Source organism: Cellulosimicrobium sp. So1_17 (genome assembly GCF_055181235.1).
In genome coordinates, this window is sequence record NZ_CM143702.1 from 228,364 (window position 1) to 688,546 (window position 460,183).

The window sequence follows — 460,183 nt, forward strand, 5'->3', positions numbered from 1 at the left end:
GCGGGCGTGCTTGAGCTTGAGCCACTGCTGCGAGCGCCGGCCGACGACGTACGTGCTGTCCCGCCGCTTCGCGACGACGCCCTCGAGCCCGAGCTGCTTCGACGTCCCCATCGCGGCGTCGAGGTCGCCGTCGAACGCGGGCGGCACGTGCACCGGCGCACGTGCCCCCGCCAGCAGCTCCTCGAGGATCTCCCGGCGCTCGTCGTAGGGCCGCTTCGCGTGCGACCGTCCGCCCGACTCGAGGACGTCGAACACCATGACGTCGACCTTCACCTTGCGCCGCGCGACGGCGACGTCCGCCGGCTTCGCGATGTTCGCGCGCTGCTGCAGCCGCCGGAAGCTCGGGCGCCCCTGGGCGTCGAGCGCGACGATCTCGCCGTCGAGCACCACGGGCAGCGCCTCCGCCGGGACCTGCTCGGCGAGCGCCTGCAGCTCGGGGTACGTGACCGTCATGTCCTTGCCCGACCGGCTGATCAGCCGCACCGACCCCGCGAAGACCTCGGCGAGCGTGCGGAACCCGTCCCACTTCATCTCGAACGCCCACGCGCCGGCGCCGTCGGCGAAGTCGGACGGGATCCCGGCAGTAGCGAGCATGGGTCGCCAGTCCGTGCGGGCTCGCGACGGTTCGGTGACCGACGACGAAGCGGAGGACGGGGAGGGGGCGCCGGGTCGTGGCGGGTCTGGCGGGAGCGGCGAGGGACGAGCCGCGGATGGTAGACCCGGCGCCCCCTCCCCGTCCGCCGCGCCCCCACCACGACCCGGCGCGCCCTTCGGGGCCATGAGGTGGATGAGCCAGTTGTTCTCCTCGTCCTTGCCGCCGCGGCCGCGCGTGTGGATGAGGGCGAGGCGGCGGGTGCCGTGCTGCTCGCCGTGGAGGGTGACGATGACCTCCTCGCCGTCGCGCCACTTCTCGAGCTCGTAGGTCCCCGCGTCCCAGATGGTCACCTCGCCCGCGCCGTACTCGCCCTTCGGGATCGATCCCTCGAACGCTCCGTACGCGAGGGGGTGGTCCTCCGTCTGGACGGCGAGGTGGTTCTTCTTCGGGTCGGTCGGCTCGCCGCGCGGCAGCGCCCAGCTGACGAGGACGCCGTCGTGCTCGAGCCGGAAGTCCCAGTGCAGACGGCGCGCGTGGTGCTCCTGGATGACGAAGCTCATGCCGTCGCTCGTCGGGGGAGCGTCGGCGGGGACCGGCTCGGGGGTCTTGGCGGCGTCGCGCATCGACCGGTAGGGCGCCAACCTGTCGGCCCGGGCGGGTGTGCTCCCGCTGCCCGACGCCGGGGCACCCTTGCGCTCGAACGTCGCCATGCGCTCGGGCGTGGGCTCGAGGGCCGAGAGGTGGCCGGCCGTGAGGGCGGCGAGCGGGTCGCCGATCGTGCGCACGCGCTCGACGACCTCGTCCGCGTCGAGGTGTCGCAGGTCGGGGTCGTCGAGCTCGTCCCACGTGCGGGGCGCGGCGACCGTGGGGTGCTCGCGCCCGCGCAGCGAGTAGGGGGCGATGGTCGTCTTGTTGCCGTTGTTCTGGCTCCAGTCGACGAGCACCTTGCCGCCGCGCAGCGACTTCTTCATGTCGCTGACGACGAGGTCGGGGTGCTCGGCCTCGAGGTAGCGCGCGAGCTCGTGCGCGACGGCGGAGACGGCCGCGGCGTCCTGCTTGCCGTCGAGCGCGGCGTAGAGGTGGATGCCCTTGGAGCCGCTCGTCACCGGGTGGGGGTCCAGGCCCATGCCCTGGAGGATCTGCCGCGCGAGGCGGGCTACCTCCGCGCACTCGGGCAGCCCGGCGCCGGGACCGGGGTCGAGGTCGAGCACGAGGCGGTCCGGGTCGAGGTGGACGCCGGTGCGTCCGAACTGCCACTGCGGCACGTGCAGCTCGAGGGAACCGGTCTGCCCGAGCCACGTGAGCGTCGCGAGGTCGTTGACGAGCACGTAGTCGTTGACGCTGTGCTTGTGCTCGATGCGCCGCGTGCGCACCCACGAGGGGACGCCCTGACCGGCGTTCTTCTGGAAGAACACCTGGCCGTCGACGCCGTCGGGCCAGCGCTTGCGCGTCGCGGCGCGGTTCGCGCAGTGGGGGAGCATGACGTCGGCGACGGACGCGAGGTAGGCGAGGACGTCGGCCTTCGTCGTCCCGGTCGCGGGGTAGAGGACCTTGTCGAGGTTCGTCACCTTGAGCCGGTGGCCGTCGACGGTCACGGTCTGACCGGAGGAGCCGCTCGAGGAGGCGGACCGTGCGGGGGACATGAGGTCATCGTGGCGCGCGAGCCGGGCCCCCGCGCGTCGGGCCGTGGGCACGCGGGTCCGCGGAGGTCCGCGCGGGATGCGGGGGAGCCGCGAAGAGGTCGCGGACGGACTCCGCACGGTGGTCCCCGACGGGAACCGACGGCGCTCTGCGGTCGTGGGACAGTGGGAGAGGCGCGCCGCCGACGCGCCCGCGGGCGCAGCCCGCACCGGCGAGAGGACGCACGTGACGCACGAGACGACGGTCGACCGGCCCCTGCCCGCGGACCTGGCTCCGCGCGTGCAGGAGCTCCGGCGCCTCATGATGACCTACAAGTTCGGCATCGACGAGGTGATGACGAAGATCACCGTGCTGCGCGACGAGTTCCGCCACATCCACGACTACAACCCCATCGAGCACGTGGGGTCGCGGCTCAAGTCGATCGACTCGATCCTGGCGAAGGCCCGGCGCAAGGGCATCCCCCTCACGCCCGAGGGCGTGCGCGAGAGCATGCTCGACGTCGCGGGTGTCCGCGTGACGTGCAGCTTCGTCTCGGACATCTACCGGGTGCGGGACATGCTCGCCGGGCAGGGCGACATGACCGTCCTCGAGGAGCGCGACTACATCGCCCACCCGAAGGGCAACGGGTACAAGAGCCTGCACCTCATCGTCCAGGTGCCCGTGTACCTCTCGGACCGGGTCGAGGACGTGGTCGTCGAGATCCAGCTGCGCACGATCGCCATGGACTTCTGGGCGAGTCTCGAGCACAAGATCTACTACAAGTACCAGCGCGAGGTCCCGAGCCACCTCACGGACGCCCTCAAGCTCGCCGCGGACGTCGCCGCGACGCTCGACACGACGATGGAGCGCATCCACGAGGAGGTCCGCGAGCTCGACGGCGTGCCGGAGCCGTCGGAGACGACCGACGCGCTCGTCTCGCCGCGCGAGATGCTCGAGTCGATCATGCGGACGGCGCAGGTCGCGGACGAGGCGTTCCACGAGCGACGTCGCGACGGCTGAGCACCACTGACCCGACCGGCCCGCCTGCGCCAGGCGGGCCGACCGGACACGTCGGGGCGTCGGCGGTCAGCCGCCGTGGTGCCCGTTCCCGGCGTCGTCCAGGCCGGCGCCCGGCACCCGACGAGGACCGCTCCCGGGCTCCGGGACGGCGTCGTCGTGCGCCGCGCTCACGCGGGACGCCCCCTCGTGCGCAAGCCCCTCGAGCGCCGGGATCTCGCCCGCCGACCCGCCCGGCTCGACGACGACGAGCTGGCCCATCATGCCCTCGTCCTCGTGCCGCAGCATGTGGCAGTGGTACATGTACGGCACGTCGGGGTCGGTGTAGTCGTCGAAGCGCAGGAGCAGGCGGTAGGTCCGGCTCGGCTCCAGGTAGATCGTGTCCTTGGGGCCCGTCAGCACCGCCGGCGGCGGTTCGCCGTCGACGTCGAGGACGCGGAACTGCACGTCGTGCACGTGGAAGCTGTGCGGCACCGGGTGCGCGTTGCGCACCGTCCAGACCTCGGTGTCGCCCACGGTGACGGTCTCGTCGATACGGCCCATGTCCATCCGGCGGCCGTTGATCTCGCGGTCCGCGAGCTCGAAGGAGCGCTCGACCGCGGCGTCCTCGGCATGCAGGGCATCGGTCGCGGCGTGGCTCGAGGGCTCCCACGCCGGCTCGGGTGACGGCGCGAGCACGTTCGCGGCCCGCAGCTCGAGCACGTCGAACGCCTCCTTGCCGCCCATCGCGAACGACGCGGCGACGCCCCCGAGGTCGGCGGGGGACGAGTGCAGGCGCGTGGTCTCGCCCGGCGCCATCGTGACGACCACCTCCGCGCGCTCGCCCGGCGCGAGCCGCACCTGGTCGAGCCGGACGCGCGCGTCGAGCAGCCCGCCGTCCGTCGCGACGAGGTCCATCGCCCGGTCGGCGAACCCGAGCTGGTACGTGCGTGCGGTCGAGCCGTTGAGCAGGCGCAGCCGCACGCGCTCCGTCGTCACGCCGTGGTACGCGCCCACCGTCCCGTTCGTCAGGACGACGTCGCCCAGGATCCCCGGTTCGCCGGCGCCGTCGAGGTCCAGCCGTCCGTCGTCGTCGAGCGCCTTGTCCTGCACGACGACCGGGACGTCGTCCACCCCGTACTCCGACGGCAGCGACGCCGTGGCCGACGCGTCGTCGTCGAGGAGGAACAACCCCGCGAGCCCGCGGTAGACGTGCTCCTCCGTCGCACCGTGCGGGTGCGGGTGGTACCAGAGCGTCGCGGCGGGCTGGTCGATCGTCCACGTCGGTCGCCACGTCTCGCCGGGCGCGACCTCCTGGTGCGGTCCGCCGTCCATCGCGGCGGGCAGGTGCATGCCGTGCCAGTGGACGCTCGTCGGCTCGTCGAGGTCGTTCGTCACCTCGACCGCGACGCGCTCGCCCCGGGCGGCCCGCAGCGTCGGACCGAGGTAGGAGCCGTCGAACCCCCAGGTCGGGGTCTCGACGCCGGGCAGGAACGACGTCGTGCCCTCCTGGGCGGTCAGGGAGAACACGCGCGTGCCGTCGACGACGCGCGACGGCGCGAGCGGCGGGATCGCGAGCGCGGTCGTGAACTCCTGCTCCTGGACGGGATGGACCGACGGCGCGAGGGCGCACCCGGCGAGCAGGCCCGACGCGGCGACCACGGCCGCGGTCGCGAGCGCCGCCCTCGGGCGACCGCCGCGGCGGCGCGAAGGCCTCACCGGGTCACCCCGGCTCGCGCGCGCTGCACGGCCGCCGCGAGCGCGCCGGCCGCGAAGCCCCAGAACGTGTCCAGGGCGAGCGCGGGCACGAGCGTCCAGGCCGCCCGGTCGCCGTCGAGCCCGACGAGCGCGGACACGACCGCCGCGACGACGCCGAACGTGAGCCCGGCGAGCGTGAGGGTGAGGACCGGGCGCGCGACGCGGCCGAGGCCGACGACGGCGACCCACACGAGCGCCGTCAGACCGAGGATGGTCAGCGCGCGCGGCGCGCCGCTGCCGAGGCCGAGCAGGCCGGTGAGCGGCCACAGGAGGGCCATCGAGCCGAGGCCGAGCACGGTGGGCCACGAGAGCCGATCGGTCGGAGGGGTGTCGTCGTCGGGGTGTGCGGGGTGGGCAGCAGGGCTCGGAGATGTCATGGTCCCGACGATGCCGGGGGCGCCCGACCCGTCACATCGGGCCCCGGTCGGCTGTTTCCGCCGCGGCCCGTCGCAGTCCGGCGACGACCGGTGTCGCCCGGGGGCGACACCACCCTGAGACCGGGGGCTGATGCCTCGGGGTGCCCGGCTCCGTACGCTGGCGGCATGAGTGCGCCACAGCCCGCCTCGGTGCGCAGCCGGGCGGTCACCGCCGCGGGTGCGCGTCCCGGCGTCGACCCGCGCCTCACGGACGGCGTGCTCGCGGTCGCGATGACGCTCGCGATCGCCGTCGTCATCGCGGCGGACTTCGACGGACCGGGGGAGTCGGGGCCCCTCGCGTACGTCTTCGCGGTCGGCTTCGGGGCGCTCGTCGCGATCCGGCGTCTGGCCCCGCGCACGATGCTCGTGCTCACGGTGCTGGGGATCTTCGCCTACTACGCGCTCGGGCTGCCCGTGATCGGGATGGCCCTGCCGGCGGTGGCCGCGCTCTACTCGGCGGCGGAGCTCGGGCGGACGTGGTGGGCCGTCGGCTCCGGGGCGGTGCTCGTGGCCGTCGCCGCGTACTTCCGGGTGGCGGAGGGCCAGCCCGTCACCTACCTGTACGGGTACGAGCTCGTGACGAACGTCGCGCTCGTCGCGGCGGCGATCGCGCTCGGCGTCGCGGTCCGGCTCACGCGGGCCGCGCGCGAGCAGTCCGAACGGGTGCGCCTCCTCACCGCGGCGGAGCAGGCGCAGGCCGCCGACCGTCGGCTCGAGGCCGAGCGCGTGCGCATCGCGCGGGACCTGCACGACGTCCTCGGCCACCACCTCGCGGTCGTCGCGCTGCACGCGAACGTCGCGGGCGAGGCGGTGGGGAGGGACGACGACGCGGCACGGTCCGCGCTCGGCCAGGTCGGGGACGCGGCGTCGGCGGCGTTGCGCGAGCTGCGCACGACCGTCAAGGTCCTGCGCGGTCCGCTGCCCGACGCCGTCCCGCGCGGCTCCACGTCGCTCGCAGGGCTCGACGTGCTCGTCCGGCCCGCGCGCGCCACGGGCCTCGACGTGGAGCTCGACGTCGACGTCCCGGCCGGCGCGCTCGACGGCGCGATCGACGCCGCGGCGTTCCGGATCGTCCAGGAGTCCCTGACGAACGTCCTGCGGCACGCCGACGCGCGACGTGCGGCGGTGAGCGCGCACGTCGTCGACGGGCGCCTGCTCCTGCGCGTCGCCGACGACGGCGTCGGGCACCGCGCCCGCGGTGACGACCGGACCCGTGCCACCGGGCCGACGGAGACGGGGAGGGTGCCCGCAGCGACCGACGTCGGTGCGGGTCAGGGCATCGCGGGGATGGTCGAGCGTGCCGCTCTCCTGGGGGGCCGGCTCGAGGCGGGGCACGGGGCGCGGGGCGGGTTCGTGGTGAGCGCCGACCTCCCGGCGAGGCTGGCGCCGTGATCCGCGTCGTGATCGTCGACGACCAGGAGCTCGTGCGCGCAGGGCTGCGGGCACTCGCCGTGCACGACGGCGACGTCGAGGTCGTCGCCGAGGCCGGCACGGGTCGCGAGGGCGTGGCGAGGGTCCGGGAGCACCGTCCCGACGTGGTGCTCATGGACATCCGCATGCCCGGGACGGACGGCCTCGAGGCGACGCGGGCGATCGTCGCCGACCCTGCGCTCGACGCGGTGCGGGTGCTCGTCCTCACGACGTTCGACGAGGACGAGCACGTCGTCGAGGCGATCCGGTCGGGCGCCGTCGGGTACCTGCTCAAGGACGTCTCGCCGGGGGACCTGCGGTCGGCGATCCGCGTCGTCGCCGACGGCGGCTCGCTCCTGTCCCCGGCGATCACGGCGTCGGTCATGCGCGCCGCGGCCGAGGGCACCCCGCGCGCTCTCGACGCCGGGCGCCTGGAGTCCCTCACGGCACGCGAGCGCGAGGTGCTGGAGCACGTCGGCCGGGGTCTGACCAACGACGAGATCGCCCGTGCCCTGTTCGTCAGTCCCGCGACCGCGCGGACCTACGTGAGCCGCCTCCTCACCAAGCTCGACGCGCGCGACCGCGCCGCGCTCGTCGTCCTCGCATACGAGACGGGCCTCGTGCGCCCGGGGGACTGACGCCTCCCCCGACCGACGCCCCGGGCGCACGGTGGGGTCGGATCACGTCCAGCGGAAGAAGCGGGCCGCGACGAGCGAGCACACGACGACCGTCCCCCCGAGGGCGACGAGGTGCGACGCCTCCACCGGCTGTCCTGCCCACGCGTCGCCGAGCGCCTGGACCGACGCCCCGAACGGGAGCGCCTCCCCGACGCGGGCCACGGGCTCGGGCAGGTTGGACACCTCGCCGAACATGCCGCCCGTCGCGCCGAAGGCGAAGAACACGACGAGGCCGATCGCGAGCGCCGCGTTGGGCGTCGGCGAGACCGCGGCGACGAGCATCCCGACGGCGTACATCGCCGTCGCGCACAGCGCGAGGACGCCCAGCGCGGCCGTGGGGGAGGCCGGCATCGTGGCGTCGAACGCCGCCGTCGCGACGACGAGCGCCAGCGCGACGCCGAGCGCGGTCTGGGCGGCGCTCACCACGACCTGCGCGACGAGCACCATCGCGGGGGACGCCGGGGTCACGGACAGGCGCTTGAGGACCCCGGTGCGACGGTAGGAGGCGAGGAAGCTCGGCATGTTGATCACGCCGATGATCCCGACGACGATCGCGAGCACGACCGGCACGACGAAGACGTCGAACGCGGTGCGTCCGCCGGAGTCCGGGACGACGATCCGCGTCGCGTCGCTGATCCCGTACATGACGAGGATGAGGACGGGCATGCCGAAGGGCATGACGAGGCCGGCCGTGTCGCGGACGACCATCTTGGCCTCCGCGACGACGAGCGCGGCCCACGCACGCGGGCCGGGCCGGGCCGTGGGACGCCCGCGCAACCCTGTGGTCGCGGTGGCCGTCGTGGTGCGGACGGTGGTCATCAGGCAGCCTCCTCGATCGCGACGGCGGTGGGGTCGGCGTCCAGCGGGCGACCGGTGAGCGCGAGGAACGCGTCGTCGAGCGTCGCGCGCTCGAGCCGCGTCTCCGTCGCGACGACGCCGGCGCGCACGAGCGCGGTGCTCACCTCCTGGAGCAGCTCGCCGCGCCCGGTCACGACGACCTGCTCGCCGCGCACCTCTACGCCGTCGACCCCGGGCGCGGCGTCCAGGAGCCCGGATGGGAGCGGTGCGGTGACGCGGAAGCGCACGCGCTGGTCCAGCCCGGCGCCCGCGACGAGACCGGCGGGCGTGTCGTGCGCGACGACGCGGCCGGCGTCGAGCAGGGTCACCCGGTCGCACAGGCGCTCGACCTCCTCCATGAGGTGGGAGACCAGGAGGACCGTGACCCCGTCGTCACGCAGTCGCTCGACGACGCCCCACACCTGGCGGCGTGCCTGCGGGTCCAGGCCCGTGGTCAGCTCGTCGAGGATCACGACGCGCGGGTCGCCGACGAGCGCGAGGACGATCGCGACCCGCTGCTGCTGGCCGCCCGAGAGCTTCTCGTAGCGCACGTCGCGCTGCTCGCCGAGGCCGAGGGTCTCGATCAGCCCGTCCGGGTCGCGCCCCGACCCGTAGAACGAGCGGTACAGGTGCGCGAGCTCGCGCACCGTGAGCGCCCCGTGCAGGTAGCCGGACTGGAGCTGGACGCCCAGCACCTGCCGCACCGCCGCGCGGTCGGTGAAGGGGTCGAGGCCGGCGACGCGCACCGAGCCGCCGTCGGGTCGGCGGACCCCGGCGACCATCTCGACGGTCGTGGTCTTTCCCGCTCCGTTGGGCCCGAGGATCCCGAGGACCTCGCCCTCTGCGGCGACGAGGCTCACGCCGTCGACCGCCACCGTCGTCCCGTGCTTGCGGCGGTAGCGTTTCGTCAGGTCTCGTGCGTCGACGGCGCTCATCGCTGCCCACGTCCTTCCCGTCGGTGGTCCGTCCGTTCTCCCGCGGCCGGTCCGCGAGCGGTTCCTCGACGCTACGGAGCGCCAGGGGCGTCGCGCGCGTGCCGGTCGTCACGGCCGTCGACCATGACTTCCGGCACGTGGCGGCACGCCGGTCGGTCCGTAGGGTGAGGGGATGCGACGCATCGACCCGGAGGTGTGGGCCGGCATCGCGATGCTCGTCGTGGTGCTCGGGATCGGCGCCCTCGTCCCGATCGCCGCACCCGGGGCGGTGCTGGTGCCCGTCGGCGCCTGGCTCGCGGTGTTCGCGGCGTTCGTGGTCGTCACCGGGTGGCTCGTGCTCGGCGCGGGGTTCGGCACGGTGCGCGCCTACCTGCTGCTCGCCACACAGGTCGTGCTCGTCGGCGCGCTCGTCCTCGGCGCACCGGGCGCCGGGTGGTTGCCGATCCTGCTCGTCGCCGTCGCGGCCGTGAGCGTGTACGTCGTCCCGATGCGCGTGACGGCCGTGGTCGTGGTCGTGAACGTGGTGGTCGTGGCCGTCGCCGTCGGGGTGCGCGGGTCGTTCACCGACGCCGTGCTCAGCGGGATCATCTACCTGCTCATCCAGGTCGCCAGCGTCGGGTCGACGTTCGCGCTCCAGCGCGAGAGGCGGATGCGCGAGCAGCTCGCCGCCGCGCACGTCGAGCTGCGTGCGGCCGCCGTCCTGCGCGACGTGTCGACCCGGTCCGACGAGCGCCTGCGCATCGCGCGCGAGCTGCACGACGTGCTGGGCCACCAGCTCACGGTGCTCGCGCTCGAGCTCGAGACGGCGAGCCACCAGGAGGGCGAGCGTGCGCGGGAGCACGTGCTGCGCGCCAAGACGGTCGCGCGCGAGCTCCTGGGCGACGTGCGCGCCACCGTGGGCGAGCTGCGGCGTCGCGCACCGAGCCTGCGGGACGCGATCGAGTCGCTGGTCGAGCGCGTGCTCGCGCCGCGCGTGCGCGTGCTCGTGGCCGACGACGTCGTGGTCGACGAGGAGCAGACCGTCGTGCTCGTGCGTGCCGCGCAGGAGATCGTGACGAACACGATCCGTCACGCCGAGGCGACCGTGCTCACCATCGAGGTCGTCGCCGACGACGGCCGGGTCCGTCTCGTCGCCCAGGACGACGGCCGCGGTGCCCGGCGCGTCGAGCCGGGGAACGGCCTGCGGGGGATCACCGAGCGCGTCGAGGCCCTCGGCGGGACCGTGCGCGTCGACGGCGCGTCGGGCTTCCGCGTCGAGGTCGCGCTCGCCGGGGTCCGCGAGGGCGTGCTTCCGCGCGAGGCCGTGCGGTGATCCGCGTCCTGCTCGTCGACGACCAGACGCTCGTGCGCCAGGGCATCCGCAGCCTCCTGGAGATCGCTCCCGACGTGGAGGTCGTCGCGGAGGCCGAGGACGGCATGACGGCGCTCGCGGCGGTGCGCGAGCACGCCCCCGACGTCGTGCTGCTCGACCTGCGCATGCCGCGCCACGACGGGATCTGGGCGCTCGAGGCGATGCGCGAGAGCGGGATCGACACCCCGGCGCTCGTGCTCACGACGTTCGACGACGACGACCTCGTGCTGCGCGCCCTGCGCGCCGGCGCTCGCGGCTACCTCCTCAAGGACGTCACGCTCGAGCAGCTCACGGGAGCGGTCCGCACGCTCGCCGACGGTGGCACCCTCGTCCAGCCGTCGATCACCGACCAGCTCCTGCGCGCCGTGCGGTCGGGCGCCGCGGAACCGGAGGAGGACGACCGCGTCCCCGTCCAGGACCTCACCGAGCGCGAGCTCGAGGTCCTGCGGCTCGTGGCGGCCGGGTACTCCAACCGCGAGATCGCCCACGGCATGTTCCTCGCCGAGGGGACGGTGAAGAACCACGTGTCGACCGTGCTGCTCAAGCTCGGGACCCGGGACCGCACGCGCGCCGTGCTGCGAGCGCTCCACCTCGGCATCCTCGGCTGAGACCGTTCAGAGGAGGGTCTCGACGCCGATCCGGACGACGTCGCCCACGTCCACCTGCTCCGCGCGGCGCACGGCGGCCTTGACCGGCAGCACGTAGGTCTTGCGTCCCGCGTCCGGGAAGACGGACGTCGACCAGCGCGAGGCGCCGATCGTCACCTCGACCTTGACCGAACCGAAGCCGGCGGGCGGGAGGGGCAGCTCGGCGATCTCGTCGCTCACGTCCTCCGGCAGCGCGGCGAAGACCCAGCTGTCCGTGCGCGCCTCCCAGCGCCACAGCTCGGCCTCGAACTCGAAGCGGGTCCCGCCGCCGGCGCCTGTCCCAGCCATCTGTCGTCCCCCGGTCGTCGTCGCCACCGTTCCATCCTTCCGCGGGCCACCCACACGCGGCCCGGGCGCGGCGCACGAGGGAAGCGTGGACTCGCGAGACAGAACCTGCGGTCGCGAGATAGAGCCCCCGGAGCCCTATGTCGCGACCGCACGTTCTCTCTCGCGGGCCGCAGGTGCCGGGTCGCGTCGCACCGGACGTCCACGACGGGCAAGCCCCGAGGGGTCGCGTCCGGGCGCGTCGCACGCCACCATGGACGGATGAGGGCCATCTGGAAGGGCGCCATCACGTTCGGACTCGTCAACGTCCCCGTCAAGGTGTACTCCGCGACGGAGGACCACGACGTGCCGCTGCACCAGGTGCACGACAAGGACGGCGGTCGGATCCGCTATCGGCGGGTGTGCGAGATCGACGGCGAGGTCGTGCCCTACGAGAACATCGCGAAGGCGTACACCGACGGCGAGCAGACCGTCGTGCTCACGGGCGACGACCTCGACGCCCTGCCCGCCGAGCGCAGCCGCGAGATCGAGGTCGTCGAGTTCGTCCCGAGCGACCAGATCGACCCGCTGCTGCTCGACCGCAGCTACTACCTCGAGCCCGACTCGAAGTCCAACAAGGCGTACGTGCTCATGCGGCGGACCCTCGAGGAGACCGACCGGACCGCGATCGTGAAGTTCGCGCTGCGCCAGCGCACGCGCCTCGCCGCGCTGCGCGTGCGCGACGACGTGCTCGTCATCCAGACGCTCCTGTGGGCCGACGAGGTGCGCGACGCCGCCTTCCCCTCGCTCGACGACGAGGCGAAGGTCACCGAGAAGGAGCTCGCGATGTCGTCGCAGCTCGTCGCGAGCTTCGAGGCCGACTTCGCCCCCGAGGAGTACGAGGACGACTACCAGGTCCAGCTCCGCCAGCTCATCGACGCGAAGCTCGAGAAGGGTGACGCGCTCGACGCCGCCGAGACGTTCGGGGAGCAGGCGGAGGAGGGAGAGGGCGCCGAGGTCATCGACCTCATGGAGGCGCTCCGCAAGTCCGTCGCGTCGTCGAAGAGCAGCAAGGGCTCGTCGGGCTCGTCCGGGTCGTCGTCCCGGTCGTCCGGTGGATCGGGCACGACGGCGAAGGGCGGCTCCTCCGGGAAGGGCACGTCCCGCTCGGCGTCGTCCTCGTCCACGTCCTCGTCGTCGAGGAAGAGCGCGTCGTCCGGGTCGAAGACGACGGCGAAGTCGGGCACGAAGAGCGCGTCGGGCACCAAGAGCGCGTCCGGGACGAAGAGCTCGGGCTCGACGACCAAGAAGGCGCCCACCAGCACGCGCAAGAAGGCCTCCGCCTGATCAGGTCGTGCCGCTCCGCTCCGTTCCGCTCCGTGCCGCGCGGGGCGCTGCGTACCGTCCGGCGATGAGTTCGAGGGCCGGGCGTGGTCCTACCTCGTGACGGCCCGGGCGGGTCGTGCCCGACACGAGGAGGCACCATGCGAGCGATCGTCCCGAGCCTGTGGTTCGACATGAACCTCGAGGAAGCCGTGGAGTTCTACACGAGCACGTTTCCTGACGCGAAGGTGGGCGAGATGTTCCGGCAGCCCGACGGGACGGTCGTGTCGGCCGACTTCGAGCTCGCCGGGCACCGGTTCAGCGCCATCAACGGCGGTCCGCAGTTCCGCTTCACCGAGGCGGTGTCGTTCGTCGTCGAGTGCGACTCGCAGGACGAGGTCGACCGGTACTGGGACGTGCTCACCGCGAACGGCGGGCAGGAGTCCCAGTGCGGGTGGCTCAAGGACCGGTTCGGGCTCTCCTGGCAGATCGTGCCCGTCGAGTTCCTGGAGATGCTGCAGGACCCGGACGGCGCGAAGGTCCAGCGCGTCGTCGACGTCATGATGACGCAGGCCAAGCTCGACCTCGGGCCGCTGCGCGCCGCGTACGCGGGCTGACCTCGCCGGGCGGTCGGTGAGCACCGGTCCGGGTCGCGGAACCTGGACCGGTGCGAGGTATGTCCAGAGCGTCCGGCGTCTGGTTGAATGCGCGGGTCAGCCCCACGACGGCCCGCGCCGTCCTCTCGTGAAGGACCACGAACCGAGTGAAGAAGCTCATCGCCAGCACCGTCGGGACGGTGCTGGCCCTCGCGGGGCTGGGCGTCGCCACCGCGGCCCCCGCCTCCGCCGCGACGCACGACGTCCAGCCCTCCTGCTCATTCCTGTACATCGCTCTCGACGACTACCCCGACGGGACGACGGTCGTCGTGGAGGTGGACGGTGAGACCGTCCACAGCACCACGTTCGGTGGCTCGTCCGGTTTCTCGCACGACTACGAGTGGTCGACGCCGCACGAGTGGAGCGTCGAGGTCGACGCGCCCGACGGCGTCGACGGGGACTTCTCGGACGGCGGCACGACGACGCCGTGCGACACCGACCCCCACAGGTACGCCGACGCCACTGCCTCGTGCGGCGAGGTCACCGTCAACGTCTCGTCGTACCCGGTGGGCACGCGCGTCGTCGTCTCGCTCGACGGGGAGACCGTCGCGGACGACCCGGTCGACGGCAACTACTGGAACGTCTGGCCGCTCGACTGGACCGTCGCGCACACCTGGTCCGTCACGCTGGACGCTTCGGACGACGCGCTGGACCTCTCCTGGGAGGGCGTGACCGAGCCCTGCGACGTCGACCCGAACCTGCGGGTGGACGTGTCGGCGTACTGCGACCAGCTCTCGGTGAACGTGGACGGCTACCCGGCCGGCACGGCGGTCGTGGTGACCGTCGCCGGTGAGACCGTCGGGGAGGGGAGCGTCGACGAGTGGGGCTACTTCTGGGGTTGGTGGCCGCTCGACGACAGCACCACGCACGACTGGACGGTGACGCTCGACGCCGCCGACGACGCGTTCGACCGCGTCGAGTCCGGGACCTCTCTCGAGTGCTGGACGGAGCCCGGCACGGTGGTGCCCGAGACACCGGCGACGCTCACCGCGTGCGACGCGACGCCCGACGACGTGCTCCTGCCTACGGACACGGAGGCGATCTCGTACACGCGCACGCCCGAGGGGATCGTGGCGACCGCCGCGCCCGGCCACGTCTTCCCGTCCCTGCAGGAGCTCGAGCAGTGGCGACTGGTCGTGGACGGGCAGGTCGTGATCGAGAACCAGGTCCTGCTGGACTGGTTCGTGGTCGTCCGACCCCGTTGCGACCTCGACGTCGTCTCCGTGACCCCGGTCTGCGACGACGGAGTGCCGTCCGTCGACGTCGTCGTGACACCTCCGCCCGGTGCCGGCGAGGACTCGCTCATGATGGACTGGGTCGGCCCGGATGGCGGCTATGACGTCGTGTACGGGAGCGCCGGCTTCGGACAGCCCTTCGAGAGCCGCCAGCCGTGGCCCGCGTGGATCTCGAACGAGGACGGGACGGTCTCGCCCCACCACACGCCCGACTGGCGGCTCGACGACGTGGACCTGGCGTTCGGGGTGTCGGTGTGGGTGGACGGCTGGACCTACTCCCGCTATCACCGCGCCGTCTGGGAGGGCGCCCCGACCGCCGACCCGTGCGCCGACGACCCGGGGCCGCACTTCAGCGTGGATGCCCGTGAGCGTCGGGTCGCCGGGAAGACCTACCTCGCCGTGCGCGTGCTCAACGAGGACGACACCGCGGCAGAGGTGACGGTGACGACGCCCTTCGGCACCCGAACCTTCCGGGACGTCGCACCCGGAACGAGCGCGTACCAGTCGTTCGCGGTCCGGTCGCCGGAGTCCCAAGGCGTCCCGGTCGCGGTCGGCTTCGCCACCGAGGTGGATGGCCAGGTCGTGACGAGGGAGCGCGTCGTCACCGCGTGGGTCGGGGGCTGAGGGGTCGAAGACCACCGAGCTCCGGCGCGCTCCCACGGTGGGGCGCGCCGGGTTGTCAGCGACGCATCGCGACGATCTGGGTGACGAGCGCGAGCAGGTCGTCCACGTCGTCGCCCCGGCGCGGCGCGCGGAAGGCGAGTCCTTCCACGTCGCCGCCCGACGTCGGGGGGCCCGGTGCTGACCCGCCCGGTACCGGGACGTCCGGTGCCGGGCTGCCCGGCGAGGGGTCGTCGTCGGGCGCGCCGGGGTCCAGGACGGCGCCGTCGAAGGCCGCGTGCGCGTAGAGGCCGTCGCTGATGAGCACGATCGCGCGTGCGACGACCGGGTCGCCGACCTCATCGAGGACGGCGCGCGTCCAGGCGTCGTGGGCGCCGTCCAGCGCTTCGCGGGCGCGCGGGTAGGCGCCCTGCGCGAGCCGTGAGACGGCGAGGTACACGAGCTCGAACTCCCCGTCGACGACGGTCGACGTGCGCAGCAGGTAGTCGACCGGTCCGGCGGGTGCAGCGCGCATCACCGCGACGTCGGCGTCCGTGAGCTCGCGCAGGTGGTCGACCAGACCGTCGACGAGCGCGTCCTTCGACCCGAAGTGGTAAAGCAGGCCGCCCTTGGAGACCCCGGCGCGCTCGGCCACGGCCTCGAGCGTCGCGGCGCGCTCGCCGTGCTCGACGAGGAGTGCGGCGAACGCTCGCAGGACCTTGGGGCGGGCGGCGGGAGGCGGCGGCATGTCGTCGAGGGTAGTCGCGGCCGGGCGCCGGCAGCGTTGCCGAGCGGGTGGGCGTCGCCGAGCATGCGACGGCGCCGAGCGTGTGGCGTCACTTAGCGCGTGGTGCGGAGCGTCACAGCGCGTACGGGATGACCGGCTCGGTCCGTTCGCGTTACTGTACCGTCTGGACGGTTCGGAAGTTCGGCGCCACCGCGTCGCCCCGGCCGTCCGCTGTCGTGGAAGGACCTCGTCGTGACGGCGACCCAGCTCAACCGCCCCGCGATCCGCCCGGACGCCCCCGCCGCCCCCGCGCCCGGCGCGGCACGCCGGTGGCTCGCGCTCGCGGTGCTCATGCTCCCCGTGCTGCTCGTGTCGATCGACAACACGGTGCTCAGCTTCGCGCTGCCCCAGATCTCCGAGGCGCTGCGCCCCACGGGGACGCAGCTGCTGTGGATCATCGACATCTACCCGCTCGTGCTTGCCGGTCTGCTCGTGCCGATGGGCTCGTTCGCCGACCGCATCGGTCGACGTCGTCTCCTGCTCGCCGGTGCGGTGGGCTTCGCCGCGGTGTCCGTCGTCGCGGCCTATGCGCCGAGCGCGGAGGCGCTCGTCGCGACACGTGCCGGGCTCGGGTTCTTCGGCGCGATGCTCATGCCGTCGACGCTCTCGCTCCTGCGCAACGTCTTCACCGACCGTGAGGAGCGCCGCCTCGCCATCGCGATCTGGGCGGCGGGCTTCGCCGCGGGCTCGGCGCTGGGCCCGATCGTCGGCGGATTCCTCCTCGAGCACTTCTGGTGGGGCTCGGTCTTCCTCCTGGCCGTCCCGGTGCTCGTCCTGCTGCTCGTCCTCGCGCCGCTCTTCGTGCCCGAGTCGCGCGACCCCGCGCCGGGCCGCGTGGACGTGTGGTCGATCCTCCTCGTCATGACGACGATGACCCCGGTCGTCTACGGGATCAAGACGCTCGCGAAGTCCGGGGTGAGCACGCTCGCCCTGGCGAGCGTCGCCGTCGGGCTCGTGGCCGGCGCGCTGTTCGTGCGACGCCAGCTGCGCCGCCCCGACCCGATGCTCGACGTCCGGCTCTTCACGCGGGCGGCCTTCAGCGGTGCGGTGCTGGTCAACCTCCTCTCGGTGTTCTCGCTCGTCGGGTTCCTGTTCTTCGTGTCGCAGGACGTGCAGCTCGTCCTCGGGCTGTCGCCCATGCAGGCGGGGATCGCGCTCCTGCCGGGGCTCGTGCTCATGGTCGTCGCCGGGCTCGGCGTGGTGAAGGTCGTACGGCGCGTGCGCCCGGCCCGGGTCGTCGCCGTCGCGCTGCTGTTCTCCGCGGCGGGCTACGCGATCGTCGCCGCGGGGGCGGGGGAGAGCACGCTCGCGCTGCTCGTCGTCGCGTTCGTCGTGCTGTCCTTCGGCGTCGGCGCGGCCGAGACCGTGTCCAACGACCTCATCGTGTCCTCGGTGCCCGCCGAGAAGGCGGGCGCGGCGTCCGCGATCTCCGAGACGGCCTACGAGGTCGGGGCCGTGCTGGGCACGGCGGTGCTCGGCAGCATCCTCACCGCGTCGTACCACGCGAACGTCGTCGTCCCCGCGGGAGTGCCCGCGGCGGACGCCACCGCGGCGGCGGAGACGCTCGGGGGAGCGACCCAGGTCGCCGGGACGCTGCCCGCCGCGCAGGCGCAGGCGCTGCTCGACTCGGCGCACGCCGCGTTCGGCAGCGGCGTCGGCGTGACCTCGCTCATCGGGGTCGTGCTCATGCTCGTCGCGTCCGGCGTGGCGCTCGTCACCTTGCGCGGCGCGCGCGCCTGATCCGGCAGGACGCGTTGGCGAGGCGGCGACGGATCCGGGAGGCTGGGCGGTGATGAGCACCCCGCACCGCACCCCGCCCCGCTGGGTCCGCTGGACCCTGGGCATCCTCGCCGCCCTCGTGCCGTGCGTCGTGTGGGGGGTCACGACGGCGACCGCCGAGCGCAGCCTCGGCCCCCACGAGGCGACGTACGAGGTCACGACCGACGGCCTCGTCGTCGTCGACCTCGGGCCGCTGGGGACGCTGCAGATCGAGTCGCCGCTGCCGCTCGGCCTCGGCGCCGACGTGACGGTCCAGGAGATCCCGGCGGACCTCACCGCCGTCGGGCAGGCCGACACGCTCGAAGGGCTGTCGCAGGACCTCGAGGACTACCTGCGGTTCTTCGGCGGGCCCCAGGAGACGATCGGCTCGGTCGCGCGAGCGCTCGTCGTGGACGCCCTGCGCCGCACCGGCTTCGCGATCCTCGTCGTGGCCGCGGGCGGCGCGGGACTGTACGCGCTGCTCGGCGCGGCGCGGCGTCGGGAGCTCACGGCGGTCACCGCGCCGCGCACGTTCGAGATCACGGCGAGCGCCGTGCTCGTGGGGCTCGTCGCGGCGTCCCTCTCGTCGAGCGACCCCGCGTCGTCGCGCAGAGAGGGGCAGCCCGCCTCCGCCGTGTTCGCGGGCACGCCGCTCGAGGGTGCGCGCATCACCGGTCGCCTCGCCGGCGTGGTCGACACCTACGGCTCGCTCGTCCTCGACTTCTACCGCGAGAACGAGGACTTCTACGCCGAGGCGAACGACAACCTCGTCACCGCCTGGGACCGGCGCCAGTCCATCCAGCGGCTCAACGCCGCCGCGGCCGAGCGCAGCGCGCGGGCGGACGACGAGAGGGCCGCCTCGACGCTCGCGCCGGACGACGAGCCGACCGACGGAGAGCCGACCGACGGCGGGACCGGCGCGACGTCCGACCCGGACGGCGAGGAGGGTGCGTCGTCCGACGCCGGGTCGTCCGGGCCGGAGGACGGCGCCGCCCCGGCCGACGACGCCGCGCCCGACGACGCCACGGCCGACGACGCGCCGTCGGAGGGGACCACGACGTCGCCGGAGCCGGCGGCCGAGGAGGACCTCGTCACCCTCGTCGTCATCGCCGACCTGCACTGCAACGTCGGGATGGCGCCGCTGATCCGCACGGTCGTCGAGGGCTCGGGTGCGAGCGTCGTGCTCAACGCCGGGGACACGACGATGAACGGGACCGCGGTGGAGTCGTTCTGCGTCGACGCCTTCGCGGGCGCGATCCCGGACGGCGTGACGACGGTCGTCGCGGACGGCAACCACGACAGCGTCGAGACGTCCGCGCAGGAGCGCGGCCACGGTCAGGTCGTGCTCGACGGCGAGGTCGTCGAGGTCGAGGGCATCCGCATCCTCGGGGACCGCGACCCGCTCGAGACCCGGCTCGCCGCCGCGGCGCAGCCCGCGCGCGAGGAGACACCCGAGGAGTACGCGGCACGGCTCGCGGAGACGGCGTGCGCCGAGCAGGAGGACGGCGACGGCATCGACCTGCTCATGATCCACACGCCGCGCATGGGCAACGACGCGATCGAGTCGGGCTGCGTGCCGAACCAGGTCTCCGGGCACATGCACACGCGGTCCGGGCCGGAGCGGATGGGCGGCGGGGTGCGGTACGTGAGCGGGAGCACCGCCGGCGCGGTGAAGGACCAGCTGCGCGTCGGGCCGCTCAAGGGCACCGCGGAGATGACGGTGCTCCGGTTCGACCCGCAGCAGCGCCGGATCCTCGACTGGCAGCTCGTGCAGGTCGGCACGGACGCGTCGGCGACGGTCTGGCCTCGCCTCGCGTGGCCCGCCCCTGCGGACCCGGCCACGACCGAGGAGGAGTGAGACCGGACGTGCGCGTCGCTGGCGTCGGGCCCGTGCGAGGCGCGGCAGGATGGGGCTCATGAGCAGGTCCACGCGCTGGGTCGTCGTCGGTGTCGTCCTCGCGCTCGTCGTGCTCCTGCTCGCCCCGTTCGTCTACAGCGAGCTCACCGAGGGCCGCACGCCGCCGCCGCTCGGCCTCCAGACGCCGGGGGAGACCTCGCCCGCCGTCGAGTCGCCCGCCCCGGGGCCGTTCGACGTCGACGGGCGCTGGGTGGTGGGCCCTGGCTCGGCGGCCGGGTTCCGTGCGGAGCGTCTCGGCGTCCCGCGGGACGAGGCGACGGTCGTGGGCAGCACCCAGGACGTGACGGGGTTCGTGGAGGTCCTGTCGGGCGAGGCGACGACGTCGCGCGTCGAGGTCGCGACCGCGACGATCACGACCGGGGACACCGTCGAGGACGCGCTCCTGCGGCGCGTGCTCGAGGTCGACGTCTACCCGACGTCGGTGTTCGCCCTCACGACGCCCCTCGACGTCGCCGCGATGGAGGAGGCGACCGGGCCCGTGCTCCTCGAGGCGAGCGGCACCCTGACCCTGCGGGACGTCACCGAGCCGGTGACCGTGGCTCTCGAGGTCCAGCGCTCGGGCGAGGGACTGCAGGTCGACGGCGCGATCGCCGTCCGGTTCTCCGACTACGGGATCGGCGCCCCGCAGCTCGCGCCGGTCGAGGTGCGCGACGAGGGCACCGTCGAGGTCCGGCTCCTCCTGTCCCGCACGCCGGGCTGACCGCTGCCGGTCGCCGTGGCCTAGGGTGGTCGCGTGGACCGCCCCGACGACCTCACGCCCGTGGCCCAGGACTACCTCAAGGTCGTCTGGTCCGCGCAGGAGTGGTCGGACGAGCGCGTGACCACCAAGCTGCTCGCCGAGCGCATGGGCGTCGGGGCGTCGACCGTCTCGGAGACCGTGCGACGGCTCAGCGCCCAGGGGCTGCTGGAGCACGCGCCGTACGGGGCGATCGCGCTCACCGAGCGTGGCCGCCTGCTGGCCCTCGCGATGGTGCGTCGGCACCGGCTCCTCGAGACGTACCTCGTCTCCGAGCTCGGGTACGGGTGGGACGAGGTCCACGACGAGGCCGAGGTGCTTGAGCACGCCGTCTCGGACCTCCTGGTCGAGCGCATCGACGCCCGCCTCGGCCGGCCCACGCGGGACCCGCACGGCGACCCGATCCCCAGCGCCGACGGCGTGGTCGTGCGCCCGCCCGCCGTCCCGCTCGCGGAGCTGGTCGTGGGCGACGAGGGCGTCGTGGTGCGGATCTCCGACGCCGACCCGGACGTCCTGCGCTACCTCGCCGAGCTGGGCGTCGGGCTGGACACGCGCGTCGCCGTCACCGAGCGGCGCGAGTACGCGGGGACCCTGACGGTCGCCTGGTCGGGCGCAGGGAACGGGACGACGGCGCCGTCCCAGCTCGGTCTGCGCGCGGCCGAGCACGTGTGGGTCGTGCACGACGCAGCGGTCTCCGCCTAGACTGACGCCCACACCCTCCTTCTCGTCGCCGACGTCGCCGACCGAGGTCGAATCGATTCGACCGCACCGTGACCACCTCGACGACCCCAGGAGAACCATGACCGCACCGCGGACCGGGCCCGCGCTCCTCGCGCTCGCCCTCGGCGGCTTCACCATCGGCACCACCGAGTTCGCCACGATGGGCCTGCTCTCGGACATCGCGACCGACCTCGACGTGTCGATCCCCACGGCCGGGCACGCGATCACGGCCTACGCCGTCGGCGTCGTCGTCGGGGCACCCTCGCTCACGGTCCTCGCGGCCCGCATGCCCCGCAAGACCCTGCTCCTGGCGCTCATGGGCTTCTACGCGGTCGCCAACGTGCTGTCGGCGACGGCGGGGAGCATCGAGACGCTCGTCGCCGGACGGTTCCTCGCCGGGTTGCCGCACGGCGCGTTCTTCGGCGTGGGTGCGGCCGTCGGGGCGGCGGTCGTGGGTCCGGGCCGACGCGGCCACGCGGTGGCGATGATGATGACGGGACTCACGGTCGCGAACGTCGTCGGCGTGCCGCTGTCGACGTACGTCGGCCAGCAGCTCGGGTGGCGCGCCGCGTTCGTGCTGGTCGGGGCGCTCGGCCTGGCCACGCTCGTCGCCCTCTGGCGGCTCGTCCCCGCCGGCGCGGGTCACGAGGCGTCGAGCGCGCGCCGCGAGCTCGCGGCGCTGCGCAACGGGCCGTTGTGGATCGGCTTCGTCGCCGCGTCGATCGGGTTCGGCGGCATGTTCGCCGTCTACTCGTACGTCGAGCCGACGATCACCCGGGTGACGGGTCTCGCGACGGGCGCGGTCCCGATCGTCCTCGCGGTCTTCGGCGTCGGGATGACCGTCGGGACGCTGCTCGGCGGTCGCCTCGCCGACCGTTCGGTGATGCGCACGGTGTACCTCGGGTTCGTGTCGACGGCGGCCGCGCTCGTGCTCTTCGCGCTCACCGGAGAGCACCCCGTCCCCGCCGTCCTCGCGCTCTTCCTGCTGGGCGTCACCTCCCAGGTGCTCGGGCTCTCGCTCCAGACGCGGCTCATGGACCTCTCGCCGTCCGCCCCGTCGCTCGGCGCGGCGCTGTGCCACTCGGCGCTCAACGTCGGCAACGCCAACGGCGCGTTCCTCGGCGGCCTCGTCATCGCGGCAGGCTGGGGCTATCTCGCCCCCGCGTGGACGGGTGTGGCGCTCACGCTCGCCGGTCTCGCGATCATCCTGCTCGTCGGGAGGCGCCCCGCCGGCGTCGTCGTCGCCACCCTGCCCGACGCCGTCCGCTCGCCCGAGGCCACCGCCTCGCCGAGGTAGTACCCGGGTCGCCGAGGTAGTACCCGGGTGGCCGAGGTGGTACCCGGGTGGCCGAGGTGGTACCCGGTCGACCGGTGGCTCCGGCCGGACCGGACGGCGACGTCGTCGCACCGCTCACAGCCGCGTCCCAGCGAGTCGCGATAGGTTGTGGCCCCACCGCGCCGTCGGCGCGACCACGACGGTCCGGCGCGAGCCGGCGACCCACGAGGAGAGTCCCCGTGAGCAAGAGCGCCCCTGTCGACGCGACGGACGAGTCCGGTCCCGACGAGCTCGACCAGCCGCTCCCCGGCGGACCGCGGCCGATGAGCGCGCGGACCCTGGGTTGGTTGCTCGTCGTCCTCGGCGCGATCGGCCTCCTCGCGTCGGCAGATCTGACCGTCGAGCGCTACCTGACGCTGGTCGACCCCGACCACGCCCTGTCGTGCACGCTCAGCGTGTTCGTCGACTGCGGTCCGGCGATGGGGTCGTGGCAGGGGTCGTTGCTCGGCTTCCCGAACCCGTTGCTCGGCATCGCGGGCTTCTCGGTCGTCGTCACGACGGGCGTCGTCGTCCTCACGGGGGCACGGCTCCCGCGCTGGTACTGGCTGTCGCTGCTCGCCGTCACGACGCTCGCCCTCGCGCTCGTCGTCTTCCTCGTCTGGACGAGCCTGTACGCGCTCGTGCGCCTGTGCCCGTGGTGCATGGTCGTGTGGGCGGTGGTCCTGCCGCTGTTCTGGTACCAGGTGGTCCACGCGGTGCAGGAGGGCTTCCTGCCCGCGAGCGACGGCGTGCGGCGGACCGTCGTGGGCAACCGGCATCTTTTCCTCGCGATCGGCTACGTCGCGCTGATCGCGTGGGTCTTCCTGGTCATGGGCCAGTACATCCTCACGAGCTTCTGAAGCCGTCGGGCGCGCGCGGCCGGACGGCGGGCGGTCGTGCCCGACGCCGGACCGTGGGTCGTCAGCGCCAGGCCGGCTGGTCCGGGGCGCTGTCCTGCGGCCCGCCCTGGCTGCCGTACGCGGGGGCCGGCGCGGTCGACGCCTGGTGGGCGGACTGCGACGTCGCGCCAGGCTGGCCCGCCGGGATCGGCGAGACGACGACGGCGGTCCCGTACGCGCACACCTCGGAGAACGACTGGGCGATCTCGCCCGTGTCGAACCGCATCCCGACGACGGCGTTCGCGCCCCGCCGCTGCGCCTCCTGGACCATGCGGTGCATGACCTCCTGGCGCGACTCGTACACGAGCTGCGTGTACTCCTTGACCTCCCCGCCGCCGATGGCGCGGAACCCCGCGACGAAGTTGGCGCCGATGTTGGCGCTGCGCACGGTCATGCCCATCACCTCGCCGAGGACGGCGTCGATGCGGTACCCGGGGACCTCGTTGGTCGTCACCACGATCACGCGCACATCCTGCCACGGTGCAGCCGGCCGGGGGGCCGCCGTCGGGCCTGCGGACGGTCGGTAGAATCGGCCGCGTGACCACCCCTGACACCACCGAGATCACGCACGCCTCCGGCCAGCCCGCCTTCCGGTACACCCCGGCGCTCGCGGAGCAGATCGAGCTCAAGTGGCAGGAGCTGTGGGAGCAGCGCGGGACGTTCTTCGCCGCGAACCCGACGGGTGGGCTCACCGACGGCGAGGGGGAGGGCCCCGACGGCGCGAGCCCGTACTTCATCATGGACATGTTCCCGTACCCGTCGGGCGCGGGCCTGCACGTCGGGCACCCGCTCGGGTACATCGCGACCGACGTCGTCGGGCGCTTCCGGCGCATGTGCGGCGACAACGTACTACACGCGCTGGGCTACGACGCGTTCGGCCTGCCCGCGGAGCAGTACGCCGTGCAGACGGGTCACCACCCCCGCACGACGACCGAGGCGAACATCGTCAACATGCGCCGCCAGCTGCGGCGCCTGGGCCTCGCGCACGACTCGCGCCGCTCGTTCGCGACGATCGACCCCGAGTACGTGCGCTGGACGCAGTGGATCTTCCTGCAGATCTTCGACTCCTGGTACGACCCCGAGGCGGAGCGTCCCGACGGAGGTCGTGGGCGCGCGCGTCGCATCGCCGAGCTGGAGGCGCAGTACGCCGACGGGTCGCGGCGCGTGCCCGGCGGGATCGACGGCGTCGAGGAGGGGGCGGACTGGTCGGCGCTGTCGGACGTGCAGCGCCGCGCGGTGATCGACCCGCAGCGCCTCGCGTACGTCGACGAGTCGCCCGTGAACTGGGCGCCGGGCCTCGGGACCGTCCTCGCGAACGAGGAGGTCACGGCCGACGGGCGTTCGGAGCGCGGCAACTTCCCGGTCTTCCAGCGCAGCCTGCGCCAGTGGAAGATGCGCATCACCGCGTACGCGGACCGCCTGGCCGACGACCTCGACCTCATCGACTGGCCCGAGAAGGTCACGGCGATGCAGCGCAACTGGATCGGCCGCAGCGAGGGCGCGCTGGTGCGCTTCACCGTGCTCGGCAGCGCGGACGGCGCCAACGACGCCGCGGCGGAGTCGGGCTCGCAGGTCGAGGTCTTCACGACCCGCCCGGACACCCTGTTCGGCGCGACGTTCATGGTCGTCTCGCCCGAGCACCCGCTGCTCGACGAGGTGCCCGCGCACTGGCCCGACGGGACGTCGTCGGCGTGGACGGGCGGGCACCGCTCGCCGGTCGAGGCCGTCGCCGCGTACCGGCGCGAGGCCGCCGCGAAGACCGCGGTCGAGCGTCAGGCCGACGCCGGGAAGAAGACCGGCGTGTTCACCGGTCACCTCGCGGTCAACCCGGTGAACGGTGCGACGATCCCCGTCTTCACCGCGGACTACGTCCTCATGGGCTACGGCACCGGGGCGATCATGGCGGTCCCCGGCGGCGACGAGCGGGACTTCGCGTTCGCGGAGGCGTTCGGGCTCCCGGTCGTGCACACCGTCCGGCCCGCCGGTGGGTTCCCCGAGGGCTTCGCGGGCGCGTGGACGGGCGACGGCGAGATCGTGGCGTCGTCCAACGACGAGGTGTCGCTCGACGGCCTCGACGTGCCTGCCGCCAAGCGGACGATCACCGGGTGGCTCGTCGCGAAGGGCCTCGGCGAGGGCACCACGACCTACCGCCTGCGCGACTGGCTGTTCAGCCGCCAGCGGTACTGGGGCGAGCCGTTCCCGATCGTGTGGGACGCCAACGACCAGCCGGTCGCGATCCCGGACGCGATGCTGCCCGTCGACCTGCCCGACGTGCCGGACTACGCGCCGCGCACGTTCGAGCCGGACGACGCGGACTCCTCGCCCGAGGCGCCGCTCGGCCGCAACGACGACTGGGTGAACGTCACGCTCGACCTCGGGGACGGGCCGCAGCAGTACCGCCGCGACACGAACACCATGCCCAACTGGGCGGGGTCGTGCTGGTACTACCTGCGCTACCTCGACCCGACGTGGTCGGGAGCGTCGTCCGACGAGCCGGCGGGGGCACCGGGCGGCGACGTGACCGTGGTCGACCCCGAGCTCGAGCGCTACTGGATGGGGCCCGAGCACAACGCGTCCGCGGGTCGTGCGGGCGGCGTCGACCTGTACGTCGGCGGCGTCGAGCACGCCGTGCTGCACCTGCTCTACGCGCGCTTCTGGCACAAGGTCCTCTACGACCTGGGGCACGTGTCGAGCGTCGAGCCGTTCCACCAGCTCTTCAACCAGGGCTACGTGCAGGCGTACGCGTTCACCGACGCGCGCGGCCAGTACGTCCCGGCGGGCGAGGTCGTCGAGGAGCCCGCGGCGGACGGCTCGGGCGAGGTCGTGTACCGCTGGAACGGCGAAATCGTGCAGCGCGAGTACGGCAAGATGGGCAAGTCGCTCAAGAACGTCGTCACGCCCGACGACATGTACGCCGAGTACGGCGCCGACACGTTCCGCGTCTACGAGATGTCGATGGGTCCGCTCGACCTGTCGCGCCCGTGGGAGACGCGCGCCGTCGTCGGGTCGCAGCGCTTCCTGCAGCGGCTGTGGCGCAACGTCGTGTCCGAGGAGACGGGCGAGGTGACGGTGACTGACGAACCTGCCGAGCCCGCCACTCTGCGCGCCGTGCACCGCGCGATCGCGGACGTGCGTGTCGAGATGGAGCACATGCGCCCCAACACGGCGATCGCGAAGCTCATCACGCTCAACAACCACCTCACGTCGCTCGACCGCGTGCCGCGCGAGGCCGTCGAGCCGCTCGTGCTCATGACGGCGCCCGTCGCGCCGCACCTCGCGGAGGAGCTCTGGGAGCGCCTCGGCCACGACAGCTCGCTCGCGCACGCGCCGTTCCCGACGGCCGACCCGCAGTACCTCGTCGAGGACACCGTCACGTGCGTCGTGCAGGTCAAGGGCAAGGTCCGCGGCCGGCTCGAGGTCCCGCCGTCGATCTCCGACGAGGACCTGCAGGCCGCCGCGCTCGCCGAGCCGAACGTCGTGCGCGCGATCGACGGCGCCGAGGTCCGCAAGGTCATCGTCCGCGCCCCGAAGCTGGTCAACATCGTCGTCTGACGCCGAGTGCTGGGTATGTGTCGTCAGAAGGCGACCGGAACGACACACACCCAGCACTCAGTGGTGCGGCGCGTCAGCGACGGCGGGTCCCGAAGATGGTCCGGGTGAGCTCGCGACCTAACTGGGTTCCGGCGGACCGCAGGAAGGAGTCGAGCGGGCTCGTCGACCGCGAGCCGCCCGCGCGGGACCGTGTCGTCGTCCCTCCCGTGCGGGCCCTCTCGGCGTCGCGCTCGAGCTTCGCGCGCATCTTCTCGAGCTCCGCCTGCTCCTTCCGCGCGGTGCGCTCGGCCTCCGTGGCCGCCTGCTTCGCGGCCCTCTCCTGCGTCGCAGCCTCCGCCTCGGCGGCCTCCGCGGCGGCGCGCGCAGCCGCCTGCTCCTGGACGCGCACCTGCAGCAGCTCGAACGCGGACTCGGCGTCGACCGACGTCCCGTAGCGCGCCTGCGCCGGCGACGCGGCGACGATCGCCTCGAGCACGTCCGGGGGTGCCGGGTCCATCGACGACTGCGGCGCCCGGACGCGGGTCCACGCGACCGGCGTCGGCGCGCCGTCCTCGCTGAGCACCGTGACCACGGCCTCGCCGGTGCCGAGCGACTGCAGGAGGCGCTCGAGGTCGTACGGCGAGCGGGGGAAGGTCCGCGCGGCGGCGCGGAGGGCGGAGGCGTCGTCGGGCGTGAACGCGCGCAGCGCGTGCTGCACGCGGTTGCCGAGCTGTGCGAGCACGTCGGCGGGCACGTCCTTCGGGCTCTGCGTCACGAAGAACACGCCGACGCCCTTGGACCGGATCAGCCGGACGGTCTGCACGACCTGCTGGAGGAACTCCTTCGACGCACCCGTGAACAGCAGGTGGGCCTCGTCGAAGAAGAACACGAGCCGCGGCCTGTCGACGTCGCCGACCTCCGGCAGCTCCTGGAACAGGTCGGCGAGGAGCCACATGAGGAACGTCGAGAACAGCGTCGGCCGGTCCTGCACGGCGGGGAGCTCGAGCACCGAGACCACGCCCCGACCGTCGGGTGCGGTGCGCAGCAGGTCCGACGTCGCGAACGCCGGCTCGCCGAAGAACACGTCGGCGCCCTGCGCCTGGAGCGCGACGATCTCCCGCAGGATCACCCCGGCGGTCGCAGCGGAGACGCCGCCGATGCCCTTGAGCTCGGCCTTGCCCTCGTCCGACGTGAGGTACGCGATGGTGGACTGCAGGTCCTTGAGGTCGAGCAGCGCGAGCCCTTGCTGGTCGGCCCAGTGGAACACGAGCCCGAGGCTGGACTCCTGGGTCTCGTTGAGCCCGAGGACCTTCGACAGCAGGAGCGGCCCGAAGTCCGTGACCGTCGTGCGGATCGGCACTCCCGTCCCCAGTCCGCCGAGCGTGTACAGCTCGAGGGGGAACGCTGTGGGCGACCAGTCCTGCCCGATCGAGCGTGACCGCTCGACGATCTTCTCGTTCGACGCCCCGGGCTGCGTGAGGCCGGACAGGTCGCCCTTGACGTCCGCGAGGAACACCGGGACGCCCGCCGCGGAGAGCCCTTCGGCCATCCCCTGGAGGGTCTTCGTCTTGCCGGTGCCGGTCGCGCCCGCGACGAGCCCGTGCCGGTTGAGCATCCCGAGCGCGAACCCGACCTGGACGTCCGCGCGCGGCACCGGGTCGCCGCCGGGCTCGCCGTCGAGCAGCGCCCCGAGCGGCAGCGTGCCGCCCTCGTAGGCGTACCCTGCGGCCACCTCTGCGGCGTAGCCGCCGAGCGTGCTCGGGCCCGACGTCGCGGCCTCCTCGTTCCCGGTCGTCGCCGACGCACGTCCTTGCGTCCCGGCGCTCGTTGTCGGCGACGCCGGTGTCGGCGCGTCGCCGGTCGTCGGGACCCCGGGACCGGCCGTCCGGCCGGCAGCGGCCTCGGCCGCCTCCAGCGCGGCCTGGGCCGCGGCGGCACGCGCCTCGGCGGCCTCGGCGGCAGCCTGTGCGGCGGCCGCGCGCAGGGCGGCGAGCTCCTGGTCGGTCCTGGCGGCGTCGTCGGGCATGCTCGGATCGTAGGTTCGGCAGCGGCGTGCCGCAGCCGGGCCGAGGATGCGTGGGCCCCGCCCGACGCCGTAGGGTGGCGCGGCCATGACCCACGACCACCACGTCCACGTCGTCACCGACTCGACGGCGTCCCTGCCGAGCGACGGCTCGCCGCGCCTGCACTCGGTGCCGCTGCACGTCGTGGTCGACGACGAGTCGTCCCTCGAGGGCGTGGACATCACCGCCGACGACGTCGCCGCCCACCTCGCCGCGGGACGCCGGGTCACGACGTCGCAGCCCTCGCCGCGCGCGTTCGCCGTCGCCTACGCGGCGGCGGTCGACGCCGGTGCACGCGCGGTCGTGTCCGTCCACCTGTCGGGCGAGCTGTCGGGGACCGTCCACGCCGCGGCGATCGCGGCGGCCGACGCTCCGGTCCCCGTGCGGGTCGTCGACTCGCGCACGGTGGCGATGGGGCTCGGCTTCGCCGCGACGGCGGCGGCGGAGGTGGCGCTCGAGGGCGCAGACGTGGACACCGTCGCCCGCCGGGCCCTCGCGGTCGCGGACACGAGTCGCGCCGTCTTCCTCGTCGACTCGCTCGACCACCTGCGGCGTGGGGGCCGGCTGAGCGCGGCGTCGGCGGCGCTCGGCACGGTCCTCGGGGTCCGACCGCTGCTCGCCGTGCGGGACGGACGGATCGAGGTCGTCCAGAAGGTCCGGACGAAGGCGGCAGCCGTCGAACGTCTGACGACCGTCGCCGTGGAGTCGGCAGGCCGCCGGCACGCGCCGGTGCTCGCCGTGCACCACGTGGGCGACGACGACGGCGCGCGGCGCCTCGCGTCCGAGCTCACGGCGCGGACGGGCCTCGACGTCACGGTGACGCCGGTGAGCGCGGTCCTCGGCGCCCACGTGGGCCCGGGCGTCCTGGCGGTCGTCGTCGCGGACCTCGCGCGGTAGATCCCGGCCGGGCGTCCTGGCCGTGCACAGGCCCGACGACGCGCGGTCCCGTCCACAGGCGTGCCCCGACGAGCCGCGCGGTCCGGAGGAAGACTCCTAGCGTGCGGCCATGACGCCGCCTCGCCACGCTCCGCAGCCTCCCCCGTCCCGGTCGCCGGTCGCCCGGGCGTCGCGCCGCAGCGACGTGGTCGTGCGACAGCGGCTGCGTGCGGTGGCCGGCGGAGCCCGGCCGGCGCTCGCCTGGCACCCGGCCACCGAGGCCGTCGAGGTGGTCCGGGGAGAGGTGCCGGAGCGACCCCGTGTCGCGACCGAGCCGGGGCCGAACGGGTGGCTCCCGGCTCGGCCTGATGCTCTGGCCGGGACCGGGGCCGGGGACGGGGACGCGAGCCGGGCCGAGAGGCAGGACGACCCGCTGCCCGACCTCGCCGGGGAGGGCGATGACCGATCTGCGGCCGACGCGCTCGGGCTGCGGGCCCGGAGGCGGGCCGCGACGACCGTCGCGCACGCGTACGCCGCGGCGCACGGACACCCGACGACGCACTCGGGGTTCGCCGCGCTCGACACGTCCGACGAGGCCGTGGAGCCCGGCGTCCGACGGCTGCGCACCGGTGTCGCGGTCCGTGTCGCCGTCGCCGGCTCCCTGCTCGTCCTCGTGCTCGGCGGGGTGACGGCAGCGCTCACCCTGCGACCCGAGCCGGTGGCGGCGCTCGCCCAGGTCGATGAGGGTCCGACGCCGGAGGTCGATGAGCACTCGGGCGAGGCGGGCACCGGGTCGACGACGGACGCCGCGGTCGGCGCGCACGGCGACATCGCGGGGGCCGCGCACGGCGGCACCACGGATGCGGGACCGGGTACGTCGTCGGCCGCGGACCCGTCGTCCGCGAGCGCGGCGGCCGTCGTCGTGCACGTCGTCGGTCAGGTCGCGGCGCCCGGCCTCGTGAGCGTGCCTGTGGGCGCTCGCGTCGCGGATGCGCTCACGGCGGCGGGCGGGGCGTCGCCGGACGCCGACCTCACCGCGCTCAACCTCGCACGGACCGTCGTCGACGGCGAGCAGATCGTCGTGCCGCGCCCGGGCGAGGCGGTCGCCGTCGCGCCGTCCGCCCCGGGGACGGCCGCAGGGACGACGGCGCCAGGGTCGGCCACCGGGACGGCGGCAGGACCCGTCGACCTCAACGCCGCCGATGCGGCGACCCTCGACGGACTTCCGGGTATCGGTCCGGTGCTCGCGGAGCGCATCGTGGCATGGCGCGACGCCAACGGCCGCTTCATGTCGGTCGACGAGCTCGGGGAGGTCAGCGGGATCGGGCCCGCGACCCTCACCGACCTGCGCGACCTCGTCCGCGTGTGACGGACCTGCGGCTCGCCCCGGCGGCCCTCGCGGCGTGGACGGCGGCCGTGGTCGGCGTCGGGGGCGCGCCGGGTGCCGTCCTGGGCGCGGCGGTCCTCGGTGCGGCGGGCCTCGGTCTGACGTGCCTCGCCGTCGTCGGCGGCGCCGTCGTCACCCGGAGGACGACGTCGCCGTCGGAGGGCACGCGCCGTGTCGGCACCGCGACCGAGCGACGATCGACGAGACCGGGCGGGCGCACGTGCGGACCGGTGCGTCGCGCCGGGGTCGTGGGGCAGGTGGTGCTCGTCCTCGCCTGCGTGACGGCGGTGCTGCTCTCGTGCGGTGCCCAGCTGGTCGAGCGGGCCGGTTCGGGCCTCGCAGACCTCGCGCAGGACGGAGCCACGGCGCGCGTCACGGCGACCGTGCGCTCGGCGGTCGTCCCGCGGACGAACCCGTGGACGGGGGAGGAGGACCGCCGCGAGGTCCGGGTCGAGGCGGTCCGGCTCACGGCACGAGGCGTCACGACCCCCGCGTCGGGCCCTCTCGTGGTCGCGGGAGGCGGCAGCTCGTGGGACGACCTCGCCTACGGGGCCACGGTCGAGGCCGTCGGCACGCTGTCCGTCGACGGCGACCGCACGTTCCTCCGCGTCGACGAGGCCCCGCACGTGCTGGAACCGGCCTCGGCGCCGCTGCGTGCGGTGCACTCGATGCGGCAGGGCCTTCTCGACGCCACCGCCGGGCTCTCCCCGCAGGCACGCGGCCTGGTTCCCGGCGTCGCGGTCGGCGACACGTCGCGCCTCGACCCGGAGCTCGACGAGGCGATGCGCACGACGTCCCTCACGCACGTCACCGCGGTCTCGGGCGGCCACTTCGCGATCATCGTCGCGTGCGTCGCCGCGCTCTGCGTCGCGCTGCGTGTCTCGCGCACGGTGCGCGTCCTCGTGACGGGCGCCGCCATGGCCGGGTTCGTCGTGCTCGTCCACCCGGAGCCGAGCGTGCTGCGCGCGGCCGGCATGGGTGTCGTCGGCCTGACCGGCGTCCTGCTGGGTCGCCCGTCGCGGGCGGTCGCGGCGCTCGGGGCCGCCGTCGTGGTGCTGCTCGTGCTCGACCCGTGGCTCGCGCGGTCCTACGGCTTCGTGCTCTCGGTGGCGGCGACCGCCGGCCTCGCGCTCGGTACGACGCCCCTCGCTCGCACGATCGCGCCGTGGTGCGGGCGCACGGCGGCGCACGTCGTCGCCGTCCCGGTCGCCGCCCAGGTCGCCTGCGCCCCGATCCTCGTGCTGCTGGAGCCGTCGGTGAGCGTGTACTCCGTGCCGGCGAACCTCGTCGCCGCGCCGGCGCTCGGTCCGGCGACGGTGCTCGGTGTCGTCGCGACGCTCCTGGCACCGGTCTGGCCGGCGGCGGCGACCGCCGTCGCCTCCCTCGCGGGGAACTTCACGGGCTGGATCGCGGGCGTGGCGGAGGTCTTCGCCGGTCTCCCGGGGGCACGCCTGTCGTGGCCCGGCGGTGTCGGCGGGCTGCTGCTGCTCGCCGCCCTCACGGCGATCGGCCTCGCGGCGGTCCTGCGTTCCCGCGCCCTGCGACGGCTCGGTGAGCGGCGCGAGCTGCTCCGCGACCGCCGCCGACCGTGGCGCAGCCGGCTGCGCGGACACCTGCGTGCCGTGCGCAGGGCTTCTCGCCCGGTCCTGATCACGGCGCTGGCCGGGATCGCCGCGGTGGTCCTCGTCGTCGTCCTCGTGGGGCGTCAGCTCGCGGTCGTCGACGACGGGGTCCCGGACGACTGGGTCGTCGTGGCCTGCGACGTCGGCCAGGGCGACGCGCTCGTGCTGCGCTCCGGGCCGTCGTCGGCGGTGGTCGTCGACGTCGGCCCGGCCGGCGCCGCAGCCGACCGGTGCCTCGACGGTCTCGGGGTCGACCGCGTCGACCTGCTCGTCCTCAGTCACTTCCACGCGGACCACGTCGGTGGGCTCGACGCGGTCCTCCGAGGCCGGGTGGTCGAGCGTGCCCTCGTCACGGGGACGCGCGACCCCGTCGCCCAGGCGGACAGCGCTCTGGGAGCGCTCGAGGACGCGGGCGTGCCCGTCGAGGTCGCGCACCCGGGGGACACCGCTCGCGCGGGCGGGCAGGACGGGGTGCGGTGGGAGGTGCTCCAGGCCGGTGCGGGGACCGGCGGTGAAGGCGTCGGTGGCGAGGCCTCGGTCGGCGCGTCGGACGGCGGGGCGAGCGGTGCCGAGGAGGCGGGCGTGGAGGCGGAGGGGGGTGCGAACGATGCGAGCGTCGTCCTCCTCGCCGAGGTGCACGGGGTGGAGGTCATCGCGCTGGGCGACCTGGAGGACGCGGGCCAGGAGTCGCTCGCGAGAGTGCTCGAGCACCGGGACGACGCCGCGGTCGACGTCGTGAAGATGGCCCACCACGGCTCCCGGACGCAGTCGGAGCGGCTCGCCGCGCGACTCTCCCCGGCGGTCGCGCTCGTCAGCTCGGGGGAGAACACCTACGGGCACCCGACCGACCGTGCGCTGGACCTCTACCGCGGCACCGGGGCCGCAGTCCTGCGCACCGACACGTGCGGCACGTTCGCCCTCGTCGTGCGCGACGGCGTGCTCGGTGCGGCGGGCTGCGGCTGAGCCGGCTCGGTGCCGGTCGGGTGCCGGCGCCGGCGCCGGTGCCGCGCTCCGTGCGGTCGCCGGTGCGGGTAGCAGGCGTCAGGTACGAGCTGGAGCTGCGAGGTCCGGGTTGCCGGTGCGAGGCTCTCGCGGCTTCGAGCCTGCTCGCCGGGTGGGTGGGTCGTGGCAGGCTTGGCGCATGCCCGCGCCGTCCCGGTCCTCCGCCCGCCCGTCCGCCGCGACCGTGGGGGACGACGTGCGGCTCGCGCCGGTCGTGCTGGTGCAGGGGCCGGAGTCGTTGCTCGCGGAGCGGGCCGTGGACGCGGTGCTCGACCTCGCGCGCGAGCGGGACCCCGAGGTGGAGAAGGTCGAGCTCGAGGCGGCGACGTACCAGCCGGGGATGCTCACGGTCGCGGCGAGCCCGTCGCTGTTCGGCGAGGCGAAGGTCGTCGTCGTGCGCGGGGCGGAGGGCGCGACCGACGCGCTGGTCACCGACGTCGTCGCGTACGTCCCGGTCGCCGACCCGGCGACGACGGTCGTCGTCGTGCACGGTGGTGGTGTGCGCGGCAAGCGCATGCTCGACGCGATCCGCGCGAGCGGCGCTCCCGTCGTCGTCGTCGAGGCGATCAAGAAGGACGCGGACAAGGCCGCGTTCGTCACCGCGGAGTTCCGTCGTGCTTGTCGTCGCATCGACGGCACGGGGGTCCGTGCCCTGGTCGAGGCGCTCGGCAACGACCTGCGCGAGCTCGCGGCGGCGTGCGCCCAGCTCGTCACCGACACCGACGGCACCGTCACGGAGCAGGTCGTCGACCGCTACTACGGCGGGCGCGTCGAGGCGACGGGCTTCCGCGTGGCCGACGCCGCCGTCGCCGGCAACGCGGGAGAGGCCGTCGCGCTGCTCCGGCACGCGCTCGCGACGGGCGCGGACCCGGTGCCGCTCGTGGCCGCGCTCGCGATGAAGCTCCGCGCGCTCGCGAAGGTCGGCGCGATGCGGGGCCGGGGCGGCGCGTCCGCGAAGGACCTGGGCATGGCGCCCTGGCAGGTCGACCGCGCGAAGCGCGAGCTCACCGGGTGGTCTCCGGAAGGGCTCGCGACGGCGATCAGCGCCGTCGCGCAGGCCGATGCCGAGGTCAAGGGCGCGGGACGGGACCCGGTGTTCGCGGTCGAGCGCGCGGTCCTGACGATCGCCGGGTCACGCGGGCGCTGAGCCGTCGACCGGGCATGCGCGAGGGGCGCCGACCCGGACGGGTCGGCGCCCCTCGCGGAGAGCCGGTGGTCGCCTCAGGGGCGACGCGTCGTTCAGAGCGCGTTGACCGACTTCGCGATGGCCGACTTGCGGTTCGCGGCCTGGTTCGCGTGGATGACGCCCTTCGAGACGGCCTTGTCGAGCTTGCGCGAGGCAGCCTGGAGCGCGGTGCTCGCCGCGTCCTTGTCGCCCGCGGCGACGGCCTCGCGCACGCGGCGCACGTACGTCTTGAGCTCGGACTTGACCGCCTTGTTGCGCAGGCGAGCCTTCTCGTTCGTGCGGATGCGCTTGATCTGGGACTTGATGTTGGCCACGTGTGAGCTTTCTGGTGTGTTCGCCGAAGCGAGCGGATAGGTCGTAGAGGGCGGCTCCAGCTCCGGGACTGGGGTGGGGAACCCGTGGAGAGGTGCTGGAGCGGTGCCCGCCGACCTGGGCGGACACGCGACCAACGAGACTACCAGTCCGGACCCCTCTCGATCCAGTCGGCCCGTGGCGTCGGGGTGGCCGGTCAGCGATGTGCCGCGACGCCCGCGACGACGCGGTCGAAGACGGCACGTCCGACGACCGCGCCCTCGCGGCGGACCGCACCCGGGTCGACGCGCAGCACGCGGTCGAGCCGCACCTCGCTGTCACGCCCCTTCGCGTCCCAGGGCCCGGAGCCGATGTCGAGCCAGTGCCGGCCCCACCGTGCCTCGTCGCGCGCGTCGCGCGAGTGGTCCTTGCTCGTGAGCATCACACCGAGCAGCCACGGTCCGTCGGTTCCCACGAGCAGCACCGGGCGGTCCTTGCCCTGGGCGTGGTCCTCCTCGAACGGGACCCAGGTCCACACGATCTCGCCGGGGTCCGGCGCGCCGTCGAGCCGGGGCGCGTACCGCGCGCGGACGGCTCCCGCGTAGTCGCCGGGGTAGGCGCCGCCCGGACGGGACGACGGACCGGAGGCGCCCCGCGGCGTCGGGCCCGACGAGCGCGGGGGTGCCGGGCGAGGCCCTCGGGTCCCCGGGGGAGCGGACCGTCCCGTGGTGCCCGACCTCCCGGACGGACGCGAGATCCCGCGCACGACGGCGCGCGCCGCGTCGCCGAGCAGTCCCAGCCATCGGTTGCGTGCCACGCGCGGCACCCTACACGCGCGGACGGGCCGAACCGGGCGACCTCCCGCAACACCCGTCCGGGCGCCGTTACCCGGCCGACACGTGCGCGTGACGTGCCGGCATCCCGGCGCGCCTACCGTGCGGGCATGGCGGACCTGTTCGACGACTACCCGGTGTCGCGGGCCTGGGACGAGATGCTCGACCACGACGGCGCGCTGCGCCCTCGCTACGAGCGCGTGCACGCGACGATGACGCGGCTCACCGCCGGCGAGGTGGCGTCGCGCGCCGACTCGCTCGCCCGTGCGTACCTCGCCCAGGGCGTGACGTTCGACTTCGCGGGAGAGGAACGGCCCTTCCCGCTCGACGTCGTGCCGCGGGTCGTCGAGCCGGACGAGTGGGACGTCGTGACGCGGGGCGTCGCGCAGCGCGTGCGGGCGCTCGAGGCGTTCCTCGCGGACGTCTACGGCCCGCAGCGCGCCGTGGCCGACGGCGTCGTGCCGCAGCGGCTCATCCTGTCGTCGTCGGAGTTCCACCGGCAGGCGTGGGGCATCGAGCCGCCGAACGGCGTGCGCGTGCACGTGGCGGGCGTCGACCTCATCAGGGACGAGGCCGGCGGGTTCCGCGTCCTCGAGGACAACGTGCGCGTGCCCAGCGGCGTGAGCTACGTCATCTCGAACCGGCGCGCGATGGTCCGGACGTTCCCCGAGCTGTTCTCGAGCCTGCGGGTGCGGCCCGTCGTCGACTACCCGCAGCGCCTCCTCACGGCGCTCCTCGCGGCGGCGCCCGACGGCGTCCCCGACCCGACGGTCGTCGTGCTCACGCCGGGCGTGTACAACTCGGCGTACTTCGAGCACTCGCTCCTCGCGCGGCTGATGGGCGTCGAGCTCGTCGAGGGGCGCGACCTGTTCTGCGCCGGGGGCCGCGTGTACATGCGCACGACGGAGGGCCGGCGGCGCGTCGACGTCGTGTACCGGCGCGTGGACGACGAGTTCCTCGACCCCGTGCAGTTCCGCGCCGACTCGGTGCTCGGCGTGCCGGGTCTGCTCGCGTGCGCCCGGCTCGGCACCGTCACGATCGCCAACGCGGTCGGCAACGGGGTCGCCGACGACAAGCTGGTCTACACGTACGTCCCGGACCTCGTGCGGTACTACCTCGGCGAGGAGCCCGTCCTGCCCAACGTCGACACGTGGCGGCTGCAGGAGCCCGCAGCCCTCGCCGAGGTGCTCGACCGGCTCGACGAGCTCGTGGTCAAGCCCGTCGACGGCTCGGGTGGGAAGGGCATCGTCGTGGGCCCGGCGGCGAGCCGCGCCGAGCTCGACGTGCTGCGGTCGCGCCTGCAGGCCGACCCCCGAGGATGGATCGCCCAGCCGGTGGTGCAGCTCTCGACGGTGCCCACGTTCGTCGAAGGGGCCTTCCGCCCGCGGCACGTCGACCTGAGGCCGTTCGCCGTGCACGACGGCCGCGACGTGTGGGTCCTGCCGGGCGGCCTGACCCGCGTCGCTCTGCCCGAGGGGCAGCTCGTCGTCAACAGCTCGCAGGGCGGGGGCTCGAAGGACACCTGGGTGCTCGCGCGCGAGGAGCGCCGGCCGGAGGCTCCTGCCGGTCCGGCCGACCCCGCGGACGTGCGGGCCGTGCGGACCGTGCCGGCCGGTCCCGCGGCCGACGGGGACGCCCCGACGGCGCCCGGCGTCCCGCTCGTGACCAACCCGGCGGACGACCCGGGCCGCGCCGGCCGGACCGCCCAGCAGCAGCAGCAACAGCAACAGCAGCAGCAGCAACCGGTGCGACCGCACCGGGTACAGCAGCAGTCGCGGGACGGCCTGCCGTCGTCCGCGCCCGAGGAGGTGGGCACGTGCTGAGCCGGATCGCGGAGTCCTTGTTCTGGATCGGGCGGTACGTCGAGCGCGCGGACGACACGGCTCGCCTGCTCGACGTCCACGTGCAGCTCCTCTCCGAGGACCCGTGGGCGGAGGAGGACCTCGCGTGCCGCGCGCTCCTCGCGGTGATGGACCACCCGGTGCCGGACGACGGCACGCTGGTCGACCGGGAGCACGTGCTGCGCCTCCTGGCGCACGACCAGATCGACCCGTCGTCGGTCGCGGGCTCGCTCGTCGCGGCGCGCGAGAACGCGCGCCGGGCGCGCGAGATCGTCTCGACCGAGCTCTGGGAGTGCCTCAACACGACGCGCAACCAGGTCTTCGGGGCGATCCGGACCGCGCCGCCGCACGAGTACTTCTCGTGGGCCCGCGAGCGCGCCGCGATCGTCGCCGGTCTCATGGACTCGGCGACGAGCCGCGACGCGACGTGGCACTTCATGATCCTGGGCCGGTCGATCGAGCGCGCCGACATGACGGCGCGGCTCGTGACGACGCAGGCCCGGCTCGGCCCGGCAGGCCCGGGCTGGACGACGCTCCTGCGCTCGTGCGGCGCGCACGAATCCTACCTGCGGGCGAACCGCGGTCTGGCGTCGGACGAGCGCGCGGCGGGGTTCCTCCTCCTCGACCGGCTCTTCCCGCGCTCGATCGTGCACGCGCTCGAGACCGCGGAGAGCTGCCTGCGCGAGCTCGGCCCGCTCGAGGGCCGGCACGGCGTCGCCGACGAGGCGCGCCGGGAGCTCGGGATCGTGCGCACGAGCCTCGAGTACGCGCGCCTGTCGGACCTGCTCGCGTCACTGCCCGACGCCATGGAACGGGTGCAGCGCGCGTGCTCGCGGGCCTCCGACGCGGTGCGGGCGCGCTACTTCCCGTCCGGAGCGGTGACGACCTGGGTGGGTGAGGCCCTGTGAGCAGCGTCCTGCGGGTCGTGCACACGACCGCGTTCGAGTACGCCGAGCCGATCACGGCGTCCTACAACGAGGCGCGCATGACACCCGTGACCGGCGGGCTCCAGGTGGTCGAGCAGGCGAGCGTCCGGGTGCACCCCACGACGTGGTCGCACGACTACACCGACTACTGGGGGACGACCGTCACGGTGTTCGAGGTGCTCGAGCCGCACGTGCGGCTCGTCCTGCGGGCCCACAGCACGGTCGAGGTGCGGGAGCAGACGGCGCCCGGGGCGCCGCCGTCGTGGACGGACCTCGGCGACGAGCGCACCCTGGACGCGCACGCGGCGTTCCTCGCGGACACCCCGACGACCGCGGTGCCCGACGACGTCGCCGCCCTCGCGCTCGACGTCTCCGCGGGTCTCGAGCCGCACGCCGCCGCCGAGGCGGTGTGCCTCGCGGTGCGCGACCACCTCGACTACGTCCCCGGCGTCACGACGGCGCACACCCCGGCGCGCGAGGCGTGGGACGCGCGTCAGGGCGTCTGCCAGGACATGGCGCACCTGTGCGCGGGCGCGCTGCGCAGCGTCGGCATCCCCACGCGCTACGTCTCGGGCTATCTGCACCCGCGCCCGGACGCGGCCTTCGGCGAGCCCGTGGCGGGGGAGTCCCACGCGTGGGTCGAGTGGTGGGCGGGGGGTTGGTACGGGTTCGACCCGACGAACCGCCGACCCGTCGGGCACGACCACGTGGTCCTCGGGCGTGGGCGCGAGTACCGCGACGTCGCGCCGCTCACCGGGGTCTACGCGGGCGCCGGCGCGAGCGAGCTGGACGTCACCGTGGAGATCACGCGCCTGCGCTGAGGCGTGCGTCGCGAGCGGCGCTCACGGCGTGATGCGCTCGGCGAGCGCGGCGTCGAGCGCGGTCCGGTCGCCGTCGAGCGTCAGACCGGCGGCGACCGCGGGGTCGGGCGGGACGCGCCGCCACAGGACGAGGGCGAGCTCCCGTGCGGGCGCCGCGAGGCGCACCTCGGCCGGCGTGCCGTCGGCGGCGCCGAGCACCCAGGTGCGAGGCGTGTCGGTGGCGGCCAGCGTCACGGGCCGCTCGAGCGGGGCCATGCGCCCCAGGCGGACCTGGCGCGGCTGCACGACGGTCACGACCTCGTCGACCGTGTCGGCCCACACGTCCGGCGCGACGTCGTCCACGACCCGGCCCGTCGCGGCGCGCAGGTCGTGCAGGTGGACGAGCGTCTCGTGGACCTGACGACGGTGCCAGAACCGTACGGTCGAGCCGGGGTCGTCGGTCTCGAGGAGCGTCCAGGCGCGGGCGTCGGGGTCGAGCGACGCGAGCGTCTCGCGCAGCTCGGCGGCCTGCTCGGCGTAGAACGGCGCGAGGTCGAACGGCCCCCTGCCGAGCGGCGTCTCCTGCCGGCGCCGTGCCTGCGCCGCGGCCCAGTGGTGGATGCGCCCGACGTGCTCGACGAGGTTCCGCACGCGCCACCGTCCGCACGCCGGCACGGGCGCCCGCGGGTCGGCGCCTGGCACGTCCGTGAGGAACGCGTCCTGCAGCCGACCGAGGAGAGCGAGCCGGTCGTCCATGGAGGGAGTATGCACCGCGCCACGGACACGGCGACGGGCGCGGCCCGCGCCCACGCGCCGTCAGGCCGCGAGCACCGCGTCCACCTCGCGCAGGAACGCGTCGAGGTCGTCGGGGTTGCGCGAGGTCACGAGCGTGTAGCCGCCCTCGTCGTCGCGCACGACCTCGCGGTCCACCCACGCCCCGCCCGCGTTGAGGACGTCGGTCTCGAGCGAGGGGTAGCTCGTGAGGGTCTTGCCCTCGACGGCCGCCGTCTCGACGAGGGCCCACGGGCCGTGGCAGATCGCCGCGACGGGCTTGCCGCCCGTGGTGAAGGTCCGCACGATCTCCATCGCGGCGTCGTCGAGGCGCAAGGAATCGGCGTTGAGCGTCCCGCCGGGGACCAGCAGGAGGTCGTAGGAGGCGGCGTCGACGTCCCCGAAGGTGAGCTCCGGCGTCACGGCGCGGCCGGGGTCCTTGTCGCCCACGAGCGTCTGGACGTCGTCCGTGGAGACGGCGGCGACGTCCACGCGGACGCCCTCGCCGCGCAGGTGGTCGAGCGGGACGACGAGCTCGTCCTGCTCGACGCCGTAGTTGGTGACGATCGCCAGCACGCGGCGGCCGGTCAGGTCCGTTGCGGGCACGGTGGTCTCCTCTCGTGGGGGTTCCCTCTCCACGCTAGGTCGGCACCCGCGGCTTCGCAGGACGAGGCGGCCCGTCCCGGGGGCCGGGGGGCGCGTGGGACAATGGACGTCCGTGTCGGCTCGCCGGACCACCGGCGTGACCGCCGACCGAGATTCGGGCCCACATCTGCCCGAGCCCACGCCTTCGCCGACGTCACAGGAGCGCACCCGCGTTGTCCCCGATCCCCAGCGCCGAGCTGAGCACCCGGATCCAGCCGGCGGCCACGCCGCCCGAGCTGATCCGCAACTTCTGCATCATCGCGCACATCGACCACGGCAAGTCGACGCTCGCCGACCGCATGCTGCAGCTCACGGGCGTCGTCGAGCCGCGCGCCATGCGCGCGCAGTACCTCGACCGCATGGACATCGAGCGCGAGCGCGGCATCACGATCAAGTCGCAGGCGGTGCGCATGCCGTGGGGGCGGCCCGACCCGTCGGGAGCCGACCAGGCCTACGCGCTCAACATGATCGACACGCCGGGCCACGTCGACTTCACGTACGAGGTCTCGCGGTCGCTCGCGGCGTGCGAGGGCGCGGTGCTGCTCGTCGACGCGGCGCAGGGCATCGAGGCGCAGACGCTCGCGAACCTCTACCTCGCGATGGAGAACGAGCTCGAGATCATCCCGGTCCTCAACAAGATCGACCTCCCGGCGGCGCAGCCGGAGAAGTACGCGGAGGAGATCGCCGGGCTCGTCGGGGGCGACCCGGACGACGTGCTGCGGGTCTCCGGCAAGACCGGCGCGGGCGTGGAGGTCCTGCTCGACCGGATCGTCGAGCGCGTCCCGGCCCCGGTCGGCGACGCGGACGCCCCGGCACGCGCGATGATCTTCGACTCGGTGTACGACACCTACCGCGGCGTCGTGACGTACGTGCGCGTCATCGACGGCAACCTCAACCCGCGCGAGCGCATCGTCATGATGTCGACGCGCGCGACGCACGAGCTCCTGGAGATCGGCGTCATCTCGCCCGAGCCGATCATCACGAAGGGTCTCGGCGTCGGGGAGGTCGGCTACCTCATCACGGGCGTGAAGGACGTGCGCCAGTCGAAGGTCGGCGACACGGTGACGAACGCGGCGAAGCCGGCGAGCGAGGCCCTCGGCGGGTACTCGGACCCGAAGCCGATGGTCTTCTCCGGGCTCTACCCGGTCGACGGCTCCGACTACCCGACGCTGCGCGACGCCCTGGACAAGCTCAAGCTCAACGACGCCGCGCTGAACTACGAGCCCGAGACGTCCGTCGCGCTCGGCTTCGGCTTCCGCGTCGGGTTCCTCGGCCTGCTGCACCTGGAGATCGTGCGCGAGCGCCTCGAGCGCGAGTTCGACCTCGACCTCATCTCGACCGCGCCCAACGTCGTCTACGACGTCACGCTCGAGGACGGCACGGTCGTCAAGGTGACCAACCCGTCGGAGTTCCCGGGCGGCAAGATCAAGGAGGTCGTCGAGCCGGTCGTGCGCGCGACCATCCTCGCGCCGAGCGAGTTCGTCGGCACGGTCATGGGGCTGTGCAACGACCGTCGTGGGCAGATGCTCGGCATGGACTACCTGTCGGAGGACCGGGTCGAGCTGCGCTTCACGCTGCCGCTCGCCGAGATCGTCTTCGACTTCTTCGACCACCTCAAGTCCCGCACGCGCGGCTACGCGTCGCTCGACTACGAGCCCTCGGGCGACCAGGCCGCCGACCTCGTCAAGGTCGACATCCTGCTCCAGGGCGACCAGGTGGACGCGTTCAGCGCGATCGTGCACAAGGACAAGGCGTACGACTACGGCGTGATGATGACCGCCAAGCTCAAGGAGATCATCCCGCGCCAGCAGTTCGAGGTGCCGATCCAGGCGGCCGTCGGCGCCCGGGTCATCGCGCGCGAGACGGTGCGGGCCATGCGCAAGGACGTCCTCGCCAAGTGCTACGGCGGAGACATCAGCCGCAAGCGCAAGCTGCTCGAGAAGCAGAAGGAGGGCAAGAAGCGCATGAAGAACATCGGGTCCGTCGAGGTCCCGAAGGACGCCTTCATCGCCGCGCTCTCCTCGGACGGCGCGGGCGGCAAGGAGACGAAGGACAAGTCCAAGAAGTGAGCCCGGTGTGAGTCCGTCGTTGCCGGACGGCGAGCCCGTGCCCGACGACGGTGCCCTCCCCGCGTGGGTCGGTCGCCCCGGTCCCGGCGACCCGGCGCCCGCCGGGGACGTTGCGTCGGGGCGAGCGTTCGGCGTCTACCTGCACGTCCCGTTCTGCTCGGTGCGCTGCGGGTACTGCGACTTCAACACCTACACCGCGTCCGAGCTGGGCGGCGGCGCGAGCCAGTCGTCCTACGCGACGACGGCGCTGCGCGAGATCGACCTCGCGGCGCGCGTCCTGCGCGACGCGCGCCTTCCCGAGCGGCAGGTCTCGACGGTCTTCGTCGGCGGCGGGACCCCGACCCTGCTCCCGGCGGGCGACCTCGGTCGTCTCGTCGCGGGCGTGCGCGACGCGTGGGGGCTGGCGCCCGGTGCCGAGGTCACGACCGAGGCGAACCCGGACTCGGTCACGCCCGCGTCGCTCGCCGAGCTCGCCGCCGCGGGGTTCACGCGCGTGTCGTTCGGCATGCAGTCCGCCGTGCCGCACGTGCTCGCGACCCTCGAGCGCACGCACGACCCGCGGCGCATCCCCGACGTCGTGCGGTGGGCGACCGAGGCGGGGCTCAAGGTCTCGCTCGACCTCATCTACGGCACGCCGGGGGAGAGCGTCGACGACTGGCGGACGAGCCTGGCGACGGCGCTCGCGACCGGCGTGGACCACGTGTCGGCGTACGCGCTCGTCGTCGAACCCGGCACGAAGATGGCCGCCCAGGTCCGGCGCGGGGAGCTCACGCTCCCGAGCGAGGACGACCAGGCGACGAAGTACGAGCTCGCGGACGAGCTGCTCACGGCTGCCGGCCTCGGGTGGTACGAGGTGAGCAACTGGGCACGCACGGACGATGACCGCTGCCGGCACAACCTGGCCTACTGGCGCGGCGACGACTGGTGGGGGATCGGCCCCGGCGCGCACTCGTACATCGCGGCTGCCCCGTCCGGTACGACGACGCACCCGGCGGGCGCGCCGCCGCGGGACGGCCGGACCGGCGTGCGATGGTGGAACGTGAAGCACCCGCGTCGGTACGCGGCGCTGCTCGAGGCGGGGTCCAGCCCTGCGGCGGGGCGCGAGCTCCTGACGCGCGGCGAGGCGCACCTCGAGCGGGTCATGCTGCAGGTGCGGCTGCGCGAGGGACTGGACCTGTCGGTGCTCTCGACGGCGGGACGTCACGCCGTCGCCGGGCTCGTCGCGAACGGGCTCCTCGACGGTCGGGCCGCGGTCGCGGGCCGAGGGGTGCTCACCCTGCGGGGACGGTTGCTGGCGGACACGGTGGTGCGGGAGATCTCGGACGAGTGACGACGACCCAGGACGCGACGCGCACGTCTCCGCGTGCGCCCGCGTCCGGGTCCACGCCCGAGCCGCGCCGCGTCGTCGGGCACGTGCGGTCGCCGGTCGCTTCCCGCCGACCGGGACGCCCGACGGTCCGCTACCGCCGCATGGCCGGCCTGGACGGCCTGCGCGCGCTCGCGGTCGCCGCCGTCGTCGCGTTCCACCTGGCACCCGGCGCGGTGCCCGGCGGGTTCCTCGGCGTCGACGTCTTCCTGGTCCTCTCCGGCTTCCTCATCACGACCCTCCTCGTGCGCGACCAGCGCGACCGCCGTCGGATCGGGCTGCGCTCCTTCTGGGCTCGCCGCGCCCGCAGGCTGCTCCCCGCCCTCGTCCTCGTGGTGGTCGTCTGCACGGCGGCCGCCGCGGTCGTCGGGGGCGACGTGCTCGTCGGGATCGGCCCGCAGCTCGTGGGCGCGGCGACCTTCACGAGCAACTGGGTCGACGTCGCGAACGGGGCCACGTACTCGGGTGCGCTCCTGCCGCAGCTCTTCGGCAACCTGTGGTCGCTCGCGGTCGAGGAGCAGTTCTACCTCCTGTGGCCCGTGCTCGTGGTCGTGCTCTGCTCGGTCCGCCCGCTGCGCCGCGCGACGCCGTGGGTCGCGGGCGCGATGGCGCTCGCCTCGGCCGCGCTCATGGTGGTGCTGTACGAGCCGGGGACGGACCCGACGCGCGTCTACGTCGGCACCGACACCCACCTGTTCGCGCTCATGACGGGGGCGGCGCTGGCGTTCTGGCACGTGCGACCCGTCGACCGGAGCGCCTCGGCGGGCACCGACGGGGGCGCTCCGCCCGTCGTGGCCGGGACACGCACCTCCCTCCTCCCGGGCGGGCCGCGCGTACGCACCGACCGGGGGCGGCTCGGGGTCCTCCTCGGCGGGGTCGCCGGCCTGGCCGTCCTCGTGGTCGCGGTCGCGACGCTCCGCTGGGACGCGGAGCTCACCTACCGCGGCGGTCTGGTCGTGTGCGCGGTGGCGGCCGCCGCGCTGCTCAACGCGATCGTCTGCCTGCCAGGGCTGGGAGCGCTGCTCGACAAGGGTCCCCTCGGCTGGGTCGGACGACGGTCGTACGGGCTGTACCTGTGGCACTGGCCGGTGCTGGTCCTCGTCGGCGCGGTGGCCGGTCCCCGCCCGCCCGGCGACGTCGACCCCGTGGTGGTCGCAGTCACCCTCACGGTGACCGTGGTGGCGGCCGCAGCCTCGTACCGGTACGTGGAACGCCCCGTGCTCACCTCCGGCCTGCGCGGCGCGGCGCACCGCCTCGCCCGCACGGCGCGTCCCCGCGCGGGCGAGCAGGGCGCGCTCTCGAGCGCGGGCTGGGCGCTGGCCGCGGCCTGCACCGTCGTCCTCGGGCTGGCCGTCACGGGGGTCGTCGTGGCGCCCGCGACGTCGAGCGTCGAGCAGCAGATCGCCGCAGGGGAGCGGGCCGCGCGCGAGACCCGCGAGGCCGGCTCCGCCGCGTCGGCACCGCAGTCCCTCGCTCCCGTGGCCCCCGCGACCGGGGCCCCGGCAGCCGAGGACTCCGTGCCCGAGGACCCTGCCGGTCAGGACACCGCTGCTCCGGGGCCGCCGGACCCGAGCGTCCCCACGGAGGCAGGCGCTCCCGAGGACCAGGCGCCCCCCGTGCCGCCCGCGGGCGACCAGGTGTCCGTGGTCGGGGACTCCGTGACGCTCGCGAGCACCCCCGCGCTGTCCGCCGCGCTGCCGGGCGTCTACGTCGACGGCGCGGTCTCCCGGCAGATCCAGGACGCCCCGGCGATCCTGGCGGCGCTGCGGGACGCCGGCACCCTGCGTCCCTTCGTCGTCGTCGCGCTCGGGACCAACAGCACCGCGAGCGCCGCGACCCTCGATGCGGTCCTCGCCGCCGTGGGTCCGGAGCGCCGCGTCGTCCTCGTGACGGGCTACGCGGACCGGCCATGGGTGGCACCGACCAACGGCCAGATGGTCGCCGCGGCGAGCAGGCACCCCGGGGTCGTGGTCGCCGACTGGTCGGCGACGGCCACGGCCGACCCCTCCCTCCTCGGCCCGGACGGGGTGCACCCGACGCAGGCAGGGTCGGGTGCCTACGCCTCGGTCGTCCTCGACGGTCTGACGCGGGCCGCCGCCCTCGGGTGACCGTGACGGCGCGGGTGAACCGGGGCCCGGGTCGGCGTTTCGTCTAGCGCCCGCCGGTGTTTGCCGACATCGTGTACCCGACCGCGAAATGTGCGAATGGCACGAGTCCTCCACACCGGGGGACGTCGGTGCGCGCCGGCGGTCGTCGTACCGAACGAGGAGACGCGATGAGCGACACGAGCGCCGGCGGCCCGCCGCGCGACGAGAACGACCCGAGCGTGCCGCAGGAGCCGGGGGCACCCGACCTGCCCGGTGCGGCGCAGCCCGAGCCCGCAGCGCAGCCCGAGCCCGCAGCGCGGCCCGAGCCGGCTGCACCGCTGGACCCGTACACGACCGCCGGCGCGCCCCCGGCCGAGCCGACCTCGTCGGCTCCCGGCGAGCCGACACCGTCGGCGGCTCCTGCCGAGCCCCCGGTCTCGCCCTACGGCGGACCGGACCCTGCCCCGTCTCCCGGGAGCGAGCCGCCCGCCCAGCCCTACGGGTCGCCGCCCGCGGGGCAGCCCTCGTACGGGCAGGGGCCGCCGCCGGGACAGCCCTACGGCCAGCAGCCGGCACCCGGTCAGCCGTACGGCCAGCCCGGCTACCCGCCGCCGGGTCAGCCGTTCGGCCAGCCGGGCTACCCGCCGCCGGGTCAGCCGTTCGGCCAGCCGGGCTACCCGCCGCCGGGTCAGCCGTACGGCCAGCCCGGCTACCCGCCGCCGGGGACGCCCTACGGCCAGGTCGGCCAGCCGGTGCAGATCGGCGAGGCGTTCACGTACGGCTGGAACAAGTTCACGCAGAACGCGGGCGTGATCATCGGCGGCGTGCTCACGTACGTCGCCGCCCTGGCCGTGCTGAGCATCGTGTTCTACGCCCTGCTGATCGGTACCGCCGCGACCAGCATCGACCCCGTGACGAACGAGATCAGCACCTCGGGCGGCCTCGTCTTCGGGTTCGGCCTCTTCGCGTTCATCGCCGTCATGGCCGTGCTCGGGTTCCTCGTGCAGGGCGTGGTCGTCAACGTCTCGCTGCTGGTCACGCGCGGCAAGAAGCTCGAGTACGCCGACTTCTTCCGCCTGCCGAACGTCGGCAACGTCATCCTCACCGCGCTGCTCATGGGGCTGGCGATCGGCATCCTGAGCATCACGATCGTCGGGGGCATCGTCTTCGCGTTCTTCGCCCTCTTCACGATCTTCTACGTCATCGACAAGAACCTCGGGGTGTTCGACGCGTTCAAGGCGAGCTTCACGGTCGTGAGCAGGAACCTCGCGACCGTCCTGCTGCTGTTCCTCGCGGTCTACGCCGCGCAGATCGTCGGCTCGCTGCTCTGCTACGTCGGCCTGCTGGTCGCGCTGCCCGTCGCCCAGATCGCCACCGCGTACGTCTACCGACGCCTCAACCAGGAGCAGCCCGTCTGACGGTCCTGCGCACGACGAGAGGGAGGTGCCGCCCGGCGCCTCCCTCTTCTCGTGCCGGCCGGTCTCTCGAGGCCGCTCGGCGCGCCGGCGAGCGGTGGCCGGCAGGAGCGGTCATCGTAGGAGCCAGGACGCCGTCCCGAGAAGGAGCGAGGTGGACCCATGACGCAGGATCCCGCCAACCCCGGCGACGAACCACGCCGCGACAGCCCCGAGGGGGCCGGAGGCGCCGACCAGGACGCGTCGCAGGCCTCGTCGCCGGCTGGGCCTCCGCCGGCAGAGCCCGCGCCGGCAGAGCCCGCGCCGGCGGAGCCGTCGCCGGAGGAAGGCCCGCCCTCGTACGGGACCTCGGGGGACACGGGAACGCCACCGGACGTCGGCTACCCGCCGCCCGTCGCGGGTGCGCAGGCCGGCTACCCGCCACCAGGCGCCGGATACCCCCCGCCGACCTCCGGCCCGGGAGGCGGCTACCCGCCGGGCGCCACGCCCGGATACCCGCCGCCCGGGGCACCGGCGAGCGGGTACACGGGTCCCGCCTTCGCCGTGGGCGAGGCGATCTCGTACGCCTGGCGCAAGGTCACGTCGAACCTCGGTCCGTGGATCCTGGTCGCGCTGATCCTCATCGCCGTGAACGTCGCGTGGAACCTCATCACGGGCAGCTTCGACCGGTTCACGGACTCCTACGACTTCGGCGACACGAACTTCGCGGCAGTCAGCGGGATCACGGTCACGAGCGTCCTGCTCTCGGTCCTCGGCGCGATCATCAGCTATCTCATCACGGCGTTCCTCACGCGGGGTGCGCTCGACGAGTCGGCGGGGCGGCGGCCGGACGTCGCAGCCTTCTTCCGGATCGGGAACGTCGTCAACGTCGTCCTGGCCGCCTTCCTCGTCACGATCCTCACCACGATCGGCCTGTTCCTGTGCGTCCTGCCGGGCATCGCCGTCGTGATCTTCTCCGCGTTCGTCTACTACTTCACGCTCGACCAGGGCCAGGACGCGATCAGTGCGATCCGGTCGAGCTGGTCGGTCGTCGCGAAGAACTTCGGGTCGGTGTTCCTGCTCCTGCTCGCGCTGCTCGGCATCAACATCCTCGGCGCGATCCCGTGCGGGCTCGGTCTGTTCGTGACGATCCCGCTGAGCTACGTCGCCGTCGCGTTCGCCTACCGCCGCCTCGTCGGCCAGGTGCCCGCCTGACCGTCGTCCACCGAACCGGCCGGCGCCCTGCGGGGTGCCGGCCGGTCGAGTGCGGCGCCGTCACCGAGGGTCAGGGCGCCGTCACGAAGTCGATGAGCTCCTCGACCCGCCCGAGCAGCGACGGCTCGAGGTCCGCGTAGTTCCGGACCGTGCCGAGGATGCGCTGCCACGCGCGCGCGACGTCGGCCTGGGACGACGCCGGCCAGCCGAGCTCGCGCAGGATGCCGCGCTTCCACTCCGTGCCGCGCTCGATCACCGGCCACCGCTCGAGGCCGACCCGCCCCGGCTTCACGGCCTGCCAGACGTCGACGTACGGGTGGCCCAGCACGAGGACCGTCCCCCGCGGGACCGTGCGCAGGGCCGCGTCGGCGAGGCGCTGCTCCTTGCTGCCCGGCACGAGGTGGTCGACGAGCACCCCGACCCGCTGCTGCGGCGTCGGGCCGAAGTCCGCGAGCGCGTCGGCGAGGTTGTCGACGCCGTCGAGCAGCTCGACGACGACCCCCTCGACGCGCAGGTCGTCGCCCCAGACCTTCTCGACGAGCTCGGCGTCGTGCTTGCCCTCGACCCAGATGCGGCTGCCGCGCGCGACGCGGGCCCGCTGACCGGCGACCGCCCGCGACCCGGACGCGGTCCGTGCGGGTGCGGCGGGCGCCCGCGAGGTCACGGGCGCCGTCAGCTCGACGGGCGCGCCGTCGACCCAGAACCCCGGGCCGAGCGGGAACGTCCGCGTGCGGCCCGCACGGTCCTCGAGGACGACGACGTGCATGCCGCCGGACTTCTCGACCCGCACGACCGCCCCCACCCAGCCCGTCTGCACCTCCTCGACGACGAGGCCGCGCTCGGCCGCCTGGGGGCGCGAGACGCGGCGCGCGCGGTGGTGGGGCGTCGCGGGGCCCCCGAGGACGTCGGATCCGTAGCGGTCTGCAGGCACGCAGCCACCCTAGGTTCGGGTGTCGCGCCGCGCGGCGCTGCGACACGCCCCGCACGTCTCGCCGCACCGTCCCTCCGGACGGGCGGACCGGCGTGCCGGGTGGTACGACGGTGCGGTGACCGAGACCCCGGAGCGCGACCGGCAGCGCTGGCGCGTCCTGGCCGTGTGCCTCTCCGTCGGGTTCGTCACGACGCTCGACGTGTCGATCGTCAACGTCGCCCTGCCCTCGATCGAGGAGTCGCTCGACGCCGGCCCGAGCCAGCTGCAGCTCATCGTCGCCGGGTACACGCTCGCGTTCGGCCTGGCACTCGTCCCCGCGGGCAGGCTCGGGGACGCGGGCGGGCGCCGTCGCCTGTTCATCTCCGGGCTGGTCGGGTTCGCGGTGTTCAGCCTCGCGTCCGGGCTCGCCCCGACCGACGACCTGCTCGGCGTCGCGCGCCTGCTCCAGGGTGTGAGCGCCGGACTGCTGAACCCCCAGGTGGTGGGCCTGATCCAGCAGCTCTTCGCCGGTGCGGAGCGCGGGCGGGCGTTCGGCCTGTTCGGCGCCACCATCGGCGTCTCGACGGCGATCGGCCCGCTGCTGGGCGGCGTCATCCTCGCGGTCGCCGGCTCCGCCGACGGCTGGCGGTGGATCTTCCTCGTCAACATCCCCGTGATCGCCGTGCTGCTGCCCTTCGCGTGGCGGCTCGTCCCCGCGCCCACGCCCGCGCGGGGGCGCGGGCCGCGCCGGCTCGACCTCGTCGGGCTCGCCCTGCTCGCCGCGGTGACGGTCGCCGTCATGCTGCCGTTCGTCACGACGACGGGTCGTGACGACGACCCGTCGCGCTGGTGGTGGCTCGCCCTGGGTCTCGCGGTGGGGGTCGTGGCGGTGGCCTGGGAGCGTCGCTACCAGCGGCGGACCGGGGCCGCCGTGCTCGACCCGCAGGTCCTCGGGCTCTCGTCGTTCCGCAACGGTGCGCTGCTCGGCATGGCGTACTTCGCCGGCTTCACGGGGATCTTCCTCGTCGTCACGCTCTACCTGCAGGACGAGGTCGGCTACACGCCGCTCCAGTCGGGGCTCGTCGGGATGCCGTTCGCGGCGGCCTCCGGGGTCTCCGCCTGGCTCGCCGGTCGCGCCGTCGCGCGGCTCGGTCGCCGCCTGGTCGTCGCCGGTCTGGTGCTCGTGCTGGCGGGGATGGTGACCGCGGACGTGGTCGTCCGGACGCTCGGGGACGAGCCCGCCGTCGTCGGGTGGGCGCTCGCGGCGGCTCTGCTGGTCGCCGGGTCGGGCAGCGGCATGGTCATCGCGCCCAACCAGACGCTCGCCCTCGCCGAGGTGCCCGTCGCCAGCGGCGGGGTGGCCGGGAGCATGATCCAGGTGGGTCAGCGCATCGGGTCCGCGGTGGGCATCTCGGTGATCCTCTCGGTGTACTACGGCGGCCTCGCCGCCGGGGCCGACGGCGCGCGGGCGACGGGACGCGCGATGCTCGTGACCATCGGTCTCGTGGCCGTCGCGCTGGTCGTCGGTCTGGTCGACCTGCGTTCGCGCGGAGCGGAGGCAGCCTCGACCCGGGCACCGGCCGCGTAGAGTTGGCACTCGACGGGCGAGAGTGCCGATGCCCCGGGTGCGTGCAGCGCCGGGTGGCGGTACGCGGGGACGCAGGAGGTGGACGTGAGCGAGGAACGCCGGCTGGAGGTCTTGCGGGCGATCGTCGAGGACTACGTCCTCACGCGCGAGCCCGTGGGGTCGCGCGTGCTCACGGAGCGCCACGGCCTCGGCGTCTCGCCGGCCACGATCCGCAACGACATGGCCGCGCTCGAGGACGCCGGGTACATCGCGCAGCCCCACACGTCGGCGGGCCGCATCCCGACGGACAAGGGCTACCGGCTCTTCGTCGACCGGCTCTCGGGCGTGAAGCCGCTCTCCGCGCCGGAGAAGCGCGCGATCGAGACGTTCCTGTCCGAGGGCGTCGACCTCGACGACGTCATCGCGCGCGCCGGACGGCTGCTCGCGCAGCTCACCGGCCAGGTCGCCGTCGTGCAGTACCCGTCGTTGCGCCGCTCGGGGCTGCGCCACCTCGAGCTCGTCCCCGTCGGGCAGGAGCGCCTCCTCGTCGTCATCATCACCGACACGGGGCGCGTCGAGCAGCGCACGCTCGAGGTCGCCAGCGTCCCGGACGAGGGCACGCTCGCCGAGGCCCGCGCCCGGCTCAACGCCGCCGCCGCAGGCAAGCGGCTCGCGGACCTCACCCCGGGGCTCGCCGAGGTCGCGGAGACGTTCCACCCCGACGACGCCCCGCTCGTGCGGGCGGTCGGCGAGCTCGTCGCGCAGACGCTCGCGGAGGAGAGCGAGGAACGCCTCGTGCTCGCCGGGACGGCGAACCTCGCGCGTGCCGGCATGCGCTTCGAGCACGCGCTGCGCCCCGTCCTCGAGGCGCTCGAGGAGCAGGTCGTGCTCCTGGGGCTCCTCACGGAGATGGCCGCCGAGTCCGGCGTCAACATCCGGATCGGTCACGAGAACCGGCTCGAAGGGCTCGTGGAGACGTCTGTCGTCACGACGGGCTACGGTAACGACGGGGACACGGTCGCCCTGGTCGGCTCCATCGGCCCCACGCGCATGGACTACCCCGGGACGATCGCCGCCGTCCGCGCGGTCGCCCGCTACCTGTCGCGGGCGCTCGGCACGTGACCGGCCGCGCAGCGACGACCACCGACGACCGATCGACGACCATCGACCCCGTCGGGCCCGATCCCCGGCGCCCGGCACCAGCAGAGAGTGACGTGTGAGCGACTACTACGAGATCCTCGGCGTGGCCCGCGACGCCAGCCCGGACCAGATCAAGAAGGCCTACCGCAAGCTCGCCCGCGAGCTGCACCCCGACGTCGCGGGGGAGGAGTCGGGCGACCGGTTCAAGGACGTCGCGCGCGCCTACGAGGTGCTGTCCAACCCGGAGAAGCGTCAGCAGTACGACCTCGGCGTGGACCCGACCGCCCCGGGCGGCGGGGCCGGCGGCCCGATGGGCGGCGGCTTCGGCTTCCAGGACATCTTCGAGACCTTCTTCGGCGGCGGCCAGGCGCAGCAGGGCCCGATCCCGCGGGCGCGCCGCGGCCAGGACGCCCTCGTGCGCCTCGACATCGACCTCGCGGAGGCGACGTTCGGCGCCAAGCGCGAGCTCCAGGTCGACACCGCGGTCGTGTGCGGCACGTGCGGCGGCTCGTGCTGCCGCCCCGGGACCTCGCCGCGCACGTGCGAGGTGTGCCACGGCCGCGGCACGGTCCAGCGCGTCGCGCGCTCGTTCCTCGGCCAGGTCATGACGAGCGCCCCGTGCGCCGCGTGCCAGGGCTTCGGCACCGTCATCCCGGAGCCGTGCGCGGAGTGCTCGGGCGAGGGCCGGGTCCGCAGCCGTCGCACGATCAGCATCAACGTGCCCGCGGGCGTCGACACCGGGACGCGCATCAAGCTCACGTCCCAGGGCGAGGTCGGCCCGGCCGGCGGTCCGGCCGGCGACCTGTACGTCGAGATCCGTGAGCGCAACCACGACACGTTCGTGCGCCGCGGCGACGACCTGCACTGCACGCTCCAGGTGCCCATGACGGCGGCCGCGCTCGGCACCGTCCTGGAGCTCGAGACCCTCGACGGCGCGCAGGAGATCGACCTGCGCCCCGGCACGCAGCCGGGTCAGATCGTCACGCTGAAGAACCTGGGAGTCGGGCACCTCCACGGCGCGGGTCGCGGCGACCTCAACGTGCACATCGAGGTCCAGGTCCCCACGGCGCTCGACGAGGAGCAGGAGCAGCTCCTGCGCTCGCTCGCGACGCTGCGGGGCGAGGAGCGTCCCGACCCGCGTCTGTCCGCCGCGCACCCGGGCGTGTTCTCGCGCCTGCGCGACAAGCTCTCCGGACGCTGAGGGATGCCCGTGAGCGAGCCGCGCCCGTGAGCGCCCCCGTCTTCCTGGCCGAGACCGGCATCGACCGCGTCGCCCCCGGCGACCGGTACGTCCTCGACGGTGCCGAGGGGCGCCACGCGGGGGTCGTGCAGCGCAAGGCGCGCGGCGAGCGGGTCGACGTCGTCGACGGCGACGGCGTGCGCCTGCGCTGCGTCGTCGAGGACGCCGACGCGGGCACGGTGACGCTGCTCGTCCAGGAGGTGGACCGCGAGCCGGCGCCGGACGTCGTCGTGACGCTCGTGCAGGCGCTCGCGAAGGGCGACCGCGACGAGATGGCCATCGAGGCGGCGACCGAGGTCGGCGTCGACGCCGTCGTCCCGTGGCAGGCGGAGCGCTCCGTCGTGGTGTGGCGCGGCGAGCGCGCGGCGAGGTCGCGGGCCCGCTGGCTCGCGACCGTGCGCACCGCGACGAAGCAGGCCCGGCGGGCGCGACTCCCGCTCGTCGCCGAGCCCGTCGACTCGCGCGGTCTCGCGGTGCGCGCGGCGGAGGCGCTCGCCGCGGGAGGCCTCGTGCTCGTCCTCCACGAGGAGGCGACGACGGCGCTCGCCGACGTCCCGCTGCCCGCGCCCGCGGCGGACGGCGCCCCGGCCCCGGAGGTGCTCGTCGTCGTCGGGCCGGAGGGCGGGATCTCCGAGCGCGAGCTCGAGACGCTGACCGCCGCGGGGGCGGTCGCCGCCCGGCTGGGGCCGCACGTCCTGCGGACGTCCACGGCGGGACCCGTGGCCATCGCGCTCCTCGCGCAGCGGCTCGGGCGCTGGGGCGTCGACCGCGCCTGACGACGGGCGGCCGACCGGGTGCCGGCCCGGGCGGGGACCGGGGTCGTGGACTAGCCTCGGCCGCATGACGAGCACCGAGACCGACTGCCTCTTCTGCCGGATCGTCGCGGGCGAGGTCCCTGCGGACGTCGTCGCGACGAGCGAGCGCTCGATCGCGTTCCGGGACATCGACCCGCAGGCGCCCGTGCACGTCCTCGTCGTCCCGCGCGACCACCACGGGGACATCGCGCAGCTCGCCGCGGCCGACCCGGAGCTGCTGAGCGACGTCGTCGCGCTCGCGGACGAGGTGGCGGGCGACCTCGCGGACGGGCAGTTCCGCCTGATCTTCAACTCCGGGCCGCGCGCCGGGCAGAGCGTGTTCCACGTGCACGGGCACGTCGTCGCCGGGGCCGAGCTGGGCTGGTCGCCGGCCTGACCGTCGCCCGACGAAAGGGCGTGTGCGCCCACCGCGTGCTCGGTACGATGGAGGCGTGCCCCGGGGCACGTGTCCCACCCGTCCCACCCGTAGCACGTGTCCCACCCGTACCACTGCCCGAACGAAGGAGCGAAGCGGCGCAAGCCGGCTCATGACATCCCTGCCACGAGACACCGCGCCCGGCTCGCCGGACGGAGGACCCTCCGAGCACCGGGTCGAGCACCGCATCGTCATCCCGGGCCACGTCCCGATGGTCGCGCTCCTCGGCAGCGGCGACTCCGTGCTCCGCGCGGTCGAGGACGGTTTCCCCGCCGTGGACGTGCACGTGCGCGGCAACGAGATCGCCGTCACCGGCCAGGCAGGGGACGTCGCGCTCGCGTCCCGCCTGCTCGACGAGCTCGTCGAGGTCGTCGAGGCGGGCACCCAGCTCACCGCCGACGTCGTCCGGCGGTCGATCCGCATGCTCACCGCGGCGACGGCGTCGCGACCTGCCGAGGTGCTGACGTTCAACATCCTGTCCAGCCGCGGGCGCACGATCCGCCCGAAGACCGTCGGCCAGAAGCGGTACGTCGACGCGATCGACGCGAACACCATCACCTTCGGCATCGGTCCTGCGGGTACGGGCAAGACGTACCTCGCCATGGCCAAGGCCGTGCAGGCGCTGCAGTCGAAGCAGGTCAACCGGATCATCCTCACGCGACCCGCCGTCGAGGCGGGCGAGCGCCTGGGCTTCCTCCCCGGCTCGCTCACGGAGAAGATCGATCCCTACCTGCGACCGCTCTACGACGCGCTCCACGACATGATGGACCCGGACGCGATCCCCAAGCTCATCGACGCCGGCACGATCGAGGTCGCGCCGCTCGCGTTCATGCGGGGCAGGAGCCTGAACGACTCGTTCATCATCCTCGACGAGGCCCAGAACACGACCTCCGAGCAGATGAAGATGTTCCTCACGCGCCTCGGGTTCGGCTCGCGCATGGTCATCACGGGGGACGCGACGCAGGTCGACCTCCCGGGCGGCACGGCATCGGGCCTGCGGGTGATCGAGGACGTCCTCACCGGCGTGGACGACGTCGAGTTCTGCCGGCTGACGTCGTCCGACGTCGTGCGCCACCGGCTCGTGAGCGACATCATCGACGCGTACGCCCGCTGGGACGTCGCGACGGCGCCGGCACGGGACCGCGAGGCACCGCGGGGTGGCCGACGGGCGGACCACCAGCGGAACGACGGACGGGCAGGCGGACGATGAGCATCGAGGTCAACAACGAGACCGAGGCGCAGGTCGACGAGGCGGAGTTCGCCGCGCTCGCGCGGTACGTGCTCGACGCGATGCGCGTGCACCCGCAGAGCGAGCTGTCGATCCTCTTCGTCGACACCGACGTCATGACCGAGCTGCACGTGCGGTGGATGGACGAGCCGGGGCCCACGGACGTCCTGTCGTTCCCCATGGACGAGCTGCGGCCCGGTCGCGACGGCGAGGTCTCGGGCCCGGGGCAGCTCGGCGACGTCGTGCTGTGCCCCGACGTCGCGGCCCAGCAGGCGCGCGCGGCCGGGCACTCGACCGCGGAGGAGATGCTCCTCCTCACCACGCACGGCATCCTCCACCTGCTCGGCTACGACCACGTGGAGCCCGAGGAGGAGAAGGAGATGTTCGCGCTGCAGCGCAAGCTCCTCCTGACGTTCCTCGCGGGCCGGTGAGCGGAGAACCCGTCGCGCTCCTCGCGACGCTGACCGTCGTCGCGGTCCTGCTCGCCGCCGCGCTGAGCGCGGCCGAGGCCGCGGTCCCACGGGTGACGCGCGCCGCGGTCGTGGACGGGGGCGAGCCCGGCGCCGCGTCCCCGCGAGCCCGTCGTGCGCTCGCGCTGCTCGCCGACCCGGCCGCGACGGCCCGGTCCGTCGGGTTCGCGCGCGTCGTCGTCGAGATGGTCGCCGTCACGTGCCTCACCCTCCTCGTCGCGGCGTGGCTCGAGCCGTGGTGGCAGGTCCTGCTCGTCGCGCTCGCGGCGAGCGTCGTCGTCGGCCTCGTCGTGGTGCGGGTGAGCCCGCGCTCGCTCGGGCGGCGTCACGCCGTGCGGGTGCTGGTCGCGCTGTCGGGGCTGCTGACGGCGGTCACGGCCGCGACCCGCTGGCTCACCCGGCTCGCGCCGGCCCCGGACGCGGGGGCGCACGAGCGTGAGCTGCAGGACATGGTGGACCGTGTCAACGAGTCCGAGGTGATCGAGGACGAGGAGCGCGAGCTCATCCGGTCCGTCTTCGAGCTCGGCAGCACGCTCACGCGCGAGGTCATGGTGCCGCGCACGGACATGGTCACGACGTCCCGCGACACCCCCCTGCGCAAGGCGCTGTCGCTCTTCCTGCGCTCGGGCTTCTCGCGCGTCCCGGTCACGGGGACGTCGGCCGACGACCTCGTGGGCGTCGCCTACTTCAAGGACGTCGTGCGTGTCCTGGAGACCTCACCGGGCGACGCCTCGCGACCGGTCGGAGAGGTCGCGCGCCCTGCGATCTTCGTCCCCGAGTCCAAGCCTGCGGACGACCTCCTGCGCGAGATGCAGGCCTCGTCGTCGCACATGGCGATGGTCGTCGACGAGTACGGCGGCATCGCCGGTCTCGTGACGATCGAGGACGCGCTCGAGGAGATCGTCGGCGAGCTCACGGACGAGCACGACCGCCCCGAGCCCGAGGTCGAGGACCTCGGCGAGGGTCGGCTCCGTGTGCCGGCGCGTCTCGGCGTCGAGGAGCTCGGCGAGCTGTTCGACCTCGACCTCGACGACGACGACGTCGACACCGCGGGCGGTCTGCTCGCCAAGGCGCTCGGCAAGGTCCCGCTGCCCGGTTCCTCCGCCGACGTGCACGGCCTGCACCTCGAGGCGGACCGGGTGCAGGGCCGCCGCAAGCAGCTCGCGACGCTCGTCGCCTCCCGCTCCGACTCCCACGTCGCCTCCCGCTCCGACTCCCACGCCGGCTCCCGTGCCGCCTCTCTCGACCACGCACCCCCCACCGCGAAGGACACCCCATGAGCACCCCCCTGCCCGAGCACCGTTCCGGGTTCGCCTGCCTCGTGGGTCGCCCCAACGCCGGCAAGTCGACGCTGACGAACGCGCTCGTCGGCCAGAAGGTCGCCATCACCTCCGGTCGGCCGCAGACGACACGGCACACGATCCGTGGGATCGTGCACCGCCCCGACGCCCAGCTCGTCCTCGTCGACACCCCGGGGCTGCACCGGCCGCGCACCCTGCTGGGCGAGCGGCTCAACGACCTGGTGCGCGGCACGCTCACCGAGGTCGACGTCATCGCGTTCTGCCTGCCCGCGGACCAGAAGATCGGCCCCGGCGACCGGTTCATCGCGAACGAGCTCGCCGAGGTGCGGCGCGGTCGCCACCGCACGCCGGTGGTCGCCGTCGTGACGAAGGCCGACCTGGTGGACCGGGGGACGCTCGCCGCGCACCTGCTCGCGGTCGACCGCCTCGGTGAGCAGGCGGGCGGCTGGGTCGACATCGTCCCGGTCTCCGCGCAGGACGGGTACCAGGTCGACGTCCTCACGGACGTGCTCGTCACCCACCTGCCCGAGGGCCCCGAGCTCTACCCGGGGGGCGAGCTCACCGACGAGCCCGAGGCCGTCATGGTCGCCGAGCTCGTGCGCGAGGCGGCGCTCGAGGGCGTGCGCGACGAGCTCCCGCACTCGCTTGCCGTCCAGGTCGAGGAGATCGTGCCCCGCGAGGGTTCGGGTGACGAGGCATCGGGCAAGCCGCCGCTGCTCGACGTGCGCGTCAACCTCTTCGTCGAGCGCGACAGCCAGAAGGCGATCGTCATCGGCCGCGGCGGCTCGCGCCTGCGCGACGTCGGCACCCGTGCGCGTCACGGCATCGAGGCGCTGCTGGGCACGCGGGTCTACCTCGACCTGCACGTCAAGGTCGCGAAGGACTGGCAGCGCGACCCCAAGCAGCTGCACCGGCTGGGCTTCTGACGGCGTGCCGTCCACGCAGGGGCGGGGGACGTCCCCCGCTCGACCGAGGGGTCGGCACCAGGGATCCGGGCGTACGCCGCGGCGTACGATCCTTCGGTGATCTTCCGGACCGCGGCGACGACAGCCGCCCTCGCGATCGTGCTCGCGGTCCTCGGCGCGGTCACCGGGCCGCAGTGGGACCCGGTGCCGGTGTCCGAGCACCTCGAGCCGGAGACGTCGGACACGACGATCGGCGGCCAGCCCCCGGGCGGCGCCGACGCGGTCGGCACGTACGACGTGCGTGAGACCGACGTGACGGTGCGCCTCGACGGCACCTCGGTCGGTGGCGTCCTGCGCGAGCCCGTCGACGCGCCGGGGGACCGGTCGGGCGTCGTGTTCGTCCACGGCGCGGGCACCGGTCTCGCCACCGAGGCGTTCGTCGACGTCGCCACCGACCTCGCGAGCGCCGGTGTGGTGACGCTCGTGCCGGACAAGCGTCTCGACACCTACACGACGCGCCACCGCGACTACGAGGCCATGGCGCGCGACTACGCGCACTCCGTCGACCTCCTGCGCGCGCGGCCCGGCGTGGACCCCGACGCCGTCGGGCTGTACGGCGAGTCCGAGGGCACGTGGATCGTGCCCGTCATGGCCGCGGACGACCCCGGTGTCGCCTTCTCGGTGCTCGTCTCGGCCCCCGTCGTCCCGCCGCGGCAGCAGGCCGCGTTCGCGGTCGACAGCTACCTGCGCAACACCGACGTCCCGCACGGCGTCTTCCGGGCCATCCCCCGCGCCGTCGGCATGGCGATCCCCGGCGGTGGGTTCGAGTACGCGGACTTCGACGTCGAGCCCTTCCTCGAACGTCTGACGCAGCCCGTGCTCGTCGTCTACGGGACCGCCGACCCGTCGATGCCCGTCGAGCAGGGTGCGCAGCAGATCCTCGACGCGACCGCGGACCAGCCCGGGGCCGGCACGACGGTCCGCTTCTACGACGGCGCGAACCACGGGATCAAGATCGGCGACGTCCTGGTGCCCGACTTCCCGCGTGACGTCGCCGCCTGGACCGAGTCCCTGCCGGGCAGCGCCGACGCGCCGCCGCAGGTCGCCGGTGCCCGGCCGAACCAGCAGTACCTCGCCGGGCCCGTCCCCACGCCGCGCTGGTTCGGCAACGGCGACCTGTTCGTCGCGCTCGTCCTCGTGGCCGTCGGCCTGATCGTCGTCGGGCCCGTGATCCGGCTCGTCACGAGCCTCGTCTCCCGGCTCCGGCGGGTCGTCGGGCGCCGCCCGCGTCCGTCGGGGCTCGCCCCGGGCTTCCGCGGTCCGCTGACCGGGCTCGGTGTCGGCGCGCTCGCGACGATCGTCGGGCTCGTCGTCTACCTCGTGGCGGTCGCACGGCTCGCGCTCGACTACGAGAAGGACGCGTGGGTCGTGCAGGGCGGCTGGGTCGTGGTGCGGCTCGCGGGGCTCGCCACCCTCGTGGCGGCCGCCCTGCTGATCAACCGGTGGGCCGAGGTGCGTTCCGCGCGCGAGGGCTTCGCCGGCAGCCTGCCCGCCGAGGGGCCGCGCGAGCGCGGCGCCGCGGTGCGCGTCGCGGAGGGCGTCACGACGCACCTGATGCTGTGGAGCGTGCTCACCGGGGCGACGATCCTCCTCGTCGTCCTCGCGTACTGGGGCGTGTACCAGCTCGGGATCTGAGCGGGCGTCTGAGCAAACATCTGAGCAAGCATCTGGGCGGGCGTCCGAGCGGCACCTGAGCGGCGGCGTCGGGCCGGCGAGCCTACCGTGGACGGGTGAGGCCTCGTCGGCGTGGCCACGACGGAGCGGGGCACGTCCGAGGGCGGGCGGGCCGTCCGCCGGACGCCGCTGCGGCCGACGAGCACGCGCCGCTGCGGTTCGAGCTCGTCGCGGACGACGACGACCCTGCGGACGACGATCTCCCCGAGCCGCGCGCGCCCGCCGTCGTCCCGGCGCCGGGTGGGGACGCCCGGGGCCCGCGGCGGCGCTGGTACGCGCACCCCGTCCCGTGGGTCGCGGCGGCGACCGCCCTCGCGCTCGGCGGGTCGTTCCTGGCGACGCGCGTCATCGAGGCGGCCCAGCGCGTCGAGGTCGCGGCGCTCGACGGCGGCCTCCGGCCCATCGAGGCACCCCTGGAGGTGAGCTGGTCGGTGCCGCTCGACCCCGGAGGGGCGGTGATCGCCGGGCCGGGCGTCGTCGTCACGCACGGCGACGGGCTGACGGCGTACGCGGTGGACGACGGCACGCCCGTGTGGCGCTCCGAGGCGGTGGGCGAGCTCGCGACGTGCGTCCCCCGTGCGGACCGGTCCCCGACCGAGGTCGTCGTGTGCCTGACGCCCCGGGACGGCCCGGGGGTCCTGCTCACCGTCGTCCAGGCCGCGTCGGGCCGGACCCTCGGCGAGCGCGTCGTCGAGGTGGTGGGGCAGGCGGTCGTGCCCGTGGGCGACGCCGACGTCGTCCGCGCGCGGTGGGACGAGGGCGACGTCGTCCTCGTGCGGGAGGAGGCCGCCACGGGCGTCGTGCGGTGGGAGCGGCGCGTCGAGCGCGAACGGTCGGGCAGCATGCAGCTCGCGGTGCGCTCGGCGGGGAGCGGGATCGTGCTGGACGTCGACCGCGGGGTCGTGACGCTCATGGCCCCGGGCGTCGTCGCGACCCTCACCGAGGACGGGACGGTGCTGAAGGAGGGCGACGTCTGGACCGTCGTGCGCCTGCCCGACGGGCGGTACGTCGGCAACGAGTACGGGAGCGGTACGACGACCGTGTTCACCGCGGCCGGCGAACCCCGCGTCGAGGTCCGGGGGAGAGCGGTCGAGGCCCCGCTCAGCGACGGGTCCGTCCCGGGTGTCCTCCTCATGAACACGTTCCGTGGGGTCGCCGGCGTCGACGCCGTCACCGGCGCCCCGCTCTGGACGCTCGCGACCACCGGCTCCCGTCCCGTCGTGCGCGTCGACGGCCTGGTCGTGCTGCGGACGGAGACGACCCTGCACGGGGTGGACGTGGCGTCGGGTGCGGTGCGGTGGGAGTCGCCCCTCACGGACGGGGCGACGTGGCCGGCGCTCACCGACGGTCGCTCGCTGCTCGTGGCCGAGGGGGAGGGCGGGCGACGCCAGCACCTGGTCTCGATCGCGCTCGCGGACGGTACCGTCGAGTGGCGGTGGCCGATCCCGGAACGCACGTACCACGCCTTCACGTCCGAGGGACGGCTCTTCCTGCTCGGTACCGACCGACTGTCGGCGGTGTCCTGACCGGCGCCGCGTGGCAGGTTGAGCGTGGCGTGAGGAAACGGTAGAAACGGTCGGGGCCCTTCCGGGTCCCGGCGGGGTGCGACCTGCACCGCGCGACAGCGTAGGGAGCCACGATGACCAACGAGAGCCCAGCGGTCGGCGAGCCGCAGACCGACGAGCCGGGGCCCGTGACCGGGGAGACGCCGGGGACGTCCCGCGACGAGGCGGCGACCGCCGAGCCCCGTCCTGGGGACGTCGGTGCGGGCGAGCAGGCCGCCGAGGCGTCGGGGGCCGGGGGGCTCTCGCCCTTCGCCGGCATCCCGGTGAGCGACTTCGTGCGCGACGGCGTGGCCGCGGTCCTGCTGCTCGTGTCCTTCGCGCTGCCGTGGGACGTCTCCCACCGCGCCTCGGACAAGGTCGAGGTCGTCCTGCTGACGATCCTGTCCCTGCTGTCGCTCGCCCTGCCCTACCTCGCTCGCACGGGCGTGCTCCCGGCGAGCTGGACGGTCCACACGACCCGTCAGGTGCGGCTGCTCGCGAACGCGCCGTACGTGCTGCTGGTCGCGGTCTACCTCGTCGTGGACGTCGTGGGCGGGGGTGACCTGTCCGACGGGTGGGGCGGCGTCGGGTCGGCCGCCGCGCTCGGTCTCGCGGGAGCGCTGCTCGCGGCGCAGCCGCGCCAGAGCGAGCTCGGTCCGGAGGACCTCGACCGCGCCGTGACCGACCAGTGGCTGCGCGTCCTGCTCGTCCTGTCCGCGGTCCTGGGTGTCTCGGCTGTGCTCACCGTGATCCTCACGATCGTCGGCGCGACGGGGATCGGCGCGATCGGCGTGCTGGTCGTCCTGCTCAACGCGGTGTTCGTCGTCGCCCTCGCCGGGCTCCCGGCCCTCGGTACCTGGCGTCGCTCCGAGGCCGCCCGCCTCACGCTCGTCGGCCTCGGCGTCATCCTCGCGTCGGCGTTCGTCCTCGGCTCGGGCGACAACGGCATCCTCACGATCGAGGGCACGCACCTCGGCCGCTTCGGCCTCGTCCTGGTGCCGGCGCTCGCGGCGGTGGCGTCGTCCCCGGCGGTGCGCCGCGCCATGGCTCCGGTCCCCGAGGCCCGGGCCTGGGTGGGCGTCGCGCTCCGCGGGCTCGACCTCGTGGTGGTCGTCGGCGCATACCTCGCCGTCCGCGGCGTCCTCGAGCTGGCCGACGGCAGGCGCGGCGTGCCCGTCGTCCTCGGGGTCGTCATCGGGCTGCTCGTCGCGGGCGTCGCGCTCGTCGCGCGCCGCTCGCTGGCCCGCGACGCGGCGACGGGCCGTCCGCTCGCGCTCGGCGCCGCGGGCGTCGTGGCGCTGCTCGGCATCGTGCTGCTCGTCGTCACGGCGAACCGCGTGGCGAACGGCGGCGGTGTCGAGCACCTTCTCCTCGCGTTCGGCCTCCCGCTCCTCGTCGTGTACGCGCTGACGGTCCCCCAGGAGGTCCGGGCCTACTTCGCCGAGCACCGGCCCGACCCGGCCGCGGCCGGTTCCGCCGCGACCGCCGCCTACGTGTGGCAGCCCGCTGCGCCCAGGCCGCCGCGCCCGGCGAAGGCAGCTCCCGCGCCCGTCGCCGGGCCTCCGGCGACCGCGGGCCACCAGGGACAGACCGCGTGGTCGGGCGCGGCGGACGGGACCGAGGTCCTGCCGGTCCAGACGGTGCAGCCCGAGCGCAGCGGGTACGCCGCACGCCCGGGCCTCACGCCGGTGGACTCCCAGACGACCGCGGTGATGCCGGCGGTCACCGACGGCTCGCGCGACGTCCCGGGCCAGACGGCGCAGCAGGGCTACGCGACGTCTCAGCAGGGCGGTGACCCGCAGCACCAGGCCGCGCCCGGGCAGACGGCGCAGCAGGGCTACGGCCAGCAGGCACAGCCGGGCTACGCCCAGCAGCAGGGGTACGGCCAGCAGACGCCGCAGGGCTACGCCCAGCAGGGCTACGGCCAGCAGGGCTACGGCCAGCAGGGCCAGCAGGCGTTCGCGCCCCAGCCGGGCTTCACGCCCCAGCAGGCCCTCGACCCGTCGACCCCGCTCGAGGTGCTCGCCCAGATCGTGCAGGACGCCCCCCACCTGCGTCCGCAGGTCGCGGCGAACCCGTCGACCTATCCCGCCCTGCTCGAGTGGCTCGGCAACCTCGGCGACCCCGCGGTGGACGCCGCGCTCCGCTCGCGCCGGGGCTGACCGCTCCGGCCTGCCCCCGCGACGCGTGCGGGTGGCCGGGACCGGACGTCCCGGCCGCCCGCACGCGCTCGGGGTACAGTGACAGCGTGCACCTGATGCGGCGGCTCCTCCTTCGTTGCCGCGGCGAGGCCCTCTAGCCGGTCCCTCGTCGCGGTGGTTGGTGTGCCGGCTGACACCGATCAGGACGACCCGAAGGACCCATGATGAACGCCTCAGCCCACACCTCCAGCACCTCCACCGACGCCGGCGCGCAGGCCAACCCGCAGCAGCCGTCGGGCATGCCGATCCACAAGTACCTGCCGTTCCACCGCCAGTTCGACGTCACGGTCCCGGACCGGACGTGGCCCGACCGGCGGATCACGCAGGCGCCCCGCTGGTGCGCCGTCGACCTGCGGGACGGCAACCAGGCCCTCATCGAGCCGATGAACCCCGAGCGCAAGCTGCGCATGTTCGAGCTGCTCGTCGAGATGGGCTACAAGGAGATCGAGGTCGGCTTCCCCTCGGCCTCGCAGACCGACTTCGACTTCGTGCGGATGCTCATCGAGGAGGACCGCATCCCGGACGACGTCGTCATCCAGGTGCTCACCCAGTCCCGCGAGCACCTCATCGCGCGGACCTACGACGCGATCAGGGGTGCGAAGCAGGCGATCGTGCACCTGTACAACTCGACCTCGGTCCTGCAGCGCGAGGTGGTGTTCCGCTCCGACCCCGACGGCATCGTGGGCATCGCCGTGGACGGCGCGAAGCTGTGCAGGAAGTTCGAGGAGACCGTCCCGGGGACGACCGTCTACTACGAGTACTCGCCCGAGTCCTACACGGGCACCGAGCTCGAGTTCGCCGCCCGCATCTGCAACGAGGTGCTCGAGGTCTTCGAGCCCACGCCCGACCGCAAGGTCATCATCAACCTCCCGGCGACGGTCGAGATGGCGACGCCGAACGTCTACGCCGACTCCATCGAGTGGATGAACCGGCACCTGAACCACCGCGAGAACGTCGTGCTGTCGCTGCACCCGCACAACGACCGCGGCACGGCGGTGGCCGCCGCCGAGCTGGGCTACCAGGCCGGCGCCGACCGCATCGAGGGCTGCCTGTTCGGCAACGGCGAGCGCACGGGCAACGTCTGCCTGGTCACGCTCGGCATGAACCTGTTCAGCCAGGGCATCGACCCGCAGATCGACTTCTCCGACATCGACCACGTGCGCCGCACCGTCGAGCACTGCAACCAGCTCGGCGTCCCCGAGCGGCACCCGTACGCGGGCGACCTCGTCTTCACGGCGTTCTCCGGCTCGCACCAGGACGCGATCAAGAAGGGCTTCGACGCCATGGCGGTCCACGCCGAGGCGGAGGGCACGACCGTCGACGACCTCGTGTGGGCGGTGCCGTACCTGCCGATCGACCCGAAGGACGTCGGTCGCTCGTACGAGGCCGTGATCCGGGTCAACTCGCAGTCGGGCAAGGGCGGCATCGCGTACCTGCTGAAGACCGAGCGCCACCTCGACCTGCCCCGCCGGCTGCAGATCGAGTTCTCGAAGTCGGTCCAGACGCACACCGACGAGCACGGCTCGGAGGTCACGGGCGAGGACATCTGGCGGATCTTCTCCGACGAGTACCTGCCCGTCGAGCCGGGCTCCGGGCTGGAGCCGTGGGGACGCCTCAAGCTGCGTGCGACGCGTGCGTCCTCGAGCGAGACCGGCCCGGACACGCTGAGCGTCGACGTCGTCGACCGGGGCGAGGAGCTGACGCTCGAGGGCACCGGCAACGGGCCGGTGGCCGCGTTCGTCGACGCGGTCGCCCAGGTCGGCGTCGACGTGCGCGTCCTGGACTACGCGGAGCACGCGCTGTCCGAGGGCGGCGACGCGACGGCGGCGGCCTACGTCGAGTGCCAGGTGGGCGACGACGTCCTGTGGGGCGTCGGCATCGACCCCTCGATCACGACCGCGTCGCTCAAGGCGATCGTGTCGGCGGTCAACCGCGCGGAGCGCACCGCGGGCTGAGCGTCCGGACGGTCCAGGACCTCGGGGCCGCGGTGCTCACACCCCGGTGGGTGCCGCGGCCCGGTCGTGCGCCGTCACGCGTTCGAGCAGGACCTGCAGCTGCGCGAGGTCCTCGTCGTCGAGGCGTTCCAGGGGCGACTCGGCGCTCAGCCGGTCGAGCATCGCCCGGCGGACCTCCTGCCCCCGTGGCGTGAGCGCGACGAGCTTGGAGCGACGGTCGGTCGGGTGCGGCCGCCGCTCGGCGTAGCCGAGCGACACGAGCCGGGAGACGACGAACGTCACGTTGGACGGCTCGCACTCGAGGAGCACGGCGAGCTGGCTGGGCGGGAGCGGGTCGACCAGGTCACGGACGGCGCACGCCTGCGTGCACGTGAGCCCGTAGGGCTCGTACATCCCCCTGATCGCCCGCTCCGACTGTTCCGCTACCGCATCGAGCAGGATGCGTACATCCCTCGTGCGGTCGTCGCGGTCATGGGAACGGACCATGACGGCATGGTAGTCCTACGACCTGCGAGCGTGTGTGGGTGAAAGGTGGTCAGTTCGTGCAGTGGCAGCGCTAGACTGCGAGACCTGACGTGCCGACCGGCACGACGCCCGCCCGGAGGAGCCGCATGAGCACCGCTGCGTCGATCGACGACCTGCTGGGTCCGGCCTCGGCGCGATTCTTCGGGTCCGGGTACCGCGCGGTGCGTCACGAGGTCCGCGACCTCGTGCACGAGAGCGGCCAGACGGGCTCGTCCCAGGTGCACGGTTCCGCCTCTCTCAGCTACCCGCCGTCCTGGTCCAGGAAGGGTGGGCGCGCGCTCGTCCCGCACGTCTCCTCGATCGACGCGTTCGTCCTCGCCGCCCAGCTCGCCGAGGTCCTGCTCGCCCTGTCGCTCGGTCTCCGCGACGAGGAGCGCACGCGCGCGTGGGTCCGCTCGGTGGACCTGCGGTCGGGCACGCAGCCGCAGGAGGACCTGGAGGCCATACCGCTGAGCGCTCGGGTCGTCGCCACCTCGACCGGTCCCCACGGGCCGGCCTCGACGGTCGAGGCGAGGGTGGGCACGCTCACGACCGTCCTGGTCGTGGCGCACCCGCCCGGCGTCCGCGGCCGCCCGGTGCACGGACCGGTGGTCCTCGACGACCTCCTCGGGCCGGCGCGGGAGAGGTACCACGCGGGCGGGTACACCGCGTCGTCGCAGGAGATCGTCGACGTCGAGCTGGACGACGCGCGCGGCGTCCGGGCCGCCGTCGTCCCGTCGGCTGACCGCACCGCACGGCCCTGGCGCGACCTCGGCGGGTCGTACCGGCCGAGCGTGACGTTCATCGACGCGATCGTCGGTCTCGCCCAGGTCTCCGAGGTGCTGCTGTACGCGCTCGACGCGGTCGACCGCGCCCGCTCCCACACGATGTGGATGCGCAGGGTCCGGCTCGAGACACCGGTCCCGGACGTGCCACGCGAGCCGTTCCGCACCCGTGCCGACCTCCGGACCGCGCGTCTCGTCCCCCTGCACGGTGCCACGTGGCGTGCGGTGGAGATGTCGGCCACCTACCACGCCTACTCCGCCCGCTACGCGCTCGCCCACGAGCTGCCGTCGGACGGCGACCGGACCGTCGTGCGCCCACCCGTCGCGCCGGGCGAGGCCGCCTGATGCGCATCGCGGTCTCGGGGACCTACTCCGCCGGGAAGACCACGACGTCGCTCGCCCTGAGCCACCTCACGGGACTGCCGCGCACGCACGCTCGCTCGATGCGCGAGATCCTGCCCGAGGTCCTGCCGGGGCGCCGGCTGGAGGAGTGCACCGCGGTCGAGCTGCTCGAGCTGGGGATCGTCCGCTACACGGAGCGCGCGGTGCACGAGAGCCACGCCGGGGACGCCTTCCTGTCGGACGGGTCGTCCCTGCACGAGTGGGTGTACGGGGCGGTCCGCGCGGAGACGGGCATCGTCCCGAGCGACCACCGGCAGGACGACGCACGGACCGCGGAGCGGGAGTTCCTCGCCTCCGCGATGGCCGCGTTCGGGGGAGTCGTCCGACGGCACGCGCTGCGGTCGTACGACCTCTTCGTCCACCTGCCGGTCGAGTTCCCGCTCGTCGCGGACGGGCACCGGCCGGTGTCGGAGCGGTTCCGCGAACGGTCCGACACCATGCTGCGCACGACGCTCGGCACGCTCGGCATCCCGTGCATCGTCGTCGGGGGGACCCTCGAGCACCGGCTCGAGCGGATCGTCGACGAGCTCGGCCTGCCCCGCACCACCTCGGTCGCCGCCGCGGCGGCGAGAGCGTACGCGGACATCGCCACGATGGACGTGCGCGTGGAGACGGCTCGCCTCTGAGCCGTCGGGTCGTGGGCGGTCGCGCAGGGGGAGGCCGCCCACGACCCCTGGTCCGCTGCTGCTGGTGGCGTCACGGCGGTGCACGACGTGCGGCGCGTGCGTCGTCCTCGTCCCCGACGTGGGCGGCGTGCGGGAGAATGGGCGCGTGGTCCTCTACCGAGACGACGCGATCGTCCTGCGCACCCAGAAGCTGGGCGAGGCGGACCGTATCGTCACCCTGCTGACGCGCGAGCACGGGAAGGTGCGCGCTGTCGGCAAGGGGGTGCGGCGCACGTCGTCGCGGTTCGGTGCACGCCTCGAGCCGTTCATGGTCGTCGACGTCCAGCTCCACGCCGGGCGGTCGCTCGACACCGTGACCCAGGCGGAGACGGTGGGACCGTACGCCAGGCGGATCTGCGAGGACTACGCGCTCTACACCGCCGGGACGGTCATGCTCGAGACCGCCGAACGGCTCGTCGCCGACGAGCGCGAGCCGGCGGTGCAGCAGTACTGGCTGCTCGCCGGGGCCCTGCGCGCGCTCTCGGAGCGTGCCCACGCGCCGAACCTCGTGCTCGACTCCTACCTGCTGCGGGCGCTCGCGGTCGCCGGCTGGGCGCCGTCGTTCACGGACTGCGCCCGGTGCGGGGAGCCCGGGCCGCACCACGCGTTCGCCGTCGCGCAGGGCGGGGCGGTGTGCGGCAGGTGCCGCCCGCCGGGCTCGACGTCGCCCGCCCCCGAGACCTTCGCCCTCCTCGCCGCGCTGCTCGCGGGAGAGTGGGAGACCGCCGACGCCTCCACGGCGCGGCACCGCAAGGAGGCGAGCGGCCTCGTCGCCGCCTACGGCCAATATCACCTGGAGAGAACGTTGCGATCACTGCGCATGGTGGAGCGGGACGCCTGATGGCGCGCCGCACGCGTCCCGTCGTCCCGCCGTTCGCCCACCCCTCGGGCGCACGCCCCCCGGCGATCCCGCAGCAGTTCGTGCCGAACCACGTCGCCGTCGTCATGGACGGCAACGGCCGGTGGGCGAACGCGCGCGGTCTGCCGCGCACCGCGGGCCACGAGGCAGGAGAGGCGGCGCTGCTCGACGTCGTCGCGGGCGCCGTCGAGATCGGCGTGAAGCACGTCTCGGCGTACGCGTTCTCCACCGAGAACTGGAAGCGCTCGCCCGACGAGGTGCGCTTCCTCATGGGCTTCAACCGCGACGTCATCCGACGCCGTCGCGACGAGATGGACTCGTGGGGCGTGCGCGTGCGGTGGGCGGGTCGCCGGCCACGGCTGTGGACGTCCGTGGTCAAGGAGCTCGAGATCGCGGAGGAGCAGACGCGGGACAACGACGTCTGCACGCTCACGATGTGCGTCAACTACGGTGGGCGCGCCGAGATCGCGGACGCCGCCGCGGCGATCGCCCGCGAGGCGGCGGCCGGGAGGCTCGACCCGTCGAAGGTCACGGAGCGCACCGTGCAGAAGTACCTCGACGAGCCCGACCTGCCCGACGTGGACCTGTTCCTGCGCAGCTCCGGCGAGCAGCGCACGTCGAACTTCATGCTGTGGCAGGCCGCGTACGCGGAGCTCGTGTTCCTCCCGGAGCCGTGGCCGGACGTCGACCGGCGCCACCTGTGGCGGGCGGTCGAGGAGTACGCGCGACGCGACCGCCGGTACGGGGGAGCGGTCGACGCGGTCGGCACGGCCTGACGGCACGCTCGGCTCAGGCGGTGGCCGCCCGGGCGGCGAGCTCCTCCAGCCGGTCCGCCAGCTCCGCCGGACGGCTCAGGGCGACGAGGTGACCACCGGGCATCTCCTCGACGTCGAGCCCGAGCCGGCCCCGGGCCACCTCGCGCTGGAACGCGAGCGGGAAGAGGCGGTCGTCGCGGCCCTGCAGGACGACGGTCGGCACGTCGGGCCAGGAGGATGCCGGCCACGGCTCCGCGAACGACCGTGACGAGGGTGCGCGGTCCTCGCCGGCCAGGACGCGGGCGGTGACGTCGGCGGGGACGTCGTGGAAGAAGTCTTCGACCTCGTCGAAGGGGCCGAGCCCGGCCACGGCGCGTGCCGCCTCGTACCCGGTCACCGCCCACCAGTCGCCCGCCGTCTCCCCCGGGTCCGGGATCATCGGGTTGAGCAGGACGAGCAGGCCGACGGGGACGCGCTGCGCGACGAGTCCTCCGACGTAGGCGCCCATCGACTGCGCGACGACGACGAGCGCGTCGCCGGACCGTGCGTCGCTCGGCGGCGCTTCGTCGTGAGGAGAGGCGTGGAGCGCCGCGAGCGCCACGTCCGTGAGAGCCTCCCAGCCGTAGCCCTCGTCGTGCTGGGGGAGGTCGACGGGGACGGCTCGGTGGCCGCGCGCGCCGAGCTCGGGAACGAGCCGCTGCCAGTACCCCGGGTGGCCACCGGCGCCGGGCAGGAGGAGGAAGGTGGTCATGGGGGGAGGACCGCCGGCCGGTCCGGGACTCATCGGGCTCAGCGGTTCATCCGGCTCAGCGGTTCATCCGGCTTCAGCGCTGCGGGCTCGTCCCGTCCTCGACCGCGGCGTGCGGCACGTGGGCGGTGGACCGCGCCGCGCGCCGTCGGACCGTGACGACGACCACGGCGACCGCGCCCGCCACGAGGAGGAGCAGCGCGGCGGCACCCCAGGGCGACCCCGCGGCGAGCGCGACGGCGGCGGACCATGCGGCCCAGCCGACGGTCGCGTAGATCGTCGCGTGCAGGGCGCAGCCCAGCAGCATGGCGGGGAGGTAGCGGCCGAACGGCATGCGGACGACGCCGGCTGCGGCGTTGACCACCGTCTTGGTCCCCGTCGCGAGGAACGACGCCGGGACGGCGACGAGTCCCCAGCGGCGCAGGACCTCGACGCCGCGCGCGGTCGAGCTCCCCGACAGCCAGGCATGGACCCGCGCGACCCAGGGCCGCACGGGCCGCGTCCGGTCGAGCGTCCAGACGGTGACGAGCCGCGCGACCCAGTACGTCGCCTGCGTGCGCACGAGGACGACGGCGAAGAAGAAGGCGAACAGCGCGGCGAACGGTGCTCCGTCCAGCGCCTCCGGCACGGCTCAGCCCTGCTCGGACCCGCGGGCCGCGCAGCTCTCGCACGTGCCGAAGAGCTCGATCGTGTGCTGGATCTCGCTGAAGCCGTGCGTCGCGCCGACCTGCGTCGCCCAGGCCTCGACGGTGGGGCCGTCGATCTCGACCGTCCGGCCGCAGCCGCGGCACACGAGGTGGTGGTGGTGCTCGCGCCGCTCGCACCGGCGGTAGAGGTTCTCGCCCTCCTCGGTGCGCAGGACGTCGACCTCGCCGCCGCCGGCGAGGCTCTGCAGGGTGCGGTAGACGGTCGCGAGCCCGACGGAGTCGCCGCGCGAGCGCAGGATCTCGTGGAGCTGCTGGGCGCTGCGGAAGTCCTCGACGTCCTCGAGCGCGTCGGACACCGCGGCCCGCTGGCGGGTCATGCGCTGCACGTGTCACCTCCGGTAGCGGGATGGTCGGCGCCGACTGAGCCGCGACCGCCGGCGGGGACGAGGCGGGCCTCGGGGAGGTCGACGTCGTCCGGGATGTCGGGGTGCGGGTCGTGCGCGACGCGCGGCCGACGGTGCGCCCACAGGGGGCGCAGCAGGGCCACGACGAGGTAGGTCGCGATCGCCAGGACGACGATGGTCGCACCCGGCGACAGGAAGTTCCAGTACGTGATCGACAGCCCGACGACGCACACGACGACGCCGACGACGCACGCGACGAGCATCGTCCGGCGGAAGGACCGCGTGACGAGCTGGGCGACCGCGACGGGCACGATCATGAGCGCGCTGACGAGCAGCAGCCCGACGACGCGCATCGACACCGTGACCGTGAGGGCGGCGACGACGGCGACCGCGATGTTGAGCGCGCGCACGGGCAGGCCGGAGGCGCGCGCGAACTCCTCGTCGTGGCTCACGGAGAACAGCGCGGCGCGCAGCCCGAGGCCGACGAGCAGGATCACGGCGCTCAGGACGACCGTGAGGACGAGGTCGGACGACGTCACGGTGGAGATCGAGCCGAACAGGTACTGCATGAGGCTGCCCGCGGAGCCCCCCGCCAGGCCGATGAGGAGCACCCCGCCGGCGATGCCGCCGTAGAAGAGCAGGGCGAGCGCGAGGTCGCCGCTCGTGCGGCCGCGCTCTCGCACGAGCTCGATGGCGACGGACCCGATCACCGCGGCCACCACGGCCCCGGGGATCGCGAGGGCGTCGTTCGGGACGAGACCCATCGCGGACCCGACGAGCCAGCCGAGCGCGACGCCCGTGAGCGCGACGTGACCGATGCCGTCGCCGAGGAGCGAGAGCTTGCGCTGCACGAGGTACGTGCCGACGACGGGCGCGCTGAGGCCCACGAGGAGGGCAGCGACGAGGGCGCGCTGCATGAGCGGGTCGGTGAGCATCGCGGCGAGCTCGGAGGTGATCGACCCGGTCATGACGCCGTCCTCGGTGCGTGACCCGCGGCCGGGTCGGGGTACAGGGTGTCGACGAGCCCGGTCGTCGGGCCGGCGGGTGCGCCGTCGGGCGCCGGCTCGTGGGGGTGCTGGTGCTGGTGCGTCGCGCCCGCGTGCAGGGAGGCCGGGCGGGGCGGAGCGCCGTCGTGCACCACGCGCCCGTGCCGCAGGACGACCGCTCGGCGGACGAGCGGCGCCAGCGCGCCGAGCTCGTGCAGGACGACGAGGACGGTGAGGCCGTCGCCGACGAGCCGCGTCATCGTCGCGGCGAACGACTCCTGGCTGGACTTGTCGACGCCGGCGACCGGCTCGTCGAGGACCAGCAGGTCGGGTCGGCGGACGAGGGCGCGCGCGATGAGGACGCGCTGCTGCTGGCCGCCCGAGAGCTCGGCCATCGAGTCCGCGGCACGGTCGGCGAGCCCCACCTGGTCGAGCGCGGCGACCGCGCGGGTGCGCCAGTCGCGCGGCAGCCACAGGCGCCCGCCGCCCAGGAGGCCGGAAGCGACGACCTCTGCCGCGGTCGACGGCATGCCCGACGGCGCGGCGACGCGCTGCGGGACGTAGCCGAGCCGCCGCCACGGGACGCGTGGGCCGAGCGGCGCACCGAACAGCTCGACGGTCCCCGCCGAGAGCGGGACGATGCCGACGAGGGACCGCACGAGCGTCGACTTCCCGGAGCCGTTGGCACCGAGGAGCGCGACGACGTCGCCCTGCGGGATCGCGAGGTCGATGCCGCGCAGGATCTCGCTGCCGCCGAGGTTCACGTGCACGCCGCGCGCGGCGACGAGCGGGGCGGCGGATGTCACGAGCAGACCAGCCCGGACGTCAGCGCCTCGAGGTTGGACTCCATGACCCCACGGTAGTCCGTGGCGTCGTCGCTCAGGCCCTCGAGGGGGTCGAGCACCGCGGTCCCCACACCGAGGTCGTCGGCGAGGGTCTCGGTCACCTTCGGGCTGGTGAGGGTCTCGAAGAAGAGGGTGGTCACGCCGTTGTCGCGCACGACCTCACCCACCTCGCGCAGCCGAGCGGGCGACGGCTCGGCCTCGGGGTCGATGCCCGAGATGCCGACCTGCACGAGGTCGTAGCGCTCCGCGAGGTACCCGAACGCCTCGTGGGACGTGACGAGCGTCGCGCCGGCGCACGCGGCGAGGGCGTCGGCGTACTCGGCGTCGAGCGCGTCGAGGTCGGCCGTCAGCGCTGCGGCGTTGGCCTCGTACTCGTCGGCGTGCTCCGGGTCGATCGCCGACAGCTCGGCCGCGACCTGGTCGCCGACGGCCGCGAGGCGCGTCGGGTCGAGCCAGAAGTGCGGGTCGAGGGAGCCGTGGCCGTGCCCGTCGTCGGCGGCCTCGTCGGGGTCGTCGTCCGCGTGCTCGGCGTGCTCCTCGGCGCTCTCGCCCGCGTGGGAGTCCGCCGACCCGGGGTGCTCCTCGAGGTGCGCCGCCTCCGTCGCGTCGACGACGTGCTCCGGGTCGCGCTGCTCGACGCCCTCGTCGACCGCGGCCTGGAAGCCCGACTGGTAGACGACGAGGTCCGCGTCGCCGATCGCGCGCACCTGCGCGGGCGCGAGCTCGAGGTCGTGCGGCTCGGCGGCCGGCGGCGTGAGGTTGGCGACCGACACGAGGTCCCCGCCGACCTGCTCGGCGACGTACTGGAGCGGGTAGAAGGACGCGAGGACCTGGACGCGCCCGTCCTGCGACGCGCCGTCGACCCCGCCCGCGCCCGACGAGCAGGCGGCGACGAGCGCCGTGGCGGCGAGGGCTGCGGTGGCGGTGAGCGCGCGGCGGCGCAGGCGGGGGGAGGGGCGCATGTCTCCAGTGTCCTCCTTAGTGAAAATGGATGTCAAAACCGTTCACGGTGAGCCGAGTCACCCGGGGTACGCTGGTCGGTCGGCGCCCCGACGGGCGCCCGCCCACCCGTCCAGCCCCCACGAGCCACGTGCGGGGCCGATCCTCAGGAGTGATGACCGTGGCCGCTGCGCCCTCACCGACCGCCCGCCTCGACGCCGTCGTGTCCCTCGCCAAGCGGCGCGGGTTCGTCTTCCCGTCCGGTGAGATCTACGGAGGTACGCGCTCCGCGTGGGACTACGGGCCGCTCGGCACCGAGCTCAAGGAGAACATCAAGAAGCAGTGGTGGCGCTCCACGGTCACGAGCCGTGACGACGTCGTGGGGCTCGACTCGTCCGTCATCCTCCCGCGCCAGGTGTGGGTCGCCTCCGGGCACGTCGGCGTCTTCACCGACCCCCTGACCGAGTGCCTCTCGTGCCACAAGCGGTTCCGTGAGGACCAGATGATCGAGGAGTTCGAGGAGAAGAAGGGTCGTGCGCCCGAGGGCGGCCTCGCCGAGATCGCGTGCCCCAACTGCGGCACGCGCGGGCAGTGGACCGAGCCGCGCGACTTCAACATGATGCTCAAGACGTACCTCGGCCCGGTCGAGGACGAGTCCGGGCTGCACTACCTGCGCCCCGAGACGGCGCAGGGCATCTTCGTGAACTTCGCCAACGTCATGGGCGCCAGCCGCAAGAAGCCCCCGTTCGGCATCGGCCAGATCGGCAAGTCGTTCCGCAACGAGATCACGCCGGGCAACTTCATCTTCCGCACGCGCGAGTTCGAGCAGATGGAGATGGAGTTCTTCGTCGAGCCCGGGACGGACGCCGAGTGGCACCAGTACTGGATCGACGCGCGCACCGACTGGTACGTGGACCTCGGCATCTCGCGCGACAACCTGCGCCTGTACGAGCACCCGCAGGAGAAGCTGTCGCACTACTCGACCCGCACGGTCGACATCGAGTACCGCTTCGGCTTCTCCGGCTCGGAGTGGGGCGAGCTCGAGGGCATCGCGAACCGCACGGACTTCGACCTGAGGACCCACGCGGAGCACTCCGGCAAGGACCTGTCGTACTTCGACCAGACGAAGAACGAGCGCTGGGTCCCGTACGTCATCGAGCCCGCGGCGGGCCTGACGCGCTCGCTCATGGCGTTCCTCGTCGAGGCGTACACGGAGGACGAGGCGCCCAACGCGAAGGGCGGCGTCGACAAGCGCACCGTGCTCCGCCTGGACCACCGCCTGGCCCCGGTCAAGGCCGCCGTGCTCCCGCTGAGCCGCAACGAGCAGCTCTCGCCCAAGGCGAAGGACCTCGCGACCGAGCTGCGGAAGTACTGGAACGTCGACTTCGACGACGCCGGCGCGATCGGCCGTCGCTACCGCCGTCAGGACGAGATCGGCACGCCGTTCTGCATCACGGTCGACTTCGACACGCTCGACGACCAGGCCGTCACCATCCGCCACCGCGACTCGATGGCGCAGGAGCGCGTCGCGCTCGACAAGGTGACCGAGTACCTGGGCGGGCACCTGCTCGGCGCCTGACCCGGCGGCAGCCGACGGCAGACGACGACGGGGCGGGACCGCGAAGGTCCCGCCCCGTCGTCGTGCGCCTGGGCGGCGCACCCGCCCCCTGCCGTCGAGCTAGATCTTCTTCGCCGCGCCCTTGCCCCTGTTCAGCACCGCGAGCACCAGGCTCACGACGAGGATCGCGACACCGATCCAGAGCAGCACCTTCGCGGCCTCGATGGCGACGCCCAGGATGAGCAGCACGGCGCCGACGATGACGAGGATCAGCCAGAGAGGCATGGAGTTCCTTTCGTCCTGTTGTCGGCCGAAATGCCGACCTGGGAACCCTCCCACACCTCCGAAGTCCTCGCGCGGTGAGGACGGTGGACCGGAGCCGGTCCTCGCCTCTCAGCGCACACCGAGCCCGGCCGCGCACACCCGGGGGCACGCGGTCGCGGACGGGTGGGACAATGGAGCGCGTGAGTGCTCCGACCCTCGACACGACGAACACGGCCCGCGCGGCCGCACCCGTGCTGCCGCCGCTGCAGATCGGCCCGATCCGGGTGGACACGCCCGTCGTGCTCGCGCCCATGGCCGGCGTGACGAACAAGGCCTTCCGCACGCTCTGCCGCGAGGCGGGCGCGAGCGTCGGCGAGGACCCCGGCCTGTACGTGGCGGAGATGGTCACGAGCCGCGCCCTCGTGGAACGCAACACCGAGGCGCTGCGCATCGTGACCTTCGGCGCGGACGAGTCGCCACGCTCGGCCCAGGTGTACGGCGTCGACCCGGCGACGGTGCGCGAGGCCGTGCGCATCATCGTCGCGGAGGACCGGGCCGACCACGTCGACCTGAACTTCGGCTGCCCCGTCCCCAAGGTGACGCGCAGGGGCGGCGGCGCCGCGCTGCCGTGGAAGCGCGACCTGTTCACCGCGATCGTCCGCGGGGCCGTGGAGGCCGCGCGGCCGTACGGCGTGCCCGTGACCGTGAAGATGCGCAAGGGCATCGACGACGACCACCTGACCTACCTCGAGGCGGGGCGCATCGCGGAGGGCCTCGGCGTCGCGGCGGTCGCGCTGCACGCGCGCACGGCCGCCCAGCACTACTCGGGCACCGCGGACTGGTCCGCGATCGCGCGCCTGAAGGAGACCGTGACGAGCGTCCCCGTGCTCGGCAACGGCGACATCTGGTCCGCCGAGGACGCGCTGCGCATGGTGGACGAGACGGGCTGCGACGGCGTCGTCGTCGGGCGCGGCTGCCAGGGTCGCCCCTGGCTCTTCGCCGACCTCGCCGCCGCGTTCGCCGGCCGTCCCGAGCGCGTGCGTCCCGGTCTGCGCGACGTCGCGGAGACGGTCTTCCGGCACGGCGAGCTGATGATCGACTACTTCGACGGTGACGAGGGCAAGGGCATGCGCGACCTGCGCAAGCACATGGCCTGGTACCTCAAGGGCTACGCGGTCGGCGGGGACTCGCGGCGCGCGCTCGCGATGGTCTCGACGCTCGCCGAGCTGCGCACCCTGCTCGACGCGCTCGACCTCGACGCGCCCTACCCGGGTGAGGCGGCCGAGGGGCAGCGAGGACGCGCGGGGTCGCCCAAGACGCCGCACCTGCCGTACGGGTGGCTCGACTCGCGCGAGCTCGACGCGGAGCACTCCGAGCGGCTGCGCGAGGCCGAGCTGAGCGTCTCCGGCGGCTGACCTCCCGTGACCCCCGCGAGGGGGCGTCCCCGGGCACGACGACGGCCGGGCACCTCGCGGAGGTGCCCGGCCGTCGTGGGTCGCGTCAGAGCGCGCGCAGCCAGACCGTCGTGTCGGACGGCACGCGCACCTGCGGGTCGGCCGAGCGGTCGGTGCGGACCGGGCCGGACGCGACGAGCACCTCGACGCCGCGCGGCAGGACCACGGGGTCGCTCCCGAGGTTGGTCAGCACGACGACGTCGCGGTTGCGCAGCGCGATGACGTCGTCGGAGCCGGCATACTCCTCGACCCACGCGAGCGTGCCCGTGCCGAGACGCTCGGCGCGACGGGTCGCGAGAGCGGCGCGGTACGTCTCGTACGTCGAGCCGGCGACGCCGCGCTGGACGTCGGCGGCGTAGCGCGCGTAGGACTCGGGCTGGGGGAGCCAGGTCCTGCCGGTCGGTCCGAACCCGTGCCCGGGGGCCTCGGCGTGCCACGGCAGCGGGACGCGGCAGCCGTCGCGGCCGGCCTCGGCGCCCTGCGTGCGGAAGAACGCGGGGTCCTCGCGGACGTCGTCGGGGAGCGCGGTGTGCTCGGGCAGGCCGAGCTCCTCGCCCTGGTAGAGGTACGACGACCCCGGCAGGCCGAGCATGAGCAGGGACGCCGCGCGGGCGCGGCGCAGGCCGAGCTCCTCGTCCGGCTGCGCCTCGTGGGCGAAGATCCCGTTCGGGCGCAGCCCCGGGTCGGCGAGGCCGAGGCGCGACGCGTGGCGCACGACGTCGTGGTTCGACAGGACCCACGTCGTGGGGGCGCCGACCTCGTCGTTCGCGCGCAGGGAGGCGGCGATCACGGTGCGCAGCGGGGCGGCGGACCACGGTGTCGTGAGGAACGAGAAGTTGAACGCCTGGTGCATCTCGTCGGGGCGCACGTACCGCGCGAGGCGGGACAGCGGCTCGACCCAGGCCTCGGCGACGAGCGCGCGGTCGCCGTCGTACTCGGCGAGCACCCGGTGCCAGGCGCGGTAGATCTCGTGCACGCCGTCCTGGTCGAACATCGGGCCGGAGTTGCCGGCGCCGGTCGAGCCGTCCTCCGGGGCACCCGGGTCCACGGCCTCGTCGGACGTGCCGCCGCCCTCGGTGCCCTCGACCATCGAGACGGAGCCGTCCCAGTCGGGCAGGCCCGGGGCCTTGACCATGCCGTGCGCGACGTCGATGCGGAAGCCGTCCACGCCCTTGTCGAGCCAGAAGCGCAGGACGTCCTCGAACTCCGAGCGGACCTCGGGGTTTTCCCAGTCGAGGTCCGGCTGGGAGGAGTCGAAGAGGTGCAGGTACCACTGGCCCGGCACCTCGTCGGCGGCACCGGTCACGGGGCGAGCGCCCGCGCCCGCCGTCACGCGGGTCCACGCCGGGCCGCCGAAGATCGACTGCCAGTTGTTCGGCGGGAGCTCGCCGTGCTCGCCCTCGCCCTCGCGGAAGACGTACCGGCCGCGCTCGGCCGAGCCCTCGGGCGACGCGAGCGCCGCCTGGAACCACGCGTGCTGGTCGGACGTGTGGTTGGGCACGAGGTCGACGATCACGCGGATGCCGCGCGCGTGCGCCTGGGCGAGGAGCTCGTCGAAGTCGGCGAGGGTGCCGAACAGCGGGTCGACGTCGCGGTAGTCCGCGACGTCGTACCCGGCGTCCTTCTGGGGCGAGCGGTAGAACGGGCTCAGCCACACGGCGTCGACGCCCAGCTCGGCGAGGTGGTCGAGCTTCGACGTGATGCCCGGCAGGTCGCCGATCCCGTCGCCGTCGCCGTCGGCGAAGGAGCGCGGGTAGACCTGGTAGATCACCGCGTCGCGCCACCACTCGGGTGCCTCGCCGGCGCCCGCGTGCACGAGCGCGCCCGCGGCGAGCGGCTGCAGGGTGGCGGTGGTGGGCGGCGTCGTCGAATCGATACGAGTCATCGAGCTGTGGATCCTCACGTGAGTGGTCGTGCGTCGGGGTCGTGGTGCGTCGAGGGGCGTAGAGGCGTGGTCGCGCCGACCCGCCATCGAGTGTAAGCGCTTGCGGTCCGGGCGCGCCGAGGTGCGACGGCGCGAGGCCGGGTCAGGCGGTCGGGTCCCCCGAGGGAGGTGCGCTGTCGGGGGCCGTGCGCGACGGTGCGGCGCCCGTGGAGTCGCGCACGATGAGCTCGGGCTGGAACAGCAGCTCCGAGCGGGGCGCCCGCTCGCCCGCGATCTCGGTGAGCAGCGCGCTGATCGCCGCGTGGGCCATGGCCGCGACGGGCTGGCGCACGGTCGTGAGCGGCGGGTCGGTGAACGCGATGAGCGGCGAGTCGTCGTACCCGACGACCGACACGTCGTCGGGCACGCGCAGGCCCCGTGACCGTGCCGCCCGGATCGCGCCGAGCGCCATGAGGTCGGAGCCGCACACGATCGCGGTGTGCCCGGCGTCGATGAGCTCGCCCGCGGCGGCCTGCCCGCCCTCGACCGTGTAGAGCGTCACCACGACGTGGGCCGGGACGTCGGACGGGTCGGCGACGAGCTCGTGCCGGACCAGGGCGTCCGTGAAGGCCGCGAGCTTGCGCTGCGCCGGGACGAAGCGGTCGGGCCCGATGGCGAGGCCGATGCTCCGGTGCCCGAGGGAGACGAGGTGGCGCACCGACAGGTCGACGCTCGAGACGTCGTCGGGCGAGACGAACGGTGCGTCGATGCCCTCCGCGTAGCCGTTGACGAGGACGATCGGGATGCCGCGGCTGCGCAGGCGCTCGTACCGCTCGTGGCTCGCCTGGGTGTCGGCGTGCAGCCCGGAGACGAAGACGATGCCGTCGACCGCGTGGTCCATGAGCATGTCGACGTAGTCGTCCTCCGTCGTGCCGCCCGGCGACTGGGTGCACAGCAGCGGCGTGTAGCCGTGCTCCGCGAGCAGCGACTCGATCGTCTGGGCGAACGCGGGGAAGACGGGGTTCGTCAGCTCGGGGACGACGAGGCCGACGAGACCTGCCGAGCGGGTGCGCAGGGTCGACGGACGTTCGTAGCCCAGCACGTCGAGCGCGGCGAGCACGGACTGGCGCGTCTCGCTCGCGACACCGGCCTTCCCGTTGAGCACGCGCGAGACCGTCGCCGTGGAGACGCCGGCCTGGGCGGCGAGATCGCTGAGACGGGTGCGCACGTGGGGAAGCGTAGGGGACACCGGACCTCCTCGTCCTGGTCGTCCGGCCGGTGAGTCGCGAGCCGGTGGTTCGAGGCGCGCGCAGATCGCCTGCCGGAGGAGGCGGGCGGGCGCCGTCCGGCGCCCTGAAAAGCGTTGCATGAAAGTTACCGCAACAACTTGCACAGGCGCCACCCGCCGATCTACGGTCTGTCGCATCAGGGTCCGGCACCGGCGCCAGCCGGGCGGGCCACCACCACACACGCTTGGAGTGCCCCTGATGCGACGGAGCATCCTTCTCGCCGCCGCGCTGACCACGACGCTCGCCCTCGCGGCCTGCTCGTCCGGCGAGAGCGGCGACGAGACCACCACGGAGCCCGAGGAGACCGCCTCCTCCACCGGCTCGCTCACCGTCTGGGTCGACGAGACCCGGCAGGACGCCGTCACCGCCGCCGCGACCTCCTTCGAGGAGGAGACCGGGACGAGCGTCGAGGTCGTCCTGAAGAACTTCGAGGACATCCGTGCGGACTTCCTCGCGCAGGTGCCGACGGGCGAGGGCCCGGACATCACGGTGGGTGCGCACGACTGGCTCGGCGAGCTCACGACGAACGGCGTCGTCGCCCCGCTCGAGCTCGGGGACAAGGCGTCGGAGTTCGAGACGGTCTCGCTCCAGGCCTTCACCCAGGACGGCCAGGTCTACGGCCTGCCCTACGCGATCGAGAACATCGCCCTCATCCGCAACACGCAGCTCGCGCCCGAGGCCCCGGCCACGTGGGACGACGCCGTCGCGGCGGGCCAGGCGGCCGGGACGACGTTCCCGATCCTCGTGCAGTCGGACAACGACAAGGGCGACCCCTACACGCACTACCCGTTCCAGACGTCGTTCGGCGCCCCGGTCTTCACGCAGAACGAGGACGGCAGCTACTCGTCCGAGCTCGCGATGGGCGGCCCCGAGGGACAGGCCTACGCCACGTGGCTGGGCGAGCAGGGCGCCGCGGGCGTGCTGAGCCAGGACACGACCTACGACATCGCCGTCGAGGCGTTCAAGAACGGCGAGTCGCCGTTCATCGTCGGCGGGCCGTGGATGATCGAGTCCTTCGAGGGCATGGACCTGTCGATCGACCCGATCCCCGCCGCGGGCGACCAGCCCGCGCAGCCGTTCGTGGGCGTGCAGGGCTTCTACCTCAGCGCCGAGAGCGAGAACGCGATCGTGGCGAACGACTTCCTCGTGAACTTCCTCTCGACCGAGGAGGCGCAGCTCGCGCTGTACCAGGCGGGCAACCGTCCGCCGGCGCTCACCGCAGCGGCCGACTCCGCCGCGTCCTCCGACCCGATCGTCGCGGGCTTCCGTGCCGTCGGCGCCGAGGCCGTGCCGATGCCGTCCATCCCCGAGATGGCTTCCGTGTGGAGCTTCTGGGGCGTGACCGAGGCCGCGATCGTCAGCGGTGCGGACCCCGTCGCGACGTGGGACAAGATGATCGCCGACATCGAGGGCGCCATCGGTTCCTGACCGGACCCCGACCGGTACCGGCCGCCGTCGGGCCGTGGGAGACCACCTCCTGCGGCCCGGCGGCTGCCTGCCGGTCCGCCGCCCACCCCGGGGCGGCCCACGACCTGTGACGCGGTGCCGCCGCCGCGTCGGACCACCTCGGAGGCACCACGATGTCCGCCCCTCAGACCACGACCGACGATCTCGTCGGCACCCCACCGGCCGACGGCCCGGGAGCACGTCGCCGCGCGCTGCGGCCACGCGACGGCTCGCACGCGCGGGACTACGGGCCGGGCTTCTTCGTCAAGCTCGCGCTCATGGCCGTCGTCGACGCGCTCGGGGTCTACGTGGTGTGGTCGGCGTGGCAGGCCGGCTCGTACGGCGTCCTCGCCGCGAGCCTGGCGCTGCTCGTCGCCGCGAACTGGGTGTACTTCTCGCGCCGTGCCCTGCCGCTGAAGTACATCCTCCCGGGGCTCGCGTTCCTCCTGGTCTTCCAGATCTTCGTCGTGGCCTACACGGGCTACGTCGCGTTCACCAACTACGGCACCGGGCACAACGGGACGAAGGAGCAGGCGGTCTCCGCGCTCCTCGTGCAGAACGAGCGGCGCGTCGAGGGCTCGCCCTCCGTCCCGCTCACCGTGGTCGCCGACGGCGACGACCTCGGCTTCGCGGTCCTCACCGAGGACGGCGACGTCGAGGTCGGCAGCGCCGAACAGCCGCTCGCGGCCGCTGACGGCGCGACCGTCGAGGACGACCGCGTCACCGAGGTGCCGGGCTGGGCCGTCCTCCCGCGCGACCAGGTCCTGCAGCGCCAGGGCGAGGTCACCGAGCTGCGCGTCCCGGTCTCCGAGGACCCCGAGGACGGGTCGATCCGCACGACCGACGCCCGCACCGGCTACGTCTACACCTCGTCCCTTGAGTGGGACGAGGCGGCCGACACGATGACGGACACGACGACGGGGACCGTCTACACCCCGAACGACGAGGGTCAGTTCGAGGCCGCGGACGGCTCGACGCTCGCCGTCGGGTGGCGCGTCCCCGTCGGCCTCGACAACTTCGCCACGGCGTTCACCGACAGCCGGTACGCGGAGCCGTTCGTCAAGATCCTCGCGTGGACCTTCGTCTTCGCCATCGGCTCCGTCGCGACGACCTTCCTGCTCGGCCTGTTCCTCGCGATCACGTTCAACGACACGCGCATGCGCGGCCGCAAGATCTACCGGACGCTCATGATCCTGCCGTACGCGATCCCGGGCTTCCTCGCCGCGCTCCTGTGGTCCGGCCTGCTCAACACCCGGTTCGGCTACATCAACACGGTGCTGCTCGGCGGGGCGGAGATCCCGTGGCTCACGGACCCGTGGCTCGCGAAGCTCGCGGTCCTCGGCGTCAACCTCTGGCTCGGCTTCCCCTACATGTTCCTCATCTGCACGGGCGCGCTCCAGTCGCTGCCGTCGGACGTCATGGAGGCCGCCAAGATCGACGGCGCCGGACGCTGGCGCACCTGGAAGTCGATCACCCTGCCGCTCCTCCTCATCGCGACGGCGCCGCTGCTCATCTCGTCGTTCGCCTTCAACTTCAACAACTTCACGCTCATCTACATGCTCACGGGCGGCGGTCCACGGTTCGCCGACGCGTCCGTCCCGCTCGGGCACACGGACATCCTCATCTCGATGGTCTACTCGATCTCGGGCGTCGACGGCTCCGCCGCGAAGGACTTCGGTCTCGCGAGCGCCCTGTCGATCGTCATCTTCCTGATCGTCGGGACCATCTCCGCCCTGGCGTTCCGGACCACGCGCAAGTTCGAGGAGCTCAGCTGACATGGCGACCACCCACGCCGCGCCCGTCGTCGACGGCGCCACCCAGCCCGCCCCGGAGCGCCGCATGAAGCCCGCTCGCTGGTTCACCGAGCTCGGCTGGCGCCACGTCGTCGGCGTCGTCGCGGTCGTCTACGCCGCGTTCCCGCTCGTGTACGTGCTCTCCGCGTCGCTCTCGGAGAACGGCACGCTGACCGGCTCGAACTCCCTGTTCTCCGACGTCAGCACGGCGAACTACGCCCAGCTCGGCACCACGATGTTCTGGACGTGGATGACGAACACGCTCGTCATCGCCGTCGTGACCTCGGTCGGCACCGTGCTCATGGGGGCCGCGGCCGCCTACGCCTTCTCGCGCTTCCGGTTCTCCGGGCGGCGCGTGGGGCTGACCTCGTTGCTCATCATCCAGATGTTCCCGCAGATGCTGGCGTTCGTGGCGATCTTCCTGCTGCTGCTCGGTCTCGGCGACGTGGTGCCGGCGCTCGGCCTCAACAGCAAGATCGCGCTCGTCGCGGTCTACCTCGGCGGCGCGCTCGGCGTGAACACGTTCCTCATGTACGGGTTCTTCAACACGGTCCCGCGCGAGCTCGACGAGGCGGCGAAGATCGACGGCGCCACGCACACGCAGATCTACTGGACGATCATCCTGCGCCTCGTCGCCCCGATCCTCGCGGTCGTCGCGCTGCTCTCCTTCATCAGCACGTTCGGCGAGTTCATCATCGCGCGCATCGTCCTGTCGTCGGAGAGCAACTGGACGCTCGCCGTCGGCCTCTACGGGTGGGTGTCCTCGCTCCGTGAGGCCAACTGGGGGCTGTTCACGGCCGGCGCCGTGATCTCGGCGCTGCCCGTGCTGGCGTTGTTCCTGTACCTGCAGAAGTACATCGTCGGCGGCCTGACCGCCGGCTCCGTGAAGGGCTGAGCCGCGTGGAGCCGTCCTCGTCCCGCAGCGTCGGCCCGGCGACCGCGCCGACCTCGGCACCGACCGCCCACCACGACGGCTCCGCGCTGTACGTCCCCGAGGGCACCCCGTCGCTCGGCGACACGGTCCCGGTCCGCGTGCGCGTACCGCGCGCGGCGGGCGTCCGGGACGTGTGGCTGCGCTCGGTCCGCGACGGCGAGCCGCGGCTGTCGCCTGCCCGCCTCGACCGCTCGGACGAGCACGAGGACTGGTACGTCGCCGACGTGCTCGTGCACAACCCGGAGACGGGGTACCGGTTCTTCCTCGACGCCCCCGGCGCCGACGGGAGCAGCGGCTACCGCTGGCTCAACGGGCGCGGCACGTGGGAGCGCGACGTGCCCGACGCCGCGGACTTCCGCCTCACGGTCCACGACCCGGCGCCGTCGTGGATGGCCGACGGCGTCGTGTACCAGGTCTTCCCCGACCGGTTCGCGCGGTCCTCCTCGGCGGCCGGCCAGGACCTCCCGGCCTGGGCCGTGCCCGCCGCGTGGGGCGACGAGCCCCACGGCTCGGGGCCCGACGTCGGCACGCAGTACTACGGGGGCGACCTCGCCGGGATCGAGGAGCGCCTCGACCACCTCGTCCGGCTCGGCGTCGCCACGCTCTACACGACGCCCGTGTTCCCGGGACGCTCGAACCACCGCTACGACGCGAGCACGTTCGACCACGTCGACCCGCTCCTCGGGGGCGACGAGGCCTACGCGTCGCTGGTCCGGGCCGCGCACGCGCGAGGGCTGCGCGTCATGGGCGACCTCACGACGAACCACACCGGCGTCGGTCACGAGTGGTTCTCGCGCGCGCTCGCCGACCCCGGGGCGCCCGAGCGGGACTTCTACTACTGGACCGAGGGCGACCCCGGTTATGTCGGCTGGCTCGAGCACGCGTCGCTGCCGAAGCTCTCCTACGGCTCGGCCGAGCTCGCGGCGCGCATGATCGACGGGCCGGGCTCCGTCGTCGGGCGCTACCTGCGCGAGCCGTTCGGCATCGACGGGTGGCGCATCGACGTCGCGAACATGACCGGTCGCTACGGCGCCGAGGACCGCACGCTCGACGTCGCGCGGACGCTGCGGGCCACGATGGCCGCGGTCAACCCCGACGCCGCGCTCGTCGCCGAGCACTTCCACGACGCCACGGGCGACCTCGCGGGCGACGGCTGGCACGCGAACATGAACTACTCGGCGTTCACGCGGCCGGTGTGGACGTGGCTGTCGCCGGCCGGGTCGTCGGTGCCGTACCTCGGCCTGCCGGTGCGCACGCCGCGCCGCGGCGGCCGGTCGGTCGTCGAGACGATGCGGGACTTCGACGCCGTGCACCCGTGGCGTGTGACCGCGTCGCAGTGGAACATGCTCGGCTCGCACGACACGCCGCGCCTGCGCTCGATCGTCGGCTCGCGCGAGCTCGTCGAGGTCGCGGCGACGCTCCTGCTCACCTACCCGGGCACGCCCGTGGTGTTCGCGGGCGACGAGGTCGGACTCACGGGCCTCAACGGCGAGCACGCGCGCGCGACCATGCCGTGGGACGAGCCCGACCGCTGGGACGCCGCGACGTTCGAGCTCTACCGCTCCCTGATCGGGGTGCGCCGCGCGTCGCCCGCGCTGCGGTCCGGCGGGCTGCGGTGGGTCCACGTCGACGACGACGCGCTCGTCTACCTGCGCGAGACCCCGGACGAGCGCGTCCTCGTCGCCGTCGCGCGCGACGCGTGGCCGGGGGTGCGGCTGCACCCCGCGGTCGTGGGGACGGCGAGCGCGGCCGAGCGGCTCCACGGCGATCTCGACCTGCCCGTGCACGACGGCGCGTGGCGGCTCGCGGGCGACGGTCCGGCCGTGGGGGTCTGGCGGCTGCACTGAGGGTCCTCCGGGACGACGTCGCCCACCCGGACGCGACGGCCTCACGCGAACAGGTGCGCGACCCGGTCCACGGCGTCGTCGTACTGCGCGCGGTCGAACGCGAAGGGCCCGAGCCGGCCGTAGTCCCAGCGCGGCTGGTGCGGCTGGGAGAAGCCGGACCACGTGACCGTGTGCTCCTCGACGGCGATCGTCGCCTCGAGCGGCCAGCAGCCTGCCTCGTGGCAGTCGCACGCCAGGATCCACGCGTGCCCCGGGGCGGGGACGCGCCCCCGCCCGTACCAGAGCTGCGCCGCCGGCCCGTACCGGAAGTGCTCGGGGACGAGCCCGCCGTACGCGCCGGCGGGGGAGTAGCCGGCGGCCGACTCGACGTCGCGCGCCATCTCGACGAGCGAGCGACCGTCGACGTAGGGCACGACCTCGACCACGCCGTCGACGGTGACGACCCGGAGCTCGAGCGCGTGCGCTGCACCCATACGGCCGAGGCTACCGCCCGCGCGCCGCCCAGTCCCTGTCGAGACGAGAGCGTCCGTCCCCGGCCTGCCCGGACCCGGGGCGGAAGGTCCCTTCTCGGCGCCGCGACCTCCGTGGCAGGATCGCGGCGTGCCTGTCGAACGCCTCGCCGTCGTCTCGGACGTCCACGGGAACCTCTCCGCGCTCGAGGCGGTGCTCGCCGACGCCGCGTCGCGCGGCGTGACGCGCATCGTCAACCTCGGCGACGACGTCGGCAAGGGCCCGCGCGGGAGCGCGGTGGAGGACCGGTGCCACGAGGTGTGCGAGGTCAACGTCCGCGGGAACTGGGACGACTTCCTGCCGCGCTGGGCCGACGAGTCGGCGCCCGAGATGGTGTGGTGGCGCGACGAGCTGCGCCCCGACCAGCGCGAGCGCCTCGCCGCCCGCCCCCTGTGCCACGACCTGCTGCTCAGCGGGCGGCGCGTGCGCCTGTTCCACGCGTCCGCGAGGAGCCTGTACACCAAGGTGCACTTCCACCACACGCCCGAGGAGTTCGCGAGCATGTTCGCCGCGACCGACCTCACCGGGCCGGGGCCGGAGCCCACGGTCGTCGGGTACGGCGACGTGCACGACGCCTACCTCGAGATCGACCGTGGCCGGACGCTCTTCAACACCGGCAGCGTCGGCAACCCGCTCGACGAGCCGACGCCGGTCTACGCGATCCTCGAGGGCGTCGTCGACTCGCCCGACCCCGCCCCGTTCGCGCTGCAGCACGTCCGCGTCCCCTACGACGTCGAAGCCGAGATCGCGGTCGCGTACGAGCTGGGGATGCCGCAGGCCGACCAGTGGGCTCGCGAGCTGCGTACCGCGGTCTACCGGGGGCTGCACGAGCAGTCGGACTGACCGGCCGCGCCCGGGCGGTCCGGCCGGTCGACACGCAGGGATCGCTACGCTGAGCCGGTGCAGACCTTCGAGCAGGGCGCGTTCGACCCCACGGTCGTCGGGTCCTTCCCCCGCCCGGCCTCCGGCGAGGAGGGGACGGCGTCGTACACGGACGCCGACACGGAGCGCTGGTCCGTCGAGTCGCCGAAGTCCCGGGCCCGCACCCCGTTCGAGCGGGACCGCGCGCGCATCGTCCACTCCTCGGCCCTGCGGCGTCTCGGCGCGAAGACGCAGGTGCTCGGCCCGGGCAGCGACGACTTCGTCCGCACCCGGCTCACCCACACGCTCGAGGTCGCGCAGGTGGGCCGCGAGATCGGCAAGGCGCTCGGCTGCGACCCCGACATCGTCGACACCGCGTGCCTCGCGCACGACCTCGGGCACCCGCCGTTCGGGCACAACGGTGAGCGGGCGCTCGCGGACATCGCCGTCGACATCGGCGGGTTCGAGGGCAACGCCCAGACGCTGCGCCTCCTCACGCGCCTCGAGCCGAAGGCGGTCACCGACGACGGCCGGCCCGTCGGCCTCAACCTCACGCGCGCGAGCCTCGACGCGAGCGTCAAGTACCCGTGGGGAGCCGGCGAGGGGCCACCCCGGGCCGACGGGCGCGCGACCCACAAGTTCGGCGTGTACGAGGACGACCGCCCCGTGTTCGACTGGCTGCGCGCCGGTGCGCCGAGCCAGGTGAAGTGCCTCGAGGCGCAGGTCATGGACCTCGCCGACGACGTCTCCTACTCCGTGCACGACGTCGAGGACGCCGTCGTCGGGGGCCGCATCGAGCTCGCGGTGCTCGAGGACGCCGAGGAGCGCGACCGTGTCGTGCGCGCGGTGCACGCCTGGTACGGCACCGCGCAGGACGCGGCCGAGCTCGAGGCCGCGATCGGTCGCCTGCAGAAGACGGGGCACCTCGTCACCGGGTTCGACGGCTCGCGGCGTGCCCTCGCCGCGCTCAAGGACGCGACGAGCCAGCTCATCGGCCGGTTCACGGGCGCCGCCCAGGAGGCCACGCGCGCCGTCTTCGGCGACGGGCCCCTGACGCGCTACGCGGCGCGACTGGTCGTGCCCGACGAGACCGTCGCCGAGATCCTCGTGCTCAAGGGGATCGCCGTCGCCTACGTCATGGCGCCCCGCGAGCAGGAGCCGCTCTACCAGCGGCAGCGCGAGGTGATCGCGGACCTCGTCGAGGTGCTCGCCGACCGGGCGCCGGTAGCGCTCGAGCCGTCGTTCGCCGCCGACTGGGCGGAGGCGGCCGACGACGCCGCGCGCCTGCGCGTCGTCGTCGACCAGGTCGCGTCGCTCACCGACGTGTCGGCGATGCAGCTGCACGCGCGGCTCGTGCGTCCGCACGGCTGACGCGCCCGACGCACCGCCTCAGTCGTCGCCGCGCTGGGTGATCCACGCGTCGCTCGCACGCTGCACGTCCTCCGCGGTCACCGACTCCGCGACGGTGACGAAGTACCAGCGGTGGCCGAACGGGTCGCGCACCGCGGCCTGCCGGAACCCCTCGAACCAGTCCGCCGGCTCGGCGAGGCTCGACGCCCCCGCCGCGACGGCGCGGGCGTGCGCCGCGTCGGTGTCCTCGACCGGCACGGTGAAGGACGCGTGCGTCGGTGCGCCGGGCTCCGGCGCGGCCGAGTCGGGCGGGAACGCCTCCGCGACCGTAAAGGTCGAGACGCCCGCCGCCGACCGGAGCCGCAGGTCCGAGTGGATCACCGCGTCGCCGGCCGTGACCACGTCGACCACCTCGGCGCCGAGCGCCGCCTCGTAGAACGCGATGGCCTCCCGCGCGCCGCTCACCGTCACGTTCGGGTGCAGTGCCGACATCTCCATGGTGTCCTCCTTCGACAGGCGCCCCCGTGCGGAGCGCGTCCGTGCCCGTCGCGTGCTCGTCCCGTGCTCGTCCCGTGCTTGTCCCGAGCTCGTCCCGGGACCACCATGCTCGTGTCGGTCCGTCGTGCCAGTCTTGGAGGAATGCGACAGGTGTTCGAACGCGAGCCTCCCGTCGGGGCACGTCCTCCGACGACGTCCCTGCGCGGGCTCGTCGACCCCGCCGCCGCACGTCGCGGCTTCGAGCTCGTGCGGATCGACCCGGCGCCCGACGTCGCCGACCTCGTCGAGCGGCACTGGGTCGTGCGCTGGGACCTGCCACCGGGGGAGTCGTTCACGCAGGTCGTCGTGCCGCATCCCGTCGCCAACGTCGTCGCGGAGGAGTCCGGCTACGCCGCGCACGGGATCCCGCCCGGCCTGTTCGAGCGCACTCTCATGGGGAGCGGTGCGGTCGTGGGGACGAAGCTGCGACCGGGCGCCTTCCGCGTCCTGCTCGGGTCCGCCGACGCCGTGCGACCCGGCGCGCTCGTCCCCGCCGCGTCGTTCCTGGGCCCGACGGCGGACGCGGCCTCCCGCTCGGCCGTCACCCTGGCCGTCCGTGGACGTCCCGAGGACGCGGTGGCCGAGGTCGAGCCGCTCGTGCGCGCTCGCGCGCGCGCCGTCCGCTCCGCCCGGACCGTGAGGGACCTCGAGCGGGTCCGGACCGTGATGGCCACGCTCGTGGCCGGCGGCCTCGGGCCGGGAGCCGGCGTGCACGACCTCGCGGACGTCGTCGGGACCACGCCGCGCACGCTGCAGCGCCTGTTCGCCCGGTATGTCGGTGTGAGCCCCAAGTGGGTGCTGCAGCGGCACCGCGTCCACGTCGCCGCCGACCTGCTCGCCGCCGACCCCGGGCAGGACCTCGCGACCCTTGCGACCGCCGTCGGCTACTACGACCAGGCGCACCTCGGGACCGACTTCGCCCGCGTGACCGGGACCACCCCGGCGGCGTACGCGCGCCGGTGCGCCGCGTCGCGGGCGGCGCTCGCCGAGGCCGTCGGCGCGGGAGCCGGCACCGGCGCCGGAGCGGCCTCCACGGCCGCCCCGGACGCATAGACTCGGGTCGTGGCAGGCCTGATCCGACGCGAGGACGTGGACGCCGTCCGCGACCGCGCACGGATCGACGAGATCGTCTCCGCGCACGTCACGCTCAAGTCCGCCGGCGTCGGCTCGCTCAAGGGACTGTGCCCGTTCCACGACGAGCGCTCGCCGTCGTTCCACGTGCGGCCCGGGGTCGGGCGCTGGCACTGCTTCGGCTGCGGCGAGGGCGGCGACGTCATCTCGTTCGTGCAGAAGATCGACGGGCTGACGTTCACCGAGGCGGTGGAGTACCTCGCCGACCGCGTCGGGATCCAGCTCCGGTACGAGGAGAGCGGGCACGGCGGGGGAGCACCCCGCCCGCGCGAGGAGCCCGGCAGGCGCCAGCGCCTGCTCGAGGCCCACCGCGTCGCGGCGCAGTACTTCACGGAGCAGCTCGTCGGCCCGGGGGCGGGCGCCGCGCGCGCGTTCCTCGCCGAGCGCAGCTTCGACCGGTCCGACGCCGAGCACTTCGGGGTCGGCTACGCACCGACCGGCTGGGACAGCCTGCAGCGGCATCTCCAGGGTCGTGGGTTCACCCAGGCCGAGCTGGTCGCGTCGGGTCTCATGAGCCAGGGTCAGCGCGGGATCTACGACCGCTTCCGCGGCCGGCTCGTGTGGCCGATCCGCGACGTCACGGGGGAGATCGTCGGGTTCGGCGCGCGCCGCCTGTACGACGAGGACCAGGGCCCCAAGTACCTCAACACCCCCGAGACGTCGCTCTACAAGAAGTCGAACGTGCTGTACGGCATCGACCTGGCGAAGCGCGAGATCGCGAAGCAGAAGCGCGTCGTCGTCGTCGAGGGCTACACCGACGTCATGGCCGCGCACCTGTCCGGCGTGACCACCGCCGTCGCGACGTGCGGCACCGCGTTCGGCACCGAGCACGCGCGCATCGTGCGCCGCCTCCTGGGCGACACGACGGCGGGCGGCGGCATGCAGCTCGCGTCCGGGACGTCCGTCGGCGGCGAGGTGATCTTCACGTTCGACGGCGACGCCGCCGGGCAGAAGGCCGCCGTCAGAGCGTTCGGCGAGGACCAGCGGTTCTACGCGCAGACGTTCGTCTCCGTCGAGCGCAGCGGCATGGACCCGTGCGAGCTCCGGATGGCGCGCGGACCGGACGCGGTGCGTGCGCTCGTCGACGGGCGTCAGCCGCTGTTCGAGTTCGTCATCCGCACGACGCTCGCCGGGTTCGACCTCGACACCGCCGAGGGACGCGTCGGCGCGCTGCGCGCCGCGGCACCGATCGTCGCGGGCATCCGCGACGCCGCGCTGCGTCCCGAGTACGCGCGCCTGCTCGCGGGGTGGATCGGCATGGACGCGGACCGCGTGCGGCGCGAGGTCGCGTCGGCGAGCCGTCGGACCACGCCCGGCCCCGTGCGCACGTCGCGTCCCGACGACGCCCGCCAGGGCGCGGCCGACGACGCCCCGGTCGAGCCCGCGATGCCCGCACCGGACCCACGCGACCCCGTCGCGCGTCGCGAGCGGCTCGCCCTCGTCGCGGTGCTGCAGTACCCGCAGCACGTGCCGCCCGTGTTCGACACCCTCGACGAGGACGCCTTCTCGGTCCCGGCCTGGCGTGCCGTGCACGCCGCGGTCCGTGCGGCCGGCGGTGCCCGCGAGGGCGCGGTGCTCGGCGCGGGCCGCTGGGTGGAGGCCGTCGTCGAGCAGGCCGCGGAGCCGGTCCGAGGCCTCGTCACCGAGCTCGCCGTCGCCCCGCTCCCGGAGGACCGCGAGAGCGTCGTCGGGGGGTATGTCGCAGGCGTCGTGCGCGGGCTCGTGGACCTCGGGCTGACCCGCCGGATCGCCGACGCGAAGAGCAGGCTCCAGCGCCTCGACCCGTCGGCCGACGTCGCCGCGTACCAGGAGGCCTTCGCCCGGCTCCTCGCGGTCGAGGCCGAGCGGCGCACGCTGCGCGAGGGCGAGATCGCCTGACGGTCTGCGCGGCGCATCGCGCCGGAGGCACGACGAGTGCGAGCGAGCCGCGGCCGCTGCCCGAGAGACGTGCGTCGGGACGAGAAAGGGGCGCCGACCTGTGTCGACGCCCCTTCCGAAGGCTCCCGCGGTAGGACTTGAACCTACGACCGTCCGATTAACAGTCGGATGCTCTGCCAGCTGAGCTACGCGGGATCGGCCACGGCTTCACCGTGGTGACCGGGGAAAACTCTAGCAGGCTCAGAGGGGTAGTCCGGACGCCGACCGGACGCGGGACTCGGCGGCGTCGACCCGTGCGGCGACCTCCGGGTCGTCGAGATCGACCCCCGGTTCCGTGACGACCTGGGAGAACAGGCCGCCGTCGGGATGACGCCGCACCGCGACCCGCGCGGTGCGTCCTGCGGCGAACGTCACGGTCTCGGACAGGACGACGGACGACTGGACCCGTTCGCGCAGCGTCTGGACGAGGGCGGTGCGTCGCGGGTCGGCGAGGCGGAGGTCCGCCGGGGGGCTCCCGTCGACCCAGGAGACGGAGATGGTCGACGACTCGGGCGAGTACGACGCGCGGTCGACGTCGGACCAAGGGCGCCTCGACGCCACCGCGCCGGACGCGTCGCTCGTCACGAGCGTGCTGCGCGTCGCGACGGCCCACGCGCCGTCCACGAGCTCCGCCGACGCGAGCACGCGGTCCCCGGCGGGGATGTCGAGGGCGCGGCGGACCGGGTCGGGGAGCGAGTGGCGGCGGAACCAGGACACGGACCTACGGTAGCCGCTGAGCGATGGGGGAGGGCGACGTCGCGAACGGCAGGGAGGCTCCGGCCGACGGCCGGGCGTCGCGGTGATGACTGGTGCCCCGTGCAGGACTTGAACCCGCGACCGAGAGATTCCGGGGCCACGTGTTCGGTCACGTTCCCGGTGGGTCGTGATCGGTGCTCGTGTGCAGGCCAGAGGGTCTTTCCCGGCAACCGTTCGATGCCGCCAACCACCCCTGCGTGCCGTCCATTCCGTTGGGTAAGCGCTGGACGAAGCCCCTGTGGGATGCCCGGTGGGCGCTACGGTCGCAGCGTGAGAGATGACGAATTCGGGGCGTGGCTGACGACGTCGGAGGCGGCCGCGGCGGCGCGACGGCATGCGGTCACCGTGCGGTCCGCGCGAGAGGCGGGCGAGCTGCACGGCGTGCAGAGGATAAAGCGTGGCCGGTGGCTCGTGCGTGAGGGCTGCCTCGAGGCATGGATGAGCGGGGCGCCGTGCCCGCATGAGCTCGACGCGAGGAAGGTCGTCCCGTTCCGGCGGCGGAGCTGACGGAAACGGTGGACTCGCAGCGCTACTGTCCCGGCATGGCACCACGCAGCGAGGACCCGGAGAGCGCCCAGGCCCTGCTCGGCGCGCTCGAGGCGCTGAAGGCGGCGATCTTGCGCCACGACAAGGCGCGTGGCTCGTCGTCTCGCGAGACGGAGGCGTTCGGGTCGCTCGTCGAAGCGACCTGGTGGGTCGCCTCGCTCGACGAGCACCTGACCGACGAGGGGAAGGGCAGCTACAAAGCGCTCAGGGCGCAGCACGACGACGGCGATGCGGTGCTCGCGATGCTGTGGGCCCGGGACCGCCACTATCACCAGCTGCCCTATTCGGTGGAAGACGATCCGCGAGCCCCCGTGTGGCCCATGGCCTTGGGAGAGCCGTGGCTGAGTGCTGGGCTCGTTTGGAAGTCGCGCGAGGAGCTCTCGCGGTTCGGAGGCTGGACAAGGGTCCATGGGTCCGATGAGGCGTTCGACCGTGCTGCTTCCGGAACGCGAACGACGACGCCCCTGATCCGCTCGTTGCGGTTCTTCTGCTGGCTCGGAGAGCCGGAGCAAGGGCTCTTGCCGGAGTTCCGTCCTTGGCGCTGGTGACGACCATCGCGCTGGTCGTGGAGGCGCTACCGTCCGGGCATGGATTGGCTCTCGTTCGTCATGGGCGGCATCGTCGGCCCGCTCGTAGTCGCTGGCGTGCAGGCTGTTGCGGGGTGGTCTCGGCGGCCACGGGGGCGTTTCGAGGTCCGTCGCACGCCGCTGCCACATGGAGGGGCGCTGGTACGCGCGGTATGGACAGGAGCGGGCGAGGCATGGGACGTCCTGATCGTCCCACGCCACGGGATCGCCCAGGGCCCTCGCAAGCTCGAGGACGGGCGTCTCGCGGAGGGAGTCGGCGAGGTGTCGCTCACGCTGTTCCCCGACAGTGCGGGCCGGGCTGAGGTGCAAGTGATGTACCGCGCCCGGCCCGGGGGAAGCGCGTTGTCCATCGCGGTCGACGTCGTGCGCGGTAGGACGCGAAAGGTCAGCCGGCGCGAGCTGCGCGCGGCGTCCCGCCAGCGCCGTCGGGCGGTCGCAGTGTGAGGCCTCTGCGCGGCGAGGTGTGAGGACCGCCCGGAGGCGTTCTGAGCCGGGCAGGAGCGGCCGAAATCGGTCGGGGGGTCGAAAATCAGCGCGCTCTGTGTGTGAAGACCTTGGTGGTCGAAGGGTGAGGAAGGGTGGGGTCCGCCCGTGCGGAACCCCACCCCCCGGGTCGCGGGCCGCGCCGGTCAGCTCGGCAGCTCGCGGAGGAACTCCTTGTCGCAGTCGCGGCAGCGGAAGCGGCCGGCGGGCTCCCCGACGTGCGGGGACTGCACCGGGTGGTCGCTGGCGCCGCTGCGCAGCTCGTGGATGCTGCGGGCGGGTTCGATGTGGTGGACGAGCTCGACGTCGGCGGACTGGCAGCGGATGCAGTGAAGCGGGTTCGCGGTCATGACGGTCTCCGTTCGGTGTGAGGCTCCGGCTCTCGGAGTCGGGGCGGACCGTGCCACACCGCGCCGGCTTCCGTCGCGCGCTGCGGATGAGTGGTCGTGGATCACGCCGCGGACGTTCCGCAAGACGGTCGCGACGGTGGTACAGCAGACGGCCGGCCTCGCGGCGGCCGCGGAGCAGCTCGCGCATAGCAGCGTGACGATCACGGCGAAGCACTACGTGCAGCGGCCGGAGGCGGCGACGGACCGAAGCAGCGTGCTCGAGGCGTTCGGCCGATAGCGCTGGGTTACCGCTGGGTCGGGTACCCCTACCGGGGATCCGGGAAGGTGTTCGTGCAGGTCAGAAGTGCCCCGTGCAGGACTTGAACCCGCGACCGAGAGATTATGAGTCTCCTGCTCTGACCAGCTGAGCTAACGGGGCGCGCGGCGATCTTAGCGCTCACCGGGTGCGCCCCGGTCGCTGCGACGCTCTCATGGAGTCATGACCATCCGGGTGCGGCGCGTCCACGACGAGCCGTCCGACGACGACGGGTTCCGCGTCCTCGTCGACCGGCTGTGGCCCCGTGGGGTCAGCAAGGAGAACGCACGGGCCGATCTGTGGCTCAAGGACGTCGCGCCGTCGGACGCGTTGCGCCGCTGGTTCCACCACGAGGAGCCTCGCTTCGAGGAGTTCGCGCGGCGCTACCGCTCCGAGCTCGACGCCAACGCCGCGGTCGCCGACCTCCGGGACGTGATCGCGTCCCGTCCGGTCGTCACGCTCCTGTACGGCGCGAAGGACAGGGAGCACAACCAGGCGGTGGTCCTGCGCGACTACCTGGAGGCCGGGACGCCCGCCGCCTCGACCTGAGCGGCCGGTGAGCGAGTCTCCGGGCGCGCCTCCTGCGGCCCGCTCTCGCGCCGCAGGTCCCGGTCGAGCGCCCTCCTCAGTCGCGGCCCGAACGGTCGTTCGACGAGCCGGTGGATGGCCAGCGCGAGGAGAAGGCACGTCGCGGTGGCGAGCGCGAGGGTGGCCCAGCCGGGCAGGGCCGGGTGCGCCGTCTCGATGACCCACCGGCCCCACGAGGAGTGGACGAGGTAGAGCGGGTACGTCAGGGCACCGAGCGTCGTCGGCCACCTCCAGGAGAGCCGCGTGAGCGGCGTCATGGTCGCGGCGGCGACGACCACGAAGCACAGGACGATCGCGGTCCAGTACGTCGCCGGGCCGAGGACGAGGTCGGTGCTGTTCTCGATCCGTACCGCCTGGATGCGCCCCGAGTGCGCGGCCGCGAGCGCGACGTCGAGCCCCAGCGCGAGCCACAGGACCGGTGAGCGAGGCTCGCGCGTGAGCAGGAACAGCACCATGCCGCCGGCGAACAGCGGGGCGTCGGCCGCGACCAGGACGGTCGCCAGGAGGTCGGAACCGGTCTGCGTCGCGATCGCCCCGGCGACCGGCCAGAGCGTGACGAACGCGATCAGCCGACCGCGCGTCAGGCCGAGCGCCAGGAGGACCCCGACGAGCACGTAGAACCGCAGCTCGGACCAGAGCGTCCAGTAGACGGCCTCGACGTCCTCGATGCCGAACGCCCGCTGCACCATCGTGAGGTTCACCACGGCCTGCGGCAGGTCCACGTCTCGCCGTCCCGGGGCCACGAGCACGAGCAGCACGAGCGTCACGAGGACCGATGCCCAGTATGCGGGGAACAGGCGCCCCGCGCGTGACGCGACGAAGCCGCGGACGTCGCGCCCCCAGGCGGTCATGAGGATGACGAAACCGCTGATGACGAAGAAGAGCTGCACCCCGAACGAGCCGAACGCCGCGACCTGCTGGACGCCGGGCATCACCTCGCTCGTGCGGTCGCCCCAGGCGTGGTGGTTGACGGCGACGAAGTGGTACGCCAGGACGGCCGCTGCGGCGGCGAATCGGAGCCCGTCGAGCGCGACGAGACGAGGGGGCGTCGTGGACATCCGAGGCACGTTACCAAACCGTGATGTGTGGCTGCCGGGCTCCGACGTCCGAAATGCGTGGAAGGGCTCGGGCTGCCAGAGTGTCGGGGCCGGAGATCCCGGCGGCGCGAGGGGCGGCGTCCTGACGTGAAGGAGAATCCGTGGCACCGAGCATGAGCTCAGGAGGGAAGTCGGCCGCTCGCAGCGCTCAGGGGAGCAAGACGCTGGAGCTGCTGGCCCGCGCGGGGTACGCGATGAGCGGGGTGCTCCACCTCGTCATCGGGGTGCTGGCCGTCCAGGTCGCGACGGGCGGGGCGTCGAGCGAGGAGGCGAGCCAGACCGGCGCGCTCGCCGCGGTCGCCGAGACACCGGGCGGCACGGCGCTCCTCTGGTTCGCGGTGGTGGCGTTCGCCGCCCTCGGCCTGTGGCAGGTGACGGTCGCCCTGAGCGGGGCGCTCGAGACGTCCGACCGGCTCAAGGCCGCCGGCAAGGCGGTCGTCTACGTCGCGCTCGGCGTGCTGGCCGTGCAGGTCGTGTCGGGGGCGTCGAGCGGCTCGGGGCAGGAGGAGAGCTTCACGGCGCGACTCATGCAGAGCCCGGGCGGCGCGCTGCTGGTCGGTGCCGTCGGGTTCGGGATCGTCGTGGTCGGCGTCTACCACGTGGTCAAGGGCTGGAAGAAGAAGTTCCTCGAGGACCTGCGGGGCGGCACGAGCGGCCACGTCGGCCGCGCGGTCGTCCGGCTCGGGCAGGTGGGCTACATCGCGAAGGGCATCGCCCTCGGCGTCCTCGGCGGGCTCTTCGTCGTGGCCGCGGTGCAGAACGACCCGGAGCAGGCCGGCGGTCTCGACGCCGCGTTCGCGACGATCGTGGCGCAGCCGTTCGGCGCGGTGCTCCTGGTGGCCATCGGTCTCGGGTTCGCCGCGTACGGCCTGTACTCGTTCGCCCGGGCGCGCTACGCCCGGATGTGACCTGCGTCCCGGGCGGGCGTCACACGGGGAGACCGCCCGCCCGGGAGGCCGTTGCGCGACGTCCTCGTGGAAGAATGCGGGCATGGCGATGAGAGAGATCCGCACCATCCCCGACCCCGTGCTCCGCACCCCGTGCGACGAGATCACCACGATCGACGACCGCGTGCGGTCCCTGGTCGCCGACCTCGTCGAGACCGTGGACCACGACGGCCGGGCGGGTCTCGCCGCGAACCAGATCGGCGTCAACCTCCGCGCGTTCTCCTGGAACATCGACGACGAGATCGGCTACGTCCTCAACCCCCGGATCGTCGAGCTCTCCGACGACTTCCAGGACGGCGACGAGGGGTGCCTCTCCGTCCCGGAGCTCTGGTTCCCCACCCGGCGCGCCTGGTACGCGCGCGTCGTCGGCACGGACCTCGACGGCAACGAGGTCGTCGTGGAGGGCACGGAGCTCATGGCCCGCTGCCTGCAGCACGAGTGCGACCACCTCGACGGCATGCTCTACCTCGACCGGCTCGACCGCTCGGTCCGCAAGAAGGCGATGCGGGAGCTGCGCGCCCAGCTCTGAGGGCAGCGCGGCGCTCGCGGTGTCGGGGGCGCAGTCAGGGCGCGCCCCGCGAATCTCTCGCGCATCCGTGCGCCGTCGTGCAAGATAGGCACGAGACACGCCGTGACGGTTGTGCGACGTGCCGTGGATCCACCCTGGTGAGGACGTTGGGGAAGACGAAACCTCGACCTAGGGAGGCAGACATGGCCGGTGCCATCACCCGCGGTGTTCTTTACGTGCACTCAGCACCCCGTGCTCTGTGCCCGCACATGGAGTGGGCCGCCGGGAACGTCCTCGGCGTGCGCGTCTCCCTGGACTGGACCGAGCAGCCCGCGGCGCGCGGGCTGTATCGCGGCGAGTACTCCTGGCAGGGCGCGCAGGGCACGGGGGCGAAGCTCGCGTCCGCGCTGCGCGGCTGGTCCCACCTGCGGTACGAGGTGACCGAGGAGCCCAGCCACGGCGTCGACGGTGGGCGCTGGTCCCACACGCCCGACCTGGGGATCTTCTACGCCGCGACCGACGTGCACGGCAACATCGTGGTGCCCGAGGACCGCGTGCGCGCCGCGCTCGAGCAGGCCAACGATCCCTGGGCCATGCGCGAGGCGCTGCACCTCGCGCTCGGCAAGGCCTGGGACGACGAGCTCGAGCCGTTCCGCTACGCCGGGGCGGGCGCTCCCGTCCGCTGGCTGCACCGCGTGGGCTGACCGTGGGCTGACGGGACGCCTGCACGGCGGGACACCCTCACGACGACGCGAGGCCGCCTCCCGGCTGGGAGGCGGCCTCGCGTGCGTGGCGGTCCGTCAGGCGCTCGTCACCGCGAGCGCGACGTTGTGGCCGCCGAAGCCGAACGAGTTGTTGAGCGCCACGACGTCGCCCGCGGGCAGCGCCGACGGCGTGTCGCGGACGAGCGGCACCTGGAGCTCCGGGTCGGGGTTCGCGACGTTGATCGTCGGAGGCGCGAGGCGCTCCGCGACGGCCTTGATCGTGAAGATCGACTCGAGCGCGCCGGCACCCCCGAGGAGGTGCCCCGTCATCGACTTGGTCGCGGAGAGCTGGACGTGGTCCGCGTCCCCGCCGAGCAGCGTGCGGATCGAGCGCGTCTCGGTGAGGTCGCCGACCTTGGTCGAGGTCGCGTGCGCGTTGACGTGCACGACGTCGCGGCCGGTGACCCCGGCCTCCTCGAGCGCCCGGCGCATCGCGGCGACCTGACCGCGGCCCTCGGGGTCGGGGGACGTGATGTGGTAGGCGTCGGACGACAGGCCGACGCCCGCGAGCCGGGCGTACACGCGCGCACCGCGCGCTGCGGCGTGCTCGGCGCTCTCCAGCACGACGACGCCCGCGCCCTCGCCGATGACGAACCCGTCGCGGTCGACGTCGTAGGGGCGGGAGGCGCCCTGCGGGTCGTCGTTGCGCAGCGAGAGCGTGCGCGACGCCGCGAAGGCGGCGATCGGCATGGGGTGGATGGTGGCCTCGGTCCCGCCCGCGACGACGACGTCCGCGCGGCCTGCGCGGATCATGTCGACGCCGTAGCCGATGGCCTCGGCGCCGGACGCGCACGCGGAGACGAGCGCGTGGGCGCCGGCGCGGGCGCCGAGCTCGAGCGAGACGTACGCGGTGGGGGAGTTCGGCATGAGCATCGGGACGGTCATGGGCAGCATGCGGCGGGTGCCGCGCTCGCGCAGCGTGTCCCAGCCGTCGAGCGTGGTCCAGATGCCGCCGATGCCGGACGACACGACGGTGCCGAGCCGGTCTCCGTCGACGTCGGGGCTGCCCGCGTCGGCCCAGGCCTCGCGCGCCGCGACGATCGCGTACTGGGTGGAGGGGTCCATGCGCTTCATCTCGGGGCGCGCGAGGACCTCCTCGGGCTTGACCTTGATCGTCGCTGCGAACGTGACGGGGATCTCGTAGCGCTCGGACCAGTCGTTGTCGAGCGTTCGCGCCCCGGACTCGCCGGCGAGCGCGGCCGCCCAGGTCGTGGGCACGTCCCCGCCGAGCGGCGTGGTGGCGCCGAGGCCGGTGACGACGACTTCACGGACGGCAGACATGGGAGCTCCTCGAGGGTGTTCGGTCGACGGGTGGGCGGACGGGCCGGCGGGGTGGTGCCGGCCCGTCCGCACGGCCTGCCGGGCAGGCCGGGTGCTCAGGCGGCCTGGGCGCCCGTGATGTACGAGACGGCGTCGCCGACCGTGGTGAGGTTCTTGACCTCCTCGTCGGGGATGCGGACCCCGAACTTGTCCTCGGCGTGCGTGACGATCGTCATCATCGAGAGGGAGTCGATGTCGAGGTCGTCGGTGAAGGACTTCTCGAGCGCGACGGCGTCCGTCGGCAGACCCGTCTCCTCGGCGACGATCTCCGCGAGGCCGGCGAGGACTTCCTGCTCGGTGTAAGCCATGGTTTCTCCTTGTCGTGGGACCGGTGGACCGGTCCCGGTGGCGGTGCTCGGGCGGGCCCGAACGGTGGTGCGGTACTTGGTTGCGGCGTGGTCCGTCGGTCGACGACGAACCGCCCAGGGTGATTCTTCCCTACGGGAGGACGACGACCTGCGCTGCGTAGACGAGCCCGGCCCCGAAGCCGATCTGGAGGGCGAGATCGCCGGAGCGGACCTGCCCCTCGGCGAGGAGCCGCTCGGTCGCGAGCGGGATCGACGCGGCCGACGTGTTGCCGGTCTCCACGATGTCCCGCGCGACCGCCACGGTGTCGGGCAGGCCGAGCTGCTTGACGAGCTGGTCCGTGATCCGCAGGTTGGCCTGGTGCGGGATGAAGGCCCGGATGTCGTGGGGGCCGACGCCGGCCTCGGCCATCGCCTTCGCGGCGACGGGGGCCATCTGGAAGCTCGCCCACTTGAAGACGGTCTGCCCGTCCTGGCGCATCGTCGCGAAGCCGGCCTCGGGCTCCGAGCGCAGGTCGGTCCAGGCGTGCGTCTGCCGGATCGCGCTCGCCCGGCTCCCGTCCGAGCCCCAGACGGTGGGACCGATGCCGGGCACGTCGGACGGACCGACGAGCGCGGCGCCCGCACCGTCGCCCAGCAGGAACGAGATGGTGCGGTCCGTCGGGTCCACGAAGTCGCTGAGCTTCTCGGCCCCGACGACGAGGACGTGCCGCGCGGTCCCGGACCGGACCAGGGCGTCCGCCTGCGCGATGCCGTAGGCGTACCCGGCGCAGGCCGCGGACACGTCGAAGGCCGCGGCGGGGGTCGCACCCAGCCGGTCGGCGAGCACGGCGGCCGCGGACGGCGTCTGGCGGAACCAGGTGATGGTCGCGACGATCACGGCGTCGACGTCGGTGCCGGTCAGGCCCGCGGCGTCGAGCGCGCGTCGTGCTGCGGCCTCCGCGAGGTCGACGACGTCGACGTCGGACCCGGCGCGGCGCCGGGTGGCGATGCCCGTGCGCTGGCGGATCCACTCGTCGGACGACTCGATGGGGCCGGCGAGGTCGTCGTTCGTCACGACGTCCTCACCCCGCGCGGCACCGATCGCGAGGATCCGCGAGTGGGCGGGCCCGGTGGCCTGCCGCAGCGTCGGGATGGTCACGCCCCCGCCCCCGCGGCGACGGAGTGCCGTGCGACGAGGTCGCGCGCCGCCGAGACGTCGGCGGGCGACTTCACCGCGACGGTCTCGACGCCGCGCAGCGTGCGTCGGGCGAGCCCGGTGAGCACGCCGCCCGGGGCGAGCTCGAGGATCGCGGTGACGCCGAGCTCGGCGAGCGTCTCCTGGCACAGGTCCCACCGGACGGGCGCGGCGATCTGCGCGGTGAGGCGACGGACGACGTCGCGGGCCTTGCCGTGGCTGCTGCCCTCGAGGTCGATGCGGCCGTAGGGCTCGCCGTCCGCGTTCGACAGGAACGGCAGGCGCGGGTCGCTCACGTCCCAGGCCGCGGCAACGGGCTCGAAGGCCTCCCGCGCCGACTGCATGAACGGCGTGTGGAACGCCCCGGCGACCTGGAGGGGGATGACGCGCGCCTTGGCCGGCGGCTTCTCGGCGAGCGTGAGCAGGTGCTCGAGCGCGCCGGCGGCGACGACCTGGCCGCCCCCGTTGACGTTGGCGGGCCACAGCCCCGCCGCCTCGATCGCCGTGAGTACCTCCTCCGGGTCCCCGCCCACGACGGCGCTCATCCCGCTCGGGTTCGCGGCCGCGGCCTCGGCCATGAACCGCGCGCGGTGCGAGACGAGCCCGACGGCACCCGCGTCGTCGAGCACGCCCGCGACGGCCGCCGCGGCGAGCTCGCCGACGGAGTGGCCGGCCGTGACGTCGACGACGTCGGCGGCGTCACGGCCGTCGAGGATCTCGCGCAGCGCGACGAGCGACGACGCGACGATCAGCGGCTGCGCGACGGCGGTGTCCCGGATCGTCTCCGCGTCCGACGTCGTGCCGTGGGCGACGAGGTCGGTCTCGGCGGCCTCGCCGAACGCGGAGAGGCGGTCGGCGACGCCGGGCAGCTCGAGCCAGGGCGCGAGCATTCCGGGGGACTGGGAGCCCTGTCCAGGGCACAAGACGGCGAGCACCTGTCAACTGTGCCAACGCGGTGTCGACGGACCACGTCACGACCCGCACCAACCTTGGGGGAGGCGTTTGTGCGGAACCTCCAAGGACGGCGCGAGGGCCTCAGCGCGGGACCGCCGCGAGCTGGCCGAGCGCGAGCGCGACCTGGAGCACGAACGACTCGCGGGCGTCGAGCGGGTCCCACCCGGTGATCTCCGAGACCTTGCGCAGGCGGTACCGCACGGTGTTGGGGTGCACGTACAGCGTGCGCGCGGCGGCCTCGAGCGAGCGACCCGTCCCGAGGTACGCCGAGAGCGTCTCGAGCACGGAGCCCGTCGCCTCGGCGAGCGGGCGGTACGCCTGCGTCACGAGCGTCCGCCGGGCGGTCGTGTCTCCCGTCAGGACGCGCTCGGGCAGCAGGTCGTCGGCGAGGACCGGTCGCGGTGCCTGGGGCCATGCGGGCGCGGCGCGCAGGCCTGCGAGGGCGGCCTGCGCGGAGCGGCCGGCCTCCTCGAGACCGGCGACGGTGGGTCCGATGACGACGGGACCGGGGCCGAAGCGTGGGAGCAGGGAGGCCGCGGCGGCCTGGAGGTCGCCCTCGCCGCCGAGGACGAGGACCAGCCGGTCGCCGTGGATGCCGACGAGCGCGTCGCCCGCGGCGCGGCGCGTGGCCCGGCGGAGCTCGGCCGTGCGCACCTCGTCGAGCGACGCGGTCGTCGTGCCCGCGATGACCAGGGTCGAGCCGCGCCCGCCCCAGCCCAGCGCGGACACGCGCGAGCGCAGCGAGTCGTCGCCGTCGCCGCGCACGAGCGCGTCGACGACGAGCGCCTCGAGGCGCGCGTCCCAGGCGCCGCGCACCTCGGCCGCGCGGGCGTAGACCTCGGCGGCCGAGAAGGCGACCTCGCGCGAGTAGCGCAGCACCGCCTCGCGCAGGTCGCGCTCGCCGCCGGGGGCCGCGAGCTGGTCCGAGTGCGCCTCGACCACCTCGACGACGATCCGCACGAGCTGGAGCGTGTTCTGCAGCGAGATCGAGCGCGTGAGCTCGGGCGGCGCCGCGGCGAAGATCTCGCTCACGCCGTGCGGCGGGGCCAGGGGGTCGGCGTACCAGGTGACGAAGGCGGTGATGCCCGACTGGGCGACGAGCCCGACGTACGACCGGTCCTCGGCGGGCAGCTCGCGGTACCAGGGCACCTCCTCGTCGAGGCGCCGCAGCGCGGCCGCCATGAGCAGCCCGCTCCCGTCGCGCAGCCCCTGGAGGTTGTCCGCGTTGCCGGCGGCTCCGGTGGCGCGGGAACGGCCGGAGGCTGTCGGGGAGGTGGCCGTCACGCGCCGAGCATACGGGCCGGTGTTGTGGACAGTCCACAAACCGTCGGTCGCGAGGACCCGCGGGAGGTCTGGTGCCGGGGCGGTCGGGTGAGCGTCCGGGGGAGCCGCTAGGGTCGGGGGCATGGCCCTGATGCCCCGCCTGCGCCAGCTCATGCGACGCCCGACGTCCGCGTCGACGGTCGGCGCGCGCCGACCCCGGTCGGGCGAGAAGCGCGGCGACACCGTCCACGAGGACGCCCTGCGCGCGATGCTGGGCGACGACCCGAACGACGAGCGCGCGTTCCGTGCCCTCGCCGAGCTCGTGCGACGGCGTGCTGCCGAGGGGACCCACTTGGACGACCCGCTGGCCGCGCCGGCCGACGAGTCCGAGAAGCAGCGCGCCGCCGACCTGGCGGTGTGGGCGCTCGCCGAGGAGCTCGCGGGCCACCCCAAGGGATGGTTCCCCCTCATCGAGCTCGGCCGCCTCTCGCTCGACGACGACCAGGAGTCCGCGCTGCGCCGCTTCGCCACCGCGGCCGAGCGCGACCACACCGGGCGCGCCCTCGCCCAGTCGATGGAGGTGCTCCGCGACGCCGGTCTCCCCGGCGAGGCGCTCGGGCTCGGTGTGGGCCACTGGCGCGCTCGCGAGCACGACCCCGAGGTCGGGCGACAGCTCGTCCTCGCCGCGATCGAGGCGGACCGAGCGGTCGAGGCGCGGCACCACCTCGAGTCGCTCACGTCCTACGGCGACCCGGAGGCGGTCGCCCGCGTGCGCACCGAGCTCGAGCGCGCCGTCGCGCAGGCCGAGCAGCACCGCGCGGGCACGTAGGCGACCACGGCCGCGCCGCACGACGAGCGCTGCACGAGCGGCTGCACGACGACGGCCGGTCACCTCCCGCTGGGAGGTGACCGGCCGTCGTCGTGCAGCGGTCAGAGCGTGCGGACCGTCAGGAGTCGCCGCCCGCGTTGCCGGACGTCCCGGCGGTGACGTCCATGAGGCGGTACTTCTCGATCGCCTTCGCCGACGCGTCGGCGGGCACCTTGCCCTGCTTGGCGAGCGCCTGCAGGGTTCGCACCACGACGGACGGACCGTCGATCTTGAAGTGGCGGCGGGCCGCGGCGCGCGTGTCGGAGAAGCCGAAGCCGTCCGCCCCGAGCACCTCGTAGTCGCCGGGGACCCACTTGCGGATCTGGTCGGGGACCAGGTGGTCGTAGTCGCTCGTCGCGACGAACGGACCCTCGGCACCCGCGAGCTTCGCGGTGACGTACGGCGTGCGGACCTCGGCGGCAGGGTCGAGGAACGCGGCCTGGTCCGCGGCGAGGCCGTCGCGGCGCAGCTCGTTCCAGCTCGTCACGCTCCACACGTCGGCCGACACGCCCCAGTCCTCCTTGAGGAGCTGCTGCGCCTCGAGCGCCCACGGCACGCCGACTCCGGAGGCGAGGAGCTGGGCCTTCGGACCCTCGGACTCGGAGACCGAGACGCGGTGGATGCCGCGCAGGATGCCCTCGACGTCGACGTCCTCCGGCTCTGCCGGCTGGACCATCGGCTCGTTGTACACCGTGAGGTAGTACATGACGTTCTGGTCGCGGCCGTCGGAGCCGTCCCCGAACATGCGCTCGATGCCGTCGCGCACGATGTGCCGGATCTCGTAGCCGTACACCGGGTCGTACTGGACCATCGCGGTGTTCGTGCCCGCGAGGAGCGGGGAGTGCCCGTCGGCGTGCTGGAGGCCCTCGCCCGTGAGCGTCGTGCGGCCCGCGGTGGCGCCGACGATGAAGCCGCGCGTGAGCTGGTCGCCCGCCGCCCAGAACTGGTCGCCGGTGCGCTGGAAGCCGAACATCGAGTAGAAGATGTAGACCGGCACCATGATCTCGCCCTGCGTGGCGTAGGACGTGCCGACGGCCTGGAACGCGGCGGCGGAGCCGGCCTCGTTGATGCCGGTGTGCATGATCTGCCCGGCCTCGGACTCCTTGTAGCTCAGCATGAGCTCGCGGTCCACGGCGAGGTAGTGCTGGCCCTGGGTGTTGAAGATCTTCGCCGACGGGAAGATCGAGTCCAGGCCGAACGTGCGTGCCTCGTCCGGGATGATCGGCACGATGCGCTTGCCGATCTCCTTGTCCTTGATGAGGTCCTTGAGCAGGCGCACGAAGGCCATGGTGGAGGCGATCTCCTGCTGGCCCGAGCCCTTCTTGAGGATCTCGTACGTCTTCTCGCCCGGGAGCGTGACCGGCGTCGGCTTCGAGCGGCGCTCCGGCACGAACCCGCCGAGCTGGCGGCGGCGGTCCAGCAGGTACTGGATCTCCGGCGCGTCGCCACCCGGGTGGTAGTAGGGCGGCTCGTACGGGTTGGCGTCGAGCTCCTCGTCGGTGATCGGGATCCGCAGCGAGTCGCGCAGGGTCTTGAGGTCGGCGAGGTTGACCTTCTTCATCTGGTGCGTCGAGTTGCGGCCGGCGAAGGTCGACCCGAGGCCGTAGCCCTTGACGGTGTGCGCGAGGATCACGGTCGGCTGGCCCGTGTGGGCGCGGGCCGCCGCGTACGCCGCGTAGAGCTTGCGGTAGTCGTGCCCGCCGCGCTTGAGGTTCCAGATGTCGTCGTCGGTCATGTTCTCGACGAGCTGCTTGGTGCGCGGGTCGCGCCCGAAGAAGTGCTCGCGGATGAACGCGCCGTTCTCCGCCCGGTACGTCTGGTAGTCGCCGTCGGGCGTGGCGTTCATGAGGTTGACCAGCGCGCGGTCCTTGTCCGCGTTGAGCAGGACGTCCCACTCGCGGCCCCAGATCACCTTGATGACGTTCCAGCCCGCGCCGCGGAACTGCGCCTCGAGCTCCTGGATGATCTTGCCGTTGCCGCGCACCGGGCCGTCGAGACGCTGCAGGTTGCAGTTCACGACGAACGTCAGGTTGTCGAGCTGCTGCTGCGCCGCGAGCTGGAGCATGCCGCGCGACTCGGGCTCGTCCATCTCGCCGTCGCCGAGGAACGCCCAGACGTCCTGCTGGCTCGTGTCCTTGATCCCGCGGTTGTGCAGGTAGCGGTCGGTCCACGCCTGGTAGATGGCGCTCGCCGGGCCGAGGCCCATGGAGACCGTCGGGTACTCCCAGAAGTCCGGCATGAGCCGCGGGTGCGGGTACGACGGCAGACCGCCGCCCGCGTGCGACTTCTCCTGGCGGAACCCGTCGAGCTGGTCCGCGGACAGGCGGCCCTCGAGGAACGCCCGCGCGTACACGCCGGGGGAGGCGTGGCCCTGGAAGTAGACCTGGTCGCCACCGCCCGGGTGGTCCTTGCCGCGGAAGAAGTGGTTCAGGCCCACCTCGTACAGCGTCGCGACGGACGCGTAGGAGGAGATGTGCCCGCCGACACCGATGCCCGGGCGCTGCGCGCGCGTCACCATGACGGCGGCGTTCCAGCGGATCCAGGACCGGTAGCGGCGCTCGAGCGCCTCGTCGCCGGGGAAGTAGGGCTCCTCGTGCACGCCGATCGTGTTCACGTAGGGCGTGGCGAAGGAGGACGGGATGGCGACGTTGCGCTCCCGTGCCCTCTTGAGCAGGTTCAGCAGGACGTAGCGGGCGCGCGGGCCCCCGCGGTCGTCGATCAGGCCGTCGAGGGACTCGACCCACTCGCCGGTCTCGGCGGGGTCGATGTCCGGTACCTGGCTGAGCAGACCATTGATCAGCGGTCCGGTCTCGTCGTACGAAGCCACCAGCAACCTCATATCTCGTCGGATGCCGGACGCCGGTCGCGCGGTACACGCCCGGTCGTCCGTCTCGGAGCCACACCGGGCGTGCGGCCGCGGCCGCTGGTGGCGACCGCGCCTCTTCACGAGACCAGGGTGGTCTTCCCATTGTGTTCTCATCCGGGCCCGAAGTCACACCAACGGGTGGTCAAGGAGCAGTGATTTCCGTGACACGCGCGCGAGGCGGGATGCTCGCGGACGATGCGCCGAGGGGCCGTGTCCACGGGGTACGCCTTGCCAAGCAGGGCACCGTACGGTGGGCTACCTTTGCCAGACACGGCACACGGTGGTCCGCCACCGGCCGTCCGGACCCGCGGGTGCGGGTCGGCGCAGGCCGGTGAGGACAGAGACGGACGAGGAAAGGAACGGCACGACTGTGACGGACACCGCAGGATCCGGCGGTATCGACCGCCTGGGGTTCGCGCCCGGGAACGTGGTCCAGGAGTTCGGGTGGTCGGAGGACGTCGACGACGACCTGCGCGCCGACCTCGAGGAGCTCGTCGGTGGAGAGCTGGTCGACGAGGACTACGACGACGTCACCGACGGTGTGATCGTGTGGTGGCGCGAGGGCGACGGGGACCTCACGGACATGCTCGTGGACGTCCAGACCGTCCTCGACGACGGGGGCCTCATCTGGATCCTCACGCTCAAGCCGGGCCGGCCCGGCCACGTGGGCCACAACGACATCCAGGAGGCCGCCACCACCGCGGGCCTGCACGCGACGAGCACGTTCTCGATCGCCCAGGACTGGTCCGCGACGCGCCTCGGGACGCGGGGTCGTGGTCGCTGAGCCGACGACGCCGTCGGGCATCGCCAGCGTCCTGAGCGTCGCGCCGCCCGGGCCGGGCGACCCGGCACCGGACTTCACGCTGCCCGACACGCACGGCACGCCGGTCCACCTCGCCGACCTGCGCGGCGGTCCGGTGCTGCTGGTGTTCTACCCGTTCGCGTTCTCCGGGATCTGCACGGGCGAGCTGTGCGAGCTGCGGGACCACCTCGACGAGTTCGAGACGTCCGGCGTGACGCTGCTCGGGATCTCGTGCGACTCGGTCTTCGCGCAGAAGGCGTGGGCGGAGCAGGAGGGGTTCGAGTTCGACCTCCTCGCGGACTTCTGGCCCCACGGAGAGGTCGCCCGGGCCTACGGCGTGCTCGACGAGGAGAACGGGCTCGCGCTGCGCGGGTCGTTCCTCGTCGACGCCGACGGGATCGTCCGCTGGTCCGTCGTGAACCCGCGCGGGCAGCGCCGCGACCTCGACGGCTACCGGCGCGCGCTCGAGCAGCTCTGACACGGGGACGGACCACCCGGGACCGGACGGCGCAGGCGAACCGGTAGGCTGTGCACCGCTCGTTCCGGGGCCTGTAGCTCAGCTGGTCAGAGCGCCACGCTTACACCGTGGATGTCGGGGGTTCGAGTCCCTCCGGGCCCACCACGACGTCCGTCGACGTCGCACCCTCGCACTCGTGCCGTCCCCGACAGGGGCGTCGCGCCGACCACGCCGTCCGAGGGAGACGCACGTGCTCGTCCTGGTGGCGTCCCTCGCCCTCGTCGTCGCGGTGCTCGCCCGTCGCGTGCCCGCCGTGCGCGCGACGACGTCGACCGCCACGTCGACGGTCCTGGTCCTCGTGGGTGCCGGTACCGCCGTCGGCCTCGGGACCGTCCTCCTCGACCCCTCCATGACGCGGACCGTGGTGGTGACGGCTGCGACCGCCGTCCTCGGCCCGGCCGTCGTCGCGGTCGGGAGCTGGACGTCCGGGCACGTGGTCCGGCCCGCCCTGGCCCGCCGTGCGGCCCGAGCCGCGACCTCGCCCGGCCTGCGGGACCGGCTCCTGGCGCGAGCGGCTCGCACGCCGCTGCGGGTGCGCGGGGTGCCCGCGGCGGAGGTCGCGCTCCGCGCCGCGTACCGCTCGGCCGACGTCCGCGTGACGGGCCTCGCCGCGGAGATGTCGTACTACGGGCTCATCTCCCTCGTCCCGCTCACGACGGCGCTCGGCGCGAGCCTCGGGTTCCTGCGCCCGCTCCTCGGGGACACCCGCGTCGACCAGATCCGCACCACGGTCGTCGACGGGTTCGCGGACGTGTTCGCGGAGCAGGTCGCGAGCGACGTCCTCGCCCCGCTCGTCGACGGTCTCCTCGCGGAAGGGCGCGCCGGGTTCGCGCTGGGCGCGTTCGTCGTGGCCCTCTGGCTCGCGAGCCGCGTCTTCCGCGCCGCGGTGCGCGCGCTCGACGACGCCTACCAGGTGGAGAACCGTCGCAGTCTCGTCGGCCAGTACGTGCTGGGCCTCTCGCTCGCGCTGGGCGCGGTCGCGACCGTCGTCGCCGTGCTGGGCATGGTCGTCGTCGGGCCGCTCCTGGGCGACGGCGCGGCGCTCGCGGACCGGTTCGGTCTCGGGGACGAGTTCCAGGTCGCGTGGGACGTCCTGCGCTGGCCGCTCGTCGTCGCGGTGAGCGCCGCGTACCTCACGCTGCTCTACCGGTACGCCCCGAACGTCGACACGGTGTGGACCCGGTGCGTGCCCGGCGCGGTGGTCGGGACGCTGGGAGTGCTGGTGGTCTCGTCGGGGTTCGGGCTCTACCTCGCCCTCGCCGTGCCGTCCACGCCCGGCGTGGACGGCACGGCGATCGCCCTGGTGCGGGTGGCCGGGCAGATGCTCGGTCTGGTGCTCGCGGGCGTGCTGTGGCTGTGGCTCACGAGCATCGCCGTGCTCGCGGGCGGTGTCCTCACGGCCGAGCTCGAGCTCGAGCGCACCGGCGGGGTGGCGCCGGAGCCCGCGCCGCCACCGCCGGACGTCGGCGACGACCCGGCCTCGCACGGCTGACGGCCTGGCGCTCCGGTCCGAGCCGCGGCAGCAGCCTGCCGGTGTGGGTGCCGGGAGGCACACTGCGTCCGTGTACCTGGCCCTGACGCGTCGTGCCGGCGCCGGCCGAGGCGCCGTCGTCGAGGTTCGGCGTGCCGACGCGTCCGGTCGTCCCACGGGAGGCCCGGTGAGCGAGTCGGGGGCCGAGGTCGCGGCAGCCGTCGCCTCGGGGGAGCGCGCCGTGTGGGACGACACGAACCGCTGGTACTCCGCGCTGCTCGCTGCGGGCGCCCGGGTGGAGCGGTCGCACGACCTGCGGCTCGCGCGCGCGATCCTGCGCCGGTCCGCGCTCACCGCGGGGACTCCGTACGCCCGGAGGGAGCCCGGGCCCTGGGACGCCCTGACCGCCGCACCCGCCGGGCCCGACCCGACGCTCCCGCTCCGCCCCGACTCGCTCTTCGACCTGGGGGCGGACGCGCCGGGGACCCCCGCTGCGCCGTCGGGCCTGGACCCGCTGCCCGAGCTCGCCGACCAGCTCGCCACGGTCGCGGCGGCGGACGGCCCGGACGCACCGGGCCGGCTGCGCCTCCTCCTCGCGGGCGAGTCGGCCGGGGCGCTCGTCGCCGCGGAGATGCACCATGCCGGGCTGCCGTGGCGCGCCGACGTGCACGACGAGATCCTCGAGGGGGTCCTCGGACCGCGACCGCGTCCGGGCGAGCGGCCGGTGCGCATGGAGGAGCTCGCCCGCACGATCCGCGACGCGCTCGACGCCCCGCCGACGCTCAACCCCGACTCGCACCCGGACCTGCTCAAGGCGCTCCAGTACGCGGGCGTCGGCGCCCGGTCGCTGCGCAAGTGGGAGCTCGAGAAGATCGAGCACCCCGTGATCGAGCCGCTGCTGGAGTACAAGACGCTGCAGCGGCTGCTCACGGCGAACGGGTGGACGTGGCTCGACACGTGGGTGCGCGACGGCCGGTTCCGGACCGAGTACGTGGTCGGAGGAGTCGTCACGGGGCGCTGGTCGTCGAGCGGCGGGGGTGCGCTCCAGCTCCCGCGCCAGGTGCGCCGGGCGGTGGTCGCGGACCCGGGCTGGCGGCTCGTCGTCGCCGACGCGGCCCAGCTCGAGCCGCGCGTGCTCGCAGGGCTCGCGCACGACGAGCGCATGGCGGACGCCGGCCGGGGCGTCGACCTCTACGCCGGGATCGTCGCGTCGGGGGCCGTGGCGAGCCGCGAGCACGCGAAGGTCGGCATGCTCGGGGCGATGTACGGCGGGACGACGGGGGACAGCGCCCTGGTCCTGCCGCGGCTCGCGAAGGCGTTCCCCGACGCGATCGACCTCGTCGAGCGTGCGGCCCGCGCGGGGGAGCGGGGCGAGGTCGTCACGACGCGGCTCGGGCGCAGCTCCCCGGAGCCCGGCGCCGCCTGGCAGGAGGCGCAGTCCGGCGCGTACGCGGCCGACGACGCGGCCGACGGCGCGGGGGGAGGAGCGGGCGGCGGTGCGGACGCCCAGTCGCGAGCACGCTCGCAGACGCGGGCCTGGGGTCGCTTCACGCGCAACTTCGTCGTCCAGGGCACGGCCGCGGAGTGGGCGCTGTGCTGGCTCGCGTCGATCCGACGCCGACTGTGGGCCCTGCCCGTGAGCGAGAGCCCGGGTGCGGTCCGCGCACCGTTCCAGGGCCGGGCGCACCTCGTGTTCTTCCTCCACGACGAGGTGGTCGTGCACGCGCCCGCGGAGCTCGTCGAGGTGGTGGAGCGCGAGGTCCGGGAGGCCGCCGTCGAGGCGGGGCGACTGCTGTTCGGCGACTTCCCGGTCGACTTCCCGCTGACGGTCGCCGCCGTCGAGCACTACGCGCAAGCGAAGTGACGACCGCGTCCGGCGCGGTCGGGCGGGATAGCCTGCCGCCATGACCCTCGACGCCGCCGCGGAGCACGCCGACGAGCCCGGTGCAGGGCTCGCGCCCCCGACCCTCGGCCAGGTCGTGCGCACGCTCGACGAGCTCTACCCGCCGGCCACGGCGGAGGACTGGGACGCCGTCGGACTGGTCGCCGGCGACCCGGGCGCGCCCGTCCGCAAGGTGCTGCTCGCCGTCGACCCGGTCGAGGAGGTCGCGGACGAGGCGCTGGACTGGGGCGCGGACCTCCTCGTCACGCACCACCCCTTGTTCCTGCGCCCCGTGCACTCGGTTGCCGCGACGACGTTCAAGGGCTCGCTCGTGCACCGGCTCATCCGGGGAGGGTGCGGCCTGTACGTCGCGCACACGAACGCGGATGCCGCCGAGCGTGGCGTCGCGGACGCGCTGGCGGACGCGCTCGACCTGCTCCACCGGGTGCCGCTCGTGCCGCACGCGGCCGGTCGCGGCGACGCGCCGGCCACGCACGGGACCGTCACCACCGGCACGGGACGGGTCGGGCGGCTGGCCGGGCCGACGACGCTGCGGGCGTTCGCGGAGCGCGTCGCCGAGGTCCTGCCCGCGACGGTCCAGGGCGTCCGCGTCGCGGGCGACCTGGACGCGACGGTCGAGTCCGTCGCGGTCGTCGGCGGCTCGGGCGACTCGCTGTTCGACGCGGTGCGCACGAGCGGTGCCGACGTCTACCTGACGTCCGACCTGCGCCACCACCCGGTGTCCGAGCTGCGCGAGCGGGCGCAGCTCGAGGGCGGGCCGTCGGCGACGCCGTTCCTCGTCGACGTCCCGCACTTCGCGTCGGAGTGGCCGTGGCTCCGCTACGCTGCCGAGGACCTCGCGCGAGCGCTCGCCGCGCGCGGCGAGCAGGTGGAGACGCGGGTCAGCACGACCGTCACCGACCCCTGGACGGCCCGCATCCCGTCCGCGTCGGCGCCCGGGGCGCCGGGCTGACCCCTGTGACGCCGTCGCCCGCGCGCGACCTACCGCGACCGACCGCGGCGCTCCGCGCCCCTCACCCGCCCGACCCGACCGCGTCCCACGACCCGACCGGTCCCACGAAAGGAACTACCACGTGGCCACCGCCCCGCCCGCAGACCAGCTCCGGCTCCTCGACGTCCAGGAGCTCGACACGCGTCTCCAGCAGCTCGCCCACCAGCGCAAGAACCTGCCCGAGCTGGCCCGCATCGCCGAGCTCGACGCGCAGGTGCAGGACCTGGCGACGTCGCTCGTCGAGTCCCGCACGGCGGCGTCCGACCTGCGGCGCGAGCTGAAGAAGGCGGAGGCCGACGTCGAGCAGGTGCGCACGCGCGCCGCGCGCGACCGGTCGCGCCTCGACTCCGGCCAGGTCGGGGCGAAGGACGCGCAGGCGCTCGTCGGCGAGCTCGAGTCGCTCGCCCGCCGGCAGGGCGTGCTCGAGGAGGTCGAGCTCGACGTCATGGAGCGGCTCGAGGCGCACGAGGAGGCGCTCGGTCGTCTCGAGTCCGCGAACGCCGAGCTCGAGGCCGCCCGCGCAGAGGTCGTCGCCGCGCGCGACGCCCGCTTCGCCGAGCTCGACGACGACGCCGCGCAGGTCGCCGAGCGCCGCCGTGCGGCCGCCGACGGGATCGACGCGACGCTGCTCGCGCTCTACGAGCGCGTGCGCGACCAGAACGGCGGGCGCGGCGTCGTCGCGATGCGCGGGCGCCGGCTCGAGGGGCTCAACGTGGACCTGAGCCCGGCCGAGCTCGCGGCGGTGACGTCCGCGGCGCCTGACCAGGTCGTCCGGCTCGAGGACTACGGCCACATCGTCGTGCGTCCGGAGGCCGCGGGCGCGTGAGCGCGGACGCACGCCCCGACGCCGCCCCGACCGGCCCGGACGGCTCCTCGGGTCGACGCCACCTCGTGGTCGAGGCCGACGGCGGCTCCCGCGGGAACCCCGGGCCGGCCGGCTTCGGCGCCCTCGTGCGCGACGGCGCGAGCGGCCGCGTCCTCGCAGAGCGTGCGGCGTTCCTCGGCACGACGACCAACAACGTCGCCGAGTACTCCGGTCTCGTCTCCGGTCTGCGGGCGGCGGCCGCGATCGACCCGGACGCACGGGTGACGGTCCGGATGGACTCGCGCCTCGTCGTCGAGCAGATGTCGGGGCGCTGGCAGATCAAGCACGCGGACATGCGTCGGCTGGCCGCGGAGGCCGCGACCGTCCTTCCCGCGGGCCAGGTGACCTACGAGTGGATCCCGCGCGCGCAGAACGCGGATGCCGACCGGCTCGCCAACGAGGCGATGGACACCGGCGGCACGATCGCCCGGGACTACGGAACGGATGCCACGGCCGCCACCGCTGATGACGCTGCCGCCGATCTCGCTCCCGCCGATCCCGGTCGCGCCGCTGACGGCCGGGACGGGGCTCCGCTCGAGCAGGCACCCGGGGAGGGGCGGGCCGAGGCGGGCACGTCGGCCGGTCCGGCCGCGCGGCCGTCCGGGGCCACGATCCGCTTCGACGACGCCCCGGCGCTGACGGTCGTCCTCGTGCGCCACGGGCAGACACCGCTCACGGTCGCGGGCGCGTTCAGCGGCTCGTCGGTCCCCGGGCCGTCGCTCACGCCGCACGGGCGCACGCAGGCGGCGCGCGCCGCCGACCTCGTGTTCCGCGTCGGCCGGTCGACCTGGACCGACCTGCCGCGGCCGTCCGTGATCGTCGCCTCCCCGATGGTGCGCACCCAGGAGACGGCCCGCGCGGTGGGCCGACGCCTCGGCCTGCCCGTGACGACCGACGCGCGCTTCGCCGAGGTGGACTTCGGCGCCTGGGAAGGGCTCACCGCCGACCGGATCGACGAGCGGTGGCCCGGGCTGCGCCGCGACTGGTACGCCACGGGCACCGTCGCCGCGCCGGGCGGCGAGTCCGTCGCCGACGTCGGGGTGCGCGTGCGCGCGGGGCTCCGCGAGCTCGTCGCCACGCAGCTCCAGGACGCGCCCGCGTCGGGGCGCACGGTCGTCGTGGTGGGCCACGCGGTGCAGGTGCGCGCCGCGATCGGCGTCGCGGTCCAGGCGCCCCCCGACCAGTGGTCGAGGTTCCGTGTGCCGCCCGCGTCCGTGAGCATCCTCAGGCTGTGGGCCGACGGGACGAGCGAGCTCGTCGCACAGGGCGTCCCGAGCGACCTCTGACTCAGGCCACGACGAGCTCGAGCGTGAACCGCCCGCGGCCGTCGTCGCGGAGGCTCGCGTCGAGCAGGTCGGTGCCGACGAGCTCGTCGGCGGCCTTCGCGAGGTCGTCCGCGGACGCCACGACGCCTGCCCGGCGCACGAGGTGGGCCGTGAGCACGCCGCGCGTGTGCTTGGCGTTGTGCGACACGACCGAGCGCTTCCCGTCCGCGTCGCGCAGCACCCGCACGGCCACCCACTGGGCGGCGTCGGCGCCGGTCGTGCGGGGCCGCCACGCCGCGGCGTACGTCGCCGACCGGCAGTCCACGACGACGTCCCCCGCCGCGCGGTCGTCGAGCGCCGCGCCCAGGTGGGGTCGCCAGGCCGTCGCGAGCCGCCCGAGACCGGGGAGCGCGACGCCCATCGACAGGCGGTACGCGGGGACACGGTCGGCGGGGGACAGGACGCCCCAGAGCCCGGACACGATGCGGACGTCCTCGGTGGCGCGTCGCGCGGCCTCCTCGCCACCGGCGAGCGCGCCACCCAGGTCCGCCGCGCCGTAGAGGACGCCCGTGTACACCTGCGCGGCGGGTGCGGCCGGTGCGGTGCGCAGCCCCGTATTGCGGCGCACCTCGTCCGCCAGGCCGGGGCTCACGCCGAGCACCTCGACGGCGTCGGCGCGGGCGCTCGCGGACACGAGCGCGTCGAGCACGCGCTCGCGCCGGGCGGTCAGGACGGGAGAGGTGAGCGTCGCGAGGTCGACCGGAGGGGCGCCGTCGGGCGCGGGGGTCTTGCCCTCGGACGGGGGGAGGAGCACGAGCACCCGGTCACTCTACGGTCGCGTCCGAGGCGTGCCCCGCGCGGGCGGGCGGACCGGGCGCGTGGGGTGCGTCACGCCGTCAGGCCCGGGCGCTACGCTGCCGGCGTGGCCCAGGTGAAGATCTACGGACGGCGCAGCGTGTGGGGCGAGCGGCGGGCGGAGGTGTCCGACGCGCTGCACTCCGCGCTCGTGCGCGCGTGGCAGCTCCCGGACGACAAGCGGTTCCACCGCTTCCTGCTCCTGGACGACGACGACCTCGTCGCCCCGCGCTCGGACGCGTACCTCGTGGTCGAGATCGTGTGCTTCACGGGGCGCACGCGCGAGGCGAAGCGAGCCCTCGTGGCGGCCCTGTACGACGACGTCGCGCCCGCCCTCGGGCTCGGCCCGGACGACGTCGAGCTCGTGATCCTCGAGGCGCCGCGCGAGAGCTGGGGGATCCGGGGCGTGAGCGGCGACGAGCTCGCGCTGTCGTACCGCGTCGACGTCTGACCGGGCTGACGTCTGACCGGGCCGACGACGCCCGGCGCGGCGGGGCGCCGTGGGGCAGTATCCTTGCCGGTGCGGACGAGTCGGTCGGGCGGTCGCGTCGGGGCAGGTCGCAAGACCTCCTCGCCGAGGAACGTCCGGGCTCCGCAGGGCAAGGTGGTGGGTAACGCCCACCCGGGGTGACCCGCGGGACAGTGCCACAGAGAACAGACCGCCGCACGGGACGAGGCTCCGGCCCCGGCCTGCGCGGTAAGGGTGAAACGGTGGTGTAAGAGACCACCAGCGGGCCGGGTGACCGGTCCGGCTCGGTAAACCCCACCTGGAGCAAGGTCAGACAGACTGTGTTTGAGGGCGGCCCGCCCGATTCTCTGGTGAGAAGCACAGTCGGGTAGACCGCTGGAGGCGTACGGCAACGTACGTCGTAGATGGATGACCGTCGCCCGCGCGGGGGCAACCGCGCGCGGGAACAGAACCCGGCGTACAGACCGGCTCGTCCGCACCTTCGCGCCCTCGCACGGCGGGCGCGGAGCGACCCGACACACCGTGCCGCACGACGCCGAGGAGTCCCCGATGAGCCAGCAGACCCAGCAGCCCCCCGTCGCCTATGTCATCGCCGGCTCGGAGGCGACCGGCGGGGCCGGCATCCAGGCCGACCTCAAGACGTTCCAGCAGCTCGGCGCGTACGGCGTGGGGACGCTCACGTGCATCGTGTCGTTCGACCCGAAGAACGACTGGGGGCACCGCTTCGTCCCGGTGGACGCGCAGGTCATCGCCGACCAGTTCGAGGCCGCGGTCGCCACGCACGCGCCGTCGGTCGTGAAGGTCGGCATGCTCGGCACGCCCGCGACGATCGACGTCGTCGCGGCGTCGCTGCGCTCGCGGTCGTGGGAGCACGTCGTGCTCGACCCCGTCCTCATCTGCAAGGGCCAGGAGCCGGGCGCCGCGCTCGACACCGACACCGCGCTGCGCGAGCAGGTGCTGCCGCTCGCGACCGTCGTGACGCCCAACCTCTTCGAGACGCGCACGCTCGCGGGCGTCGAGTCGATCGGGACCGTCGACGAGCTCGTCGACGCCGCGCGCCGCATCCGCGACCTGGGCCCGGACGTCGTCGTCGCGAAGGGCGGCGTGGAGCTCGCAGGTCCCGACGCCGTGGACGTCCTCGTGGACGGCGACGGCGTCGTCGTGCTGTCGCGGCCCAAGGTCGGCGAGGAGCGCGTCTCGGGTGCGGGCTGCACGTTCGCCGCGGCGATCACGGCCGAGCTCGCGAAGGGCTCCGACGTCCGCGCGGCCGTCGAGGTCGCGAAGGAGGTCGTCACGCAGGGCATCGCCGCGCGCGTCCCGGCGGCGACGCCGTTCGACACGGTCTGGCAGGGCGCGTACCGCCCCTGAGCACCGTCCGGTGACCCCGGTCCGCCGGCCCACCTCACGCCCCGTCAGGGATCACCCACCGGACGCGTGCGCGTCGGGCGTCGGTCAAGGAATACCCTCGTCCCCGTGAACGACCTCTCCCCACCGGAACTGACCCCCGGCAGCGGCGACCCCGCCCGGCTCGGCACCGCCGTCCCCGGGGCCGCGGACGAGAAGGACCGCGGCCTCGCGCGCCACGACGTCCCCGCCCCGCTGCGCGACGACGTCCGCCTCCTCGGCGGGCTGCTCGGCACCGTGCTGCGCGAGACGGGCGGGCAGGGCCTGCTCGACGACGTCGAGCGCCTGCGCGAGCTCGCGATCGCCGCCTACGACGACACGACGGGCGCGGTGCTCGCCGACGCCGAGGCGCTCGTCGAGGGCCTGACGATCGAGCGCGCGGAGCAGGTCGCCCGCGCCTTCACGTGCTACTTCCACCTCGCGAACCTCGCCGAGGAGTACCACCGCGTGCGCGTCCTGCGCGAGCGCGAGGCCGAGTTCGCGACCCGCGCGGTCACGCACGACGACTCGCTGCCCGAGGCGTTCGAGCAGCTCGTCGCCGAGGTGGGCCGCGAGGAGGCGCTGCGCCGGCTGCGCCGTCTCGAGTTCCGCCCCGTCCTCACGGCCCACCCCACGGAGGCGCGCCGCCGCGCCGTCTCGGGCGCGGTGCGCCGCATCGCCACGCTGCTCGACGAGCGCGACGCCCAGCCCCTCGGCGGGACGTCGCTCGCGGAGAACGAGCGGCGCCTGCTCGCCGAGATCGACACCATGTGGCGCACCGCGCCGATCCGTGAGCACAAGCCGTCCGTGCTCGACGAGGTGAAGACGGCGCTCGGGGTGTTCGACGCGACGATGTTCGACACGTTCCCGACGGTCTACCGGCGCCTCGACGACTGGCTGCTCGGCGACGAGGCGGGCCGCGAGGAGCCGCTCGTGCGCCCCTTCGTGAGCCTCGGCACGTGGATCGGCGGTGACCGCGACGGCAACCCCAACGTCACCGCGGAGGTCACACGGCAGGCGGCGGCGATCGCCTCCGAGCACGCGCTCGTCGCGCTCGAGGAGCAGACGCGGCGCGTCGGTCGCAAGCTCACGCTCGACGAGGACGGAACGCCGCCGTCGGACGGGCTGCGTGCCCTGTGGCAGCGTCAGCGCCAGCTCTCGGAGGCCGTCACGGCCGCCGCCGCGGCAGCGTCTCCCCGCGAGCCGCACCGCGCGGTGCTGCTCGTCGTGGCCGAACGGGTCGCGGCGACTCGCGCGCGCAACGCCGACCTCGCCTACGCCGACCCCGAGCAGCTCGAGTCGGACCTGCGGGTCGTGCAGGAGTCCCTCGTCGCCGCCGGGGCGCCTCGCGCCGCGTACGGCGACCTGCAGCAGCTCGTGTGGCAGGTCGAGACCTTCGGGTTCCACCTCGCCGAGCTCGAGGTGCGCCAGCACTCGCAGGTGCACGCCGCGGCGCTCGCGGAGATCGCCGAGAAGGGCGTGCACGGCGACCTGTCCGACCGCACGCGCGAGGTCCTCGACACGTTCCGCGCGCTCGGCTCCGTCCAGCAGCGCTACGGCCTGCGCGCCGCGCGGCGCTACATCGTCTCGTTCACGCAGGCGCCCGAGCACCTCGCGGCCGTCTACGAGCTGGCCGAGCACGCGTTCGCCGGTGCCGACGACAAGCCGGTCGTGGACGCGATCCCTCTGTTCGAGACGTTCGCGGACCTCGAGGCGAGCGTCGACATCCTCGAGTCGATGCTCACACTGCCGCAGGTGCAGAAGCGGCTCGCCGAGAACGGCCGCCGCGTCGAGGTCATGCTCGGCTACTCGGACTCCTCCAAGGACGTCGGGCCCGTCTCGGCGACCCTCGCACTGCACGACGCGCAGCGCCGCATCGCGCTGTGGGCCGAGCGGCACGACATCACGCTGACGCTGTTCCACGGTCGCGGCGGTGCGCTCGGCCGCGGGGGCGGCCCTGCCAACCGGGCCGTGCTCGCCCAGCCGCCGGGCTCGGTGGACGGTCGCTTCAAGCTCACCGAGCAGGGCGAGGTCATCCTCGCCCGGTACGGCGACCCGACGATCGCGTCGCGCCACATCGAGCAGGTGGCGGCCGCGACCCTGCTCGCGTCCGCGCCGTCGACCGAGAAGCGCAACGCCGAGGCGACCGACCGCTACCGGGAGCTGGCCGTGGCGCTCGACGCCTCGTCGCGCCGCCGCTTCCACGAGCTCGTGCGCGCGGACGGCTTCCCGCAGTGGTTCGCGCAGGTCACGCCGCTCGAGGAGGTCGGCCTGCTGCCGATCGGTTCTCGGCCCGCGCGACGCGGGCTGTCCGTGTCCTCGCTCGACGACCTGCGGGCGATCCCGTGGGTGTTCTCCTGGTCGCAGGCCCGCATCAACCTCGCGGGCTGGTACGGCCTCGGCACGGCGCTCGCGGAGTTCGGCGACCTGGAGCTCCTGCGCGAGGCGCACCGCGAGTGGCCGCTCTTCGCGACGCTGCTCGACAACGTCGAGATGTCGCTCGCGAAGACCGACGCGCGCATCGCCGAGCGCTACCTCGCGCTCGGGGACCGCGACGACCTCGCGGGCGCCGTGCTCGAGGAGCTCCGCCTGACGCGCGAGCGCGTCCTCGCGGTGACGGGCAACGCGTGGCCGCTCTCGGGCCGTCGCGTCCTCGGACGGGCGGTCCAGCTGCGCAGCCCGTACGTCGACGCGCTGTCCCTGCTGCAGGTCCGCGCGCTGCGTGGGCTGCGGGCGGGCGCGGAGGGTCCGGCGAAGGACGAGCTGCAGCACCTCCTGCTCCTCACGGTCAACGGCGTGGCCGCCGGTCTGCAGAACACCGGCTGACCGGGCTGCCGATCGCACGGCCGTCCCCGGAGCCGATGCACCAGGGGCGGCCGTCGCCGTTGGACACCCGTCCAACTGGTGAATGAATCGTCAACTATCTGGCCCTGACAACGCTGTCTCGGCCAGCCAGGTAAAGTTCTTGCCAGAGGGCTCCCATTCCGTGGCATTTTTGGGCTACCCTGGCCACGATCGACCGTGCATCCCTGCCGCGCCCGACGACGTGCAGAGCGGGGCCGGACGGTCGGTGGGCGTCAAGCAGGTGGCGCCGACCCGTCGGGGCGGGCGGGGCAGGCAGCAGGAAGGCGGGGCGATGACGGTGCAGCAGGCAGAGACGAAGGGCGCGGCGGTCGAGACGGGCGGGATCCGCCTGCTCGAGGAGCCGGGCGCCAGCGTGGTCGCCATGTGGGGGGAGATCGACGTCGCGCTGCGCAGCGAGGCGAGCGCCGCGCTCGCGAACGCGCTCGAGCGGGACGTCCCGGTCGTCATCGACACGTCCCGGGTGACGTTCATGGACTCGACCGGGATCGCGTTCCTCGTGCAGTTCTACACGATCGGGTCCGAGGAAGGGCTCTCGGTGACCCTGCGCAACCCGCCGAGCGTCGTGACCGACGTCCTCGAGATGCTCGGCGTCATCGAGATCTTCGGGAGCGAGCGGCACGACGTCACGACGTCCTGAGGCCGCCGGCCGGCCCGATCGTCGGCCGGAGGCCAGGTCCCGCTGGTCGGGCGCCGGACCGAGGCGTCAGGCAGACCGTGCGGTACGACGCGCGTCCTCGGCGGCGAGCGACGCGGCACCCACGATCCCGGCGGCGTTGCGCAGCTGGGCCGGCACGATGGGGGCGCGCAGGTGCAGGTGCGGCAGGAAGTGCTCGTGCTTCTTGCTCACTCCGCCGCCGACGACGATGAGGTCGGGCGAGAACAGGTCCTCGACCACGCCGAAGTAGCGCTGGAGCCGCTCGGCCCACTGCTCCCAGCTCAGGTCCTCACGGTCGCGGGCCGCGTCCGACGCCTTCGTCTCTGCGTCGTGCCCGTCGATCTCGAGGTGGCCCAGCTCGGTGTTGGGCAGCAGGTGGCCCTCGACGACGATCGCGCTGCCGATCCCGGTGCCCAGCGTGGCGACGAGCACCACGCCGTCGGCGTCGCGCGCCGCGCCGTACCGCACCTCGCCGATGCCTGCGGCGTCGGCGTCGTTGACCGCGACGACGTGGCGCCCCGTCTCGCGGTGCAGCAGCGCGGGCAGGTCCACGCCCGTCCACGACTTGTCGAGGTTGGCGATGAACCGGACGATCCCGTGCTGCAGCGGCGCGGGGAAGGCGACACCGACGGGGACCTCGGCCGGGAGGTCGTACTCGTCGACGAGCCGGGCGATCACCTCGGCGACGGCCTGCGGCGTGGAGGGCTGCGGCGTCGGGATGCGGTGGCGCTCCTGGGCGAACTCGCCCGTGGCGAGGTCGACGGGCGCGCCCTTGATGCCGCTGCCGCCGACGTCGATGCCGAAGGCGAGCCCGGTCGGGCCGGAGGGGTGGGAGGACGTGTGCGCGTTCATGGGAGTGTCAGGATCTCCGCTCCGTCGTCGGTCACCAGCAGCGTGTGCTCGAACTGAGCCGTGCGCGAGGTGTCTGCGGTGACTACCGTCCACCCGTCGTCCCACATCCGCCACTCGGACGTGCCGAGCGTGAGCATCGGCTCGACGGTGAACACCATCCCGGGTTCGATCACGGTGTCGTGCAGGGGAGCGGCGTCGTAGTGGGGGATCACGAGGCCCGAGTGGAACGCGCGACCCACGCCGTGACCCGTGTACTCGCGCACGACCCCGTACCCGAACCGGGCCGCGTACCGCTCGATGACACGGCCGACCACGTTGACCGCGCGACCGGGTGCGACGGCCTTGATCCCGCGCGCGAGCGCCTCGCGCGTGCGCTCGACGAGCAGCGTGGACTCCTCGTCGACCGTCCCGACGCCGAACGTCGCGTTCGTGTCTCCGTGCACGCCGCCGAGGAACGCCGTGACGTCGACGTTGACGATGTCGCCGTCGACGAGCTCGGTCGAGTCGGGGATGCCGTGGCACACGACCTCGTTGACCGACGTGCACAGCGACTTCGGGAAGCCGCGGTAGCCGAGCGTCGACGGGTAGGCCCCGTGGTCGAGGAGGAACTCGTGCCCCACGCGGTCGAGCTCGTCCGTCGTGATGCCGGGCGCGACGTGGCGCCCCACCTCGGCCAGCGCCTGCGCCGCGACGCGCGACGCGACCCGGATGCGCTCGATCGTCTCCGGGTCGTTGACCTCGCTGCCGGTGAAGGGCTGCGGGCCGGGGCGGCCGACGTACTCGGGGCGCGGGATCGAGGTCGGGACGGCGCGTCGTGCACCGATCCTCCCGGGGGCGAGGGGACCGCGCCGCACGGGCGCCGCGACCGGTGGTGCGGTGCCCGCGTCGGAGGAGGGTGTGGTCGAGGGCATGACCGCAGTCTACGAAGTCGGCGGGCGGGTGCGCCGCGCCCCGGACCTGGGGGAGGATCGGGGGATGAGCACCGGACCTGTCGCCGACGACGGCGAGACCCCCACGACCGAGGACCAGTACTACTACGACACCGGGACCGGCGAGGTCCAGCGGGGCCGCGGCAGCTCGTGGTCGCACCGCATGGGCCCGTACCCGACGCGTGAGGCGGCGCAGAAGGCTCTGGAGACCGCACGGCAGCGGTCGGAGGCCTGGGACGAGGAAGACCGCCGCGAGCACGGCGAGTGACGCACGCCCCTCCGCCGGGACCGTGGCGCGCCCGGTGGGGCAGCCTCGGCCTGCTCCTCGCGGGCCTGGCCGTCGGGGCGCTGACGCTTCTCGTCGCGCTGCAGGTCCGTGCCGGTCCTGGGGGCGGTCCGACGACGCTCGCGCCGTCGGGCGCCGCGCTCGCCGCCTCGCCGTCCCCGGACGCGACGACCGCGACCCCGGAGCCGACGGTCACGGCCGAGACCGCGCCTCCGCCGCCGCTCGCCGGGCTCACGGTCGCCGTCGACCCCGGGCACAACGGCGGGAACGGTGCGAACCCGCTGACGGTCAACGCGCCCGTCGACGACGGACGCGGCGGCACCAAGGCGTGCAACACCGTCGGCGCGTCGACCGACGCCGGCTACCCCGAGCACGCGTTCACATGGGACGTGAGCGGCCGGCTCGCGGCGCGTCTCACCGAGCTCGGCGCGATCGTGGTCCTCACCCGGTCGGACGACGCGGGGGTCGGGCCGTGCGTCGACGCCCGCGGGCGGTTCCCGCAGGAGCACGACGCCGACGTGCTCGTGTCGGTGCACGCCAACGGCACGGAGGACCGCAGCGCGCACGGGTTCTTCGCGATCGTGTCGGAACCCCCGGTGCACGACGCGCAGGGTGCACCGAGCGTCGCGCTCGCGCGCGAGCTGGTGGCGGCTCTCGGGGCGGCCGGGTTCGCGCCGTCGTCGTCGGTCGCGGGCGACGACGGCCCGATCCAGCGGCGCGACGACCTCGCGACCCTCAACCACGCCGAGCGTCCCGCGGTGATGCTGGAGCTCGGCGAGATGCGCAACGCGGAGGAGGCCGCCGTGATGGCCTCGGAGGACGGTCGCCAGCGCTACGCAGACGCCCTCGCGACGGGGCTCGAGGCGTGGGCGGCGGACCGCACGGCCGACGACGGGTAGGAGGCCTCCCGGCTCGCGACGGCCGCCCGGCCGCCGTCAGGGCGGGCGGGCGGCGGCGAACGGGCGTCAGCGGGCGAAGCTGTGGGCGTCGTCGGGGAACGTCCCGCCGCGCACGTCGGCGGCGTAGTCGGCGGCGGCCTGGCCGAGCGCCGCGCCGATCTCCGCGTACCGCTTCGCGAACCGCGGCGACCAGTCGGTCATGCCCGCCATGTCCGTCCACACCAGGACCTGGCCGTCGCACGCGGCGCCGGCGCCGATGCCGATCGTCGGGATGCGCAGGATCTCGGTGATGCGCGCGGCGACCTCGACGGGGACCATCTCGAGCACGATCGCGACCGCCCCGGCCTCGGCGACGGCGAGCGCGTCCTCGCTGAGCCGCTCGGCGGCGTCGTCCCCGCGACCCTGCACCCGCGGCCCGCCGAGCAGGTTCTCCGACTGGGGCGTGTAGCCGAGATGGCCCACGACGGGCATCCCCGCGTCGGTGAGCGCACGGATCTGGGCCGCGATGCGGCGACCGCCCTCGAGCTTGACCGCGCTCACGCCCGCCTCCTTGAAGAAGCGCACACCCGTCGCGAGCGCCTGCTCCGGGCCGGCCTCGTACGACCCGAACGGCAGGTCGACGACGGTGAACGCGCGCCGCGCGGCGCCCGCGACGGCGCGCGCGGGCGGGATCAGGTCGTCGACGGTGACGGGCAGCGTCGTGGCGTGCCCGTGCATCGTGTTGCCGATCGAGTCGCCGACGAGCAGCACGTCGATCCCCGCGTCGTCGAAGATCCGCGCGGTCACGGCGTCGTACGCGGTGAGCATCGTGATCCTCTCGCCGCGCGACTTCGCCTCGGCGAGGTGGTGCACGCGGACGCGACGCGGCCCCGTCCCGCCGGTCGCGGCGGGGTCGGGGGTGGTGTGAGCGGACATGGACGACCTTCCTCAGACGGGTTCTGGCAGGCGACCGGCGGGGATGCCGCGACGGTCAGTCGAGCGGCTCGCGCCAGCGGTTGGTGATGGGCAGACGGCGGTCGCGGCCGAACGCGAGGGCCGTCACCTTCGGGCCCGGCGGGTACTGCCGGCGCTTCCACTCGGCGCGGTCGACGAGCGTGACGACCTTGTCGACGACCTCCGGGTCGAAGCCGCGCGCGAGCAGCTCGGCACGGCCCTCGGCGTGCTCGATGTACGCGTCGAGCACCTCGTCGAGCAGGTCGTACGGCGGCAGGGAGTCCTGGTCGGTCTGCCCGGGCCGCAGCTCGGCCGAGGGCGGCTTGGTGATCGACGACTCAGGGATGGGCGGGATCTCACCCGCGTCGAGCGCGGCGTCGTTCCGCCAGCGCGCGAGCCGCCACACGCGCGACTTGTCGACGTCCTTGAGGGGCGCGAAGCCACCGATGCTGCCCGCGTCGTAGATCGTCGCGTAGCCGGTCGCGAGCTCGGACTTGTTGCCGGGCGCGATGACGAGGTGCCCCTCGCGGTTGGAGATCGCCATGAGGACCACCCCGCGCACGCGGGCCTGGAGGTTCTCCTCGGCGACGCCCTCGAGCTCGAGCTCGCCCTGGAACGCCTCGACCATGGGCGCGATGGGCTGGACGCGGTAGTCGGCGCCGAGCCGCTTGGCGAGGTCGGCGGCGTCGTCCTTGCTGTGCTCGGACGAGTAGCGCGACGGCAGGGACACCCCGACGACGTTCTCCCCGCCGATCGCGTCCGCCGCGATCGTCGCCGTGAGCGCGGAGTCGATGCCGCCCGAGACGCCGAGGACCACGGACCGGAAGCCGTTCTTGCGCACGTAGCCCGCGAGGCCCGTGACGCAGGCGCGGTAGACCTCCTCGTCGGGGTGCAACTCCGGGGCGCTCGGTCCTCGGGGGGCGCCGCCGCCGTCGGGCAGGTCCCACACGAGCAGGTCCTCGACGAACTGCGGCGAGCGCGCGACGACGGCGCCCGTCGCGTCGGTGACGAACGACCCGCCGTCGAACACGAGGTCGTCCTGCCCGCCGACGAGGTTGACGTAGGCGACCGGCGCGGTCACCTCGCGCGCGCGGCGCGCGGCGAGGTCGGTGCGCACGTGACCCTTGCCCTCCTCGAACGGGGAGCCGTTGAGCACGAGGAGGAGGTCGAGGCCGTTCCCCGCCTCGTCGAGAACCGCCATCTCGGCGACCGGGCCGCCGTCCTGCCAGATGTCCTCGCAGATCGCGACGCCCACGCGGCGGCCCTCGACCTCGACGACCGTCGTCGTGCGGCCCGGGGCGAAGATGCGGAACTCGTCGAACACGCCGTAGTTCGGGAGGTGGTGCTTGTCGTACGCGGCCTGCACGACGCCGTCGCGCAGCACGACGGCGCGGTTGGTCGGCAGGTCCGCGGGGCTGCCCGACGCCTCGCGCTCGGCGGCGCCGGCACCCCGGGGGCTGCCCGAGGTGCCCACGGTCCCCAGGACGACCGTGGTCGCGCCGAGCCCCTCGGCGGCGAGCCGTGCCGCGATGTCGGCCGCGGCCTCCCAGGCCGCGCGCCGGAACGACGCGCGCAGCGCGAGGTCCTCGATCGGGTAGCCGGTGAGGGTCATCTCGGGGAACGCCACGAGGGCGGCGCCGGCGGCCGCGGCCTCGCGGGTGCGCTCGAGGACCAGGGCGGCGTTGCCGTCGAGGTCCCCCACGCACGTGTCGACCTGTGCCAGCGCGACGCGCAGATCAGCCATGCGGCCAGCGTAGACGAGCGCGGCGCGCGCCTCGTCCGCGGCTGCCGGACGGCGTGCGGGGCACGCCACAGGTCCGCCACGCGGTCGTGTCACCCGTTCGTCACACGGATCAGGCAGGATGTACCGCATGGACAGGCAGCAGGAGTTCGTGCTCCGCACGGTCGAGGAGCGCGACATCCGCTTCATCCGGCTCTGGTTCACCGACGTGCTCGGCATGCTCAAGTCGGTGGCCGTGGCCCCGGCGGAGCTCGAGTCCGCGTTCGCCGAGGGCATCGGGTTCGACGGCAGCTCGATCGAGGGCCTCACGCGCGTGTACGAGGCCGACATGATCGCCAGGCCGGACCCGACGACGTTCCAGGTCCTCCCGTGGCGCGGCGAGCGGCACGGGACGGCGCGCATGTTCTGCGACATCCTCACGCCCGACGGCGAGCCGTCCCTCGCGGACAGCCGGAACGTCCTCAAGCGGGCGCTCGCGAGGGCGAGCGACAAGGGCTTCACGTTCTACACGCACCCCGAGGTCGAGTTCTACCTCTTCAACCAGCCGGCCGACGCCGAGTCGCCGCTCGTCCCGGTCGACCAGGGCGGCTACTTCGACCACCTCGCGCGGGGGTCGACGCACGACTTCCGCCGCGCCGCGATCACGATGCTCGAGTCCATGGGCATCTCGGTGGAGTTCTCCCACCACGAGGCCGGCCCGGGCCAGAACGAGATCGACCTGCGCTACGCCGACGCCCTGACCACCGCGGACAACCTCATGACGTTCCGCACGGTCGTCAAGGAGGTGGCGCTCGAGCAGGGCGTGTTCGCGTCGTTCATGCCGAAGCCGATGGCCGATCAGCCCGGGTCGGGCATGCACACGCACCTGTCGCTCTTCGAGGGCGACCGCAACGCGTTCCACGAGCCCGGCGCCCAGTTCGAGCTGTCCAAGACGGCGCGCCAGTTCATCGCGGGCCTGCTCGTGCACGCCGCGGAGATCACCGCGATCACCAACCAGTACGTCAACTCGTACAAGCGCCTGTGGGGCGGTGCCGAGGCGCCGAGCTACGTGTGCTGGGGCCACAACAACCGGTCCGCGCTCGTGCGCGTCCCCATGTACAAGCCCGGCAAGGGCAACTCGAGCCGCGTGGAGTACCGCGCGCTCGACTCGGCCACGAACCCGTACCTCGCGTTCGCCGTCATGCTCGCCGCCGGGCTCAAGGGCATCGAGGAGGGCTACGACCTGCCCGAGGCCACCGAGGACGACGTGTGGGAGCTCACGGACGCCGAGCGTCGCGCGCTCGGCATCAAGCCGCTGCCGCAGTCGCTCGACGCCGCGATCCAGATCATGGAGAGCTCCGAGCTGGTCGCCGAGACCCTGGGCGAGCACGTCTTCGACTTCGTGCTGCGCAACAAGCGCCAGGAGTGGGACGCGTACCGCGCGCAGGTCACGCCGTTCGAGCTGAAGCGGTTCCTCCAGGTCCTGTGAGCAGCCCCACGACGGGGTCGGGCGGGTCGCGCCGGCCGACGCTCACCGGTCGCCTGGCTCGCGTCGGGTTCGCCGACATCACGCGGTCGGCGAGCCTGCTCGCCGACCCGGACCTCGCGCTCCTGCTCGACGGCGGCGTGCGGCACGCCGGCGACGCCTCGCCGTCGGGTGCCGGACGCGTCGACGGACCGGGTGACGGACCGGGTGACGACGTCCTCGCGGCGTTCGGGGAGTCCGCCGACCCGGATCTCGCGCTGCTGCAGGTCGTACGGCTCGCCGGGGCGCTGGGCCCCGAGGTCGAGCGGCGGGGGCCGCTCGCGGACCTCGCGCGTCGGTGTCTCGAGCCCGGCGAGGCGCGGGACCGCCTGCTCGCCGTGCTCGGCGCCTCGGTCGCGCTCGGGGACGACGTCGTGCGTCGCCCCGCGCTGCTCGAGGTCGTCGCGGACCCGAACCCCGGGACGGGCGTCGACGCGCGGGAGGTGCGCGCGGAGCTCCTGCGCGCCGTCGGCGCGGACCCGGACGCCGCGGTACCCGTCGCCGACGAGCGCGGGCCGGCGTGTGTCGACGCGCTGCGCCGTGCGTACCGCGCGCGGCTCCTGCGGATCGCGGCGACGGACCTGACCGTGCCCGACCCGCTCACCCGCATGCCCGCCGTCGGCGCGGCGCTCGCGGACCTCGCGGCCGCGGCGCTCGACGGCGCGCTCGCGATCGCCCGCGCGGAGCTCGACGACCGCGGCGCCGGCGTACGCCTCGCGGTGATCGGCATGGGCAAGTGCGGCGCGCGCGAGCTCAACTACATCTCCGACGTGGACGTGATCTACGTCGTCGAGCCCACCGACGGGCACGACGAGGCCTACGCCACGAGCGTCGGGGCGCGGCTCGCGACGGGCCTGGCACGCGTGTGCTGGGGGACGTCCGGCGAGCCGCCCCTGTGGCAGGTCGACGCCGCGCTGCGCCCCGAGGGCAAGCAGGGGCCGCTCGTGCGCACCCTCGCGAGCCACGTCGCGTACTACGAGCGCTGGGCGAAGACGTGGGAGTTCCAGGCGCTCCTCAAGGCCCGCACGGTCGCGGGGGACCGGGACCTGGGTCGTGCGTACGAGGAGGCGATCTCGCCGTTCGTGTGGTCGGCCGCGGGTCGCGAGAACTTCGTCGAGGACTCCCAGGCGATGCGCCGCCGCGTCGAGGACCACGTGCCCGCGGCGGAGGCCGACCGCCAGCTCAAGCTCGGCAAGGGCGGCCTGCGCGACGTCGAGTTCACCGTCCAGCTCCTCCAGCTCGTGCACGGGCGCGCCGACGAGGCGATCCACAGCCGGTCGACGCTCACCGCTCTCGCCGAGCTCGCCGCGGGCGGGTACGTGGGTCGCGACCACGCGGCCCGGCTCGGCGTCTGCTACCGGTTCCTGCGCGCCCTCGAGCACCGCATCCAGCTGTTCCGGCTCAAGCGGACGCACCTCGTCCCGACGTCGGCCGACGAGCTGCGCCGGCTCGCGCGCTCGCTCGGCCTGCGCGGAGAGGGCGCCGACGGGCTCACGGAGCGCTGGCGCTCGACGCGCCGCGAGGTGCGCTCGCTGCACGAGGAGCTCTTCTACCGCCCGCTGCTCCCGGCGACCGCGCAGCTCTCGCCGGACGAGGTGAGCCTCGCCCCGGAGGCCGCCAAGGCCCGCTTCGCGGCGATCGGCTACCGCGACCCCGTCGGCGCGATGCGCCACGTGCTCGCGCTCACCGAGGGCGTGAGCCGGCGCGCGGCGATCCAGCGCCAACTGCTGCCCGTGATGCTCGGCTGGTTCGCCGAGGGCGCCGACCCGGACGCCGGTCTGCTCGCGTTCCGGACCCTCTCGGAGACGCTCGGCACGACCCACTGGTACCTCAAGCTCCTGCGCGACTCCGGCTCGGCGGCCCGACGGCTCGCCCACCTGCTCTCCAGCTCGCGGTACCTGGCCGACGCGCTCGCGCGCTCGCCCGAGTCGGTGCGCTGGCTCGCCGCCGACGCCGACCTCACCCCGCGGGGCGCCGGACGGCTCGCCGCGGAGACCGACGCGATCCTCACGCGCGCGGACGAGGTCGAGCCGGCGACGGTGAGCCTGCGGGCCGTGCGTCGGCGCGAGCTCTCGCGCACCGGGGCGGCGGAGCTGCTCGGCCTCGTGGACCCCGTGCACGCGGCGCGGAGCATCTCGGACGCTGCCGACGTCGTGCTGGTCGGGGCGCTGCGGGTCGCGGAGTTCGTCGCGCGCGACGAGCTCGGCCACGACGCCCAGGACCCGGGTTCGGCCCCCGCCCGCGTGCTCGTCGTGGCGATGGGTCGCCTGGGCGGTCGTGAGATGGGCTACGGCTCGGACGCGGACGTCATGTTCGTGCACGACCCGGTGCCGGGCGCCGAGGAGCGCGACGCCCAGGCGTACGCGCTCGCCGTGGCGACGCGCCTGCGCCAGCTCCTGTCCGCCGTCGGGCCGGAACCGGCCCTGCCCGTCGACGCGGACCTGCGCCCCGAGGGGCGCAACGGCCCGCTCGTGCGCTCTCTCGCGTCGTACGCGGAGTACTACGAGCGGTGGTCGAGCGTGTGGGAGGCGCAGGCGCTCCTGCGCGCGCGACCCGTCGCGGGCGACGTCGCCGGGCTCGGCGCGGAGTTCGTGGGCGTCGTCGACCGCCGTCGCTACCCGGCGGGCGGTCTCGACCCGGCCGAGGTGCGCGAGGTCCGGCGGATCAAGGCGCGCGTCGAGTCGGAACGGCTGCCGCGCGGGGTCGAGGCGTCACGCCACCTCAAGCTCGGGCGCGGGGGAGTGGCCGACGTCGAGTGGACCGTCCAGCTCCTGCAGCTCCAGCACGCGCACGACGTCCCCGGACTGCGGACGACGTCGACCGTCGACGCGCTCGACGCGGCCGTGGAGGCCGGGCTCGTCGACGCCGACGACGCCGCCGTGCTCGGCGAGGCGTGGCACCTCGCGTCGCGCCTGCGCAGCGCGCTCGTGCTGTGGTCCGGCCGCACGACCGGGACGACCGTCGACGTGCTGCCGCACGACCGCTTCGCCCTCACGGGCCTCGCGCGCGTGCTCGACCTCCCGGACGTCGGCACCGGCGCGGAGCTCGAGGAGCACTACCTGCGCACCGCACGGCGCGCGCGGTCGGTCATGGAACGCGTCTTCTACGGCGAGGACTGACCGTGGCCCGGCGCGACGAGCCGCCCGTCCCGGGTCTGCTCGACCGGCGCGAGCCCCGGGTGCTCGGCGATTCTTGCGACCGCCGCGCGGCGCCCGAGCGCGGCCGCCGGCCGGCCGGGTCGTTCTACGGCTCGCGCCTGCGCTGGGCAGGGTGGATCGCCTGGGCGCTCGCAGCGTTCGCGGTCGTGCTGACCGTCGCGTGGCAGCGCCCCGAGCCCCTCGCCGCCGCGGTGCTGTGGGGCCTGTGCGGCGTCGGCTGCCGACGGTCAGCGCGCCTTGTGGAGGGTCCGCTCGGACCGGCCCGCGCGTTCGCGCTCCTCGGCCTCGTGGTCGCGCTCCTCGTGCTGCTGATCGTGGGCGCGGGCCTCGTCGCCCGGGGCGAGCGCGTGTGAGGCACCCGCCCCGGGACGGGCACGTCAGAGGGTGCGGGGCGCGCGGTCGAGGTTCGCGCGCAGCTCGTCGGCGTCCTGGCGTGCGACGTACGCCGGACGGTCGCGCTCGACGCGCCACGACTCCACGAGCGGGCTCGTGTCGACGGCATCGAACCCCAGCTCGTCGTAGAACCGCACGACCCAGGCGGCGGCCTCGGGGAAGTCGCTCGCGGTCGCCAGCGCGCGGCGTCCCGGGGTGCCCGCGGGGGTCCCGTCGGTCGTGATGTCCGTCGACCGGATGTGGTTGAACGCCTTGGCCACCTTCGACCCGGCCAGGTGCTCCTGGAGCAGGCCCGACGACGTGACCTCACCCCGGTCGAGGGCCTCGACGTGCCCGTCGCGCTCCCAGTAGTAGTTGTTCGTGTCGAGGACGATCTTGCCGTCGAGCGGCTCGGCGGGGACGTCGCGGTACGCCCCGAAGGGCACCGCTACGACGGCGACGTCCGCGGCGCGCGCCGCCTCCTCGGCGGTCGCCGCCCGTGCTCGCGGACCCAGCTCGGCGACGAGGCCGTCGAGCGTCCGGGGGTCCCGCGAGTTCGCGATGACCACGTCGTAGCCGTGGGCGATCGCCGCCCGGGCGACCTGTGAGCCGATGTTGCCTGCGCCGATGATGCCGAGAGTCGTCATGGTCATCGACAACGCACCGGCGCGCCCGCTATTCCGGCGACCTCCCGGGCGGGGCGCCGTGTGGCATCCTGGCGTCCCAGGGGGGTGCCCATGATCGATCCGCTGGTCGCGACGTTCGTCATCCTGGCGCTCGCGGTCGTGGGCTTCATGACCAACCGGGTGCCGCTCGTCGTCGTCGCGCTGTTCGTCCCCGTGGCGCTGTGGGCGACGGGGGTGCTCCCGCTCGACGCGGTGCTGGCGGGCTTCAGTGACCCGATCGTGCTGTTCATCGCGTCGCTGTTCGTGCTCAGCGAGGCGCTGGACGCCACGGGGATCACCGCGTGGATCGGGCAGTGGCTCGAACGGCGCGCGTCCCTCGGCCGTGCCGGGCTGCTCGCGCTGATGGTCGGGGTCGCGGCGCTCCTCGCCGCGGTCATCAGCATCAACGGCGCGGTCGCGGCACTCCTCCCGGTCGCGGTCGTCGCGGCGGCGCGGGCCGGCATCGTCCCGTCGCGCATGCTCGTCCCGCTCGCGTTCGCCGCCGGCGCGGGATCGTTGCTGACGCTGACCGGCACGCCCGTGAACATCATCGTCTCCGAGGCGGCGGCCGAGGCGGGCGGCCGGGAGTTCGGCTACTTCGAATTCGCCCTGGTGGGGATCCCTCTCGTGCTCGCCACGGCCGTGCTCGTCGTGACGCTCGGGGACCGGCTGCTCCCCGAGCGCGTCCCCGAGCACCTCGCCGACACGGCGACCGACCCGCGCGAGCGGGTGCGCTCGTGGCGGGAGAGCTACACCGCCGACCTGGAGACGGGGCGGCTGTTCACCGGCGGCACGGGGGTCGTCGAGGTGCTCATCGCGCCGCGCTCGACCCTGGTCGGGCGGACCGTCAGCCCCGGCATGACGACGCGGGACGAAGGCCTCGTCGTCGTCGCGCTCCGCCGCGGCGAGGGCCGGTCGACGGGCCCGGACACCGACACCCCCTCGGGAGCCATGACCCTCGAGCCCGGCGACGCCGTGCTCGTCCGCGGTCCCTGGGACGCCCTGCACCGCTACACGCAGTCGCCCGACGTCATCGCCGTCGACTCGTCCCGCAGCCTGCAGCGGGGAGTCCCTCTGGGTCGCGGCTGGCGCCGCTGCCTCGCGGTGCTCGTCGTGACGATCGTGCTGCTGGCGACCGGCGTCGTCCCGCCGGTGATCGCCGGCCTGCTCGCGGCGATGGCCCTGGTGCTCACCAAGGTCGTCACCGTCCCCCAAGGATTTCGAGCGATCTCGTGGGACACCGTCGTCCTGATCGCGGCGCTCATCCCGCTGTCGGCGGCCTTCGTCTCCTCGGGGGCGGCCGATGCGATCGCCGGGCTCGTGCTCGGACTCCTCGGAGACGGCTCCCCGCGCCTCGCGCTCCTCGTGGTGTGCGTCCTCACGATCGTGCTCGGTCAGTTCATCTCGAACGTCGCGACGGTGCTCGTGATGGCCCCTGTCGCGGTGTCGTTCGCGCAGACGCTCGGCGTGAGCCCGCAGCCGTTCATGATGGCGCTCACCGTCGCCGGGGCGGCGGCGTTCCTCACCCCGATCGCCACGCCGGTCAACCTCATGGTCCTGCAACCGGGTGGCTACCGGTTCGGCGACTACTGGCGTCTCGGCCTGCCCCTCGCGCTGGTGTTCCTCGCCGCCGCGGTCCTGTACGTCCCGCTCGTCTGGCCGTTCTGACCGCGGCAGTCGCCGGGGAGGGTGGATTCACCCTGGCACGGCGACCGCGCACGTGGGACGGTGTACCGCGTCGCCCGTGCTCCTGCCCGCGGCGCCCTGCCAGACCGGACACGGGGAGTCGTTCATGCAGACCACGGGCGGTGACGGCGAGACGTACGACGTCCTCGTGATCGGGGCGGGCTACTCGGGGCTGGCGATGCTCCACCACCTGCGGGAGATCGGGTTCTCGGTCCTCGTGGTGGACGGTGCCGAGGGGATCGGCGGCACGTGGTGGGCGAACCGCTACCCGGGCGTGCGCACCGACTCGGAGTACGACTCCTACGCGTTCTCGTTCTCCACCGCGGTGCGCGACGAGTGGGAGTGGACCGAGCGGTACCCGCGGGGCGAGGAGATCCGCGCCTACCTCGAGTTCGTCGCCGACCGGCTCGACCTGCGCCGGGACGTCCGGCTGAGCACCTGGGTCGAGCGTGCGGAGCACTCCGACACGACCAACCTGTGGACGCTGACGCTCGCGGACGGCTCCCGGCTGCGGGCGACCTACCTCGTGTCGGCGACCGGCCTTCTCTCGCGCCCGGTGCTCCCGGCCGTCCCCGGGCTGGAGACGTTCGCCGGGCCGGCGCACCACACCGCTCGCTGGCCGCACGACGGCGTGGACCTGAACGGCAAGCGCGTGGGGATGATCGGCGTCGGGGCGTCCGGCATCCAGATGCTGCCGGAGCTCGCCGCACAGGCCGCGCACGTCACGGTCTTCCAGCGCACCCCCAACTACGTCCTCGAGTCGACGAGCCCCGCTGTCACGCCGGAAGAGCTCACCTGGCTGCGCGAGAACTACGACACGGTCTTCGAGCGTGCTGCCCGGCACCCGTTCGGGGTGCCGATGGACTTCCCGCCGCACTCCGCGCTGGAGGTGGACGACGACGAGCGGCGGCGTGTGTTCGAGTCCAAGTGGCAGGCGGGGGGCTTCCACTTCGCGATGGAGTGCTTCACGGACCTCATGACGAGCCCGGAGGCCAGCGCGCTCGCGTCCGAGTTCATCCGCGGCAAGATCCGGGAGATCGTCATCGACCCGCGCACGGCGGCGGTGCTGAGTCCCACGACGTACACCTTCATGGGCAAGCGACCGCCCACGGGCCACGGCTACTACGACGCGTACAACCGCGAGAACGTCGAGCTCGTCGACGTGCTCGCGTCGCCGATCACGCAGGTCACGCCGCGCGGCGTGGTCGTCGACGGTGTCGAGCACGAGGTCGACGTGCTCGTGCTCGCGACCGGTTTCGACGCCATGACCGGGGCGCTGACGGCGATCGACGTCGTCGGGCGCGAGGGGATCACGCTGCGGGAGCGGTGGGAGCGCGACGGGCTGCGGACCTACCTCGGGATCGCCGTCCACGGGTTCCCGAACTTCTTCATGTCGGTCGGCCCGCAGACCCCCCTGTCCAACCTGCCGGTCCCGGTCCAGCTCGGGGCGCAGTGGCTGCAGCGCGCGCTGTCGTTCGCGCGGGAGAACGGGGTGGACCGGCTCGAGGCGACGCGCGCGGCGGAGGACTGGTGGCGCGTGGAGACCGAGCGCGCCGGGCACGCGACGGTGATGTACGCGGAGGGCCGCAAGGCGGGCGCGTGGTTCCTCGGGGGCAACGTGCCCGGGAAGCGTGAGGAGATGGCCGTGTACCTCGGCGGCGGGCAGGTCTACCAGGACCTGTGCGCCGAGGTCGAGGCGGAGGGCTACGCAGGCCTGCGCCCGGGTGCGGGCCTGCCCTCGGCCCACACGCCGGCCGGTGAGTCGCCGCAGGTCGCCTGACGCGCGCTGCACCTCCCTGACCACCCGGTGTCCAGGCTGCGACGGCGCCCGGACGCGGGAGAGCCCCGGAGTCCGAGGGACTCCGGGGCTCTCGCGACGAACGACGACGACTCAGATGTCGTAGTAGAGCTCGAACTCGTGCGGGTGCGGGCGCAGACGGATCGGGTCGATCTCGTTGGTGCGCTTGTAGTCGATCCACGTCTGGATGAGGTCCGGCGTGAACACGTCGCCCTGCGTGAGGAACTCGTGGTCGGCCTCGAGGTTGTCCAGCGCCTCGGCGAGCGAGCCGGGGACCTGCGCGATCTGCGCGTGCTCCTCGGGCGGCAGCTCGTAGAGGTCCTTGTCGATCGGCTCCGGCGGCTCGATGCGGTTCTTGATGCCGTCGATGCCGGCGAGCAGCTGGGCGGCGAACGCGAGGTACGGGTTGGCCGACGGGTCCGGCACGCGGAACTCGACGCGCTTCGCGCCGGCCGACGAGCCGGTGACCGGGATGCGGATGCACGCGGAGCGGTTGCGGGCCGAGTAGACCAGGTTGACGGGCGCCTCGTAGCCCGGGACCAGGCGGTGGTAGGAGTTCACCGACGGGTTCGTGAACGCGAGGAGCGACGGCGCGTGCTTGAGCAGGCCGCCGATGTACCAGCGCGCGATGTCCGACAGGCCGCCGTAGCCCTTCTCGTCGAAGAACAGCGGCTTGCCGTCCTTCCACAGGGACTGGTGCGAGTGCATGCCCGAGCCGTTGTCGCCGAAGATCGGCTTCGGCATGAAGGTGACGGACTTGCCGGCCTCGAAGCCCACGTTGCGGATGACGTACTTGAACTTCATCAGGTCGTCGGCCGCGTGGAGCAGCGTGTTGAAGCGGTAGTTGATCTCCTGCTGGCCGGCGGTGCCGACCTCGTGGTGCGCGCGCTCGACCTCGAGGCCCACGCCCTCCAGCGAGGCGACCATGTCGTCGCGCAGGTCGGCGAAGCGGTCCGACGGGGAGACGGGGAAGTAGCCGCCCTTGTAGCGCGTCTTGTACGCGAGGTTGCCACCCTCCTCCTCGCGGCCCGTGTTCCACGCCGCCTCGATCGAGTCGAGGTAGTAGAAGCTCGAGTGCTGGTTCGTCGCGAAGCGGGCCTCGTCGAAGACGTAGAACTCGGCCTCGGGGGCGAAGAACGCGGTGTCGGCGATGCCGGTGGAGCGCAGGTACGCCTCCGCCTTCGCCGCGATGTTGCGCGGGTCGCGGGAGTACGGCTCACCCGTGAACGGGTCGACGATGGAGAAGTTCACGACGAGCGTCTTGCGCTTGCGGAACGGGTCCACGAACGCGGTCTTGACGTCCGGCACGAGCTTCATGTCCGACTCGTGGATCGCCTGGAAGCCGCGGATCGAGGATCCGTCGAACATCAGGCCGTCCTCGAACGCCGCCTCGTCGAACTGCGAGACGGGGATGTTGAAGTGCTGCATGATGCCGGGCAGGTCGCAGAACCGGACGTCGACGAACTCGACGCCCTCGTTCCGCGTGAAGGCGATTGCCTCCTCCGCGTTGTTGAACATCCGTTGCTCCTTGATCGGTGGTGCCGTCGGGCCGCGCGGCAGAGCCGCTGACGTGGCGCCCACGAACCTAGGCCGCGGCGGTTTCCCCGCCGTGTACCCATTGTTTCGGGCGTGTTACGTCCTGCGTCCCTGTGTGACGGTCGTGCTACACGAGGGCGCGAACGACCCGTGCGGGTCGCGCGCCGTGACGCACAGTACCGTCGTGCGCCGGACGGATGTCGTGGGTGTCCACGACCGGGCACGTACCCTGGAGCCGTGGTTTCACGCGAGGACATGGGTTCGTGGCTCGAGGGCACCCCCGGGGGCCGGGAGGAAGGGCGTGGTGCCCGGCTCGGGCTCCCTCCCGAGGGCCCGGGCTCGCTCGCGACGGTCGGACGGCGCGTCGTCGCGCTCGTGATCGACTGGACGCTCGCGACCCTCGTCGCCTACCTGTTCTTCCGGCCGACAGCGCCCGGGTTCCTCGAGGGGATCTCCGCCCTGCCCGTGTGGTCGCAGCCGCTCGTGTTCGCCATCGAGAACGTGCTGCTCGTCAGCACGCTCGGCTTCACCGTCGGTCACCGGCTCCTCGGCATGCGCGTGCACCGGCTCGCGGCCCCCACGCGCATGGTCGGCGTGGGGCGCGCGCTCCTGCGCACCGCGCTCCTGCTGCTCGTCATCCCCGCGGTCGTCTGGGACTCCGACGGGCGGGGTCTGCACGACCGTGCCGCCGGCACGGTGCTCGTCCGCACCTGAGGACCGGGGTACTACCTCGCGCGACCGGGGTACTACCTCGCGTGATCGGAGTACTGCCTCGCGCGGCCGGGCGGGACGACGACGCCCGGCCGGTGAGGAGGTGCTCCTCGCCTGCCGGGCGTCGTCGTGCAGCTGTGGAGGGACAGTCAGCGGCCCTTCATGCCCTTGCGGTCGGGCCGGGCCCGCGTCGGGTCGATGCCCTTCGGGATCGGCAGCCTGGCGGCGCCGAGGGCACGCAGGCGCTTGGAGACCTGCGCCGTCTCGGGCTTGGTGAGGGTCGGCTTGAGCTTCTGCACGGTGCGGGGGAGCTTCTGCAGAGCGACCTGGCCCTCGTCGTCGCCGACCTGGATCGTCGTCACCGGGACGTTCGGCAGGACGCGCGCCACGCGCTTGCGCTCGCTCTCGAGGAGCCGGGTCGCGCGGTGCGCCGGACCCTCGCTGACGAGCACGACGCCCGCGCGCCCGACGCCGCGGAACACGAGGTCCTGCGTGCGGGGGTCGATCGTGACGGGCTCCTCGTCGAAGGTCCAGCCGCGGCGGATCGTGCCGAGCGCAGCGCGCGCCGCGCCCGGCTGGCCCTCGATCTGGCTGTAGGCGGCGCGCTCCGCGCGCCGGGTGAGCACGAACATCGCCCCGAGCAGCCCGAACGGGATGCCGACGATGAGCGTGTAGACCCACTGGCCCCACCACAGGCCGATGCCGACGGCGACCGCCAGGACGCCGACGAACACGCCGAGCATGATCCACGTGACCGCGGGGTCCTGCTTGCGCGTCATCTGGTACGCGGCCCACACCTGGTGGTACCAGCGCTGCTTCTTGGGCTTCTTCTGCTTGCCGACCTGCTCGCCGGCCGCGGGCGCGCCGGTGGCGTCGGAGTTCTTGCGGGCCATGGTCCCTCAGTCTAGTGCTGTGCGCGGGCGAGGAGGCTCGCGGCCTCCTGGCGCGACGTGGTGGGCTCGGCGAGGTGCGCGAGCGCCGTCGGGATCTCCATGCCGCGCCGCGTCATGGCCTGCCCCCACAGGCGCCCCGCGCGGTACGACGAGCGCACGAGCGGCCCCGACATGACGCCGAGGAACCCGATCTCCTCGGCCGCGTCGGAGAGCTCGACGAACTCCTCGGGCTTGACCCACCGGTCGACCGGGTGGTGGCGCAGCGACGGGCGCAGGTACTGCGTGATGGTGACGAGGTCGCACCCCGCGTCGTGCAGGTCCTGCAGGGCGTCCTTCGCCTCGTCGATCGTCTCGCCCATGCCGAGGATGATGTTGGACTTCGTCACGAGTCCGGCCTCGCGCGCTCGTGTCAGCACCGAGAGCGATCGCTCGTACCGGAAGCCGGGCCGGATCTGCTTGAAGATGCGCGGCACGGTCTCGAGGTTGTGGGCCAGCACCTCGGGACGGGAGCCGTTGACCTCGTCGAGCAGCTCGGGGATCGCGTTGAAGTCCGGGATGAGTAGCTCGACGCCCGTGCCCGGGTTGAGGGCGTGGATCTGGCGGACGGTCTCCGCGTAGAGCCAGGCGCCGCCGTCGGGCAGGTCGTCGCGGGCCACACCCGTGATGGTGGAGTAGCGCAGGCCCATCGCCTGCACGGACTCCGCGACGCGGCGCGGCTCGTCGGCGTCGAAGTCCGCGGGCTTGCCCGTGTCGATCTGGCAGAAGTCGCAGCGTCGCGTGCACTGGTCGCCACCGATGAGGAACGTCGCCTCGCGGTCCTCCCAGCACTCGAAGATGTTGGGACAGCCCGCCTCTTCGCAGACCGTGTGCAGCCCTTCGCGCTTGACCAGTCCCTTGAGCTCGGAGTACTCGGGGCCCATCGTCGCGCGGGTCTTGATCCACTCGGGCTTCTTCTCGATCGGCGTCGCGGCGTTGCGGGCCTCGACCCGCAGCATGCGCCGGCCTTCTGGTGCGATCGTCACGGGTGTCTCCCGGTCGTCGTGGCGGGTGAGCGCCGGCGTCCGACCGCGAGCGGTCAGGAGGGCGCCTCGCCGGTGGGCGCGACGCCCGGTACGACGCCGGACTCAGGTCAGCGTACGGCAGCCGCCCTGCCCGCTCCCGTCCGGCGACCAGCACGTGGACGTGACGTCAGCGACATCCCGGACGCGAGCAGGAGCGTCGCCGCGACGACGGGGACGGCGAACGCCGCGGTCGTCGACGCCTGCTCCGCCAGCAGGCCCGCGCTCGTCGCTCCGACAGCCACCCCGACGACGTTCGCGCTCGCGACGAGCGTCATCGCCGCCGCGGTCCGGCCGGCGGGCGCACGCCGCCCGGCGACCGTGAAGACCGTGACCATGACGGGGCCGACGAACAGGCCGGCGACCGCGACCGCCGCGACGACGAGGGGGAGCGAGCCCGTGGACGCCGCCCCGAGGAGGGCGACGGCGCTGACCAGGAGCCCGCCCGAGAACGCGGTCCACCGCCCGGCCTGCGACCACCGGTCGGGGAGCGCGACGACCGAGAGCGCCGTGACGGCGGACCCGACGCCCAGCACCGCGTAGACGAGCCCGGCGAGGTCCGGCGAGCCCACGTCGCGCGTGAGGGCCGTGAGCGCCGCCTGCGTGCCGCCGAACACCAGCCCCATCGCGACCATGCCGACGACGGCGACCGCCTCGCGCCGTACGAGGCTCAGCGCCGCACGGGGCCCGGTCGGGCTCGAGCGGGTGGCCCGAGGTCGGTCGGCCTCGAGCGGGTCCGCGCTCGGTGCGTCCGGCGGGGCTGCGGCCGTGCGGCCGTGCGCCCCGGAGCCGGCGCGCGCCGTCGGGTGCAGCGCGAACGCCGTGCCGGCGGCGACGACGAGCGCGGCGGCGGCGAGCATCGCCGTCTGCGGCGAGCCGAGCGCCGCGAGCACGCCGACGAGCGCGGGGCCGAGCACGAAGCTCACCTCGTCGGCGGTGCTCTCGTAGCTCATCGCCGCCGACAGGGTGCGGGGCTCGTCGGGAGCCAGGGCGATCCAGCGCACGCGGGCGAGAGGACCGACCTGCGGCACCGACGCCCCGACGAGCGCCGCGGCGGCGAGGACGATCCCCACCGTGCCGGACGACCCGGCGCTCGCGGTGAGCAGGCCGAGCACGGCGAGGCCCGCGAGGGGCGCGCAGACCAGGACGACGCGGCGTTGCCCGACACGGTCGGCGAGCGCGCCCTGGGTGGGCCCGCCGACGGCGGTGCCGAGCGCCGTCGCGGCCGACGCGAGGCCGCCCTGGCCGACGGAGCCGGTGGTCTGCGTGACGAGCAGCAGCGTGCCGATCGTCAGCATGGAGAACGGCAGGCGCGCGAGGAAGGCGACGGGGAGGAACCAGGGGCCCGCGAGGCGCGGCAGGCGGGCGTAGGCGCCGGCCCGCGCGCGGGCGGAAGGCTGCTCGTCAGGCAGCGACGGCGCGGCTGCCGGAACGTGGGTGGGAGGGACGGGGGGTGCGGAGCGTGACATGCGGTGTCCAGGGTCGACGTGTCGCGCGCCGACCCACCCGAACTCCGGAGCGCAAGACTTCCCTGAGCGTCCAGGATAGCGCGGGGGCGAGCGCTACCCGCGGGTGAGCGCAGCGGCCCGCGTCGTGGTCGCGGCCGCGACCGGACCGGCGGCACCGGCCGTGGCAGCGCGCAGCGGGGCGAGCGCGGTCTCGAGCGCGAGGACGAGCGCGGGTGCGACGTCGGCGAGGGTGACGGTCCGGCCGAGCTCCGTGGTGAGCGAGGTCACGTCGGCGTCCTCGATGCCGCACGGCACGATCCGGTCGAAGCGTGCCAGGTCCGGGTCGCAGTTGAGCGCGAGGCCGTGCATCGTGACGCCGCGCGCGACCCGCACGCCGATCGCGCAGACCTTGCGCTCGCGCCGGGACGTGTCCGCGGCGAACCACACCCCGCTGCGGCCCTCGACGCGCAGGGTGGTGAGCCCCAGGTCCGTGCACACGGCCATGACGGCGTCCTCGAGCGCGCGGACGTACGCGACGACGTCGACCGGCTCGGCGAGCCGGACGACCGGGTAGACGACCTGCTGCCCGGGGCCGTGCCACGTGATCTTCCCGCCCCGGTCGACGTCCACGACGGGCGTCCCGTCGTCGGGCCGGTCGGTGCGGTTCGTGCGGCGACCGGCCGTGTACACGTCCGGGTGCTCCACGAGGATCAGGGTGTCCGCGCGCGCACCGGACGCCACGGCGTCGTGCACGGAACGCTGGAGCTCCCACGCCTCGTGGTAGTCCGTCCGGCCGGGCAGGGTGAGCACGTCCATCGGGCCAGGCTAGCCCTCGTCGCGCGGTGCGCGGGGAGCTGTGGGCAAGGTCTCCAGCATCGTCAGCAGCAGCTCCCGCAGCGCGGCGACCTGGTCGTCGTCGAGGCCGCGGGTCGCGAGGTCCTCGGCGGGGCGCCGACGCGCGGCCGTGAGACCGGCGGCACGACCGGTGTCCGTGATCGCGACGGCCCGACGGCGTCGGTCCTCCGGGTCGCCGGTCCGCGTGACGTAGCCCGAGCGTTCGAGGCGCGCGACGATGCGGCTCATCGTCTGCTCCGTCACGCCGGAGTCGGCGGCGAGCTCCCGCTGCGAGCGCGGGCCGCCCAGCAGGTGCATGAGCACGGGGAATCCGGCGTGGTTGAGGCCCCACTGCCCGAGGTGGGCGTTCCACGACCGCTCGATGCGTCGGGCCACGGCGAACAGGATCCGTCCCGTGGGCCAACCGGTCGGGTCGGAGGAGGCGGGATCGGCCTCGGCACCGGCGAACGAGGCGTCTGCGGACGTGGGGTCGACGAAGGCCGGATCGGCGTCCGACCCGTCGGCACGGCGCACGGCCGGTCTCTCCACGTGCATTCCTCCCTCCGCCATGGCACCATTCCTCAGCATGCTGAGCAACAGGACGAGCGGGATCCTCCGCGGGCTGATCATTGTCGCAGTCATCGGTGTGTGGATGGTGATCGGCGCGCTCGGTGGACAGGCGCAGGGACAGCTCAGCACCGTCCAGACCAACGACGCCGCCGCGTTCCTCCCCGCGAGCGCGGAGTCCACGCAGGCCGCGGAGCTCGCGGACGACTTCGTGGACACGGAGTCGCTCCCCGCCCTCGTCGTCGCCTCGACGGGGGACGGGTCGGCCCTGGACGGCGACGACCTCGCCGCGCTCGAGGCGTACGCCGCGGCGGTGCCCGACGCCGAGCTGGAGGGCACCACGGGCGACGAGCCGCGCACCGTCGCCGACGTGTCCACGGCGGACCCGGTCGTCGTCCCGTCCGAGGACGGCGAGGCCGCGCTCGTCGTGGTCTCGCTCGACGCCGCCGTCGCGTCCGACCGCGTCGGCGCGGACGAGGACAGCGTGAGCGAGCTCGCCGTCGGAGCGCTGCGCGACCTCGCCGCCGCCGACGCCGCGGAGGGCGGTCTCGCCGGCACCGACCTCGACGTCTACGTCACCGGACCGGCCGGGTTCGTCGCCGACCTCGTGACCGCGTTCGGCGGTATCGACACGGTCCTGCTGCTCGTCGCGCTCGGTGCCGTCCTGATCATCCTGGCGATCGTCTACCGCTCGCCCGTCCTGCCGTTCCTCGTGATCCTCACCGCGGTCCTCGCGCTGACGCTCGCGGGCCTCGTCGTCTACCACCTCGCCGCAGCGGACGTCCTCACGCTCAACGGGCAGTCCCAGGGGATCCTCTCGATCCTCGTCGTCGGCGCCGCGGTCGACTACTCGCTGCTCGTCGTGGCGCGGTACCGCGAGGAGCTGCGGCACGTGCGCTCGACCGTCACGGCGCTGCGCCGCGCGGTGCGCGCGTCGGTCGAGCCGATCGCCGCGAGCGCCGGCACCGTGATCGCCGGCCTGCTGTGCCTCCTGCTCTCCGACCTCGCCTCCAACCGCAGCCTCGGGCCCGTCGCGGCCATCGGCATCGCGGCGGCGTTCGTCGCCGCGCTCACCCTGCTGCCCGCGCTCCTCCTCGTCGCGGGCCAGCGCTCGCGCGGTCTGTTCTGGCCCCGCATGCCCCGCTTCGCCGGGGAGCACGCGCTGCCCGACGCAGCCGTCCCCGGGTCGGGCGAGGACGGCGCCCCGGCCGCGACGTCGTCCGAGGACGCCGTGAGCGTCGAGGGCCACGGGGTGTGGTCGCGCGTCGCGAGCTTCGTCGGGCGTCACGACCGGCCGGTCTGGATCGTGACCGCGCTCGTCCTCGCTGCGTGCGCCGCGTTCGTCCCCACGCTCGACGCGAGCGGGACCGGCGACTCCGAGGTGTTCCTCACGCAGGTGGACTCGGTCGACGGCGAGGAGGTGCTCACCGACCACTTCGAGGGGGTCTCCGCGCAGCCCGCGATCGTCGTCGCCCCCGAGGGCGACGTGCAGGCGGTCGTGGACGCCGCCGAGGCGACCGACGGCGTCGCCTCGGCGACCCCCGTGACCGACCAGCCCGCGCCCGCGCCGGGCGCGCCCGCCCAGGGCGACCCGCTCGTCGTCGACGGGCAGGTCCGGGTCGACGTGACGACGGACGCGCCGTCGGACAGCCAGGAGGCCGTCGAGACGGTGTCCGCGCTGCGTGACGCGGTGCACGACGTCGCGCCCGACGCCCTCGTCGGGGGAGCAGCGGCGGAGCGGCTCGACACGCAGCTCGCCGGGCAGCGCGACCTGCGCATCATCGTCCCCGTCGTGCTCGTCGTGATCCTGCTCATCCTCATCCTGCTCCTGCGCTCGGTCCTCGCTCCCGTGCTGCTCATGGCGGCGAACGTGCTGTCGTTCGGCGCCGCGCTCGGCGTCGCGGCCCTCGTGTTCAACCACGTGCTCGACTTCCCCGGGGCCGACCCGGCCGTGCCGCTCTACGCGTTCTGCTTCCTCGTCGCCCTCGGCGTGGACTACTCGATCTTCCTCATGACGCGCGTTCGCGAGGAGAGCCTCCGGGTCGGGACCCGGCGCGGAGTGCTGCGCGCGCTGGCGGTCACGGGGTCCGTCATCACCTCGGCCGGTGTGGTGCTCGCGACCACCTTCGCGGCGCTCGGGATCATCCCGCTGCTGTTCCTCGCCCAGCTCGCCTTCATCGTGGCGTTCGGCGTGCTCGTGGACACGCTGATCGTGCGCAGCCTGCTGGTGCCGGCGCTCGTGCACGACGTGGGGCGTCGCTCGTGGTGGCCGAGCGCGCTCGGACGGACCGACGGTGGCCCGCGCACGCCGGACGAGCCGGCCTCGTCGGTGGCGCCGGCGGGGAGCGCCGCGGGCTGAGAGCGGGCCCGGCTAGCCCGCGGGGACGGGCTCGGCGGGGCAGTCCGCGAGGACGCGCTCCATCGCCTCGGCCTCGGACGGCGTGACGGACAGCCCGTACTCCGCCTTCACGGCGATCTGCCGCGCCACGTACGGGCAGCGGAACGCGTGGTTCGGGGGGAGCCACGCGGAGGCGTCGCGTGCACCCTTCGACTGGTTCGACGGTCCGTCCGCGGCCAGGAGGTTGAGCGGGTCGTTCGCGAACCGCGTGCGCGTCTGCGCGTCCCAGGAGCGCGCGCCCTTGCGCCACGCGTCGAGCAGCGGCACGACGTGGTCGATCTGGACGGCCGCGCTCGTCGCGTTGCCGCGCCGGAAGTCGATCGTCTCCCCGGTGTACGGGTCGAGGAACGTGCCCGTGCGGACCTCGCACGGCTCGCCCCGGGTGGAGAACGTGAGGTCCGTGAGGTCGCGCGCGAGGACGTCGTTGCGCGTGTCGCACCCGTTGTCGTCGACGTCGACCCACGCGCTGCCGAACTCCGACCGCTCGTAGCCGGTGTCGGGCCCCGGGCCCTTGACCTCGAGGCGGGCGAGCACGGCGAGCGCCGTGCCGTCCGCCGGCACGGGCTCCGGCCCGTCGACCGCGGCCGACCGCTCGCCGAGCACGTTCGCGAGGACGATGAGGAGGGCGAGCGCGACGAGCACGTAGCGCAGGGCGGTGCGTCGAGGAACCCGACGGCTCGTGGTGCTCACAGGACGACCTTCCCGAATCCGATCCTCGACCCGTGTGCGCAGGAGCCGCACGCAGTACACCAATCCGGACCAACGCGCACATTCTGCCAGGTCCGGACGGATGCTCCGACCCCGTCTCGATGCACAGGGGCCGCCGGTTAGATTGGTGCGCATGGTCAGCGCAGCGCGTCCGCTCAGGGTCGGGATCGTCGGGTACGGGGGAGCGGGACGGGGGATCCACGCGCGGCTCGTGCGCGAGGCGGGCCACGCCGTCACCGCGGTGGTCGTCCGCTCGCCCGAGCGGCGCGCGGCCGCGACCGAGGACTGGCCCGGCGTGCACCTGCACGACGACCTCGACGCCCTCGTGGCCGACCGTGACGCCTACGACGTGGTCGTCGTGGCGAGCCCGACGTCCCTGCACGCCGAGCACGCGACGGCGCTCGCGCGAGCTGGCGTCCCGGTGGTCGTCGACAAGCCGCTGGCCCTCGACACCGCGTCGGCGCGCGGCGTCGTCGAGGCGGCGGAGGCCGCCGGCACGCCCCTGACCGTGTTCCAGAACCGGCGCTGGGACCCCGAGCAGCTCACGCTGCGGCACGTGCTCGAACGGGGCGACCTCGGGGTCGTGCACACGTTCGAGCGGCGCTGGGAGCGGTGGCGGCCCGTGCCCCAGCAGCGCTGGAAGGAGAACGACCCCGTCGGCGGCGGCCTCCTGCTCGACCTCGGGCCTCACCTCGTCGACTCGGCGACGCAGCTCTTCGGGCCCGTGACGTCGGTGTGGGCCGAGCTCCGGTCCCTCACGACGCCCACCGAGGACGACGTCTTCCTCGTGCTCCACCACGCGCCCGACGCAGCGGGCGACGCGGTCGTCAGCCGGCTCTGGGCCGGTTCCGTCGTCGGCGCGCCCGGTCCGCGCACGCGCGTCCTCGGGTCGGCGGGGGCGTACGTCGTGACGACGTTCGAGAACGACGCGTCGCCGTTCGAGGTCTTCGACGACGCGGCGCCGGCCGGCTCGGAGGGCTGGCTCACCCACGGTCGCGAGCGCGCCGCCGTGGAGCGTGCCCCGGGCGGCCACGCGGACTTCTACCGCGCCGTGGCGGCGTGGCTGCTCGACGGAGGCCCCGTCCCCGTCGACCCGCGCGACGCCGTCCGCACCGCCGAGGTGCTCGACGCCGCCCGGCGCAGCGCCGCCGACGGGCGCCGGATCGACGTCTGACCGGACGGCACGAGCCGATCGCGGGTCGTTCGGCCTGTGGACAACCCGTTCCTGCGACGCCCGGCACGGTGAGATGGGCCCATGCCTGTCTCGCCGTCGCACGCCACCGACCGTCCGGCCGTCGGCGAGCAGACCGTCGAGGCGCTCACCGCGGCGGGCTGGGAGGTGCGGCCGCGCCCCGGCGCACCCGGGGGCCTCGTCGCGCGGGACGCGGGCGGCGACGACTGCACGATCGAGGTCGTCGCCGTGCCCGACGACCCGGGCGCCCGTGCCGCGCTCGTCGAGCACCTGCACGGGCTGCGCGGTGGTGACGAGCATCTCGTCGCGGTGCGCGCCGCCGTCGAGACGGGTGACGGCCGCCTCGCCGTCCTGAGCCAGCACGTGGAGGGTCTGCGCCTCGACGAGCTCACCGCGGCCCGTGGCCCGTTCACGGCGGGCGAGGCCGTGACCGTGGCCGTCCCCGTCGCGCAGGCGCTCGCGGCGCTCCACCGCGCCGGCCGGCTGCACGGGGCGCTCGACGCCCGCGCGGTCGTGCTGTCCTCGGACGGCCGGGCAGTCGTCCGGCCGCCGCTCACCCCGAGCGCCGGTTCCGCGGCGGACGACGTGCGCGACCTGGCGCGACTCCTCCTCGGGCTCGTCCCGCCACCGGCGTCGAGCCATCCTGCGTCCGGCGGGACGCCGGCGGACCCGGACGAGGCGCGGGACCTGGCGGCCCTGCACGGCGAGCTCGTCAGGGCGTTGCGCGAGGACCCGGAGGCCCGTCCGGCGGCAGGGACGTTCGCCGCACGCTGCTACGACGCGGTCGAGCCCAGCCCCGTGGTCATGCCCGACCCGGCGCGGCTCGTCGCCGCCGCCCTCGGTGGGCGGCGCGAGACGGCCGCCGTCGTCGCCGGCACGACCGCCGAGGCGGGTCCGGCACCCACCCGGGCGGCGTCCCGCGCAGGTCGGGGCGCCCTCCGCGCCCGCCGGGTCCGCCCTCACGCGGCCCGCGCACGTCCGGTCCGCTCGGCCCGCGCGCGGACGCCCGGGGCTCCGGGGCGCGGTGGCGTCGCGCGGGGGGTGCTCACGGCCGTCGGGATCCTCGCGAGGTGCGTCGCGCTCGTCGCCGTCCTGCTCCAGCTCGGCGGGACGCCGGAGGACGCCGGGATGCCCGAGGACGCAGGGGTGGCGGGGCCCGGTGCGGCCACGGGTCCCGGGACGGGCTCGACGTCGGACCTGACGGCGGACCGGGACGACCCGCTCGGCGCCGCCCGCGAGCTCACCGTCCGGCACCTGGCGCTCGTCACGGGCGGCGACGGCGACCTCGCGGCGGTGGTCGTCCCCGGGTCGCCCGCGGCGACGAGCGAGCAGGCGTTCCTGGCGGAGCTCGAGGGCACGGAAGTGCTCGACGCGCAGGTGGAGGTCTTCGACGCCCGACAGGCGTCCGGGTCACCGTCACCGACGCCTGCCACCGCGTCCGAGCCCTCCTCCGAGCCCTCCTCCGAGCCCTCGTCCGCACCCGCGGACGAGGCGCACGTCGAGGTCGACTACGCCGTGAGCGCCCACCGCCAGCGAACCGCTGACGGCGAGGTCCAGGTCCCCGCGACCCCGCGCACGACCGTCGCCCTGGTCCTGCGCTGGACCGACGCGGGATGGCGCGTCGCAGAGGTGCGGCTCTGAGGCCGCCCGGGACGTCTCAGCCGTCGACGACCGACCGCGCGGCGGCGTCGAGCTCGGGGTCGGTGAACCGGAAGCCGCTCGCCTCCAGCACCGTCGGCAGCGCCCGCTGGGAACCGAGGATGTCGGACGCGAGCTCACCGAGCGCGATCTTCAGCGCGAACGACGGCACCGCGACGACCGCGGGGCGGTGCAGCGCGCGGGCGAGCGCGGCCGTGACCTCGGCGTTGGTCGCGGGCAGCGGGGCGCAGAGGTTCACCGGGCCGTGCACCGGCGTGGTGAGGAGGTGGCGCAGGGCGGCGACCTCGTCGCGCAGGGTGATCCAGCTCCAGTACTGCCGGCCCGACCCGAGGCGGCCGCCGACCCCCAGCCGCAGGAGCGGCAGGAGGCGGCCCAGCGCCCCGCCGTCGGACGACAGGACGATCCCCGTGCGCGCGTGCACGACGCGCACCCCGGCGTCCTGCGCGGGTGCGGTCGCCGCCTCCCACTCCCGCACGAGGCGCGCGAGGAACCCGTCGCCCGACGCGGACGTCTCGGTGAGGACCTGCGCGCCGCGGTCGCCGTAGTAGCCGATCGCCGACCCCTGGACCCACACCGGGACCGGGCGGTCGAGACCGGCGAGCGTCCGTGCGAGGAGGCCGGTCGTCCGCGTGCGGGACGTGACGAGCGTCCGCTTGTACTCCGTCGTCCAGCGGTGGTCCCCGACCCCTGCGCCCGCGAGGTTGACGACGGCGTCCGCGCCCTCGAGCGCCGCGGGATCGAGGATGCCGGCGTCCGGGTCCCACTCGTGCTCGTCGCTCGTCTGCGGCGGTCGTCGCACGAGCCGACGCACGTGGTGACCGTCCTCGCGCAGCCGTTCGAGCAGCTCGCCGCCGATGAGTCCGTGCGAACCGGCCACCACGATGTCCATGGGTCCACCGTACGGGGGCGGAGCGGGTCGCGTGCACCGGCGCCGCGGACGCGCCGAGGGCCCCCGACCGGTGCGGTCGGAGGCCCTCGGTGGTCCGCGGTGTCAGCGCACGAGCGTGCCGGTCAGAGACCGACCTCGGACTCGAACGCGCCCTCCTCGATCCGGTTCTTGATCGAGGTGAGGAAGCGCGCAGCGTCCCCGCCGTCGACCAGGCGGTGGTCGTAGGACAGGAAGATGAAGCACGTCGAGCGGATGCCGATCGTGTCGTTCCCGTCGGCGTCCGTCACCACGGCCGGGCGCTTCGTGATCGTGCCCGTGCCGAGGATCGCGACCTGACCGACCGGGACGATCGGCGTGTCGAAGACCGCGCCGCCCGAGCCCGTGTTCGTGATCGTGAACGTCGCACCGGCGAGCTCGTCCGGGCCGACCTTGTTCGCCCGGGTGCGGGCGCCGAGGTCGGCGATCTTGCGCGCGATGCCGGCGAGGTTGAGGTCGCCCGCGTCCTTGATCACCGGGACGACGAGGCCACGCTCGGTGTCGACCGCGATGCCCACGTTCTCCTGGGCGTGGTAGGTGATCTCGTCCTCGCCGAAGGTCGCGTTGATCTTCGGGTAGGCCTTGAGCGCCTCGACCGCCGCGAGAGCGAAGAACGGCAGGAACGTGAGGTTCGCACCCTCGCGCGCCTTGAAGTCCGCCTTCGCGCGGTTGCGGAGAGCGGCGACGCGCGTGACGTCCACCTCGACCGCCGTCGTGAGCTGGGCCTGCGTGCTGAGCGCCTCGACCATGCGGCTCGCGACGAGCTTGCGCAGCCGGCTCGTCTTCTCCGTGGTGCCGCGCAGCGGCGACACGGCGGGGACGGACGGCTTCTTCGGCGCGGCGGGAGCCGACGCCGCGGCAGCGGGGGCCGCAGCGGACGCCTTGGCCTCCTCGGCCTTGCGCGCCGCCTCGAGGACGTCCTCCTTGCGGACACGGCCACCGACACCCGTGCCCGTCAGGGTCGACAGGTCCACGCCCTTGTCGGCCGCGAGCTTGCGCACGAGCGGCGTGAGGTACGTGCCACCGGCCTTCGCGGCGGGTGCCGGGGTCGCCCCCGGTGCCGAGGGAGCCTCCTGCGCGGGCTCGGACGGCTGCGCGGGAGCGCTCGTCGCGGGCGCCTCCTCCTGGGCCGCCTGCGCCGGGACGTCCGCCTCGCTGGCCGGGGTCTGCGCCTCGGTCGGCGCCGACGGCGCCTCCTGCTCGGGCGTCTCCTGCGGCTGCGCCGCCTCGGGGGCCTCCTGCTTCGGAGCCTCCTGCGCCGCGGCCGGGGCAGCGCCCGAGCCGACGATCGCGAGGACCGCGCCGACCTCGACCGTCTCGTCCTCCTGGACGAGGATCTGCTGGACGGTGCCCGCGACGGGCGACGGGACCTCGGTGTCGACCTTGTCGGTCGAGACCTCGAGCAGCGGCTCGTCGACCTCGACGCTGTCGCCGACGGCCTTGAGCCAGCGCGTGACGGTGCCCTCGGTGACGGACTCGCCGAGCGCGGGGAGCTTGATCTCCTCGCCACCCGAACCGCCCGCGGGCTGCTCGGACTGCGCGGGGGCCTCCTGCGCGGGAGCCTCCTGGGCAGCGGGCGCGGGGTCCTCGGCCTGCGGGGCCGGCTCCTCGGCCGGCTTCTCCTCGGCCGCGGGCTCCTCGGCCTGCGCGGGAGCGGCGGAGCCGCCGCCCTCGCCGGACCCGATGACGGCCAGGTTCGCGCCGACCTCGACGGTCTCGTCCTCCTGGACGAGGATCTGCTCGAGGACGCCTGCGACGGGGGAGGGGATCTCGGTGTCGACCTTGTCGGTGGACACCTCGAGCAAGGGCTCGTCGACCTCGACGGTGTCGCCGACGGACTTGAGCCAACGGGTGACGGTGCCCTCGGTGACGGACTCGCCGAGTGCCGGCATCTGCACGTTCTCAGACATGACCTGCCTGGTCTCCTTCGATCGTTGGGGGTCAGTTGTGGGCGTGCAGAGGCTTGCCGGCGAGTGCCAGGTGCGCCTCTCCGAGTGCCTCGTTCTGGGTGGGATGGGCGTGGACCAGGGCGGCGACGTCTTCCGGGTACGCCTCCCAGCCCACGATGAGCTGGCCCTCGCCCACGAGCTCGCCGACGCGCGCACCGATCATGTGCACGCCGACGACGGGCCCGTCCTTGCGGCGGACGAGCTTCACGAAGCCGCTCGTCCCGAGGATCTTGCTCTTGCCGTTGCCCGCGAGGTTGTACTCGAGGGTCTCGACGGCGTCGTCCCCGAAGGTCGTCCTGGCGTCGGCCTCGGTGAGCCCGACGGACGCGACCTCGGGCTCGCAGTAGGTCACGCGGGGGATCGACGACTCGACGAGCGGCGTCGGCTCGAGGCCGGCGATCTGCTCGGCGAGGAAGATGCCCTGCGCGAAGCCGCGGTGCGCGAGCTGCAGGCCGGGGACGATGTCGCCCGCGGCCCAGATGTTGCCGACGCCGGTGTGGAGGCGCTCGTCGACCACGACGAAACCGCGGTCGAGCGTGACGCCCTGCTCCTCGTACCCGAGGTCGGCCGTGCGGGGCCCGCGACCGACGGCGACGAGCAGCAGCTCCGCGTCGAAGGTCGTGCCGGACTCGAGCGTGACCGTGACCCCGGAGTCGGTCTCCTTGACGCCCGCGAACCGGTCGCCGAGCGAGAACTGGATGCCGCGCTTGCGGAACGCGCGCTCGAGCGACTTCGACAGCGCCACGTCCTCGTTCGGGACCAGGTGCGGCAGGGCCTCGACGATCTGGACGTCGGCGCCGAAGGACCTCCACACGCTCGCGAACTCGACGCCGATGACGCCGCCGCCGAGCACGACCACCGAGGACGGGACCCGGTCGAGACCGAGCGCCTGGTCGGACGTGACGACGCGGCCGCCGATCTCGAGACCGGGCAGCGTCCGGGAGTACGAGCCGGTGGCGAGGACGACGTGGCGGCCGGTGTACCGGGTGCCGTCGACCTCGACGGTGTCCGGCCCGACGAGGCGGCCGTGCCCCTCGACGTAGGTGATGCCGCGCGACGCGACGAGTCCCTGCAGGCCCTTGTAGAGCCCTGCGACCACGCCGTCCTTGTAGCTGTTCACCCCGGCCATGTCGACGCCGTCGAAGGTGCTGCGGACACCGAACCGGGCGCCCTCTCGCGCGCCGTCGGCGAGCTCGGCCGCGTGCAGCAGGGCCTTCGTCGGGATGCACCCGTTGTGCAGGCACGTCCCGCCCAGCTTGCCCGACTCGACGAGCACGACGTCGAGGCCGAGCTGCGCGGCCCGCAGCGCCGTCGCGTAGCCGGCGCTGCCTCCGCCCAGGACGACGACGTCCGACGGGGTGCCGGATGGTGTGGCGGGTTCGGCCACGTGCGACTCCTTCAGGGAGGGGAGAGCGGTGTCGGACGTCCACGGCACGACGACGGGCCGACGGGACCGGTGGGTCCCGGCCCACGGTACGTGAACGTTCTCCGGAGCCATCTTGGCACCTCGGGCACCGCCTCCCCAATCGAGGACGGCCCTGACGGCTGTGACGATGGAGACAGGAACGTGGCAGGGGACCGGGCGGACCGGCACGCCGATGTGGCCGCGCGCCCGCCCGGGAACCGTCCAGCACCGCGCTGTACCCTGCCGGTGTGTCCCGGCTCTCACGACTGTTCTCCCGTCGTCCGACCAGGAGCTCGGCCGCGGCCTCGTCCCCGGCAGCCTCGTCGGACGCCCGCAGGGCGACCCTCGCGCACCTGCAGGACTTCGTCCGCACGCGCGTGGGCGTCGAGGCGTACGTCGAGCCGCCGACGCCTGACACGGGAGCGACGCTCCTGCTCATCGCGACCACCGGCGAGTGGACGCGACGGCGCGTGCCGGACGAGCGGACGGCCTTCGACGTCGCGGGCTCGCTCGGCGTCCCCGTCTACAACGTGCGGTTCACGGGGTACCCGCAGCGCATGCGGGACTGGAACTCGCGCCAGCGTCGGCACTGACGCCGGCGCGAGTCCTCCGCGCTCAGCGTGCGGCGCGTCCCTCGACGAGCGAGAGCAGCGTGCGCACGGCGACGCCGGTACCGCCCACGGGCGTGTAGCCGTGCGCCGACCCCTCGTTGAACGCGGGGCCCGCGATGTCGAGGTGCGCCCACGGCGTCGACCCGACGAACTCCTGGAGGAACAGCCCGGCGACGAGCATGCCGCCGAACCGGTCCCCGATGTTGGCGAGGTCCGCGACCTTCGACTTGAGCGACGCGCCGAGCTCCTCGGGCAGGGGCATCGGCCAGAACTGCTCGCCCGCGGACTGCGCCGACGCGACGACCTCGGCCCGCACGTCGTCGGCACCCATGACCGCCGACACCCGGTTGCCCAGCGCGACCATCTGCGCGCCGGTGAGCGTCGCGACGTCGAGCACGACGTCCGGCTTCTCCTCGACCGCCGCGACGAGCCCGTCGGCCATCACGAGGCGGCCCTCGGCGTCCGTGTTGAGCACCTCGACCGTCTTGCCGCCGCGGATCGTGATGACGTCCGACGGGCGCTGGGCGGTGCCCGACGGCATGTTCTCCGCGAGGCACAGCCAGCCGGTGACGGCGACGGGCAGGCCCAGGCGGGCGGCCGCCACGACCGTGCTCAGGACGGCCGCGGCGCCGGCCATGTCGGACTTCATGGCCTCCATGCCCTTCGCGGGCTTGATGGAGATGCCGCCCGAGTCGAACGTGATGCCCTTGCCGACGAGCGCGACCTTGGCGGCCGGACGCGAGGGGGAGTAGGCAACCTTGACGAGGCGCGGCCCGCGCGTCGAGCCCTGGCCCACCCCGACGAGGCCGCCGTAGCCGCCCGCGACGAGCGCCTTGTCGTCGAGGACGGTGACCTTGATGCCCTTGGCCGCGGAGTCCTTCACGGCCTGCTTCGCCGCGTCGGCGAACGCGGCGGGGAAGAGGTCGTTCGGCGCCGCGTTGACGAGGTCGCGCGTCGCGTTGACGGCGTCCGCGACGACGCGCGCACGCTCGACGGCGGTCTTCACGGCCGCGCTGCGGGCGTTCCCCGCGAGCACCTCGACGGTCGCCACCGGCTGCGCCGACGCGGCGCGCGCGGCCTCGCCCGTGCGGTACCGCGTGAAGGTGTACGCGCCGAGCAGCGCGCCCTCGGCGACGGCGGCGACGTCGGCGGCGTCCTCGACGGGCAGCGCCACCGCGACGGAGGCCGTGCCCGCGAGCGCTCGCACCGCGGCGCCCGCGGCACGGCGCAGCGCCTCGGTGCCGAACGTGCCGTCGGCACGGCGGGCTCCCAGCCCGACCAGCACGAGCACGTCGGCCGCGAGGTCGGCGCCCGCGGGGACCTTGCGCACCTCGTCGGCGGCACCGGTGATGCCGAGCGCGGGAGCGAGGTCCTCGAGGCCGGCGACGACCGCGCGGGGCAGGTCGCCCCCGACGATCGCCACGCCGTCCGACGACGTGTGGGTGCCGACGACGAGCACGTCGACCTTGGCACCGGCGGGATTCTTGCTGGAGACGGTCAGTTCAGCCACACCGGCGATGCTAACCCCGCGGCCGGGCGGATTCCGCCCGGGCGCGCGACCGCCGGTACGCTCGGCGGCGTGGTCCTTCCCCTCGTGCTCGCCGTCGTCGCGGCGTGCGTGGCGCTCGCAGGCTGGGCGGTGGTCTTCGTGGTCCGGGACCGGGCGGTGGTCCTGCGCCAGCTCTGGGGCGCCAGCGTCGTCGAGGGCCTGATCCTCGTCCAGTGCGTCGTCCTCGGGATCCTCGGTGCGACCGGGACGGCCCCGACCGACCCCGTGCTCCTGTGGGGCTACCTCGTGACCGCGCTGTTCGTCCTGCCCGTCGCCGCGCTGTGGGCGTTCGCCGAGCGCACGCGCTGGAGCTCGGTGGTGCTCGCCGTCGCCGCGCTCACCGTGGCCTTCCTCGAGTGGCGGGTCTGGCAGATCTGGAACACGTGACCCGGAGGTCTCGATGAGCGCACCCCGCTCGACCGGCAGCGGGTTCGGCCGCGTCCTGGTCGTCGTCTACGGCATCTTCGCCGTCGCCGCCACGGCACGTGCCGGCGTGCAGCTGCTGCGCGACTGGCACGAGGCGCCGCTCGCGTACGGCCTGTCGGCGTTCGCGGCGGTCGTCTACGTCGTCGCGACCGTCGCGCTGGCTCGTGGCGGCCCGGTGGCCCGGCGGGTCGCCTGGTGCGCGGTGGGCGTCGAGCTCGTCGGCGTGCTGGCCGTCGGGACGCTCTCGCTCGTCGACGCCGCGGCCTTCCCGCGCGCGACCGTGTGGTCCGGCTTCGGTCAGGGCTACGGCTACGTGCCGCTCGTCCTGCCGTTCGTCGGCCTGTGGTGGCTGTGGCGCACGCGCGCCCGGCCCGACGAGCGTCCCGACGGCCCGCCGAGCAGCATGCCCGACGACGCGACCCCCGCGAGCGGGACCGCCCGCCCGTCCGCCCACGACACCCCGGAGGACGTCGCATGAGCCGCCGCCCCGTCCTGTACTCGCTGCTGTTCGACACCGTCTTCACGCGCATGGACCCCGAGCGGGCCCACGAGGTCGCGTTCACCCTCATCTCCGCCGCCGGACGGGTGCCCGTGCTGCGCGACGTCGTGCAGGGCGCGCTCGCGCCCTACCTCGGCCGCGGGGCCGGGGGGCGCGGCAGCGTCGAGGTGCTCGGGCGCGTGTTCCCGGCACCCTTCGGCCTCGCGGGCGGGTTCGACAAGAACGCGCGCGCGATCCGTGGTCTGACGATGCTGGGCTTCGCGTTCGTCGAGGTCGGGACCGTGACGGCGCACGCCCAGCCGGGCAACGAGAAGCCGCGCCTGTGGCGCGAGCTCGACGTGCGCGGGGTGCGCAACCGCATGGGGTTCAACAACGAGGGCGCGGCGGCGGCGGCCCGGAGGCTCGAGGCGCTGCGCGCCACGCCCGCCGGCCGCGCGGTGATCGTCGGGGCGAACATCGGGAAGACGAAGGTCACGCCCGCGGCGGAGGCGCCGGGCGACTACGCCACGAGCGCGAGCCTGCTCGCACCGTTCGCGGACTACCTGGTGGTCAACGTGTCGTCGCCCAACACGCCCGGCCTGCGCGACCTGCAGGAGGTGGAGTCGCTGCGCCCGATCCTCGTGGCCGTGCGCGAGGCCGCGGACGCCTCGACCGGCGCCGCGGGCGTCGGCCGCGTCCCGCTCCTCGTGAAGATCGCGCCCGACCTGGCCGACGACGACGTCGACGCGGTCGCGGACCTCGTCGACGAGCTGGACCTCGACGGGGTGGTAGCCGTGAACACGACGATCGGCCACGACCGCGGGCCGGGCGGGCTGTCCGGCCCGCCGGTGCTCGCCCGCGGGCGAGCGGTCGTCGCGCGGCTGCGCGAGCGGCTCGGCGACGGGCGCGCGATCATCGGCGTGGGCGGCATCACGACCCCCCACGACGCGCGGGACTACCTGCACGCGGGCGCCGACCTCGTCCAGGGGTACACCGGCTTCCTCTACCAGGGGCCGCTGTGGGCTGCCCGCATCAACCGCTCGCTCGTGCGCCACCCGGAGCCGGGCGCGAACGTCCGGGGCACGGGGACGGGCACGGGGACGGACACGGAGGAGGCACGATGATCCGGCCGCAGTGGGTCTGGGAGCTCGACGACGCCGACGGGCGCCCGATCGGCTCGCCGGTGAGCCCGGTCTTCACGACGCAGTTCGACGCCGAGCAGTGGCTCGGGGAGTCGTGGCGCTCGCTCGCGGCAGGGGGCGCGGTCGTCGCGCGGCTCCTGCACGACGGCGCCCAGGCGACGGCACCCGTGGAGCTCCGGGCGGGCTGAGTCCCGCGCATGCGTCGTCGCACGCGGACGCGATCGCGCGTCGGCTCAGGCCCGGACGCGGTCCCACGCGGCCACGAGGCGAGGAACGGCCCGTCGGAGGTCCTCGGCCGGGCGCGAGAACGTCAGGCGCAGCCGGTCGGTCGAGCTGCCGTCCGGGGTGAACGTCGGTCCGGCGTTGACGAGCACGCCCTCGGCGGCGGCCGCCGCCGCGAACGCGTGCGCGAGCGGCGCACCCACCTCCGCCCACAGGGACAGCCCGCCGGGGGGCACCGGGACGTGCCACTCCGGCAGGGCCTCGGCGAGCAGCCCGCAGACGAGGTCGCGCTGCTCGCGCAGCACGACGCGGCGCTCGGCGAGGAGCGCCGTCCGGTCCTCGAGGAGCTCGACGACCGCGAGCTGCTCGAGCACCGCGGTCGCGATGTCCGCCGACTGGCGCGTGCGGGCGAGCCGAGCGACGAGGTCGGGGTGCGCGCGCACCCACCCCACGCGCAGGCCGCCCCAGAAGGACTTCGACGCCGAGCCGACCGTCACGACGTACGGCGACGTGCCGTCCCCGGCGAGAGGCGGCGCGACGTCGCCCTCGTCGTCGGGGTCCGTGTCCAGGGACAGGTCCGTGAGGGTCTCGTCGCCCACGACGGTCACGCGGTGGCGCGCCGCCGCCTCGCGGACGCCCGCGCGCTCGTCGGGCGTGAGCGTGTAGCCCGTCGGGTTGTGGAAGTCGGGCACCAGGTAGACGAGCCTCGGCGACACCTGCCGCAGGGTGGACTCGAAGAGGCCGACGTCGAAGCCGGGCGCCGCTCCCGGTCCACCGCGGCCGACGGGCAGCGCGACGAGACGTGCCCCGGCCCTGCGCAGCGCCTCCATCGCGTGGTAGTACGTCGGCGACTGGACGACGGCCCGGTCGCCGCTGCCGAGGAGCGTCGCCGCGAGCGTCGTGATGGCGTGCTGGGCACCCGTGGTGACGAGGACCTGGTCGGGGTCGGTCGGCGTGCCGCGCGCCGTGAAGCGCGCCGCGACCGCCTCGCGCAGCGACGCGACGCCGTACGGCTCGTACCCGCCTCCGGCCAGGTGCTCGGGCAGCCGCTCGAGCGCGCGCCCGTAGGCGGCGTGCAGCCCCGACGGGGCCGCGGACGTCGCCTGCGACAGGTCGGCGAGATCGACGGCGGACCCGGTGCCCGGCAGGCCGGCGGGTGCCGGGGCGTCGCCGCCGGCGGGTCGCGCCGCGGACCGGCGTCGGCCGCCGTGCGGGAGCACGACGACGGTGCCGGCGCCCGTGCGCGACTGCGCGAAGCCGAGCTCGCGCAGCCGCCGGAAGGCGGCGGCCGTCGTCGTGCGGGAGACGCCGAGCGCCGTCGCGAGGTCGCGTTCCGAGGGCAGCCTCGTGTGCGGCGCGAGGGTGCCGGCGAGCACGGCGGCGCGCAGGGCGTCCGCGAGCGCGACGTAGGCGGGCCCGCCCGCGTGCCAGCGTCCGAGGAGCCGGACGGTCGCCGCGGGGGAGAGGTGGCGGTGCACGTCGAGCCCGGCGCTCGCGGCGGCCGGCCGGCTGGCCGGCCGCACCTCGTCACGAGTCGTTCGCGCGACGCTCATCAGGCCACTTCCTCTGTATTGGCTATAGAAGGTGATGCCAATGAGACCACAGGATGGTGGCCATGTCACCGTTCCGTCGCACCGTCCAGCTCTTCCTCGGCCTGCTCGGCTATGCGCTGTCCATGGCGATGCTCCTGCACGCCGGCCAGGGCGGGATGCCGTGGGACGTGCTCCACCAGGGCATCGTGGAGCGGACCGGGCTCCCGTTCGGCGTCGTCGTCGTGGCCCTGAGCGCGCTCGCGCTCCTGGCGTGGATCCCGCTGCGGCAGCGGCCGGGGATCGGGACGCTCGCGAACGTCGTGGTCATCGGCGTGAGCATCGACCCGGCGATCGCCCTCGTCGAGCGGGTCGTGCCGTCGCCGGGCACCGGCGCGGGCATCGCCCTCGCGCTCGGCGGCGTCGTGCTCAACGGCGTGGCGACGTCGGCCTACCTCGGCGTGCGTCTCGGGCCCGGGCCGCGCGACGGCCTCATGACCGGTCTCGTCGCCCGGACGGGCCGGTCCGTGCGGCTCGTGCGCACGCTCATCGAGATCGTCGTGGTGTCGATCGGCTGGGCGCTGGGCGGGACGCTCGGCTGGGCGACGCTGGCCTACGCCGTCGGGGTCGGGCCGATCGTCCAGACCACGTCGCGCTGGTTCGCGCCGCGCGGCCTGGCGGCTGCGGGTCGTCCGCGCCGGGCGACGGTGGACGGGACGACGGGGGACGAGGCGACGGGGGACGAGGCGACGACCCATGGGGCGCCGTCGTGCGACGTGCCGGCGGACGGGGTGCCGGTCCCGCGTGCGGAGGCGACCGCGCCGGCGCGGTGAGACTCCGGTCCGGGCGAGGGAGGCATGCCCGACGCCCGGGCCGGTGGGACGACGACGCGCGGGGCACCCGGCCGGGCGCCCCGCGCGTCGTGCGGTACGTCGTGCGGTCCTGCGTCAGGACGGACGCTTCTGCGGAGTACCCTCCGTCGTCTTGCCCGGGTCGCGCTCGACGACGTCGCCGAGCACCTCGTCGATGCGCGCCATGAGCTCGGCCGGGATCGTGACACCGGCGGCCTTGACGTTCTCCGCGACCTGCTCGGGGCGCGAGGCGCCGACGAGTGCCGCCGCGACGTTGTCGTTCTGCAGGACCCACGCGACGGCGAGCTGAGCCATGGAGAGGTCGAGCTCGTCCGCGACCGGCTTGAGGCCCTGCACGCGGGACAGGACGTCGTCGGTCATGAAGCGCTGGATCATGCGCGCGCCGCCCTTGTCGTCCGTGGCGCGCGAGCCCTCGGGCAGCGGCTGGCCGGGGACGTACTTGCCGGACAGCACACCCTGGGCCATCGGGGACCAGACGATCTGCGACACGCCGAGCTCGCGCGAGGTCGGCACGACCTCGTCCTCGATGACGCGCCACAGCATCGAGTACTGGGGCTGCGACGAGATGAGCTGGAAGCCGAGGTCCTTCGCGAGGGCGTGGCCCGCGCGGATCTGGTCGGCGGTCCACTCCGAGACGCCGATGTACAGCGCCTTGCCCTGGCGGACGATGTCGGCGAACGCCTGCATCGTCTCCTCGAGCGGGGTCTCGGTGTCGAACCGGTGCGCCTGGTAGAGGTCGACGTAGTCCGTACCGAGACGCGTCAGCGAGCCGTTGATCGACTCCATGACGTGCTTGCGCGACAGGCCGGAGTCGTTGGGGCCGGCGGGGCCGGTCGGCCAGTAGACCTTGGTGAAGATCTCGAGCGACTCGCGGCGCTGGCCCTTGAGGGCGTCGCCGAGGACCTGCTCGGCCTTCGTGTTCGCGTAGACGTCCGCGGTGTCGAACGACGTGATGCCGGCGTCGAGCGCGGCGTGGACGCACGCGGTGGCGGTGTCGTTCTCGACCTGCGAGCCGTGGGTGAGCCAGTTGCCGTAGGTGATCTCGGAGATCTTGAGACCCGAGTTGCCGAGGTAGCGGTAGTTGGGCATGGCCCTAACCTATCGGCCGAGACGGTTGCCCGAGGAACCGGCGGACGGCCGCCCGACGGTTCCGGCCGTCACTCCGGGTAGACGCCGTGCTTCTTGTGCACCGGCTTCGGCAGGCGCGCCCGGCGCAGCTGGAACGCGCGCATCACGGCGTACATGACGGTGCCCTTCGGCACCTCGCCGAACTTCCGGACCAGCCGCTTGCGCAGCCCGCGCCACATGATGAACGCGTCGACGATCGTCAGCAGGACGATGACGTAGAGCGCCATGACCGTGACGAACGCGAGGCCCTGGTTCTGGGCCGTGAGCAGCGACATGACGATGAAGACGAGGGCGATCGGGAGGAAGAACTCGCCGAGGTTCCAGCGGGCGTCCACGTGGTCGCGCACGTAACGGCGGACGGGGCCCTTGTCGCGCGGCGGGAGGTAGCGCTCGTCGCCGGTCTGCATCGCCTGGTACTGGCGGTCGCGCATCTCGCGCTGCTTCTCCCGGGCCGACTTCGCCGCCGCGCGGCGGTCGTTCGGCACGAGGGGCCGCTTGTTCGCGGCCTCGGAGACCTTGCGCTTGGGCGTCGGGCGGCCCTTGCTGGCTGCCGTGGGGCCACCGGCCCGCTCGATCTCCGCCGCCGCGTCGACGGGGTCGGGGGCAGGCGGCGTGGCGCCGGACTTGTTGCGGGAGAACACGGGTCCAGCGTAGTCGAGAGCGAGCACCCTCCTCACCCGCCTCCGGCGTGCTGCCCGGGGAACCGGACCGGACGGCGCAGAGCCTGCCGGCGCTCGGGCGCGTGACGTACGGTGCTCGTCGTGACGAACTCACCCGACTCCACCGACCCGGCCTTCGCGACCACGCTGCGCGAGACGGTCGCCGGCCTGTTCCCCGCCCTGCGTGCGGACCTCGAGGCGCTCGTGCGCATCCCGAGCGTCTCGAACGCCGCGTTCGACCCCGCCCACGTCGCGGCGAGCGCCGACGCCGTCGCCGCGCTGCTGCGCGACTCCGGGCTCCCGGAGGTCCAGGTGCTGCGCGCGACCACCGAGGACGGGCGCGAGGGCGCACCCGCCGTCGTCGCGCGCCGTCCCGCGCCCGACGGCGCGCCGACCGTCCTGCTCTACGCCCACCACGACGTGCAGCCCCCCGGTGACGACGCCGCGTGGGACACCGCGCCGTTCGTCCCGACCGAGCGCGACGGCCGTCTGTACGGGCGCGGCGCGGCCGACGACAAGGCGGGCGTCGTCGCCCACCTCGGCGCGCTACGCACCCTCGCGACGCTCGGGGACCTCCCGGTGGGCGTCACCGTGTTCGTCGAGGGCGAGGAGGAGGTCGGCTCCCCGACGTTCCTGCCGTTCCTCACGCAGCACCGCGACCTGCTCGCGGCGGACGTCATCGTCGTGGCCGACTCGGCGAACTGGAAGATCGGCGTGCCTGCGCTCACGACGTCGCTCCGGGGCCTCGTCGACTGCGAGGTCGAGGTCGCCGTTCTCGATCACGCCGTGCACTCGGGCATGTTCGGCGGTCCCGTGCTCGACGCCGTCACGCTGCTCGCCCGCCTGATCGCCACGCTGCACGACGACGCGGGCGACGTCGCGGTGGACGGGCTCGTCGTCGGGGCCGAGCCCACGGTCGACTACGCGGAGGCCGACTTCCGCGCGGACTCGTCGCTCCTCGACGGCACGGTCCTCGCCGGCCGGGGGAGCATCGCCGGGCGCCTGTGGACCAAGCCGGCGATCGCCGTCATCGGCCTCGACGCGCCGAGCGTCGCGCACGCCTCGAACACGCTGACGCCGCGCGCCACCGCGAAGCTGTCCGTGCGCCTCGCGCCGGGACAGGACCCGGCGGCCGCGATGGCGGCGCTGCGCGCGCACCTCGAGGCGAACGCGCCGTTCGGCGCGCGCGTCTCCGTGCGCGACGGCGAGCAGGGCAAGCCCTTCCTCGCGCCCGCCGACTCCGCGGCGATGCAGGCCGCGCGCTGGGCGTTCGCCACCTCGTGGGGCACCGACCCGGTCGACATCGGCATCGGCGGCTCGATCCCCTTCATCGCGGACCTGCTCGACGTCTTCCCCGACGCCGCGATCCTCGTCACGGGCGTCGAGGACCCCGACTCGCGCGCCCACGGCGCGAACGAGTCGGTGCACCTGGGCGAGCTCGAGAAGGTCGTGCTCGCCGAGGCGCTGCTCCTCGCGCGGCTCGGCGGCGTCGTCGGCTGACGCGCCCGCGGAGGGGCCGGGCTCAGGCCTCGAGGCTCGCGCGGAGCTCGGCGGCGTCCTCGAGCTCCGTGCCGACGGCCTGGCGGTCGGCCTCGTCGAGCGTCGGGACGAGCGCCGCGAGGGCGTGCAGGTGCTCCCGGGCCGCGTCGGGGTCGTCCGTGCGCACGGCGAGCTCCGCGAGGTAGGCGAGCGCGCGCACGTGGTCGACGGGGTCGGTGTCGTCGCCCGCACGCCGCAGCGCGCCCGCGAGGATCCGGCGGCCCTGCACGGCGTCGCCGTGGGAGTCGGCCTGCACGACGGCGTCGTCGATCGCCCGCGCGACCCTGCCCGCGGGCCGTTCGGCGTAGGCCTTGCGGGCCGAGTCGTCCTCGGTGCCGGACCCCTGACCGGGCTGGCCGGGCTGGCCGTGCTGGCCGTGCTGGCCGGGCTGGCCCTGCCGGTCCTCGGGGACGCCGTCCCCTTCGGGGCTCCCGGCACCTGGGGGTGCACCACGCATGACGCGTACCCAGTTGCCTGCCGGGTCGACGACGCTGAACCCGGTCGTGCCGCCCACGTTGGCGCGGCGGCGTGGGCGCGTGATGCGCGGGACGCCGGTCAGGGGCAGCCGACCGTACCGGGCGCGCAGACCGGCGGCGAAGGTCTCGAACACCGGCGCGGTGTCGTCGACGAGCGCGATGCACGTGCTGTACGAGTCCTCGGGGGCGACGCCGTCGAGCCCGAAGTAGTGGATCTCGAACCCCCCGCGCCGCACCACGAGGTACGGGTTCGGGCGGAGCTGGCGGTAGGTGACGACGAGCCCGAGGTCCACCCAGAAGTCGCGCACCGCGTCGATGTCGGGGCAGGGGAGCGCGGGCACCATCGTGGCGTCGAACGGATCGGTTCCCATCCGCCCATCGAACCACCAGCGGGGAGCTCCGGGCTCAGAAGGTGCGGTGGGCGACGTCGAGCGCGCGGGCCCAGGCCGCGACGTCGTCGGGGAGCTCGGGCGAGACCACGTCACCGCCGAGCAGCCCGACGACGTCGGGTGCCGGCACTCGGTCCCCGGAGCCGCGGGCGAGGAACCGGCCCGCGACGAGGCCCCGCGCGCACAGGTCGCCGCGGCGCGTGAACACCTGCTCGAGGTAGACGACGCGCTCGTCCCAGCCGACCACGCGCGTCGTGATCTCGAACCGGTCCCACAGCTGCAGCGAGCGGCGGTACTTCACCGTCGACGCCGCGACCACCGGGTACCACCCCTTGCCCTTGAGGAGCGAGAAGCCGCCGAGGTCGGCGATGTAGTTGCTGCGCGCGACGTCCATCATCTGCAGGTACACGCCGTTGTTCACGTGCAGGTAGAAGTCGAGGTCGCCGGGGTGGACACGGAGGTGCGTCACCGACGGGTCGAGAGGGTCCCGGCCGGGGACTGCTCTGCGGGGCATCCTGCTGGCGACGAGGAGCTGGAGCTGGCGGGTCACGGTCGCAGGCTACTATCCCGGACCACCGGTATCAGGTACCGACGGGAGTGTGCGAGGATGCGCGGCGTGACGACGACGAGCACCGCACCTCGCCCCACCGCCACCCCCGACCCGGCACGGCACCCGTGGGTCGTGCGCGCGTTCCGCGCCGTCGCGATCGCCGAGGCGTTCTCCTGGGCGGGCCTGCTCGTCGGGATGTACCTCAAGTGGGTCGCCGGGACGACCGAGCGAGGGGTCGAGATCTTCGGACCGGTCCACGGCGGGCTCGTGCTGGTCTACGTCGCGCTCGCCGCAGCCGTCGCGGTGCGCGTGCGCTGGTCGCTCTGGACCACGTTCCTCGCGCTCGCGGCGACCGTCCCGCCGTTCTGCACGGTGGCGTTCGACGTCTGGGCGCACCGCTCCGGCCGCTACCGCTCGCGACGCTCCGCGTCCTCCACCGCGGGCTGAGCTCTCGTCGGCTCGCTGCTAGACCGGCGGGGACGGGTCGTACTGGATCGCGCGCCGCACGGCGCGGGCCACGTCCGGGCTCTCGAGCCGGGCCACGAGGTGCAGCGCCATGTCGATGCCCGCCGAGACGCCCGCCGACGTCACGACGTCGCCGTCGTCGACGTAGCGCGCCTCGGTGTCGAGCACGACGCTCGGGTCGATCTCGGCGAGGTCGTCGTAGTGGGCCCAGTGCGTCGTCGCCGGACGCCCTGCGAGCAGGCCGGCGGCCGCGAGCACGAGCGAGCCCGTGCACACGCTCGCGATGAGGGGCGTCTGCGCGCGCATCGCGTGCAGCCACTCGAGGTGCGCGCCGTCGGCGAGGAGCGTGCGCGTGCCCCAGCCGCCGGGGTGCACGAGCACGTGCAGCGGCCCGACGTCGTCGGCCGACCGGTCCGGGACGAGCCGCAGACCCTTCGCGAGGCGTACGCCGCCACCGTCCCAGGAGAACGTCGAGACGTGCGGCTTGATGGCGGAGTGCTCCGCCCACGCGGTGAGGACCTCGAACGGGCCCGCGACGTCGAGCTCCTCCGCCTCGTCGAACACGAAGATGCCGACGTTCATCCCGTTGCCGGTGCTCATGCACCCACCTCCGCGTGCCGCCGGTGTCTCGACGGCCTCGTCGCGCCGGGCCGCTAGATCCCCGGCAGGGCCAGCATCTGGTCGAGCGCGACGCGCGCCCAGTGCGCGTCGTCGGCGTCCACGACGATCCGGTTGACCACGCGGCCCGCGGCGAGCGACTCCATCGCCCACACGAGGTGCGGCAGGTCGATCCGGTTCATCGTCGAGCAGAAGCACACCGTCGAGTCGAGGTAGTGCACCTGCTTGTCCGGGTGGGCGCGGGCGACGCGCCGCACGAGGTTGAGCTCCGTGCCGATCGCCCAGGACGACCCCGGCTCCGCGGCGTCGAGCGTCTGGATGATGAACTCGGTCGAGCCCACCAGGTCCGCCGCGGTGACCACCTCGTTCTTGCACTCCGGGTGCACGAGCACGTTGACGTCGGGCACCGCGGCCCGGATGTCGCTCACGTTCTTCGCGGAGAACCGTCCGTGCACCGAGCAGTGACCGCGCCACAGGATCATGCGCGCGTCGCGCAGCTCGGCGTCGGTCAGGCCGCCGTTCGGCTTGCGCGGGTCGAACACGACGCAGTCGTCGAGCGACATCGCGAGCTTGAGCACCGCCGTGTTGCGGCCCAGGTGCTGGTCGGGCAGGAAGAGCACCTTGCCCGTGCCGTCGACGCCACCCACCTGCTCGAACGCCCAGCGCAGCGCGACCTCCGCGTTGGACGACGTGCACACCGTGCCGCCGTGCCGACCCGTGAACGCCTTGATCGCCGCGGACGAGTTCATGTACGTCACGGGGATCGTCGAGTCGGCGATCCCCGCCTCCTCCAGCACGTCCCACGCGTCCTCGACCTGGTCGATCGCCGCCATGTCGGCCATCGAGCAGCCCGCGGCGAGGTCCGGCAGGACGACCTGCTGCGCGTCGGACGTGAGGATGTCCGCGCTCTCCGCCATGAAGTGCACGCCGCAGAAGAGGATGAACTCCGCCTCGGGCCGTGCGGCGGCCTCGCGCGCGAGCTTGAACGAGTCGCCCGTGACGTCGGCGAAGTCGATCACCTCGTCGCGCTGGTAGTGGTGGCCGAGGACGAACGCGCGCTCGCCCAGCGCCGCGCGCGCCGCGCGCGCACGCTCCACGAGGTCCGGGTCGCTCGGCGCGGGCAGGTCACCGACGCACTCGACGCCGCGCTCGGACGCGAGGTCGCGGCCCTGCCCGAGCAGCAGGAGGGCGGAGGAAGCGGGCTCGGCGAAGCCGGAGCCGTTCCCGCGAGAAGCCGCGTCGGGACCGGTCAGGCCGGAGTCCAGCAAGGTGCTACCAGTGCTCACGGGACCATCGTCGCACAGCGCGTCGTCGTCATGTCCTCGCCCGGCCCGGGCCGTCGTGCGGCCTTCTCGTCCGCCCGCGGGCTGGCACAATCCCCGCATGCGCGTCCTCGTCACCGGGTCGACCGGTCCCTCCGTGCCCGACGGCGCGTGGCCGGACGAGGCGGGCGACCCGGCGCCCGCGTGGCCGGGCGGGGACGGCGAGCCGGCGTCCGCGCGGTCGGTGCCGGCTCCTCGCGACGTCGCGCGCTGGTGGGCGGAGACGGCAGAGGCCACCGCCGGACGCCCTCGGGACGGGGTGCGGGTCCAGCACGCCGGGCTCGCGAGCTCAGGACCGGCCTTCCTCGACGCCGTCGCCCTCGTCGCGCCCGAGCTGCTCGCCGGCGTGGTCCCCGGCCCGGGCGGCCGGGACGTGCCGGTCGCGGTCCGCCGGGACGTCCGCACCGGCACGGTCTACGCGGACGCCTCCCAGGTACCCGCCACCGACGACCTCGGGACCCTCGACGACACGTCCGACCGCCGCCCGCCCGGCGGTCTCGCGCGCAGCCTTGCCGCCTCGACGGCCCCTCGGGCGTCCGACGCCCTCGGCCACCTGCTCGCGCTCGGCGCGGACGCCGCGCGGACCGTCGACGGGCGCCCTGGACGCGTCGTGCTCGGGACCGGGGGAGCCCGTAGCCATGACGCCGGTGCCGGACTGCTCCGCGCGCTGGCCGGCACGGGGGACGCCCCGGTGGCAGACCAGCTGCGAGCGGCCCGGGACGCCCTGCGCGGAGCCCACCTCGTCGCGGCGGTCGCCACGGACTCGCCGCTCCTCGGGCTGCACGGGGCCAGCGCGGCGCTCGCGGCACGAGGGGTCGACGACGCGGCCGCCCAGGACCTGGAGCGCGCGCTCGGTGCGTTCGCGCACGACGTGGCCGCGGCTGTCGAGGTGCTCGACCGGGACGGCGGCGGGCCGCTCGGGCGCGACCTGCTCGCCGCGTCGGGCCCGCGTCGGCTCGCCGGCGTCCCGGGTGCGGGCAGCGGCGGCGGTGCGGCCTTCGCCGTCGCGGCGCTGGGGGGTCGGCTCGTGCCGGCGCTGCGCGTCGTCGCCGGTGCCGTCGGCCTCGACGAGCGCCTCGCCGACGCCGACCTCGTGGTCGTCGTCGCGGACGATCTCGGGGCGCACGAGCTGGGCGACGGCGTCGTGCACGAGGTCGCGCACCGTGCGGCGCGGCACGCCGTGCCGGTGGTGGTCGTCGCCCGGTCGGTCGTCGCCGGGCGGCGAGAGCAGGCCGCCGCCGGCCTCAGCGGCGTCTACGCGTGGGGCGAGGACCCGCCGCGCTCCCTCGTCGAGCGCGTCGCACGCACCTGGTCGCGCACCTGACACCGAGCCCGGCGCCGTCTACCGTGCGCCGGGAAGGCGTCCGCGGGCTGCGAACCGCGTCAGCCGAGGTCGACGCTCCCGTCGGGAAGCACCCGCCACGCCGGGTTGTGGGCGATCTCCCAGACGAGACCGTTCGGGTCGGCGACGTGCGCGTGGAAGACGCCGCCGAACTCACCCTGCTGGGGCGCCTTGCGGAGCTCGGCGCCCGCGGCGAGCATGCGCTCGACGAGCGCGACGACCTCGGCGGGCGAGCCGACGTTGTGGGAGAGCGTGAGACCGGTCACCGCCGGCGTCCCCTCCACCACTCCCTGGTCGCGCACGAACTTCGACTCCTCGAAGAAGCCGAGGAGCTGGCCGCCGGCGGAGCGGTAGAACACGATCTCGCCGGGGACGTCGAGCTGCGCGCTCCAGCCCAGGGCGCCGTAGAAACGGCGTGTCGCATCGAGGTCACGCGTCGCGATCGTCAGGAGGTGCAGCGCCTGGTCCATGGCCGTCTCGGTCCTCTGGGGTCGTGGGAGGTGGTGCGGGTCGTCGCGCGTCGGCGGGACCGCCGTTCGACCGTACGCCCCGGACGCGTCGTAGACTCGGGAACACGACCGGCACGTGTGGTGTTGTGGACCTGACGGGATCTCTCGGGGGACCAGCTCGAGAGGCCACGGATAGCCGGCCACCACCGGGGCACCACGTGCCCCCGACAGCGCGGAGACGAGATGAGCGAGACCACCGAGATTGCCACCCACGGCGTCGACCTGACCGATGTGGCCGCGGACAAGGTCCGCACCCTCCTCGAGCAGGAGGGCCGCGACGACCTGCGTCTGCGCGTCGCGGTGCAGCCCGGCGGCTGTTCCGGCCTGATCTACCAGCTCTACTTCGACGAGCGTCTTCTCGAGGGCGATGCCCTGCGCGACTACGACGGCGTCGAGGTCGTGGTCGACAAGATGAGCGTCCCGTACCTCGAGGGGGCGACGATCGACTTCGCCGACACGATCGAGAAGCAGGGCTTCACCATCGACAACCCCAACGCGGGCAGCGCCTGCGCGTGCGGCGGCTCCTTCAGCTGACGCGCCGCCCCGGCGGACTCCACGAGAGCCCGGTCCCCTCGGGGGCCGGGCTCTCGTCGTCCCCTCAGGGACCGAGCTCGACCGTGATCGCCCACGCCGCCGGTGCGCCGGCCAGCTCGCGCTCCACGACGACGCGGTGGCCGCGCATACGTGCCCAGGCCGGCACGTCGAGACGAGCGGCCGGGTCCGTCGACCAGACGGTGAGCAGGTCGCCGGTCCCATGGTCGCGCGCCGCCGCGGCGAGGCGGATCACGGGGAGCGGGCAGCGCAGCCCGCGGGCGTCCACCACGTCCGGCCCCGGGGCCCCGCCCGCTGCGGCGGGCACGTCGTCGGTGCTCACAGGCCCTCGACCCCGAGCGCGGAGCGCACGCGGGCGACGGCGCCCGGCAGCACCCCGAGGAGGCGCTCGACGTCCTCCTCGGTCGTCGAGCGGTCGATCGCGATCCGGACGTTCCCGTGGGTGAGGACGCCCATCGCCGCGAGCACGTGGGACGGCTCGAGCGCGCTGGACGTGCACGCCGAGCCCGAGCCGACCGCGATCCCGTCCCGGTCGAGCTCGGTGAGCAGCGCCTCCCCGTCGACGTAGAGGAACGAGAACGTCACGACGTGGGGGAGCCGGTCGACGGCGTCGCCCACCACCTCGACGTCGGGGATCGTGGCGACGCGCGTGCGGACGCGGTCGACGAGCGCGCGTCGGCGCTCGTCCTGCGCCTCGCGGTCCGCGAGGACGGCCTGGAGGCCCACGGCGGCCGAGAACGCGGCGGGGACGCTGACGCCGCCGGGCGCGAAGGGGTCCGGGTCCTCCGGGAACGGGCTGCGCCGTCGGACGCGCGAGCGCAGGGCGAGCACCGCCACGCCGGGCGCAGCACCCCAGTCGCCCGGGTCCGCGGCGAGCGCGTCCCACGACTCCTCGACGGAGGCGTGCCCGAGGCTGGCGCCCGCGTCGACGAGCACGGGGACGCCCGCCGCGCGCGCGGCCTCGTGGACCTCGGCGAGCGGCTGGAGAGTCCCCACCTCGCCGTTGGCGTGCTGCAGCGCGGCGAGGGCGGTCCCCGGCCGGGCCACGGCGTCGCACATCTCGCCGGACCGCACGCGTCCGGAGCCGTCCACGGGGACGACGACCCGGTCGAGCCCGCCGTGCTCGGCGGCGTGCAGCACCGCGGCACGCTCGACCGCGCCCACGACGACGCGCGAGCCGACGCGTCGTCGTCCCGCGGCGAGCGCCGCGACGGCCGTGTGGAGCGACGCGGTGTGCGACGGCGTGAAGACGACCTCCTCGGTCCTCACCCCGAGCGCGGAGGCCACGGCCTCCCGCGCGCCGTCGAGCAGCGCCGCGGCACGGCGACCTTCCGCGTGGAGGCGGCGCGGGTCCGCCCAGCCGTCGTCCAGCGCCTGCTCGAAGGCCTCGCGCGCGAGCGGGTGCCAGGGCGCTCGCCCTCCGTTGTCGAGGCGGACGCGGGCTGCGCGGGTGGTGTGCGTCACAAGGTCTCCAGCATCGCGTGGGGAGCGGTCGGCCGGGGGGCCGCACGTGCCGGCCCGGGTCGCCGACCGCGGGCGACCCGGCAGGATCGTTGCGCTCGCGCGGTCTCCCAGGGTCTCGTGCGCGAGACACGAGCACGGTACCGCCGAACGCCCCCGCGGCGGTGCGGGCGAGGGATCTGACAGAGTCGCCCGGCGTGTTCCGAACCAGGCCTGACCGGCCCGGACGTGTCGGGGATCTCCCCTCCGTGCACGGCGTTCCGGGGCACGAGCGGCGGAATCCCGCGCTAGGCTTCGTGTGTCGAGGACGAAGGTCCTGTGCTGGGCTCGTGGAGACGGGTTCGGGCAGGACGTGACGTGAAAGGCCCCCCTTGCACTCGCAACCCCCTAGCCGCACACGGCGCACCATCCTGCGGGCGACGGCACTCGCCGTCGCCGTCGCGGCGGTGGCGTCCGGCTGTGCCAGCGACACGGTCCAGCGTGGGTTCCTGCCCGGATACGACGACGGGGAGGTGACCAACCAGACCGCACGCATCACCTCGTTGTGGAACGGCTCCTGGATCGCCGCCCTCATCGTCGGCATCATCACGTGGGGCCTGATGCTGTGGTGCGTCGCCGCCTACCGCAAGCGCAAGGACGACCACGTCCTGCCGGTCCAGACGCGCTACCACCTGCCGCTCGAGATCATGTACACGGCTGTGCCGATTCTCATGGTCCTCGTCCTGTTCTTCTACACGGACCGCGACATGAGCGCGATCCAGGACAAGGACGTCGAGTCCGACATGACCGTCCAGGTCATCGGCAAGCAGTGGAGCTGGGACTTCAACTACGTCGACGAGGACGTCTACGAGACCGGTCAGCACCTGGCGAACGTCGGTGAGACGCTGACCGAGGACGCCGCGATCGACGGTGCGCCCGGCACGGGAGAGGTGCTGCCGACGCTGTACCTGCCCGCCGGCGAGAGCATCCGGTTCGTGCTCGACTCGCGCGACGTCATCCACTCGTTCTGGATCCCCGCGTTCCTCTACAAGCAGGACATGATCCCGCACCGCACGAACGAGTTCGTCGTGACCCCGGAGCGCGAGGGCGTCTACGCCGGGAAGTGCGCCGAGCTCTGCGGCGAGCACCACTCGGGCATGCTGTTCAACGTCGAGGTCGTCGACCGCGCCGAGTTCGACGCGCAGATGGAGGCGCTCCGCGACAAGGGCCAGGAGGGCCAGATCCCCGTCGACGGCTTCAGCCGCCTCCAGGACCCGAACCCCGTCGCCGCTACCACGGAGGGTGAGCACTGATGGTCGCGCAGGCCGAAGTCATCCCCGGTCTCGCGCCCCGGCGCCAGACCTTGGGACGGACCGTGATCAAGTGGGTCACGTCCACCGACCACAAGACGATCGGGTACCTGTACCTGATCTCGTCGTTCATCTTCTTCTGCATCGGTGGCCTCATGGCCCTCGTGATCCGGGCGGAGCTCTTCGAGCCCGGGATCCAGCTCGTGCAGAGCAAGGAGCAGTACAACCAGCTCTTCACGATGCACGGCACGATCATGCTGCTGCTGTTCGCCACCCCGCTCTTCGCGGGCTTCGCGAACGTCATCATGCCGCTGCAGATCGGTGCCCCGGACGTCGCGTTCCCGCGGCTGAACATGTTCGCGTACTGGCTCTACCTCTTCGGGGGCCTCATCGCGTCGGCGGGCTTCTTCACGCCCCAGGGCGCCGCGTCGTTCGGGTGGTTCGCCTACGCGCCGCTGTCGAACACCACGTTCAGTCCAGGGCTCGGGGGAGACCTCTGGGTGTTCGGGCTCGCCCTCGCCGGCTTCGGCACGATCCTCGGCGCCGTCAACTTCATCACCACGATCATCACGATGCGCGCGCCCGGCATGACGATGTTCCGGATGCCGATCTTCACCTGGAACACCCTCGTCACGAGCCTGCTCGTGCTCATGGCGTTCCCGCCCCTGGCCTCCGCGCTCTTCGCGCTCGGTGCGGACCGCCGGCTCGGGGCTCAGATCTTCAACCCCGAGAACGGGGGCGCGATCCTCTGGCAGCACCTGTTCTGGTTCTTCGGGCACCCCGAGGTCTACATCATCGCGCTGCCGTTCTTCGGCATCGTCACCGAGATCCTGCCGGTGTTCAGCCGCAAGCCGATCTTCGGCTACAAGGGTCTGGTGTACGCGACCATCGCGATCGCAGCGCTCTCGGTGACGGTCTGGGCGCACCACATGTACGTGACAGGTGCGGTCCTGCTGCCCTTCTTCGCCTTCATGACGATGCTCATCGCCGTCCCGACCGGCGTGAAGTTCTTCAACTGGATCGGCACGATGTGGCGCGGCAAGCTCACGTTCGAGACGCCGATGCTCTGGTCGATCGGCTTCCTCGTCACGTTCCTCTTCGGCGGGCTCACGGGCATCATCCTCTCGAGCCCGGCGCTGGACTTCTCCCTCTCCGACTCGTACTTCGTCGTGGCGCACTTCCACTACGTCGTGTTCGGGACCGTCGTCTTCGCGATGTTCGCCGGCTTCTACTTCTGGTGGCCCAAGTTCACGGGCCGGATGCTCAACGAGCGCCTCGGCAAGATCCACTTCTGGCTGCTGTTCATCGGCTTCCACACCACGTTCCTCATCCAGCACTGGCTGGGTGTCGAGGGCATGCCCCGCCGGTACGCGGACTACGCTCCGTCGGACGGCTTCACCTGGGAGAACCAGGTGTCGACCGTGGGTGCGTTCATCCTCGCGGCGTCGACGCTGCCCTTCCTCTGGAACGTCTACACGACGTGGCGCAACGCGCCCAAGGTGCAGGTGGACGACCCGTGGGGCTACGGCCGCTCGCTCGAGTGGGCCACGTCCTGCCCGCCGCCCCGGCACAACTTCACGTCGCTGCCGCGCATCCGCTCCGAGTCGCCGGCCTTCGACCTGCACCACCCCGAGGTCGCGGCGATGGACCACGCCGAGCCGAACCCGAACATCCTCGAGCAGGTGTACGGCGAGGCCGACCGTCGCGGCGAGAAGAGCGTGGCGCTCGACCGCCTGAGCGGCAGCGACGAGGCGAGCAGGTCCTCGACGACGACGATCATCGACGAGCCCGGCACCACGGGCACCACGGACGAGGAGACGGGCAAGTGAGGGTCGAGTACAAGCTGTTCCTCTACGGGACGCCGTTCTTCGTGCTGGCAGGAGTCGTCTACGGGTTCATGAGCGGCTGGGAGCCGGTCGGCTCCGTGGCCATCCTCCTCACGGCGGGCCTCGTCGCGATGATCGGCGCCTACCTGTGGCTGACGGGCAAGCGGATCGACGACCGCCCCGAGGACGACCCGGACGGGCTCGTCGAGCAGGGTGCCGGCGACCAGGGCGTGTACGCGCCGTGGAGCTGGTGGCCGCTCGCGATCGCGTCCGCCGGTGCCATCACGTTCCTCGGCCTCGCCGTCGGCTGGTGGCTGGTCTACGTCGGCGTCGCGGTCGGCGCGATCGCGCTGGTGGGCTGGGTCTTCGAGTTCTCGCGCGGGCAGCACGCCCACTGATATACCCTTCCCGCCCTTGGCGGACGAACGTCGGGCCCGGCCCTCCTCGCGGAGGCCCGGGCCCGACGTCGTGGAGAGCTGAGTCGTGGAGAGGTGACTGCGGTGTCGCAGCAAGCACGGTGACGCGCCGAACCACGGCAGGGCACGGTGCCGAGAACGTCCTGGGGGCCGTTATCCGATGGATAACGGCCCCCAGGGCGTTCTCGGCGTTGTCGGGGGGTGGTGCCCGGCAGGGTTCGTCAGGCTGTGTCGTCAGGCGGTGTCGTCAGGCGGGGACGATGAGTCCGGCGGTCTGGGTCTTGGCGCGCTGGAGGCGGGCTTCGGCGTCGGACCAGTTGACGAGGTTCCACCAGGCGGTGACGTAGTCGGCGCGTACGTTCTGGTAGTCGAGGTAGTAGGCGTGCTCCCAGACGTCGAGCAGGACGATGGGGGTCAGGCCGAGGGCGATGTTGCCCTGCTGGTCGTAGAGCTGGACGGTGATGAGCTTCTGGCCGATGGAGTCCCAGGCGAGGATGGCCCAGCCGGAGCCCTGGACGCCCGCGGCGACGGCGGCGAACTGCTTCTTGAAGGCGTCGAAGGAGCCGAAGTTCTCGTCGATCGCGGCGCCGATCTCGCCGGTGGGCTCGCCGCCGCCCTCGGGGGAGAGGTTGGTCCAGAAGGCGGAGTGGTTGACGTGGCCGCCGAGGTTGAACGCGAGGTTCTTCTCGTGGAGGTTGATCGCGGCGAAGTCGCCGGACTCGCGGGCGTCGGCGAGCTTCTCCAGGGCGGTGTTGGCGCCGGTGACGTAGGCCTGGTGGTGCTTGGAGTGGTGCAGCTCCATGATCCGCCCGGAGATGTGCGGCTCCAGCGCACCGTAGTCGTAGGACAGCTCGGGCAGCGTGTAGACAGGCATCCGGAATTCCTCCTGGTTCGGGCCACCGCAGGCCTGGTGCCGGCACGGCGGCTGGTCGACGGGCGATCGGGGGAGCGGCGACGGAGTGGAGCGGTCACCGGCTCCCGGAGACGCCGATGACCCGCGACCGGCCCTCGGAAGTCCGAGAGGTCGTGTCGCGGGTCATCGTCCTACTGTGCAGGAACGTCAGGGTCGACGCTCGTCGGCACCGCCCTCGGGCTCGACGAGGTCGCGGCCACCACCGACGGCGGCACCGGTCTCGAGCTCGGCGTGGGAGCCGCCCTCGATCGCGTCGTGCTCCCCGTGCGAGTGCGCAGCGGCGAGCTCGACGGGCGTCACCGGCTCCACACGGTCCTCGTAGAAGAACCGGGAGAGGCGCTGCATGCGCTTGTCGCTCTTGTAGCCCTTGCGCCGGACGCCGCGCGAGTCGGTCGCCGGCTCGATCTCGAGCGGGGCGTGCGCCTGGTAGTTCACGCGGAGCCAACGCTCCTGCTCGTCCAGCGGGCGGTGGACCTCGATGTACTCGCCGTGCGCGAAGCGGACGATACGTCCGGTCTCGTGCCCGTGGAGCACGAGCTCGCGGTCCTTGCGCTGGAGACCCAGGCAGATGCGCTTCGTGATCCAGTACGCGAACCACGGACCGACGAAGAACAGGATCCGGAACACCCAGGTGATCGTGTTGATCGACATCGAGAAGTGCGTCGCGATGAGGTCGTTCGACCCGGCGAGCGCCAGGATGATGAACGCCGTGAGGAACGCGACGCCCAGCCCGGTGCGGACGGGCACGTTGCGGGGACGGTCGAGGACGTGGTGCTCGCGCTTGTCCTTCGTCACGGCCGCCTCGAGGAACGGGTAGACGAAGAGGAACGTGAACAGCAGGCCGGGGATCACCACGGCGGGGATGAGGACGTTGAGCGACAGCGTGTAGCCGCCGATGACGAACTCCGTCTGCCCCGGCATGAGTCGTAGCGACCCTTCGAGGAACAGCATGTACCAGTCGGGTTGAGCTCCCGCGGAGACGGGCGACGGGTCGTACGGTCCGTAGTTCCACACGTTGTTGATCGCCATCGTGCCGCCCATCAGGGCGAGGATGCCGAACACCACGAAGAAGAAGCCACCGGCCTTGGCGACGTACACCGGGAACAGCGGGAAGCCGACCACGTTCTTGTCGGTGCGGCCGCCGCCCGGGTACTGCGTGTGCTTGTGCAGCACGACGAAGAACAGGTGCAGGGCGACGAGCGCCAGGATCAGCCCGGGCACGAGCAGGATGTGCACGGTGAACAGTCTCGGGATGATGTGCTCGCCGGGGAACTCGCCACCGAAGATGAAGTACGACAGGTACGAGCCGATGAGCGGGATCGCCTTGACGACGCCGTCGGTGATGCGCAGGCCGTTGCCGGACAGGACGTCGTCGGGCAGCGAGTAGCCGGAGAAGCCGGCGGCGAGCCCCATGATCATGAGGAGCATGCCGACGATCCAGTTGACCTCGCGCGGCTTGCGGAACGCGCCGGTGAAGAAGACGCGCATCATGTGCGTCACGATCGCGGCCATGAAGATCAGCGCGGCCCAGTGGTGGATCTGCCGCATGAGCAGACCGCCGCGCACCTCGAACGACATGGTGAGCGTCGACGCGAACGCGTCCGACATGAGCTGGCCGTCCATGGTCGCCGGCTCGCCGTGGTAGGTGACGAGCGACATGCTCGGCACGAAGAACATCGTCAGGAAGACGCCCGTGATGATGAGCACGATGAACGAGTAGAGCGCGATCTCGCCGAGCAGGAACGACCAGTGGTCGGGGAAGACCTTGCGCGCGAACTCGCGGACCGCGCCGCCGATGCTCGTGCGCTGGTCGAGGTAGTCCGCGGCCTTGCCCGCGCGAGACGTGGGTGCGGCACCGCCGGCGCGGGCGGTCGGTGCGGCGTTGCCGGTGCTGGTGGTCACTTCAGACGCTCCCAGAAGCTCGGACCGATGGGCTCGTGGAAGTCGCTCTGCGCGACCAGGTAGCCCTCGTCATCAACGGTGATCGGCAGCTGCGGCAACGGCCGCTTGGCGGGGCCGAAGACCACCTTCGCGCCGTCGGCCACGTCGAACGTCGACTGGTGGCAGGGGCACAGCAGGTGGTGCGTCTGCTGCTCGTAGAGCGCAACGGGGCAGCCGACGTGCGTGCAGATCTTGGAGAACGCGACGATCCCGTCGTAGGACCAGGTCTCACCCTCGGGTGACTGGTCGGCGTGCAGGTCGCGCGGGTCGAGACGGACCAGGAGGACGACGGCCTTGGCCTTCTCCGTGATCCACTCGTGGGACTGACGCTCCTCCTCGGAGACGTCCGGGATGATGTGCACGACGGAGCCGATGGTCACGTCCGCCGCCTTGATGGGGCGGCCCGACGGGTCGATCGCGAGCCGCGTCCCCTGCTTCCACATCGTGTGCTTGAGCTTGGAGACGTTCCAGTCGCCGCCGACGCTGCTCACGAGCGGCACGGCGATGGTCAGCGGGAAGAGCGCGAGGGCCGAGATCACGGCGCCCTTGAGGACCCCGCGGCGGGCGATGCCCGAGTCCTTCACGCCGGCCTCGAGCTCGGCGATCGCCGCGACGCGGGTCTCCTCGTCGCTCGCGATCGCGTGGCGCTCGTCGACCTTCTCGTGGTCGGACATCAGGGTCTTGGCCCAGTGCACGGCACCGAGGCCGATGCCGAGCAGCGCGAACGCGATCGCCACGCCGAGCGAGAGCGTCGAGAGACGGACGCCGGCCGTGGTGCCGTCCGGCGGCAGCGCGAAGTAGACGACCATCGAGGCGATGGTGCCGATGACGGAGATCCCGAACAGCGTCGCGGTCTGACGTTCTGCACGCTTCGCGGCCCGCGGGTCGCGGTCGGCCTGACGGCTCTTGTGCTCCGGCAGACCGGGGTCCGGGAACGTCTCGAGGGTGCCGTGCTCGTCGCGGTGCCCGACCTCGCGGTGCGAGGACTCGGGCGAGCGCGGGTTCTGGTAGTCGCTCACGAGGACTTCGCTCCGATCCACACTGCGGCCCCGATGAGGAGACCCATGCCCACGATCCAGGCCCAGACGCCCTCGCTGACAGGACCGAGCGAGCCGAGGCTCAGGCCGCCGGCCGAGCCCTCGCGCTGGTCGACGAGGAAGGCGATGACGTCGCGCTTCTCCTCGGGCGTCACGGTCGCGTCGTTGAACACGGGCATCGACTGCGGCCCGGTGAGCATCGCCTGGTAGATGTTGCGCTCGGAGACGTCCCACAGCGGGGGCGCGAACTTGCCCTCCGACAGCGCGCCACCCGCGCCGACCGCGTTGTGGCACATGGCGCAGTTCGTCCTGAAGATCGCGGCGCCGTTGGCGATGTTGCCGAGCTCGGCGTCGACCTGCTCGTCCGTCGGGATCGCGGGACCGGCTCCGAGCGACGCGACGTAGGCGGCGAGCTGCGCCGTCTGCTCCTCGTCGAACTGGCGGGGCTTCTGGAGCGCCTGCGGTCCGTCCATCTGCATGGGCATGCGGCCGGTGGACACCTGGAAGTCGACCGATGCCGCGCCGACGCCGACGAGCGACGGAGCGGACTCGGTGCCCTCCGCGTTCGGCCCGTGGCACGTGGCGCAGTTGGCCTGGAACAGCTTCTGGCCGGTCTCGATGTCCTCGGTGCTGGCGGTCTCGGCGTTCGCCGGGGTCGGTGCAAGGGCGGCGTAGACGCCACCGGTGACCAGCAGCGCCAGCAGCAGCAGCACGACCGGCGCGAAGCGGTGGTGTCTGCGGGCGGCGAGTGCCTTCACGAAATGATCCTCGTCTCGCAGGTGGGGGAGCAGGGGCGGGAGATGCTGAGGGAGAGGGCCGGGGCGGCCCCGGACCCCGTCAGCGCAGGATGTAGATCACGAAGAACAGCGCGATCCACACGACGTCGACGAAGTGCCAGTAGTAGGACGTCACGATGCCCGTCGTGGCCTCGTGGTGCCCGAAGTTCTTGGCCGAGAACGAGCGGCCCAGAAGGAAGAGGAAGGCGATGAGTCCGCCCACCACGTGCAGGCCGTGGAAGCCCGTCGTGATGTAGAAGACCGAGCCGTACGGCGTCGACGAGATCGAGACGCCGTGCTCGACGAGCTCCGCGTACTCGAAGACCTGGCCGCCGATGAAGAAGGCGCCCATGAGGAACGTCAGCGTGATCCACTCGTTCATGCCCCAGCGGTTGACCTGCCAGATCGAGCCGGTGCGCACGGGCTGGAACCGCTCCGCGGCCCACACGCCCATCTGGCACGTCACCGACGACAGCACCAGCACGGTCGTGTTGATCGCCGCGAAGGTGAGGTTGAGCTTGTCCGCCTCGGCCGCCCACTCGTCGGCGGGCATCACCGAGCGGACGGTGAAGTACATGGCGAACAGGCCGGCGAAGAACATGAGCTCGCTGGCCAGCCACACGATCGTCCCGACCGACACGGGGTTCGGTCGGTTGACGCTCACGTGCTGATGGGCGTGGGGGGCAGCCGTTGCGGTCGACACACCAGCCATTATGGCCGACGTCAGGGTGCTTCGCGGCACCGGGCATGCCACCCGGAGGCGGTGAATCTCACAAAGTCTCCAGATCTCCCCACGCAGTCCTGCACTTGGTGACGGATCATCGTGAAGTGCCATGAAATCGGTGGTGGGTCGGCGTTCGGTCCGCAGGGCGGTTCACCCCTCACGGACAGGCCCTGCGGGGTGCTGCCGGGCCTCCGGACGTGCCAAGATGCCAGCGTGAGCCGGGCTCCATCGCCCGCCCGCTCCGACTGCCGAGGACGAAGGTGACGGTGACGACGATGACGACGACCGTGACGACCACGCACGGGGACGCCGCGGCGCCCCAGGCGCGTGCGCCGCGCATCCTGCTGTACAGCGACGACGTCAGCGTGCGCGAGCAGGTGCGTCTCGCCGTCGGGCGCAGGCTGCGGGCAGGCAGCCCTGACATCGAGTGGCACGAGGTCGCGACCGCCGACGCCGTCGTCACCGCCGCCGACACCCAGGGCTGGGACCTCCTCGTCCTCGACGGGGAGGCCGACAAGGCCGGCGGCATGGGGCTGTGCCGCCAGCTGAAGAACGAGATCTACCGCTGCCCGCCGGTCCTGGTCCTCACCGGCAGGCCGCAGGACGGTTGGCTAGCATCGTGGTCGCTCGCCGACGACGCGGTGCCGCGCCCGTTCGACGCGGTGGAGCTGCAGCGCGCCGTCGCCGACCTGCTGGGTGCCGCCGGCGCCCCGTGACCGACCAGCCGAAGGGCAGGACCTCGTGACCGCCACCTCCCATCCCGCCAGCACGACACCGGGTACGACGGGAGCGACGCGGTCCTGGCCGGCCCTGCTCGCCGACCTCGTCGCAGGGCGCGACCTGACGGTCGACGACGCAGCGTGGGCGATGGACCAGGTGATGTCCGGCGAGGTGTCCCCGGTACGCCTCGCGAGCTTCCTCGTCGCACTGCGGGCCAAGGGGGAGACGGTCGCGGAGCTGACCGGTCTCGCCGACGCGATGCTCGAGCACGCCAGCAGGTTCACCGTCGACGGACCCTCGGTGGACATCGTCGGCACGGGCGGCGACCAGGCGCACACCGTCAACGTGTCGACCATGGCGTCGCTCGTCGTCGCCGGTGCCGGGCCGCGCGTGGTCAAGCACGGCAACCGGGCCGCGACGTCCTCCTCGGGTGCGGCGGACGTGCTCGAGGCCCTCGGGATCCGGCTCGACCACGGTCCGGAGAGGGTCGCGCGGATCGCGGACGAGGCGGGCATCACCTTCTGCTTCGCGATGGTCTTCCACCCCTCCATGCGTCACGCCGGTGTCGCCCGCAAGGAGCTGGGCATCCCCACCGCGTTCAACGTGCTCGGCCCGCTGACCAACCCCGCGCAGCCGCCCGCTGCGGCGATCGGCGTCGCCGACCGGCGCATGGCGCCGCTCATCGCCGGGGTGCTCGCCGCCCGAGGGACGTCGGCGCTCGTCTTCCGCGGCGACGACGGCCTGGACGAGCTCGCCGCGACCGGGACGGCGACGGTCTGGGAGGTGCGCGACGGCGTGGTCGTCGAGCACGGGCTCGACCCCGTCGCCGACCTCGGGCTCGAGCCGATCACGATCGGGGACCTGCGGGGCGGGGACGCCGCTCGCAACGCGGAGGTCGCGCGACGGTTCCTGGACGGCGAGCCCGGGCCAGTGCGCGAGACCGTGCTCCTCAACGCGGCGGCTGCGCTCGTCGCGGACGCCACCCTTCCGGGCACCACGGACGGATCGCTCGTCGACAGGCTGCGTGCCGCCTACGCCCTCGCTGCCGCGAGCGTCGACTCGGGCGCGGCGCGTGACGTGCTCGCGCGCTGGGCCGAGGCGGCCGCCCGGGACTGACCGTCAGTCGTCGAGCCCCAGGGCGAACGCCTGCTCGAGGTCGACGTTCGAGTACGCGCGGAACGCGATGAAGGTCTCGGTGCGGACGACGCCTGCCACCTTGCTGATGCGGTCCGCGATGACGTCGGCGAGCTGGTCGTGCTCCTGCACACGGACCATCGCCACGAGGTCCGCCTTGCCGGTGACCGAGTAGACCTCGCTGACGCCCTTGAGGTCGGCGACCTCCGAGGCGACCTCCGGGATGCGCGCGGGGTCGGTGTCGATCAGGACGATGGCGGTGAGCATGGTTCCTCCGGGGACGGGTCGTCGTCGTGCGCCCACTCTACGGCCGGGTCCGCGGCGTCCGCTGGCACGCCGTGCCGGGCCACCTCGCGGGCCGTGACGGCGGGATCGGCGTGGGACCGGGCGGAACGCACCGGGCAGGTCCACGTGCCGGTCACGTCCACGAGGCGGACCCCGGGCTGCTCGAGCCACGCGAGCACGATCTCGGCCTCGTGCGGGTGGCACGCCGGGGCGGGCGGCACCGGCGCGGGGACGGCCTCCGCCGTCGCGACGAGGGCCCGCACGAGCGGCCAGGGGTCCTCTCCCGGAGGGCTCACGCCGGTCGCGGCGAGGCGGGCGTGGCGGACGACGACGAGCTCCCACCCACCGTCGTCCGTCTCGCGCGCGGCGACGAGCTGCTCGCACGACGACAGCGGGGCGAGCCGCTGCGCCCTTCCCGCGCCGGCGAGGAACGCCCGCAGCCGGTGCGTGACCTCTCCTGCCTGCTCGTACCGCTCGTCGTGGGCGAGCGCCGCGATGCGCCGGCCGAGCTCGGCGACGACCTGCGACGGGTCCCCCTCGAGCGCACCCCGGACCGCCTCGGCGACCGCGGCGTAGCCCGTGTCCGGCGTCGTCGCGGTGCAGGGCGCCGAGCAGCGTCCCATCTCGGCGAGGACGCACGCGCTCGCGCCGGTGCTCGCGACGAGGGGCAGCCGCCGGGTGCACTGCCGGATCGGGAAGGCGTCGTGGAGCGCGTCGACCGCGGCCTGGGCCTGCTTGCCCGACGAGAAGGGGCCGATGTGCGCGGCGGGCGCCCGCACGTCGCGCACGACCGACAGGCGCGGGTAGGCCTCGTGGGTCAGTCGCACCCACGCCATGCGCTCGGGGTGGCGCGAGCGCCGGTTGTACCGCGGCGCGTGCTCGGCGATGAGGCGCAGCTCGCGCACCTGGGCCTCGAGCGGCGTCGCGCACACGACCGGGGTGACGGCGTGCGCGATGCGGACCATCTCGGTGATGCGCCCACGCTTCTCGGAGCGGGTGAAGTACGAGCGCACGCGGCGCCGGATGGAGGTCGACGTCCCGACGTACAGGACCTCGTCGCCCGGACCGCGGAAGAGGTACACGCCCGGCGCGTCCGGCAGACCGTCCGCGAGGTGGCGCTTGCGCCGGACGTCCTGAGGCACGGGGTCGGTCGCGGTGGCGAGGTCCTCGAGGTGGGTCACGCCGAGCGGGCCGAGGCGGCCGAGCAGGGCGTGCAGCACGTCCACCGTGGCGCGCGCGTCGGCGAGCGCGCGGTGCTCGGGCGTGACGGTCGCCCGGAAGAGCGCGGCGAGCGTCGAGAGCTTGTGGTTCGGCGCCTCGTCCCGCGTGACGACGCGTCGCGCGAGCGGCACGGTGTCGAGCACCTGGTTGCCGGGCCACTCGTACCCGGCCGCGGCGCACGCGGCCTTGAGGAACGACACGTCGAACGGCGCGTTGTGGGCCACGAGGACCGCGTCGCGCGCGAACTCGAGGAAGCTCGGCAGGACCGCCTCGATCCGCGGCGCGGTGGCCACCATCGCCGACGTGATCCCCGTCAGCCGCGCCACGAAGGCCGGGACCGGTCTCCCCGGGTCGACGAGCGTCTGGAACTCGCCCAGCACCTCGCCGCCGCGGACCTTGACGGCCCCGATCTCCGTGATGCCCTCGGCCGCAGGCGACCCGCCCGTCGTCTCGAGGTCGACGACGACGAACGTCACGTCGCTCAGCGGCGTCCCCAGGTCCTCGAACGACGCCTGGACCGCCGCGCCGGTCGTCGCCGCTGCCACCGCCGTACCGGTCCGGGGAGGTGACAGCAGCGGGCTCGGCGACATGGCGGGAAGGCTAGCGACGACGTCCGACAACGACGCCTCCGACGACGACGGCCCTCCCGGGTCGTGCCGGGAGGGCCGTCGTCAGGTGTCGGGACGAGTCAGCGCACGGGGGCGGTGCCGTCGGCGTAGATCGCGTCGACGTCGGCCGCGAAGGCCTTGAGCACCTCGGACCGCTTCACCTTGAGGGACGGCGTGAGGTAGCCGTTCTCGACCGTGAAGTCCGTGGTCAGGACGGTGAACTTGCGGATGGACTCGGCCCGCGAGACGGCCTGGTTCGCGCGCGTCACGGCCGCGTCGAGCGCTGCGAGGACGTCGGCGTCCTTCGCCGCCTCCTCGACGGTCAGCTCGCCCTTGCCGTGCATGGCGGCCCAGCCGGGCAGGCCCTCCGGGTCGAGGGTGACGAGCGCCCCGATGAACGGCTTCTGGTCGCCGACCACGACGCACTGCGACACGAGCGCGTGCGCCCGGATCCGGTCCTCGAGCATCGCGGGCGCCACGTTCTTCCCGCCCGCCGTGACGATGATCTCCTTCTTGCGGCCCGTGATCCGCAGGAACCCGTCCTCGTCGAGCGAGCCGAGGTCCCCGGTGCGGAACCAGCCGTCGACGAACGCGTCCTGCGTCGCCTGGTCGTTGCCGTGGTAGCCGCGGAACACGTGGTGCCCCTTGAGGAGGATCTCGCCGTCCTCCGCGATGCGCGCGGCGCACCCGGGGAGCTGGGTGCCGACCGTCCCGATCCGGGTGGCCGACGGGCGGTTGACCGCCGTGGGCGCCGTCGTCTCCGTGAGGCCGTAGCCCTCGAGGATGCGGACCCCGATGCCGCGGTAGAAGTGGCCGAGCCGCTCGCCGAGCGGCGCTCCGCCGGAGACGGCGTACTTCGCGTGCCCACCCAGCGCGTGGCGGAGCTTCTTGAACACGAGCGCGTCGGCGACCTTGTGCTGGACCGTGAGGCCGATGCCCGGGCCCTTGGGGTCGTCGAGCGCGCGCGAGTAGGCGATCGCCGTGGCCGCGGCCCAGTGGAAGATCTTCAGCTTGCCGCCTGCGGCCGCCTTCTGCTCCGAGGAGTTGTAGACCTTCTCGAACACGCGCGGCACCGACAGGATGTAGGTCGGCTTGAACGTGGCGAGGTCCGCGAGCAGCGTCTTCGTGTCCGGGGTGTGGCCGAGCACCGTCCCGCCCGCCACGACCAGGACGCCGATGAAGCGCGCGAACACGTGCGCGAGCGGCATGAACAGCAGGGTGCGCGCGCCGGGCTGCTTGAAGACCTCGGGCACGGCCTCGACCGCGTTGACGGTGAGCGAGTAGAAGTTCTCGTGGGTCAGCTCCGCGCCCTTCGGGCGGCCCGTCGTCCCGGACGTGTAGATGATGGTGGCGACGTCGGCGAGGTCGGCGAGGCCACGACGTCGCACGATCTCCGCGTCGTCGACGTCCGCGCCGTCCGCGACGAGGGTCGCGACCGCCCCGCTGTCGATCGCGAGGACGTCACCGAGCGACGGGGTGCTCTGCCGGACCTCCTCGACGGTCGCGGCATGGGCCTCCGTCTCGACGACGAGGAGCCGCACGTCCGCGTCGGACAGGATCCACTGCACCTGCTCCGGGCTCGAGGTCTCGTACAGCGGCACGGGGACGGCACCCGCCGCCCAGGTCGCCCAGTCGAGGAGCGTCCACTCGTACCGCGTCCGCGACATGATGCCCACGTGGTCGCCGGGCTGGACGCCCCGCGCCACGAACCCCTTCGCGACGGCGACGACCTCGGCGTCGAACTCGCGCGCGCTGAGCGCCTCCCACGACCCGCCCGGCCCCGTCGGGCGTTCCACCATGGGCGCCGTCGGGTCGGCCGCGACACGGCTCGCGAGGAGGTCGTTGAGGTTCTTCGACGGATCGACTTCGACGATCCGTGGGGCGCTGATCTCGTCCATGCTGGCTCCAGTGGCAGTAGTCGACGGTGGGAGAACCCTACCCAGTGGCGGTGCGTGCCGGGGACCACCGGAAGTCGGTAGGCTTCAGTCGCTGTGCGCTGCTTGCGCAACGTTTCGCGCGTGCGTGGAGTTCCGGCCCGACGCGTCCTCGCGTGCCCGGCCGCGGGCGCCCGGCATCGGCTCGGTCAGCGACTTCTAGCGAGTGAGGACGGGACATGCACGCCATCGGTGTGGACATCGGCGGGACGAAGATCGCGGCCGGCGTCGTCGACGAGAAGGGTGAGATCCTCGCCCAGACGCGTCGCGACACCGAGCCCGACGACGTCGCGAGCATCGATCGCGCGATCGCCGAGGTGTACGCCGAGCTGACCACCGACCACGAGGTCGGCGCCGTCGGGCTCGCGGCCGCCGGGTTCGTCAGCCCCGACCGCACCTCGGTGCTCTTCGCACCCAACATCGCCTGGCGCGAGTACCCCCTGGCGCGCAACGTGCGCGACCTGATCGGGGACGACGACGTGAGCATCGTCGTCGAGAACGACGCGAACGCGGCCGGCTGGGCCGAGTTCCAGTTCGGCGTCGCTCGCGACGCGAGCGACATGCTCATGCTGACCGTCGGCACGGGGCTCGGCGGCGCGATCGTCGTCGACCGCCGGCTCGTGCGCGGGAAGTGGGGGGTGGCGGCCGAGGTGGGTCACATGCGCGTCGTGCCCGGTGGTCACTACTGCGGGTGCGGGCACGAGGGCTGCTGGGAGCAGTACGCGTCCGGCACGGCGCTCGTGCGCGACGGCCAGGGCGCGCTCATCGCGCAGCCCGACCGCGCGCGCCGCCTCCTCGAGCTGTGCGGCGGGGACGCCGACAAGCTCACGGGCCCCCAGATCACGCAGGCCGCGCAGGAGGGCGACGACCTCGCCGTCGAGCTCCTCGCGAACCTCGGCCGGTGGATCGGCGAGGGCGCGGCGTCCGTGACCGCGCTGCTCGACCCGGAGCTCATCGTCATCGGCGGCGGCGTCGGCGCCGCGGGGGACCTGCTCCTGCAGCCGGTCCGCCGCGCGTTCGCCGACCAGCTCTCCGCCCGCGGTCACCGGCCCGAGGCGAAGATCGAGCTCGCCGAGCACGGCAACGAGGCCGGCATCGTCGGCGCGGCCGATCTCGCGCGTCGCTGACGTGCCCGCGGGCGGGGCGGTCGTCGGACCGTCCCGCCCGCGGCACGCTCAGACGACGGCGCCCGGCCCAGGGTCGTCGTCGTCGCGCCGGTGGGGCATGCGCCAGAGCAGCACGGCCAGTCCCGCGAGGAAGGCGAGCCCGCCGACCTGCGCCACGACGACCGGGAACGGCCGCGCGACGACGAGCAGCACGAGCAGGACCACGGGCACGCCGACGACGAGCGACCACGCCATCGTCAGCAGCGGGTCGCGACCGAGGACGAGCGGCGGGTCCGGAGGCACGAAGTGGCTCTCGGCCTCCTCGAGCGCCTCCACCTCGGGCGTCGCGGGCCAGTCGCGCGGCCCCGGGGGCTGGACCCAGGGGGCGACCGGTACGGACCCGATCACGTCGCGCCCGCGCGGAGCCTCACCGGTGCCCGGCGCCGTCCCGCGGCCGGGCGCCTCGGCGTCGCCCGGAGCGGGGCGCACCGGGCCGGGGTCGAGGTCGGACAGGTCGCCGAGCTCGGCGACGATGCCGGCCCAGCGCGCGTCCACGTCGAGCCGCGCCTCGGGGTCCGCGTCGGCGGCCCGCGCGTCGTCGCGGCCGGGCCGGGCGTCGTCGGGGTCGGTGTCCGCGGGCGCGGCGCCGTCGGGGTCGGTGTCCTCGGTATCGGGTCGATCGGTGCCGGAGGGTTCGGGCGTCCCGCTCGGAGAGGGCTCGGGGACGTCGTCGGGGGGTCCGGCGTCCGGCTGGGCATTCGGTGCGGCCATGACAATCACTCTAGAGTCGGATGCACGTCCCGCGCCGGGACCCCGCGAGGAGGAACGTTGTTCTACTGGTTCATGAAGCAGGTGATGGTCGGGCCGCTGCTCCGGGTGCTCTACCGTCCCTGGACGCGGGGCGTGGAGAACGTGCCGGACTCCGGCGGGGCGATCCTCGCGAGCAACCACCTCGCCGTCATCGACTCGTTCATCCTCCCGCTGGTCCTGGGCCGCAAGGTGCAGTTCCTCGGGAAGTCCGACTACTTCACGGGGACCGGGGTCAAGGGTCGCCTGACGGCGGGCTTCATGCGCGGTGTCGGCACCATCCCGGTCGACCGCGCGGGAGGCAAGGCGAGCGAGGCAGCGCTCAACACCGGTCTGCGCGTCCTGCGCGACGGCGACCTCTTCGGCATCTACCCGGAGGGCACGCGCAGCCCCGACGGCAGGCTGTACCGCGGCAAGACCGGCGTCGCGCGCCTCGCGCTCGAGTCCGGCGCGCCCGTGGTCCCCGTCGCGATGATCGGGACGAACATCGCCCAGCCCATCGGCAAGGTCATCCCGAAGCCCATGCGCATCGGCATCGTGGTCGGCGAGCCGCTCGACTTCTCGCGCTACCGCGGCATGGAGAACGACCGCTTCATCCTGCGCTCCGTGGCCGACGAGATCATGTACGCGATCATGCGCCTGTCCGGGCAGGAGTACGTCGACATCTACGCCGCGACCGCCAAGGCCCGGATCGCCGCCGGTCACCAGGAGGTCGAGCACGGCGGGGGCGCCCCCGGAGGGCGTCCCGTCCCCGACGTCCAGGTGCCGGAACCGCCGTCGGATCCCGGCCCCGCATCAGTAGACTGAGCCGGGCGGACGGGACCGTGACCACCGGTCCGTCGCCGGCCCTCAGGGCGCCCACCTCCGCCGTCGGCCGCACGAGCACGACGGACCGGGCGCCCGCAGATCCCGTCCCACGGATCCCGTCCCACGAGAGGTTCTGAGTTCACATGTCGGTTCGTCGCGTCGCCCTCCTCACCGCGGGCGGCTTCGCCCCGTGCCTGTCCTCCGCCGTCGGCGGGCTCATCGAGCGGTACACGGAGCTCGACCCGGAGATCGAGATCATCGCCTACCAGTACGGCTACCACGGCCTGCTCACGGGCACGAAGATCGTCGTGGACGACGAGGGCCGCAAGCAGGCCGGCCTCCTGCACCGCTTCGGCGGCTCGCCGATCGGCAACTCGCGCGTCAAGCTGACGAACGCGAAGGACTGCGTCAAGCGCGGGCTCGTCCAGGAGGGCGAGGACCCCCTGCAGGTCGCGGCCGAGCAGCTCAAGACGGACGGCGTGGACGTGCTCCACACCATCGGCGGCGACGACACGAACACGACCGCGGCCGACCTCGCGGCCTACCTGCACGACAACGGGTACGAGCTCACGGTCGTGGGCCTGCCCAAGACGATCGACAACGACGTGATCCCGATCCGTCAGTCGCTCGGCGCGTGGACCGCGGCCGAGGAGGCCGCCGGCTTCGCCGCGAACGTCATCGGCGAGCACCGCTCGGGCCCGCGCATGCTCATCGTGCACGAGGTCATGGGCCGGCACTGCGGGTGGCTCACCGCGGCGTCGGCGGCCGAGTACCGCAAGTGGCTCGACGCGCAGGAGTGGGCCCCGGCGCTCGGCCTGACGCGTGAGCGCTGGGACGTGCACGCGGTCTTCCTGCCCGAGCTCGCGCTCGACATCGATGCCGAGGCGGAGCGCCTCAAGGGCATCATGGACTCTCAGGGCAACGTCAACATCTTCCTGTCCGAGGGCGCGGGCATGCACGAGATCGTCGCGCAGCTCGAGGCTGCGGGGGAGACCGTCGAGCGCGACCCGTTCGGCCACGTCAAGCTCGACACGGTCAACCCGGGGCAGTGGTTCGCGAAGCAGTTCGCCGAGAAGCTGGGCGCCGAGAAGGTCATGGTCCAGAAGTCCGGCTACTTCTCGCGCGCCGCGGCCGCGAACGCCGAGGACCTGCGCCTCATCAAGTCGATGACCGACCTCGCGGTCGAGTGCGCGCTGCGCGGCGAGTCCGGCGTCATCGGCCACGACGAGGAGCAGGGCGACCGCCTGCGCGCGATCGAGTTCCCCCGCATCGCGGGCGGCAAGGCGTTCGACGTCACGCAGGCGTGGTTCGGCGAGCTCCTCGACGGCATCGGTCAGCCGCTCGTCGCGGCCGCCCCGGCCGCGCACTGACGCCGGCGGCACCACGATGACCACCACGAGCGAGCCGGAGGTCGGCACCGACCTCGACCACTTCCGTTCCCTCGTCGCGCTCCAGCAGCCGACCTGGCCGGACGAGGCGGCGCTCGCCGACGTGCGCGGGCGCCTGTCGGCCTCCGCGCCGCTCGTGGTGCCCGCCGCCGCGGACACCCTGCGCTCCCGGCTCGCCGCGGCGAGCCGGGGCGAGGCGTTCCTCCTGCAGGGCGGCGACTGCGCCGAGACGTTCGCCGAGGCGAACGCCGACCGCATCCGCAACAAGATCCGGACCATCCTCCAGATGGCCGTCATCCTCACGCACGGCGCGAGCACGCCCGTCGTGAAGATGGGGCGCATGGCCGGGCAGTACGCCAAGCCGCGCAGCTCCGACAGCGAGACGCGCGACGGCGTCACGCTCCCCGCGTACCGCGGCGACATGATCAACGGCCACGCGTTCACCGAGGCCTCGCGCGTCCCCGACCCCGAGCGTCTCGTCGAGGCCTACCAGATCTCGAGCGCGACGTGGAACGTCGTGCGGGCGTTCACCTCGGGCGGCTTCGCGGACCTGCGCCAGGTCCACGAGTGGAACCGCGGCTTCATGCGCAACCCCGCGTACGCGCGCTACGAGCAGACGGCGTCGGAGATCGACCGCGCGATCCGCTTCATGGACGCGTGCGGCGCGGACTTCGACGCGCTGCGCACGGTCGAGTTCTTCGTCAGCCACGAGGCCCTCGTCCTCGACTACGAGCGCGCGCTCACGCGGTTCGACGCGCGGACGGGCGACGCGTACGACACGTCGGCGCACTTCCTGTGGATCGGGGAGCGCACGCGCCAGCTCGACGGCGCGCACGTCGAGTTCCTGTCGCGCGTGGCCAACCCGATCGGCGTGAAGCTCGGCCCCACGACCTCGCCCGACGACGCGCTCGCGCTCGCCGAGAAGCTCAACCCGGGTCGCGTCCCCGGACGGCTGACGTTCATCGCGCGCATGGGAGCGGGCCGGGTCCGGGAGGCGCTGCCCCCGCTCGTCGAGGCCGTCGCCCGCGAGGAGGTCCCCGTCACCTGGGTGACCGACCCGATGCACGGCAACACCATCACGTCCGCGAGCGGTTACAAGACGCGCCGGTTCGACGACGTGCTCGACGAGGTGCGCGGCTTCTTCGAGGTGCACCGCGCCGCGGGGACGGTCCCCGGCGGACTGCACGTCGAGCTCACCGGCGACGACGTCACCGAGGTGCTCGGCGGGTCCGAGGAGATCGACGACGCCGGTCTGGCCCTGCGGTACGAGACGCTCGTCGACCCGCGGCTCAACCACCAGCAGTCGCTCGAGATGGCGTTCCAGGTCGCGGAGATGCTGCGGCGCTGAGGGCCGTCTCGGCTCCCCGGTCGCGGGGCGCCTCGAGCGACGGCCTCAGAAGACGTTGAGGACGATCGTCGAGCCCTTCGGGGCCGTCCTGCCGTCGCCGCCCGGCGGGTCCTGGGCGTAGACGATGTTGAGCGGGTGGATGCCCTGCGGGTAGCGGATCTCGACCTCGAAGCCGGCGTCCGTCAGGAGCTTCTCGGCGTCGGCGACGTTGCGGGTGTTGGTGTTCGGCACCTCGACGAGCGGCGGGCCGAGCGAGACGACGATCGACACCGTGTCGGTGCGGACGGCGTCGGTGCCCTGTTCCGGTGACTGCCGGACGACGAGACCGGCGGCCACCGACTCCGAGTACTCCTCGGTGACGTCGACGACGAGACCTGCGTCCTCCAGGGTGCGCACCGCGGTGTCCCTCTCGGACCCGGTGACCTGCGGGACGACGACCGGCGCCGGTCCGGCGGAGACGGTGAGGACGACGGGGACGTCGTGCCGGATCGTGGCTCCCTCCTCGATCGCCGCGCCGTCGGGGTCGGTGACGGCCATGACCTGACCGGCCGGGACCTCGTCGTGGTGCTGCGACACCGGCTCGCCGAGGGTCAGGTCGGCGCCCTCCACGGCCGCCGAGGCCTCGACCTGCGTCGAGCCGACCAGTCCGGTCGGCACCGTGAGCATCCGCACACCCTGGGACACCACGAGCTGGACGCTGCCGTCCTTGCGCACCGCGTCGCCCGACGGCGGGTCGGTCGAGACGATCGCGCCCGCGGGCACCGTGTCGTCGTAGCGCTCGTCGACGGTCGCGCCGAGACCTGCGTCGTCGAGGACGGCGCTCGCCTCCGCCTGGGAGACCCCGGTGAGACCGTCCGGGACGGTCGTGTACGCGCCGGGCCCGGACGTGAACCACCAGGCCGCCCCGCCGCCACCGAGGGCGACGACGAGGAGGACGACGAGCGTCCAGACGAGGGCTCGAGCGGCCCGCCCGCGTCTCGGACCGCCCGACCGCGGCGGGTTCGGCGGGCCGGGCTGCGTCGTCGGGACCATGAGGTGCCCGACGGCGAGCGGTTCCGTGAGGCCCGCGGCCTCGCGGTCGTGGAGGCTGAGCGTGGCGAGCGACGCGGTGGGGGCGTGCCCGGCGTCGTCGGCCTCGTCGGGGGCGCCGAGGGGGACGGGCCCGGTCGCGGGCGCCGGGGCCGGGACCGCGCCGTCGGACGCGACGGGCGGGTCCACGCGCCGTCCCAGGTCTGCGGGGTCGAGCGCCGCGCGGACGGAACGGACGAGGGCGAGCGCCGCGCCGGCGTCGGCGGGCCGGTCCGCCGGGTCGCGCGCGGCGAGCGCGCACAGGAGGTCGTCCAGCTCCGGCGGGAGCCAGGGGGCGGTGTCCGACGGCGGCGGGACGTCGTTGTTGACGTGCTGGAACGCGACCTGGATGGGTGTGGACCCGACGTAGGGCACCGTGCCGAGGATCATCTCGTACGCGAGGATCCCGACGGCGTACACGTCCGTCCGGGCGTCGCACGCGCCGGTCGCGATGAGCTCGGGGGAGAGGTACGCGATCGTGCCGAGGATCGTGCCCGTCGTCGTGGAGGTGACCTCGTTGACGGCGCGCGCGAGCCCGAAGTCCGTCACCTTGAGACGGCCCTCCGCGTCGAGCAGGACGTTCTCCGGCTTGATGTCGCGGTGGACGAGGCCCGCGCGGTGCGCGGTGGCGAGAGCGTCCAGGATCTCGCCGAGCACGTCCAGCGCGCGGCCCAGGGTGAGGGTTCCCTCGGTGAGCATCACGCGGCGGAGGTTGGTCCCCGCGACGTACTCCATGGTCAGGTAGCTCGTGTCCCCGTCGAGACCCTGGTCGTAGACCGCGACGAGACCGGGGTGCGTGAGCCGGGCGGCGGCGCGCGCCTCGCGGCGGAAGCGTGAGACGAAGTCGGCGCCTGTCGCGCCCTCGGCGAGGTGCGGGTGCATGACCTTGAGCGCGACGTCGCGGTCGAGCCGGCGGTCGACCGCGAGGTACACCGTGGCCATGCCGCCGCGGGCGATGCGCGACACGACCTCGTAGCGCCCGTCGACCAGGCGGCCTACGAGGGGATCGGTCGTCACGGTGGCCACGGTGGCAGTCTAGGTGGCGACCGGCCCCGTTCCGGTGAGCCTGGGCGGTCGGGTCGTGGGCGTCGTGCGCAGGCGCCGTAGGCTTGCCCCGTGACCGATCACGACGCGACCGCCGACCCCTCCACCGATCCCTCCGCCGAGATCGACGCCCTCGTGGGGGAGTGGCTCACCCTGCCTGACCTCGCCGAGGCCCTCGGGACGGACGTCGGCAAGGCACGACGCATCCTCCAGGACCGCCGCGTCGTCGGCATGCGTCGCGGCGAGCGTGCCACGTTCCAGGTGCCCGCCCGCTTCCTGGTCCCGCTGCACCTCATCGAGCCCGCGAACGCCAGGCAGCCGTCCGGAGACGGGCGGCTCGGGGTCCTCATGAGCCTGCAGGGCACGATCGCGGTCCTGACCGACGCCGGGTTCCGCGACGACGAGATCATCGGCTGGCTGTTCCGCCCCGACGCGGAGCTGGGGGAGTCGCCGATCGACGCGCTCGCCGCGGGGCGCAAGTCGCACGTGCGACGCATCGCCCAGTCGCTGGCCTGAGCGTCCGTCGTCAGGCCGAGCGCTCGACGGCGGCGCGCGACAGCGCGGCGAGCATCTCCGCCCCCGGTTCACGGAGGTCGACGGCGCCGAGCGCCGCGAACGCCTGGTGGGTGAGCTCGTCGATGAGCGCCTCGACGGATGCCAGGGCCCCGGTGGCGACGAGGACGTCCCGCAGGCGCCCGACCGACTCGGCGTCGAGCTCGGGGTCCCCGAGGCGACCGAGCAGCAGGTCGCGCTGCGCGGGCGAGGCCGCGGCGAGGGCGCGGATCACGAGGACGGTCCGCTTGCCCTCGCGCAGGTCGTCCCCGGCGGGCTTGCCCGTCACCCGGGCGTCGCCGAACACGCCGAGCACGTCGTCGCGGAGCTGGAACGCCTCGCCGACGGGCAGCCCGAACGCGCTGGTCGCCGCGACCTGGGCGTCGTCGGCGCCCGCGAGCGCGGCCCCGAGCGCGATCGGGTGCTCGACGGAGTAGCGCGCCGACTTCGACCGGACGACGGCGCGGGCGCGCTCCTCGTCCGCGGCCGGGTCCTCGCCCCAGGGCAGGACCTGCGCGTGGATGTCCAGGTACTGGCCGACCGTCACTTCGGTCTGCATGCGCCCGAACACGCCGCGGCTGCGCGCGGCGACGTCGCCCGGGAGGGTCGCCAGCGCGTCGCCCAGCTCGCGGTGGCTGCCGATGAGCGCCAGGTCGCCGAGCAGGATCGCCGTGCTCTCGCCGTACCGGTCCCCGTCCCCGTGCCATCCGGACGCCCGGTGGTGCGCGGCGAACGCCCGGTGCGCGGTCGGCCGGCCGCGTCGCGTGTCGGACGCGTCCATGACGTCGTCGTGGAAGAGCGCCGCGGCCTGGAACAGCTCGAGCGCCGCGCCGGCGCGCAGCACGACGTCGCGCCGCGGGTCCTCGGGGTCGCCCCCGTGCGCGCGCCATGACCAGTAGCAGAACGCCGCCCGGAGCCGCTTGCCGCCCGCGAGGAGCTCCTCGGTGGCGCGCACGAGCGGTGCGGCGTCGGGATGCGTCGTGGCGAGCTCGTCGGCGAGCCCGGCGCACGCCCTGCTCAGCGCCGCGTCGACGCCGGCGCGCACGCCCTCGCGGTCGACGAGGCTCGCCGGGGTGGCCAGCTCGTCCTCGGACGGACCGGCGTGAGGGGCGGAGGCGCTGGGGGTCCCGTTCGGCACGGGGGCAGCCTATGCGACGGCGGTCAGCCGCCGACCACCTGCCCGCTGATCGTCACGAGGCGCTCGGCCTCGTCGTCGAAGATCCCCACCGCCACCGACTCCGCGGGTGCGTCCGCCGCCGGGGCGCGCACGAACGTGGTGAGCGACGTGAGAGCGCTCGGCACGCCCGAGGGCGAGACCGTGAAGCCGGCGGCCCCCAGCGTCTCCGCGTAGTAGGCGGTGAGCGCGTCGACGGTGTCCTCCGAGCGCAGGTTGAGCGTGATCACGGTGAGGGACCCGTCGTCGGACGGGCGGGCCGAGCTCGCGAGGACCTGCGAGCCGGGGGCCACGGGCACGAGCTCGGCGGGAAACCCCTGGACGAGGTCGCCGACTGCCGAGGCGACGTCGTACTCGGGCAGCGGGGTGCCCGGCGCCGCGGCGGGTGCGTCGCCGGAGGGGTCCGCCTCTGCAGGGTCGTCCGCGGGCTGTCCGCGCCCGGTGGCCTCGGCGTCGGGCTCGTCGCCGCTGCCCGCCGGGCCGCACGCGGCGAGCCCGACGACGAGAAGGGCGGCGAGGACGAGGGCCGGGACCGCGCGGACGTCGGAGGCGCGAGGCGGTCGAAGGGGCACGCGCACACCGTAGTCATCGCGGCGTGAACGGGCCAGCAGCTGGGAGGACGGTCGCCCACAACCTCCCGGCGCGTCCACAGCCCTTCGGCGTGCCCTCGCTCGGCGGTCCCGGACGGGTGGGATGTTCCCATGTCGACCCTGATCCGGGCCCGCGGCCCGCGCGAGCTGCTCGCCTACGTCCCCTACCGCCTCGGCTACCGGCCGCACGAGAGCGTCGTGCTCGTGGGGCTGCGCGGCCCGCGCGGCCGCGTCGGCCTCGTCGCGCGCGTCGACATCGCCGACGTCGCGGACCTCGAGCACGGACCGCAGGTCGCGCGCACTGTGCTCGCGCACCTCGCCGCCGACGGCGCGTCCCGAGCCGTCGTCGTCGTGTACACCGAGGCTCCGCTGCGCGCCGGCGGCCCGGAGGCCGCCCGTGAACGGGCCGCCGTCGAGCACTGCCGCGAGACGGTCGAGGCCAGGTTCGGACCGACCGACGTGTGGGTCGTCACGACGACGGGCTGGGGCTGCCTCGACTGCGACGACCCGGCCTGCTGCCCGGCCGGCGGGCGTCCTCCGAGCGAGCTCGAGTCGAGCGAGGTCGGCGCTCACATGGTGCTGTCGGGCGCGAGCGTCGCCGACTCGCGCGAGGACGCGTTCCGGATCCAGCCGGCGGCCCCGGACGCCCGTCGGAGCGCCGCACGGGCGTCGCGCCGTGCGAGGGAGAGGTCGTCCGAGCGGTCGACGTCGGACGCGGTCGACCGGAGACAGGAGGGGCTCGTCGCCTGGCGGCGCGCGGTGGCGCTCGCCGCGGGTGCACGGACCGGGAGGTCCCCTGACCTGCCGCCCGCCCTGCTCGGCCGTGTCGAGGCGGCCCTCGACGCCGTCCCCGTCCGGGACGCCGTGCTCCTGTCGCTCGTCCCGGGCGTCGGCGACCTGCCGGAGCGGACGGTGCGCGGCGGGGGCGACGTCGACGCAGGGACGGGCGAGGCGATCGGGAGGATCGTCGACCCGGCCGTCGCGGTCGCCCCGGTCCCGGGGGAGACCGAGCCTGCGCGCGTCGTGCTCGAGGCCGTCGTGGCTCATGCCGCCCGGCGGCGCGCGGCCCCGGCGCTGACCCTGCTCGCCCTGATCGCCTGGTGGCACGGCGACGGCGGTCGAGCGTCCGAGCGCGTGCGCGAGGCACTGGCCCAGGACGGGTCGTACCGTCTCGCGCTCCTGCTCTCGAGCGCCCTCGACGCCGGTGTGCCGCCGGGGTGGGTCCGCGCCCAGGGGTGAGGGCGCCGGTCGTCCGGGCACGGCCGGCTTCGGGTACGGTCGGCACGGTGGCGCCGCCACCGCCCGTTCCGACGAGCCGCCCCGCGGAGGACACATGACCGTCGTCGTCGCCCACCTGAGCACACCCGAGGGCCGTGAGGCGCTCGACACCGCCGCGACGGAGGCGGTCCGCCGCGGGACGGAGCTCGTCGTCGTGGTCGGCGAGTCCGTGGTGTCCCCGGAGGCCGGGACGGTGCGGGGAGACGACCTGCGTCGGGTCGAGGAGCGCCTCCAGGGCGCGGGCGCGACGCTGCGCGTCGAGACCGGCAAGGCCGACCTCGCGGAGGACCTCGTGGCGGTCGCGGAACGGACGTCCGCGGACCTGATCGTCATCGGGCTGCGACGACGCAGCCCGGTCGGCAAGCTCATCCTCGGCTCCAACGCGCAGCGCATCCTCCTCGACGCGCCGTGCCCGGTGCTCGCGGTCAAGCCGGAGCGTGCCCCGGCCCGTTGAGCCCCTCGCGGGTCGGGAATCTTCGGGGCGCCGCGGTCGTTGGACCCCACAAGGCCCCGGCGCGCAAGCGCCCTGCGACACAGCACTGAGCACGAGAAGCCGCCGACGACGAGCGCGTGCAGCCACGTGTCGCGACGCTCCGCGCGCGGATCGCCGGTACAATAGAGATGTCCACCCGAGCCCGACGACTCGCCGTGAGAGTCAGTGTGAGCCCGTGAGAGTTCCCGAGTCAGCACCCTGATCACGGTCCATGTCCCCCGCTCTGGTGGCCCTACCGCCCCCCAAGTGATGCCGAAAGGTCGGTTTGTGGCGCCCTCCACACAGATCCCCGCACTCCCGCGCGAGTTCGAGCACCCCGCACTGCAGGAGCTCCTGCGCCGTGGGAGTGCCAACGGTCGCGTCGACGCCGAGAGCTTTCGCACCGCGTGCGAGCAGGCGGCAGTCAACGACGCCAAGCGGCTGAAGGCGGTGTTCCGCGCGCTCGCGGGTGCAGGCGTCGAGGTCGAGATCCCGACCGCGACCGCGGTCGCGGCCGCGGCGAGCCCGCGCAGCACGACGACGGCCCGCGCCCCGAAGGCCACGGCGAAGGCCCCGACGTCGCGCACCACGAAGGCCGCGACGGACGCGTCGGCCGACGAGACCGACGCTGCGCCGTCGGCCACGCCGGCACGCACGACGAAGACGGCCGCGACGAAGAGCGCCGGCGCCAAGACGACGCGTGCGCCGCGGTCCACCGCCACGAAGTCGACGGCCGCGGCCAAGGCGGGCGCCGCGAAGGATGCCGGCACGGACGACGCGGTCGACGTCGAGGACCTCGAGATCGACGTGACGGACGATGCCGTGGAAGGCGACGCGGCGGCGACCGCCGGCGCGAAGACCGGCGCAGCCTCCACCGAGGGCGCCGAGGAGGCGCGTGGCTTCGTCGTGTCCGACGCGGACGAGGACGACGCCCCCGTGCAGCAGGTCGTCACCGCGGGTGCGACCGCCGACCCGGTGAAGGACTACCTCAAGCAGATCGGCAAGGTCGCGCTGCTGAACGCCGAGCAGGAGGTCGAGCTCGCCAAGCGCATCGAGGCCGGCCTGTTCGCGGAGGAGAAGCTCGCGGCCGACGGTGACGACATCGAGCGCAAGCTCAAGCGCGAGCTGCAGTGGATCGCGCACGACGGCAAGCGCGCCAAGAACCACCTGCTCGAGGCGAACCTGCGCCTGGTCGTGTCCCTGGCCAAGCGGTACACGGGCCGCGGGATGCTGTTCCTGGACCTGATCCAGGAGGGCAACCTCGGTCTGATCCGTGCGGTCGAGAAGTTCGACTACACCAAGGGCTACAAGTTCTCGACGTACGCGACGTGGTGGATCCGCCAGGCGATCACGCGTGCGATGGCGGACCAGGCGCGCACCATCCGCATCCCGGTGCACATGGTCGAGGTCATCAACAAGCTCGCCCGCGTGCAGCGGCAGATGCTGCAGGACCTGGGCCGTGAGCCCACGCCCGAGGAGCTCGCCAAGGAGCTCGACATGACCCCGGAGAAGGTCGTCGAGGTCCAGAAGTACGGCCGCGAGCCCATCTCGCTGCACACCCCCCTCGGCGAGGACGGCGACTCCGAGTTCGGCGACCTCATCGAGGACTCCGAGGCCATCGTCCCGGCGGACGCGGTGAGCTTCACGCTCCTGCAGGAGCAGCTGCACCAGGTGCTCGACACGCTCTCGGAGCGCGAGGCCGGCGTCGTGTCGATGCGTTTCGGCCTGTCCGACGGGCAGCCCAAGACGCTCGACGAGATCGGCAAGGTCTACGGCGTGACGCGCGAGCGCATCCGTCAGATCGAGTCCAAGACGATGTCGAAGCTGCGCCACCCGAGCCGGTCGCAGGTCCTGCGCGACTACCTCGACTGACGGGTCGCGCCACGCGGCACGAAGGGCCCGGGAGGACGGTCGTCCTCCCGGGCCCTTCGTCGTCTCCCCGACCTCCGCCGACGTCCGACGGACGTCGCCCGTACCCCACGTCTACCGCACGTCGCCGGTCCGGGTACGACGACGCCCCTCCCGGTGGGTGGTCACCGGAAGGGGCGTCGCAGGGGTAGGGGTGGACTCAGCGCATCGCGCCGGCGCCGTGCTCGGCGTGCAGGCGGTCCGTCTCGTCCTGGATCTGGGTCGCGACGCCCGAGTAGGCCTCGGCGTGCGCCCGCGCGTGGTGGCCGCAGAACAGCAGCTCGCCGCTCGGCAGGACCACGCGGACGTACGCCTGGGCCCCGCAACGGTCGCAGCGGTCGGCCGCGGTCAGGGGTTCGGTGGTGGTCGTCGTAGCAGTCACACGACCATGAAACCATCTTCTGCCCACCCGACCGTGCTCCCGGCGCCCTGGTTCGCTACCCGCGTAGCCCTCGCCCGACGGGAATACGGCGGCACGGCGGTCGAACGGCATGGCAGCCCCGGAGCGTGGGACGCCTCGACTACGCTGTCCGCCGTGACGACCACCTCCGCTGAGTCCAGCTACACCGCTCGGCACCTGTCCGTGCTCGAGGGCCTCGAGGCCGTGCGCAAGCGGCCGGGCATGTACATCGGCTCGACCGACTCCCGCGGCCTCATGCACTGCCTGTGGGAGATCATCGACAACTCCGTCGACGAGGCGCTCGCGGGCAACTGCACGAAGATCCGCATCGTCCTGCACGCCGACACGTCGGTCACCGTCGAGGACGACGGGCGCGGCATCCCCGTCGACATCGAGCCGAAGACCGGGCTGTCGGGCGTCGAGGTCGTCTTCACCAAGCTCCACGCCGGCGGCAAGTTCGGCGGCGGCTCGTACACCGCGTCCGGCGGTCTCCACGGCGTCGGCGCGTCCGTCGTCAACGCCCTGTCGGCCCGTCTCGACGTCGAGGTCGACCGTGGCGGCAAGACGCACCGCATGACGTTCCACCGCGGCGAGCCGGGGACCTTCGCGGACCCGAAGGCGGGACCCACGCCGGACGCGCCGTTCGAGCCGTTCGTGAGCCGGTCCGAGCTCGCCGTGGTCGGCAAGACCCGCCGGGGCGTCACGGGCACGCGCGTCCGCTACTGGGCGGACCGCCAGGTCTTCCCGAAGAACGCCGTGTTCTCCTACGACGAGCTCGTCACGCGCGTGCGCCAGACGACGTTCCTCGTGCCGGGTCTCGAGGTGACGGTCCGCGACGAGCGCGGCCTGCCCGGCACGCCCGCCCAGGACGGGCCGCACGAGGAGACGTTCGTCCACCACGGCGGCTCGGTGGACTTCGTCGAGTTCCTCGCGCCCGACTCGCCCGTCACCGCGACGTGGCACCTCACCGGCAGCGGCACGTTCACCGAGACCGTCCCGGTCCTCGATGACCGCGGGCACATGTCGCCGCAGGCGGTCACGCGCGAGTGCGAGGTCGACGTCGCCCTGCGCTGGGGCACGGGGTACGAGACCGAGGTGCGCAGCTTCGTCAACATCATCGCCACGCCCAAGGGCGGTTCCCACCTCGGCGGGTTCGAGGCCGGTCTGCTCAAGGTACTGCGCAAGGCCGTCGAGACGAACGCGCGCCGCCTCAAGGTCTCGACGCGGGACGCGTCGGAACGCATCGAGAAGGACGACGTCCTCGCCGGCCTCACCGCGGTCGTCACCGTGCGCCTCGCCGAGCCGCAGTTCGAGGGCCAGACGAAGGAGGTCCTCGGCACCGCGCCGGTGCGCGCGATCGTCACCCGCGTCGTCGAGAAGGAGCTCACCGCCCTGCTCACGTCGACCAAGCGCGACGAGAAGACGCAGGCTGCGCTGCTGCTCGACAAGGTCGTCGCGGAGATGCGCGCGCGCATCACCGCGCGCAAGCAGAAGGAGATCTCGCGGCGCAAGAACGCGCTCGAGACCTCGTCGCTGCCGGCCAAGCTGGTCGACTGCCGCAGCGACGACGTCGGGCGCAGCGAGCTGTTCATCGTCGAGGGCGACAGCGCGCTCGGCACGGCGCGCCTCGCCCGCAGCTCGGACTTCCAGGCGCTCCTGCCGATCCGCGGCAAGATCCTCAACGTGCAGAAGGCGTCCGTGAGCGACATGCTCCGCAACGCCGAGTGCACCGCGATCATCCAGGTCATCGGTGCGGGATCGGGCCGGTCGTTCGACCTCGAGGCGGCACGCTACGGGAAGATCGTGCTCATGACGGACGCCGACGTCGACGGCGCCCACATCCGCACCCTGCTCCTCACGCTCTTCTACCGGTACATGAAGCCCATGGTCGAGGCGGGCCGCGTGTTCGCCGCGGTGCCCCCGCTGCACCGGATCGAGGTCATCGGCTCGGGGCGTCGCAAGAACGAGTACATCTACACGTACTCCGAGGCGGAGCTCACGGCGACGCTCAAGAAGCTCGACAAGGCCGGACGCCGCTACAAGGACGACATCCAGCGGTACAAGGGCCTGGGGGAGATGGACGCCGACCAGCTCGCCGAGACGACGATGGACCCGCGCCACCGCACCCTGCGCCGCGTCACGGCCGAGCACGCGGAGGCTGCGGAGCGCGTGTTCGAGCTGCTCATGGGCAGCGACGTCGCGCCGCGCAAGGACTTCATCGTCGCCGGCGCGGCCGAGCTCGACCGGGCCCGCATCGACGTATGACGCCGTGCACACCGCGGAACGCCTCCGTCGCTCGCGGGACCGACACCCGTCCGCCAGTCGGGCGGCCGGGTATGACCGGGTCGATGCTGCGTAGGCTGTGCGGGTGACCCTCCGGAACCTTCGCGAGACGCCCGCGCGCTCGCTGACCGCCCTCACCTCCCTCCTGCTCGCCGCAGGCCTCCTCGCCGGCTGCTCGTCGGCGGACGACTCCGGTGACGCGGCCGAGACCACCACGCCGACCGCGACCGAGAGCAGCGCGACCGAGGAGTCGAGCGACCCGGCCGAGGAGTCGTCCGAGGAAGCACCCGAGCTCTCGTACGAGGGCGAGGAGGGCAGCATGGCGCTCGACCTGCTCCTCGAGGCGGACCCGTCCGCGCAGGTGACCGGAGAGGGCGAGAACGCGTTCGTCACCGCGATCGACGGCATCACGGCCGACCCGGACAGCGAGTTCTGGGCTCTCTACGTCAACGGTGAGATGGCTACGGTGGGGGCGGGGACCCTCGAGACGAAGGACGGTGACGAGATCACGTGGAAGCTCGAGACGTTCACCTCCTGACGCGCTGGTGGCGCCCGGCGCTCGTCGTCGCGCTCGCGGCGCTCGCCGTCGTGTGGCGCCTCGTCCGGGCCGACCTCGGCGCGCCGCCGAACCTCGAGCTCGTCACCGCTGCCACGTTCGCCGCGACGATCCTGCTGCGCTCGCGGTGGGCCTTCGTCGTGCCGCTGGCCGTGACGGTCGTCTCCGACGTCGTGCTCGGCAACACGTCCATCGCGCTGTTCACGTGGAGCGCGTGGCTCGTCGTGGGCCTCGGGTCGCTGCTCGCGCGCAACACGACGGGATGGCGGCGTATCGGCGCCGGTGCGGCGTTCGGCGTCGCCGGCTCGCTCTGGTTCTTCCTCTGGACGAACTTCGGTGTGTGGCTCCAGGGTCGAGGCACGTGGTACCCGGCGGGCGTCGACGGGCTCGTCGCGAGCTACGTCGCGGGCCTGCCCTTCCTGCGCACGATGCTGCTGGGCAACCTCGTGCTCGTCCCGCTCGTCGCGGCCGGCACGTTGCTCGTCGACCGGCTGGAGACGTCGCACGGTCTGGCCGCCGCCGTCGCGCGCCCGGCCTGACCGCCGCGCGAGACACGACCCGACGGCGCGGAGGACGGATCGACCGCCAGTAGGGTCGACGGCATGCAGATCTCTGCGGAGCGCGGTGACATCACCCGCGTGGCGACGGACGTCGTCGTCAACGCGGCGAACTCGAACCTCCTGGGCGGGGGAGGGGTCGACGGCGCGATCCACGCGGCCGCCGGGCCGCGCCTCCTCGAGGGGTGCCGGCGACTGCGCAAGACCACCCACCGCGACGGCCTGCCCGTGGGTGACGCCGTCGCCACCGACGCGTTCGACCTGCCCGCGCGGTGGGTCGTCCACACGGTCGGGCCGAACCGGCACCGCGGCCAGACCGACCCCGCGCTGCTCGCGTCGTGCTTCACGCGCTCGCTCGACGTCGCCGCGGACCTGGGCGCGCGATCCGTGGCGTTCCCTGCCGTGAGCGCCGGGGTCTACGGGTGGGACCCGGACGTCGTCGCGACCGTCGCGGTCGACGCCGTGCGGGGCTGGCGGCCGCAGGATCAGGGCAGCGTGGAGGAGGTGCGGTTCGTGCTGTTCAGCGACACCCTGCTCGACGCCTTCCGGACGGCGCTCGCCGGGCGGTGAGGAGAGCTCACCCGACCTGCTCGGCGAGCCCGACGATGATGCCGCTCGGCCCGCGCAGGTAGCAGAGCAGGTACGCGTCGTACCGCACGATCTCGCCGAGCAGCTCGGCACCGTGGCCGCGCAGTCGCTGCACCGTGCCGTCGATGTCGTCGACGGCGAACATCACGCGGTGCAGGCCGAGCGTGTTCGGCGGTGCGTCGCGCAGACCCCGGTCCACCAGCACCGGTGAGTGGTAGGTGGTGAGCTCGAGGCGACCGGCGCCGTCGGGCACGCGCATCATCGCGATCTCGGAGCGCATCCCGTCGAGCCCGACGACGCGCTCCGCGCGCCGGTCCTCGATCGGCATCCTGCCCTCGAGCTCCATCCCGAGCTCGGTGAAGAACTCGACCGCCGCGTCGAGGTCGTCGACGACGACGGCGACGTTGTCCAACCTCTGGATCGTCATCCTGCGAGCCTAGGATCCGTACGGCCGCGCGGCGACCGGCCGGCTCTCAGGTCCCAGGACGAGCACCGAACGGTCCGTGGTCGATCCGGTCCTGGACGAACCGGTCGAGGTCGACCATGCGCGACGTCGAGGGTGCGAGACTGTCACGAGGGCGGCCGCGCGGGCGGCACGGCACCGCGCAGCCCCACGCACGAGCACGGAGGAACACCGATGGCGCACCCGCGCATCTTCGCGATGAGCTTTGCCAGTATCTACCCGCTCTACGTGACCAAGGTGGAACGCAAGGGAAGGTCCAGGGACGAGCTGGACCAGGTCATCACGTGGCTCACGGGCTACGACGAGGCGGGCCTGCAGAAGGTGATCGCCGACGAGATCGACCTCGAGACGTTCTTCGAGCAGGCACCCGCGATGAACCCGAACGCGCCGCTCATCACCGGCGTGATCTGCGGCTACCGCGTCGAGGACATCGAGGACCCGCTCATGCAGAAGATCCGCTGGATGGACAAGCTCGTCGACGAGGTCGCGCGCGGCAAGAAGATGACGTCGATCCTCCGAGGCGAGCCGGCCCCGGCACCGTAGGGCAGGCCGTGCGGCGGTCGGGACCGTCGGTCCCGTTCCCGGCGGTCCGCTCGACGGCTCAGACGCCGCGGCCGGGCTTGCTCATGTCGCCCGTCCCGGGCGTCCCGTCGGCGAGCCCGTACCGCATGAGCACCGTGCCCGTCGGGCTGGACGCCGCGGGCTCGAGGAGCGTGAGGTTCGTGGGGACGGCTCCGCCGTCGAACACGGTCTTCCCGACGCCGAGGACGATCGGGTGCACCCACAGGTCGAGGCGGTCGAACAGCTTCTCGCGCAGGAGGGACTGCACCAGGTTCAGGCTGCCGACGACCTTGACGTGCTCGTGCCGGTCGCGGACCTCGCGCACCGCCGTCGCCAGGTCGGGTCCGAGCTGCGTCGACCCGGCCCAGGGCAGGTCGGGCGTTCCGCGCGAGGCGACGTACTTGGGGATGCGGTTGAAGAGCGTCGCGAAGCCGCCGTCCGGGCCGTCCTCCTGGTGCGGCCAGTAGGACGCGAAGATGTCGTACGTCCGCCGGCCGAGCAGCAGCGCGTCCGTGCCCTCGTACGCGGCGTCGATCTGCGCACCGGCGACGTCGTCGAGCAGCGGCGCCTGCCAGCCGCCGAAGGGGAACGCGTTCTCGGGGTCCTCCTCCGGCCCGCCGGGCGCCTGCCCGACGAGGTCGAGGGTCGTGAACAGCTCGATCTCGATGAGTCCCATGGTCGTCTCCAGGTCGCTCGCCGTCTCGGTCCCCGGGGTAGACCGCGCGGCGCCGGGGAAGTCATCGATCACGAGGAGCGGGCCACGCCCCTCTGCGAGCCGCCGTGCCGACGTGGCGCATCCCACAGCGCCCGGTTGGAACGGCGGGAAACCGCCGAGCGTCCTACGCTCGGGGACGCGGGAGTGGACGGCACCAGCCGTCGGCCCCCGCCCGGCGCGGTCGCGCTGCCGCACCGGCGGTCAGGCGCCCCCCGGTCGTCTCGTCGCTGAGCCGGGCGCTCGTGCGTCCGGCCGTCTGGAGCTCGTGTGTCAGGTAACGCCACCGCCAGGTTCACCAACGTCGCGCTGCTGTCCGTCACCAGCCGGCTTCCCGCCGGCGTGCGGACGTCCGCCGAGGTGCAGGAGCGTCTCGCCCCCGCGCTGCGGCGGCTGCGTCTGCCGTCCACGCTGCTGCAACGCGTGGCAGGCGTGCGCGAGCGGCGCACCTGGACCGCCGAGGAGGACGTCGACGACGCGACGGTCGCCGCGGGGCAGGAGGCGCTCCGCGCCGCCGGGGTGGACCCGAGCGACGTCGGGCTCCTGATCAACACGTCGGTCACGCGCAAGCATCTCGAGCCGTCGGTCGCGGTGCGGCTGCACCACGGGCTCGACCTGCCGTCGTCCGCCACCAACTTCGACGTCGCCAACGCGTGCCTCGGCTTCATCAACGGCATGAGCCTCGCCGCGGGCATGATCGAGTCCGGGCAGATCCGCTACGCGGTCGTCGTGGACGGCGAGGACGCGGACGTCATCCACGACCGCACGATCGAGCGGCTGCTGCGCGAGGACCGCGACCGCGACGACTTCATGCAGGAGTTCGCCTCGCTCACGCTCGGATCCGGCTCGGCCGCCGCCGTGCTGGGCCGCGCGGACGAGCACCCGCGTGCCCACCGCGTGCGCGGCGGCGTCACCCGCGCGGCCACCCGGTTCCACGACCTGTGCGTGGGCAGCACCGACGGCATGTTCACCGATGCCCAGGCGCTGCTCGAGGGCGGCCTCGAGCTCGTCGTGGACGCCTGGAAGGACGCCGTCGCCGACTGGGACTGGTCCTCCATGGACCGGTACATCACGCACCAGGTCTCGCGCGTGCACACCGACGCGATCGTCGAGGCGGTGGGCCTGGACCGCTCCCGCGTGCCCACCACCTACGAGCGGCTCGGCAACGTGGGGCCGGCGTCCGTGCCGATCACGCTCGCCGAGGAGCAGGGCACGCTCAGCGCCGGCGACCGCGTGCTGCTCATGGGCGTGGGCTCCGGCATCAACACGGCGATGCTGGAGCTGGCCTGGTGACAGGGCCCGCCTCCACGCCCGCGGCCGACCCCCTTCTCCGCCCCGCTCGCACCGTCCCGCCCGGGCTGCCCGGCCTGGACCCGCGGTACAGCCACGTGCTGCGCGACGCCCGGGGCGCGACCTGGCACTACCTCGACACGGGCCCCGAGCTCGAGCGGAGCGGTCTCGCGCCCGTCGGCACGGTGCTCGCCGTGCACGGCAACCCCACGTGGTCCTACCTGTGGCGGCGGCTCGTGACCGGCTCCGTCGCCGCCGCCCGGGGCGGCGGTGCAGCGTGGCGCGTCGTCGCCGTCGACCAGCTCGAGATGGGGTTCTCCGCCCGCACCGGCGAGCACCGCCCGCTCGCCCGGCGCGTCGCCGACCTGGGTGCCTTCACGGACGCCCTCGGCCTCGCCGGGCCCGTCGTCACCCTCGGCCACGACTGGGGCGGCGTCGTCTCCCTCGGCTGGGCCGTCGACCACCCCGACCTCCTCGCCGGCGTCGCGCTGCTCAACACGGCCGTGCACCAGCCCGACGGCGCGGCGCTGCCCGCGCCGCTGCGCCTCGCGCTCGCCGGGCCCGTGCACCGGCTCGGCACCCGCACGACGACCGCCTTCCTCGACACGACGCTCGCCCTGGCGCGCCCGCCCCTGCCTGCCGACGTCGCGGGCGCCTACCGGCTGCCCTACCGCGCCGCGCACGACCGCGACGGGATCGAGGGCTTCGTCGCCGACATCCCCGTGGACGCCGCGCACCCCAGCGCGCCCGAGCTCGACCGCGTCGCCGCCGGCGTCGCGAGGCTCCGCGTGCCCGCCGTGCTGCTGTGGGGACCGCACGACCCGGTGTTCTCCGACCGCTACCTCGACGACCTCGTGCGCCGGCTGCCGCACGCGCACGTGCACCGGTTCGCGGACGCCGGCCATCTCGTCGCCGAGGACGCGGACTGGACGCCTGCTGTTCTCGGGTGGCTCGGGGGCGAGGTGCTGTCCGAGGCCGCTGCCGGGACCACCGGCGCCGACGGGGGAGCAGCCTCGCCGTTCGTGCCGCTGTGGGCGGGGCTGGACGCGAGGGCGGGGGACGACGCGCCCGCGGTGCTGGACATGGCGGTGACCGATGCCGGCGGGTCCGCCCGGGCCGTGAGCTGGCGGGCGCTGCACCGGCAGGTGCAGCGGGTGGCCGCGGGGCTGCACGCGATCGGGGTGCGCCAGGGCGACCGGGTGTCGCTGCTGGTGGAACCGGGGCCCACGCTGACCGCGCTGGTCTACGCGTGCTTGCGGATCGGGGCGGTCGTGGTGGTCGCCGACGCCGGTCTGGGCGTCCGCGGGCTCACGCGCGCCCAGCGCGGGGCGTGGCCGCGGTTCGTCGTCGCGCAGACCAAGGGTCTGGCCGCGGCGCGCGCGCTCGGCTGGCCCGGCGTGCGGATCTCGGCCGACCCGCTCGCGCCCGCGGTCCGGCGGGCGCTGGGCGTGGCGCACGAGCTCGTCGACGTCGCGCGCGCCGGGGAGGGCATCGCGCTGCCGTCCGAGCCCCGCCCCGACGACGAGGCCGCCGTGCTGTTCACGTCCGGGTCCACGGGCCCGGCCAAGGGCGTCGTGTACTCGCACGCCCGCCTCTCCGCGTTGCGGGACACGCTCGCCGAGCACTTCGACGTCGGCCCGGACACCGGGCTCGTCACGGGCTTCGCCCCGTTCGCGCTGCTCGGGCCGGCGCTCGGCACCCGGTCGGTGACGCCGCGCATGGACGTCTCCTCGCCGCGCACGCTCACCGCCCGGGCCGTCGCCGACGCCGTGCGCGCGTCGGACGCGCGCATCGTGTTCCTCTCGCCCGCCGCGATCCTCAACGTGGTCGCGACCGCCGACGCGCTCGACACCGCCGACCGCGCCGCCCTCGTGCGCGTGCGCACGTTCCTCTCCACGGGCGCGCCGATCTCGGCCGAGCTGCTCGGCTCGGCCGCCGGGCTCATGCCCGCGGCCACCGCGCACACCCCGTACGGGATGACGGAGTGCCTGCTGGTCACGGACGTCACGCTCGACGGCATCCGTGACGCTGCCGCGGCCCCCGACGCGGGCGTGTGCGTCGGCCTCCCCTTGCCCGGGGCGGAGGTGCTCGTCAGCGCGCTCGACGACGACGGCGCCGCGACCGGCGCGCCGTCGGCGGCACCCGGCGTGCTCGGCGAGGTCCTCGTGCGGGCCGGGCACCTCAAGGAGCGCTACGACCGGCTGTGGCTCACCGACCTGGCCGCCGAGCGCGACACCCCGCGCGGGCGCTGGCACCGCACGGGCGACGTCGGACACCTCGACGCGCAGGGCCGCCTGTGGATCGAGGGGCGGCTCGGGCACGTGCTCCGCACCTCCGACGGCCCGCTGGCGCCCGTGGGGCCGGAGCAGCACGTCGAGCGGGTGGCGCAGGTGCGGCGGGCCGCCGTCGTCGGCGTCGGGCCCGCGGGCCTGCAGCAGGCGGTCGCCGTGGTCGAGACCGTGCCCGGCGCCCGGCGCCCCGGGCTGGCGCCCGGGGCGCTGACCGCCGCCGTGCGCGCCGTGTCGCCCGTGCCGCTCGCGGCCGTGCTCGTGGTGCCGCGCATGCCCACCGACGTGCGGCACAACTCCAAGATCGACCGGACGCGCCTCGCCGCCTGGGCGGACCGCGTCCTCGCCGGCGGGCGGGTGGGGCGCCCGTGACCGTGCTCGTGACCGGGGCGTCGGGGCTTCTCGGAGGCGCCGTCGCCCGCGCGCTCGTGGCCCGCGGCGACGAGGTCCGTACGCTCCAGCGCCGCTCCTCCGGTGTGCCGGGCGTCCAGGACGTCCAGGGGTCCGTGACCGACCCGGCGGCAGTCGCGCGCGCCGTCGAGGGCGCCGACGCGGTCGTGCACCTCGCGGCCAAGGTGTCGCTCGCAGGCGATCCCGCGGAGTTCCACGCCGTGAACGTCGAGGGCACCCGCGCGCTCCTCGACGCGGCCGAGCGCGCCGGGGTCGAGCGGTTCGTGCAGGTGTCCTCGCCGTCCGTGGCCCACCTGGGCTCGTCCCTGGTCGGGGCGGGCACGACGCCGGCCGACCCCCGGCACGCGCGTGGCGAGTACGCGCGCACCAAGGCGGCGGCCGAGGTGCTCGCCCTGGGCCGCGACCGCCGTCGGCAGCCGGACGGGTCGGGCGGGACCGGGCCGAGCGTCGTCGCCGTGCGCCCGCACATCGTGTGGGGGCCGGGCGACACCCAGCTGGTCGAGCGGGTGCTCGAGCGGGCGGCGGGCGGGCGCCTGCCGCTGCTGGGTCACGGCGCGGCGCTCATCGACACGCTCTACGTGGACAACGCCGCGGACGGCATCCTCGCGGCGCTCGACCGCGCCCACGACGTGCACGGGCGCGCATACGTGCTGACCAACGGCGAGCCGCGCACCGTCGCCGACCTGCTCGCGGGCATCTGCCGCGCGGGTGGCGTCGAGCCACCGCGGTGGCGCGTGCCGGCCGGGGTCGCGCGGGCCGCGGGCAGCCTCGTCGAGGCCGTCTGGCGCGTGCGCCCGGGCACCGACGAGCCGCCGATGACGCGCTTCCTCGCCGAGCAGCTGTCGACCGCGCACTGGTTCGACCAGCGCGCCACGCGCCGCGACCTGCGCTGGCGCCCCGCCGTGGGCGTCGACGAAGGGCTGCGGCGCCTGGCCGCGCACTACGGCGGCACGACCTCCTGACGCCGGTCCGTGGTGCCCGTCGCCCGGTTGCTCACACGGAGTAGTACTTGGCCTCGGGGTGGTGCAGGACGAAAGCGTCGGTGGACTGCTCGGGGTGGAGCTGGAGCTCCGCCGACAGCTCGACGCCGACGCGCTCGGGGCGCAGAAGCTCGACGACCTTCGTGCGGTCCTCCATGTCCGGGCACGCGGGGTACCCGAGCGAGAAGCGCGCGCCGCGGTACTCGAGCTTGAACATGTCCTCGACCGCGCTCGGGTCCTCGTCGGCGAAGCCCAGCTCCGACCGCACCCGCGCGTGCCACATCTCGGCGAGCGCCTCGGTGAGCTGCACCGACAGCCCGTGCAGCTCCATGTACTCGCGGTAGTGGTTGCCGGCGAAGAGCGTGGCGGTGTGCTGGTCGACCGACGCGCCCATCGTCACGAGCTGCACGGGCAGCACGTCGTACCGGCCGGTCTCCTCGACCCACGACCGCGGCTTGACGAAGTCGGCGAGGCACAGGTGCCGGTCGCGCCGCTGCCGGGGGAACGTGAAGCGCAGGCGCTCGGTCCCCGGCTCGCCGCCTGACCCGCCGTCCGGCGCGCCGATCCCCGCGAGCCCGGCGCCGTGGTGCGCCACGACGACGTCGTCGCCCTCCGACCACACGGGGAAGTACCCGTAGACGACCGCCGGGTCGACCATGCCCTCGGTGCGGATCCGGTCGAGCCACGCGTTGAGCCGCGGCCGGCCCTCGGTCTCGACGAGCTCCTCGTACGACGCGCCGTCGTCCCCACGACCGGGCTTGAGGCCCCACTGGCCCATGAACGTCGCGCGCTCGTCGAGGAACGCCGCGTAGTCCGCGAGGCGCACGCCCTTGACCAGGCGCGTGCCCCAGAAGGGAGGGGTCGGGACCGGGTTGTCCGCCGCGACGTCGGACCGCGCGGGCAGGTCCTCGGGCGCGGTCTCGGTCACGGTGACCACGGCGTGCCGGCGCTTCTTCAGCGCGGGCAGGCCCACGGTGTCGGGCGACTCGCCGCGCGCGACGCGCACGAGCGGCTCCATGAGCCGCAGCCCCTCGAACGCGTCGCGCGCGTACCGCACGACGCCGGGGAACTGGCCCGCGAGGTCGTCCTCGACGTACGTCCGCGTGAGTGCCGCGCCGCCGAGCAGCACCGGCCACCGCTCCGCGAGCCCGCGCGACGCGAGCTCCGCGAGGTTCTCCTTCATGACGACCGTCGACTTCACGAGGAGCCCCGACATGCCGATGACGTCGGCGTCGTGCTGCTCGGCCGCCTCGATCATCGCCGAGATCGGCTGCTTGATGCCGATGTTGACGACCGTGTAGCCGTTGTTCGTGAGGATGATGTCGACGAGGTTCTTGCCGATGTCGTGCACGTCGCCGCGCACGGTCGCGAGCACGATCGTGCCCTTGCTCCCCGTGTCGCCCTCGACGCGCTCCATGTGCGGCTCGAGGTGCGCGACGGCCGTCTTCATCACCTCGGCCGACTGCAGCACGAACGGGAGCTGCATCTCGCCGCGCCCGAACAGGTCGCCGACGACCTTCATGCCCTCGAGCAGGTGGTCGTTGACGATCTCGAGCGCCTTCATGCCGTCGGCCAGGGCGGTGTCGAGGTCGTCCTCGAGGCCCTTGCGCGCGCCGTCGACGATGCGCCGCTCGAGGCGCTCGCCGACGGGCAGCGCGGCGAGCTCGGCCGCACGCTGGTCCTTGAGCGCGGCCGAGTCCACGCCCTCGAAGAGGTCGAGCAGCACGGCCAGCGGGTCGTGCACGAGGTTGCCCTCGTCGTCGTACCGGCGCCGGTCCCACACGAGGTCGAGTGCGGCCTCGCGCTGCTCGTCAGGGATCTGCGCGAGCGGGAGGATCTTCGCCGCGTGCACGATCGCGGAGTCCAGGCCCGCCTCGACGGCCTCGTGGAGGAACACCGAGTTGAGCACGGTGCGCGCGGCCGGGTTGAGCCCGAACGACACGTTCGACACCCCGAGCGTCGTGTGGATGCCGGGGAAGCGGCGCGTGATCTCCCGGATCGCCTCGATCGTCTCGATCGCGTCGCGTCGTGTCTCCTCCTGCCCGGTCGCGATGGGGAACGTCAGGGCGTCGACGATGATGTCGTCGACGCGCAGGCCCCAGTCGCGCGTGAGCGTCTCCACGAGGCGCGTCGCGATCGCGACCTTCGTCTCGGTGGTCCGCGCCTGGCCCTCCTCGTCGATCGTCAGCGCGACGACCGCCGCGCCGTGCTCCACGACGTGCGGCATGACCCGCGCGAACCGCGACGTCGGGCCGTCGCCGTCCTCGAAGTTCACCGAGTTCACGACGGCGCGCCCGCCGACGAGCTCGAGTCCGGCCGCGATGACCTCCGGCTCGGTCGAGTCGACGACGAGCGGCAGCGTCGACGCGCTCGCGAGGCGCGAGACCACCTCGCGCACGTCCGCGACGCCGTCACGGCCCACGTAGTCGATGCACACGTCGAGCAGGTGGGCGCCGTCACGCGTCTGCGCGCGCGCGATCTCGACGCACTCCTCCCAGTTCTCCGCGAGCATCGCCTCGCGGAACGCCTTGGAGCCGTTCGCGTTCGTCCGCTCGCCGATCGCGAGGAACGACGCGTCCTGGTGCAGGTCCGTGTGCGAGTACAGGCTCGCGACGCCGTTCTCGCGCTGCGGGTGCCGCTCGGCCACCGGTCGCGCCCGCACGGCCTCGACCACGCGGCGCAGGTGCTCGGGCGTCGTCCCGCAGCAGCCGCCGACGAGCCCGAGCCCGAACTCCTGCACGAACTGCGTGTGCGCGGCGGCGAGCTCGTCGGGCGTCAGCGGGTACGACGCGCCGTCGGGCCCGAGCACCGGAAGGCCCGCGTTGGGCATGCACGTGACGGGGATCTCCGCGTGGCGCGACAGGTGGCGCAGGTGCTCGCTCATCTCCGCGGGACCGGTGGCGCAGTTGAGCCCGATCGCGTCGACCTTCAGGGCCTGCAGCGTGGTGAGCGCCGCGCCGATCTCCGAGCCCATGAGCATGGTGCCCGTGGTCTCCACCGTCACCTGGGCGATGACCGGGACCGATCGCCCCACGTCGCGCATTGCGGCCCGCGACCCGTTCACGGCGGCCTTGGTCTGCAGCAGGTCCTGGCTCGTCTCGACCAAGATGGCATCCGCGCCACCCTCCAGCAGCCCCGCGGCCTGCTCCGCGAACGTGTCGCGCAGGTGCGCGTACGTGGTGTGGCCGAGGCTGGGGAGCTTGGTCCCGGGGCCCATCGAGCCGAGCACCCAGCGCGGGTGGTCGGGGGTCGTGAAGGCGTCGGCGCGCTCGCGCGCGATGCGCGCACCCGCGGCCGCGAGCTCGCGGATGCGGTGGTCGATGTCGTAGTCCGAGAGGTTGGACCAGTTCGCGCCGAACGTGTTGGTCTCGATCGCGTCGACGCCGACCTCGAGGTACGCGTCGTGCACGGAGCCGATGATGTCGGGTCGCGACACGTTGAGGATCTCGTTGCAGCCCTCGAGCCCCTCGTAGTCCTCGAGGCTCGGGTCCTGCGCCTGGATCATCGTGCCCATCGCGCCGTCGGCGACGACGACGCGTGTGCGCAGCGCCTCGGCAAAGGCCTGGGAGCGGGCGTCGGCGATCTCCTGGACGGCTGCAGTCGGCATGGGGGAAGCCTAGACGCCGGTGGCGACGGCCCGGAGGGACGTCTCACTCGTGATGCTCGGCGGCGCGGACGCCCGAGAAATACGCGTGCCCGACGGCGACCGCTCGCATAGCGTGGTCCGCATGCCCTCCAGCCCGGTCACGACCGCGACGACCGCCGCGCCGCTCGCTCCCATCGCGCAGCGCGCCGCGGCGCCCGAGACCCTCCCGCCCGTGACCGCGGGCGACCTGACGTGGCGCCCCGCCGTCGCGGCCGACGCCCCCGCCCTGCTCACGCTGAAGAACGAGATCGCCACGACCGACGCCGAGCCGTTCCGCGAGACGCTCGCCGAGGTCGAGGAGCTGTTCACCGCGCCGTGGCGCGCGTTCGAGACGGACTCGCTCGTCGGTGTCGACGCCGACGGCACGCTGCGCGCGTACGCCCTCGTCGACACCCACCCCGGCGACACGAACACCCTGCGTGCCTTCCTGTGGGGCGGCGTCCACGCGTCCCACCGGGGCCGCGGCGTCGGGCGTGAGGTGCTCGCCTGGTCGGTCGCGCGAGCGCGTCAGGTGCTCGCGGCGAGCGGCAAGGAGATCCCGGCCCGCCTCGCGCTCTACGGGGAGGACACCGACCCGCCGTCGAAGGCGCGTCTCTACGAGCGGTTCGGCTTCGAGGCCCGCCGCTTCTACTCGGACCTGCGCCGTGATCTCGTCGCACCGGTCCCGGGGGTCCCTCTCGACGGCGCGCTGCGCGTCGTGCCCTGGTCCGAGGAGCTCGACGAGGCGACGCGCCTCGCGCACAACGACGCCTTCCGCGACCACTGGGGGAGCGAGCCGCGCACGCCCGAGGCCTGGACGCACGGCCGCAGCGAGTTCGCGCCGCAGTGGTCCTTCCTCGTGGTCGACGACGCCCCGGACGTCGACGCTCTCCTGGCCGACCCGCACACGGACCCGGAGACCGCGGCGACGCTGCGGGCCGGCGAGCCGCTCGTCGTCGGCTACGAGATGGCCGGGCGCTACGACGAGGACTTCCCGGTCCGCGGCTACACGTTCGGCTACACCGAGCTCCTCGGGGTGCGCCGCGCGTACCGCGGGCGCAAGGTCGCCGTCGCGGCGCTCGCGGCCGCGATGCGGGCGATGGCGGCGGACGGGATGCAGTACGCGAGCCTCGACGTCGACACCGAGAACCCGTCCGGCGCCCACGGGCTGTACGCGAGCCTCGGCTACGAGAAGGTCAGCGGCTCGCGGATGTACTCGATCGAGCTCTGATCTCGCTGCGGAGCGTCAGAGCGACGGGGCGTCGAGCGCGTTGCAGTCCTGGAGCGTGCCGCCGTCGTAGCCGATCGTGAACCAGCGCTGGCGCTGCTCGCTCGACCCGTGCGTCCACGCCTCCGGGTTCACCTGGCCGGTCGCGGACTCCTGGATGCGGTCGTCGCCGACGGCGGACGCGGCGGACAGCGCGTCGCGCAGCTGCTGCTCCGTGACGGGCTCGAGGAACGTCACGCCGGTGTCCGGGTCGACCGTCGTCGCGGCGTGCCCGGCCCACATGCCCGCGAGGCAGTCGGCCATGAGCTCGATCCGCACCGCGTCGGACTCCGGGCCGGTGCCGCTGCGGTCGGCCGCCTCCATCGCCCCGATCTGCTGCTCGATGTGGTGCCCGAACTCGTGGGCGACGACGTACATGCGCGCGAGGCCGCCGTCGTTCGCGCCGAAGCGCGACGTGAGGTCGTCGTAGAAGCCCACGTCGATGTACACCGTGCGGTCGCTCGGGCAGTAGAACGGCCCGACGGCGCTCGTCGCGGCGCCGCAGCCGGTCGACACCTGGCCGGTGAAGCTCACGACCTCGGGGAGCTCGTACCGGACGCCGGACTGGGCGGGGAGCGCCTCGTCCCAGTACGCGTCGAGCGCCTGCGCGGTCGCGCTGAGCTCGCACTCGAGGTCGGTGTTGGCCTGCTCGGCGGTGCAGTCGCCGACGGCCTGCGCCTGCCCCTCGCCGAGCGCGTCCGACCCGCTGCCGTCCTCGCCGGTCAAGCCGCTGAGGTCGATGCCCGTCTGGCCGCTGAAGAACGCGACGGCGAGCGCGACGAGCACGGCACCGATCCCGCCGCCCGCGATCATCGGTCCGCGACCCCGGCCACCGCCCTTGCGCACGCGGCCACCCTCGAACGAGCCACCCTCCTGGAACGTCACGAGCACAAGGTACCTCCGAGCCGGTCACCAGGCCCCCGGGCGGGCGGTCCGGTGAACGGGCCGTCCGGCCCGTAGAATCGACCCGGCCCTCCGCGGGCCGGTCCCGCCTGCGACGGCCCTGCGACAGCCCTGGGCCCGTCCGAGGCCGAGGCGACCGGCCGCCGTCGGGCACCACGAACCACCCGAGAGGACCCTCCCGTGATCACCGCCCACGGCGTCGAGCTGCGTGTCGGCGCCCGTGTCCTGCTGCACGAGGCCACGTTCCAGATCGCCTCCGGCGACCGGATCGGCCTCGTCGGTCGCAACGGCGCCGGCAAGACCACCCTGACCAAGACCCTCGCGGGAGAGACCCAGCCGACGGCGGGGAAGATCACGCGCGGCGGCGACATCGGCTACCTCCCGCAGGACCCGCGCACGGGCGACCTCGCCGTCGTCGCGCTGGACCGCGTGCTCTCGGCCCGCAACCTCGACTCGATCGTCCGTCAGATGCGCGAGACGGAGGGCGCCATGGCGAGCGCCGACGTCGAGACGCACGAGGCGGCGATGGAGCGCTACCCGCGGCTCGAGGCGCGCTTCCAGGCCGCGGGCGGTTACGCCGCGGAGAGCGAGGCGCACCGGATCACGAGCAACCTCGGTCTCGACGACCGCGTGCTCGCCCAGCCGCTCAACACGCTCTCGGGTGGCCAGCGCCGCCGCATCGAGCTCGCGCGCATCCTGTTCTCCGGGGTCGAGACCCTGCTCCTCGACGAGCCGACGAACCACCTCGACGCCGACTCGATCATCTGGCTGCGCGACTACCTCAAGGGGTACTCCGGCGGCTTCGTCGTGATCTCCCACGACACCGAGCTGCTGCGTGCGACCGTGAACAAGGTGTTCCACCTGGACGCCAACCGCGGCGAGCTCGACCAGTACAACCTCGGCTGGGACGCGTACCTCGCGCAGCGCGAGTCGGACGAGCGCCGCCGTCGCCGGGAGCGGCAGAACGCCGAGAAGAAGGCTGGGGTGCTGCAGGCCCAGGGCGAGAAGATGCGCGCCAAGGCGAGCAAGGCCGTCGCGGCGCAGAACATGATGCGGCGGGCGGAGAAGCTGCTGGCCGGCATCGAGGGCGAGCGCCAGTCGGACAAGGTCGCGAAGCTCCGCTTCCCGAAGCCGGCCCCGTGCGGGCGCACGCCCCTCACCGCGTCCGGCCTGTCCAAGGCGTACGGGTCGCAGGAGGTCTTCGCGGGCGTCGACCTCGCGATCGACCGGGGCAGCCGCGTCGTCGTGCTCGGGCTCAACGGCGCCGGCAAGACGACGCTCCTGCGGATCCTCGGCGGCGTCGAGAAGCCGGACACGGGGGAGGTGCACCCCGGCCACGGCCTGAAGATCGGCTACTACGCCCAGGAGCACGACACGCTCGACATGGACGTGACCGTCGTGGAGAACCTTCGCCATGCCGCGCCGGACCTCTCCGACACCGAGGTGCGCTCGACGCTCGGGTCGTTCCTGTTCTCGGGCGACGACGCGGACAAGCCGACCAACGTGCTCTCCGGCGGCGAGAAGACGCGCCTCGCGCTCGCGACGCTCGTCGTGTCCTCGGCGAACGTCCTGCTGCTCGACGAGCCGACGAACAACCTCGACCCCGCGTCGCGCGCCGAGATCCTCGGCGCCCTGAAGACCTACGAGGGCGCGGTCGTCATGGTGACGCACGACGACGGCGCGGTCGAGGCCCTCGAGCCCGAGCGCGTGCTCCTGCTGCCCGACGGCGACGAGGACCTCTGGAACGACGGCTACGCGGAGCTGGTCTCGCTCGCCTGACGCGCGGCGTCGAGCTGTGCGTCGACGAGCGCGTCCTCCTCGTCCTCCGCGGTGGGGCGTCGGGTGCGGGCGTCGCGGCGGGCGCGCGCGGCGCCGGGGTCGTCGGCGGCGAGGAGGTCGCCCGCGGTGAGCGTGGTGTCCTCGCCGCGCGCGTCGCGCCGGTCCCGGCGCACGAGCAGCCAGAACCCGGCGACGGCACCGAGCGCGAACACGGCCCACTGGAACGCGTAGGACAGGTGCGACCCGGGGTCGGTGTCGGGCTTCGGCAGGGTCTCGAGCGGGTCGGCGGCCGCCGGTTCCTCGGACCGCAGCTGCCCGTAGGCGCCGACGGTCCGGCCGTCGGCCCACGCGGCGCCGTCCGGTCCGGCGGCGAGCACCTGGTCGGTGGAGATCGCCTGCACCTGGGCGTCGGGCGCGTCCCGGCCCGACGGCGGCTCGTCGGCCCGCAGCGTGACGGTCGCCTCGACCTCGCCCTCCGGCGGGGCGGGCAGGTCGCCGGGGGTCACGGCGTCGGTGCCGAGCGGCACGAAGCCGCGGTCCACGACGACGACGAGCCCGTCGGGCGCGCCCGGGCCCGGCGCGGTGACGAACGGCACGAGGACGTGGAAGCCCGGGCTCCCGCCGACGGGGCGGTTGCGCAGGAGCACGGTCGCGTCGGCCTCGTACCGGCCCTCGAGCGTCACGGGCCGCCACACGTCGGCGCCGTCGAGCACGGCACCCGGCGACGGCAGGACGTCGGCCACGGGGACGGGGTCCGAGACGTAGTTCGCCTCGATCTGCTGGATCTCTGCGTCGCGCGCGACGTACCGGTTCCACTGCCAGCGCCCTGCGACGAGGCACAGCGCGACGAGCACGACCACACCGACGGCGAGGGTCACCCACTGACGCGGCGTGCGGGGCTGGTGCGCGTTCGCGGTGGCGCGCTGCGGCGTCGGGCCCAGGGCGGTCGAGGGAGCGCCCGGCCCGGGAGGTGCTGCCGTCACGGTGCCGACCGGCGCTCGAGGTCGTCGACGGGCACGGTCGACCGCCAGAACGAGCGCGCGCCGAGGAACGTCTCGAGGTGCTCACGGTGGGCGTCGCACGCGAGCCAGACCTTGCGCCGCTCGGGCGTGTGGATCTTGGGGTTGTTCCACAGGAGGCCCCACGCAGCGCCCTCGCGGCAGCCCTTCGCGCTGCACACCAGCTCCTCGTCGCCGACCGGGTCGGCGAGGCCCAGGACGTCCGTCATCGAGGGCCTCCGGACGTCGGTCCGGGGCCGAGGCCGTGACCGCCGGGCACGTCGCCGGGCGGCAGGGCGCGGTGCTCCATCGGGGAGGTGTCGTAGTGCACCTGGTCGCGCCCAGCGTTCGCACCGAGAACCGCCACGTACGGCAGCACGACGGCCGCGACCGCGAGGATCAGGGTGAGCCACGGCAGCGTGTTCCACACGGCGATCGCCGCGACGAAGCACACGATGCGGATCCCCATCTGCACGAGGTACCGGCGCGTGCGGCGCGCCTGGTCCTCGGCCAGCGGCTGAGGGGCGGCCGTGATGCTGGGGACGGGCTCCGAGGGCCGCCCGCCCGCACGTCGTGTGCTCACCCCACCAGTCTACGTTTGTGCGGACCCCACAAAGCGCGCGGCGGCGACGTATGACGGTCCGCGCGCGCACCCGCTCCGGCTCACGGGGTAGGTTCGGTGCGGTGCCGAGCGCCTGCCGACGCGGGCGCGCACCTCCCCGCCGTCGCCACCGAGGAGACCCACGTGTCCGAAGTCACCAACCCCGCCCCGCGCACCGTCGTCGTCACCGGCGCCGCGCGCGGGATCGGCCGTGCCATCGCCGAGCGGTTCGTGGCCGACGGCGACCGGGTCGCCACCGTGTACCGCGGCGGGGACCTGCCGGAGGGCGTCTTCGGCGCGGTCGCCGACATCACCGACACGGCCGCGGTCGACGCCGCCTTCACCGAGATCGAGAACGAGCTCGGGCCCGTCGAGGTGCTCGTCGCCAACGCCGGCGTGACGCGCGACCAGCTCCTGCTGCGCATGACGGACGAGGACTTCGAGTCCGTCGTCGACGTCAACCTCACCGGGACCTTCCGCTGCGTGCGGCGCGTGACGAAGGGCATGATCAGGCAGCGCCGCGGGCGCATCGTCCTCGTGTCGTCCGTCATCGGGCTCTACGGCGGCGCGGGCCAGGTCAACTACGCGGCGTCGAAGTCTGCGCTCGTCGGCATGGCGCGCTCCATCACGCGCGAGCTCGGGTCGCGCGGCATCACGGCGAACGTCGTCGCGCCGGGCTTCATCGACACCGCGATGACCGCCGAGCTGCCGGAGGAGCGCCAGGCCGCCTACAAGGCGGCGATCCCGGCAGGCCGGTTCGCGCAGCCCGAGGAGGTCGCGGGCGTCGTCCGGTTCCTCGCGTCCGCCGACGCCGCGTACGTCTCCGGGGCCGTGATCCCCGTGGACGGCGGCCTTGGCATGGGCCACTGACGCCTCGCACCTCCGCACCCCCGGGCGTCCCACGCCGCCCGGATCCCGCTCTCTTTCAGTACGCTCGCCCCAGCGCGCCCGTCCACCGGGCGCACGACGGAAGGAAACCGATGGGTCTGCTCGACGGCAAGAAGCTCCTGGTGACGGGGGTCCTCACGGACTCCTCGATCGCGTTCCACGCGGCGCGGCTCGCCCAGGAGGAGGGAGCAGAGGTCGTGCTCTCCTCGTTCGGCCGCCAGATGAAGCTCACGCAGGCGTTCGCCAAGCGGCTCCCCGCCGAGGCACCCGTCGTCCAGCTCGACGTCACCGACCAGTCCGACCTCGACGGCCTCGCCGACGCGGTCCGCGAGCACGTGGAGGTGCTCGACGGCGTCGTGCACTCGATCGGCTTCGCCCCCCAGTCCGTCATGGGCGGCAACTTCCTCTCGGCCTCCTGGGAGGACGTCGCGACCGCGCTGCAGGTCTCCACGTTCTCCTACAAGTCGCTCGCGACGGCTGCCAAGCCGCTCATGACGAACGGCGGGGCGCTCGTCGGCCTCACGTTCGACGCGCAGTTCGCCTGGCCGGTCTACGACTGGATGGGCGTCGCGAAGGCCGGGCTGGAGTCCGCCAACCGCTACCTCGCGCGCGACCTCGGCCCCGACGGCATCCGCGCGAACCTCGTGTCCGCGGGCCCGATCCGCACGACGGCCGCCAAGTCGATCCCCGGCTTCGCGACGATGGAGGACGCCTGGCCGACGCGTGCCCCTCTCGGCTGGGACCAGACCACCGCCGAGCCGGCTGCGCGTGCCGTCGTCGCCCTCCTCTCCGACTGGTTCCCGGCGACGACCGGTGAGATCGTGCACGTCGACGGCGGCGTGCACGCCATGGGTCAGTGAGGCAGGTGGCGCAGGTGGCCGAGGAGATCGGGACGGGCGGCGCACGGCGCCTCGTCCTCCTGCGCCACGCGAAGGCCGAGCGGGCAGGAGCCGTCGACGACGTCCTGCGACCGCTCCGGCTCGACGGTCGCCGTCAGGCGGGACGGGTCGGCGTCGCCCTGCGCGAGAGCGACCTCGTGCCCGACCGCGTCCTGTGCTCGTCGGCGCTCCGCACGCGCCAGACGTGGGACCTCCTCGCGTCGCACCTCGGCGACGTCGAGCCGGACGTGACGATCACCGACACGCTGTACGCGGCAGACGTCGCGGACGTCCTCAACCTCCTCGGGCAGACCGACGCGCGCGTGCGGACGCTGCTCGTCGTCGGCCACGAACCGACGATGGCCGCCACGGCCACGCACCTCGCGGATCCTGCGTCGGACGGCGGAGCGCTCGCCCAGGTGCGCGTCGGCGTGCCGACCGCGACCTACAGCGTCCTCGAGTCCGACGCCGCGTGGGAGGACTGGGGACCGCGCGGGGCGCTCCTCACCTACGTGGGTCGACCCACGGCCTGAACGTCGCGGCGGGCCGGTACCGGGACCCGGTGCCGGCCCGCCGCCGTTCCTGCGCGACCTGCGCGACGGCTCAGCGGCGTCCGGCCGCCGCGTCCGCGCGGTCGACGACGTCCAGCACGGCGTCGAGCCGGGGTCCGTCCACGCTGAAGGGCGCCTGCTCGCGCACGACGGGCTTGGCCGCGAACGCGATCCCGACACCGGCCGCCGCGATCATGTCCAGGTCGTTCGCGCCGTCCCCGACGGCGATCGTGTCCGCGACCGGGACGCCGGTGCGCGCCGCGAGGTCGAGCAGCGTCGCGGCCTTCGCGGCCCGGTCGATGACGGGCCCCACCGTGCGGCCGGTCAGCCGGCCGTCCGCGACCTCGAGCCGGTTGGCGCGGAACAGCGTGATGCCGAGCTCCGCGGCGAGGTGCGCCACGATCTCCTCGAACCCGCCGGACACCAGCCCGACCTCCCACCCGCGGCGGCGTGCCTCGGCCACCAGCTCCGCGGCGCCCGGCGTGAGGGTGGCGCGTCCCCGCACGTCCGCGAACGCCTCGACAGGGACGCCCTCGAGCGTCGCGACGCGCTCGCGCAGCGAGGCGGCGAAGTCGATCTCGCCGCGCATGGCGCGCTCGGTGACTGCCGCGACCTGCTCCCGGGTCCCGGCGTGGTCCGCGAGGAGCTCGATGACCTCCTGCTCGATGAGCGTCGAGTCGACGTCCATCACGAGCAGCCGGGCGGGGCGGGTGCTCGTCACGGCGCGTCCGTCCTGGTGCTGGGGCTGATCCAGTGCGGTAGGTGCGGTCACTCGACGACCGTCCCCTTGGGGACCACGGTGATGCCGGACTCCGTGACCGTGAAGCCGCGCGCGCGGTCCTGCTCCGGGTCGAGCCCGATGCGTGCCTGCTCCTGGATCACGACGTTCTTGTCGATGATGGCGCGGTGCACCTGCGCGTGACGGTGCACCTGGACGCCGTCCATGAGGACCGAGTCCGAGACCGACGACCACGAGTGCAGGTACGTGCCGGGCGACAGGACCGAGCCGACCGCCGTCGCGCCCGAGATGATGACACCGGGGGAGACGAGCGAGTCCGCCGCGTGGCCGAGGCGACCCCGACCGGCGTGCACGAACTTCGCGGGCGGCAGGCCGACGTAGCCCGTGTGCAGGGGCCACTCCTCGTTGTACAGGTTGAAGACCGGTGTGACCGCGATGAGGTCCTTGTTCGCGTCGTAGTACGAGTCGATGGTCCCCACGTCGCGCCAGTAGTCGCGGTCCCGGTCGGTCGAGCCGGGGACGTCGTTGCGGATGAAGTCGTAGACCGCCGCCGTCCCCTTCTCCACGAACGCCGGGACGATGTCGCCGCCCATGTCGTGCCGCGAGCCTGCGTTCGCGGCGTCGGACGTCACCGACTCGACGAGCGCGTCCGTGTCGATGACGTAGTTGCCCATCGACGCGAGGATCTCCTGGGGGGAGTCCGGCAGCCCGACCGGGTCCGTCGGCTTCTCCCGGAAGGCCGCGATCTTCGTCGGGTCCTTCGCGTCCGTCTCGATGACGCCGAACTGGTCGGCCATGCCGATCGGCTGCCGGATGCCGGCGACCGTGAGCTGGGCGCCCGAGGCGACGTGCGCGTCGACCATCTGGGAGAAGTCCATGCGGTAGACGTGGTCGGCGCCGACCACGACCACGATGTCGGGGCGCTCGTCGTCGATGATGTTGAGGCACTGGTAGATCGCGTCCGCGCTGCCGAGGTACCAGTGCTTGCCGACACGCTGCTGCGCGGGGACCGGGGCCACGTAGTTGCCCAGCAGGGCCGACATGCGCCACGTCTTCGTGATGTGCCGGTCCAGGCTGTGCGACTTGTACTGCGTGAGCACGACGATCTTCAGGTAGTGCGAGTTCACGAGGTTCGACAGGGCGAAGTCCACCAGCCGGTAGATGCCGCCGAACGGCACGGCAGGCTTGGCCCGGGACTCCGTGAGGGGCATGAGGCGCTTGCCCTCGCCCCCGGCGAGGACGATGGCGAGAACTCGGGGTGCGGCGGCCATGCCCAGACCGTAGTCCCTCGGGACGGGGCCTCGCAGCCGGGAGCCGGATCCTGGTCCCGGTCCGGCCGTGGGCGTCCCGTGGCGCCCGCGGCGTCGTGCACTAGCGTGTGGCGCGTGAGAGTCGACCTGCTGACCCGCGAGTACCCGCCGCACGTGTACGGCGGTGCCGGCGTGCACGTCGCCGAGCTGTCCGCCGTCCTGCGCCGCCACGTCGACGTGCGCGTGCGCTGCTTCGACGGGCCGCGCTCCGAGGAGGACGTCACGGGCTACTCCGTGCCGGGCGTCCTGTCCGGGGCCAACCCGGCGCTCGGCACGTTCGGCGTCGACCTCGCGATGGCGGGTGACGTCGCCGGCGCCGACCTCGTGCACTCGCACACCTGGTACGCCAACCTCGCCGGGCACCTCGCGGGGCTCCTGCACGGCGTGCCGCACGTGCTGTCCGCGCACTCGCTCGAACCGCTGCGCCCGTGGAAGGCCGAGCAGCTCGGCGGCGGGTACGCGCTGTCGTCGTGGGCGGAGCGCACGGCCTACGAGGGCGCCGCCGGGGTGATCGCGGTCTCGGCCGGCATGCGGGACGACATCCTGCGGGTGTACCCGCAGGTCGATCCCGCGAAGGTCCACGTCGTCCACAACGGCATCGACCTCGAGGGGTGGCGCCGGCCCGAGGGCGACGCCGCCCGCGTGGTCGCGGACCGCGTCGTGCGGGACCTGGGCATCGACCCGGACCGGCCTGCCGTCGTCTTCGTCGGGCGGATCACGCGGCAGAAGGGCTTGCCGTACCTGCTCCGCGCGGCGCGCGAGCTGCCCCCCGAGGTCCAGCTCGTGCTGTGCGCGGGCGCCCCCGACACCCCGGAGATCGCCGCCGAGGTCAGCGGCGCCGTCGAGGTGCTGCAGGCCGAGCGCACGGGCGTCGTGTGGATCGAGCAGATGCTGCCGCGCGCAGAGCTCGTCGCCGTCCTCGCCGCGTCGACGGTCTTCGTCTGCCCGTCGGTCTACGAGCCCCTGGGCATCGTCAACCTCGAGGCGATGGCGGTCGGCCTCCCTGTGGTGGGGACGGCGACCGGCGGCATCCCCGAGGTCGTCGACGACGGCGTGACGGGCCTCCTCGTCCCGATCGACCAGTCGGACGACGGTACCGGCACCCCGCTCGACCCCGACCGCTTCGTCGCCGACCTCGCCGACGCCCTCACGCAGCTCGCCACCGGCCCCGCGCGCGCCGCCGAGATGGGCCGCGCCGCGCGCACGCGCGTCGAGGAGCACTTCGCGTGGGACGCGATCGGCGAGCGCACGCTCGAGGTCTACCGGACGGTGCTGGGTCAGTCCTGACGCGCGCGTCTCCCGCGGGTGCGTGGGGCGGGGTCGGGCTGGGTGGCCGGGGCGGGTCACGTGCTCGGGCTGCCGCGCCGTCACCTCGGCCCGTCGGCTCGCCTTCTGGGAGCGCGGCTCTGACGCCCTTCGCACGTCACCCGCCCCGGCCGCCGTGGTCTCGCCTCGGCCGGTTCTCGCCAGAGTCGCGCGCATCGGCGTGCCGAACCGGCTGACGCGCCGACAAGCGGCCACGTCCTCGCCTGGGCGGACCGCGACGGGACGGTGACGGTCAGGACGAGCGGTGGGGTGGGACCGTGTGCGAAGGGCGTAGAAGCGCGCGCGAGAACGTGACCTCGCAGGTCGAGGTGACGGCGCGCCAGCCCGAGCGCACGGTCTCACCCCACCGCGGCCGTGACCGCCACGTGACCAGCCGGACGCGCCGCGCCGAGACCGGACGGGCTCAGGGGTGGGGCTGGCCGGTCGTGTCGTCGCCGACCCAGAGCGTCGCGGCGCCGATCGCGCGGCGGGACGCGCGGTCGACCTCACGGAGCGCCGTCGAGCGCTGGTCCGCCTGCCAGAGGTTGACCGCGCCGCCGTCGTCGGCCGCCGCGAGGTCGACGATCGCGCGCAGCCGCACGGCCTGCTCGAGGACGCGTACCGCGCGAGCGTCGAGGGCTGCCGGGAGCTGCCACGAGGGGGCGCCGCCGGAGCGCAGGCCGGCGATGGCGTCGGCCGCGTCCTCGCGCCAGCGCGCGACGTCGAGCGCGTCGAGCGCCTGCGTCGCGACGAGGAGGGCCGTCCGCAGCTCGTGCTCGGCCTCGCCCAGCGTCCCGGTGGCGCCGAGCACGCGGGTGGTCCACGGCGCGACGGCCGTCACCTGCCACGTCACGAGGTGGCCGGGTTCGAGGTCGCTGCCGAACTCGCTGACCTCCGGCGCGAGCGCCCACGACCCCGCGGACGTCGTGACGAGGACGCACTCGCCGGCGTCGGTGGCCGCGGCGGCGACCTCGGGCGGGACGCCCGTCACGTCCCCCGGGACGGGCGCGAGCGCGACGACGGCGCTCGCGCCGCCCGACCACGCGCCGACGAGGTCGGCCAGCCGGACGTCGCCCAGCGCGCCGGAGGCGACGTGCGGCTCGTCGTCCCGCTCGACGGCGTGCACGGCGCGCGCGAGGGCCTCGTCGTCGGCGGGAGCGCGGTGCGCGGCCCGCAGCCACAGCGCGAGCAGTGCGCTGCGGGGCAGCGCGCCGGGCGCGGACGCCGAGGCCGCCCCGGGCCTGCTGGACGAATGGGAATCCACGTCGGCCAACCTATAGGGTCGGTGACCATGAGCGCGGTTCTCGACCTGCAGGGCGTCACGGTCCGACGTGGCACCACGACCATCCTCGACGCGGTGGACTGGCAGGTGAACGAGGGCGAGCGCTGGGTGATCCTGGGCCGCAACGGCGCCGGCAAGACGACCATGCTGCAGATCGCCTCGGCGCGCATGCACCCCACGTCGGGGTCGGCGGAGGTGCTGGGGGAGCGCCTGGGGCGCGTGGACGTGTTCGAGCTGCGTCCGCGCATCGGGCTGGCCTCGGCGGCGCTCGCCGAGCGCATCCCCGGCGACGAGACGGTGCGCGACGTCGTGCTCACCGCCGCGTACGGAGTGACCGGGCGGTGGCGCGAGAGCTACGAGGACTTCGACACCGAGCGCGCGGACGACCTGCTGCGCGCGTTCGGGGTGGACGGCCTGGCGGACCGCACGTTCGGGACGTTGTCGGAGGGCGAGCGCAAGCGGACGCAGATCGCCCGCGCGCTCATGACCGACCCCGAGATCCTCCTGCTCGACGAGCCCGCCGCCGGTCTGGACCTCGGCGGTCGTGAGGAGCTGGTCGGGGCGCTCTCGGAGCTGGCCGGGGACCCGGCGTCGCCCGTCCTCGTGCTGGTCACGCACCACGTCGAGGAGATCCCGCCGGGCTTCACGCACCTCATGCTGCTGCGCGACGGCGCGGTCCACCGGGCAGGACCGATCGGTGAGGTCCTCACGGCCGAGAACCTCAGCGAGGCCTTCGGGATCCCGCTGGTCGTGGCGCACGGCGGCGGGCGCTGGATGGCGCGCGCGGCTCGGCCCTGACCAGGTCGGACGGGCGCGGGGCAGCGACTCGCCTCCGCCCGACGACGCGTGCATCCAGCCCGATAGTTCGGTAAAGTACTCGTAAAGACCGCACGGACGATCGGGGGTCGAGATGGACTGGCTGTGGTGGGTCGGGGGCGCGCTCGTGTTCGCGCTGATCGAGATCATCTCGCTCGACCTGGTGCTCATCATGTTCGCCGGCGGCGCGCTCGCCGCGGCCGGCGTGAACGCGGCGGGCGGACCGCTGTGGCTCCAGATCCTCACGTTCGCCGTCGTGAGCGTGATCCTCCTCCTCACGCTGCGGCCGTGGCTGCTGCGCGGCCTGCGGGACCGCGTTCCCCTCGCCGAGACGAACGTCGCCGCGCACGTCGGGCGGGCCGCGCTCGTCGTCGACCAGGTCACCGAGGTCGGCGGCCGGGTCAAGCTCGTCGGCGAGGTGTGGACCGCGCGCACGGAGCCCGACGCCGCGGCGATCCCCGCGGGAACCGACGTGCGCGTCCTGCGCATCGACGGCGCGACCGCCGTCGTCGCACCGCTGCCGGCGGAGCACCCTCGAGGAGCCTGATCAGACCGAGACGTCCCCACGGCACACCACCCAGGCCCGGCCGGGCCGGGGCAGACGACCAGGAGGCAGCCGATGACCGACCCCAGCCCCGGAACGATCCTCGCGTACATCGTCCTCGCGCTCGTCCTGATCTTCGTGATCGTCGCGCTCGCCAAGGCGGTGCGCATCGTCCCGCAGGCCGTCGCGCTCATCGTCGAGCGGCTCGGGCGCTACTCGCGCACCCTCGAGCCCGGCCTGCACCTGCTCGTCCCGTTCGTCGACAGGGTCCGCGCGTCCGTCGACCTGCGCGAGCAGGTCGTGTCGTTCCCGCCGCAGCCGGTCATCACGTCGGACAACCTCGTGGTGAGCATCGACACCGTCATCTACTTCCAGGTCACGGACCCGAAGTCCGCGGTGTACGAGATCGCGAACTACATCACGGCGATCGAACAGCTCACCGTCACCACGCTGCGCAACGTCATCGGGTCGATGGACCTCGAGCAGACGCTCACGAGCCGTGACCAGATCAACGGCCAGCTGCGCGGCGTGCTCGACGACGCCACCGGGCGGTGGGGCATCCGCGTGAACCGCGTCGAGCTGAAGTCGATCGACCCGCCGGCGAGCGTGCAGGGGTCGATGGAGCAGCAGATGCGGGCCGAGCGCGACCGTCGTGCCGCGATCCTCACGGCGGAGGGCTTCAAGCAGTCCCAGATCCTCACGGCCGAGGGCGAGAAGCAGGCCGCGATCCTGCGCGCCGAGGGTGACGCGCAGGCGAAGATCCTCACAGCGGAGGGCGAGGCGCGCGCGATCCTCCAGGTGTTCGACGCGATCCACGAGGGCGACGCCGACCCCAAGCTCCTCGCGTACCAGTACCTGCAGATGCTGCCGCAGATCGCCAACGGCACGGCGAGCAAGCTGTGGGTCGTGCCGACCGAGTTCACGGCGGCGCTCGGCTCGATCGCCAAGGGCTTCGGCGGCGTGCCCGGCATCGACGGCGGGGGAGTGCCGGGCCCGACGCCCGCGGAGGACGCGGAGGCGGCGGAGGCCAGCGCCGAGGCGCGGCGCGAGCGCGACCGCGACCGCGTGAGGTTCGGGACGCCGTCGCTCACCGATCCCGCGGAGGCGCTCGCCGAGGCACGTCGCCAGGCGGAGGCCGCGACGGCCGACGCCACGAGCTCGGGCACGCGGTCCGGGCTGCCCTTCGACCCGATGACGGAGCGCGGGCAGCATCCCGGGGGAATGCACCGAGGGACGCCGTCCGAGCCGGGTTCCGCGGCCCCTCGGCCCCTCGGTGGTGCCGCACCCTACGCCCCGCCGCCTCCGCCGTCCGTCGAGGACGAGCCGCCGGCCGACGAGCCGCCCACGGCCGGCCCGCCGCCGTCGTACCCGCCGACCCGCTGAGCCCGGACGCGCCCAGGAGGCCCCGCACCCGACCGGGTGCGGGGCCTCGTGCGTCCGGGTTCGCCGAGGGCGGACGGACCTTGCGAGTGAGTGCTCACTCAGTTATCGTCCTCCCGTGACCCAGACGTCCGACACCCCGGCACGGGCGGGGAGCTCGCCCGAGCGCAAGCGGGCGCGCCCCCTGTCGCGCGAGGAGCGCCGTGCCGCGATCGCCGCCGCGACGATCCCGCTCCTCGTCCAGCACGGTGCCGGGGTCACGACGCGCCAGATCGCCGACGCGGCCGGCGTGGCCGAGGGCACGCTGTTCCGGGCGTTCGCCGACAAGGACGAGATCCTGCGCGCCGCCGTGGTCCGCTCGCTCGACCCTGCACCGGCGGTCGGGATGATCGACGCGCTGCCCGACGACGACCTGCGGCCTCTCGTGACGAGCCTGGTCGAGCTCCTGCTCGAGGCGCAGCGCATCGGCATGCGCGTGTTCGCGGCAGCCCACCAGGTGCTCGACCCGACCCGCCGCCCGGGCTCGGCCGCTCCCCGGGACGAGGCCGGGCGGGGACCGGACCGCGGTTCCGCGACGGGCCGCGTCCGCGGGCTGCACGGCGCGCACGGGGCGGGTGTGGACGCACGCGAACGCTCGGCGACGGCGATGGTCGAGGCGATCGAGCGCCGTCTCGAGCCGCACCGCGACGAGCTGCGCGTCGAGCCGTCGGTCGCGGCGCGCGCGCTGTTCTCCCTGGTCTTCGGAAACGCCTTGCCGCACGCGGCGGGCGGTGCCAGGCTCGACGCCGCACAGCTCGCCGACCTGGTCCTGGGCGGAGTCGGCGCGGCCGTCGCGACCGACCCCTCACCCTGACCCCGGTCGCCGGCACCCGCCGACGCCCGTGCGGCCGCCGCTCGCCCGGCGACCTCTCGCCGCCGTCCCGCCCGCGCGGGCCGCGGCACCGCCGTCCCCGTCCCGCAGCCCCCACCCGGACAGGAAACCCATGCTCGTCAGCCTCCTGCGGACGCGGTTGCGTCCCTACCGGACGCCGATCGTCGTCCTCCTCGTGCTCCAGCTCCTCGCGACGCTCGCGTCGCTGTACCTGCCGAGCCTCAACGCCGACATCATCGACCAGGGCGTGACGCAGGGCGACACCGCCTACATCGTGCGCACCGGCGGCCTCATGCTCCTCGTGAGCCTCGGCCAGGTCGTGTGCGCGGTCGCCGCGGTGTACTTCGGCGCGCGCGTCGCGATGTCGTTCGGACGTGACGTGCGCGCAGGGCTGTTCACCAACGTGCAGCGCTTCTCCGCGCAGGAGATGGGCCAGTTCGGCGCCCCCTCCCTCATCACCCGGACCACCAACGACGTGCAGCAGGTCCAGATGCTCGTCCTGCTGTCCCTGACGATCATGGTCATGGCACCGATCATGCTCGTGGGCGGCGTCGTCATGGCGCTGCAGGAGAACGTCGAGCTCTCCGGCCTCCTGCTCGTGATCGTGCCGGTCCTCGGCGTGAGCGTCGGGCTGATCATCTGGCGGATGGTCCCGTACTTCCGCACGATGCAGCAGCGGATCGACGCGATCAACGCCGTGCTGCGCGAGCAGATCACCGGTATCCGCGTCATCCGCGCGTTCGTCCGCGAGCGGCGCGAGGCGGAGCGGTTCGACGTCGCGAACGACGCCCTGTTCGACGTCTCGCTCAAGGCCGGCAAGCTCATGGCGCTCATGTTCCCGACGGTCATGCTCGTCATGAACGCGTCGAGCGTCGCGGTGCTGTGGTTCGGCGGCAGGCAGATCGACGAGGGCGCCATGGAGGTCGGCGCGCTGACGGCGTTCCTGTCCTACCTCATGTACATCCTCATGGCCGTGATGATGTCGACGATGATGTTCATGATGGTGCCGCGCGCGGCGGTCTCCGCCGAGCGCATCACCGCCGTCCTGAGCACGCAGGCCACCGTCGTCGAGCCCGAGCAGCCGGCCGTCCTCACGCGACGCACGGGTCGCGTGGAGGTCGAGGGCGTGGAGTTCCGCTACCCCGGTGCCGAGGACCCGGTCCTGCACGACGTCTCGTTCGTCGCGGAGCCCGGCATGACGACCGCGATCATCGGCTCGACGGGTGCGGGCAAGACGACGCTCCTCAACCTCGTGCCGCGGCTGTTCGACGTCACGGCAGGCGCCGTGCGCATCGACGGCACCGACGTGCGCGACCTCACCGGCGCCGACCTCGGCTCGCTCCTCGGCCTCGTGCCGCAGAAGGCGTACCTGTTCTCCGGGACGATCGCCGACAACCTGCGCTACGGCAAGCCCGACGCGACGGAGGAGGAGATGTTGGCCGCGCTCGACGTCGCGCAGGCCCGCGACTTCGTCGAGGCGCTCGACGCCGGGCTCGACACCCCGGTCGCGCAGGGCGGCACGAACTTCTCGGGCGGACAGCGCCAACGGCTCGCGATCGCCCGCGCGATCGTCCGCGACCCCGCGGTGTACCTCTTCGACGACTCGTTCTCCGCGCTCGACTACGCGACCGACGCGCGGCTGCGCGCGGCCCTCGCGCCGCGCACCCGGCACGCCACGGTCATCGTGGTCGCGCAGCGTGTCGCGACCATCCGCGGCGCCGACCAGATCCTCGTGCTCGACCACGGCCGCATCGTCGGCCGCGGCACGCACACCGAGCTCCTCGAGTCCGACGAGACCTACCAGGAGATCGTCTACTCCCAGCTCTCCATGGAGGAGGCAGCATGAGCCGCGAGCAGGACTCCTCGCGCACGCCCGCGTCGTCGGGCACGGACCCGTCCGGCGCAGCACCCGCGAACGGCGCCGCGACCACGCCCGCGAAGGGCGCGCGTCTCGAGGGCCGCCCCCGCGGCGGCGGGCCCGGACCCATGGGCAGCATGGGCATGCCCGCGGAGAAGGCGCTGGACTTCAAGGCGTCGCTGCGCCGGTTCGCGGCGTCCCTGCGGCCCGAGCGCGTGCCGATCGTCGCGGTCGTGATCCTCGGCGTCGTGTCCGTGGCGCTCGCGGTCGCCGGACCCAAGCTCCTGGGCAACGCCACGAACATCATCTTCGCGGGCGTCGTCGGGTCCCAGCTCCCTGCCGGCACGACGCAGGCGCAGGCCGTCGAGGCGTTGCGGTCGCAGGGGCAGGACCAGGTCGCGGACCTCGTCTCCGGCGTCCCGGGCCTCGTGCCCGGCGAGGGGATCGACTTCACGGCGCTCGCGACCGTGCTCGGCTGGGTGCTCGCGGTGTACGTGGGGTCGTTCCTGTTCGGCTGGCTGCAGGGGCGCATCACGGCGATCGTCGTGCAGCGCACGGTCTACCGGCTGCGCGTCGAGGTGCAGGCCAAGCTCGCGCGCCTGCCGCTGTCGTACTTCGACCGCAACCAGCGCGGCGAGATCCTCTCGCGCGTGACGAACGACATCGACAACATCTCGCAGACGCTCACGCAGACGCTGTCCCAGCTCGTCACGTCGGTGCTCACGGTGGTCGGCGTGCTCGGCGCGATGTTCTGGATCTCGCCGCTGCTCGCGGTCGTCGCGCTCGTGACCGTCCCGCTGTCGGTCGTCGTCACCGCCCAGATCGCCAAGCGCTCGCAGCCGCAGTTCATCCAGCAGTGGGCCGCGACCGGGCGTCTCAACGCCCACATCGAGGAGATGTACACCGGGCACACCCTGGTGAAGGTCTACGGCCACCAGCAGACGGCGATCGACGACTTCGAGCGCGAGAACGCGGCGATGTACGACGCGAGCTTCAAGGCGCAGTTCATCTCCGGCACCATCCAGCCGGCGATGGGCTTCATCGCGAACCTCAACTACGTCATCGTCGCGGTGGTCGGTGGCCTGCGGGTCGCGTCCGGCACCATGACGCTCGGTGACGTGCAGGCGTTCATCCAGTACTCGCGCCAGTTCACGCAGCCGATCACGCAGATCGCGTCGATGATGAACCTGCTCCAGTCCGGCGTGGCGTCGGCCGAGCGGGTCTACGACCTGCTCGACGCGCAGGAGCAGACGCCGGATCCGTCGCCCGCCGCGAGGGTCGGCACGGTCCGGGGCCGGGTCGCGTTCGAGGACGTGTCGTTCTCCTACGACCCCGAGGTCCCGCTCATCGAGCACCTCGACCTGACGGTGGAGCCCGGCCGGACGATCGCAATCGTCGGGCCGACGGGCGCGGGCAAGACCACGCTCGTCAACCTCCTCATGCGCTTCTACGACGTCGACTCGGGTCGCATCACCCTCGACGGCGTGGACACCCGGGACATGACGCGCGACGACCTGCGCTCCGACATCGGCATGGTCCTGCAGGACACCTGGCTGTTCAAGGGCACGATCGAGGAGAACCTGCGGTACGGCGTGCGCGACGGCCGGGACGTCGACGAGGAGGCCTTCCTCGCCGCGACGCGGGCGACGCACGTCGACCCGTTCGTGCGCACGCTGCCCGACGGGTACGCGACGGTGATCGACGACGAGGGCTCGAGCGTGAGCGCGGGGGAGAAGCAGCTCCTCACGATCGCGCGCGCGTTCCTCGCCGACCCGGCGATCCTCGTGCTCGACGAGGCGACGAGCTCGGTGGACACGCGGACGGAGGTGCTCGTGCAGCAGGCGATGAACGCGCTGCGCGCAGGGCGCACGTCGTTCGTCATCGCGCACCGCCTGTCGACCATCCGGGACGCCGACACGATCCTCGTCATGGAGCACGGCGACATCGTCGAGCAGGGGTCCCACGACGAGCTCCTCGCCGCGGGCGGTGCCTACTCGCGCCTCTACGAGAGCCAGTTCGCCGCCCCGCTCGGGGCAGAGGCCGAGGACGACGCCGAGCCGCCCGCCGTCTCCGCCGACCGGGTGCCGGCCCCGCCGTCGGCCGGCTGAGCCCGGGCGCCGGGCGCCGGGCGCGGGGCGCTCGCCCGCCCCGTCGCCGTCGTGGTCGTCGAGCACGACGACCTCGACGGCGACGGGGCGGTACGGACGGTGCTTCGCGGGTGCGTGCAGGGCCGCCGAGTCGTCCAGGGGTCCGAGGCCGCGGCGGCCGGCGTCAGCCGGCCGATCCCGGCCCGGTGGCGCACCGCCCGCTCACGCCCGGACCGCCTGCGCGGGGACGTGGTCGCGCGCCAGCCAGCGCCGGTCGACCCACTTCGTGACCTCGACGAGGAGGAACACCACGACCGAGAGCCCGAGCGTCTTGCCCCACTCCGCGGCGTCGATGGGTGCGGACTCGAACCACGTGTGCATGAAGGGCGCGTAGACGAAGACCGCCTGGAGGACGAGCAGCGTGGCGGCCGAGATCCAGACCACCCGGTTGCCGCGCAGGACGTCGAGCGTGAGGCTCGACCGGTCGAGGAACCGGCAGTTGAAGAGGTAGGCGAGCTGGCCGAGGGCGAGCATCGTCACGGCCGTCGTCTGCGCCTCCGCGAGCGGTACGCCCTGCGCGCGCTCGACGTAGAACAGCAGGATCGTCGCCCCGCCGATGAGGAGCGACACGAGCAGGACGCGGCGCAGGTACGCGCCGTCCAGGATCGACGCGCCGGGGTCGCGCGGCGCGCGGCGCATGACGTCGGGCTCGGCCCTCTCGTACGCGAGCGCGAGGGAGAGCGTGACCGCGGTGATCATGTTGATCCAGAGCACCTGGACGGGCTGGAGCGGGAGCGTGAGCCCGAACAGGACTGCGACGAGGATGACGAGCGACTGCGCGCCGTTGGTCGGCAGGAGGAAGAGCACCGACTTGCGGATGTTGTCGTAGATCCGCCGCCCCTCCTTCACGGCGCGCTCGATCGTCGCGAAGTTGTCGTCCGCGAGGACGACCTCCGCGGCCTCCTTCGTCGCCTCGGTGCCCTTGATGCCCATCGCGACGCCGACGTCCGCCTGCGTGAGGGCCGGTGCGTCGTTCACGCCGTCGCCCGTCATCGCGACGACCTCGCCGTGGGACTGCAGCGCGGAGACGATCCGGATCTTGTGCTCGGGGCTCGTGCGCGCGTAGACGTCGACGTCGCGCACGACGGCGCGCAGCTTCTCCGTCGACATCGCCTCGAGCTCGGGGCCGGTGAGGACCGCGGGGGCGGAGTGCTCGTCGCCGCCGTCGGGGGAGCCGTCCACGATGCCCATCTCCCGACCGATCGCGACGGCCGTCCCGGCGTGGTCGCCGGTGATCATCTTCACGCGGATGCCCGCGTCGCGGCACTCGGCGATCGCTGCGACCGCCTCGGGTCGCGGCGGGTCGACGATCCCGACGAGACCGCAGAGCTCGAGCCCTGTCGCGACGTCGTCCGCGTCGAGCGTCGACGTGCCCTCGGCCGCCGTCGTGCGGGCGGCGGCGAGGACGCGCAGCCCGCGCGCGCCGAGCGCGTCGATCTGCTGCTCCCACAGGTCCCGGTCGAGCGGCTCCGGGTTCCCGTCCGTGCCGGTCTGCGTCGAGCAGCGGTCGAGCACGCGGTCGGGGGCACCCTTGACGTGCACGTGCAGCGCGCCGTCGGGATCGGCGTCGAGCGTCGCCATGAACTTGTTCTCGGACTCGAACGGCACGACGGCGACGCGCCGCCACCCCGTCGGGTCGACGCCGGCCTTCATGCCGAGCGTGCGCAGCGCTCCCTCGGTGGGCTCGCCGACCAGGCGCCACCCGTCGGCGTCGGCGTCGTCGGGCACGATGCGCGCGTCGTTGCACAGCATCATGGCCGTCGCCACGGCGGCGAGGTCGTGGTCCTCGGCGAGGTCGGCGTGCCGGCGTGGTGCGTCGGTCCCCGCACCGACCGGCCCCGCCCCGTCGGACCCGACCGTGACCTCGCCCACCGGCGCGTACCCGGCGCCCGCGACCGCGAACGACCGGGCGGACGCGCGCACCGTGCGCGCGGTCATCTCGTTCTTCGTGAGCGTCCCCGTCTTGTCCGAGCAGATCGTCGTCACCGATCCCAGGGTCTCGACCGCGGGGAGCTTGCGCGTGATCGCGCGCCGCCGCGCCATCTGCTGGACGCCGAGCGCGAGCGTGATGGTCACGAGCGCGGGCAGCCCTTCCGGGACCGCCGCGACGGCGAACCCGATGGACGCCGAGATCAGCTCGGGCACGGAGAAGTCGTGGACGACGCGCCCGATGATCACCATGACGACGGCCATCGCGAGGATGAGGACGGCGAGGATCTTGCCGAAGCGGTCGAGCTGGCGCGTGAGCGGCGTCTCGAGGTTGCGGACCTCGGAGATCATCGTCTGGATGCGGCCGATCTCGGTCGCCTGGCCGGTCGCCGTGACGACGCCCACGCCCTGCCCGGCGGCGACGATCGTGCCGGAGAACAGCATGCTCGTCCGGTCGCCGACACCCGCGTCCGGCTCGACGGCCGCGACCTTCTTCGACGACGCCACCGACTCGCCCGTGAGCGCCGACTCCTCGACGCGCAGGTTCGTCGCCTGCAGCAGGCGCACGTCGGCGGGCACCTTGTCGCCCGAGCGCACGCGCACGACGTCGCCCGGCACGACGTCGTCGGCGTCGATGCTCGCCCACGCCCCGTCGCGCCGGACCTGCGCGGTGACCGAGAGCATGTTGCGGATGCCGTCGAGCGCGCTCTCGGCCCGGCCCTCCTGGACGAATCCGATCGCCGCGTTGATGACGGCGACCGCGAGGATCACGGTGAAGTCGACCCAGTCGCCGAGGATCGCCTTGAGCACCGCGGACACGAGCAGGATGTAGATGAGGATGTCGTCGAAGTGGACCAGGATGCGCTTCCACAGCGGGTCGCGCTGCGGCGGCGCGAGGCGGTTCGGGCCCACCTCCGCGAGGCGCGCGGCGGCGTCGTCACCGGCGAGGCCGCCGTCCGCGGACCGCAGCGCGACGACGACGTCGGCGGGCGGCCGGGACCACGGCGCGGCGAGCGCGGGGTCGTCGGCGAGGGTCGTGGTGGAGGTCGGCACGGCGTCCGGCGCGGGTCCCATGTGCCCATTCGACCGCTCGCGGGCGCATCGCGCGAGAGGGCGAACGTCCCTCAGCGCCCGGTCGGGTCGGTGAACGGGTCGACGACGGGGACGCCCGTGTCACGGAAGTCCCGGGCGTTGCGGGTCGCGACCGTGAGGCCGTGCACGAGCGCGGTCGCCGCGAGCAGCGAGTCCACAGCCGGGAGCGTCCGCGTCGCGTGCAGCGTCGACCACCGCGCGGCGACGTCGAGGGTCACGGGCAGAAGGCGGTCGGCGTAGCCGTCCTCCAGCCCACGGACCCACGCGTCGAGGGCGTTCGCCCGTCGCGGGTCGCGTGGCGCCAGTCGTTCGACGCCGGCGCGGATCTCCCCGACTGTCAGCACGGAGAGATGGAGCTGGTCCGTGCGCAGCCCGCGGAGCCACGACACGACGTGCGCTTGGGGGCGCGACCTGACCAGCTCGGAGACGACGTTCGTGTCCAGCAGATACCTCACGAACCGGTCCCCAGGTCGACCTCGCGCGGGGTGGACCGGTCGCGCACCACCTCGAGGTCCTCGGCCTCGGGCGCCTGCAGGAGGTAGTCGACGAGCTCGAGTCGGACGCCCGTCAGCTCGTGATAGAGGTCGATCCCCACGACCACGGCGACGTCCTTGCCGTGCCGGGTGATCACCTGGGGTGTGCCGTCGGCCGCCTGTCGCAGCACCTCGCTGAGACGCTGCTTCGCGTCCTGAACCTGCCAGCTGGTCATCGTCGCCACCTCCCGCTGGCCAGTCTAGACCGTCTGGACAGAATTCCTGGCGCCGTCCCGTGGCAGGTTCGCGCCGCTCGACCCTCCCTACGTCGTGGGCAGCGTCGCGCGACGGCCGCACGACGTGCACGTCGGAGGTGGGCAGGATGCCTGAGGAGCGCACGACCGAGCGGACCGTCCTCGAGCTGCGGATCCACGGCGTGGCGAACACGCCGCCGCACGGCATGCTCGACCTCCCGCCGGGCGAGGTCGAGCAGTGCGACGGGGACGGCCTGGGCAGCTTCTGGGTCGCGAACGCCGAGGCCGACGCGCGGGATCGCGTGCCGGGGTCCGCGGAGCACCCGGTCGCGCCGGGCGACCTCCACGCGGTCCGCGCGGACGTGCGGCGCGAGGCCTACTCGTGGGGCGCGATGGCGCGGCTCGGGGCCTTTCCCCTGTCCGGGGCCGTCGGCGCCGTCGGCCGCGGGCTGACGCGCGCGCTGTGGGCGCTCAACGTGCCGTTCGGTCTCGCGAACGTCGCGTACTGGGCCCGGCGCGTGCCCGAGGCCGAGGACGACGAGGTCGCCCGCGCCCCGGTTCGCCGCTCCGACGAGACCGTCGAGCGCGCGCGGCCCGAGGCGACGGCGGCGGCCGTCCGCGTCTTCGGTCTCGCCCTCACGCTCCTCCTCACCGCGGCGGTCACGACCGTCACGGTCCTCGTCGTCGGCACGCGGTGCATGGGCGTCGTGGCGCCGGACGCGACGACCGTCGACGTGTGCGCGCGCGTCCCGTCGCTGCTCGACGGACTCGCGCGCACCGACCACGGCGACCGGGTGGTGCTGCTCTCGCTCGTGCCGATCGCCGTCGTCCTCCTGCTCGTCGCCGTCGCCCGTGCGGGCCAGGTCCGGTTCGACGAGCGCGTCTCCCTCGCGCGGGCGGGGCAGGTGCGTGTCGGCGCGGGCACGGGGCCGCTGCTCTACCGGGCCGGGTTCTGGAGCCGGCGCGTCGCCGGCCCTTCGGCTCTCCTCGCGCACCTCGCGGGCGCGGTGGCGCTCGTCGCGGTCCTGCTCGCGTGGACCGACGACCGGTCGGGGACGGGCACGGCCCTCCTCGTCGCCGGGGCGGTCGTCCTCGCCCTGTGCGGGGTGGTCGTCGCGCTGCGCAACGACGACGACGGGATCCAGGTGACGCCGCCCCGCTGGAAGGGCGCCCTCGCCGTCGCCGCACTCGTCCTCGCCGTGGCCCTCTGGGTCGCCTCCGCGGTGCTCAGCTCCCGCCGGGCCCCGGGGGTCGAGCTGCCGTCGTACGTCGGGATCGACGTCGCGCCCACGATGCTGGGTGCGGCCCTGACCGGCATCGCCGCGGCCGCGCTGCTGTGGCGCAGACGCGTCCCGACGCTCGTCTGGGCGACGGTCCCGCTGGTCGTCACGGGGTGCCTCGCGGTCGTCGCCGTGGCGCGGGTGGTGGACGACGGCGGCGCCGTCGCCGCGTACGGGGAGACCACCAACGCGCTCCTCGTCTGGGGCGCCGTCGCGGCGCTCGCGGTGCCGCTCGGCGTCGCGCTCGTCCCGGCGCTCTCGCCGGTCCGTCGGCAGGGCCCCGAGCGCTGGTCGGGCTGGTCGGGCGCCGGTCCCGGGGTGTTCCTGCTGACCGCCACCGCGACGGCGGCCGTGCTCACGAGCCTGCTGGTCCTGGGGACCCAGGTCTACCTGGCGGGCGGCCGGGACACGCGCCCGGACGCCGAGGGCCAGCTCAGCGTCGCGATCGTCCGGACCGTTCCGGGCGTGCAGGACGTGCCCGTGCCGTCGGCGTACACCGAGTTCGGCATCAGCGCCCTCGTGCTCTGCGCGACGGCGCTCCTCGGGCTGCTCGCGCTCGCCGCGCCGGGGCTGCACGACCTCACCCGACCGTGGACGACGTGGATCGGACGTGCGGCCGGGACGGAGTCCGACACGACCGGGCCGACGGCGTGGGCGGCGTCGAGCATCGCCGAGGCCGAGCGGCAGCGGACCGAGGGCACGCGGCAGCGGGTCGCCGACATCCCCGTCGCGGCACGTCGAGCCGTCCGCGCCCGACAGGTGGCGGGCGTCACCCACCGGGCCGAGAACGCCGTCGGGGTCCTCGCCCTCGCGTCCTGGTGCACGCTCGTGGTGACGATCCTGCTGGGGCGGGCCGGGGAGTCGGTGGCGGGGGTCTGGGATCTCGGCTGGGACCAGCTGGCCGCCGTCGCGGTGCCCGCGGTCGGGGCGCTCGCCGTCGCGCTCGTGGCGAGCTTCGTCGCCGCAGGGGCGGAGGGGGTCTCCCGGCCCTGGGGCCTGCTGTGGGACCTCATGTGCTTCCTGCCCCGCAGCGCGCACCCGTTCGGCCCGCCGTGCTACGCCGAGCGCACCGTCCCCGAGGTCGCGGCGCGCGTGGAGGCGTGGCTCGACGCCGAGGACCTTCCGGCCGCCCGACGGCCGGGCGTGGCACCACGGCGTCGCGTCGTGCTCTCGGCGCACTCGCTCGGGGCCGTCATGGCGGTCGCCGTCGTGCTGGGCCGCGCGGGGAACCCGGCACCGCGCACCGGCGACGTCGCGCCCGCGCTCCGGACGGACGGCGACGGCAGGCTCGGGCTCCTCACGTACGGGGTCCAGCTCCGTCCGTACTTCGGCCGGTTCTTCCCGTCCCTGCTTGGTCCGCAGGTGCTCGGGACTCCGCCGTGCGGCGGGCCGGCGTGGCGCGGGGACCCGTGGCGTCGGCAGACCACGAACCCCCGGGTCGCGCTGCGCGACGCCGCTCTGCTCCAGGCCCCCGGGGCACGGGCCGGCAGCGCGGCGGGGAGCGCGCTCGCCGCGCACGACGCGCTGCGCAGGAAGGCGGTGGAACGTGACGCCGAGCTGCGGCAGGCCGAGCGCCGCCTGCGGAGCGCGACGGCGCGCCGGATGCCCGAGGACCGCGTCGAGCGGCTGCGGGCCGACGTCGCCGCGGCGAGGAAGGCGCTCGAGGCCGCCCGGGTGCCGCTCGAGGTGGCGGAGGACGCCGTGACGGGAGCCGTCGTGGCGGGGCGTCGCGCGCTCGGGGACGACGCCGACGCGGCGGAGCGCGCCTACCGGACGGCGCGCCTCCACGGGGAGGACGCGACGGCCGAGCGCCGCGCCGCCGACGCCGCGTGGTCGCGCGCGTGCGCCGGGCCCGGCACCGCACCGCTCGACCCGGCGACGCCCACGCTCGTCCGGCTCCTGCGGCACCACGAGCGACAGCCCGCGTGGGTCAACCTGTGGCGTCGTACGGACTTCCTCGGGTTCCCCGTCGTGTCCTACGGCACGAACCCCGTGGACCACGGCGCGGACGAGGTCGACCGCGGCGCGTACCTCCTCACCGTGGCCGCGCACAGCGCCTACCCCCGAGCGTGGGCGTACCACCTGGCCCTCGACACGGTGCTCGGGAGGCTCGGCACGCCGCGGCCCGGCGCGAGCACCCACCGGGCGACCCCGCCCCCGGTGCTCGGCGTTCCCGCCGCGGTCGGCTGATCGGGGAGAATCGACGGCGTGATCCCCGAGAGCCTGCACGTCGTCCGCGTCACCGACCCCGCCGACGAGCGGCTCGCCGACTACACGAGCCTGACCGACGTGGCGCTGCGCGCGAAGCACGAGCCGGAGAAGGGGCTCTACATCGCGGAGAGCTCGACCGTCATCCGGCGCGCGCTCGCCGCGGGGCACCGGCCCCGGTCGTTCCTCATGGCGGAGCGCTGGCTCGCGGACCTGGCCGAGGACATCGCCGGGCTCGCCGCGAGGTTCCCCGTCGACGACGCGCCGGGCGGCACGGGCGAGCCCGTGCCGGTGTTCGTCGGCGAGCCCGACGTGCTCGAGGCGATCACCGGGTTCCACCTGCACCGCGGGGCGCTCGCGGCCATGCACCGCCCGCCGCTGCCCAGCGTGCACGCGCTCGTGACGGGCGCCCGTGGCGGGGCGGGCGCCCGACGCGTGGCGGTGATCGAGGACGTCGTGGACCACACGAACGTGGGCGCGATCTTCCGTTCTGCGGCCGCTCTCGGCGTGGACGCCGTGCTCGTCTCGCCACGGTGCGCCGACCCGCTGTACCGCCGGTCGGTGCGCGTGAGCATGGGCACGGTGTTCCAGGTGCCGTGGACGCGGTTCGAGAGCTGGCCCGGCGGGCTCGCGGCGCTGCAGGAGGACGGCTTCACGGTCGCGGCGCTCGCGCTGTCCGACGACGCGGTGACCCTGGACGACCTCGTCGCCGACGCGCCGGAGCGCCTCGCGCTCGTCCTCGGGACCGAGGGCGACGGGCTGTCGCGCGGCGCGGTCGAGGCGGCCGACCGGGTCGTGACGATCCCGATGGCCGGGGGAGTGGACTCGCTCAACGTCGCCGCGGCGTCGGCGGTGGCGTTCTGGGCGACGCGCGTCGCCTGAGACGTCTCGCCCCGACTACGGCTCGGGGCGCGGCGCGACGGCTGCCGCGAGGCGCTCGACCTCGCGCACGACGACCTCGACGAGGCGCGGGTCGCCGAGCGGCCTGAAGTGGCCGGACAGCGGCAGCTCGATGTTCGTCGCGCCGGGCAGCGCGCCGGTCTCGGGGATGTGCGGGTCGAACCGCGGGTAGACGGCGGTGATGCGCGCGTCGACGGCCCGCTCCGCCACGAGCGCGAGGAGCTCGGTGTCGGTGGGGGAGAAGGCGCGCAGCGTACGGCCCACGAGGTAGCGGGCCCACCGCGAGCCGCGGAACGGCGTCGCGACCGCGACCATCCCGGCGACACGACCGCCGGCGGGGGAGAGCATGACGCGCTTGCCGATCAGACCGCCCTTGCTGTGCGCGACGAGGACGGCGCCGCGCAGGTCGGCCTCCTCGAGGTACGCCGCGGCGAGCCCGGCGCCCGCCGCGACGGGCGCGCGGTTGTACCGCAGGTCCGGCACGACGTGCACCGGGTGGCCCGCCGCCGCGAGCGGCCGGGCCACGGGCAGCAGGAACTGCCACGTCTCGTACACGCCGGGCAGGAGCAGGACCGGGGCGCGGTCGCCCGCGCCGGAGGGCACCGCTCGTCGGGCGCGCAGGCCGTGCTCGACCTGTCGGGTGCCCGCGTAGACGTAGTCCGCGGCCCAGTCGGCCAGGTGCCGGGCGCGGGTGGAGATGCTTGCGCTCACGGCACCTCCTTCGCCGCGTGGACGACCGCGTCGACGATCGCGCCCGGGTCGGAGTCCATCGCGTGGTGACGTCCGACGACCTCGCGCAGCTCGCCGTGCGGCGCGGCGTCCGCGAGCTCGCGGGCCCAGCGGTGCGGCGCGACCGGGTCGGCCCTGCCGCGCAGCACGACGAGGCGTCCCGGCACGCGCGGCACGACCTCCTCGAGGTGGTGGGCGAGCATGCGTCGCGTCTGGCGCGCGTAGTACGCCAGGGTGCAGCGCAGCACGTAGTCGACGGCGAGCGTCCCGAGCGCTCGGGGCCGCTCGCCGAACGCGTCGCGCAGGAGGCGTAGGGCGTGGTGCGGCGCGGTGCGGGCGTGGCGGTCCGCGGTCGGTCCGACGAGCACCCCGGCGGGGGCCTCGCGGGGGTGGTCGACCATCGCCTGGCCGACGACCTGGCCACCCATCGAGTGGCCCACGAGCACGACCGGGGGCGGAGAGACGCCGTCGGGCGACGCAGCCAGGACGTGGTCGCGGACGTACGTGGCGACGAGCGCCGCGTGCTCCTCGAGCGGGACGTCGCGTCCTGTGCGCGGCGAGGCGCCGTACCCGGGGAGGTCGATGGCATGGACGGCCGCGCGGAGGTCGTCGCGGCGTGCGAGCTCGTCGACGACCGGACGGAAGGCGCGGGCGGAGGAACCCAGTCCGTGCACGAGGACGACGACGAGCGCTGGGGAGACGGCACCGCTGACGTGCGCGACGGCCGTGAGGTCGCCGACGGTGAACCGCACGTCGGTCTCGTCCTCCACCGGGATCCAGGACGACGTGCGAGCGGGCATGGGCCTCAGCATGGGACACGCGGAGCCGGTGCGCACGGCCGCCGGAGGCCGCCGGCGCGACGGAGCAGGCCCGGGGAGGCCCCGGACCCGCTCCGTCGTGGTTCTTTCAACCGTCAGCTGACGTCGCCGCGCCAGGCGCCCGTCTCGACGCCGCGCGACTCGATGAACTCCTTGAACCGCGCGAGGTCGCCCTTGACGCGGCGCTCGTCGAGCTGCAGCAGGTCGCCGGCCTTCTCCACGACGCCCTCGGGCGACCAGTCGAGCTGGACCGTCACGCGCGTCTCGGCGTCGCTCAGGCGGTGGAACGTCACGACGCCCGCGTGGTCCGGACCGGACGTGCTGTTCCACGCGACGCGCTCGTCGGGGTGCTGCTCCGTGATCTCGGCGTCGAACTCGCGCTCCACGCCGCCGATCTTCGTCCTCCAGTGCGTGTGCGTCGGGTCGAGCTGCCGGATCTCCTCCACGCCCTCCATGAAGCGGGGGAACTCCTCGAACTGCGTCCACTGGTCGTAGGCGGTGCGGACGGGACGCTGACGTCGACGGACTGGGTGACCGTGCTCATCGAGATACCTCCTGGTGTCGGGGGCGGTACCCCTCCACCCTGAGCACGATCGCGTCCGCTCGCGCGCCGAGCGCCGCCGTCACTCCACGTGGCTCGACGGGTCTCCCGAGGCGGGGCCGGACGCCGCGCCGCGCTCCGCGGCGGGGTCGCGCATCTCCGCCTTGTCGACGACGCCCAGCTCGTCGAGGAGGAACAGGAACGCGCGGGCGTAGGGGTTGTCGTCGACCCGCTCGCGCACCTCGGGCCAGGCGATCTGCTCGCGCATCGCACGGGCGACGGGGAGCAGGCGCGAGAAGTCGCAGAAGTGCTCGCCGATCACGCGCAGCTTCGACGCCATGATCTCCGTCGCCGACAGCACGGGCATGCGCACCGCGAGGACCTCGAGCTCGTCGGTCCGGGCGAGGAGGTCGTCGTCGATCGGCTCGCCGACCATGCGGTAGAGCACGTCGACGAGCTCGCCGTGGTGGTACGCCTTGAACAGCCAGTTCTCCGTCGGCTCCGTGATCTCGAGGCCCGCCTCGGCCAGCACCTCGCGCGCCCGGTCCACGTCGACCTCGCGGATCGCGAAGTCGGCGTCGTGGCTCGGCTCGGGTGCGCCGCGCGCCCACGCGGCGTACCCGCCGACGAGCGCGTGCGGGATCCCGGCCTCGGCGAGCGCCGCCGCGGTCATGCGCAGGCCGTCGTGCAGGGCCTCTCTGTCGTCCACCATGCCCCAGGGTCTACACCACGCGCCGTCCACCGGCACGTCGCGCGCCCGTCGCACGCCGGTCGAGCGCACGCGTGCCGCGCCGGACGGACCGTGCGGGGTGCGGCGTGACGCCGGCGCACCCAGAATCGAGACGATGCGCCTCGCGACGTTCAACATCCTCCACGGGCGGTCGACGGTCGACGACAGGGTCGACCTCGACCGCTTCGCGGGCGCCGTCCGCGCGCTCGACGCCGACGTCCTCGCGCTCCAGGAGGTCGACCGCGACCAGCCCCGGTCCCACGGCGCCGACCTCACGGCCGTCGCGGCAGAGGCCGCGGGGGCGGTCGACCACCGGTTCGTCGCGACCCTCGTCGGCGAGCCGGGCGTGTGGTCCGCGCCCACCGGGGAGCAGCAGCCCGGCCAGGCGGCGTACGGGATCGCCGTCGTGAGCAGGTTCCCCGTCCGGGCCTGGCGGACCGTCGTCATGCCGCCGCCGCGCACACGGGTGCCCGTGCGCTTCCCCGGCAGCCGCGTGCCCACGCTCGTGCGCGACGAGCCGCGCGCCGCGCTCGTGGCGAGCCTCGACGCCCCCGCAGGGCCGCTCACCGTCGTGTGCGCGCACCTGACCTTCGTGCCCGGGCGCAACCTCACCCAGCTCGTCCGGCTCACGCGCTCGCTCGCCGAGGACGCCGTAGAGCCCGTCGTGCTCATGGGCGACCTCAACATCGACGCACCGCAGGCGGCCCGCACGAGCGGGTGGCAGCCGCTGGCGAGCGCCGCGACGTTCCCCGTCGGGGCACCGGCGCGCCAGCTCGACCACGTGCTCGCGCACGGGGCGGTCCGCGCCACCGCGCCGGCGCTCGCGGTCGACACGGGACTGTCCGACCACCGCGCCCTCGTCGTGCCCGTCGCGCTCGGCGGTGAGCACGTCGCGTCACCCACGCGGGCCCACGCCGCGGACGAGGACCGCGCGCCGTCGGCCCACCAGCACGAGCCCGGTACCCGACGGGCGTGACGTCCGTCGCACCCGCAGCCCCTGGATCAGCACGCCGTGCATAGATTAGCCTCACCTATGTGAGTGGAACCTCAGTCGTGCCCGACACGTCCCGCCGGCTCGGTGCCGCGGCCCTGTCCGGGCACGACCTGCACCTGTCGTACGACGCCCGCACCGTGGTGCACGGCGCCGGCCTCGACCTCGTCCCCGGCGAGGTCACGGCACTCATCGGCCCCAACGGGTCCGGCAAGTCCACGCTCCTGCGCTCGCTCGCGCGCCTGCACCGCCCCGACGCCGGGACGGTCAGGCTCGACGACGACGCCGACGCGCTCGCGCTGCACCCCCGGGACTTCGCGCGCCGCGTCACCCTGCTGTCGCAGAGCCGGCCCACCCCGAGCGGGGTGAGCGTGCGCGACGTCGTCGCGTACGGGCGCCACCCGTACCGGGGACGCTTCCGCTCGAACGACGCCGACGGGCCGCGCGCCGTCGCCCACGCGATGGAGGTCACGGGCATCACGCCGATGGCCGAGCGCGGCGTGGACGAGCTCTCGGGCGGGGAGCTGCAGCGCGTGTGGCTCGCCACGTGCCTCGCGCAGGACACGGGCGTGCTCCTGCTCGACGAGCCCACCACCTACCTCGACCTGCGGTACCAGGTGGAGCTGCTCGACCTCGTCCGCGACCTCGCGACCGAGCACGGCGTCGCCGTCGGGGTCGTGCTGCACGACCTCAACCAGGCGGCGTCCGTCGCGGACCACGTCGTGCTCCTGCAGATGGGCGTGGTGCGCGCGTCGGGCAGCGCCGAGGACGTGCTCACGTCGGACCTGCTCACCGAGGTGTACGGCATCCACGTGGACGTCTACACGCACCCGCTCACAGGACGCACCTGCTGCGAGCCGCTCGGGCGCCACGCGTCCCGCGCCGGCGCCGCCCTGCACGTCTGACCGCTCCACCCTTCCGCACCTCCGCCCGCGCCGCGGGCACCCCACCGAACCGAAGGACACCCATGCGCTCCTCCCGATCCCGCTCGCTCGCCGTGGGCGCCCTCGCGCTCGCCACGACGTTCGCGCTCGCCGCGTGCGGCACGACCGAGGACCCGGCCACGGACGCGACCGAGGACGCCGCGGCCGGCGACTCGGCCGGCCCCGTCACCTACACCGACGAGCGGGGCGAGCACACGCTCGACGCCCCGGCCGCGGACGTCGTCTCGCTCGAGTGGGGCCTCACCGAGAACCTCGTCGCGCTGGGCGTCGACCCGGCGGGCCAGGCCGACGTCGAGGGCTACAACACGTGGAACACCGTCGCGCCGATCGACGAGGGCACGCCCGACGTCGGCACGCGCGGCGAGCCGAGCCTCGACGCGATCTCCGCGCTCGAGCCCGACCTCGTGGTCACGACGACAGACATTCCCGAGAACGTCATCGCCCAGATCGAGGAGATCGCGCCGGTCCTGGCGCTGCGCGGCTCCGACGGCGAGGACCCCCTCGGCTACATGCGCTCCACGGTCGAGACGCTCGCGCAGGTCACGGGCACCGAGGACGAGGCGGCGACCGTGCTCGAGGAGTTCGACGCGACGGTCGAGGCCGGCACGACGGCGATCGAGGAGGCCGGGCTCGCGGGCGGCGAGTTCGCCATGGCGGACGGCTGGATCACCAACGACACGGTGGCGATCCGCATGTACACGCCCGGGTCGTACTTCGGCGCGCTCGGCGAGGAGGTCGGCCTGGTCAACGCGTGGACCGAGGGCGGCGACCCGGACTACGGGCTCGCGCAGACCGACGTCGAGGGCCTCACGCAGCTCGGTGACGTGCAGTTCGTCTACTCCGCGAACGACGCCGACGGCGGCGACCCGTTCGTCGACGGCCTCGCGGGCAACGCGGTGTGGGAGCAGCTCCCGTTCGTCACCGCCGGCGACGTGCACCGCCTCCCGGACGGCATCTGGATGTTCGGCGGCCCGCTCTCCGGCGCGGCCTACGTCGACGCCCTCGTCGCCGCCGTGACGGCCTGACCACCCCTTCGGGCGACGAGAGGCACGACGCACCGCGATGACGACGCGTGACCGCACGACGGCGGAGCCGGACGCCCTCCTGCTGGAGGAGCCGGCTCCGGCCGTCGTGACCGAGGAGCCGGGGCCGGGCACGCCGGTCCCGGCCGAGCGCCCCGTGCGGTCGTCCCGGCTCGGGATCGTCACCGCCTTCGGCCTCGCCCTCCTGCTCGCGGCCGTCCTCGCCGCGGTGCACCTCTCGCAGGGCACCGCGGCGGTCGGCCCGCTCGACCTGCTGCGCCTCCTCACCGGCGACGGCGCGGACCAGACGGTCGCCGTGCTCGTCGCGTCCCGCGTGCCGCGGCTGCTCGCGGGGCTGCTCCTCGGGGTCGCGCTCGGCGTCGCGGGCGCGGTGCTGCAGTCGGTCGCGCGCAACCCGCTCGCGTCCCCGGACACGCTCGCCGTCAACGCCGGCGCCTACCTCACGGTGGTCGCCGTCGCGGCGTTCGGCCTGAGCGTGCCGTTCTACCTCCAGGGCGGTCTCGCGTTCCTCGGTGGGCTCGCCGCGGCGTGCCTCGTCCTCGTCCTGTCCCGCGGCGGGGCCGACGGGCCGACGCGCCTCGTCCTCGCCGGGTCGGCGATCATGCTCGCCCTGCACGCCCTGACGACGGTCCTCCTCGTGCTCTTCGAGCAGGAGACCCTCGGGCTGTTCGCGTGGGGGAGCGGCTCGATCGTCCAGTCGGGCACGCGCACGGTGACCCTCGCGACGCCGGTCGTCGTCGTGGGCGTGCTCGGCGCCCTCCTGCTCGCACGCCGGCTGGACCTGCTCGGGCTCGGCGACGACGCCGCGACGGTGCTGGGCGTCGACGTGCGGCGCACGCGCGTCGTGGCGGTCCTCGTCGCGGTGCTGCTCGCCGCGATCGCGGTGACCGTCGCCGGACCGGTCGGGTTCGTCGGCCTCGCGGCACCCGTCATCGCGCGGCTCGTCGCACGGCGCGTCCCGGGTCTCGGGCGGCACGCCCTGCTCCTGCCCTTCGCGGCGGTCGTCGGCGTCGTCGTCATCCTCGGGGCCGACGTGCTGCTCCGCGTGCTCCTGCCCGGCACGACGTCCATCGCGGTCCCCACGGGCGTCGTCACGACGGTCCTCGGTGCCGGCCTGCTCATCTGGCTCGCGCGCCGGCTGCGTGACGCCGGACCGGGCGCGCAGTCGACCCACGGCGCGCTCGGTCGCCCGCGCACGCGCACGACCGTCCTCGTCGTCGTCGGCCTGCTCGGCCTGCTCGTCGTCGCGGCGACCGTCGCCGGCCTCCTGCTCGGCGACCGGGTCGTGCTCCTCGGCGACGTCGCGAACTGGTGGGACGGCGTGGCCGGCAGACAGGTCGACTTCGTCCTCGACCAGCGCCTCCCGCGCGTGCTCGCGGCCCTGCTCGCCGGTGCCGCGCTCGCGCTCGCCGGCACGATCGTCCAGGCCGTGTGCCGCAACCCGCTCGCCGAGCCGGGCCTGCTCGGCGTGACGTCGGGCGCGGGCCTCGGCGCCGTGACGATGATCCTGCTCGTCCCCGGCGTCGGGATCTGGCCGATGTCCGCCGCGGCGGCGGTGGGGGCCTTCGCGGTCTTCGGCCTCGTCTACGGGCTGTCGTACCGCGGTGGTCTCAGCTCGGACCGGCTCGTGCTCATCGGCATCGGGGCGCAGGCCGGCGTCATGGCGCTCATCACCCTGATCATCGTGGTCGTCGCGCCCTGGGACGTGAACCTCGCGCTCACGTGGCTGTCCGGCTCGACGTACGGTCGCACGCTGAGCCAGGTGATCCCCGTGGCGCTCGCGCTCCTCGTGGTCACGCCGCTGGCGGCCGTGCACCGTCGTGACCTCGACGTCCTCGCGCTCGACGAGGACACCCCGCGCGTGCTCGGCATCTCCCTCGACCGCACGCGCCTGCTGCTGCTCGGCGCGGCGGCGTTCCTCACCGCGGCCGCGGTGTGCGCGGTGGGTGTGATGGCGTTCGTGGGGCTCGTCGCCCCGCACGCGGCCCGGGCGCTCGTCGGGTCGCGGCACTCCCGCGTGGTGCCCGTCGCGATGCTGCTGGGTGCGCTGCTCGTGTCGGTCGCGGACACCCTCGGCCGGTTCGTCATCGCACCCGACCAGATCCCCGCCGGTCTCGGGACCGCGCTCCTCGGCGCGCCGTACTTCGTCTACCTCCTGTGGCGCAGCCGCGGCCGGAGCGCGTGACGCGGATCACCGCCGGTCCTGGCCGTTCCGGACGTGGACGGGTTGACCACGGTGGTGTCGCGTAGGTTAGCCTCACCTGTGTGAGTCAGACCGTCGAGATGCCCCGGACCGCCACCCGTCGGACCGCCGCCCGCGCCGCAGCGCGGCGCGCGAACCCGTGGCAGTTCTTCGACGTCGAGGTCGCGCGGATCGAGCAGCTCACGCCGAGCTTCCGCCGCTTCACGTTCACCGGACCGGAGCTCGAGCACTTCGCCGACCCGGGCCGCGACGTCCGCATCAAGTTCGTCCTGCCCCTCGCGGACGGCGGCTACGAGCACCTCGTGCGCTCCGACGACTGGTACGCGGCCTGGCGCGCCCAGCCCGAGGAGCGTCGGAACCCGTTCCGCACCTACACGACCGTCGCCGTGCGTCCCGAGGTGCGGGAGGTCGACGTCGACGTCGTGCTCCACGGGGACGCCGGTCCCGCGTCGCGCTGGGCGCTCGGGGCCGAGGTCGGCACGCCGCTCGTCCTGCTCGGGCCGGACGCGCGTTCCGACGGCCCCACGGGCGGCATCGAGTTCCACCCGCCGGCGCGCGCCCACGCGCTCCTGCTCGCGGGCGACGAGACCGCGCTGCCCGCGATCGCCGCGATCTGCGAGGACCTTCCCGGTGACGCGTGGGGCGAGGTCTTCGTCGAGGTGCCGCACGCCGACGACGCGCGCGAGCTCGTCGCCCCGGCCGGCGTGCGGGTGACGTTCCTCGCGCGCGACGAGGTCGACGGCCACGCCGAGGGTGCGGAGCACGGCGCGCTGCTCGTGCCCGCCGTCAAGGAGGCCGCCGAGCGGATCCTCGGCGCGGGGGTGCTGGGCACCGACCCGCCGGTGCAGTGCGTCACCGCCGACTCGCTCGAGGACGTCGACGTCGACGCGTCCATCCTGTGGGAGGTCCCGGCCCTGCTCGAGGACGAGACCGTCCTCTACGCGTGGCTCGCGGGCGAGGCGAGCGCCATCAAGACGCTGCGCCGTCACCTCGTCGCCGAGCTCGGCGTCGACCGCCGCGCCGTCGCGTTCATGGGCTACTGGCGCGAGGGCCGCGCCGAGAGCTGACGACGTCCTGACGTGCGAGGGCCCCGCCGGATCGTCCGGCGGGGCCCTCGGCGTCCGTGCGGACGGGTCAGCCCACCGGGACGGCGAGGTCGTCGACCACCTCGACGCCGGGCAGGCGTCCCAGCAGCGCGCCCGGCAGGAGCAGCTTCGAGCGGCGCACCCCGCTGCCGATCAGCGCGAGCTCGCCGTCGGTCACGACGCGCGCGTCGACGAGGACGCGCCATCCCTCGGGCAGCCCGACCGGTGTGATCCCGCCGTACTCCATGCCGGACCCGGCTGTCGCGCGGTCGGTCGGCAGGAACGACGCCTTGCGCACGTCGAGGAGCTTGCGGATGCGCGTGTTGACGTCGGCGCGCGTGTGCGCGCGCACCACGGCGGCGGCGACCCGCTCGTCGCCCGCGCGCGAGCCGCCCACGACGACGCAGTTCGCCGACGCCTCGACGGGCAGCGCGAACGTCTCGTTGAGGGTCGCGGTGTCCGCGAGGCCGGGGTCGATCTCGGTGACGGCCACCAGGGCGGCGACGTCGGGGTCGACGTCGGCCCAGCGGCGCAGCGCGTCCGCCGTCACGGGGGCGACGAGGTCGAGGTGGTCGAGCGCGGGTTCCCAGAGCAGGGAGCCGAGCGTGGGCAGGGCCGGTGCGTCCATGGGTCCTTCCGGTGGTTCGGCGACGGTACGTCGAGCGTGCCCGCCGACCGGTCCCGACCAGGACCGGGCGGTCAGCCCTGCGCCTGGTACGTCACGGTGAGGGTCGCGCGCCCGAGCGTGTGGAACAGCGCGTTGAACGCTACCGCGGTCGGCGTGGCGTCGGGGCCGAGGCCCGCGATGTCCGCGAGCGAGTCGACGTCGAGCGCGTGCACGGCGAACACGTAGCGGTGCGGGCGATCGCCCGCGGGCGGCGCGGCGCCCGTGTAGCCGGGCTCTCCGCCGTCGTTGCGGACCTGGAACGCGCCGCCGGGCAGCCCGGCGCCGTCCGGGGCCCCGGCACCGGTCTCGAGGGACGTCACGGTGGTGGGGACGTCGGCGACGGTCCAGTGCCAGAAGCCGGCGGGGGTCGGGGCGTCCGGGTCGAAGCACGACACGACGAACGAGCGGGTGCCCTCCGGGGCGCCGGACCACGCGAGGGCAGGGGAGCGGTCGCCGTCCGCGGCGACGTGCGCGGCCGGCATGGGCTCGCCCTCGGTGAGGTCCGTGCTCGTGAGCGCGAAGGACGGGACCGCGGGCAGGCGGTCGTAGGGGTCGGGTGCGGTGGGGCGCGAGTCGAGGTCCACAGTGGTCATGGCCACATCGTGCCGAACCGGGCGCCCGCAGGCATCTCACGGCACCCGGTGCGGGGTAAGGCTCAGGGAGAGGTCGAGGGTTCGCCGACGGCGGGGGCGACGTTCGACCGATGGTCGAGGGTTTCGCAGGAGCATTCGGACGAAGCCGACGACCTGCCCGTCCGGAGTTGACACGGTCGCCAGCGCGGTCGAACACTGGAGGTGTTCGAACGTCTGTTCGAAAGCGCCCCTCCCTCATCGCGGCGGGCGCACGGCACGAGCAGGACCTGGAGGCGAGATGACCGTTCTCGCCGACCCGGGCGAGCAGCCGACGGCGCAGGCCGCAGGCACGACCGACCGGGCCGATCGCGCCGCCCTGGCCCGTGCCGCCCTGCGCCGGGCGGAGGAGCGGGCCGGAGTCCGCCACCACGACCGCCGCCACCCGCTCGTGACGCCGCTCGCTCCGGTCGCGCGCGCCGACCTCGCTCCCGTCGCGAGCCCTGAGCCGGCGCCCGTCGTCCGCCCTGTCGCACGTCCCGGCGGGCAGCCGGCGCCCGTCGCGCCGCGCGGGCCGTCGCGGACGACGACGACGACGCCCGACGAGCGGTCGTGGCCCGTGCACGACGCGCTCGCCCCCCTGCTCCCCACCGGGGCGCTCCGGCGCGGCACGGTGCTCGCCGTGCGCGGCTCGACGAGCCTGCTGCTCGCCCTCGTCGCGGGCGCGTCGGCGGCGGGGGCGTGGACGACGGCGGTCGGTCTGCCCGACGTCGGGCTGCTCGCCGCCGCGGACGCCGGTGTCGACCTCGGCCGGCTCGCGCTCGTGCCCCGCCCGGGGCCGGACGCCGCGGTCGCCCTCGCGGCGCTCGTCGACGGGATGGACGTCGTGGTCGTCGGCCCGGCGGCCGCCCTCACCGACGCCGACAGGCGCCGCGTCGTGGCGCGCGCGAGGGAGCGCGGCACGGTCCTGCTCGCCGCGACGACGTGGCCGGGGGCGCACGTCGCGCTCACCGTGACGGGCGGGGCCTGGTCGGGTGCCCACCACGGCGCGGGCTGGCTCCGCCGCCGCACGCTGCGCGTCGAGCGGGCGGGACGTGCGGGCGCGGCGCGGCCCGCCCGCCTCGAGGTCGAGCTGCCGCTCGGCCGCCGGGACTGGCCCGCGTACCTCGTCGAGCGCGACGGCACGACGGCAGGGCACCACGCGGACCCGCGGGTGGCCGACGGTACGCTCCCCGCCCCGGCGCAGCGCACGACGGACCGGCTGAGGCTCGTGGGATGACCGACCGCCCGACCCGTGGACCGCGCCCCGCCTCCGGGAAGGCAGGGCAGCCCGTGACCGACGTGGGCAGGCTGTCGACGCGCACCGCCGCCCTGTGGGTCCCGGACTGGCCCGTTCTCGCCGCGATGGCCGTCCGCGAGATCCCCTCGCACGTGCCCGCCGCGACGCACGACGGCCGCCGCGTCGTCGCCGTCTCGGCCACCGCGCGGGCCGCCGGGGTGCGCCGGGGGATGCGGCGCCGTCGGGCCCGCGAGTGCTGCCCCGAGCTCGAGCTGCTCGACGTCGACGACGCGCGCGACGCCCGCGAGTTCGAGCCCGTGGCGCTCGCGGCGGAGTCCGTCGTGGCCGGGCTCGAGATCACCCGGCCCGGCCTGCTGCTCCTGCCCGCCGCGGGCGCGAGCCGCTACCACGGCTCCGACGCCGCGCTCGCGGAGGCGCTCGTGGCGCGCGTCGTCGAGCGCACGGGCCACGAGGCCCAGGTGGGTGTCGCCGACGGCATCCTCGCGGCGGTGCTCGCCGCGCGCTCCTCCGTGGTGGTGCCGCGGGGCGAGGCCGCGGCGTTCCTCGCGTCGCGGCCCGCGTCCGACCTCGTCCACGTCGCCACCCGGCCCGACGTCGCGGTCGCGGTCGCCGAGCTCGTCCAGCTCCTCGACCGGCTCGGCGTCCGCACGCTCGGCGCGCTCGCCGCCCTGCCCGCCACGACCGTCGAGGGACGCTTCGGCGAGACCGGCGCGTGGGCGCACCGCCTCGCGCGCGGCGAGGACCTGCGCCCGCCCGCCCGGCGGCGCGTCGAGCCGGACGTCGCCGTCGCCGCCGAGCTCGACCCGCCCGCCGAGCGCGTCGACGTCGCGACGTTCGCCGCGCGCCGGCTCGCGGAGGACCTGCACGACCAGCTCGTCACCCGGTCCCTCGTCGCGGGGAGGCTGCGCATCACCGCGCGCACCACCGAGGGCGACGACCTCGAGCGCACGTGGCGCCTCGACGGCCCCACGGGCGTGCTGAGCCCTGCCCGCATCACGGACCGGGTGCGCTGGCAGCTCGAGGGCTGGCTCACCGCGTCCTCGCTGCGGGCCGCCGGGCGCAGGTCGGGCGGTACCGCCGACGTGCCCGACGGCGCGCCCCTCGCCCGTCTCGCCCTCACCGCCGAGGAGGTCGTCCCCGCGGGCGCCGAGCAACCGCGCCTGTGGGGCGCGTCGAGCGGCGAGGACCAGCGCGCGCACCGCGCGCTCGGCCGCGTCCAGGGCCTGCTCGGCGGCGACGCCGTGCTGCGCGCGCGCGTCCAGGGCGGCCGCGACGCGACCGACCGCGTCCACCTCGCCCCGTTCGGCGAGGACGTCGCGCTCCCGCGGGACCCCGCCCGCCCCTGGCCCGGCGCGCTGCCCAGCCCGGCGCCCGCCGTCGTGCCCACCGCTCCTCAGGACGTCGTCGTGCTCGACGACGCCGCGCGTCCCGTCGTGATCGACGCGCGCCTCGCGATGAGCGGCGAGCCGGCGACCGTGCGGTGCCCCGCGGACGAGGCGACCGGGACGGGCCGCCGGGCGCCGGAGGGGGTGGGCGAGGAGAACGCGGGCGAGGAGAGCGCCGTCGTGGACTGGGCCGGGCCCTGGCCCGTGGCCGAGCGGTGGTGGACGCCCTCGCCGCGCCGGCGTGTCCACCTCCAGGTGCTGCTCGACGACGGTCGTGGGCTGCTCCTCGCGAGCACGCGCGGTCGCTGGACCGTCGAGGGGGTGTACGACTGATGGCCTCCCGCACCCCCCGGTACGCCGAGCTGCACGCCCACTCCGCGTTCAGCTTCCTCGACGGCGCGTCCCACCCCGAGGAGCTCGCCGCCGAGGGCGCGCGCCTCGGGCTGTCCGCGCTCGCGATCACCGACCACGACGGTCTCTACGGCGTCGTCCGGTTCTCCCAGGCCGCCGCGAAGGTGTCGCTGCCCACCGTCTTCGGTGCGGAGCTGCACCTGCCGGTCCCCGCCGGCCCTGGCGCGGCGGACCCGGCCGGACGCGGGGCCGTGCGGGGACGGCGCGCGCCGTCGGGCGCACCCGTGCTCGACCCGCCCACCGGCGTCCCCGACCCGCGCGCCACCCACCTGCTCGCCCTCGCGCGCGGCCCCCAGGGCTACCGGAACCTCTCGCGCGCGATCGCCACCGCGCACCTCGCGACCGGGACCAAGGGCGCCGCCGACTACCGGCTCGAGGAGCTCGGGCACGAGGCCGACGGGCAGTGGCTCGTCCTCACCGGGTGCCGCAAGGGCGCCGTCCGACGGGCGCTCGTCACCGAGGGGCGCACCGCCGCGCGCCGCGAGCTCGACCGGCTCGTCGCCGTCTTCGGCGCCGGGAACGTCGCCGTCGAGATCACCGCGACCGACGACCCGCGCACCGCCGACCTGCACGACGCGCTCGCCGACCTCGCCGCCGACGCACGGCTCCCGCTCGTCGCGACGACCGCCGCGCACTACGCCCGGCCCCGCGACGCCGACCTCGCGGGGGCGCTCGCGGCAGTACGCGCCCGGTCGTCGCTCGACGACATGGACGGGTGGCTGCCCGGTGCCCCCACCGCGCACCTGCGCTCCGCGGCCGAGATGCTGACGCGCCACCGCCGGTACCCGGAGGCGGTCACGACCGCCGCGGCGCTCGGCGACGAGTGCGCGTTCGACCTGAGCCTCGTCGCGCCGCGGCTCCCGCCCTACCCCGTGCCCGACGGGCACACCGAGGCCACGTGGCTGCGCGAGCTCGTGCGCCGCGGGGCCGAGGAGCGGTACGGACCCCGTCCACGACCGGGCGAGAGCGAGCGCGTGCCCGGCGCGTGGCGGCAGATCGACCACGAGCTGACGGTCATCGAGGACCTCGAGTTCCCCGGGTACTTCCTCGTCGTCTACGACCTCGTCGAGTTCTGCCGGGTCCACGGCATCCTCGCGCAGGGGCGCGGGTCGGCCGCGAACTCCGCCGTCTGCTACGCGCTCGGCATCACCGCCGTCGACGCCGTGCGCCACGGCCTGCTGTTCGAGCGCTTCCTCGCGCCCGAGCGCGACGGCCCGCCCGACATCGACGTCGACATCGAGTCCGAGCGGCGCGAGGAGGTCATCCAGCACGTCTACGGGAAGTTCGGACGCACGCACGCCGCGCAGGTCGCGAACGTCATCTCCTACCGTCCCAAGTCCGCCGTGCGCGACGCCGCGCGGGCGCTCGGGTACGACGTCGGGCAGGCCGACGCCTGGAGCAAGTCCATCGAGCGCTGGGGTTCCCTGCGCGGACCGGACCCGTCGTCGCCGGCGGCGGACCGAGCGGCCAAGGAGCGGGACATCGCGACGAAGACCGCCGAGAAGGACGCGCGCGTCGCGGCGCTCTGGGGGCCGTCCGGCGGAGCGTCGTGGTCGGGTCCGGCGGAGGGGGGCGGGGACCGCGCTCGGGCCTACCATCCGGACCCTCGTTCCTCGGGTCCTCCCGCCAGGCCCGACCACGGCCCTCGGCGGTCCCCGCCCCCCTCCGCCTCGTCGATCAGCTCACCTCCGGCCGCGCGCGCCACCCCCACCTCCCCGCGCACCGGCACCTCCCGGGACGGCGCCTCGCGCGACGACGGGGCCACCTCGGCGTCGGGCGTCGCCACCGTGGCCACGCCCGGTGGCCGCGGTGAGCGGCCGCACGTCGGGCACCGGGGCGACTGGTCGCCCGACCTGACGGGTCGGGCGGTGCGGCCACGCGTCGTCGACCCGCTCGCCGAGGACCAGGGCGACGGGCACGGCAGAGGGCGGGGGGTGGGGACCGCCGAGGACCAGGGTGACGGACGTGCCGAGGGAGGGAGGGGAGACGGCGCCGGGTCGTGGTGGGTCTGGCAGGCCGGAGCGAGGGACGAGCGGAGGCGGGTAGACCCGGCGCCGTCTCCCCGGACTCCCGTGGGCGACCACAGCCGCGTGGGCGACCACAGCCGCGTGGGCGACCCCAGGATCGAGGGCGCGCTGCGCGCGGACGACACGCACGACGTCGTGCCCGAGCAGCGGCCGCCGTCCGCCGCGGAGGACGGCGAGATCCCCGACGAGGTGCTGGACCTCGCGGACCGGATGCTGCGCCTGCCGCGGCACCTCGGGATCCACTCGGGCGGCATGGTCATGTGCGACCGTCCGGTCATCGAGGTGTGCCCCGTCGAGTGGGCGCGCATGGAGGGGCGCACGGTCCTGCAGTGGGACAAGGAGGACTGCGCCGACGCGGGGCTCGTGAAGTTCGACCTGCTGGGGCTCGGGATGCTCACGGCGCTGCGCATCGGGTTCGGCCTGGTCGAGCAGCACGAGGGGTCGCACCTGGAGCTGCACACGCTGCCGGAGGACGACCCGGCGGTGTACGACCTGCTGTGCGCGGCGGACACCGTGGGGGTGTTCCAGGTGGAGTCGCGCGCGCAGATGGCGACGCTGCCGCGCCTGCGTCCCCGGCGGTTCTACGACATCGTCATCGAGGTCGCGCTCATCCGGCCGGGACCGATCCAGGGCGGCTCCGTGCACCCGTACATCAACCGCGCGCGGGGACGGGAGCCGGTGACGTTTCTCCACCCGCTGCTGGAGAACTCGCTCGGCAAGACGCTCGGGGTCCCGCTGTTCCAGGAGCAGCTCATGCAGATGGCGATCGACGTCGCGGGCTTCTCGCCCGCGGAGTCGGACCAGCTGCGGCGGGCGATGGGGTCGAAGCGCTCGGTCGAGCGCATGGAGGCGCTGCACGGCCGGCTCCTCGAGGGCATGGCGAGGAACGGCGTCCCGCCGGACGTGGGCGAGCAGATCTACGACAAGCTCAAGGCGTTCGCCGACTTCGGGTTCCCGGAGTCGCACGCGTACTCGTTCGCGTTCCTCGTCTACGCGAGCTCGTGGCTCAAGGTGCACCATCCCGCGGCGTTCTACGCGGGGCTGCTCGCGGCGCAGCCCATGGGGTTCTACTCGCCGCAGTCGCTCGTGGCCGACGCGCGGCGGCACGGCGTGACGGTGCTGCGCCCGGACGTCAACGCGTCGGGCGTCGAGGCGACGGTCGAGCGACTCCCGGCGCCCGCGGCGGGGGGTGGCGCGGACCGTGCCCCGGCGAGCAGCGAGGTGACGATCGACCCGGCGTTCGGGCCCGAGCCGGACCTCGGGCTCGCGGTGCGGCTCGGGCTCGCGAGCGTGCGCGGGCTCGGCAAGCAGGCCGCCGAGCGGATCGTCACTGCCCGGGACGGGGACGGGGAGGGTGCTGAGACACTTCCGGCCGGCCGGGCGTCGTCGTGGGTCGACGACGGGCCTCGCCCGTTCGCCGACCTGCGCGACCTCGTGCGGCGCGTCGACCTCACGACCGCCCAGCTCGAAGGGCTGGCGACCGCGGGCGCGACGGAGTCGCTCGGGACGTCACGGCGCGAGGCGCTGTGGGCCGCGGGCGCCCTGTCGCAGGAAGGGCCGGGCACGCTGCCGGGCGTGAGCGTCGGCGTCGAGGCGCCGCCGCTGCCCGGCATGACCGACGTCGAGGCCGCCGTCGCCGACGTGTGGGCTACCGGCGTGTCGACCGACTCCTACCCGACGCAGTACGTGCGCGACGGTCTTGCCGCCGCCGGGGTGCTCACCGTCGCGGGCGCGGTGCGCGCGGCCGAGGAGATCGAGCACGCCGACGAGGCCGAACGCGCGGCGGGGGAACCGCCCGGTACCCGTCCGCGACCGGGGTCGCGCGTCGCCGTCGGAGGCGTCGTGACCCACCGACAGCGCCCCGGCACGGCGAGGGGAGTGACGTTCCTGTCCCTCGAGGACGAGACGGGCATCCTCAACGTCGTCTGCTCGGCCGGGCTCTGGCGCCGGTTCCGCAAGGTCGCGCGGGCCTCTGCGGCGATGGTCGTGCGGGGCCGGCTCGAGCGGGCCGACGGCGCGACGAACCTCGTCGCGGAGCACCTCGCCCCGCTCTCGCTCCAGGTGGCGACCACGTCCCGCGACTTCCGCTGAGCCCGGGGACGTCCGGTATCACGCCTTCCGAGCGGCTGCTCCCTCCACGTAGGAGGACCACGGGAAGGACCGGGCCATGTCGACGGAGACAGGACAGGGCGGACGACGCCGGTCCCCGCGTCGCGTCACCGCTGTGCTGCTGACGGCCGGGGTCGTGTGCGCGGTCGCGGCGTGCAGCTGGGACGGCGAGCAGCCCGCACCGGACGCCGGGACGGCGACCGACGGCGCAGCGCCCCCGGCGCAGGGCGGAGCCTCCGGCGGCTCGCCCGTCAGGATGGGGACCGCCGCGCAGCAGATCGGCATCGACTTCGCCGAGGTGCGTGCGACGTTCCTCGACGAGATGACGGCGAGCTGTGGCGGGGAGCTGTGCGTGACCGTCGTCTCGGACCCCTCCGACGCCGGGCCCGGCTGCCTCTACGACGGCTCCGACCCGGCGTGGCGCGAGGACCTCACGGTCGAGCGGTGGTCGACCGTCGTCCTCCTGGCCGACTGCAGCGCGACCACCACGGACCCCGGCAGCACGGAGCCCGGCAGCACGGAGCCCGGCGCCACGGACCCCGGTACGACGAGCACGACGACCGGCACCGGCGGCGACCCGAGCGGTACCGACGCCGGGGGCGGCGCGACGGGCGACGGGCCGTGACCGAGGGTCCTCCGGCACCCCGCGGTGCTGACCGCCCGGCCGACGCCCGGCCACCGGAGGACGCCGACCCGAGCACCGACGTGCCGCGCCTCGCGCGGATCGCCACGGAGGTCGTGGCCCCTGCGGGACTGCTCACCGCGCTGCTCTACTTCTTCGGCCGACAGCGCGCCATGTTCTTCTACCAGTACTTCGGTGTCGACGTCACGTCCCTCCAGCTCACGTCGACGGACTACATGGTGCTCGCCCAGGACGGCTTCCTCCTGCCCCTCGCGGTGGTGGCGGTCGTCGTCCTCGTCGCGCTCTGGGTGCGCGGCGGCTCGGTCCGCGCGGGCGAGCGGCGCCCGCACCCGCGCGTGCTCCTCGGCGTCGGCATTGTCGGAGCGGTCCTCGTCGGGTTCGGGCTCTTCCAGGCCGTCTGGCCGGGACGAGGGCTCGCCGACGGCGTCCCGTCCTGGGTCGCGCCGCTCTGCCTCGCGCTCGGTCTGCTGGTGCTGGTCGCCGTCGTCCGGAGGTGGCGCGACGAGCTCCGTCGTTCCCGCCCGGAGTGGCGTCCACCGTCCGTCGCCGCACGCCTCACCGAGTGGGCGGCGGTGTTCACCCTCGTGGCCGTCTCGCTCTTCTGGGCGGTCGCGAACTACTCGGCGGACATCGGGGAGAGCCGCGGCCGTCAGTTCGAGGCGGAGCTGGCCGGGTACCCCGGCGTCGTGGTGCGCAGCACGACGGACCTGCGGCTCGTGGCACCCGGCGTGGAACCGCTGGTCTGCGCTCCGGAGGGTGCCGCCTTCCGGTACCGGTACGACGGGCTCGTCCTCGTGCAGCAGGCGGGCGGGACCTACTTCCTCGTCCCCCGCGACTGGTCGCGCGCGGCCGGCGACTCCGCGGTGCTCGCCGTGCCGGTCACGGCCGGGGTGCGCCTGGACTACCTCCCGCCGGACCCGCAGGGCGGGGCGCCGCGGCAGGGGCCGGTCGCGCCCGACGGCGGCTGCTGAGAGCCGCGGCTCACGCGCCGTCGGGCGCCTCCGGGACGACGACGCACACCTCGAACCCGTCCCGGGCCCGGCGCAGCAGGTAGCGCACGGTGCGCGACTCCTTCTCGTTCGCGTTCTCGTCCCGGTAGCTCCAGCGCACGCGCGCCCACAGGAGCGCGTCGCCGACCTCCTCGACGTCGTCGAGGTACGGGGCGGCGGCCACCAGCCCGCGCTCGCGGTGACCGCGCGCGGCGTCCTGGGCGGCGTCCCGCACCGTGTCGGGGTCGGGGACGATCTCGGACGAGCCCGCCCGCACGGTGAGCGCGGGGAAGGCGTACGCCTCCGCGATCGCGTCGAGGTCGCCCGTGCTCACCGCCACCCCGAACGTGGTGAGGAACGCCTGGACGTCGTCGCTGTCGTAGGACTCCATGTCCTCGTTTCTACCCTGCGCGCGGCCGCACGGCGCGGGCGCGCGCGGGAGTCACCACGCCTGGGCGAGGAGGTCGGCGAACAGCTCGTCCGCGTCGGCGTCGAGACCACGGGAGCGGAACCAGGCGGTCATGGTCCGGCAGTCGCGCAGGAGGAGCTCGGTGCCGAACGGGTTCGCGACGAGGTCCACGACCTGCGGGAGGTCGATGAGGACCAGGCGGTCGTCGTCGGCGAGCACGTTGTAGGGGGACAGGTCGCCGTGCGCGTAGCCGAGGCGCGCCATGACGGCCATCGCGTCGCGCAGCTGGTCCCACCACGAGACGAGCACGTCGGCGTCCGGCCGCGTGCGGGCGAGCCGCGGCGCGGCCTCGTGCGCGTCGCCGTCGCTCGTCCCGACGAACTCCATGAGGATCTCGTTCCCGTCGATCTGCACCGGGTAGGGGACAGGCACGCCGGCAGTCCACAGCTCGACCAGCGCCGCGAACTCGGCCGCAGCCCACTGGCCCGCCGCGACCTGGCGCCCGTAGGAGGACTTGCGGTCGAGTGCGCGTCGGTCTCGGGTGCGCCGCACGCTCCGGTCCTCGGTGTACAGGGTGTCGCGCCGGAAGGCCCGGTGGTCGAGGTCGCGGTAGCGCTTCGCGGCGAGCAGCGACCGCCGGGCCGGGTCGCCGGGGACGGCGCGCTCGACGAGGTAGACGTCCGCCTCCTTGCCGGTCTTGAGGACGCCGAGGTCCGTGTCGACGGCGGCGTCGGCCGTCACGAGCCACGGCGGGTACGGCTCGGGGCCGCGCTGGCCCTTCTCCACGGCGTGCCACGTCGACCATCGCTGATCGGGGTCGAGCGCGGCGTCCAGCACGCCAAGGGACTCGCCGGCATCGTCAGGGCGGTCCGTGCGGCGCAGGCGCCGCGGCGGGGGAGTGCGCGGGTCGCGCGCGAACGTCGGGGGCAGGTACGGGTACGGGTCGGACAGGTCGTGCTCGGGCACGGTGGCTCCTTCGGGCGAGGAGCGCTCGGTGCCGGCCCGGCGCCGGTACGGCGCGGGCGGACGGCGGCCGGCTCAGCGGCGCGCGGCGCTCCCGGGGGTGGTGGACACGCGGGACTGGCTCGTCCAGCTCATGGCGTACCTCCGTCCTCCGGTGCCCGACGACGCGGGCGGCTGGTCAGACCGTGCCATCGCCGGGTGGGGTGCGGCAACGTCTTTTCCCGCCGTCGACGTGTCGTTCACCTGCCGCCGCCTGCCGCCGCCTGCCGTCAGAAGGCGACGGCCACCGCGCTGCCGATCACCGTGACGAGCCGCTCCCACGTCCCGAGCGTGTCGAAGCCCATCTGGTCGAGCGCCGACCACGTGAACCCGACCACGGCGTAGAGCCCGACCGCCGTCGCGAGCAGCCATTCGCGCACGGAGCCCGTGTCGCCGAGGAGCGGGACGGCGAAGCTGCCCCCGGGCCGCCAGACGTCGTCCACGAGGAGCGAGCGCCGCACCCAGCGCGGCGAGCGCAGCTTCACGGGCCACAGCAGCGGGGCGCCGTTCGTCGTGAGCACGTCGCCGAGGATGTGCACGGTCACGCCGAGGCCGACGGCGACGGGGAGCCAGTTCCACTCCTCGGGGGAGAAGAGGGCGACGAGCGCGGCGACGGTGAGCGACGTGAGCCACGGCGCGAGCTTGCCGCGGCGCGTGAGCTTGAGGGCCTTGAGGGCCAGAGCGACGAGCAGGACGGCGAGGACGCCACCACCGACGTACACGGTGCCGAACGACTCGGTCTCGACCGTCAGGAGCCCTGCAGCCCAGGCGAGCGCCGTGAACACCGCGATGCCGAGGAACGAGTGCGTGCCCTGCCGATGCCCTCCGGAGACGGCCTCGACGGCGTCGGAGACCCACTCGCTGACGGGCGGCAGGGAGTGGGCGAAGGTGCCGTTGTGGTGGTCCGCGTCCGGCAGGAGCGCGGCTCCGGCGCACACCACCGCGCCGGTCATGACCCCCACCGACGACACCGGGTGCAGGCCGAGGGCGAACGGGGCCGTCGACGTCACGGCGATCCAGGCTGCGGCTCCCGTGGCGGCATGGTTGGCACCCATCATGGTGAGGCGGTCTCCTCGTGGTCGGTCCCGCCCCGTCCGTCGGCGTCGGGAGGTCTGTCCGGAACGTCCGAACCCTACCGGCGGTCCCTGACACCGGCGCTGCCTGATCCGAGAGCGCGAGAAAAGTGTGCCAAGCACGGATCGGCGACGCTGCTGGCACACGGCGAGACCTCGCCGAGCACCTGGGCCACGCCCGCCGTAGCCTCGACCGGTGCGCCCTCGAACCCTCTCCGCCGTCGGCCTCGCCACCCTCCTCGGGTCGTCGGGCGTGCTGCACCTCGTCCGACCGCAGGTCTTCGAGCCGCTGATCCCGGAGGGTCTCGGCTCCCCGAGGGCGTGGGTCGTGGGGAGCGGTGCGGCCGAGCTCGCGTGCGCCGTCGCGCTCGCGCTGCCGTCGACGCGCCGGCTCGGGGGAGCGGCGAGCGCCGCCCTCCTCGTGGGGGTGTTCCCGGGCAACGTGAAGATGGCGCTCGACTCGCGCCGCGGCGCGCGCGCGTGGGCTCGGCGACCGGCCGTGGCGTGGGGTCGGCTCCCGCTCCAGGTCCCGCTCGTCGCCTGGGCGGTCTCCGTCGCGCGGGACCAGGGTCCCGGCCCTGTCGGGTAGACGGCGGCCCTCGCCGCGAGGCGTGGGCCGCGCGCCGGACGGGACCGGCTGGACGGTCCGTCAGGCGCCGGGCTTGAGCAGCACCTTGGTCCAGCCGTCCTCGCGCGCGTCGAAGCGCGCGTAGCCGTCCGCCGCCTCGTCGAGTCCCAGCTCGTGCGACACGATGAACGACGGCCGTGCCCGGCCCGCCACGACGAGGTCGCGCAGCTGGCGGTTGTACCGCATGACCGGCGCCTGGCCGGTGCCCATGTGCTGGCCCTTGGTGAAGAACGTGCCGTAGTCCCACCCGATGCGGCCCTGCTTCGCGCCCTCGTCCTGCGCGCCCGGGTCCTGGGGCACGTAGACGCCCACGACGCCGATGCCCCCGGTCGCGCGCACGACCTGCACGAGGTTGTCGAGCACGAGCTCGGGGTGCTCCTCACCGGACGGGTCGTGGGCCTGGTAGCCCACGGCCTCGACGCCGCTGTCGACGCCGCGCCCGAGCGTGGCGTCCATGATCTGCTCGACGGGGTCGCCGCGGGAGAAGTCGACGCCCTGGGCGCCGATCGACTCGGCGAGCCGCAGGCGGTCGGGCTCCTTGTCGACGACGAACACGCGCGCGGCCCCGCGGATCAGCGCGCTGTGCGCGGCCATGAGCCCGACCGGGCCTCCGCCGAAGACCGCGACGTCGTCGCCGGGCGACACCCCCGCGAGCTCGGTGCCGTGCCACCCCGTCGGGAAGATGTCGGAGAGCATCGTGAAGTCGTTCTCGTGGTCCGTGCCCTCGGGGAGCTCGAGCAGGTTGAAGTCGGCGTACGGCACGCGCAGCACCTCGGCCTGGCCGCCGTCGTAGGGGCCCATGTTGGCGTAGCCGTAGGCGGCGCCGTCCATGCCCTCCGTGGGGTTGGTGCGGAGGCAGAACGAGGTCCAGCCGGCGATGCAGTTGCGGCACGTGCCGCACGCGATGTTGAACGGGACCGAGACGCGGTCGCCCACCCGGACCCGGTCGACGGCGTCGCCCACCTCCTCGACGATCCCCATGTTCTCGTGGCCCAGGACCTTGCCCTCCTCGACGGCGGTCCGGCCCTCGTACATGTGCAGGTCGGAACCGCAGATGTTGGTGGTCGTGATCCGGACGAGGGCGTCCGTCGGCTTCTCGATCCTGGCGTCGGGGACCTCGGTGACCTCGACCTGCTTCGGCCCGCGGTAGACGACTGCGCGCATGGCGACCTCCTGGCTGTCAGGCGTGCGGACCCGTGTGCTCGAGCCCGGCACCGCCATCGTGTGCAGGCGAGAGGGTGCTCGCACGTGGGGCGGCGCCGACCGGCACGCTGACGCGAGCGCGGGTACGCGAATTGCGCTCCCGACATCTTTCCGACCACCTTCCACAAATGGGTTGTGCTGTCCCGGTCAATGCCGTACGGTATTCCTCGGTCCACCCGGAGCCGTGCCTTCGGGTGCGGAGATCGACGAGAGAGGAGCAGCACCGTGCGAGCATTCCACCGGTACGACTCGCGTCGTCCCGTGCTGCGGGACGAGCGCGAGCTCGGCCTGTCGAGCGCGCCGCGAAAGCGCTGTTCCACGGATGTTCTCGAGCCCTCCGGCGGCTCCGTCGTCTGACCCTCGCGTCGACACGACGGGCCGCTCCGGAGAATCTCCCGGGGTGGCCTTTTTCATGCGCCGACCATCGGTCGGTGCTGCATTCCCGCGACCATTCATCGTCATTCTTGCCGGCGCCGTGCGTGCATCGTCCGCGCGGCCGTGGTGAATGCATGACGGTGGGCGGTGCGCTTCTTCGTGGTCCTTTCGTCACGACGTCTGCCCGACGTAAAGGGCACCAGCGCACGTAGCTCAGCGGAAGAGCGCCGGCCCCTCGCGGGTCGGGCGTCGAGGGTTCGATCCCCTCCGCGCGCACCCCGTCCCGCCACCCGGCGGGCACCATGGGAAGAAGACCCGAGGAGGTCGTCACCGTGAGCACCGAGGCCCACGCGTTCCCCGTCCCGCTGTCCGGCGCGAAGGCGCCCACCCTGATGTGGGCGCACGAGCACGAGGTCGAGAGCGCCGCGCTCCAGCAGCTGCGCAACATCGCCGCGCTGCCCTGGGTCGAGGGCGTGCGCGTCATGCCCGACGTCCACCTCGGGAAGGGTGCGACCGTCGGCTCCGTCATCGCGATGCGCGATGCGGTCTCGCCCAACGCGGTCGGCGTCGACATCGGCTGCGGCATGATCGGCGTGCGCACCTCGCTCACCGTGGAGGACCTGCCGGACGACCTGCGCGCGGTCCGCTCGCGCATCGAGGCGGCCGTCCCCGTCGGGTTCGACGCGCACGACCAGCCGATCGACCCCCGACGGTTGCGGTCCATCTCCGGGAGCGGTCCCGCCGAGGTCGCGCGCGGCGCCGAGGCGTTCTGGTCGCGGTTCGGCCGCCTCCACGGCAGGGTCTCCGACCTGGAGACCCGGGCCCGTCGTCAGCTCGGAACGCTTGGCTCAGGCAACCACTTTGCCGAGCTGTGCTCGGACACCGAGGGGCGTGTCTGGCTCCAGCTCCACTCGGGCTCCCGCAACATCGGCAAGACGCTCGCCGAGCAGCACGTGGCGATCGCCAAGCGGCTCGAGCACAACCAGGGACTGGTCGACCGCGAGCTCGCGGTCTTCCTCGGCGGCACGCCCGAGATGGACGCGTACCTCGCCGACCTCTGGTGGGCCCAGGAGTACGCGGCGCGGTCTCGCGCGGTGATGATGACGCTCGTCGTCGACGCGGTCCGTGCCTCGTTCCCCGACCGGGACGTGACGTTCGAGGAAGCGGTCAACGTCCACCACAACTACGTCGCGGTCGAGCACGTCGACGGCCAGGAGCTCGTCGTCACCCGCAAGGGCGCCATCCGTGCAGGCGCGGGTGACCTCGGGCTCATCCCGGGGTCGATGGGCACCGGCTCGTACATCGTGCGCGGCCTCGGGAACCCGGAGTCGTACTGGTCGGCGTCGCACGGCGCCGGTCGCCGGATGTCGCGGACGAAGGCGAAGAAGACCTTCACGCTCGACGACCTCGCGGTGCAGACAGCGGGCGTGGAGTGCCGCAAGGACTCCGGGGTGCTCGACGAGATCCCCGGCGCGTACAAGGACCTCGACGCGGTCATCGCGGCGCAGTCCGACCTCGTCGAGGTCGTCGCGCGACTCACGACGCTGCTCTGCGTCAAGGGCTGACTCGGGGGTCACCACGCGGACGCCGTCGGCATCGGGACCTCCCGGCGCCGACGGCGTCCGTCGTGCCGTCGCCGCTGTGCTTCTCGCTCCTCGCCACCTCGGCCGTACCGGGTCGTGGCCTCAGGACGACACGTCCGCCGTCGTGAAGCGGCTCCAGGCGAGCGCGCCGAAGACCGCCGCCCACGCCGCCTGGACGGCGAGGCCCCCGCCGAGCACGCCGACGTCGATCTCCGCGCGCAGCAGCTCGCCGACGTCCAGCCAGTGATGGGTGAGGAGCGCGCCGTGCACGGCGGACAGCTGCGGGAGGGCGTCGAGGACGCCGGACACGATCGCGACGACGACGGTCGCGGCCATCGCCGCGACCGGGACCTCGGTCAGCGTCGAGAAGAACAGCCCCACCGCGACCAGTCCGGTGAGCGACAGCCCGACGTACGCGACGATGCCCGCGGTGCGCGCCACGCCCTCGGCGGTGGAGACCGTGTCGCCCGACAGCAGCGTCACGTCGCCGACCCCGAAGTACGCCGCGCCGGTGACGAGCCCGGAGAGGGCGATCGCGACGACCGTGCACGCCGCGAAGACGAGCACGGCGAGCGCCTTCGCGGCGAGGAGCCTGGTGCGGGGCACGGGGACCAGCAGGAGGTAGCGCAGCGTGCCGGCCTGCGCCTCGCCGGCGACGGCGTCACCCGCGACGATGCCCACGACCAGCGGCAGCAGCAGGGGCAGGCACGCGACGAGCGCGGTGAGCACGAGGAACAGGCCGTTGCCGGTCACCCGGTCGAGGAACGGCGGTCCTCCGGCACCCACCGCGGTGTCCTGGGTCACGAACACCACGGTGCCGATCAGCACGGGCACGAGGGCGAGCCCGACGAGCAGGACGACGTTGCGACGCCGGCCCAGGACCAGGCGGATCTCGCTGCCCAGCAGCCTCGTGAAGGCGCCGCGGGTGCGGGTGGGCGGGGTCGCCGGCCCTGCGCCGGTCTCCAGCTCAGCGAGCGACATCGAAGCCCTCCCCGGTCAGCTCGACGAACAGGTTCTCCAGGCTCGGCCGGCGGACCTCGAGCCCGACGAGGTCGAGCCCGGCGCCGACCATCGCGGCCGAGATCTTCTCCGGCGCGACCATGCCCAGGCGTGCGGACAACGCGGTCCCCTCGGCCTGCACGTCGACCAGGCCGAGGTCGCCGAGGAGCCGTGACGCGCCCTCGACGCAGGCACGCGTGGTGGTGACGACGACCGTCGCCTCGCCGTCGGCGGCGAGCTCCTGGGGCGGTCCCTGCACGAGGAGCCGCCCGCGGCTCATGACGCCCACGTGCGTGCACACCTGCTCGACCTCTCCCAGGAGGTGCGACGACACGAGGACCGTCGTGCCGGCGTCGGCCAGATCGCGCAGGAGGTGCCGCACCTCGCGCGTGCCCTGCGGGTCCAAACCGTTCGTCGGCTCGTCGAGGACGAGCAGCTCGCGCGGTCGCAGCAGGGCCGCGGCCAGCCCGAGACGCTGCTTCATCCCGAGGGAGTACTGGCGGAACGGCTTGCGGGCCGCCGCCGTGAGCCCCACCCGGTCGAGTGCGGCACCGGCCCGGCGGTCCCGGGTCCGGGGGTCGGCGGTCGCGTCCACGGCGTCGAGCCGGTCGAGGTTCGCGCGCCCGGACAGGTAGGGGTGGAACCCGGGCCCCTCGACGAGCGCGCCGACCCGGGGCAGGACGCGCGGCCCCGCGGCGGGCATCGGCTCCCCGAGGAGCGTGGCCGTGCCCGAGGTCGGCGCGACCAGCCCCAGCACCATGCGCAACGTCGTCGTCTTCCCGGAGCCGTTCGGCCCGAGGAAGCCGTAGACGGCGCCGCGCGGCACCTCGAGGTCGACCCCGTCCACCGCGACCTGACCGGAGCGGAAGCGCTTGGTCAGGCCGCGGGTGCGCACGGCGGGGTGCTGCGTGCCGGCAGCGCTCGTCGTGCTCGTCGTGCTCGTCATGCGAGGTCGCGCAGCACCTCGGCGGGCACGGCCCCGACGAGGACGCGGCCGTCGTCGGTCACGAGCACGGAAAGCAGCGCCGAGGAGATCAGCCGGCCCTCGGGGACCTCCTCGGTCAGCTGCTCGTAGAGCGCTGCGGCGTCGATCTCCGGCAGGCCGGGGGCGGTCCCGTCCTCCCCGACGAGCTCGCCGTAGAGGTCCTCGGCACCGGCGGAGCCGAAGCTGCGCTCGACCCCGGGGAGCGCAGCCGCCGAGGCGGGGCCCCCGGCGAGCAGGCCGGCGACGTCGACGCCGTCCACCGACACGACCGTCTCCCAGCCCGTGCCGCTCACCGAGACGCCCTCGGGCGCCGCCGTGAGCGCCTCGGGCCCCGGCGTCGCGTGGTCGGCCGGGTCGGGCAGCGGGACCTCGACCTCGCTCGTGGACGCCCCGGCGGGCGCCGCGAAGTCGAAGACGGCCTCGTCCGGGGTCGTGAAGGACACGTCGGTGAAGCCGATCTCCAGCGCGGGTGTCTGCGTGTCCTGCGTGCTCCAGACCTGGACCCGCAGCGGTGTGGACGTCTCCGCGTCGACCGCGACGAGGACCCGCTCCACGAGGGTGCCGTCGGTGCGCGGCACGAGGCCGAGCTGGTAGGCGTCGCGTCCCGCGACCTGGGTGGCCGTGCCGACCGTCACGTCGGTCGAGAGCGCCGCGTAGGCGACCAGCGCGTCCGCCGCCTGCGCCGGGGTCGGCAGATCGCCTGCGACGTCGGGTGCGGTGCCCGTGCGGGCGGCCTCGTCGAGCTCTTCGTACGCCGCGAGGTCGTCCGGCGCGACCGTGTAGTGCACGACCTCGTCGTCGCGGCTCGAGTACGTCCAGGCCTCCGGACCGTCCCGCACCACGGAGAACTCGGACAGGTCGCCGAGCAGCGCGGCGCGCGAGCGACCCTCGCCGTCGGACCACAGCCGCACGGTCGAGCTGCCGCCCAGCAGGTCGAGCGGGCTCGCGCCCTGCAGCTCCTCGAGCGGCAGGTCGGGCAGCCCCAGCCGTGCGGTGTGGACCACCGTCCCGGACAGCGGGACCGGCTCCGCCTCCGCGACCTTCGCCAGCAGCTCGGCCGGGGTGAGCTCGGGGAGGTCGGAGTCGGCGGAGGCCACGAGCGCGGGTGCCGCGAACGCGCCGGCGACGACCGCGGCGACCACGACCGGTACCGCCCAACGTGCGCGGCGCGACGGTCCGCGGACGGACTCGGGCGGGGACGAGGAGACGGGTTCGGCAGCCATGACGACACCGTCGCACACGGCACCTGAGGCCACGCTGAGAAGGGGCCGCCCCCGCTGCCCCCCGGCGCGCGGGAGCCGCGCCACGGGTGCCATGCTGTCGACGTGCGGGTACTGGTGGTCGAGGACGAGCGGGGTGTCGCCCGGGCGCTGCGACGCGGCCTGCTGGCCGAGGGGTTCGCCGTGGACGTCGCGCTCGACGGGCGGCGAGGGCTCGAGCTCGCCGCCTCCGGCGAGTTCGACGCCGTCCTCGTCGACATCATGCTGCCCGGCCTGAACGGGTACGACGTGGTCGCCCGGCTCCGCGAGCTGCAGGTCTGGACGCCCGTGCTGATCCTCAGCGCCAAGGACGGCGAGTACGACATCGCCGACGGCCTGGACCTCGGCGCGGACGACTACCTCACGAAGCCGTTCTCCTTCGTCGAGCTCGTCGCGCGGGTGCGGGCCCTCGTGCGGCGTGGACCTGCGCCGCGGCCGGCCGTGCTCACGGTCGGCGAGCTCTCCCTGGACCCGGCGACGCGCGTCGTGACCCAGCGCGGCTACGAGGTCGTGACCACGGCGCGCGAGTTCGCGCTCCTCGAGTACTTCATGCGCCGGCCGGGACAGGTCCTGAGCAAGGGCGAGCTGCGCGACCACGTCTGGGACGCGGCCGGGGACGGGCTCAACGTCGTCGAGGTCTACGTCGGCTACCTGCGGCGCAAGTTCGGTCAGGCGGCCATCGAGACGGTGCGCGGCGCCGGCTACCGCCTGGTGGCGGTCGGCACGACCGCCGGACCCGGTCCCGTCGCGCCGTGACCGGTCCCGGGGACCGGTGACGGCCGTGCGGACCACGTGGTCGTTGCGCGCCCGGCTCACCGTCCTGGCGTCGGTGCTCCTCGCGGCCGCGCTCGTGGTCGGCGCGCTCGCCCTCTCCTCGGTGGTGTCGGGAGGCCGCGTCGCCGCTCTGGACGACATCGCACGCGAGCGCGCGCTCCTGGTCGCCCGGCTCGCGGCGAGCGACCAGGTCCCGGACGTCCTGCCGGTCTCCGAGCCGGGAGAGGTCGTGCAGCTCCTCGGGCCGTCGGGCGACGTCCTGGCGTCCTCGGCGTCGGCGAGCCGGACGCTCCCCGTCCTGCCGGCCGACGAGGTCGCGGGACTGCGTGCCGAGGCCGAGGCCGCGGACGACGTGCGCGTGGTCGGCACGGACCGCAGCGCCTACGACGCCGCGGCGCGGGTCGCGGTGGCACCCGTCGCGGGGTCGGAGGGGACCACCGCCGTGGCGAGCATGCCGCTGCGGGAGGTGGAGGGGGTGGTCCGGGCGCTGCGCGTGTCGCTCGCCGTCGTCGTCCCGCTGCTCACGCTCGTGGCGGCGGGGGTCATCTGGACGGTGCTCGGGCGGGCGCTGTCTCCCGTGGAGGAGCTGCGCCGGGGCGCCGACGCCATCGCCCGGTCCGGGGGACCGGGCGTGCTGCCCGTGCCGCGGGCCGACGACGAGCTCGGCGCGCTCGCCCGCACGCTGAACGCGATGCTCGACAGCCTCCAGGCGGCCGCCGCACGGCAGCGGTCGTTCGTCGCCGACGCGGCGCACGAGCTGCGCTCGCCCGTGGCGGCGCTGCGCGCGAGCATCGAGGTCGCGCGGCTGCACCCCGCGGCATACCCCGGGAACGAGCTCGCGGTCGAGCTCGAGGACGAGGTGCGTCGGCTGCAGGCGCTCGTCGACGACCTCCTCGCCCTCGCGCGGCTCGGCGCGCTGCCCGTCGTCGACGAGGACATCGACCTCGGGGCGCTCGCGCGCGAGGTCGTCGCCGTCTCGGGGGAGCGGCCGCCGGGGGAGCGTCGGCGCCCTCCCGTCGCGGTGACGGTCGTCGTGCAGGGCGCGGCCGTCGCCCGGGGCGACCGGGCCGCCGCCGCCCGGATCCTGCGCAACCTGGTCGACAACGCCGTCCGGCACGCCACGTCGAGAGTCCGGGTGACGGCGGCGCCGGGCAGCCTCGTCGTCGACGACGACGGACCGGGCATCGACGCGGCGGACCGCGAACGCGTCTTCGAGCGCTTCACCCGGCTCGACGAGGCGCGCGAGCGCGACGCGGGCGGCACCGGCCTCGGGCTGGCGATCGCGCGCGAGACCGCCCGCGAGCACGGTGACGACGTGGTGCTGGGAGAGTCCCCGCTCGGTGGCCTGCGCGCCGAGGTGAGGATGTCACGGGCCTGATCCCGGCGCGACGCGTGCGGGGTCCGGAGCCCGCCGACGCCGACGGCGCGTCAGTACCGCTGCCGGGACCGGGGCAGGCGCACCGCGAGCGTCGTGCCCGCCGAGCCCGGTTCGTCGGCGGTGCTCGACGTGACGGTGATCGTCCCGCCGTGCGCCGCGACGATCGCGTCGACGATCGCGAGCCCGAGGCCCGTCGACCCGCCGGTGCGGTCGCGCGCGTCGTCGCCGCGCGCGAAGCGGCGGAAGAGCACGGGCCGCAGCTCGGGCGCGATGCCCGGGCCGGCGTCGGCGACCTCGACGACGACGGCGTCGCCCTCGTCGCGCACGCGCACGTCGACCCGGGTGCCCGGCGGCGTGTGCGTGCGGGCGTTGGCGAGCAGGTTCGCGAGCACCTGCCGCAGGCTCGCCTCGTCGCCCGTCACGACGAGGTCGACGTCCGCCTCGTCGCCGCCGTCGTCGGTCCCCGGCAGCTCGAGCCCCCAGTCGTGACCCGGCCCGGCCGCGTGGGCGTCGGTGACGGCGTCGACGGCGAGCGCCGCCAGGTCGACCGGCTCGCGGTCGAGCGGGCGCCCGGCGTCGAGCCGCGCGAGGAGGAGCAGGTCCTCGACGAGACCGGTCATGCGCACGGCCTCGGACTCGATGCGGTCGAGCGCGCGGGACGTGTCCGGGGGCACGACGTCGGGGGAGCGGCGCACGAGCTCGGCGTAGCCGCGGATGGACGCGAGGGGCGTCCGCAGCTCGTGGCTCGCGTCGGCGACGAACCGGCGCACCTGCGTCTCCGACTCGTGCCGCGCGACGAGCGACGTCTCGACGTTCTCCAGCATGCGGTTGAGGGCGGCGCCGACCTGCCCGACCTCGGTGCGCTCGTCGGTGAGGTCGCCGGGAACCCGCGGGATCGCGTCGATCTCGCCGCTCGCGAGCTCGAGCTCGGAGACGCGGCCCGCGGCGGCGGCGACGTCGTCGAGCGGTCGCAACGACCGGCGCACGAGCCAGGTCCCGAGCGCCGCCGCGCCGACGAGCCCGACGGCACCGAGCGCCACCTCGACGAGGACGTACTGCTGCACGGTGGCGTCGACGTCGGCGGTGCTCTGCGCGACGACGCTGCCGACCCCGTCCTCCCGCGTGGTCGCGACGGCGCGGTACCCGCCGAGGTCGGGGACGTCGACGTCGTGCGGCTCCCCGTCGACGGGGACGGAGGTGAGCGCTGCGACCTGCGCCTCGTCGAGCTGGACGAACGACCCGGTCGTGGTGACGTAGCCGGCCAGAGCGACGGTGCCGCCGTCGGTACGCACGACGACGGTCCCCGGCCCGACGCCGAACGGGAACCGGGCGGGGTCGTCGCCGGAGCCGGGGTCGTCCGGGAGATCGGCCGGCACGTCCGCGCCGGGGGGACGGTCCGCACGCGGCGGCTCCGCCTCGCGCCGGCTCGCCTCGACGAGCGACTGGTCGAGCTCGTCGACGAGCTGACCGCGCAGCGCGAGCGCCGACGCCGTGGCGAGCGCCGCCGTGACCAGCAGCAGCACGCCCAGGAGCACCACGACGAGCCGTCGCCGCAGCGTCGTCGCCCGGGGCCGGGTCGCCGGGGACGCGGTCCCGGCCTCACCCACGCGCGTCGTCCGTCGTCGCGGCCGGCTTGAGCACGTAGCCGACGCCACGCAGCGTGTGGATCATGGGGTCGCGGCCCTTGTCGATCTTGCGCCGCAGGTAGGAGACGTAGAGCTCGACGATGTTCGCCTGCCCGCCGAAGTCGTAGTTCCAGACACGGTCGAGGATCTGCGCCTTGGACAGCACGCGCCGCGGGTTGCGCATGAGGAACCGCAGGAGCTCGAACTCGGTCGCCGTCAGGCGGACCTCCTCGCCCGCGCGCCGCACCTCGTGGGCGTCCTCGTCGAGCTCGAGGTCGCCCACGACGAGGACCGCGTCCTCGCGCTGCGCGGACGCGCCGCCCCGGCGCAGGAGCCCGCGCAGCCGGGCGACGACCTCCTCGAGGCTGAACGGCTTCGTCACGTAGTCGTCGCCGCCCGCGGTGAGCCCCGCGACCCGGTCCTCGACGGCGTCGCGCGCGGTGAGGAACAGGACGGGCACGTCGGCGTCGCGCTCGCGCAGGCGCCGCAGCACGGTGAGGCCGTCCATGTCCGGGAGCATGACGTCGAGCACGACGACGTCGGGCCCGGTCTCCCGTGCCGTGCGGACCGCGGTGTGGCCGTCGAGCGCCGTCGAGACGTCCCAGCCCTCGTACCGCAGCGCGGAGGTGAGGAGCTCGGCGAGGTTGGGCTCGTCGTCGACCACGAGGACGCGCACGGGCGAGCCGTCCGGCCGGGTCAGGCGGGGACGGTCGGCGGGCTGGCTCGTGAGCGGTGCGGCGGGCATGGTTCCAGCGTCCCGCGGTCGGCCACGGACCGCCTGTGGCGCGACTGTGCGCTCGCTGTGCGTGACGCGACGCGGGACGGATCAGGCCGGGACGAGTGCGGGCTCCGGTGCGCGGTCGACGTGCGGCTCCGGCTCGGGTGCACGCCCGGCGTCCGGCTCGGCTGCACGTCCGGCTCCCGGCTCAGGCGCACGTCCGGCTGCGGGACGCTCCGCGGTCGTGCGCCGGGACCGGCGCAGCCGCCGGTGCAGCGCACCTGCGCCGACCACGCCGACGACGACGAGCCCGCCGGCCACCAGCGCACCGCGTGCCCCCAAGATCTCTATGAGCAGCCCGAGCAGCGGAGGTCCGGCGAGGCCCCACGTGGTGCTGGCGGTGCGCCAGACCCCGAGCACCCGCCCCCGCAGGTGCGACGGCGGGTCGGTCTGCAGGACGGTGGTCCCGGCGGTGTCCGAGATCGACTCGACCACGGCCATCGGCCCGACCACGAGCAGGAGGACCGTCAGGGTCGGGGCGAGGCCGGCGACGACCTGGAGGAGCGCGCCCACGGCGGCGAGCAGGGCGACCAGGTGCACCGTCGGTCGACGGAGCCGTCCGGCGAGCACGGCTCCGAGGATCCCGCCGACGGCGAGCACGGTGGACACCGTGCCGAACTCCTGCGCGCCGCCCGCGAGCGCCCCCGTGACGAGGACGGCGAGCGTGAGGGTGTAGTTGCGGCCGAGGACGGCGCTCACGGCCGTGACGACCAGGAGCGCCACGAGCCGGGGTCGGCCGAAGAAGTAGGGCACGGCCCCGCGGTCCTCGTCGCCGGGCGCCGAGCGCACGACCGGAGCCGGTCCGACGACCGGTCCGACGACCGGTCCTGCGGTCGGCACGTCCACCTCGGCAGGCGCCGACGTGCCGGCCCGCCCGGCGTCGGGGTGCAGGACGAGGAACGGCACGACGAGCGCCACGCCGAGAAGGGCCGTGCCGTTCGCGAGGTAGGCGACGGCCGGTCCGGCGAGCGCGACGGCGCCGCCCGCGAGCGCGACGCCGACGAGCCGGCCGGCGCTGTGCACCACCGAGCCGATCCCGATGGCCGACGGGACGTCCTCGACGGGGACGAGGTCGTTGCCGAGGAGGGCGGTGGCGGGCCCGTCGACGGTCGCGACGAGGCCGGTGACGGCGGCGAGGGTGAGGAGGACGGGCAGGGTAAGCAGGTCGAGCGCGACGAGCCCTGCCGTCGTCAGCGCGACGACACCGAGCACCGCCTGGCTGAGGGCGGCTGTCAGCTTGCGCGGCCACCGGTCGACGACGGCGCCGCCCGCGACACCGAGGAGCAGCGCGGGGGCGGCCTGGACGGCGAGCGAGAGGCCGGTGACGGCCGCCGACCCGGTGATCTGCAGGACGAGCAGGTTCTGGACGGTGAGCTGCATCCAGGCGCCCGCGTTCGACACGAGGTTCGCGCCGGACCACCAGCGCATCGACCGGTGACGCAGCGCGCGCCAGGGAGACCGGTCGGGGGTCGTCGGTGACGGTGGTCGATCGAGAGCGGGACGGGGCAGCTTCAGGGCAGGGTGAGGCACAGCACGCAATCAGGGAGAGGTGGGCGCCCGTCAGGACCGGGGGCGCGAGCGTCCGGAGCGGGCACCCCGCGCGGACGGTCGAACATTCAAGCAAGCGTCTCGGGAAGCGCTCCACCTCCGGACCCCGATCGTGACCAAGGTCGCAGCGCGCGAGCGCGCCGCCTCCCTGCCTACGGTGAGCGGAACCTGTCGACGGACGACGAGGAGGGGCCGTGCTGACCGAGGTCGCGGACCGTGTGCACCGGCTGGAGCACGCCTACGTCAACGTCTATCTCGTCGCCGACGACGACGGCCGGGTCCTCGTCGTGGACACGGGCCTCCCGGCGACGTGGGACCTGCTCGGGCACGCGCTGCGAGAGCTGGGGCACCGCCCGTCCGACGTGGCGGGCGTCGTCCTCACGCACGCCCACTTTGACCACACCGGCTCGGCCGCGAGGGCGCGGTCGAGGCTCGGTGTGCCGATCTGGCTCCACGAGGACGACGCCGAGATCGCCGCCCACCCGTACCGGTACGCGCACGAGAACGTCCGCGCGCTCTACCCGCTGCGCTACCCGGCGGCCGTGCGCATCCTCGCGTCCATGGCGGCGGCAGGTGCCCTCCGGGTGCCCGGCGTGCGGGGACTGCGGCACGCGGAGCCCGGCGCGACGCTTCCGGTGCCGGGCTCGCCCCGCGTCGTCTTCAGCCCTGGCCACACGGCCGGGCACTGCGCGCTGCACCTGCCCGAGCGCGACGTCCTCCTCACGGGCGACGCGCTCGTCACGCTCGACCCCTACACCGGCACGCGGGGGCCGCAGATCATCGCCGGTGCGGCGACGGCCGACAGCGCCCAGGCGCTCGCGTCCCTGGACCGCCTCGTCGAGACCGGCGCGACGACGCTCCTGCCGGGTCACGGGAATCCGTGGACCGAGGGGGTCGGGACCGCCGTCGAGCGGGCACGGGAGGTCGGGGCGCACTGAGCGAGAGCGCCGTCGGCGGGCAGCTCGCTGGCCGACGGCGGAACGACGAAGCGGGCCCAGGTTTCCCTGGACCCGCTCCGTCGTCGCTGTCTCAACGAGTGTCCGGAGGGGGACTTGAACCCCCACGCCCGATAAAGGGCACTAGCACCTCAAGCTAGCGCGTCTGCCATTCCGCCACCCGGACGAGTGGACCTTCCCGGCGTTCCCGCCGTTCCGGTGCGGGGAAAAACATAGCACGGCTGGCGGGTGGATCCCGCATCGCGTCCGCCCGCCGACCCGCATCGCGTCCGCCCGCCGACCTGCACCGGGAGAGCGCGACGGCGGTGCGCGGGCGCCTGCTCCGGACCGGTGTGCCGTACCCGGCGTCGGGGGACGACCTGGGGCACACTGGGCGGATGACGGCGACCTCCGGACAGGACCAGGCGTGACGGACGAGCAGCGGCCCGTGAGCGGGCCCACGCCCACGCCACGTCCCGGTTCCGGCTCGGAGCGCTCGGCGGCGTCGGTCAAGCACCTCGCCGGGGCGTCGCGCGAGGCGCGCAAGGTGGCGGGTGCACGCCGGAACCCGTCGGTCGTCGGGTACGACGAGACGGTGCCCGCGTGGCTGCGGACGACGGCGGGCTGGTCCTGGCGGCTGCTCATGGTCGTGGCCGCGGTCGCCCTGATCTTCTACGCGACAGCGCAGGTCCAGCTCGTGTTCGTCGCGGTCTTCCTGGCGCTCGTCATCACGTCGGTGCTGCGGCCCGTGACGGACTTCTACGCGCGGATCATGCCGCGCGGGCTCGCGACCGCTCTCGCGATCCTCTCCGCGCTGCTCTTCTTCGCGGGTCTGCTGACGTACATCATCACGTCGGTCGCGGGGCAGTGGGAGGAGCTCGCGGGCGAGTTCAGCGACGGCATCGACCAGATCCTCGACTTCCTGGAGAACGGTCCGCTCCCGGTCTCGATCACGGGCGACGACGTCAACGAGTGGATCGAGAACGGGCGGCAGTGGCTCACCGAGCACGGCGGCGACATCGCGAGCCAGGCGGCCGCGAGCGCCGGGTCGGTGTTCGAGGCGTTCGCCGCGATCGCCCTCGCCATCTTCTGCACCGTGTTCTTCCTCGCACGGGGCAAGGACCTGTGGACGTGGTTCCTCAACCAGCTCCCGGCGCGCTCGCGCGAGAGCTGGAAGATCGCCGGGGGAGCGGGCTGGTACACGTTCTCGGGCTACGCGCGCGGCACCGTGCTCATCGCGCTCGCCGACGGCGCCCTCGCCTTCATCCTCCTCGCGATCCTCGGCGTCCCGCTCGCCGCGCCGCTCGCGGTGCTCGTGTTCATCGGTGCCTTCATCCCGATCATCGGGGCGCCGCTCGCCATGATCATCGCCGCGGTCGTGGCGCTCGCCGCGGACGGCTTCGTCACGGCGCTCATCGTCACGGTCGGGATCGCCCTCATCGGGCAGTTCGAGGGCCACATCCTGCAGCCGCTCATCATGGGCGCCCAGGTCTCGCTGCACCCCGTGGTCGTCGCGCTCGCCGTCACCGGCGGGACCCTGCTGGCCGGGATCCTCGGCGCCGTGGTGTCCGTGCCGCTCGTCGCCGTCGCCTGGGCGGTGTTCTCGAAGCTGCGGCACAAGGACCCGCCGATGGAGGACGAGATCCCCACGGCCAAGGAGATCGCCCTCTCGGAGGGGCCGTCGCCGACGTCGCCGACACGCGACGCGGGCTGAGTCCCCGGAGGGGCCGTGCCCCGCCGCTCCCCGTGCTGTGGCCAGGGCCCCTCGTCAGCGCGGGACGGCGGAGACCCCCGCCGCGAGGCGGAGGGTGACGTGGACCTGGTCGCCCACGCCCTTGCCGAGCCGGTCCCGGATCGCCCGGAGGACGGCGAGCAGGTGAGGACCGCCGTAGGCGACGAGGGACGCGTGGTAGGCGACGTCGTCGACCTCGACCCGCACGGGCACGCGCCCGCGCGTGCCGAACAGGTCCGTGGTGTCGACGGGCACCTCGACGAACACGCCCGACGCGGTGCCGGAGTCGACGAGGACGGCGTCGAACTCCACCTCGCCGGGGTCCGTCCACGTGGGCATGGCCCGACCGTAGTCGACGGGCCGGGCCCACGGAACCCTCGCCGCCCGCTGTGGCGCAGAGCGGTCGTCGTGCGCGCCGGGGCGACGCGCGACGACACTGGACCATGAGGATCGGGATACCCACCGAGGTCAAGAACCACGAGGACCGCGTCGCGCTCACCCCCGCCGGCGCCCACCACCTCGTGCGGGCCGGGCACGACGTGCTCGTCCAGTCCGGGGCCGGCGCCGGCTCCCACCTGCCCGACGAGGAGTTCGAGCGCGCGGGCGCGCGCGTCGTCGCCACCGCCGAGGAGGTGTGGGGCGAGGCCGAGCTCGTGTGCAAGGTCAAGGAGCCGGTCGCGAGCGAGTACGGCCACCTGCGCGAGGACCTGCTGCTGTTCGCCTACCTGCACCTCGCCGCCGACGCCGCGGGCACGCGTGCGCTGCTCGACGCCGGGACGACGTCCGTCGCGTACGAGACCGCGCAGGCCCCGGACGGGAGCCTGCCCCTGCTCGCACCGATGAGCGAGGTCGCGGGGCGCATGGCGACCCAGGTGGGCGCATGGCTCCTGCAGCGCCCGGCCGGCGGCCGCGGCGTCCTGCTGGGCGGCGTGCCCGGGACGCCGCCGGGGCGGGTCGTCGTCCTGGGGGGTGGTACGGCGGGGCGCAACGCGGCGCAGGTCGCGGTGGGGATGCGCGCCGAGGTGACCGTCCTCGACCTGTCGCTGCCCGTGCTGCGCGGCCTCGACGTCGAGTTCTCCGGGCACGCGCGGACGGTCGCGTCGAGCCTGTACGCCGTCGAGCGGGCGGTGCTCGAGGCCGACCTCGTGGTCGGGGCCGTCCTCGTCGCCGGAGCCCGCGCGCCGCGGCTCGTGAGCGACGACCTCGTCGCCCGCATGCGCCCCGGAGCGGTGCTCGTCGACATCGCCGTCGACCAGGGCGGGTGCTTCGAGGGCTCGCACCCCACGACCCACGACGACCCGACGTTCGCCGTCCACGGCACGACCTTCTACTGCGTCGCCAACATGCCCGGCGCCGTCCCGGTCACGAGCACGCAGGCGCTGACGAGCGCGACGCTGCCGTACCTCGCGGCGCTCGCGGACGGAGGGCTCGACGCCCTCCGCGACGACCCGCTCCTGGCGTCCGGCGCGTCGACGCACCGCGGCGTGCTGCTCAACGAGGCCGTCGCGGCGGCGCACGGTCTCGGGTGGTCGCCCCTCGTCGAGGTGCTCGCGGGCTGAGCGCGGGTCTCGCCGGTCCGGCGCGTCGCCGAACCCGTCCGAAAGGACGTGCGCCCTCGCGGCGGGTCGTGACAGGTTGGGTCCCGTGCAGCCCTTCGCCCTGGACGACGGCGTCGTCCACCTCGCCTCCCCGACCCTCGACGACGTCGACGCGATCACCGTCGCGTGCCAGGACCCCGACGTCGCCGCCTGGACCGTCGTCCCGTCGCCGTACACGCGCGACGACGCGCTGGGCTTCGTGCAGGGCTACGTGGCACCGGGCTGGGAGCGCGGGAACGTCTTCACCTGGGCGGTGCGCGAGTCGGTCGGGCCGGCGGGCGTGCCCGGGCCGGAGGGCGCCGGACCGTTGCTCGGGATGTTCGGGCTGGGCCTCGACGACGGCCCGGACGGGCAGCGCTCCGCCGAGCTCGGCTACTGGATGTCGCCCGCCGGCCGCGGCCGCGGTCTCGCGACGGCCGCCGGTCGCCTCGTCGTCGACTGGGCGTTCGACCCGGAGGGACTCGGCCTCGCGCGCCTGTCCTGGGAGGCGTACGTCGGGAACTGGCCGTCGCGTCGCCTCGCGTGGCGGCTCGGCTTCCGTGTCGAGGGGACCGTGCGCGGTCACTCCCTGCAGCGGGGCGTCCGCCGCGACGCGTGGGTGGCGACGCTCCTGCCGGACGACCCGCGCGAGCCGGTCGAGCCGTGGCCCGACGCCGCACCCCGCCTCGCGACGACCTCCTGAGGTCCGTCGCGCCGCCCGGGTGGATTCCGTTTCACCCGGGCGGCGCCGCGGGGCGAGGATGGGGGCCATGACGTCCCAGCCGCTCGCGCCCACCGGCGCAGACCTCGACCTCGATCCCGCCAACCCGTTCGCCGCCCCGTCGCGGCTGCCGTACGAGCTGCCCGACTACACCGCGGTGCGCGAGGAGCACTACGTGCCCGCGCTGCGCGCGGCGATGGCTGCGCAGCGTGCCGCCGTCGAGGCGATCGCCACCGACCCGGAGGCCCCCTCGGTGGCCAACACGCTCGAGGCTCTCGAGCGCTCCGGCCGCAGCCTGTCACGGGTCGCGCACGCGTTCTACAACCAGCTCAGCGCCGACGCGACGCCGGGGCTGGAGGACATCGAGGAGGAGCTCGCACCCGAGTACGCGGCCCACCACGACGCGATCTACATGGACGCGCGCCTGTACGCGCGGGCGCGGGCGCTCCAGGATGCCGTCGACGCCGGCGACGAGACGCTGGAGCCCGACGCCGCGTGGCTGCTGCACACGCTGCTCACCGACTTCCGCCGTTCGGGCGTCGAGCTCGACGCGGCGGAGCAGGAGCGCCTGCGCGAGATCAACGGCCGTCTGACGAGCCTCGAGGCGGCGTTCGGGCGCAAGCTCCTCGCCGGGGCCAACGCGGCGAGCGTGCTCGTGACGGACCGGGCCGAGCTCGCCGGCCTCGCGGACGACGCGGTCGCCGGTGCGGCCGAGGCCGCCGCGGCGCGCGGTCATGAGGGCGCGTGGCTGCTCGAGATGCAGCTCCCGACCCAGCAGGGCGTGCTCGCGTCCCTCACGGACCGCGACGTGCGCGAGCGCGTGCAGCGCGCGTCCGAGGGCCGCGGCGCGACGGGCGACGACCACGACACGCGCGAGATCGTCCTCGAGACCGTGCGCCTGCGCGCCGAGCGCGCGCGCCTCCTCGGCTACGAGCACCACGCCGCGTACGTCGCCGAGGACGCGACGGCGAAGACGACCGACGCCGTGAACGCGATGCTGTCCCGGCTCGCGCCGGCCGCCGTCGCGAACGCGCGCCGCGAGGCCGCGGACCTGGAGGCGGCCCTGCAGGCGGACCACGCCGGCGCGAGCCTGCGGGCCTCCGACTGGTCCTTCTACGCCGAGCGCGTGCGCAAGGACCGCTACGCGCTCGACGACGCGCTCCTGCGTCCGTACCTCGAGCTCGAGCGCGTCGTGCACGACGGCGTCTTCCGTGCCGCGAACCGGCTGTTCGGGATCTCGTTCACCGAGCGCGCGGACCTCGTCGGGTACCACCCGGACGTGCGCGTGTTCGAGGTGTTCGACGCCGAGACCCCGGGCCAGCCGGGCGAGGGGATGGGCCTGTTCCTCGCCGACTGGTACACGCGCGAGTCGAAGCGCGGCGGCGCCTGGATGAACAACCTCGTCGACCAGAACCACCTGCTCGACCAGAAGCCGGTCGTCGTGAACAACCTCAACATCGTCAAGCCGCCGGCCGGACAGCCGACGCTGCTCGTGTGGGACGAGGTCATCACGCTGTTCCACGAGTTCGGGCACGCGCTGCACGGGCTCTTCTCCGACGTGCGGTTCCCGTCGCAGTCGGGCACCGACGTGCCGCGCGACTTCGTCGAGTACCCCTCGCAGGTCAACGAGATGTGGGCCTGGGAGCCGGAGATCCTGCGCGCCTACGCCGTGCACCACGAGACCGGGGAGCCCATGCCGGCGGAGTGGGTCGACACGATGCTCGCGTCGCGCCAGTTCAACGAGGGCTTCGGCACGACCGAGTACCTCGCGGCGGCGCTGCTCGACCAGGCCTGGCACCAGCTCTCGGCCGACGCCGTGCCGACGTCGGTGGAGGACGTGCTGCCCTTCGAGGCCGCCGCGCTCGACGGCGCGGGCGTGGCGTTCGCGCCGGTCCCGTCGCGGTACCGCACCACGTACTACAACCACGTGTTCGGCGGCGGGTACTCGGCCGGGTACTACTCGTACATCTGGTCGGAGGTGCTCGACGCCGACACGGTCGAGTGGTACCGCGAGAACGGCGGCCTGACGCGCGAGAACGGCGAGCGGTTCCGTCGCGCGCTCCTCGCGCGCGGTGGCTCGCAGGACCCGCTGCAGTCCTTCCGCGAGCTGCGCGGTCGCGACGCGGACATCGCGCCGTTGCTCGCCCGCCGCGGCCTCGACGCCTGACGCGCCGCCGCGCCGGAAGACCAGGACCCGCGAGGTAGTACCCCGGTTCACTGAGGTCGTACCCCGGTTCCGCGAGGTAGTACCGCTGTCACGACAGCGGTACTACCTCGCGCGACCGGGGTACGACGTCGTCCGACCGGGGTACTACCTCGCTGTCTCGCTCCGGCCGGTTCCGCCCGGCGAGCGGCCGACGGCGGTGCGACGTGCCGCCGTCGTGCCCGGGTAGCGTGGGGCGCATGACGAGCGTTCGCCCCGAGTCCTCCGCCGTGCCCGTCCCGACCGCGCAGGACGAGGTGGTGCGCATCTGCCAGGACCTGCTGCGCATCGACACGTCCAACTTCGGCGACGGGTCGGGACCCGGTGAGCGCGCCGCGGCCGAGCACGTCATGGCCCTGCTGCACGAGGTGGGCCTCGAGCCCGAGCTGTTCGAGTCCGCGCCGGGGCGCGCGAGCGTCGTCGTGCGGCTCGAGGGCGCGGACCCGACCCGTCCCGCGCTCGTGCTGCACGGGCACCTCGACGTCGTGCCCGCGCAGGCGTCCGACTGGTCCGTCGACCCCTTCGCCGGGGAGGAGCGCGACGGGCTGCTGTGGGGACGCGGCGCCGTCGACATGAAGGACATGGACGCGATGATCCTCGCGGTCGTGCGCCAGATGGTGCGTGAGGGGCGCAAGCCCGCGCGCGACGTGGTCGTCGCCTTCTTCGCCGACGAGGAGGCGGGCGGGACCTACGGGGCGCGCTACGCCGTCGACCACCGCCCCGAGCTCTTCGAGGGCGCGACCGAGGCGATCAGCGAGGTGGGCGGCTTCTCCGTCGAGGTCGGCGGCCGGCGCGCCTACCTGCTCCAGACTGCGGAGAAGGGCATCGCGTGGCTGCGGCTCGTCGCCGACGGCCGCGCCGGTCACGGCTCGCAGGTCAACCACGACAACGCGGTGACGCGTCTTGCCGAGGCCGTCGCGCGCATCGGTACCCACCACTGGCCGAACACGCTCACGCCGACGGTCGACGCGCTCCTGCGGGGAGTCGCCGACCTCACCGGCCTGCGCTACGACCCCGAGGACCCGCGCAGCATCGACGCGCTGGTCGCGGCGCTCGGGCCGGCCTCGCGCTTCGTCGGGGCGACCGTGCGCCACACGTCGAACCCCACCCAGCTCGCCGCCGGGTACAAGGCCAACGTCATCCCGGGGCGGGCCGAGGCCACGATCGACGCGCGACTGCTCCCCGGGCACGAGGAGGACGGCTTCGAGCGTCTCCGCGAGCTCGCGGGCGAGCACGTCCGGATCGAGGCGATCCACCGGGACATCGCGCTCGAGGTGCCGTTCACGGGAGACCTCGTCGACTCGATGGTCGACGCGCTCGTCGCCGAGGACCCCGAGGCGACCGTCCTGCCGTACACGCTCTCGGGCGGGACGGACAACAAGTCGCTCGCGCGGCTCGGCATCACGGGGTACGGGTTCGCCCCGCTGCGCCTGCCCGGCGACCTCGACTTCTCGGGGATGTTCCACGGCGTCGACGAGCGCGTGCCCGTCGACTCGCTGCGGTTCGGGGTCCGCGTGCTCGACCGTCTCCTGCGCACCTGCTGAGACCGACGACGTGCTCCCTGCCGGCCGTCAGCGGTCGTCGAGGAGCGCCGCGACCGTCGAGCGCAGCTGCGTGCGGTAGCCCCCGCCGAACAGCACCGCGTGCACCGCGACCGGGTACACCTGGTGCAGCGCGACCCGGTGCCGCCACCCCCGTGCCAACGGGTGCACCTCCTGGTAGCCCGCGACGATCTCGTCGAGGTGCGGTGCGCCGAACAGCGCGAGCATCGCGAGGTCGGCCTCGCGGTGCCCGCCGTGGGCCGCGGGGTCGATGAGCACCGCCTCCACGGCGGGGGCGGCCTCGCCGGCCCCGGACGTCACCGGCGCGGCCCACAGGACGTTGCCCGACCACAGGTCGCCGTGCAGGCGCGCGGGGGAGTCGTCGAGCGCGGGCCGGGCGAGGTCCGGGAGACGTCCGGCCAGGCGCCCCAGGAGCGCCGCGTCGTCGGGCTCCAGGGCACCGCGCTGACGACCCTGCTCCGCGACGGGCGCGAGGCGGGCCTCGGCGTAGAACGACGGCCAGTCCGCCCAGGCGCCCGTCGGCAGGGGCAGCGGGTCGTCGAGCGGACCGAAGAACCCGTCCGCCTCCCACCCGGCGGGGGGTGCGCCCCAGGCGGGCGCGCCGGCGTCGTGCACGACGGCGAGGCGTCGCCCGAGGGCGCGGGCGGCCGACGGCGTCGGGCGGGCGGGCTGCAACCGCTCGAGGTCGAGGTGCGTGCGGCCGACGCCGCGGACCTCGACGACGCGCGGGCCGTCCGGCACGCGCAGCCACGCGAGCCCGGCGGCCTCGCACGCGAAGAAGCCCTCCGGCGCGTCGGCCCGGGACTTGGTGAACAGGTCGCTCACGCGTCCCACGGGGCCCGCGTCACAGCGTCGAGCGCACCCGGATGATCTTGCGCCGCAGCCACACGCGGCGCTCGCCCCCGACGTACAGGCGCGTGCGGGCCAGCTCCCACCGGCCGTACTCGGCCTCGTCCGTCAGCAGCCTGGTCGCGTCGGACCGGCTCGTCGAGCGGTCGATCGTCAGGACGCGGTACTCGTACTGCCCACCCTGCGCGACCCTCTCGGGCCGCCGGCGTGACGTTGACCTGCTCTCCACGTGTCACCGTCCTCGTTCCGCTGGTCCGTCGGCGGCCGGACGTGGTCGGCCACCGGCGTCTTTCGAGTGCCATTGTGCCCCGCTCAGGGCTACCGTCAGGGTATGACCGCTGACCCGCGTGCCGCGCTCGACCGGTTCATCGCCGCGCTCGAGGCCCACTTCAACGCCGTCGCCGCCCGTCGGGGAGACGACGACCCGTCCGTGGACGACGCCTACTACGTGCTCGCGGACGCCTTCGAGGTCTACGACGAGGCGCTCGGGCAGGTGCACGGGGAGGCGACGCCGTTCTACCTCGCCGAGGAGGACGACGAGGACGACGACGAGGACGCGGACGACGACGAGGACGCGGACGACGAGGACGACGCGCTCGACACGATCGACGACGACGAGCTCGCGGGCGAGCTCGAGACGGACGGGGCGCGCTGACCCGCGGTCACCACCGCTCGGGGTAGCCGACCTCGATCTCGCTCACGTCGTCGAGCGCCGCGCGCACGGCGCGCGGCAGGACGAGGTCCGTCGCGTCGAGCGACGCGCGCAGCTGTGCGGGCGTGCGGGCCCCGACGACGGCGCTCGCCACGGTGGGCCGACCCAGCAGCCAGGACAGGGCGACGTCGAGCGGCGCTCGCCCGAGGCCCTCGGCAGCGGTCACGACGGCCTCGACCACGCCCGAGGACCCGTTGTCGAGGTAGGGCTCGACGAAGGCCGAGAGGTGCGGCGACGCGCCGCGGGAGTCGGCGGGCAACGACCGGCGGTACTTGCCCGTGAGCACCCCACGGCCGAGCGGTGACCACGCGAGCAGGCCGAGTCCCAGGGCGTCGGCGGCGGGCACGACCTCGCGCTCGGCACCGCGCTGCAGGAGCGAGTACTCGACCTCGACCGCCGCGAGCCCCACGTCGTCGGTCCCACCGAGGAGCGCCGCGGCCTGCGCCGTCGCCCACCCGGGATGGTTGGAGAGCCCCACGTACCGCGCGCGGCCCGACGTCACCGCGTGGCGCAGCGCGGAGAGCGTCTCCGTGAACGGCGTGCCGGCGTCGGGGGCGTGGACGAGGAACAGGTCGACGTGGTCCGTGCCCAGCCTGCCGAGCGAGTCGTCGAGCGAGTCGAGGAGCGCGCCGCGCGACGCGTCCACGACCGGTCCCGTCGGGGTGTGCCGCACGCCCGCCTTGGTGCACAGCAGGACGTCCCGGCGGGACACCTTGTTCCCCAGCAGGGACCCGAGCAGGGTCTCGGCGTCGCCGTCCGCGTACGACGCCGCGGTGTCGACGAGCGTCCCGCCCGCGTCCACGAAGTCGCGCAGCTGCTCGCCGGCGTCGAGCTCGTCGGTGTCGCGGGCCCACGTCATCGTCCCGAGGCCGAGGACGGACACGCGCAGGCCGGTGCGGCCGAGCTGGCGGAGTTCCATGGGAGCCGAGGGTACCGGCGCGCACACGCTCGCGCGGGTCGGGCGCGCGCCGTCGGACGCGGACCACGACAGGTTCACCCGGTGGTCCGCGCGGCACCCTGCGGCCGGTATCGTGGCCGCTCGTGAACGCGTGGGAAGCCGTCCTCCTCGGCCTCGTCCAGGGCCTGACCGAGTTCCTCCCGATCTCCTCGAGCGCCCACCTGCGCATCGTCGGGGAGCTCATCGGGTCCCAGGACCCGGGTGCGGCCTTCACGGCCATCACCCAGATCGGGACCGAGACCGCCGTCCTGCTCTACTTCCGCCGGGACATCGCGCGCATCTGCGTCGCCTGGTGGCGGTCGCTGCGCGGCGACCACGGCACGGACTGGCGTTCCCGCATGGGCCGCGGGGACCACGACGCCCTCATGGCGTGGTACATCGCCCTGGGCTCGGTCCCCATCGTGGTGCTCGGCCTGCTGTTCCAGGACGCCATCGAGAACACGTTCCGCAACCTCTACCTCACGGCCCTCATGCTCGCCGTGTTCGCGCTCCTGCTCGGCTGGGCGGACCGCGTCGGCGCCAAGCGTCGCGCGCTGCGCGAGCTGACGCCGGGGCAGGCGGTCGCGTTCGGGTTCGCGCAGGCGCTCGCGCTCGTGCCGGGCGTCTCGCGCTCGGGCGGGACGATCACGGCCGGGCTCCTCATGGGCTTCACGCGCGAGGCGGCGGCCCGCTACTCGTTCCTCCTGGCGATCCCCGCGGTGCTCGGCTCCGGCTTCTACCAGCTCGTCAAGTCCGCGGGGGAGCCCGTGCCGGGCGCCCCGGGCGCCGGGGCGACGCTCATCGCCACGCTCGTCGCCTTCGTCGTGGGCTACTTCGTCATCATCGCGTTCCTCAAGATCGTGTCGACGTTCAGCTACACGCCGTTCGTCGTCTACCGCCTCGTGCTCGCCGCGCTCCTCGTGCTGCTCCTGCTCACGGGCGTGCTCGAGCCCGGCGGCACCACGGCCCCGACGCCCTGACCACCGTCCGCGGGACGGCGGCTCAGAGCCAGCCCGCGCGCCGGAAGACCCGGTAGAGCACGACGCACCCGACCGCCATGAGCGCGAGGGCCATCGGGTAGCCGAGCGTCCACCCCAGCTCGGGCATGTGGGCGAAGTTCATCCCGTACACGCCGGCGACGATCGTCGGGTAGACGAGGATCGCCGCCCACGCGGAGATCTTGCGCATGTCCTCGTTCTGCCGGACCGAGACCTGCGACATGTGGACCTGCAGCATGTCCGAGAGCAGGTCGTCGTGGGCGTCGAGGTGCCGGTCGATGCGCTCGACGGTGGAGACCAGGCGCTCGAGCACGCGGCGGTCCACCCCGAGGTGGTCCGGCACGTCCGGGTCGAGGAGCTCGGGCAGCTCGGCGGTGACGGGCAGCAGCGCACGCCGCGCCTCGGTGATCTCGCGCTTGAGGTCGTAGATGCGCTGGACCGGGTCGGCGCGCCGCTGCTCGAAGACGAGGCGTTCGGTGCTCGCCACCGCGTCGCCGAGCTCGAGCTCGACGGCCGACGCCGCGGAGACGACGGCCGTGACGGCCGCCGCCGTGACGCGCCGGACCGCCCCGCCGCGGGGCGCGCCCGGACCGCGCAGGCGCTCGAGCATCGCGTCGTGCGTCCCGGCACCACCGTCCTCGGCCGTGAGCACGACGCCGGGCCCCACGAGCGTCGCGAACGCGCCCGTGTGCACCTGGCGGTCGTCGGGCGTGTACCAGGCCGTCGGAGTCATGATGAGGAGTCAGTCGTCCGCGACGCGCTTGACCAGGGCGAGCGGGTGCCGCGCGCGCAGGTCGTCCGGCCTCGGGCTGCCCGCGACCGCGCCCGCGTCGGGGCCGAGCCCCGCCGCGGCGTCGTGCAGGGTCTCGACGTCCGCCAGGCGCACCCACGTCGCCCGGTCCTCGGCGGCCGCGGCGGCGTGCCCGCGCAGCAGGTCCGCGACCGGGTCGACGGAGGCGGGGTCGAGCGGCCGGGCTTCGCCGCCGCCCGCGTCGACGTGCCATGCGGCGACCGGCCGCGGCGCGGCCCCCTCTCCACCCGTCGCGTGCGGGCCGGGGGGCGTGGGGTTCGTCACGTCCGCATTGTCGCGCGCCACCTGGGCCCGCGCCCGTGCGGGACACCGGCGCGTGGCGTGCGACCGGGCCGTTATGGTGGTCGCGTGCACAGCTGGCCCGCCCCGCAGATCCCCGAGCTCCCCGGCCGTGGCCGCCCCGTCCGGGTGCACGACTCGACCACCGGCGAGCTCGTCGTCGCCGCCCAGGGCGACACCGCGACGCTCTACGCGTGCGGCATCACCCCGTACGACGCGACGCACATCGGCCACGCGAACACCTACGTCGCGTTCGACCTCCTCGTGCGCGCCTGGCGCGACGCCGGGTACCAGGTCACGTACGCGTCGAACGTCACGGACGTGGACGACCCGCTGCTCGAGCGCGCCGCGGCCACGGGCGTCGACTGGCGCGCGCTCGCGACGCAGCAGATCGCGCTCTTCGCCGAGGACATGACCGCGCTCGGCGTCGTGCCGCCCGACGTCTGGGACGGCGCGGTCGAGAAGATCCCTGCCGTCGTCGACGCGGTCTCCGCGATGCTCGCGGACGGGACGGCGTACCGCGTCCCGGTCGAGCCCGGCGCGGGAGGGACCGACGCCGGCCTCGGGGACGTCTACGCCGACCTGTCGGCCGACACGGCGTTCGGCTCCGTCTCGCGCCTCGGGCGCGACATGATGGAGCGGCTCTTCGCCGAGCGCGGGGGAGACCCCGACCGGGACGGCAAGAAGGACCCGCTCGACCCGCTGCTGTGGCGGCGCGAGCGACCGGGCGAGCCGGCGTGGGACGGTGGCGTGCTCGGCACGGGCCGCCCGGGCTGGCACATCGAGTGCTCGGTCATCGGACGCGACGGGCTGGGGCTGCCGTTCGACGTCCAGGGCGGCGGGGCGGACCTCCTGTTCCCGCACCACGAGATGTCGTCGTCGCACGACCGCGTGCTCTCCGACGGCGCCGCGCCGCGCGTGCACGTGCACGCCGGGCTGGTCGCGTACGAGGGCCGGAAGATGAGCAAGTCGCTCGGCAACCTCGTGCTCGTGTCGAACCTGCGCGCGACCGGCGTCGACCCGATGGCGATCCGCCTCGCGCTCCTGGACCACCACTACCGCACCGAGTGGGAGTGGACCGACGACGACCTGCCGGCCGCCGCCGCGCGGCTCGAGACCTGGCGCGACGCCGTCTCGGGCAACGGCGGCCCCGACGCGACGGCCATGCTCGACGCCGTGCGGGCCGCGCTCGCGACGGACCTGGACGCGCCCGCGGCACTCGCCGCGGTCGACGCGTGGGCCGCGGAGTCGCTGCGACCCGGCCGCGACACGACGGCGGACGACGAGGGCGCGCCCGGCGTCGTCGCCCGGGCGGTCAACGCCCTGCTGGGCGTGCGGCTCTGACCGCTCGGTAGCCGGCGGCGGTCCTAGACGGTGGGGCCCTTGCCCCGCTCGCCGGAGCTGCCCGGGTCGCGCCGCCGCAGGTAGCGCTCGAACTCGCGCGCGATCGCCTCGCCGCTCGCCTCGGGGAGCTCGGCCGTGTCCTTGGCCTCCTCGAGCTGCTGCACGTACTCGGCGATCTCGGTGTCCTCGGCCGCGAGCTCGTCGACGCCGTGCTGCCACGCCTGCGCGTCCTCCGGCAGCTCACCGAGCGGGATCGCCTCCGACACGAGCTCCTCGACGCGCGCGAGGATCGCCAGGGTCGCCTTGGGGGACGGCGGGTGCGCGACGTAGTGCGGGACGGCCGCCCACAGCGAGACCGACTGCATGCCGCGCTCCGCCGCTGCGTGCTGCAGGACCCCGACGATGCCCGTCGGCCCCTCGTACGTGCTCGGCTCGACGTCGAGCACGGCCTGCAGGCCGACGCTCTCGGACGTCGCGGTCATGGGGATCGGGCGGGTGTGCGGCACGTCGGCGAGGAGCGCGCCGAGCGTCACGACCGTGCGGACGTCGTGCTCGACCGCGATGTCGAGGAGCTCCCGGCAGTAGCTGCGCCACCGCATCGACGGCTCGATGCCGTGCACGAGGACCACGCGACGACCGCTGGGCGCGATCGTCGCGGTCGCGATCGTCGTGGTCGGCCACGTGATCTCGCGCCGGCCGTCCTCGTCGGTCGTGACGACCGGGCGGTTCACCTGGAAGTCGTGGTACTCCTCCGGGTCGAGCTCGTCCACGTCCTCGGCCCCCCAGACCTCGTGCAGGTGCGCCAGCGCGGACGTCGCGGCGCTCCCCGCGTCGTTCCAGCCCTCGAACGCCGCGATCATCACGGTCTGGCGGGCGCCGTCGTGCGCGTTCTCGCTCATCGCCCCAGCCTATGCGGACCGGCCCGACGTCGGCGGGAGGGGTTCGCCCGTGGCGTACCTGCCCGCCGCGTAGGGTGGGAGCCGGCCGGCGCCGCGGCGCGGCCTGCGCACCGACCCCCCACCCCTGGAGCACGAGTTGACCTCGCCCCGTCCTGCCCCCGCGCCCGTGTCCCGCGACGAGCTGCCCGCCGCCGTCCTGTGGGACATGGACGGCACGCTCGTCGACACCGAGCCGTACTGGATCGCTGCGGAGCACGAGCTCGTGGACGCGCACGGCGGCACCTGGACCCACGAGGACGCGATGTCCCTCGTCGGCAACCCGCTGCTCACCTCCGCGCAGATCATCCGCGACCGCGGAGGTGTCGACCTGCCCGTCGAGGAGATCGTGCAGTTCCTCATCGGCCGCGTGATCGACCAGGTCCGCGTCGAGGTGCCGTGGCAGCCGGGCGCGCGCGAGCTGCTGGGGTCGCTGCGCGAGGCGGGCGTCCCGTGCGCTCTCGTGACGATGTCCTACCGCGAGCTCGCGGAACCCGTCGCGGCGCTCGCGCCGGCGGACGCGTTCCAGGTGCTCGTGTGCGGGGACGAGGTCGAGCGCGGCAAGCCCGACCCGGAGCCGTACCTGCTCGCGGCAGAGCGTCTGGGCGTCGACATCGCGCGCTGCGTCGCGATCGAGGACTCGCCGGCGGGGATCGCGTCCGCGCTCGCCTCGGGCGCCGCGACGCTCGGCGTCGAGGCCGTGGTCCCGGTCCACCCGGCGCCCGGCCTCAGCCGCACCCCTTCGCTGGAGCACGTCGACCTCGACCTGCTCGCACGACTCGTCGCCGGCGAGGTCGTGGACCTCATGCCCGTCAGCCGCTGACCGGCCTCACCCGCCCGGCGTCGCGCCGGTACATGGCCGCATGCTCGTGCAGCTCTGGGCGGCCCGTCGCGAGCGCGTGCTCGTCGGTCCAGCCGGCGAGGTCCAGGAGGCGACGGCGCATGGTCGTCAGGACGTCGTCGGGAGCCGGCGCGAGGTCGCGACCGTAGCCGTCGAGCAGCACGGTCAAGCGGCCCCGTGGTGCGATCTCGGGTGCGGGCGGGCCGGGGACGGGCATGTCCTCGCACCACCCGCACATCCGGTACGCGAGGTACGCCAGGTCCCAGACCCGCGGGCCGGGGGACGCCATGTCGACGTCGATGAACCCGACGAGACCGTCGTCGGCGTGGACCATGTTGTAGGGCGCGGCGTCGTTGAGGCACACGACCTCCGCCGGCTCGCGCACGGGGGATCGCCACACCGCGCCCACGGGGGCGAAGCCGACCGTGGCGTCGTGCCACTCCCGCAGCATCGCGCCGGCCGCGCGCAGGGTGCCCGGGTCCCAGACCCAGTCCGGGACCGGCCAGCCGCCGACCTCGCCCTCCGTCCACGTCAGGACCTCGCGCCCCTGCGGGTCCAGGCCCAGAGGCGCCGGCACCGACGCCACCCCGTGCGCCCGCACCCACGCGAGCAGGGCGTGGACGGTCGGCGTCCACGGACCGGCGGTCCGGTGGACGGTGTCCCCGACGCGCACGACGTCGTTCACGTTCCCACCCGGCAGGGGGCTCTCCGTGGTGCTCGCGTCAGCGGCGTCGTCGGTACGCACGGGGCGATGGTCGCACGAGGCGTCCGCCCGCGGCGAGGTCGTGGGTCACAGGTCGGGCGGCTCAGAGCAGCTCGGCGAGCATCGCGGCGGCGCGGGCGGCACCGTCGGTCTCGACCGGCAGGGTGCGCCGGTCGCGGCCGCCCGACAGCTCGGCCACCATCGCCGCGGCGAGCGCGTCCGGGTCGGACGCCTCGGCGTACTCCACGCACCGGCCCGCGCCGTAGCGCTCGAGCCGGTGCCGCACGTGGACGTTCTGCTCGAAGTGGTGCCGCAGCGGGACGTAGAGGAACGGCGTGCCCGCGGCGGCGAGCTCCATGCACGTCGTGAGGCCGCCCTGCACGACGGCGAGGTCGGACGCGGCCAGGTGCCGGTACAGCTCCGGGACGTAGCCGCGGTACGTGACGCCGGCCCGACGCGGCAGGCTCGCGGGGTCGATCCGGGGTCCGGTCACGACGAGGAGGTGCAGCCCGTCGACCAGCCGTCGGGCGGACGGGACGGCCTCGAGCACGCGCCGCAGCAGCGAGGTCCCCACACCGGATCCGCCGACGGTGACGACGCACAGCACGTCGTCGGGGCCGTAGCCCAGACGGTGCCGCAGGTCCTCGCGCTCCGCCACGGTCGGTGCGACGAACCCCGTGACGTAGCCGGCGAAGTCGAAGTTGTCCTCGGTCCACTCCCGGATCCCGGGGAGGCCGGGACCGAGCGGGAGGTCGACGACGTCCGCCGGGTCGCCGACGAAGACCGAGCGGTCCCGCACCCGCCGGTAGCGCGCCCTCTGCTCGACCATCTCCGCGTTGTAGTCCGCGGTGAGCGCCGCCTCGCGGGCGCCGCCGTCCGGCATCGGGACCCAGCCGACGAAGTCGGTCATCCAGGCGAACGAGAACCGCTTGAGCTCGGGGTTCTCGTGGAGGAAGTGGTCGACGTCCCACGCCTCGTCCCCGACGACGAGGTCGTAGTCGCCGTCCGCCACGACGTCGGCGAACACCATGAAGTTGTTGACCATGATCTCGTCCATCCGGCGGATCGCCTCGAACGCGTGCAGGTCGTGGTCGGCGGACTCGTCCTCGACGTGGGCCGACTCGTTGGCGAGCCACGCCGAGGCCGGGTGCACCCGCTCGCCGGCGTCGGCGAGCACGCGGGTCACCGGGTGCTGGGTCAACCAGTCGACCTCGAGGTCCGGGTGGTGCTCGCGCAGCCCGCGCGCGACGGCGAGGTCGCGCCGGGCGTGGCCGAGGCCGATCGGGGAGGACAGGTACAGGGCCCGGCGGCGCCGGCGCTGCGCACGCGTCCAGGTCCGACGGCGGGGCGGCGGCCGGGTCTCCGTGGCCGCGATCCGCTCGACGAACTCCCGGACGAGCAGGTTGGTCCGGACCGGGTCGCGTGCCGGCAGCCCGTGCCCGCCGCCGTCGACCAGGACGAGCTCGCCCCCGGTGAGTGCGGCGAGCCGCTCCCCGATGGCGGCGGGACGGACGGCGTCCTGGGTGCCGTGCACGACGAGCACCGGGCAGCGCACCTGCTCGCACAGGGGGTCGAGCGGCGTCCGGGTGGCGCCCTCGAGCCCGAGCCGCCCGGCCGTGGTGTCGGCGAGCGTCTGCGGGCTGACCTCGTGGGCCCACGCGACGACGTCCTCGACCTGCTTGGTGGAGTGGGGCTCGGTGAACATCTTCCGGGCGAAGAAGTCGACGTAGTCGTCGTAGCCGCCGCCGAGCCAGTACTCCTTGCTGTACTTGGCCCAGCCCTCCGTGGTGTCGTGGTGGCCGTCCCACGCGTACCGCTCGCGCTCCGGCATCGAGACGGCCAGCCCGCACGAGGGGGCGATGGCGACGATCCCCAGCACGCGTGCCGGGTGGGCCACGGCCAGGTGGACCGCCCAGGCCGCCCCGCAGGAGTACCCCACGACGACGGCCCGGTCGGTCCCGGTGGCGTCGAGGACCGCGGCGGCGTCCGCGGCGTACTGCTCGTCGGTGTAGGCCGCGGCACCCTCGGGCCGGCCGGCGTCCCCGCTGCCGCGGCCGTCGAAGGTGACGACCCGCGACGACCGGGAGAGGTAGGGCACCTGGGCCTTCCAGAACCGGGACCGCACGAGGGACCAGGTGGGCAGCAGGACCACCGTGGGCGCCCCGCTGCCGTGGACGGCCCAGGGGAGCCGCACGCCGTCCCGGACGGTGACTCCGGTCCGGTCCGGCGGGCGTGCGGGCCGCGGCTCCCTCGGTTCCATGCTCATTCCTACTCCTCCCGGCCCCCGAGCGTCAGGCCCGGATCTCCAGGACGCGGTTGAACGGCGTCTCGGCGACGGACGCGAACCGGCCGAAGCCCGCCGCGGTCGCGACGTCCCGGATGCGGGCCGGCCCGGCCTGCGTGCCGAGCGCGAGCCCGACGTCCTGCGACAGCGACGCCGGCGTGCACAGCAGCGTGGAGAAGCCGTAGTAGGCGCGACCGACGGGGTTGAGGTTGTCCTCCACGTGGTCCCCGGCCATCGGCTCGACGACCATCCAGGTGCCGTCCGGGGCCAGCGCGCGCCGGACCTGCTCGGCCGCCCCGACGGGGTCGCCCATGTCGTGCAGGCAGTCGAACATCGTCACGAGATCGAAGCCCGTCCCCGGGAGCTCCTGGGCCGAGGCGACCTCGAACCGGATACGGTCGGAGACGCCCGCGTCCGCCGCCCGCTGCCGTGCGGTGGCGATCGACTCGGGGTGGTAGTCGGAGCCCACGAACCGCGACTCCGGGAACGCCTGGGCCATGAGCACGGTCGACGCACCGTGCCCGCAGCCCACGTCCGCGACGAGGGCGCCCGCCTGCAGCTTCTCGACGACCCCGTCCAGCGCGGGGAGCCACTCGTCGACGAGGTGCGCGTGGTAGCTGGGACGGAAGAACCGCTCGCAGCCGACGTGGACGTCGGTGACGTGCTCGTGCCACCCGTACCCCCCGCCGCTCCGGGCGGCGTCGAGCACGTGGTCGACGTCGTGCACCGTGCCCAGGGCGAGCTGGAAGAAGCCGGGCAGGAACGCCGGGCTGTCCTCGACCGTGAGCGCGACCGCCTGCTCGGGCGGGAGCGTGTAGCGGCCCGACGGCGGGTCGTACGTCAGGTAGTCGCCCGCGGCCTGGGCGTTGAGCCACTCCCGGGCGTACGGCTCGGCCGTCCCGGTGCGCTCGGCCAGCTCCGCCGGCGTCGTCGGCCCGTGGGCCGCGAGGTCCCGGTAGTAGCCGAGCTTGTCGCCGAGGACGACGAGCGCCGCGTTGAGGGTCGCGCCGACCTCGTCGACGGCGCGGAAGACGAACGCCATGAGGGCGTCCATGTCGAGGGCCGGGGGCGCCTCGGTCGGGGTGCTCATCGGATGCTCCTGTCGTGTCGGTGTCCCGGCGGGTGCCGGTACCGCGAACGTAGGCGTCTGCCCGCACCGCCCGCGTCAGGTGGCCCCCCTGGTCGTCCGGCGCCAGGGGCCTCGTCCCGCCGGGCCCGCGGGCGGCTCCCTAGACTTGTGGACGTGGTGCTCCTCGGCAGGGCCGCCGAGCAGGAGACGGTCTCCCGCCTCCTCGCCTCCGCGCGTCTCGGCCGCGGTGGCGCGCTGGTCGTCACGGGGGAGCCGGGGATCGGCAAGACCGCGCTCCTGGCCGACGCCGTCGCGACCTCCGTCGGCGGCGACGGGGTCACGCGGGTGCTCGAGGTGACGCCTGCGGAGGTGGAGCGGGACCTGCCGTTCGCGGCGCTCCACGCGCTGCTGCTGCCCGCCCTGCCGCTGCTCGACGACATCCCCGGCCCGCAGGCCGTCGAGCTGGGGGCAGCGCTCAGCCTCCGTCCCGGCGACGGGAGGGACCGGTTCGCCATCGGCGCAGCGACCCTGAGCCTGCTCAGCCGGTATGCCGAGGACGGCCCGGTCGTCGTCGTCCTGGACGACGTGCACTGGGCGGACCGGCCGTCGGTCGACGCGCTGGCCTTCGCCGCGCGCCGCGTGCGCGACGACCCCGTCGCGGTGCTCGTCGCGGGACGCAGCGGCGAGCTCCCCGAGCCCGTGCGCGACCTGCCCGCGCTCGACCTCGCCGGCATCGCACCGGACGCCGCCGCGCGGCTGCTCTCCGCGGCGTTCCCGTCCGGGCCGTCGCGCGCGCTCGACGAGCTCTACCGGGAGACCGGCGGGAACCCCCTCGCCCTGCTCGAGCTCGCGGCCGAACCGCTGGACGACCCGACCGCGGGCGACGCCGCGGCGGGGTTCCCGCACACCCTCCCCGAGCGGCTCCAGAGGTCCTTCGCGCGGCGGCTGGACGCCCTGTCGACGGCCGACCGGACCGTCGCGCTCGTGGCGGCGCTCGCCGGGGGCGACCTCCGGCTCACCCGGGCCGCGTGCCGTCGGCTCGACCTCGACCCCACCGGTCTGGACGGTGCCGCGAGGGCGGGCCTGCTCACGGTCGAGGGCGAGCGCATCACGTTCCGCCACCCGCTGCTGCGCTCGGTGGTCTACGGGGCCGCCGACCAGGAGGTGCGCCGCCGGGTGCACGGCAGCCTCGCCGCCGAGCTCGCGTCCGTGGACGCCGACCGGCACGCGTGGCACCTGGCCGCCGCCACGACCCGGCTCGACGAGGACGTCGCGACCCTCCTCGAGGAGCTCGGCGACAGGGCGGCGGCACGGACGGCGTTCACCGTCGCGTCGACCGCCCTCGAGCGCGCCGCCCGGCTGAGCCCGACGACCGGTGCGGCGCGGACGCGGCTCGTCGCGTCCGCACGCGCTGCCGCGTCAGGGGGCCTTCCCGACCGGGCGCTGGCGCTCCTGGACGAGGCCGAACCGCCGAGCGGTCCTCTCACCGCGCACGGAGCGGAGCTGCGCGCCACCCTCGCGATGCGCTCGGGCTCGGCGCGCGTCGGCCTCGACCTGCTCGAGCGGGCGGCCGACCTCGCCACCGTCGACGACCGAGTCCTGCTCCTCGCGGAGGCGAGCCGGGCGTGCATGTACCTCGTCGACACGGTCGCCCTGCGTCGCGTCGAGGCACGGCTGGTCGCGTCCCTGCCCGACACGACGGATCCCGTGGCCCGGGCCGTCGGGCTGGCGTCGTCCGGGGCGTCGGGCGTCCTCCTCGGTCGGGACAGCACGTCGCGACTCCGTGCCGCCGTCGCGCTGCTGGCCGAGCACGTCGACCCCCTCGCGCACCCCGCCGCGCTGCCCTGGCTCATGCTGGCGCCGCTGTTCCTGCGCGACGCCGTCGACGGCGCGCCGCTGCGCGCCCTGGTGGACCAGGTCCGCACGCGCGTGGGCGTGGGCGTGCTGCCCGACGTGCTCTTCCACGTGGCCCGGGACCAGGCGACGTCGAACGCGTGGGAGCGGGCGGCGGCCAACTACGACGAGGCCGCACGACTGGCCCGGGAGACCGGCCAGGGCGGGGAGCTCGCCATGGCGCTCGCAGGACTCACCTGGCTCGAGTCGCGCGCCGGGCGGAGCGCGGCGTGCCGGCAGCACGCGGCGGACGCGTCGGCGCTCTGCCGTGAGCGGTCGATGCTCTTCGGCGAGATCTGGTGCGAGCTCGCGCTCGGCGACCTCGCGCTGTCGGAGGGCAGGCCGGACGAGGCGGCGGACCGGCTCACGGTGCTCGCCGCGCGGCTCGAGGAGCTGGGTGTGGGCGACCCCGACCTGCACCCCGGGCCGGAGCTGGTCGACGCCCTGGGACGGACGGGTAGGACCGCGGCGGCCCGGGCTGTCGCCGCACGGTTCGCGGCCTCCGCCACGGCCAGCGGGCGACCCTGGACGCGCGCTCGCGCCGACCGGGCGCTCGGGCTCGTCGCCGCCGAGGACGAGTTCGAGGCGCACTTCGCGTCGGCCCTCGCCCGTAACGCGCGGACCCGGGACGTCTTCGAGCGCGCCCGGACGCAGCTCGCCTACGGGATGCGGCTGCGCCGGGCCGGGCGTCGCGTCGACGCCCGGCCGCTCCTGCGGGACGCGCTGGGCACGTTCGACGCCCTCGGGGCGGTCGTCTGGGCGGCCAGCACGCGGGTCGAGCTCGAGGCGACCGGCGAGAGGGTCGCCGCACGGGAGGGGGTGGGACCCGGGGCACTCACCCCCCAGGAGCTGCAGGTCTGCCTGCTCCTCACGGAGGGACGGACGACGCGCGAGGCGGCGGCGGCCCTGTTCCTCAGCCCCAAGACGATCGAGTACCACCTGCGCAAGGTGTACACGCGGCTCGGCATCCACTCCCGGGAGGAGCTCGCCGACGTGCTCCGGGGAGCGGACCCGCCGACCGCATAGTCTGTGCCGGTGGACGGACCAGAGCCCCGAGCCCCCCGCAGGCCCGCACGCCAGGACGCGCCCGGGCGCACCAAGGGCTGGGTGATCGGTCGCGTCTCGGGCGCCCCCGTCATCCTCACGCCGTCGTGGTTCCTGGCCGCCGCGATCCTCACCGTGCTGTTCGCGCCGACGGTCGAGAACCTCGCGCCCCACCTCGGCGGCGAGCGGTTCCTCGTGTCCTTCGCGTTCGTCCTGCTGCTGTTCGGGTCGGTCTTCCTGCACGAGGTCGCGCACGCGCTCGTCGCCCGCGCCCGGGGCCAGCACGTGACCGAGCTCGCGGTGACGCTGTGGGGCGGGCACACCGCGTACTCCGGGACGTCGGCCCGTCCGCTCGACGGGTTCCTCATCTCGGTCGTCGGACCGCTGACGAACCTCGCGCTCGCGGTCGTGTTCTGGCTCACCTTCCAGGCGATGGACGTCTTCTCCGTCCCCGCCCTGCTGCTGTACGCGGGCGCGTTCTCCAACGCGTTCGTCGGGTTCTTCAACCTCCTGCCCGGGCTCCCGCTCGACGGCGGGCAGATCCTGGAGTCCGCCGTGTGGGCGGCGACCGGCTCGCGGACCACGGGCACCGTCGCCGCGGGCTGGGTCGGCCGCGCCGTCGCCGTGGGCGTCGTCGCGTGGGCGCTGCTGTGGCCGCTGTCGGTCGGCCGGCAGCCCTCCCTCTGGACCGTCGCGTGGGCGGCCCTCATCGGCGCCTTCCTCTGGTCCGGCGCGGGGCAGGCGATCGCGGCCGGGCGGACGCGCGAGGCGGTCTCGGGCCTGTCGGTGCGGGGCCTCGCGCGGCCTGCCGTCCCGGTGGGCTCGACCGCCTCGGTCGCGGCGGCCGGTCGTGCCGTGGCGCTCGCGGGCGGCCCGCACGTGCTGGCCGTCCTCGTCGACGACGGTGGCCGGTCCGTCGGGTACGTCGACCCGGCCGCGGCCGCCGCGGTCCCGCCCGACGCCGCCGAGACGACGCCCGTCGGCGCGGTCGCCGTGCCGCTGCCGCCCGGCGCCGCCGTCGACGCCGGCCTCGCCGGGCAGGAGATGCTCGCCGCGCTCGCCCGCGCGGGGCGGCAGGCGGCCGTCGTCCCCGTGACCGACGGCGGCCGCGTCGTCGGGGTGCTCGAGGTCGCCCGGGTCGTCGCCGCGCTGCGCGACGCACGACGCCGCTAACCTGTCCGCCACGGTTCGTGCGGCTCGCGCAGGGCCGAGCTCGCCGGGCCGCGCAGGCGGCCCCGTAGGATGGTCGCCCGTGACCGACGAGCCCACCGCAACCCCGCCCGGCCAGCCCTCCGCCCCCGAGACCGCGGACGGCCCAGCGCGCCCCGGCACGACGGGTGCCGACCAGCGGCGTGGCCCGCTGCGCGTGGGGGACAAGGTGCAGCTCACGGACCCCCGGGGCCGTCTGCACACGATCACGCTCGCGCCGGGAGCCACGTTCCACACGCACAAGGGCTACCTCCGGCACGACGACCTCATCGGAGCCCCTGAGGGCTCTGTCGTCCGCAACACCGCGGAGATCGAGTACCTCGCGCTGCGCCCGCTGCTGTCCGACTACGTGCTCTCCATGCCGCGCGGCGCCGCGGTGGTCTACCCCAAGGACGCCGGGCAGATCGTCGCGATGGCCGACGTCTTCCCCGGTGCGCGCGTGATCGAGGCGGGCGTGGGCTCCGGCGCGCTGACCATGTCGCTCCTGCGCGCCGTCGGCGACGCGGGCGACCTCCACTCGATCGAGCGCCGCGAGGACTTCGCGGCGATCGCGCGCGGCAACGTCGAGAACTTCTTCGGTGGCGAGCACCCCGCGTGGACGCTCTCCGTGGGTGACCTCGCCGACGTCCTGCCGACCGTCGCCCCCGACGGCACGGTGGACCGCGTGGTGCTCGACATGCTCGCCCCGTGGGAGAACCTCGACGTCGTGGCGCGCGCCCTCGTGCCCGGCGGCGTGCTCGTCTGCTACGTCGCGACCACCACGCAGCTGTCCCGGCTCGCCGAGGACCTGCGTTCCGACGGCCGCTACGCCGAGCCGGTCGCGTGGGAGTCGATGGTCCGGGGCTGGCACCTCGAAGGGCTCGCGGTGCGCCCGCAGCACCGCATGATCGGGCACACCGGCTTCCTCCTCACCGCGCGGCGTCTCGCCGACGGCGTCGCGCCGCCGGAGCGCAGGCGCCGGCCCGCGAAGGGCGCGTACCCGACCGACGCGGAGCAGTGGTCGCCCGAGGAGCTCGGTGAGCGACCCGTGTCGGAGAAGAAGATCCGCCGGGTGCGGCGCGACGTCGGGCAGGCACCCGGGGCGGACGCCTCGGAGGCCGCCACGGAGACCACGTCGGGGGCCGTGTCGGAGGCCGCGACGGGCGTCGTCCGGGAGGCCCCGGACGACGTGTCGGGCGCGTGACGTTCCGGTAACGATCGGCACCGCGTCGTCTCACGGTGGGTGTCGTCCGTGTACGCGGACCAGAATTGTGCCTAAGGTCTAGAACCCGATCGCCGGTGGTGGCCGACCACGGCAGGTCGCGGCTCACGCCGCGGGCCTCCCGGCCGCCGTGCGGCGACCGGGGGAGCCGCCGGCGAGAGGGGAACACCCGATGAGCGAGACATTCGGCCGCAGCGACGAGAGCGCGCCCAGCGGCGCGCGAGAGCTCGCACTGCTCTCCGCGAAGAACGAGAGGCTCGCCGAGGCGTTGCGCGCCGCGCGGGACCAGATCCTCGACCTCAAGCGCCAGATCGACGACCTGGCCAAGCCCCCGGGCACCTACGCCGTGTTCCTCGCGGCGCACGCGGACGGCTCCGTCGACGTGTCCGCGTCCGGTCGCAAGATGCACGTGGGCGCGAGCCCGAGCCTCGACGTCGAACGCCTGCGCCCCGGCCAGGAGGTCAAGCTCAACGAGGCCATGACGGTCGTCGCCGCCGGCGGCTACGAGCGCACCGGTGAGATCGTCACGGTCAAGGAGATCCTCGACGCCGACCGCGCGCTCGTCGTCGGGCGTGCCGACGAGGAACGCGTCGTGCGCCTCGCGGGGTCCGTCGCGCACACGGCGCTGCGTGTCGGCGACTCCCTGACGATCGACACGCGCTCGGGCTTCGTGTTCGAGGTCATCCCGAAGTCCGAGGTCGAGGAGCTCGTGCTGGAGGAGGTGCCGGACATCCGGTACGAGGACATCGGAGGCCTCGGGCCGCAGATCGAGCAGATCCGCGACGCCGTCGAGCTGCCGTTCACGCACCCCGACCTGTTCCGCGAGCACGGTCTGCGCCCGCCGAAGGGCGTCCTGCTCTACGGTCCGCCCGGCTGCGGCAAGACGCTCATCGCCAAGGCCGTCGCGAACTCGCTCGCCCACACCGTCGCGCGCTCACGCGGCGAGGACGTCGAGCCCGGCACGGCGAAGAGCTTCTTCCTCAACGTCAAGGGACCCGAGCTCCTCAACAAGTACGTCGGCGAGACCGAGCGGCACATCCGGCTGATCTTCGCCCGGGCGCGCGAGAAGGCGTCCCAGGGCACACCCGTGGTCGTGTTCTTCGACGAGATGGAGTCGCTCTTCCGCACGCGCGGCACGGGCCTCTCGTCGGACGTCGAGACGACGATCGTGCCCCAGCTCCTGTCCGAGATCGACGGCGTCGAGCGCCTCGACAACGTCATCGTCATCGGCGCCTCGAACCGCGAGGACATGATCGACCCGGCGATCCTGCGGCCCGGACGCCTCGACGTGAAGATCAAGATCGAGCGGCCCGACGCCGAGGGCGCGAAGGAGATCTTCGCGAAGTACCTCACCGACGACCTGCCGATCCACGCGGCGGACCTCGCCGAGCACGGCGGTGACGAGCGCGAGGTGCTCGACGCGATGATCCGCTCCGTCGTCGAGCGCATGTACTCCGAGGACGAGGAGAACCAGTTCCTCGAGGTCACCTACGCGAGCGGCGACAAGGAGATCCTCTACTTCAAGGACTTCAACTCCGGCGCGATGATCCAGAACGTCGTCGACCGCGCGAAGAAGTCCGCGATCAAGGACCTCCTCGCGACCGGGCAGCGCGGCATCCGCGTCGACCACCTCCTCTCGGCGTGCGTCGACGAGTTCAAGGAGAACGAGGACCTGCCGAACACCACGAACCCCGACGACTGGGCGCGCATCAGCGGCAAGAAGGGCGAGCGCATCGTCTTCATCCGCACGATCGTCCAGAAGAAGGGCGAGGGCGGCTCCCCGCGCACCATCGACACCGTCACGAACACCGGCCAGTACCTGTAGGACGTCGCGGGTTCGCGGTTCGCGGGGTGCGCCGGGACGTGGCACTCCGGGGCGGCCGTGCCGGGTCTACCATCCGCGGTGCTCGTTCCTCGCACCGCTCCCGCCAGACCCACCACGACCCGGCACGGCCGCCCCTCCGGCCACGCCCCGGCGCCGTCGCGTACCGACGTCACCACGCGCGGTGGTGACCGGCCGGCTGGCACGGGGCCGGTCGACTGCGGCGCGCCGTCGGACGAGCGGGCGGCGGCGTCTGGCGAGGCCCGCCCTGGTGAGCCGACGGACGAGCGGGTGGGGCGACGTCGGATGCGAAGGGCGTCAAGGCCGCGCTCCCAAGACGGACAGCCGGACGACCGTGGTGACGGCGCGGCCAGCCCGAGCACCGACGGCGCCCCACCCGCGGACCCGGGCGCCACGATGGCCGCGACCAGGCCGAGCACCGGCGACGCGCCACCCCCGGACCCGGGCGCCACGATGCGCGGCCGGCCCGAGCACCGACGGCGCGCCACCCATGGACACGGGCGACGCGTCGTCGCAGGTGCGGCTTAGGGTGGGCGCGTGAGCGTTCGACGGGTCATGGGGATCGAGACCGAGTACGGCGTGCTGCAGCCGGGCCAGCCCCTGGCGAACCCGATGCTCATGTCGAGCCAGGTCGTCACGACGTACCGGGCGCTCGCCGCGCGCAGCGACGGCGCGCGGGGCCGGGCGCGGTGGGACTACGACGACGAGGACCCGCTGCAGGACGCGCGGGGGTTCCACGTGCCGCGCGCGTCGGCGCACCCGTCCTTGCTCACGGACGACCCGGCCGCGCCGGCGCCGTCGGGGCCGGTCGCGGGGGACGGGGTCGACGAGACGGACGCCTCGTTCCAGGAGGTCGCGCGGCCCACGACGGAGGAGTACGACGACCCGAGCGCGGCGAACGTCATCCTGACGAACGGCGCGCGGCTGTACGTGGACCACGCGCACCCGGAGTACTCGTCGCCCGAGGTCACGGTGCCGCACGACGTGGTCTGCTGGGACGTCGCGGGGGAGCGCGTGATGCTGGCGGCGTCGCGCGAGCTGGCGAACGCGCCGGGTGCCCCGGTCGTGCTCTACAAGAACAACGTCGACGGCAAGGGCGCGAGCTACGGCACGCACGAGAACTACCTCGTGGACCGCGCGGTGCCGTTCGGCGTGATCGTCGAGGTCCTCACGCCGTTCCTCGTCACGCGACAGGTGTTCGCCGGGTCGGGGCGGGTGGGGCTCGGTCCCACGGGCGACGGGGACGGGTTCCAGGTCTCGCAGCGCGCGGACTACGTCGAGGCCGAGGTGGGGCTGGAGACGACGCTGCGGCGCCCGATCGTCAACACGCGCGACGAGCCGCACGCGGACCGGCAGCGGTGGCGGCGGCTGCACCTCATCGTCGGCGACGCGAACCTCTTCGAGACGGCGACGTACCTCAAGACGGGCACGACGTCGCTCGTCCTGTTCGTCGTCGAGCATCTCGAGGAGCTCGGCACCGCGGTGCGTTCCCGCCTCGCGGGCCTGCGGCTCGCCGACCCGGTGGGCGACGTGCAGCGTGTGAGCCGCGACCTCGACCTGACGCAGGGGCTGCGGCTCGCGGACGGCCGGACGCTCACCGCGCTGGAGATCCAGCGCGAGTACCTCGAGGTCGCCGCGGAGGCTTCGCGCCGGTTCGCGGGCGAGCGCGGCCTCGACGACCCGACGAGCGACGTCCTGGAGCGCTGGGGGTCCGTCCTGACGCGCCTCGCGACCGACCGGGAGTCGTGCGCGCGCGACGTCGAGTGGGTCGCGAAGCTCCGTCTGCTCGACCGGCTGCGCGAGCGCGACGGTCTCGACTGGGGCCACTCGCGGCTCGCGGCGCTGGACCTGCAGTGGTCCGACGTGCGGCCGGAGCGCGGGATCTACCACCGGCTGCTCGCGGCCGGTGCGGTCGACCGGGTCGTCACGGAGCGCGAGGTGGGAGCGGCGGTGCACCACGCGCCGGAGGACACGCGCGCGTACTTCCGCGGCGAGGTCATGGCGCGGTTCGGGGACCAGGTGTCGGCGGCGAGCTGGGACTCGGTGATCTTCGACGTTCCGGGTTCGCCGTCGCTGCAGCGCGTCCCGATGATGGATCCGCTGCGGGGGAGCCGCGCCCACATCGGCGCGCTGCTCGACGCGAGCCCCGACGCGGCGTCCCTCCTGGCGGGTCTCGCGGCACCGGGGTGACGGTCAGGAACTAGGCTGGACGCACGACGGCGCCCCGCACGGGGCGTCGCGTGCGAGCAGGAACCGTCCGCGGCCGAGGTCGCGGACGGGTCGGACGACGAGCGCCGGTCACGACCGGCGGACGAGGAGGCCACCATGGCGGGTACGGAGCGCACCCACGCGTCGCACGAGGAGCGTCGTCCGGACGACGAGCCGGACGCCCCGGAGGTCCCCACCGCGCCGCAGGCGCAGTCGCGCGACGCCGAGGTGGACGCCCTCCTGGAGGAGATCGACGAGGTCCTGGAGACGAACGCGGAGTCCTTCGTCCGGGGCTTCGTGCAGAAGGGCGGCGAGTAGGAAGGGTGGCCGACCGCTGATGAGCACCCACCGGTCCGACCGCCTGCCCGGGCGGCTCCCCGACACGTTCACGACCCCCGGGTCGTCGTCGTTCCTCGACTTCCTCTCCGGTCACGCCCCGGACCTGCTGCCGTCGCACCGCGCGGCGTCGCACGCGGGTTCCGGCGCGGCACCCGCGGCGCCGCACGCCACGACGATCGTGGCGTGCACGTTCGGGGCCGACGGCGCGGGCGGCGTCGTGATGGCCGGTGACCGGCGCGCGACGATGGGCTCGATGATCGCGCACCGAGAGATCGAGAAGGTCTTCCCGGCGGACGAGTTCTCCGCCGTCGGCATCGCCGGCACGGCGGGCCTCGCGGTCGAGCTCGTGCGCCTGTTCCAGCTCGAGCTCGAGCACTACGAGAAGATCGAGGGCACGCTGCTGTCGCTCGACGGCAAGGCGAACCGGCTCTCGACGATGATCCGGCAGAACCTCGGCATGGCGATGCAGGGCCTCGCCGTGGTGCCGCTGTTCGCGGGCTTCGACCTCGACCGCGGGCAGGGCCGGATCTTCTCCTACGACGTCACGGGCGGGCGCTACGAGGAGCGCGACCACCACAGCGTCGGCTCCGGATCGGTGTTCGCGCGCGGCGCGCTCAAGAAGCTGTGGCGGCCGGGCCTGGACCGGGACGCGGTCGTGCGCGTCGCCGTCGAGTCGCTGTACGACGCCGCGGACGACGACTCCGCGACGGGCGGCCCCGACACGGTCCGGCGGATCTGGCCGGTCGTCGCCGTGGTGACGGGGGCCGGCTACGCGCGGGTCCCGGAGACCGAGCTCGAGGCTGTCGTCGAGGAGATCGTGGCCGAGCGTCGCGGGCTCGCCGGTGGCGGTCGTGGCGCGGCCGAGCAGGGAGGTGACCTCGCATGACGATGCCGTTCTACGTCTCGCCCGAGCAGCTCATGAAGGACCGGGCGGACTTCGCGCGCAAGGGCATCGCCCGGGGTCGCTCCGTCGTCGTGCTCGCGTACGAGGACGGGATCGCGTTCGCGACGGAGAACCCGTCGCGCGCGCTGCACAAGATCTCGGAGATCTACGACCGGATCGCGTTCGCGGCGGTCGGCAAGTACAACGAGTTCGAGAACCTGCGGGTCGCGGGTGTGCGGTACGCCGACCTGCGCGGCTACTCCTACGACCGGACGGACGTCAACGCGCGGGGTCTGGCGAACGCGTACGCCCAGACGCTCGGCACGGTGTTCACCACGGAGTCCAAGCCGCTCGAGGTCGAGCTCGTCGTCGCGGAGGTGGGGCCGACGTCCGCGCAGGACCAGATCTACCGCCTCTCGTACGACGGCTCCGTGGCCGACGAGCAGGGTCACGTCGTCATGGGCGGGCAGTCGGAGCAGCTGGGTCGCATCCTCGACGACGCGTGGCAGCCCGGGCTGTCGCTCGGCGAGGTGCTGCGGCTCGCGGTGCGGGCCCTGGGCTCGGGCGGCGAGGGCGAGCCGGTGCGCGAGATCGCGGCGAACCAGCTCGAGGTCGCGGTGCTCGACCGCACCCGACCGCGCCGCGCGTTCCGCCGCCTGTCCGGGACGGTGCTCGACGGCCTGCTGCAGGCGCCGCCCGGCGAGCCCCCGGCGACGGGCGACGACGCCGAACCCGCGCCCGGCGCGACGAGCGAGGGGTAGGACGGCATGGACCGCAGGATCTTCGGGCTCGAGACCGAGTACGGCGTGACGTGCGCGTCGGACGACGGTCGCGGGCTGTCCGCCGACGAGGTCGCGCGCTACCTGTTCCGCAAGGTCGTGGCGTGGGGGCGCTCGTCGAACGTGTTCCTGCGCAACGGCTCGCGCCTGTACCTCGACGTGGGCAGCCACCCGGAGTACGCGACCGCGGAGTGCGACGACGTGCGCCAGCTCGTCGCCTACGACCGCGGCGGGGAGCGGATCCTCGAGGGCCTCGTCGCCGACGCGCAGCAGCGCCTCGAGCACGAGGGGCTGCCCGGTCGCATCCACCTGTTCAAGAACAACACGGACTCGGCGGGCAACTCCTACGGGTGCCACGAGAACTACCTCGTGCGCCGCCAGGGCGACTTCGCGCGGCTGTCGGACGTGCTCGTGCCGTTCCTCATCACGCGGCAGGTGCTCACCGGGGCCGGCAAGGTGCTCTCCACCCCGCGGGGCGCGGTCTACTGCCTGTCGCAGCGCGCCGACCACATCTGGGAGGCCGTGTCGAGCGCGACCACGCGCTCGCGGCCCATCATCAACACGCGCGACGAGCCGCATGCCGACGCGGAGAGCTACCGACGGCTGCACGTCATCGTGGGCGACTCGTCCATGGCGGAGACGACGACCATGCTCAAGGTCGGCACGACCGACCTCATCCTGCGCATGATCGAGGCCGGCGTGCCGATGCGGGACCTCGCGCTGGAGAACCCGATCCGCGCGATCCGCGAGATCAGCCACGACATGACGGGCAAGCAGCCCGTCCAGCTCGCGAGCGGGCGCACGGTCACGGCGATCGACCTGCAGGGCGAGTACCTGCAGCGCGTCAAGGAGTTCGTCGAGGCGGGAGTCTCCCCGACGCCGGTCGTCAAGCAGGTCCTCGACCTGTGGGAGCGCGGGCTGCGCGCGCTCGAGTCGGGCGACCTCTCGCTCGTCGACCGCGAGCTCGACTGGGTGATCAAGTACCGGCTCATCCAGCGCTACCAGGCCAAGCACGGCCTCGAGCTCGACGACCCGCGCATCGCCCGCCTCGACCTGGCCTACCACGACATCTCGCGCACCGAGGGCCTGTACAACCTCCTCGCGGCGCGCGGCATGGTCGAGCGCATCACGACCGACCTCGAGGTCTTCGAGTCGACCGCGGTCCCGCCGCAGACGACCCGCGCCAAGCTGCGCGGCGACTTCGTGCGCGCCGCACAGGAGGCCCGCCGCGACTACACGGTCGACTGGGTGCACCTCAAGCTCAACGACCAGGCGCAGCGCACGGTGCTGTGCAAGGACCCCTTCCGCAGCGTCGACGAGCGCGTGGAACGACTCATCGAGTCGATGTGACGTGCGGGGCGTGATGTGAGGACGGTGGTTCCGGCGGTCGTGCGGCCCTTCGCGGGGACGGCACGGCCGGTACGACGGCGCGTGCGCGGAGCGTTCGTGACCGGGCTGGTGGTCGCCGCCACCCTCCTGCTGGGGGCGTGCGAGGAGCCCGGGGACACGCCGTCGACGCCGGCGAACACCGCGCTCGAGGTGACCGGCTCCGCGGGGTCGCCCCCCACCCTCGAGTACACGCCCCCGCTCGACGTGCCGGAGGTGCGTTCCGAGGTGGTGTGGCCGGGGACCGGACGCGAGCTCGTGGACGGCGACCCGGTGCTCCTCAACCTCTACGCGCAGGACGCGCGGGACGCGACGGTGCTGCAGAACACCTACGCCGACGCGCCGCAGTGGCTCACGCTCGACGACTCCTCCGTGGGCAGCGAGCTGGCCGACGAGCTGCGCGGGCAGCGCGTCGGGGCGCGCCTGCTGCACGTCGAGGAGGACGACGGCGTCCCCGTCGTCCTCGTGGTCGACGTGCTGCCGACCCGGGCGGACGGGGAGGCCGTCGCGCCCGCGGCCGCCGAGGGCGTACCGACGGTGACGCTCGGCGAGGACGGTGCCCCGACGATCACGATCCCGCCGGACGCCGCCCCGCCGGGCGACCTCGGGATCCGGCCGCTGATCCGCGGCGACGGACGTCAGGTCGAGGCGGGCCAGGTCGTCACGGTCCGCTTCACGGGGGTGCGCTGGTCGGACGGCGAGGTGTTCGACACCTCGTGGGCGCCGGACGCGGCCCCGTCGTCCGTGATGATCGGCCTCGGCGAGGTGATCGAGGGCTGGGAGCAGGGGCTGCTCGAGCAGTCCGTGGGCAGCCAGGTCATGCTCGTCGTCCCGCCGGAGCTCGGCTACGAGGGCACCGCGAGCCCGCTCGCGGGCGAGACGCTCGTGTACGTCGTCGACATCCTCGACGCGCACTTCCCCGTGACTGCGGAGGAGGCGGCGGGCGGGGCCGATCCTGCCGCGCCCGACCAGACCGGCGAGGCGCCGACCGACCAAGGAGAGACCTCATGACCGTCGCGATCCGCGTGATCCCGTGCCTCGACGTCGACGCGGGACGCGTCGTCAAGGGCGTGAACTTCGAGAACCTGCGCGACGCGGGCGACCCCGTCGAGCTCGCGTCCCGCTACGACCGCGAGGGCGCGGACGAGGTGACGTTCCTCGACGTCTCGGCGTCCTCCGGCAACCGCGAGACGACGTACGACGTCGTGCGTCGCACCGCCGAGCAGGTGTTCGTGCCGCTCACCGTGGGCGGCGGCGTGCGTGCGGTCGACGACGTCGACCGGCTCCTGCGCGCGGGGGCCGACAAGGTCGGGGTGAACACGGCCGCGATCGCGCGCCCCGAGCTCATCGCCGAGATCGCCGACCGGTTCGGCAGCCAGGTGCTCGTGCTGTCGGTCGACGCGCGCCGCACCACCGGGGACGCGCGCACGGACTCGGGGTACGAGGTGACGACCCACGGCGGGCGACGCGGCACGGGCATCGACGCGGTCGGCTGGGCCGCGCGCGCGGCCGAGCTCGGGGCGGGCGAGATCCTGCTCAACTCGATGGACGCGGACGGGACGACGTCGGGCTTCGACCTCGAGATGTTCGCCGCGGTGCGGCGCGAGGTCCGCGTACCGCTCATCGCGAGCGGGGGAGCCGGTACCACCGAGCACTTCGCCGAGGCGGCGCGGGCGGGGGCGGACGCGGTCCTCGCCGCGAGCGTCTTCCACTTCGGCGCGCTCACCGTCGGGCAGGTGAAGGACGCGCTGCGCGACGCAGGCATCGAGGTGCGCTGAGCCGGGCACGCGCCGGATGACGGCGGGGTGCGGGCGTGCCGGAAGCGGCCGGACCGGCGCACCGGGCTCGGGCAGGACCGATTCCTCGTGAGAGGATCGTCGGATCCCGAACGAAAGACGAGGTACGTCCCGTGCCCGGCAGCACGACGCGCCCGAACGGTGCCGACGCCCAGCCCTCCGTCCCTGACTCCCTCCCCGCGGAACCGCGGGTCCGTCGCCCCCACGGCCTCACCGGGTCGCGCGTGCGCCGCTCGCTCGCCCTCATGGGCCGTGGCCTGCGCGACGAGCCGCGCACGTACGTCCTCGCGATCGGCTCGTCCGCGGTCTTCGGCGCGCTGACGGTCGGCGTGAGCGCCGCGATCGGCACCGTCACCGACGAGGTCGTCGTGCCGGCGCTCGCGGGTGACGAGGCCGCGCGGGACCGCATCTGGATCGCGGGCCTCGTGCTCGCGGGCATCGCCGTCTCCCTCGCGGCGAGCGTCGCCGCGCGGCGTATCTTCGCCGGGAACGGTTACGCGGCGCTCCAGGCCCGCCACCGCACGGCCGTGACGCGGCAGTACCTGCGGCTGCCCATGTCGTGGCACCGCGCGCACCCGGCCGGGCAGCTCCTGTCGAACGCGAGCTCCGACGTCGAGGCCGCGACCGGGGTCTTCAACCCGCTGCCCTTCGCGCTCGGCGTCGTCGTGATGATCGGGGTCGCCGCGGTCATGCTGTTCCGCGTCGACGTGTGGCTGGCGTGCGCCGCGCTCGTCGTCATCCCGGTGGCCGTCGCCGTCAACGTCGTCTTCCAGCGCTACATGTCGCCCGCGATCACCCGCGCCCAGCAGCTGCGCGCGGAAGTGGCCGACGTCGCGCACGAGAGCTTCGAGGCGGCCCTGCTCGTCACGTCGCTCGGCACCGCGGACCGGGAGGAGCGCCGCTTCGCGGAGCGCACCGACGCCCTGCGCGGCGCGAACGTCCGCGTGGGCGTCGTGCGGGCCTTCTTCGACCCGGTCATCGAGCTGCTGCCGTCCCTCGGCACGCTCCTCGTGCTCGGGGTGGGCACCGTGCGCCTCGCGGCGGGCGGCGTCCAGGCGGGCGAGATCGTCACGGCGGCGTACCTCCTGACCATCATGGCCGTCCCGGTGCGCGCCTTCGGCTGGGTCCTCGGCGAGCTGCCGCGCGGCCTCGTCGGGTACGAGCGCATCAGCCGCGTCGTCGACGCCGGGACGGGGCTCGTCCCGGGCGCGCGGACCCTCGCCGGCGCGGGCGGTGTCCGGGTGCGGTTCGAGGACGTGGGCGTCGACGTCCGCCCCGGCGGCCGTCCGGTCACGCTGCTCGACGGGATCGACCTCGACCTCGCGCCCGGCAGCACGGTCGCGGTCGTGGGCTCGACGGGCGCGGGCAAGACGACCCTCGTGTCCCTCCTCGCGCGCCTGTCCGACCCCACGCGGGGCCGGGTCACGCTCGACGGCACCGACGTGCGCGAGGTCCGGCAGTCCGACCTCACCGCGCAGGTCGCGCTCGTCGCGCAGCAGGCGTTCGTGTTCGAGGACACCGTGCGCTCGAACGTCACCCTCGCCGACGAGGGCACCGGTCCCGACGACGACCAGGTCTGGGACGCGCTGCGGCTCGCGCGCGTCGACGACGTGATCGAGCGGCTGCCCGGCGGGCTCGACGCCCCCCTCGGCGAGCGGGGCGCGAACCTCTCCGGCGGACAGCGCCAGCGGCTCGCCATCGCCCGCGCCCTCGTCCGGCGCCCGCGTCTGCTCGTGCTCGACGACGCCACGTCAGCCGTCGACCCGCGCGTCGAGCAGCAGATCCTCGCCGGGCTGCGGGACGAGGGCCGGGACCGGCCGACGGTCGTCATGGTCGCGTACCGCATGGCGAGCGTGGCGCTCGCGGACGTCGTCGTGCACGTCGGGTCGGGTCGCGTGGTCGACGTCGGGACGCACGAGGAGCTGCTCGCGCGCGACCCCGGGTACCGCGAGCTCGCGACCGCCTACGCGCGCGAGGCGGAACGGCGCGCCGCGGACGAGCAGGACGCCGCGGACGACGAGATCCGTCGGCACGAGGAGCAGGCCGCCGACGAGACGGCCGAGCCCTCGACGGGGGACCCGGACCGGCGCGAGGGCTGGCGTGAGGACGAGGCGGACGACGTCGTGCGTCGGACCGAGGCAGGGGCGCTGGAGGAATGACGACCACGACGGCCCAGGACCCGGGCACGACCACGCGCGCGACCGCCGACTCGCGCATCGCCTCGGCGAGCTCGCTCGGCGTGCTCGCGACGCTGCGCCGCGGCGTCCAGGTCTCGCCGCAGATCCTCGACGGGCTCTGGATCACCCTCGGCCTCGCGGTCGCGGCGGCGCTCGGCCGCGTCGTCGTGCCCGTGACCGTCCAGCAGACGATCGACACCGGGATCCTCGCCGACGGCGGGCCCGACACGGCACGCGTCGGGATGCTCGTCGGCGCGGCCGCGGCGGTGCTCGTGGTCGCGGGCCTGTGCTCGGCGCTCGTCAACGTCCGGCTCTTCCGGTCGACGGAGGCAGGGCTCGCGCACCTGCGCGTGCGCGCCTTCCGCCACGTCCACGACCTGTCGGTCCTCACGCAGAACACCGAGCGCCGCGGTTCGCTCGTCTCCCGCGTGACGAGCGACGTCGACACCATCTCGCTGTTCGTGCAGTGGGGCGGCATCATGCTGCTCGTCTCCGTGCTGCAGATCGGCGTCGCGACGGTGCTCATGGCGATCTACTCGTGGCAGCTCACGCTCGTCGTGTGGGCCTGCTTCGTGCCCCTCTTCCTCGTGCTGCGTCCCGCGCAGCGGCGCGTCAACGACGCCTACACGACCGTGCGGGCGCGCGTCGGCGCGATGCTCGGCGCGATCTCCGAGTCCGTGGTCGGCGCCGAGACCATCCGGGCCTACGGCGCGGGCGCGCGCACCGCGCGGCGGATCGACTCCGCCGTCGACGGCACGCGCCGGGCGATGGTCCGCGCGCAGAAGCTCGTCGCGGTGGTCTTCTCCAGCGGCGTCCTCGTCGCGAACCTCGTCCTGGCCGTCGTCGTGGTCGTCGGGTCGCTCCTGGGCGTCGCGGGCGACATCTCCGTGGGCCGGCTCCTCGCGTTCCTCTTCCTCGTCCAGCTCTTCACGGGGCCGGTCCAGATGGCGACCGAGATCCTCAACGAGCTGCAGAACGCCGTGGCGGGCTGGCGGCGCGTGCTCGCGGTCCTGGAGACCCCGGTCGAGGTCGTCGACCCGGGCGAGGACGGCGTCACGAGTCCGCGCGGACCGGCGCACGTGCGTCTCGAGGGCGTGCGGTTCGCGTACCCCGACGGCCCGGAGGTGCTGCACGGGGTCGACCTCGACCTGCCGGCCCGCGCCTCGGTCGCGGTGGTCGGCGCGACCGGGTCGGGCAAGACGACGATCGCGAAGCTCGTCACGCGGCTCATGGACCCCACCGCCGGCCGGGTGCTGCTCGACGGGGTCGACCTGCGCGAGCTCCGCACCGCGAGCCTCCGCGAGCGCGTCGTGCTCGTCCCGCAGGAGGGCTTCCTCTTCGACGGCACGCTCGCCGACAACGTGGCCTACGGCCTGCGGGGCGACGTGGGCGACCCCGCGGCGGGCACGCCGGAGCGCGGACAGATCGAGGCGGCGGTCGAACGGCTCGGTCTCGCCGACTGGGTCGCGGACCTGCCCGACGGCCTCGACACCGAGGTCGGCCAGCGCGGGGAGTCGTTGTCGGCGGGGGAGCGTCAGCTCGTCGCGCTCCTGCGCGCGTACCTCGCGGAGGCCGACCTGCTCGTCCTCGACGAGGCGACGTCCGCCGTCGACCCGGCGACCGAGGTGCGGATCGCGCGCGCCCTCGCGTCGCTCACGGCGGGGCGGTCGACGCTCACGATCGCGCACCGCCTGTCCACGGCCGAGGCCGCCGACCTCGTCGTCGTGGTCGACGCCGGGCACGTCGTCGAGCTCGGGCACCACGACGAGCTCGTGCGCGCCGGCGGCGTCTACGCGCACATGCACGACGCGTGGGTCTCGCAGACGCGGTGACCGGTCCCACGTCCGTCCGGGGCGAGACACGCGGCCCGGCGAGGCGCGGCGTCTGGCAGGATTCTCGGGTGCCCGACGACACGCGCCCGCCCGCGCCGACCACCTCCCTCGACCCCGACGTCGCGGCGCGCCTCAAGCGCGACGACGCCGGCCTGGTCGCCGCGATCGTCCAGCAGCACGACACCGGCGAGGTGCTCATGCTCGGCTGGATGGACGACGAGGCGCTGCACCGCACGCTCACGAGCGGACGCGTGACGTTCTGGAGCCGATCGCGGCAGGAGTACTGGCGCAAGGGCGACACGTCCGGGCACGTGCAGGTCGTGCGCTCCGTCGCGCTCGACTGCGACGGCGACGCGCTGCTCGTGCGGGTCCACCAGGTCGGCGCCGCGTGCCACACGGGCACCCGCACGTGCTTCGAGGCCGGGGGAGACCTCGGCGCGGTCGTCGGGGAGCTCCCCGACGCGGTCGCCGGGACCGCCCCCGCCGCTGCAGGACGCACGACCGACCCCGCGACCGATCCCGAGGAGGAGAACCAGTGAACGCGACCGCGCAGGCCGAGCCCACCACCGTCCCAGCAGGCGGACCGGCGTGGGGCGAGACCTGGCCGGTCGCCGCAGGTTTCCGCGCCCTCGCGTCGACGCGCCGCGTCGTGCCGGTGGTCCGCCGCCTCCTGGCCGACGACGTCACTCCCGTCGGGCTGTACCGCACCCTCGCGCAGGGCCGACCGGGCACGTTCGTGCTCGAGTCCGCCGAGTCCGACGGCACGTGGGGGCGCTGGTCGTTCGTCGGCGCCGCGTCGCGCGCGACCCTGACGTCGCGCGACGGCCGCGCCGTGTGGTCCGGGGACGTGCCTGTCGGCATCCCGACCGAGGGCGACGTCGTCGAGGTCCTCGACGCGACGCTCGAGGCGCTGCGCACGCCGCCCGTCGACGGCCTCCCGCCGCTCACCGGGGGCCTCGCGGGCGCAATCGGCTGGGACGTCATCCGGCACTGGGAGCCCACGCTGCCCGCCGCGGCGCCCGACGAGCTCGGGGTGCCCGAGCTGACGCTGTGCCTCGCGACGGACGTCGCCGCGGTCGACCACCGCGAGGGCAGCGTGTGGCTCGTCGCGAACGCGATCAACTTCGACGACACCGACGAGCGCGTCGACGAGGCCTACGCGGACGCCGTCGCGCGGCTCGACGCGATGCAGGCGCGGCTCGTCGCCGGCGGCTCGCACGTCGTGTCGGTCGGTGCCGACGTGCCCGAGCCCCAGCTCGAGTTCCGCTCGACGCGCGAGGAGTTCGAGGCGTCGGTCGTCGCGGGCAAGGACGCGATCCGGGAGGGCGAGGTCTTCCAGGTCGTGCTCTCCCAGCGCCTCGACCTCGACTGCCCCGCGGAGCCGCTCGACGTGTACCGCGCGCTGCGGACCATCAACCCCAGCCCGTACATGTACTACTTCCAGCTCACCGACCCCGACGGGCGGGAGTTCGCCGTCGTCGGGTCGAGCCCGGAGACGCTCGTCAAGGTGACCGCCGGCCGGGTCGTGACGTTCCCCATCGCGGGGTCGCGACCCCGGGGCGCAACGCCCGAGGAGGACGTGGCGCTCGGCGAGGAGCTCCTCGAGGACCCGAAGGAGCGCGCCGAGCACATCATGCTCGTCGACCTGTCGCGCAACGACCTCGTCAAGGTGTGCGAGCCGACGTCCGTCGAGGTCGTGGAGTTCATGGCGACCAAGCGGTTCAGCCACATCATGCACCTGTGCTCGACCGTCGTGGGCACCCTGCGCGACGGCGCGACGGCGCTCGACGCGTTCCGCGCGACGTTCCCGGCCGGCACGCTCTCGGGCGCGCCCAAGCCGCGCGCGATCGCGCTGATCGACGAGCTCGAGCCCGCGCGCCGCGGGATCTACGGCGGCACGGCCGGCTACTTCGACTTCGCGGGCGACATGGACATGGCGATCGCGATCCGTACCGCGCTCATCCGCGACGGGCGCGCGAGCGTCCAGGCCGGCGGCGGGATCGTGGCCGACTCGGTCCCGGCGCTGGAGTACGCGGAGTCGCGGAACAAGGCCGCGGCCGCCGTCCGGGCCGTCCAGGTCGCCGCACGGCTGCGGGGCCTGCGATGAGTACTGACGCCACGTCGGGCGCGCGGAGGCCGTCGCGTCGTGCGGCGATCTGGCTGCTCCTGCTGCTCGGGGGCGCGACGCTCGCCGCGTCCGCCGTCACGTGGTCGACCACGACGGGGGCGACCGCGCTCGACCCCGTCGTGGAGGTCTCGGTGAGCGGGACCACCGCGGCCCCCGGCGTCGGCGCCGCCGCGCTCGTCCTCGTGGCCGCCGGGCTCGCGCTCGGGCTGGTCGGCCGCGTCGGGCGGTGGGTCGTGCTCGCCGTCGCGGCGGCCAGCGGCGCGGTCACCACCGCCGCGGCGCTCGGCGTCGCGCTCGACCCCGAGCCGAGCGCGCGCTCCGCCGTCGCCGAGGCGACCGGGGTCACCGAGCTCACGTCGGCCGTCTCGCTCACACCGGCGCCGTGGGTCGCGGCCGCGCTCGGCGTGCTGACCGTCCTGGCGGTGGCGTGGGTCGCCATCGGCTCGCGCGGTTGGCAGCAGGCCTCGACGCGGCACGAGCGCGACGCCTCCGCGACCGGCGGCCCGGCGCGAGACGACGCCGGGGGCGCGACCGTGGGCCCGACGGCGGCGCGCCCGGGCACGGGCACCCACGACCCGGCGCGGACCCCGCGGGACGACCTCACCGACCACGACGCCTGGGACGCGCTGTCCCGGGGCGAGGACCCCACCGACCGCTGACCCCCAGAACCCGTCCCCACGACCCGGCCGAGGGCCCGCCGCACCGCGCGGCGCCGAGGACGGGTCCGATAGTCTGGCTGCACATCATGACGAAAGGCACGACCCCCATGGCCGAGAACCAGAAGACGACCGAGATCGCCTACCTCCCGCCCGCGGCACCGCCCACCAACCACGGGCACACCGTCGCCGCGTGGACCACGATGATCGGCATCATGACCGGTGCGCTCGTCGCCGCGGTCGGCGTCGTGCTCCCTGCGGTCTCGGACGTCTCCTCCGCCGTCTGGCTCTTCTGGGTCGGCATGGGCGTCGTCGCGCTGAGCCTCGTGGCCGGTGTCGTGCTCCGGAACATGGGCTACGGGCAGAAGTCCGTCTCGCGGTGACCCAGCCGCCGGTCAGCGGACAGCCGGAGGGCGAGAGCGCTCCGGCGACGCCGTACGCCGGCGCTGCGCCGTACCCGGGCGCTGGTCCGTACTCCGCCAGCGGCCCGTACCCCGCGGCTGCTCCGTACCCCGGACCCGGCCCGTACCCGCCGGCCCTCCCGCAGAACGGTCTCGCGGTGTGGTCGCTCGTCCTCGGCATCGCGTCGTTCGTCCTGAGCTGCGGGCTGCTGACGGGCATCCCTGCGATCATCCTCGGCACGCAGGCGAGGCGTGCGGTCGCGAACGGCCAGGCTGACAACGGCGGCCTGGCCACTGCGGGCATCGTGCTCGGCTGGGTCGCCGTCGGGCTCTCCGTCGTCGCGATCGCCCTGGCCGCGGTCCTTTTCCCCGCGCTGCTCGCCTGGGTCGGGTCGATCCCGGACCAGCAGTGAGCGAGCCGTCGTCCCGGAGCGGGACGCTCCCGAGCGGCGTGCCGGTCGGCGGACCGCCCGAGCCGGAGCCCGAGCACCGCGTTCGCGGGCCGCGGGGTGCGGCGGCGCCGCTGGCGACCGGCGCCGCGGTCGCGGCGGGCGTCGCGTACGTCGGGCTCGTCGACCCGAACCGGCCCGGCCACTTCCTCACGTGCCCCCTGCTCGCGCTGACGGGCCTCGCGTGCCCGGGGTGCGGAGGGCTCCGCGCGACGCACGACCTGGTCCACCTCGACGTCGCCGGCGCCTGGTCGATGAACCCGCTCTGGGTGCTCGTCGCACCGCTGCTCGTGGGCCTGTGGTCGGTGTGGCTCGTCCGTGCGTGGAAGGGCCGACCGGGTCCGAGCCTGCCGCCCTCCGTGGCGTGGACGGGCCTCGTCGTGCTCGTCGCGTTCGGCGTCCTGCGCAACGTCCCGGGGCTCGCCGAGTGGCTCGGGCCCAGCCCCTCCTGAGGGCTCCGGCGCACGTCTCGCGGGGTGGGCCGTGGTCATCGTCACTCGGGCACGGCTCTACGATGGCAGATACCTCCGTGTCAACGGGCTGACTCGTACCTGTGGACGAGCCCGTTCGGGTCGACCGACGACGGAGGCCGAGGGGACGAGCACGGGGAGTGATGGGGCGATGACGGTACTCGACGACATCGTCGCCGGGGTGCGCGAGGATCTCGCGGCACGCCAGGCGACGACCTCGCTGGACGACCTCAAGGAGCGTGCGTCACGCGTGCCGGGCGCGCTCGAGTGCGTGAGCCGCCTGAAGGCGGACCACGCCGTCGCGATCATCGCCGAGGTGAAGCGCTCGAGCCCGAGCAAGGGCGTGCTCGCCTCGATCGCCGACCCCGCCGAGCTCGCCGGCGAGTACGAGAAGGGCGGCGCGTCCGCGATCTCCGTGCTCACCGAGCAGCGTCGGTTCAACGGCAGCCTCGCAGACCTGGACGCCGTCCGCGCGCGCGTCGACGTGCCCGTGCTGCGCAAGGACTTCGTCGTGACGCCCTACCAGGTGTGGGAGGCGCGCGCCCACGGCGCGGACATCGTGCTCCTCATCGTCGCCGCGCTCGAGCAGACGGTGCTCACGTCGCTCGTGGAGCGGGTGCACTCGCTCGGCATGACAGCTCTCGTCGAGGTCCACACCCTCGACGAGGTGGGGCGCGCGCTCGACGCCGGCGCCCGCGTCGTCGGCGTGAACTCGCGCGACCTCAAGACGCTCGACGTCGACCGCACCACCTTCGCGCGCCTCGCGCCCGCCATCCCCGACGAGGTCGTGCGCGTCGCCGAGTCGGGTGTGCGCGGACCGCACGACGTCATGGACTACGCGCGGTCCGGGGCCCACGCCGTGCTCGTCGGGGAGGCGCTCGTCACGGACGACGCCCCGCGCGCGTCCGTCGCGGACCTCGTGGCGGCCGGTGCGCACCCGTCCCTGTGGTCCGTGCGGCCCTGAGGCGTCGACCGTCCCCGACCGTCACGCAGCAGGTGCCGCGCCCCGGCCCCCACCCCGTCTCCCGCAGGAGGTCCGGCCCCGTGCCCGACTCGACACCCACCACCCCTGAGACTGCCGACACCGCCTCGGTGCGCGCCGAGCTCACCCGCTCGCTCGCGAACCAGGAAGGCCCGTACTTCGGTGCCTTCGGCGGACGCTTCGTCCCCGAGGCGCTCATCGCCGCCCTCGACGAGCTCGAGACCGAGTACCGCAAGGCGCTCGACGACCCGGCGTTCGTCAACGAGCTCGCGCGCCTGCAGCGCGAGTACACCGGTCGGCCCAGCCCGCTCACGGAGGTCGCTCGCTTCGCCGAGCACGTCGGCGGTGCCCCGGGCGCCGTCCGGATGTTCCTCAAGCGCGAGGACCTCAACCACACCGGCTCGCACAAGATCAACAACGTGCTCGGCCAGGCGCTCCTCGTGAAGCGCATGGGCAAGACGCGCGTCATCGCCGAGACCGGGGCGGGCCAGCACGGCGTCGCGACGGCGACGGCCGCGGCGCTGCTCGACCTCGAGTGCGTCGTCTACATGGGCGAGGAGGACACGCGGCGCCAGGCGCTCAACGTCGCCCGCATGCGGCTCCTGGGCGCCGAGGTCGTCCCCGTGACGATCGGGCAGCGCACCCTGAAGGACGCGATCAACGAGGCGCTGCGCGACTGGGTCGCGAACGTCGAGTCCACGCACTACCTCCTGGGCACCGTGACCGGGCCCCACCCCTTCCCCGAGATGGTGCGCGAGTTCCACCGCGTCATCGGCGAGGAGGCGCGCACCCAGGTCCTCGACCGGATCGGCCGCCTCCCGGACGCCGTCGCGGCGTGCGTCGGCGGAGGTTCCAACGCGCTCGGCATCTTCAACGCGTTCCTCGACGACGACGGCGTCGAGCTGTTCGGGTTCGAGGCGGGCGGCGAGGGCGTCGAGACCGGCCGGCACGCCGCCCGGTTCAGCGGCGGCGTCCCCGGCGTGCTGCACGGCGCTCGCTCCTACCTCCTCCAGGACGAGGACGGGCAGACGCTGCCCAGCCACTCGGTCTCCGCCGGGCTCGACTACCCGAGCGTCGGTCCCGCGCACGCGTGGCTGCACGACCTCGGGCGGGCGACCTACCAGCCCGTGACGGACGCCGAGGCGATGGAGGCGTTCCGCCTGCTGTGCCGCACGGAGGGCATCATCCCGGCGATCGAGTCGGCGCACGCCCTCGCCGGCGCGCTGCGCATCGGCCGCGACGCCGTCGCGGCAGGTCGCGAGGACTACGTGGTCCTCGTCAACCTCTCGGGCCGGGGGGACAAGGACGTGGCGACCGCCGCACGGTGGTTCGACCTCGTGGACGACGACGCGATCGCCGAGACGGCAACGGGTACGGAGGGACAGCTGTGAACGGCGTGCAGGAGGCCCGTGGCACTGCGGTGCCGGGCGAGCCGGGCGTGATCACCTCGCCCACCGCCGACCGCCTCGCCGCGCTGCGGGGCGAAGGACGGGCGGCGCTCGTGGGCTACCTCCCGGTCGGGTTCCCGACCGTGGACCGGTCGATCGAGGCCGCGCTCGCGCTCGTCGACGCGGGCGTCGACGTCCTCGAGCTGGGCGTCCCGTACACCGACCCGGTGATGGACGGCCCCGTGATCCAGGCTGCGGCGCAGACCGCGCTGGACGCGGGGAGCCGCGTCGCGGACGTGTTCCGCGTCGTCGAGGCCGTGTCCTCGCGCACGGGCGGCACGGTGCCCGTCCTCGTCATGACCTACTGGAACCCGGTCCTGCGCTACGGCGTCGACGCGTTCGCGCGCGACCTCGCGGCGGCCGGCGGCGCGGGGCTCATCACGCCGGACCTCATCCCCGACGAGGGGCGGGAGTGGATCGAGGCCGCGGACCGCCACGGTCTCGACCGCGTGTTCCTCGTCGCGCCGAGCTCGACGCCCGAGCGGCTGCGCCTGACGGTGCGCGCGACGCGCGGCTTCGTCTACGCGGCCTCGACCATGGGCGTCACGGGGGAGCGGACGCAGGTCGGACCGCGCGCCGAGCAGCTCGTCGCCGACACGCGCGCAGCCGGAGCGCCGTTCGTGTGCGTCGGCCTCGGGGTCTCGACCGGCGCGCAGGCCGCGGAGGTCGCGCGCTTCGCCGACGGCGTCATCGTGGGCTCGGCGTTCGTCCGCCCGCTGCTCACGGACGCGCCCTGGGAGGAGCGTCTCGCCGCGCTGCGCGCGGTCGCGTCGTCGCTCGTCGACGGCGTCCGCGGGGCTCGTCCACCGGCCGCCGACGACGAGGCCGCTGCGACGGCGGGGGCCGCGCGCACGGGCGAGGTGGTCGCATGAGCGCCGCGCTCGCCGTCGCGCAGGTCGTCGAGGCCGCGGGCGCGCTGCCCGCGGCGATCCCCAGCCCGCCGCAGCACACGTGGTACCTCGGGCCGTTCCCGATCCGCGCGTACGCGCTCGCGATCCTCGCGGGCATCGTCGTCGCGCTGTGGCTCACCCGGCGTCGCTGGGTCGAGCGCGGCGGCGAGGCGGACGACGTGCTGGAGATCGCCTTCTGGGCCGTGCCGTTCGGCATCATCGGCGGCCGGATCTACCACGTGTTCTCGACGCCCGACCCGTACTGGGGTCCCGGCGGCGACCCGGTCCGCGCGCTGTACGTGTGGGAGGGCGGCCTGGGGATCTGGGGTGCCGTCGCGCTCGGCGCCGTGGGCGCGTACATCGGCTGCCGCCGGCAGAAGGTCAGCTTCCCCGCGTTCGCCGACGCGCTCGCGCCCGGCCTCCTGCTCGCCCAGGCGGTCGGGCGGCTCGGAAACTGGTTCAACCAGGAGCTGTTCGGGTCGCCGACGACGCTCCCGTGGGGCCTGCGGGTCGACGACTCGGTCGCCGCGGCCGCCGGGTTCCCGCCCGGGACGCTGTTCCACCCGACGTTCCTGTACGAGATGGTCTGGAACATCGGCGCTGCCCTGCTCCTGATCTACGTGGACCGTCGGTTCCGGCTCGGTCATGGTCGGGTATTCTGGCTGTACGTCTTCGTCTACACGCTGGGTCGGGTGTGGATCGAGATGTTGCGCATCGACGAGGCCGAGCTCGTCTGGGGTCTTCGGCTGAACGTCTGGACCTCGATCGTGGTCGGTGTCGGTGCGTTGGTAGCGTTTATCGTTGTCGGGCGTCGCCACCCCGGGCGCGAGGAGACGGTCTCTCTGGAGACGTCCTCCGAGGGATCGCCCGAGGAGACGACCGCCACGGCGTCGGAGGAGCCGGTCGAGCAGTCGACCGGTGACGAGGACGCCGAGCAGACCGAGGACTCCGACGACTCGGAGGAGTCCGAGCAGGCAGGTGCCGCGCGACCAGACCCAGGTCGCTGAGCTCCCGTCATTCATCGGCGAATCCGCCGGGCGACCGCCCGGTGGGTTCTGTCATGTCCGTAGGGCCGAAGACGTCCCGAATCCCCCCAGCTGGAACCAGCCCGGCCGTCATGGCCGGGCGCCTGTGAGGACGGTGTTGATGACCACGCCGCAGCATCGGGACGCGTACAGGGCACCTGCCCTGTCCGTGGCTCCCACGGCTCTCGGTCTGTACGACCCCGCCGCCGAGCACGACGCGTGCGGTGTCGCCTTCGTGGCGACGCTGCGCGGTACGCCCGGACGCGACATCGTTGACGCAGGGCTCACCGCCCTGCTCAACCTCGACCACCGCGGCGCCGTCGGCGCCGAGGAGAACAGCGGCGACGGCGCCGGGATCCTCACGCAGATCCCCGACGCCTTCGTGCGCGACGTCGTCGACGCCGAGCTCCCGCCCCCGGGGCACTACGCGATCGGCATGGCGTTCCTCCCGCAGGACGACGAGGCCGCAGCGGCCGCCGTCCGCGGGGTCGAGGCGATCGCGGCCGAGGAGAAGCTCGACGTCCTCGCCTGGCGCGACGTGCCGGTCACGGCCGACCTCGTCGGCCCGTCGGCCCGCGCCTCCATGCCCACGTTCCGCCAGGTCGTCGTCGCCGACCCGGCGCGCGAGCTCTCGGGCGTCGCGCTCGACCGCCGCACGTTCCGGCTGCGCAAGCGTGCCGAGAACGAGCTGGGCCTGTTCTTCGCGTCGCTGTCCGCACGGACGCTCACGTACAAGGGCATGCTCACGACGGCCCAGCTCGAGCCGTTCTTCCCGGACCTGTCCGACCCGCGCTACGCGAGCGAGATCGCGCTCGTGCACTCGCGCTTCTCGACGAACACGTTCCCGTCGTGGCCGCTCGCGCAGCCGTTCCGCATGATCGCGCACAACGGCGAGATCAACACGGTGCGCGGCAACCGCAACTGGATGGCCGCGCGCGAGGGCACGCTGGAGAGCGAGGCGCTCGGCGACCTCGCGCCGCTGCTGCCCGTGTGCTCCGACGGCTCGAGCGACTCCGCGAGCTTCGACGAGGTGCTCGAGCTCCTGCACCTGTCGGGGCGTCCGCTGCCGCACGCGGTCCTCATGATGATCCCGGAGGCGTGGGAGAACCACGCCGACATGGACCCGGACCTGCGCGCGTTCTACGAGTACCACGCGGCCCTCATGGAGCCGTGGGACGGCCCGGCCTGCCTGAACTTCACGGACGGCACCCTCATCGGCGCCGTGCTCGACCGCAACGGCCTGCGCCCCGGGCGCTACTGGGTGACCGAGGACGGGCTCGTCGTGCTGGCGAGCGAGGCGGGCGTGCTCGACCTCGACCCCGCGACGATCGTCCGCAAGGGCCGCCTGGAGCCCGGCCGCATGTTCCTCGTCGACACCGGCCAGGGCCGGATCGTCGAGGACGAGGAGATCAAGTCCCAGCTCGCCGCGCAGCGCCCCTACGCGCAGTGGGTCGCCGACAACTCGGTCTACCTCGACCAGCTCCCCGAGCGCGAGCACGTCGCGCACAGCCCTGCGTCGGTGCAGCGCCGCCAGCGTGCCTTCGGCTACACGGAGGAGGAGCTCAAGGTCATCCTCACGCCGATGGGCAACACGGGGGCCGAGCCGCTCGGCGCCATGGGCACCGACACGCCCGTCGCGGTGCTCTCCGAGCGCCCGCGACTGCTGTTCGACTACTTCACGCAGATGTTCGCCCAGGTGACGAACCCGCCGCTCGACGCGATCCGCGAGGAGCTCGTGACGTCGATCGGCGGGGCGATCGGCCCCGAGCCGAACCTCCTCGTCGACACGCCGGAGCACGCGCGCAAGCTCGTGCTGCCGTTCCCCGTGCTCGACAACGACCAGCTCGCCAAGATCATCCGCGTCGACAAGGACCCGAGCCTCGCCGGGATCTTCCGCGCGGTCACCGTCCGCGGCCTGTACCGCGTCGCGGGCGGGGGAGAGGCGCTGCTCGAGCGGCTCGAGGAGATCTTCGCGGAGGTCGACGCGCACGTGGAGGCCGGCGCGAGCTTCATCGTGCTGTCCGACCGCGACTCCGACTCCGACCTCGCGCCGATCCCGTCGCTCCTGCTCTCGAGCGCCGTGCACCACCACCTCCTGCGCCGGCACACCCGTACCCAGGTGTCGCTCGTCGTCGAGGCGGGGGACGTGCGCGAGACGCACCACGTCGCACTCCTCATCGGGTACGGCGCGGCCGCGGTCAACCCGTACCTCGCGATGGAGACGGTCGAGGACCTCGCGCGTCGCGGCTACCTCGCGGTGGACCCCGAGAAGGCCGTCGCGAACCTCATCAAGGCGCTCGGCAAGGGCGTGCTCAAGGTCATGAGCAAGATGGGCATCTCGACCATCTCCTCGTACCGCGGCGCCCAGGTCTTCGAGGCCGTCGGGCTCTCGCACGACCTCGTGCGCGACTACTTCGCGGGCACGACCTCGCGGCTCGGCGGCATCGGTCTCGACGTGGTCGCGGCCGAGGTCGCGGCACGGCACGCCGAGGCGTACCCCGCCTCGGGCAACCACCAGGCGCACGTGCGCCTCACCACCGGCGGCGAGTACCAGTGGCGCCGGGACGGCGAGGAGCACCTCTTCGACCCCGAGACGGTGTTCCGCCTGCAGCACTCGACGCGCGAGCGTCGGTTCGACGTCTTCCGCGACTACACGCACCGGGTCGACGAGCAGTCGTCGCGGCTCATGACGCTGCGCGGCCTGCTCGCGCTGCGCGAGGGGGACCGTCCCGCGGTGCCGCTCGACGAGGTCGAGCCGGTGAGCGAGATCGTCAAGCGGTTCAACACCGGCGCGATGTCCTACGGCTCGATCTCGGCCGAGGCGCACGAGACGCTCGCCATCGCCATGAACCGCCTCGGCGGCCGCTCGAACACGGGCGAGGGCGGCGAGGACTCCGAGCGCCTCTACGACCCGGAGCGTCGCTCGAAGGTCAAGCAGATCGCGTCGGGACGCTTCGGCGTCACGAGCGAGTACCTGACCAACGCCGACGACATCCAGATCAAGCTCGCGCAGGGCGCCAAGCCCGGCGAGGGCGGTCAGCTCCCGGGGCACAAGGTGTACCCGTGGGTCGCGAAGACCCGGCACTCGACGCCGGGCGTCGGCCTCATCTCGCCGCCGCCGCACCACGACATCTACTCGATCGAGGACCTCGCGCAGCTGATCCACGACGCGAAGAACGCGAACCCCGCGGCACGCATCCACGTCAAGCTCGTGTCCGAGTTCGGCGTGGGCACGGTCGCGACGGGCGTGTCCAAGGCGCACGCGGACGTCGTGCTCATCTCCGGGCACGACGGCGGCACGGGCGCGAGCCCGCTCACGTCGCTCAAGCACGCCGGGACGCCGTGGGAGATCGGCCTCGCCGAGACCCAGCAGACGCTCGTGCTCAACAACCTGCGCGACCGCATCGTCGTGCAGGTGGACGGGCAGATGAAGACCGGTCGCGACGTCGTCGTGGCGGCGCTGCTCGGAGCCGAGGAGTTCGGCTTCGCGACCGCACCGATGGTCGTCTCCGGCTGCGTCATGATGCGCGTCTGCCACCTCGACACGTGCCCGGTGGGCGTCGCGACGCAGAACCCCGAGCTGCGCTCGCGGTTCACGGGCAAGCCCGAGTTCGTCGTGAACTTCTTCGAGTTCATCGCCGAGGAGGTGCGCGAGTACCTCGCGCGGCTGGGCTTCCGCAGCATCGAGGAGGCCGTCGGCCGCGTCGAGCTGCTCGACACGCGCAAGGCCGTCGACCACTGGAAGGCGCAGGGCCTGGACCTCGGTCCCGTGCTCGAGCGGCCGGTCCCGGTGGAGGGCTCCTCGCTGCGGAACACCACGACGCAGGACCACGGCCTGGACAAGGCGCTCGACAACCAGCTCATCTCGCTCGCGGCCGACGCGCTCGAGCGGCAGGAGCCGGTCCGGATCTCCCTGTCGGTGCGCAACGTCAACCGCACCGTCGGGACGATGCTCGGTCACGAGGTCACCAAGCGCTACCGCGGCGAGGGCCTGCCCGACGACACGATCGACGTCACCCTCACCGGGTCCGCCGGCCAGTCGTTCGGCGCGTTCGTGCCGCGCGGTGTCACGCTGCGCCTGTTCGGCGACGCGAACGACTACGTCGGCAAGGGACTGTCGGGCGGGCGCATCGTGGTGCGGCCCGACCGCAACGCCGTGCTCACGGGATCGAGCAACGTCGTCGCGGGCAACGTCATCGGCTACGGCGCGACGTCCGGCGAGATCTTCCTGCGTGGGCGCGTCGGCGAGCGCTTCGGCGTGCGCAACTCGGGCGCGACGCTCGTCGTCGAGGGTGTGGGCGACCACGGCTGCGAGTACATGACGGGCGGAACCGTGCTCGTGCTCGGGCCGACCGGGCGCAACTTCGGCGCCGGCATGTCCGGTGGCACGGCGTACGTCCTCGACCTGCGCGAGGCGTCGGTCAACACGAGCGCGCTCGCCACCGGGGAGCTGGGCCTCGGCCCGCTCGAGGACGCCGAGGTCGAGCTCGTGGAGCAGCTCGTGCGGCGGCACCACGAGGAGACCGGGTCGTTGCTCGCGGCCGAGCTCCTCGACGACTTCCCCGCGGCGGTCCGGCGGTTCACCCGCGTGCTGCCGACCGACTTCGCGCGCATGCGCTCCGCGCTGGAGAAGGCCGAGTCCTCGGGTCTCGACCCTGCGGCACCGGGCGTGTGGGACCAGATTCTGGAGGTGGCCCGTGGCTGACCCCCGTGGCTTTCTGAAGGTGCGGGAGCGCGAGCTCCCGCCGAACCGGCCCGTCGCCGTGCGCCTGCGGGACTGGCAGGACGTGCACGCCCACCTCGAGGAGGGGCAGGTCTTCCTCAAGGAGCAGGCGGGCCGCTGCATGGACTGCGGCATCCCGTTCTGCCACCAGGGCTGCCCGCTCGGGAACCTCATCCCGGAGTGGAACGACCTCGTCTACCGCGAGCAGTGGGCCGACGCGATCGACCGCCTCCACGAGACGAACAACTTCCCGGAGTTCACGGGTCGCGTGTGCCCGGCGCCGTGCGAGTCGAGCTGCGTGCTCGGCATCAACCAGCCGGCGGTGACGATCAAGAACGTCGAGGTCTCGATCATCGACGAGGCGTTCGCCCGGGGCTACGTCACGCCGCAGGTGCCTCAGCGCCTCACCGGCTCGACGGTCGCCGTCGTCGGGTCCGGCCCGGCCGGGCTCGCCGCCGCGCAGCAGCTCACGCGCGCCGGCCACACGGTCGCCGTGTACGAGCGGGACGACGCGATCGGCGGGCTGCTGCGCTACGGCATCCCCGACTTCAAGCTCGAGAAGGTCCACATCGACCGCCGCATCGCGCAGATGGAGGCCGAGGGCACGCGGTTCCGCCCCGGCGTCGAGATCGGCGTCGACATCACGTGGGACGAGCTGCGCGCCCGCTTCGACGCGGTCGTCGTCGCGACGGGCGCCACGGTGCCGCGCGACCTCACGATCCCCGGCCGCGAGCTCGACGGCGTCCACTTCGCGATGGAGTTCCTCCACCAGGCGAACGAGGTCGTCGCAGGTCACGAGGTCCCCGGGCAGATCACGGCGACGGGCAAGCACGTCATCGTCATCGGCGGCGGCGACACCGGCTCCGACTGCCTCGGCACGTCGCTGCGCCAGGGCGCGGCGAGCGTCACGACCCTCGCCATCGGCAAGCAGCCCCCGCTCGAGCGGGCCGCGAGCCAGCCCTGGCCGACCGACCCCATCGTCTTCGAGGTGTCGTCCTCGCACGAGGAGGGCGGCGAGCGCGAGTACCTCGCCTCGACCGTCGAGCTCCTCGGTGACGAGGCGGGAAGGGTCACGGCGCTGCGCGTCGCGGAGACCGAGTACCTGCCCGACGGCCGCCGCGTGCCGAAGGCGGGCACCGAGCGCGAGATCCCCGCAGACCTCGTGCTCGTCGCGATGGGCTTCACCGGTCCCGAGACGCACACCCTCACGGGGCAGTCGGAGGCCGGGCTGACGGACCGCGGGCTCGTGGCCCGTGACGACGACTTCGCGTCGACGCTCCCCGGCGTCTTCGTGGCGGGGGACGCCGGGCGCGGTCAGTCGCTGATCGTGTGGGCGATCGCCGAGGGTCGGGCGGCGGCGGCCTCCGTCGACGCCTACCTTCAGGGAGGGACGGAGCTGCCCGCGCCGGTACGCGCGAGCACCGTGTCCTTGCGCGCTTGACGTGCACCCCGGCGCCGGGTGTCCGGCGCCGGGACGATGAGCGGGGCATCCTGGGAGGGGCACCCCGCGACGACCGGCTCGCGGCCGGTCGGAGAACCAGAGGCTGGAGATATGCGCAGAGCAAAGATCGTCTGCACCATCGGACCCGCGACCGAGTCGAAGGAGCAGCTCAAGGCGCTCGTCGACGCCGGGATGGACGTGGCCCGGATCAACCGGAGCCACGGCAGCGCCGCGGAGCACGAGGCCGTCTACCACGGCGTCCGTGAGGCCGCAGCGGCCTCGGGCCGCTCCGTCGCCGTCCTCGTCGACCTCCAGGGGCCGAAGATCCGCCTCGGGCGTTTCGGCGGCGACGAGAAGCACTGGCTCGACGAGGGTGACACGTTCACCATCACGACCGAGGACGTCGTCGGCACCAAGGAGCTCGTCTCGACGACCCACAAGGGCCTGCCGGGCGACGCACGCGTCGGGGACCCGCTGCTCATCGACGACGGCAAGGTGCTCGTCCGGGTCACGGCGGTCGAGGGACCGCGCGTGGTCACCCGCGTCGAGGTCGCCGGCCCGGTGTCCAACAACAAGGGCATCAACCTGCCCGGGGTCGCCGTCTCCGTCCCGGCGCTGTCCGAGAAGGACCGCGACGACCTCCGGTGGGCGCTGCGCCTCGGCGCCGACATCATCGCGCTGTCGTTCGTTCGCTCCGCGGCCGACTTCGACGACGTCAAGGCGATCATGGACGAGGAGGGCCGCACGGTCCCGGTCGTCGCGAAGATCGAGAAGCCGCAGGCGATCGACAACCTCGCCGAGATCGTCGACGCCTTCGACGGCGTCATGGTCGCGCGCGGCGACCTCGCGGTCGAGCTCCCGCTCGAGCAGGTCCCGCTCGTGCAGAAGCGCATCGTCGAGCTCGCGCGCCGCAACGCGAAGCCCGTCATCGTGGCCACGCAGGTGCTCGAGTCCATGACGAACTCGCCGCGCCCCACGCGCGCCGAGGCGTCGGACTGCGCCAACGCCGTGCTCGACGGCGCGGACGCGGTCATGCTGTCCGGCGAGACGAGCGTCGGGGAGTACCCGATCCTCACCGTCCAGACGATGGCCCGCATCATCGAGGCGACGGAGGAGGCCGGACGCGAGCGCATCGCCCCGCTCGGCTCGACGCCGCACACCCGCGGTGGCGCGATCACCCGTGCCGCTGCGGAGATCGGCGAGATCCTCGGCGTCAAGTACCTCGTGACGTTCACGCAGTCGGGCGACTCGGCGCGTCGCATGTCGCGCCTGCGCTCGTCGATCCCGCTGCTCGCCTTCACGCCGCGCGAGCACGTGCGCAACGTCCTGTCGCTCACGTGGGGCACGCAGACGTACCAGGTCCCCGAGGTGGAGAACACGGACGCGATGGTCGGCCAGGTCGACACGACCCTGCAGGCCAACGGTCTCGCCGAGGTCGGCGACCTCGTCGTCGTGGTGTCCGGCGCGCCGGTCGGCCAGCCCGGCACGACGAACTCGATCCTCGTGCACAAGATCGGCGACCACTCCGACACCCGGAAGTGACGCCGTCGCACCCGTGAGGGTGCGCACGACCTGACGCCCGGGTGGGCGCGCCGCACGGCGCACCCACCCGGGCGTCGTCGTACCGCACTCTCGAGATGGCGGCGTGAGCGGTCGAGCGGGACGGAAACGGAGCGACAGCGACCCGGCGACGCCCCTACCATCTCGGGATGCGCGCCGTGCCCGACTCCCTGGACCCCGAGGTCGTGCGTCGGGTCGACGCGCGGCTCGACGCCGTGGTGCGGGACGAGCGGGTCGCGATCCCGCTCGCCGTGGAGAGCGGGAGCCGGGCCTGGGGTTTCCCGTCGCCGGACTCCGACTACGACTGCCGCTTCCTGTACGTGCGGTCGCGCGCGGACTACCTCGACCCCTGGCCGGCGCGCGACGTCGTCGAGACGCCGCTCGACGCCGTGCTCGACGTCAACGGCTGGGACCTGCTCAAGGCCGTGCGCCTGATGGTGCGCGGGAACGCGACCGTGACGGAGTGGTTGCGGTCGCCGATCGTCTATCGCGGGGACGACGGGTTCCGGGCCGAGATGCTGCGGCTCGCGGAGCAGGTCGTGGAGCGCGACGCCCTGCGACGGCACTACCTGCACGTCGCGCTCGCCCAGGGGCGACGGCACGGGGCGGGCGACGACGGCGCTCTGGTCGCCGGTACCGGCGCCGCCGGGCCGCGCCTCAAGACGTTCTTCTACGTCCTGCGTCCCGCCGCGGCCCTGCGCTGGCTGCGCGTGCACGACGGCGCGGTGGCGCCGCCGATCGACCTGCTGCGGCTTCTCGAGGAGTCCGCTGCGCCGGGCGTCGTCGTGCGCGCGGCGGCGGACCTCGTGGCGCGCAAGGCGGTCACGCGCGAGGCCGGCACGGGCACGGTCCCGGGCGTTCTCGCGAGGTTCGTCGAGGACGAGCTGGACCGTGCGCGGACGGCCGTCGGGACGGCGAGCAACGGCGTGGCGGCCGACGGTGTCGCGGGGAAGCGTGCGGCGGCGCGCGAGACGGCCGCCGAGGCGTTCCGCGGTCTCGTGGACCGGTACGCCCCGGACGTCACACGGCGGCCGGCTCCCACGGTGTGAGCCATGCCGGAGCGTCGGGGCTGAGCGCGAGCGCTCGCAGCATGCCGTCGAGCACGGTGGCACGGTCGAACTGCAGCGCGTGGGCGCGCGCGGCCTCTCGCGCGCGCGCCCGCGCCGCCGGGTCGGCCGCCAGGATCTCGTCGAGGGCGCGGGCGATCGCCGCCGGGTCGGCGACCGGGACGATCGTCGCGTGGTCACCGACGGCCTCGCCGATGCCTCCGGTGTCGGTCGTCACGACGGGCCCGCCGCCCGCGAGCATCGACTCGGTGAGGGCGATGCCGAACGTCTCGACGAACTCGGGTCGCGGCTTGCTCGGGAGCACGAACGCGGCGCTCGCCGCCATGAGGTGCGGCTTCTCCGCGTCGTCGACGTCGTCCAGGAACGTGATGCGGTCGGCGACCGTGCTCGCGGCGGCCTGCGCGCGCAGCTCCGCCTCCTGCGGGCCACGGCCCGCGACGACGAGCCGGTGCGTCGCGGCCGCACCGGAGCATGCGAACCCGTCGATCAGGTCGTCGACGCCCTTCGCGGCGGCGAGCCGGGAGAGGTAGAGCACGTAGCCCTCCGCGACGAGGCCCCGGCGCTCGAGGACGGCGGCCGTCGTCGCCGGGTCGAGCTCCGTGTACGCGCTCGTGTCGATCGCCGGGTACGAGACCCGCACCCGTTCGCGGCACTGCGGCGCGAAGAAGGTGCCGTGCCGGTCGTCGATCTCCTGGGCGCACGCGACGATGAGGTCGCGCGTGTAGCGGGACACGGCGACGCACAGGTCGTTGGACAGGTAGTCGGCGAGCACGTGCGCGGCGGCGCCGAACCGCCCGGCCTCGACGCACGAGCGCACGACGTTCGTCACGTCCGAGCCGACGGCCTCGGCGACGGTCGCGACGTCGACCGGCAGACCGGTGCTGCGCGCGACGCGCACCGCGTCGGAGACCGCGGTCGTGTGCGGGCTGAGGTAGAGCGAGAGGCAGACCGTCGGGACGCCGTCGGTGAAGAGCTCGACGAGCCGACCCGTGAGCCCGGCGAGGTACCGGCCGTCGGGGACCTTGTAGTCGCCGACGGGCTCCGGCCGCTCGACGGTGATGCCCGGGCTGTAGGGCAGGACGGTGTCGAGCGGCTTGAGCGGCAGCCCGGCCTCGCGCAGCCGGTCGACCGGCCACGTGACGATCCGGACGTCGGTGAACCCTCGGTGGAGCGCGGCCTCCGCGAGGTTGCGCGCCTCTCCGGAGTGGCCGCAGATCACGGGGTCGGCGCGGACGACGATCACGAGTCGGCGGTCGCGGGTGGCGTCGGTGCGGTTCATGGCGTCTCCCGGGAGGGTGGGGTGGGTGTGGTGAGGTACCGGGGTGGTGGGAAGGACGGAGGCCTGTCGGCGAGGGCGGTGCCCCACGCGGCCGGCTCCGACCCGAGCTCGAGGAGGAGTCGCCCGCCGCCACGGACGGTGCTCGCGGGGACCCAGGTCCGGGTGAGCGGGCGCCCGTCGAGCCAGGCGGCGCGGACGTACTGCGGCGGCGTCGACCGGCCCGGCGGCGTGAACCCGGTGGTCTCGATCGTGAGGACCCCGCCAGGGACCTTCAGACGGGACTCGGAGAAGGCCGGGGCGCTGACGAGGAAGAGCGCCTGCCCGGCGACGGGGAACAGCCCGAGCGACGCCCACACGTACCAGGAGCTCAGCCCGCCGGAGTCGTCGTTGCCGGGCAGCCCACCGGGACCGGGGCCGAACCGCTGGTGCACGGCCGCGTGCACGACCTCGGCCGTGCGGTCGGGCCGGCCCGCGTAGTGGTAGGTCCACGGGGCCTCCATGTCGGGCTCGTTGTTCAGCCCCTCGAACCGGTCGAGCGCGTAGCCCGCGGCCATCTCCGCGACGCCTGGCCGCTCGCCCGGCTGGACGACCGGCTCTGCGCCGTACCCGAAGAACCGGTCGAGCAGCGCGACGAACGCGTCGTCACCTCCCGCGAGCGCGATCCGTGCCGCCATGTCGTGCACGAGGCGGAACGAGTAGTTCCAGCGCCCGCCCTCGTAGAAGGTCGAGTCGTGCAGCAGCCCGGTGGACGGGTCGAACGCGTTGGCCCACCCGGTGGCGAGCCGGGCGAGCTCGTCGGCGAGCGCGACGTCGCCGACGCGACGCGCGACCCGCTCGGTGCACCAGTACCCGAACGCGAGGTCGAGCGTGTGGCTGATCGGGTGCGCGACGCCGTGCAGGAGGTAGTCCTCGCCGTACGTGCGGCGCAGGTCGTTGTGCATGTGGACCAGGGCCCAGTCCCAGTCCATCCCCGGGACCTCGAGCGCGCACAGGTCGGCGAGGAACGTCTGGACGAGAGCGCTGGCCTGCCGCGAGAACCGGTCCGCGCCGCGCGCCATCCGGTAGCCGATGGGGAAGTTGCCCTCCTCCTCGCAGATGTGCAGCAGCGCCGTCGCGAGCTCGACGGCGCGCTCCGGGAAGAACGTCGTGAGCAGGGGAAGCTGCGTGCGGTAGATGTCCCACATCGTCGAGACGTCGTACGCGAACGGCCCGTCGGTCGGCCAGAACGGGCTCTCGTCGGGGGCGAGGCAGGGCTTGAGGAGCGAGTGGTAGAGCGCCGTCGCGAAGACCGAGCGGCGCTCGTCGTCCGCGCCGTCGACCTCGACGCGACCGAGGTGCTCGCGCCACGTGGCCGTCGTGACCGTGCGCCGTTCCGCGAACGACGCCGGTCCCGGTCCGCAGTCCGTGACGAGGTTGTCGCGGGCCCGCTCGGGCCCGCGCAGGGAGAACCCGACGCGCAGCTCGACGACCTGGCCCGCGCTCGTCGGTCCCGCCCACATGAGGCCGAACGGGCGCAGGGTCGTCGGCCGGATGTCGCCGAACTCCAGGCGCGTGCTGCCGGGCATGAGGCGCCGGTCGTACCAGAGCATCTGGCGCCAGCGCGGGGCGTCGCACTCGAGGTGCGCGGCCAGCGGTGCGCCCTCGACGACGATCTCGCCGTAGGCGGACCCCGGCCCGAGGGTCCCGAGGTGGGCGCGCAGCGGGACGGTCGCGCCGTACGGGATGGCCAGGCCACCGAGCGAGAGGTCCACGACGATCCGGGCGTCAGGGTGCTCGGGGAACGTGAAGCGGTGCACGGCGCTCTTGGGCCCCACCGTCACCTCGCAGCGCACGCCGCTCGCGAGCGTCGCCGCGTAGTAGCCGGGCGAGGCGACCTCGTCGTGCAGCGCCCACGTGCGCCCCAGCGCGTCGAGGGGCTCGAGCATCGGCGTCACCCGGAGGTAGTTGTAGTACTTGCGGATCGCCCCGGTGCCGGACTGCTGGAAGTGCGTGACGCCCGACGCGAGCTGGTCGTCGGCGAGCGACGTCGGCAGCCCCTCCGTGCTGATGTCGTAGCGCCCGTAGCCGGTGGGGTACGCGCCCGAGTACGCGCACGCGGACACCATGCCGAGCGGATGGCACGCGCCCGGGTGGGTGTTCCCGACCTGAGGCTTCGGCGCCCACCAGGTCGCCGCGAGACCCGTCGCAGGAGGCAGGGCGGTGGCCTCCGTGCCGACGAAGGGGTCGACGAGGTCGAGCAGGCTGTCGGTCATGGACCCCCCCTCCGCGGTCACCGGCCACGTGCGGCGCCGCGTCCCGTGCGTGCGTCGTGCTGCGACGGTACGACCGCGGTGTGTCCGGGGAGTTTCCGTCAGGTGACGCGGGCCCGGCGGCCGCCGACGCGCCGTCGCAGCCGCCGCGCACAGCTCCGAGCACCGCCGGGGCACCGTCCACCGACACCGTCCGTTCGCCCGGCGTGCACCTGGCCCGTCTACCCTTCGCCCAGGACCATCCACCAGCCCTGGAGCAGTGTGCAGCCCGTCACCACCTCGCCCGACCCTCTCCTCGCGGCCGACCGCGCGCCCGCTCCGAGGACGCTCCTCGACGTCCTCGCCTCGACGGCGGCCGCCCACCCGGAGGCCCCGGCGATCGACGACGGCCGGCCGCTGACCTACGCGCAGCTCCTCACCGAGGTCGGTGCGCGGGCGGCCCGGCTCGTCGAGCAGGGGGTCGGGCCGGGGGACCGGGTCGGCGTCCGGGCGACGTCCGGACGCGCCGACCTGTACCTCTCGATCCTCGCGATCCTCACCGCCGGAGCGGCCTACGTCCCCGTCGACAAGGACGACCCGGAGGAGCGGGCGGAGCTCGTCTTCACCGAGGCGCGGGTCCGTGCGGTCGTGGGTGACGACGGGCATCTCGCCGTTCCGCCGGACGTCGGACCCAGCCCGCGCACGGGGGAGCGTCCCGGTCCGGAGGACGACGCCTGGATCATCTTCACGTCGGGGTCGACGGGCACGCCCAAGGGCGTGGCCGTGACGCACCGCAGCGCGGCGGCGTTCGTCGACGCCGAGGCGCGGCTCTTCCTGCAGGACGCCCCGCTCGGGCCGAGGGACAGGGTCCTGGCCGGGCTGTCCGTCGCGTTCGACGCCTCGTGCGAGGAGATGTGGCTCGCGTGGCGTCACGGCGCGTGCCTCGTCCCCGCCCCCCGGTCGCTCGTGCGGACGGGCGCCGACCTCGGTCCGTGGGTCGCGGAGCAGGGGATCACCGTCGTCTCGACCGTCCCGACGCTCGCGGGCCTCCTGCCGCCGGAGACGCTGAGCTCCGTGCGCCTGCTGATCTTCGGCGGCGAGGCGTGCCCGCCCGATCTCGTCGACCGGCTCGCTGTGCCGGGCCGCGAGGTGTGGAACACCTACGGGCCGACCGAGGCCACCGTCGTGGCGTGCGCCGCGCTGCTCGGGGGCCCCGGTCCCGTGCGCATCGGGCTGCCGCTCGACGGCTGGGACCTCGCGGTCGTCGGCCCCGACGGCGCGCCGGTCGCGCCCGGTGCGACGGGCGAGCTGGTGATCGGCGGCGTCGGGCTCGCGCGCTACCTCGACCCGGCCAAGGACGCCGAGAAGTACGCCCCGCACCCCGGCCTCGGGTGGGACCGCGCCTACCGGTCGGGCGACCTCGTCGTGCGCGACGACGCAGGGCTGCTCTTCGTCGGGCGCGCCGACGACCAGGTGAAGGTCGGCGGCCGGCGGATCGAGCTCGGCGAGATCGACTCCGCGCTGCTCGGGCTCGACGGCGTGAGCGCCGCCGCGAGCGCCGTCCGCCGCTCGGAGGCGGGGAACCAGGTGCTCGTCGGGTACCTGGTGCCGGACCCGGGTCGAGGAGAGGAGCTCGACGCGCGGGCGTGCGTCGAGGCGCTGCGCCACACGCTCCCCGCCGCGCTCGTCCCCCTCCTCGCGGTCGTCGACGAGATCCCCACCCGGACGTCGGGCAAGGTCGACCGCGACGCGCTCCCGTGGCCGCTGCCGGAGGGCGCGCGGCTCGCCGCGGAGTCCCGCGTGCCGGACGACGCCCAGCCGCTCACCCCCGGCGAGGAATGGGTCGCGGGCATCTGGCGGACGGTGCTCGGCGCCGCGCCGCAGGTCGCGGACGACGACTTCTTCGAGCTGGGCGGCGGGAGCCTCACGGCGGCCCAGGTGGTCTCGGCGCTGCGCGAACGCCTGCCGAGCACCACGGTGGCCGACCTCTACGACAACCCGTCGGTGGGGGAGCTCGCCGCGTTCGTCGAGCGCGGCGCCGGGGCCCGTGCCACGGCCACGGACGGCACCGCACCGGGTGGCGGGCCCACGGCCCGGCCGACGAGCCCGGCCGCCCCGGTGGGGTGGCGGACGCAGGCGGTGCAGCTGCTCGTCGTGCTCGCGCTGCGCACGATCGCCGGGCTGCGCTGGCTGGTCTGGGTGGCTGCCCTCGGCAACGTGCTCGCCGCCACGACGTCGCTCCCGTTCGTCCGCCCGGTCTCGTGGTGGTGGGTGGTCGCCGGCTGGCTCCTGCTGGTGAGCCCGCCGGGCCGCCTGCTCGTCGCGGCCGTCGGCGCGCGCCTGCTCCTGCGCGGCGTGCGGCCGGGGAGCTATCCCCGTGGCGGGAACGTCCACCTGCGGCTCTGGGCGGCGGAGGGCCTGGTCGGTGCGAGCGGTGGCGTGACGGTGGCCGGTGCGCCGCTCGTCGGCCTGTACGCGCGCCTGCTCGGCGCGAAGGTGGGTCGCGACGCCGAGCTGCACGCGCTGCCCCCCGTGACCGGGATGCTCGTCCTGGGCAAGGGGAGCGCGGTCGAGCCCGAGGTCGACCTGTCCGGGCACTGGCTCGACGGCGACACGCTCCACCTCGGCAGGGTGCGGGTCGGAGCCGGCGCGACGATCGGCGCCCGCTCGACCCTCCTCCCCGGTGCACGGGTCGGCAAGGGCGCGGACGTGGCCGCGGGGTCGTGCGTCGCGGGACGCGTGGGCGCGAGCGAGTACTGGGCGGGGTCGCCCGCCGTGCGGGTCCGCACCGAGGTGAAGCACCCCTGGCCCGACGAGCGGCCCCCGCGGCGACGCCGGTGGGAGGTCGCGTACGGGCTGAGCGGGCTCGCACTGAGCCTGCTCCCGGTGCTCGCCGTCGCGTCGGGGCTCCTCGTGCTGCTCGCGGGCGTGCCGCTGACCGGCGTCCCGCGGGACGTCGGGGCGCTGCTCGGACCGCTCGCGGCGTGGGTCCCCGCCGCGGCGCTCGCGGCAGCGGCGACGTACGCCGCGCTCGTGCTCGCCAGCGTCCGGCTCCTCGCCGTCGGCCTCGGCGAGGGCTACCACGCCGCGCACAGCCGGCAGGGCTGGCAGGCGTGGGTCACGCAGCGGCTCATGGACTCGGCGCGCACCGCGCTGTTCCCGCTGTACTCGAGCGTCTTCACGCCCGGGTGGCTGCGCCTGCTCGGCGCGCGCGTGGGGCGCGACGTCGAGGCCTCGACCGTGGTCGGCCTCCCGTCGATGATGGAGGTCGCGCGGGGCGCGTTCCTCGCCGACGACACGATGGTGGCTCCCTACGAGCTCGGCGGCGGCTGGGTCCGGGTCGCCCGGGCGCGCGTCGGCAAGCGCGCGTTCCTCGGCAACTCGGGGATCACCGCGCCGGGTCGCTCCGTGCCGAAGAACGGCCTCGTCGCCGTGCTCTCCGCCGCACCGGCGAAGGCGAAGGCCGGGTCGTCGTGGCTCGGCAGCCCGCCGACCCGGCTGCGTCGCGTCGCGCAGGGCGAGACCGACGAGTCCCGGACGTTCTCGCCGCCGGCCCGGCTGCTCGTCGCGCGGGGCGCGTTCGAGGTGCTGCGCTGGGCGGCCGTCGTGTGCTCGGCGTACCTGGCCGTCGCGGTGGTCGTCGTGCTCCTGACCGTCGTCGACACCCGGGGTCTGGGCACGGCCGCGCTCGTGTCCGGGGTGGTCCTGCTCGCCGCGGGGGCGACGGGAGCGCTCCTGACGACGGCGGCCAAGTGGGTGCTGGTCGGCCGGTTCCGCGCGGGTGACCATCCCCTGTGGAGCACGTTCGTCTGGCGCAACGAGCTCCAGGACACGTTCGTCGAGGTGGTCGCCGCGCCGTGGTTCGCCGTGCACGTGTACGGCACCCCGCTGCTCACCGCCTGGCTGCGCACGCTCGGCGCGCGCGTCGGCCGCGGCGTGTGGTGCGAGACGTACTGGCTCCCCGAGGCCGACCTGGTGCACCTGGACGACGGCGCGACCGTCGGCCGGGGGTGCGTCCTGCAGACCCACCTGTTCCACGATCGCGTGATGAGCCTCGACACGGTGCGCGTGGCGCCGGGCGCCTCGATCGGCCCGCACGGGGTGATCCTGCCCGCCGCCGTCGTCGCGGACGGCGCCCGCGTCGGTCCCGCCTCCCTCGTGATGCGCGGCGAGCTCGTGCCGCCGGGGTCGCTCTGGCACGGCAACCCGATCGTCCCGTGGACGAGCGAGCTGCCCGCGCCCGTTCGACCGAGGAGCGGGCCGGTGGGCGCGCGGTGAGCGGGCCCGTCCTCACGTACGATGCGGCGGACCCGACCCTGGAGGACGCCCGACCGTGGCTCACCGTCGATCGCTGAACGGCCCCGACCCCTACGCCCCGCACCGCGGCACGTCCGACCACCACGTGAACCGCTACGGGCTCGAGCTGGCGTACCGCGTGCGTCCCAACCGTCTCGACGGCGTCGCGATCCTGGACGTCGTCCTGGACGCCGACGTGGACGTCGTCGAGCTCGACCTCGTCCACCTCAAGGCGACGCGCGTGACCGTCGACGGCGCCCCGGCGCGGTTCGGGCACGCCGGCGGGAGACTGACGGTCCGGCTGGGGCGCGTCGCCGTGCGGGGCACCGCGCTGCGCGTCGAGGTCGTCTACGGCGGGCGGCCCCGGCCGTGGATCGGGCCGTGGGGCGACGTCGGCTGGGAGGAGCTCACGGAGGGCTCGCTGGTCGCGGGCCAGCCCGACGGCGCGCCCACCTGGTTCCCGTGCAACGACACGCCCGCGCACAAGGCGACGTTCGAGATCACGGTGACGACCGACGCGGGGTACGCGGTGGCGGCCAACGGTCCGCTGCTCGGCGTGTCCCGCAGGGCGTCGACGCGGACGTGGCGCTTCGGCCCGACCGCACCCATGTGCACGTACCTCGCGACCGTGGTCGTCGGCCGGTTCGACGACCTCGACGTCGGCCGCAGGTCCGGCCTCTCCGGCCTCCTGGACGCCGTCCGGCCCCCCGTCGCCCAGACCGCCCTCGCGCACGCGTCGCAGCGGGACGCCGTGCGTCACGACCTGGCGCGGCACGCCGAGACGATGAGCGCGTTCGAGGCGATGTTCGGGCCGTACCCGTTCGCCGAGGGCTACCGGCTCGTCGTCACGGAGGACGACCTCGAGATCCCGCTCGAGGCGCAGGGACTGTCGATCTTCGGCGCCAACCACCTCGACGGGGACGGGACCTGGGACCGGCTCGTCGCGCACGAGCTCGCCCACCAGTGGTTCGGCAACAGCGTGTCCGTCGCCCGCTGGCAGGACATCTGGCTGAACGAGGGCTTCGCGTGCTACGCCGAGTGGCTGTGGTCGGAGAAGGCGGGCCGCGAGAGCGCCGACGCGCACGCGCGGGGTGCTCGCGCGCGGCTCGCGTCGTTGCCGCAGGACCTCGTGCTGGCCGACCCCGGGCCGGACCTCATGTTCGACGACCGTCTGTACAAGCGTGGGGCCCTGACGCTGCACGCCCTGCGTCTGACGCTCGGCGACGGCGACTTCTTCGCGTTCCTGCAGCGCTGGACGTCGACCTACCGGCACGGCTCGGTGACGACCGCTGACCTCCGGGGGACGCTGCGCGAGGGCGGGGCAGACGTGGACCGGCTCCTCGACGCCTGGCTGCTCGATGCGCACCTGCCGGAGCTGCCCGCCGCACGGACGTCGTGACGGCGCCGCGGGGAGCGGTGCTGAGGTGCCCCGGGTGGGATTCGAACCCACACTGGATCGGGTTTGAGCCGAACGCCTCTGCCGGTTGGGCTACCGGGGCATCGCGCCGCCGTCGTGCCGGCGGCGCGCGGCTCCATCGAACCACACGGCCCAGGTGGAGCGAGAATCACACTGCGCCGGGGGTGAAACCCGGGGGCGGCACGGGGTGGGGCGCACTACGATGAGCAGCGTGAGTGACCAGACAGCGCAGCCCGCGGACAAGCAGCCGCTCGACCTGCCCCCCATGCTCGAGCCCCAGCCCGTCGAGACGACGCCGCCGTCGACGGGTCGTCCCGCACGGCGCGCAGTCGTCGCCGAGGACGAGGCGCTCATCCGCCTCGACGTCGTGGAGACGCTGCGCGAGGCCGGCTTCGACGTCGTCGGCGAGGCCGGTGACGGCGCGACCGCCGTGAAGCTCGCGCTCGAGCTCAAGCCGGACGTCGTCGTCATGGACGTGAAGATGCCCGAGCTCGACGGCATCTCCGCGGCGGAGCAGATCGGCAAGGCCCACGCGGCGCCGGTCGTGCTGCTGACGGCGTTCTCGCAGGCCGAGCTCGTCGAGCGCGCCCGGGACGCGGGGGCCATGGCGTACGTCGTCAAGCCCTTCACCCCGGCGGACCTGCTCCCGGCCGTGGAGATCGCGATCTCGCGCTACTCGCAGATCTCGGCGCTCGAGTCCGAGGTCGCCGACCTCGCGGAGCGGTTCGAGACGCGCAAGCGCGTCGACCGTGCCAAGGGTCTGCTCATGACGAAGATGGGTCTGTCGGAGCCCGAGTCGTTCCGCTGGATCCAGAAGACGTCGATGGACCGGCGTCTCACGATGCGCGAGGTCGCGGACGCCGTCATCGAGCAGGTCGGCGGCGCCTGACCCTTCTCGGGTGACCGCGGTATCAGAGGTCGCTGATCTGGGCCTTTGTCACACCCAGGTAACAGGGCTATCGTCTTGGACTGGCGTCCAGTTGTTTCCGGGGCGGTGAACGCGGTCGCCACGTAGTGCTCGGTCGGCAGCCATCGGCAGCTGTCGTCTCGTACCAGAGCGACGTGGACCTTCTCACGCCCCACGTCCTCCCTGTGCCGTCGGACCACGGTGAGAACGAGGAGGAGCGCGGTGCGCCAAGCAGTCGAGGTCAGACCAGCGGTCGGTGACGACCTGCCGGGTGTCGCCGCGCTGTGCGCGGAGGCCCGTTCCGAGTCGGCGTCGGGCGCGCAGATCTGCGCACCCGACATGGACCGGCTCGTCCGCCACCTCTCGGTGCTCCTCGCGCTCCCCGGGGGGAACGTGCTCGTCGCGCTGCAGGACGGCCGTCCCGTCGGGTTCGTCCTCGCCCGGGTGCTCGAGCCCCACCTCTTCGCCGACGAGCCGAGCCTGTACGTCGAGGCCGTGTACGTCGGCGAGGACGCCCGACGCCGCGGCGTCGGCCACGCCCTGCTCAGCGCGACCGCCGAGCTCGCCGCGTCGTCCGGTGCGTCGCACGTCTACTCGGTGCCCATCCCGGGCTCGCGCGGGGTGCAGCGCTTCCTCTCCCGGCTCGGCTTCGGTCCCGTCGCCGGCCACCGCGTGGTGCAGACCGCGGTGCTCCAGCGCCGGCTCGCCGCCGACCTCGCGCCCGCCCGGCGGGGCACGCGGTCTCTCGAGGACCTCATCGCGCGCCGACGTCGCGCGCGCACCGAGGGCATGAGCGGCCCGGTGGACCTGCGCGACTTCCAGGCGGAGTACCGCCGTCGCGCGGACCTCGCGCCGCCGTCCGCCGATCACGGCACCCTGACCGGCTGATCCTCCCGATCGGACCTGCCGGGCTCAGGGCAGGTCGAGGATCATGCACGTGAGCCGAGCCGTGCACACACGTCGACCCGCGTCGTCCGACACCACGATCTCGTAGCTCGCGGTCGTGCGGCCCCGGTGCACCGCGACCGCCTCGCCGTGCACCCACCCGTCCCGTGCGGACCGGTGGTGCGTCGCGTTGACCTCGATGCCGACCGCGGCCCTGCCGGGCCCGGCGTGCAGCTGCGCGGCGACCGACCCGAGCGTCTCGGCGAGCGCGACCGAGGCTCCGCCGTGGAGCAGACCGGCCGGCTGCGTGTTCCCGGCGACGGGCATCCGAGCGGTCACCCGGTCGATCGCGACGTCCTCCAGCTCGATGCCCAGACGCTCGATCAGCGTCCCCTCCGTCCGCAGCCCGAGGGCCTCGTAGGCGTGCCGCGGGGCGTCCGGAGCGGCGGGGGCTGGGCGGGCGCCGTCGGCACCGTGCGTGTCGGTCATGGACGATAGGTTGGCACCCGTGACGACCTCCGCGCGACCCCGCCTGCTGCTCATCGACGGACACTCCATGGCCTACCGCGCGTTCTTCGCGCTCCCCGCCGAGAACTTCTCGACGACCACGGGCCAGCACACGAACGCCGTCTACGGGTTCACGTCGATGCTCATCAACCTGCTGCGGGACGAGGAGCCCACCCACGTCGCGGTGGCGTTCGACGCCGGTCGTCAGTCGTTCCGCACCGAGGTCCTGCCGAGCTACAAGGGCACGCGGGAGTCGACCCCCGAGCCCTTCAAGGGACAGGTCCCGCTCATCAAGGAGATCCTCGAGACCCTGCGGATCCCGACGCTCGAGCGCGAGGGCTACGAGGCCGACGACATCTTCGCGACGCTCGCCACGCAGGGCGCCGCCGCGGGCATGGAGGTCCTCGTCTGCTCCGGCGACCGCGACTCGTTCCAGCTCATCGGGCCGGACGTCACGGTGCTGTACCCGAAGCGGGGCGTCTCCGAGCTCGCGCGCATGGACTCCGCGGCCGTCGTCGAGAAGTACGGCGTGCCGCCCGAGCGGTACCCCGACCTCGCGGCGCTCGTGGGGGAGACGTCGGACAACCTGCCCGGCATCCCCGGCGTCGGGCCGAAGACCGCCGCGAAGTGGATCACGACCTACGGCGACCTCGAGGCGCTGCTCGAGCGCGCCGACGAGATCAAGGGCAAGGCGGGCGAGAACCTGCGCGCCGCCGTCGAGCAGGTTCGGCTCAACCGTCGCCTCAACGCGCTCCTGTGCGACCTCGAGCTGCCCGTCGGGCCGGACGACCTCGCGGCGCGGCCGTGGGACCGGGAGGCCGTGCACCAGGTGCTCGACGCGCTCGAGTTCCGCGCGCTGCGCGACCGGCTGTTCGCCATCGCACCCGAGGGCGAGGTCGAGACCGAGGAAGGGTTCGACGTCGACGTGGCGGACGTGGTCCCCGGCGGTCTGGGCGCATGGCTCGCGGAGCACGGGGCGCGCCGCCTCGGCGTCGAGGTCTCCGGGAAGGCCGTGCCCGCGGGCGGCGACGCCTGGGCGCTCGCCCTGTCCGACGACGCGGGGTCGGCCGTCGCGTTCGACCTCGCCGACCTCGCCCCGGCGGACGAGCAGGCGCTCGCGGCGTGGCTCGCGGACGTGGACCGCCCCAAGGTCGTGCACGGGTCGAAGTCCGCCTGGCACGAGCTCGCCGCGCGCGGCCTCGACCTGCGCGGCGTCACGTTCGACACCGAGCTCGCCGCGTACCTGTGCCATCCCGACCAGCGGGGCTACGACCTCGGGGACCTCGTCGTGCGCCACCTGCACCGCGAGCTGCGTCCGGACACCGCGGCGGGCGACGAGGCGCAGGGCGCGCTCGACCTCTCGCTCGACGGGAACGGCGAGCAGGAGCGCGACGCGGTGCGGGCGCTCGCCGTCGCCCAGCTCGCGGACGTCCTCACCGGCGAGCTCGACGACCGCGGGGCCGGGCACCTCCTGACCGACCTGGAGCTGCCGCTGACCGGCGTGCTCGCGCGCATGGAGCGGACCGGGATCGCCGCCGACGTGGAGTACCTCACCGAGCTCGAGAGGCACTTCGGCGACCTCGTCGTGACGGCCGCGACCGAGGCCTACGCGGTCATCGGGCGGGAGGTGAACCTCGGGTCGCCCAAGCAGCTCCAGGAGGTGCTGTTCGACCAGCTCGGCATGCCCAAGACGAAGAAGATCAAGACGGGGTACACGACCGACGCGTCGGCGCTCGCGGACCTCTTCGTCAAGACCCAGCACCCGTTCCTCGAGCACCTGCTCGCGCACCGCGACGCGTCACGCCTGCGCCAGACCGTCGAGGGCCTGCTCAAGTCCGTCGCGGACGACGGCCGCATCCACACGACGTTCCAGCAGACGATCGCCGCGACCGGCCGGCTCAGCTCGACCGAGCCGAACCTGCAGAACATCCCCATCCGGACCGAGGCGGGCCGCCGCATCCGGCGCGCGTTCGTCGTCGGGGAGGGGTACGAGACGCTCCTCACCGCGGACTACAGCCAGATCGAGATGCGGATCATGGCGCACCTGTCGGGGGACGAGGGCCTCATCGAGGCGTTCCGCTCGGGCGAGGACCTCCACAGCTACGTCGGCTCGCGCGTCTTCGAGGTGCCCGCCGCCGAGGTGACGCCCGCGATGCGGTCCAAGATCAAGGCGATGTCCTACGGGCTCGCCTACGGGCTCTCGGCGTTCGGCCTCTCGCAGCAGCTGACGATCGAGGTCGGCGAGGCGCAGAAGCTCATGGACGACTACTTCGAGCGCTTCGGCGGGGTGCGGGACTACCTCACGGGCGTCGTCGACGAGGCGCGCGCGACGGGGTACACCGCGACCATCCTCGGTCGTCGGCGCTACCTGCCGGACCTGACGAGCGACAACCGCCAGCGTCGGCAGATGGCCGAGCGCATGGCGCTCAACGCGCCCATCCAGGGCAGCGCCGCCGACCTCATCAAGGTCGCGATGCTCGGCGTCCAGCGTGCGCTGGACGAGCGCGGGCTGCGCTCGCGCCTCCTGCTCCAGGTGCACGACGAGCTCGTGGTCGAGGTGGCGCCGGGGGAGCGGGACGAGGTCGAGCAGCTGCTGCGCACGGAGATGGGCGCCGCGGCAGAGCTCGACGTGCCGCTCGACGTGTCCGTCGGCGCAGGGTCGACCTGGCACGACGCCGGTCACTGACGGGCTCAGCCGGGTCGACGCGTGCGGAAGATCGCCGTCCCGGGGAGGTACGCACCGCGCACGGGCCCCCACCCGCCCCACACCTCGGGGTTGTCGTCCGGCCACTCCGGCTCGACGACGTCGGTCACGACCAGCCCCGCTGCGACCACGTCGCGCACGTGGTCCCCGAGGGTCCGGTGGTACTCCGCGTACACGACCCGTCCCGCGTCGTCGGACTCCACGTACGGGCGGCGGTCGAAGTAGGACCGGTTCGCCGTGAGGCCGTGCTCGCCGGGGTCGTCGGGGAACGCCCAGCGGAACGGGTGCGTGACGGAGAACGTCCACGTCCCCCCGGGTCGCAGGACGCGCGCGACCTCGCGGTGGACGGCGTCGGCGTCGGGCACGAAGGGGATCGCGCCGAACGACGTGAACGCGACGTCGAACGTCCCGTCGGCGAACGGCAGGCGGCGCGCGTCGGACTGGACGAGGGGGACGTGCACCCCGCTCCGCTGGTCGAGCTCGGCGCCGGCGGCGAGCATCCCGCCCGACACGTCGGTCGCCACGACGAGGGCTCCCTGGGCCGCGAGCCAGCGCGAGCACTGCGCGGCTCCTGCGCCGACCTCCAGGACCCGGCGTCCGGCGACGGCGCCGAGCAGGTGGACGTCCTCCTCGCGCAGCCCTTCGGGGCACCAGCGGAAGTCGGTCGCGCCGAGGAAGTCGCCGTGCTCGTCGAGGTACTCGGCGGCGTTCGCGTCCCACCAGGACCGGCCGGCGCCGCCGCCGTCGGCGTCGGAGACGTCGCGGTAGCCGACGTGCGCGACGGGACCGGGTGCGGCCGGTGCCGCGGGTCGGTGCTGGTCGTGACCTGCAGGGTGCGAGGGCATGCGGCCATTCTCGCCCGCCGGCGAGACGGCGACCGGAAGGACGTCGTCCCGTCGCGCCCGGGACCTTGGTCTCCGCCGCGCCCGGATGGCAGGACGCGCCACGGGTGGGGTCGCCCACGTGACTAGGGTGGTGGCGGACGCGGCGCCGCGGGGGCAGCGCCTCCGTCTCGCCGAGCAGGGTGCGCCGAGGGTGCACCGACGACGAGACGGAGGACCAGGTGCGGATCGGACTTCTCACGGGCGGCGGCGACTGCCCCGGGCTCAACGCGGCGATCCGTGCCGTGGTGAAGCAGGGGACGGGGGAGTACGGGCACACGATCATCGGCTTCCGCAACGGATGGCGGGGCGTCGTCGACGGCGACGTCCACCCGCTCGGGCGGCAGGACATCCGCAACGTGCTGCCGGTGGGCGGGACGCTGCTCGGCACCGCCCGGTTCCACCCGAGCGCCGAGGACGGGAGCATGGACGCGGTGCTCGCGACCGTCGAGGCCGAGCGGCTCGACGCGATGATCTGCATCGGCGGTGACGGGACGCTGCACGCCGCGAGCCGCGTCGGTGAGGCCGGGGTGCCGATCGTCGCGATCCCGAAGACGATCGACAACGACGTCGAGGGCACGGACCTGTCGATCGGCTTCCACACCGCGGTGAACATCGCGACCGAGGCGCTCGACCGCGTGCACACGACGGCGGAGAGCCACAACCGCGTGATGGTGGTCGAGGTCATGGGTCGTCACGCCGGCTGGCTCGCGGTGAACGCGGGCATCGCCGGCGGTGCCGAGGTCGTCCTCGCTCCCGAGGAGCCGTTCGACATCGACCAGGTCGTGAAGTTCCTGCGCCACCGGCACCGCGCCCACGCCAACTTCTCGATCGTCGTCGTGGCCGAGGGCGCGGTGCCGCGCGAGGGGTCGTCGATGGAGTTCACGCAGCAGCTCGGGCGGTTCGGCGAGATCGTCGCCGGGTCCGTGGGCGAGCGCGTGAGCGCGGAGATCTCGGCGCGCACCGGCTTCGACACCCGCCTCACGGTGCTGGGCCACGTGCAGCGCGGCGGCGAGCCGACGCCGACGGACCGCATCCTCGGGAGCCGGTTCGGGGTCGCGGCGGTCGACGCCGTGAGCGCCGGGACGACGGGTGTCATGACGGCGCTGCGCGGCGAGCGCGTCGAGCTCGTCCCGCTCGCGGAGGTCGCCGGGCGGCCCAAGCGCGTCCCCGCGGAGCTCCTGCGCGTGGCGCGCGTCCTCGCCTGATGTCCGCCCGGAGGCGGCCTCGGGACGGGCTCCCGGGCAGCCACCGGGCCCGCGTTGACCCTCGTGACCCGCCGCGCGTAGGATGGACGGCGGTGCCTTGCGCCTGTCGTCAGGCCTCACGCCACCACAACCGTGCACGTCGTCCGCGTCAGGGCGGCTGCACACTCCCTATCCGCTCGACTTCCCTGTCCGCATCGGAGCATCGAACTCAATGACCATCTCTACCCCCGCGAAGTCCGCACCCCAGGTTGCCGTCAACGACATCGGCACCGAGGAGGACTTCCTCGCCGCCGTTGACGCGACTATCAAGTACTTCAACGACGGTGACATCGTCGAAGGCACGATCGTCAAGGTGGACCGCGACGAGGTCCTTCTCGACATCGGCTACAAGACCGAGGGCGTCATCCCCTCCCGCGAGCTGTCCATCAAGCACGACGTGGACCCCGGTGAGGTCGTCAACGTCGGCGACGCGGTCGAGGCCCTCGTCCTCCAGAAGGAGGACAAGGAAGGCCGTCTGATCCTGTCCAAGAAGCGTGCGCAGTACGAGCGCGCCTGGGGCACGATCGAGAAGATCAAGGAAGAGGACGGCGTCGTCACCGGCACCGTCATCGAGGTCGTCAAGGGCGGCCTCATCCTCGACATCGGTCTGCGTGGCTTCCTGCCCGCGTCCCTCGTGGAGATGCGTCGTGTCCGCGACCTCCAGCCGTACGTCGGCAAGGAGATCGAGGCGAAGATCATCGAGCTCGACAAGAACCGCAACAACGTCGTGCTCTCGCGCCGTGCGTGGCTCGAGCAGACGCAGTCCGAGGTCCGCTCCACCTTCCTGCAGACGCTGCAGAAGGGCCAGGTGCGCCCCGGTGTCGTCTCCTCGATCGTCAACTTCGGTGCGTTCGTGGACCTCGGCGGCGTCGACGGTCTCGTGCACGTGTCCGAGCTCTCCTGGAAGCACATCGACCACCCCTCCGAGGTCGTCGAGGTCGGCCAGGAGGTCACGGTCGAGGTCCTGGACGTCGACTTCGACCGCGAGCGCGTCTCGCTGTCGCTCAAGGCGACGCAGGAGGACCCGTGGCAGACGTTCGCCCGGACCCACGCGATCGGTCAGGTCGTCCCGGGCAAGGTCACCAAGCTCGTCCCCTTCGGTGCGTTCGTGCGCGTCGAGGACGGCATCGAGGGCCTCGTGCACATCTCCGAGCTCGCCGTGCGTCACGTCGAGCTGCCGGAGCAGGTCGTCAACGTCGGTGACGACGTCTTCGTCAAGGTCATCGACATCGACCTCGAGCGTCGCCGCATCTCGCTGTCGCTCAAGCAGGCCAACGAGGGCGTGGACCCGGAGTCGGACGACTTCGACCCCGCGCTCTACGGCATGGCCGCCGAGTACGACGACCAGGGGAACTACAAGTACCCCGAGGGCTTCGACCCGGAGACCAACGAGTGGCTCGAGGGCTTCGAGACCCAGCGCGAGGCGTGGGAGGCGGAGTACGCCAAGGCCCACGAGCGCTGGGAGGCGCACCGCAAGCAGGTCGCCGAGGCGCTCAAGGCCGACTACGAGACCCCGTCGGGCTCCGACTCGTCCTCGTCGTCCTCCTCGTCGTCGTCCGCGGGCAGCGGCTCCTCGTACTCGTCGGCCCCGGCCGCCGAGGCGACGGGCACGCTCGCCTCGGACGAGGCGCTCGCCGCTCTGCGCGAGAAGCTCACCGGCAACTGATCCGTCCGCGGCCCGTCGGGTCGCGACGCGGACAGCACGAAGGCCCGTCACCCCTCGGCGTGGCGGGCCTTCGCCGTGTCTCGGCGGTCGTCGGGGCGTGCTCGACGGCCGGTGGCGCGTCACGCCACGGCGACCGCGGAGTCCGCGAACTGCGTGCGGTAGAGCTCGGCGTACCGACCCTGCCGCGCGAGGAGCTCGGCGTGCGTGCCCGTCTCGACGACGCGGCCCGCGTCGAGCACGACGATGAGGTCGGCCTCGCGCACGGTGGACAGGCGGTGGGCGATGACGAGCGACGTGCGTCCACGCAGCGCCTCGGCGAGCGCGGCCTGGACCGCTGCCTCGGACCCCGAGTCGAGGTGCGCCGTCGCCTCGTCGAGCACGACGACGTCCGGCGCCTTGAGGAAGACGCGCGCGATCGCGAGGCGCTGACGCTCCCCGCCGGACATGCGGTAGCCGCGGTCGCCGACGACCGTCTCGATGCCGGACGGCAGCGCGGCGACGACGTCCCACACGTGGGCGCGGCGCAGCGCCGCCTCGATCTCGGCGTCGGTCGCGTCCTGCTTGGCGTAGCGCAGGTTCTCGGCGATCGTGTCGTGGAAGAGGTGCGCCTCCTGCGTGACGACGCCGACGGCGTCGTGCAGGCTCTCCTGCGTGACGTCGCGCAGGTCGCGGCCGGCGATCCGGACGGCACCGCTCGTCGGGTCGTACATGCGCGTGACGAGCTGCGACACGGTGGTCTTGCCCGCGCCGGACGCGCCGACGAGCGCCACCATCGCACCGGCCGGGACGGAGAACGAGACGTCGGTCAGCGTGTCGGTCGTGGCGTCCACGCCGTCGAGCGCGACCGACTCGAGCGACGCGAGCGAGACCTCGGAGGCCGACGGGTAGCGGAACCGCACGCCGTCGAGCTCGAGGCTCGCGCCGCGGCGCGCGACGTCGGCGGAGAGGTCGTCGGCGTCGGGCGCGTCGACGACCGTGGGCTCGAGGTCGAGGACCTCGAGGACGCGCTCGAAGCTGACGAGCGCGGTCATCACGTCGACCTGGACGTTCGACATCGCCGTCAGGGGCCCGTAGAGCCGGCCGAGGTAGGCGGTGAGCGCGACGACGGTACCCACGGTGAGGGAGCCGCCGATCGCCATGACGCCGCCGAGCCCGTAGACGATGGCGACGGCCACGGACGCGACGACGGTCAGACCGACGCGGAACACCGTCCCGTACATCGCCTGCTTGACGCCGATGTCGCGCACCCGACCGGCCTGGGTCGCGAAGCGCTCGGACTCGCGCTCGGGGTCGCCGAACACCTTGACGAGGTGCGCGCCGGCGACGTTGAACCGCTCGTTCATCGTCTGGGCGGCCTCGGCGTTGAGCTCGTAGCTCTCCCGCGTGATCGCGGCGAGACGCCTGCCCACCCAGCGGGCGGGCAGGACGAACGCGGGCAGCAGCGTGAGCGCGAGGAGCGTGAGCTGCCACGACATCGAGAGCATCGCGGCGAGCACGAAGACGACCGTCAGGAGGTTGGAGAACACGTTCGACAGCGTCGACGTGAACGCCTGCTGCGCGCCGAGGACGTCGCCGTTGAGGCGCTGCACGAGCGCGCCGGTCCGTGTGCGGGCGAAGAAGGCGAGCGGCATGCGCTGGACGTGGTCGAAAACGGCGGTCCGGAGGTCGACGATGAGGCCCTCGCCGATGCGCGAGGAGAACCAGCGCTGGACGACGCCCAGGCCGCCCGAGAGGACGGCGAGCCCGGCGGCGACGAGGGCGAACCTCACGACGACGTCGACGCGTCCCTCGACGATCCCGTCGTCGATGATCCGCTGGAAGAGGAGGGGAGTGACGGCGCCCGCGGCGGCGTCGAGGGAGATCAGCGCGAGGAACACGGCGAGCTGTCGCCGGTACGGGCGCGCGAAGGTGAGGACGCGGCGCACGGTGCCGCGGTGCAGCCGCTTGTGGGCGACGGCGGAGTCCTGGCGGAACGAGCGCATGCCGCGCCCGCCGCCGGAGCCGGGTCCGGAGAAGGAAGTGGGGTACGTCATCTGGCCTCCCGTGGGGTAGGGAGCGCTGGTCGTCCGCGGCGGCGTGGGTCGCCGGTCTGCGGGCGCGGGCACCTCGTGGGGGCGGGGCCTCTCGCGCGAATGATGCTGAGTCTAACTCACTATGAGGGGATGACACAAGAGGCCGCGGCGCGGGTACGCTCGGCTCGTGACCCATCACGACGTCGAGCACCCCGCGCGAGGCGCCTCCTCGCACGGTGACGCCGGCGAGGACGAGGCGGGGGAGTTCCTGTCGCTGCTGCACGCCGCCCTGCGCACCGTACGGCGCGAGGCGAGCGAGCGTCTCGAGCCGGCAGGGACCACGCCCGGCCAGTTCCGGATGCTGCGCCACCTCGCCCGCTGCGACGGTCCGTGCCGGCTGGGCGCGGTCGCGGCCGCGCTCGACGTCGCGCCGCGGTCGGTGACCTCGAAGGTCGACGACGCCGAGGCCGCCGGGCTCGTGCGCCGCACGCCCGACCCGCTCGACCGCCGCGCGACCCTCGTCGAGCTCACCCCGCTCGGCCGGGACGTCGTCCGGCAGGTGGGGGCGGAACGCTCGTCCAGCGCGGGAACGCTGCTCGCCCGCCTCGACGCCGAGGACCGGCGCGAGCTCCTGCGGCTGCTGCGGGCCGTCGCCGGCGAGGGGACCGCCTGACGCCTCGCGCAGGTGACGTGCCGACCCGGCTGGCAGGATGGGCGCATGTTCCGCATCGGGTTGACCGGAGGCATCGCGGCAGGCAAGTCCGTCGCCCTCGCACGCTTCGCCGAGCTGGGCGCCGTGGTGATCGACTACGACGTCCTCTCCCGGGAGGCGGTCGCGCCGGGGTCGGTCGGCCTCGACGAGGTCGTCGAGGCCTTCGGCCCCCAGGTCCTCGCCGCCGACGGGACGCTCGACCGCCCGGCGCTCGGCCGGATCGTCTTCGCCGACGACGCGGCGCGAGAGCGCCTCAACGCGGTGGTGCACCCGGAGGTGCGCCGCCTGGCCGCGGAGCACGAGGCCGCGGCCGCCGCGGCCGACCCCCGGGCCGTCGTCGTGCACGACATCCCGCTGCTCGTCGAGACCGGCGACCCCTCGCACTTCCACCTCGTGGTCGTCGTGCGCGCGCCGTCCGACCTGCGGGCCGACCGGCTCGCGACGCGCGGTCTCGATCCCGTCGAGGCCGCCGCCCGGATCGGGGCCCAGGCCGACGACGCCGCACGGCTCGCGGTCGCCGACGTCACGCTCGACGGGGGCGGGCCGCCGGACGCGCTCCGTGCGCAGGTCGACGACCTCTGGGCCAAGGTCTGCACGGAGCTCGACGAGGAGAGCGAGGCCGACGCGTGACCGTCCTGGTCAGCGGTTTCGAACCGTTCGGCGGGGACGACACCAACCCGTCGTGGGAGACCGCACGGGCGCTCGCGGCCCGCGGGCGCGAGCTCGTCGGCGACGACGTCGTCGCGGCCCGCCTGCCGTGCACGTTCGACGGCGCGTGGCCGGTCCTCGAGGACGCGATCCGGGAGCACGCGCCGTCCGTCGTGCTCGCGCTCGGCCTGGCGGGCGGGTCGCAGGCCGTCCGGCTGGAGCGCGTCGCGATCGACGTGGTCGACGCGCGGATCCCCGACAACGCGGGTGCCGCACCGGTCGACGAGCCGGTCGTCGCGGGCGGCCCAGCGGCCTACTGGTCTGGTCTGCCGCTCAAGGGCGCGCTCGCCGCGCTGCGGGCGGAAGGGCTGCCCGCCGAGGTCTCGAACACCGCCGGCACGTACGTCTGCAACGCCACCTTCTACCGGCTCATGCACCACGCGGCCGGTGCGCCCGACCTGCGCGCCGGCTTCGTCCACGTGCCCTCCGCGCAGGTCCTGGCGATCGACGACCAGGTGCGCGCGGTGACGGTCGTGGCGCGGGCTGCGCTCGCCGGCGCGCGCGAGCCGGTCCTCGCGGCGGGCGCGGAGTCCTGATCCGTCGCTGACCCTTCAGCCCTCGGCTGACGCCGCGTGTGGGTGTGGGTGGCGGGCCGTACGGTGGGTTCCATGCGCCCCGTGACCGACCTGCAGCGAACCGCCGCGCCCTTCGAGGTGATCTCGGAGTTCCAGCCCTCGGGGGACCAGCCCACGGCCATCGCGGACCTCGCCGGTCGCGTCCGTGCGGGGGAGAAGGACGTCGTCCTGCTCGGCGCGACCGGTACCGGCAAGTCGGCGACGACGGCGTGGCTCGTCGAGGAGCTGCAGCGCCCGACGCTCGTCATGGCGCCCAACAAGACGCTCGCCGCGCAGCTCGCCACGGAGTTCCGCGAGCTGCTCCCGAACAACGCCGTCGAGTACTTCGTCTCGTACTACGACTACTACCAGCCCGAGGCGTACATCGCGCAGACGGACACCTACATCGAGAAGGACTCGTCCATCAACGACGAGGTCGAGCGCCTGAGGCACTCGGCGACGAGCTCGCTCCTCACGCGGCGCGACGTCGTGGTCGTCGCCTCCGTGTCCTGCATCTACGGCCTGGGCACGCCCCAGGAGTACGTGGACCGCATGGTGCGGCTCGACGTCGGCATGCAGGTCGAGCGCGACGACCTCCTGCGCCAGTTCGTCACCATGCAGTACACGCGCAACGACCTGGCGTTCACGCGCGGCACGTTCCGCGTCCGCGGCGACACGGTCGAGATCATCCCGGTGTACGAGGAGCTGGCGATCCGGATCGAGTTCTTCGGCGACGAGATCGAGTCGATCCAGACGCTGCACCCGCTGACGGGCGACGTCGTCCGGTCCGAGCCGTCGATCCACGTGTTCCCCGCGACGCACTACGTCGCCGGGCCGGAGCGCATGGAGCGGGCGATCACGTCGATCGAGGCGGAGCTCACGGAACGCCTCGCGGAGCTCGAGCAGCAGAACAAGCTGCTCGAGGCGCAGCGCCTGCGCATGCGCACCACCTACGACATCGAGATGATGCGGCAGATCGGCACGTGCTCCGGCATCGAGAACTACTCGCGCCACATCGACGGCCGCGTGCAGGGCACGCCGCCGAACACGCTGCTCGACTACTTCCCCGAGGACTTCCTCCTCGTCATCGACGAGTCGCACGTGACCGTCCCGCAGATCGGCGCGATGTTCGAGGGTGACATGTCGCGCAAGCGCAGCCTCGTCGACCACGGTTTCCGGCTCCCCAGCGCGATGGACAACCGGCCGTTGCGGTGGGAGGAGTTCGTCGAGCGGATCGGCCAGACGGTCTACCTGTCCGCGACGCCGGGCTCGTACGAGCTGTCGATGTCCGACGGCGTGGTCGAGCAGATCATCCGACCGACCGGCCTGGTGGACCCGGAGGTCGTGGTCAAGCCCACGACGGGTCAGATCGACGACCTCCTGCACGAGATCCGCGAGCGCGCGGACCGCAACGAGCGTGTGCTCGTCACGACCCTCACCAAGAAGATGGCCGAGGACCTGACGGACTACCTGCTCGAGAAGGACGTGCGGGTGCGGTACCTGCACTCCGAGGTCGACACGCTGCGTCGCGTCGAGCTGCTGCGCGAGCTGCGGCTCGGCCAGTACGACGTGCTCGTCGGCATCAACCTGCTGCGCGAGGGCCTCGACCTGCCGGAGGTGTCGCTCGTCGCGATCCTCGACGCCGACAAGGAGGGCTTCCTGCGCTCCCCGACGTCGCTCATCCAGACCATCGGCCGCGCAGCCCGCAACGTCTCGGGCCAGGTGCACATGTACGCGGACAGGATCACGGCCGCGATGGAGGCGGCGATCGAGGAGACCGACCGACGGCGCGAGAAGCAGGTCGCGTACAACCTCGAGCACGGCATCGACCCGACGCCGCTGCGCAAGCGCATCTCCGACGTCACCGACATGCTCGCGCGCGAGGACGTGGACACCGCCGAGCTGCTCGCGGGCGGCTTCCGCCAGCCGGGCAAGGGCGCCAAGGGCAGGGCCCCGGTGCCGGGTGGGCCGAAGGAGGGGGCGACGACGGGCAACCGCCTCGCGGGCGCCGCGGCGAGCGACCTGGCCGAGCTGATCCAGGAGCTCAGCGACCAGATGCACGCCGCGGCCGGAGAGCTCCAGTTCGAGCTCGCGGCGCGCCTGCGCGACGAGATCTCGGGGCTCAAGAAGGAGCTGCGGCAGATGCAGGCGGCCACGGCCTGACCACGCGGGCGGGATGGTCTCGCTCTCCGGCGACGTTGTGTCCTGGGGAGCCCGCATGGCCTATGCTGGCTCCTCGTTGAAGGGGAGTATTCCTCCGCGGTGATGTCGTCATCACGACCGGCGCAGTCGTCGGTCCGGTGTCACCGGTCCCGCAGCCTCCGTTCCGTCCTCGACGGTCGTGCGCTGCGTGGCGGAAGAGACCTTCGGTACTCAGTGCTACGTACCGGAGGTTACCTGCATGGACGTCCCCGTCTGGGTCTGGATCGTCACCGTCGGCGTCATCCTCGCGATGCTCGCCGTCGACTACGTCGGCCACGTCCGAACACCCCACGCCCCCAGCCTGCGCGAGGCCACGCGGTGGTCCATCGCCTACGTCGCCGTCGCCCTCGTGTTCGGCGTGATCGTCTGGGTGGTCTGGGGCGGCACGTACGGCGGCGAGTACTTCGCCGGGTACATCACCGAGAAGAGCCTGTCGGTCGACAACCTCTTCGTGTTCGTCCTCATCATGACCAGCTTCAGGGTCCCGAGGCTCTACCAGCAGAAGGTCCTGCTCATCGGGATCACCATCGCGCTGGTCCTGCGCACGATCTTCATCCTCCTGGGTGCCGCCGTCATCGAGAACTGGGCCTGGGTCTTCTACATCTTCGGCGCCTTCCTCATCTGGACCGCGATCGCGCAGGCGCGCTCCGGGACCGAGCACGAGGAGGAGTTCAAGGAGAACGCGGTCCTGCGCCTCACGCGGCGCCTGTTCCCGACGACGGACACGTACGTCGAGGACCACATGACCACGAAGATCGACGGCAAGCGGTTCATCACGCCGATGCTCATCGTCATGATCGCGATCGGCAGCGCCGACCTGCTCTTCGCCGTCGACTCGATCCCGGCGATCTTCGGCCTGACCCAGGAGACCTACCTCGTCTTCGCGGCGAACGCGTTCTCGCTGCTCGGCCTCCGCCAGCTCTACTTCCTCATCGACGGGCTGCTCGACCGCCTGGTCTACCTCAACTACGGCCTCGCGGCGATCCTCGGGTTCATCGGCATCAAGCTCGTCATCCACGCGCTGCACACCAACGAGGTGCCCTTCATCAACGGTGGCGAGCACATCACGGCGATCCCCGAGATCTCCACGGCCGTCTCCCTGGGCTTCATCCTCGTCGTCCTGACGATCACCACCGTCGCGAGCCTGGCCCGGTCGAACGCCGACCGTCGTCGTGAGGACGCGCGCATCGAAGAAGGTTCTTGATGGTCCACGAGCTCCCGCTCTGGTTCGAGTGGGCGTCGCTGTCGGCGCTCGGCGTCCTCCTCCTCGTCGACCTGTTCGTCGTCGGGCGGCGCCCGCACGTCCCGTCGATGCGCGAGAGCGCGCTGTGGGTCGGGTTCTACGTCGCGCTCGCGCTCGCCTTCGGGGCGATCGTCGGTGCCGTCGGGGGAGCAGCGCCCGCGGGGGAGTTCTACGCAGGCTGGCTCACGGAGTACAGCCTGTCGGTCGACAACCTCTTCGTCTTCGTCATCATCATGGCGAGGTTCGCGGTGCCCAAGGAGCAGCAGCAGCGCGTGCTCATGGTGGGGATCATCGTCGCCCTGGTGCTCCGCGGGGCGTTCATCCTCGCGGGTGCGGCGGTGCTCGAGCAGTTCGTCTGGGTGTTCTACCTGTTCGGCGCGTTCCTCGTGTACACCGCGATCAAGCTCGTCACCGGTGGTGACGACGCCGAGGAGTACCAGGAGAACCGGGCGGTCCGTCTGCTGCGCCGCGTGCTGCCGATCGGCACGCGGTACGACGGCGGACGCCTGCGCACCGTGGAGGACGGCCGGAAGGTCTTCACGCCGCTCGTCGTCGTCTTCCTCGCGATCGGCAGCACCGACCTGCTCTTCGCGTTCGACTCGATCCCGGCCATCTTCGGGCTGACCCAGGACCCGTTCATCGTCTTCACGACGAACGTGTTCGCCCTCATGGGCCTGCGCCAGCTGTACTTCCTGCTCGGCGGACTGCTCGAGCGGCTGGTCTACCTGCCGATCGGTCTCGCGGTGATCCTCGGGTTCATCGGGGTCAAGCTCGTGCTCGAGGCCCTGCACGAGAACACCGTGCCGTTCATCAACGGCGGCGAGCACCTTGAGTCCGTCCCGACCGTCCCGATCTGGCTCTCGCTCGTCGTCATCGTCGGCGCTCTTCTCGTGACGACCGTCGCGAGCCTGCTGCGCACGCGGGCCCAGGGCGCGGTGGCGTCGCGGGACGTGGCCGCCGATGCGGTGGAGGGCGCCTCCACGGTCGAGGGGCGGACCACCGCGGAGGCCGAGCCGGTCGACGCGACGGCCGTCGGGGACGCCCCGGCGACGCGCGACGCGCCGTAGCCCGTCAGGCGCGGTGAGCCCAGTCCCCGATCACGGGCGACCACGGGCGCACCGTGCGCTCGGCCACCAGGCCGGCGCGCGCGAACGGGTCGGCGTCGAGGATCTCGGCCGCGGCGACGGGGGACCCGGCGTCGAGCACGAGGAGCGCACCGGCGGCTGCGTCGTCCGTCGCGGGCAGAGGCCCCGACGCGAGGAGCGTCCCCTGCTCGTGCAGCCCGCGGAGGAAGGCCCGGTGCTCGGCACGGACCGCGTCGAGCTCGGCGGGGCGGGCGGGGTAGACGTAGGTCACGGCGTGGATCGGCATGGCGCCATTGAAGCAGGGCTCCGGGCGGGCGCGGAGGCCCGTCCGTCGGCAGCCGTGCGGAGGTCGTCCCCGACCCCGTGCCGGAATGACGTGGCGGCCACGGCGCAGGGCACCTAGGGTCGCGGCGCATGAGCGACCTCACGATCCTCGCCACGTCCGGCGGGTACGCGCCCGGGCACCGGACCCGCCTTGCGCTCGGGCCGATCGTCCGACACGCTACCGAGCTCGCCGGCGTCGCCGGCACACCGCGCGTGTGCCACGTGGGCACAGCCGGCGGCGACCAGTCGTGGTTCCACGCGGAGCTCGACGAGGCCGCGCGCGTCGCCGGGGTGCGGATGTCCCACCTGTCGCTGTTCAGCATGCCGAACGTGGACGACGTGGAGGCCTTCCTGCGCGAGCACGACGTCGTGTGGGTCGGAGGCGGGTCGGTCGTCAACCTCCTCGCGGTCTGGCGGGCGCACGGCCTGCCCGAGATCCTGCACGCGGTGGGGGAGAGCGGCGTCGTGCTCGCGGGCATCAGCGCCGGGTCGCTGTGCTGGCACGTCGGCGGCCCGACGGACTCGTTCGGACCGGAGCTGCGGCCGGGAACGGACGGTCTCGCGTTCGTGCCGTACGGCAACGGCGTCCACTACGACGCGGAGCCCGGCCGCCGGCCGCTCCTGCAGCGTCTCGTGGCGGAGGGGACGCTGCCCACCTCGTACGCGACGGACGACGGCGTGGGACTCGTCTACCGGGGCGGGCACCTCGTGGAGGCGGTCACCGAGGTCCGCGGCGCTGGCGCGTGGGAGGTGCGCCGCGAGGTGGACGCCGACGGCTCGTCCAGAGCCGTCGAGGGGCGGATCGAGCCGCGCGAGCTGAGCGGCGCGCGCTGACGCCCCCGCGCCCTCGTCACCAGCCGCGGGCGCGCCACGCCTCGAGGTGGGGGCGCTCCGCGCCGAGCGTCGTGTCGGCACCGTGACCCGGGTAGACCCACGTGTCGTCGTCGAACCGCTCGAAGACCCGCTCGGTGACGTCGTCGAGGAGCTGGGCGAACCGCTGGGGGTCGTGGTCGGTGTTCCCCACGCCGCCGGGGAACAGCGAGTCGCCGGTGAACAGGTGCACCCGTCGGGCCACGGCGTCGGGGGCGCGCGCGGGCGAGGGCTCGCGGTAGGCGAGCGCGACCGACCCCGGGGTGTGGCCGCGCAGCGCGACGACCTCGAGGAGCGACCGCCCGACGGCGACCGTGTCCCCGTGGTGCAGCCTCCGGCCGACGGGGACCCCGGTCTCCGCCGTGACCGCGTCGGCGTCGGCGTCCCCGACCGCGAGGACGGCCCCGGTCGCGGCGACCACGTCGGCCAGCGCCCCGACGTGGTCGTGGTGGCGGTGGGTCGTGACGACGGTCGTCAGGCGACCCGCCGGGTCGCCGCCGGACGACGTGGGGCTCCGCCGCGCGTCGGCGGGTTCGGCGGGTTCGGCGGGTTCGGCGAGGAGGGCGAGCAGCCGGCGCGGCTCGGCCGCGGCGTCGACGAGGACCTGGTCGCCGGTGCGCCGGCACGTGAGGAGGTACGCGTCGTTCGCCATCCGGCCGACCGCCACCTTGCGGATCTCCAGCTCGTCGAGCCGGCGGACGTCCGCCGGACCTCCCACCACGACCGTGCCCGTGTACGTCATGCGCACAGTCTGCCGGTCGCGCCGACGCGACGGGCGTGGACCTGCGGGGACCGGGACGTGCGGATCCGGGGGAGACGCGTCGAACATCTGTGCGAGTGTCGGTGGTCGGTCGTACCATTCTTCGGTGAGCAATCGCCTCGTCATCTCCGGTGCCCGCGAGCACAACCTCCGCGACGTCGACCTCGACCTCCCGCGCGACCAGCTCATCGTCTTCACCGGCCTGTCCGGCTCCGGGAAGTCGTCCCTCGCGTTCGACACGATCTTCGCCGAGGGGCAGCGGAGGTACGTCGAGTCCCTGTCGGCGTACGCCCGGCAGTTCCTCGGCCAGATGGACAAGCCCGACGTCGACTTCATCGAGGGCCTGTCCCCGGCGGTGTCGATCGACCAGAAGTCGACCAACCGCAACCCGCGGTCGACGGTGGGCACCATCACCGAGGTCTACGACTACCTGCGCCTGCTGTTCTCGCGCGCGGGGACGCAGCACTGCCCGGTGTGCGGGGAGCGCGTGACCGCGCAGACGCCCCAGCAGATCGTCGACCGTCTGCTCGAGCTGCCCGAGGGCACGCGCTACCAGGTGCTCGCACCGGTCGTGCGCGGTCGCAAGGGCGAGTACTCCGAGCTCTTCAAGGAGCTGCAGGCCAAGGGCTTCGCCCGCGCACGCGTCGACGGCGAGGTGCGCACGCTCACCGACCCGCCCGCGCTCGAGAAGAAGCTCAAGCACGACATCGAGGTGGTCGTGGACAGGCTCGTCGCGCGCGAGGGCGTGCAGCGGCGGCTCACCGACTCGGTGGAGACGGCGCTCGGCCTCGCGGGCGGGCTCGTCGTCGTCGAGCTCGTGGACGCCGAGGCCGACGACCCCGCCCGCGAACGCCGCTTCTCGGAGAAGCGCGCGTGCCCGAACGACCACGAGCTCGCGCTCGACGAGGTCGAGCCGCGCACGTTCTCCTTCAACGCTCCCTACGGCGCGTGCCCCGAGTGCACGGGCATCGGCTTCCGTCTCGAGGTCGACCCGGACCTCGTGATCCCCGACGAGGAGAAGTCGCTCGGCGAGGGCGCGGTCGCGCCGTGGGCCCAGGTCTCCTCCGAGTACTTCGAGCGTGTCCTCACGGCGCTCGCGGACGACCTCGGCTTCTCCATGGACACCCCGTGGCGGGCCCTGCCGGAGCGTGCGAAGAAGGCGGTCCTGCACGGGCAGAACCACGAGGTGCACGTCCGGTACAAGAACCGCTGGGGCCGTGAGCGCCAGTACTCCACGGGCTTCGAGGGCGTCATCACGTTCCTCGAGCGTCGTCACTCCGAGACCGAGTCCGACTGGTCGAAGGAGAAGTACGAGGCGTACATGCGCGAGGTGCCGTGCCCCGTGTGCCGCGGCGCACGGCTCAAGCCCGAGGTGCTCGCCGTCAAGGTCGGCGGGAAGTCGATCTGGGACGTGTGCCGGCTCCCGCTGCGCGAGGCCGCACAGTTCCTCGGCGGGCTCGAGCTGGGTCAGCGGGAGCGCGCGATCGCCACGGAGGTGCTCAAGGAGATCGACGCCCGCCTCGGGTTCCTGCTCGACGTCGGCCTGGACTACCTCTCGCTCGAGCGCCCGGCAGCGACGCTGTCCGGCGGTGAGGCGCAGCGCATCCGGCTCGCGACGCAGATCGGCTCAGGTCTCGTCGGTGTCCTCTACGTGCTCGACGAGCCGAGCATCGGCCTGCACCAGCGCGACAACCGTCGCCTCATCGAGACGCTCACGCGCCTGCGCGACCTCGGGAACACGCTCATCGTCGTCGAGCACGACGAGGACACGATCCGCACCGCGGACTGGATCGTCGACATCGGCCCGGGCGCGGGGGAGCACGGCGGTCGCGTCGTCCACTCGGGCGACTACGCCGGGCTGCTCGAGGCGCCGGAGTCCGTCACGGGCGCGTACCTGTCCGGCCGGCGGAGCATCCCGCTGCCCGCGGAGCGGCGCCCCACGGACCCCGGCCGTCAGGTCACGGTCGTCGGCGCGCGCGAGCACAACCTCACGGGCATCGACGTGAGCTTCCCGCTCGGGACCTTCACGGCCGTGACCGGCGTGTCCGGCTCGGGCAAGTCGACGCTCGTCAACTCGATCCTCTACACGGTGCTCGCCAACGAGCTCAACGGCGCCCGCCAGGTCGCCGGGCGGCACACGCGCGTCACCGGGCTCGACCACCTCGACAAGGTCGTGCACGTCGACCAGGGCCCGATCGGTCGTACGCCGCGGTCGAACCCCGCGACGTACACGGGCGTGTGGGACCACGTGCGCAAGCTCTTCGCCGAGACCACGGAGGCCAAGGTCCGGGGCTACACGCCCGGCCGGTTCTCGTTCAACGTCAAGGGCGGGCGCTGCGAGGCCTGCTCGGGCGACGGCACGCTGAAGATCGAGATGAACTTCCTCCCCGACGTCTACGTCCCGTGCGAGGTCTGCCACGGCGCGCGGTACAACCGCGAGACGCTCGAGGTCCACTTCAAGGGCAAGACGGTCGCGGACGTGCTGGACATGCCGATCGAGGAGGCTGCGGAGTTCTTCGCCGCGGTCCCGGCGATCTCGCGCCACCTCAAGACCCTGGTCGAGGTGGGGCTCGGGTACGTCCGGCTCGGGCAGCCCGCACCGACGCTGTCGGGCGGCGAGGCGCAGCGCGTCAAGCTCGCGAGCGAGCTGCAGAAGCGCTCGACGGGCCGCACGATCTACGTGCTCGACGAGCCGACGACGGGGCTGCACTTCGAGGACATCCGCAAGCTGCTGGGCGTGCTGCAGTCGCTCGTCGACAAGGGCAACTCGGTGCTCGTGATCGAGCACAACCTCGACGTCATCAAGAGCGCTGACTGGGTCGTCGACATGGGACCAGAGGGCGGCTCCGGGGGTGGGAAGGTCGTCGCGCAGGGCACGCCCGAGCAGGTCGCGCGGGTCGCCGCGAGCCACACCGGGCGGTTCCTCGCGGAGATCCTCGACGAGCACCCCGACGTGCCGGTCGGCGCCCCGGCGCAGCCGCAGGCCGATGCGCCGGCGACCGGTGCCACGGCGAAGGGCCGGTCGTCCCGGGCGCGCCGGGCGACCGACGAGTCGGGACCCGGACGCAGCGGCTCCCGCCGCAAGGCGTCCGCGGCCTGACGGCGCCGGTCCCTCTCGTCCCCGGTCGTCGCGACGACCGACGTCGTGGAGGCGCCAGGGCACGGTCGCGTCGTGCCGACGACCGGCGCGGCCGGAGAGCGTCAGGCGGCGGCGCCCCGCGCCGGAGCCGGCTCGACGAGGACGCGGAAGTTCACCGAGCGCGCGATGAAGCAGTGGTCGTGCGCGCGGTGGTGCAGGACGGCGAGGGCCTCGTCGTCGGTGCCCGGGCCGTCGTCGACCACCACGCGCGGGTGCAGCGTCACGTCGGTGAACTGGCCTTCGCCGCCGGACTCGACGCGCATCGTGCCGGTGACGTCGTCGACGTACTCGCGCACGACGACGCCCGCCGCCGCGGCGAGGTGCAGGAACCAGAGCATGTGGCACTGGGAGATGCTGACGACGAACAGCTCCTCGGGGCTGTAGCGCGTCGGGTCTCCGCGGAACGCCGGGTCGGCGGACCCGGGCAGGGGCGGGCGTCCGTCGAGCAGCACGTCGTGGTCCCGGTCGTACGAGGTGTAGGAGCTCGTGCCCCTCGTGCCGGCGCCGGTCCAGCGGACCGTCGCGGAGTACCCGTGCTGTGCGCTCATGCCGGTCACCCTAACGGCCGGTGACCCGGCTCACATCGGCTCGTGACCGACCGAACCCCACCGGCGACCTCCTGTCGGTGCGCTGACCTAGGCTGGAGACCATGGCTGACCCCGCGACGTACCGCCCTGCGCCGGGGGAGATCCCGACCTCGCCCGGGGTCTACCGGTTCCGGGACGAGCACGGCCGGGTCATCTACGTCGGCAAGGCGAAGAACCTGCGGGCACGCCTGTCGAGCTACTTCCAGGACGTCGCGAACCTGCACCACCGCACCCAGACGATGGTGACCACGGCGGCGTCCGTCGAGTGGACCGTCGTGGGGACCGAGGTCGAGGCGCTCGCGCTCGAGTACACGTGGATCAAGGAGTTCGACCCGCGGTTCAACGTCAAGTACCGCGACGACAAGTCCTACCCGTACCTCGCGGTGACGATGGGCGAGGAGTTCCCGCGCGCGCAGGTCATGCGCGGCGCCAAGCGTCCCGGGACGCGGTACTTCGGTCCGTACGGCCACGCGTGGGCGATCCGCGAGACCCTCGACCTGCTGCTGCGCGTCTTCCCCGTGCGCACGTGCTCCGCGGGGGTCTTCAAGCGTGCGCACCAGACGGGCCGGCCGTGCCTGCTGGGCTACATCGACAAGTGCTCCGCCCCGTGCGTCGGGCGCATCACCCCCGAGGACCACAAGGCCCTCGCGGAGGACTTCTGCGACTTCATGGCGGGGGACACGCAGCGGTTCGTGAAGCGCCTCGAGCGCAAGATGCGCGAGGCCGCGGCCGCGATGGAGTACGAGGCCGCGGCGCGCCTGCGCGACGACCTGGGGGCGCTCCAGCGGGCCACGGAGAAGAACGCCGTCGTGCTCGGCGACGCGACGGACGCCGACGTGTTCGCGCTCGCGGGCGACGAGCTCGAGGCCGCGGTCCAGGTGTTCCACGTCCGCGGTGGTCGCATCCGTGGCCAGCGCGGCTGGATCGTCGAGAAGGTCGAGGACGTCACGGACGCCGAGCTCGTCGAGCACCTCCTGCAGCAGGTCTACGGCGCGGCGGAGGAGGCTGCGGCGGTCGACGCACGCACCGGGGCGGGTGCGCGCGGCGGTGCCCGCGACGTCGTGCCGCGCGAGGTGCTCGTCCCCGTCCTGCCGCCAGACCCGGACCAGGTGACTACGTGGCTGACCGGCCTGCGGGGCGCCCGCGTCGACGTGCGCGTCCCGCAGCGCGGGGACAAGAAGGAGCTCGCCGCGACCGTCCGGACCAACGCCGAGCACGCGCTCGCGCTGCACCGCACGCGCCGCGCGGGCGACCTCACGACGCGCAGCCAGGCGCTGCGCGAGATCCAGGAGGCGCTCGACCTCGACACGGCACCCCTGCGGATCGAGTGCTACGACGTCTCGCACAACCAGGGCACCTACCAGGTCGCGTCCATGGTCGTCTTCGAGGACGGGCTCGCCCGCAAGAGCGAGTACCGGCACTTCACGATCCGCGGGCCGGAGGGCGACGGTGCACGCGACGACACCGCCGCGATGCACGAGGTCATCTCGCGCCGGTTCAAGCGGTACGTCGCGGACCGCTCGCGCTCGGGCGAGGTCGAGATGGACCTCGAGGCCGACGAGGTCGGCGGTGGGGCCGACGCCGCGGACCGCGAGGCGGAGCGCGCGGCAGCCGTCGCCGGGTACGTGCCGCGCAGCGGCGAGGTCGATCCCGAGACCCCGACGGACCGTCGTGCGCGCTTCGCCTACCCCCCGAACCTCGTCGTGGTCGACGGCGGCCCGCCCCAGGTCGCGGCGGCCGCCCGCGCGCTCGCCGAGCTGGGAGTCGACGACGTCGCGCTGTGCGGCCTGGCGAAGCGCCTCGAGGAGGTCTGGCTCCCGGGCGAGGACTACCCGGTGATCCTGCAGCGCTCGTCGGAGGGCCTGTACCTGCTGCAGCGCGTCCGCGACGAGGCGCACCGGTTCGCGATCAGCCAGCACCGCAGGAAGCGCAGCAAGGGCATGACGGCCTCGGCGCTCGACGACGTCCCCGGCCTCGGGCCGGCGCGCAAGGCCGCGCTCCTCAAGCACTTCGGCTCGGTCAAGCGGCTGCGCGCGGCGAGCGCCGAGGAGATCGCGACGGTCCCGGGGATGGGAGCGCGCACCGCGCAGGCCGTCGTCGCCGCGCTCGCGGACGGCGGCACGACCTCCGCGCCGGGGGCGGCCGCGGACACACCGGCCACGGACGCAGCCACCGTCCGGCCGTGACCGGCTGGCATGCTGGGACCATGAGACCGGAACCCTCCCCGACCACGGTCCCGAGCGGCATCCCGGCGATCGAGGCGGCCACGCACGCGCCCGAGCGCCGCGCGCCGGAGGTGCTCATCATCACCGGCATGTCCGGCGCGGGGCGCTCGCGAGCCGCCGCGGTCCTCGAGGACCTCGACTGGTACGTCGTCGACAACCTGCCGCCGCGCATGATCGTGCCGCTCGTCGACCTCATGACCCGTTCCGGGTCGACGCTCGAGCGCATCGGCGCCGTCGTGGACGTGCGCGGACGGGAGTTCTTCACCGACCTGGTGGAGGTCCTCGACCACCTGCGCCAGAACGGCGTCTTCTACCGCATCCTGTTCCTCGACGCCTCGGACGAGGTCCTCGTCCGCCGGTACGAGCAGGTGCGGCGCCCGCACCCGCTGCAGGGGGAGGGGCGCATCCTCGACGGTCTCGGGGAGGAGCGACGCCTGCTCGCGAGCCTCGAGGAGCGCGCCGACGTCGTCATCGACACGTCCGAGCTCAACGTGCACGACCTCGCGCGCGAGGTGCGGTCCGCCGTCGCCGACGGCACGCCCGACACCCTGCGGATCAACGTCGTGTCGTTCGGCTTCAAGTACGGTCTGCCCCTCGACGCGGACCACGTGGTCGACGTGCGCTTCCTCGCGAACCCGTACTGGATCACCGAGCTGCGCCACCTCACCGGCCGGGACGTCCCGGTGCGTGACTACGTCCTCGGTCGGCCGGGTGCGATCGAGTTCGTGGACCGTTACGTCAGCGCCCTCGAGCCGGTCCTCGCGGGCTACCTCGGCGAGGAGAAGCGGTACGTCACGATCGCCGTCGGGTGCACGGGCGGGAAGCACCGTTCCGTCGCGATCAGCGAGGCCATCGCCACGCGCCTGCGCGCACAGGGCCAGCGCGTGACCGTCACGGCACGCGACCTCGGGAAGGAGTGAGCCGGACGTGGTCACGAGGAGGTCCCCGGCGGTCGTCGCGCTCGGCGGCGGGCACGGGCTGTCCGCGAGCCTGTCGGCGCTGCGGCTCATGTCCGACCGGCTCACCGCCGTCGTCACCGTGGCCGACGACGGCGGGTCGTCCGGGCGGCTGCGGGCGGAGCTCGGCGTGCTGCCCCCCGGAGACCTGCGCATGGCGCTCGCGGCGCTGTGCGACGACTCCGAGTGGGGTCGTACGTGGAGCGCGCTCCTGCAGCACCGGTTCACGTCCGAGGGCGACCTCGACAACCACGCCGTGGGGAACCTGCTCATCGTCGCGCTGTGGGAGCTCCTCGACGACCCGGTCGCCGGGCTCGACTGGGTCGGACGCCTGCTCGGGGCCCGCGGTCGCGTGCTCCCCATGGCGGCGGTGCCGCTGGGGATCGAGGCGGACGTACGGACGGGGAACGGGCTCGAGACCGTCGTCGGTCAGAGCGAGGTCGCGGTGACCCACGGTCGCATCGAGCAGCTGCGGCTCGTGCCGCCCGACCCGCCGGCCTGCCCCGAGGCGGTCGCCGCCGTGCGGGACGCGGACTGGGTCGTCCTCGGTCCCGGGTCGTGGTTCTCCTCGGTCATGCCGCACCTGCTGGTCCCCGAGCTGGCCGCCGCGCTGCACGAGACGAGCGCGCGTCGCTGCGTGACGCTCAACCTGTCGAGCGAGACCGGCGAGACGTACGGTCTGTCGGCGACCGACCACCTCGAGGCGCTGCACAAGCACGCGCCCGGGCTCCTCATCGACGCCGTCGTCGCAGACCCGACCGCGGTGGAGGACACGGAGCAGCTCGCCGAGGCGGCCCAGCGGATGGGAGCACGTCTCCTGCTGCGCCAGGTCGCGCTCGGTGACGGCACCGCACGCCACGACGCCCTGCGTCTCGCGGCGGCGTACCGCGACGTCTTCGACGACTTCCTCGGCGACGTCGGGACGCGCACGCGCTGATCCGGTCCTCGGTCCGCAGGGCGCGCGACGGGGCCGTGCCGGTGCTCGCGGCGGGGCACGGTGCCGCCGGGACCGCCCGCCCGGCCCGTCGATCGATGGCAGGATGTCGCCATGGCGCTCACGGCACAGGTGAAGGACGAGCTGGCACGAGTGCGGGTGGACAAGACCTCCTGCCGCAAGGCGGAGGTCTCGGCGATGCTCCGCTTCTCCGGGGGCCTGCACCTCATCTCCGGTCGCATCGTCATCGAGGCCGAGCTGGACACCGCGATCGCCGCCCGGCGCCTGCGCGAGACCATCGCGGACGTCTACGGGCACACGAGCGAGCTGATCGTCGTCTCGGCGGGCGGCCTGCGCAAGAGCAGCCGCTACGTGGTGCGCGTCGTGCGGGACGGCGAGTCGCTCGCCCGCCAGACCGGCCTCCTGGACCAGCGAGGACGCCCCGTGCGCGGCCTCCCGCCGCAGGTCGTCTCGGGCGGGGTCGAGGAGTCCGAGGCGGCGTGGCGCGGGGCGTTCCTCGCGCACGGCTCGCTGACGGAGCCGGGACGTTCGTCCGCGCTCGAGGTGACCTGCCCCGGCCCCGAGGCCGCGCTCGCGCTCGTGGGCGCGGCACGACGCCTCGGGATCTCCGCGAAGTCGCGCGAGGTGCGTGGCATCGACCGGGTGGTCATCCGCGACGGCGACGCGATCAGCGCGCTCCTCACGCGGCTCGGGGCGCACGACGCGGTCCTCGTCTGGGAGGAGCGGCGCACCCGGCGGGAGGTCCGCGGCACGGCGAACCGGCTCGCGAACTTCGACGACGCGAACCTGCGTCGCTCCGCACGGGCCGCCGTGGCGGCGGGCGCTCGTGTCGAGCGGGCCTTCGAGATCCTCGGTCCCGACCTTCCCGACCACCTGCGCGAGGCGGGCGAGCTGCGCCTGGCGCACAAGCAGGCGTCCCTCGAGGAGCTCGGACAGCTCGCCGACCCGCCGCTGACCAAGGACGCCGTCGCGGGCCGCATCCGCCGGCTGCTCTCGACCGCGGACAAGAGGGCGGCAGAGCTGGGGATCCCTGACACCGAGGCCGGACTGAGCCCCGAGCTGCTCGACCTGTGACGGAATCCAGCCTCGGTCGCTGACGGGACCGGCCGGACGCGCGCGGGACCGGTCCCTGTTGCGCGCCCCGCGACACGTGGCACCGTGGACGGCACGCACCTTCGGGACCATGGTCCCGAAGCGTGGGATCCAGGTCACACGATGGAGAGGTGTTGGTATAGGCTCGGGTACGTCAGGTGACAACGACGTGCTCCTTCGCTGACACCCCTCGTGGGCGTGGGTGGTCCCGGCTGTCGCCGTGACGATCCCGCGAGCACGACGGGTGCTGAGCCGATGATCGGGCAGCGAGCACGGGCGTGATCACCACCTGCGTACGCCGTCGTACGTGATCGTTCGGCATCAACCGTGTGCGTCGGTACACCCGGCGCGCCCTGAGGAGGGCATTGTGACCATCCGCGTCGGTATCAACGGCTTCGGTCGTATCGGACGGAACTTCTACCGCGCCATCGTGGCGTCGGGGGCTGACATCGAGATCGTCGGTGTCAACGACCTCACCGACAACAAGACGCTCGCGCACCTGCTCAAGTACGACACGGTCCTCGGCCGTTTCCCCCTGAGCGTGGACTTCGACGACGAGAACATCATCGTCGACGGCAAGAAGATCCGTGCGCTCGCGGAGCGCGACCCCGCCAACCTCCCCTGGGGTGAGCTGGGCGCCGACATCGTCATCGAGTCGACCGGCTTCTTCACCGACGCGACGAAGGCCAAGGCGCACATCGACGGCGGCGCCAAGAAGGTCATCATCTCCGCCCCGGCGAAGAACGAGGACGCGACGTTCGTCGTCGGCGTGAACTCGGACCAGTACGACCCGGCCGCGCACCACATCATCTCGAACGCGTCGTGCACCACGAACTGCCTCGCCCCGCTCGCGAAGGCCCTCAACGACTCGATCGGCATCGAGCGTGGTCTCATGACCACGATCCACGCCTACACGGGTGACCAGAACCTGCAGGACGGCCCGCACCGCGACCTGCGTCGCGCCCGCGCCGCCGCGCAGAACATCGTCCCCACCTCGACGGGTGCCGCCAAGGCCGTCTCCCTCGTGCTCCCCGAGCTCAAGGGCAAGCTCGACGGCTTCGCGCTCCGCGTTCCGACGATCACCGGCTCGGCCACGGACCTCACGTTCACCGCCTCCAAGGAGGTCACGGTCGAGGAGGTCAACGCCGCGGTCAAGGCTGCCGCCGAGGGTCCCCTCAAGGGCGTCCTGTCCTACGTCGAGGACGAGATCGTCTCGAGCGACATCGTCACGGACCCGCACCAGAGCATCTTCGACTCGAAGCTCACCAAGGTGATCGGCGACCAGGTCAAGGTCGTCTCCTGGTACGACAACGAGTGGGGCTACTCGAACAGCCTCGTCGCGCTGACCCAGCTGGTCGGCGACAAGCTCTGACCCTGCCGCTCCCGTAGCGCCAGCCCTGAGCACCATGCGTCCGCGTGCGCGTCCCGGCCACGGCCGGTGACGCGCACGCGGACGTCCTCATGTGCGGGCCGCGCCGGCCGAGCCGCGCGCCGCACGACGGCGACCGAACCGTAGGAGACCGCATGAAGACCATCGACGACCTGGGCGACCTGCGCGGCAAGCGCGTGCTGGTCCGCTCCGACTTCAACGTCCCGCTCGACGGGACGACCATCACGGACGACGGCCGCATCCGTGCGGCGCTCCCGACGCTGAAGAGGCTCACCGACGCCGGCGCGAAGGTGGTCGTCACGGCGCACCTCGGCCGCCCCAAGGGCGAGCCGGACGCCAAGTACTCGCTCGCACCCGTCGCGGCCCGTCTCGGCGAGCTGCTCGGGGTGCCGGTGCACCTCGCGGAGGACGTCGTCGGCCCGTCGGCGCAGGAGACCGTCGCCGGTCTCGGCGAGGGCGAGGTCGCGCTGCTCGAGAACATCCGCTTCGACGCGCGCGAGACCTCCAAGGACGAGGCCGAGCGCCGGTCCCTCGCGAACGACCTCGCGGGCCTCGCCGACGCGTTCGTGTCCGACGGCTTCGGCGTCGTGCACCGCAAGCAGGCGTCGGTCTACGACGTCGCGCAGGTGCTGCCCGCCGCCGTCGGCCAGCTCGTGCTCAAGGAGGTCGACTCCCTCAAGCGCGCGACCGAGGACCCGGAGCGGCCGTACGCCGTCGTGCTCGGCGGCTCGAAGGTCTCCGACAAGCTCGGGGTCATCGCGAACCTGCTCACGAAGGCCGACCGGCTCCTCATCGGCGGCGGCATGGTGTTCACGTTCCTCGCGGCGCAGGGCCACCAGGTCGGCAAGTCGCTGCTCGAGGCGGACCAGATCGAGACGGTCAAGGGCTACCTCGCCGACGCCGAGAAGAACGGCGTCGAGATCGTCCTGCCGACCGACATCGTCGTGGCGGACGCGTTCGCGGCCGACTCGCCGCACGAGGTCGTCGCCGCCGACGCGATCCCCGCGGACAAGATCGGGCTCGACATCGGTCCCGCCTCGGGCGAGCTGTTCGCGAGCAAGATCGTCGACGCGAAGACGGTCGTGTGGAACGGCCCGATGGGCGTCTTCGAGTTCGACGCGTTCGCCGGCGGCACGCGTGCCGTCGCGCAGGCGCTCGTCGACGCGACCGCCCAGGGGGCGTTCACGATCGTCGGCGGCGGCGACTCCGCCGCGGCCGTGCGCACGCTCGGGTTCGACGAGGCCGGCTTCAGCCACATCTCGACCGGTGGCGGCGCGAGCCTCGAGTTCCTCGAGGGCAAGGAGCTGCCGGGGATCTCGGTCCTCGAAGCCTGAACCCCGCCCTAGTACATCCCCGACGCGCGGCCCTGGGGGACCGGGGCCGCGCGTCACGACGAGAGAAGACGATCGTGGCGAACCGCACCCCGCTCATGGCGGGCAACTGGAAGATGAACCTGGACCACCACCAGGCGACGCACACCGTGCAGAAGCTGGCGTGGACCCTCAAGGACGCCAAGCACGACTACGCGGCCGTCGAGGTCGCCGTGCTCCCGCCCTTCACGGACCTGCGCTCCGTGCAGACACTGGTCGACGCCGACAAGCTCGAGCTGAAGTACGGCGCCCAGGACGTCTCGGCGCACGCCGAGGGCGCGTACACCGGCGAGATCTCCGCGTCGATGCTCTCGAAGCTCGGTGTCTCCTACGTCGTGATCGGGCACTCCGAGCGCCGCCAGTACCACGGCGAGTCGGACGCGCTCGTGAACGAGAAGATCGTCGCGGCCGTGGGCCAGGGCCTCGCGCCGATCCTCTGCGTGGGCGAGGGCCTCGAGGTCCGCAAGGCGGGCGAGCAGATCGCCTACACGCTCGCGCAGGTCGAGGGTGCGCTGGCGGGTCTCCCGGCGGCGCAGATCGCCGACCTCGTCATCGCCTACGAGCCCGTCTGGGCCATCGGCACCGGCGAGGTCGCGACGCCCGAGGACGCGCAGGAGGTCTGCGGCGCGATCCGTGGTGCCCTCGGCGACCTCTACGACGGTGACGTCGCCGCCGCGACGCGCGTCCTCTACGGCGGGTCCGTGAAGTCGTCGAACGTCGCGGCGATCATGGCGCAGCCCGACGTCGACGGCGCGCTCGTCGGCGGCGCGAGCCTCGACCCCGAGGAGTTCGCGAAGATCGCCCGCTACCAGGCGCACGCGACCGCGTGACCCGTGCCCGCGGTCCCCGGTCGCTCGTGCGACCGGGGACCGCGGTGCCCCGCCTCGCGTCCGCGTCCGCCTCGCGCGGACGGGCCGCGGTGGCCAGCACGCGAGACGCCTCGGCGGAGGTTAGCCGTGGTGGCCTTGCGTCGCCTACTCTTGTCCCCTGTGCGGCAGGCCACGGCCTGCGCACGACAACCGTGCGGTCGCCCTCGACCTCGTCGAGCCGGCCCTGAGCCTCAAGGACGTACTCGTGGACGTGCTGCGCATCATCCTCCAGATCCTGCTGGTTCTCACCAGCGGCTTCCTCACCCTGCTCGTGCTCATGCACAAGGGCAAGGGCGGCGGCCTCTCCGACATGTTCGGCGGCGGGATCTCGAGCTCCGTGGGCAGCTCCGGCGTCGCCGAGCGCAACCTCAACCGCATCACGGTGACCTTCGCGCTCGTCTGGGCCGTCGTCATCGTCCTGCTGGGTCTGATCCAGAAGGTGAGCTGACCACGCCGCCCTGGACGGGGCGGCGTCGGGCGGGGCGAGGTGCTCCGCCTGCAACGACCGGGTGCCGACGGTGGCACGCATGACGGGGGAGTAGACGTGGCAGGTGGTAGCGCGATCCGCGGGTCGCGGGTGGGGGCCGGGCCGCTCGGCGAGTCCGAGCGCGGCGACATGGCTCCCCGGTTCGGGGTCTCGTACTGGTGCGCCAACGGCCACGAGACCCGGCCCAGCTTCTCGTCGGAGGCCGACATCCAGGCGCCCGAGACCTGGGACTGCCCGCGGTGCGGCTTTCCCGCCGGCCAGGACCCCGAGAACCCGCCGGTCCCGGTGCGCAACGAGCCCTACAAGACGCACCTCGCGTACGTGAAGGAGCGGCGCTCCGACGAGGACGGCGTCGCGATCCTCGACGAGGCCCTGGCCGCGCTGCGCGCACGCCGCGGACGCTGAGAACACCTGCTGGCTGCGCGTCACGCGTCACCGGGTCGCGGGACGCAGGCGTCCCCCAAGAAGACCCGAACGGGACGGCCCGCCCCTCCACGCCGAGCGTGGGGAGGCGGGCCGTCGTCGTGAGGTACGTGGCCGGGAGGTGCGTCGTCCCACGCCGCGCACACGGACGGACCGGGGTCTAGCCCTTCGCGCTGACCTCGGCCGCGTCGCCGGTCCCGGCTGCCGCGACGTCGACGAGCCAGAGCGTGCGCTCGGTCCCCGCGACGGCGGCCGCGGGGGTGTCGTGCCGGTCTGCGCCGCCGAGAGCCGACGCCACTGCCGGCGCCTTCTCCGCGCCCGCCGCGACGACCCACACCTGGCGCGCGGCCGCGAGGGCCTCGAACGTCAGGGTGACGCGCTCCGGCGGAGGCTTCGGCGACCCGTGCACACCCGCCGCCGGCACCCCTGACACGTCCAGGCCGGGGTGGCCGGGGAACAACGAGGCGACGTGACCGTCCGGTCCCATCCCGAGGAGCAGGACGTCGAACTCCGGGACGGCCGAGCCGCCGACGGCGTGCGCGGCGAGCTCTTCCGCGTACCGCGCCGCGGAGTCCTCCGGCGTCGCGACGACGTCGGCTGCGAGCATCGGGTGCACGTTCTCCGCGGGGAGGTGCGGGAGGTGGGCGAGGAGCGTGTCCCGGGCCTGCGTCTCGTTGCGGTCCGGGTCTCCGGACGCGAGGAAGCGCTCGTCCCCCCACCACAGGTGCACGCCGGACCAGTCGACGGCGTCGCGCGCCGGGTGGCGCGCGAGGGCCGCGAGGCTCGCGATCCCGACCGTCCCGCCCGTCAGGACGACGTGCACGGGGCGGCGCGTCGACTGCACGTCGAGGAGACGCGTCACGAGGCGCGAGGCGACGGCCTCGGCGAGGACGGTGCCGTCCGGGTGCACGACGACGAGGCGTGCGTGCGAGGCGTGGGCAGTCCCGTGGGTCACGGTGCCGTCGCCGCTCACGCGCCCACCTTGGTGAGCCCCTTGGTCAGCACCTCGCCGTAGATCTCGTCGGGGTCGAGGCGTCGCAGCTCCTCGATGAGGGCCTCGCTGAGCGTGCGGATCGGCAGGGCGACCCGGCGGTCCGGCTTGCCGGGCTGGCTGATCGTGACGGTGCGGCCGTCGGGCCGGTCGAGGACGACGGGACCGCTCTTGCGCTCGAGCGTCACGCGCGTGATCGCCTCGGCGCCCCGGCGTCGCACGACCTCCGCGGGGCAGCGCAGGCGCTGACCGAGCCACGCGGCGAGCAGGTCGAGCGACGTGTGCTTCGCCTGCCCCTCGACGGTCACGCTCGTCACGGGGTCGTACGGCGGCTGGTCGAGCGCGGCGGCGATGAGCCCGCGCCACAGCGTGACGCGCGCCCAGGCCAGGTCCGAGTCGCCGGGGCCGTAGGTGGTCGCGAGCGCCGCGAGCGTGGCCGCGGGGTCCTTCGCCGTGATCGAGTCGGTGATGCGGCGCTGCGCCATCGCGCCGACGGGGTCGTCGTCGGGCGAGGCCGGCGGCTCGCCGGGCCACCACACGACGATCGGGGCGTCGGGCAGGAGCAGCGGCATGACGAGGGTGTCGGCGTGCTCGTGCAGCGGACCGGAGGTGCGCAGCACGACGACCTCCGACGCGCCGGCGTCCCCGCCGACGCGGATCTGGGCGTCGAGACGCGCGCTGCTGCCGCGCGACGCGGGAGCCACGACCACGACCCGGCAGGGGTGCTCACGGCTCGCGTCGTTCGCGGCCTCGATCGACGTCTCCACGTCGGACTCGCGCGCGATGACGACGAGGGTCAGGACGCGACCGAGGGCGATCGCGCCGCCCTCGTCCCGGAGGCGCACGAGGCGCTTGTTCACCGCGTTCGTCGTGGTGTCGGGCAGGTCGATGATCATCGCGGGGTCCTCCCCGGTCGCGTGCTGGCGGTGCGCGCCGGGTGACGCGCGGGTCGGTGCCGTCCGGCGGTGCGGTCGGCGGGGTGGCGCGAGCGGCTGCGGGGGCTCACGGGCGCCGCCACGAGCGGCCGTCGCGTGCGAGCATCTCGTCGGCGGACGCGGGGCCCCAGGTGCCGGAGCGGTACTGCTCGGGCCTGCCCTTCGCGGCCCAGTGCGCGGTGATCGGGTCGAGGATCTTCCACGACAGCTCGACCTCCTCGCGCGTGGGGAACAGCGGCGGGTCGCCGAGCAGGACGTCGAGGATCAGGCGTTCGTAGGCCTCGGGGGAGGACTCCGTGAAGGCGTGGCCGTAGCCGAAGTCCATCGTGACGTCGCGGACCTCCATCGCCGTCCCGGGGACCTTGGCGCCGAAGCGCATCGTCACGCCCTCGTCGGGCTGCACGCGGATGACGAGGGCGTTGTTGCCGAGGTCGGACGCCTGCGACGTCTCGAACGGCAGGTGCGGCGCCTTCTTGAACACGACCGCGACCTCGGTCACGCGGCGCCCGAGGCGCTTGCCGGTGCGCAGGTAGAACGGCACGCCGGCCCAGCGGCGGTTGTCGATGTCGACGCGGACCGCGGCGTAGGTCTCGGTCTTGGAGTCGGGGGAGATGCCGTCCTCGTCGAGGAAGCCGATGACCTCCTCGCCGCCCTGCAGACCGGCGGCGTACTGGCCCCGCGCGGTGTGCCGCGACAGCTCGCGCGGCAGCCGGACGGACGACAGCGCCTTGATCTTCTCGGCACGCAGCGAGGGGGCGTCGAACGAGACGGGCTCCTCCATGGCGACGAGCGCGAGGAGCTGCAGCAGGTGGTTCTGGATGACGTCCCGCGCGGCGCCGATGCCGTCGTAGTAGCCCGCGCGACCGCCGATGCCGATGTCCTCGGCCATGGTGATCTGCACGTGGTCGACGTAGTGCGCGTTCCAGATCGGCTCGAACATCTGGTTCGCGAAACGCAGGGCGAGGAGGTTCTGGACCGTCTCCTTGCCGAGGTAGTGGTCGATGCGGAAGACGGAGTCCGGCGGGAAGACCTCGGAGACGACCGCGTCGAGCTCGCGCGCGCTCTCCAGGTCGTGCCCGAACGGCTTCTCGATGACCACCCGGCGCCAGGCGTCGCCCTCGGAGCGCGAGAGACCGGACTCGGCGAGCTGGCGGCAGACGACCGGGAACGCGCCCGGGGGGACCGAGAGGTAGAAGGCGTGGTTGCCGCCCGTGCCGCGCTCCGCGTCGAGCGTCTCGACGGTCTCGCGCAGGCGCTCGAACGCGTCGTCGTCGTCGAACGAGCCCTGCACGAAGCGGATGCCCTCCGCGAGCTGGCGCCACGTCGCCTCGCGGAACGGGGTGCGCGCGTGCTCCTTGACCGCGTCGTGGACGACCTGGGCGAAGTCCTGGTCCTCCCAGTCGCGGCGCGCGAAACCGGTGAGGGCGAAGCCCGGGGGGAGGAGGCCGCGGTTCGCGAGGTCGTACACCGCGGGCATGAGCTTCTTGCGCGCGAGGTCACCCGTCACGCCGAAGATGACGAGCCCGCACGGGCCCGCGATGCGAGGCAGTCGCAGGTCGAGGGGGTCGCGCAGGGGGTTGTGCTCTGCCGTGATCTTGGCCGGTCTCACCTGGTGGCACCGTTCCGTTCGAAGGAGAGGAGAGGTCTGAGGCGTGCCGCGATCCTAGGAGGGGACGCGGCACGCCCGTGGGGTCTGCTCGCGGACCGGGACGGGCGTCAGCCCTGGTCGGCGACCTTGCGCAGGTTCTCGGCGGTGGTCTCGAGGAGCTCGGTCCAGCTGTCCTCGAACTTGCGCACGCCCTCGGCCTCGAGGCGGGCGGTCACCTCGGTGAGCGAGACGCCGAACGACTCGACCGTCTCGATCGTGCGCCGGGCCGCGGCGGCCGTGCCCGTCACCGTGTCGCCGGTCACGACGCCGTGGTCCGCGAACGCCTGGAGAGTGCCCTCGGGCATGGTGTTCACGACGCCGTCGGTCACGAGCTCGTCGACGTACATCGTGTCGCGGTACTCCGGGTTCTTGACGCCGGTGGACGCCCAGAGCGGGCGCTGCGGGTGGGCGCCGGCCGCGGCGAGCGAGCGCCAGCGGTCCGTGCCGCTGAACTCCTCGTAGGCCTCGAACGCGAGGCGTGCGTTGGCGACCGCCGCCTGGCCGCGCAGGTCCAGCGCCTCCGGGGTGCCGACCTTCTCCAGGGCGGCGTCCACCGCCGTGTCCACGCGCGAGACGAAGAAGGACGCGACCGAGCCGATCGGACCGAGGTCGATGCCTGCCGCGCGCGCCTGCTCCAGGCCCGTCGCGAACGCGTCCATGACGGCGCGGTAGCGCTCGAGCGAGAAGATCAGCGTGACGTTGACGCTGATGCCCTGGGCGAGGGTCTGCGTGATCGCCTCGAGGCCCGGGAGGGTCGCCGGGATCTTGATGAAGACGTTGGGCCGGTCGATCGTGCGCCACAGGCGCTCGGCGACCTCCACCGTGGCCGCGGCGTCCTCGTTCGCGAGCCGCGGGTCGACCTCGATCGAGACGCGACCGTCGACGCCGTCCGTGGCGTCGTACAGCGGGCGCAGGAGGTCTGCGGCCGCGCGCACGTCGTCGGTCGTGATGCGCTCGACGGCGGCCTCCACGGCCGCGGCGTCGGTGCCGGCCGGTGCGAGCTCGGCGAGCTGCGCGTCGTAGGCGTCGCCCTTCGACAGGGCGGCGGCGAAGATGGTGGGGTTCGTCGTCACGCCGACGACGCCGCGCGTGGCGACGAGGTCGGCGAGGTTGCCCGAGCGCAGGCGCTCGCGGGAGAGGTCGTCGAGCCAGATCGACACCCCCGCCTGCGTGAGCTGCTCGATCGGTCCGGGGACGGTGGTCTGCGTCATCAGGGGTCCTCTCGTGGTACCTCGACGGGGCCTCGTCGACCCCGGCGGTCCGTCCCGGCGCGGTGCCACGGGCGCGTGACCCGTGGCGCAGGTCCGAGGTGGGGCGCCGGGACCGGGGCCCCACCTCGGAATCTACGGTCGGTCAGGCGAGGTCGCCAGTGCCGCCCTCGACGGGCTTCGCGGGCCCGCCGGGTGCGTCGCCACCGCGCGCCGCGCCGATCGACTCGCGCGCGGCGGCCGCGACGGCCTCGGCCGTGATGCCGAACTCGCGGTAGATGACCTTGTAGTCGGCCGACGCACCGTAGTGCTCGATGCTCACGATGCGGCCGGCGTCGCCGACCAGCTCGCGCCAGCCCTGCGCCACGCCCGCCTCGACGGAGACGCGAGCCCGGACCGAGGCCGGCAGGACCGACTCGCGGTACGCGTCGTCCTGCAGGTCGAACCACTCGCGGCTCGGCAGCGAGACCACGCGTGCCTGCACGCCCTCGGCCGCGAGCTGCTCGCGCGCCTCGACGGCGAGCTGCACCTCGGAGCCCGTGCCGAGCAGGATGACGTCGGGCGTGCCCTCGGCGTCGACGAGCACGTAGCCGCCGCGCGCGGTGCCCGAGGCGTCCGCGAAGCCGTCCGTGCCGCGCGGGAACGTCGGGACGTTCTGGCGCGTGAGGATCAGACCGGCGGGGCGCTCGGTCGTCTCGAGGATCGTGCGCCAGGCCCACGCGACCTCGTTGGCGTCGGCCGGACGCACGACGTCGAGACCGGGGATGGCGCGCAGCGCCGCGAGGTGCTCGATCGGCTGGTGCGTCGGTCCGTCCTCGCCCAGGCCGATGGAGTCGTGCGTCCACACGAACGTCGACGGGATCTGCATGAGCGCGGCGAGACGGACGGCCGGGCGCATGTAGTCGGAGAACGTGAGGAACGTGCCGCCGTAGGCGCGCGTGCCGCCGTGCAGGACGATGCCGTTGAGGATCGAGCCCATCGCGTGCTCGCGGATGCCGAAGTGCAGCGTGCGGCCGTACTCGTGGCCCGGGAACTTCTTCGTCGCGTGCTCGACGGGCACGAACGACGGCTCGCCGTCCATGGTCGTGTTGTTCGAGCCCGCGAGGTCGGCCGAGCCGCCCCACAGCTCCGGCAGCACGTCCTTGAGCGCGGTGAGCACCTTGCCCGACGCCGCGCGGGTCGCGACGTCCTTGCCGGGCTCGAACGCGGGGAGCGAGTCCTCCCAGCCGTCCGGCAGGGTGCGCGTCGTGAGGCGCTCGAGCAGCTCGACGCCCGACGGGCTGGCCGTCTTCCAGGCCTCGAAGGCGGTGTCCCACGCGGCACGCTGGTCGCCCTGGCGCTCGGCGACGGACCGGGTGTGGGCGAGCACGTCGTCGTCGATCGCGAACGACGCCTCGGGGTCGAGGCCGAGCTCGACCTTGAGGCCGCGGACCTCGTCCGCGCCCATCGCGGAGCCGTGGATGCCGCCGGTGTTCTGCTTGGTGGGCGACGGCCAGCCGATGATCGTGCGCAGCGCGATGATCGAGGGCTTGCCGGTCTCCGCCCTCGCGGACTCGAGGGCCGCGGAGAGCGCGTCGACGTCCTCGGCGTAGCCCGTGCCGCCGTTCGTGAAGTCCACGCGCTGGGTGTGCCAGCCGTAGGCCTCGTAGCGCGCGAGCACGTCCTCGGTGAAGGCGATGTCCGTGTCGTCCTCGATCGAGATCTTGTTGTCGTCCCAGATCACCACGAGGTTGCCGAGCTGCTGGTGGCCCGCGAGCGAGGACGCCTCGGACGTCACGCCCTCCTGCAGGTCGCCGTCGGAAGCGATGACGTACACGTGGTGGTCGAAGGGCGACTCGCCCGGCGCCGCGTTCGGGTCGAGCAGGCCGCGCTCGCGGCGGGACGCGAAGGCCATGCCGACGGCGGACGCGAGACCCTGGCCGAGCGGCCCGGTCGTGATCTCGACGCCGTTGGTGTGCTTGTACTCGGGGTGGCCCGGGGTCTTCGACCCCCACGTGCGCAGCGCGGCGATGTCCTCCATCTCCAGGCCGTAGCCGGCGAGGAACAGCTGCAGGTACAGCGTGAGCGACGAGTGGCCCGCCGACAGCACGAAGCGGTCGCGGCCGACCCAGTGGGAGTCCGCCGGGTCGTGGCGCATGACCTTCTGGAACAGCAGGTAGGCCGCGGGTGCCAGCGAGATCGCCGTGCCCGGGTGGCCGTTCCCGACCTTTTCCACGGCGTCGGCGGCGAGCGCCTTGATCGCCTTGACGGCCCGGTCGTCCAGGTCCGTCCAGTCCAGGGGCGTGTGAGCAGGGGGCAACGCGTTCACCGAACCTCATTCCCGTCCGGAGCGCGCGCCCCGGATCCTCGCGACATCTCGAAGCAGCCGTCGCCCTGCTCCGCCGGTCCGCCCCGACCTCGGTCGGGGCCGCGGCAGGGACGGCGCGACCGGCTCGTCAGACTGTCGACGGCACGGTGCAGCGCAGCGCGGTTGCGTGACCCAGCCTATACACGTGCCGGGATCACGCCCGGTGGGTGCTCACGTCGTGGATTTCGGTCGGATCTCACACAATGTGCGGGCTCGTGCGGTCGGCCCCGTGGCAGGTCGCGACGTACGATGCTCGGGGACGGCCGGTGGTCCGTCCCCGCTCGCCCCCCACCTCAGAACGGAACACCGAAGCGCGTGCACACCACGAGCCAGGCACCGATCGACGGGACCGGAGTCCCGTCGCGCACCGTGCCGACCCCCGGGTCGGCGGACGAGACGGCGCGTCCCTCCGCGGCCGTCGCTGCTCGCGGGGTGAAAGAGCGCGTCGGCGCGTACGTCGCGCTGACGAAGCCGCGCATCATCGAGCTCCTGCTCGTCACGACCGTCCCGACCATGATCCTCGCGGCGGGCGGCTTCCCGGACTTCTGGCTCGTCGTCGCGACGCTGGTGGGCGGCACCCTCGCCGCCGCGTCCGCGAACGTCTACAACTGCTACCTCGACCGCGACATCGACGAGATGATGAACCGCACCAAGCGGCGCCCGCTGGTCACGGGAGAGGTCACGCCGCGCGCGGCGCTCGTCTTCGCGACGGTGCTCGGCGTCGTGGCGCTCGTGTGGTTCGCCGTGCTCGTCAACGCGCTCTCGGCCTGGCTGACGTTCGCCGCCATCGCGATCTACGTCGTCGGCTACACGATGATCCTCAAGCGCCGCACCCCGCAGAACATCGTCTGGGGCGGGATCGCCGGCTGCATGCCCGTCTTCATCGGGTGGTCCGCCGTCGCGGACTCGTTGAGCTGGGCCGCCGTCGCGCTCTTCCTGGTCATCTTCTTCTGGACGCCGCCGCACTACTGGCCGCTGTCGATCAAGTTCAGGCGCGACTACGAGACCGCGGGCGTCCCGATGCTCCCCGTCGTCGCGGACGACCGCAAGGTCGCGCGCGAGATGATCGTGTACGGGCTCGCGATGGTCGCGTCGTCGCTCGCCCTGTGGCCGCTCGCGGGCATGACGTGGGTGTACGGGGTCGTCGCGACCGTCCTCGGCGTGTGGTTCATGGCGTCGTGCGTGACGATGCTGCGCCGTGCGCAGGACCCGTCGCGCGGCAAGATCGGCGCGATGAAGGTCTTCCACGCGTCGATCACCTACCTGACGCTGCTGTTCGTCGCCGTCGCGGTCGACGTCTTCCTGCCCTTCTGACACCTGCCGACGACGCGCCGGCACCTGCTGGCACGGACGTCCTCGGGACCGCCTCCGCCGCGGCGTCCGTCCGCGCGGGCATGATGGTCCCGTGCCACCTGCCCTCTCCGCCCGAGCCGGCGAGCCGGCGCCCGCCGGGTCCGCAGCGCCCGTCGTCGTGCCCGACGCGCTCGACCGCGCGACGCGCGAGTACCTGGCGCACCTCGCCGTGGAACGCGGCCTGTCGGCGAACACGGTCGCGGCGTACCGCCGCGACCTGACGCGCTACGTCGCGTTCCTCGCCGGGCGCGGCAACCACGCCGTGCGCGACGTCGTCGCGGAGGACGTCGCCCACTACGTCACGGCGCTGCGCACGGGGTCCGACGGCGGGGCGTGCCTCTCGCCGTCGTCCACGGCCCGGTCCGTGGCCGCCGTGCGGGGCTGGCACCGCTTCTGCGCGGCGGAGGGCCTCGCGGACGGCGACCCGTCGGTGGACGTCCGTCCGCCTGCGCAGGGCAGGCGGCTGCCGAAGGCGATCTCGACCGACGAGGTCGAGCGCATCCTCGACGCCGCAGGGGCGGGTGACGGAGCCGCTCCGTTGCGCGACCGGGCGCTGCTCGAGCTCGTGTACTCGACGGGGGCGCGCATCTCGGAGGCCGTGAGCCTCGACGTCGACGACCTCGACCTCGACACCGGGGCCGTGCGGCTGCTCGGCAAGGGTGGCAAGGAGCGCGTCGTGCCGGTGGGGTCGTTCGCGCGGCGCGCGCTCGACGCCTATCTGGTGCGTGGTCGCCCGGACCTCGCCGCGCGCGGGCGAGGCACCCCGGCGACGTTCCTCAACACGCGCGGTGCGCGGCTGTCGCGCCAGAGCGCGTGGGCCGTGCTGCGCACGGCCGCGGAGCGCGCCGGGCTGGTGCACCCCGAGCGGATCTCCCCGCACACGCTGCGCCACTCGTTCGCCACGCACCTCCTCGCGGGCGGCGCGGACGTGCGCGTGGTCCAGGAGCTGCTCGGGCACGCGTCCGTGACGACGACGCAGATCTACACGCTCGTGACGCCCGACACGCTCCGCGAGGTCTACACCGCCTCGCACCCCCGCGCGCTCGGCTGACCGGACCGACCCGACTCGCGGCGCGCGGGCGCGTGCACACGGGCGTGTGCGGAGGGCTGCGATACCGTGGCGGACGTGAGCAGCCAGGCCGAGACCCAGCACGAGACCGGCGGCACGTACCCCGCGCCCGGTGCCGGCGCCCGCCCCGCCGCCCCGCCGGACGCCCCGTCGGACCGCCAGGCGGGTGCGTCGTCGGAGCCCGCGGTGCACGTCGAGGAGACCCAGCGCGTCGACGTCGTCGGCCGCCCGCTCCCGGTGTTCCCCGACCCCGCCCCGCTCGCGTCGCACGGCCCCGGTCGGATCATCGCGATGTGCAACCAGAAGGGCGGCGTCGGCAAGACGACCACCACGATCAACCTCGGTGCCGCGCTCGCCGAGTGCGGGCGCCGCGTGCTGCTCGTCGACTTCGACCCCCAGGGCGCGGCGTCGGTCGGCCTCGGGGTGAACCCGCACGAGCTCGACCGCACGGTCTACAACCTGCTGATGGAGCGCGGCGCCGACGTGCACGAGGTCATCGTGAGCACCGACGTCGAGAACCTGGACGTCCTGCCCGCGAACATCGACCTGTCCGCGGCGGAGGTGCAGCTCGTCGGCGAGGTCGCGCGCGAGTCCGTGCTGGCCCGCGTGCTGCGCCCCGTCGTCGACGAGTACGACGTGATCCTCGTCGACTGCCAGCCGTCGCTCGGCCTGCTGACCGTCAACGCGCTCACGGCCGCGCACGGCGTGCTCATCCCGCTCGAGTGCGAGTTCTTCGCGCTGCGCGGCGTGGCGCTGCTCGTCGAGACGATCGAGAAGGTGCGCGACCGGCTCAACCCGCGCCTCGACGTCGACGGCATCCTCGCGACGATGTTCGACTCGCGGACGCTGCACTCCCGCGAGGTCGTGGCGCGCGTGCACGAGGCGTTCGGGGACAAGCTGCTCCAGACGGTCATCGGGCGCACGGTGAAGTTCCCCGACGCGTCGGTCGCCGCCGAGCCCATCACGGTGTACGCGCCGAACCACCCGGGTGCGCAGGCCTACCGACAGCTCGCGCGGGAGCTGGTCGCCCGTGGCGACGCCGCCTGACACCGACGCCCCGTCCGCGCGCACCGAGCAGCGCGGCTTCGAGGTCCGGCTGGACAACTTCAACGGCCCGTTCGACCTGCTGCTGTCGCTCATCACGAAGCACAAGCTCGACATCACGGAGATCGCCCTCGGGCGCGTGACCGACGACTTCATCGCCCACATCCGGGAGCAGGAGCGCGCGGCGGCCGAGGCGCACGCGGCGGGCCAGGAGCATCCCGGCTGGGACCTCGGGACGGCGAGCGAGTTCCTCGTCGTCGCGGCGACGCTCCTCGACCTCAAGGCGGCCCGCCTCCTCCCGTCGGGGATCGTAGACGACGAGGACGACCTCGCCCTCCTCGAGGCACGCGACGTGCTGTTCGTCCGGCTCCTGCAGTACCGGGCGTACAAGGAGGTCTCGGGCGTGCTCGCCGAACGGCTCGCGAGCCAGGGCCGACGGTTCCCGCGCGTCGTGCAGCTCGAGCCGCACCTCGCCGCGCTGCTGCCCGAGCTCGTGTGGACGATGGGTCCCGACCGCCTCGCGGCGCTCGCCGCGGGTGCGCTCGCGCCGAAGGCGCCCCCGCCCGGGGTGGACCTCGCCCACCTGCACGCCCCCGCGGTGAGCGTGCGCGAGCAGGCGGAGGTCGTCGCGGCCCACGTGCGACGGCAGGGCGCCACGACGTTCCGCGCCCTCGTGGCGGACGCGGGGGAGACGGTCGTGGTCGTCGCGCGCTTCCTCGCGCTGCTCGAGCTCTTCCGGGAAGGGCTGGTCGGGTTCGACCAGCTCTCCCCGCTCGGCGAGCTCACCGTCCGGTGGGCAGGGGAGGACGGCACGGGCCTCGCGGCCGGCGTCGGGAGCGAGTTCGACGAGGGCGACGAGCAGGACGAGGGACGCGACCAGGAGGTCGTCCTGGAGCGCGACGTAGCGGAGGTGCACGCGTGACCGAGGTCGAGGACGGCCGAGCCGTCGATGAGGCGGTGACGGTGGACGACGTCGCCGACCTGCCCGACGTCCACGAGCTGCCGGGCGGGCTCCCCGCCGCGCTCGAGGCGGTGCTCATGGTCGCGGACGAGCCGATCCCCGTGGTCGAGCTCGCGGCGGCGCTGGCCGTGCCGACGGACGAGGTAGCCGAGACGCTCGTCACCCTCGCGGCCGAGTACCGCGGCGACGACGGCTCCCGGCCGCGCGGCTTCGAGCTGCGCGAGGCGGGCGGCGGCTGGCGCGTGTACTCCGCACCGGCGCACGCCGACGCCGTCGGCCGGTTCGTCCGGGGCGGTCAGACGGCCCGGCTGACCCAGGCGGCCTTGGAGACTCTGGCCGTCATCGCGTACCGTCAACCGGTCAGCCGGGGGCAGGTGTCCGCGGTCCGGGGCGTGAACGTCGACGGCGTGGTGCGCACGCTCGCCGCGCGCGGGCTCGTGGCCGAGGTCGGGCAGGACCCGCACACGGGCGCAGGCCTGTTCGGCACCACGGGGTACTTCCTCGAGCGCATGGGCTTCTCGTCGCTCGACGAGCTGCCCCCGCTCGCGCCGCACCTGCCGGGGATGGACGATCTCGAGGGGATCGACGGGCTCGCCGACCTCAGGTCGGCCGGCCCGCGACGGCCCTCGGCGGCACAGACGCCCGACGACGCCGCGTCGACCGACGCGGCGCACGACGAGGGCACGGACGAAGGACAGCGATGAGCACAGGAGACCGACGCCGGGACGGCGACGGGTCACGTCGACGCGAGGACGGGCAGGGCCGCGAGGCCGGCCGGGGCGCCGGAGGCACCGGCCGGGGCGCGGGCGGCACCGGCCGGGGCGCGGGCGGCGCTGCTCGCGCTTCCGGTGGCGGTTCCGGTCGCGGGTCGTCGGGTCGGGGCGGTGCACCGGGCGGTGCCGGCCGGGGTGCGCGGGTCGGTCCCGGCGCACGGCCTGCCGCGGCGCAGCAGCAGCAGCGCCGTCGTCCGCGCACGGAGCCCACGGAGCCGGTCCGCGACGTGCACGTCGAGGACGGCGTGCGGCTGCAGAAGGTCCTCGCGTCGGCCGGTCTCGGGTCGCGCCGCGCGTGCGAGGAGCTCATCTCGGACGGTCGTGTCGAGGTCGACGGGGTCCAGGTGCGCGAGCTGGGCGTGCGCATCGACCCGGCGACCGCCGTCGTGCACGTGGACGGCATGCGCCTGCAGCTCGACACGACGCGCGTCACGCTCGCGCTGAACAAGCCGCAGGGCGTCGTGTCGACGATGCACGACCCGGACGGGCGCACGTCGCTCACCGACCTCGTCGCGGACCGCTCGGAGCGGCTGTTCCACGTCGGCCGGCTCGACGCGGACAGCGAGGGACTGATCCTGCTGACGAACGACGGCGAGCTGGCCAACCGCCTCGCGCACCCGTCCCACGAGATCGCGAAGACCTACCTGGTGACGGTGCAGGGCAAGCTCCCGGGCAACGTCGCGAACAAGTTCCTCCACGGGATCGAGCTCGAGGACGGCGTCGTGCGCGCCGACTCCTACCGCGTGGTCGACCAGGTCGCCGACCAGACGATGGTCGAGATCGTGCTGCACTCGGGCCGCAACCGCGTCGTGCGGCGCATGTTCGAGGAGGTCGGCCACCCGGTGACGCGCCTCGTGCGCACCCGCATCGGCCCGATCGCGCTCGGCAACCTGCGCCCCGGCACGACGCGCGTGCTCGGGCGCACCGAGCTCGGGACCCTCATGTCCGCCGTCGACCTCTGAGGACCGGCGAGACGTCCGCACCACCGCACGAAGGAGCACCACCCATGCCGGTCCGGGCCATCCGGGGCGCGACCCAGCTCGACGCCGACGAGCGCGAGCACCTCTTCGCGCGCACGCGCGAGCTCGTGCAGGAGGTGCTCGACGCGAACCGGGTCGACACGTCATCGCTCATCTCGATCCTCTTCACGTGCACGCCCGACCTCGTGTCCGACTTCCCGGCCGCGGCGGCCCGGGAGCTGGGCCTGGGGGACGTCCCGCTGATGTGCGCGACGGAGATCGCGGTCCCCGGCGCGCTGCCGCGCGTCGTGCGGCTGATGGCCCACGCCGAGCTGGACGTCGACCGCGCCGACGTCCAGCACGTGTACCTGCACGGCGCGACCGCGCTCCGCCGGGACCTCGCCCAGTGAGCGCAGCCACCCCGGTGACCCCGGTGAGCACGCGCGACGACGCGCGAGGAGGAGACGAGATGACGCAGGGCACGCCGAGCACCGACGCCGGCGCCGACCGGAGCGCCGCCACCCCGCTGACGATCGCGATCGACGGGCCGTCCGGCTCGGGCAAGTCGAGCGTCGCGAAGGGCGTCGCACGACGGCTCGGCCTCGCCTACCTCGACACGGGCGCCATGTACCGCGCGGCGACCTGGTGGTGCCTGCACCGCGGTGAGGACCTGGACGACAGGGTCGCCGTCGCGCGCGCCGTGCGCGTCATGCCGCTCGCGGTGGGCCTCGACCCCGACGACCCCACCGTCCACGTCGACGGCACCGACGTCGGCGAGGCGATCCGCAGCACGGAGATCTCCACGGCCGTGAGCGCCGTCGCGACGAACCTCGACGTGCGTGCCGAGCTGCGCCGCGTGCAGCGCGCGGTCATCGAGACGGAGCACGGCCCGGCCGGCTTCTCCGCCGGGCGCGGCGTCGTGGCCGAGGGTCGTGACATCACGACCGTCGTCGCGCCGGACGCCGACGTGCGGGTCCTGCTCACCGCGAGCGAGGAGGCTCGCCTCGCCCGCCGCTCGCTCGACGTGCACGGCACCGCGGACGCGGCGGCCGTCGAGGCGACCAGGGACCAGGTGCTGCGCCGCGACCGCGACGACTCGACGGTCTCCCAGTTCCAGGTCGCCGCGGACGGCGTCGCGACCGTCGACTCGTCGGACCTCGACCTCCAGCAGACGGTCGACGCGGTGCTGGCCGTCGTCGAGCGGACCACAGGGCGAGCGGTGGGCCCCCGCCCCGCGCCGTGAGCGGCGCGGCACCCGCGCCTCGCGTCCCGTCGCCCGCGGGGCCGGCGTGGTCGCGGTGGGTCGGGCGCTTCCTCGCCCGCGTGGTGTGGGCGACGCGCGTCGAGGGTCTCGAGAACGTCCCGGCCGACGGGCCGGTCGTGCTCGCCGCGAACCACACCGGCGTCGTCGACGGTCCCGTCGTGCTCGGCGTCTCGCCGCGGCCGCTGCACGTCCTCGTCAAGGAGGAGATGTTCGTCGGGCCGGTCGGCGCCGTGCTGCGCGCCGCCGGGCAGATCCCGGTCGACCGGCAGGGCGGGCGCCCCGCCCTGGCGGCGGCGCTCGCGGTGCTGCGCCGGGAGGGCGCGGTCGGGGTCTTCCCCGAGGGCAACCGGGGTCGTGGCGACGCGACCGCGGCGCGCGCGGGGGTCGCATGGCTCGCGCTCAACGGCCACGCCCGGGTCGTGCCCGTCGCCGTCCTCGGCACGCGGCGCACCGGGGAGGGCGTCAACCACGTCCCCGGCCTGCGCCGCCGCCTCGTCGTGCGCTTCGGGGAGCCGGTCGTCGTGGCGCGCGTCCCCGGCGTGAGCGGCAAGCAGGCGCTCGAGGACGCCAACGAGCGGATCCGGCACGCGCTCGCCGTCCTCGTCGCCGACACCGTGGCGGGCTCGGGGATCGCGCTGCCGCTGGACGACCCGAACCGCGAGGGGCGACCGGCGCCGTGACCCCAGACGGCCCGCCGTCCGGCGCACCTCTCCCGGGCACCCCCGTCCCCGGTGCACCGGAGGCCTTGCCGAGCGGCAGCGTCGGCGACCGGCCCGCGACGGGCATCGTCCTCGGGCTCGCGTCCGCCCTCGCGTTCGGCGCGAGCGGACCGTTCGTCAAGCCGCTGCTCGAGGCCGGGTGGACGCCCGGGGCGGCCGTGCTCGCCCGCGCCCTCTGCTCGGCGCTCGTCCTGGCGCCGTTCGCGGCCGTCGCACTGCGGGGGAGCCGTCGCGCGCTGCGTCGCGAGTGGCGACTCGTGCTCGGGTTCGGGCTCGTGGCGGTCGCCGCGACCCAGCTGTGCTACTTCGCGGCCGTCGAGCGCCTGCCGGTCGGGGTCGCCCTGCTGATCGAGTACCTGGCTCCCGTGCTCCTCGTGGGCCTCGCGTGGGCACGGACGCGACGCGTCCCGCCGGGGCTCACCCTCGCCGGGTGCGCCGTCGCGGTCGCCGGTCTGGTCCTCGTCGTGGACCCGGGCGGCGCGAGCCTCGACGTGCTCGGCGTGGTCCTGGCGCTCGGAGCCGCGGTCGGTCTGGGCGCCTACTTCGTGCTCTCCGCCCGTCCGACGACGGTCCCGCCCGTCGCCCTCGCCGCGTCGGGCCTCGGCGTCGGTGCCGCCGCGCTCGCGGGGGCGGGCGTGACCGGTCTGCTCCCGCTGCGCGCGCCGCTCGTGGACGTGCCGCTCCTCGGGTCCACCGTGCCCTGGTTCGTGCCGCTGGCTGTCGTCGTGCTCGTCGCGACGGCGTTCGCGTACGTCTCGGGCGTCGCCGCGACCGTGCGCGCGGGGGAGCGGCTGGCGTCGTTCGTCGGGCTCTCGGAGGTGCTGTTCGCCGTGCTCATCGCGTGGCTGCTCCTCGGCGAGGTGCCGAGCGTCGTGCAGGGCCTGGGCGGGGCGCTCGTGGTCGTCGGCATCGTCCTCGTCCGCCTCGCGGGGACGGAACGCGCAGCGGTCGACCGTGACCCCGGGACGACCCGACGCGCCACCACGGCCGACGCGGAGTAGGTTCGCGCGTATCCCGTGCGGTCGGCGCGGGTCGCACGGGGGAGGAGCAGCGATGGCGGACAAGGTCACGACCGTCGACGAGTACGTCGCGTCCCTCTCGCCGCAGACGCGTGAGGTCGTCGAGCACCTGCGCGGTGTGATCCACGCGACGGTCGACGGGCTCGGCGAGCGGATCAGCTACGGCATCCCGACGTTCACGCTCGACGACCGGTACGTCGTCTACCTCGCCGGCTGGGCGCACCACGTCTCGCTCTACCCCGTGCCCGACGACGAGGACGACGACCTCGCGCGACGGATCGCGCGGTACCGCGACGGCAAGGGCACGCTCCGGTTCCCGCTCGCGGAGCCGGTCCCGGACGACGTCGTGCGCGACGTCGTCGCCCGGTTGGCAGATCGTCATCACGGAGCGGTCGGCTGACGCGCGGGCACGTTCCGACGAGGCGCGCGGTGGGGCGTCCGTGCCGCGTTCGGAGAGTGCGCGCACTCCTGGGAGAATGGTCCCCATGACCACACCCGACCAGGCCCAGCCCGGCACGCCCGACGAGACCGACGCCGTCGGGCAGCCCGTGGACGGGACGACCACCACCGCCGAGGCCGGCAGCCCGACCGACGGGTCCCCGGACACCGTCGACGACGAGGCGCGCGAGCGCGCGCTGCGCGCCGGTCTCGAGGACTACGAGCTCGAGGACACCGACCTCGCCCTCATCGACGCCGACGACCTCGACCTCGAGGACCACGAGCCGGAGGCACCGCTGCCCGTGCTCGCCGTGGTCGGACGCCCGAACGTCGGCAAGTCGACGCTGGTCAACCGCATCCTCGGTCGTCGCGAGGCGGTCGTCGAGGACAAGCCGGGCGTCACGCGCGACCGCGTGAGCTACCCGGCGGACTGGGCCGGTCGCCGGTTCACGCTCGTGGACACGGGCGGCTGGGAGGTCGACGTCGCGGGCCTGGAGTGGAAGGTCGCCGAGCAGGCCGAGGTCGCGATCTCGCTCGCCGACGCGGTGCTCTTCGTCGTCGACGCCACCGTCGGGGCGACCGCCACGGACGAGCGCGTCGTGCGTCTCCTGCGCGAGTCGGGCAAGCCGGTCGTGCTGTGCGCCAACAAGGTCGACGGCCAGTCCGGCGAGGCCGACGCTGCGTCGCTGTGGAGCCTCGGGCTCGGCGAGCCGCACCCCGTCTCGGCGCTGCACGGGCGCGGCACGGGCGACCTGCTCGACGCCGCGATGAAGGCCCTGCCGACGGAGTCGGAGCACGGTGAGCTGCGCCCCACCGGTCCGCGCCGCGTCGCCCTGATCGGGCGACCCAACGTCGGCAAGTCGTCGCTGCTCAACAAGATCGCGGGCGCGGAGCGCGTGGTCGTCGACGAGACGGCGGGCACGACGCGCGACCCGGTCGACGAGCTCGTCGAGATCAAGGGCGTGCCGTACGTGCTCGTCGACACCGCGGGCATCCGCCGGCGCGTGCACCAGACGAAGGGCGCGGACTTCTACGCGTCGCTGCGCACGCAGGCGGCCATCGAGAAGGCGGAGCTCGCGGTCGTGCTCGTCGACGCGTCGGTGTCGCTCACCGAGCAGGACACACGCGTCATCTCGCAGGTCGTCGACGCCGGGCGCGCGCTCGTCATCGCGTACAACAAGTGGGACCTCATGGACGAGGACCGTCGCCCGTTCCTCGAGCGCGAGATCGAGAAGGACCTCGTCCAGGTCACCTGGGCGCCGCGCGTCAACGTCTCGGCCCGCACGGGCTGGCACACCGACCGGCTCGTCCCGGCGATGGAGCGCGCGCTCGACTCGTGGGACATGCGCATCCCGACGGGACGACTCAACGCGTTCCTCGGCGAGCTCGTCGCGGCGCACCCGCACCCGTTGCGCGGCGGCAAGCAGCCGCGCATCCTCTTCGCGACGCAGGCGTCCACGCGCCCGCCGCGCTTCGTCGTGTTCGCGACGGGCTTCCTCGAGGCCGGGTACCGCCGGTTCATCGAGCGCCGCCTGCGCGAGACGTTCGGGTTCGAGGGCACGCCCATCGAGATCAGCGTGCGCGTGCGGGAGAAGCGCAAGCGGTGACCGAGCCGTCGACCGGGCCGCGCAGCGGGGTCGCGAGCCGCGGCCGCGTGCTGCGGCTCGGCGTCGTGCGCGACACCGCGGCGGTGCGCCACGTCGTGACGTTCCTCGTGGTGGCGGTCGCGACCGTCCTCGTCACGCGGTTCCTCCTGGCGGCCTCCGGGTACCCGCAGGTGGGCGGCGGCGACCTGCACGTCGCGCACGTGCTGTGGGGCGGCCTCGGGATGGCGCTCGGCATCGTGGTGCTCCTGTCGTTCGTCGGCCCGACGCTCCGGTCCCTCGGCGCCGTGCTCAGCGGCATCGGGTTCGGGCTGTTCGTCGACGAGATCGGCAAGTTCGTCACCGCGGACAACGACTACTTCTACGAGCCGACGGCGGCCCTCATCTACGCGACCGTCGTCGTGCTCGTCCTCGTGGCCGAGGCGCTGCACGGGCGACGACGGCACCACCCGGCCGAGTACCTCGCCGTGGCGACCGACCGCGCCGTCGCCGGTGTCGCGGGCGGTCTCACGGACGCCGCGCGCGAGGAGGCCCGGGCGCTCGTCGCGCTGGGACGAGGCGAGCCGGGGTCCGACGAGGTCGCGGCGCTCGTCGACGCGGTCCCGCGCGACCCCGTCGACATGCCGGACCCGGTGCGCGCCCTCGTGGATCGCGCGTCGTCGTGGTTCACCGCGGCGCTCGAGCGGCGCTGGGCGGCGGTCGTGGTCGTCGTCGCGGTCCTCGGCGTGGCGGGAGGGTCGCTCGCGGCGGGGATCCGCGTGCTGAGGGGCGGGATCGACGTGCCGACCTGGGTGGGTCTCGGGATCGTCGCCGGGGTCGCGGCGACGGTCGCGTGCGTCGTCGTCGGCGTGGTGCGTTCCCGAGGTCGTGGCGCGGGGGACCGGCGGGCGGCGGCCGTGTGGGTGCGCCGGGGCGTCCTCGTCTCCCTGCTGCTCACGCAGCTCCTCGTGTTCCGCGCCCTGCAGTGGGTCGGCGTCGCCGGGCTCGTGGTGGACCTGCTCGTCCTCGCCGCGCTCGGGGCCGCGCTCGGGCGGGACGACGAGCAGCGGCACGGCGGCTCGCGCACGCGGTCGCGCTCGACCGCCGACCCGGCGAGCGTGCGCCGACGGGGTTAGCCTGCTGGACGAGGCGCTCCGCCTCCCCACGTGCAGCAGCGCGCGCGAGCCCGCCGTACCGGCCGTCGGCCGGTCGTCCCCCGGAGCACGCCCATGAGACCTGCCGCGAATGTCCTCGCCCTCTCCGCCGCCGCCGGCGCCGCGACCTGGTGGGCACGCCGCCGTGCCGACGACGCACGGACCGACGGCCCCCGGGTGCTCGCCGTCACCGTGCACCGCCCCCACGACGCGCTGAGCGCCGAGCTCGAGCGGTCGCGACCCGCACCGCTCGCGGAGCTCGGCGACGCCGTCCGGCTCGAGACGAAGCCCGCGCCGAAGGACTTCGGCACCGAGCTGCGCCTGACCGTCGAGCGACCGGACGACGTCGACGTCGCCGACGCCCGACAGGCGCTGCGGCTCACCAAGCAGCTGCTCGAGACCGGGACGGTCATGCCGCCCGACGAGCCGATCGTGCGCCGTCGGACGCTCACCGCGCTGCCGCTCGAGGCGGCGATCCGCCGGGCCGGGAAGGAGGGACGGCTGTGAGGGCGCTGCAGTGGACGGGCGTGAACGAGCTCTCCGTCGGGGAGGTCCCGGACCCCGAGCTCCTCGACGACCGCGACGTGATCGTCAAGGTGCGCCGGACGGTGACGTGCGGGTCGGACCTGCACCTGCTCGGCGGGTACATCCCGTTCATGCGGTCCGGCGACGTGCTGGGCCACGAGTTCCTGGGCGACGTCGTCGAGGTGGGCTCGGCGGTGCGGAACCACAGGGTCGGCGACCGCGTGGTCGTGTCGTCGTTCGTCGCGTGCGGGCAGTGCTGGTACTGCCGCCAGGAGCTGTACTCGCTGTGCGACAACGGCAACCGCAACCCCGCGATCACCGAGGGCCTGTGGGGCTTCGCGCCGGGAGGCTGCTACGGCTACTCCCACGCCATGGGCGGCTACATGGGCTCGCACGCCCAGTACGTGCGCGTCCCCTTCGCCGACGTCGGGGCCTTCACCGTCCCGGGGGACGTCACCGACGAGCGGGCGCTGTTCGCGTCCGACGCCGCGGCCACCGGCTGGACGGGCGCCGACCTCGGCGGCGTGTCGCCGGGCGACGTCGTCGCCGTGTGGGGCGCGGGCGGCGTCGGCCAGATGGCCGCGCGCGCCGCGATGCTCCTCGGCGCCGAGCGTGTCTTCGTGATCGACCCGCTCGAGGAGCGCCTCGCGATGACGCGCCGGTACGTCGGCTGCGACACGCTGCGGGAGGGGACGGACGACGTCGGTGCCGCGCTGCTCGAGGCGACGGCCGGGCGAGGGCCCGACGTCTGCATCGAGGCCGTCGGCATGGAGGCGGGCGGCGGGTCGCCGCTCGAGGACGCGTACGACCGCACGAAGCAGTACCTGCGGCTGCAGACCGACCGGCCCACCGCGCTGCGGCACGCGATCTACCACTGCCGCAAGGGCGGGAGCGTCTTCGTGCTCGGCGTCTTCGCGGCGCTCGCGGACAAGTTCCCGCTCGGCGCGGTGATGAACAAGGGGCTCACGGTCCGCGGGGCCCAGATGCACGGGCAGCGGTACATCCCCATGCTGCTCGAGCGCATGCAGCGCGGGGAGCTGGTGACGGAGCACCTCGCGACGCACGTCATGCCCCTCGACGAGGGGCCGCGCGGCTACGAGATGTTCAAGACGAAGGAGGACGGGTGCGTGCGCGCGGTGTTCCTCCCGAACGGCTGAGCGGACGGGCCACCGCCAACACCCGAACCCCGGGTCACGGCCCGATCCAGGGCTGGATCGACCGGTGACCCGGGGTTCGGCACCTCCACGCGTGCTGCCGCGGGACGGGCGTCAGCGCATCGACGTGACGGGAAAGCCGTCCATGTCGTCGAACGACTGGTTCTCGCCCGCCATCGCCCAGACGAACGAGTACGCGGCGGTGCCGACGCCGGAGTGCACGGACCAGCTCGGGGAGATGATCGCCTCGCGGTCGCCCACGACGAGGTGGCGCGTCTCGGTCGGCTGCCCGCACAGGTGGATGACGCGCGCGTCGGCCGGCACGTCGAAGTACAGGTAGCACTCGGTCCGGCGGTCGTGCGTGTGCGCCGGCATGGTGTTCCACATGCTTCCGGGGTGCAGCGACGTCACGCCCATGACGATCTGGCAGGACTTCACGCCGTTCTCGTGGATGTACTGGTTGAGCGATCGGCGGTTCGACGTCACCTGGTCGCCGAGCTCGCGCACCGTGCCCTGGCCAGGCAGCGTGAGCACCGTCGGGTAGGCGGTGTGCGCGGGCGCCGAGAACAGGTAGAACGCCGCGCGCTCCGCACCGCCCTCCTCGCCCGAGCCGTCGGCAGCGCCCTCGGCGTTCGCGAAGACGACCTCGCGCACGCCGCGGCCCACGTACAGGCACGCGCCCTGGGGGAGCTCGTGGACCTCGCCGTCGGTCGTCACCGTGCCGGCGCCGCCGACGTTGACGATGCCGACCTCGCGGTGCTCGAGGAAGTACTCGCTGCGGATCTCGTCGTACGTCGGCAGCGGCAGCGGCGCGTCGCCGGGCACGGCCCCGCCGAGCACGACGCGGTCGTGGTGGGTGTAGGTGACGTTCACCTCGCCCGGGACGAACAGGTCCTGGACGAGGAAGCGGTCGCGCAGCTCCTGCGTCGTCGCTCCGGTGATCTGCTCGGGGCTGGTGGCGTAACGCTGTTCCACGGGTCTGCTCTCCTGGTGGTGCGGGTGGTGCTCGGTCGGGCTTCGGAAGGGTCGGTCGGGCGGCTCAGCGCACGAGCCAGCCGCCGTCCACGGGGAGGATCACCCCGTGCACGTACGCGGCGGCGTCGGACGCGAGGAAGACGAGCGCGCCCGCGAGGTCGGCGGGCGTGCCCCACCGCGCGGCCGGGATGCGCTCGGCGATCGAGCGCTCGCGCGCCTCGTCGGCGCGGATCGGCGCGGTGTTGTCAGTGGCCATGTAGCCGGGGGCGATCGCGTTGACGTTGATTCCGCGCGCGGCCCACTCGTTGGCGAGGGCCTTGGTCAGACCGGCGACGGCGTGCTTCGACGCCGCGTAGCCGGGCACGAGGATGCCGCCCTGGAACGACAGCATCGAGGCGACGTTGACGATCTTGCCGCCCCCGCGCTCGAGCATGCGCCGGCCGGCGGCCTGCGAGAGGTGGAACACGGCGTCGAGGTTGACGGTCAGCACGGTGTCCCAGTCCTCGACGGGGTGCTCCGCGGCGGGGGCGCGGCGGATCGTGCCCGCGTTGTTGACCAGGACGTCGACGCCGCCGAGCGCCTCCTCGACCTCCGCGACGGCGGAGCCGAGCTCGGCGGGCGTGGCCGTCGTGAGGTCGCGCTGCACGGAGTGGACGCGGCGGCCGAGCGCCTCGACCTTGGCGATCGTCTCCGTGGGCACGCTGCGGTCGAGCAGCGCGACGTCGGCGCCCGCCTCGGCGAGCGCGACCGCGGCGCCCTGGCCGAGGCCGCGGCTCGTGCCCGTGACGAGGGCGACCTTCCCGTCGAGACGGAACTGGTCGAGGATCATGCGTGCACTCCTTCGGTCGAGGGGGTCGCGGCGCCGGCCCGCGCGGGGCCCGACGTCTCCGGGTCGGCGCCGGCGAAGCGCGTCGTCAGCGCGCCGAGGCCCGCCACACGGATCGTCACGGCGTCGCCGTGGACCAGGGGACGGTGCGCGGCGAGCGCCTCGGGCAGCTTCTGCGGCGTGCCGGTCGAGATGACGTCGCCCGGCTCCAGGGTCATCACCTGGCTGAGGTAGTGCACGAGGAACGGCAGCCGGAAGACCATCGTCGACGTGCTCTGCGACACGGTGACGACACCGTCGCGCTCCACCTCGACCGTCAGGTCGTGGAAGTCGGCGACCTCGTCGGCCGTGACGACGGCAGGTCCGAGCTGGCCGAAGCCGTCGAGGCACTTGCCCATCGTCCACTGGCTGGAGCGGCGCTGCCACGAGCGGTCCGACACGTCGTCGAACAGCGCGTACCCCGCGACGTGGTCCATCGCGTCCTCGACGCCCACGCGGTGCGCACGGCGTCCGATCACGACGGCGATCTCGCCCTCGTAGTCGACGTCGTCCGCGACCGGGGGCACGGTGATGACGTCGTGCGGGCCGCTCAGCGTGTTCGGCGTCTTGACGAAGACGTCCGGGAACTCCGGGTCGTCCGTCGTCGGGTCCTGCCCGTCCGGCACGTGACCACGGTAGTTGTAGCCCAGGCACAGGATCTTGCCGGGGCGGACCGGGGGAGCGAGCCGCGCGTCGTCGGCCCAGCTGAGGGCTGCGAGCGCGGTGGTGTCGGCCGCGGCCTGCCCGACGGCGTCGCGCGCCCGGGCGGTCAGCGCCGGGTCGGCGAGCACGTCGGTGACCGTGACGCCGTCGCCGAGGGCAGGCGAGAGGTCGAGCAGGCGCTCGCGGTCGCCGTCGGGGACGAGGGCGCCGGGACGCTCGGCGCCGGCGGTGACGTGCGTGACGAGCCTCACCAGTACTTCACCCAGCCGGGCAGCGTGTGGCGCACGAGCGCCTCGAGGTAGAAGTAGTCGCCCCAGAGACTGCCCTCGTCGACGCCGATGCTCTTCGGCGCGTCGTAGACCGAGTGGAGCAGGAGCGCGTCGGACTCGACGCCCTCGGCCGCCGGCGTGTACCCGGTGACGAGCGCGCGCAGCATGTCGAGCGAGGCGGTCGCGTAGCGCTCGCGGCGCTCCGGGTCGGTCTCGACCGCCGCGAGCTCGTGCAGGCCGCACGCGGCGATCGCGGCGGAGGAGCTGTCGCGCGGTGCGTCGCTGCCGTCGGTGTAGACGAGGTCCCAGTAGGGCACGCCGTCGGACGGCAGGTGGGCGAGGAAGTAGTCCGCGCAGCGCCGGGACGCGTGCAGGAGCTCCGGGTCGCCCGTCACCCGGTGGTTCATCGCGAAGCCGTAGATGCCCCACGCCTGGCCGCGGGCCCAGCACGAGTCGTCGCCGGCGCCCTGCTCGGTCCCGCCGCGCAGCGGCTCGCCCGTGACCGGGTCCCAGTAGAAGGTGTGGAACGTCGTGTCGTCCTCGCGCACGATGTGCCGCGCGAGCTGCGCGGTGTGCCGGCGCACGGCGTCGGGGTAGCGCTCCTGGCCGGTCTGCTCGCCGGCCCAGGTGAGCAGGGGCATGTTCATGAGGCTGTCGACGATCGTGCGGCCGCGCTGGGCCGGGTCCGACAGGTCGCCCCACGCCTGGAGGATGCCCGCCGGCTCGAGGAACCGGACCATGAGGTGGTCCGCGGCGGAGAGGGCCGCGGCGCGTGCCGTCTCGTCGCCGAGCAGGCGCCAGGGCGCGACGCACGACAGCGTGTAGAGGAACCCGAGGTCGTGGGTCTGCAGGTCCTCGCCCTGGTCGACGCGGCGCGCGAAGTCCGCGACGTGCCGCTCGCCGGCCGCGCGGAACGCGTGGTCGCCCGTGAGTTCGTAGGCGAGCCACTGCATCCCCGGCCAGAAGCTCGTCGTCCAGCCGCGGTTCGCACCCTCGGCGAACTCTGGCGTCGCGGGACGCGGCGGGTACACGTTGCCGGCGGTCGTGTCGTCGGGGTAGAGGTCGCCGAACGCGGCGATGTTGCGCCGGACGGTCGCGAGGGCGGCGTCGACGGCGGGTGCGAGCTCGGTGGCGAGCCCGGTGGCGAGCGTCATCAGGAACATCCTTCTGGTCGGGCGGGGTCGCCCGACGGTCGGTGACGTGGTCAGCACGTGCGGCGGCGGCGAGGCCGCCCCACGGGGACGGGGTGAGAGGTCAGCGGGAGACGGCGGCCTGTGCGGGCACCGTGCCGAGGGTGGAGTGCAGCGCGTAGCGGGCGCCGCCCCACGCGACGAAGAGCAGCGGCGCGAGCGCCAGGCCGAGCCCCACGGCGGGCCGCGCCGCGACGACGGACCCGAGCATCGCGAGGACGAGCAGCGCGGGCAGCGTGAGGTACCAGCGCCGGACGCCCGCGAACAGCGACGCCCGCAACAGGTCGCGCAGCCGCGCCGTCGGGTGGTCGGCGAGCGAGGCCGTGGCGACGAGCGACGCCACGAGCGTCAGGACGATCAGCGTGACGAACACCGGGATGGCGACCGCGCCGACGGCGTGGCCCCACACGGCGCGCACGTCCACGGCGAGCACCACGACCAGCGCGGTGCTCAGCGCCCCGAGCGCGACGGACCGGCGCCAGTGCTGCCGGTAGCCGCGCCAGAACGTCCGCACGACCTGCGCGGAGCCGTCCGCCGTGATCGCGCGGAACACGCCGAACGCGGCGACGAGAGCGGGCGTGCAGAACGGCGCGAGGAGGGCGAGGGCGGGCCACGACGCCGTCGGGTCCGTCGTCATGGCGAGCACGACGAGGGGCAGGCACGCGACGACGACGAGGAGGTTCGTCGCGAGCCCCGCGTACACGGTGCTGAAGACGAGCTCGTACGTCTCGTGCGAGACGAGGCGGCGCCGCGGCGCGTGCGCAGAGGTGGCCATCGGGATCAGCCCTTCAGCCCGGTCGACGCGACACCCTCGACGAAGTAGCGCTGGCCGAGGAGGAAGATGATCGCGATCGGCAGGACGGACAGCACCGAGCCGGTCATGATCAGCGCGTGCTCGGCGTTGTACTGGCCGATGAAGGACTTGAGCCCGAGCTGGACGGTCCACAGGTCGGGGCTGCGCAGGTAGATGAGCGGCCCGAGGTAGTCGTTCCACGTGTTGACGAACGTCAGCAGCGTGAGGCTCGCGATCGCGGGGACGGACAGCGGCATCATGATGCGCCGCCAGATGCCGTACTCGCTGAGGCCGTCGATGCGCGCGGCCTCGCTGAGCTCCTCGGGGATCGTCTCGAAGTACTGCTTCATGAGGAACACGCCGAACGCGCCGAAGGCCTGCAGCGCGATGATCGCCCAGAGCGTGTTCGACAGCCCGGCGTCGGACAGCATGATGAACTGCGGGATCATGTACGACTGCCACGGCACGGCGATGGTGCCGATGTAGAGCAGGAAGAGCACGTCGCGCCCGCGGAAGCGCATCTTGGAGAACCCGTAGGCCGCGAAGCTGCCGGTGAGCACCTGGAGCACGGTCACGGTGACGGACAGGATGAGCGTGTTCTTGAGCCACGACGTCATGTTCGACCGCGACCAGATGTCGAGGTAGTTCTGCCAGACGACGGGGTCGGGGACCCACTGGATCGGGATCGTGAACACCTGGTTGTTGTTCTTCAGGGACGAGATGACCATCCAGAAGAACGGCAGGAGGACCGCGGCGGCGGCGACGGCCATCGCGACGTACCCGGCGGTCCGGCCCGCGACGGAGGTCGCGCGGCCGCGGCGCGCGCGGGGCTCCGGGGTGAGCGCGACCGGGGCGGCGGCGGGGGTGGGGGTGTCGAGCGTGGCCATCACGCCTCCCTCCTCTTGTTGACGAGGAACTGGACGATGGTGACCGAGATGCAGATGAAGAACAGCACGACCGCGACGGACGACGCGTAGCCGAACTGGTTCTCCACGAAGCCCTTCTGGTAGATGTACTGGCTCAGCACGAGGGTCGACTGCCCGGGGCCACCGTTGGTCATGACGAGGATCAGGTCGAAGATCTTGAAGCTGCCGATCGTGAGCATCACGGTGACGAAGAACATCGTCGGGCGCAGGCCGGGGAGCGTGACGTTCCAGAACCGCTGCCACGCGTTGGCGCCGTCCATGCGGGCGGCCTCGTAGAGCTGGGCGGGCACCGTCTGCAGGCCCGCGAGGAGCAGCAGCATGTAGTAGCCCATCTCGCGCCACACGCTCACGAGGATCACCGCGGGCATGGCCCACGTGCTCGACGTCGTCCACCCGGGCGGGTTGTCGACGCCGACGGCGCGCAGGAGCTGGTTGATCGGCCCGAACTCGGGGCTGAAGAGCATGTTCCACACGACGGCGATCGCGACGATCGACGTGATGTACGGGAAGAACGCGACGGTGCGGAAGAACGCGACACCGCGCAGCTTGCGGTTGAGCAGGAGCGCCAGGCTCAGGGACGCCACGAGCGTGAGCGGGATGTGGATCGCCGCGTAGTAGAGCGTGTTGAGCAGCGCCGTGTGGAAGCTCGCGTCACCGACGAGGCGCTCGAAGTTGTCGAGGCCGATCCACTGCGCCGCGCCGAACACGTTCCAGCTCGTGAACGAGATGTAGAACAGCACGATCACGGGGATGAGCGTGAGCAGGGCGAAGCCGATGAAGTTCGGCAGGATGAAGCTCCACCCGACGAGGGTGTTGCGCAGCTTCAGGCGGCTTCCGGCGCGGCGGCGGCTCGTCGGCGGTCGGGACGGCGTGGCCGGCCCGTCCGTCCCGGGCTGCGACCGCTCGTCGGCGGCGATGGTCGACATCGTGGGGACTCCTGTGTCTGGAAGATCGTGGTGTGCCGGCCCGCCCGGGCGCCGCGGTCAGCGGTCGCGGCGCCCGGGGCGGGTGCGGCGGAGGAACCGGGAGGCGTCAGCCGATGCCGGCCTCGGAGGAGGCGCGGCTCTCGGCCTCGGGGATCGCGTCGGCGATCGGGGTGGACCCGGACATCACGGCGGTGTGCAGGTCGTTGAGGATGTTCTGCACGGCGGCGGTGCTCGGCGCGACCGGGTTCTCCGGCTTGGTCTCGTGCGTCGAGAACGCGAACTTCGACAGGTCGTCCGTCGGGACGCCCTCGAGGCCGAAGAAGGTGTCGACCACGGTGTCGGAGAAGAGCGCCGGCGTGATGCCGATCTCGGCCAGCGCCGCGGCGCCGCCCTCGCCCGCGGCGAACGCGAGGAAGTCCTTCGCGGCCTGGACCTTGTTCTCGTCGATCGCCGGGTTGATGCCGAGGCCGGTCGGGTCACCGAACGTCACGGGCGTCGCGTCGGTGCCGGTCGTGGACTCGTCGACCTGCGGGATCGGGGCCATGCCCCAGGCGAACTCGTCCGCCTCGCCGTTCTCCTGCTGCGCGATGAGGGTCGCGGCGTACCACGTGCCCATCGGCATCATCGCGGCCTGCTGCGTGCCGAACTGCGCCTGGTAGGTGAGCGAGTTCGTCGTGACGGTGCCGAACGTGGGCTGGGCGCCCGCGTCCTGCAGCTCGATCGCGCGCTCGTAGTACGGCTCGAGGAACGAGTAGTCGGCGCTGTCGAGGGACGCGCCGTCGCTCTGCGCGAGGGCGAAGCCCTGCACGGTCGACTGCCACGAGTGCTGGTACGTGCCCGTCGCGGTCGAGCCGGAGCCCTGGAACGAGGTGGTCAGGTCCGTCGCGGCCTGCGTGTAGTCGTCCCACGTCCACGAACCGTCGGGCTGCTCGACGCCCGCCTGGTCGAAGAGCTCCTGGTTGTAGTAGAGGATCCACGAGTCCTGGCGGTAGGGCACCGCGTAGGTCGCGCCGTCGGCCTCGTAGGCGTCCACGCCGCTCGTGTCGCCGTCGAGCTCGCCCGCGACGTCGGACACGTCGAGCAGCTGCTGACCCGACTGGTACGTGTAGAAGTTCTTGAGGTTCTTCAGCACGTAGATGTCGGGAGCGGTGCCCGCGGCGAGGTCCGCCGTCATCTGCGTGTCGTAGTCGTTGCCGGCGGCGTACTCCTTGACCTCGACCGTGATGTCGGGGTTCTCCTCGTGGAACGCGTCCGCGATGGTCTGGAACTCCGGCGTGGAGGCCAGGCTCCAGCCCGCGAGGCTCAGGGTCACGGGGCCGTCGGCCGTGGCGTCGCCACCGGACTCGCCGGAACCTCCGCCGCATGCCGTGAGGGTGAGGGCGACCACGGCGGCCGTGCCGATCGCGATCGGTGTCGTGCGCTTCATTCCTTGCTCTCCTTCGAGTTCGGCGGCCCGACGTCGGGCCTGGTCCTCGCGCCGGTGGGGGTCGGCGGTCGGGATGGGTCAGGGCAGGTCGGTGAGCGTGCGTTCCCCGTCCGGCCAGTGCACGTGGGCAGTGCGTCCTGCCGACGTGATCTCGGGCGCCTGGACCGTGCGGCGCGGCGCCGAGGGGTAGGTGTCGCGGGCGGGGCCCGCGAGGGTGACGAGCACCGCGTGCCAGCGGCCGGGCTCGACCGGGAGGTCGGCCACGTCGGCCGCGGACGCGTGCCCGAGCGGTGAGGCGTCGGTGCGGTGCTCGCGCGTGACGGGCGCACCGGGCGCGGTGAGCGGGACGAGCGAGGCGGTGAGCCCGTCGCCGTCGACGACCGGCCAGCCGCCCACGCGCAGGCGGACGGTCGAGGCGTCCACGTCCTCCGCGAGCTCGTCGACGCGCACGAGCCGCACCTCCCACGGGCCGCGCACGAGCGAGACGACCGTGAGGGTGCCGGCGTCGGTCGCGGCGCCGGGCAGGCCGTGGCCGTGGTCCCGGCCGCCGGTCTCGGCGTCGAGCCAGTGCGCGCGCACGACGGAGCCGGAGACGCCGACGGGAACCTGGCCGGGCTCCTCGTCGACGATCGTCTCGAGGGCGTGCCAGCCCGTGCGGTGCGTGGCCCGGCCGTCGGCGTCGACGAGCGTGACGCTCTGGTCGACGGGGGACGTGCGGCTCGCGAGGTCGGACCAGGGCGCGGTCGCGGTCGAGTACCCGAGGCGCGCGTAGAGCGGGGAGTCGCCGATGCGGTCGCCCTCGAGGGCGTGGTCCGTGCCGTGGTTGACGATCCGCACGAGGCCGTCGGCGCGCGTGCCGCTGACGACCCAGCCGGGGGCGGCGACGGCCCGCAGCACGTCGCCGCGCTCGACCGGTAGCGGCTCCTCGGTCGCGGTCCACGCGGGGTGGTCGGCAGGCAGCGCGAGCCCGATCAGGCCCTTGCTCGCCCAGTACGGGGAGCCGGGGCCGGTGTACGACTGCGAGATCGGCAGCCACTCGTGGTGCCAGCCCTGCGTGAGCAGGCCGCGCTCGTCCGGCGCGCCGTGCTCGACGAAGTGCGACACGACGCCGGACGCGGCGCGGCGCAGCAGACCGGGGGAGTGGGACGGGACCTCGGCGATCGCGCCGACCCAGAACGGGGCCGCGGCCGCGAAGCGGTACGTGAGCGAGCGCCCCTGCAGGAGCGGCGAGCCGTCGGCCCCGACGAGGGCGAGCGCGTCGTCGAGGTAGCGGTCGAGCAGCTGCACGTCGCGCTCGCGGCGCGGGGCCGCGAGGTCCTGCGCGCCCCGCATGCGCGCCCACAGCGTGGGGTACAGGTGCAGAGCCCAGCCGGCGTAGTGGTCGTAGGAGCGCTCGGCGCCGTCCGCGAGCCAGCCGTCGGGGCGCTCGAAGGAGTCGTGCGTCGCGAGGTCCGCGGCCATCTCGTCGAGCGAGTGCGGCCCGCCGACCGAGCGCAGGAACGTCTGCACGACGAGGCGGAACCACACCCAGTTGATGCGCGGGTAGGTGTCGTCGCCGACGGCCTCCGCGAGGTAGTCGACGAGCTGCTCCTGGACGAGCGGCGACAGCCCGTCCCAGATCCACTCGCGCGTGAGGTCGAGGACGAGGGCCAGCGACGCCGCCTCGACCTTGGCCTGGGCGTGCTCCGACAGACGCAGCCAGCGGTCCTCGGCGTGCGGGTCCGAGCCGGCGGCGAGGCCCTGCGCGTACCACTCGGCGTAGCCGTGCGGGTCGGCGCCGCGCTCGCCCGCGAGGCGGAAGCCGGCGAGCAGGAACGTCCGGGCGAAACCCTCGAGCCCGTCGACCGCGCGGCCGTAGCCACCCTCCGGCCCGGGCAGCGTGATGCGGGCGTGGCCGGGAGAGGCGAAGGGGAGGGCGGACGCGAGCAGGTGGTCGCCGAAGGCCGCCCACCGCGCACGGTCCCACCCGGTGAGGGGGCTCGTGGCGAGGGACGCGGTCGGCTGCGACCGGGTGCTCTCGTACGTCATCGTGTCCTCCGTCGTGGCGGCGCGCCTTCGTGCGGCCTGCGGTGCGTGTTCGGTGATGCCCATCACGTGAGGTGATCGCTCACCGAACACTTCCGCAGTCAAACGTTCAAGAACGGACGCTGTCAAGCGCGTAGCCCTTCTGTTATGATCGCTTCTGATCGATAGGGACAGAACGGTCACCACCTCGACGGAGAGAGATGCCCACCCACTTCATCGGCCCGCTCGGCGCCGCCTTCGGCCTGTCGGCCGCGGCCCCGCCGGAGCGGCGAGCCACCCTCGCCCAGCTCCTCGTCGACCCCGCACGAGCACTGCCCGTCGCGCCCGCGTCGGACCGTGCGGTCTGGACGCCCGGCTCGGGCACGGCGCCCGGCAGGGTCGACGCCCAGACCGTCGCCGCGGTCCTGCTGCGCGCCGAGAAGGAGCGCGGGACGGCGTGGCCGCTGCCTCTCGCGAGCACGGCCGCGCGCCTGCACCGCGACGGCAACCGCACCGCGCACGAGGACCTCGTCCTCGGCCGCCAGCGCCGCCTGTCGCGCGCCGTGGTCGCGGCGGCCGTCACGCTCGAGGACGCGTGGGTCGACGAGGTCGCCGACGGGATCTGGGCGGTGTGCGAGCAGAGCACGTGGTGCTGGCCCGCGCACGACGACGCGTTCGCGACCCGCGGCTGGGCGCTGCCCGACCGCGCACGTCCGTTCCTCGACCTCGGGGCCGGTGAGGTCGCGGGCCAGCTCGCGTGGGCCGACCACCTCCTCGGCGACGCGCTCGACGCGCGGTACCCCGGGCTGCGGGCGCGCGTCCGGGGGGAGGTGCGCGAGCGCGTGATCGACCCGTTCCTCGCCCGGCGCGACTGGCACTGGATCGGCCTCGACGGCGACGTGCACAACTGGAACCCGTGGATCCACGGCAACGTGCTCCTCGCCGCGCTGCGCCTGCTCGACGACCCCGCCGACGCGGACCTGCGCGCGCACGTCGTGGACCTCGTGGTCGAGGGGCTCGACCGCTACGTCGCGGTGCTGCCCGCCGACGGCGCGATCGACGAGGGCTACGAGTACTGGTGGAACGGTGCGTGCCGCGCGATCGAGGCGCTCGACGTCCTCGCCCACGCGACGGACGGGGCGCTCGACGCGCTCGACCCTGCGACGCCGGTGGCGGCGATGCGCGCGACGGTCGCCTTCCCGCACCGCATGCACCTGGGCGGCGACTGGTACCTCGACCTCGCCGACGGCCGCGCGCTGCCCCCCGCGGACCAGCCGTGGCACGCGCTCCACCGCGCCGCGCGCCGCGCCGGGGACGAGGACGCGCGCCGGCACGCGGCGTCGTACCGTGTGCCGGGCGAGCCCGTCGCGGACGAGGACTACGGTCTCGGCCGGCTGCTGCGCGCGGTGACGGACGCCGACTGGCTCGCGGCCGGGCCGGGCGAGGCCCCGCTGCCGCGCGACGTCTGGCTGCCCTCGACGCAGGTCCTGCTCGCGCGCGAGCACGCGGGCAGCCCGCGCGGCCTGACGCTCGCGATCAAGGGCGGGCACAACGGCGAGCACCACAACCACAACGACGTCGGCTCGTTCGTCGTGGCGTCCGACGGCGTGCCGGTGCTCGTCGACGCCGGTCGCCCGACGTACACCGCACAGACGTTCGGCCCAGACCGGTACGCGATCTGGACCATGCAGAGCTCGTGGCACAACGTGCCCGAGATCGCGGGCACGCCGCAGGGCGTCGGCGCCGCGTTCGCGGCGCGCGAGGTCGTCCCCGGGGACGGCGAGCTGTCGCTCGACCTCGCGGGCGCCTATCCCGTGGACGGGCTGGCCGCGTGGCGCCGCACCGCACGCCTCGAGCGTGCTGCGGGCCACGACGAGGAGCGCGATCGGCGAGCCCGCGGCCGGGCCTGCGTGACGGTCCACGACGTGTGGGACCTCGGCGCGGCCGCCCTTGCCGCGGCGGTCGTGCACGTCATGGTGGCCGGTGACGTCACGACGTCGCCGGGCCTGCTGCGCGTGGTCCCGCTCGGTGGTGCGACGCCCGTCGTCGTGCGCTGGCCCGAGGACGTCCCGGTCGACGTGACCGTCCGGACGCTGGACGACCCGATGCTGTCGGAGGTGTGGGGCGAGACCCTGACGCGCCTGACGCTCGACGTGACGGACCGGACCGACCTGACTCTCGTCGTCGAGCAGGACGACACCATCGACGACGATGCCATCACCCAGGAGGGGGCCCTGTGACCACGGAGGAGATGCAGCGGGCGCCGCTCGCTGCCGAGCGGCGCGCGCACCTGCTCGCGTCGCTCGAGCGCGACGGCGTCGTGCGCGTCGCGGACCTGACGGACGAGCTCGGCGTGACGGCCGTGACCGTGCGCCGCGACATCGCCCAGCTCGAGCGGGAGGGTCTGCTCGCGCGCGTGCACGGCGGTGCCGTGCCCGTCGACGGCCGCGAGAGCGGCACCGAGCGCACGCCGACCGCCACGATCGGCGTGCTCGTGCCGTCGCTCGACTACTACTGGCCGGGCGTCGTGCGCGGCATGGAGGCCGAGGCCCGCAAGCACGGTCTGCGCGTCGTGCTCCGCGGGTCGTCGTACGAGGTGGCGGACGAGCGCCCGACGATCGAGCGGCTCGTCGAGGGTGAGGACCTGCGAGGGCTGATCCTCGCGCCGCGCACGGACAGCCCGCACGCGCAGGAGCTCGTCCAGTGGCTCGCGCGCACGGACGTCCCGTCGGTGCTGGTCGAGCGCGAGGCGGCGCTCGCGCCGCACCGCGAGGCGCTCGAGTCGGTCGTGTCCGACCACGCGCTCGGCGCGCTCATGGCCGTGCACCACCTCGCCGACCTCGGCCACCGCCGGGTGGGCCTCGTGCTCTCGCGCCAGTCGCCGACGTCGCGCAAGATCGCGGCCGGCTGGCGTGCGGCGTGCGGCGACCTGGGGCTGTCGTCGGAGGAGCACTTCGAGCGGCTCGCGCCGGACCGGCACAAGCCCGAGTTCACGAAGGCGATCGCGGAGGTCGTGGACACCGCGGTGGCGTCGGGCACGACGGCACTGCTCGCCCACTCCGACCCCGAGGCGTTCGCCATCGTGCAGAGTGCTCAGGACCGCGGGATGTCCGTCCCGGGCGACCTGTCCGTCGTCGCGTACGACGACGAGGTCGCCGGGCTGTTCAGCCCCGCGCTCACGGCCGTGCGCCCGCCGCGGGCCGCGGTGGGGCACGCGGCGGTGGACCTGCTCGCGAAGCGTCTGGCCGACCCGACGCGACCCGTGCACCGCGTCGCGATCAGCCCGAAGCTCGTGGTGCGGGAGTCGACGGGGCGGGTGACCGCGGCGCGCGCCTGATCGTCCGGGCGCGGTCCTCGCGTCGACCGGTCGGCGTGTGCCAGGGTCGTGCCCGTGCCTGAACTCCTCGCCGAGCCCGACCGCCCGTCACTGCCGACCCTCCCGGTCCTCGCCGGTTTCCACCCCGACCCGTCCGTCGTGCGGGTCGGGGACCTGTACTACCTCGCGTGCTCGAGCTTCGAGTACGCGCCGGGGGTGCCGATCTTCCGCTCGCCCGACCTCGTCGCGTGGGAGCTCGTCGGTCACGCGTTCGACCGGCCCTCCCAGCTTGCGCTCGCGCAGGCCGGGCCGTCGGGCGGGATCTACGCCCCGACGCTGCGCCACCACGACGGGCGCTTCTGGCTCGTCACGACCAACGTGAACGACGGTCCCGGGCACCTGCTCGTCTCGGCGACCGAACCCGCCGGCCCGTGGTCGGACCCGGTGCGCATCGACGCGGGCGGGATCGACCCGGACCTCGCGTGGGACGACGACGGCACGTGCTACCTCACGTGGTCCGACGGCGGGATCGTCCAGGCGGAGCTCGACCCGACGACCGGCGAGCTGCTCTCCGCGCCGCGCACCGTGTGGCAGGGGACCGGCGGCCAGCACCCGGAGGGACCGCACCTGTACCGGGTCGGGTCGTGGTGGTACCTGCTCATCGCCGAGGGCGGCACGGGGCACGGCCACGCCGTCACGGTCGCGCGCGGCTCCTCGCCGAGCGGGCCGTTCGAGCCGTGCCCGGACAACCCGGTGCTCACCGCCCGCGGGACGCGCAGCCCGGTGCAGAACACGGGGCACGCCGACCTCGTGCAGCGCCCCGACGGGTCGTGGGCCGCGGTCTTCCTCGGCGTGCGTCCCGACGGGAGGTTCCCCGGGTGGCACGTGCTCGGCCGCGAGACGTTCGCGGCCGAGGTCTCGTGGGCCGACGGCTGGCCCCGCGTGGGCCGTGCGCTGCAGCCGCCCGCCACGCCCGCGGTCGAGAGCGTCCTCGGGGACGTGCGCCTCCCGCGGGACTGGGTCGCTGCGAGCGCGTTCCCCGGCGACGTGCTCACCTGGTCCGACGGCGCGTGGCGGCTCGTGTCGCGCACCCCCGAGGACCGGTCGTTCGTGGGCCGCCGCCAGGAGCACCGGGTGTCGGGCGCTCGCGCGCGCGTGGACGCCTCCGAGGGTGTCGGCGGGCTCGAGCTGCGCGTCGACCCGGACCACGCCGTGACGCTCGAGGTCACGGGCGACGTCGTGCGCGTCGTCGCGCGGATCGGGCCGGCGGTGTCCGTCCTCGCCGAGGCGGTCGTGCCCGCGGGCGCGGAGCTCGAGCTGCGCACGCAGGCCTCGACCGAGCACGAGTACAGCCACCGGCGCGGGCCGGACGAGGTCGTCGCGGTGCTGCACGGCCCGGAGGGACCGCGCGAGCTCGCGCGCCTGGACGGGCGGTACCTGTCGACCGAGGTCGCGGGCGGCTTCACCGGGCGGATGATCGGGCTCGTGTGCGCGAGCGGTCGGGTCACGGTCGAGGCGTTCGCGTACACCGGCAGCGCGGAGGCGCCGCCGCGGCCCTGAGACGGCCGACGACTGCGCTCGTCGACTGCGCTCGTCGACTGCGCTCGTCCACTGCGCTCGTCAACTGTGCTCGTCAACTGTGCTCGTCGACTGCACGTCCTGCGGAGACGGCTCACCCCCCGTACCGGATCGGTACGGGGGGTGAGCCGCATCGGACGTGGTCCGCGCGGGGCCGGGGACCCCGGCCCCGCGCGGGAGTGGTGCAGTGTGGTGACGGTCAGCAGGTGGGCGCCGCGTGGGCGACCTCCTCGACGCTCTCGCGGTCGTCGCCGTCCGTGGTGCGGGCGGTGACGGTCACGGTCCCCTCGGCGGGCGCCGTGCGGACGGCGAACGTCTGGTAGGCGTTCTTGCCGGGCGCGACGGCCGCGAAGGTCTTCGCCCCGTAGGCCGTGGCGACCTCGACGTCGAGGGGGGCCTCGTCGTCGTTGGTCACGCGGACCGCGAGGTACGGCTTGCCGGCGAGGCAGCGCGTCTCGACGACGGCGGTCGTCGCGACGCCCTGCTCGGCCTCGTCGCCCGCGATCCCGAGCCAGGACAGGACCGGGGCCTCGGTGCCGCCGTCGTTCGCCACGGTGTACGACACGACGGTCTCCTCGGTGAGCGTGAACTCACCGGAGAGCACCTCGGAGCGGCCCGAGCTGCCGTTGGGGAACGCGACCTTGCCCACGGGAACGGTGACGGCCTGGCCGTCCGAGCCCGTCCAGGAGACCGAGGTCTGCATGTTGCGCGCCTTGCCGCTGCCGACGTTCCACCACTCGGTGTGGCCCGAGGAGACGGTGTACGTGCCCGCCGGGAGCGTGAACCGGTAGACGAGCGGCGTCGAGGCCCCGGCCGTGTACCAGCCGGTCTCGCGCATCTTGTCGTACGGCGTCTGGCCCAGGAGGCCCTTCGCGGAGTAGTTCGCGGCCCGGCCCCAGCCGGCGGCGTCGGACCAGAGCGCGTCCGGCTCGGCGTTGCGCAGCGTGCCGCCCTTCGCCTCGACGAAGCCCTTGACGGCGGGGAACGCGGTGGCCGCCGGGACGGCGGGCGCGTTCGCGTCGACGAGGTACTGCAGGCCGTCGGGGACGACCTCGACCTGCGCCGTGACGGCGAGCGCCTCGTTGCCCGTGAACGTCCCCGTGAGGTTCACCAGGGCGTACGGGGTGTCGAACGCGCCCGCGGGCACGAACCACTCGACGGGTGCGTCGATCGTCGTGCCGGCCTGCGACGTCGCGCGGACCGTCTCCGGCAGCTCGGGGACGTCGCCCAACGAGGTGGCGAGGCGCGCGACGGGCTCGGCCACGGTGACCGGGGTGGTCTCCGGGTCGGTGACGACCGGCGGCGCGCCGCCGACGAGCACGTCGACGCCGTCGAGCGTGAACGTGCCGCTGCGCACGGTGACCGTCACGGTGTGCGGCGTCGAGCCGTCGAGCCCGCGCTGCCAGTACGACGTCTGGCGGTCGCCGGTCGAGCCGACGTTCACCGTCCGCACGGGCTGGTCGTCGACCGCGACGTCGATCGTCGCGGCGCCGCTGGCGCCGAACAGGTTGAACCCGGTGCCGTCCACCTCGAACACCGCCGAGCGGCCCGTGGCGAGCACGTGCTGCGTGCGGTTGAGGTGCGCGTAGCCGGCCTGCGTGTAGGCGAACCCGCCGGGGTAGGAGATGCGCGAGTCGGCGTCGTCGATCTTGACGGACTCCCAGGCCTGGCCCTCGATCGGGGTGACGGCGAGGTCGTCGTACTGCGTGTTGTAGTACCCGCTGACGACCGAGATGCGTCCGGTGAGCACCGGGTTGGTGCTCGCGTCGACGTACCGCGCGAGCGGGGCGTCGTCGAGCGTGACGGTGATGACGTTGTCGCGCGCCTCGACGGAGAGCGAGTGCCACGCGCCGGCGTCGAACCCGGCGATCGTGCCGGACGAGACCGCGGTGCCGAGCTTGCGGAGCTGCCACGTGCCGTCGGCGTAGACGCGGGCGGTGTAGGTCGCGAGGTCCTCGCCCGTCGGGACGTGCTGGCGCACGCCGAGCCCGGCGTAGTTCGGCAGGCTCGCGTCGCGCACCTGCGTGTCCAGCTTGAAGTCGACCGACGCGGTGTAGTTCGCCCACGAGTGGTCGCCCAGCACGGTGGCCGGGGGAGCCGTGGACGGCCGGTTCTGCGCGTGGCTGCCCCACACGTCCCACGTGTAGCCGCGGTTCTCGGCGTGGATCTTCTGCACCATGACGTTTCCGCGCTCGCCCTCGCCCTCGACGACCTCGAACGCGCCGTTCTGGTCGGCCGTGTACCGCGGCGAGCCGCCGCGGCGCTCGACGTAGCCCATCTCGACGCCGTGGACGTCGGCCGTCGGGTAGCCCTCGTACTCGTAGTCGTCGGTGTACGGGAGCTCGAGCGCGGTGTCCTGCTCGGGCGACGCGTAGTCCGCGCGGTCGTAGGCCGCGGTCGTGCCGTGCACGCCCTGGGGCAGCGTCGACAGCGTCTGGATCGAGTACGGGGCGATCTCGACCTGGTAGACGGCGTACTCGACGCCGTCCGTCGTCTCGGTGCGCACGGGCTCGACGTAGCCGGTCGGCCGCAGCCAGTTGGCGTCGTACTCCTCGCCGGCGTCCGGGCCGCGCGTCTCCCACACGGTGAGCGGGCGCGGCTCGCCGAGGTTGGCGACCTTGACCTCGAAGTGGCGCGCGGTCTTCGTGTTGTTCGCGTGCACCTGCGTGAAGTCGGGCTCGCCGCCGTCCGCGGCGGGCGTGCGCAGCGTCATGTACGTGCGGGTCGAGGTGTCGACGTTCGTGCCGCCGTCACCCTTCGTCCCGTCGCCGTACGTGGCGCCCTCGACGTACTCCCAGCCCGACTCGGCGAACTGGTGGAAGTGGCGCACGAGCGCGACGCCGACGCCGCCCTCGTAGTAGCCGGACCACGGGTCCGACGCGCGGATGAGGTGCTTGGGCGAGTACTGCGTGCCCTCGTACATCGCGCTCACCGCGGGCTGGAAGAGGAACGACGTCATGTGCGCCGGGTTGTCGCCCGCGCCGCTCCAGCGGTAGGCGTTGATGAACCGGTCCGCGATGTCGACGGCGCCGACGGTGCCACCGATACCGCCGCGTGCCGGCTCGGCGTTGATGCGGTACTCCGGGTCGATCATCGGGGCGACGCCCTCGGAGTACAGCACCTCCATGCCGAACTCCTTGTTGAGGCGCGTGAGGTTCGGCCCGCCGGCGATGTCGTAGTGGTAGCCGATCGCGTCGACCTGCTCGAGCGCCGCCGGGCTCGCGAGGATCGCCGCGGCGACCGGCTCGACGTTGCGGTACGTGTCGAGGGCGACGATCTTGATGTCGCCGTAGTCGTAGCGCGCGTCCTCGGCCTCGGCGTCCTCCTCGAGGCGCTCCGCGAAGTCCACCACCCACGCGAGCTCCGGCGCGATCGACGGCAGGTGGAAGCTGCCGCCCACCTCGTTCTGCGACGGGGACATGTAGTCGAACTCGACGCCGTACGTGTCGTACGCGGCGTCGATCGTCTCCTTGTACCACTGGTAGCGCAGGTCGGGGTCCGTCTTGGTCCACGACGGCTCGCCCCAGCGCAGCGCCTCGGTCTCGATGTCCGGGTTGATGGACAGCGCGTCGGCGATGAAGTGGAAGCCGGAGCCGCGCAGCACGTTCGCGGGCTCGTCGGCGCTGCGCTTCGTCGCGGGCTCGGTGCCCGACGACGTGTTGTTGTCCGCGCCGAGCTCGACCTTGATGTGCTTGAGCCCCGCACCCGTCTCCGGGTCGAAGATCAGGTGCATGATGCGCCAGTAGGCCTCGGGGTTCTCCTCCTTGTAGTCCAGCAGGAGGTTGCCCGTGTTGTTGCACGAGACGGAGCCGAAGCCGCCGAACACGTTGAACGGCGAGCCGTCCTCGCGGCGCTCGACGTCCTCGCCGTCGACGAGGATCTGCGCCCAGTCGATCGACGGGTCGTCGAAGCGCAGCTCGGGCAGGTCGGCCGGGAGCGCGCTGGTCGTCGACGGCGCGGCCGGTGTGGACGGGGCCGACGCCGCGGGCGTCGCGGCGACGAGGCCGGTGACCGACAGCGCGAGCGCCGTCGTCACGGCGGTCGCCGCGCGGGCGCGCCCGTTCGGCCCGCCGGGTGGGGCGTGGAGTCTCATGGTGTGCCTTCCTGTCGCCGGCACCGGCGACATGGTGCGGGGTGGTGGGGGAGGCTCAACCGCAGTGCGCGGCGGAGGCGGTGAGGTCGTGCTCGGTCGTGAGGGTCCTGCCGTCGACGTCGGCGCTCGCCGTCACGGTGACGGCCACCGCGTCGGTGCTCGCCTGCCGGGTCGGGAACGACTGGTAGGCGTTCTTCCCCGGCGCGACGTCGGCCACGGTGCGCGTCCCGAACGGCGTCGTGAGGGTGACGTCGACGGGGACCTCGTCGTCGTTCGTCGCACGGACCGCGACGAAGGCCTTGCCGGCGAGGCAGCGGACCTCGGCCTGGACGGCCACCGCGAGCTCCGGGTCGGACGGCTCCTCGCCGGGGACCGTGCCCGCCACGGAGAGCTCGCTGATCTTCAGGTAGGAGCCCGGGGTGTCGAACGTCAGGCGCAGCGCGTCGGACACGACCGCGTCGAAGCCGACCGTCGTGAGCGTGCCGTTCGGGGCGGGTGCGACGGCGCTCGCGGTGGTCGGGCGCCACGCGCCGTCGGCGTCGCGGTACTCGACGCCGACGCCGGTGATCGTGCCCTCGGTGTTGGTGAGGCGCACGGCGTCGATCTGCCACGCCTCGGCCGCGGCGACCGTGAACGTCACGCGGTCCTTCTTGCCCGTGCCGCCGGCCCACGTGGACCACGCGGTCGAGGGCTTGCCATCGCACGCGAACGACGCCGGCATGGTGCCGTACTCGGTCTGGTGGAACGACGCGCTCACGACCGTACCGGGCTCGCGGCACACGTCGACCGGGCCGTCGACCTGGACGGTCGCGGAGACGTAGCGGCCGGCGAGCGGGCCGTCCCCGGCCACGTGCCCGACAAGCGTGTGCGTGCCCCGCGTGGCGAACGCGGCGTCGAGGCTCGCGGTGCTCCAGTCGGCGGTGAGGTCGTCGTACCGCTCGCCGTCGACGGTGACGTCGAACGTCGGCTCGAAGGCGTCGCGGTCGTCGACGTGGGCGGTGAACTCGAGCGGTGTCACCGGCTCGAGCGGATGGAACAGCGTCGTGTTCGTGGGGTCCCACGCGCCGACGTTCTCGACGGTCACGCGGCCGTCCTTCACCTGGATGGGCGCCCAGACGTAGCGCGACCGCTCGCCGGCGGAGCCGTTGGCCTCGGTGATCCAGCGGTCGCCCATGTACGCGAAGCGGCCCGCCTCCTGGTCGATCGCGATGACGAACGTCGGCTGGGAGTCGAAGCACTCGACGGGGTCGGCGGTCCCGACGCCCGTGCGCGCGGCGTCCCCGACGCACGGGTTGCCGAGCCGCTCCCACTGGCCGGAGGCAGGGTGGCGGTCGTTGTTCCCGACGACGGCCTCCGTGGGCGTGATCATCGAGCGCGACCGGTACGCGACGACCGGCGTGGAGGCCCAGCCGTCGGTGCCCGACGTGAGCATGTAGTACCAGCCGTCGTGCTTAAACACGCTCGACGCCTCGCGCGAGAAGTCCGGCAGCACGCGGTTCGAGAAGTCCTCGCCGAGCGTGGCGTCGCTGCCCGTCTCGAGCGGCCCGGTGTACTCGGCGTTGAGCCGGGACACGTACATCCACTTGTTCATCTCGGACGAGTAGACGGCGTAGGCGTCGTCGGCGACCGGGTCGACCGTGTGCTCGTCCGTGTCCTGGAAGATCGTCATGTCGCGCGAGTCGCCCTCGCGGCCCGCGTTCGGCACGCCCGGAGCCCAGTTCATCTTCGTCGTGTTGACGAGCTTGAACGGGCCCCACGGGGTGTCCGACGTCGCGAAGCCGATCTCGGCCCGCGAGTACCGGGACCCGACGTTCTGGTTCGCCGGGTCGCCGCCGCCGCGCACCCAGCTCACGAGGTCGGCGTTGTCGGCCAGCGGCCCGTCCGCGTGGTAGATGACGACGAACTTCTTCGTCTTCGCGTTCCAGAGCATCTTGGGACGCTCCATGATGTTGATGTTGCCGTTGAGGCGGTACGACGCGTTCGCGAGCGCTGCCTCGTCGTACGTCGCGGCGACGCCGGCGTCCTCGTCGGCCCACGTCTCGACGTAGGGCTCGACGAAGGCCTTGGCCGCGTCGATCTGCTCCTGCGTCGAGGTCGCGTCGGGCGCGGTCTTGTTCGCCACGGCCTGCAGCGCGTCGACCTTCGCGGGGTCGACCTCGACGGCGGTGCCGGCGGCGTTCACGCGGAGCGTGAAGTGCTGGTGGCTGGGGAGCACGCGGCCCATGTCGTGCCACGTCGTGAGGTCCGTCGACCAGTAGCCGCGTACGCCGTCCACGGGACGCGTCGCGTGCGTCTTGTCCTCCCCGTACCAGAGGTGGACCTCCTGGTCGGTCGTCCCGTCACCCGTGATGTCGAGGCCGACCTCCTCCTCGTGGACGGTGACGACCGAGCCCCCGTGGGCCTTGATCGCGTTGCCGTCGGCGTCGGCCCAGACCGAGCCGTCCGGCGCGGGGACCGTGCCCGACGGCGCGGCGGCGGGCAGTGCTGTCGTGCCGGCCGCGTCCGTGGTCGCCGTCGCGGCGGTGGGCGAGGTCGCGGAGGTGGCTGAGGCCGCGGGTGTGGCGACGACAGCGAGCGAGCCGCCGAGGACGAACGCGGTCGCGGCGGCGAGGGTCGGTGCGAGGCGTCGACGATGACGCGGGGGTGCGGAGGTCGGGTGGTGCAAGTGGTGGGCGGGTCCGGCGGCAGCGTCGGGCACGAGGATCTCCTTCGATCATCCGCTCTGCCCGCGACGATCTCCCATGATCGTTTATGTTTGTTCACGAGCAGCAGCGTTCGTTCGTGTCCGAAAGTATGTTCTGCCTCACCGACCGTCAACCGAGTGCCGCGACCTGAACGGAAACGAACACGCGCCGTCGGTCGGCAGATGTCGACTGCGCGCCGGAGGTCAGCGCCGTCCGTGACGACGGCGGCGTCGTCAGCCAGCTCGACGGGAAGCACCTGCCAACTCGAATCCTGTGGTGGGCGGCCTCAGCCGCCTGCCGTCGCGGTCGGTGCTGGCATTACGCCCTGTCCCCGGCCATGGGGCTCGAGAGAAAGTCGCTCAGGCGCGTTCGCAGATGGGCGATCACCTGCTCATCACCCACGGCCGGCCCCACGGTGAACGCTATTTCCTGTCGGAGCATCTCCGGCCAGTCGAAGGGACTGTCCGGGGCGTCACGCGCGAGCCACCCCCGGAAGCGTGCGAGCGTGCCGTCGGCCAGTGCGGTCCCGAAGCCCTCGACGAAGGCCGCGACGCGGTCGAAGTCCGAGTAGCCGACGAAGAGCCCAGGCTTGGCGAGCATCGTGTCGACGACGTAGTCCCAGTCCTTCACGCGGCTCAGAGTAGCGATGCCGTGCCCGTCGCGGTGACGGCAGAATGACGTGATGCTCAGCCTGCGAGGTGCCCGCCACGAACTCGTTTCTGCGGCGCTCGCAGCCCGCGGCGACGACGAGCTGGCTGCGCTGCTCGAGGCGGTCGACGCCGGGCAGGTCGGTGTGGGTGGCGGTTCCTCGGTGCTCGACATCGACGGTGTCCCGGTGTTCGCGAAGCGCGTCCCGATCACCGACCGGGAGCTGGCCCACCCGCGCAGCACGGCGAACCTCTTCGACCTGCCGATGTCCTGCCAATACGGCATGCACCCTCTCGCCGGCCCGGGCTTCGGCGCGTGGCGCGAGCTGGCGGCGAACGAGATCCTCACCGAGGGCGTGCTCGCCGGCGAGGCGGAGTCCTTCGCGCTGCTGCATCACTGGCGCGTGCTCCCGGGTCGCCCGCCCGTCGCGGCCGAGCACGCGGACATCGAGGCGGTCGTCGACCAGTTCGGCGGCAACCCGGCGGTGCGGACCCGGTTCGAGGAGCTGGCCGACGCGACCTCCAGCCTCGTGTTCTTCCTCGAGCACCTGCCGGACCGGCTGCCCGACTGGCTGGACGACCCGGCGGCCCGGGCTGAGCGGCTCGAGAAACAGCTGTTCGAGGCCGTCGCGTTCCTGCGCGGCCGGGAGCTGCTGCACCTGGACGGCCACTTCGGCAACATGCGGGCCGACGACGAGCAGATCTACCTCGTGGACTTCGGGCTCGCCACGTCGCCGCGGTTCGACCTGACAGACGCCGAGCGCGACTTCGTCGCACGCAACGTCGAGCACGACGCCGACTACGCGGCGATGCGACTCGTGAACTGGCTGGTGACGACGGTGTGCGGGGTGCCGATGCCGACCAGCGGCGGTCCGGTGGCTCGCAACGCGTACGTTCGTCGATGCGCGCGCGGAGAGATCCCAACCGACGTGCCGGTGCCGGTCGCGGGCATCCTCGCGCGGCACGCACCCGCCGCGGCGCGGATGAACGACTTCTGCTGGCGGCTGGTCGACGGTGACATCCACGCGCAGTACGACGACGGTCGGCCCTGAGGGGACCGACCGTCGCCGTGCTGCGTTGTGCGGAGGCTCAGCCCAGCGGGCCGTACAGCGCGGGAGCCGTGCGGGCCTGCGTCGCCTGCTCGAGCGCGTACGCCAGACCGAGCAGCGGGCCCTCGTCGAAGTCGCGACCGAGGAGCTCGAGGTTGACCCCGGCGCCGGGGATGGCCTCCGCCGAGGACGCCTGGCCCATCGGCACCGATACCGCCGGCATCCCCGTGTTGGGGCTGAGCCGCAGGTTCGTGCCGATCGTGCCGTAGGGGTTGCCGCTCGGGTAGACGAGGGCGTCGAGCTCGAGCTCGTCGAGCATCCCGGTGACGAGCGTCTTGCCCTCGGCGAGCACCTTCGTGTGCGTGCCCTCGGGGCCGGCCCACGCCTGGTACGTCTCCTCGGTGATCGCCCCGCGCGACACGTAGGTGCTGCGGCGCGACGGGACGAAGCGGCCCGAGTCGACGATCTGCGACAGCGTGCGTGCCTCGACCGCGGGGGAGAGATGGGTCGCGACGTACGCGTCGAGGTCGTGCTTGAACTCGTTCGTCGAGCCGGAGCCCTCGCCGACGACGCTCGCGAAGCCGCGCGGCAGCACGTCGGAGTACGACGTCGGCGGGGTGACCTCGACGACCGTCGCGCCGAGCGACTCGAGCGTCGCCCGGGTCTCGGCCCACAGGCGAACCGTGGTCGCGTTCGTGCCGATCATCGACGGGACGTACCCGATGCGGGCGCCGTCGAGCGCGTCGGCGTCGAGGTACTGCGTGTACGACGCCGGGACCTCGCCCTCCTGGCGCGACGTCACCGGGTCGGCCGGGTCGACGCCGACCACCGCGTCGAGCGCGACGGCCGCGTCGGTGACGCTGCGCGTCATCGGGCCACCCGTGTCCTGGCTCAGCGCGAGCGGGATGATGCCGTCGCGGGACGCGAGGCCGATCGTCGGGCGCACGCCGACGAGCTGGTTGTACGACGACGGCACGCGGATCGAGCCGCCCGTGTCGGTGCCGAACCCGATGCCGGCGAGGTTGGCCGAGATGGCCGCGCCGGTCCCGCCGCTCGACCCGCCGGCCGTGCGGCTCGTCGAGTACGGGCTCGCGACGAGCGTCGACGTGCCCGCGTCCTGGAAGGACGAGAACTCCGACGCGAAGCCGAACGCGAACTCGTCGAGGCTCGCCTTGGCGAGGAGCACGGCGCCGTCGGCCCGCAGGCCGTCGACCATCGCGGCGTCGGTCGTGGTCTGGTTGGCGTCCCAGCACCCGCAGCCGCCGGTCGTCGGCATGTCCTTCGTGTCGTAGTTGTCCTTCACCGCGACCGGCACGCCGAGCAGCATGCTCGTCATGCCCTGCGACGCGCGCACCGCGTCGGCCTGCTTCGCGGCGTCGAGCGCGACCGTGCTCGTCGTGACGATCGACGCGAGCGGACGGCCGCCCTCGGACGTGTCGACGAGCGTGCGGTCGTACGCCGCGATGCGGTCGAGGTACTCCTGCGTGATCTCGACGGACGTCGTCACGCCCGCGTTCATCGCGGCCTGCATGTCCACGACGGACGCCTCGACCAGCTCGAACGGCCCGTCGTCGTAGACGATGCGCTGCGAGACGGCGGCGAGGTCGGCGACCGTGACAGCGCCGTCCGCGTCGGTGTCGACGAGCGCGACGTCCTTCCAGCCCTCGTCGTCGGCGGTCAGGCCGAGGTTCGCGGCGACGACCGCGAGGTCGTCCGCCGTCACCTGCAGGTCGCCGGTGAGGTCGAGCTCGGTGTAGTAGGGCGCGAGGAGCGTCCCGGACGCGCCGGGCGCTGCGGGTGCGCTCGTCGCGGTCGGCGCGGCGGCGAGGCCGACGACGAGGCCGGTGAGCGTCAGCGCGGCGACGCCCCTTGCCGCGCGGCGATGCGTGAGGGTCACGGGTCGGTCCTTCCGGGGGTGGTGCGCGGAGGCGGTCGTGGCGGTGTGCGTGCTCATCGGGACGCCACCGCCCGACGGCGTGCCACGAGGATCCCGACGCCGGTCGCGACGGCCAGCACGGCGCAGGCGACGATGGCCGCGACGCTCGCGCCCGTCGAGGCGAGCGGGCCGCCGGAGCCGCCGCGGTCGGTGCCGCCCGCGCCGGACGACGTCGGGTCGGAGGTCGCGTCGTCGTCCGTGGGGGTGGTGCCGGGGTCGGTCGTGCCCGGGTCGGTGGGCGGCGTCGTCTCTCCCGGCTCGTCGGTGGGGACGGGCACGGCCGTGACGGTCGTGGTCGCCGTGCCGGCGTCCTCGAGCGTGACGGTCTCCTCGTCGGTGCCGACGAGCGTGACGACGGGGACGTCGAAGACCGCGTCGCCCGCGGCGAGCGCCGTGAACGTCAGCGTCGCGAGCGTGACGTCGCCCTCCAGCCCCGGCGAGGTGCCGAGACGCGTGTGCGCGATGGCGACCGTCCCCGCGCCGTCGTCCGTCGCGTCGGAGAACCCGCCGTCGGGCGTGACGGCGCTGTCCTCGACGAACGCGACGAGCTCGGGATCGTAGGCGACCGCGAGGTCGTAGGCGTAGAGGTCGGCGGCGCCCGTGACGGCGACGGTCACCTCGACGGGCTCGCCGGCCTCGACGGTGGCGGGCGCGTCGACGGTGACGTCGGCGACGGACGGGACGGCCTGGGCCGCCTGGGCCGTGAGCAGGCTCGCGGCGAGCGTCAGGCCGCCGACGAGCGTGGCGCGCCGTCGATCCCGACGGCGCGTGGGGGTGTGGGTCATGGGGGAGCGGTTCCTTCCTCGGGCGGCGCGGCGCACCTGTCCCCGAGTCCTGAGGGGTGCCCTGCCGCCAGCGATGCTCACAGGACCCTGTTTCTCGATCGTTTCCGGCGCGTTAGCGCAAACACGCACGTGGGTCTCGGTTCTGCTTCACCCGGTGCCCGTGGCGCGGGTCGGCCGTTTCGCGGTGCCGTTGCGGCGGCTAGGGTGACGGCCATCACAGTGCGAGGCGAGAACCGAGGTGACGGCGTGATCGAGATCGTCTTCCGGATGCGGGACTGGCACTACGTCGACGGCACGCTGGACAACACCGGGGCGACCGAGCGCGTGGGAGGAGACGAGAGACTCGCCGCGTCGGCGGGCCGACTGCGAGAAGTCGGCTGGGCGGCAGCCGCCCGGCACCCGCGGAGCCTGCCCGGGTGGGGTTGGCCGCCCGAGGACGACGAGCTCGCCGTGACGCTCGACCGGACCGACTGGGAGCTGGTCGTCCACGAGCTCCGGCGCTGGGCGGAGATCACAAAAATGCGCGCCGACGACGACGCAGCGGACGAGGCGGCGACGCAGCGCCGGGTCGCGCAGCTGATCGAGCGTCGGCTCGACGGCGGAGCAGCTTCCACCCAGCCCGCGTCGTCGGGTGGGTCGACAGGACCGGCCCCGTCGTCCGGACCAGCGTCGTGAGCACTCGATGACGTCCGTGACGTGGCCGCAGGCTCTGGCCTGGCGGCTGGGACGGCAGTTCCTCGACCCCGTGGGCGACGAGCCGGCCACCGGCGTCGTTCGCCGGCTCGGCGCGGTGCCCGCCGCGGCGGACGCCGAGCTCGCGATCCGGCTGCGGCAGTCGTCGTCGCGACCGGGGGAGGTGGCGCGGGCGCTCGCGGACGGCGAGCTGCTCGCCGTCTACGCGTTCCGCGGCGCGACGCACCTCGTCATGCCCGAGGACGGCGGCGCCTACCTCGCGCTGCGCGCCGCCGGCCGGATGTGGGAGCGCGCGGGCTGGCGCGAGTACTACCGCCTCGAGCCGGAGGACTGGCCGCGGCTGCGCGAGGTCGTCCGCGAGGTCCTGAGCGACGGACCGCTGACCCGCGCGGAGCTCGGCGACGCCGTCACGCGCGACGCCGCGTACTCCCACCTGCGGCAGGCGTTCGTCGACCCGTCGCACACCTTCCTCAAGCCGTTCGTGTGGCAGGGCGACATGAGCTTCGGCCCCTCGCGCGGCCAGGAGCCCACGTTCCGGCGGCTCGACACCAACCCGCGCTGGACGCCGTGGCCCGACCTCGACGAGGCGGGTCGCCACGCCGTCCTCGCCTATGTCGGCACCTACGGGCCGACCACCGAGGCGCACGTCCAGTACTGGCTCGGCGAGGGCCTGGGCGCCGGTCGTGCTCCCGTCCGCCGGTGGTGGGTTGAGCTCGCCGAACGGTTCGCCGAGGTCGACGTCGAGGGGGAGCCCGCGACGGTGCTGCGCGAGCACGCGGATGCCCTCGCCGCGACGCGGCCGTCGACGAGCGTGCGCCTCCTCCCGGGACACGACCAGTGGGTGCTCGGCCCGGGCACGGCCGACGCGCACGTCGTGCCGCCCGAGCAGCGCCAGGCCGTGAGCCGCGGGGCGAACCTCGTCGTGGTCGGTGGCGTCGTCGCGGGCACGTGGGCGGTGTTCGGCGACGACGTCACGGTGACGTGGTTCGTCGGCGCCGGGCCGGCCGCCGAGACGACGGCGCCCAGGGCGCTCCCGGACGAGGTCGGGCGGCTCGGTACTCTTCTCGACCGTCCGCTGCGGCTTCGTCCGCGAATGGACTGAGGCGTCAGGCGTAGGGAGCGGCTGTCGTCCACCGGAGGCGCGGCTTCCACGGCATGGCGAGAAGAAGGCCGACCAAGCCCTCGGCAGTGTCCTCGCGGACCGAACCGTCCGGCATGGGGACGCGGTAGGAGCGCACCCCCCGTCCTGTGCCGACCTCGATCCTCCCCTCGACGGCCGCGGCGATGATCGCCTCGACCACGTCGACGCTGGCCTGCTCACGGGGCAGCTCCCAGCCGGGAGCACCGCCGAGACTGACGACGACACCGTCGGCGTCGTGCATCACCCAGACCTCCACCGTGCCCTCCGACGGCGAGCGCACCGTGAACCCTTCGACACCACCTTCGTCGTGGGGCGGGGAGACGCTTCCGCGGCCGGTCAGCCGCTCCTGCAACCGGGCCGCCAGGGCGCGGAGCGCAGCAGTGGTCTCGTCGAGCGGCAACGCCTGCGGGGCCTTCATGGGGGCAGAGTCTTCCACGGCGACACCGCTTTCCCTGCCGGATTAACCGTCCGAACGTGCGCTCGATCTGTCACCCTTCCTCCGTGAGGTCACGAGGGACGGCTGCCAGCTTCATGGCGCGCGATGGCGCCAGTGCTGACGAGAGACAAGCACTCTGCCGCGCGGTGCTGCACGTGCTCCAAGACCGGCTGACCTCCATCGATGTCGACGTGTACTCGGACGACCCGTGGCCACCCGACGTCGAGTGGGCGGTGGCGGAGCTCTCCGACCGCGCCGTCGAGCAGCGTGGCCGGTTCGCGAAGCGGTTCGGCTGGGCGCCGAGCGTCACGGTTCGTCTCGACCCGCGCGACGGTCGCGACCTCGACCTGGCCGCGGCGATCGCGCCGTACACGATCGCGATGACGGGAATCGCCAGGAGCGGAGGCATCGTCGTGGCGGCAGACGACACCGGCAGCTCGTTCGTCGTCGAGCTCACTCCGACGGAGCATGCGGCGGTTCTCGCCCGGATCGGAGAGCTCGCCGTGAGCCGGGACGTGTTGGTCGTGTTCGGAGACTGAGAGCACGGAGGCAGCCGAGACCAGGGCTGCCCACCGGCACGGGTGGAGAATGCTCGTATGGCGACGGCAGGGTCGGCGCCGGCCGGAGGCGACGACGTCGCGCGTCTAACGGACGCGCAGCGCGCCTTGCGCGCGCAGATCCTCGCGACGGAGCACTGGAGCCTTCTCGCGTCGCGATCGACGACGCAGAGCGAGGTGCTGACGCGTATCGCGATCTTCCTCACGCTCGTCTCGGCGGGGGTCTTCGGGCTGGGAGTGCTCGGTAACGCGACGAGCTTCCGGGGTGGGTTCGCGGCCGTCGCTATCGGCGTGCTGCTGCTCCTGTCGCTGCTCGGCGGCGTGACGCAGTTGCGCGTGTTCGCCACGGCAGAGGAGGACCTCGCGCACGTGCTCGCGATGAACCGGCTGCGCGGCGCGTACGTCGACCTCGACCCGGGCGTCGAGCGGTACTTCCTCATGTCGGCCGCCGACGACCTGGCCGGTGCCAACCGTACGTACTTCCCGTTCGCGTCGCGGGACCGGACGCAGATGCTCGCGAGCTCGATGATGCTCATCCTCGTCGTCGAGTCGGTGCTCGTCGGGCTCCTGTGGGGGAGCGTCGTGTGGGTGCTCACCGACGCCGCGGGGTGGGCGATCGCCGTCGGCGTCGTGGCCGCGGTGGCCAGCTTCGTGCTGTGGTTTCTGCGCGGTTACCGGAGCTACCGGGCGCTGTGGCGCCGGCACGTGCCGCTGCGTCGCAGCTCGCCCGGAGGGGATCCGCCGGGCTAGTTGTGATGTCCAGGGAGGTTGTCCGGATCCCGTGATGACGACACGGGGGCGGGTTACCGGATGACGAAGGCCTCCGGTTGTGAAGTGGAGCTGTCGAGGAACCACTTCCACCCGCCGGAGGCCTTCGTGTCACACGCTAACGCCCTGCTCACCCCGAGAACACGACTGCGGCTGGCGCGGCTGGTCGTCGAGTCCGGCTGGACCTACACGGCCGCGGCGAAGATGTTCATGGTCTCGGCCCGCACCGCGAGGAAGTGGGCCGAGCGATATCGCACCGAGGGCGTGGCCGGGATGGCCGATCGCAGCTCGCGCCCGCACCACAGCCCGACCCGCACCCCGCAACATCTGGTCAAGCAGGTCGTGCGGCTGCGGTGGCGACACCGGTTGGGACCGGTCCAGATAGCCGGGCGCCTGCACATGCCCGCCTCCACGGTCCATGCGGTGCTGGTGCGGTGCCGGATCAACCGGCTCACCCGGATCGATCGGGTCACCGGCGAACCATTGCGCCGCTACGAGCATGACCATCCCGGCTCACTGATCCATGTCGACGTCACCAAGTTCGGCAATATCCCCGACGGGGGCGGGTGGCGCTACGTCGGGCGGCAACAGGGCTACCGGAACCAAGCAGCAACCGCTCTACGCACAGGCCGCACGGCCAAGGGCAACCCGAGCATCGGCACCGCCTACCTGCACACCGTGATCGACGACCACTCCCGACTCGCCTACGCCGAGATCCGGTCCGACGAGAAGGGCGCAACCGCGGTCGACGTGCTCGAACGCGCCGTGAACTGGTTCGCCGCACGCGGGGTGCACGTCGAGCAGGTGCTGTCCGACAACGGGTCGGCCTACCGATCCCACGCCTGGCGCGACGCCTGCACAAGGCTGGGGATCAAGCACAAGCGAACCCGGCCCTACCGCCCGCAGACCAACGGCAAGATCGAACGCTTCCACCGCACGCTCGCCGACGAGTGGGCCTACGCCCGCTTCTACGCCTCAGAGACCGAACGCCGCGCCGCGCTACCCGGATGGCTCCACTTCTACAATCACCACAGGCTCCACAGCGCGATCGGCAACCAGCCACCGGTCAGCCGGCTGACCAACCTCCCTGGACATCACAGCTAGTTAGAGTTCTGGATCTCGTCTCTCCGCGCTCGTGCCTCTCGGTGGGGTAGACGGCGACGAAAGTGTGCCCTAGATCGCCGTGTCTCCTAACCCAGGAGGCACTCGGTCGCCCATGGCTAGGCGGATGTTGAGTGGAGGAGATCAGCTTGCTCGCCCCCGATGGCGGGCGAGAGGCCCATCGCGCCTGCAGCGCGAGGGCCCCTCTCGGACCCGGCCCGGCTCGAACGGGCAGCCACCCTCACCAACTGCAGGCTGGACGCGCCCTTACCGGGGGTAGGCGCGCCTTGGGCGGGCTCAGAAGTGAATGTACATCCGGCGGCGGACCAGGTCAGCCTGATTGGAAGACGCGCCCTAGGGTGCCGAACGACTATCGGCCTGCTCGACGTCGCGCTGACGTGCTGCCACGTTCTCGGCGAGCTCCGCCTGGGATCGGAAGTGCCGCAACGGCGTGCCATAGAGGCGGCGAGCAAGTTCGGGATCGCAGTCTGTCAGGGCGCTGATACGCGCGATCGCCACGTCGTCGGACGGGGCAGCAAGTACGGCGTCGACCACCTGGTGCAGCGACTGCCGGGCACCGAGCATCGCGACGGCCTCCGCGAGTCGGAGTCGAAGCTCCGCGTCATCTGTCTGACGGCGCCCGGCTGGTCGACGGCGCGCGACCTGCTCCGCGGTGAGGGTCACCTCGAGCGGATGATCGACGGTGAGCCCGAGCTCCGGCAGCAGTGCCACGACGTGATGAGGACCGGGCCGCTCGACGTCGCTCGTTGCCGGGGACATGGCGACGGGTAGTCGCGCATACTCACCCGGGAGCAGGGGAACGGCGGGACGACCTCCGCGGAAGTACCCGTACGCGAACGGCACGTCGGGTGCATCCTCGTCTGTGACGGGGCGTAGGGCGCCGATCGCGACGAAGGCGCTGTCGTCTTTCAAGGCCCAGGTGTCCTCACCCGTGTTCACGACGTCGATCGCGAGCAGGTCGAGGTCCGGAGCGTTCCTGACGGCGTCCGGCCACCGGAGACGCAGACCACGACCGAGCTCCGCCCTGCTCGGTCTCACCGTCATCTCCTCGTCGTGGAAGGTCCAGCGTCGTCGACCGTCGGTATCGGCCGCGGAGACTGCTCCGACGCGCCACGCGGACCCATCGGACCGCGTCGGAGCACCGACCACGGTCACGCCCCTCCGGTCGCTGAGGACGCGCCACCCGTCGCCCGGGGCCCCGGGCGCGGTCGCGCAGTCGACGCCCAGGTCTGCGAGGAGCCCAGCAAGTGGGCCGCCGGGCGCAGCCAGCACCTCGGGGTCGATCTCGCCCGTCCCGAGGCGAGGCCAGGTACGGAATCGGTCGTCCATGGCCGTCAGCATCCCAGACGGGCAGGATGGCGCGCATGACCAGCTCGCTGCCGCACGTCGACCTCAGCCTGGACGAGATCCGCGCGGTCACCGGCTACGCGGCGAGGTGCGCGACGACGGCGATTCCGTTCTTCACGACTGAGCATCCCGACGACCCGCGACCGCGGGAGGCGATCGACACGGCGCTCTCGTTCGCCGAGGGTGGCAAGCGGACCAGCGCGCTCCGGAGGGCTGCTTTCGCCGCGCTCGCGGCGGCCAAGGAGGCCGCGACGCCTGCTGCCGCTGAGGCCGCGCGGGCGGCGGGCCACGCGGCCGCTGCTGCCTTCCTGCATCCTCTCGCCCAGGCGACCCAGGTGAAGCACATCCTCGGCTCCGCGGCGTACGCGGCCCGTGCGGCGGAGCGCGCAGCGGGCGATGACCGTGGGGTCGGGGACGAGTGGGTGGACCGCGCGCACGCGAGTGCGCCGGAACTCGTCGTCGCTGTGCTGCGCCGGTACCCGGCGGCTCCTGAGGGCGGCGGGCGCGTCGGCGAGCTCCTCCGGATGCTCGACGCCTCCTTGCGCCGCTGAGGCTGCGGTCCAGCGGAGCGGTCTTCTCATGTCCGAACGTCTCGCTCTGCGAGCGGCGTTGGATCCTCGGCGGGATGCCTACTCTCGCGCCCATGGTGCTGGAACTAGATGGCGAAAGCGACGTCAGTGAGCGGTCTTGTCCAGAGTGCGGGCGCCCCAATCTGCTGGTGACGACGTTCGTCCTTCGTGATGGTGAGCCGTACGGCATGGCGAAGACGGCTCTGCGCGATCATGACGGCCAGGAGGCCCGGATCGACGTCGCGCTGGGTGACTTCGGCGAACGACGGACGTCGTCACACGTCTCCTTCGGCTGCCGCGTCGGGCCGATCGAGGGCTCGTCCGAGCCCGCAGCGTCGGCTGTCCACGCTGCGCAGTGCTACGGCGACGCCTGGTTCTGGGGCCACAAGCTCACGCGAGACGAAGCTCTGGCGCATCCGAGGATCGACGAGTTCTGGACGGTCGTGGACTTCCTTCTCGTCCACGAGCCGTCGATCCAGCATCACGTCTACCACCTTGGTCTCGGCGGTGATGACGTGAGAAGTCGTCGCCGCGTGACGTGGTGGCGACGTCGGCGCGGCGGCCGCTGACAGGGGAGCAAGGGCGCCGTCAGGGCGACGGGGAGGCAGTTCGGCACGATCGACCCGCGGCGTGCCCACCGGAGGACCAGACGGATCGGCTCGAGGAACCCGAGCTGCGGTCGCCTTACTTACAGTTTCCGAGAAACTGTATGTAAGGGCGGAGGCCTACCAACACGTCTTCACGAGTGGCCTGTGGCGAGAGTCATGTGCCGGACGCGCCCGAAGGGCTCATGTCATCGACGACATGGATGCATCATGTATCTATGCCACGCACCACCAGCGGCTCTGCCACCGAGCAGGCCTATCGTCACGTCAAGCGGCACGTCCTCGACGGGAGCCTGCCCGGCGGGTCGATGACGAGCGAGGGCGAGATCGCCGAGCAGCTCGGCGTGAGCCGCACGCCGGTGCGGGAGGCGTTCCTGCGGCTCGAGGCCGAGGGTCTGCTGCGCCTTTACCCGAAGCGTGGGGCGCTCGTCGTGCCGATCGCGCCGGGCGAGGTGGACGACGTCCTCGACGCGCGGCTGCTTATCGAGACCCACGCGGCGCTCGGCGTCGCGCGCCTCCCGGAGAGCGAGCTCACCGCGTTGGTCGCCCTACTGCGCGACCTCGTCATCGCGCAGGAGGCCGCTGTCGCCGCCCGCGACGTCGCCGAGTACGCCACCCTCGACGCGCGGTTCCACGCCGAGATCGTCGCCGCCGGTGGGAACGACCTCCTCACGGCCTTCCACACGAGCCTGCGCGAACGTCAGCAGCGCATGGTCGCGCACAGCGTCCGCTGGGACGAGAGCCGCGCCGCGACGTTCGTCGCCGGGCACCGCGCTCTCGTCGACGCGCTCGAGGCCCGTGACACCCGCACCTACAAGCGCCGCATCCAGCGCCACCTCGACGACGCGCGGACCGGCCTGTGAGCCGCGCGACCGACGCCCCGACCGAGGTGAGCCGGCAGACCGGGACGGCTCCGCGCGTCGGGCACCGGGCCTGGCTGCCTGTCGCCCTGGTCATGGCCGTCGTCGCGTGGGGCGGCAACGAGTTCACGCCGCTGCTCGTCATGTACCGGGAGGTGGGGCACTTCTCGGCGGTGACCGTCGACGCGCTGCTCGCCGCGTACGTGCTCGGCATCGTGCCGGCGCTGCTGCTCGGCGGTCCGCTGTCCGACCGGTACGGGCGCCGACCTCTGCTCCTGCCCGCCGCGCCGGTCGCGCTCGTCGGGTCGCTCGTCCTCGCGGCGGGGGAGTCGTCGGCCGCGTTGCTCGCCACCGGGCGCGTCCTGTGCGGGGTGGCGCTCGGGCTCGTCATGGCCGTCGGCACCACGTGGGTCAAGGAGCTCAGCGACGCCGCGGCGCAGCAGTCCGGCGTGCCCGACGGCGGGTCCGGCGCCCGGCGCGCGGGCCTCGCCCTCACGCTGGGGTTCCTCGTCGGAGCCGGCGTCGCCGCGGTGCTTGCGCAGTGGGCGCCCTGGCCGACGCACGCCGCCTACCTCCTGCACGCGACGCTCGCCGTCGTGGCGGGCGTGTGGGTGCTGCGCGTCCCCGAGACGCGCATCGGCGCGGGGGCTGGTCCTGAGAGTGCGGAGCGGGGACGTCTGGTCGACGACCTGCGCGTCCCGGCCGTCGCGCACCGGCGGTTCCTGCGCGTCGTCGTGCCGGTGGCGCCCTGGGTGTTCGGGTGCGCGGGCAGCGCGTACGCGGTGCTGCCCGGTCTGGTCTCCGCCAGCGCGGGCAGCGCACCCATCGCGTTCTCCGGGCTCATGACGGTGCTGGGGCTCGGGTGCGGCGTCGGGATCCAGGTGCTCGGTCGGCTCATCGACACTCGGCACAGCGCTCGGGCGTCGGTCGTGGCGATGTCGATCGTCGTGGTCGGCATGGGGCTCGGCGCCCTCGCCAGCGCGCGGCTCGACCTGCCGACGGCGCTCGTCGCCGCCATGGTGCTCGGCGCCGGGTACGGGCTCGCGCTCGTCGCTGGGCTCAGCGAGGTGCAGCGCATCGCGACGCCCGACGACCTTGCCGGGCTGACCGCCGTGTACTACTCGCTGACGTACGTCGGGTTCTGCGTGCCGGTGGCGCTCGCAGCGCTGTCGGTGCGGTGGACGTACGCGCAGATGTTCCTCGGCGGGCTCGTCATCGCAGCGTCGTGCCTGGTGGTCGTCGCGTGCGCGTGGCGGGCGCACCTGCCGACGGGGGAGCGGCGTGCCGTGCTGGAGCCCGGCAACGTGACCGGAGGTAGAGCCACGACCGGGGCAAACGGTGCACTGGAGGCATCGCGGATGGGGTAGAGTATCCGAGGCTTCACGGGGTCCAATCCGTGTTCCATATGGAGTAGTACGTTCCATATGGACTCGGCCCCGTGGACGAGCCACGGGCTGTGGCGCAGCTTGGTAGCGCACCTGACTGGGGGTCAGGGGGTCGCAGGTTCAAATCCTGTCAGCCCGACCGGTGTGATGTCTCAGGACATCGGAATGGCCGGACCTACGTTTTCGTAGGTCCGGCCTTTCGTCGTTTCGGGGTAGGCCCGGGTGGTCGGCTGGTGGGCTGGTAGTCGCGTGCGGGGTCGAGGGTGAGCTCGCGCAGGGTCTCGCCGGTGGCGCGGTCGATGATGCGGATGTCGAGGTCGTGGACCAGGAGCAGGACGTAGGTTCCGGCGTAGGTGCGGCCGATGCCGATGTGGTGCAGGCGGCTGGCGTGGCGCAGGGTGACGGTGCCGGTGTTGGAGACGCGGTCTTCGCGGATGCGGTCGTGGGTGTCGGTGGTCCGGTCGGTGCCGGGGCCGGTCTTGGGTCTGGCGGTGTAGGCGGTGGCCGGGGTCTGGCGGTGCGGTAGGGATCGGTGGGGGCGGTGGTGGTTGTAGTGGTCGGCGAAGGTGTCGATGAGGTGCTGCAGCTCGGCGGTCGTGCGGGGTTGTGCGTCTTGGGCGCGCAGCCATTTCTTCATCGTGGCCTGGAACCGTTCGACCTTGCCCTGGGTGGTGGGGTGGTTGGGTCGCCCGTTCTTCTGGACGATGCCGTGGGCGCGTAGCTCGTGCTCGAGCGCGGTGCGTCCGCCGCGGTATCGGTGGCTGGTCAGGCGCACGGTGTAGACCAGGCCGTTGTCGGTCAGGGTCGAGGCGGGGTGGCCGTGCTGGTCGGCGGCGTGGCGGAAGGTGTCCACGACGATCTGGGCGGTGATCGCGCGGTGGGCGCTGACGTGCAGGACGTAGCGGGAGTGGTCGCCTGGCCAGGTGATGATCTCGACGTCGGCGCCGGGCGTGCCGTGCGGGCGGGTGAGGCGGTAGTGCGTGAAGTCGGACTGCCAGCACTCGTTCGGTTGCTCGGCTTCGAAGCGCAGGTAGGAGGACTTGGGGCGCTTCCTCGGCTCGGGGGTCACGGCGCCGGCGCGGGCAAGGATGCGGTGGACCGTCGCGCGCGAGAGCCGGGTGTCGTGGTGGTGGGCGAGGTGCCAGGTGATGGTGTCGGCGCCGGCGTCCAGGCCCTGGCCGGTCAGCGCCTTGCGCAGGGCCAGGACGAGCTCGACCACCGGTGCCGGCGTCGCGCGCGGTGAGGTGTGCGGGCGGCGCGAGCGCTGTGCGAACGCGGCGTCGCCCTCGGCACGGTGGCGGGCGAGGAGCTCGTAGATCCACGAGCGCGAGACGTCGTACTCGCGAGCGACCTGCGTGACGGGGCGGTGCTCGACGGTGACTGCGGTGATGACCAGCCGGACCTTGGACATGACCGATCATCACGGCGAGGAACACCCCCTAGGTGTGTCGGCGATGTCGTGAGACATGCTGTCCGGGATGTCTTGAGACACCTGTCCGGGATGTGTTGAGCCAGGACACTGTCAGCCCGACCGGTGTGATGTCTCAGGACGTCAGAATGGCCGGACCTACGTTCTCGTAGGTCCGGCCATTCGTCGTTTGGGGGTGGGCCCGGCTGGTCGGCCGGCGCGCTGGTAGTCACGTGCGGGGTCGAGGGTGAGCTCGCGCAGGACCTCGCCGGTGCCACGGTCGATGATGCGGATGTCGAGGTCGTGGACCAGGAGCAGGACGTAGGTTCCGGCGCAGACTGCCGCATCTAGCGGGACGCGTCGTCGAACCAGGTGATGATCCCGAAGTCGGCGGCTGGCGTGCCGTCGGGACGGGCGCGTCGGTAGTTGGTGAAGTCGGACAACCAGCACTCGTTCGGTTGGTCGGCCTCGAAGCGGAGGTAGAAGGACTTGCGTCACTTCCTTGGCTCGTGGTGATGCCGCCGGCGCGGGCCAGGATGCGCTGGACCGTCGCGCGCGAGAGCGGGGTGCCGTGGTGGTGGGCAAGGTGCCAGACGATGGCGTCGGCGTCGGCCTGGGCGTCGGCCTAGGCGTCGGCGTCCAGGCCTTGCTCGGTCAGCGCCTTGCGCAGAGCCAGGATGAACTCGACCACGGTGTCGGGGGTGGCGTGCGCAGTTGTGCGTGGGCGGCGTGAACGGGGTTCAGACGCCTTCGTGGCAGTAACGGGCCAGCAGCCTGGTGACCCATCCCTGTGATAGTCCGTAGTGGCTGCGAACAAGCGCGCAAGATTGTCGCGATTCTTCAAAGCGGCTGCATATCAAGAATGGCAACCGGATGGCGGGCCCTGATTCGAAACGCACGTTGCCCTGTTGGCTCCGGATAGCGCGCGCTCCATACGGGCAGCCGCCAATACGGTCTGAGCGAGAGCCGAACACCCAGCATCGAAATGCGATCCTGGCAGCTCAGTGGTCAGTTGTTACTACCCACGCGATTCATTTGGACCGGCATGGGGCTCTAAACTGCGATGGCAACCTTAGCGCCAGGTGCTGCCAACCAAAATGAACAGGGGAAACGTCATGCTACGTCAAGACGGATGGAAGAAATCGGCCCTGCCGCGAGCCGCTCAACCGCGCTTTCAGCGGAAAGTGAGGAAAACCGCCAAACCGTCGCTGCGCGTCCGGAAACACGAGTCGCGAGGAGTGCGCAAAGCGCGAACAGTTTCGGACCGAGAGGCACAAGCGCGATTCGCGTCTCGTTGCCCAGACCGTATATCAGCGCTTCGAGTCGGGTGAAAAGATCGAAGGGTTGCGACAGCGAGTACTCCGCCGTTGCGACCATGTAGTTGGTCAGAAAAAATTCCTCGTTAGCCTGTGCATTCAAGGCATCGAAACCTTGATCATCGCTCACCGGAACAAATGCGTGGACGCGTGAAACATCAAGATACTCCGCAATGCCAAGTGCGAGACTCTTCTCAACGCCAACGCCGAAGATTCCAGTGAGCGGGACCGATGGGTCGTCAGACCAAGTCGCGAAGGCTGGGTGGATAGGCTCCGCGATTCGAATCGGCCCGCCGGATACCTCCCATCCATCACTCTTCGCGGGCGCGTAGAGAAAGTCGACCTTCGCGCTCCGTAGCTTGCCACTGAATAGAGCGTCTACCAGTTCGGCAAGGTGGAACTTCGTTACACTCGATATGTCGATACCGACGCGGGCCGGGGCTCTACCCAGCGAACCGATTATATCGATTACCTGGACACCGAAGTCACGCTCAATAGGCACGATTTCCGCGCCTAGATCCTGCAATTTCTTCCTATTTGCGTCGTAGCTCAGAACTCCCCGTGAAGTAAACGAGAGCGCTACCAGACGTTCCGCGCGCTGGGCGAAGTGCTGAGCGACATGAAGGCTCCGCGCTTCATAGCCCAGCGCCACAATCAATACGTCAAATCTGTCGGCAGCGGTGTAGCTGTTCACGCGTACAAGGGCATCAGTCGACATCGAACAACTCCAGTTGCTCGCGAGCGGCAGTGCGGGTCAGTACGGACCGTAGAGACCCCGGTCGTTCTAAGCGAAGTGGCAATTGATAGCCAGTTGCGAGCATATAACTAAGCCTGAAGCGTTTTCCGCGTAGAGAAGTCAGAAGACCGCTACTGCTCGTGTCAGGCACGTAAACAATGGCACCAGTGTTCAATGCGCTTCCGAGAGCTTCGAGCAATGCGGTCGACGCGCTTGCGTCCACGAGAAAGGTGCCAACCGGGTCTGTGGTGAAGTCATCGGCAACGATATTCTTTCGGAAGGTGTCGCCAATCGCATCCAACAAGGGTAAGAGCCCACGCCTAGTGTCCGACGATGTCTGTGACACCGGAATAGTCGATAGTAGCGAGCGGAAACGATTTCGTGTCTTTGCGATCTCGCTCGCCTGAATAGCATCGGCTACGCGTCCGCGACCGGCGTCGAGGAACGAGTTCATGACCCCGATGATCCAACGGGGATTGCCCTCGAGCACGGCCGATACGGCAGCGGTCCCGGCATAGACCTGCGGGTTCTTTCGGCCTCGGTACCGTCGTGACGATGCAGCGCGGGATCCATCTGGTGTGCGGAACGCGACTCGTACAATAACCAAGGGCAAAATCTTTCTGAGGTACTGCGCACGATGTTGACCCGTGGATCCAAGAAGCTTCTCTAATCCTCCGACGGTTGCGTCCACATACTTGCGGAAACTGGCGTCAGTCTCGTAGAGGTCGCGGACCAGTTCCTCCTGTGCCTTACGTGTGGAGTCACTTGCTGAGCGACCTTCGGGACCCTCATCTGGGAATAGTCCTTCCCCGAGCACTGAATGAACGTTGGCTTCTTGGCCCAGTCGCTCACGAATTACTTGGCGCATCAATGCAAAACTGAAATCCGCGGCGTCCGCTTTGTGTCCATAGCTTAGCCAGATTTCGTCATGATCATGACCAGGCATCGCCGCGACCGCCGAAACGAGATCTGACAGATCGGCGCTGTACGGACTGATGGCCAACTTGAAAATGAGCCGCTCGTCTACGGAGCGCATCGAAGAGACGAGTGAGCGCCGTACCTCCGGAGGCGCGAGTTCGAGCTCGTCGAACATCAGGCACCATTTCTCGCCGCGGAGTTCGGGGATGATCGCCTCGAGCGTGTCCAATGCCAACGTGAGTTGCGGGACAATCTCCGTGTCTGTCGTAAGGTCACCCAGATCGCTCAGAACGGTTTCCGCGCGTACTTTGGACGCTAGGCGACCAATGTGAACGATGCGTTCGGACGCTGCTGCCTTCAGCCCCAGGAGACTTGGTACGCGAAGTTGAAGTTGCCACACGTCAGCTAGTGCCTTCACAAGCTGTGTTTCCTTGGCGCCGCCTACCTCAACGCGTTGGACGTTCAGCCAGGTCTCTGGAATATCGCGGTGAAGCCGCTCGTTCAGTGCTGAAACAAAGTTGCGCAGCACCGAGGCCGTAAAGGAAGCCTCAAACAACCGCATGGAGACTTCGGGAGCAACACCAATCCGGGAGAATGTGCTCCACTGCCGACTCCACGCAATGTCCGCGGGTATGAACACCCCCGTAAACCCAAGACCTTGGGCCATCCGGAAACGGCGCTCGCTCGAGGCCGTTTCCAGGGCCTCAGGTGTCAGCATCTTCAGAAGCGTTGTCTTCCCGCTACCGCGCGGTCCCACTACCACGGTGTGGGATGACCGCGTTAAGATGGAGAACTGCGGTGGAGGGACAAAGGTCTGCGCCACCAGTTTTGGGGACCTGAAGCGCGCGTTCGCAGCCGCGAAAAAGTCTGGCTCTGAATTAATCACTGAGACACCCTTCCGACCTGGTACGGACGTCCTTCGAGCCTTAGTAGGTGCAGCGAGTATCGATCGTTTAGCGCTTTCTCAAACGCCGCGAAGTCGTCAGGCATAGCAAATGAGATGTCGGGGACAGCTTTGACGATTTCGTCCCACATTATGAAGCCAGCTTCTTGAGTGCTGCATTGTTCATGCACACGTGTTGCCAACTGTGCACCCGTAAGCGCACTTCCGAACCCTCCGTAGCCAGGCAATCCTGAGCGCTCCATGGCTCTCTGGAATCCGCGCTCGGGAAGCCAGTCCCACGCGTGGAATCGACCTCTTATTGGATACCCGGGTTCCACGTCTTCGTCCAACTCCAACACGTAGAACTGGTTTCGTGCCTCCCCCTGGATTTCGTCCCAGAGCACGGCGGAGAAGCTCCCTGCGGAGAAAACGAGCGGCGCACCCCTGCTCCCACCAGCGTAGCCAATCTTGGGAAAGTGTCGGTGACCGTGGATAACAAGCCAGCTGCCGTGCTGATTGGAGCTTAGGAGCTCAAGTACGGCTGAGGCTTCGCGCATTTCGCTGTTGTCGTCCAGGTCGTTGCTGCCCACGCGATGGACATGATGGTGCGTTATGAGGACATTGAGTCCTGGATCGCTAGTCTCCTCTAGCCGCCGCGCAAGATACTCACGCGTTCGCGGGGAAACTCGACCGTGTTTCCATTCATCTTGATAACCGTGATATGCGCTACTGTTCAGTAGCGCCCATCGGAACTTATCGTGTGTTTGCACAACGACGTTATTGGCCCAGTATTCGTTGTTAAGCACATTGTCAGCAAAAGGATAGTCAGGCAGTTCCTGCAGGACTCCCTTGGCATCATAACTATTTATTGCTCGCGAATCCATGTCATGGTTGCCGGTCGCGGCGATCAGTAGGGGTGCCTGCAATTGACGCTGCACTTGCTGTATCTGGTTCCAAGCATAAGCCGTTGCCGCCGGCGTGGCCTTGTCTCCCATGTCTCCGCCGGATACGAGAACGTCGGCTTGAATGTTCTCGCTCGCAACCAGTTCTCGCAGGGCGGCAAACGGGTTTCGCGTTGGCGAGTCTGGATCAGAGATTTCGACGAATGACGGTCTCGGCTCGTTCGGCTCGAGATGGTCTCGGGAGTATGCGTGAATGTCGCTGATGACTGCAAGCCTAAGCACCGACAACTCCATAGTTGTCGGCGAGAATCTCACCAGCAAGGTCAGTGCGAGCCGCTGCGGATGCAGCGACATTTCGTCTTCGTGAGATGCGGGTGATTCTCCAACCTTCGAGTGGCTCTAGTAGTGTCGGTTCGTCATTGAACGAAAGCAGTACGCGTGTGCCCAGATCTGTCAAACGAAGCAGTTCTTTCCCGAGTCGCATCACGTCTTCGTCTGAGCCAAACGTTCCGTACCCGTATTCGCCAAACGTCTTCCGGCTCGTGTTGCGGTACGGCGGATCTAGGTACACAAAGTCTGTTTTACTCGCCGACGCTGTCACGGATAGGTAGTCAGCATTTCGTATTGTGGTGCCCTTGAGAGCGTTGGCCGCTGAGGTGAGTTCTGGGAGGGTAGGAAGGCTTCCCGTTCTCTGCCCCCTCGGGACGTTGAATTTGCCATTTCGATTTGTTCGGTAGATTGCATTGAACGCGAAACGGTTCAGGTATAGAAATCGCGCGGCGCTTTGGATGGGGTCTAGATCGGAGGAGTCGAGTTCGCGCAGTGGGTAGTAGTCTTCGCCGTTACGGTCAAACTTGGCAAACGCGGTTGCAAGCCTGGTCGGATTGTCGCGCAGTGTCTCGAAGAAGTTGACGAGCTCGGGGTTGAGGTCGGATAGGATCGCATTACTCGGCTCGATGTCGAAGTAGACACACGCGGAGCCCATAAATGGTTCGATGTAGCGATCGAAGCGATTAGGAATGCGCTCGCGGATCGTCGGGAGCAGGCTCCTCTTGCTGCCTGCCCACCGCAGCGGCGAGTTGAGCACCTGCGACTCCAAAGTTAGGGCCAATGAGGTCTGATGCGGCAGCCAGGTGAGCGGGTGCGCGCGTCACGGTTAGACGCACGATACACCGTTGCGTGTCGAGCCCGGCTATCAGTCGCAAGAGCTCCGGGTGAATTTGCACCAGTCTGGCTTCACGCTTCGCCCTGGCGGGCTGAGCGACTGTGAACGACCTACTCGTCCACCCTGGGGTGTGTGGGGACGATCTGCAGTAGAGGGTGAGCTGCCGCGTAGGCCACCACGGGTAACGAGGTGCCCTGTCCAGCGTCGTGATCGTGCTCGTTCGTCCCTGCGTCCGCCGTAGGTGTTGCGGAAGTTCGGGACGTCACGCTTTCGCGAAATGGCGCCTCAAGGGGATGCTGAGGTTCCCTAGTGTTCACACCTGTCGCGGTCGAATCCGTTGTGGCCCGCTGAAGTGGTCTCATGTTCATCTGACGCGGGTTCGTCCAGCGGGTCCGCGCCAGGTGGGCCGGCGTGATCGATTCGTACCAGGAAGCCTTAGGCTCACTGCATGCCAACGGTCGTCCTCGTCCGCCATGGCCGCACCACCGCGAACGCTGGTGGGATCCTCGCCGGTCGCGCGGGCGGAGTCCGGCTGGACCCCATGGGGCGCGCCCAGGCGAGTCGAGCGGCCGAGCGCATGGCTGGCGTGCCGTTGGCGCGCGTGGTGACCAGCCCGCTGGAACGGTGTCGACAAACCGCCCGCGTCATGCTTGAGCAGCAGGCGGGTACGCCGGAGCAAGTGACCGAGCGCGGCATCACCGAGTGCGACTACGGGCAGTGGCAGGGGCGCGCACTGAAGGACCTGGCCAAGGAGCCGCTGTGGTCGGTCGTGCAGACTCACCCGTCAGCGGCCGCGTTCCCGGGCGGCGAGTCGCTCGCTGAGATGCAGGCCCGCAGTGTCGCCGCCATCCGGCGGCACGATACGGAGGTGGAAGCGAAGTACGGAGCCGACGCCGTCTGGGCGGCCGTCTCGCACGGTGACGTGATCAAGTCCGTGCTCGCGGACGCGTTGGGGATGCATCTGGACCTGTTCCAGCGCATCGTCGTCGGCCCGGCATCGATCTCGATCGTGCGGTACGGGAAGCACCGGCCGGAAGTGGTGGCCGTCAACACCGACGCCGGGGACCTTTCGTGGCTGCGCACGGTCGCGCCGGTCGGCGACGCACCGGTCGGGGGAGGCGCGGGTCCGGGACAGCCCGACGACCCGAGCGTCCCAAGTGACCTCAGCGACCCGCGGGCGTCCTGACGAGCACCCTCCAGCCGCCGTGACCAACGACCGGAAGCTGTCCTGACGGGGGGCGCGTGCGCTCGTAGAGTGGACGCATGCCCACTCTCGTCCATGAGTTCGACTGGCCCGACCGCGTCGTCGTCGGGACCGTCGGGATGCCCGGGTCCCGCACCTTCTACCTCCAGGCCCGCTCGGGCACCCGGACGGCCAGCGTCGCTCTCGAGAAGGAGCAGTCGGCCGTCCTCGCCGAGACGATCCAGCGGCTGCTCGACGAGCTGATGGCGGACCCGGACAACCGGTACACCATCCCTGCCGACGTGCCCGCGGAACTCATTGACAACGACCCCCTCGACCAGCCGGTCGAGGAGGAGTTTCGCGCCGGATCCATGCGGCTGAGCTGGGACCCCCGCACGGCGCAGGTCGTCGTCGAGGCGTACCCGCTCGTGGAGGGCGACCCCGAGCAGGACGAGGACGGCGACGAGCCCGAGCCGGCCGAGGTGCTGCTGGTCAAGATGCCCGTCGGGACGGCGCGCGCGTTCGCCCAGCGCACCCGCGTCGTCGTGCGCTCCGGCCGCCCCCTCTGCCCCCGGTGCGGTCAGCCGATGGACGCCGACGGGCACGAGTGCGCGCTGCCCGACGAGGCGTGACGTCGCCGCACGTCGATCTCGACGAGGCGTCGCTCGAGATCGTCGGACGCATCCGCGTCGCCTCGAACGCGACGTTCCGTGCCCGGATCGGTGACGTCGACGTCGTCTACAAGCCGATCGCGGGGGAGAACCCGCTGTGGGATTTCCCGGACGGCACCCTGGCCGGCCGGGAGGTCGCCGCGTACCTCGTCTCGGAGGCGCTCGGCTGGGGGATCGTGCCGCGCACGTGGCTGCGCGACGGGCCGATGGGTCCGGGCATGGTGCAGCTCTGGCAGGAGATGGACGGGACGCAGTCTCCGGTCGACGTCGTGCCGACCGACGAGGTGCCCGCGGACGGCGTGCGTGCGGTGCTGGAGGGCGTCGACGAGGACGACCGGCCGGTGGCCCTCGTGCACGAGGACTCCGCGGCGCTACGGCGCATGGCCGTGTTCGACGCGGTGGTGAACAACGCCGACCGCAAGGGTGGCCACGTCCTACCCCTCCCGGACGGGCGACGCCTCGGCGTCGACCACGGCGTGACGTTCCACGTCGAGCCGAAGCTGCGGACCGTGCTGTGGGGCTGGGTCGGGGCGAGCCTCGACGCCGACGAGCTGGACGGCGTCACGCGGCTCCGGGCGGACCTCGGCACAGACCTCGACGGCGACCTCGGTCGTCGGCTGGGCGGGATGCTGTCCGACGACGAGGTGTCCGCCCTCGCCGCTCGTTGCGACCGGCTGCTCCGCACGGCGCGCTTCCCGCGCCCGGAGGCGGGCATGCCGCCCGTCCCGTGGCCGCTGTTCTAGGCGGTTGCCCGCGGGCCGCCCGCCCCGGGGAGCGGGGCCGCGCGGGCACCGCGCTCCACCGGTACCGTCGCTGAGGATGAGTCACGACGCGCAGCACACGGTCTCGACCGGATCCCTCCCAGGACGCGACCTCATCGAGGCCGTCCTCGACGAGGCCTACGAGCGCTTCCGCGACCTCGACGAGGGCGAGATCATCGAGGGCGTCCCGGCGCTCGCCGACGTCGAGCCGGACCTCTTCGGCGTCGCGCTCGTGGAGAGCGGCGGGGCCGAGCACACGCGCGGCGACGCGAGGCACCGGTTCTCGATCCAGTCCATCTCGAAGGCCTTCGTGTACGCGCTGGTGTGCCAGGAGATCGGCCACGACGCGGTGCTGGAGCGCGTGGGCGTCGACAACACGGGCGTCCCGTTCGACTCGGTCCTCGCGATCGAGCACAACGAGGGTCATCCCATGAACCCCATGGTCAACGCCGGGGCGATCGCGGCGACCGGGCTCGTGCCGGGGGGCACGCGCGCCGAGCGGTGGGACTTCGTCCAGCGCGGGCTGTCGCGGTTCGCCGGGCGCGACCTCGAGCTCGACGAGGCCGTGTACCGCTCGGAGTCCCGCGAGAACCAGCGCAACGAGGGCCTCGCCCTGCTCCTCGAGGGGCATGGGCGGCTGAGCGGTGACGCGCTCGGCGTCGTCGACACGTACACCCGGCAGTGCGCGCTGCTCGTCGACGCGCGCGACCTCGCGGTCATGGGCGCCACGCTGGCGAGCGGAGGGATGAACCCGCTGACCGGTGACCAGGTCGTCGACCCGTCCATCGCGCGCGACACGGTCAGCGTCCTTACGGCGACGGGGATGTACGAGCGGTCGGGCGAGTGGCTGTTCGAGGTCGGCGCGCCGGCCAAGAGCGGCATCTCCGGCGGCATCGTCATGATCTCCCCGGGCAAGGGAGCGGTCGGAGCCTTCTCGCCGCGGCTCGACGACGCCGGGAACTCGGTCCGCGGTCGCAAGGCCTGCGCGCACCTGTCGCGCTCGCTGGGCCTCGACGTCTTCGCGTCGCGGCCACCCTCCGGCGCCTCGTAGGCCGGGGTCGACGCGCGCCGCCGTCGCGGCCCACGTCTTGACGCCCCTCCGATCGTCTGGCACTGTCCAAGTGTCAGCGCTGTCATACCCGCGAGCACCGTCGCCCGCCCCACCGAAGGACATCGATGTCGCTTCACAGAACGCACCCACCCGTCCTCCGCGAGAACGCCGGCCGGGCGACCGCCGCGACCGTCGCCCTGAGCCTGCTGCTTAGCGGCACGACGCTCGTCGCCGGGTCGGTCGCCGCGCACGCGGCCCCCGCCGACCCCGGCGACTTCTCGACGTCCTTCGAGTCCGGTGACCAGCCGCTCGACTGGACGAGCACGCCGGAGGCAGGCCCCGGAGGCCCGCGGGTCGACGGCGTCGTCGGCACCTCCGTGCTCGAGCGCAGCCCGAGCACGCCCAGCGGCGACGACGCGCTCGGCGGCGCGACGGACGAGCTCGCGTGGGAGGGCCCGTTCCAGAACGGCGTGGGCTCGGTGCCCGGCACGCTCGAGGACGCGACGGCCCCCGACGGCGACCCCGCCCAGCACTGGGCGATGGAGGCGGCGGGCGAGACGTGGGTGCAGGTGCCCCTGCCGACGCTCGAGCGCGGCGTCACGATGCGCGCCCAGGCGACGCTGACGGGGTCGGGCAAGGTGTTCCTCAACGTCTACAGCGGTGGCTCCGACGTCGGCGGCGAGTACGTGACGCTGACGGACGAGCCGCGGACCGTCACCGTCGACTTCGCGCGCCCCGCCTCGGGCGGCGGAACGCCGCAGTTCCAGATCCGCACGCACGACGCCGCGGCCGTGGACGCGGTGATCTCCGGCACGTCGGTCCGCCGTCTGACCCCCGGGACGGTCGACTTCCCGGGCGACGTCACCGACCGGGTCGTGAAGGTCACGGCCAACAACGAGAACCCGCCGAACGAGTCGGCGGACAAGCTCGCCGACGGCGACGTCGCGACCAAGTGGCTCGCGGGCGCGCGCACCGCGCGGATCACCTACGAGATCGACGCGGCGACGACGGTCAAGGCGTACGCGCTGTCGTCCGCGAACGACGCGCCGGGCCGCGATCCGCGAGCCTGGACGCTCGAGGGATCCACGGACGGGACGACCTGGACCACGCTGGACACGCGCGGCAACCAGACGTTCTCGGAGCGGTTCCAGACGCGCGGGTACACCGTCGCGACGCCCGGGGAATACCGCTTCTACCGGCTCGACATCACGTCCAACAGCGGCAGCGACGGCACCCAGCTCGCGGAGCTACAGCTCGCGACCGAGGCGCTCGCGGCCACGAACATGACCGCTGAGGTCGGGTCCGGCCCGAGCGCGGCGTACAACTCGCGGTCGGAGGTCGGCTGGACGGGCACGGGGGCGCTGCACTACGCCGGGAGCCAGACGGCGGACGGACGCGGTTTCGCCTACGACAAGGTGCTGGACGTCGACGTGCCCGTCGGCGAGGACACCGAGCTGTCGTACATGATCTTCCCCGAGGCGTCGGAGAACGACCTCGCCTACGCGAGCACGTACGCCGCCGTCGACCTCGCGTTCACGGACGGCACGTACCTGAGCGAGCTCGCCGCCGTCGACTCCCGCGGCTTCGGCCTGAGCCCGCAGGGCCAGGGCGACGGCAAGGCGCTCTACGTCAACGAGTGGAACTCCGTGGTGTCGCGCATCGGCGACGTCGCGGCGGGACGGACGATCGACCGGATCCTCGTCGGTTACGACAACCTGGCCGGGCCGGCGGATTTCAGCGGCTGGATCGACGACGTCGAGGTCACCGGTGACCCCGAGGAGCCGACGGCGCAGCGCCCGTCCGACTACGTCGTCACCACGCGCGGCACGAACTCCAGCGGCGACTTCTCCCGGGGGAACAACATCCCCGCGACCGCCGTGCCGCACGGCTTCAACTTCTGGACGCCCGCCACGGACGCGGGCACGAACCGCTGGCTCTACCAGTACCAGAAGGGCAACGACGAGCAGAACCGCCCGTCGATCCAGGCGTTCTCGCTGAGCCACGAGCCGAGCCCGTGGATGGGCGACCGGCAGACGTTCCAGGTGATGCCGTCGACCGGGACGCCGGACGCGAACCGGTCGCGGCGCGCGCTGACCTTCGACCACGACGCCGAGGTCGCCCGCGCGCACTACTACGGCGTGACGTTCGACAACGGCATGCGCACCGAGATCGCGCCCACCGACCACGCGGCGATGCTCCGGTTCACGTTCACCGGTGACGAGTCGAACCTGATCTTCGACAACGTCAACGACGACGGCGGGCTCACCCTCGACGCCGAGGACGGCGTCGTCTCCGGCTACACCGACGTCAGCACGCCGGGCAGCTCTGCCGGCATGACGCGCATGTTCGTCTACGGCGAGGTCGACCGGCCCGTCACCGCCAGCGGGAAGCTCACGGGCGGTGGTGGCGGCGACGTCACGGGCTATCTGACGTTCGACACGTCCGACGACAAGGTCGTGACCCTGCGCCTCGCGACGTCGCTGATGAGCGTCGAGCAGGCGCAGCACAACCTGGACCTGGAGATCGCCGCGGACGACACCTTCGACACGGTGAAGGACCGCGCGCAGGACCTGTGGGACGACGCGCTCGACGTCATCGAGGTCGAGGGCGCGGACCACGACGCGCTGACCTCCCTCTACTCGAACCTGTACCGGCTGAACCTCTACCCGAACTCGGGCTACGAGAACACGGGCACGGCGGCGGACCCGGTCTACCGGCACGTCGTGCAGTTCTCCGCGTCCGGCGACCCCGCGCCCGAGGGCACGACGGCGACGACGACCGGCGCGCGCATCGAGGACGGCAAGGTCTTCGTCAACAACGGCTTCTGGGACACCTACCGCACCGCCTGGCCGGCCTACTCGCTGCTCTACCCGAGCGAGGCGGGGGAGATGGTCAACGGGTTCGTCCAGCAGTACGACGACGGCGGCTGGATCTCGCGCTGGTCCGCGCCCGGCTACGCGGACAGCATGACGGGCACGAGCTCGGACGTCGCGTTCGCCGACGCCTACCTCAAGGACGTCCCCGGCATCGACGTGCAGGGCGCGTACGACGCCGCGCTGAAGAACGCCTCGACAGCGCCGCCGAGCGCGAGCGTGGGCCGCAAGGGCCTGGACCCCGCCACGTTCCTCGGCTACACCCCGACGTCGACGCACGAGAGCGCGTCGTGGTCGCTCGAGGACTACCTCAACGACTACGGCATCGCGACGATGTCGAAGAAGCTGCTCGACACGAGCGGCGAGGACGACCCGCGCCACCAGGAGTACGCCGACAACTACGAGTACTACCTGAACCGGGCGCTGAACTACGCGACGCTGTTCGACCCGGCCACGGGCTTCCTGCGCGGACGCGAGGAGGACGGCTCGTGGAGCCAGTCCGCGGCGGACTTCGACCCCGAGGTCTGGGGCAACGAGTTCACCGAGACCGACGGCTGGAACTTCGCGTTCCACGCGGTCCAGGACGGCCGGGGCCTCGCGAACCTGTACGGCGGCACGGACGCGCTCGGCGCAAAGCTCGACGAGTTCTTCGCCACGCCCGAGACGGCGTCCAAGCCCGGCTCGTACGGCGGCGTGATCCACGAGATGCGCGAGGCCAAGGCGATCCGCCAGGGCCAGTGGGGCCTGAGCAACCAGGTCGCGCACCACATCCCGTACATGTACGCGTTCGCGGGCGAGCCCTCGAAGACGGCCGAGACCGTGCGGACCGCGATGGCCCGCTCGTTCACGGGCAACGACATCGGCCAGGGATACCCGGGCGACGAGGACAACGGCGAGATGTCGGCGTGGTGGCTGTTCAGCGCGCTCGGCTTCTACCCGCTGCAGATGGGCAGCCCGTCGTACGTCATCGGGTCGCCGCTGTTCACGCAGGCGACGATCCACCTCGAGAACGGCAAGGACCTGGTGATCGACGCGCCGGAGAACAGCGCGGAGAACATCTACGTGCAGGGCGTCACGGTGAACGGCGTCGAGCAGTCGGCCACCCACCTCACGCACGACCAGCTCGCCGACGGCGGCACGATCGTGTTCGACATGGGCCCGACGCCGTCCGCGTGGGGCACCGGGGCGGACGACGCCCCGCCGTCGATCACGCAGGGCGACGACCTGCCCGACCCGCTCGCCGACGTCGCGCGGTCCGGGAAGGCCACGACGAGCGACGAGGGTGCGGACGGCGCAGTGCTGTTCGACGACACCTCCTCGACCGAGCTCGCGATCGGCTCGTCGCCGGTGACGTACGAGCTCACGGGCACCACGGCGCGGGCGCGGATGTACACGCTCACGTCGGCCGCGGCCGACGGCGCGGACCCCACGGCGTGGACGCTCGAGGGCTCGACGGACGGGCAGACCTGGACGACGCTCGACGAGCGCACGGACCAGTCGTTCGCGAACCGTCGTGAGACGCGCGCGTTCTCGATCGCCGACCCGGGCGTGTACCGCTACTACCGGCTCCACGTCACGGCGTCGACCGGCGGGGCGGCGACGCTCTCGGAGGTCGAGCTTCTCGCGCACACCCCGAAGGTCGGCGAGCTCGCCGACGCGATCGACGCCGCTCTCGACGCCGGCCGCATCCCGGCGGGCACCGCGGAGCGGCTCGGGGCGATCGTCGACGCGGCGCAGGGGGCCGAGGACACGCACGACGCCGCGGGCGTCGTCGCGCAGCTCCGCGCGCTGCGCGCGGCGGTCGACACCACGGTCGCCTCGGAGCTCGACGACGGGACGCGGGCCGAGCTCACGCTGCTCCTGTCGCAGTGGCTCTCCGCGAGCACCGGCCTGGACGAGATCCGTGCCCAGGTCGGGGCTCTGCAGCGCAGCGGTGACGTCGCCGACGCGACCGCGCAGGCGCTCCTCGACCTGGTCGGCACCGCCCAGGAGCAGCTCGACGGCGCGCACGCCGACGCGCTGGCCGCGACGCTCGCCACCCTGCGCAGCACCGTCGCCGACGCCGCTCCGGCCGAGGTGAGCGACCACGCGCGCGAGGTGCTGCTGCCGCTCGTGACCGCGCTCGTCGAGAACCCGCCCGCGGCGCAGCGCGCCGCGAGCGCGGTGAGCACCCTCATGAGCGACTACGACCCCGAGAAGGCCTGGTGGCCGTCGAGCTGGTGGAACTCCGCCGTCGCGACGAACACCGTCATCGACTACATGAGCCGCACGGGCGACCTGAGCTACCTGCAGCAGGTGGACCGGACGTTCGAGCGGAACAAGGCGCCGTTCCCGGCGGGCGAGATGTCGGGCGACGAGCTGCTGGGCAACTTCACGAGCCGCGCGATCGACGACGCCGCCTGGTGGGGCCTCACCTGGGTCGCGGCGTACGACCTGACCGGGGACCAGAAGTACCTCGACATGGGGGTCACGATCGCCGACTACGTCCACGGCTACTGGGACGAGAGCACGTGCGGCGGCGGCGTGTGGTGGGACGCGGAGCGGACCTACAAGAACGCCGTGACGAACGGCCTGTACGTCCGGCTCGCGGCCGAGCTCCACAACCGCATCGACGGGGACACGACGTGGCTCGAGCGCTCGCAGACCGGGTGGGACTGGCTCACCGCGAGCGGCATGATCACCGCCGACGGCCTGGTCAACGACGGCCTCACGGCGGACTGCCGCAACAACGGCGGCACCGTGTGGAGCTACAACCAGGGCCTCGCCATCGGCGCCGGCCTGGAGCTCCACCGTGCGACCGGTGACGCGGAGCCGCTCGAGACCGCCCAGCGCCTCGCGGACGCGGCCCTGGCCTCGGACGCGCTCGTCGTCGACGGCGTGCTGACCGAGAGCTGCGACGCGCTCGACCGCACGTGCGACGACAACGGCAAGCAGTTCAAGGGCGTGTTCATGCGCTACTTCATGGACCTCAACGACACGACGGGCTCGGAGGAGTACCAGGAGTTCGTGGACCGGCAGGCGGCGACCATCTGGTCGCAGGACCGGGCCGCGGGCGACCGGCTCGGCGTGCGCTGGGCCGGCGGCGAGTCCGCCGAGCACCCGAACGTCTTCGACTGGCGGGCCCAGGCCAGCGCGTTGAGCGCGCTCATCGCCGCGACGCCGCAGGCTCCGGAGGTCCGCGTGGACGTCCAGACCCGGTGCGTCGCCGGGACGGCCTACGTCGCGGTGCGGGCGACGAACGTCGGCACCGGAGCGCTCGACGTCGGCGTCACGACGCCGTTCGGCACGAAGACCTTCTCCGGGGTCGCCGCGGGCAAGAACGGCTACCAGTCGTTCTCCGCCCGCGCGAAGATCGTCGAGGCGGGCAGCGTCACCGTCACGGCGGTGCCGGCCGGCGGTGGCCAGCGTGCGACGCAGGAGGTGGCGTACCCCGCGCGGACCTGCTGACGCCGCGCGCGCCGGTCGGGGTCGGTGGGTCCAGGACCCGCCGACCCCGACCGGGCGCAGAGGTCAGAGCGCGGCAGCCTCGGTGTCCACCGTCATCGTCGGACCGTGCTCGGGTCCGAGCAGACTACTCACGCGGGTGACGGCCCGACTCGTAGGCCCACATCGCCGCCTCGACGCGGTTGCGCACCCCCAGCTTGGTGAGGACGCCCCCGACGTGGGTCTTGATCGTGCCGCGCGAGAGGTAGAGGCGGGCGCCGATCTCGTCGTTGGTCAGGCCGGACGCGAGCAGCGCGAGCACCTGCTCCTCGCGCTCGCTCAGCGGTGCCACGGGCTGACGGGGCCGCCGCGACGGGCGCGCGAACTCGGCCAGCAGCCGTGTCGTGACGCGCGGGGAGATCAGCGCGTCGCCGCTCGCGGCGGCGTGCAGCGCCTCGGCGATGAGGTGCGGGCTCGCACCCTTGAGCAGGAAACCCTTCGCGCCGGCACGCAGCGCGCCGTAGACGTACTCGTCGAGGTCGAACGTGGTGATGACGACGACGGCGAGGGGGTCGGGGACGTCCGGTCCGGCGAGCAGCGCGGTCGCCTCGATGCCGTCGAGGCGAGGCATCCGGATGTCGAGCAGCGCGACGTCGGGCCGCACCTCCCGCGCGAGCTCCACCGCGGCCGCGCCGTCGGAGGCCTCGCCGACCACCTCGATCCCGGGCTGCGCGTCGAGCAGCATCCGCAGACCGGTGCGCACCGGTTCCTGGTCGTCCGCGACGAGGACGCGGATCATGCGTCACCCCGCTGCGGGAGCCGGGCGCGGACCGTCCATCCGCCGTCGGGATCGGGGCCCGCCACGACCTCGCCGCCGAGGAGCGTCGCGCGTTCGGAGATCCCCTGCAGCCCGTGCCCGTGCCCTGTCCCCGGCAGGGTCCGGGCGCCCGCACCGTCGTCGTGGACGACGAGCTCTACCGCGTCGGCGTCGGCGGTGAGCGTCACGTCGATCGTGGTGGCACCGCGGGCATGCCGCCGCGCGTTGGTGACCGCCTCCTGCGCGATGCGGAAGAGGCTCGACGCGACGATGTCGGGCGGGCTCGCGGCGTCGTCGAGGCGCACGCGCACGCTGGGCGGGCCGGGATCGGTGAGGGACGCCAGCTCCGCCAGGCCGGGCGACGGCTCGAGACCGGCCGGCGCGCGGAGCTGGCGGACGAGCGAGCGCATGTCGGTGAGCACGGCCTGCGCCTCGCGCTCGATGACGTCCAGCGACGCGGAGACCCGGGACGCGTCGTCGGGATCCGTCGCCGCCACCTGCGCGCGGATCGCGATGGCCGAGACGTGGTGCGCGACCGTGTCGTGCAGGTCGCGGGCGAGCGACTCCCGCTCCGCGGCACGGACAGCGTCGAGCTGGCTCGCGCGGGCCGCGGCCCGCTCACGCCGGAACGCCCCCACGAGGCACGCGCCACCGACGAGCGCGACCCCCGCGACCGCGCCCTGGACGCCCTCGCCGCCGAGCGCCACGGACACGACCAGGCTGCCCGCGAGCACGGCGCCGCCGAGCACCCGGTCGCGGCCCGACCCCCAGCGGAACAGGGCGTACGGCGCGAGGAGGACCGCGAGCATCGTCGCGAGCCCGTCGGGCCCGGTGCCGGCGGCCGCCTGGGCGACCTGGAACCCGGCGCCGACGAGGGTCGTGAGCGCGACGACGAGCAGCGGGCGGCTGCGCCGCCACGGCAGGGTCGCCACGAGGGCGACCGCCACGAGCGCCGACGCCACCGGCCAGTCGAGGTCGGCGCGCAGGACGCTCTCCAGGACCGCCACACCGGCCAGGACGACGACGAGCACGGCGTCCCGTGCCCTCGGTCCGCGGTCACCGGGCGCCGCCGGACGTCCGAGGAGGTCCCGCAGCCGGCGTCGCACGCTCGGCATGCTAGCCCCCGCGGTCAGGCGGCGGGCACGGCGCGACGCGGCCGGCGACGGGCGGTGGCCCGGCGGCGCGCGATCACCCACTCGGCGACCACGACGTTGATCAGCCACCCGGCGTCCATCTGCACGGTGCGCCAGAAGGCGTCGGGCTCGCCGAACAGCACCACGAACGGCGCGGACGTGAGCACCTGGGTGCCAGCGCCCAGCGCCAGGGCGTACGCGCGGATCATCCAGGCCCCGTGCGCGAGGACGTCGCGCCGCAGGATCGCGCGCACGCCGAGCACGAGGAAGGCGAGCATCGCGATCCCGACGACGTAGCGCGACACGGTGAGCGGCCCGTCGTCGACCGGGGGCACGTCGTAGAAGGCCGTCATCCACAGCCCCGACGCCGCGACGACCAGCCCGGCCGGCACGAGGACGTAGCGCCCGGCGGCGCGGTGCCACGCGAGGTGGCGTCGGCGCAGGCCCGGCAGGAGCTGGAACGCCCCGAGGACGGCGTAGACGACGGCGGCGAGGATGTGCAGGACGACGGGGAGCGGCACCTGGAGGAAGCGCGCGTTCGTGGGCGTCTCGGGCGCGCCCGAGGCGATCTCGCCGAGCCGCACGCCGCCCGCGAGCGACGGGACGAGGGCCAGGGCGACGAGCCCGGCCGCGACGAGCCATTCCTTGCGCGACGACCCGCGTCTTGTGCGGCGAGGAGTGCTCGGAGCGGTGCGGGCGACGGCGTGTGCGGTGTCCATGGGGTCGATCGTGGATCGACCGGGCACGCCGGCGCTTCGGCCATGTGGCCGAATCTTCTCGCCCTGCTCGGCGTCTTCTCGGACTCAGCGTCCGTGCGGGTCGGCCGCGTTGAGCGTGCGCACGACGTCGGCGTAGTCGCCGCGCGCCTCGCCGTGGCGGAGGAACTTCACGCGCTCGACGAGGATCTCGTGGGCGTCCGGCCGGGTCCGCAGCAGGTCGATCACCTCGTTGACGAACTCGTCCAGCGGCATGGCGAACGAGCTCTCGCGCTGGCCCGGCAGGAGGTCGGTCGCGACCGACGGCGGCACGAGCTCGGTCACGCGGACGCTCGTGTCGGCGAGCTGGAGGCGCAGCGCCTCGCTGAGCATGTGGATCGCGGCCTTGGAGGCGTCGTAGCTCGGGGTCGCCTGGAGCGGGGCGAAGGCGAGGCCGGACGACACGGTGACGATCGTCGCGTGCGGACGGGTCTGCAGGTGCTCGACGAACGCCCCGACGAGGCGGACCGGGCCGAGCACGTTCGTCGTGAACGTCTCCTCCGCGGTCGCGAGGAATCCTTCGGGGTGGTGCCAGTCCTCGACGCGCATGATGCCGGCCATGGCGACGAGCGTGTCGAGGTCGGGGTGGCGTTCGAGCACCTCCTTCGCTGCGGTCGCGATGCTCTCGGGGTCGGTCGTGTCGATGCGCACGGTGTCGATGCCGGGGTGCTCGGCGGCGATCTGCTCGAGCAGCTCGGTGCGTCGTCCGCCGACCACGACGGTGCTGCCCTGCTCGTGGAGCGCGACGGCGAGCGCGAGGCCGATACCGCTCGTGGCGCCGGGGATGAAGACGGTGCTGTTCGTGATGTCCATGACCCGATCCTCGGCGCGTCCCGCCGACCGTGGCAGAGACGGTCGAACGGGGGACCGGCGATCCCTGGCACAGCGCGGGGCCGCCGACCACGATGGGACCCATGGACCGTGCCGCGCTCGCCGACTTCCTCCGCCGCCACCGCGAGGCCCTGCAGCCGGGCGACGTCGGGCTGGGACCCGGGCTGCGGCGTCGGGCACCAGGACTGCGCCGCGAGGAGGTGGCGCAGCTCGCGCTCATGTCCACCGACTACTACACGCGCCTGGAGCAGCAGCGCGGGCCGCAGCCGAGCACGCAGATCCTCGCGTCGATCGCCCGCGCGCTGCGCCTGACCGACGACGAGCGCGACTACCTCTACCGCGTCGCCGGCCACGGTGTCCCGGCCCGCACGGTCGACACGGGCCACGTCGCCCCGGCGCTCCAGCGCGTGCTCGACCGCCTCTCGGACACCCCGGCCCTCATCCTCGACCCGCTCGGGCGGACGCTCGCGCAGAACGACCTCGCGCGCGCCCTCTACGGCGACGCCACCGCTTTCACCGGGTGGGAGCGCAGCGAGATCTACCGCTGGTTCGCCCACCCGGAGACGGCGCGCGCCGTGTACCCGGAGGAGGACCGGGCGCGGCAGGGCAGGGCGCTCGTCGCGAGCCTGCGGGCCGCGCTCGGGACGCTCGGGCCGTCGTCGGGCGCGGCCGACCTCGTCACGGCGCTCGAGCGGACGAGCCCGGAGTTCGTCGAGCTGTGGGCGCGGCAGGAGGTCGCCCGGCGCTTCACCGACCACAAGGTGCTCGTGCACCCCGAGGTGGGGGAGATCGAGGTCGACTGCCAGGTGCTGCTCACCGAGGACCAGCTCCAGGCGCTGCTCGTCCTCACGGCGGCGCCCGGCAGCGAGTCGGCCGAGAAGATCCGGCTGCTCGGCGTGCTCGGCACCCAGGACCTCGCTGTCGAGCCGCGGGAGACGCGTCACGCGGGTCGGTGAGACCGCTGAGTTCTGCCAGCGCCGCAGGTCTGGGGGTCGTACCCGTGATCGAAGGAGATGAGCGATGCGCGACGTGACCTACTCGATGGGCGTCTCGGCGGACGGCTACGTCGTCGGCCCCGACGGACGGTTCGACTGGAGCGAACCCGACGAGGGGGTGTTCCAGCACTTCATGGACGAGCTCCGCGGCGTCGGGGCCCACCTGCTCGGGCGTCGGCTGTACGAGGCGATGCTGTACTGGGAGACCGCCGAGGAGGACCCGTCGCTCGGCGACGCGGAACGCACGTGGGCCGCGCTCTGGAAGGCGCTCCCGAAGGTCGTCTTCTCCACCACGCTGACCGCTGTGGAGGGCACCAACACCCGGTTGGCTGCCGGTGGCCTGGCCGAGGAGGTCGCACGGCTCCGTGCGGAACCGGGGGAGGGCGAGATCGCGATCGGCGGTGCAGCCCTCGCCGCGGAGGCTGCCGCGCTGGACCTGATCGACGAGTACCGAGCGATGGTCCACCCGGTGCTGGTCGGCGGCGGCATCCCCTACTTCCCGCAGGACGAGCGCCACGTCGACCTCCGCCTCGTCGAGGCACGGACGTTCGCGTCGAACGTCGTCCTCCAGCGCTACCGGGTCGAGAGGGAGCGCTGACCGGCACGGCCGTGTGCCCGAGGCGGGGACGAACGGCACATCTCGACGCGGCTTGCTACGGTGCCGTGGGTGTTCTCGAACTGGAAGCGCCAGCGCGCCGCACGGCGCCTCAAGCCCGGTGACGGGCACTCCCTGCCGCGATACCGGTGGTGGCAGCTGTTCTCGCGCACCATCTTCCATCTCCGCCTCACCGGCGAGGACGGGCGACCCGAGACCTGGTCCGTCGACGTCCGGCTCTGGGGCGACTCCGACGACGGCGAGGTGCGGGCCCGGCTCTACCGGGACGGCCGCCACCAGGCGACATCCAAGCTCCCGGCGGAGTTCCCGGTCACGGGCGGGACCATCGAGGTGGTCACCAGCGGCTACGGGCTGAGGCGGTGCCACTACGTCCCGGACGACGGCGGCCCCGCACGACAGCTCGCGCCGGACCCGGCCTCGGGCGAGGGCCGTCGCGCACGGCTCGAGCACCGGCACCCGGGGGTGAGCCGGACGATCGGGTTCGTCACCTGGGCCGTGCTCGTGGTCGCCCTGGTGCTCGGCGTCCCGCAGATCGTCGAGCAGATCTCGCAGATCCCTCCCGTCGCGGAGAACATCGGCACGTTCACGTCCCCGATCCACCTCTCGGGGGCCGTCAACGTCGCGCTCATCGTCGCCACCCTGCTCGCGAGCACCGAACGTGCGCTGCGCCTGCGCTACCACTGGCTGCTCGACGGCGGCCTGTTCGACGGCGACGACTGACTGGTCAGGCACGGCGTGGCGAGGCCGGGTCGCCCGACGTGCCGATCACGGCTCGAGGCGCTTGCGCAGGAGGCAGAACTCGTTGCCCTCGGGGTCGGCCAGGACGTGCCAGGACTCGTCGCCGGTCTGCCCGACGTCGGTCGGCCGGGCGCCGAGGGCGAGCAGCCGCTCGAGCTCGGCCTCCTGGTCGCGGTCGACGGGGTTGACGTCGATGTGCAGCGGCAGCTTCCCTCGCCGGGGGTCGCTGCTCCGGCTCAGGATGATCGTGGGCTGCAGGCCACCGAACCCGGCGCCCGGCGGGCCGATCTCGATCGACCCGTCGTCCCGGTCGAGCTCGACGTAACCGAGAACGTCGCACCAGAACCGCCCGAGCAGCTCGGGGTCGGCGCAGTCCAGGACCAGTTCGCTGATGCGAGATGCCATGCCTCGCACTCTAGGGAGACGTCGGAACCTGGCCCAGTCGAAAGTCCCAGCCCCCGGGTGATCAGCGAGCGCGATGCCGACGTGGCACGCTGGCCCCCACACGCGCGACGAGAGGGAATCAGCATGGCTCTGGGTAGACGCCGAACGCGGGATGGTGCGGACCAGCGCGCGGAGGACACGGCGGTCGTCGTCCGGGAGCCCGTCGACGACGAACCGGCGAGCGCGCGACCCGAGCCGGTCCCGCCGTCGCGCGGCGCGTCCCAGCTGTGGGCCGACGGCGTCGGTCGCGCCGGGACGCGGTCGCTCCAGGTGCTGGCGATCCTCGCTCTAGTCGCCGTCGCCGTCTTCGCGGTGACGCGACTGACGCTCATCGTGATCCCGGTGCTCATCGCGCTGGTGCTCGCCGCGGCGATCTCGCCGCTCGTGGTCTTCCTGCGTCGCAAGGGCCTGCCGTCGTTCCTCGCGACGGTCATCGCGCTGATCGCCCTCGTCGCCGTCCTCGCCGGGGTCGTGTGGTTGATCGTCGTCGCCGTCGTGGACCAGTGGCCCGAGCTGCGTGACCAGGCGATCGACGGCTTCGACGAGCTGCAGGTCTACATCCAGAACCTGCCGTTCGACATCACCGAGGAGCAGCTCCAGTCGGTGCGGGACTCCGTGGTCGGTCTGCTGCAGTCCGACGCCGTGGGTGCCGGTGCGCTCGCGGGCGTCTCCCAGACGGTCGACTTCGTGGCCGGGTTCTTCGTGATGATCGTCGTGCTGTTCTTCTTCCTCAAGGACGGCCCGAAGATCTGGGAGTTCCTCCTCCGGCCGTTCCACGGTGCGCGGTACGAGCGCGGCCAGCGGATCGGCGACTCGACGGTCCGCACGCTCGGCGGCTACATCCGCGGGACGGCGATCGTCGCGCTCGTCGACGCGGTCGCGATCGGGATCGGCCTTGCCATCGTCGGCGTCCCGCTCGTCCTCCCGCTCTCGGTGCTCGTGTTCCTGCTCGCCTTCATCCCGCTCGTCGGCGCGACGCTCGCCGGCGTCCTCTGCGCGCTGGTCGCGCTCGTGGCCGTGGGGCCGGTCGAGGCACTCATCGTGGTGGCGATCGTCATCGCGGTCAACCAGCTCGAGGGCGACCTGCTGCAGCCGGTCGTCATGGGCCGGACGCTGCGCCTGCACCCGCTGGTCATCCTCATCGCGCTGACCGCCGGGACGGTGCTCGCCGGGCTCACCGGAGCCGTGCTGGCCGTCCCCATCGCCGCGTCGATCTGGCGCGCGATCCAGGTGTGGGACGGCCCGGACCTGCCCGCCCGCTTCGCGCGGCAGAAGCGACGCGAGGCGGTGGAGACCGGCTGATCGAGGGCCGGGTCAGACGGCGGGGCCCTCGACCGGCTCCAGGTCCCCGGGGAGCCACGACTTCTCGAACCAGGGCTCGAGCGGCCCGTACAGGCGCAGCAGGGGGAACCACGACTTCCCGGGCACGGTCTCGACCCAGTTCTGCTCGCGCCCCGCGGGCGGCTCCGGTCCGAACCACAGGACGATGCTCCCGTCGTCCTCCGTCGCGACCGTGCCGGTGAGGCTCATGACGCTCGGGTACGGGTCGGCGGTCTGCAGGAGCGACCGGGTCTGGGTGTCGTAGACGTCGACGGCCCAGAAGTTCTTCGCCGGCGGGTTCGGCGGCAGCACGAGCC

The 460,183-nt window shown here is 73.5% G+C and carries 395 protein-coding genes, 7 tRNA genes, 1 other RNA gene and 1 pseudogene (2 of these 404 running past the window's edge); 246 read left to right on the forward strand and 158 right to left on the reverse strand.

Annotated features, from left to right (window positions below):
* Positions 1-2,238, reverse strand: the 5' portion of a protein-coding gene (locus tag ACZCLJ_RS00990; RefSeq protein WP_463105166.1) for an ATP-dependent DNA ligase. 414 nt of this gene lie to the left of the window's left edge; 2,238 of the gene's 2,652 nt are visible here — the first part of the coding sequence; its start codon is at positions 2,236-2,238; the stop codon falls past the left edge of the window.
* Positions 2,239-2,536: 298 nt separating this feature from the next.
* Between ACZCLJ_RS00990 and ACZCLJ_RS00995 the strand changes: the two genes are divergently transcribed.
* Positions 2,537-3,235 (forward strand): GTP pyrophosphokinase, encoded by a 699-nt coding sequence (locus ACZCLJ_RS00995; protein WP_251151883.1) that lies wholly within the window; start codon positions 2,537-2,539, stop codon positions 3,233-3,235.
* Between the two features lie 66 nt (positions 3,236-3,301).
* On the opposite strand, the gene ACZCLJ_RS01000 is transcribed toward ACZCLJ_RS00995, so the two are convergent.
* Both ACZCLJ_RS01000 and ACZCLJ_RS01005 read right to left on the reverse strand, forming a co-directional pair.
* Positions 3,302-4,930 (reverse strand): multicopper oxidase family protein, encoded by a 1,629-nt coding sequence (locus tag ACZCLJ_RS01000; protein ID WP_463105167.1) that lies wholly within the window; start codon positions 4,928-4,930, stop codon positions 3,302-3,304.
* A complete protein-coding gene (locus ACZCLJ_RS01005; protein ID WP_463105168.1) occupies positions 4,927-5,346 on the reverse strand; it encodes a hypothetical protein in 420 nt (139 codons plus the stop codon). Before ACZCLJ_RS01005 ends, ACZCLJ_RS01000 begins: the two co-directional genes overlap by 4 nt.
* Before the next feature lie 165 nt (positions 5,347-5,511).
* Between ACZCLJ_RS01005 and ACZCLJ_RS01010 the strand changes: the two genes are divergently transcribed.
* Both ACZCLJ_RS01010 and ACZCLJ_RS01015 read left to right on the forward strand, forming a co-directional pair.
* Positions 5,512-6,777 carry a sensor histidine kinase gene (locus tag ACZCLJ_RS01010; RefSeq protein ID WP_463105169.1) on the forward strand — a complete coding sequence of 422 codons (1,266 nt, stop codon included), beginning with the start codon at positions 5,512-5,514 and terminating at the stop codon, positions 6,775-6,777.
* The gene (locus ACZCLJ_RS01015; RefSeq protein WP_463105170.1) at positions 6,774-7,433 is read left to right on the forward strand and encodes a response regulator; all 660 of its coding nucleotides are present in this window, start codon (positions 6,774-6,776) and stop codon (positions 7,431-7,433) included. Before ACZCLJ_RS01010 ends, ACZCLJ_RS01015 begins: the two co-directional genes overlap by 4 nt.
* A gap of 42 nt (positions 7,434-7,475) precedes the next feature.
* Here ACZCLJ_RS01015 and ACZCLJ_RS01020 read toward each other — a convergent pair whose 3' ends face one another.
* Positions 7,476-8,291 carry an ABC transporter permease gene (locus ACZCLJ_RS01020; RefSeq protein WP_463105171.1) on the reverse strand — a complete coding sequence of 272 codons (816 nt, stop codon included), beginning with the start codon at positions 8,289-8,291 and terminating at the stop codon, positions 7,476-7,478.
* On the reverse strand, positions 8,291-9,244 hold the full coding sequence (locus tag ACZCLJ_RS01025) for an ABC transporter ATP-binding protein (protein ID WP_463105172.1): 954 nt from the start codon (positions 9,242-9,244) through the stop codon (positions 8,291-8,293). The genes ACZCLJ_RS01020 and ACZCLJ_RS01025 overlap by 1 nt, the downstream gene beginning before the upstream one ends.
* 172 nt (positions 9,245-9,416) lie before the next feature.
* Between ACZCLJ_RS01025 and ACZCLJ_RS01030 the strand changes: the two genes are divergently transcribed.
* The gene (locus tag ACZCLJ_RS01030; protein ID WP_463105173.1) at positions 9,417-10,556 is read left to right on the forward strand and encodes a sensor histidine kinase; all 1,140 of its coding nucleotides are present in this window, start codon (positions 9,417-9,419) and stop codon (positions 10,554-10,556) included.
* Positions 10,553-11,203 (forward strand): response regulator, encoded by a 651-nt coding sequence (locus ACZCLJ_RS01035; RefSeq protein ID WP_251151622.1) that lies wholly within the window; start codon positions 10,553-10,555, stop codon positions 11,201-11,203. Before ACZCLJ_RS01030 ends, ACZCLJ_RS01035 begins: the two co-directional genes overlap by 4 nt.
* A gap of 6 nt (positions 11,204-11,209) precedes the next feature.
* Here ACZCLJ_RS01035 and ACZCLJ_RS01040 read toward each other — a convergent pair whose 3' ends face one another.
* Positions 11,210-11,530 (reverse strand): DUF1905 domain-containing protein, encoded by a 321-nt coding sequence (locus tag ACZCLJ_RS01040; protein WP_463105174.1) that lies wholly within the window; start codon positions 11,528-11,530, stop codon positions 11,210-11,212.
* A gap of 258 nt (positions 11,531-11,788) precedes the next feature.
* Here ACZCLJ_RS01040 and ku point away from each other — a divergent pair, with 258 nt between their 5' ends.
* The 3 genes from ku to ACZCLJ_RS01055 all read left to right on the forward strand — a co-directional run bounded on the left by ku (position 11,789) and on the right by ACZCLJ_RS01055 (position 15,344).
* Positions 11,789-12,853: a non-homologous end joining protein Ku gene (gene ku / locus ACZCLJ_RS01045; RefSeq protein WP_463105175.1), complete on the forward strand. Its 1,065-nt coding sequence runs from the start codon at positions 11,789-11,791 to the stop codon at positions 12,851-12,853.
* A gap of 137 nt (positions 12,854-12,990) precedes the next feature.
* Positions 12,991-13,446: a VOC family protein gene (locus ACZCLJ_RS01050; protein ID WP_251151619.1), complete on the forward strand. Its 456-nt coding sequence runs from the start codon at positions 12,991-12,993 to the stop codon at positions 13,444-13,446.
* A 146-nt stretch (positions 13,447-13,592) separates the two neighbouring features.
* Positions 13,593-15,344 (forward strand): hypothetical protein, encoded by a 1,752-nt coding sequence (locus ACZCLJ_RS01055; RefSeq protein ID WP_463105176.1) that lies wholly within the window; start codon positions 13,593-13,595, stop codon positions 15,342-15,344.
* Between the two features lie 55 nt (positions 15,345-15,399).
* On the opposite strand, the gene ACZCLJ_RS01060 is transcribed toward ACZCLJ_RS01055, so the two are convergent.
* A complete protein-coding gene (locus ACZCLJ_RS01060) occupies positions 15,400-16,068 on the reverse strand; it encodes a TetR/AcrR family transcriptional regulator (RefSeq protein WP_463105177.1) in 669 nt (222 codons plus the stop codon).
* Positions 16,069-16,299: 231 nt separating this feature from the next.
* On the opposite strand from ACZCLJ_RS01060, the gene ACZCLJ_RS01065 reads away from it, so the two are divergent.
* The 6 genes from ACZCLJ_RS01065 (at position 16,300) to ACZCLJ_RS01090 (ending at position 23,414) form a co-directional block, all read left to right on the forward strand.
* Positions 16,300-17,847 carry an MFS transporter gene (locus ACZCLJ_RS01065; protein WP_463105178.1) on the forward strand — a complete coding sequence of 516 codons (1,548 nt, stop codon included), beginning with the start codon at positions 16,300-16,302 and terminating at the stop codon, positions 17,845-17,847.
* A 52-nt stretch (positions 17,848-17,899) separates the two neighbouring features.
* Entirely contained in the window at positions 17,900-19,723 is a 1,824-nt protein-coding gene (locus ACZCLJ_RS01070; protein ID WP_463105179.1) for a metallophosphoesterase family protein, read from the forward strand.
* Between the two features lie 58 nt (positions 19,724-19,781).
* Positions 19,782-20,483, forward strand: a complete 702-nt coding sequence (locus ACZCLJ_RS01075; protein WP_463105180.1) for a YceI family protein — start codon at positions 19,782-19,784, stop codon at positions 20,481-20,483.
* Positions 20,484-20,516: 33 nt separating this feature from the next.
* Positions 20,517-21,221: a metal-dependent transcriptional regulator gene (locus ACZCLJ_RS01080; RefSeq protein ID WP_285821120.1), complete on the forward strand. Its 705-nt coding sequence runs from the start codon at positions 20,517-20,519 to the stop codon at positions 21,219-21,221.
* A gap of 97 nt (positions 21,222-21,318) precedes the next feature.
* On the forward strand, positions 21,319-22,536 hold the full coding sequence (locus tag ACZCLJ_RS01085; RefSeq protein WP_463105181.1) for an MFS transporter: 1,218 nt from the start codon (positions 21,319-21,321) through the stop codon (positions 22,534-22,536).
* Between the two features lie 218 nt (positions 22,537-22,754).
* Complete coding sequence (locus ACZCLJ_RS01090) at positions 22,755-23,414, forward strand: vitamin K epoxide reductase family protein (protein WP_463105182.1); 660 nt, start codon at positions 22,755-22,757, stop codon at positions 23,412-23,414.
* Between the two features lie 61 nt (positions 23,415-23,475).
* Here ACZCLJ_RS01090 and ACZCLJ_RS01095 read toward each other — a convergent pair whose 3' ends face one another.
* Complete coding sequence (locus ACZCLJ_RS01095) at positions 23,476-23,916, reverse strand: YbjQ family protein (RefSeq protein WP_251151610.1); 441 nt, start codon at positions 23,914-23,916, stop codon at positions 23,476-23,478.
* 74 nt (positions 23,917-23,990) lie between these two features.
* Here ACZCLJ_RS01095 and leuS point away from each other — a divergent pair, with 74 nt between their 5' ends.
* Positions 23,991-27,005, forward strand: coding sequence for a leucine--tRNA ligase (gene leuS, locus ACZCLJ_RS01100; protein WP_463105183.1), 3,015 nt, complete (start codon positions 23,991-23,993; stop codon positions 27,003-27,005).
* Positions 27,006-27,078: 73 nt separating this feature from the next.
* Here the strand turns inward: leuS and ACZCLJ_RS01105 are convergent, their stop codons facing one another.
* On the reverse strand, positions 27,079-29,010 hold the full coding sequence (locus tag ACZCLJ_RS01105) for a helicase HerA-like domain-containing protein (protein WP_463105184.1): 1,932 nt from the start codon (positions 29,008-29,010) through the stop codon (positions 27,079-27,081).
* A gap of 85 nt (positions 29,011-29,095) precedes the next feature.
* On the opposite strand from ACZCLJ_RS01105, the gene ACZCLJ_RS01110 reads away from it, so the two are divergent.
* The 4 genes from ACZCLJ_RS01110 to holA all read left to right on the forward strand — a co-directional run bounded on the left by ACZCLJ_RS01110 (position 29,096) and on the right by holA (position 35,081).
* A complete protein-coding gene (locus ACZCLJ_RS01110) occupies positions 29,096-29,944 on the forward strand; it encodes a DegV family protein (protein WP_463105185.1) in 849 nt (282 codons plus the stop codon).
* A gap of 109 nt (positions 29,945-30,053) precedes the next feature.
* Entirely contained in the window at positions 30,054-31,292 is a 1,239-nt protein-coding gene (locus ACZCLJ_RS01115; RefSeq protein WP_463105186.1) for a helix-hairpin-helix domain-containing protein, read from the forward strand.
* The gene (locus ACZCLJ_RS01120) at positions 31,289-33,895 is read left to right on the forward strand and encodes a ComEC/Rec2 family competence protein (protein ID WP_463105187.1); all 2,607 of its coding nucleotides are present in this window, start codon (positions 31,289-31,291) and stop codon (positions 33,893-33,895) included. The genes ACZCLJ_RS01115 and ACZCLJ_RS01120 overlap by 4 nt, the downstream gene beginning before the upstream one ends.
* A 178-nt stretch (positions 33,896-34,073) precedes the next feature.
* The gene (holA, locus tag ACZCLJ_RS01125) at positions 34,074-35,081 is read left to right on the forward strand and encodes a DNA polymerase III subunit delta (RefSeq protein WP_463105188.1); all 1,008 of its coding nucleotides are present in this window, start codon (positions 34,074-34,076) and stop codon (positions 35,079-35,081) included.
* 92 nt (positions 35,082-35,173) lie between these two features.
* Here the strand turns inward: holA and rpsT are convergent, their stop codons facing one another.
* Complete coding sequence (rpsT, locus tag ACZCLJ_RS01130) at positions 35,174-35,434, reverse strand: 30S ribosomal protein S20 (RefSeq protein ID WP_251151603.1); 261 nt, start codon at positions 35,432-35,434, stop codon at positions 35,174-35,176.
* Positions 35,435-35,628: 194 nt separating this feature from the next.
* A complete protein-coding gene (locus tag ACZCLJ_RS01135) occupies positions 35,629-36,228 on the reverse strand; it encodes a type II toxin-antitoxin system PemK/MazF family toxin (RefSeq protein ID WP_463105189.1) in 600 nt (199 codons plus the stop codon).
* 126 nt (positions 36,229-36,354) lie between these two features.
* Between ACZCLJ_RS01135 and ACZCLJ_RS01140 the strand changes: the two genes are divergently transcribed.
* The 3 genes from ACZCLJ_RS01140 to ACZCLJ_RS01150 are packed head-to-tail and all read left to right on the forward strand — an operon-like array spanning position 36,355 to position 39,832.
* Positions 36,355-38,067, forward strand: a complete 1,713-nt coding sequence (locus ACZCLJ_RS01140) for a circularly permuted type 2 ATP-grasp protein (protein ID WP_463105190.1) — start codon at positions 36,355-36,357, stop codon at positions 38,065-38,067.
* On the forward strand, positions 38,061-38,993 hold the full coding sequence (locus tag ACZCLJ_RS01145) for an alpha-E domain-containing protein (RefSeq protein WP_251151600.1): 933 nt from the start codon (positions 38,061-38,063) through the stop codon (positions 38,991-38,993). Before ACZCLJ_RS01140 ends, ACZCLJ_RS01145 begins: the two co-directional genes overlap by 7 nt.
* Complete coding sequence (locus tag ACZCLJ_RS01150; protein WP_463105191.1) at positions 38,990-39,832, forward strand: transglutaminase family protein; 843 nt, start codon at positions 38,990-38,992, stop codon at positions 39,830-39,832. Before ACZCLJ_RS01145 ends, ACZCLJ_RS01150 begins: the two co-directional genes overlap by 4 nt.
* Before the next feature lie 21 nt (positions 39,833-39,853).
* Here ACZCLJ_RS01150 and ACZCLJ_RS01155 read toward each other — a convergent pair whose 3' ends face one another.
* Positions 39,854-40,567 (reverse strand): maleylpyruvate isomerase N-terminal domain-containing protein, encoded by a 714-nt coding sequence (locus tag ACZCLJ_RS01155; RefSeq protein WP_251151598.1) that lies wholly within the window; start codon positions 40,565-40,567, stop codon positions 39,854-39,856.
* Positions 40,568-40,627: 60 nt separating this feature from the next.
* Entirely contained in the window at positions 40,628-41,188 is a 561-nt protein-coding gene (locus ACZCLJ_RS01160; protein WP_251151597.1) for a type 1 glutamine amidotransferase domain-containing protein, read from the reverse strand.
* 212 nt (positions 41,189-41,400) lie between these two features.
* Here ACZCLJ_RS01160 and lepA point away from each other — a divergent pair, with 212 nt between their 5' ends.
* The 5 genes from lepA (at position 41,401) to ACZCLJ_RS01185 (ending at position 49,358) form a co-directional block, all read left to right on the forward strand.
* On the forward strand, positions 41,401-43,296 hold the full coding sequence (gene lepA, locus ACZCLJ_RS01165; protein ID WP_285821119.1) for a translation elongation factor 4: 1,896 nt from the start codon (positions 41,401-41,403) through the stop codon (positions 43,294-43,296).
* 7 nt (positions 43,297-43,303) lie between these two features.
* Entirely contained in the window at positions 43,304-44,626 is a 1,323-nt protein-coding gene (hemW, locus tag ACZCLJ_RS01170) for a radical SAM family heme chaperone HemW (protein WP_463105192.1), read from the forward strand.
* Positions 44,623-46,770: an acyltransferase family protein gene (locus ACZCLJ_RS01175; protein WP_463105193.1), complete on the forward strand. Its 2,148-nt coding sequence runs from the start codon at positions 44,623-44,625 to the stop codon at positions 46,768-46,770. Before hemW ends, ACZCLJ_RS01175 begins: the two co-directional genes overlap by 4 nt.
* Positions 46,771-46,937: 167 nt before the next feature.
* The gene (locus ACZCLJ_RS01180; RefSeq protein WP_251151594.1) at positions 46,938-48,167 is read left to right on the forward strand and encodes a DUF2189 domain-containing protein; all 1,230 of its coding nucleotides are present in this window, start codon (positions 46,938-46,940) and stop codon (positions 48,165-48,167) included.
* 159 nt (positions 48,168-48,326) lie between these two features.
* Positions 48,327-49,358: a DUF2189 domain-containing protein gene (locus ACZCLJ_RS01185; protein ID WP_463105194.1), complete on the forward strand. Its 1,032-nt coding sequence runs from the start codon at positions 48,327-48,329 to the stop codon at positions 49,356-49,358.
* 70 nt (positions 49,359-49,428) lie between these two features.
* On the opposite strand, the gene ACZCLJ_RS01190 is transcribed toward ACZCLJ_RS01185, so the two are convergent.
* On the reverse strand, positions 49,429-50,289 hold the full coding sequence (locus ACZCLJ_RS01190; RefSeq protein ID WP_251151592.1) for a DUF3097 domain-containing protein: 861 nt from the start codon (positions 50,287-50,289) through the stop codon (positions 49,429-49,431).
* A 115-nt stretch (positions 50,290-50,404) separates the two neighbouring features.
* Here ACZCLJ_RS01190 and ACZCLJ_RS01195 point away from each other — a divergent pair, with 115 nt between their 5' ends.
* The 13 genes from ACZCLJ_RS01195 to leuA all read left to right on the forward strand — a co-directional run bounded on the left by ACZCLJ_RS01195 (position 50,405) and on the right by leuA (position 66,783).
* A complete protein-coding gene (locus ACZCLJ_RS01195; protein WP_463105195.1) occupies positions 50,405-51,856 on the forward strand; it encodes an MFS transporter in 1,452 nt (483 codons plus the stop codon).
* An 84-nt stretch (positions 51,857-51,940) separates the two neighbouring features.
* On the forward strand, positions 51,941-52,957 hold the full coding sequence (gene hrcA / locus ACZCLJ_RS01200) for a heat-inducible transcriptional repressor HrcA (RefSeq protein WP_251151590.1): 1,017 nt from the start codon (positions 51,941-51,943) through the stop codon (positions 52,955-52,957).
* A gap of 94 nt (positions 52,958-53,051) precedes the next feature.
* Complete coding sequence (dnaJ, locus tag ACZCLJ_RS01205) at positions 53,052-54,176, forward strand: molecular chaperone DnaJ (protein WP_251151589.1); 1,125 nt, start codon at positions 53,052-53,054, stop codon at positions 54,174-54,176.
* Between the two features lie 26 nt (positions 54,177-54,202).
* A complete protein-coding gene (locus ACZCLJ_RS01210) occupies positions 54,203-54,991 on the forward strand; it encodes a 16S rRNA (uracil(1498)-N(3))-methyltransferase (protein WP_251151588.1) in 789 nt (262 codons plus the stop codon).
* A gap of 64 nt (positions 54,992-55,055) precedes the next feature.
* Positions 55,056-55,406: an HIT domain-containing protein gene (locus ACZCLJ_RS01215; RefSeq protein ID WP_251151587.1), complete on the forward strand. Its 351-nt coding sequence runs from the start codon at positions 55,056-55,058 to the stop codon at positions 55,404-55,406.
* Positions 55,407-55,557: 151 nt separating this feature from the next.
* Positions 55,558-56,655: a PhoH family protein gene (locus tag ACZCLJ_RS01220; protein WP_251151586.1), complete on the forward strand. Its 1,098-nt coding sequence runs from the start codon at positions 55,558-55,560 to the stop codon at positions 56,653-56,655.
* The gene (gene ybeY, locus ACZCLJ_RS01225) at positions 56,652-57,104 is read left to right on the forward strand and encodes an rRNA maturation RNase YbeY (RefSeq protein ID WP_463105196.1); all 453 of its coding nucleotides are present in this window, start codon (positions 56,652-56,654) and stop codon (positions 57,102-57,104) included. Before ACZCLJ_RS01220 ends, ybeY begins: the two co-directional genes overlap by 4 nt.
* Positions 57,101-58,423, forward strand: a complete 1,323-nt coding sequence (locus tag ACZCLJ_RS01230) for a hemolysin family protein (RefSeq protein ID WP_463105197.1) — start codon at positions 57,101-57,103, stop codon at positions 58,421-58,423. Before ybeY ends, ACZCLJ_RS01230 begins: the two co-directional genes overlap by 4 nt.
* Complete coding sequence (gene era, locus ACZCLJ_RS01235; protein WP_251151583.1) at positions 58,420-59,370, forward strand: GTPase Era; 951 nt, start codon at positions 58,420-58,422, stop codon at positions 59,368-59,370. The genes ACZCLJ_RS01230 and era overlap by 4 nt, the downstream gene beginning before the upstream one ends.
* Before the next feature lie 96 nt (positions 59,371-59,466).
* Positions 59,467-61,044: an alpha/beta hydrolase family protein gene (locus ACZCLJ_RS01240; protein ID WP_463105198.1), complete on the forward strand. Its 1,578-nt coding sequence runs from the start codon at positions 59,467-59,469 to the stop codon at positions 61,042-61,044.
* Between the two features lie 95 nt (positions 61,045-61,139).
* Entirely contained in the window at positions 61,140-62,609 is a 1,470-nt protein-coding gene (locus tag ACZCLJ_RS01245) for an outer membrane protein assembly factor BamB family protein (protein ID WP_463105199.1), read from the forward strand.
* 113 nt (positions 62,610-62,722) lie between these two features.
* Positions 62,723-64,789, forward strand: coding sequence for a DUF7937 domain-containing protein (locus ACZCLJ_RS01250; RefSeq protein ID WP_463105200.1), 2,067 nt, complete (start codon positions 62,723-62,725; stop codon positions 64,787-64,789).
* Between the two features lie 203 nt (positions 64,790-64,992).
* Entirely contained in the window at positions 64,993-66,783 is a 1,791-nt protein-coding gene (leuA, locus tag ACZCLJ_RS01255) for a 2-isopropylmalate synthase (protein ID WP_463105201.1), read from the forward strand.
* A gap of 36 nt (positions 66,784-66,819) precedes the next feature.
* Here leuA and ACZCLJ_RS01260 read toward each other — a convergent pair whose 3' ends face one another.
* The gene (locus ACZCLJ_RS01260; protein ID WP_251151578.1) at positions 66,820-67,269 is read right to left on the reverse strand and encodes a MarR family winged helix-turn-helix transcriptional regulator; all 450 of its coding nucleotides are present in this window, start codon (positions 67,267-67,269) and stop codon (positions 66,820-66,822) included.
* Positions 67,270-67,394: 125 nt separating this feature from the next.
* On the opposite strand from ACZCLJ_RS01260, the gene ACZCLJ_RS01265 reads away from it, so the two are divergent.
* From ACZCLJ_RS01265 to ACZCLJ_RS01280, 4 genes are all read left to right on the forward strand, one after another.
* On the forward strand, positions 67,395-68,417 hold the full coding sequence (locus ACZCLJ_RS01265) for an AvrD family protein (RefSeq protein ID WP_251151577.1): 1,023 nt from the start codon (positions 67,395-67,397) through the stop codon (positions 68,415-68,417).
* Complete coding sequence (locus ACZCLJ_RS01270; protein ID WP_251151576.1) at positions 68,417-69,100, forward strand: ATP/GTP-binding protein; 684 nt, start codon at positions 68,417-68,419, stop codon at positions 69,098-69,100. Before ACZCLJ_RS01265 ends, ACZCLJ_RS01270 begins: the two co-directional genes overlap by 1 nt.
* Before the next feature lie 145 nt (positions 69,101-69,245).
* On the forward strand, positions 69,246-69,980 hold the full coding sequence (recO, locus tag ACZCLJ_RS01275; RefSeq protein ID WP_251151575.1) for a DNA repair protein RecO: 735 nt from the start codon (positions 69,246-69,248) through the stop codon (positions 69,978-69,980).
* The gene (locus ACZCLJ_RS01280) at positions 69,980-70,774 is read left to right on the forward strand and encodes an isoprenyl transferase (protein ID WP_463105202.1); all 795 of its coding nucleotides are present in this window, start codon (positions 69,980-69,982) and stop codon (positions 70,772-70,774) included. Before recO ends, ACZCLJ_RS01280 begins: the two co-directional genes overlap by 1 nt.
* Before the next feature lie 13 nt (positions 70,775-70,787).
* On the opposite strand, the gene ACZCLJ_RS01285 is transcribed toward ACZCLJ_RS01280, so the two are convergent.
* From ACZCLJ_RS01285 to ACZCLJ_RS01310, 6 genes are all read right to left on the reverse strand, one after another.
* Positions 70,788-71,504, reverse strand: a complete 717-nt coding sequence (locus ACZCLJ_RS01285) for an alpha/beta fold hydrolase (protein ID WP_463105203.1) — start codon at positions 71,502-71,504, stop codon at positions 70,788-70,790.
* A gap of 73 nt (positions 71,505-71,577) precedes the next feature.
* Positions 71,578-72,129 carry a DedA family protein gene (locus ACZCLJ_RS01290; RefSeq protein ID WP_463105204.1) on the reverse strand — a complete coding sequence of 184 codons (552 nt, stop codon included), beginning with the start codon at positions 72,127-72,129 and terminating at the stop codon, positions 71,578-71,580.
* Between the two features lie 3 nt (positions 72,130-72,132).
* Entirely contained in the window at positions 72,133-72,525 is a 393-nt protein-coding gene (locus ACZCLJ_RS01295) for a Fur family transcriptional regulator (protein ID WP_251151571.1), read from the reverse strand.
* Positions 72,522-73,520: a metal ABC transporter permease gene (locus ACZCLJ_RS01300; protein WP_463105205.1), complete on the reverse strand. Its 999-nt coding sequence runs from the start codon at positions 73,518-73,520 to the stop codon at positions 72,522-72,524. The genes ACZCLJ_RS01295 and ACZCLJ_RS01300 overlap by 4 nt, the downstream gene beginning before the upstream one ends.
* Positions 73,517-74,344 (reverse strand): metal ABC transporter ATP-binding protein, encoded by an 828-nt coding sequence (locus ACZCLJ_RS01305; RefSeq protein WP_463105206.1) that lies wholly within the window; start codon positions 74,342-74,344, stop codon positions 73,517-73,519. The genes ACZCLJ_RS01300 and ACZCLJ_RS01305 overlap by 4 nt, the downstream gene beginning before the upstream one ends.
* The gene (locus ACZCLJ_RS01310; RefSeq protein ID WP_463105207.1) at positions 74,341-75,345 is read right to left on the reverse strand and encodes a metal ABC transporter substrate-binding protein; all 1,005 of its coding nucleotides are present in this window, start codon (positions 75,343-75,345) and stop codon (positions 74,341-74,343) included. Before ACZCLJ_RS01310 ends, ACZCLJ_RS01305 begins: the two co-directional genes overlap by 4 nt.
* 152 nt (positions 75,346-75,497) lie before the next feature.
* Here ACZCLJ_RS01310 and ACZCLJ_RS01315 point away from each other — a divergent pair, with 152 nt between their 5' ends.
* Positions 75,498-76,901: a glycine--tRNA ligase gene (locus ACZCLJ_RS01315; RefSeq protein ID WP_463105208.1), complete on the forward strand. Its 1,404-nt coding sequence runs from the start codon at positions 75,498-75,500 to the stop codon at positions 76,899-76,901.
* A gap of 99 nt (positions 76,902-77,000) precedes the next feature.
* On the opposite strand, the gene ACZCLJ_RS01320 is transcribed toward ACZCLJ_RS01315, so the two are convergent.
* A complete protein-coding gene (locus tag ACZCLJ_RS01320) occupies positions 77,001-77,165 on the reverse strand; it encodes a hypothetical protein (RefSeq protein WP_251151566.1) in 165 nt (54 codons plus the stop codon).
* Positions 77,166-77,335: 170 nt separating this feature from the next.
* Between ACZCLJ_RS01320 and dusB the strand changes: the two genes are divergently transcribed.
* Positions 77,336-78,559 (forward strand): tRNA dihydrouridine synthase DusB, encoded by a 1,224-nt coding sequence (gene dusB / locus ACZCLJ_RS01325; RefSeq protein WP_463105209.1) that lies wholly within the window; start codon positions 77,336-77,338, stop codon positions 78,557-78,559.
* A gap of 85 nt (positions 78,560-78,644) precedes the next feature.
* Here dusB and ACZCLJ_RS01330 read toward each other — a convergent pair whose 3' ends face one another.
* Together ACZCLJ_RS01330 and ACZCLJ_RS01335 are read right to left on the reverse strand one after the other, a co-directional pair.
* The gene (locus ACZCLJ_RS01330; RefSeq protein WP_463105210.1) at positions 78,645-80,483 is read right to left on the reverse strand and encodes a glycoside hydrolase family 13 protein; all 1,839 of its coding nucleotides are present in this window, start codon (positions 80,481-80,483) and stop codon (positions 78,645-78,647) included.
* Positions 80,484-80,625: 142 nt separating this feature from the next.
* Positions 80,626-81,690, reverse strand: a complete 1,065-nt coding sequence (locus ACZCLJ_RS01335; RefSeq protein WP_251151563.1) for a LacI family DNA-binding transcriptional regulator — start codon at positions 81,688-81,690, stop codon at positions 80,626-80,628.
* A 259-nt stretch (positions 81,691-81,949) separates the two neighbouring features.
* Here ACZCLJ_RS01335 and ACZCLJ_RS01340 point away from each other — a divergent pair, with 259 nt between their 5' ends.
* The 4 genes from ACZCLJ_RS01340 (at position 81,950) to ACZCLJ_RS01355 (ending at position 87,771) form a co-directional block, all read left to right on the forward strand.
* On the forward strand, positions 81,950-83,179 hold the full coding sequence (locus tag ACZCLJ_RS01340) for a sugar ABC transporter substrate-binding protein (RefSeq protein ID WP_463105211.1): 1,230 nt from the start codon (positions 81,950-81,952) through the stop codon (positions 83,177-83,179).
* A gap of 152 nt (positions 83,180-83,331) precedes the next feature.
* The gene (locus ACZCLJ_RS01345; protein WP_463105212.1) at positions 83,332-84,972 is read left to right on the forward strand and encodes an ABC transporter permease subunit; all 1,641 of its coding nucleotides are present in this window, start codon (positions 83,332-83,334) and stop codon (positions 84,970-84,972) included.
* 1 nt (position 84,973) lies between these two features.
* A complete protein-coding gene (locus ACZCLJ_RS01350; RefSeq protein ID WP_463105213.1) occupies positions 84,974-85,885 on the forward strand; it encodes a sugar ABC transporter permease in 912 nt (303 codons plus the stop codon).
* Between the two features lie 5 nt (positions 85,886-85,890).
* A complete protein-coding gene (locus ACZCLJ_RS01355) occupies positions 85,891-87,771 on the forward strand; it encodes a glycoside hydrolase family 13 protein (protein ID WP_463105214.1) in 1,881 nt (626 codons plus the stop codon).
* A 41-nt stretch (positions 87,772-87,812) separates the two neighbouring features.
* On the opposite strand, the gene ACZCLJ_RS01360 is transcribed toward ACZCLJ_RS01355, so the two are convergent.
* Entirely contained in the window at positions 87,813-88,244 is a 432-nt protein-coding gene (locus ACZCLJ_RS01360; RefSeq protein ID WP_251151559.1) for a hypothetical protein, read from the reverse strand.
* A gap of 127 nt (positions 88,245-88,371) precedes the next feature.
* On the opposite strand from ACZCLJ_RS01360, the gene ACZCLJ_RS01365 reads away from it, so the two are divergent.
* Positions 88,372-89,124, forward strand: coding sequence for a metallophosphoesterase family protein (locus tag ACZCLJ_RS01365; protein WP_463105215.1), 753 nt, complete (start codon positions 88,372-88,374; stop codon positions 89,122-89,124).
* A gap of 57 nt (positions 89,125-89,181) precedes the next feature.
* Positions 89,182-90,513 (forward strand): deoxyguanosinetriphosphate triphosphohydrolase, encoded by a 1,332-nt coding sequence (locus ACZCLJ_RS01370; protein ID WP_463105216.1) that lies wholly within the window; start codon positions 89,182-89,184, stop codon positions 90,511-90,513.
* Positions 90,514-90,531: 18 nt separating this feature from the next.
* Here ACZCLJ_RS01370 and ACZCLJ_RS01375 read toward each other — a convergent pair whose 3' ends face one another.
* Entirely contained in the window at positions 90,532-90,990 is a 459-nt protein-coding gene (locus ACZCLJ_RS01375; RefSeq protein WP_463105217.1) for a VOC family protein, read from the reverse strand.
* A gap of 141 nt (positions 90,991-91,131) precedes the next feature.
* On the opposite strand from ACZCLJ_RS01375, the gene ACZCLJ_RS01380 reads away from it, so the two are divergent.
* Both ACZCLJ_RS01380 and dnaG read left to right on the forward strand, forming a co-directional pair.
* Complete coding sequence (locus ACZCLJ_RS01380) at positions 91,132-92,082, forward strand: AraC family transcriptional regulator (RefSeq protein ID WP_463105218.1); 951 nt, start codon at positions 91,132-91,134, stop codon at positions 92,080-92,082.
* Between the two features lie 9 nt (positions 92,083-92,091).
* The gene (gene dnaG, locus ACZCLJ_RS01385; protein WP_463105219.1) at positions 92,092-94,038 is read left to right on the forward strand and encodes a DNA primase; all 1,947 of its coding nucleotides are present in this window, start codon (positions 92,092-92,094) and stop codon (positions 94,036-94,038) included.
* Between the two features lie 122 nt (positions 94,039-94,160).
* Here dnaG and ACZCLJ_RS01390 read toward each other — a convergent pair.
* Positions 94,161-94,233 (reverse strand) — tRNA-Asn (locus ACZCLJ_RS01390).
* A gap of 45 nt (positions 94,234-94,278) precedes the next feature.
* Positions 94,279-94,794 carry a hypothetical protein gene (locus ACZCLJ_RS01395; protein WP_251151553.1) on the reverse strand — a complete coding sequence of 172 codons (516 nt, stop codon included), beginning with the start codon at positions 94,792-94,794 and terminating at the stop codon, positions 94,279-94,281.
* Between the two features lie 282 nt (positions 94,795-95,076).
* Between ACZCLJ_RS01395 and ACZCLJ_RS01400 the strand changes: the two genes are divergently transcribed.
* A complete protein-coding gene (locus ACZCLJ_RS01400; RefSeq protein WP_463105220.1) occupies positions 95,077-95,340 on the forward strand; it encodes a helix-turn-helix domain-containing protein in 264 nt (87 codons plus the stop codon).
* Positions 95,341-95,375: 35 nt separating this feature from the next.
* Positions 95,376-95,927 (forward strand): hypothetical protein, encoded by a 552-nt coding sequence (locus ACZCLJ_RS01405; protein ID WP_463105221.1) that lies wholly within the window; start codon positions 95,376-95,378, stop codon positions 95,925-95,927.
* 668 nt (positions 95,928-96,595) lie between these two features.
* Here the strand turns inward: ACZCLJ_RS01405 and ACZCLJ_RS01410 are convergent.
* The gene (locus tag ACZCLJ_RS01410; RefSeq protein WP_463105222.1) at positions 96,596-96,799 is read right to left on the reverse strand and encodes a hypothetical protein; all 204 of its coding nucleotides are present in this window, start codon (positions 96,797-96,799) and stop codon (positions 96,596-96,598) included.
* 136 nt (positions 96,800-96,935) lie between these two features.
* Here ACZCLJ_RS01410 and ACZCLJ_RS01415 point away from each other — a divergent pair, with 136 nt between their 5' ends.
* The gene (locus ACZCLJ_RS01415; RefSeq protein WP_463105223.1) at positions 96,936-97,076 is read left to right on the forward strand and encodes a hypothetical protein; all 141 of its coding nucleotides are present in this window, start codon (positions 96,936-96,938) and stop codon (positions 97,074-97,076) included.
* A gap of 67 nt (positions 97,077-97,143) precedes the next feature.
* On the opposite strand, the gene ACZCLJ_RS01420 is transcribed toward ACZCLJ_RS01415, so the two are convergent.
* Positions 97,144-97,217 (reverse strand) — tRNA-Ile (locus ACZCLJ_RS01420).
* Between the two features lie 60 nt (positions 97,218-97,277).
* On the opposite strand from ACZCLJ_RS01420, the gene ACZCLJ_RS01425 reads away from it, so the two are divergent.
* A complete protein-coding gene (locus tag ACZCLJ_RS01425) occupies positions 97,278-97,643 on the forward strand; it encodes a DUF488 domain-containing protein (protein ID WP_463105224.1) in 366 nt (121 codons plus the stop codon).
* Here ACZCLJ_RS01425 and ACZCLJ_RS01430 read toward each other — a convergent pair.
* On the reverse strand, positions 97,607-98,740 hold the full coding sequence (locus ACZCLJ_RS01430) for an acyltransferase family protein (protein WP_251151552.1): 1,134 nt from the start codon (positions 98,738-98,740) through the stop codon (positions 97,607-97,609). The two genes, ACZCLJ_RS01425 and ACZCLJ_RS01430, sit on opposite strands and share 37 nt — an antisense overlap.
* 140 nt (positions 98,741-98,880) lie before the next feature.
* On the opposite strand from ACZCLJ_RS01430, the gene ACZCLJ_RS01435 reads away from it, so the two are divergent.
* The 3 genes from ACZCLJ_RS01435 (at position 98,881) to ACZCLJ_RS01445 (ending at position 100,938) form a co-directional block, all read left to right on the forward strand.
* Complete coding sequence (locus ACZCLJ_RS01435; RefSeq protein WP_463105225.1) at positions 98,881-99,687, forward strand: DUF1206 domain-containing protein; 807 nt, start codon at positions 98,881-98,883, stop codon at positions 99,685-99,687.
* An 82-nt stretch (positions 99,688-99,769) separates the two neighbouring features.
* On the forward strand, positions 99,770-100,255 hold the full coding sequence (gene def, locus ACZCLJ_RS01440; RefSeq protein WP_251151550.1) for a peptide deformylase: 486 nt from the start codon (positions 99,770-99,772) through the stop codon (positions 100,253-100,255).
* A 182-nt stretch (positions 100,256-100,437) separates the two neighbouring features.
* Positions 100,438-100,938: a DUF3145 domain-containing protein gene (locus ACZCLJ_RS01445; protein WP_454043546.1), complete on the forward strand. Its 501-nt coding sequence runs from the start codon at positions 100,438-100,440 to the stop codon at positions 100,936-100,938.
* Between the two features lie 96 nt (positions 100,939-101,034).
* Here ACZCLJ_RS01445 and ACZCLJ_RS01450 read toward each other — a convergent pair whose 3' ends face one another.
* The 5 genes from ACZCLJ_RS01450 to ACZCLJ_RS01470 all read right to left on the reverse strand — a co-directional run bounded on the left by ACZCLJ_RS01450 (position 101,035) and on the right by ACZCLJ_RS01470 (position 106,038).
* Entirely contained in the window at positions 101,035-102,279 is a 1,245-nt protein-coding gene (locus ACZCLJ_RS01450; protein WP_251151548.1) for a beta-ketoacyl-[acyl-carrier-protein] synthase family protein, read from the reverse strand.
* A gap of 95 nt (positions 102,280-102,374) precedes the next feature.
* Positions 102,375-102,626 (reverse strand): acyl carrier protein, encoded by a 252-nt coding sequence (locus ACZCLJ_RS01455; RefSeq protein ID WP_251151547.1) that lies wholly within the window; start codon positions 102,624-102,626, stop codon positions 102,375-102,377.
* Positions 102,627-102,756: 130 nt separating this feature from the next.
* Positions 102,757-103,764, reverse strand: a complete 1,008-nt coding sequence (locus ACZCLJ_RS01460) for a beta-ketoacyl-ACP synthase III (RefSeq protein WP_463105226.1) — start codon at positions 103,762-103,764, stop codon at positions 102,757-102,759.
* Positions 103,761-104,735, reverse strand: a complete 975-nt coding sequence (locus tag ACZCLJ_RS01465; protein WP_251151545.1) for an ACP S-malonyltransferase — start codon at positions 104,733-104,735, stop codon at positions 103,761-103,763. The genes ACZCLJ_RS01460 and ACZCLJ_RS01465 overlap by 4 nt, the downstream gene beginning before the upstream one ends.
* A gap of 100 nt (positions 104,736-104,835) precedes the next feature.
* Positions 104,836-106,038 (reverse strand): PucR family transcriptional regulator, encoded by a 1,203-nt coding sequence (locus ACZCLJ_RS01470; RefSeq protein ID WP_463105227.1) that lies wholly within the window; start codon positions 106,036-106,038, stop codon positions 104,836-104,838.
* Positions 106,039-106,159: 121 nt separating this feature from the next.
* Here ACZCLJ_RS01470 and ACZCLJ_RS01475 point away from each other — a divergent pair, with 121 nt between their 5' ends.
* Entirely contained in the window at positions 106,160-106,846 is a 687-nt protein-coding gene (locus ACZCLJ_RS01475) for a hypothetical protein (protein WP_463105228.1), read from the forward strand.
* Positions 106,847-106,964: 118 nt separating this feature from the next.
* Here ACZCLJ_RS01475 and aceE read toward each other — a convergent pair whose 3' ends face one another.
* Positions 106,965-109,712 (reverse strand): pyruvate dehydrogenase (acetyl-transferring), homodimeric type, encoded by a 2,748-nt coding sequence (gene aceE / locus ACZCLJ_RS01480; RefSeq protein WP_251151543.1) that lies wholly within the window; start codon positions 109,710-109,712, stop codon positions 106,965-106,967.
* A 409-nt stretch (positions 109,713-110,121) separates the two neighbouring features.
* Between aceE and ACZCLJ_RS01485 the strand changes: the two genes are divergently transcribed.
* The 8 genes from ACZCLJ_RS01485 (at position 110,122) to ACZCLJ_RS01520 (ending at position 117,586) form a co-directional block, all read left to right on the forward strand.
* Positions 110,122-110,535 (forward strand): DUF3052 domain-containing protein, encoded by a 414-nt coding sequence (locus tag ACZCLJ_RS01485; RefSeq protein WP_251151542.1) that lies wholly within the window; start codon positions 110,122-110,124, stop codon positions 110,533-110,535.
* A gap of 31 nt (positions 110,536-110,566) precedes the next feature.
* The gene (locus tag ACZCLJ_RS01490) at positions 110,567-111,031 is read left to right on the forward strand and encodes a peroxiredoxin (RefSeq protein ID WP_251151878.1); all 465 of its coding nucleotides are present in this window, start codon (positions 110,567-110,569) and stop codon (positions 111,029-111,031) included.
* Between the two features lie 67 nt (positions 111,032-111,098).
* A tRNA-Val gene (locus ACZCLJ_RS01495) sits at positions 111,099-111,175 on the forward strand.
* 85 nt (positions 111,176-111,260) lie between these two features.
* Positions 111,261-112,562: a YihY/virulence factor BrkB family protein gene (locus tag ACZCLJ_RS01500; protein ID WP_463105229.1), complete on the forward strand. Its 1,302-nt coding sequence runs from the start codon at positions 111,261-111,263 to the stop codon at positions 112,560-112,562.
* A gap of 76 nt (positions 112,563-112,638) precedes the next feature.
* Positions 112,639-114,405 (forward strand): bifunctional 3'-5' exonuclease/DNA polymerase, encoded by a 1,767-nt coding sequence (locus ACZCLJ_RS01505; protein ID WP_463106334.1) that lies wholly within the window; start codon positions 112,639-112,641, stop codon positions 114,403-114,405.
* Between the two features lie 40 nt (positions 114,406-114,445).
* Positions 114,446-115,396: a Nif3-like dinuclear metal center hexameric protein gene (locus ACZCLJ_RS01510; protein WP_463105230.1), complete on the forward strand. Its 951-nt coding sequence runs from the start codon at positions 114,446-114,448 to the stop codon at positions 115,394-115,396.
* 121 nt (positions 115,397-115,517) lie between these two features.
* Positions 115,518-116,261 carry a zinc ribbon domain-containing protein gene (locus ACZCLJ_RS01515; protein WP_463105231.1) on the forward strand — a complete coding sequence of 248 codons (744 nt, stop codon included), beginning with the start codon at positions 115,518-115,520 and terminating at the stop codon, positions 116,259-116,261.
* Complete coding sequence (locus tag ACZCLJ_RS01520; RefSeq protein ID WP_463105232.1) at positions 116,258-117,586, forward strand: bifunctional RNase H/acid phosphatase; 1,329 nt, start codon at positions 116,258-116,260, stop codon at positions 117,584-117,586. Before ACZCLJ_RS01515 ends, ACZCLJ_RS01520 begins: the two co-directional genes overlap by 4 nt.
* Before the next feature lies 1 nt (position 117,587).
* On the opposite strand, the gene ACZCLJ_RS01525 is transcribed toward ACZCLJ_RS01520, so the two are convergent.
* On the reverse strand, positions 117,588-118,385 hold the full coding sequence (locus ACZCLJ_RS01525; RefSeq protein WP_463105233.1) for a YaaA family protein: 798 nt from the start codon (positions 118,383-118,385) through the stop codon (positions 117,588-117,590).
* Between the two features lie 102 nt (positions 118,386-118,487).
* On the opposite strand from ACZCLJ_RS01525, the gene ACZCLJ_RS01530 reads away from it, so the two are divergent.
* From ACZCLJ_RS01530 to ACZCLJ_RS01550, 5 genes are all read left to right on the forward strand, one after another.
* Positions 118,488-118,871: a tautomerase family protein gene (locus ACZCLJ_RS01530; protein ID WP_463105234.1), complete on the forward strand. Its 384-nt coding sequence runs from the start codon at positions 118,488-118,490 to the stop codon at positions 118,869-118,871.
* 76 nt (positions 118,872-118,947) lie between these two features.
* An RNA gene (rnpB, locus tag ACZCLJ_RS01535) (RNase P RNA component class A) lies at positions 118,948-119,365 on the forward strand.
* A 73-nt stretch (positions 119,366-119,438) separates the two neighbouring features.
* A complete protein-coding gene (locus ACZCLJ_RS01540) occupies positions 119,439-120,257 on the forward strand; it encodes a hydroxymethylpyrimidine/phosphomethylpyrimidine kinase (RefSeq protein ID WP_251151523.1) in 819 nt (272 codons plus the stop codon).
* 231 nt (positions 120,258-120,488) lie between these two features.
* Positions 120,489-123,098, forward strand: coding sequence for a phosphoenolpyruvate carboxylase (locus tag ACZCLJ_RS01545; protein ID WP_251151876.1), 2,610 nt, complete (start codon positions 120,489-120,491; stop codon positions 123,096-123,098).
* 310 nt (positions 123,099-123,408) lie between these two features.
* Complete coding sequence (locus ACZCLJ_RS01550; protein WP_251151522.1) at positions 123,409-123,774, forward strand: STAS domain-containing protein; 366 nt, start codon at positions 123,409-123,411, stop codon at positions 123,772-123,774.
* Positions 123,775-123,840: 66 nt separating this feature from the next.
* On the opposite strand, the gene ppgK is transcribed toward ACZCLJ_RS01550, so the two are convergent.
* Both ppgK and map read right to left on the reverse strand, forming a co-directional pair.
* Positions 123,841-124,644: a polyphosphate--glucose phosphotransferase gene (gene ppgK, locus ACZCLJ_RS01555; protein ID WP_251151521.1), complete on the reverse strand. Its 804-nt coding sequence runs from the start codon at positions 124,642-124,644 to the stop codon at positions 123,841-123,843.
* On the reverse strand, positions 124,641-125,555 hold the full coding sequence (map, locus tag ACZCLJ_RS01560) for a type I methionyl aminopeptidase (protein ID WP_463105235.1): 915 nt from the start codon (positions 125,553-125,555) through the stop codon (positions 124,641-124,643). Before map ends, ppgK begins: the two co-directional genes overlap by 4 nt.
* 64 nt (positions 125,556-125,619) lie before the next feature.
* Between map and ACZCLJ_RS01565 the strand changes: the two genes are divergently transcribed.
* Together ACZCLJ_RS01565 and ACZCLJ_RS01570 are read left to right on the forward strand one after the other, a co-directional pair.
* The gene (locus ACZCLJ_RS01565; RefSeq protein WP_251151519.1) at positions 125,620-125,841 is read left to right on the forward strand and encodes an SPOR domain-containing protein; all 222 of its coding nucleotides are present in this window, start codon (positions 125,620-125,622) and stop codon (positions 125,839-125,841) included.
* Positions 125,838-126,758: an N-acetylmuramoyl-L-alanine amidase gene (locus ACZCLJ_RS01570; RefSeq protein ID WP_463105236.1), complete on the forward strand. Its 921-nt coding sequence runs from the start codon at positions 125,838-125,840 to the stop codon at positions 126,756-126,758. Before ACZCLJ_RS01565 ends, ACZCLJ_RS01570 begins: the two co-directional genes overlap by 4 nt.
* Before the next feature lie 66 nt (positions 126,759-126,824).
* Here the strand turns inward: ACZCLJ_RS01570 and panB are convergent, their stop codons facing one another.
* Complete coding sequence (gene panB, locus ACZCLJ_RS01575) at positions 126,825-127,673, reverse strand: 3-methyl-2-oxobutanoate hydroxymethyltransferase (protein WP_463105237.1); 849 nt, start codon at positions 127,671-127,673, stop codon at positions 126,825-126,827.
* Positions 127,674-127,728: 55 nt separating this feature from the next.
* Entirely contained in the window at positions 127,729-129,435 is a 1,707-nt protein-coding gene (locus ACZCLJ_RS01580) for an NAD+ synthase (RefSeq protein WP_463105238.1), read from the reverse strand.
* A 127-nt stretch (positions 129,436-129,562) separates the two neighbouring features.
* On the opposite strand from ACZCLJ_RS01580, the gene ACZCLJ_RS01585 reads away from it, so the two are divergent.
* The 3 genes from ACZCLJ_RS01585 to ACZCLJ_RS01595 are packed head-to-tail and all read left to right on the forward strand — an operon-like array spanning position 129,563 to position 134,447.
* A complete protein-coding gene (locus ACZCLJ_RS01585; RefSeq protein WP_251151515.1) occupies positions 129,563-130,900 on the forward strand; it encodes a glutamine synthetase family protein in 1,338 nt (445 codons plus the stop codon).
* On the forward strand, positions 130,897-134,055 hold the full coding sequence (locus ACZCLJ_RS01590; protein ID WP_463105239.1) for a bifunctional [glutamine synthetase] adenylyltransferase/[glutamine synthetase]-adenylyl-L-tyrosine phosphorylase: 3,159 nt from the start codon (positions 130,897-130,899) through the stop codon (positions 134,053-134,055). Before ACZCLJ_RS01585 ends, ACZCLJ_RS01590 begins: the two co-directional genes overlap by 4 nt.
* A 2-nt stretch (positions 134,056-134,057) precedes the next feature.
* Positions 134,058-134,447 carry a hypothetical protein gene (locus ACZCLJ_RS01595; protein WP_463105240.1) on the forward strand — a complete coding sequence of 130 codons (390 nt, stop codon included), beginning with the start codon at positions 134,058-134,060 and terminating at the stop codon, positions 134,445-134,447.
* Positions 134,448-134,471: 24 nt separating this feature from the next.
* Here ACZCLJ_RS01595 and ACZCLJ_RS01600 read toward each other — a convergent pair whose 3' ends face one another.
* Entirely contained in the window at positions 134,472-135,113 is a 642-nt protein-coding gene (locus ACZCLJ_RS01600; protein WP_463106335.1) for an NADPH-dependent F420 reductase, read from the reverse strand.
* Positions 135,114-135,203: 90 nt separating this feature from the next.
* Between ACZCLJ_RS01600 and ACZCLJ_RS01605 the strand changes: the two genes are divergently transcribed.
* Together ACZCLJ_RS01605 and ACZCLJ_RS01610 are read left to right on the forward strand one after the other, a co-directional pair.
* Positions 135,204-136,799: an SLC13 family permease gene (locus ACZCLJ_RS01605; protein WP_463105241.1), complete on the forward strand. Its 1,596-nt coding sequence runs from the start codon at positions 135,204-135,206 to the stop codon at positions 136,797-136,799.
* 124 nt (positions 136,800-136,923) lie between these two features.
* A complete protein-coding gene (locus ACZCLJ_RS01610) occupies positions 136,924-138,597 on the forward strand; it encodes a flavin-containing monooxygenase (protein WP_463105242.1) in 1,674 nt (557 codons plus the stop codon).
* A gap of 111 nt (positions 138,598-138,708) precedes the next feature.
* On the opposite strand, the gene glnA is transcribed toward ACZCLJ_RS01610, so the two are convergent.
* Entirely contained in the window at positions 138,709-140,133 is a 1,425-nt protein-coding gene (glnA, locus tag ACZCLJ_RS01615; protein WP_251151510.1) for a type I glutamate--ammonia ligase, read from the reverse strand.
* Between the two features lie 255 nt (positions 140,134-140,388).
* On the opposite strand from glnA, the gene ACZCLJ_RS01620 reads away from it, so the two are divergent.
* Positions 140,389-140,865 carry an RDD family protein gene (locus ACZCLJ_RS01620; RefSeq protein ID WP_463105243.1) on the forward strand — a complete coding sequence of 159 codons (477 nt, stop codon included), beginning with the start codon at positions 140,389-140,391 and terminating at the stop codon, positions 140,863-140,865.
* Positions 140,866-141,011: 146 nt separating this feature from the next.
* On the opposite strand, the gene ACZCLJ_RS01625 is transcribed toward ACZCLJ_RS01620, so the two are convergent.
* From ACZCLJ_RS01625 to ACZCLJ_RS01645, 5 genes are all read right to left on the reverse strand, one after another.
* The gene (locus ACZCLJ_RS01625) at positions 141,012-141,755 is read right to left on the reverse strand and encodes a DUF4191 domain-containing protein (protein WP_463105244.1); all 744 of its coding nucleotides are present in this window, start codon (positions 141,753-141,755) and stop codon (positions 141,012-141,014) included.
* An 11-nt stretch (positions 141,756-141,766) separates the two neighbouring features.
* Positions 141,767-142,777: a lipoyl synthase gene (gene lipA / locus ACZCLJ_RS01630; RefSeq protein WP_251151507.1), complete on the reverse strand. Its 1,011-nt coding sequence runs from the start codon at positions 142,775-142,777 to the stop codon at positions 141,767-141,769.
* Between the two features lie 107 nt (positions 142,778-142,884).
* Complete coding sequence (locus ACZCLJ_RS01635; RefSeq protein WP_463105245.1) at positions 142,885-144,282, reverse strand: MFS transporter; 1,398 nt, start codon at positions 144,280-144,282, stop codon at positions 142,885-142,887.
* 93 nt (positions 144,283-144,375) lie between these two features.
* The gene (lipB, locus tag ACZCLJ_RS01640; RefSeq protein WP_463105246.1) at positions 144,376-145,077 is read right to left on the reverse strand and encodes a lipoyl(octanoyl) transferase LipB; all 702 of its coding nucleotides are present in this window, start codon (positions 145,075-145,077) and stop codon (positions 144,376-144,378) included.
* A gap of 9 nt (positions 145,078-145,086) precedes the next feature.
* Complete coding sequence (locus ACZCLJ_RS01645) at positions 145,087-145,644, reverse strand: MarR family winged helix-turn-helix transcriptional regulator (RefSeq protein ID WP_251151504.1); 558 nt, start codon at positions 145,642-145,644, stop codon at positions 145,087-145,089.
* A 37-nt stretch (positions 145,645-145,681) separates the two neighbouring features.
* Between ACZCLJ_RS01645 and ACZCLJ_RS01650 the strand changes: the two genes are divergently transcribed.
* Positions 145,682-148,021 carry an MMPL family transporter gene (locus ACZCLJ_RS01650; protein ID WP_463105247.1) on the forward strand — a complete coding sequence of 780 codons (2,340 nt, stop codon included), beginning with the start codon at positions 145,682-145,684 and terminating at the stop codon, positions 148,019-148,021.
* Between the two features lie 12 nt (positions 148,022-148,033).
* Here ACZCLJ_RS01650 and ACZCLJ_RS01655 read toward each other — a convergent pair whose 3' ends face one another.
* Positions 148,034-148,750 (reverse strand): HNH endonuclease family protein, encoded by a 717-nt coding sequence (locus tag ACZCLJ_RS01655; protein ID WP_463105248.1) that lies wholly within the window; start codon positions 148,748-148,750, stop codon positions 148,034-148,036.
* A gap of 151 nt (positions 148,751-148,901) precedes the next feature.
* On the opposite strand from ACZCLJ_RS01655, the gene ACZCLJ_RS01660 reads away from it, so the two are divergent.
* Both ACZCLJ_RS01660 and ACZCLJ_RS01665 read left to right on the forward strand, forming a co-directional pair.
* Positions 148,902-149,942: a Gfo/Idh/MocA family protein gene (locus ACZCLJ_RS01660; protein ID WP_463105249.1), complete on the forward strand. Its 1,041-nt coding sequence runs from the start codon at positions 148,902-148,904 to the stop codon at positions 149,940-149,942.
* Between the two features lie 81 nt (positions 149,943-150,023).
* On the forward strand, positions 150,024-151,601 hold the full coding sequence (locus tag ACZCLJ_RS01665) for a serine/threonine-protein kinase (RefSeq protein ID WP_463105250.1): 1,578 nt from the start codon (positions 150,024-150,026) through the stop codon (positions 151,599-151,601).
* A 16-nt stretch (positions 151,602-151,617) separates the two neighbouring features.
* Here the strand turns inward: ACZCLJ_RS01665 and ACZCLJ_RS01670 are convergent, their stop codons facing one another.
* The 3 genes from ACZCLJ_RS01670 to lpdA all read right to left on the reverse strand — a co-directional run bounded on the left by ACZCLJ_RS01670 (position 151,618) and on the right by lpdA (position 155,880).
* Positions 151,618-152,508: a TIGR01777 family oxidoreductase gene (locus ACZCLJ_RS01670; protein ID WP_251151499.1), complete on the reverse strand. Its 891-nt coding sequence runs from the start codon at positions 152,506-152,508 to the stop codon at positions 151,618-151,620.
* 122 nt (positions 152,509-152,630) lie between these two features.
* A complete protein-coding gene (gene sucB / locus ACZCLJ_RS01675) occupies positions 152,631-154,454 on the reverse strand; it encodes a 2-oxoglutarate dehydrogenase, E2 component, dihydrolipoamide succinyltransferase (protein WP_463105251.1) in 1,824 nt (607 codons plus the stop codon).
* 31 nt (positions 154,455-154,485) lie between these two features.
* Positions 154,486-155,880 (reverse strand): dihydrolipoyl dehydrogenase, encoded by a 1,395-nt coding sequence (gene lpdA, locus ACZCLJ_RS01680; protein WP_463105252.1) that lies wholly within the window; start codon positions 155,878-155,880, stop codon positions 154,486-154,488.
* Between the two features lie 266 nt (positions 155,881-156,146).
* Between lpdA and ACZCLJ_RS01685 the strand changes: the two genes are divergently transcribed.
* Positions 156,147-156,491 (forward strand): oxidoreductase, encoded by a 345-nt coding sequence (locus tag ACZCLJ_RS01685; protein ID WP_463105253.1) that lies wholly within the window; start codon positions 156,147-156,149, stop codon positions 156,489-156,491.
* Between the two features lie 22 nt (positions 156,492-156,513).
* On the opposite strand, the gene ACZCLJ_RS01690 is transcribed toward ACZCLJ_RS01685, so the two are convergent.
* On the reverse strand, positions 156,514-158,019 hold the full coding sequence (locus ACZCLJ_RS01690) for a leucyl aminopeptidase (RefSeq protein WP_463105254.1): 1,506 nt from the start codon (positions 158,017-158,019) through the stop codon (positions 156,514-156,516).
* 69 nt (positions 158,020-158,088) lie between these two features.
* Here ACZCLJ_RS01690 and ACZCLJ_RS01695 point away from each other — a divergent pair, with 69 nt between their 5' ends.
* The 4 genes from ACZCLJ_RS01695 to ACZCLJ_RS01710 are packed head-to-tail and all read left to right on the forward strand — an operon-like array spanning position 158,089 to position 160,292.
* On the forward strand, positions 158,089-158,445 hold the full coding sequence (locus tag ACZCLJ_RS01695) for a hypothetical protein (protein WP_463105255.1): 357 nt from the start codon (positions 158,089-158,091) through the stop codon (positions 158,443-158,445).
* Positions 158,446-158,458: 13 nt separating this feature from the next.
* Entirely contained in the window at positions 158,459-158,962 is a 504-nt protein-coding gene (locus ACZCLJ_RS01700; RefSeq protein ID WP_463105256.1) for a hypothetical protein, read from the forward strand.
* Positions 158,959-160,086: a quinone-dependent dihydroorotate dehydrogenase gene (locus ACZCLJ_RS01705; protein WP_463105257.1), complete on the forward strand. Its 1,128-nt coding sequence runs from the start codon at positions 158,959-158,961 to the stop codon at positions 160,084-160,086. Before ACZCLJ_RS01700 ends, ACZCLJ_RS01705 begins: the two co-directional genes overlap by 4 nt.
* Positions 160,083-160,292: a hypothetical protein gene (locus ACZCLJ_RS01710; RefSeq protein WP_251151492.1), complete on the forward strand. Its 210-nt coding sequence runs from the start codon at positions 160,083-160,085 to the stop codon at positions 160,290-160,292. Before ACZCLJ_RS01705 ends, ACZCLJ_RS01710 begins: the two co-directional genes overlap by 4 nt.
* 45 nt (positions 160,293-160,337) lie before the next feature.
* Here the strand turns inward: ACZCLJ_RS01710 and yczR are convergent, their stop codons facing one another.
* Positions 160,338-161,879 carry a MocR-like transcription factor YczR gene (gene yczR, locus ACZCLJ_RS01715; RefSeq protein WP_463105258.1) on the reverse strand — a complete coding sequence of 514 codons (1,542 nt, stop codon included), beginning with the start codon at positions 161,877-161,879 and terminating at the stop codon, positions 160,338-160,340.
* A 62-nt stretch (positions 161,880-161,941) separates the two neighbouring features.
* Here yczR and yczE point away from each other — a divergent pair, with 62 nt between their 5' ends.
* Entirely contained in the window at positions 161,942-162,688 is a 747-nt protein-coding gene (gene yczE / locus ACZCLJ_RS01720) for a membrane protein YczE (protein WP_463105259.1), read from the forward strand.
* Positions 162,689-162,802: 114 nt separating this feature from the next.
* Here the strand turns inward: yczE and ACZCLJ_RS01725 are convergent, their stop codons facing one another.
* Together ACZCLJ_RS01725 and ACZCLJ_RS01730 are read right to left on the reverse strand one after the other, a co-directional pair.
* On the reverse strand, positions 162,803-163,816 hold the full coding sequence (locus ACZCLJ_RS01725; protein ID WP_463105260.1) for an aldo/keto reductase family protein: 1,014 nt from the start codon (positions 163,814-163,816) through the stop codon (positions 162,803-162,805).
* Positions 163,817-163,884: 68 nt separating this feature from the next.
* Positions 163,885-164,496: a DUF3043 domain-containing protein gene (locus ACZCLJ_RS01730; RefSeq protein ID WP_251151488.1), complete on the reverse strand. Its 612-nt coding sequence runs from the start codon at positions 164,494-164,496 to the stop codon at positions 163,885-163,887.
* Positions 164,497-164,616: 120 nt separating this feature from the next.
* Between ACZCLJ_RS01730 and ACZCLJ_RS01735 the strand changes: the two genes are divergently transcribed.
* Positions 164,617-166,014 carry a M20/M25/M40 family metallo-hydrolase gene (locus ACZCLJ_RS01735; RefSeq protein WP_463105261.1) on the forward strand — a complete coding sequence of 466 codons (1,398 nt, stop codon included), beginning with the start codon at positions 164,617-164,619 and terminating at the stop codon, positions 166,012-166,014.
* A 22-nt stretch (positions 166,015-166,036) separates the two neighbouring features.
* Here the strand turns inward: ACZCLJ_RS01735 and ACZCLJ_RS01740 are convergent, their stop codons facing one another.
* The gene (locus ACZCLJ_RS01740; RefSeq protein WP_463105262.1) at positions 166,037-166,900 is read right to left on the reverse strand and encodes a hypothetical protein; all 864 of its coding nucleotides are present in this window, start codon (positions 166,898-166,900) and stop codon (positions 166,037-166,039) included.
* Between the two features lie 34 nt (positions 166,901-166,934).
* Positions 166,935-167,468 carry an acyl-CoA thioesterase gene (locus ACZCLJ_RS01745; protein WP_463105263.1) on the reverse strand — a complete coding sequence of 178 codons (534 nt, stop codon included), beginning with the start codon at positions 167,466-167,468 and terminating at the stop codon, positions 166,935-166,937.
* A 66-nt stretch (positions 167,469-167,534) separates the two neighbouring features.
* On the opposite strand from ACZCLJ_RS01745, the gene ACZCLJ_RS01750 reads away from it, so the two are divergent.
* A complete protein-coding gene (locus tag ACZCLJ_RS01750; protein ID WP_251151485.1) occupies positions 167,535-167,915 on the forward strand; it encodes a DUF3817 domain-containing protein in 381 nt (126 codons plus the stop codon).
* An 18-nt stretch (positions 167,916-167,933) separates the two neighbouring features.
* Here ACZCLJ_RS01750 and ACZCLJ_RS01755 read toward each other — a convergent pair whose 3' ends face one another.
* Together ACZCLJ_RS01755 and nadA are read right to left on the reverse strand one after the other, a co-directional pair.
* Positions 167,934-168,533: a DJ-1/PfpI family protein gene (locus tag ACZCLJ_RS01755; RefSeq protein WP_463105264.1), complete on the reverse strand. Its 600-nt coding sequence runs from the start codon at positions 168,531-168,533 to the stop codon at positions 167,934-167,936.
* Between the two features lie 53 nt (positions 168,534-168,586).
* Positions 168,587-169,804 (reverse strand): quinolinate synthase NadA, encoded by a 1,218-nt coding sequence (gene nadA, locus ACZCLJ_RS01760; protein WP_463106336.1) that lies wholly within the window; start codon positions 169,802-169,804, stop codon positions 168,587-168,589.
* A 130-nt stretch (positions 169,805-169,934) separates the two neighbouring features.
* Between nadA and ACZCLJ_RS01765 the strand changes: the two genes are divergently transcribed.
* The gene (locus tag ACZCLJ_RS01765; RefSeq protein WP_463105265.1) at positions 169,935-171,197 is read left to right on the forward strand and encodes a glycerate kinase; all 1,263 of its coding nucleotides are present in this window, start codon (positions 169,935-169,937) and stop codon (positions 171,195-171,197) included.
* Between the two features lie 59 nt (positions 171,198-171,256).
* Here the strand turns inward: ACZCLJ_RS01765 and ACZCLJ_RS01770 are convergent, their stop codons facing one another.
* On the reverse strand, positions 171,257-171,685 hold the full coding sequence (locus ACZCLJ_RS01770) for a VOC family protein (RefSeq protein WP_251151482.1): 429 nt from the start codon (positions 171,683-171,685) through the stop codon (positions 171,257-171,259).
* A 222-nt stretch (positions 171,686-171,907) separates the two neighbouring features.
* Here ACZCLJ_RS01770 and erpA point away from each other — a divergent pair, with 222 nt between their 5' ends.
* The gene (gene erpA, locus ACZCLJ_RS01775) at positions 171,908-172,258 is read left to right on the forward strand and encodes an iron-sulfur cluster insertion protein ErpA (protein WP_251151481.1); all 351 of its coding nucleotides are present in this window, start codon (positions 171,908-171,910) and stop codon (positions 172,256-172,258) included.
* A 64-nt stretch (positions 172,259-172,322) separates the two neighbouring features.
* On the opposite strand, the gene ACZCLJ_RS01780 is transcribed toward erpA, so the two are convergent.
* Positions 172,323-172,598, reverse strand: coding sequence for a sulfurtransferase TusA family protein (locus ACZCLJ_RS01780; RefSeq protein WP_463105266.1), 276 nt, complete (start codon positions 172,596-172,598; stop codon positions 172,323-172,325).
* A complete protein-coding gene (locus tag ACZCLJ_RS01785; protein ID WP_463105267.1) occupies positions 172,595-173,740 on the reverse strand; it encodes a cysteine desulfurase family protein in 1,146 nt (381 codons plus the stop codon). The genes ACZCLJ_RS01780 and ACZCLJ_RS01785 overlap by 4 nt, the downstream gene beginning before the upstream one ends.
* A 368-nt stretch (positions 173,741-174,108) precedes the next feature.
* On the opposite strand from ACZCLJ_RS01785, the gene ctaC reads away from it, so the two are divergent.
* From ctaC to ACZCLJ_RS01800, 3 genes are read left to right on the forward strand one after another with little or no spacing between them, the layout of a single operon-like run.
* A complete protein-coding gene (ctaC, locus tag ACZCLJ_RS01790; RefSeq protein ID WP_251151478.1) occupies positions 174,109-175,029 on the forward strand; it encodes an aa3-type cytochrome oxidase subunit II in 921 nt (306 codons plus the stop codon).
* The gene (gene ctaD, locus ACZCLJ_RS01795) at positions 175,029-176,855 is read left to right on the forward strand and encodes an aa3-type cytochrome oxidase subunit I (protein WP_251151477.1); all 1,827 of its coding nucleotides are present in this window, start codon (positions 175,029-175,031) and stop codon (positions 176,853-176,855) included. Before ctaC ends, ctaD begins: the two co-directional genes overlap by 1 nt.
* Positions 176,852-177,250 (forward strand): cytochrome c oxidase subunit 4, encoded by a 399-nt coding sequence (locus ACZCLJ_RS01800; protein WP_251151476.1) that lies wholly within the window; start codon positions 176,852-176,854, stop codon positions 177,248-177,250. The genes ctaD and ACZCLJ_RS01800 overlap by 4 nt, the downstream gene beginning before the upstream one ends.
* 265 nt (positions 177,251-177,515) lie before the next feature.
* On the opposite strand, the gene ACZCLJ_RS01805 is transcribed toward ACZCLJ_RS01800, so the two are convergent.
* The 5 genes from ACZCLJ_RS01805 to ctaE all read right to left on the reverse strand — a co-directional run bounded on the left by ACZCLJ_RS01805 (position 177,516) and on the right by ctaE (position 182,647).
* Positions 177,516-178,142, reverse strand: a complete 627-nt coding sequence (locus ACZCLJ_RS01805; RefSeq protein ID WP_251151475.1) for a superoxide dismutase — start codon at positions 178,140-178,142, stop codon at positions 177,516-177,518.
* Positions 178,143-178,328: 186 nt separating this feature from the next.
* Positions 178,329-180,083, reverse strand: coding sequence for a cytochrome bc1 complex cytochrome b subunit (gene qcrB, locus ACZCLJ_RS01810; protein WP_251151474.1), 1,755 nt, complete (start codon positions 180,081-180,083; stop codon positions 178,329-178,331).
* Complete coding sequence (qcrA, locus tag ACZCLJ_RS01815) at positions 180,080-181,141, reverse strand: cytochrome bc1 complex Rieske iron-sulfur subunit (protein WP_463105268.1); 1,062 nt, start codon at positions 181,139-181,141, stop codon at positions 180,080-180,082. Before qcrA ends, qcrB begins: the two co-directional genes overlap by 4 nt.
* Positions 181,138-181,917 carry a cytochrome bc1 complex diheme cytochrome c subunit gene (gene qcrC / locus ACZCLJ_RS01820; protein WP_251151473.1) on the reverse strand — a complete coding sequence of 260 codons (780 nt, stop codon included), beginning with the start codon at positions 181,915-181,917 and terminating at the stop codon, positions 181,138-181,140. Before qcrC ends, qcrA begins: the two co-directional genes overlap by 4 nt.
* A gap of 79 nt (positions 181,918-181,996) precedes the next feature.
* Positions 181,997-182,647, reverse strand: coding sequence for an aa3-type cytochrome oxidase subunit III (gene ctaE / locus ACZCLJ_RS01825; RefSeq protein ID WP_463105269.1), 651 nt, complete (start codon positions 182,645-182,647; stop codon positions 181,997-181,999).
* Between the two features lie 287 nt (positions 182,648-182,934).
* Between ctaE and ACZCLJ_RS01830 the strand changes: the two genes are divergently transcribed.
* Together ACZCLJ_RS01830 and trpD are read left to right on the forward strand one after the other, a co-directional pair.
* Positions 182,935-183,375 (forward strand): response regulator, encoded by a 441-nt coding sequence (locus ACZCLJ_RS01830; RefSeq protein ID WP_251151471.1) that lies wholly within the window; start codon positions 182,935-182,937, stop codon positions 183,373-183,375.
* A gap of 25 nt (positions 183,376-183,400) precedes the next feature.
* Positions 183,401-184,495 (forward strand): anthranilate phosphoribosyltransferase, encoded by a 1,095-nt coding sequence (trpD, locus tag ACZCLJ_RS01835; RefSeq protein ID WP_463105270.1) that lies wholly within the window; start codon positions 183,401-183,403, stop codon positions 184,493-184,495.
* A 3-nt stretch (positions 184,496-184,498) separates the two neighbouring features.
* Here trpD and ACZCLJ_RS01840 read toward each other — a convergent pair whose 3' ends face one another.
* The 3 genes from ACZCLJ_RS01840 to ACZCLJ_RS01850 all read right to left on the reverse strand — a co-directional run bounded on the left by ACZCLJ_RS01840 (position 184,499) and on the right by ACZCLJ_RS01850 (position 188,525).
* Positions 184,499-184,780: an Lrp/AsnC family transcriptional regulator gene (locus ACZCLJ_RS01840; RefSeq protein WP_251151469.1), complete on the reverse strand. Its 282-nt coding sequence runs from the start codon at positions 184,778-184,780 to the stop codon at positions 184,499-184,501.
* Complete coding sequence (locus tag ACZCLJ_RS01845; RefSeq protein ID WP_463105271.1) at positions 184,759-186,609, reverse strand: DEDD exonuclease domain-containing protein; 1,851 nt, start codon at positions 186,607-186,609, stop codon at positions 184,759-184,761. Before ACZCLJ_RS01845 ends, ACZCLJ_RS01840 begins: the two co-directional genes overlap by 22 nt.
* 98 nt (positions 186,610-186,707) lie before the next feature.
* A complete protein-coding gene (locus tag ACZCLJ_RS01850) occupies positions 186,708-188,525 on the reverse strand; it encodes an AMP-dependent synthetase/ligase (protein ID WP_463105272.1) in 1,818 nt (605 codons plus the stop codon).
* Between the two features lie 215 nt (positions 188,526-188,740).
* On the opposite strand from ACZCLJ_RS01850, the gene ACZCLJ_RS01855 reads away from it, so the two are divergent.
* Positions 188,741-189,688 (forward strand): ROK family glucokinase, encoded by a 948-nt coding sequence (locus tag ACZCLJ_RS01855; protein ID WP_251151466.1) that lies wholly within the window; start codon positions 188,741-188,743, stop codon positions 189,686-189,688.
* A gap of 48 nt (positions 189,689-189,736) precedes the next feature.
* Here ACZCLJ_RS01855 and ACZCLJ_RS01860 read toward each other — a convergent pair whose 3' ends face one another.
* A complete protein-coding gene (locus tag ACZCLJ_RS01860; RefSeq protein ID WP_463105273.1) occupies positions 189,737-190,438 on the reverse strand; it encodes a hypothetical protein in 702 nt (233 codons plus the stop codon).
* A gap of 57 nt (positions 190,439-190,495) precedes the next feature.
* Here ACZCLJ_RS01860 and ACZCLJ_RS01865 point away from each other — a divergent pair, with 57 nt between their 5' ends.
* The 3 genes from ACZCLJ_RS01865 to ACZCLJ_RS01875 all read left to right on the forward strand — a co-directional run bounded on the left by ACZCLJ_RS01865 (position 190,496) and on the right by ACZCLJ_RS01875 (position 194,017).
* Positions 190,496-191,281 carry a lysophospholipid acyltransferase family protein gene (locus tag ACZCLJ_RS01865; protein ID WP_251151464.1) on the forward strand — a complete coding sequence of 262 codons (786 nt, stop codon included), beginning with the start codon at positions 190,496-190,498 and terminating at the stop codon, positions 191,279-191,281.
* Between the two features lie 143 nt (positions 191,282-191,424).
* Positions 191,425-192,651 carry a pyrophosphate--fructose-6-phosphate 1-phosphotransferase gene (locus ACZCLJ_RS01870; RefSeq protein ID WP_251151463.1) on the forward strand — a complete coding sequence of 409 codons (1,227 nt, stop codon included), beginning with the start codon at positions 191,425-191,427 and terminating at the stop codon, positions 192,649-192,651.
* 16 nt (positions 192,652-192,667) lie between these two features.
* A complete protein-coding gene (locus tag ACZCLJ_RS01875) occupies positions 192,668-194,017 on the forward strand; it encodes a class II 3-deoxy-7-phosphoheptulonate synthase (RefSeq protein ID WP_463105274.1) in 1,350 nt (449 codons plus the stop codon).
* Between the two features lie 45 nt (positions 194,018-194,062).
* Here ACZCLJ_RS01875 and pknB read toward each other — a convergent pair whose 3' ends face one another.
* A complete protein-coding gene (pknB, locus tag ACZCLJ_RS01880; RefSeq protein ID WP_463105275.1) occupies positions 194,063-196,111 on the reverse strand; it encodes a Stk1 family PASTA domain-containing Ser/Thr kinase in 2,049 nt (682 codons plus the stop codon).
* 90 nt (positions 196,112-196,201) lie between these two features.
* On the opposite strand from pknB, the gene ACZCLJ_RS01885 reads away from it, so the two are divergent.
* Positions 196,202-196,645 carry an Rv2175c family DNA-binding protein gene (locus ACZCLJ_RS01885; RefSeq protein ID WP_463105276.1) on the forward strand — a complete coding sequence of 148 codons (444 nt, stop codon included), beginning with the start codon at positions 196,202-196,204 and terminating at the stop codon, positions 196,643-196,645.
* 10 nt (positions 196,646-196,655) lie between these two features.
* Here the strand turns inward: ACZCLJ_RS01885 and ACZCLJ_RS01890 are convergent, their stop codons facing one another.
* Both ACZCLJ_RS01890 and ACZCLJ_RS01895 read right to left on the reverse strand, forming a co-directional pair.
* Positions 196,656-197,819: a polyprenyl synthetase family protein gene (locus ACZCLJ_RS01890; protein ID WP_463105277.1), complete on the reverse strand. Its 1,164-nt coding sequence runs from the start codon at positions 197,817-197,819 to the stop codon at positions 196,656-196,658.
* A gap of 23 nt (positions 197,820-197,842) precedes the next feature.
* Positions 197,843-198,427: a hypothetical protein gene (locus tag ACZCLJ_RS01895; RefSeq protein WP_463105278.1), complete on the reverse strand. Its 585-nt coding sequence runs from the start codon at positions 198,425-198,427 to the stop codon at positions 197,843-197,845.
* A 129-nt stretch (positions 198,428-198,556) separates the two neighbouring features.
* On the opposite strand from ACZCLJ_RS01895, the gene ACZCLJ_RS01900 reads away from it, so the two are divergent.
* The 3 genes from ACZCLJ_RS01900 (at position 198,557) to ACZCLJ_RS01910 (ending at position 202,067) form a co-directional block, all read left to right on the forward strand.
* The gene (locus tag ACZCLJ_RS01900; protein ID WP_463105279.1) at positions 198,557-199,684 is read left to right on the forward strand and encodes a DUF4192 domain-containing protein; all 1,128 of its coding nucleotides are present in this window, start codon (positions 198,557-198,559) and stop codon (positions 199,682-199,684) included.
* Between the two features lie 94 nt (positions 199,685-199,778).
* Complete coding sequence (locus ACZCLJ_RS01905; protein WP_463105280.1) at positions 199,779-200,177, forward strand: universal stress protein; 399 nt, start codon at positions 199,779-199,781, stop codon at positions 200,175-200,177.
* 306 nt (positions 200,178-200,483) lie between these two features.
* Positions 200,484-202,067 (forward strand): RNA polymerase sigma factor, encoded by a 1,584-nt coding sequence (locus ACZCLJ_RS01910; protein ID WP_463105281.1) that lies wholly within the window; start codon positions 200,484-200,486, stop codon positions 202,065-202,067.
* 196 nt (positions 202,068-202,263) lie between these two features.
* On the opposite strand, the gene ACZCLJ_RS01915 is transcribed toward ACZCLJ_RS01910, so the two are convergent.
* Positions 202,264-202,485 carry a DUF7455 domain-containing protein gene (locus ACZCLJ_RS01915; protein ID WP_251151455.1) on the reverse strand — a complete coding sequence of 74 codons (222 nt, stop codon included), beginning with the start codon at positions 202,483-202,485 and terminating at the stop codon, positions 202,264-202,266.
* Positions 202,486-202,638: 153 nt separating this feature from the next.
* On the opposite strand from ACZCLJ_RS01915, the gene ACZCLJ_RS01920 reads away from it, so the two are divergent.
* The 4 genes from ACZCLJ_RS01920 (at position 202,639) to ACZCLJ_RS01935 (ending at position 206,469) form a co-directional block, all read left to right on the forward strand.
* Positions 202,639-204,768, forward strand: a complete 2,130-nt coding sequence (locus ACZCLJ_RS01920; protein WP_463105282.1) for a DNA gyrase/topoisomerase IV subunit B — start codon at positions 202,639-202,641, stop codon at positions 204,766-204,768.
* A gap of 103 nt (positions 204,769-204,871) precedes the next feature.
* Positions 204,872-205,324, forward strand: coding sequence for a DUF4430 domain-containing protein (locus ACZCLJ_RS01925; RefSeq protein ID WP_463105283.1), 453 nt, complete (start codon positions 204,872-204,874; stop codon positions 205,322-205,324).
* Complete coding sequence (locus ACZCLJ_RS01930) at positions 205,297-205,881, forward strand: DUF6580 family putative transport protein (protein WP_463105284.1); 585 nt, start codon at positions 205,297-205,299, stop codon at positions 205,879-205,881. The genes ACZCLJ_RS01925 and ACZCLJ_RS01930 overlap by 28 nt, the downstream gene beginning before the upstream one ends.
* Before the next feature lie 63 nt (positions 205,882-205,944).
* Entirely contained in the window at positions 205,945-206,469 is a 525-nt protein-coding gene (locus ACZCLJ_RS01935; protein WP_463105285.1) for an O-acetyl-ADP-ribose deacetylase, read from the forward strand.
* 7 nt (positions 206,470-206,476) lie between these two features.
* Here ACZCLJ_RS01935 and ACZCLJ_RS01940 read toward each other — a convergent pair whose 3' ends face one another.
* A complete protein-coding gene (locus ACZCLJ_RS01940) occupies positions 206,477-206,914 on the reverse strand; it encodes a VOC family protein (RefSeq protein WP_463105286.1) in 438 nt (145 codons plus the stop codon).
* Between the two features lie 210 nt (positions 206,915-207,124).
* On the opposite strand from ACZCLJ_RS01940, the gene ACZCLJ_RS01945 reads away from it, so the two are divergent.
* Positions 207,125-207,493 (forward strand): DUF2200 domain-containing protein, encoded by a 369-nt coding sequence (locus ACZCLJ_RS01945; RefSeq protein WP_251151449.1) that lies wholly within the window; start codon positions 207,125-207,127, stop codon positions 207,491-207,493.
* A gap of 58 nt (positions 207,494-207,551) precedes the next feature.
* Here ACZCLJ_RS01945 and ACZCLJ_RS01950 read toward each other — a convergent pair whose 3' ends face one another.
* Positions 207,552-208,187: a dihydrofolate reductase family protein gene (locus ACZCLJ_RS01950; RefSeq protein WP_251151448.1), complete on the reverse strand. Its 636-nt coding sequence runs from the start codon at positions 208,185-208,187 to the stop codon at positions 207,552-207,554.
* Between the two features lie 306 nt (positions 208,188-208,493).
* Here ACZCLJ_RS01950 and ACZCLJ_RS01955 point away from each other — a divergent pair, with 306 nt between their 5' ends.
* The 3 genes from ACZCLJ_RS01955 to ACZCLJ_RS01965 are packed head-to-tail and all read left to right on the forward strand — an operon-like array spanning position 208,494 to position 213,174.
* Positions 208,494-209,516, forward strand: a complete 1,023-nt coding sequence (locus tag ACZCLJ_RS01955) for a 3-oxoacyl-ACP synthase III (protein WP_251151447.1) — start codon at positions 208,494-208,496, stop codon at positions 209,514-209,516.
* Positions 209,513-212,173: an alpha/beta fold hydrolase gene (locus ACZCLJ_RS01960; protein ID WP_251151446.1), complete on the forward strand. Its 2,661-nt coding sequence runs from the start codon at positions 209,513-209,515 to the stop codon at positions 212,171-212,173. The genes ACZCLJ_RS01955 and ACZCLJ_RS01960 overlap by 4 nt, the downstream gene beginning before the upstream one ends.
* On the forward strand, positions 212,170-213,174 hold the full coding sequence (locus ACZCLJ_RS01965; protein ID WP_251151445.1) for an NAD-dependent epimerase/dehydratase family protein: 1,005 nt from the start codon (positions 212,170-212,172) through the stop codon (positions 213,172-213,174). Before ACZCLJ_RS01960 ends, ACZCLJ_RS01965 begins: the two co-directional genes overlap by 4 nt.
* Before the next feature lie 31 nt (positions 213,175-213,205).
* Here ACZCLJ_RS01965 and metH read toward each other — a convergent pair whose 3' ends face one another.
* Positions 213,206-216,799, reverse strand: coding sequence for a methionine synthase (gene metH, locus ACZCLJ_RS01970; protein WP_463105287.1), 3,594 nt, complete (start codon positions 216,797-216,799; stop codon positions 213,206-213,208).
* A 121-nt stretch (positions 216,800-216,920) separates the two neighbouring features.
* Here metH and ACZCLJ_RS01975 point away from each other — a divergent pair, with 121 nt between their 5' ends.
* Entirely contained in the window at positions 216,921-218,048 is a 1,128-nt protein-coding gene (locus ACZCLJ_RS01975; protein WP_463105288.1) for an N-acetyltransferase family protein, read from the forward strand.
* A gap of 15 nt (positions 218,049-218,063) precedes the next feature.
* On the opposite strand, the gene ypfJ is transcribed toward ACZCLJ_RS01975, so the two are convergent.
* Positions 218,064-218,969 carry a KPN_02809 family neutral zinc metallopeptidase gene (gene ypfJ, locus ACZCLJ_RS01980; RefSeq protein WP_251151442.1) on the reverse strand — a complete coding sequence of 302 codons (906 nt, stop codon included), beginning with the start codon at positions 218,967-218,969 and terminating at the stop codon, positions 218,064-218,066.
* Positions 218,970-219,167: 198 nt separating this feature from the next.
* Here ypfJ and ACZCLJ_RS01985 point away from each other — a divergent pair, with 198 nt between their 5' ends.
* Positions 219,168-220,766 carry an ABC-F family ATP-binding cassette domain-containing protein gene (locus ACZCLJ_RS01985; RefSeq protein WP_251151441.1) on the forward strand — a complete coding sequence of 533 codons (1,599 nt, stop codon included), beginning with the start codon at positions 219,168-219,170 and terminating at the stop codon, positions 220,764-220,766.
* Here the strand turns inward: ACZCLJ_RS01985 and ACZCLJ_RS01990 are convergent.
* From ACZCLJ_RS01990 to ACZCLJ_RS02000, 3 genes are read right to left on the reverse strand one after another with little or no spacing between them, the layout of a single operon-like run.
* Positions 220,739-221,749 (reverse strand): SURF1 family cytochrome oxidase biogenesis protein, encoded by a 1,011-nt coding sequence (locus ACZCLJ_RS01990; RefSeq protein ID WP_251151440.1) that lies wholly within the window; start codon positions 221,747-221,749, stop codon positions 220,739-220,741. The two genes, ACZCLJ_RS01985 and ACZCLJ_RS01990, sit on opposite strands and share 28 nt — an antisense overlap.
* Positions 221,746-221,994 carry a hypothetical protein gene (locus tag ACZCLJ_RS01995; RefSeq protein ID WP_251151439.1) on the reverse strand — a complete coding sequence of 83 codons (249 nt, stop codon included), beginning with the start codon at positions 221,992-221,994 and terminating at the stop codon, positions 221,746-221,748. Before ACZCLJ_RS01995 ends, ACZCLJ_RS01990 begins: the two co-directional genes overlap by 4 nt.
* Complete coding sequence (locus ACZCLJ_RS02000; protein ID WP_251151438.1) at positions 221,991-222,347, reverse strand: DUF3099 domain-containing protein; 357 nt, start codon at positions 222,345-222,347, stop codon at positions 221,991-221,993. Before ACZCLJ_RS02000 ends, ACZCLJ_RS01995 begins: the two co-directional genes overlap by 4 nt.
* Before the next feature lie 162 nt (positions 222,348-222,509).
* Here ACZCLJ_RS02000 and fabG point away from each other — a divergent pair, with 162 nt between their 5' ends.
* From fabG to ACZCLJ_RS02015, 3 genes are all read left to right on the forward strand, one after another.
* Positions 222,510-223,235, forward strand: coding sequence for a 3-oxoacyl-ACP reductase FabG (gene fabG, locus ACZCLJ_RS02005; RefSeq protein ID WP_251151437.1), 726 nt, complete (start codon positions 222,510-222,512; stop codon positions 223,233-223,235).
* Between the two features lie 110 nt (positions 223,236-223,345).
* Positions 223,346-224,113 carry an enoyl-ACP reductase FabI gene (gene fabI, locus ACZCLJ_RS02010; RefSeq protein ID WP_251151436.1) on the forward strand — a complete coding sequence of 256 codons (768 nt, stop codon included), beginning with the start codon at positions 223,346-223,348 and terminating at the stop codon, positions 224,111-224,113.
* Between the two features lie 14 nt (positions 224,114-224,127).
* Positions 224,128-224,664: a SixA phosphatase family protein gene (locus ACZCLJ_RS02015; protein WP_463105289.1), complete on the forward strand. Its 537-nt coding sequence runs from the start codon at positions 224,128-224,130 to the stop codon at positions 224,662-224,664.
* 70 nt (positions 224,665-224,734) lie between these two features.
* Here the strand turns inward: ACZCLJ_RS02015 and serB are convergent, their stop codons facing one another.
* Together serB and glgC are read right to left on the reverse strand one after the other, a co-directional pair.
* On the reverse strand, positions 224,735-225,403 hold the full coding sequence (gene serB / locus ACZCLJ_RS02020) for a phosphoserine phosphatase SerB (protein ID WP_285821118.1): 669 nt from the start codon (positions 225,401-225,403) through the stop codon (positions 224,735-224,737).
* Positions 225,404-225,450: 47 nt separating this feature from the next.
* The gene (gene glgC / locus ACZCLJ_RS02025) at positions 225,451-226,692 is read right to left on the reverse strand and encodes a glucose-1-phosphate adenylyltransferase (RefSeq protein WP_251151434.1); all 1,242 of its coding nucleotides are present in this window, start codon (positions 226,690-226,692) and stop codon (positions 225,451-225,453) included.
* A gap of 114 nt (positions 226,693-226,806) precedes the next feature.
* Between glgC and glgA the strand changes: the two genes are divergently transcribed.
* The gene (glgA, locus tag ACZCLJ_RS02030) at positions 226,807-228,018 is read left to right on the forward strand and encodes a glycogen synthase (protein WP_251151433.1); all 1,212 of its coding nucleotides are present in this window, start codon (positions 226,807-226,809) and stop codon (positions 228,016-228,018) included.
* A 442-nt stretch (positions 228,019-228,460) separates the two neighbouring features.
* On the opposite strand, the gene ACZCLJ_RS02035 is transcribed toward glgA, so the two are convergent.
* A complete protein-coding gene (locus ACZCLJ_RS02035) occupies positions 228,461-229,300 on the reverse strand; it encodes a hypothetical protein (protein WP_251151432.1) in 840 nt (279 codons plus the stop codon).
* 27 nt (positions 229,301-229,327) lie between these two features.
* Here ACZCLJ_RS02035 and ACZCLJ_RS02040 point away from each other — a divergent pair, with 27 nt between their 5' ends.
* The 6 genes from ACZCLJ_RS02040 to ACZCLJ_RS02065 all read left to right on the forward strand — a co-directional run bounded on the left by ACZCLJ_RS02040 (position 229,328) and on the right by ACZCLJ_RS02065 (position 236,895).
* A complete protein-coding gene (locus ACZCLJ_RS02040) occupies positions 229,328-230,116 on the forward strand; it encodes an ABC transporter ATP-binding protein (RefSeq protein ID WP_251151431.1) in 789 nt (262 codons plus the stop codon).
* A 112-nt stretch (positions 230,117-230,228) separates the two neighbouring features.
* A complete protein-coding gene (locus ACZCLJ_RS02045; RefSeq protein ID WP_251151430.1) occupies positions 230,229-230,681 on the forward strand; it encodes an NfeD family protein in 453 nt (150 codons plus the stop codon).
* Positions 230,682-230,753: 72 nt separating this feature from the next.
* Positions 230,754-232,061, forward strand: a complete 1,308-nt coding sequence (locus tag ACZCLJ_RS02050) for an SPFH domain-containing protein (RefSeq protein ID WP_463105290.1) — start codon at positions 230,754-230,756, stop codon at positions 232,059-232,061.
* Positions 232,062-232,176: 115 nt separating this feature from the next.
* A complete protein-coding gene (locus ACZCLJ_RS02055; protein WP_463105291.1) occupies positions 232,177-232,911 on the forward strand; it encodes a TetR family transcriptional regulator in 735 nt (244 codons plus the stop codon).
* A gap of 130 nt (positions 232,912-233,041) precedes the next feature.
* Positions 233,042-234,775: an ABC transporter ATP-binding protein gene (locus ACZCLJ_RS02060; RefSeq protein ID WP_463105292.1), complete on the forward strand. Its 1,734-nt coding sequence runs from the start codon at positions 233,042-233,044 to the stop codon at positions 234,773-234,775.
* Between the two features lie 155 nt (positions 234,776-234,930).
* Positions 234,931-236,895, forward strand: coding sequence for an ABC transporter ATP-binding protein (locus ACZCLJ_RS02065; RefSeq protein ID WP_463106337.1), 1,965 nt, complete (start codon positions 234,931-234,933; stop codon positions 236,893-236,895).
* A gap of 201 nt (positions 236,896-237,096) precedes the next feature.
* Here the strand turns inward: ACZCLJ_RS02065 and ACZCLJ_RS02070 are convergent, their stop codons facing one another.
* Genes ACZCLJ_RS02070 through ACZCLJ_RS02080 form a run of 3 tightly spaced genes read right to left on the reverse strand, consistent with a single transcriptional unit; the run spans position 237,097 to position 240,664 of the window.
* Entirely contained in the window at positions 237,097-239,937 is a 2,841-nt protein-coding gene (locus ACZCLJ_RS02070) for a cation-translocating P-type ATPase (protein ID WP_463105293.1), read from the reverse strand.
* 50 nt (positions 239,938-239,987) lie between these two features.
* A complete protein-coding gene (locus tag ACZCLJ_RS02075; protein WP_463105294.1) occupies positions 239,988-240,410 on the reverse strand; it encodes a PIN domain-containing protein in 423 nt (140 codons plus the stop codon).
* Entirely contained in the window at positions 240,407-240,664 is a 258-nt protein-coding gene (locus ACZCLJ_RS02080) for a type II toxin-antitoxin system Phd/YefM family antitoxin (protein WP_463105295.1), read from the reverse strand. Before ACZCLJ_RS02080 ends, ACZCLJ_RS02075 begins: the two co-directional genes overlap by 4 nt.
* 146 nt (positions 240,665-240,810) lie before the next feature.
* On the opposite strand from ACZCLJ_RS02080, the gene ACZCLJ_RS02085 reads away from it, so the two are divergent.
* Both ACZCLJ_RS02085 and ACZCLJ_RS02090 read left to right on the forward strand, forming a co-directional pair.
* Entirely contained in the window at positions 240,811-244,152 is a 3,342-nt protein-coding gene (locus ACZCLJ_RS02085; protein ID WP_463105296.1) for a hypothetical protein, read from the forward strand.
* A gap of 18 nt (positions 244,153-244,170) precedes the next feature.
* On the forward strand, positions 244,171-245,052 hold the full coding sequence (locus ACZCLJ_RS02090; RefSeq protein ID WP_251151422.1) for a TrmH family RNA methyltransferase: 882 nt from the start codon (positions 244,171-244,173) through the stop codon (positions 245,050-245,052).
* A gap of 15 nt (positions 245,053-245,067) precedes the next feature.
* Here the strand turns inward: ACZCLJ_RS02090 and ACZCLJ_RS02095 are convergent, their stop codons facing one another.
* From ACZCLJ_RS02095 to ACZCLJ_RS02110, 4 genes and pseudogenes are all read right to left on the reverse strand, one after another.
* Positions 245,068-245,781: an esterase/lipase family protein gene (locus tag ACZCLJ_RS02095; protein ID WP_251151421.1), complete on the reverse strand. Its 714-nt coding sequence runs from the start codon at positions 245,779-245,781 to the stop codon at positions 245,068-245,070.
* Positions 245,778-246,599, reverse strand: a complete 822-nt coding sequence (locus ACZCLJ_RS02100; protein ID WP_463105297.1) for an alpha/beta fold hydrolase — start codon at positions 246,597-246,599, stop codon at positions 245,778-245,780. Before ACZCLJ_RS02100 ends, ACZCLJ_RS02095 begins: the two co-directional genes overlap by 4 nt.
* A 113-nt stretch (positions 246,600-246,712) precedes the next feature.
* Positions 246,713-247,161 (reverse strand): annotated as a pseudogene (locus ACZCLJ_RS02105) (SRPBCC family protein).
* 79 nt (positions 247,162-247,240) lie between these two features.
* Positions 247,241-247,870: a nucleotidyltransferase family protein gene (locus tag ACZCLJ_RS02110; RefSeq protein ID WP_251151418.1), complete on the reverse strand. Its 630-nt coding sequence runs from the start codon at positions 247,868-247,870 to the stop codon at positions 247,241-247,243.
* A 133-nt stretch (positions 247,871-248,003) separates the two neighbouring features.
* On the opposite strand from ACZCLJ_RS02110, the gene ACZCLJ_RS02115 reads away from it, so the two are divergent.
* The 5 genes from ACZCLJ_RS02115 to ACZCLJ_RS02135 all read left to right on the forward strand — a co-directional run bounded on the left by ACZCLJ_RS02115 (position 248,004) and on the right by ACZCLJ_RS02135 (position 254,136).
* The gene (locus ACZCLJ_RS02115) at positions 248,004-248,864 is read left to right on the forward strand and encodes an endonuclease/exonuclease/phosphatase family protein (RefSeq protein WP_251151417.1); all 861 of its coding nucleotides are present in this window, start codon (positions 248,004-248,006) and stop codon (positions 248,862-248,864) included.
* Positions 248,865-248,923: 59 nt separating this feature from the next.
* Positions 248,924-249,784, forward strand: coding sequence for an ABC transporter ATP-binding protein (locus tag ACZCLJ_RS02120; RefSeq protein ID WP_463105298.1), 861 nt, complete (start codon positions 248,924-248,926; stop codon positions 249,782-249,784).
* A gap of 62 nt (positions 249,785-249,846) precedes the next feature.
* Positions 249,847-250,848 (forward strand): ABC transporter substrate-binding protein, encoded by a 1,002-nt coding sequence (locus ACZCLJ_RS02125; protein ID WP_463105299.1) that lies wholly within the window; start codon positions 249,847-249,849, stop codon positions 250,846-250,848.
* Positions 250,849-250,885: 37 nt separating this feature from the next.
* The gene (locus ACZCLJ_RS02130; RefSeq protein WP_463105300.1) at positions 250,886-253,051 is read left to right on the forward strand and encodes an iron ABC transporter permease; all 2,166 of its coding nucleotides are present in this window, start codon (positions 250,886-250,888) and stop codon (positions 253,049-253,051) included.
* A gap of 80 nt (positions 253,052-253,131) precedes the next feature.
* Positions 253,132-254,136 (forward strand): siderophore-interacting protein, encoded by a 1,005-nt coding sequence (locus ACZCLJ_RS02135; RefSeq protein ID WP_463105301.1) that lies wholly within the window; start codon positions 253,132-253,134, stop codon positions 254,134-254,136.
* Positions 254,137-254,203: 67 nt separating this feature from the next.
* Here ACZCLJ_RS02135 and ACZCLJ_RS02140 read toward each other — a convergent pair whose 3' ends face one another.
* Together ACZCLJ_RS02140 and ACZCLJ_RS02145 are read right to left on the reverse strand one after the other, a co-directional pair.
* Positions 254,204-254,782 (reverse strand): YbaK/EbsC family protein, encoded by a 579-nt coding sequence (locus ACZCLJ_RS02140; RefSeq protein WP_463105302.1) that lies wholly within the window; start codon positions 254,780-254,782, stop codon positions 254,204-254,206.
* Positions 254,783-254,853: 71 nt separating this feature from the next.
* Complete coding sequence (locus tag ACZCLJ_RS02145; protein WP_463105303.1) at positions 254,854-255,414, reverse strand: YbhB/YbcL family Raf kinase inhibitor-like protein; 561 nt, start codon at positions 255,412-255,414, stop codon at positions 254,854-254,856.
* A gap of 277 nt (positions 255,415-255,691) precedes the next feature.
* Here ACZCLJ_RS02145 and ACZCLJ_RS02150 point away from each other — a divergent pair, with 277 nt between their 5' ends.
* The 5 genes from ACZCLJ_RS02150 to ACZCLJ_RS02170 all read left to right on the forward strand — a co-directional run bounded on the left by ACZCLJ_RS02150 (position 255,692) and on the right by ACZCLJ_RS02170 (position 264,236).
* Entirely contained in the window at positions 255,692-256,669 is a 978-nt protein-coding gene (locus tag ACZCLJ_RS02150) for a hypothetical protein (protein WP_463105304.1), read from the forward strand.
* Positions 256,666-258,408, forward strand: a complete 1,743-nt coding sequence (locus ACZCLJ_RS02155; protein ID WP_463105305.1) for a DNA polymerase Y family protein — start codon at positions 256,666-256,668, stop codon at positions 258,406-258,408. Before ACZCLJ_RS02150 ends, ACZCLJ_RS02155 begins: the two co-directional genes overlap by 4 nt.
* Positions 258,408-262,604, forward strand: coding sequence for a PHP domain-containing protein (locus ACZCLJ_RS02160; protein WP_463105306.1), 4,197 nt, complete (start codon positions 258,408-258,410; stop codon positions 262,602-262,604). The genes ACZCLJ_RS02155 and ACZCLJ_RS02160 overlap by 1 nt, the downstream gene beginning before the upstream one ends.
* 76 nt (positions 262,605-262,680) lie before the next feature.
* Complete coding sequence (locus tag ACZCLJ_RS02165; RefSeq protein ID WP_463105307.1) at positions 262,681-263,247, forward strand: hypothetical protein; 567 nt, start codon at positions 262,681-262,683, stop codon at positions 263,245-263,247.
* Complete coding sequence (locus ACZCLJ_RS02170; RefSeq protein ID WP_463105308.1) at positions 263,244-264,236, forward strand: hypothetical protein; 993 nt, start codon at positions 263,244-263,246, stop codon at positions 264,234-264,236. Before ACZCLJ_RS02165 ends, ACZCLJ_RS02170 begins: the two co-directional genes overlap by 4 nt.
* A 10-nt stretch (positions 264,237-264,246) precedes the next feature.
* Here the strand turns inward: ACZCLJ_RS02170 and ACZCLJ_RS02175 are convergent, their stop codons facing one another.
* From ACZCLJ_RS02175 to ACZCLJ_RS02185, 3 genes are all read right to left on the reverse strand, one after another.
* The gene (locus ACZCLJ_RS02175; protein WP_463105309.1) at positions 264,247-264,645 is read right to left on the reverse strand and encodes a DUF6841 family protein; all 399 of its coding nucleotides are present in this window, start codon (positions 264,643-264,645) and stop codon (positions 264,247-264,249) included.
* Between the two features lie 51 nt (positions 264,646-264,696).
* Positions 264,697-265,629, reverse strand: a complete 933-nt coding sequence (locus tag ACZCLJ_RS02180; RefSeq protein ID WP_463105310.1) for a serine protein kinase RIO — start codon at positions 265,627-265,629, stop codon at positions 264,697-264,699.
* A gap of 266 nt (positions 265,630-265,895) precedes the next feature.
* A complete protein-coding gene (locus ACZCLJ_RS02185; RefSeq protein WP_251151407.1) occupies positions 265,896-266,723 on the reverse strand; it encodes a metal-dependent hydrolase in 828 nt (275 codons plus the stop codon).
* Between the two features lie 211 nt (positions 266,724-266,934).
* On the opposite strand from ACZCLJ_RS02185, the gene ACZCLJ_RS02190 reads away from it, so the two are divergent.
* Positions 266,935-267,327, forward strand: coding sequence for a DoxX family protein (locus tag ACZCLJ_RS02190; RefSeq protein ID WP_251151406.1), 393 nt, complete (start codon positions 266,935-266,937; stop codon positions 267,325-267,327).
* A gap of 60 nt (positions 267,328-267,387) precedes the next feature.
* Here the strand turns inward: ACZCLJ_RS02190 and ACZCLJ_RS02195 are convergent, their stop codons facing one another.
* A complete protein-coding gene (locus ACZCLJ_RS02195; protein WP_463105311.1) occupies positions 267,388-268,530 on the reverse strand; it encodes a glutathione-independent formaldehyde dehydrogenase in 1,143 nt (380 codons plus the stop codon).
* 264 nt (positions 268,531-268,794) lie between these two features.
* Here ACZCLJ_RS02195 and ACZCLJ_RS02200 point away from each other — a divergent pair, with 264 nt between their 5' ends.
* The 3 genes from ACZCLJ_RS02200 to ACZCLJ_RS02210 all read left to right on the forward strand — a co-directional run bounded on the left by ACZCLJ_RS02200 (position 268,795) and on the right by ACZCLJ_RS02210 (position 270,509).
* Entirely contained in the window at positions 268,795-268,926 is a 132-nt protein-coding gene (locus tag ACZCLJ_RS02200; RefSeq protein ID WP_463105312.1) for a hypothetical protein, read from the forward strand.
* 220 nt (positions 268,927-269,146) lie between these two features.
* A tRNA-Ala gene (locus tag ACZCLJ_RS02205) sits at positions 269,147-269,220 on the forward strand.
* Positions 269,221-269,246: 26 nt separating this feature from the next.
* Complete coding sequence (locus ACZCLJ_RS02210) at positions 269,247-270,509, forward strand: RtcB family protein (protein WP_463105313.1); 1,263 nt, start codon at positions 269,247-269,249, stop codon at positions 270,507-270,509.
* A gap of 120 nt (positions 270,510-270,629) precedes the next feature.
* Here ACZCLJ_RS02210 and ACZCLJ_RS02215 read toward each other — a convergent pair whose 3' ends face one another.
* Genes ACZCLJ_RS02215 through ACZCLJ_RS02225 form a run of 3 tightly spaced genes read right to left on the reverse strand, consistent with a single transcriptional unit; the run spans position 270,630 to position 273,653 of the window.
* Positions 270,630-271,508: an ABC transporter permease gene (locus ACZCLJ_RS02215; protein WP_251151404.1), complete on the reverse strand. Its 879-nt coding sequence runs from the start codon at positions 271,506-271,508 to the stop codon at positions 270,630-270,632.
* The gene (locus tag ACZCLJ_RS02220) at positions 271,495-272,472 is read right to left on the reverse strand and encodes an ABC transporter ATP-binding protein (protein ID WP_463105314.1); all 978 of its coding nucleotides are present in this window, start codon (positions 272,470-272,472) and stop codon (positions 271,495-271,497) included. The genes ACZCLJ_RS02215 and ACZCLJ_RS02220 overlap by 14 nt, the downstream gene beginning before the upstream one ends.
* Positions 272,469-273,653, reverse strand: coding sequence for a LolA family protein (locus tag ACZCLJ_RS02225; protein ID WP_463105315.1), 1,185 nt, complete (start codon positions 273,651-273,653; stop codon positions 272,469-272,471). Before ACZCLJ_RS02225 ends, ACZCLJ_RS02220 begins: the two co-directional genes overlap by 4 nt.
* A gap of 183 nt (positions 273,654-273,836) precedes the next feature.
* Between ACZCLJ_RS02225 and ACZCLJ_RS02230 the strand changes: the two genes are divergently transcribed.
* Together ACZCLJ_RS02230 and ACZCLJ_RS02235 are read left to right on the forward strand one after the other, a co-directional pair.
* Positions 273,837-274,526: a response regulator transcription factor gene (locus ACZCLJ_RS02230; RefSeq protein ID WP_463105316.1), complete on the forward strand. Its 690-nt coding sequence runs from the start codon at positions 273,837-273,839 to the stop codon at positions 274,524-274,526.
* Positions 274,527-274,551: 25 nt separating this feature from the next.
* Positions 274,552-275,922 carry a sensor histidine kinase gene (locus ACZCLJ_RS02235; RefSeq protein WP_463105317.1) on the forward strand — a complete coding sequence of 457 codons (1,371 nt, stop codon included), beginning with the start codon at positions 274,552-274,554 and terminating at the stop codon, positions 275,920-275,922.
* Between the two features lie 50 nt (positions 275,923-275,972).
* Here ACZCLJ_RS02235 and ACZCLJ_RS02240 read toward each other — a convergent pair whose 3' ends face one another.
* The 3 genes from ACZCLJ_RS02240 to ACZCLJ_RS02250 all read right to left on the reverse strand — a co-directional run bounded on the left by ACZCLJ_RS02240 (position 275,973) and on the right by ACZCLJ_RS02250 (position 279,855).
* Positions 275,973-277,529, reverse strand: coding sequence for a sensor histidine kinase (locus ACZCLJ_RS02240; RefSeq protein WP_463105318.1), 1,557 nt, complete (start codon positions 277,527-277,529; stop codon positions 275,973-275,975).
* Positions 277,522-278,292, reverse strand: a complete 771-nt coding sequence (locus ACZCLJ_RS02245; RefSeq protein ID WP_463105319.1) for a response regulator transcription factor — start codon at positions 278,290-278,292, stop codon at positions 277,522-277,524. Before ACZCLJ_RS02245 ends, ACZCLJ_RS02240 begins: the two co-directional genes overlap by 8 nt.
* A gap of 81 nt (positions 278,293-278,373) precedes the next feature.
* Positions 278,374-279,855, reverse strand: a complete 1,482-nt coding sequence (locus ACZCLJ_RS02250) for an MFS transporter (RefSeq protein WP_463105320.1) — start codon at positions 279,853-279,855, stop codon at positions 278,374-278,376.
* 212 nt (positions 279,856-280,067) lie between these two features.
* Here ACZCLJ_RS02250 and ACZCLJ_RS02255 point away from each other — a divergent pair, with 212 nt between their 5' ends.
* The gene (locus ACZCLJ_RS02255) at positions 280,068-280,811 is read left to right on the forward strand and encodes an MBL fold metallo-hydrolase (protein WP_463105321.1); all 744 of its coding nucleotides are present in this window, start codon (positions 280,068-280,070) and stop codon (positions 280,809-280,811) included.
* Positions 280,812-280,910: 99 nt separating this feature from the next.
* On the opposite strand, the gene ACZCLJ_RS02260 is transcribed toward ACZCLJ_RS02255, so the two are convergent.
* Positions 280,911-280,995: transfer RNA gene (locus ACZCLJ_RS02260), tRNA-Leu, on the reverse strand.
* A 240-nt stretch (positions 280,996-281,235) separates the two neighbouring features.
* Between ACZCLJ_RS02260 and ACZCLJ_RS02265 the strand changes: the two genes are divergently transcribed.
* Entirely contained in the window at positions 281,236-282,522 is a 1,287-nt protein-coding gene (locus tag ACZCLJ_RS02265; RefSeq protein WP_251153845.1) for an AI-2E family transporter, read from the forward strand.
* Between the two features lie 54 nt (positions 282,523-282,576).
* Here ACZCLJ_RS02265 and ACZCLJ_RS02270 read toward each other — a convergent pair whose 3' ends face one another.
* Positions 282,577-282,879, reverse strand: a complete 303-nt coding sequence (locus tag ACZCLJ_RS02270) for a DUF1905 domain-containing protein (protein WP_251153846.1) — start codon at positions 282,877-282,879, stop codon at positions 282,577-282,579.
* 104 nt (positions 282,880-282,983) lie between these two features.
* Between ACZCLJ_RS02270 and ald the strand changes: the two genes are divergently transcribed.
* The 4 genes from ald (at position 282,984) to ACZCLJ_RS02290 (ending at position 288,585) form a co-directional block, all read left to right on the forward strand.
* Complete coding sequence (ald, locus tag ACZCLJ_RS02275; RefSeq protein ID WP_463105322.1) at positions 282,984-284,099, forward strand: alanine dehydrogenase; 1,116 nt, start codon at positions 282,984-282,986, stop codon at positions 284,097-284,099.
* Between the two features lie 85 nt (positions 284,100-284,184).
* Positions 284,185-284,820: a GNAT family N-acetyltransferase gene (locus ACZCLJ_RS02280; RefSeq protein WP_463105323.1), complete on the forward strand. Its 636-nt coding sequence runs from the start codon at positions 284,185-284,187 to the stop codon at positions 284,818-284,820.
* 67 nt (positions 284,821-284,887) lie between these two features.
* Entirely contained in the window at positions 284,888-287,005 is a 2,118-nt protein-coding gene (locus ACZCLJ_RS02285) for a M3 family metallopeptidase (RefSeq protein ID WP_463105324.1), read from the forward strand.
* A 236-nt stretch (positions 287,006-287,241) separates the two neighbouring features.
* On the forward strand, positions 287,242-288,585 hold the full coding sequence (locus ACZCLJ_RS02290; RefSeq protein WP_463105325.1) for a M20/M25/M40 family metallo-hydrolase: 1,344 nt from the start codon (positions 287,242-287,244) through the stop codon (positions 288,583-288,585).
* Positions 288,586-288,612: 27 nt separating this feature from the next.
* On the opposite strand, the gene ACZCLJ_RS02295 is transcribed toward ACZCLJ_RS02290, so the two are convergent.
* Positions 288,613-289,428, reverse strand: coding sequence for a fructosamine kinase family protein (locus ACZCLJ_RS02295; protein ID WP_463105326.1), 816 nt, complete (start codon positions 289,426-289,428; stop codon positions 288,613-288,615).
* Between the two features lie 19 nt (positions 289,429-289,447).
* On the reverse strand, positions 289,448-289,681 hold the full coding sequence (locus ACZCLJ_RS02300) for a DUF5703 family protein (protein WP_251153852.1): 234 nt from the start codon (positions 289,679-289,681) through the stop codon (positions 289,448-289,450).
* A gap of 102 nt (positions 289,682-289,783) precedes the next feature.
* Here ACZCLJ_RS02300 and ACZCLJ_RS02305 point away from each other — a divergent pair, with 102 nt between their 5' ends.
* A complete protein-coding gene (locus ACZCLJ_RS02305; RefSeq protein WP_463105327.1) occupies positions 289,784-290,107 on the forward strand; it encodes a primosomal protein in 324 nt (107 codons plus the stop codon).
* A 7-nt stretch (positions 290,108-290,114) separates the two neighbouring features.
* On the opposite strand, the gene ACZCLJ_RS02310 is transcribed toward ACZCLJ_RS02305, so the two are convergent.
* The gene (locus ACZCLJ_RS02310) at positions 290,115-291,083 is read right to left on the reverse strand and encodes an aldo/keto reductase (protein WP_463105328.1); all 969 of its coding nucleotides are present in this window, start codon (positions 291,081-291,083) and stop codon (positions 290,115-290,117) included.
* Between the two features lie 122 nt (positions 291,084-291,205).
* On the opposite strand from ACZCLJ_RS02310, the gene ACZCLJ_RS02315 reads away from it, so the two are divergent.
* Complete coding sequence (locus tag ACZCLJ_RS02315; protein ID WP_251153855.1) at positions 291,206-292,081, forward strand: undecaprenyl-diphosphate phosphatase; 876 nt, start codon at positions 291,206-291,208, stop codon at positions 292,079-292,081.
* Positions 292,082-292,103: 22 nt separating this feature from the next.
* On the opposite strand, the gene ACZCLJ_RS02320 is transcribed toward ACZCLJ_RS02315, so the two are convergent.
* Positions 292,104-292,832 (reverse strand): CorA family divalent cation transporter, encoded by a 729-nt coding sequence (locus ACZCLJ_RS02320; RefSeq protein ID WP_463105329.1) that lies wholly within the window; start codon positions 292,830-292,832, stop codon positions 292,104-292,106.
* 9 nt (positions 292,833-292,841) lie between these two features.
* The gene (locus ACZCLJ_RS02325; RefSeq protein WP_463105330.1) at positions 292,842-293,174 is read right to left on the reverse strand and encodes a hypothetical protein; all 333 of its coding nucleotides are present in this window, start codon (positions 293,172-293,174) and stop codon (positions 292,842-292,844) included.
* 84 nt (positions 293,175-293,258) lie between these two features.
* On the opposite strand from ACZCLJ_RS02325, the gene mshC reads away from it, so the two are divergent.
* Positions 293,259-294,533: a cysteine--1-D-myo-inosityl 2-amino-2-deoxy-alpha-D-glucopyranoside ligase gene (mshC, locus tag ACZCLJ_RS02330; protein WP_463105331.1), complete on the forward strand. Its 1,275-nt coding sequence runs from the start codon at positions 293,259-293,261 to the stop codon at positions 294,531-294,533.
* Between the two features lie 23 nt (positions 294,534-294,556).
* Here the strand turns inward: mshC and ACZCLJ_RS02335 are convergent, their stop codons facing one another.
* Positions 294,557-295,432 (reverse strand): PAC2 family protein, encoded by an 876-nt coding sequence (locus tag ACZCLJ_RS02335; protein ID WP_251153858.1) that lies wholly within the window; start codon positions 295,430-295,432, stop codon positions 294,557-294,559.
* Positions 295,433-295,568: 136 nt separating this feature from the next.
* Between ACZCLJ_RS02335 and ACZCLJ_RS02340 the strand changes: the two genes are divergently transcribed.
* Positions 295,569-296,291, forward strand: a complete 723-nt coding sequence (locus ACZCLJ_RS02340; protein ID WP_463105332.1) for an HAD family hydrolase — start codon at positions 295,569-295,571, stop codon at positions 296,289-296,291.
* Here ACZCLJ_RS02340 and ACZCLJ_RS02345 read toward each other — a convergent pair.
* The 3 genes from ACZCLJ_RS02345 to ACZCLJ_RS02355 all read right to left on the reverse strand — a co-directional run bounded on the left by ACZCLJ_RS02345 (position 296,281) and on the right by ACZCLJ_RS02355 (position 300,386).
* Positions 296,281-297,054, reverse strand: a complete 774-nt coding sequence (locus ACZCLJ_RS02345; RefSeq protein ID WP_463105333.1) for an aminoglycoside phosphotransferase family protein — start codon at positions 297,052-297,054, stop codon at positions 296,281-296,283. The genes ACZCLJ_RS02340 and ACZCLJ_RS02345 overlap by 11 nt on opposite strands.
* 61 nt (positions 297,055-297,115) lie before the next feature.
* A complete protein-coding gene (locus tag ACZCLJ_RS02350) occupies positions 297,116-299,278 on the reverse strand; it encodes an alpha/beta fold hydrolase (RefSeq protein WP_463105334.1) in 2,163 nt (720 codons plus the stop codon).
* Between the two features lie 25 nt (positions 299,279-299,303).
* A complete protein-coding gene (locus ACZCLJ_RS02355) occupies positions 299,304-300,386 on the reverse strand; it encodes a class I SAM-dependent methyltransferase (protein WP_251151182.1) in 1,083 nt (360 codons plus the stop codon).
* A 153-nt stretch (positions 300,387-300,539) separates the two neighbouring features.
* Here ACZCLJ_RS02355 and ACZCLJ_RS02360 point away from each other — a divergent pair, with 153 nt between their 5' ends.
* From ACZCLJ_RS02360 to ACZCLJ_RS02490, 27 genes are all read left to right on the forward strand, one after another.
* Positions 300,540-303,284 (forward strand): ATP-binding protein, encoded by a 2,745-nt coding sequence (locus tag ACZCLJ_RS02360; protein ID WP_463105335.1) that lies wholly within the window; start codon positions 300,540-300,542, stop codon positions 303,282-303,284.
* A gap of 9 nt (positions 303,285-303,293) precedes the next feature.
* On the forward strand, positions 303,294-304,475 hold the full coding sequence (locus tag ACZCLJ_RS02365) for a site-2 protease family protein (RefSeq protein ID WP_463105336.1): 1,182 nt from the start codon (positions 303,294-303,296) through the stop codon (positions 304,473-304,475).
* Positions 304,476-304,662: 187 nt separating this feature from the next.
* A complete protein-coding gene (locus ACZCLJ_RS02370; RefSeq protein ID WP_463106338.1) occupies positions 304,663-305,694 on the forward strand; it encodes a tRNA (adenine-N1)-methyltransferase in 1,032 nt (343 codons plus the stop codon).
* Positions 305,695-305,884: 190 nt separating this feature from the next.
* Positions 305,885-307,537, forward strand: coding sequence for a proteasome ATPase (arc, locus tag ACZCLJ_RS02375; RefSeq protein WP_251151179.1), 1,653 nt, complete (start codon positions 305,885-305,887; stop codon positions 307,535-307,537).
* Between the two features lie 573 nt (positions 307,538-308,110).
* Positions 308,111-309,745 carry a depupylase/deamidase Dop gene (dop, locus tag ACZCLJ_RS02380; RefSeq protein ID WP_463106339.1) on the forward strand — a complete coding sequence of 545 codons (1,635 nt, stop codon included), beginning with the start codon at positions 308,111-308,113 and terminating at the stop codon, positions 309,743-309,745.
* A 135-nt stretch (positions 309,746-309,880) separates the two neighbouring features.
* Positions 309,881-310,081: a ubiquitin-like protein Pup gene (locus ACZCLJ_RS02385; protein WP_251151178.1), complete on the forward strand. Its 201-nt coding sequence runs from the start codon at positions 309,881-309,883 to the stop codon at positions 310,079-310,081.
* Between the two features lie 19 nt (positions 310,082-310,100).
* Positions 310,101-310,988, forward strand: coding sequence for a proteasome subunit beta (gene prcB / locus ACZCLJ_RS02390; protein ID WP_251151177.1), 888 nt, complete (start codon positions 310,101-310,103; stop codon positions 310,986-310,988).
* Positions 310,985-311,746 carry a proteasome subunit alpha gene (gene prcA / locus ACZCLJ_RS02395; protein ID WP_251151176.1) on the forward strand — a complete coding sequence of 254 codons (762 nt, stop codon included), beginning with the start codon at positions 310,985-310,987 and terminating at the stop codon, positions 311,744-311,746. Before prcB ends, prcA begins: the two co-directional genes overlap by 4 nt.
* Before the next feature lie 6 nt (positions 311,747-311,752).
* Positions 311,753-313,114: a Pup--protein ligase gene (gene pafA, locus ACZCLJ_RS02400; RefSeq protein ID WP_251151175.1), complete on the forward strand. Its 1,362-nt coding sequence runs from the start codon at positions 311,753-311,755 to the stop codon at positions 313,112-313,114.
* Positions 313,115-313,210: 96 nt separating this feature from the next.
* Positions 313,211-314,161, forward strand: a complete 951-nt coding sequence (locus ACZCLJ_RS02405; protein ID WP_463105337.1) for an FKBP-type peptidyl-prolyl cis-trans isomerase — start codon at positions 313,211-313,213, stop codon at positions 314,159-314,161.
* Positions 314,158-314,928 (forward strand): imidazole glycerol phosphate synthase subunit HisF, encoded by a 771-nt coding sequence (gene hisF, locus ACZCLJ_RS02410; RefSeq protein ID WP_463105338.1) that lies wholly within the window; start codon positions 314,158-314,160, stop codon positions 314,926-314,928. Before ACZCLJ_RS02405 ends, hisF begins: the two co-directional genes overlap by 4 nt.
* A gap of 263 nt (positions 314,929-315,191) precedes the next feature.
* Positions 315,192-317,105: an ABC transporter ATP-binding protein gene (locus ACZCLJ_RS02415; RefSeq protein WP_251151261.1), complete on the forward strand. Its 1,914-nt coding sequence runs from the start codon at positions 315,192-315,194 to the stop codon at positions 317,103-317,105.
* A complete protein-coding gene (locus ACZCLJ_RS02420) occupies positions 317,102-318,955 on the forward strand; it encodes an ABC transporter ATP-binding protein (protein WP_251151172.1) in 1,854 nt (617 codons plus the stop codon). The genes ACZCLJ_RS02415 and ACZCLJ_RS02420 overlap by 4 nt, the downstream gene beginning before the upstream one ends.
* A 68-nt stretch (positions 318,956-319,023) precedes the next feature.
* Positions 319,024-319,494, forward strand: a complete 471-nt coding sequence (hisI, locus tag ACZCLJ_RS02425) for a phosphoribosyl-AMP cyclohydrolase (protein WP_251151171.1) — start codon at positions 319,024-319,026, stop codon at positions 319,492-319,494.
* Positions 319,491-321,062 (forward strand): anthranilate synthase component I, encoded by a 1,572-nt coding sequence (locus ACZCLJ_RS02430; protein ID WP_463105339.1) that lies wholly within the window; start codon positions 319,491-319,493, stop codon positions 321,060-321,062. Before hisI ends, ACZCLJ_RS02430 begins: the two co-directional genes overlap by 4 nt.
* On the forward strand, positions 321,059-321,742 hold the full coding sequence (locus ACZCLJ_RS02435) for a Trp biosynthesis-associated membrane protein (protein WP_463105340.1): 684 nt from the start codon (positions 321,059-321,061) through the stop codon (positions 321,740-321,742). Before ACZCLJ_RS02430 ends, ACZCLJ_RS02435 begins: the two co-directional genes overlap by 4 nt.
* 86 nt (positions 321,743-321,828) lie before the next feature.
* Positions 321,829-322,122, forward strand: coding sequence for an HGxxPAAW family protein (locus ACZCLJ_RS02440; RefSeq protein ID WP_251151168.1), 294 nt, complete (start codon positions 321,829-321,831; stop codon positions 322,120-322,122).
* Positions 322,119-322,553: a DUF4190 domain-containing protein gene (locus tag ACZCLJ_RS02445; RefSeq protein ID WP_463105341.1), complete on the forward strand. Its 435-nt coding sequence runs from the start codon at positions 322,119-322,121 to the stop codon at positions 322,551-322,553. Before ACZCLJ_RS02440 ends, ACZCLJ_RS02445 begins: the two co-directional genes overlap by 4 nt.
* Positions 322,550-323,041, forward strand: coding sequence for a DUF2752 domain-containing protein (locus ACZCLJ_RS02450; protein WP_251151166.1), 492 nt, complete (start codon positions 322,550-322,552; stop codon positions 323,039-323,041). The genes ACZCLJ_RS02445 and ACZCLJ_RS02450 overlap by 4 nt, the downstream gene beginning before the upstream one ends.
* 169 nt (positions 323,042-323,210) lie before the next feature.
* Positions 323,211-324,023, forward strand: a complete 813-nt coding sequence (trpC, locus tag ACZCLJ_RS02455) for an indole-3-glycerol phosphate synthase TrpC (protein WP_251151165.1) — start codon at positions 323,211-323,213, stop codon at positions 324,021-324,023.
* A gap of 128 nt (positions 324,024-324,151) precedes the next feature.
* A complete protein-coding gene (gene trpB / locus ACZCLJ_RS02460) occupies positions 324,152-325,432 on the forward strand; it encodes a tryptophan synthase subunit beta (RefSeq protein ID WP_463106340.1) in 1,281 nt (426 codons plus the stop codon).
* On the forward strand, positions 325,429-326,361 hold the full coding sequence (gene trpA, locus ACZCLJ_RS02465; RefSeq protein ID WP_463105342.1) for a tryptophan synthase subunit alpha: 933 nt from the start codon (positions 325,429-325,431) through the stop codon (positions 326,359-326,361). Before trpB ends, trpA begins: the two co-directional genes overlap by 4 nt.
* Positions 326,358-327,386 carry a prolipoprotein diacylglyceryl transferase gene (gene lgt, locus ACZCLJ_RS02470; protein ID WP_251151163.1) on the forward strand — a complete coding sequence of 343 codons (1,029 nt, stop codon included), beginning with the start codon at positions 326,358-326,360 and terminating at the stop codon, positions 327,384-327,386. Before trpA ends, lgt begins: the two co-directional genes overlap by 4 nt.
* A gap of 139 nt (positions 327,387-327,525) precedes the next feature.
* Positions 327,526-332,109, forward strand: coding sequence for a glutamate synthase large subunit (gltB, locus tag ACZCLJ_RS02475; protein WP_251151162.1), 4,584 nt, complete (start codon positions 327,526-327,528; stop codon positions 332,107-332,109).
* A complete protein-coding gene (locus ACZCLJ_RS02480) occupies positions 332,102-333,568 on the forward strand; it encodes a glutamate synthase subunit beta (RefSeq protein ID WP_251151161.1) in 1,467 nt (488 codons plus the stop codon). Before gltB ends, ACZCLJ_RS02480 begins: the two co-directional genes overlap by 8 nt.
* Before the next feature lie 111 nt (positions 333,569-333,679).
* Positions 333,680-335,110 carry a pyruvate kinase gene (gene pyk / locus ACZCLJ_RS02485; RefSeq protein ID WP_251151160.1) on the forward strand — a complete coding sequence of 477 codons (1,431 nt, stop codon included), beginning with the start codon at positions 333,680-333,682 and terminating at the stop codon, positions 335,108-335,110.
* Between the two features lie 167 nt (positions 335,111-335,277).
* Complete coding sequence (locus ACZCLJ_RS02490) at positions 335,278-336,177, forward strand: nucleotidyltransferase domain-containing protein (RefSeq protein WP_463105343.1); 900 nt, start codon at positions 335,278-335,280, stop codon at positions 336,175-336,177.
* On the opposite strand, the gene ACZCLJ_RS02495 is transcribed toward ACZCLJ_RS02490, so the two are convergent.
* Positions 336,149-337,474 (reverse strand): glycosyltransferase, encoded by a 1,326-nt coding sequence (locus ACZCLJ_RS02495; RefSeq protein WP_463105344.1) that lies wholly within the window; start codon positions 337,472-337,474, stop codon positions 336,149-336,151. The two genes, ACZCLJ_RS02490 and ACZCLJ_RS02495, sit on opposite strands and share 29 nt — an antisense overlap.
* Positions 337,471-339,726 carry a glycoside hydrolase domain-containing protein gene (locus ACZCLJ_RS02500; protein WP_463105345.1) on the reverse strand — a complete coding sequence of 752 codons (2,256 nt, stop codon included), beginning with the start codon at positions 339,724-339,726 and terminating at the stop codon, positions 337,471-337,473. The genes ACZCLJ_RS02495 and ACZCLJ_RS02500 overlap by 4 nt, the downstream gene beginning before the upstream one ends.
* A 258-nt stretch (positions 339,727-339,984) precedes the next feature.
* Here ACZCLJ_RS02500 and ACZCLJ_RS02505 point away from each other — a divergent pair, with 258 nt between their 5' ends.
* Positions 339,985-343,980, forward strand: coding sequence for a Pls/PosA family non-ribosomal peptide synthetase (locus ACZCLJ_RS02505; protein ID WP_251151156.1), 3,996 nt, complete (start codon positions 339,985-339,987; stop codon positions 343,978-343,980).
* Positions 343,981-344,035: 55 nt separating this feature from the next.
* Positions 344,036-345,397, forward strand: coding sequence for a M1 family metallopeptidase (locus ACZCLJ_RS02510; RefSeq protein ID WP_251151155.1), 1,362 nt, complete (start codon positions 344,036-344,038; stop codon positions 345,395-345,397).
* 26 nt (positions 345,398-345,423) lie between these two features.
* Here ACZCLJ_RS02510 and ACZCLJ_RS02515 read toward each other — a convergent pair.
* Positions 345,424-345,497: transfer RNA gene (locus ACZCLJ_RS02515), tRNA-Leu, on the reverse strand.
* Positions 345,498-345,680: 183 nt separating this feature from the next.
* Here ACZCLJ_RS02515 and ACZCLJ_RS02520 point away from each other — a divergent pair.
* Positions 345,681-346,304: an ANTAR domain-containing response regulator gene (locus ACZCLJ_RS02520; protein ID WP_251151259.1), complete on the forward strand. Its 624-nt coding sequence runs from the start codon at positions 345,681-345,683 to the stop codon at positions 346,302-346,304.
* Positions 346,305-346,544: 240 nt separating this feature from the next.
* A complete protein-coding gene (locus ACZCLJ_RS02525) occupies positions 346,545-347,210 on the forward strand; it encodes a GNAT family N-acetyltransferase (RefSeq protein ID WP_251151154.1) in 666 nt (221 codons plus the stop codon).
* A gap of 24 nt (positions 347,211-347,234) precedes the next feature.
* Here ACZCLJ_RS02525 and ACZCLJ_RS02530 read toward each other — a convergent pair whose 3' ends face one another.
* Positions 347,235-347,696 (reverse strand): hotdog fold thioesterase, encoded by a 462-nt coding sequence (locus ACZCLJ_RS02530; RefSeq protein ID WP_251151153.1) that lies wholly within the window; start codon positions 347,694-347,696, stop codon positions 347,235-347,237.
* On the opposite strand from ACZCLJ_RS02530, the gene polA reads away from it, so the two are divergent.
* Positions 347,695-350,400 carry a DNA polymerase I gene (polA, locus tag ACZCLJ_RS02535; protein ID WP_463105346.1) on the forward strand — a complete coding sequence of 902 codons (2,706 nt, stop codon included), beginning with the start codon at positions 347,695-347,697 and terminating at the stop codon, positions 350,398-350,400. The two genes, ACZCLJ_RS02530 and polA, sit on opposite strands and share 2 nt — an antisense overlap.
* Before the next feature lie 5 nt (positions 350,401-350,405).
* On the opposite strand, the gene ACZCLJ_RS02540 is transcribed toward polA, so the two are convergent.
* A complete protein-coding gene (locus ACZCLJ_RS02540) occupies positions 350,406-351,263 on the reverse strand; it encodes a class I SAM-dependent methyltransferase (RefSeq protein WP_463105347.1) in 858 nt (285 codons plus the stop codon).
* A gap of 218 nt (positions 351,264-351,481) precedes the next feature.
* Between ACZCLJ_RS02540 and ACZCLJ_RS02545 the strand changes: the two genes are divergently transcribed.
* Positions 351,482-352,507 carry a 6-phosphofructokinase gene (locus ACZCLJ_RS02545; RefSeq protein WP_251151150.1) on the forward strand — a complete coding sequence of 342 codons (1,026 nt, stop codon included), beginning with the start codon at positions 351,482-351,484 and terminating at the stop codon, positions 352,505-352,507.
* Positions 352,508-352,718: 211 nt separating this feature from the next.
* Complete coding sequence (rpsA, locus tag ACZCLJ_RS02550; protein ID WP_463105348.1) at positions 352,719-354,212, forward strand: 30S ribosomal protein S1; 1,494 nt, start codon at positions 352,719-352,721, stop codon at positions 354,210-354,212.
* A gap of 119 nt (positions 354,213-354,331) precedes the next feature.
* Here the strand turns inward: rpsA and ACZCLJ_RS02555 are convergent, their stop codons facing one another.
* Positions 354,332-356,245, reverse strand: a complete 1,914-nt coding sequence (locus tag ACZCLJ_RS02555) for an ABC transporter ATP-binding protein (RefSeq protein ID WP_463105349.1) — start codon at positions 356,243-356,245, stop codon at positions 354,332-354,334.
* 166 nt (positions 356,246-356,411) lie between these two features.
* On the opposite strand from ACZCLJ_RS02555, the gene ACZCLJ_RS02560 reads away from it, so the two are divergent.
* The 6 genes from ACZCLJ_RS02560 (at position 356,412) to ACZCLJ_RS02585 (ending at position 362,710) form a co-directional block, all read left to right on the forward strand.
* On the forward strand, positions 356,412-356,897 hold the full coding sequence (locus ACZCLJ_RS02560) for a MarR family winged helix-turn-helix transcriptional regulator (protein WP_251151147.1): 486 nt from the start codon (positions 356,412-356,414) through the stop codon (positions 356,895-356,897).
* A gap of 45 nt (positions 356,898-356,942) precedes the next feature.
* Positions 356,943-357,566 carry a dephospho-CoA kinase gene (coaE, locus tag ACZCLJ_RS02565; protein ID WP_463105350.1) on the forward strand — a complete coding sequence of 208 codons (624 nt, stop codon included), beginning with the start codon at positions 356,943-356,945 and terminating at the stop codon, positions 357,564-357,566.
* Positions 357,563-358,180: a pyroglutamyl-peptidase I gene (gene pcp / locus ACZCLJ_RS02570; RefSeq protein ID WP_463105351.1), complete on the forward strand. Its 618-nt coding sequence runs from the start codon at positions 357,563-357,565 to the stop codon at positions 358,178-358,180. Before coaE ends, pcp begins: the two co-directional genes overlap by 4 nt.
* A gap of 72 nt (positions 358,181-358,252) precedes the next feature.
* Complete coding sequence (gene uvrB / locus ACZCLJ_RS02575) at positions 358,253-360,361, forward strand: excinuclease ABC subunit UvrB (protein ID WP_463105352.1); 2,109 nt, start codon at positions 358,253-358,255, stop codon at positions 360,359-360,361.
* A 238-nt stretch (positions 360,362-360,599) separates the two neighbouring features.
* Positions 360,600-361,604 carry a TerC family protein gene (locus ACZCLJ_RS02580; RefSeq protein WP_463105353.1) on the forward strand — a complete coding sequence of 335 codons (1,005 nt, stop codon included), beginning with the start codon at positions 360,600-360,602 and terminating at the stop codon, positions 361,602-361,604.
* On the forward strand, positions 361,604-362,710 hold the full coding sequence (locus ACZCLJ_RS02585; RefSeq protein WP_463105354.1) for a TerC family protein: 1,107 nt from the start codon (positions 361,604-361,606) through the stop codon (positions 362,708-362,710). Before ACZCLJ_RS02580 ends, ACZCLJ_RS02585 begins: the two co-directional genes overlap by 1 nt.
* Positions 362,711-362,714: 4 nt before the next feature.
* Here the strand turns inward: ACZCLJ_RS02585 and ACZCLJ_RS02590 are convergent, their stop codons facing one another.
* A complete protein-coding gene (locus tag ACZCLJ_RS02590; protein ID WP_251151141.1) occupies positions 362,715-363,014 on the reverse strand; it encodes a YciI family protein in 300 nt (99 codons plus the stop codon).
* 128 nt (positions 363,015-363,142) lie between these two features.
* Between ACZCLJ_RS02590 and ACZCLJ_RS02595 the strand changes: the two genes are divergently transcribed.
* Positions 363,143-363,886 carry a Type 1 glutamine amidotransferase-like domain-containing protein gene (locus ACZCLJ_RS02595; protein ID WP_463105355.1) on the forward strand — a complete coding sequence of 248 codons (744 nt, stop codon included), beginning with the start codon at positions 363,143-363,145 and terminating at the stop codon, positions 363,884-363,886.
* Between the two features lie 16 nt (positions 363,887-363,902).
* Here the strand turns inward: ACZCLJ_RS02595 and ACZCLJ_RS02600 are convergent, their stop codons facing one another.
* Positions 363,903-364,664: an MBL fold metallo-hydrolase gene (locus ACZCLJ_RS02600; RefSeq protein WP_463105356.1), complete on the reverse strand. Its 762-nt coding sequence runs from the start codon at positions 364,662-364,664 to the stop codon at positions 363,903-363,905.
* Positions 364,665-364,788: 124 nt separating this feature from the next.
* Here ACZCLJ_RS02600 and uvrA point away from each other — a divergent pair, with 124 nt between their 5' ends.
* Complete coding sequence (uvrA, locus tag ACZCLJ_RS02605) at positions 364,789-367,782, forward strand: excinuclease ABC subunit UvrA (protein WP_463105357.1); 2,994 nt, start codon at positions 364,789-364,791, stop codon at positions 367,780-367,782.
* A 101-nt stretch (positions 367,783-367,883) separates the two neighbouring features.
* On the opposite strand, the gene ACZCLJ_RS02610 is transcribed toward uvrA, so the two are convergent.
* The gene (locus tag ACZCLJ_RS02610) at positions 367,884-368,369 is read right to left on the reverse strand and encodes an OsmC family protein (RefSeq protein WP_463105358.1); all 486 of its coding nucleotides are present in this window, start codon (positions 368,367-368,369) and stop codon (positions 367,884-367,886) included.
* Positions 368,370-368,470: 101 nt separating this feature from the next.
* On the opposite strand from ACZCLJ_RS02610, the gene uvrC reads away from it, so the two are divergent.
* The 9 genes from uvrC (at position 368,471) to ACZCLJ_RS02655 (ending at position 378,157) form a co-directional block, all read left to right on the forward strand.
* Positions 368,471-370,594 (forward strand): excinuclease ABC subunit UvrC, encoded by a 2,124-nt coding sequence (gene uvrC, locus ACZCLJ_RS02615; RefSeq protein WP_463105359.1) that lies wholly within the window; start codon positions 368,471-368,473, stop codon positions 370,592-370,594.
* A 20-nt stretch (positions 370,595-370,614) separates the two neighbouring features.
* Positions 370,615-371,553: an RNase adapter RapZ gene (rapZ, locus tag ACZCLJ_RS02620; RefSeq protein ID WP_463105360.1), complete on the forward strand. Its 939-nt coding sequence runs from the start codon at positions 370,615-370,617 to the stop codon at positions 371,551-371,553.
* 7 nt (positions 371,554-371,560) lie between these two features.
* The gene (locus tag ACZCLJ_RS02625) at positions 371,561-372,526 is read left to right on the forward strand and encodes a gluconeogenesis factor YvcK family protein (RefSeq protein ID WP_251151134.1); all 966 of its coding nucleotides are present in this window, start codon (positions 371,561-371,563) and stop codon (positions 372,524-372,526) included.
* Positions 372,527-372,637: 111 nt separating this feature from the next.
* Positions 372,638-373,618: a DNA-binding protein WhiA gene (gene whiA, locus ACZCLJ_RS02630; RefSeq protein WP_251151133.1), complete on the forward strand. Its 981-nt coding sequence runs from the start codon at positions 372,638-372,640 to the stop codon at positions 373,616-373,618.
* Positions 373,619-374,003: 385 nt separating this feature from the next.
* Positions 374,004-375,008: a type I glyceraldehyde-3-phosphate dehydrogenase gene (gap, locus tag ACZCLJ_RS02635; RefSeq protein WP_251151132.1), complete on the forward strand. Its 1,005-nt coding sequence runs from the start codon at positions 374,004-374,006 to the stop codon at positions 375,006-375,008.
* Positions 375,009-375,160: 152 nt separating this feature from the next.
* Positions 375,161-376,360 carry a phosphoglycerate kinase gene (locus tag ACZCLJ_RS02640; protein ID WP_463105361.1) on the forward strand — a complete coding sequence of 400 codons (1,200 nt, stop codon included), beginning with the start codon at positions 375,161-375,163 and terminating at the stop codon, positions 376,358-376,360.
* 74 nt (positions 376,361-376,434) lie between these two features.
* Positions 376,435-377,226 carry a triose-phosphate isomerase gene (tpiA, locus tag ACZCLJ_RS02645; protein WP_251151130.1) on the forward strand — a complete coding sequence of 264 codons (792 nt, stop codon included), beginning with the start codon at positions 376,435-376,437 and terminating at the stop codon, positions 377,224-377,226.
* Positions 377,227-377,470: 244 nt separating this feature from the next.
* Positions 377,471-377,713 carry a preprotein translocase subunit SecG gene (gene secG, locus ACZCLJ_RS02650; RefSeq protein ID WP_251151129.1) on the forward strand — a complete coding sequence of 81 codons (243 nt, stop codon included), beginning with the start codon at positions 377,471-377,473 and terminating at the stop codon, positions 377,711-377,713.
* 96 nt (positions 377,714-377,809) lie between these two features.
* Positions 377,810-378,157, forward strand: a complete 348-nt coding sequence (locus ACZCLJ_RS02655; protein ID WP_251151128.1) for an RNA polymerase-binding protein RbpA — start codon at positions 377,810-377,812, stop codon at positions 378,155-378,157.
* Between the two features lie 178 nt (positions 378,158-378,335).
* On the opposite strand, the gene pgl is transcribed toward ACZCLJ_RS02655, so the two are convergent.
* From pgl to tkt, 5 genes are all read right to left on the reverse strand, one after another.
* On the reverse strand, positions 378,336-379,148 hold the full coding sequence (gene pgl, locus ACZCLJ_RS02660) for a 6-phosphogluconolactonase (RefSeq protein ID WP_463105362.1): 813 nt from the start codon (positions 379,146-379,148) through the stop codon (positions 378,336-378,338).
* A complete protein-coding gene (gene opcA / locus ACZCLJ_RS02665) occupies positions 379,145-380,062 on the reverse strand; it encodes a glucose-6-phosphate dehydrogenase assembly protein OpcA (RefSeq protein WP_463105363.1) in 918 nt (305 codons plus the stop codon). Before opcA ends, pgl begins: the two co-directional genes overlap by 4 nt.
* A gap of 106 nt (positions 380,063-380,168) precedes the next feature.
* The gene (zwf, locus tag ACZCLJ_RS02670; RefSeq protein ID WP_251151125.1) at positions 380,169-381,710 is read right to left on the reverse strand and encodes a glucose-6-phosphate dehydrogenase; all 1,542 of its coding nucleotides are present in this window, start codon (positions 381,708-381,710) and stop codon (positions 380,169-380,171) included.
* 107 nt (positions 381,711-381,817) lie between these two features.
* Positions 381,818-382,960: a transaldolase gene (tal, locus tag ACZCLJ_RS02675; protein ID WP_463105364.1), complete on the reverse strand. Its 1,143-nt coding sequence runs from the start codon at positions 382,958-382,960 to the stop codon at positions 381,818-381,820.
* A 142-nt stretch (positions 382,961-383,102) separates the two neighbouring features.
* On the reverse strand, positions 383,103-385,265 hold the full coding sequence (gene tkt, locus ACZCLJ_RS02680; RefSeq protein ID WP_463105365.1) for a transketolase: 2,163 nt from the start codon (positions 385,263-385,265) through the stop codon (positions 383,103-383,105).
* Between the two features lie 354 nt (positions 385,266-385,619).
* Between tkt and ACZCLJ_RS02685 the strand changes: the two genes are divergently transcribed.
* From ACZCLJ_RS02685 to ACZCLJ_RS02755, 15 genes are all read left to right on the forward strand, one after another.
* Entirely contained in the window at positions 385,620-386,618 is a 999-nt protein-coding gene (locus ACZCLJ_RS02685) for a heme o synthase (RefSeq protein ID WP_285821110.1), read from the forward strand.
* 91 nt (positions 386,619-386,709) lie between these two features.
* Positions 386,710-387,708 (forward strand): site-specific tyrosine recombinase XerD, encoded by a 999-nt coding sequence (gene xerD, locus ACZCLJ_RS02690; RefSeq protein WP_463105366.1) that lies wholly within the window; start codon positions 386,710-386,712, stop codon positions 387,706-387,708.
* Between the two features lie 204 nt (positions 387,709-387,912).
* Positions 387,913-388,773 carry a ParA family protein gene (locus tag ACZCLJ_RS02695; protein WP_463106341.1) on the forward strand — a complete coding sequence of 287 codons (861 nt, stop codon included), beginning with the start codon at positions 387,913-387,915 and terminating at the stop codon, positions 388,771-388,773.
* Positions 388,757-389,692 carry a segregation and condensation protein A gene (locus ACZCLJ_RS02700; RefSeq protein ID WP_463105367.1) on the forward strand — a complete coding sequence of 312 codons (936 nt, stop codon included), beginning with the start codon at positions 388,757-388,759 and terminating at the stop codon, positions 389,690-389,692. The genes ACZCLJ_RS02695 and ACZCLJ_RS02700 overlap by 17 nt, the downstream gene beginning before the upstream one ends.
* Before the next feature lie 35 nt (positions 389,693-389,727).
* Positions 389,728-390,435 carry an SMC-Scp complex subunit ScpB gene (scpB, locus tag ACZCLJ_RS02705; RefSeq protein ID WP_251151255.1) on the forward strand — a complete coding sequence of 236 codons (708 nt, stop codon included), beginning with the start codon at positions 389,728-389,730 and terminating at the stop codon, positions 390,433-390,435.
* Complete coding sequence (locus ACZCLJ_RS02710) at positions 390,432-391,466, forward strand: pseudouridine synthase (protein ID WP_463105368.1); 1,035 nt, start codon at positions 390,432-390,434, stop codon at positions 391,464-391,466. Before scpB ends, ACZCLJ_RS02710 begins: the two co-directional genes overlap by 4 nt.
* Before the next feature lie 44 nt (positions 391,467-391,510).
* Positions 391,511-391,873: a chorismate mutase gene (aroH, locus tag ACZCLJ_RS02715; RefSeq protein ID WP_251151121.1), complete on the forward strand. Its 363-nt coding sequence runs from the start codon at positions 391,511-391,513 to the stop codon at positions 391,871-391,873.
* Between the two features lie 59 nt (positions 391,874-391,932).
* The gene (gene cmk, locus ACZCLJ_RS02720) at positions 391,933-392,706 is read left to right on the forward strand and encodes a (d)CMP kinase (RefSeq protein WP_463105369.1); all 774 of its coding nucleotides are present in this window, start codon (positions 391,933-391,935) and stop codon (positions 392,704-392,706) included.
* Positions 392,703-393,407, forward strand: coding sequence for a lysophospholipid acyltransferase family protein (locus ACZCLJ_RS02725; protein ID WP_463105370.1), 705 nt, complete (start codon positions 392,703-392,705; stop codon positions 393,405-393,407). Before cmk ends, ACZCLJ_RS02725 begins: the two co-directional genes overlap by 4 nt.
* A gap of 65 nt (positions 393,408-393,472) precedes the next feature.
* Positions 393,473-394,447, forward strand: a complete 975-nt coding sequence (locus tag ACZCLJ_RS02730) for an EamA family transporter (protein ID WP_463105371.1) — start codon at positions 393,473-393,475, stop codon at positions 394,445-394,447.
* A gap of 52 nt (positions 394,448-394,499) precedes the next feature.
* Positions 394,500-394,865, forward strand: a complete 366-nt coding sequence (locus ACZCLJ_RS02735) for an iron chaperone (RefSeq protein WP_251151117.1) — start codon at positions 394,500-394,502, stop codon at positions 394,863-394,865.
* 85 nt (positions 394,866-394,950) lie between these two features.
* Positions 394,951-396,510: a ribosome biogenesis GTPase Der gene (gene der / locus ACZCLJ_RS02740; protein ID WP_251151116.1), complete on the forward strand. Its 1,560-nt coding sequence runs from the start codon at positions 394,951-394,953 to the stop codon at positions 396,508-396,510.
* Complete coding sequence (locus ACZCLJ_RS02745) at positions 396,507-397,622, forward strand: hypothetical protein (protein WP_463105372.1); 1,116 nt, start codon at positions 396,507-396,509, stop codon at positions 397,620-397,622. Before der ends, ACZCLJ_RS02745 begins: the two co-directional genes overlap by 4 nt.
* 93 nt (positions 397,623-397,715) lie before the next feature.
* Positions 397,716-398,147 (forward strand): hypothetical protein, encoded by a 432-nt coding sequence (locus tag ACZCLJ_RS02750; RefSeq protein WP_463105373.1) that lies wholly within the window; start codon positions 397,716-397,718, stop codon positions 398,145-398,147.
* Complete coding sequence (locus tag ACZCLJ_RS02755) at positions 398,144-399,322, forward strand: zinc-dependent alcohol dehydrogenase (protein WP_463105374.1); 1,179 nt, start codon at positions 398,144-398,146, stop codon at positions 399,320-399,322. The genes ACZCLJ_RS02750 and ACZCLJ_RS02755 overlap by 4 nt, the downstream gene beginning before the upstream one ends.
* 111 nt (positions 399,323-399,433) lie before the next feature.
* On the opposite strand, the gene kduI is transcribed toward ACZCLJ_RS02755, so the two are convergent.
* The 9 genes from kduI to ACZCLJ_RS02800 all read right to left on the reverse strand — a co-directional run bounded on the left by kduI (position 399,434) and on the right by ACZCLJ_RS02800 (position 409,380).
* Complete coding sequence (kduI, locus tag ACZCLJ_RS02760; RefSeq protein WP_251151112.1) at positions 399,434-400,294, reverse strand: 5-dehydro-4-deoxy-D-glucuronate isomerase; 861 nt, start codon at positions 400,292-400,294, stop codon at positions 399,434-399,436.
* Positions 400,295-400,358: 64 nt separating this feature from the next.
* Positions 400,359-401,123, reverse strand: coding sequence for a 2-dehydro-3-deoxy-D-gluconate 5-dehydrogenase KduD (kduD, locus tag ACZCLJ_RS02765; RefSeq protein ID WP_285821109.1), 765 nt, complete (start codon positions 401,121-401,123; stop codon positions 400,359-400,361).
* Positions 401,120-402,073 carry a fumarylacetoacetate hydrolase family protein gene (locus tag ACZCLJ_RS02770; RefSeq protein ID WP_463105375.1) on the reverse strand — a complete coding sequence of 318 codons (954 nt, stop codon included), beginning with the start codon at positions 402,071-402,073 and terminating at the stop codon, positions 401,120-401,122. The genes kduD and ACZCLJ_RS02770 overlap by 4 nt, the downstream gene beginning before the upstream one ends.
* Complete coding sequence (locus tag ACZCLJ_RS02775) at positions 402,070-403,245, reverse strand: glycoside hydrolase family 88 protein (RefSeq protein ID WP_463105376.1); 1,176 nt, start codon at positions 403,243-403,245, stop codon at positions 402,070-402,072. Before ACZCLJ_RS02775 ends, ACZCLJ_RS02770 begins: the two co-directional genes overlap by 4 nt.
* 100 nt (positions 403,246-403,345) lie before the next feature.
* Positions 403,346-404,056 (reverse strand): DUF624 domain-containing protein, encoded by a 711-nt coding sequence (locus ACZCLJ_RS02780; protein ID WP_463105377.1) that lies wholly within the window; start codon positions 404,054-404,056, stop codon positions 403,346-403,348.
* Between the two features lie 5 nt (positions 404,057-404,061).
* Positions 404,062-404,961, reverse strand: a complete 900-nt coding sequence (locus ACZCLJ_RS02785; protein WP_463105378.1) for a carbohydrate ABC transporter permease — start codon at positions 404,959-404,961, stop codon at positions 404,062-404,064.
* The gene (locus ACZCLJ_RS02790; protein WP_251151108.1) at positions 404,961-405,926 is read right to left on the reverse strand and encodes a carbohydrate ABC transporter permease; all 966 of its coding nucleotides are present in this window, start codon (positions 405,924-405,926) and stop codon (positions 404,961-404,963) included. Before ACZCLJ_RS02790 ends, ACZCLJ_RS02785 begins: the two co-directional genes overlap by 1 nt.
* A gap of 106 nt (positions 405,927-406,032) precedes the next feature.
* The gene (locus ACZCLJ_RS02795) at positions 406,033-407,352 is read right to left on the reverse strand and encodes an ABC transporter substrate-binding protein (RefSeq protein ID WP_463105379.1); all 1,320 of its coding nucleotides are present in this window, start codon (positions 407,350-407,352) and stop codon (positions 406,033-406,035) included.
* 78 nt (positions 407,353-407,430) lie between these two features.
* Positions 407,431-409,380, reverse strand: a complete 1,950-nt coding sequence (locus ACZCLJ_RS02800) for a DUF2264 domain-containing protein (protein WP_463105380.1) — start codon at positions 409,378-409,380, stop codon at positions 407,431-407,433.
* Positions 409,381-409,577: 197 nt separating this feature from the next.
* Between ACZCLJ_RS02800 and ACZCLJ_RS02805 the strand changes: the two genes are divergently transcribed.
* From ACZCLJ_RS02805 to ACZCLJ_RS02815, 3 genes are read left to right on the forward strand one after another with little or no spacing between them, the layout of a single operon-like run.
* On the forward strand, positions 409,578-411,596 hold the full coding sequence (locus ACZCLJ_RS02805; RefSeq protein WP_463105381.1) for a heparinase II/III domain-containing protein: 2,019 nt from the start codon (positions 409,578-409,580) through the stop codon (positions 411,594-411,596).
* Complete coding sequence (locus ACZCLJ_RS02810) at positions 411,593-412,693, forward strand: substrate-binding domain-containing protein (RefSeq protein ID WP_251151104.1); 1,101 nt, start codon at positions 411,593-411,595, stop codon at positions 412,691-412,693. The genes ACZCLJ_RS02805 and ACZCLJ_RS02810 overlap by 4 nt, the downstream gene beginning before the upstream one ends.
* A gap of 54 nt (positions 412,694-412,747) precedes the next feature.
* On the forward strand, positions 412,748-414,232 hold the full coding sequence (locus tag ACZCLJ_RS02815; RefSeq protein WP_463105382.1) for a glycoside hydrolase family 43 protein: 1,485 nt from the start codon (positions 412,748-412,750) through the stop codon (positions 414,230-414,232).
* A gap of 217 nt (positions 414,233-414,449) precedes the next feature.
* On the opposite strand, the gene ACZCLJ_RS02820 is transcribed toward ACZCLJ_RS02815, so the two are convergent.
* The 3 genes from ACZCLJ_RS02820 to ACZCLJ_RS02830 all read right to left on the reverse strand — a co-directional run bounded on the left by ACZCLJ_RS02820 (position 414,450) and on the right by ACZCLJ_RS02830 (position 421,657).
* Complete coding sequence (locus tag ACZCLJ_RS02820; protein ID WP_463105383.1) at positions 414,450-418,343, reverse strand: hypothetical protein; 3,894 nt, start codon at positions 418,341-418,343, stop codon at positions 414,450-414,452.
* A 55-nt stretch (positions 418,344-418,398) separates the two neighbouring features.
* Positions 418,399-421,041 (reverse strand): glycoside hydrolase family 43 protein, encoded by a 2,643-nt coding sequence (locus tag ACZCLJ_RS02825; RefSeq protein WP_463105384.1) that lies wholly within the window; start codon positions 421,039-421,041, stop codon positions 418,399-418,401.
* Between the two features lie 304 nt (positions 421,042-421,345).
* Positions 421,346-421,657 carry a hypothetical protein gene (locus ACZCLJ_RS02830; RefSeq protein ID WP_463105385.1) on the reverse strand — a complete coding sequence of 104 codons (312 nt, stop codon included), beginning with the start codon at positions 421,655-421,657 and terminating at the stop codon, positions 421,346-421,348.
* A gap of 52 nt (positions 421,658-421,709) precedes the next feature.
* On the opposite strand from ACZCLJ_RS02830, the gene ACZCLJ_RS02835 reads away from it, so the two are divergent.
* The gene (locus tag ACZCLJ_RS02835) at positions 421,710-422,726 is read left to right on the forward strand and encodes an aminoglycoside phosphotransferase family protein (RefSeq protein WP_463105386.1); all 1,017 of its coding nucleotides are present in this window, start codon (positions 421,710-421,712) and stop codon (positions 422,724-422,726) included.
* A 37-nt stretch (positions 422,727-422,763) separates the two neighbouring features.
* Here the strand turns inward: ACZCLJ_RS02835 and ACZCLJ_RS02840 are convergent, their stop codons facing one another.
* Positions 422,764-424,620, reverse strand: a complete 1,857-nt coding sequence (locus ACZCLJ_RS02840; protein ID WP_463105387.1) for an amidase family protein — start codon at positions 424,618-424,620, stop codon at positions 422,764-422,766.
* Between the two features lie 53 nt (positions 424,621-424,673).
* Positions 424,674-425,444 (reverse strand): cohesin domain-containing protein, encoded by a 771-nt coding sequence (locus tag ACZCLJ_RS02845; RefSeq protein ID WP_463105388.1) that lies wholly within the window; start codon positions 425,442-425,444, stop codon positions 424,674-424,676.
* Positions 425,445-425,690: 246 nt separating this feature from the next.
* Between ACZCLJ_RS02845 and ACZCLJ_RS02850 the strand changes: the two genes are divergently transcribed.
* Together ACZCLJ_RS02850 and ACZCLJ_RS02855 are read left to right on the forward strand one after the other, a co-directional pair.
* Positions 425,691-426,119, forward strand: a complete 429-nt coding sequence (locus tag ACZCLJ_RS02850) for a hypothetical protein (RefSeq protein WP_463105389.1) — start codon at positions 425,691-425,693, stop codon at positions 426,117-426,119.
* Positions 426,120-426,126: 7 nt separating this feature from the next.
* The gene (locus ACZCLJ_RS02855; RefSeq protein WP_463105390.1) at positions 426,127-427,239 is read left to right on the forward strand and encodes a DNA glycosylase AlkZ-like family protein; all 1,113 of its coding nucleotides are present in this window, start codon (positions 426,127-426,129) and stop codon (positions 427,237-427,239) included.
* 4 nt (positions 427,240-427,243) lie between these two features.
* On the opposite strand, the gene ACZCLJ_RS02860 is transcribed toward ACZCLJ_RS02855, so the two are convergent.
* Entirely contained in the window at positions 427,244-427,696 is a 453-nt protein-coding gene (locus tag ACZCLJ_RS02860) for a hypothetical protein (protein WP_463105391.1), read from the reverse strand.
* 83 nt (positions 427,697-427,779) lie between these two features.
* On the opposite strand from ACZCLJ_RS02860, the gene ACZCLJ_RS02865 reads away from it, so the two are divergent.
* The 3 genes from ACZCLJ_RS02865 to ACZCLJ_RS02875 all read left to right on the forward strand — a co-directional run bounded on the left by ACZCLJ_RS02865 (position 427,780) and on the right by ACZCLJ_RS02875 (position 430,143).
* Entirely contained in the window at positions 427,780-428,253 is a 474-nt protein-coding gene (locus tag ACZCLJ_RS02865) for a hypothetical protein (RefSeq protein WP_463105392.1), read from the forward strand.
* A 57-nt stretch (positions 428,254-428,310) separates the two neighbouring features.
* On the forward strand, positions 428,311-429,021 hold the full coding sequence (locus ACZCLJ_RS02870) for a hypothetical protein (RefSeq protein ID WP_463105393.1): 711 nt from the start codon (positions 428,311-428,313) through the stop codon (positions 429,019-429,021).
* Between the two features lie 126 nt (positions 429,022-429,147).
* Complete coding sequence (locus ACZCLJ_RS02875; RefSeq protein ID WP_463106342.1) at positions 429,148-430,143, forward strand: IS481 family transposase; 996 nt, start codon at positions 429,148-429,150, stop codon at positions 430,141-430,143.
* 351 nt (positions 430,144-430,494) lie between these two features.
* Here ACZCLJ_RS02875 and ACZCLJ_RS02880 read toward each other — a convergent pair whose 3' ends face one another.
* The gene (locus ACZCLJ_RS02880) at positions 430,495-431,490 is read right to left on the reverse strand and encodes a hypothetical protein (protein ID WP_463105394.1); all 996 of its coding nucleotides are present in this window, start codon (positions 431,488-431,490) and stop codon (positions 430,495-430,497) included.
* Positions 431,491-431,525: 35 nt separating this feature from the next.
* On the opposite strand from ACZCLJ_RS02880, the gene ACZCLJ_RS02885 reads away from it, so the two are divergent.
* From ACZCLJ_RS02885 to ACZCLJ_RS02905, 5 genes are all read left to right on the forward strand, one after another.
* A complete protein-coding gene (locus ACZCLJ_RS02885) occupies positions 431,526-432,059 on the forward strand; it encodes a putative immunity protein (protein ID WP_463105395.1) in 534 nt (177 codons plus the stop codon).
* Between the two features lie 92 nt (positions 432,060-432,151).
* A complete protein-coding gene (locus ACZCLJ_RS02890) occupies positions 432,152-432,646 on the forward strand; it encodes a hypothetical protein (protein WP_463105396.1) in 495 nt (164 codons plus the stop codon).
* A 254-nt stretch (positions 432,647-432,900) separates the two neighbouring features.
* Complete coding sequence (locus ACZCLJ_RS02895; RefSeq protein WP_463105397.1) at positions 432,901-433,545, forward strand: GntR family transcriptional regulator; 645 nt, start codon at positions 432,901-432,903, stop codon at positions 433,543-433,545.
* Positions 433,542-434,909, forward strand: coding sequence for an MFS transporter (locus tag ACZCLJ_RS02900; RefSeq protein ID WP_463105398.1), 1,368 nt, complete (start codon positions 433,542-433,544; stop codon positions 434,907-434,909). Before ACZCLJ_RS02895 ends, ACZCLJ_RS02900 begins: the two co-directional genes overlap by 4 nt.
* An 83-nt stretch (positions 434,910-434,992) precedes the next feature.
* Positions 434,993-435,066 (forward strand) — tRNA-Pro (locus tag ACZCLJ_RS02905).
* Positions 435,067-435,102: 36 nt separating this feature from the next.
* On the opposite strand, the gene ACZCLJ_RS02910 is transcribed toward ACZCLJ_RS02905, so the two are convergent.
* From ACZCLJ_RS02910 to ACZCLJ_RS02930, 5 genes are all read right to left on the reverse strand, one after another.
* The gene (locus ACZCLJ_RS02910) at positions 435,103-436,338 is read right to left on the reverse strand and encodes an integrase core domain-containing protein (protein ID WP_463105399.1); all 1,236 of its coding nucleotides are present in this window, start codon (positions 436,336-436,338) and stop codon (positions 435,103-435,105) included.
* A gap of 1,110 nt (positions 436,339-437,448) precedes the next feature.
* The gene (locus tag ACZCLJ_RS02915; RefSeq protein ID WP_463105400.1) at positions 437,449-438,345 is read right to left on the reverse strand and encodes a hypothetical protein; all 897 of its coding nucleotides are present in this window, start codon (positions 438,343-438,345) and stop codon (positions 437,449-437,451) included.
* 13 nt (positions 438,346-438,358) lie between these two features.
* Positions 438,359-440,191 (reverse strand): ORC-CDC6 family AAA ATPase, encoded by a 1,833-nt coding sequence (locus ACZCLJ_RS02920; RefSeq protein ID WP_463105401.1) that lies wholly within the window; start codon positions 440,189-440,191, stop codon positions 438,359-438,361.
* Complete coding sequence (locus ACZCLJ_RS02925; RefSeq protein WP_463105402.1) at positions 440,188-441,444, reverse strand: metallophosphoesterase family protein; 1,257 nt, start codon at positions 441,442-441,444, stop codon at positions 440,188-440,190. Before ACZCLJ_RS02925 ends, ACZCLJ_RS02920 begins: the two co-directional genes overlap by 4 nt.
* Positions 441,365-442,177 carry a DNA adenine methylase gene (locus tag ACZCLJ_RS02930; RefSeq protein WP_463105403.1) on the reverse strand — a complete coding sequence of 271 codons (813 nt, stop codon included), beginning with the start codon at positions 442,175-442,177 and terminating at the stop codon, positions 441,365-441,367. Before ACZCLJ_RS02930 ends, ACZCLJ_RS02925 begins: the two co-directional genes overlap by 80 nt.
* Positions 442,178-442,703: 526 nt before the next feature.
* Between ACZCLJ_RS02930 and ACZCLJ_RS02935 the strand changes: the two genes are divergently transcribed.
* The 5 genes from ACZCLJ_RS02935 to ACZCLJ_RS02955 all read left to right on the forward strand — a co-directional run bounded on the left by ACZCLJ_RS02935 (position 442,704) and on the right by ACZCLJ_RS02955 (position 452,241).
* Positions 442,704-443,441 (forward strand): histidine phosphatase family protein, encoded by a 738-nt coding sequence (locus ACZCLJ_RS02935; RefSeq protein WP_463105404.1) that lies wholly within the window; start codon positions 442,704-442,706, stop codon positions 443,439-443,441.
* Between the two features lie 77 nt (positions 443,442-443,518).
* Positions 443,519-444,070 (forward strand): DUF3090 domain-containing protein, encoded by a 552-nt coding sequence (locus tag ACZCLJ_RS02940; RefSeq protein WP_463105405.1) that lies wholly within the window; start codon positions 443,519-443,521, stop codon positions 444,068-444,070.
* Entirely contained in the window at positions 444,067-444,852 is a 786-nt protein-coding gene (locus tag ACZCLJ_RS02945) for an SCO1664 family protein (protein ID WP_463105406.1), read from the forward strand. Before ACZCLJ_RS02940 ends, ACZCLJ_RS02945 begins: the two co-directional genes overlap by 4 nt.
* A gap of 76 nt (positions 444,853-444,928) precedes the next feature.
* On the forward strand, positions 444,929-445,921 hold the full coding sequence (gene glsA, locus ACZCLJ_RS02950) for a glutaminase A (protein ID WP_463105407.1): 993 nt from the start codon (positions 444,929-444,931) through the stop codon (positions 445,919-445,921).
* A 125-nt stretch (positions 445,922-446,046) separates the two neighbouring features.
* Complete coding sequence (locus ACZCLJ_RS02955; protein ID WP_463105408.1) at positions 446,047-452,241, forward strand: GH92 family glycosyl hydrolase; 6,195 nt, start codon at positions 446,047-446,049, stop codon at positions 452,239-452,241.
* A 124-nt stretch (positions 452,242-452,365) separates the two neighbouring features.
* Here ACZCLJ_RS02955 and ACZCLJ_RS02960 read toward each other — a convergent pair whose 3' ends face one another.
* The 4 genes from ACZCLJ_RS02960 to ACZCLJ_RS02975 form a co-directional block, all read right to left on the reverse strand.
* A complete protein-coding gene (locus tag ACZCLJ_RS02960; protein ID WP_463105409.1) occupies positions 452,366-453,016 on the reverse strand; it encodes a response regulator in 651 nt (216 codons plus the stop codon).
* Positions 453,013-454,140, reverse strand: a complete 1,128-nt coding sequence (locus tag ACZCLJ_RS02965) for a sensor histidine kinase (protein WP_463105410.1) — start codon at positions 454,138-454,140, stop codon at positions 453,013-453,015. The genes ACZCLJ_RS02960 and ACZCLJ_RS02965 overlap by 4 nt, the downstream gene beginning before the upstream one ends.
* Positions 454,141-454,163: 23 nt before the next feature.
* A complete protein-coding gene (locus tag ACZCLJ_RS02970; RefSeq protein ID WP_463105411.1) occupies positions 454,164-454,886 on the reverse strand; it encodes a DUF2306 domain-containing protein in 723 nt (240 codons plus the stop codon).
* A gap of 84 nt (positions 454,887-454,970) precedes the next feature.
* Positions 454,971-455,735 (reverse strand): SDR family oxidoreductase, encoded by a 765-nt coding sequence (locus tag ACZCLJ_RS02975; RefSeq protein ID WP_463105412.1) that lies wholly within the window; start codon positions 455,733-455,735, stop codon positions 454,971-454,973.
* 101 nt (positions 455,736-455,836) lie between these two features.
* Between ACZCLJ_RS02975 and ACZCLJ_RS02980 the strand changes: the two genes are divergently transcribed.
* The 3 genes from ACZCLJ_RS02980 (at position 455,837) to ACZCLJ_RS02990 (ending at position 458,084) form a co-directional block, all read left to right on the forward strand.
* Positions 455,837-456,709, forward strand: coding sequence for a helix-turn-helix transcriptional regulator (locus ACZCLJ_RS02980; protein WP_463105413.1), 873 nt, complete (start codon positions 455,837-455,839; stop codon positions 456,707-456,709).
* Between the two features lie 64 nt (positions 456,710-456,773).
* A complete protein-coding gene (locus ACZCLJ_RS02985; protein ID WP_463105414.1) occupies positions 456,774-457,346 on the forward strand; it encodes a dihydrofolate reductase family protein in 573 nt (190 codons plus the stop codon).
* Between the two features lie 69 nt (positions 457,347-457,415).
* Positions 457,416-458,084, forward strand: a complete 669-nt coding sequence (locus tag ACZCLJ_RS02990) for a hypothetical protein (RefSeq protein ID WP_463105415.1) — start codon at positions 457,416-457,418, stop codon at positions 458,082-458,084.
* Between the two features lie 45 nt (positions 458,085-458,129).
* Here ACZCLJ_RS02990 and ACZCLJ_RS02995 read toward each other — a convergent pair whose 3' ends face one another.
* Positions 458,130-458,507, reverse strand: coding sequence for a VOC family protein (locus ACZCLJ_RS02995; RefSeq protein WP_463105416.1), 378 nt, complete (start codon positions 458,505-458,507; stop codon positions 458,130-458,132).
* Positions 458,508-458,630: 123 nt separating this feature from the next.
* On the opposite strand from ACZCLJ_RS02995, the gene ACZCLJ_RS03000 reads away from it, so the two are divergent.
* Positions 458,631-459,848 carry an AI-2E family transporter gene (locus ACZCLJ_RS03000; RefSeq protein ID WP_463105417.1) on the forward strand — a complete coding sequence of 406 codons (1,218 nt, stop codon included), beginning with the start codon at positions 458,631-458,633 and terminating at the stop codon, positions 459,846-459,848.
* A gap of 12 nt (positions 459,849-459,860) precedes the next feature.
* Here ACZCLJ_RS03000 and ACZCLJ_RS03005 read toward each other — a convergent pair whose 3' ends face one another.
* A protein-coding gene (locus ACZCLJ_RS03005; RefSeq protein WP_463105418.1) for a DUF1254 domain-containing protein crosses the window boundary here: on the reverse strand, positions 459,861-460,183 show its final stretch. Its footprint extends 1,126 nt past the window's final position; the window shows 323 of its 1,449 coding nt (coding positions 1,127-1,449); its start codon lies off the right edge, out of view; it ends in the stop codon at positions 459,861-459,863.

Excerpts from the sequence above, each read along its gene's own strand:
- ACZCLJ_RS00995 (WP_251151883.1), top strand. The coding sequence starts at position 2,537 with ATGATGACCTACAAGTTCGGCATCGACGAGGTGATGACGAAGATCACC.
- ACZCLJ_RS01005 (WP_463105168.1), bottom strand. The coding sequence starts at position 5,346 with ATGACATCTCCGAGCCCTGCTGCCCACCCCGCACACCCCGACGACGAC.
- ACZCLJ_RS01010 (WP_463105169.1), top strand. The coding sequence starts at position 5,512 with ATGAGTGCGCCACAGCCCGCCTCGGTGCGCAGCCGGGCGGTCACCGCC.
- ACZCLJ_RS01020 (WP_463105171.1), bottom strand. The coding sequence starts at position 8,291 with ATGACCACCGTCCGCACCACGACGGCCACCGCGACCACAGGGTTGCGC.
- ACZCLJ_RS01025 (WP_463105172.1), bottom strand. The coding sequence starts at position 9,244 with ATGAGCGCCGTCGACGCACGAGACCTGACGAAACGCTACCGCCGCAAG.
- ACZCLJ_RS01030 (WP_463105173.1), top strand. The coding sequence starts at position 9,417 with ATGCGACGCATCGACCCGGAGGTGTGGGCCGGCATCGCGATGCTCGTC.
- ACZCLJ_RS01040 (WP_463105174.1), bottom strand. The coding sequence starts at position 11,530 with ATGGCTGGGACAGGCGCCGGCGGCGGGACCCGCTTCGAGTTCGAGGCC.
- ku (WP_463105175.1), top strand. The coding sequence starts at position 11,789 with ATGAGGGCCATCTGGAAGGGCGCCATCACGTTCGGACTCGTCAACGTC.
- ACZCLJ_RS01050 (WP_251151619.1), top strand. The coding sequence starts at position 12,991 with ATGCGAGCGATCGTCCCGAGCCTGTGGTTCGACATGAACCTCGAGGAA.
- ACZCLJ_RS01060 (WP_463105177.1), bottom strand. The coding sequence starts at position 16,068 with ATGCCGCCGCCTCCCGCCGCCCGCCCCAAGGTCCTGCGAGCGTTCGCC.
- ACZCLJ_RS01070 (WP_463105179.1), top strand. The coding sequence starts at position 17,900 with ATGAGCACCCCGCACCGCACCCCGCCCCGCTGGGTCCGCTGGACCCTG.
- ACZCLJ_RS01075 (WP_463105180.1), top strand. The coding sequence starts at position 19,782 with ATGAGCAGGTCCACGCGCTGGGTCGTCGTCGGTGTCGTCCTCGCGCTC.
- ACZCLJ_RS01085 (WP_463105181.1), top strand. The coding sequence starts at position 21,319 with ATGACCGCACCGCGGACCGGGCCCGCGCTCCTCGCGCTCGCCCTCGGC.
- ACZCLJ_RS01105 (WP_463105184.1), bottom strand. The coding sequence starts at position 29,010 with ATGCCCGACGACGCCGCCAGGACCGACCAGGAGCTCGCCGCCCTGCGC.
- ACZCLJ_RS01110 (WP_463105185.1), top strand. The coding sequence starts at position 29,096 with ATGACCCACGACCACCACGTCCACGTCGTCACCGACTCGACGGCGTCC.
- ACZCLJ_RS01115 (WP_463105186.1), top strand. The coding sequence starts at position 30,054 with ATGACGCCGCCTCGCCACGCTCCGCAGCCTCCCCCGTCCCGGTCGCCG.
- holA (WP_463105188.1), top strand. The coding sequence starts at position 34,074 with ATGCCCGCGCCGTCCCGGTCCTCCGCCCGCCCGTCCGCCGCGACCGTG.
- ACZCLJ_RS01140 (WP_463105190.1), top strand. The coding sequence starts at position 36,355 with ATGGCGGACCTGTTCGACGACTACCCGGTGTCGCGGGCCTGGGACGAG.
- ACZCLJ_RS01155 (WP_251151598.1), bottom strand. The coding sequence starts at position 40,567 with ATGGACGACCGGCTCGCTCTCCTCGGTCGGCTGCAGGACGCGTTCCTC.
- ACZCLJ_RS01180 (WP_251151594.1), top strand. The coding sequence starts at position 46,938 with ATGAGCGACACGAGCGCCGGCGGCCCGCCGCGCGACGAGAACGACCCG.
- ACZCLJ_RS01185 (WP_463105194.1), top strand. The coding sequence starts at position 48,327 with ATGACGCAGGATCCCGCCAACCCCGGCGACGAACCACGCCGCGACAGC.
- ACZCLJ_RS01215 (WP_251151587.1), top strand. The coding sequence starts at position 55,056 with ATGACGAGCACCGAGACCGACTGCCTCTTCTGCCGGATCGTCGCGGGC.
- ACZCLJ_RS01220 (WP_251151586.1), top strand. The coding sequence starts at position 55,558 with ATGACATCCCTGCCACGAGACACCGCGCCCGGCTCGCCGGACGGAGGA.
- ybeY (WP_463105196.1), top strand. The coding sequence starts at position 56,652 with ATGAGCATCGAGGTCAACAACGAGACCGAGGCGCAGGTCGACGAGGCG.
- era (WP_251151583.1), top strand. The coding sequence starts at position 58,420 with ATGAGCACCCCCCTGCCCGAGCACCGTTCCGGGTTCGCCTGCCTCGTG.
- ACZCLJ_RS01250 (WP_463105200.1), top strand. The coding sequence starts at position 62,723 with ATGACCAACGAGAGCCCAGCGGTCGGCGAGCCGCAGACCGACGAGCCG.
- leuA (WP_463105201.1), top strand. The coding sequence starts at position 64,993 with ATGAACGCCTCAGCCCACACCTCCAGCACCTCCACCGACGCCGGCGCG.
- ACZCLJ_RS01260 (WP_251151578.1), bottom strand. The coding sequence starts at position 67,269 with ATGGTCCGTTCCCATGACCGCGACGACCGCACGAGGGATGTACGCATC.
- ACZCLJ_RS01265 (WP_251151577.1), top strand. The coding sequence starts at position 67,395 with ATGAGCACCGCTGCGTCGATCGACGACCTGCTGGGTCCGGCCTCGGCG.
- ACZCLJ_RS01270 (WP_251151576.1), top strand. The coding sequence starts at position 68,417 with ATGCGCATCGCGGTCTCGGGGACCTACTCCGCCGGGAAGACCACGACG.
- ACZCLJ_RS01280 (WP_463105202.1), top strand. The coding sequence starts at position 69,980 with ATGGCGCGCCGCACGCGTCCCGTCGTCCCGCCGTTCGCCCACCCCTCG.
- ACZCLJ_RS01285 (WP_463105203.1), bottom strand. The coding sequence starts at position 71,504 with ATGACCACCTTCCTCCTCCTGCCCGGCGCCGGTGGCCACCCGGGGTAC.
- ACZCLJ_RS01295 (WP_251151571.1), bottom strand. The coding sequence starts at position 72,525 with ATGACCCGCCAGCGGGCCGCGGTGTCCGACGCGCTCGAGGACGTCGAG.
- ACZCLJ_RS01300 (WP_463105205.1), bottom strand. The coding sequence starts at position 73,520 with ATGACCGGGTCGATCACCTCCGAGCTCGCCGCGATGCTCACCGACCCG.
- ACZCLJ_RS01310 (WP_463105207.1), bottom strand. The coding sequence starts at position 75,345 with ATGCGCCCCTCCCCCCGCCTGCGCCGCCGCGCGCTCACCGCCACCGCA.
- ACZCLJ_RS01315 (WP_463105208.1), top strand. The coding sequence starts at position 75,498 with ATGACCGTGGCCGCTGCGCCCTCACCGACCGCCCGCCTCGACGCCGTC.
- ACZCLJ_RS01320 (WP_251151566.1), bottom strand. The coding sequence starts at position 77,165 with ATGCCTCTCTGGCTGATCCTCGTCATCGTCGGCGCCGTGCTGCTCATC.
- dusB (WP_463105209.1), top strand. The coding sequence starts at position 77,336 with ATGGAGCGCGTGAGTGCTCCGACCCTCGACACGACGAACACGGCCCGC.
- ACZCLJ_RS01330 (WP_463105210.1), bottom strand. The coding sequence starts at position 80,483 with ATGACTCGTATCGATTCGACGACGCCGCCCACCACCGCCACCCTGCAG.
- ACZCLJ_RS01340 (WP_463105211.1), top strand. The coding sequence starts at position 81,950 with ATGCGACGGAGCATCCTTCTCGCCGCCGCGCTGACCACGACGCTCGCC.
- ACZCLJ_RS01345 (WP_463105212.1), top strand. The coding sequence starts at position 83,332 with ATGTCCGCCCCTCAGACCACGACCGACGATCTCGTCGGCACCCCACCG.
- ACZCLJ_RS01350 (WP_463105213.1), top strand. The coding sequence starts at position 84,974 with ATGGCGACCACCCACGCCGCGCCCGTCGTCGACGGCGCCACCCAGCCC.
- ACZCLJ_RS01360 (WP_251151559.1), bottom strand. The coding sequence starts at position 88,244 with ATGGGTGCAGCGCACGCGCTCGAGCTCCGGGTCGTCACCGTCGACGGC.
- ACZCLJ_RS01375 (WP_463105217.1), bottom strand. The coding sequence starts at position 90,990 with ATGGAGATGTCGGCACTGCACCCGAACGTGACGGTGAGCGGCGCGCGG.
- ACZCLJ_RS01380 (WP_463105218.1), top strand. The coding sequence starts at position 91,132 with ATGCGACAGGTGTTCGAACGCGAGCCTCCCGTCGGGGCACGTCCTCCG.
- ACZCLJ_RS01400 (WP_463105220.1), top strand. The coding sequence starts at position 95,077 with ATGCCCGGTGGGCGCTACGGTCGCAGCGTGAGAGATGACGAATTCGGG.
- ACZCLJ_RS01405 (WP_463105221.1), top strand. The coding sequence starts at position 95,376 with ATGGCACCACGCAGCGAGGACCCGGAGAGCGCCCAGGCCCTGCTCGGC.
- ACZCLJ_RS01410 (WP_463105222.1), bottom strand. The coding sequence starts at position 96,799 with ATGACCGCGAACCCGCTTCACTGCATCCGCTGCCAGTCCGCCGACGTC.
- ACZCLJ_RS01425 (WP_463105224.1), top strand. The coding sequence starts at position 97,278 with ATGACCATCCGGGTGCGGCGCGTCCACGACGAGCCGTCCGACGACGAC.
- ACZCLJ_RS01430 (WP_251151552.1), bottom strand. The coding sequence starts at position 98,740 with ATGTCCACGACGCCCCCTCGTCTCGTCGCGCTCGACGGGCTCCGATTC.
- def (WP_251151550.1), top strand. The coding sequence starts at position 99,770 with ATGGCGATGAGAGAGATCCGCACCATCCCCGACCCCGTGCTCCGCACC.
- ACZCLJ_RS01445 (WP_454043546.1), top strand. The coding sequence starts at position 100,438 with ATGGCCGGTGCCATCACCCGCGGTGTTCTTTACGTGCACTCAGCACCC.
- ACZCLJ_RS01450 (WP_251151548.1), bottom strand. The coding sequence starts at position 102,279 with ATGTCTGCCGTCCGTGAAGTCGTCGTCACCGGCCTCGGCGCCACCACG.
- ACZCLJ_RS01455 (WP_251151547.1), bottom strand. The coding sequence starts at position 102,626 with ATGGCTTACACCGAGCAGGAAGTCCTCGCCGGCCTCGCGGAGATCGTC.
- ACZCLJ_RS01475 (WP_463105228.1), top strand. The coding sequence starts at position 106,160 with ATGGCCCTGATGCCCCGCCTGCGCCAGCTCATGCGACGCCCGACGTCC.
- ACZCLJ_RS01510 (WP_463105230.1), top strand. The coding sequence starts at position 114,446 with ATGACCCTCGACGCCGCCGCGGAGCACGCCGACGAGCCCGGTGCAGGG.
- ACZCLJ_RS01540 (WP_251151523.1), top strand. The coding sequence starts at position 119,439 with ATGAGCCAGCAGACCCAGCAGCCCCCCGTCGCCTATGTCATCGCCGGC.
- ACZCLJ_RS01550 (WP_251151522.1), top strand. The coding sequence starts at position 123,409 with ATGACGGTGCAGCAGGCAGAGACGAAGGGCGCGGCGGTCGAGACGGGC.
- ppgK (WP_251151521.1), bottom strand. The coding sequence starts at position 124,644 with ATGAACGCGCACACGTCCTCCCACCCCTCCGGCCCGACCGGGCTCGCC.
- map (WP_463105235.1), bottom strand. The coding sequence starts at position 125,555 with ATGCCCTCGACCACACCCTCCTCCGACGCGGGCACCGCACCACCGGTC.
- ACZCLJ_RS01565 (WP_251151519.1), top strand. The coding sequence starts at position 125,620 with ATGAGCACCGGACCTGTCGCCGACGACGGCGAGACCCCCACGACCGAG.
- panB (WP_463105237.1), bottom strand. The coding sequence starts at position 127,673 with ATGTCCGCTCACACCACCCCCGACCCCGCCGCGACCGGCGGGACGGGG.
- ACZCLJ_RS01580 (WP_463105238.1), bottom strand. The coding sequence starts at position 129,435 with ATGGCTGATCTGCGCGTCGCGCTGGCACAGGTCGACACGTGCGTGGGG.
- ACZCLJ_RS01585 (WP_251151515.1), top strand. The coding sequence starts at position 129,563 with ATGGACAGGCAGCAGGAGTTCGTGCTCCGCACGGTCGAGGAGCGCGAC.
- ACZCLJ_RS01600 (WP_463106335.1), bottom strand. The coding sequence starts at position 135,113 with ATGACGACTCTCGGCATCATCGGCGCAGGCAACATCGGCTCACAGGTC.
- ACZCLJ_RS01605 (WP_463105241.1), top strand. The coding sequence starts at position 135,204 with ATGATCGATCCGCTGGTCGCGACGTTCGTCATCCTGGCGCTCGCGGTC.
- ACZCLJ_RS01610 (WP_463105242.1), top strand. The coding sequence starts at position 136,924 with ATGCAGACCACGGGCGGTGACGGCGAGACGTACGACGTCCTCGTGATC.
- glnA (WP_251151510.1), bottom strand. The coding sequence starts at position 140,133 with ATGTTCAACAACGCGGAGGAGGCAATCGCCTTCACGCGGAACGAGGGC.
- ACZCLJ_RS01625 (WP_463105244.1), bottom strand. The coding sequence starts at position 141,755 with ATGGCCCGCAAGAACTCCGACGCCACCGGCGCGCCCGCGGCCGGCGAG.
- ACZCLJ_RS01635 (WP_463105245.1), bottom strand. The coding sequence starts at position 144,282 with ATGTCACGCTCCGCACCCCCCGTCCCTCCCACCCACGTTCCGGCAGCC.
- lipB (WP_463105246.1), bottom strand. The coding sequence starts at position 145,077 with ATGGACGTGCTCACCCTGCCCGGCCGGACGGACTACCACGAGGCGTGG.
- ACZCLJ_RS01650 (WP_463105247.1), top strand. The coding sequence starts at position 145,682 with ATGCTGAGCAACAGGACGAGCGGGATCCTCCGCGGGCTGATCATTGTC.
- ACZCLJ_RS01660 (WP_463105249.1), top strand. The coding sequence starts at position 148,902 with ATGGTCAGCGCAGCGCGTCCGCTCAGGGTCGGGATCGTCGGGTACGGG.
- ACZCLJ_RS01665 (WP_463105250.1), top strand. The coding sequence starts at position 150,024 with ATGCCTGTCTCGCCGTCGCACGCCACCGACCGTCCGGCCGTCGGCGAG.
- ACZCLJ_RS01670 (WP_251151499.1), bottom strand. The coding sequence starts at position 152,508 with ATGGACATCGTGGTGGCCGGTTCGCACGGACTCATCGGCGGCGAGCTG.
- sucB (WP_463105251.1), bottom strand. The coding sequence starts at position 154,454 with ATGTCTGAGAACGTGCAGATGCCGGCACTCGGCGAGTCCGTCACCGAG.
- ACZCLJ_RS01700 (WP_463105256.1), top strand. The coding sequence starts at position 158,459 with ATGAGCGCACCCCGCTCGACCGGCAGCGGGTTCGGCCGCGTCCTGGTC.
- ACZCLJ_RS01705 (WP_463105257.1), top strand. The coding sequence starts at position 158,959 with ATGAGCCGCCGCCCCGTCCTGTACTCGCTGCTGTTCGACACCGTCTTC.
- ACZCLJ_RS01710 (WP_251151492.1), top strand. The coding sequence starts at position 160,083 with ATGATCCGGCCGCAGTGGGTCTGGGAGCTCGACGACGCCGACGGGCGC.
- yczR (WP_463105258.1), bottom strand. The coding sequence starts at position 161,879 with ATGAGCGTCGCGCGAACGACTCGTGACGAGGTGCGGCCGGCCAGCCGG.
- yczE (WP_463105259.1), top strand. The coding sequence starts at position 161,942 with ATGTCACCGTTCCGTCGCACCGTCCAGCTCTTCCTCGGCCTGCTCGGC.
- ACZCLJ_RS01725 (WP_463105260.1), bottom strand. The coding sequence starts at position 163,816 with ATGCCCAACTACCGCTACCTCGGCAACTCGGGTCTCAAGATCTCCGAG.
- ACZCLJ_RS01740 (WP_463105262.1), bottom strand. The coding sequence starts at position 166,900 with ATGGGAACCGATCCGTTCGACGCCACGATGGTGCCCGCGCTCCCCTGC.
- ACZCLJ_RS01755 (WP_463105264.1), bottom strand. The coding sequence starts at position 168,533 with ATGAGCACCGGCAACGGGATGAACGTCGGCATCTTCGTGTTCGACGAG.
- ACZCLJ_RS01765 (WP_463105265.1), top strand. The coding sequence starts at position 169,935 with ATGCGCGTCCTCGTCACCGGGTCGACCGGTCCCTCCGTGCCCGACGGC.
- ACZCLJ_RS01770 (WP_251151482.1), bottom strand. The coding sequence starts at position 171,685 with ATGGACCAGGCGCTGCACCTCCTGACGATCGCGACGCGTGACCTCGAT.
- erpA (WP_251151481.1), top strand. The coding sequence starts at position 171,908 with ATGAGCGAGACCACCGAGATTGCCACCCACGGCGTCGACCTGACCGAT.
- ctaD (WP_251151477.1), top strand. The coding sequence starts at position 175,029 with ATGGTCGCGCAGGCCGAAGTCATCCCCGGTCTCGCGCCCCGGCGCCAG.
- ACZCLJ_RS01805 (WP_251151475.1), bottom strand. The coding sequence starts at position 178,142 with ATGCCTGTCTACACGCTGCCCGAGCTGTCCTACGACTACGGTGCGCTG.
- ctaE (WP_463105269.1), bottom strand. The coding sequence starts at position 182,647 with ATGGCTGGTGTGTCGACCGCAACGGCTGCCCCCCACGCCCATCAGCAC.
- ACZCLJ_RS01830 (WP_251151471.1), top strand. The coding sequence starts at position 182,935 with ATGACGACGACCGTGACGACCACGCACGGGGACGCCGCGGCGCCCCAG.
- ACZCLJ_RS01840 (WP_251151469.1), bottom strand. The coding sequence starts at position 184,780 with ATGCTCACCGCCATCGTCCTGATCGACACCGACCCCGCGCGCATCCCG.
- ACZCLJ_RS01845 (WP_463105271.1), bottom strand. The coding sequence starts at position 186,609 with ATGTCGCCGAGCCCGCTGCTGTCACCTCCCCGGACCGGTACGGCGGTG.
- ACZCLJ_RS01850 (WP_463105272.1), bottom strand. The coding sequence starts at position 188,525 with ATGGACGAGATCAGCGCCCCACGGATCGTCGAAGTCGATCCGTCGAAG.
- ACZCLJ_RS01855 (WP_251151466.1), top strand. The coding sequence starts at position 188,741 with ATGCACGCCATCGGTGTGGACATCGGCGGGACGAAGATCGCGGCCGGC.
- ACZCLJ_RS01860 (WP_463105273.1), bottom strand. The coding sequence starts at position 190,438 with ATGGCCGCACCGAATGCCCAGCCGGACGCCGGACCCCCCGACGACGTC.
- ACZCLJ_RS01870 (WP_251151463.1), top strand. The coding sequence starts at position 191,425 with ATGTCGGTTCGTCGCGTCGCCCTCCTCACCGCGGGCGGCTTCGCCCCG.
- ACZCLJ_RS01875 (WP_463105274.1), top strand. The coding sequence starts at position 192,668 with ATGACCACCACGAGCGAGCCGGAGGTCGGCACCGACCTCGACCACTTC.
- ACZCLJ_RS01900 (WP_463105279.1), top strand. The coding sequence starts at position 198,557 with ATGTCGACCCTGATCCGGGCCCGCGGCCCGCGCGAGCTGCTCGCCTAC.
- ACZCLJ_RS01905 (WP_463105280.1), top strand. The coding sequence starts at position 199,779 with ATGACCGTCGTCGTCGCCCACCTGAGCACACCCGAGGGCCGTGAGGCG.
- ACZCLJ_RS01935 (WP_463105285.1), top strand. The coding sequence starts at position 205,945 with ATGCAGATCTCTGCGGAGCGCGGTGACATCACCCGCGTGGCGACGGAC.
- ACZCLJ_RS01940 (WP_463105286.1), bottom strand. The coding sequence starts at position 206,914 with ATGACGATCCAGAGGTTGGACAACGTCGCCGTCGTCGTCGACGACCTC.
- ACZCLJ_RS01945 (WP_251151449.1), top strand. The coding sequence starts at position 207,125 with ATGGCGCACCCGCGCATCTTCGCGATGAGCTTTGCCAGTATCTACCCG.
- ACZCLJ_RS01950 (WP_251151448.1), bottom strand. The coding sequence starts at position 208,187 with ATGGGACTCATCGAGATCGAGCTGTTCACGACCCTCGACCTCGTCGGG.
- metH (WP_463105287.1), bottom strand. The coding sequence starts at position 216,799 with ATGCCGACTGCAGCCGTCCAGGAGATCGCCGACGCCCGCTCCCAGGCC.
- ACZCLJ_RS01975 (WP_463105288.1), top strand. The coding sequence starts at position 216,921 with ATGCCCTCCAGCCCGGTCACGACCGCGACGACCGCCGCGCCGCTCGCT.
- ACZCLJ_RS01995 (WP_251151439.1), bottom strand. The coding sequence starts at position 221,994 with ATGACGGACGTCCTGGGCCTCGCCGACCCGGTCGGCGACGAGGAGCTG.
- fabI (WP_251151436.1), top strand. The coding sequence starts at position 223,346 with ATGGGTCTGCTCGACGGCAAGAAGCTCCTGGTGACGGGGGTCCTCACG.
- glgC (WP_251151434.1), bottom strand. The coding sequence starts at position 226,692 with ATGGCCGCCGCACCCCGAGTTCTCGCCATCGTCCTCGCCGGGGGCGAG.
- ACZCLJ_RS02040 (WP_251151431.1), top strand. The coding sequence starts at position 229,328 with ATGAGCGCGGTTCTCGACCTGCAGGGCGTCACGGTCCGACGTGGCACC.
- ACZCLJ_RS02045 (WP_251151430.1), top strand. The coding sequence starts at position 230,229 with ATGGACTGGCTGTGGTGGGTCGGGGGCGCGCTCGTGTTCGCGCTGATC.
- ACZCLJ_RS02050 (WP_463105290.1), top strand. The coding sequence starts at position 230,754 with ATGACCGACCCCAGCCCCGGAACGATCCTCGCGTACATCGTCCTCGCG.
- ACZCLJ_RS02060 (WP_463105292.1), top strand. The coding sequence starts at position 233,042 with ATGCTCGTCAGCCTCCTGCGGACGCGGTTGCGTCCCTACCGGACGCCG.
- ACZCLJ_RS02065 (WP_463106337.1), top strand. The coding sequence starts at position 234,931 with ATGCCCGCGGAGAAGGCGCTGGACTTCAAGGCGTCGCTGCGCCGGTTC.
- ACZCLJ_RS02070 (WP_463105293.1), bottom strand. The coding sequence starts at position 239,937 with ATGGGACCCGCGCCGGACGCCGTGCCGACCTCCACCACGACCCTCGCC.
- ACZCLJ_RS02080 (WP_463105295.1), bottom strand. The coding sequence starts at position 240,664 with ATGACCAGCTGGCAGGTTCAGGACGCGAAGCAGCGTCTCAGCGAGGTG.
- ACZCLJ_RS02085 (WP_463105296.1), top strand. The coding sequence starts at position 240,811 with ATGCCTGAGGAGCGCACGACCGAGCGGACCGTCCTCGAGCTGCGGATC.
- ACZCLJ_RS02100 (WP_463105297.1), bottom strand. The coding sequence starts at position 246,599 with ATGCCCGCTCGCACGTCGTCCTGGATCCCGGTGGAGGACGAGACCGAC.
- ACZCLJ_RS02110 (WP_251151418.1), bottom strand. The coding sequence starts at position 247,870 with ATGGTGGACGACAGAGAGGCCCTGCACGACGGCCTGCGCATGACCGCG.
- ACZCLJ_RS02115 (WP_251151417.1), top strand. The coding sequence starts at position 248,004 with ATGCGCCTCGCGACGTTCAACATCCTCCACGGGCGGTCGACGGTCGAC.
- ACZCLJ_RS02125 (WP_463105299.1), top strand. The coding sequence starts at position 249,847 with ATGCGCTCCTCCCGATCCCGCTCGCTCGCCGTGGGCGCCCTCGCGCTC.
- ACZCLJ_RS02130 (WP_463105300.1), top strand. The coding sequence starts at position 250,886 with ATGACGACGCGTGACCGCACGACGGCGGAGCCGGACGCCCTCCTGCTG.
- ACZCLJ_RS02140 (WP_463105302.1), bottom strand. The coding sequence starts at position 254,782 with ATGGACGCACCGGCCCTGCCCACGCTCGGCTCCCTGCTCTGGGAACCC.
- ACZCLJ_RS02145 (WP_463105303.1), bottom strand. The coding sequence starts at position 255,414 with ATGACCACTGTGGACCTCGACTCGCGCCCCACCGCACCCGACCCCTAC.
- ACZCLJ_RS02150 (WP_463105304.1), top strand. The coding sequence starts at position 255,692 with ATGACCGTTCTCGCCGACCCGGGCGAGCAGCCGACGGCGCAGGCCGCA.
- ACZCLJ_RS02155 (WP_463105305.1), top strand. The coding sequence starts at position 256,666 with ATGACCGACCGCCCGACCCGTGGACCGCGCCCCGCCTCCGGGAAGGCA.
- ACZCLJ_RS02160 (WP_463105306.1), top strand. The coding sequence starts at position 258,408 with ATGGCCTCCCGCACCCCCCGGTACGCCGAGCTGCACGCCCACTCCGCG.
- ACZCLJ_RS02165 (WP_463105307.1), top strand. The coding sequence starts at position 262,681 with ATGTCGACGGAGACAGGACAGGGCGGACGACGCCGGTCCCCGCGTCGC.
- ACZCLJ_RS02175 (WP_463105309.1), bottom strand. The coding sequence starts at position 264,645 with ATGGAGTCCTACGACAGCGACGACGTCCAGGCGTTCCTCACCACGTTC.
- ACZCLJ_RS02185 (WP_251151407.1), bottom strand. The coding sequence starts at position 266,723 with ATGATGGGTGCCAACCATGCCGCCACGGGAGCCGCAGCCTGGATCGCC.
- ACZCLJ_RS02195 (WP_463105311.1), bottom strand. The coding sequence starts at position 268,530 with ATGCGCGCAGTCGTCTACCGCGGGCCGAAGCAGGTCGAGGTCACCGAG.
- ACZCLJ_RS02210 (WP_463105313.1), top strand. The coding sequence starts at position 269,247 with ATGGGAAGAAGACCCGAGGAGGTCGTCACCGTGAGCACCGAGGCCCAC.
- ACZCLJ_RS02215 (WP_251151404.1), bottom strand. The coding sequence starts at position 271,508 with ATGTCGCTCGCTGAGCTGGAGACCGGCGCAGGGCCGGCGACCCCGCCC.
- ACZCLJ_RS02220 (WP_463105314.1), bottom strand. The coding sequence starts at position 272,472 with ATGACGAGCACGACGAGCACGACGAGCGCTGCCGGCACGCAGCACCCC.
- ACZCLJ_RS02245 (WP_463105319.1), bottom strand. The coding sequence starts at position 278,292 with ATGCCCGCCGCACCGCTCACGAGCCAGCCCGCCGACCGTCCCCGCCTG.
- ACZCLJ_RS02270 (WP_251153846.1), bottom strand. The coding sequence starts at position 282,879 with ATGCCCACGTGGACGGACCCCGGCGAGGTGGAGTTCGACGCCGTCCTC.
- ald (WP_463105322.1), top strand. The coding sequence starts at position 282,984 with ATGAGGATCGGGATACCCACCGAGGTCAAGAACCACGAGGACCGCGTC.
- ACZCLJ_RS02285 (WP_463105324.1), top strand. The coding sequence starts at position 284,888 with ATGACGTCCCAGCCGCTCGCGCCCACCGGCGCAGACCTCGACCTCGAT.
- ACZCLJ_RS02290 (WP_463105325.1), top strand. The coding sequence starts at position 287,242 with ATGACGAGCGTTCGCCCCGAGTCCTCCGCCGTGCCCGTCCCGACCGCG.
- ACZCLJ_RS02305 (WP_463105327.1), top strand. The coding sequence starts at position 289,784 with ATGACCGCTGACCCGCGTGCCGCGCTCGACCGGTTCATCGCCGCGCTC.
- ACZCLJ_RS02310 (WP_463105328.1), bottom strand. The coding sequence starts at position 291,083 with ATGGAACTCCGCCAGCTCGGCCGCACCGGCCTGCGCGTGTCCGTCCTC.
- ACZCLJ_RS02320 (WP_463105329.1), bottom strand. The coding sequence starts at position 292,832 with ATGACTCCGACGGCCTGGTACACGCCCGACGACCGCCAGGTGCACACG.
- ACZCLJ_RS02335 (WP_251153858.1), bottom strand. The coding sequence starts at position 295,432 with ATGAGCGAGAACGCGCACGACGGCGCCCGCCAGACCGTGATGATCGCG.
- ACZCLJ_RS02350 (WP_463105334.1), bottom strand. The coding sequence starts at position 299,278 with ATGAGCATGGAACCGAGGGAGCCGCGGCCCGCACGCCCGCCGGACCGG.
- ACZCLJ_RS02355 (WP_251151182.1), bottom strand. The coding sequence starts at position 300,386 with ATGAGCACCCCGACCGAGGCGCCCCCGGCCCTCGACATGGACGCCCTC.
- arc (WP_251151179.1), top strand. The coding sequence starts at position 305,885 with ATGAGCGAGACATTCGGCCGCAGCGACGAGAGCGCGCCCAGCGGCGCG.
- dop (WP_463106339.1), top strand. The coding sequence starts at position 308,111 with ATGGGGATCGAGACCGAGTACGGCGTGCTGCAGCCGGGCCAGCCCCTG.
- ACZCLJ_RS02385 (WP_251151178.1), top strand. The coding sequence starts at position 309,881 with ATGGCGGGTACGGAGCGCACCCACGCGTCGCACGAGGAGCGTCGTCCG.
- prcB (WP_251151177.1), top strand. The coding sequence starts at position 310,101 with ATGAGCACCCACCGGTCCGACCGCCTGCCCGGGCGGCTCCCCGACACG.
- prcA (WP_251151176.1), top strand. The coding sequence starts at position 310,985 with ATGACGATGCCGTTCTACGTCTCGCCCGAGCAGCTCATGAAGGACCGG.
- pafA (WP_251151175.1), top strand. The coding sequence starts at position 311,753 with ATGGACCGCAGGATCTTCGGGCTCGAGACCGAGTACGGCGTGACGTGC.
- hisF (WP_463105338.1), top strand. The coding sequence starts at position 314,158 with ATGACCGTCGCGATCCGCGTGATCCCGTGCCTCGACGTCGACGCGGGA.
- ACZCLJ_RS02415 (WP_251151261.1), top strand. The coding sequence starts at position 315,192 with ATGGGCCGTGGCCTGCGCGACGAGCCGCGCACGTACGTCCTCGCGATC.
- ACZCLJ_RS02420 (WP_251151172.1), top strand. The coding sequence starts at position 317,102 with ATGACGACCACGACGGCCCAGGACCCGGGCACGACCACGCGCGCGACC.
- ACZCLJ_RS02435 (WP_463105340.1), top strand. The coding sequence starts at position 321,059 with ATGAGTACTGACGCCACGTCGGGCGCGCGGAGGCCGTCGCGTCGTGCG.
- ACZCLJ_RS02440 (WP_251151168.1), top strand. The coding sequence starts at position 321,829 with ATGACGAAAGGCACGACCCCCATGGCCGAGAACCAGAAGACGACCGAG.
- trpC (WP_251151165.1), top strand. The coding sequence starts at position 323,211 with ATGACGGTACTCGACGACATCGTCGCCGGGGTGCGCGAGGATCTCGCG.
- lgt (WP_251151163.1), top strand. The coding sequence starts at position 326,358 with ATGAGCGCCGCGCTCGCCGTCGCGCAGGTCGTCGAGGCCGCGGGCGCG.
- gltB (WP_251151162.1), top strand. The coding sequence starts at position 327,526 with ATGACCACGCCGCAGCATCGGGACGCGTACAGGGCACCTGCCCTGTCC.
- pyk (WP_251151160.1), top strand. The coding sequence starts at position 333,680 with ATGCGCAGAGCAAAGATCGTCTGCACCATCGGACCCGCGACCGAGTCG.
- ACZCLJ_RS02490 (WP_463105343.1), top strand. The coding sequence starts at position 335,278 with ATGCGCGCCGTGCCCGACTCCCTGGACCCCGAGGTCGTGCGTCGGGTC.
- ACZCLJ_RS02495 (WP_463105344.1), bottom strand. The coding sequence starts at position 337,474 with ATGAACCGCACCGACGCCACCCGCGACCGCCGACTCGTGATCGTCGTC.
- ACZCLJ_RS02500 (WP_463105345.1), bottom strand. The coding sequence starts at position 339,726 with ATGACCGACAGCCTGCTCGACCTCGTCGACCCCTTCGTCGGCACGGAG.
- ACZCLJ_RS02520 (WP_251151259.1), top strand. The coding sequence starts at position 345,681 with ATGCTCGAGCCCCAGCCCGTCGAGACGACGCCGCCGTCGACGGGTCGT.
- polA (WP_463105346.1), top strand. The coding sequence starts at position 347,695 with ATGGACGATAGGTTGGCACCCGTGACGACCTCCGCGCGACCCCGCCTG.
- ACZCLJ_RS02530 (WP_251151153.1), bottom strand. The coding sequence starts at position 347,696 with ATGACCGACACGCACGGTGCCGACGGCGCCCGCCCAGCCCCCGCCGCT.
- ACZCLJ_RS02540 (WP_463105347.1), bottom strand. The coding sequence starts at position 351,263 with ATGCCCTCGCACCCTGCAGGTCACGACCAGCACCGACCCGCGGCACCG.
- rpsA (WP_463105348.1), top strand. The coding sequence starts at position 352,719 with ATGACCATCTCTACCCCCGCGAAGTCCGCACCCCAGGTTGCCGTCAAC.
- ACZCLJ_RS02555 (WP_463105349.1), bottom strand. The coding sequence starts at position 356,245 with ATGACGTACCCCACTTCCTTCTCCGGACCCGGCTCCGGCGGCGGGCGC.
- coaE (WP_463105350.1), top strand. The coding sequence starts at position 356,943 with ATGTTCCGCATCGGGTTGACCGGAGGCATCGCGGCAGGCAAGTCCGTC.
- uvrB (WP_463105352.1), top strand. The coding sequence starts at position 358,253 with ATGCGCCCCGTGACCGACCTGCAGCGAACCGCCGCGCCCTTCGAGGTG.
- ACZCLJ_RS02580 (WP_463105353.1), top strand. The coding sequence starts at position 360,600 with ATGGACGTCCCCGTCTGGGTCTGGATCGTCACCGTCGGCGTCATCCTC.
- ACZCLJ_RS02585 (WP_463105354.1), top strand. The coding sequence starts at position 361,604 with ATGGTCCACGAGCTCCCGCTCTGGTTCGAGTGGGCGTCGCTGTCGGCG.
- ACZCLJ_RS02590 (WP_251151141.1), bottom strand. The coding sequence starts at position 363,014 with ATGCCGATCCACGCCGTGACCTACGTCTACCCCGCCCGCCCCGCCGAG.
- ACZCLJ_RS02595 (WP_463105355.1), top strand. The coding sequence starts at position 363,143 with ATGAGCGACCTCACGATCCTCGCCACGTCCGGCGGGTACGCGCCCGGG.
- ACZCLJ_RS02600 (WP_463105356.1), bottom strand. The coding sequence starts at position 364,664 with ATGACGTACACGGGCACGGTCGTGGTGGGAGGTCCGGCGGACGTCCGC.
- ACZCLJ_RS02610 (WP_463105358.1), bottom strand. The coding sequence starts at position 368,369 with ATGAGCGCACAGCACGGGTACTCCGCGACGGTCCGCTGGACCGGCGCC.
- uvrC (WP_463105359.1), top strand. The coding sequence starts at position 368,471 with ATGGCTGACCCCGCGACGTACCGCCCTGCGCCGGGGGAGATCCCGACC.
- rapZ (WP_463105360.1), top strand. The coding sequence starts at position 370,615 with ATGAGACCGGAACCCTCCCCGACCACGGTCCCGAGCGGCATCCCGGCG.
- whiA (WP_251151133.1), top strand. The coding sequence starts at position 372,638 with ATGGCGCTCACGGCACAGGTGAAGGACGAGCTGGCACGAGTGCGGGTG.
- ACZCLJ_RS02640 (WP_463105361.1), top strand. The coding sequence starts at position 375,161 with ATGAAGACCATCGACGACCTGGGCGACCTGCGCGGCAAGCGCGTGCTG.
- opcA (WP_463105363.1), bottom strand. The coding sequence starts at position 380,062 with ATGATCATCGACCTGCCCGACACCACGACGAACGCGGTGAACAAGCGC.
- tal (WP_463105364.1), bottom strand. The coding sequence starts at position 382,960 with ATGACGCAGACCACCGTCCCCGGACCGATCGAGCAGCTCACGCAGGCG.
- ACZCLJ_RS02710 (WP_463105368.1), top strand. The coding sequence starts at position 390,432 with ATGAGCACAGGAGACCGACGCCGGGACGGCGACGGGTCACGTCGACGC.
- aroH (WP_251151121.1), top strand. The coding sequence starts at position 391,511 with ATGCCGGTCCGGGCCATCCGGGGCGCGACCCAGCTCGACGCCGACGAG.
- cmk (WP_463105369.1), top strand. The coding sequence starts at position 391,933 with ATGACGCAGGGCACGCCGAGCACCGACGCCGGCGCCGACCGGAGCGCC.
- ACZCLJ_RS02735 (WP_251151117.1), top strand. The coding sequence starts at position 394,500 with ATGGCGGACAAGGTCACGACCGTCGACGAGTACGTCGCGTCCCTCTCG.
- der (WP_251151116.1), top strand. The coding sequence starts at position 394,951 with ATGACCACACCCGACCAGGCCCAGCCCGGCACGCCCGACGAGACCGAC.
- ACZCLJ_RS02750 (WP_463105373.1), top strand. The coding sequence starts at position 397,716 with ATGAGACCTGCCGCGAATGTCCTCGCCCTCTCCGCCGCCGCCGGCGCC.
- kduD (WP_285821109.1), bottom strand. The coding sequence starts at position 401,123 with ATGATCCTCGACCAGTTCCGTCTCGACGGGAAGGTCGCCCTCGTCACG.
- ACZCLJ_RS02775 (WP_463105376.1), bottom strand. The coding sequence starts at position 403,245 with ATGACGCTCGCCACCGGGCTCGCCACCGAGCTCGCACCCGCCGTCGAC.
- ACZCLJ_RS02780 (WP_463105377.1), bottom strand. The coding sequence starts at position 404,056 with ATGGCCACCTCTGCGCACGCGCCGCGGCGCCGCCTCGTCTCGCACGAG.
- ACZCLJ_RS02785 (WP_463105378.1), bottom strand. The coding sequence starts at position 404,961 with ATGGCCACGCTCGACACCCCCACCCCCGCCGCCGCCCCGGTCGCGCTC.
- ACZCLJ_RS02790 (WP_251151108.1), bottom strand. The coding sequence starts at position 405,926 with ATGTCGACCATCGCCGCCGACGAGCGGTCGCAGCCCGGGACGGACGGG.
- ACZCLJ_RS02795 (WP_463105379.1), bottom strand. The coding sequence starts at position 407,352 with ATGAAGCGCACGACACCGATCGCGATCGGCACGGCCGCCGTGGTCGCC.
- ACZCLJ_RS02800 (WP_463105380.1), bottom strand. The coding sequence starts at position 409,380 with ATGACGTACGAGAGCACCCGGTCGCAGCCGACCGCGTCCCTCGCCACG.
- ACZCLJ_RS02805 (WP_463105381.1), top strand. The coding sequence starts at position 409,578 with ATGCCCACCCACTTCATCGGCCCGCTCGGCGCCGCCTTCGGCCTGTCG.
- ACZCLJ_RS02820 (WP_463105383.1), bottom strand. The coding sequence starts at position 418,343 with ATGAGACTCCACGCCCCACCCGGCGGGCCGAACGGGCGCGCCCGCGCG.
- ACZCLJ_RS02835 (WP_463105386.1), top strand. The coding sequence starts at position 421,710 with ATGCTCAGCCTGCGAGGTGCCCGCCACGAACTCGTTTCTGCGGCGCTC.
- ACZCLJ_RS02845 (WP_463105388.1), bottom strand. The coding sequence starts at position 425,444 with ATGACCCACACCCCCACGCGCCGTCGGGATCGACGGCGCGCCACGCTC.
- ACZCLJ_RS02855 (WP_463105390.1), top strand. The coding sequence starts at position 426,127 with ATGACGTCCGTGACGTGGCCGCAGGCTCTGGCCTGGCGGCTGGGACGG.
- ACZCLJ_RS02860 (WP_463105391.1), bottom strand. The coding sequence starts at position 427,696 with ATGAAGGCCCCGCAGGCGTTGCCGCTCGACGAGACCACTGCTGCGCTC.
- ACZCLJ_RS02870 (WP_463105393.1), top strand. The coding sequence starts at position 428,311 with ATGGCGACGGCAGGGTCGGCGCCGGCCGGAGGCGACGACGTCGCGCGT.
- ACZCLJ_RS02880 (WP_463105394.1), bottom strand. The coding sequence starts at position 431,490 with ATGGACGACCGATTCCGTACCTGGCCTCGCCTCGGGACGGGCGAGATC.
- ACZCLJ_RS02885 (WP_463105395.1), top strand. The coding sequence starts at position 431,526 with ATGACCAGCTCGCTGCCGCACGTCGACCTCAGCCTGGACGAGATCCGC.
- ACZCLJ_RS02890 (WP_463105396.1), top strand. The coding sequence starts at position 432,152 with ATGGTGCTGGAACTAGATGGCGAAAGCGACGTCAGTGAGCGGTCTTGT.
- ACZCLJ_RS02895 (WP_463105397.1), top strand. The coding sequence starts at position 432,901 with ATGCCACGCACCACCAGCGGCTCTGCCACCGAGCAGGCCTATCGTCAC.
- ACZCLJ_RS02910 (WP_463105399.1), bottom strand. The coding sequence starts at position 436,338 with ATGTCCAAGGTCCGGCTGGTCATCACCGCAGTCACCGTCGAGCACCGC.
- ACZCLJ_RS02925 (WP_463105402.1), bottom strand. The coding sequence starts at position 441,444 with ATGTCGCTGCATCCGCAGCGGCTCGCACTGACCTTGCTGGTGAGATTC.
- ACZCLJ_RS02935 (WP_463105404.1), top strand. The coding sequence starts at position 442,704 with ATGCCAACGGTCGTCCTCGTCCGCCATGGCCGCACCACCGCGAACGCT.
- ACZCLJ_RS02940 (WP_463105405.1), top strand. The coding sequence starts at position 443,519 with ATGCCCACTCTCGTCCATGAGTTCGACTGGCCCGACCGCGTCGTCGTC.
- glsA (WP_463105407.1), top strand. The coding sequence starts at position 444,929 with ATGAGTCACGACGCGCAGCACACGGTCTCGACCGGATCCCTCCCAGGA.
- ACZCLJ_RS02955 (WP_463105408.1), top strand. The coding sequence starts at position 446,047 with ATGTCGCTTCACAGAACGCACCCACCCGTCCTCCGCGAGAACGCCGGC.
- ACZCLJ_RS02960 (WP_463105409.1), bottom strand. The coding sequence starts at position 453,016 with ATGATCCGCGTCCTCGTCGCGGACGACCAGGAACCGGTGCGCACCGGT.
- ACZCLJ_RS02970 (WP_463105411.1), bottom strand. The coding sequence starts at position 454,886 with ATGGACACCGCACACGCCGTCGCCCGCACCGCTCCGAGCACTCCTCGC.
- ACZCLJ_RS02975 (WP_463105412.1), bottom strand. The coding sequence starts at position 455,735 with ATGGACATCACGAACAGCACCGTCTTCATCCCCGGCGCCACGAGCGGT.
- ACZCLJ_RS02980 (WP_463105413.1), top strand. The coding sequence starts at position 455,837 with ATGGACCGTGCCGCGCTCGCCGACTTCCTCCGCCGCCACCGCGAGGCC.
- ACZCLJ_RS02985 (WP_463105414.1), top strand. The coding sequence starts at position 456,774 with ATGCGCGACGTGACCTACTCGATGGGCGTCTCGGCGGACGGCTACGTC.
- ACZCLJ_RS02995 (WP_463105416.1), bottom strand. The coding sequence starts at position 458,507 with ATGGCATCTCGCATCAGCGAACTGGTCCTGGACTGCGCCGACCCCGAG.
- ACZCLJ_RS03000 (WP_463105417.1), top strand. The coding sequence starts at position 458,631 with ATGGCTCTGGGTAGACGCCGAACGCGGGATGGTGCGGACCAGCGCGCG.